Below are 359,251 nucleotides of genomic sequence, written 5' to 3'. Positions count from 1 at the left end.
TGTGCCTGGAGATTGCTGAAAGAGGCCGAAGACGGTTCTACTGAGAAATTGCCTTCGGCCATAGAATCTCCCACAGGGACAGCGTAGTGCCTGATGCATCCACAATCCTGTGGGAGCGGGTTTACCCGCGAATGGGCCTATAATCCACCCAAATTATTTGCTCTGTACCCGCCATGTCCTGCAACCGCCACAAGATCCACTTCCTGCGCGAACTCATCCCCTCTTTCGAGTGTGAACCCGGCTGCCACGATTGCTGCGGCCCGGTCACCACGTCGGCGGAAGAAATGGCCCGCCTGCCGCGCAAGTCCCAGGCCGAGCAGGATGCCGCTCTGGAGCGCCTGGACTGTGTGCACCTGGGCCCCAACGGCTGCACGGTGTATGAAGAGCGCCCGATGATCTGCCGCCTGTTCGGTACCACCCCACGTATGGCCTGCCCGCGTGGCCGTGGCCCTGAACAGATGATCGAGCCCGCTGCCGAGCAGCTGGTCCACCAGTTCATTGCCACCACCCGCCAGGTACTGGTCTGACTTCAGTCCGGGATCGGCAGGCAAAGGCTTTCCTTCACCTCTTCCATCACGATGTAGCTCTTCGATTCGCGCACGTGTGGCAGCTTCAGCAGGATGTCGCCGAGCAGCTTGCGGTACGAGGCCATCTCGGAAATACGCGCTTTCACCAGGTAGTCGAAGTCACCCGATACCAGGTGGCATTCCAGTACGTGGGGCAGCTTCAGCACCGCACGGCGGAACTCTTCGAAGGTGTCGCCCGACTTGTAGTCCAGGCTGATTTCCACGAACACCAGCAGGCTGCCCTTGAGGTGCTGCGGGTTCAGGCGGGCGTTGTAGCCCATGATGATGCCCTCGCGCTCCAGGCGGCGGACCCGCTCGGTGCAAGGGGTGGTGGAAAGCCCGACTTTCTCGCCCAGTTCGGTGAAGGAAATACGCCCGTCATTCTGCAGGATACGCAGGATGTTACGGTCGATCTTGTCCAGTTCACGCTTGCTCTGGTGCTGGGTTCTCATAGGGGATGCCACTCCGTGAAAGGCGATTTTGCCGAGAATTCTCGCCAATAATAGGCTTTTATATAGTGAATTGCACTGCCATCAAATTCCTATACTGCGCGCATTCATGCCATTTCAATAAAAGTCTGCGGCGCGCCGCGTGCGAGGGATAAAACGATGCGAGTTCTGGTACTTGGTAGCGGTGTGATCGGAACCGCCAGTGCCTACTATCTGGCCCGGCAAGGTTTCGAAGTAACGGTGGTCGATCGCCAGCCGGCGGTGGCCATGGAAACCAGCTTTGCCAACGCTGGCCAGATCTCGCCCGGCTATGCCTCGCCCTGGGCCGCCCCGGGCGTGCCGCTGAAGGCCATCAAGTGGCTGCTGGAGCGCCACGCGCCCCTGGCCATCAAGCTCACCGGCGACGTCGACCAGTACCTGTGGATGGCACAGATGCTGCGCAACTGCACCGCCAGCCGTTATGCGGTGAACAAGGAGCGCATGGTGCGCCTGTCCGAGTACAGCCGTGACTGCCTCGACGAACTGCGCGCCGAAACCGGTATTGCCTACGAAAACCGCAGCCTGGGGACTACCCAGCTGTTCCGTACTCAAGCTCAGGTAGATGCTGCGGCCAAGGACATCGCCGTGCTGGAACAGTCCGGCGTGCCTTACGAGCTGCTCGACCGCGACGGCATTGCCCGCGTCGAACCGGCCCTGGCTGGCGTCAAGGACATCCTGGCCGGCGCCCTGCGCCTGCCCAACGACCAGACTGGCGACTGCCAGCTGTTCACCACCAAGCTTGCCGAAATGGCCGTGAAGCTGGGCGTGGAGTTCCGCTTCGGCCAGGACATCCAGCGCCTGGACTTCGCAGGTGACCGTATCAATGGCGTGTGGATCGACGGCAAGCTGGAAACCGCCGACCGCTACGTGCTGGCGCTGGGCAGCTACTCGCCGCAGATGCTCAAGCCGCTGGGCATCAAGGCCCCGGTGTACCCGCTGAAGGGCTACTCGCTGACCGTGCCGATCACCAACGGCGACATGGCTCCGACTTCGACCATTCTCGACGAGACCTACAAGGTCGCGATCACCCGTTTCGACAACCGCATCCGCGTCGGCGGCATGGCTGAAATCGCCGGTTTTGACCTGTCGCTGAACCCGCGTCGGCGCGAAACGCTGGAGATGATCGTCAACGACCTTTATCCTCGCGGCGGTGATCTGAGCCAGGCAAGCTTCTGGACCGGCCTGCGCCCGGCGACCCCGGACGGTACGCCGATCGTCGGTGCCACGGCGTTCCGCAACCTGTTCCTGAACACCGGTCACGGTACCCTGGGCTGGACCATGGCGTGCGGTTCCGGTCGCCTGCTGGCCGACCTGATTGCGCGCAAGAAGCCGCAGATCAGTGCCGAAGGCCTGGACATTTCCCGTTATGGCAACCGCCCGGAAGTGGCCAAGCACGGGCAGACTGCGCCGGCTCACCAGCAGTAATAGCCTGTACCGGCCTCTTCGCGGCTAAAGCCGCTCCCACAGGGGTTGCATACCCCCGGACATTGTGCGGTCCCCTGTGGAAGCGGCTTTAGCCGCGAAGAACCCGACACCGTTTTCAACCCGAACCACCATAAGGCAGCCGCCATGCGACCCGCCCGCGCCCTGATCGACCTCCAGGCCCTGCGCCACAACTACCGTCTGGCCCTTGAACTGACCGGTGCCAAAGCCCTCGCCGTGATCAAGGCCGACGCCTACGGCCACGGCGCCGTGCGTTGCGCGCTGGCCCTGGAGGCCGAAGCCGACGGCTTTGCCGTGGCCTGCATCGAAGAGGCACTGGAGTTGCGCGCTGCCGGTATCAAGGGCCCGATGCTACTGCTCGAAGGCTTCTTCGAAGCCAGTGAACTGGCGCTGATCGCCGAGCACAACCTGTGGTGTGTGGTGCACTCGCTGTGGCAGCTGGAAGCGATTGAAAAGACTCAGTTGCACAAGCCGCTTACCATCTGGCTCAAGCTCGACAGCGGCATGCACCGCGTTGGTCTGCACCCCAAGGATTACCACGAGGCCTACCAGCGCCTGCTGGCCAGTGGCAAGGTCGCACGCATCGTGCTGATGAGCCACTTCGCCCGCGCCGACGAGCTGGATGCCGACGCCACCGCCCAGCAGATCGCGGTGTTCGAGGCTGCTCGCCAAGGCCTGGCCGCTGAATGCAGCCTGCGCAACTCGCCGGGTGTGCTGGGTTGGCCGCAGGCACCCAGCGACTGGGTACGCCCGGGCCTGATGCTGTACGGCGCCACGCCATTCGAAGTCGCCCAAGCCGAGGCCGAACGCCTGCAACCGGTGATGACCCTGCAATCGCGGGTGATCAGCGTGCGCGAGCTGCCCACCGGCGAACCGGTGGGCTATGGCGCCAAGTTCGTCAGCCCACGGCCAACCCGCGTTGGCGTAGTCGCCATGGGCTATGCCGATGGCTACCCGCGCCAGGCGCCCAACGGTACCCCGGTGCTGGTTGCCGGCAAGCGCACCCAGCTGATCGGCCGGGTGTCGATGGACATGCTCAGCATTGACCTGACCGACGTGCCGGAAGCCACCGTCGGCAGCCCGGTCGAACTCTGGGGCAAGCAGGTGCTGGCCAGTGAAGTGGCCGCGCACGCGGGTACCATTCCCTACCAGATTTTCTGCAACCTGAAGCGCGTACCGCGGGACTACACCGGCGAATGACACGCTGAAGCGGACAGGTTGAGGGGCGGTGTGTTGTAAATACTGAACGGCATTGCCATGATATCGTTCACATCCACCCCCCATTCCACCGTTTCAGGAGGCTCCAGCTTTGGACGTCGGCGAACGACTGCAAGCCATCCGCAAGCTCAAGGGCCTGTCCCAGCGTGAACTCGCCAAGCGTGCCGGCGTGACCAACAGCACCATCTCGATGATCGAGAAGAACAGCGTGAGCCCGTCGATCAGCTCGCTGCGCAAGGTGCTGAGCGGCATTCCCATGTCGATGGTCGAGTTCTTCTCGGTCGAGCTGGAACCTCAAAGCCCCACGCAGATCGTCTACAAGGCCCATGAGCTGATCGATATCTCCGACGGTGCGGTGACCATGAAGCTGGTCGGCAAGTCGCACCCCAACCGTGCCATCGCCTTTCTCACCGAGGTGTACCCACCGGGTGCCGACACGGGGGCCGAAATGCTTACCCACGACGGCGAAGAAACCGGCATCCTGCTTGAAGGCCGCCTGGAGCTGGTGGTCGGCAACGAGATCTTCATCCTTGAAGAGGGCGACAGCTACTACTTCGAAAGCACCCGGCCGCACCGCTTTCGCAACCCGTTCGACCGGCCGGCGCGGTTGATCAGTGCGGCGACGCCTTCAAACTTTTGATCCAGCGCAGTGCATTGATTCGGCAATACCCCTTTCCCGTGTAGGGTCGTTTCACGGCCTCCGGGTTCCCGCTATACTTTTCAACGCTCGCCGATCCGTGGCCGCGAGCGTGATTAGCCACCATGAGGGTGTTCGCGTGAACCAAATCAAGAAGATGCTGGCCGTACCAGCAGCCGTATTCGCCCTCTGGGCAATGAGCGCAACCGCTGCGACCAATGATGACATCGCCAAGCGCCTGGAGCCGGTTGGCCAGGTGTGCGTCCAGGGCCAGGAGTGCAAAGGCATGGAAGTGGCCGCCGCCGCAGGTGGCGGTGGTGCCAAGACGCCGGACGAGATCATCGCCAAGCACTGCAATGCCTGCCATGGCTCCGGCCTGCTCGGCGCGCCGAAGATTGGCGATACCGCAGCGTGGAAAGAACGTGCCGACCACCAGGGCGGCCTCGACGGCATCCTGGCCAAGGCCATTACCGGCATCAACGCCATGCCGCCGAAAGGCACCTGCGCGGATTGCTCGGATGACGACCTGAAAGGGGCGATCAAGAAAATGTCCGGGCTGTGAGAAACAGCTGAATTGCATGAGGCCCGCCGTTGATGGCGGGCTTTGTTTTTGTGGTGCCTGTGCCGGCCTCTTCGCGGGTAAACCCGCTCCTACAACGATCTAGGCACAACAGCTGATTGTTGTAGGAGCGGGTTTACCCGCGAAGAGGCCGGCACAGGCAACCAACCCGCCTGAAGCCATGTCCAACCCCTGAACCCATGGATGTCTCAGGAGGCCCCGATGCACCTCTGCTCCATCGACCAGGCTGTCGAGCAAGCCCTGGCGCGCTTGCCATCCCACATCCACATGGGCCTGCCACTGGGCCTGGGCAAGCCCAATGCCTTCGTCAACGCCCTCTATGCCCGTGTGCGCGAGCTTCCCGAGCGGCAACTGACCATCTACACCGCCCTGTCCCTCGGCCGCCCATCATTGGGTGATGGCCTGCAGCGGCGCTTTCTGGAGCCCTTCGTCGAGCGCGTTTTCGCCGATTACGAAGAGCTCACTTACCTCGCCGACCTGCGCAACGACAGCCTGCCGCCGAACATCCGTGTGGAACAGTTCTTCATGCAGCCCGGCAGCTTGCTGCACAGCGCGTCCGCGCAGCAGAGCTACATCAGCAGCAACTACAGCCACGCCGCGCGCGACATCAACGCCAAGGGCCTGAACCTGATCGCCCAGCTGGTGGCTGCCACGCCCGAGAAGCCGGTGCACCTGAGCCTGGCCTGCAACCCCGACATCACCCTCGACCTGCTGCCGATGATCGCCAAGCGCCGCGCCGTCGGCGAGACCATCCTCATGCTCGGCCAGGTGCATGCCGAGCTGCCTTACATGCCAGGTGACGCCGAGCTACCCATCGATGCGTTCGACCTGCTGATCGATGCAGCCGAGCAACGCCGCCTGTTCTCCACGCCGAACATGCCGGTCAACACCCAGGACCACTGCATCGGCCTGCACGCCAGCAGCCTGGTGCGCGACGGCGGCACGTTACAGATCGGCATTGGTGCCATGGGTGACGCGGTAACCGCTGCACTGCTGGCGCGCCAGGGTGACAACGCCGGCTATCGTGCCGTGCTCGAGGAGCTGGATATCGGCCCGTGGCAAGCGCTGATCGAGCGGGAAGGGGGCCTGAATACCTTCGCCCAGGGCTTGTACGGCTGTAGCGAGATGTTCGTCAACGGCCTGCTGGTGCTGGCCGACGCAGGCCTGCTGCGACAGCCGGCGGATGAGCAGGGCGCGATACTGCATGGTGGTTTTTTTCTCGGCCCGCAGGCGTTCTACCAGCGCTTGCGCGACATGCCGCTGGAACAGCGCGCACGGTTTGCCATGACGCGTATCAGTTTCATCAACGAGCTGTACGGGCAGGAGGAACTCAAGCGCCGCCAGCGCCGCGATGCGCGCTTCATCAACACTGTGTTCGGCATGACCCTGCTTGGCGCCGGGGTGGCCGACCAGCTGGAAGACGGTCGCGTGCTCAGCGGCGTGGGCGGGCAGTACAACTTCGTCGCCCAGGGCCATGCGCTGGAGGGCGGGCGTTCGATCCTGCTGCTGCGCAGCTGGCGTGAGGCGGGCGGGGAGGTGACCTCGAACCTGTTGTGGAACTATGGCCATTGCACCATCCCCCGGCACTTGCGCGATATCGTGGTGACCGAGTACGGCATTGCCGACCTGCGTGGGCAGACCGACAGTGAGGTGATTGCGCGGTTGCTGGCGGTCTGTGATTCGCGGTTCCAGCAGGGGCTGATCGAGCAGGCAAAGGACGCCGGCAAGCTGGCCAGGGATTTTCAACTGGAGGCGCGCTTTACCGACAACACGCCGCAGCGGCTGGAGGCGGTCAGGGCGCGGCACTCGCGGTTGTTCCCGGAGTATCCGCTGGGTACGGACTTTACCGCTGAAGAGCGGGATTTGCTGCGGGCGCTGAACTGGTTGAAGAGCAAGTTCAAGCTGAGCGAGGTGCTGGAGTTGGGCAAGGCCGCGCTGGATGCGCCGGGGCCGGAGGGGTATGAGCAGCATCTGCTGCGGATGCAGCTGGATCAGCCGCAGGGGTTAAAGGAAGAGCTATATCAGCGGTTGTTGCTGGCGGGTTTACAGGCTACAAGATAAATCCAGAGGCACACCGTCCCCTGTGGGAGCGGGTTCACCCGCGAATGCGATGGCACATTCGAAATCGCATTCGCGGGGAAACCCGCTCCTACACAGTGCGCGGTGCGGCCTTACTCGATGAAACTGACCACACCACCTTCCAGCGACTTCACCCGGGCCAGCGATTCAACGCGGTAACCCTGGCTGTCCAGCTCGGCACGGCCGCCCTGGAACGACTTCTCGATGACGATACCCAGGCCGGCGACGGTGGCGCCGGCCTGCTTGATGATCGAGATCAGTGCCTGCGACGCCTTGCCGTTGGCCAGGAAGTCGTCGATCACCAGCACGCGGTCGCTGCTGTTGAGGTGACGCGGCGAGATGGCAACGGTGTTCTCGGTCTGTTTGGTGAAGGAATACACCGAGGCGGTCAGCAGGTTCTCGGTCAGGGTCAGCGACTGGTGCTTGCGGGCGAAGATCACCGGCACGGCCAGCTTCAGGCCAGTCATCACCGCCGGGGCAATGCCCGAGGCTTCGATGGTGACGATCTTGGTCACGCCCGCGTCGGCAAACAGGCGGGCGAACTCGTCACCGATCAGCTGCATCAGCGCCGGATCGATCTGGTGGTTGAGAAACGCGTCGACTTTGAGTACCTGGTCGGAAAGCACGATGCCTTCTTCGCGAATCTTCTGATGCAGTGCTTCCACTGTGATTTCCTCGATGAAACAAATGTGGCCGCTGGAGGCGGCAATATTAAAGAGTAATGGTTGATCAGCGTTTGAGCATTGCCCGGATATCGGCCAGGGCGTTGTTGCCACGTGCGGCCTTTACCTCGACCGGTGCATCGTCCAGGCCTTCCCAGGCCAGGTCGTCCGGTGGCAGTTCGTCGAGGAACCGGCTGGGCGTGCAGTCGATGATTTCACCGTACTGCTTGCGCTTGGCGGCGTAGGTGAAGGCCAGGGTCTGGCGCGCGCGGGTGATGCCCACGTAGGCCAGGCGGCGTTCCTCTTCGATGGTGTCGGCCTCGATGCTGGAGCGGTGCGGGAGGATTTCCTCTTCCATGCCCATGATGAACACGTAGGGGAATTCCAGGCCCTTGGAGGCATGCAGGGTCATCATCTGCACACCTTCGGCGTTCTCTTCCTCTTCCTGCTGGCGCTCGAGCATGTCGCGCAGCACCAGCTTGCCGATGGCGTCCTCGATGGTCATGTCACCCTCCTCGTCCTTCTCGAGGGTGTTCTTCAGCGCTTCGACCAGGAACCAGACGTTGCTGATGCGGAACTCGGCAGCCTTGTCGCTGGCGGTCTGCTGGCGGATCCAGTTCTCGTAGTCGATGTCGCGGATCATCTCGTGCAGCGCGGCGATCGGGTCTTCCAGGGCGACCTTGTGGCGCACCCCGTCCAGCCAGTGCTTGAAGCGCTGCAGACGCTCGGTGTAGCGGGCGTCCAGATGCTCGCCCAGGCCCAGCTCGTCGCTGGCAGCGTACATCGAAATCTTGCGCTCGGTGGCGTAGTTGCCGAGCTTTTCCAGGGTGGTGGAGCCGATTTCCCGGCGCGGCACGTTGATGACCCGCAGGTAGGCGTTGTCATCGTCCGGGTTCACCAGCAGGCGCAGGTAGGCCATCAGGTCCTTGACCTCCTGGCGGCCGAAGAAGCTGTTGCCGCCCGACAGGCGATACGGCACCTGGTGGTGCTGCAGCTTCAGTTCGATCAGCTTGGCCTGGTAGTTGCCCCGGTAGAGGATGGCGAAGTCGCTGTACGGGCGGTTGGTGCGCAGGTGCAGGGTGAGGATTTCCATGGCCACGCGTTCGGCCTCGGCTTCCTCGTTCTTGCAGCGGATCACGCGGATCTCGTCGCCCACGCCCATCTCGCTCCACAGCTGTTTTTCGAACGCGTGCGGGTTGTTGGCGATCAGCACGTTGGCGCAGCGCAGAATGCGGCTGGTGGAACGGTAGTTCTGCTCCAGCATCACCACTTTCAGGGAGGGGTAGTCCTCCTTGAGCAGCATCAGGTTTTCCGGCCGGGCGCCACGCCAGGCGTAGATCGACTGGTCGTCGTCACCCACCACGGTGAACTGGTTGCGCATGCCGATCAGCATCTTCACCAGCAGGTACTGGCTGGCGTTGGTGTCCTGGTATTCGTCCACCAGCAAGTAGCGCACGCGGTTCTGCCAGCGTTCCAGCACATCGGGGTGCTCCTGGAACAGCTTGACCGGCAGTAGGATCAGGTCGTCGAAATCCACCGCGTTGAACGCCTTGAGCGTGCGCTGGTAGTGGGTATAGACGATGGCGGCGGTCTGCTCGCGCGGGTTGCGCGCCTTCTCCAGGGCCTCGGCGGGCAGGATCAGGTCGTTCTTCCAGGCACCGATCATGTTCTTGATCTCGTCGATGCCGTCGTCGCCGGAGTATTCCTTCTGCATGATGTCCGACAGCAACGCCTTGATGTCGGACTCGTCGAAGATCGAGAAACCAGGCTTGTAGCCCAGGCGCTCGTGCTCCCTGCGGATGATGTTCAGGCCCAGGTTGTGGAAGGTGCACACCGTCAGGCCACGGCCTTCCCCCGGACGCAACAGGGTGGCGACCCGTTCCTTCATCTCGCGTGCGGCCTTGTTGGTAAAGGTCATCGCCACGATGTACTGGGCACGGATGCCGCAGTTCTGGATGAGGTGGGCAATCTTGCGTGTGATCACGCTGGTCTTGCCCGAGCCTGCACCGGCGAGCACCAAAAGAGGGCCGCCGACATAGTCACGGGCTTCCTGCTGCCGGGGATTGAGTCGGGACATGCTAGAAACCGGGGGTCGCCAGAAAATAGCCGCGCATTCTAACAGGCATGGGGCGATTGTGGCGCGACCGTCTGACGTCTGAGTCAAATATGTAAACGGGATTTGCCGGCTGGCGCAGTTTCGCGCAGGATGCACGACAAAATACGTCGGGATGCTACGCCCGTAAAAACATGTATTAAAGTGAAAATCATTTTCATTAATGCAGTAGCATACCTGGCAGTTCCGTTGCACCGTGAAGCCCTAAGGAGCCCGCTTGTCCACGCCTGTCGAACCATTGCGTTTGCTGCTGTTGGCTGATGAGCCGGAATGGGCCGCGCTGCTACGCGCGTGCATGCCTGCCCTGGATGGCAGCGCCGTGCTGCTGACGGCGCCGAACTGGGAGGCGGTCGACAGCCTGTTCAGCCATGACCGCCAGGCTGTCGTGCTGGCAACCCCGGCGCTTCAGCCGGCGCCCGGGCGCTGCGAGCTGCCGACCATCCTGCTGCTCGACCACGAGCCCCAGGTAGCGCCCAGCGCCGTCAGCGACTGGCTGGTGCGTGACCAGCTCAAAGCCGACACCTTGCGCCGCTCGCTGCGCCATGTGCGCGAGCGCGGCGTGCTGGTGGCCACCTTGCAGCGCCTGGCCGAGCAGGACCCGCTGACCGGCATCGCCAACCGCCAGGGCTTCCAGGCCTTGCTGACCGCGCGCCTGGCCGAGAACGACGGCCGCGGCCTTGCCCTCGGCCACCTGGACCTGGACAATTTCCGCCACGTCAACGATGCCCTCGGCCACCAGAGCGGCGACCGCCTGATCCTGCAGGTGGTGGCGCGCCTGAAACAGCAACTGGAGGCGTGCGACCAGCTGGCGCGCCTGGGCAGCGACGAGTTCGCCCTGCTGATCGACACCCGCCGCGACGCCAACCGTGCCGAATGGATTGCCGAGCGGATTGTCGAGGCCTTGGCCGAACCCTACTGGATCGACGGCGAAAGCCTGCTGCTGGGCTGCAGCCTGGGCCTGGCCCATGCCCGTGCCCAGGGTGGGGCCGACCCGCTAATGTGGCACGCGCACATCGCCATGCGCCAGGCCAAGGGCAGCCAGGGTTGCACCTTCCATGTGTTCAATGAACGCATCAACCGCAACGCCCGCAGCCTGGCCGACCTGGAAAGCGAACTGCGCCGCGCCCTGCGCCGTGACGAGCTGGAGCTGCATTACCAGCCGCGGTTGAACCTGGCCGACGGGCGCATCGTCGGCCTCGAGGCGCTGGTGCGTTGGCGGCATGCCGAGCGCGGCCTGTTGCCGCCCAGCGAGTTCGTGCCGCTGGCCGAGCAGAGCGGCCTGATCGTGCCGCTGGGCTACTGGGTGATTTCCCGTGCCCTGCATGACATGCAGGCGCTGTGCGAGCGCGGCCTGGAGCCGCTGCACATGGCAGTCAACCTGAGCTTCCGCCAGTTTCAGGACAGCCAGCTGCTGGCGACCTTGAGCCGCCTGATTCTCGAGCATGGCGTGGATGCCCGCTGGCTGGAGTTCGAGCTGACCGAAACGGCGGTGATGCGCCGTAACGAGCTGGTACGCCAGACCATGGACGCCCTGGGGCGCCTGGGCGTGCGCTTCTCGCTCGATGATTTCGGTACCGGGTTCTCTTCGTTCGTGCACCTGAACAGCCTGCCGATCACCTTGCTCAAGGTGGACCGCAGCTTTGTCGCGGAGATGGAAATGCGCGAGGAGAACCGCAAGCTGGTGCATGCCATGATCAACCTGGCGCACAACCTCAACCTTGAAGTGGTAGCCGAGGGGGTGGAGAGTGAGGAGCAGATGGCGTTGTTGCGCGGGTTTGGTTGTGACCAGGTTCAAGGCTTCCTGGTCAGCAAACCGCTGCCGGTGGGGGAGTTGATGGAGTTCTTGCTGCAGGCGACCGGCTGCCAGTTGGGCGCTGCCCTTTAGGGCCCTTTCGCGGGTGAACCCGCTCCCACAGGCTTTGCACAGGATTCAGACCCTGTGCAGTCCCTGTGGGAGCGGGTTTACCCGCGAAGAGGCCCGCAAGTCAGGCCGAAGCCGTCGCCGCTCCACCAATCCCGGCCTTACCCAAAAGCCGCTTCATCCGCCACTCGAAGCCAAAGGTCAGCGCCACCGCCGCACACGCCAGCCCCAGCGCCAGCCCCCACCACACCCCGACCGCACCACCGCCCAGGTTGAAGGTAAACAGCCAGGCACTCGGCGCCCCCACCAGCCAGTAGCACACCAGCCCGATCAGGAAGGTGGTCTTGGCATCCTTCAGCCCACGGATCGAGCCCATCGCGATCGTCTGCATGCCATCGAACAGCTCGAACCACGCCGCCACCATCAGCAACTGCACCGCCAGCTGGAAGATCGCCGCAAATGCCGGGTCATTACGGTCGATGAACAGCCCCACCAGCGCATCGGGCAGCAGCCAGAACAGCGCGGCGAAGGCAAACATGATCATCGCCCCGAAGCCAATGCCCACCCGCCCGGCACTGCGCGCTGCCAGCAGGTTGTCGGCGCCGTAGTACAGCCCCACGCGCATGGTCACCGCATACGACAACCCGGTCGGCACCATGAACGCCGTGGAGACGATCTGCAGGGCGATCTGGTGCGCTGCCAGCTCGGTACTGCCCAGCACGCCCATGCACAGCGCGGCGAAGGCGAACAGGCCGACTTCCACCATGTAGGTGCCGCCAATCGGCAGGCCCAGCCGCCACAGCTCGCGCAGGGCCGGCAGCGATGGGCGCGACAGGCCCTTGCGCAGCGGATAGGCGGCATATGCCGGGTGCCAGCGGATATACAGCGCCAAGGCAATGGCCATGCCCATCGACACCACCGCGGTGACCAGGCCGATGCCCATCAGGCCCAGCTTGGGCAGGCCGAACAGGCCTTCGATCAGCGCCACGTTGAACAGGTAGTTGAGCACCGTGCCGACCAGGCTGATGACCATCACCGGGGTAGACCGGCCCAGCGCGCTGGTGAAGCCGCGCAGGGCCATGAAGGTCAGGTAGCCGGGCAGCGCCAGTGGCAGCAGGGTGAGAAATTCGGCAGCCGAGGCAACGTTCTCGGGCTTTTGCCCGAACAGCAGCAGCACCGGCTCAAGGTTCCACAGCACCAGCGCAGCGAACAGGGCCAGGCCCCAGGCCAGCCACAGACCACCCTGCGCCAGGCGGGTGGCGCCCTCGATGTCGTTGGCGCCTTTGCGAATCGCCACCAGGGTACCGACCGCAGCGATCACGCCCAGGCAGAAGATCGACACGAACGAGTAGCTTGCCGCGCCCAGGCCGCCGCCAGCCAGGGCTTGCGGGCTGATGCGGGCCATCATCAGGGTATCGGTCAGCACCATCAGCATGTGCGCCAACTGCGAGGCGATCAGCGGCCCGGCCAGGCGCAGCAAAGCCTTGAGTTCTGTGGTGGGCGCGACATGCATGGGGCAGTCCTTTTCCTGGGGTGATCAACGAAGGGCGATTCTGAGGCTTTGGTCAACTTTGCACAAAAGGATAAAAGCGATCATTGGCATGAGTATGACTCATGCATATATGCTCCCCGGTGATTCACCCCACAACCCCGTATGGCAGGTGCCTCATGTCCCGTCAGCTCCCCCCGCTGTATGCCCTGCGCGCATTCGAAGCCGCCGCGCGGCTAAGCTCCTTCACCCGTGCCGGCGAAGAGCTGTCGATCACCCAGAGCGCGGTCAGCCGGCATATCCGCACGCTGGAGGAGCACTTTGCCTGCCGCCTGTTCGTGCGCAGTGGCCGCAGCCTGCAACTGACCGAAGCGGCGCGGGTGCTGCTACCCGGTGTGCGCGAAGGCTTTGCCGCGCTGGAACGGGCTTGCGAGACCTTGCGCGGTGAAGATGACATCCTGCGCATGAAGGCCCCCTCGACCCTGACCATGCGCTGGTTGCTGGCGCGCCTGAGCCGCTTTCGCCATTTGCAGCCGGGCAACGAAGTGCAACTGACCAGCGCCTGGATGGATGTCGACCATGTGGACTTCAACCAGGAACCGTTCGATTGCGCGGTGTTGCTCAGCGACGGTGTGTTCCCGGCGGACTGGGAGGTGCGCAGGCTGTTCCCGGAGTTGCTGATCCCGGTCGGTGCGCCGGACCTGCTGGATGAAGGGCCGTGGGACGAACGCTGCCTGGCCTGCATCGAGTTGCTGCACCCTACGGTGGACAAGCGTGACTGGCGGGAATGGCTGGAGCGCATGGGGCTCAGTGACAAGGTTTCGCTCAAGGGCGGGCAGGTGTTCGACACCCTGGAGCTGGGCATGATTGCCGCGGCACGTGGCTACGGGATCTCCATGGGCGATTTGCTGATGGTGGCCGAGGATGTGGCGCAGGGGCGTTTGAGCTTGCCTTGGCCGACGGCGGTGCCCAGCGGGATGGATTACTACCTGGTGTGGCCGCGTACCCGGCCGGGGGGCGAGCGGTTGCGGCGGTTGAGTGCATTTCTGCAAGAGGAGGTGGCGGCGATGGATTTGCCGGATGTGCAGATCCTGCCGCCCCTCTGATCGCCTGTACCGGCCTCTTCGCGGGTAAACCCGCTCCCACAGGTATAGCGCTGGCCGCAAGGCATGCACCGAACCTGTGGGAGCGGGTTTACCCGCGAAGAGGCCGCAATGCCTTACATCGAGCCCAGGTTCAACGCCTGTGCACACGCCTGCAGCGACCGGCGCTCGCTCTCCCACAGGTAAAGCGCTGGCCGCAAGGCATGCACCGAACCTGTGGGAGCGGGTTTACCCGCGAAGAGGCCGCAATGCCTTACATCGAGCCCAGGTTCAACGCCTGTGCACACGCTTGCAACGACCGGCGCTCGCTTTGCGCATACAGCGCCAGCTCATCCTGCACCTGCAGCCCCAGCGCCGCTTCGAACGCATCGCGGTTGGCGTTGCTACCGTACTCGGCCTGCGCATCGTCACCCAGGTTGGACTGGAAGATCCCCGCCGCACTCACCGGCAGGAAGTCCTCGTACACCAGCGCCTCGAAGTGCACATGGCCAGCCTCGATCAACCCTTCCAGGGTGGTCGGGCGGTCGTCCTGGTCACGCGCGGCCAGGCCTTTTTCGGTGGCGAAGTAGCGGAAGTAGGCCAGCCCTTGTTCACGCATCTGCGCCAGGTCATCCGGGAACTCGGCAAAGGTGTCCTTCAACAACGCCATGTAGCGTTCGGCATTGGCCTCGGCCGGGGCGCCACCCAGGGCGGCGCGGGTGGCGTCGAGCAGCTTGTCATACAGCTGGCGACCTTTCGGCGTCAGTGCCGCGCCGCGTTGCTCGATTTCGCCGAAGCGCGCGGTATGGCTACCTTCGCTGCCCTGCTGGTCGCTGAACGCGACCTTTTCCTGCAGGGCCTTGAAGCTGGTCTGGCGCAGCAGGATCGGGTGACGGCGGGTGGGCGGGCCTTCGACCACGGCCTTCGGCGGGATGCCCTTGGCCGGCATGCCGATCTGGATTGCATCGATGTCCAGGGTGCGCGGGGTCAGGTGGTTGATGTGCGGGCCCTTGAAGGCCACCACATCGGCGATCAGGCGGTGCTGGTCGTGCAACTGTTGGTACTGCTCGGCAGTGACGGTGGCGTCATGGTGCCAGCGGAAGGTGTGCAGCGCTTCCTGCACGAACGCCTCGGCGTCGGCGGCGTTCAGGCCACCATCGCGCTCGCATTGGGCGATCAGTTCGAGGGCGCGGGCGGTGAAGATCTGGCGCTTGGCCAGGATGCTCTCGGCCAGCTCGCGCAGCTGCGGGTTGTCGATCAGTTCCAGGCGCAGCAGCGAGGTGAATACGCGGAACGGGCTGACGTGCAGCGACTGCTCGTGCACTGCGCGGAAGGCGGTGGAATGCACCGGCACGCCGGCGGAACTGAGGTCGTAGTAGCCGACCGGCTGCATGCCCATGACCGCGAACAGCCGGGCGATGGTGGCCAGCTCAGCGGCGGTGCCGACGCGGATGGCACCATGGCGCTCCTGGTCCAGGCGCTCGATTTCGCCGGTCCAGCGCAGGGCCTCGGCAACCTCGGGGTGCTCGGCCATGACCTGCTGGTTGATTTCGCTCACCAGCTCCAGCAGCGTGCCGTACAGGGGCACTTCCTGTTTGTACATGAGCGACATGGCGGCAGAGAACTGCGCGCGGATGCTGTCGGGGCTGACGAAATCGTGGGCGGGCATCGCTAGCTTCCTGGTTGGCTTCGGACGCTTACATGAAAGCTGGGAATGCACTTGGCCCACAAGCGAAAAAAAGTGAATGTGTCATTCCTTTTTTGATCGATCTCAAGGGCCCTTTCGCGGGTAAACCCGCTCCCACAGGGTACCTCACAGGGTTCAGGCCTTGCGCGATACCTGTGGGAGCGGGTTTACCCGCGAAGAGGCCCTCAAGCCGATAACTGCTCGCGAATCCACTCCACCAATGCCCTTACCTTGGGCACTTCCGCCGCATGCTCGGCATACGCCAGGTAATGCGCCCCGGCACTGCGCATCGCATGGTTCCACGGCACCACCAAACTCCCCTCGGCCAACTCCTTCGCCGCCAGGTAGCGCGGCACCAGCGCCACCCCACACCCGGTCTGCGCCGCGCTCAAGGCCATATAGAACGTATCGAAGCGCGGCCCGTGGTAGGCACTGACGCTCTGCAAGCCCAACTCCAGGAACCACTCGTGCCAGGCTTCGGGCCGCGAGGTACTCTGCAACAGCACCAGTCCGGCCAGCTCCCCGGCATCGTTCAGTTCACGCCCGGCCAGCAGCTCCGGCGCACATACCGGCACCACCTCTTCACGGAACAGTTCCACGCAGGTGGCGCCCGGCCAAGTGCCCTGGCCATAGAAGAACACCACGTCCGCCGAGCCCTGCAGCAGGGCGAACGGCTCCATCTCGTTGCGGATATCCAGGTGGATATTGCTGTGGCGCTTGCCAAAGCCTTTGAGGTGCGGGATCAACCAGCGCACGCCAAAACTCGGTTGGGTGGCTACCTTCAGTATCTCGGTCTGCTCGCCGTAGGTGAGCACGTAGCGGCTGGACATGTCGACCTGGGTGAGGATCTTGTTGACCTCGGCCAGGTACAGGCTGCCCGCCGGCGTCAGCTGCAGGCGACGGCGAATGCGCAGGAACAGGTGGTGGCGCAACATGTCTTCAAGCTGCGCCACCTGCTTGCTGACCGCACTCTGGGTCAGGTGCAGCTCTTCGGCGGCACGGGTAAAGCTCAAATGGCGGGCTGCAGCTTCAAAGCACTGCAGGGCGGTCATGGAGGGCACCAGGCGTTTGGACATAGCGGTCTCTGCGGTTCAAATCATTACCTGGCGGAATGATATGCGGAATAAAGGTCGTTTGTTGTACCTATGTGATCGGATTAATACTGATCCACATCATTTTTCCACCCCATCACCCGATGTAGGAGAAGCACAAATGGTTGCTGGATTGCTCGAGCGCCTTGGCGTTGCCGCCGAGGCTTACACCCAGGGCGACTACCCTGTTCACACGCCGATCGACGGCAGCCAGATCGCCTCGGTGAAACTGCTCGGCAAGGCCGAGACCATCGCCCGCATCGATCAGGCCCAGAGTGCCTTCGAAGCCTGGCGCAGCGTGCCGGCCCCACGCCGTGGCGAGCTGGTGCGCCTGTTCGGCGAAGTACTGCGTCAGCACAAGGCCGACCTCGGCGAGCTGGTCTCGATCGAAGCCGGCAAGATCACCCAGGAAGGCCTGGGCGAAGTGCAGGAAATGATCGACATCTGCGACTTCGCCGTTGGCCTGTCGCGCCAGCTGTACGGCCTGACCATCGCCTCCGAGCGCCCTGGCCACCACATGCGTGAAACCTGGCACCCGCTGGGCGTGGTCGGGGTGATCAGCGCCTTCAACTTCCCGGTCGCAGTCTGGGCTTGGAACACCGCCCTGGCCCTGGTCGCCGGTAACTCGGTGGTATGGAAACCGTCCGAGAAGACCCCGCTGACCGCCCTGGCTTGCCAGGCGCTGTTCGAAAAAGCCCTGAAAGCCTTCGGTGATGCCCCGGCAGGCCTGGCACAACTGGTGATCGGCGGCCGTGAAGCCGGCGAAGCCATGGTCGACGACCCGCGTGTACCGCTGGTCAGCGCCACCGGTAGCACCCGCATGGGGCGCGAAGTCGGCCCGCGTGTGGCTGCCCGCTTCGGCCGCAGCATCCTCGAACTGGGCGGCAACAACGCTATGATCCTGGCCCCGAGTGCCGACCTCGACCTGGCCGTGCGCGGCATCCTGTTCTCCGCTGTCGGCACCGCCGGCCAGCGTTGCACCACCCTGCGCCGGCTGATCGTGCACCGCTCGATCAAGGACGAAGTGGTTGCCCGCGTAAAAGCCGCCTACGGCAAGGTGCGCATCGGCGACCCACGCAAGGACAACCTGGTAGGCCCGCTGATCGACAAGCAGTCGTTCGACGCCATGCAGGGTGCGCTGGCCAAGGCCCGTGACGAAGGTGGCCTGGTGTTTGGTGGCGAGCGTCAGCTGGCCGACCAGTACCCGAACGCCTACTACGTGTCGCCCGCCATTGCCGAAATGCCGGCGCAAAGCGACGTGGTGCGTCACGAAACCTTCGCCCCGATCCTGTACGTGCTGGCCTACGACGATTTCGAAGAGGCCCTGCGCCTGAACAACGAAGTGCCACAAGGCCTGTCGTCGTGCATCTTCACCACCGACATCCGTGAAGCCGAACGCTTCCAGAGCGCCTCGGGCAGCGACTGCGGCATCGCCAACGTCAACATCGGCACCAGCGGCGCCGAGATCGGCGGTGCGTTCGGTGGCGAGAAGGAGACTGGCGGTGGCCGTGAGTCTGGTTCGGATGCCTGGAAAGGCTACATGCGTCGCCAGACCAACACTGTGAACTACTCGCGCGAGCTGCCGCTGGCGCAGGGTATCGTGTTCGACTGATCGGTTGATGCTGCATGGCCGGGGGCCTGGCCCCCGGTTCGCGGGTAAACCCGCTCCCACAGGGTCCTCACAGATTTCGAAACCTGTGAGGACCCTGTGGGAGCTGGCTTGCCGGCGATGGGCTGCAAAGCAGCCCCAACAAGAACAAAATTGCTGGAGCCGGGCCATGTCCGAACTGCGTCAAGAATGCTTGTGGGAATTCGTCAGCAAACCGACCGTTGCCGCCCAGGCCTTGGCCGGTGAGCACAAGGCCGATGTCTGCGTGATCGGTGGCGGCATTACCGGCCTGTCGGCGGCCATCCACCTGCTCGAACAGGGCAAGTCAGTGATTTTGCTGGAGGCGTGGAAGATCGGCCACGGTGGCTCCGGGCGCAATGTCGGCCTGGTCAACGCCGGTACCTGGATTCGCCCCGACGATGTCGAGGCCACGCTTGGCCTGCAACAGGGCAGCCGCCTGAACCAGGTTCTTGGCGAAGCCCCCGCTGAAGTGTTCGCCATGATCGAACGCCTTGGCATCGACTGCCAGGCTCAGCACAAAGGTACGCTGCACATGGCGCACAACGCCACCGGCATCGCCGACCTCGAAGCCCGCCACGAACAATGGCGTCGCCGCGGTGCCGATGTGGAGCTGCTGACCGGCGCCAAGTGCCAGGAATACTGCGGCACCGACAAGATTTCCGCCGCGCTGCTCGACCGCCGCGCCGGCACCATCAATCCCATGGGCTACACCCAGGGCCTGGCCGCTGCGGTGGCACGCCTGGGCGGCAAGCTGTTCCAGCAGTCTTCGGTCGAAGGCCTGGCGCGTGACGGCGATGCCTGGCGGGTGAAGACCGCGCGCGGTTCGGTGCGCGCCGACAAGGTGGTGATTTCCACCGGCGCCTACACCGAAGGCGACTGGAGCAACCTGCAGAAGCAATTCTTCCGTGGTTATTACTATCAGGTGGCATCCAAGCCGTTGCAGGGCGCTGCAGCCGACAAGGTGTTGCCACATGGCCAAGGCTCGTGGGACACCCGCACCGTGCTCAGCAGCATCCGCCGCGACGACCAGGGCCGCCTGCTGCTTGGCAGCCTGGGCCGGGTCGACAACAAGCCGGCGTGGTTCGTGCGCAGCTGGGCCGACCGGATCCAGAGCCACTATTACCCTGAGCTGGGCAAGGTCGAGTGGGAAATGCACTGGACCGGCTGCATCGACTTCACCCCCGACCACCTGATGCGTCTGTTCGAGCCGGCGCCGGGGCTGGTGGCGGTGACCGGGTACAACGGGCGGGGTAACACCACCGGGACCGTGATTGGCCGGGCGTTTGCCGAGTTTCTGCTGAAGGGGGAGGCGGGTAGCCTGCCGATTCCGTTCTCGCCGATGAAGGGCGTGAGTGCGCCCTCGCTGCGGACTGCGTTCTATGAGTCCGGGTTCTCGCTGTACCACGCGGGGCAATGCCTCAGAGTGGTGTTGTAAGCACAGGCCTCTTCGCGGGTAAACCCGCTCCCACAGGTACGGCGCAGCGTTCCGAATTTGCGCGGTCTCTGTGGGAGCGGGTTTACCCGCGAAGAGGCCAGCACAGGCTTACTTGTGCAACCAGCTGAGGAAGCCGCCTTTCTTGATCGAAACCGGCTTCTGCAGCAACAACGACTCCCGGTTCTGCCGCCGGAACCGCTGCAGCTTGCTCAACGCCGTCTGCACCTCGCCGCGTTGCACCAGGCAGCTTTTTACCTGTTCCTTGTCGATCCGATACAGCACGCAACCGGTCAGCGTGCGGAACTCGGCCAGCGAGTCCTCTTCGTCGATGATCCCCTCGATCCCAAGCACTTCGCCTGGCCCCATGCGCCCGGCCTCGACCAGCTTGTCGCCATCGCGGATCGACGCCGAAACCACCCCGCTGCCAATCACCAGCAGGTGATCGGAATGCTCGTCCACGCCCAGGATCACCTGGTCCGCCAGGTATTCCACCGCCGTCATGCGCTGGCTCAGCGCATCGCGCTCTTCGCTGCTCAGCGAGCGGAATACCCGCACCTCGTCCAGCACCTCGCGCTGGCGGCTGCGGGGTGGCATGGCCAGGTCGACGTTCCACATCACCCCGCTGGCCTCCAGGTGGCGGTGGGCCAGGTCGAACAGCTGGTTGCGCGCGTCGCCCTTGGCGCCGGCATCGGCCACGAAGCCACTGGCTTCGTACTCCACAGATTCCAGCGTTGAGGCTTTCACTGTCACCTTTGGTTTTGGAGTTGCAAGAATGGCACTGACGCCTTGCAAGGCCTTTTCCAGTGCATCGAACACCCGCTTGGGCCGCACCTTGGCCGGCACCACCACGCTGATCGACACCCCGTGCACATCGGCCGGGCGGCTGTGGTTGAGCAGCCGGGCCTTGGCCGCTACCGAGTTGGGGATCACCGCCAGGCTACCGGTGCTGGTGAGCAGGCGGGTGGCACGCCAGTCGATGTCCAGCACTTTGCCCTCGGTGCCGTCGATGGAGATGGCATCGCCGATCTGATACGGCCGCGTGGTGTTCAGCACGATGCCACTGAACACGTCGGCCAGTGTGCTCTGCAGCGCCAGGCCGATGACGATGGCCATCACCCCCGATGTAGCCAGCAGGCCCTTCACCGGCAGCTGCAATACATAGCCTGCGGCAGCGACCACGGCAGCCAGGAAGATCAGCGCGCCCAGCACATCCTGCAGCAAACGCCCGCCATGGCTGCCGCGGGCCACCAGCAACAGGCCGAACACCACCGTCACCGTGCGCGCACCGAACAGCCACCAGCCAATCGCCAGCACCGTGGCCATCAGGTTGCGCGAGACATCATCGGGCCAGGGTGGCGGTTGCAGCGGGCTCATGCCAGCGGCCACCAGCACCGAGCTGAACAGCAGGAAGATCACCAGGCGGGTGCCGATGCGCCAGGCCCGGCGCTGAATGGGGATGACTTGCCAGAGCACGAGGTCGAGCAGGATCAGGGTGGTGGCGAGCAACAACGGGGACGACTGGATGAACGCCAGCATGGTGGTCTCGGGTGAGGGGAGGGCTGTGGGTAGTAATAGAGCAGGTTGGCGGGGCAGGCAATGGGGCCTGTGCCGGCCTCTTCGCGGGTAAACCCGCTCCCACAGGTACTGCACAGGACTCAAGCCCGGCGTCCATCCCTGTGGGAGCGGGTTTACCCGCGAAAGGGTCAGTGCAGCCCATACAAAACTATCGTTCATAAAACAGAACGCTAGAGCCAAAAACCGCTATCTACCGGCAAAAAGGTCATGGTTTTAATCTTCTCCCATCAACGCGAAACACCCCCACTTACTGAAAATCAAAACCCTTGGGAGCAACGACCATGAGCAACTTCAAATACAACCGCCTGAACAAAGACGACGCCGCCGTTCTGCTGGTCGACCATCAGGCTGGCCTGCTGTCCCTGGTCCGCGACATCGAGCCGGACGCGTTCAAGAACAACGTCCTGGCCCTGGCCGACCTGGCCAAGTTCTTCAACCTGCCGACCATCCTCACCACCAGCTTCGAGCAAGGCCCCAACGGTCCGCTGGTACCGGAACTAAAAGCCCTGTTCCCGGACGCCCCGTACATCGCCCGCCCAGGCCAGATCAACGCCTGGGACAACGAAGATTTCGTCAAGGCAGTGAAGGCCACCGGCAAGAAGCAACTGATCATCGCCGGCGTGGTGACCGAAGTGTGCGTAGCCTTCCCGGCGCTGTCGGCCCTGGAAGAAGAGTTCGAAGTGTTCGTGGTCGCCGATGCCTCCGGCACCTTCAACGCCATGACCCGCGACGCCGCCCACGACCGCATGAGCCAGGCCGGCGCGCAACTGATGACCTGGTTCGGTGTGGCCTGCGAGCTGCACCGCGACTGGCGCCACGATATCGAAGGGCTGGCGGCGCTGTGCTCCAACCACATCCCGGACTACCGCAACCTGATCACCAGCTACAACGCTTTCAACGACAACAAGTAAGCCAGATGCGCGGGCACCGCCAGCCGGTGCCCGCCAAGGCAGCACACCTGTCCAATCCAGCGCCCGTCCGCCGTTGCACAGTGGATGCGGGCAAGCTCATCCCAAGGAACGCCGATGAATACCGCACTCCAAGACAACCGCGACGTGGTGACCGTATGCCTGCAACACAAGGTCATCGCTAATTCGACGAGCACCACGCCGGCGCAACCGCCGCGCTGGAAGCAGGCCCTGCTGACCTACCTGGTGATCTGCCCGATGACCATGATCATTCCACAACTGCTGGCGCCGCTGTTTGCACGCTTCCCGCAGTTGGGCGGAGTGATCACCGGCAACCTGATCGTCAACCTGTTCGTCATCCTGCCCGTGGTGTTCTACATCATGCCTTGGGTAACCCGCCGCTGCGCCAACTGGCTGCGCGGCTGAGCCACGCCTTTACCTCGACATTTTCAAGGAGATACCGACATGAGCACGTTCGTTACCCGCGATGGCACTTCGCTCTACTTCAAGGACTGGGGCAGCGGCAAGCCGGTGCTGTTCAGCCATGGCTGGCCGCTGGATGCCGATATGTGGGATTCGCAAATGGAGTTCCTGGCCAGCCGCGGCTACCGCGCCATCGCCTTCGACCGTCGTGGTTTCGGCCGTTCGAGCCAGCCGTGGAACGGCTACGACTACGACACCTTCGCCGATGACATCGCCCAGCTGATCGAGCACCTCGACCTGCGCGAGGTGACCCTGGTGGGCTTCTCGATGGGGGGCGGTGACGTCAGCCGCTACATCGCCCGCCACGGCAGCGAGCGGGTGGCCGGGCTGGTACTGCTGGGCGCGGTGACGCCGGTGTTCGGCAAGCGTGACGACAACCCCGAGGGTGTCGAGCTGTCGGTGTTCGAAGGCATCCGCGCCGGCCTGCGTGCCGACCGGGCGCAGTTCATCGCCGATTTTGCCGCGCCGTTCTATGGCATCAACCATGGGCAGCAGGTGTCCCAGGGTGTGCAGACGCAGACCTTGAACATTGCGCTGATGGCGTCGATCAAGGGCACCCTGGATTGCGTGACGGCGTTCTCTGAAACCGACTTCCGCCCGGACATGGCCAAGATCGATGTGCCGACCCTGGTGATCCACGGTGACGACGACCAGATCGTGCCGTTCGAGAGCACCGGCAAGCAGGCGGCGGAGCTGATTCGCGGGGCTGAGCTGAAGGTGTATGCGGGGGCGCCGCACGGGTTTGCGGTGACTCATGCACAGCAGCTGAATGAGGACTTGCTGGCGTTCCTCCAGAAGTAATGGTGGGAGGCATTCGCGGGTAAAGCCGCTCCCACAGGGATACCACAGTCTTACAGGCCTGTGGTGTCCCTGTGGGAGCGGGTTCACCCGCGAAGAGGCTAGCCCAGGCAGCACAAATGCTGAACAGGGCTAACCTTCAACCACCCACCGCACATCCATCCAAGCCTTGCCCCTACACCAACCGGCATGCTCTGCAGTTGCGCCTGCCGCCGCCGCACCCAGAGACGGAGAACCCCATGTCCCAGGACCGCAACGACAAGACCCGTCGCCAGTTCCTCGCCACCAGCACCGTGCTCGGTGCCGCCGGTGCGCTCTGGTCCGCATTGCCCTTTACCGGTTCCGCTTACGCATCCACCCAAGGAGGTTCCATGACCGCCGATCTGATTCTGTTCAACGGCAAACTGCACACCGTTGATCGTGATAACCCCACCGCGACCGCCGTCGCCATCAAGGATGGCCGTTTCATCGCCGTGGGCAATGACGCCGAGGCCATGGCCCACAAGGGCGCCACCACGCAGATCATCGACCTCAAGCAGCGTACGGTCATCCCCGGCCTGAACGACTCGCACCTGCACCTGATTCGTGGTGGCCTGAACTACAACCTGGAACTGCGCTGGGAAGGCGTGCCTTCGGTGGCCGATGCCCTGCGCATGCTCAAGGACCAGGCTGCGCGTACGCCCACCCCGCAGTGGGTGCGCGTGGTCGGTGGCTGGAACGAGTTCCAGTTCGCCGAAAAGCGCATGCCCACCCTGGAAGAAATCAACCAGGCCGCGCCGGACACCCCGGTATTCCTGCTGCACCTGTACGACCGTGCACTGCTCAACCGCGCCGCGCTCAAGGCCGTCGGCTACACCAAGGAAACCCCCAACCCGCCGGGCGGCGAGATTCAGCGTGACAAGTTCGGCAACCCGACCGGCATGCTCATCGCGCGCCCCAACGCGATGATCCTCTACGCCACCCTGGCCAAGGGGCCGAAATTGCCACTGGAATACCAGGTCAACTCCACCCGCCAGTTCATGCGCGAGCTCAACCGCCTGGGCCTGACCAGCGCCATCGATGCCGGCGGCGGCTACCAGAACTACCCGGATGACTATCAGGTGATCCAGGAACTGGCCGACAACAACCAGCTGACCGTGCGCATTGCCTACAACCTGTTCACCCAGAAGCCCAAGGAAGAGCTGGACGACTTCCGCAAGTGGACCTCCAGCGTCAAGCTGCACAGCGGCACCGACTTCCTGCGCCACAACGGCGCCGGCGAAATGCTGGTGTTCTCCGCCGCCGACTTCGAGGACTTCCTCGAACCGCGCCCGGACCTGCCGCAGACCATGGAGCAAGAGCTGGAACCGGTGGTGCGCCACCTGGTCGAGCAGCGCTGGCCGTTCCGTCTGCACGCCACCTACAACGAATCGATCACGCGCATGCTCGACGTGTTCGAGAAGGTCAACCGTGACATCCCGTTCAATGGCCTGCCGTGGTTCTTCGACCACGCCGAAACCATCACCCCGCAGAACATCGAGCGCGTGCGTGCGCTGGGCGGCGGTATCGCCATCCAGGACCGCATGGCCTTCCAGGGTGAGTACTTCGTTGACCGCTACGGCGCCAAGGCCGCCGAGCAGACCCCGCCGATCAAGCGCATGCTCGACATGGGCGTACCGGTGGGCGCCGGTACCGACGCCACCCGGGTGTCCAGCTACAACCCGTGGACCTCGCTGTACTGGCTGGTCAGCGGCAAGACCGTCGGTGGCATGGAGCTGTACCCGGAAGGCCTTGGCCGCGACACCGCGCTGCAGCTGTTTACCCAGGGCAGCGCCTGGTTCTCCAGCGAGCAGGGCAAGAAGGGCCAGATCAAGGTGGGCCAGCTGGCCGACCTGGCGGCGCTGTCGCTGGACTTCTTCAGTGTCGATGAAGAAGCGATCAAGGGTATCGAGTCGGTGCTGACCGTGGTCGATGGCAAGGTGGTGTATGGTGCGGCGGAGTTCGACAAGCTCGGCCCGCCCCAAGTGCCGGTGCTGCCGGAGTGGTCGCCGGTGACCAAGGTGCCGGGCCACTGGCGCGTGGGTACACCATCGCTGGCAGCGGTGGCGCACCAGTGCGTCGGCCCTTGTGGGGTGCATGCGCACAGCCATGAGAAGGCACGGCATTCGAATGTGCCGGTGAATGACTTCCAGGGCTTCTGGGGGGCGTTGGGTTGTTCGTGCTTTGCTTTCTAAGCTGAGCTGATGTGAAAAAGGGGGCCAGTTACTGGCCGCCCTTTTTTGTTCCTTCAGTGCTGGCCCCTTCGCGGGTAAACCCGCTTCCACAGGGGGCGCGCAGGTTCCGAGTGCGGTGCAGTACATGTGGGAGCGGGTTTACCCGCGAAGAGGCCGGAGAGGTTTGTATCAACGTTGAGCCTTGTGCTCACTTCCAGCCAACAGATGCCGAATCTTCACCTCAACTCCATCGGTCTGCAGCATCCGCACCCGCGCCTCGATCTTCAGCTCACCCCGGGTTAGCCGGTGGTGATGGCGCAAATGCCAACGCCCGTGCCCGCACCCAGGCCGGCAGGGCGAGGAAGAACATTGGTAGCGAGCCGGCTTCCTGGATCAGTGCCACGTGCAACGGGCTCCAGGCGCCTGAAGGGGAATCGCTTATGTCAGAAGCTGCCTTTGAGTGGGTATTCGATGATCAGGTAGATCCGGTCGATGTCATCGTCGGCCTGGGCCTGGTTGGCGCGGTGGCTGACATGGGCAAACGACAGGCTCAGGTCTTTGGCGGCACCTGACTGCACCACGTATTTCAGGTCGATGTCGCGCTCCCAGTGCTTGCCGCCATCGCCGTACTGGCCCACATAGGCGCCGCCTACCGGTGCATGGCTGCCGTCGATGCCTCGGCCGCTGACGTAGCGGCCCATCAGGCTCAGGCCGGGGGCGCCGAGGGTGGCGAAGTCGAGGTCGTAGCGCAGTTGCCACGAGCGCTCGCCGGGGCCGTTGAAGTCGGCGTACTTGATCGAGTTGGCCAGGTAGATGGAGTCACCGCCGACGAAGTCGAACGGGGTGGCGCCCTCGACCTTCTGGTAGGCCAGGCTCAGTGCCTGGGCGCCGAAGCTGTACCTGGCCAGCAGGCTGTAGGCGAGGGTGTCGATTGCCCCGGCACTGGCATTGCCGGTGTCGCGGGTCTTGTACAGGTTGCCGTCCACGCGCCAGTTGCCCTCGGCCAGGTTCAGGTTGAGGTAGGCCTGGCGCCAGGTGTCCTGCAGTTGCCCGGCGTACAGCGCACCACCGAACGGGCCTGCGGGTGCGAAGGTGGCGCCGGCCAGGCTGATGGCACGGTTGCGGGTGCTGGCGCCGTAGCCGTTGAAGTCATCGTGGGTGGAGCTGTTGTCCTGATTGTTGAAGGCGGTGAAGCGCCCGGCCTGCAGGTGCCAGTCGGGCAGGTCGGTGTTGTCCAGGAACCAGCCGCTGGCGTACTCCGGGTGCAGACGTTTGTCGCTGGTGTCGAACACCGGGGTTTCCACGGTCATTTCGCCGTAGCGTAGTTGGGTGTTGCCCAGGCGCAGCTTTAATGCGGCGCCGGCGCTGGAGTAGTCGGGCTCGGAGCGGCCATCGCTGTCGCGCGGCAGCAGACCAGTGCCGGCATGGCCGCGGCCGCCGTCGAGCTTGAGGCCGAAAAAGCCATGGGCATCGATGCCGACGCCGAGCGTGCCCTCGGTGAAGCCGGAGCGGATCTCGCCAATGAAGCCCTGGGCCCATTCCTGGCGATAGTTCTGGCCACTGCCGGAGGGCGAGCGGAAGTCGCTGTGCAGGAAGTAGTTGCGGCTGAGCAGCGACCAGCCGGGTTCGTCAGCCTGGCTGAGCGCCGGGTACAGGGCGAGGGTGGCGAGCAGGGTGCGGCCTGGTCCGTGAGTGGCGCGGATCATGGGGGCTCCAGGGGGGATGATCCGGGATTGTGGATGAAGGATAGGCAAGGGGGCTTGGATGTGTGTGCTCTGGCTGGTTTTGCCTGTGCCGGCCTCTTCGCGGGTAAACCCGCTCCCACAGGGTCACCACTAGTCCCAAGGCTTGTGCAGTACCTGTGGGAGCGGGTTTACCCGCGAAGAGGCCGGCACAGTCGGCAACCGGCTCAAGCCATGTCGCTGATGGCGAATTCTTCGGCCAGATGATCGATCAGCGCCCGCACCGACGGCAGCAACCCCCGCCGCGACGGGAAGATCGCATGCACGATGCCACAACGCGGGTGCCAGTCCGGCACCAACTCCACCAGCCGCCCCGCCGCCAGGTCCTCACGCACCGCTACCCGTGGCAGGTGTGCAATACCCACCCCGGCCACCACGAAGTGGCGCAAGGCAAACAGGTCGTCCGTCACCATGCGCGGCGTGTGCGGGATGATGATGCTGCGGCTGCTGTCTTCGCCCTGGAACAACTCCCAGTGGTATTCGCGCTGGGCACTGCCCCAATGCACGCTGGGCAGCGTGCCCAGCAACTGTGGGTCAAAGCCCTTGGGCAGCTGCTCCAGGTACTGCGGCTGGCCGACCAGGCACTGGGTACTGTTGCTCAGCACCTTCATCACCATGTCGGTGTTTTCCAGCGGCGGAAAGCGCACCCGCAGGGCAATGTCGAAACCCTCGTGCAGCAGGTCGACGCGGCGGTTGGTGCTCTCGATGAACAGTTCCACCTGCGGGTACTTGAGCATGTAGCGGGTCAACATGGGCCCGACCCAGGAATTGAGCAGGGTGGTCGGGCAACTGATGCGCACCAGCCCGCGCGGTTCGCTGCGGTTGCGCTCGATGATCTCCGCCGCACCCTCGGCCTCCACGCGCATGGCCAGGCAGCGGTTGTAATAGGCCTGGCCGATCTCGGTGAGCGAGCAGTGCCGGCTGGTGCGGTGCAGCAGGCGCACGCCCAGGCGCTCTTCGAGGTCGGCGATGCGCCGGCTGAGCTTCGACTTGGGCATGTCCAGTGCCCGGCCAGCCGGGGCGAAACCGCCGTGCTCGACTACCTGGGTGAAGTAGTAGAGGGAGTTGAGGTCTTCCAATGATCGGTCTCCAGGTACTTGGTTGCCTGTGCCGGCCCTTTCGCGGCTAAGCCCCACAGGTACTGCACAGGGCTCAAGCCCGGCGCCATCCCTGTGGGAGCGGGCTTACCCGCGAAGAGGCCGGCACAGCCCCTGCAAATCTATCGTTCATAAATCAGAACGCTAAAGCCAGATTCTGCTATCTACCGCCACAAAGGTGATGATTTTAATCTGTGCCCATCAACGCGAAACACCCCCGAATGCTGAAAAATTCATAACCCTCAGGAGCACAGACCATGAGCAAATTCACCTACAACCGCCTGAACAAAGACGACGCCGCCGTACTGCTGGTCGACCACCAGGCTGGCCTGCTGTCGCTGGTGCGCGACATCGAGCCGGACAAGTTCAAGAACAACGTGCTGGCCCTGGCTGACCTGGCCAAGTTCTTCAACCTGCCGACCATCCTCACCACCAGCTTCGAGCAAGGCCCCAACGGCCCGCTGGTACCAGAGCTGAAAGCCCTGTTCCCGGACGCCCCCTACATCGCCCGCCCTGGCCAGATCAACGCCTGGGACAACGACGACTTCGTCAAGGCGGTGAAGGCCACTGGCAGAAAGCAGCTGATCATTGCTGGCGTGGTGACTGAGGTTTGCGTGGCATTCCCGGCGCTGTCGGCTTTGGAGGAAGAGTTTGAGGTGTTCGTGGTGACTGATGCTTCCGGCACCTTCAATGAAATGACCCGTGATGCGGCGCATGACCGCATGAGCCAGGCCGGTGCGCAGATGATGACTTGGTTTGGTGTGGCCTGTGAGCTGCACCGTGACTGGCGCAATGATGTAGAAGGGCTGGCGGCGCTGTGCTCCAACCACATTCCGGATTATCGGAACCTGATGACCAGCTATAACGCGTTGACTGCGGGTAAGTAACACCAAGTAATCTGATGGATGGCTTCCGCAAGGGGGCCATCGTTGACTTGGTCCAGGAGTGTTGTTAGCGTTTCACCTGAGCGCGAAACCAGCTGCCATTCAGCGGCAATAGCTGGTGTAGGAACCCCGTCGATGGCTGAATCATCAGCGTCGGGTGAGACCTCCACACCCCGGCTTGAGGGTGTGTATATGAATATCAAGCACGAGCACAGGGCCACTGGTGACAGTGGCCCTTTTCTTTGCTCGGCAGATAAGCGTACCGCTTGTAGAGCAGTTTTCCGTGGCGATGCTTATTCAGTGCCTTTGCATCGCACTGCATGAAATTCCACAGCATTTTGCCGTTATCGAGTGTCACGACCACCAGCATCTGCCGCTTGGTCTCGTACACGCCAATGAACGCCAGCCTGTAGGTGTCATTGGTGTATGCGACCTGCCATACCTCAAATGGTCCAATCAACGTATCCAGCGCTACTTTTACATAGCGTTCCCGGGCGTCTTGTCGCTTCTCGACGATGTGATGGATACAACTGCGTTGAATCCGGATGTCGCCCACTATATTGAGGCGGAGCAGGCCGGTTACCGCAGCCTGCTCTGTGCAAATGCAATGCACTTCAACTTACAGGCTGCGACTCAATCCCATCCAGCAATGCCTCAACCAATCCTTCTGCCATTTCGAGCGCATTCAGGTTGCTCCAGAAAAGGCTCTTGCCGGTTTCATCCAGGTGTTCCAGGGCTTTGTAGCCACAGTCGTAGGCACCGCGCAGGTACTGGGCGACATGCACCAGGGCGTCGTGGGCAGAGACGCCCGGGTTTACTGTGAACAAAGGTGGATGGCCGGCATCGCAGCGGCTGAAGGCGCGCTCTTTGGTGTCGGGAAGAGGTGGATTGGGAACAATTTTTTTCATAGCCAAACTCCGATAGAGGTTGGCCGGCACCATCCGTTTCCACGCGAAGGGTGGCGGCTGCACGCGGGGTGGAAAGCCAGGCTATCGGAACCCCGGCAGGCCATTCGGCCTCCCGCGTGCAACTGCCATGACGACAGCTATTCCGATTACCTGCCGGGTTTCCACACCCGATCGCTGAACCGACAGCGACCCGGTCAGCCTAGAGAGCAGGCCTTCCCCGGACAATCAGACGGGCGTCGACACGAGGCGTAGGATAAATCCTCGGGATTGGCGTAAACGTAGGAAATGGTTCGCGGGGAAGTAGGACCTGGCTGAGAATCGAATGATTTTGTGATGGTTTTTTGTGTTCGCGTAATGGCGGCGAGGTGATCGTCAGAAGATTGCATGATGACCTCCAGGTGCCTGGTGATAGGTTTTGGGCGCCTATGAGATCGAGCGCCGCCCGGGCGGCGCTCGGTCTTGTGGGCGCTGCAACCCTCAAGGCATGCACTCAAAGGCCTCAATTCGGCCCCGGCCATATCCCTTCTTTAGGAAACTTCTTACATTGAAAACGGATGGCATGACGGCGCCAAGCAGGAAGGCCAAGCGCAAACTGGGCAACCCGGAAATCCTTCAGGAGTGCCCCTATGTTCCGTCCCAGTACTAGCTTGAAAAGTGTAAGGTATGACCTTACACTCAGTCGTCAATGATCATAAGTTTCAGGCACAAGGGCCTGAGGCTGCTCCATCAACAGCGTGACTCGTCTGGAGTGCGTGCGGATCATGTCAATCGCTTGCGGCGTTTGCTTGCTTCCCTCGAAGTCGCTCAGACCCCAACAGACATGAACCGCCCCGGTAACCGCCTTCATCCTCTGCATGGAAAGCTGGACAGCTTTTGGGCAGTGAATGTTTCAGGTAACTGGCGGCTGGTGTTCCGCTTCGTGGGTACCGATGTGGAGCTTGTTGACTATCTGGACTACCACTAGGAGGCTCAGTCATGCCCATGTTCGATCCTCCCCACCCTGGGGAGTCCTTGCGAGAAGATGTGTTGCCTGCAATTGGCATGAATGTCTCTGAGTTAGCTCGCCACCTTGGCTATTCGCGGGGGCAGTTATCCACTGTGCTCAATGGGCGCGCCGCCATTTCTGCCGATCTTGCCTATCGCCTTGAGCTGGCGGGGCTGGGGCCTGCCCGGCAGTACCTTGCCGAACAGGCAGCTTACGATCTTTGGCAGGCTGCCCACCGTGAGCATCCTCAGATAGAGCGCTTAGTGTTCGCCTGATTACTCAATCCGCATCCGAATCAAACAACCGCTCCAACTCCGCCCGCGCCTCCTTGGCCGTCTGCATCACCTTGGCCCGGTCATCACGCACCTGCCCTTGGGCCACCAGCACCTCTTCGTCATGCTGGGTAAACCGCGCTATCCGGTCCGCCGCCTGCGCGTCGCTCAACCCCAACCCCACCAATGCGCGGCGGGTCATCTCCAGGCTGGAGTAGAACGTCTCGCGAATCGGCTCGGCGCCGACATCCGCCAACTTGTGCACATGCTGGCGGTTACGCGCGCGGGCCAGCACTTTCAGGTGCGGGTACAGGCGCTTCACCCGTTCTGTGGTGCGAATGGCTGCTTCCGGGTCATCGATGGTGATGATGAAATACTCCGCCTCGCCCACCTTGGCTGCATGCAGTACCTCCGGGCGCAGCGGGTCGCCGTAGAACACCGGCACCTGTTCGAACATACGGGTCATCTCGATGGTGTCGACCGAGGTTTCCAGGGCAATGAACGGAATCTTCTGTGCCCGCAGGATGCGCGCGACGATCTGGCCCATGCGGCCCATGCCGACGATCACCACCCGTGGCGTGTCAGTCTGGATCTGCTTGTACTGCTCCGGCACTTCACGCGCCGGTTGCGGGCGCTTGAGGGCGCGGGCGCAGCCAATCATCAGTAGCGGGGTAATGGCCATCGACAGGGTGATGGTCATCAGCAGCAGGTCGTAGGTCTGGGTGTCGAACAGGCCCTGGTCCTTGCCCAGCTTGAACACCACGAAGGCAAACTCGCCACCGGCAGCCAGCACCATGCCCAGGCGCAGGGCGCTGGCGCTGTTCAGGCCACCGGCCAGGCGCCCGACGCCGATCAGCAGTACCAGCTTCACCGCCACCAGCAGCAGGGTCAGGCCCAGCACCACCAGCGGCATTTCCAGCAGCAGGCGCAGGTTGGCGCCCATGCCGACGCTGATGAAGAACAGCCCCAGCAGCAGGCCCTTGAACGGTTCGATCTGCGATTCCAGCTCGTGGCGGTATTCCGAATCGGCCAGCAGCAAGCCGGCGAGGAAGGCACCCAGGGCCATGGAAATACCGGCTTCTTCCATCAGCCAGGCAGTGCCGATCACAACCAGCAGCGCAGTGGCAGTGGACACTTCCGGCAGGCCGGTGCGGGCCACGGTGCGGAACACCGGGCGCAGCAGGTAGCGGCCGCCGATGATCACTACGGCGATGCTGGCGAACACCTTCAGGCCATGCTCCAGGCTGTCGCCCTGGCTGGTGTCCGGGCCACTGGCGGCCAGCAGCGGGACCAAGGCGATCAGCGGGATGGCGGCGATGTCCTGGAACAGCAGGATGGCGAAGGCCAGGCGACCATGCGGGGCGTTGAGCTGCTTGCTCTCGGCCAGGCTCTGCAGGCCAAGGGCCGTGGACGACAGCGCCAGGCCCAGGCCGAGCACGATGGCCGCCGGTAGCGTCTGGCTGAAGCCGAACAGGGCGATGGCGCCGATCAGCGCGCCGGTCAGCAGCACCTGGGCGGTGCCGACGCCGAACACGGACTTGCGCATCAGCCATAGGCGTTTGGGCGACAGTTCCAGGCCGATGATGAACAGCAGCAGGACCACGCCCAGCTCGGAAATGTGCGCCACACTTTCGGTGTCGCGGATCAGGCCCAGCGCCTGCGGGCCGATGATCACCCCGGCCAGCAGGTAGCCGAGCACGGCCCCCAGTTGCAGGCGCTTGGCCAAGGGGACGGCGAGGACAGCGGCGAGGAGGAAGATCACCGCGGTTTGCAGAAGGCTGCCTTCGTGTGGCATTGGCTCGTACTCCATGAGCTGCCGGGGCAGCGTTAGATCAGGTGGGCGGACAATTCTGGGGAATGTGGGGGGGCCAGACAATCTGCTGTGAGGAAGACACATTGTCCTGAATCAGGTGACAGTCTGTACTGGCCTCTTCGCGGGTAGACCCGCTCCCACAGGGATTACACCGGCCGGAAAGGCGCAGCCGTACCTGTGGGAGCGGGTTTACCCGCGAAGAGGCCGGAACAGGAAGACGGCCTGATCAACTGCCACCAAACTGCGCCCGATACTGCGCCGGCGTCATGCCAATCCGCTCGCAGAACACCTTGCGCATATGCCGGTCACTGCCAAACCCGCATTGCGCCGCCACTACCTTCAACGGCAGGTCGCCGCACTCGAGCAGCTTGCGCGCCCGGTCGATCCGCGCATTCTGCAGGTACTGCAATGGCGTGATCCCCACCTCGCGCAGAAACGTCCGGGCAAAGTTGCGCCCGCTCATGGCCACCAGGTCGGCCATCTTCTGCACGGTAAACGCCTGCTCGATATGGTCGACGATATACGCCTGCACCCGGGCAATCGGCGAATCGTCCCGCGGTATAGCCGCCAGCAGTGGCCCGTAAGGTGTTTGCCCACCCTGGCGATGGCGGGCGACCAGCAGCACCTTGGCCACTTCCAGGGCCAGCGCCTTGCCGTGGTCTTCGGCCACCACCGCCAGCGCCAGGTCTATGCCAGCGGTGATGCCGCCCGAGGTAATCAGGCAGCGGTCAATCACGTAGATCTGCTCGGTCTCGACCTTGGCCTCGGGGAATGCCTGTGCCAGGCGCTCCACGTAGTTCCAGTGGGTGGTGCAGCGGTAGCCGTCCAGCAGCCCGGCCCGGCCCAGCAGGAACACCCCGGTGCAGATGGCGCCGAAGCGTTTGGCCCGGCGCACGGCCTGGGGCAGCCAGCGCTCGATGCCTGGCAGGGCGATGTCATAGGCCCCCGGGCCGCCTGGCACCAGCAACAGGTCGACGGCCTCCGGCAAGTCCTCCAGACGCAGGTCGGCTATCACTTTCAGCCCGCATGAGCCGCGCACCGCCGCTTGCCCCTCGGCCAGGGTCAGCAACCGGTATTGCCGCTCTGCAGGCAAGAACCGGTTGGCGATGGCAAACGCATCCATGGGGCCGGTGACATCCAGCAACAACACATCATTGAACAGCACCATGGCCACGGTGCGGTGGGCGGGTGTTTCCTGCATGGCTCTTTTGCCTTGAATGCCGGCCGCCACTAGCGGCCTGAAGCTGAATACGAAACGCATCTTAAGGTATCGGCAAAACCGCCAGGGCCAGCAGTGCGCAATTAACAACAATTCAGGTTTGGCTCAGGACTTTGTCATGCGCCGGGGGCGAGACTTTCTGCATTGAACAGGAGAGTCGCCATGTACCCTGGGACGCCCCAAGCGCCGCTGCAAACCCCCGGTGCCCTGACGCCTGCGCGGTTGCGCCGGGCCAAGGAACTGATGTTGTACAGCCCGTTGTCGATCATCGAGATCGCCGGGCTATGCAACCTCACCCGCAGCCATTTCTCTCGCGCGTTCAAGGTCAACACCGGCCTCTCGCCCCAGGCCTGGCGCCTGCTGGCACGCATGGAAAAGGCCAAGCGCCTGCTCGCCACCGAGGCGCCGATCACCCATGTGAGCCTGGAATGCGGCTTCTGCGACCAGGCCCATTTCACCCGCGCCTTCAGCCGTATGGTCGGCCAGCCACCCAAGGCCTGGCGCCAGGCGCAGGCCCATCCTTAAGCCGAACCTATCCGCCGGTATATCCCCTTGTGGACAGTGCCGGCCCGTTTTCCCAACCCAAGGAGTCACCCCGATGAGCCAACCCGATTACAAGCGCCTGAACAAAGACGACGCCGTGGTGCTGCTGGTCGACCACCAGACCGGCCTGATTTCGCTGGTGCAGGACTTCTCGCCCAACGAGTTCAAGAACAACGTGCTGGCCCTGGGCGACCTGGCCAAGTTCTTCGGCTTGCCGACCATCCTCACCACCAGCTTCGAGCAAGGCCCGAACGGCCCGCTGGTGCCTGAGCTGAAAGAGATGTTCCCGGATGCGCCGTATATTGCCCGCCCTGGCCAGATCAACGCCTGGGACAACGAAGACTTCGTCAAGGCGATCAAGGCCACCGGCCGCAAGCAACTGATCATCGCTGGCGTGGTGACTGACGTGTGCGTGGCGTTCCCGACCTTGTCGGCGCTGGCAGAAGGTTTTGAAGTGTTCGTGGTGACCGATGCTTCGGGCACCTTCAACGAAACCGTGCAGCAGGCGGCCTGGGTGCGCATGACCCAGGCGGGTGCACAGATGATGAACTGGTTCTCGGTAGCCTGTGAGCTGCACCGCGACTGGCGCAACGACATCGAAGGGCTGGGTAACCTGCTGTCGCAGCGCATTCCCAACTACCGCAACCTGATGAACAGCTATGCGGCCTTGAGTGGCCGTTGATGTAAACCTGTACTGGCCCCTTCGCGGGTGAACCCGCTCCCACAGGTACATCACAGCTCTTGAATTCTGTGTAGTTCCTGTGGGAGCGGGTTCACCCGCGAAAGGGCCGGTACAGGCTAAGAAGGATTCACCGGCAAAGTGAAGCGAATCCGGCACCCACCCAGCTCCGACACCAATGCCTGCAACTGCCCACCATGGGCCTGCACCACCGAGCTGCAGATCGCCAAACCCATTCCCATGCCGCCGGTCTTGGTGGTATGAAACGCATCGAATACCCGTTCGCGCTCATCCGCAGCTATGCCCGGCCCGTTGTCGTCCACGCAGACCTCCACCCCATCCCCGACCACCGCCAACGCAAGCTGCAGTACCCCATCGCTGCGATACCCGGCCAGCGCCTCCAGACCATTGGTAATCAGGTTGAACACCAACTGCTGCAACTGCACCGGGTCGGCCATCACGCTCACCCCCGCCTGCAACCGCGTCTGCACGTCCACCATGCCCTTGGCGGCATCGGCCGAGGTCAGGCGCACCACTTCGCGGATCAGTTCGTCCAGCTTCACCACCTGGAGTTGCATCGGCGACTGCCTGGCCAGCGAGCGCAGCGCACGCACGATGTTGGCGGCCCGTTCACTGTCGTTGCGGATGTCTTGCAGGCCTGCAATCGCCTCTTCCAGGTCGGGCTTGGCGCGCTTCAGCCAGCGCAGGCTGGCAGCGGCGTTGGAAGCGATGCCCAGGAGCGGCTGGCTGATCTCGTGGGCGATGGACGCCGACAGCTCGTTCATCATCTGCAGTTGCGCGGTGCGCGCCAACTCCGCGCGGGAGCGGCGCAACTCGGCCTCCATCTGGGCGCGGGCCTGGTTGTCTTCGGCCAGGCGGGTGTAGAACTTGGCGGTCTGCAGCGACACCGCCGCCTGCGAGGCGAGGATTTCCAGCATGGCCAGGCGCTGGCTGCCGAACAGGTTCGGCACCAGGCGGTTCTCCAGGTACACCAGGCCGATCAGCACGCCCTGGATCACCAGCGGCAGGCACAGCACCGAACGGGCATTGCGCGCCTGCAGCTGCTGGCGGAAGGCCTCGGGGCAATCGCTCTGGGCATCGCTGAGCACCAGCGGCTTCTTGGTGCGCATGGTGGCGTTGATGATCGATAGCGGCGCCTGGGTCATGAACTTCTGGCAGTCGTCCATGCTCACGTGCAGCCCGGTGTCGTCGATGTGGGCGAGTGCCGCCATCTGGAACTCGGCACCGCTGACGATCAGCAGCGCGCCATGGTCGGCGCCGGAGTGCTGGGTCAGGTGGCCCATCAGGGTTTCGATCAGGCCTTCGAGCAGCACTTCCTCGGACAGCGCCCGTGCGGCCTCGATGCCGGCTTCCAGGTCGAGCTTGGCCTGGTGGCTGGCGCGGCAGGTTTCCTGGATCGGCTGGGTGCGCAGGAACGGGTGCAAAGCCTCCAGCTGGTGCACCTTGCCGGTCGCGCCCCAGATATGGAAACAGTCGCGGGCGATACGCAGGTGCAGGTTGGCGCCGGAGATCAGGCCGCTGGGGATGCACACCTCGGCCAGCTGTTCGTGGGCCAGGGCCTGCTCGTGGATGAGACCGGCGGCGGTGGCGGCGATCTGCGCCTGGTCGAAACAGCGGATGGCGGCCAGGCCGTCACCTTCGAGCCTGGCGATCACGCCTTCGATCAGCAACAGCTTGTTGCGGAAAGTGGCCGGGTTGAAGCCGGCCCAGCGGTCGAAGCGCTCGCGCAGGGCCTGCAGCTCGCGCAGCTTGTCGGCAAGGCTGCCGGCGGCTTCGGGGCTGCCCAGGGCCAAGCCGCGGAACAGGTGATAGTCGGCCAGGTTGATGTGCGCCGGCGCCGCCCAGGTGTTGTCGCCGGCCAGTGCCAAGTTGCGCATGGCCTGTGGGATATTGCCCAGGTAGAAGTCGCACATTCCGGCTAGCAGGTGCTGGAAGAACCGTGTGGTGGGCGATTTCGAGGCTGCGGCCGAGGCCGGGCAGGGCGTGCCGCTCAAGTTGGCGACGAACGCTTGCTGGGCCAGCAGGATCTGCTCGACATCGCGGTAGCCGTAGCGCCGCACGGTGGCCAGGCCTTGCGCCACTTCCTCGGCCACGTCCGGCAGGTGGCGGCCCATGAACAGCGAGTCGGAAACCAGGTGGTTGCAGGCATAGCAGCTCATCGCCAGATCGCCGCTCAGGCGCGCCGAGTCGACTGCATCCAGCGCGGTGCGACGGGCGAACTCCATGGGCGAGGTCCAGGCGCTGACCTGGTCCAGGGCCAGCAGCGCGCTGGTCAGGTCAGCCTCGAAACCGTGCCGCTCGATCAGCTTGAGCGCGGCCAGGCAACAGGCATGGCCGTCATGGTAGGCGCCGAAGCGCTCGGCAATCATCACCCCGTACCAGGCCATGCCGTAGGCGCTGCCTGGGGCAACGCCGTGCAGCAACGACAGCTCCATGAGTTTGGCCAGGTGCAGGAAGCAGATGTCGTCCTTTACGAAAAACGATGACGACAGGGTCGCCAACAGGCTTATGGCAACCGTCACTTCCTCTGAATCGGTGCGCGGCAGCGACTCCAGGCAGTGCCGGCCTTTCTGTTCGACCAGCGCCTGTACATGGGCATGACTGGCCTCGACCTGTTGCCAGTCGACGCCCCGCACCGGGCTTGCACCCAGCAAGTCCAGGCCGGATATGGCGCTGTTGATGGCCGCCTGATAGTCGCCGCGCAAGGTGTGCAGCAGTGCCTGCAGCCGGCACACCCGCGCCTGGTCCAGTGCCGAGCGTGCGCGCTGGCGGCATTCAGTGATGCGGGCCTCGGCCGCGATCATTCGCGACAGTTGCATGTCGCACTCCGTCGCCATGCAGGCGATGGCAAAACCATGCGTGGCGCGGCTTTCCAGGGTGGCGCCGTGGTGCAGCAACTGCTCGGCGGTGTGCAGGTAGCCAGCGGTCTGCTCGAAAGCACCGCCGTCGCGTGCGCGTGCCGCTGCTTCGCGTAAAAGCTGCAGGAACACTTCACAGTCATCCGCTGCAAACCCGCATGGGCTGGCGCGTTGCAACTGGCTGGCAAGCTCGAACAGCACCTCGTGCAAGTCGTCTTGCCAGGCGTGACGCATGGCCAGGGCAATACGTGCATGCAGCGGGGCACGCTCGCGTGCGGGCGTGAGAGCGTATGCGGCCTCCATCACCCGCTCATGGGCGAAGCCCAGGCCGTTCTGGCCCGCTTGCAGGAAGCCCGCGCCAATCAAGGCGTTCAACGGTTCGTCGGGCACTTGGGCGAGGACCTGGTGAAGCAGGCGTTCATTGCAGCGGCTGCCCGCCGCGCTGGCCACCCGCAGCAGGTCGCGCTGCGCCGCTGGCAGGCGCGCCAGGCGGTGGATCATCAGGTCGGCGACATTGTCGGAATAGCGATGGCGGGCCACGGCCTGCAGGCACCATGACCAGCGCATGGCCTGGGTGTCGAAGGTGAACAGCTGGTCCTCGACCATGGCCCGGAGGATCTGGTTGATAAAGAACGGGTTACCCGCCGTCTTGCCGTGCACCAGCTCGGCCACCTGCAATGCGTCCTCGGGGCCGACGTGGTAGCGCTCGCCGATCAACTCGGTCACCGCGCCCACGCTCAGGGGCCGCAGGTTCAGCATGGTGCTGCGCACCGCTGCGGGTAGGGCAAGGGGCGCACTGCGGGCTGGTACATCAGTGCGCCGGGCGAAGATCAGCAACAGGTTGCCGGGCGCGTCAGCCAGCAGTTGCGTCAACAGCTGCTGGCTGGCTTCGTCGGCCCACTGCAGGTCATCGAAGAACAGCACCAGCGGCTGGCCGGGGCGGCTGAACACCTGCAGGAATTCGACGATCGCCCGCAGCTCCTTCTGCAGCGCCAGGCGCGTGGGCTTGGCCGGCAACTCGGGCAGGGGGCCAAGGATCAGTTGCAGGTCCGGCGCCAGCTTGCCGAGCAGCTGGCCGTGGCCTTTGATGCGGCGCAGGATTTCGCGGCGCAGGGAGTCGAGGTCCTGGCTGTTCTTGGCCAGCAACTGGGTGGTCAGCGCGCCGAGAATTTCGACCCAGGGCGCGTAGGGCACGGCCTGGGCAACGCCGTTGCACTGGCCGATGGCCCAGTAACCCTGGGCGTTGGCCTTGAGTGCTACCTCGACCAGGCTCGATTTGCCCATGCCGGCGGCACCGTTGATGAACAGGACGTGTGGCTTGCTGTCGCGGCGCAGGGCCTTGAGCAGCAGGGCGATGGCTTTCTGTTCGGCGCAGCGGCCATACAGGCGTGCGCGGCTGGGCGTGGCCGGGTCGGCACAGCCTGGTTCGAAGGCCTCCATCGTCTTGCTGGCAGCCCATTGCCGCTGGCAGTGGGCCAGGTCCACCGCCAGGGCGCGGGCACTCTGGTAGCGGGCGTCCGGCTCTTTGGCCAAGGCCTTGGCCAGGATCCGGCTGAGGGGTTGCGGCACATTGCTGTCCACTTCGCAGGCCGCTCGCGGCTGCACACCGGCGTGCAGCTGGCGCCAGTGCCGGGTGTCGCGCCCGGCCAGCGGCAGTTCGCCCAGCAGTAGCTGGTAGAGGATCGCGCCCAGGGCATAGATGTCGCTGCGTCGGTCGCTGCTGCTGCCGTGCGGGCAGACCTGTTCCGGCGCCAGGTACGCCCAGTTGCCGAGCGGGGTGCCCTGTTCGTTGATCAGCGCCGACGGTTCGGCGCGAAAGCAGCTCAGCCGCACCTGCTGGTTGGCGTGCAGGCACACATGCTCGGGCTGCAGTGCGCCGTGCAGCACGTTGCGTTCATGGGCCTGGGCCAGGGCCGTGGCCGCGCTCACCGCGATCTCGAGAAACGGCGCCAGGGCCGTCGGGCCTTCAGCGATCAGGTCGGCGATGCAGCGGTTGGCCGGGTATACCAGCAGCGGGCCTTCGGCCGAACGCACGAACGCCGAGGGGATCACCGCCCACTGCGGGTCCAGTTGCAGGCGGTAGTCACGCTCCAGGCGCTGGCAGGCGGCGGGGGCTTCGCGCGGGGCGCGCACGGCGATCCAGGCCTGGTGGGTGGCAGGGTCGCGCAGGCGGAAGTAACTGAGCTCGCCTTCCTGGCCCAGCGCGCTGATATCGCACCGGTTCAGCCAGCCCTCGTCGATCGACTGGTCGTAATCGATGGGCCTGTGGGCGAGGCGTTCATCGAGCATAAAGCACCCCTGCTAGCGACATCCTGACGCGTGAGTATACGCAGCGGGCCCAGTACGAACGCGGGCTGCAGCCTGCTTGGCAGGAACGGACACGCTGTTGTCCGTTATCGTCCCCTGGGGGCTGGCGGGCTTTTGTATAGTCATCAGGCCAACCTATCCCTCGGGATAATTGTCTGAATGCGTACGCAGGCCTAGGCTGGCGGGGCTGCGAAAACGCCCGTGCCCGCGCGAGGAAGCCATGATCCGGATCGGTAATGCCCAGGTGTCGCTGGAGCGGCGCGAAGCCTTTGTTGACGGCAAGCCGATCCTGTTGGGCGGGCGTGCCTTCGAGGTGTTGGCCACGCTGATCAAGGCCAAGGGCCGGGTGGTCGGCAAGGACGAGCTGTTCAGCCAGGTGTGGGCCGGCACGGTGGTCGAGGACAACAACCTGCAGGTGCAGGTGTCCTTGCTGCGCAAGGCCTTTGGCGACCGCGGCCTGATCCAGACCGTGCCACGTCGGGGCTACCGCCTGGCTGCCGAAATCAGCCTCGAGGTACCTGGCAAGGTGCTGGGCCAGTTGCCGCCGTGCGCCGTGGCCGACACGGTCGAGCCGCTCGATGAGCGCTTGAGCGTGCCGGTGCTGGTGGTGGATGACGACCCGTCGGTACGCACGGCGTTGGCTCGCCTGCTGCGTTCCCAGGACATCCCGCATCATTTGTTCGCCAGTGCCGAGGCGCTGTTCGAGGCCCGCCTGGAAAGCCCCTATGCCTGCCTGTTGCTGGACATGCACCTGCCCGATACCAGCGGCCTGGAGGTGCAGGACGCGCTGCGCCGGCTGGCGCTGCCCTGGCCGATCGTGTTCATGACCGGCTTCGGTACCATTCCGATGACCGTCCAGGCCATGCGTGCCGGGGCAGTCGAGTTCCTGACCAAGCCGTTCGACGAAGACCAGTTGCTGACACTGCTGCAGGCGGTGCGCACGCGTGCCGTGGCCGAAGGGCGCAAGTGGCGCCATGCGCGGCAGGTCGAGGAAAAGTACCAGCGCCTGACCCAGCGCGAGCGCCAGGTGTTCTCGTTGGTGGTCGGTGGCCTGTCGCACAAGCAGATCGCCAAGCAGATCGGCACCAGCGAGGTGACGACCAAGGTGCACAAGAAGAACATCATGAACAAGATGCAGTCCCGCTCGCTGCTGGAGCTGGTGGCCATGCACAACGTCATCGGGGTGCAGCCTGAGAACCTGGGCGGCGCATGAGCAGAGCGGTGTGCATCGTCGACGACGATGCGTCGGTGCGCAAAAGCCTGGCCAACCTGCTGCGTTCGGCAGGGCTCGAGACCTTGTCGTTTGCTGCGGGGGACCTGTTTCTGGCCTCGGCATTGGCGCGGCAGGCGGGGTGTGTGCTGCTCGACCTGAAGATGCCCGGGACGAGCGGGCTGACGGTGCAGCGCGAACTGGCCCGGCTGGGGTGGCATTTGCCGGTGATCTGCATGTCGGCGCATTGGGACGAAGGCGCGGTGCGGGCGGCGATGGCGCTTGGCGCGCTGGTGTGCCTGGGCAAGCCATTTTCTGAAGAGGTGCTGCTGAAGGTGGTGGAAGAGGCTTTGGCGGGCAGCCAGTGATGTTTTGCACATGACCCATTGACTTGGAGAAGTCCTGTAGGAGATCACCCAGCCCTTTGGGCTGCGCTGTCGCGCAGAGAACCGAGTTCGCAAGCGGTGCGCGTACCCTGTGTGCGGCTTTAGCCGCGAAGAATCCAACGCGGTGCATGGCACCGGCTGCGCCGGTGTTCGCGGCTAAAGCCGCTCCCACAGAAACCCTGCTAATTCAATGAGTGATGTGCAGTTCTATGAGGGCTGGCTTGCCGGATGGGCTGCAAAGCAGCCCCGGCAATCTAACTGCTCCCTGGCCGGTACTGCAGGGCCTCGGCCAGATGCGCCCGGCCAATCGCCTGGCTACCCTCCAGATCCGCCAGCGTCCGCGCCACCTTCAGTAACCGGTGTGCCGCGCGTAACGACAGGGTCAGCCGCTCACAGGCCCCCTCCAGCCAGGCCTGGTCCGCCGCCGCCAACCCACAATGGCGGCGTAACCCCGCAAGGTCGAGAAAGGCATTCGCACACCCTTGCCGGCGCTGTTGCACTTCACGTGCCCCGGCCACCTTGGCCGCGACATCGGCACTGGTTTCGCCGCAGGGCTGGTTGTTCAGCGTGGTGCTCTCGCGGGCCACGGTCAGGTGCAGGTCGATACGGTCAAGCAACGGCCCGGACAGCTTGTTGCGATACCGCGCGATCTGCTCGGTGCTGCAGCGGCAGCGGCCAGTGGGGTCGCCCAGGTAGCCGCAAGGGCAGGGGTTCATTGCTGCCACCAGTTGGAAACGTGCGGGGAAACGCACCTTGTCGCGGGCCCGGGCAATCACGATCTCGCCCGACTCCAGCGGCTCGCGCAACACTTCCAGCACACGCCGCTCGAATTCCGGCAGTTCATCCAGAAACAGCACGCCATGGTGGGCGAGGGTGATTTCGCCTGGTTGCGGCCGGCTGCTGCCGCCGACCAGTGCCGGGCCGGAGGCGGAGTGGTGCGGATGGCGAAAAGGCCGCTGCGGCCAACTGCTCAGTGGCGTATGGCCGCTGACTGACTGGATCGCCGCCACTTCCAGCGCCTCGTGCTCGTCCAGTGGTGGCAGTAGCCCGGGCAGGCGGCTGGCGAGCAAGGTCTTGCCGGTACCGGGAGGCCCGGTGAACAGCAGGTTATGTGCCCCGGCCGCAGCTAGCAACAGTGCGCGTTTGGCCGCCAGTTGGCCCTGGACCTCGCTCAGGTCCGGGTACGGGCGGTGCTGCAGGATCAGGCCGTTGGCGGCATACGGTGGCAACGGCACCTGGCCGTTCAGGTGGGCGACCAGCTCCAGCAGGTGCCCCACTGCATACACCACCAGCCCGCCTGCCAGGCTGGCTTCCTCGGCGTTCTCCCGTGGCACCACCAGCGCCCGGCCTGCTTCGCGTGCCGCCAGTGCCGCGGGCAACACGCCCTGCACCGGGCGCAACTTGCCAGACAGCGCCAGTTCGCCCAGGCATTCGAACGCGGCCAGGGTGGCCGTTGGCACCTGGCCATCGGCGGCGAGGATGCCCAGGGCAATGGCCAGGTCATAGCGCCCGCCATCCTTGGGCAGGTCGGCGGGGGCGAGGTTCTGGGTGATGCGCCGCTGCGGGTAGTTCAGCCCGGAGTTGACGATGGCGCTGCGTACCCGGTCCTTGCTTTCCTTGACCGTGGTTTCCGGCAGGCCGACCAGGGTGAGGTGGGGCAGGCCGTTGGCCAGGTGGGTTTCGACGCTGACTGCCGGTGCCTGCACGCCCACCTGGGCGCGGCTGTGGACGAGGGCTAGGGACATGGACGCTCCGTTGTCGCTGATAAGGGCCGCTTCCTGCGGCTTTGCAAGCATAGCGAGCACGGCCCGGAGCGGCCCAAGAAGTGTGCGTCGTGATTTTTCAGGCAGGGATTCCCCTGCATTCTCACCCCGTTCGGTTCGTGCCTGTTGCACACCCGAGAGACTCAGGCGCGTACATAGACCCAGGCGGTCAGGCCCGAAGCGAGGGTGACGGCCACGCGCTTGTAGTCGGCGACTTCATAGCGGTCCGCCGCCGCCAGCTCTTCTTCGCTGATCTGGAAGACCATGCCGGCCACGCTGTCGTCGGCCTGGCTGCTGGGGCTAACGATGGGGTGATGGGACTTGCCGCTGGCCGCCAGCACGGCCGGGTCGGTGATCTCGACCCAGTCCTGGCGGTAGCCCGGCATGCAGTCGGCCTGGCCGCCCAGTTCGCGGCCGAAGTTGGCCAGTTGCACGGCCTTGTCCTGCAAGGTGCCGTAGGAAAACAACAGTACCGGGTATGCGCTAGAGGGTTGCATTCATTCGTCCTGTGGGGTCGGGTTCAGCCGGGCTTCCAGCTCGGCTACTTGTGTCTCCAGGGCCTCGAGGCGTGCACGGGTGCGCGCCAGTACGACCATCTGGCTGTCGAATTCTTCGCGGCTGACCAGGTCCAGCTTGCTGAAGGCACCTTGCATCAGCACCTTGAACTGGCTTTCCAGTTCGGCGCGGGGCTGGGCGGTATCACTGCTGAACAGGCGCGAGGCCTGGTCGCTCAGGGCATCGAGAAGGGCTTTGGGCGCGAGCATGATTCGGCTGTCCACGGATACTGAGAAATGGCCGGCAGTGTAGCACGGGCGACCCCGGCCTTTTGGGTGTTGCCTGTACTGGCCTCATCGCCGGTACAGCCAGATCAGGAGCTGGCATTTGCACATTTTTCGAGCAGTGTGCCAGGTCATGGCGCACCGAATTTGTGCATGTTTTCCATGCTGGCGACTGGCCAATCCCGACGGATTCACATAACTCACTGTTTTCCCGAGCGTTGGCGGAACTGGCAAGGTTTCTGCAGTGACCCGTATGAGCCATGCACTGATGCAGTTCCTTGTGACCAGGCAGTGCGCACGCGGAGCCGGATGCCGACGACGCGTTACAAAGCCAACCGCTGCGCTTAGACTTGAGACGGGTTTGTTTTCCTGGGGCAAGTCCACCAAATCGGGAGAGAGTTTCATGAAGCTAGTCACAGCCATCATCAAGCCGTTCAAGCTGGACGACGTGCGCGAGTCGCTGTCGGAAATCGGCGTGCAGGGCATTACCGTCACCGAAGTCAAAGGCTTCGGTCGGCAGAAGGGCCACACCGAGCTGTATCGCGGTGCTGAATACGTGGTCGATTTCCTGCCCAAGGTGAAGATCGATGTCGCCATCGATGACAAGGACCTTGATCGGGTAATCGAAGCCATCACCAAGGCAGCCAACACCGGCAAGATCGGTGACGGCAAGATTTTCGTGGTGAATCTGGAGCAGGCGATCCGTATCCGTACCGGCGAAACCGATACCGACGCGATCTAAGCAGCAACAAAGCCTCACCAAACCCAACGCCCCAGGAGAAAACAACATGACTCTGCGTAAGATCGCAGGGCTAGGAGCCCTATTGTCCCTCGTAATGCCCGGGCTTGCCCTGGCCGAGGAAGCTGCCCCAGCGCTGAACTCCGGCGACACCGCCTGGATGCTGACTGCAACGGCGCTGGTGCTGTTCATGACCGTTCCGGGCCTGGCCCTGTTCTATGGCGGTATGGTGCGTTCCAAGAACGTGCTGTCGGTGATGATGCAGTGCTTTGCAATCACTGGCCTGATGAGCATTCTCTGGGTCGTCTACGGCTACAGCATGGCCTTCGATACCACCGGTATGGAAAAGGGCGTGCTCAACTTCAATTCCTTCGTCGGTGGCTTCTCCAAGGCGTTCCTCAGCGGCGTCACGCCCTCGAACCTGACCTCGGCTGCTGCGCTGTTCCCTGAAGCGGTATTCATCACCTTCCAGATGACCTTCGCCATCATCACCCCGGCGCTGATCGTCGGTGCCTTCGCCGAGCGCATGAAGTTCTCCGCGATGCTGGTATTCATGGGCATCTGGTTCACCCTGGTCTACGCGCCGATCGCGCACATGGTCTGGAGCGGTGACGGTGCGCTGATGTGGGACTGGGGCGTGCTGGACTTCGCTGGCGGCACCGTGGTGCACATCAACGCCGGTGTCGCGGGCCTGGTCTGCTGCCTGGTGCTGGGCAAGCGCAAGGGCTACCCGACCACCCCGATGGCCCCGCACAACCTGGGCTACACCCTGATGGGCGCGGCCATGCTGTGGATCGGCTGGTTCGGCTTCAACGCAGGCTCCGCCGCCGCCGCCAACGGCACTGCCGGCATGGCTATGCTGGTGACTCAGATCGCCACTGCCGCAGCGGCCCTGAGCTGGATGTTCGCCGAGTGGATCGGCCACGGCAAACCGAGCGCCCTGGGCATCGCCTCGGGTGTGGTCGCCGGCCTGGTCGCCATCACCCCGGCTGCCGGTACCGTAGGCCCGATGGGCGCCCTGGTGATCGGCCTGGCCTCGGGTGTGATCTGCTACTTCTGCGCCACCAGCCTCAAGCGCAAGCTGGGCTATGACGACTCGCTGGATGCCTTCGGCGTGCACGGCATCGGCGGTATCGTCGGCGCCATCCTCACCGGCGTATTCGCAGCCCCGGCGCTGGGCGGCTTCGGTGCCGTCACCGACATCGGCATGCAGGTCTGGATCCAGGCCAAGGGCGTGATCTTCACCGTGGTCTACACCGCCGTCGTCACCTATGTGATCCTCAAGGTGCTGGATGTGGTGATGGGCCTGCGGGTCAGCGAAGAAGAAGAGTCGGTCGGCCTCGACCTGGCTCAGCACAACGAGCGCGGCTACAACCTGTAACTGCGGCGCGGTAAAAACTTGCCCGGCTTGCCGGGCATTTTTTTTGCCAGATTTTTAGCATTTCCCGCACGGCAAACGGTTTATCCGTCACGTTCGCGACGTAGGCAGAAAACTTACAAAACGCAGAGCATTCATGGTGCTTTGCTTTTTCTGCTGGCGCGCTAGAATGCGCGCCGAAGGGTGTTTGACGAGTAGTCCACACGCTTCGCCAGCCTTTGCTAGGCTTGCCAATAGCGTGTGGCCAGCAGGGGCTAAAGGATTTGTCAGGTCGTGCCAGGAGCAGGGCCTGCCGGGTGCCGCCTCCCATCAGGAGCGCCGACCCATGGGCAGTGGCCTAACCCACGGCCAGTTGAATTTTCACTGGTGGCTGCCGGTCTACGGCTGCACTGGTCTATAACTAACCTGCTTTTCGCAAGTCATGAGGTAGAACATGAGCGACGACGATCTGGAAAATGATGACCTCGAAGTAGGTGACGAAGACGAGGGCGATGAAGGCCTCGAAGCGGCAGCTGATGACGTTGCCGAAGACGCTGGTGATGACGACAGCAGTCCGGCACCCGTTGCCAAGGGCAAATCCAAGGCGGCGGTCTCGGTAGACGAGATGCCGAGCATGGAAACCAAGCAGAAGGAGCGTGACGCCCTGGCCAAGGCCATGGAAGAGTTCCTCGCTCGCGGTGGCAAGGTTCAGGAAGTCGAGGCCAACGTGGTCGCCGACCCGCCCAAGAAGCCGGACAACAAGTACGGCAGCCGCCCTATCTGAGTGGCTGATCGAAAAAAAAGCCCGCCGTCGCTGCGGGCTTTTTTGTGTCGGTTTTGTGTCGCCTGTACCGGCCTATTCGCGGGTAAACCCGCTCCCACAGGGACGGCGCAGGACCTGAGGGCAGTGGTGAACTTGTGGGAGCGGGTTTACCCGCGAATGAGCCGCGAAGCGGCCCCTGTCAGCGCCAGCGCGTGAGGATGTCGGGCAACTGCGACAGGCGCTGGATCTCGGCATCCGGCGCCTGTTCGCCTACCCAGGCCTTGCCCTGCGGGTTGAACCACACCGCCCGCAGCCCGGCACGCTGGGCGCCGGCGATGTCATCGCCCGGGTGGTCACCGATGTGCACCGCCGCGCTGGCCTCCACTTCGCCGCGGCGCAGGGCTTCCAGGAACGGCGCCGGGTCCGGCTTGCCGATGCCGAGGTCCTCGGCACACAGGGCAAAACGGAAGTAGTCTGCCAGCCCCAGCCGGCTCACGTCGGCATTGCCGTTGGTGACCACGCCCAGGGTGTAGTGGTGGCGCAGGATCTCCAGCACCGGCTGCACCTCCGGGAAAATCTCCACCTGGTGGCGGGCATGCAGGAATATTTCGAAACCTTCGTTGGCCAGCTCCTGCGCATGCTTTTCGCTGTAGCCGACTTCTTCCAGGGCGTGAAACAGCACCCGTCGGCGCAGCGCACTGATGCGGTGCTTCAGGCCGGGCTCGGCCTGCACCAGGCGTTCGCGGATGGCGAACAGGTGTTCCACCGGCACGCCGCCAAGGATCGGGGCGTTGGCTTCGAGCCAGTCGCGCAGCACGACTTCCGCGCTGGCAATCACCGGCGCGGTATCCCACAGGGTGTCGTCGAGGTCGAAGGTAATCAGCTTGATGCTCATGATTCTGTGCCTTTGCTGCGTTTGGCCCGAGGGTGGGCGCTGTCGTACACCGCGGCCAGGTGCTGGAAGTCCAGGTGGGTGTAGATCTGCGTGGTGCCGATGTCGGCATGGCCGAGCATCTCCTGCACCGCGCGCAGGTCCTGGGACGATTCCAGCACATGGCTGGCGAAGGAATGGCGAAGCATGTGCGGGTGCAGGTGCTGGCCCAGCTCGCGCTCACCGGCCGCCTTCACCCGTTGCTGAACGGCCCGTGGGCTGATGCGGTTGCCCTGGCGGGTGATGAACACCGCGCGGTCGCGCGGGTTGCCGATGCCGCGCAGGCGGTACCAGGCCTGCAAGGCCTCGCGGGCCTTGCGGCCAACCGGCAGCACACGGGCCTTGCCGCCTTTGCCCAGCACCTGCACCAGGCCGGCGGCGAGGTCAAGGTGATCGAGGTCGAGGTTGGTCAGCTCGGACAGGCGCAGGCCTGACGAGTAGAACAGTTCGAGGATGGCCTGGTCGCGTCTGGCGATAAAATCATCGTCGACACCGCCATCAAGCAGTTGCAGGGCGCGGTCGGTGTCCAGCACCTTGGGCAGCCGGCGTTCGCCCTTGGGCGCGCTCAGGCCGCTGGCCGGGTCGTGCTGGCACAGGCCTTCACGGTTGAGGTAGCGGTACAGGCCACGCACCGCCGACAACAGCCGCGCCAGGCTGCGCGAGGACTGGCCATGGTGATGCTGGCGAGCGATCAGCTGGCGCAGCTGCTGGATCTGCAGCGCCTGCCAACCGGCAATGCCGTGTTCCTTGCAGTAGGCGACGACCTTGTCGAGGTCGCGACGGTAGCCCAGCAGGGTGTGCTCGGACACCTGGCGCTCGTTGCGCAGGTGTGCGCAATAAGCCTCCAGTTGGCGTTCCATCAGCGTACCGGGCGCAGGGTCTGGGTAACGCGGGGCACAACGCGGCCAAGTACTTCGGCGATGTAGCCGAGGAACAGGGTGCCGACGCTGCTCTTGTAGTGTTGCGGGTCGCGGCTGCCGATCGCCAGCACCCCGTGCAGGCCCTGGTATTCCAGGGCAGCCACGGCGCTCGAGCCCACTTCCCGGCGCTGTTCCTCACCGAACAGGAAGGCCAGCTCGTGTTCGCGCAGGTTGCCGCTGACCGTCTTGCCGCCGCCCAGCAGGGCACCGATGGCCTGCTGGGCTTCGGCGTTGCTCACCCAGCGCCCGACCGGCGCGACGTTTTCGCCGAACAGGATCAGGCTGACGAAGGGCACCTGGAATTCCTGGCGCAGGCTGTCTTCGACCGCCATCACCACTTCTTCCAGGCTGCCGGCGTCGAGCAGGTCGAGGATCAGCCGGCGGGTCTTGTCGAACAGCCGATCGTTGTCGCGGGCCACGTCCATCAGTTGCGAAAGGCGGTGGCGCATCTCGATGTTGCGATCGCGCAGCAGCTTGAGCTGGCGCTCCACCAGCGACACGCTGTCGCCACGCTGGTGGGGGATGCGCTGTTCGAGCAGCAGCTCGTCATGCTCGGCGAAGAAGGTGGGGTGGGCGCGCAGGTAGGCGACCACCGCTTCGGCATCGAGCTCGGCGGACTGCGGGGGTACAACCTGGGGCTGATCGGTCATGGCGGTTACTCGCTTAGAGACGAACCTGTCCTTCGTAGACGCGTACGGCCGGGCCGGTCATCAGCACGGGCTTGCCGGGGCCGGCCCATTCGATGTGCAGGCGGCCACCGGGCAGGTCGAGGGATACCGGGGAGTCCATCCAGCCCTGGCTGATCGCCGCCACGGCGGCGGCGCAGGCGCCGGTGCCACAGGCCTGGGTTTCGCCCGCACCGCGTTCCCACACGCGCAGGTTGGCGCGGTGGCGGTCGATGACCTGGAGGAAGCCGGCATTCACCCGCTGCGGGAAGCGTGGGTGGTTCTCGATCTTCGGGCCCAGCTGGTGCACGGGGGCGCTACGCACGTCGTCGACACGCAGCACGGCATGCGGATTACCCATGGACACGGCGGCAATCGAATGCACCTGGCCGTCGACTTCCAGTGGGTAGTTCAGCGCCTGCGCGTCGGCGACGAAGGGGATTTCGGCAGGGATGAAGCGCGGTGGCCCCATGTCGACACTGATCTGGCCGTCGTTCTGCACGTCCAGTTCGATGATGCCGCTCTTGGTTTCCACGCGGATGCGCTTTTTCGCGGTCAGGCGCTTGTCCAGCACGAAGCGGGCGAAGCAGCGCGCACCGTTGCCGCACTGCTCGACCTCGGAGCCGTCGGCGTTGAAGATGCGGTAGCGGAAGTCCACTTCCGGGTTGTTCGGCGCCTCGACGATCAGCAACTGGTCGAAGCCGATGCCGGTGTGGCGGTCACCCCATTGCTTGGCGTGCTTGGGCTGGATGTGCGCGTGCTGGCTGACCAGGTCGAGGACCATGAAGTCGTTGCCCAGCCCATGCATCTTGGTAAAACGCAGCAGCATGGGCTTACTCCGGCAGCAGGCTTTCGCCAGCGTACAATTCGGCGATGGTCTCGCGGCGGCGTACTTCGAAGGCCTGGTCGCCGTCGACCAGGATTTCAGCGCAACGGCCACGGGTGTTGTAGTTGGAGCTCATGACAAAACCATAGGCGCCAGCGGACTGTACGGCCAGCAGGTCACCTTCGGCCAGGTTCAGCACGCGGTCCTTGCCGAGGAAGTCGCCAGTCTCGCAGATCGGCCCGACCAGGTCGTAGGCACGGCCTTCGCCTGTGCGAGGCTTGACCGCGCTGACACCCATCCAGGCCTGGTACAGGGCCGGGCGGATCAGGTCGTTCATCGCCGCATCGATGATGGCGAAGTCCTTGTGTTCGGTGTGCTTGAGGTATTCCACGCGGGTCAGCAGGACGCCGGCGTTGGCCACGATGTAGCGGCCCGGCTCGAACACCAGGGCCAGGTCGCGGTCGCCGAGGCGCTCGCGGATGGCCTTGATGTAGTCGGCCACCAGCGGCGGCTCCTCATCGCGGTAACGCACGCCGACACCGCCACCCAGGTCCAGGTGGCGCAGGTGGATGCCGCACTCTGCCAGGCGGTCGACCAGTACCAGCAGGCGGTCGAGGGCATCGAGGAAAGGCTCGACGGTGGTCAGCTGCGAACCAATGTGGCAGTCGACACCGACCACTTCCAGGTTCGGCAACTGCGCGGCGCGCACGTAGATGGCCTCGGCGTCGGCGATGGCGATGCCGAACTTGTTTTCTTTAAGGCCCGTGGAGATGTACGGGTGGGTGCCGGCGTCGACGTCCGGGTTGACCCGCAGCGAGACCGGGGCAACCTTGCCCATCTCGGCGGCCACCACCTGCAGGCGCTCCAGCTCGTCGGTGGATTCGACGTTGAAGCAGTGCACGCCGACTTCCAGGGCACGGCGCATGTCGTCGCGGGTTTTGCCGACGCCGGAGAACACCACGCGGTCGGCACGGCCGCCAGCGGCCAGCACGCGCTCCAGCTCACCGCCGGAGACGATGTCGAAGCCTGCGCCCAGGCGCGCCAGCACGTTCAGCACGCCGAGGTTGGAGTTGGCCTTGACCGCGAAGCACACCAGGTGCTCGGTGCCTTGCAGGGCGTCGGCGTAGCTACGGTACTGGGCCTCGATGTGGGCGCGTGAATATACGTAGGTCGGGGTGCCGTAGCGTTCGGCGATGGCCGACAGGCCCACGCCTTCCGCGAACAGCTCACCGTCGCGGTAGTTGAAAGCGTTCATCTGGTTTCCTTACTGCGCTGGCGACTGCTCGGGCTCGGACTGCAGCTCGGGCTGCTGTTCCTGCGTCGGGGCCGGCTTGGCTTTGGGCTGGTACTGGTGCGACTTGTGGCTGGCCTTGCCGTCCTTGCCGTCTTCAGGCAGGTACAGCGGGCCTTTCTGGCCGCAGGCCGAAACGAGGCAGGCAACAGCGACCAGCGCCGCGAGGGAGGAAATCAGGCGCTTCATGGGTGAAATCCTTAGAAATATGCAGTATTTCGCCCGAGTATACCGAGCGACCGACGGCTTGCCTATGCAAGGGCCGGCCCGCCGGGCGGGCTATTCTTAGCGCCTGCAAGGGGCCTTTCCCGCTCCCACAGGTACTGCGCTGGCTTCAAGTTCATGCCAGGGAAGGTAACGGCTAAACCTTTGCATTCGGCGGCAAGCGGCCGTATCTTGCCGGGCTTGCCTGTAACGCAGCCAATTTCGAGGTTCCTGCAATGAGTTTGAGTGAAGCGCGTTTCCATGATCTGGTCGACGCGACCCAACAGGCCCTGGAAGACCTGTTCGACGAGAGCGGCCTGGACCTGGACATGGAGAACTCCGCTGGCGTCCTGACCATCAAGTTCGACAATGGCAGCACGCTGATCTTCAGCCGCCAGGAGCCGCTGCGCCAGCTGTGGCTGGCCGACCGTTCCGGCGGTTTCCACTTCGACTACGACGAAGAGAGCGGCAAGTGGGTGTGCGAGAAGAGCGAGGAGCTGCTGGGCGAAATGCTCGAGCGCATCGTCTGGGAGCGGGCCGGCGAGAAGCTGGACTTCGACGAGATCTGACATGAGCAGCACCCAGGCTCGTCCGCCCAAACCGCTCTACAGCAATGTCAGCCCCGCCGTGCCGTCGCCGTGCATCAGCGTTTGCCGGCTGGACGAACAGCGGGTCTGCACGGGTTGCCACCGGCATGTCGAGCACATTCGCGAATGGCGTTCGGCCGATGACGAACGGCGCCGGCAGATTTGCCGCGAGGCCCAGGCCCTGCGCGACCAGGCTAAGGCACACTGATCGCAGGGGCTTGAGTATTTACCCGGCTGTGGTAACGTCGGGGTCTGCGTCGGTGACGCCATAGCCTTCACAAACCCCGCCCTTGGGCGGGGTTTTGCTTTATCTGCACGACGAAAACCGCCTGTTCAAAGGAGTCTGACTGGATCATGAGCACCAAGCCTTCCCTCATCCTCACCCGATTGGACGTACAACGTCTGGAGCGTCTGATCGACAGCCTCGACGAGAGTACGCCGGGTGTGCTCGCCCTGATGGGCGAGCTGGACCGCGCCGAGCAGGTTGTCGGTCACGAGGAAGTTCCGGCTGGCGTGGTGACCATGAACTCGCGCGTGCACTGCCGTGAGGAAGCCAGCGGCAAGGACTACCACCTGACCCTGGTGTACCCGAAGGATGCCGGGCCGGAAGGCAAGGTCTCGATCCTGGCGCCGATTGGTTGCGCTTTGCTGGGGCTGTCGGTGGGCGAGCAGATCGACTGGCCGGCACCGGGGGGCAAGACCCTCAAGCTGAAGTTGCTGGAAGTGGAATACCAGCCGGAAGCGGCGGGCGATTTCGACCTGTAGGACCACGCAGGCATTCACAAGCCCATGGCGGACCCTGTGGGAGCGGGTGAACCCGCTCTCATAGAACTGAATTAGCAGGGCCCCTGTGGGAGCGGCTTTAGCCGCGAACACCGGCGCAGCCGGTGCCATGCACCGCGTTGGATTCTTCGCGGCTAAAGCCGCTCCCACAGGATGCACGGACCGCTTGCGAATTCAGTTCTCTATGCGACAGCGCAGCCCAAAGGGCTGGGCCAGCTCCCACAGATACTGTACTGGGTCACTCGCCCCGAACCTGCTCCAACCCCTCATTCAAAGCCTGCTCCAGCTCCCGCTTGTAGCGCAGGTACACCTGCGTCGAGCCCAGCCGGTCATCCAGCAACTCGGACAAATCCAGGTCGGTGATGTAGCAGCGGTACTGCCCGGCGCCATGCCGCTGGCCGATGATCTGCCGGGCGACCACCGCATACAGCTGCTCACCATGCTCCAGTTCGGAAAACTCCTGCTGGTCGCAATACAGCGTCACATGCGCCGCGCCCGCCACCCCGGCCTGGATGATCGCCTGCACCTCATAGTAAGGCTGGTCGCTACCCTCGACCGGTGTCAGGCGTGGCTCGATGCTGCGCGCCTTGCCTGGCCCGGAAGGCAACAATTGCGCGTAGTGGATGTCCAGTGAGGCCGCGCGCTGGGTGTCCAGCGGTAGCCGGGCATCGCGGCGCATCACCACCGAGCGCAAAAAGCGTTGCAGCGGCAACAGCAGGTGGGCTTCGTCGTGCAGGGGCAGGCGTTGCTGCCACAGGGCGTTGTATTCATCCAGCACATACAGCTCGGCCCAGCCACCCTGCAAGCGGTAGAACACCTGGATGCAGGCCGGCCGGCCCTGCTCCAGCACCAGGCGCAGGTCGTGGTCCTGCAAAGCGTTGGCATCCAGGTACAGCGGGCTGTAGGCGCTACGCTCTTCGCCCAGGTGCTCCAGCAGCGCGTCGTGCTCGGCCAGGGTGGTCAGGCCGACATGCCCGGCCAGCAGCTGCAGCACATGGGTGTGCTGGGCCACCTGCAGCAGGTAGCGGTGGTTCAGGCCCTGGTCCAGCAGCAATTGCACGGTGTCGAAAATTTCCTCCACACGTTGGCCGATGGCCTGGGCGCGGCTCTGGCAGAAGCAGCGTACCCGCAGCCTCGGCCGGTGGCCGCGCAGCACGGGGCTGTTGAGGAAGTCGCGCAGGCAGCGCACCAGCGCGTGCTCGCCGTCATAGCGCTGGACCAGTACCTCGTTCCAGCTGTTGAGGGTGACCTGGTCCAGGGTCAGGACCAGGTTCTCGCGCACGCCTGCATAGCTCAACGAGTCGGTGCGCTCGGTGGTCATCAGGATGTTCAGGTCGCGGTGGTGACGCAGCGGGTCGATGGCGACGTTGACCAGCAGCAGTACTTCGTCGGCAACGCTGGGTTGCAACAGGCGCACTTCGCTGACGGTCGGCAAGGGCAGGGGGATGCTCTGCTGCAGGCAGCCGACCAGGTTGAACAGCTCGAATTCGCTGAGGTCGCTGACACCCGGGTGCAGCGCCAGGCGTGTGCTGCTGTCGATCACTCCGTTGCGATGGGCCCAGGTCAGCAGTTCGAGCAACTCGCGGCAGCGCTTGAGCGGGCTGAAGTGGTCCACCTCATGGGGGCTCAGGTTGCCGGTGTACAGCTCCCAGTGGTGGCTGCCGGGCTCCTTGCGGTTGGGCGCCTGGACCAGGGTCAGGGTATCTTCGGCCAGGTCCGGGGCGATACCAGGGTTGATCACTTCGACCTTGCCGGCGCGGCGCTCGAAGGCCGCGTAAAGACGCCGGCCCAGCACATTGAGATCGCGCTGGTCGGCGCGGCTGCTGGCGTTCTGGGAACGGGCGAACTGGCTGAGGAAGCGGTAGCTGTGGTTCAGTTCGGCCACCAGTTCACGGCGTTCGACAGCAACTTGCTGCACTTTCCATTGGCTGCGGCTGTCCAGCAGGGCCAGCTGGCGCGCGTCCCAGCCCCACTCGTCGGCCAGGCGCTGCAACAGCCGGCGTTGCCAGCCATTGGCCCGGGCCGGGTCGCTGAGCTTCTTGTTCACCTTCAGGTACAGGCTGCGCCGCACCAGCTCCAGGCGCGCGGGCTCGCCACGCTGCAGCAGGTAGCGCTCGATGCGCCGGTACACCATCACGTACGGGTCCAGCTCGTCGAGGTCGAGCTGGTTGGTGAACACTGCCTGCTTGTAGTCCAGGCTCAGGCAGCGTACGGCGGGGTGTTCGCTGGCATAGGCCTCGGTCAGCAGCAGCTTGAGCAGCGACTTGTAGGGCGAATCGATGCCTTTGAACAGTTGCCACAAGCCGGCGCCGATGAACTCGCCCGGCGGGATGTGCGCCAGGTTGCCGAGATCGAGAGCGTCCTGGCTGCGGATGAAGCGCTTGGACAGCAGGGTCTGGGTGTAGGCGTGGTAATGGTGTTCCTGGTAGACCGGCACCAGCCACCACAGCGGCGTGCGCCCGGCCAGCCAGATGGTGGTGCGGTAGAATTCGTCCAGCAGCAGGTAGTGCTGGGTGGTGCCGCAGTCGTCGGAGCCAAGCTGGCCCTCGCGTTGGCCCTGGGCGAAGCCTTGCGTGTCGATCAGGAAGAAGTGCGCCTCGGCACCCAGGCTTTGCGCCCACGCCTCCAGCAGTTGGCACTTGCGGCGCAGTTCGCCCAGCAACTCGTCGGCCAGGCCGGGCGCATGGCACACCCACAGGTCCATGTCGCTGTGCTCGGCCTGGGCCAGCGAGCCCAGGCTGCCCATCAGGAACAGGCCGTGGATCGACCGAGGCGGATTGCCATGGCGGGCCTTGTAGGTGAACGAGCGCGCCAGGCGCTGGGCTTCGGCTACCAGGTCGGCACTTGGTTCGTAGCCCGATACACCAGCAGGGGTGCTGCCGGAGACATAGCCCGGCAGTAGCGGGTGGTTCACATGAAACAGCAGCGGCAGCAGCGTCAGCACCTGTTGCTGGCGCGTCGACAGCCCCTCCAGGGCCCGCTGCAGCCGGCCCTGGTTGAGCTGCAGAAAGCGCGCACGCAATGTCGCCAGGACCTTGCGGTCGATACCTTCATCCAGGTCGGGGCGGATTTCGTGGGGGTGGTTCATTGCGCACTCGGGCAGGCCAGCGGAGCTGTGGCGAGTTTAGCCTGAGTGGCGGGGGTGGATAAGCGGCAATTGAAATATTGGCGCCATTTTCCCAGCGCATGTGAGCGGTTGCTCCAGCTTTCGCTGCGCTTGAGGCATGATGGGTGCCTCAAGCTGATTGTGAGGTTTTCCGATGCGTGTGTGGATCGATGCCGACGCCTGCCCCAAGGCGGCCAAGGATCTGATCGTCAAGTTCGCCATCAAGCGCAAGTTCGAGGTGGTGATGGTGGCGGGCCAGGCTGTAGCCAAACCGGCGTTCGCGATCGTGCGCCTGATCGTGGTGCCCAGTGGCATGGATGCGGCCGACGATTACCTGGTGGAGCACGCCGTGCCCGGCGAGCTGGTGATCTGCAGTGACGTACCGTTGGCCGACCGCCTGGTGAAAAAGGGCGTGGCGGCGCTGGACCCGCGTGGGCGCGAGTTCGACGAGCGCAACATGGGCGACCGCCTGGCGGCGCGCAACCTGTTCACCGAGCTGCGCGAGCAGGGCCAGGTGGGGGGGGGGCAGGCGCCTTATGGCGAGCGCGAGAAGCAGGCGTTTGCCAATGCGCTGGACCGGATCATTGCCCGTCTCTCCAAACCCTGAAGCGGGGCTGCTTTGCAGCCCATCGCCGGCAAGCCAGCTCCCACCTCGACCGCATCGGCCTCAAGCCATGCGCTATCCCTGTGGGAGCTGGCTTGCCGGCGATGGCCTGTGCAGCGGGCCCAAGGATTTACTGGTCACCCTCGTGGGTCAGCTCCAGCACCCGGTCCACCAGCTTGTAGATGCCGCCGGCTGCTTCGCTGATCGACTTGGCCTCCATGTACGCCGGGGTGGTTACCAGTTTGCGCTGGGTGTCTTCGACAATGTCGTGCACATCGCATTCTTCATGGGTAGCACCCATCTTCGTCACGGCCGCCGCAGTGCCGGCGTCGGTACCGATGGTGCAGACCACGCCCGGCCCATAGATCTTCGCTGCCAGCGCTGGCGAGATGCAGATCAGGCCAACCGGCTTGCAGGCGTCGGCAAAGGCTTCAGCCAGGGCCAGCACGTCCGGGTGGACGCTGCAGTTGGCGCCTTCCACGGCAAAGTTGGACAGGTTCTTCGCCGCTCCGAAACCGCCCGGCACGATCAGCGCATCGAAGTCTTCGGCCTTGGCTTCGCGGATGTCCTTGACCTCACCGCGGGCAATACGCGCCGATTCCACCAGCACATTGCGCGACTCGGGCATTTCCTCGCCGGTCAGGTGGTTGATCACATGCATCTGCGCAATGTCCGGCGCGAAGCACTGCACCTGCGCACCACGCTGGTCGAGGCGCAGCAGGGTGATCACGCTTTCGTGGATTTCGGCGCCGTCATACACGCCACAGCCGGAAAGAATCACCGCTACTTTTTTTGTCATGCTTTTTACTCCAGTGTCGAGGCGCTAAATGTCCTCTAGTTTGGCAGATGTAGCCATAGGGATTCCCGCAAGCGCGGCCTAATCTTGGCGGATAACGTCTGAGGTCGTACCCATGGACCTGATCCTGCTGGCCGTGCCGTTCTTCTTCGTGCTGATTGCCGTCGAGCTGGTGGCTGACCGCGTACGTGGCCAGCGCAACTTCACCCTGGCCGACTCGATCAACAGCCTCAGCACCGGCGCGCTGTCGACCAGTACCGGGTTGCTGACCAAAGGGGTAGGGCTGCTGACCTATGCCCTGGCGTTCGAGCATATGGCGCTGCTGCGCCTGCCGCCGCAGGCCTGGTGGGTGTGGCTGCTGGCGTTTGTCCTGTACGACTTCTGCTACTACTGGTTGCACCGTCTGGGCCACGAGCGCAACGTGCTGTGGGCTGCACACTCGGTGCATCACCAGAGCGAGGAGTACAACCTCACCACGGCGCTGCGCCAGACCAGCAGCGGGTTCATCTTTTCGTGGCTGTTCTACCTGCCGCTGGCGTTGCTCGGTGTGCCGCCGCTGGTATTCATCACGGTGGCGTCGCTCAACCTGCTGTACCAGTTCTGGGTACATACCCGGCACATTCCCAAGCTGGGCTGGCTCGAGTGGGTGTTGATCACGCCATCCAACCATCGCGTCCACCATGCGCAAAATCCTGCTTATTTGGATCGCAATTACGGCGGCGTGTTCATTCTCTGGGATCGTCTGTTCGGCACCTTCAAAGAGGAGGACCCGGCCGAGCCGGTGGTGTTCGGGGTGACCACTCCGCTGGCCAGCTGGAACCCGCTGTGGGCCAATCTGCAGTTCTATGCCCAGCTTTGGCACGATGCCCGGCGTGCTGGCAGCCTGTGGGACAAGCTGCGCATCTGGTTCATGCCCACCGGTTGGCGCCCGGCCGATGTGGCCACGCGCTACCCGCACGCCAGCCAGGACCTGGCGTTGTTTCGCAAATTCGAGGTTGCCCTGGGCCGCGCGCAGCAGGCCTATGTGGCGGCGCAATTCGTGGTTTACGTGGCGCTGGGCAGCTATCTGATGGAGGTGGCCGAGCGCGTGCCAACCGCCGCACTGATGCTCGGCTGGGCGCTGATGGCGTTTGGCTTGTTCGTGCTGGGCGCGCTGCTGGAGAACCGGCCATGGGCCGTGCGCCTGGAGCTGGTACGGCTGCTGGCGAACGCGCCAGCGCTGTACCTGGCCGGGGCACTGGGCTTAGCGGTGGTCGTGCCGCTGGCCTGGTTCCTGCTCGTGGCTTACAGCCTGTTCAGCCTTTGGGGCCTGGGGCATGCCCGCCGCCTTGCGCTCCGCGCGCAACGTGCGGAAGCGCCGGCGCAGCCACAGCAGGCCACCCAGCGCCAGCAGGCCACCGAGCACCCATAGCTCGTAGCGTTTCACGTTGCCCAGCAGGCCTTCGAGGATGGCGCCGAAGTGATACGCGGCCGCGCCCAGGGCCACGGCCCAGATGGCCGCGCCGATACCGTTCAGCAGCAGGTAGCGGCGTGGCGGGTAGCCGGACAGCCCAATGGCCACCGGCATGACCGTACGCAGGCCATAGACGAAACGGAAACTCAGTACCCAGATGTCGGGGTGGCGACGGATGTGGTCCAGCGCCCGGTCACCCATCGCCTGCCAGCGTGGTTTGCGTGCCAGAATCCTGCGCCCGTGGCGACGGCCCATGAAGTACCACAGTTGGTCGCCGGCATAGCTGCCGAAAAACGCCACCAGGCACACCAGGTTGATGTCCATGTAACCGCGGAACGCAAGGAATCCCGCAAGCACCAGGATGGTCTCGCCTTCGAAGAAGGTGCCTAGAAAAAGGGCGAAGTAGCCGAAATCCTGCAGGAATTGTTGAAGCATTTTCTGAGGTGCTGGCGAAATGAACGCGAAGCCTACCCCTTCGCGCGCGTTCGTGAAAGTGTCCAAATGTGTCTCGACATGAACAATTCCTGCTCGGAGAATGCCAGAAGCCACGCGCCATGGCTTGCCCTGGCGTGTAACACAGGCGTCATAATGGGCGCTTATCTTGCCGCTCAATTGATGATAGGGCGTTAACGTCCTCAGGAACGCCAGATGAATAATGAAGTGCTAACCCCTGTCGCGATCAAGGATGCTCAGGCGCTCCCCAAAGAGATGGTGCAGACCCCGCCAGACCTGCCGCCGGCACCCGTGCCTGCCGTGGAACCGGTGGCAGAGCCTGCGGCTCCGGCTCCGGCGCCTGCACCGGCCCCGGCCCCGGCGATCATCGTCCCAGGCCTGGACGACAGCAGCCTGTACATTCATCGCGAACTCTCACAGCTGCAGTTCAATATCCGTGTGCTGGAACAGGCGCTGGACGAGAACTACCCGCTGCTCGAACGCCTCAAGTTCCTGTTGATCTTCTCCAGCAACCTCGACGAGTTCTTCGAGATCCGCGTCGCCGGCCTGAAGAAGCAGATCAACTTCGCCCGTGAACAGGCCGGAGCCGATGGCCTGCAGCCGCACCAGGCGCTGGCGCGCATCAGCGACCTGGTGCACAGCGAAGTGGAGCGCCAGTACGCGATCCTCAACGACGTGCTGCTGCCCGAGCTGGAAAAGCACCATATCCGCTTCATCCGCCGCCGGTACTGGACACCCAAGCTCAAGAGCTGGGTGCGCCGCTACTTCCGCGACGAGATCGCCCCGATCATCACCCCGATCGGCCTCGACCCGACCCACCCGTTCCCGCTGCTGGTGAACAAGAGCCTCAACTTCATCGTCGAGCTCGAGGGTGTCGACGCCTTCGGCCGCGATTCGGGCCTGGCGATCATTCCCGCCCCGCGCCTGCTGCCGCGGGTCATCCGGGTGCCGGAGGATGTGGGTGGCCCAGGCGCCAACTACGTGTTCCTGTCGTCGATGATCCACGCGCACGCCGACGACCTGTTCCAGGGCATGAAGGTGAAGGGCTGCTACCAGTTCCGCCTGACCCGTAACGCCGACCTGGCGCTGGACTCCGAAGAGGTTGACGACCTGGCCCGTGCCCTGCGCGGCGAGCTGTTCTCGCGCCGTTACGGTGACGCCGTGCGCCTGGAAGTGGCCGACACCTGCCCGAAACACCTGTCGGATTATCTGCTCAAGCAGTTCAGCCTCAGCGAAAGCGAGCTGTACCAGGTCAACGGCCCGGTCAACCTTACCCGCCTGTTCAGCATCACCGGCCTGGACAGCCACCCCGAGCTGCAGTACACGCCGTTCACCCCGGCCATCCCCAAACTGCTGCAGAACGCCGACAACATCTTCAGCGTGATCGGCAAGCAGGACATCCTGCTGATGCACCCGTTCGAGTCCTTCACCCCGGTGATCGACCTGCTGCGCCAGGCTGCCAAGGACCCGCACGTGCTTGCCGTGCGCCAGACCCTGTACCGTTCCGGGGCCAACTCGGAAATCGTCGACGCGCTGGTGGATGCGGCACGCAACGGCAAGGAGGTCACCGCGGTGATCGAGCTGCGGGCGCGCTTCGACGAAGAGTCCAACCTGCAGATGGCCAGCCGCCTGCAGGCCGCCGGCGCAGTGGTGATCTATGGTGTGGTCGGGTTCAAGACCCACGCCAAGATGATGCTGATCCTGCGCCGCGAGCAGGGCGAGATCGTGCGCTATGCGCACCTGGGCACCGGCAACTACCACGCCGGCAACGCCCGCCTGTACACCGACTACAGCCTGCTGACCTCTGACGACGCCCTCACCGAGGACGTCGGCAAGCTGTTCAGCCAGCTGATCGGCATGGGCAAGACCCTGCGCATGAAGAAACTGCTGCACGCGCCGTTCACCCTGAAGAAGGGCATGCTCGACATGATCGCGCGGGAAACCCAGTTCGCCCTCGAAGGCAAGCCGGCGCATATCATTGCCAAGTTCAACTCGCTGACTGACGCCAAGGTCATCAAGGCGTTGTACAAGGCCAGCCAGTCAGGCGTGAAGATCGATCTGGTGGTGCGTGGCATGTGTTGCCTGCGCCCAGGCATTCCAGGGGTTTCGCACAACATCCAGGTGCGCTCGATCATCGGCCGCTTCCTCGAGCACACGCGGGTGTTCTACTTCCTCAATGGCGGCGAGGAGCAAATCTACCTGTCCAGTGCCGACTGGATGGAGCGCAACCTCGACAAGCGCGTCGAGACCTGCTTCCCGGTGGAAGGCAAGAAGCTGTTGCTGCGGGTGAAGAAGGAGCTGGAAGGCTACCTGACCGACAACACCCACGCCTGGACCCTGCAGCCGGACGGGCGCTATGTGCGCAGTACGCCGACCGGCAACCAGAACCCGCGCAGTGCCCAGGCGACCCTGCTGGAGCGCCTGAGCAACCCGGTCCTCAACGTACGCTGAGGACAAAGCCGACCCGGGCCAGCCACTCCGCCTCGTTGGCGAAGTCGGCCTGGGTCAGCTGGTTCTGTTCCAGCCAGCCCTCAGGGAAGGCCACATCGAGGCTGCTGTCGGCAGCCTTGAGCTCGACCTTCGGCATCTGCTGGTTGCCACGGATGTGGTGGAACAGGATGGCGAAGCGCAGCAGCACGCACAGGCGCAGCAGCTTGACCCCTTCCTCACCCAGTTCGGCGATCTTGTCCTTGGGGATGTTGCGGCGGTGGCCGCGCACCAGCAAGGCCATCATCTGCTGGTCCTCGCGGGAAAAGCCCGACAGGTCGGAGTGCTCGATCAGGTAGGCGCCGTGCTTGTGGTAGTGGTAGTGGGCGATATCCAGGCCGATTTCGTGCACTTTCGCCGCCCAGCCCAGCAGATCGCGCCAGTTCCCGTCTTTGAGGTCCCACGCGTCGGCCACCTGGTCGAAGGCGTGCAAGGCCTTGCGCTCGACCCGCGCGGCCTGGCCCTGGTCCACGTGGTAGCGTTCCATCAGCGAGTTCAGGGTGCGTTCGCGCACGTCTTCGTGGTGGTGGCGGCCGAGCAGGTCGAACAGCACGCCTTCGCGCAGGGCACCGTCGCAGTGGTCCATGCGCTGCAGTTCCAGGGCATCGAAGATCGCTTCGAGAATCGCCAGGCCCGCCGGGAAGATGGTGCGGCGGTCCGGCTTGACGCCTTCGAAGTCGATCTTGTCGACCTCACCCAGCTTGAACAGCTTGCGCTTGACCCACGCCAGCCCCTCGGCGTTGACCTCGCCATTGCCCAGGCCGCCTGCCTTGATGGCGGCGCCGATGGCACGAATGGTACCGGACGAGCCGATGGCCTCGTCCCAGGTCAGGCGGTGCAGGGCATTCTCGATGCTCATCAGCTCCAGGCGCGCGGCGGTATAGGCCTGGGCGTAGCGGGCCGGGGTGATCTTGCCGTCGCGGAAGTAGCGCTGGGTGAAGCTGACGCAGCCCATTTGCAGGCTTTCGCGCAGCAGCGGCTCGAAGCGCTGGCCGATGATGAATTCGGTACTGCCGCCGCCAATGTCGGCCACCAGGCGCTTGCCGGGGGTGTCGGCCAGGGTGTGCGACACGCCCAGGTAAATCAGGCGCGCTTCTTCACGGCCGGAGATCACCTCGACCGGGTGGCCGAGGATGGCTTCGGCGCGCTGGATGAATTCGTTGCGGTTGCGCGCTTCGCGCAAGGCGTTGGTGCCGACGATGCGCACCGAGCCTGCCGGCATGCCGTTGATCAGCTGGGAAAAACGCTTGAGGCAGTCCAGGCCTCGTTCCATGGCTTCTTCGCTGAGCAGGCGCTCTTCGTCGATGCCGGCGGCCAACTGAACCTTCTCGCCGAGCCGCTCGAGAATGCGGATCTCGGTATGGTGGGCCTTGGCCACGACCATGTGAAAGCTGTTGGAGCCAAGGTCGATGGCGGCGATCAGGGACAGGTTCTTCGCGATGGTATGCGGCATGATCTGGTTGTTCTCGGTCGTTAACCCGGCAATCGTGCCACGATAGCAGGCTATCGCCAACGCGTGACACTCAGCCGTTGTGCTGGCCTTGATGCAAGGCAATGTGCCATTCGATGCTATGACACTTGTATGACGGTTTCGATTCGCGGCGTCTTGCACAACTATAGTTACACTCAATCGTCCGCGACTTCCTGTAGGAGACGGGTGCGGCTATGATGGGCAACGTTTTTTATTGCTTACGACCTTGGAGATTTCCATGAGCGACAAAATCAAACACGTCACCGACGCCAGCTTCGAAGCCGAGGTACTGCAGGCTCAAGGCCCGGTGCTGGTCGACTACTGGGCTGAATGGTGCGGCCCATGCAAGATGATCGCTCCGGTTCTGGACGACATCGCTGCCACCTACGAGGGCAAACTGACCGTCGCCAAGCTGAACATCGACGAGAACCAGGAAACCCCGGCCAAGCACGGCGTGCGCGGTATCCCGACGCTGATGCTGTTCAAGAACGGCAACGTCGAAGCCACCAAGGTCGGCGCCCTGTCCAAATCGCAGCTGGCCGCGTTCCTCGACGCCCACCTGTGATGTGAAAAAGCCCCGCAGATGCGGGGCTTTTTTTGCCCGAAGGGCATGTGGGAGCGGGTTTGCCCGCGAATTCGATGCCGAACCCGCTGCCGCCTTCGCGGGTAAACCCGCTCTCACATGGCATGATTTACCCGGTCAAAACCACTAGACGTCGAAAAAAGCAAGTGTTACATTCGGCCTCGCACTGCTTCTCCAGTGCCCTCTACACGCCGTCGCCGAAGCATCCCTAATTCGAATCAGTACGCGATCCTGTCGCCATCTAGCGGCGCGGCCTCATTAAGCCAGAAGCTTAATTCTCCCTTCTTACATGATTACGTCACTCCCCTTATGAACCTGACTGAACTCAAGCAAAAGCCGATTACCGATCTTTTGGAAATGGCCGAACAGATGGGCATCGAAAACATGGCCCGTTCGCGCAAACAGGACGTGATTTTCGCCCTGCTGAAGAAGCATGCGAAGAGCGGCGAAGAGATCTCGGGTGACGGCGTGCTGGAGATTCTCCAGGATGGTTTCGGTTTCCTGCGTTCGGCTGATGCGTCCTACCTGGCCGGCCCTGACGATATCTACGTCTCGCCCAGCCAGATCCGCCGCTTCAACCTGCGTACCGGCGACACCATCGTCGGCAAGATCCGCCCGCCGAAGGAAGGGGAGCGTTACTTCGCCCTGCTGAAGGTCGACACCATCAACTTCGACCGCCCGGAAAACGCGAAGAACAAGATCCTGTTCGAAAACCTGACGCCGCTGTTCCCGAACAAGCGCCTGAAGATGGAGGCCGGTAACGGCTCCACCGAAGACCTGACCGGCCGCGTCATCGACCTGTGCGCCCCGATCGGCAAAGGCCAGCGTGGCCTGATCGTTGCCCCGCCGAAAGCGGGCAAGACGATCATGCTGCAGAACATCGCGGCCAACATCACCCGCAACAATCCCGAGTGCCACCTGATCGTACTGCTGATCGACGAGCGCCCGGAAGAAGTGACCGAAATGCAGCGCACCGTGCGCGGCGAAGTGGTTGCCTCCACCTTCGACGAGCCGCCAACCCGCCACGTGCAGGTTGCCGAAATGGTGATCGAGAAGGCCAAACGCCTGGTCGAGCACAAGAAGGACGTGGTCATCCTGCTGGACTCCATCACCCGTCTGGCGCGTGCCTACAACACCGTGATCCCGAGCTCGGGCAAGGTACTGACCGGTGGTGTCGACGCCCATGCCCTGGAGAAGCCGAAGCGCTTCTTCGGTGCTGCGCGTAACATCGAGGAAGGCGGTTCGCTGACCATCATCGCCACCGCGCTGGTTGAAACCGGCTCGAAGATGGACGAAGTGATCTACGAAGAGTTCAAGGGCACCGGCAACATGGAGCTGCCGCTGGACCGCCGCATCGCCGAGAAGCGCGTATTCCCGGCCATCAACATCAACCGTTCCGGCACCCGCCGCGAAGAGCTGCTGACCGCCGACGACGAACTGCAGCGCATGTGGATCCTGCGCAAGCTGCTGCACCCGATGGACGAAATCGCCGCCATCGAGTTCCTGGTCGACAAGCTCAAGCAGACCAAGACCAACGACGAGTTCTTCCTGTCGATGAAGCGCAAGTAAGCTTCTTCACCAGGTAATGATTGGGGCTGCTTTGCAGCCCATCGCCGGCAAGCCAGCTACCACAGGTAATGCACAGTTTCTTAAGCTTGTGCGGATTCTGTGGGGGCTGGCTTGCCGGCGATGGGGCGCGAAGCGGCCCCAAGTCATTTTTGGCTATTGAGCACTGAACGGCGCTACACTCTGCACCCCCGACCGATACGGCCAACACGAGGCTTTTGCATGCAGTATCGCGACTTGCGCGACTTCATCCGTGGCCTGGAACAGCGCGGCGAGCTCAAGCGCATCCAGGTACCGATCTCCCCCGTCCTGGAAATGACCGAGGTCTGCGACCGCACCCTGCGTGCCAAGGGCCCGGCATTGCTGTTCGAGAAGCCGACCGGCTTCGACATCCCGGTGCTGGGCAACCTGTTCGGCACCCCGGAGCGCGTGGCCATGGGCATGGGCGCCGAGTCGGTCGATGAACTGCGGGAAATCGGCAAGCTGCTGGCCTTCCTCAAGGAGCCCGAGCCGCCGAAAGGCCTGAAGGATGCCTGGTCCAAGCTGCCGATCTTCAAGAAAGTCGTGTCGATGGCACCGAAAGTGGTCAAGGACGCGGTGTGCCAGGAAGTGCTGGTCGAGGGGGACGATGTCGACCTCGGCGCACTGCCGATCCAGCACTGCTGGCCAGGCGACGTGGCGCCGCTGATCACCTGGGGCCTCACCGTCACCCGCGGCCCGAACAAGGACCGCCAGAACCTGGGTATCTACCGCCAGCAGGTGATCGGCCGCAACAAGGTCATCATGCGCTGGCTCAGCCACCGTGGCGGCGCCCTGGACTACCGCGAGTGGTGCGAGAAGAACCCTGGCCAGCCGTTCCCGGTCGCCGTGGCCCTTGGCGCTGACCCGGCCACCATCCTCGGCGCCGTGACCCCGGTGCCGGACACCCTCTCCGAGTACGCCTTCGCTGGCCTGCTGCGCGGCAACCGCACCGAACTGGTCAAGTGCCGGGGCAGCAACCTGCAGGTACCGGCCACCGCCGAAATCATCCTGGAAGGCGTGATCCACCCGGGCGAAATGGCCCCGGAAGGCCCATACGGCGACCACACCGGCTACTACAACGAAGTGGACAGCTTCCCGGTGTTCACCGTCGAGCGCATCACCCACCGGCAAAAACCGATCTACCACAGCACCTACACCGGCCGCCCGCCAGATGAACCGGCGATCCTCGGTGTGGCGCTGAACGAAGTGTTCGTGCCGATCCTGCAGAAGCAGTTCCCGGAAATCGTCGACTTCTACCTGCCGCCGGAAGGCTGCTCGTACCGCATGGCGGTGGTGACCATGAAGAAGCAGTACCCGGGCCACGCCAAGCGCGTGATGTTGGGTGTATGGTCGTTCCTGCGACAGTTCATGTACACCAAGTTCGTTATTGTCACCGATGACGATATCAATGCCCGCGACTGGAACGATGTGATCTGGGCCATCACCACGCGCATGGACCCCAAGCGTGATACGGTGATGATCGACAACACCCCGATCGACTACCTGGACTTCGCGTCGCCGGTATCCGGGCTGGGGTCGAAGATGGGCCTGGACGCCACGCACAAGTGGCCGGGCGAGACTACACGCGAATGGGGACGGGTCATCGTCAAGGACGAATCCGTCACCCGCCGTATCGATGAGCTGTGGGATCAGTTGGGAATAGATTGATGCAGGTAACGTTGCAGCCGTCCGGGGCGGTGCTGGCGCTCGAACCCGGGGAACGGATCCTGGATGGAGCGCGGCGGCTGGGCTATGACTGCCCGAACAGCTGCCGCAATGGCAATTGCCATGTCTGCGCCGCGTTGTTGGTCGAAGGCCGGGTACGCCAGGACGGCGAAGTCCGCGACCATGGCGAGCTGTTCACCTGCATTGCCGAACCGCTGGAGGACTGCGTGTTGCTCTGGGATGGCGTGCTCGCCTTGGGCGAGCTGCCGGTGCGCAAACTGGCGTGCAGTGTCAGTGAGTGCGTCGAGGTCGGTGGCGACGTCTGGCGCGTGCGTTTGCGCGCGCCGGCCGGCAAGCCGCCGCGCTACCACGCCGGGCAGTACCTGATGATCGAGCGCGAGGGCGGCAAGCAGGCGGCATTTTCGCTGGCTTCCGCGCCCCATGCTGGGCGCGAGCTGGAGCTGCATGTGCTGGCGCGCGAGCCCAGTGCGCTGCAACTTGTCGAGCAGCTCAAGCGTGACGGCCTGGCACGCATCGAGATGCCGTTCGGCGACACCCACCTGGCCGAGCTGCCCGACGGGCCGCTGGTGCTGATCGCTGCCGGCACGGGCATGGGCCAGATGCATAGCCTGGTCGAGCATTGCCGGGCCCAAGGCTTCAAGCACCCGGTACACCTGTACTGGGGCGTGCGCCGGCCCGAGGACTTCTACCAGATCGAACACTGGGACGAATGGCAGCGTCTGCCCAACCTGTTCCTGCACCGGGTGGTCAGCGACCTGTGCGGCTGGGAAGGCCGATGCGGCATGCTACATGAGGCGGTCTGCGAGGACATTGCCGACCTCAACAGCGTGCATGTGTATGCCAGCGGCTCGCCGAACATGATCTATGCCACCCTCGACGCGCTGGTCGAGGCTGGCATGGATGCGCACCGCATGCGTGCGGATGTGTTTGCCTACGCACCACGCGGTTAATAACTGAAGTTTCAAAGTCGAGGTATAAGGCGGTAATTGTTACCGCCTTGGCTAATAACTTTCACAGTTGCCGAAACAGTACTTTCCAGTCGTCGGGAGCGCGGATGAAACTCTGGCGCGAGGGCTTGAGTATTCCTGCATTTCTGTCCTATGGTTACTGCAAGCGCCCTTGGTACAGAGGCATCGGGCCGCAGGGTAATCGAATCTCGCTACATCCGTAGTTCACAGGGATAATGGCGGCAGCTTATGTCGGCACTTGAAAGTATGTCCTGGGAAGTTTCATATCCACCGACACTCGACTTCGGTCAGCAACATACTCGCGAACAGTTGTTCAACTCCATGAAGACCACCATGTCTCGCCATCAGGGTGGGCCGGTGTGGTTGTTCGCCTATGGTTCGTTGATCTGGCGGCCGGAGTGCAACTCGGTGGAGCGCCAACGGGCGCGGGTACATGGTTACCACCGCGGCTTGTACCTGTGGTCGCACGAACACCGCGGCACCCCGGAAACCCCCGGCCTGGTGTTCGGTCTGGACCGTGGTGGCTCCTGCAGTGGCTTTGCCTATCGGCTGGATGAGAGCAGCCTGGACGAATCGCTGATGGCCCTGTGGCAGCGCGAGATGCCGTACCCGGCGTACCGACCGCACTGGCTCAGTTGCCGGTTGGGTGATGGCAGCAAGGTGCAGGCCCTGGGCTTCGTGCTGGAGCGGCATTTGCCGTGCTATGCCGGGAACCTGCCGGACACCTTGCTTAGCCAGATCCTGGCCAGTGCCAAAGGGCGCTATGGCACCACCCGCGATTATGTCGAGCAGACCTTGAATGCCTTGCGCAGCCATCAGATGCCCGATCGCAACCTGGAGGCGCGGTTCAGGCGCTGCCATAACCTGCGCGAAGTGTGAACAGCCCGCACCGGCCTCTTCGCGGGTAAACCCGCTCCCACAGGGATCGCGCAATGCCTGAGGGCAGCGCTGTACCTGTGGGAGCGGGTTCACCCGCGAAGAGGCCGGAACTGTCTTACCTGGCCAGCACCACCAACTTACCCACAGCCTGGCGCTGCCCCAGCCTCTCAATGGCAGCCCCGGCCTCAGCCAGTGGATAAGTCTGCGACACCAGCGGCTTCAACTTGCCTTCGGCATGCCAGGCAAACAGCTGCCGGAAGTTGGCCGCGTTGTCTTCCGGCTGGCGCTGGGCAAACGCCCCCCAGAACACCCCCACCACCGCCGCGCCCTTGAGCAACACCAGGTTGGCCGCCAACTGCGGGATGGTCCCACTGGCAAAACCCACCACCAGCAACCGGCCATTCCAGGCCAGCCCGCGCACCGCCTGCTCGAACAGCTCGCCGCCCACCGGGTCGTAGATCACGTCCACCCCCTGGCCGCCGGTCAGGCGCTTGATCTCGTCACGCAGGCTGGCCTGGCTATAGTCGATCAGTTCGTCCGCCCCGGCCGCCTTGGCCACGGCCAGTTTTTCCGCACTGCTGGCGGCCGCGATCACCCGCGCGCCCATGGCCTTGCCGATCTCCACCGCCGCCAGGCCGACCCCGCCGGATGCCCCCAGTACCAGCAGGGTCTCGCCCGCCTGCAACTGGCCGCGCTGGCGCAGAGCGTGCATGGAGGTGCCGTAGGTCATGCCGAACGCTGCAGCGCTGGTGAAGTCCATGCTCGCCGGGATCGGCTGCACGTTGTAGAACGGCACTGCCACCTGCTCGGCGAATGCACCCCAGCCAGTCAGCGCCATGACCCGGTCGCCGATCTTGAAGGTGCCGGCTTTTTCGCCGACTGCGGCTACCACGCCCGCCGCCTCGCAGCCCGGTGAGAACGGCAACGGTGGCTGGAACTGGTACTTGCCTTCGATGATCAGGGTGTCGGGGAAGTTGACCCCGGCGGCCTGCACATCCAGCAGAATCTCGTTTTTCTTTGGCACCGGGCTAGTCACCTCTTCCAGCACCAGGTCGCGTGCCGGGCCCAGGGTTTTGCACAACACAGCTTTCATCGGGGCTATTCCTTTGCGGGTCGTGGCCGATAAGTGTAGGAGGGCCGTCTGCCCGGTCAACGAGCATGGCCCGCCCTGATGTGCGGGCATAAGTGGCGGCACAAGCCCGGGCTTGGGTTTGAGCGGCATGCTGGGTAAGCTGGCACCAACTGTATTGAGGAGCGAATTCGTGAAAGCGTGGATCTTGATGGTGCTGGCGCTGCTGCTGCCGGCTGCGGCCATGGCCGAGGAAGCCAAGGAAGGGGCGCCCAAGGTCGCCTACATCAGCCTGAGCCCGCCCTTTGTCGGCAACTATGCCCTCGACGGGAGCCCGCGGCTGCGCGTGTACAAGGCCGACGTGGCGCTGCGTGTGACCGGCGACGAAGCCGCGAAGGCGGTGAAGCACCACGAGCCGCTGATCCGTAACCAGCTGGTGGCGCTGTTCACCCAACAGTCGGTGGACAGCATGAGCAATGTCGAAGCCAAGGAGCATCTTCGCCAGGACGCGCTGAAACAGGTGCAGCAGGTGATGGAAGCCGAAGAGGGCAAGCCTATCGTTGAAGACCTGCTGTTCAACAACCTGATCGTGCAGTGACCTGAAGCACTGTGAGGTCGATTGCTGGTGAGCTGGATTGAAGTCAGGCTTACCACGGTTGTAGGACCTTTCCGTCTTTCCTGTAAGCCCGCCAGTTTTCGGTTTCTGAAGCCAAGGCCAAGCTAAATTGTGCCTTGTCTTCAGTTGCTTGAGAGTGTTGGCAATGCCTTTGAAGTACCAGCCGAAAGAGGCGACTGTACTGATGTGCGACTTTTCAGGCTTTCAAGTGCCTGAAATGATCAAGGTGCGCCCCGTTGTCGTTCTTCGCAAGCACAGTCAAAACCGTCAGTTGGTGACGATAATCCCGCTGAGTACCACCGCACCGGATCACATGACAAGGCATCACGTTGTGCTGCCGAGCTATCTGCCTGGCCCGGCCCTGACATGCTGGGCCAAGTGCGACATGATCTACACGGTAGCTACCTCCAGACTGGACAGATGTCGGGTCAGGTCGCGGCAGGGCGGTGGTCGGGAATACATCACCTTTACAATGCGCCCAGAGCATTTCGCCGCCGTGAGGGCTGCTGTTGGCTTTACGCTGGGTTTCACACATCCAGCAACAGTGCAGTCTGTTGGCAATGTAACGCTCGATACGTGATAATGAGCCTGTTCCCGTAAGGGGCTTGCAAGACTCTGCGGATCCTGGTTCAACCAGCAATTACAGAGCCGGGCAGGTGTATGGCGATGACAAGCCGACCTGTCTGTGAGTAGGGCGCCGAAAGGCGCCCTTTGTCTTTGTGCTAGATCCCAATTTGGATCAGGACGCCAGGCTTCGGCGAAACCGCGCCAGCGCCACACCGAAGAACACTAGCCCGATCACGGCCAGTGCCAGGATGTCCGGCCACACCACCGTCCACCCGGCATCACGGAACAGGATTGCGGCGCCAAGGCTGACGAAGTGCGTCGACGGCGACCCCTGCATCACCCACTGCAGCCACTGCGGCATGCTGTCCAGCGGCGTGCTGCCGCCAGACAGCAACAGCATCGGGATGATCACCGGAATCGCCAGCAGGCCGAACTGCGGCGTCGAGCGCGCCAGGGTGGCGAGGAAGATGCCCAGTGCGGTACTGGCGAACAGGTACAGCCCGGTCACGGCCAGGAACAGCCCCATCGAGCCGGACAGTGGCACGCCCAGCGCACCCTCGACCACCACCACCAGCGAAATCCAGGTGCAGATCACCACCACCAGCGCGTTGCTGGCGATTTTCGCCAGCATGATTTCCAGCGCGGTCAGCGGCAGCACCAGCAGGTGGTCGAGAGTGCCGTGTTCGCGCTCGCGCAGCAGCGCGGTGCCGGTGAGGATGATCGCCAGGATGGTGATGTTGTTGACGATCTGGATAACCGCCAGGAACCAGCCACCCTCAAGGTTGGGGTTGAACAGGGCCTTGGCGTTGATTTCCACCGGGCTCTGCGTGTTGCTGCGCTGGCTGTAGTCGAGCAGCTCGCGTTCGAAGATGCGGCCGATGTAGCCGGCACCCATGAACGCCTGGCTCATGGCCGTGGCGTCGACGTTGATCTGCAGCTCTGGCGAGCGCCCGGCCAGCAGGTCGCTCTGGAAATTCACTGGCACGTTGATCACGAAGGTGTACTGGCCGCTGTCCATGGCCTGGTCCAGGCGCTGCGGGGCCAGCGGCACGGCGGGCTGGAACTCGGGCGGTTGCAGGGCTTCGCCGAGCTTGCGCGAGAGCAGGCTGTGGTCTTCGTCCACCATCGCGACGCTGGCGTTGTGCACGCCGATCACCGAGCCGGCCGCCGGCATGTAGATGGCCACGCTGAAGGCATACAGCAGGAACAACAGCAGCACGCTGTCATGGCGCAGGCTGGTCAGCTCTTTCAGGCCCAGGCGCAGGGTGTGGTTCAGGCGCGACATCTCAGGCCTCCTGCTTCTTCAGCATGGCCAGGCTCAGGCCGGTGAACACGGCAAAGAAGCTCAGCAGGATCAGGCACTGCGGCCACAGTTCGCGCAGGCCCAATGCCTTGGTGAAGGTGCCGACCGCGATGTCGAGGAAGTAGCCCGCCGGGAACAGCTGGCCCATCACCGCCGCCGCGCCGTCCAGCGACGAGCGTGGCACGATCAGCCCGGAGAACTGGATGGTCGGCAGGCTGGTGATGATCATGGTGCCGAGGATGGCGGCGATCTGGGTGCGGGTGAAGGCCGAGATCAGCAGGCCCAGGCTGGTGGTCGCCAGCAGGTAGGCGACGCCGCCACAGGCCAGGGCCAGCACGCTGCCCTTGAGCGGCACGGCGAACAGCCAGCGGTTCATCGCCACCAGCAGCGCCAGGTTGACCAGGCTCACGACCAGATAGGGCATCTGCTTGCCGAGCAGGAACTCTAGGCGGGTGAGGGGTGTGGCGTAGAAGTTGGTGATGGAGCCGAGCTCTTTCTCGCGGACGATGCCCAGCGCGGTGAGCATGGCCGGGATGAAGGCCAGGATCAACGCCATCACCCCCGGGCCGATGGCGTTCACGCTGACTACGTCCTGGTTGTAGCGAAAACGCGTTTCCAGGCGCACCAGGTCCTGGCGCGGCTGCGGCTGTGGGCTGGCCTTGGCCAGTTGCTCGAGGTTGGCCTGGTGCACCGCTTCCACGTAGTTGCGGCTGGTTTCCGCGCGGAACGGCATGCCGCCGTCGAGCCAGGCGGCCACCACCGGTTGGCGCCCGGCGTACAGGTCGCGGCCAAAGCCGGGCGGAATTTCCAGTGCCAGTTTGATTTCCGAGCGCTGCAGGCGCTGGTGCATTTCGCGAGTATCGCGGATGGGCGCCTGTTCGGCGAAATAGCGTGAACCACGGAAGGCTTCGAGGTAGGCCCGGCTTTGCGGGCTCTGGTCCTGGTCGTGCACGGCGAAGGCAAGGTTTTCCACATCCAGGGAAATGCCATAGCCGAAGATCACCATCATGAACATCGCCCCCAGCAGGGCGAAGGCCAGGCGCACCTTGTCGCGCAGCAACTCCTTGCCCTCACGACTGGCCACCGCCAGCAGACGACGCAGGCTGAAACCCCGGCGCAGCGCCGGCGCAGGTGTGGTGGCCTGCTCCAGCACGGCGTTGTCGGTGGCTTGTGGCGCCAGTTCCTGGGCTTGCTCCAGACAGCGCACGAACGCGTCTTCCAGGGTGTTGCCCTGGTACTGGCGTTGCAGGGCATCCGGCGTGTCGCAGGCCAGCACCCGGCCGGCATGCATCAGCGAGATACGGTCGCAGCGCTGGGCTTCGTTCATGAAGTGGGTGGAGAGGAAAATGGTCACGCCCTGCTCGCGTGAGAGCTCCACCAGCAGCCGCCAGAAATCGTCACGGGCAGCCGGGTCGACGCCGGAGGTGGGTTCGTCGAGGATCAGCACTTCCGGGTGGTGCAGCACCGCTACCGCCAGTGACAGGCGCTGGCGCAGGCCGAGGGGCAGGGCGCCGGACGGCTGGTCGGCGATGGCGCTGAGGTCGAAGCGCTCGATCAGCTCGTCGATACGCTGGGCGCTCTCGACCTTGGGCAGGTCGAACAGGCGGGCATGCAGGGCCAGGTTCTGCCGGGTGCTGAGTTCGCCATACAGCGAAAAACTTTGCGACATGAAACCGACCCGCTTGCGCGTGGCCAGGTCGCTGGCATCCACCGGGCGACCGAGCAGGCTGGCGCTGCCCTCGCTGGCCGGCATCAGGCCGGTGAGCACTTTCATGGTGGTGGTCTTGCCACAGCCGTTAGAGCCGAGGAAGCCGAAGATCTCCCCGCGGCCAATGGCGAAACTGACCTTGTTCACTGCAGTGAAATCGCCAAAACGCAGGGTCAGGTCGTGGGCCTCGATGGCGACCGGGCTGTCAGTGGCCGGGCGCGGCGGGATGATGAGCGGAGGGTGTTTAGCCTTGCCCGCGCCCTGGTAGTGGGTGAAGGCGTCGTCCAGCTTGCCACTGGCGGTGACTGCGGCCAGTTCATGGCTGGGGCCCGCGGCCAGCAGGCGGCCGCCATCGAGCATCAGGCAATGCTCGAATTGTTCGGCTTCCTCCATGTAGGCGGTGGCCACCAGCAGGGTCAATTGCGGGCGTTGCCCGCGCACCTGTTCGACCAGCTCCCAGAAGCGCCGCCGCGACAGCGGGTCGACGCCGGTGGTCGGTTCGTCGAGGATCAGCAGGTCCGGCTCGTGGATCAGTGCGCAGCACAGGCCCAGCTTCTGCTTCATGCCGCCCGACAGCTTGCCCGCCGGGCGCTCGGCAAAGCGCTGCAGGTCGGTGGCCTGCAGCAGGTTGGCCATGCGCTGTTCGCACTCACGGCGGCCGAGGCCGAACAGGGTGGCGAAAAAGCGGATGTTCTCGCGGATCGACAGCTCCGGATAAAGGTTGTTGCCCAATCCCTGCGGCATGAAGGCTACTTTCGGGTACAGCGCCGCACGATGGCGCCGCTGGCGGATCGAACCGCCCAGCACCTGCAGTTCGCCCTGTTGCAGACGCTTGACGCCGGCGATCAGCCCCAGCAGGGTCGATTTGCCAGCCCCGTCAGGGCCGATCAGCGCGCAGCGGGTGCCCGCCGGCAGGCTGAAGCCAAGGGGGTGCAGGGCTACCAGGTCGCCATAGCGGTGACTGATGCCCTCGGCCAGCAGTGCCGGGGCGTTCATTGCAGGTTGGCCGGCCAGTCCACCTCAGCCGTGCGTACATAGCCGGCGCCTGGCATGCCCGGCTTGGCCTGCGGCACGGCGCCCGGGTCGCTCAGGCGCAGCTTGACCCGGAACACCAGCTTCTGCCGCTCGTCGCGGGTTTCCACCTGCTTGGGGGTGAACTGGGCCTTGGCCGCGACAAAGGCCACCTTCGCCGGCAGCGCCCGCTCGGGCAGGGCATCGAGCACGATTCGCGCCTGGTCGCCGACGGTCAGCCGGCCGCTGGTGGAGGCCGGCAGGTAAAGGTTCATGTACTGGTCACTGGGGTCGATCAGCATCAGCACGCGGCCGCCGGCACCCAGCACTTCACCGGGTTCGGCCAGGCGCAGCTGGATGATGCCGTCGATTGGTGCGCGCAGGCTGCTGTCGTCGATTTCGCTGGTGAGCTGCGCCACCTGGGCCTCGGCGGCGCCGATGGCGGCCTTGATCGCCGCCAGTTGGGCGCGGGCGGCGACCACGGCGGCGTTGGCCGTGTCGAAGCGCGCCTGCTGTTGGTCGAGCAATTGCTGGCTGGCATATTTGCGCTGGAAGATCTCGCGCACGCGCTTGAGCTCCTGGCTGGCCAGCAGCAGCTCGCTTTGGCGCAGCTGTACGCTGGCCTGGGCGGCGGCGTAGTTTTCCCGGGCGCGCAGCACTTCGGCTTCGGCCTGGTTGCGCTGGGCTTCCATGGTGCGGGTGTCGATACGCGCCAACAGCTGGCCGCGAGTGACCTTGTCACCTTCGTCGACCAGCACTTCGGCCAGGCGGCCGGGGATCTTGCTGGCGATCTGCACTTCGGTGGCTTCGAGGCGACCGTTGCCCATGCTCAGGCCTTCGGGCAACTGGTCGTGAAGCGACTTCCAGTATCCCAGCCCACCGGCTGCTGCGAGTAGGGCGATCAGCGCGGTGGCGAAGATCCTGGGGGCATATCGGTTCATCGTTCTGCATCCTTGCGGTCATGCACACTGCATCATGGCTTGCGGCCACGCGCGGCGTGTTGATATCGGTCAAAGTCTTTATGCGGTGCCTGTGGGAGCGGCCTTGTGTCGCGAAAGGGCCGCAACGCGGCCCCAGGATTTTCGCGCCCCTGCATAAATTTCTGGGGCTGCTTCGCAACCCTTTCGCGACGCAAGGCCGCTCCCACAAGTACCGAGTAACTGTGCAAAGACTGACCTTAGGCGCAGTTTCAGCGCAAAGCGACAATCACTGCCCACTGCTCTGGCGTCACCGGCATCACCGACAGGCGGCTGCCCTTTTGCACCAGCGGCAATTCGGCCAGGCCAGCCTGCTGTTTCAACCAGCCCAGCTCCAGCACCCGTGGCAGGGTTTGCACATGGGCCACATCCACCGCGCTCCACGGGTTCTTGTCGGTCGTGGCCTTGGCATCGTAGTAGTGGCTTTGCGGGTCCAGCGCGGTCGGGTCCGGGTAGGCCGCACGGGTGATTCTGGCAATGCCGGCGATACCCGGTTGCGGGCAGCTGGAGTGGTAGAAGAAGAACTCGTCACCAACGCTCATGGCCCGCAGGAAATTGCGTGCCTGGTAGTTGCGCACGCCGTCCCAGCGCGCTTCGCCGAGGCGGCTGAGGGCTTCGATGGAGAGCTCGTCGGGCTCGGATTTCATCAGCCAGTAGGCCATGGATGCTGCTCCTGAAAAGCTTTGAAATAACCTGATGCACGAAACCGACAGCCGGTTGGCGTCAAGGTTTGCGTGCAGACGCAGGTTGTCGGAAAATGCGCCCCGTTTAAAGTGCGATGCTCCGGCGATACCCAGAAAATTGCCGAGCCTGAACAGTTTGCCTGGGGGGCAATCTCCGATGAATCAACGTAACAAGCCGGATCTGTTGTGGATCCTGGTGTTCATTTTCGGCCTGGGTGTGGTCACTACCGGTTATGCGCAAGGGTTCTGGGAGCGCAAGCTGGACAACGCCTATCAGATGCCGGTCGACGCCGGCCAGCCGCAACGTTGATGCCCCCTGCCGGCGCCGCTCAACGCGGCGCCGGGTACCAGCCACGGTCCGAGACCGTCCCCTGCAGCGGTACATCCCAACTGGCCTGGGCCAGTCGCTCGACCTTCTGGCATTCATGTGCCAGCCCCAACAGCAACGGCTTTTTCCAGGTTTGCCGACGCGCCTGGTAGGCCAGGCTGCGATCATAGAAACCACCGCCCATTCCCAGGCGCCCGCCCACTTCGTCGAAACCGACCAACGGTAGCAGGATCAGGTCCAGCGACCAGATCGGGCGCTGGCGTTTGCGCTCGGTGACCGGCTCCGGAATGCGAAAACGGTTGGGCTTGAGCTTTTCACCCTGCTCGAAGCGCTGGAACACCATGCGCGTGCGCGGCCAGGCGTGCAGTACCGGCAGGTAGGTGCGCTTGCCGCGGCGCTGGGCTTCGCGCAGGAGCAGGTAAGGGTCGATTTCGCCGTCGTTGGGCAGGTACAGGGCAATGTGCCGGGCGCGGCGGAACAGCGGGTGCTGTGCCAGCTGGCGGTACAGGCCAAGGGCGGCCTGGCGTTGCTGGGCTGGGGTGAGGGCGCGGCGGGCATTGCGGAGCAGGCGGCGAAGCTGGGGGCGGGTAAGCGGCGCGGTGTCGGTCATGGCACGGGCGATCCCTGATGTGCTGGCCGGCGTGGGCGGCCAAAACGAATTGCCCGCCGGAAGGGGCGGGCAAGAGAATTCAGGCTCCCCGACAAGACCGCTATCGGTGTAGCCCTTGAACCCGAAAGTTCAAGGTGGAGATTGCAGGGGGCGTTAAGGCTTTCCGTCGGGCGGACATGCACACCGGCCCCAGCGTGCAACCCCCGTGGTTGTGCGTATCGGCTCAGGGACATAACCGACTGGCGCATCCCCCAGGGAGTGGCGCCAGTATACCAATCTCAGCCGATTTTGGTATCCGCGTCGTCGGACAATGCCTGATCGACCCGTTCCAGCAGATCGCGCACCTGTTCGCGGGTGGTGCCGCCTGCCGGGGCAGCGTTGCGGTCTTCCTGGCGGTGCAGCATTTCGTGGGTGATGTTCAACGCCGCCATGACCGCGATGCGGTCGGCGCCGATCACCTTGCCGCTGCTGCGGATCTCGCGCATCTTGCCGTCCAGGTAGCGCGCGGCGCTGACCAGGTTGTTGCGCTCTTCCGGCGGGCAGATGATCGAATATTCCTTGTCGAGGATCTGCACGGTGACGCTATTGCTTGAACTCATGAGTCTTGCTCCAGAGCCTTGAGGCGTAAAATCATCGACTCGACCTTGCGCTTGGCGATCTCGTTCTTTTCGATGAGGTGGGCGCGCTCTTCGCGCCAGGATTTTTCCTGAGCTACTAGGAGTGCATTTTGCCGTTTTAGTTGCTCGACACGTTCAATCAGCAACTCGAATCGGCTCATCAGTGCCTGCAGGTCGTTCTCTTGCGTGGGTTGCACTCGATTCGCTCCGTCGTTGAGTCACCTGGCGATGATGCCTCTCCCTGGGCGGCGACGGCCAGTGCCGATGGTCTTGGCGCGCCTGCCGGTGCTAGGATACAAGGTCTCCATTCTAGTCATTGCGCCGTCTGGCGCCTAGCTGCCCATGCCCAATACCCAATCGCCCTACATCGCCTTCGCCATGCTGCTGTCCAGCAATGGCCATCCTGTCACCCCGGCCGAACTGCACGGCCTGTTGATCGGCCGCAGCTGCGCCGGTGCCGGTTTCGACGCCGACGGCTGGCTGGCCGATGCCGCCCAGTTGCTGGAAACCGAGCCCGCTGACACCGTGCGCAATGCCTTGATCGGCCTGCAGGAAATGGTCAAAGGTGAGCTGACCAGCGACGACATGGCGATCGTCCTGCTGCTGCCTTCCGACGACGCCGCCCTGAGCGACCGCGCCACCGCGCTGGGCCAGTGGTGCCAGGGCTTCATTACCGGTTTCGGCCTGAATGCCGGTGGCAAGGACCTGTCCGACGAGGCCAAGGAAGTGCTGCAGGACCTGGTGGCCATTTCCCAGGTTCAGGAAGCCCTCGAAGAGTCCGAGGATGGCGAGAGCGACTACATGGAAGTCACGGAATACCTGCGCGTGGCACCCCTGCTGCTGTTCTCCGAGCTGGCCAAGCCGGCCGCCCCCGCGCCCAAGCCATCGCTGCACTGATCAACCGGGGTAGTCTGCCCATGAGCCACATTCCCAAGGCCGAGTATGCCCGTCGGCGCAAGGCGCTGATGGCGCAGATGGTCCCCAATAGCATCGCCATCCTGCCCGCCGCCGCGGTTGCCATCCGCAACCGCGACGTCGAGCATGTGTACCGCCAGGACAGCGACTTCCAGTACCTCAGCGGGTTCCCCGAACCGGAGGCGGTGATTGCGCTGATCCCGGGGCGCGAGCATGGCGAATACGTGCTGTTCTGCCGTGAACGCAACCCCGAACGCGAGCTGTGGGATGGTCTGCGGGCCGGCCAGGAAGGCGCGGTGCGCGATTTCGGCGCCGACGATGCCTTCCCCATCACCGACATCGACGAGATCCTGCCGGGCCTGATTGAAGGCCGTGAGCGGGTGTACAGCGCCATGGGCAGCAACCCCGAGTTCGACCGCCGGCTGATGGACTGGATCAACGTGATCCGCTCCAAGGCCCGCCTGGGTGCCCAGCCGCCGAACGAGTTCGTTGCGCTGGATCATCTGCTGCACGACATGCGCCTGTATAAATCGGCGGCGGAAGTGAAGGTGATGCGCACTGCCGCAGACATCTCGGCGCGGGCCCACGTGCGGGCCATGCAGGCCTGCCGGGCCGGGTTGCACGAGTACAGCCTGGAAGCCGAGCTGGACTACGAGTTCCGCAAGGGCGGGGCGAAGATGCCGGCCTACGGCTCGATCGTCGCGGCCGGGCGCAATGGCTGCATCCTGCACTATCAGCAGAACGACGCCCCGCTCAAGGATGGCGACCTGGTGTTGATCGATGCCGGCTGCGAGATCGACTGCTACGCCAGCGACATCACCCGTACCTTCCCGGTCAGCGGGCGGTTTTCGCCCGAGCAGAAGGCCATCTACGAGCTGGTGCTCAAGGCCCAGGCCGCGGCGTTTGCCGAAATCGCCCCCGGTAAGCACTGGAACCACGCCCATGAGGCGACCGTGCGGGTCATCACCGAGGGCCTGGTGGAGCTGGGCCTGCTGACCGGCGAGGTGCAGGCGCTGATCGACAGCGAGGCCTATCGTGCCTTCTACATGCATCGTGCCGGGCACTGGCTGGGCATGGATGTGCACGATGTGGGCGAGTACAAGGTGGGCGGCGAGTGGCGGGTGCTTGAGCCCGGCATGGCGCTGACCGTCGAACCGGGCATCTACATAGGCGCCGACAATCAGGCCGTGGCGAAGAAATGGCGCGGCATTGGTGTAAGGATCGAGGACGACGTGGTGGTGACCAGGCAAGGCTGTGAAATCCTGACTTCGGGCGTGCCGCGCACGGTCGCCGAGATCGAGGCGCTGATGCAGGCCGCCCGCAAGGACGCCGCATGAATCGGGTAAACCTGGCGATCATCGGTGGCGGCCTGGTGGGCGCGAGTCTCGCCCTGGCCCTGCAGGCCGGGGCCAAGGCGCGAGGCTGGAAGATTCTGCTGATCGAGCCGTTCGCCCCCGGTGACAGCTTCCAGCCCAGCTACGATGCGCGTTCGTCAGCACTGTCGTTCGGTACCCGGCAGATCTACCAGCAGTTGGGCCTGTGGCAGGCCATTAGCCACCGCGCCGAGCCGATCCGGCAGATTCACGTGTCCGATCGCGGCCGCTTCGGCGCCACCCGTCTGGATGCCCTGGAAGAGGGTGTACCGGCGCTTGGCTATGTGGTGGAAAACGCCTGGCTGGGCCAATGCCTGTGGCAGGGGCTGGACAGCGAGGTGGTGAGCTGGCGCTGCCCGGCGGAAGTGACCGCGATGCAGGCCATCGAAGGCGGCTATCGCCTGCAGCTGAACGACGATACCCGGCTGGAATGCGACCTGGCGGTACTGGCCGACGGTGGCCGCTCCGGCCTGCGCGAGCAGTTGGGCATCCACGTGCGCCACACGCCTTACCAACAGAGCGCATTGATCGCCAATATCACCCCGGGCGAGGCCCACGGCGGCCAGGCCTTCGAGCGTTTCACCGAAGCAGGCCCCATGGCCCTGCTGCCGCTGCCGGATAACCGCTGCGCGCTGGTCTGGACCCGCCAGGGCATGGACGCGCGGCGCCTGGCCGACATCGACGAGCGCAATTTCCTGCGCGAATTGCAGGGCGTGTTCGGCTACCGCCTGGGCGCCTTGCGCCAGGTGGGCGCGCGGCACCTCTACCCACTGGCGCTGATCGAGGCTCAGGAGCAGGTGCGGCCGCATCTGGTGGTGCTGGGCAACGCCGCGCACAGTCTGCACCCCATTGCCGGCCAGGGCTTCAACCTGTCGCTGCGTGACGTGCAGGCGCTGGCCGAGGCGCTGCTGGCCGGCCCGCAGCAGCCTGGCGACCTGACCACATTGCAGGCCTACCACCAGCGCCAGCGCCTGGACCAGGCCATGACCATCGGCTTTTCCGACCAGGTCACCCGCCTGTTCGGCAGTAGCCAGCCATTGCTGGCCGCCGGGCGCAACCTCGGCCTGCTCGGGCTCGACCTGTTGCCACCGGCGAAAAGCTGGTTCGCCCGCCAGGCCATGGGCCTGGGCACTCGCCCCGATCCGCGAGGTCAGTCATGAGTGACGACGCGCGCAGGCTGGCGCGCCGGGCGCGCCTGTTGCGCTGGCGGCTGAACCTGTTCCCGCCGCACCTCGGCGCTGGTATCCGCGTGCAGCACATCAGCCCCGACCTGCGCAGCGTCAAGGTGGCGATGAAGCTGACCCGCTGGAACCGCAATTATGTCGGCACCCAGTGCGGCGGCAGCTTGTACGGGATGGTCGACCCGTTCTACATGCTGCTGCTGATCGAGCAACTGGGGCGTGACTATATCGTCTGGGACAAGGCCGCCAGCATCGATTTCATTTCGCCGGGCAAAGGCCCGGTGTATGCCGAACTCCACGTCGATGACGCGCTGCTGGACGAAATCCGCCAGCAGACCGCCACCGGCAAGAAGTGCCTGCCGCGTTTGCAGGTCGATATCCGCGACGGCGCCGGCGAGCTGGTGGCGCGGGTCGATAAAACCCTATATGTGCGGCTCAAGCCGCAAGCGAGGCTGGCGTAAGGCATGGAAATGCGCGCAGATCTGTTGATTGTCGGTGCCGGTATGGTCGGTAGCGCCCTGGCCCTGGCATTACGCCACAGTGGCTTGCAAATCCTCTTGCTCGACGGTGGCCCGCTGACGGTCAAACCGTTCGATGCCCAGGCCCCGTTCGAGCCGCGGGTCAGCGCGCTGTCGGCGGCCAGCCAGCGCATCCTCGAGCGCCTTGGCGCCTGGGATGGCATTGCCCAGCGGCGTGCCACGCCCTACTCGGACATGCAGGTATGGGATGGCAGTGGCACCGGGCAGATTCACTTCTCGGCTGCCAGCGTGCATGCCCAGGTGCTCGGCCATATCGTCGAGAACCGGGTGGTGCAGGACGGCCTGCTGGAGCGCCTGCATGACAGCGATATCGGCCTGCTGCCCAACGCGCGGCTCGAACAGCTGCGCCGCTCCGGCGACGAGTGGCTGCTGACCCTCGCCGATGGCCGCCAGCTGCGTGCGCCGCTGGTGATCGCGGCTGACGGAGCCAACTCGGCGGTGCGGCGCCTGGCCGGTTGCGAAACCCGTGAGTGGGATTACCTGCACCATGCCATCGTCACCAGCGTGCGTTGCAGCGCCGGGCACCAGGCCACGGCCTGGCAGCGCTTTACCGATGAAGGGCCATTGGCGTTCCTGCCGTTGAGCCGCGATGGCCAGCAAGACTGGTGCTCGATCGTTTGGTCGACCACCCCGGAGCATGCCGAGCAGTTGATGGCACTGGATGAAACGGCCTTCCTGAAAGCCCTGGAGCGGGCTTTCGAGGGGCGCCTGGGTGATGTGCTGCAGGCCGACCCGCGGCTGTGCGTGCCGCTGCGCCAGCGCCACGCCAAGCGCTATGTGGATGAAGGCCTGGCATTGATCGGCGATGCTGCGCACACCATTCACCCGCTGGCCGGGCAGGGCGTGAACCTGGGCTTCCTCGATGCTGCGGTGCTGGCCGAGGTGCTGGTCAACGCCTGCGAGCGTGGCGAGCGGCTGGCGGATGTGAAGGTGCTGAGCCGTTACGAGCGGCGGCGCATGCCGCACAACCTGGCGCTGATGGCGGCGATGGAAGGGTTCGAGCGGTTGTTCCAGGCCAACCCGTTGCCGTTGCGCTGGTTGCGTAACAGCGGGTTGAAGCTGGTGGAGCAGATGCCGGAGGCCAAGGCGATGTTTGTGCGGCAGGCGCTGGGTTTGACCGGTGACCTGCCCGATCTCGCCAAGGCTTGAGACTGCCTGGGCCGCATCGACCTCAAGCCCTCTGCAACATCCGGTAACGCCTATGTAGATGAGTCGGAAAATGGGATTCACTACCATTTGCGCCTCTCATACGATCCGAGGAGTGCTTTCCATGTTGTCACGCAAGCCCCTACTGGCCGCCCTGGCCCTGACCCTGTTCGGCGGCACCGCCCAGGCGGCGGACGAAGTGGTGGTGTACTCCTCGCGCATCGACGAGCTGATCAAGCCGGTGTTCGATGCCTATACCGCCAAGACCGGGGTCAAGATCAAGTTCATCACCGACAAGGAAGCCCCACTGATGCAGCGCATCAAGGCTGAGGGCGACAACGGTGTGGCCGACCTGCTGCTGACCGTCGATGCCGGCAACCTGTGGCAGGCCGAGCAGATGGGCATCCTGCAGCCGATCAAGTCCGACATCATCGACCAGAACATCCCGCCACAGTACCGCGCCTCGTCCCACGACTGGACCGGTCTGAGCCTGCGCGCCCGCACCATCATCTACTCCACCGAGCGGGTCAAGCCGCAAGAGCTGAGCACCTACGAAGCCCTGGCCGACAAGCAGTGGGAAGGCCGCCTGTGCCTGCGCACGGCGAAGAAGGTGTACAACCAGTCGCTGACCGCCACCCTGATCGAGACCCACGGCGAGGCGAAGACCGAGCAGATCGTCAAAGGCTGGGTCAACAACCTGTCCACCGACGTGTTCTCCGACGACAACGCGGTGATCCAGGCCATCGAGGCCGGTCAGTGCGACGTGGGGGTGGTCAACACCTACTACTACGGCCGCCTGCATAACCAGAACCCGAAACTGCCGGTGAAGATCTTCTGGCCCAACCAGGGCGACCGTGGTGTGCACGTTAACCTGTCGGGCATCGGCCTGACCAAGCATGCGCCACATCCGGAGGCAGCGAAGAAGCTGGTGGAATGGATGACCGGTGAAGAGGCGCAGAAGCTGTTCGCCGACATCAACCAGGAGTTCCCGGCCAACCCGAAGGTCAAGCCATCGGACGAAGTGGCGGCGTGGGGCAGCTTCAAGGCTGACAGCATTCCGGTGGAAATCGCCGGCAAGCGCCAAGCTGAAGCGATTCGCCTGATGGATCGGGCTGGCTGGAACTAAGCGCCAGGCTTTATCCTTCCGGGGCCTTTCAGGGCCTCTTCGCGGGTGAACCCGCTCCCACAGGAACTGCACAGGATTCAAGTACTGTGCGGTCCCTGTGGCAGCGGGTTCACCGGCGAACGACCGCGCAGCGGTCGCCATCGCAATCGAGAACCAAGCCTTGCCCCACACCCCCCAACGTCGCTGGTACCTCCCGGTCTCCCTGATCGCCGCCCTGGTGCTGCTGCCCCTGAGCGTGTTGCTGCTGTCCTGGCAATCGATCGACCTGCAGATCTGGTCGCACCTGCTCGACACCCAGATGAGCCGCCTGCTGGGCAATACCCTGACCCTGGTGGCGGGCGTGGGCATCGGCGTCACCGTGTTGGGCGTCAGCCTGGCCTGGCTAACCAGCCTATGCGAGTTCCCCGGCCGGCGCTGGCTGGACTGGGCGCTGATGCTACCGTTCGCCATCCCTGCCTACGTGCTGGCGTTCGTCTTCGTCGGCCTGCTCGACTTTGCCGGCCCGGTACAAAGTGCCCTGCGCGAGGTGTTCGGGCCGATGCGCCTGCCGCGGGTGCGCTCCACCGGCGGGGTGATCGTCGTCCTGGTGCTGGTGTTCTACCCCTATGTCTACCTGCTGGCGCGCACAGCCTTCCTGGCCCAGGGCAAGGGCCTGATGGAGGCGGCGCGGGTGCTGGGGCTGTCCCCGCTGCAAGCGTTCTGGCGCGTGGCCCTGCCCATGGCACGGCCGGCGATCGGTGCCGGTATTGCCCTGGCCCTGATGGAAACCCTGGCCGACTTCGGCGCGGTGGCGGTGTTCAACTTCGACACCTTCACCACGGCGATCTACAAGACCTGGTACGGCTTCTTCAGCCTGTCCAGCGCGGCCCAGCTGGCCAGCCTGTTGCTGCTGGCGGTGATGCTGGTGCTGTATGGCGAGCGCCGGGCTCGGGGGGCCAGCCGCAGCGGCAACGAGCGGCCGCGCGGGCAGGCGCTGTACCACCTGCGCGGGGTCAAGGCATTGCTGGCCAGTGGCTGGTGCCTGCTGGTGTTCGCCTGTGCCTTCGTCATCCCGCTGCTGCAACTGCTGGCGTGGTTCTGGCAGCGCGGCCGACATGACCTGGACGAGCGCTATGTCGGCCTGGTGCTGCACACCCTGTACCTGGGCGGCATGGCGGCGCTGGTCACGGTGTGCGTGGCGTTGCTGCTGGCCTTCGCCCGGCGTCAGGCGCCGACGGGCGGCATCCGTGCCGGGGTAGGCCTGGCCAACCTGGGCTATGCCTTGCCTGGCTCGGTGCTGGCGGTGTCGATCATGCTGGCCTTCAGTTACCTCGACAATCACCTGGTCATCCCGCTGTCGAGCTGGCTGGGTGGTGCCGGCAAGCCGCTGCTGCTGGGCAGCCTGGCCGCCTTGCTGCTGGCCTACCTGGTGCGCTTCATCGCGGTGGCCTACGGGCCGCTGGAGAGCAGCCTGGAGCGTATCCGTCCGTCACTGCCCGAGGCATCCCGTAGCCTGGGCGTCGGTGGTGCGGGATTGTTTTTCAAGGTGTATCTGCCGCTGCTGGTGCCTGGTGCGCTTAGCGCCGCTCTGCTGGTGTTCGTCGACGTGCTCAAGGAAATGCCGGCCACCTTGCTGATGCGCCCGTTCGGCTGGGACACCCTTGCTGTACGGGTGTTCGAGATGACCAGCGAGGGTGAGTGGGCGCGTGCATCGCTGCCGGCACTGACTCTGGTGCTGGTGGGCTTGCTGCCGGTCATCGGCCTGATCCGCCGTTCGGCACGGCGACCCGGTCACAGACACTGAGGGTGCCAGCCCGCGCCCTTGCGGCTACAATGCGCGGCACTCGCGCGGCGGGGCCTACACAAGAAGAGCTGACCACCTAACGTCATCGACCGCCGCCGCTTCGCCACGCCCGGAAGGAGAAACCCATGGGACAGCGCACGCTTTTGTATGACCTGCACCTGGCGCTGGGCGCCAAGACGGTCGATTTCGGTGGCTGGGACATGCCCCTGCACTATGGCTCGCAGGTCGAGGAGCACCATCAGGTGCGCAGCGATTGCGGGGTGTTCGATGTTTCCCACATGACCGTGATCGATGTCGATGGCAGCGACGCCACTGCCTGGTTGCAGCGCCTGCTGGCCAACGACGTGGCCCGCCTCGACGACACCGGCAAGGCGCTGTACAGCCCGCTGCTGCAGGCGCAGGGCGGGGTGATCGACGACCTGATCGTCTACCGCACGGAACACGGCTATCGCCTGGTCACCAACGCCGCTACCCGCGCCAAGGTGCTCGATTGGCTACAGCAGCAGCGTGACGGTTTTGCCGTGGACTTCCGGGTCCGTCCCGACCTGGCCATCCTTGCCATCCAGGGCCCGCATGCCCGAGAAAAGGTTGCGGCCCTGCTCAGCCCGGCGCGCGCCGCGCTGATCCGCAAACTGCGCCCGTTCGAAGGCGTTGCCGAAGGCGACTGGTTCATTGCCCGCACCGGTTATACCGGTGAAGACGGCCTGGAGATCATGCTCCCGGGCGAGCAGGCCGTGGCCTTCTTCAACGACCTGGTCGGTGCCGGCATCGCCCCCAGCGGCCTGGGTGCCCGCGATACCCTGCGCCTGGAAGCCGGCATGAACCTGTACGGTCAGGACATCGACGAAAGCCACACCCCGCTCACTTCCAACCTGGGCTGGAGCATCGCCTGGGAACCGGCCGAGCGCGACTTCATCGGCCGCGCCGGGTTGCTGGCGGAAATCGAGAACGGCGTGCAGGAAAAACTGGTAGGCCTGGTGCTGGAAGAGCGCGGCGTGCTGCGTGCCCATCAGGTGGTGCGTGTAGCCGGGATTGGCGAAGGAGAGATCACCAGTGGTAGTTTCTCGCCTACGCTGAGCAAGTCCATTGCCCTTGCTCGCGTGCCCATGGCCACCGGCGACCGGGCCGAGGTGGAAATCCGCGGCAAGTGGTACCCGGTGCGGGTGGTCAAACCGACCTTCGTGCGCCACGGCAAGATCCTGATCTGAACAATTTTTAACCGGCGGGCCTACCGCTGAGCCAATCGAGGAATTCAAGACATGAGCAATATCCCCGCCGACCTGCGTTTTGCCGAAAGCCACGAGTGGGCTCGTCTGGAAGCCGACGGCACCGTGACCGTGGGTATCAGCGACCACGCCCAGCAAGCCTTGGGTGATGTAGTGTTCGTCGAGCTGGCCGAAGTCGGCAAGGTATTTGGCGCTGGCGACGCTGCCGGTGTGGTCGAGTCGGTCAAGGCCGCTTCGGACATCTATGCCCCGGTCTCTGGCGAAGTGATCGCGGTCAACGAAGAGCTGGCTGACAGCCCCGAGCTGCTCAACGACACACCTTACGAGTCGTGGATCTTCAAGCTCAAGCCAAGCAACCCGGCCGAGCTGGACAAGCTGCTGGATGCTGCGGGCTACAAGGCCGCGATCGGCGAGTAAGACCGCGTCGCCTTCTTCGCGGCTAAAGCCGCTCCCACAGGTACTGCACAGCGTCTGATACCTGTGCGGTCCCTGTGGGAGCGGCTTTAGCCGCGAAGAGGCCGGGCCTGCAAGCAACTTTCCCCGCAGAATCGGCAATCCCTTCCTAGACTTGTAAGTCTCCATGAGAGCTGTTCCAGGAAGAGAGCGTCGTCATGTCCCAGTCGCCATCCCTGCATCAACTGCAAGAGCTCAACCCTTTCCTGCGTCGCCACCTGGGCCCGGATGCCACGGAGCAGCAGGCCATGCTCAACGCGCTGGGCGTCGCCAGCCGCAGTGAGCTGATCGAGCAGACAGTACCGCCAGACATCCGCCTCAATCGCCCCCTTGACCTGCCTCCTGCGCTGGACGAACAGGCCGCCCTGGCCAAACTCGCCGGTTACGCCGGGCAGAACCAGGTCTGGACCAGCCTGATCGGCATGGGCTACCACGGCACCATCACCCCCACCGTCATCCTGCGCAACGTGCTGGAGAACCCGGGTTGGTACACCGCCTATACGCCCTATCAGCCCGAGATTGCCCAAGGCCGGCTGGAGGCGCTGCTGAACTTCCAGCAGATGGTCATCGACCTCAGCGGGCTGGCTTTGGCCAACGCCTCGCTGCTGGACGAAGCCACCGCCGCCGCCGAAGCCATGGCCCTGGCCAAGCGGGTGGCGCGCAACAAGAGCAATGCCTTCTTCGCCGACCAACACTGTCACCCGCAGACCCTGTCGGTGCTGAAGACCCGTGCCGAGGGCTTTGGCTTCGAGCTGATCGTCGATTCTGTGGATAACCTTGGCAAACACGCGGTATTCGGTGCTTTGCTGCAGTACCCCGACACCCACGGCGAGGTGCGCGACCTGCGCCCGCTGATCGACCATTTGCACAGCCAGCATGCCCTGGCCTGCGTGGCCGCCGACCTGCTCAGCCTGGTGGTGCTGGCGCCGCCCGGGGAGCTGGGCGCCGATGTGGTGCTGGGCTCGACCCAGCGCTTTGGCGTGCCGATGGGCTATGGCGGCCCCCACGCGGCCTATTTCGCCTGCCGCGATGACTACAAGCGGGCCATGCCGGGGCGCATCATCGGCGTGTCGCGTGATGCCCGTGGCAACACCGCGCTGCGCATGGCCTTGCAGACCCGCGAGCAGCACATCCGCCGCGAGAAGGCCAACTCCAACATCTGCACGGCCCAGGTGCTGCTGGCCAACATTGCCGGCTTCTACGCGGTTTATCACGGCCCGGAAGGCCTGCAACGCATCGCCCAGCGCGTACACCGGCTGACCTTCATCCTGGCCGCCGGCCTCGAAAGCAAGGGCATCAAGCGCCTCAACCAGCATTTCTTCGACACCCTGACCCTGGACGTCGGCGGCGCCCAGGCGGCCATCATCGAAAGTGCCGAAGCGGCGCAGATCAACTTGCGCATCCTCGGTCGCGGGCACCTGGGCGTGAGCCTGGACGAGACTTGCAGCGAGCAGACGGTACTGCGCCTGTTCGACATCTTCCTGGGGGTGGACCACGGCCTGGATATCGCCGCACTCGACCAGTTGGCCCTGCCCGAAGGCATCCCCGCCAGCCTGGTGCGGCGCACGCCGTTCCTCGCCCACCCGGTGTTCAACCTGCACCATAGCGAAACCGAGATGCTGCGCTACCTCAAGCAGCTGGAGAACAAGGACCTGGCGCTGAACCAGTCAATGATCCCGCTGGGTTCGTGCACCATGAAGCTCAACGCCACCAGCGAGATGATCCCCATCACCTGGCCCGGCTTTGCCCAGCTGCACCCGTTTGCCCCGGCAGGCCAGGCCACGGGCTACAAGGCGATGATCGACGAGCTGGAAAGCTGGCTGTGCGCGATTACCGGCTTCGATGCCATCTGCATGCAGCCCAACTCCGGTGCCCAGGGCGAGTACGCTGGCCTGATGGCCATTACCCGCTACCACCGCAGCCGCCACCAGCCGCAACGCACGCTGTGCCTGATCCCGTCATCGGCCCACGGCACCAACCCGGCGTCGGCGCAAATGGCCGGCATGGAGGTGGTGATTGTCGATTGCGACGACGATGGCAACGTCGACCTGGCCGACCTCAAGGCCAAGGCCCACGCGGCCGGGGATCGTTTGTCGTGCCTGATGATCACTTACCCTTCGACCCACGGCGTGTACGAGGAGGGGATTCGCGAAATATGCGAAGTGGTCCACCAGCACGGCGGCCAGGTGTACATGGATGGCGCCAACCTCAATGCCCAGGTGGGCGTGGCGCGCCCGGCGGATATCGGTGCCGACGTTTCGCACATGAATTTGCACAAGACCTTCTGTATCCCCCACGGCGGTGGTGGCCCGGGCATGGGGCCGATCGGCATTCGCGCGCACCTCAAGCCGTTCGTCGCCAGTCACCCGGTGGTCCCGGTACCCGGCCTGGAGCCGAACAACAGCGCGGTCAGTGCTGCGCCCTGGGGCAGTGCGAGCATCCTGCCGATCAGCTGGATGTACATCGCCATGATGGGCCCGCAACTGGCCGATGCCAGCGAGGTGGCGATCCTCTCGGCCAACTACCTGGCCAGCCAGCTGGGTGGCGCCTTCCCGGTGCTCTACCGTGGGCGCAACCAGCGGGTGGCGCATGAGTGCATCCTCGATTTGCGGCCACTGAAGGCGCTGACCGGCATCAGCGAAGAGGATGTGGCCAAGCGCCTGATGGACTATGGCTTCCACGCGCCGACCATGTCGTTCCCGGTACCGGGCACGCTTATGGTGGAGCCGACCGAGAGTGAGTCGAAGGCCGAGCTGGACCGCTTCGTCGAGGCGATGCTGGCGATTCGTGCGGAAATTGGCGCAGTGCAGGAAGGCAACTGGCCAGCGGAGAACAACCCGCTCAAGCATGCGCCGCATACCCTGGCCGATGTGCTGGGGGTGTGGGACAGGCCGTATAGCCTGGAGCAGGCGGTAACGCCCAGTGCGCACGTGCGCCAGCACAAGTACTGGCCGGCGGTGAACCGGGTCGACAACGTGTATGGGGACCGGAATTTGTTCTGCGCTTGTGTGCCGGTGGAGGCGTATCGCTAATCGTGGTTTGCCTGTGCCGGCCTCTTCGCGGGTAAACCCGCTCCCACAGGGATAGTGCAAGCTTCGGGCTTATCACTGGACATGTGGGAGCGGGTTTACCCGCGAAGCAGGCGACGCGGTTATTCGGCTAGCGCATTCTTGGCCAGGATGGCATTGGCCAGTTCCATGTCGGAAGCCTGCATCCCCGGGTTCTCCGCGCGGGCCTGACGAATCGCCGCTTCGAGGAACGGCCCGCGGATCGCGCCTTCGCTGGCCACGAAGCTGCCGGCGTCATCCTGCGCCGCCATCACCAGCTTGTGATCCCCGGAGGTCAGGTAGCTCGATGCCGTGGTAGCACCGGTAGTCATCACGTTACGCCAGAAGGTATCGGCCATGGCCGAGCCAATAGGCAGCGAAAGCACGGCAGCGGCGGCGATGGCAGTTTTGACACGCATGTTGAAACACCTCGAAGGGTGAGGGTTGAAGATGCGCGGTTTGATCCTGCTAAAGGGGCGCAAGTTCCTTGAATACAAGGGATTTTTGCTCAGGAGCAGGCCCGTAGTACTTCCTCGACGCAGGTCTGCCCGCTGGCCACTTTGACCTCCCCGCAGCGGCGCAGATCGAGCAATCCATCGGCCACGGCCTGGCGCCGCAAGGTGGCCAGGTCGCTGCCCGGGCCTATCTGCGCGCGCAGGCTGTCGCTGGGTACCAGCAGCTCGAACAAACCCGTGCGGCCATGGAACCCGGTGCCACGACAGGTACGGCACGACTGGCCACCGGGCAGCGCTGCACCAGCCCGGCAATCCGCGCACAGTGTGCGCACCAACCGTTGGGCCATGACCCCGACCAGCGTCGCCTTGATCAGGTAGTCGGCCACACCCAGTTCCTGCAGACGGGTGATCGCACCACAGGCGTCGTTGGTATGCAGGGTCGACAGCACCAGATGTCCGGTCAGGGCCGCCTGTACCGCCACCAGGGCAGTCTCGCGGTCGCGGATTTCGCCGATCATGATGATGTCCGGGTCCTGGCGCAGCATGGCCCGCACACCGTTGACGAAACCCAGGTCCAGGGCGGGCTGCACCTGCAGCTGGTTGAAGGCGGGTTCCAGGCGCTCGATCGGGTCTTCGATGGTGCACAGGTTGACCTGCGGCGTGGCCAGTAGCTTGAGGCTGGCGTACAGCGTGCTGGTCTTGCCGGAACCGGTGGGGCCGGTGACCAGGATGATGCCTTGGCGCTGGCGCAGCAGGCCTTGCCACTGGTCCAGTTGTGGCCCTACCAGGCCGAGCCGCTCGAAGCCTTGTTGCAACTGTTGCGGGTCGAACAGGCGCAGCACCAGTTTCTCGCCGAACGGCGTCGGCAGGGTCGACAGCCGCAGTTCTACCTCACCGCCGCCAGGCAGGCGGCTTTGCAGGCGGCCATCCTGCGGCCGGCGTTTTTCCGCGACGTCCATACGCGCCAGGTGTTTCAGGCGGCTGACCAGCGCCAGGGTCACCCCGGCGGGGAAGGCATAGATGCTGTGCAGCAGGCCGTCGATGCGGTAGCGCAGCTGGCCCTGCTCGCGGCGCGGTTCCAGGTGGATATCGCTGGCGCGTTGCTCGATGGCGTACTGCAGCAGCCAGTCGACGATATGCACGATGTGTGCGTCGTCCGCGCTGGCCTCGGCCTGGCGCTTGCCCAGCTCCAGCAGCTGTTCGAGTTCGCCCAGGCTGGCTGACTGCTGGTATTGCGCGCTCTTTACCGATTGGGCCAGGCGCTGGAACGACTGCCCTGCCTGGCGGATCTGCAGCGGGCTGGCCAGCACGCGACGGATCGGCCGGCCCAGGCTGCGGGTGAGATCGGCCTGCCAGTCATCCTGGTAGGGCTGGGCGCTGGCGACGGTAACGCTGGCGGCGTCGGCGGCGACGATGAGGATGCCATGGCGTTGGGCGAAGGCCGGGGATATCAGGCCGGTGACCTGGGGCAGGTCCAGTTGCAGCGGGTCGATGCGCAGGTAGGGCTGGCCGACCTTGTTCGCCAGCCATTGGCAGAGGCGCTCCAGGTCCAGAGGCTGACCGGGGTGTCGGCGGTCTTCCAGGGCGCAGGCGGCGATCTGCTCCAGCGGGTGGGCAATGGGGGGAGTGGCGGCGTGTTCGAGCACCTGCAGGGTGTCGTTGGCGTGCAGGTGCTGGTCGGTGAGCAGGGCCTGGAGCACGCGCTTGAGGTCGAGTGCAGGATTGTCGGGGGTGTGCATGGTTGGCGTCCGTGCCTGATAGGGAGTCCTGATCAAGGCTAGCCGGGCGAGGGAGGGTTACCGAGGGTGAAAGGTTTCGGGATTTTGCTTTGCTTGTGCCGGCCTCTTCGCGGGTTTACCCGCGAAGAGGCCGGCACAAGCACCGAGCATGGTTCAGACCACCGCCAGCTCCACCCGCTGCAGGTTGCTCAGGCTCACCTCGCCCACACACACCAGGCTGCGCAGTTTCTGCGCAATCACCTCGGCCCGGTGCCAGCTCAGGCCACCGATGCCGACCTCGATATCCAGCCAGTCATCCTGCTGGCTGACCTGCACGCTGTGCGGGGTCAGGAACTGCAGGGCAAACAGGTTGAGCACCCGGCACAGGCTGTCGGGCTCGGCGTCGGCTTGCAGGCGGTAGTGCACGGTGCAGTGGGCGTTGTTGGCGGCCCAGGTGTCGGTACGGGGCTGTGCGTTCATGCTGGTCTCCGCAATTGTGGGAGAAATTCTTGCACGTTGGTGGTGGCATTTTTTCGCTATGATTTGATCATTTTGCTGTATTAGCGAATTGCTTTATTCATGCAGCACTGCTGTGGAGAATTATCAATGCAAAGCGAACTGGACGCCTACGACCGCCGTATCCTCGAACTGCTGCAGGGGGACGCTTCGCTGTCCAGCGCGCAGATTGCCGAGCGTGTCGGGCTGTCGCAATCGCCGTGCTGGCGGCGTATCCAGCGGTTGAAGGAGGAGGGGGTGATTCGCGGGCAGGTGACCTTGCTGGACCGCAAGAAGGTCGGCCTGAACACGCAGATTTTTGCCGAGGTAAAGCTCAACGCCCATGGGCGTTCCAACTTCACCGAGTTCACCGAGGCAATCCGCGGGTTTCCTGAGGTGTTGGAGTGTTATGTGCTGATGGGGTCGGTGGATTTTCTGCTGCGCATCGTCACGGCGGACATCGAGGCTTATGAGCGGTTTTTCTTCGAAAAACTGTCGAACGTGCCGGGGATTCAGGAGGTGAATTCGATCGTGGCGCTGTCGGAGATCAAGTCGACCACCAGCCTGCCACTGTCGCGCTGAGGCATTCGCGGGTAGACCCGCTCCCACAGGGTTATTGGTGCGCCAGAGAGGAACGCGATCCTGTGGGAGCGGGTTTACCCGCGAAGAAAGCGACGCGTTATCACGCCTTGAGCAGGTGCTTCCAGCCGCGGCTCTGATCCACCACCCGAGCCTGCTCGATACGCGCTTCCAGCACTTCATCGCTGAGCGGCTGTTCAGCCAGTTCGTGCAGCTTCTTCAGGTCGCCATACAAGCGGTCCATCTGCGGCGCTTCCAGCACCTGACGGGCGTGGTGCAGCCAAGCCAGCAACTGTTCGATACGCGGCAGCTGCTCGGCCAGGTCTTCCGGGCGCTGGGTGTACAGCGGCAGCTTCAACGCTTGGCCTTCTTCGCCCAGCAGGTGCGCCAGCCAGCTGGCCAGTTGCGCCTTGCCCTGGCGTTCACCACGGCCCTTGCGCTCTACGGTCCAGGCACGGGCCAGCAGCCAGCGCGAGGTTTCCAGCGAGAACTGGCCCCAGCGCACGTCTTCCAGTTCTTCGGCGAACTGCTCGGGGGCGGCGCGGCGGATATCTTCGTCTTCGTTGCCGGCCTGTACCAGCGGGCGCCAGTCCTCGAGCAGGGCGTCGAGGCTGCTGCGCAGGTCGCGGGTGGTGGCGCGTGGTGCGGCCTGGCCCAGGCTGGCGGTAATGGCACGCAGCTCGCTCAGGCACTCGACCCAGTCCTGCAGCAGGCGCCAGTGGCCGTTGTGGCGGTATTGCTCGGCCAGGCGCTGGCTGCTGCCCAGCAGTTGCCAGGCCAGTGCGGCGTAGGCGTCGTCCAGGGCCATTTCGGCTTCCAGCTCGGTGTGCGGCAGGCTCAGCTCGTAGCTGTCCGGCTCCAGCAGGCGGTAGCCACGCTCGGCCTTGCTGATGTCGCATGGCATCAGCGGCAGGCTGGCGGCCAGCTCGGCGGCCAGTTCCAGCAGGGCCTGCGGCTCGCCTTCACGCAGTTCCAGTTCCAGCTCGCAGATTTCTTCCTTGCGCTTGCCGGCGATCACGAAGCCCTGGTCGAGCGCGGCCTCGATCACCACCTTGCTCTTGCCACGGCCCCAGGCAATTTCGGCGTATTCACGGCTGAAGTCGGTGGTGAACAGCGGCTTGATGGTCTTTTTGTCCAGGTTGGCCAATTGCGCGGGCCAGCAGCTGTCGTCGAGCTTCTTCAGGTCGAGCTTGACCTTGTCCAGTTGCCATTCGTGCTCGTTGCGCTCGGACAGGCCGGCCACGCTGGTGCCGCGGCACTTGAGGGTCTGGATGATGGCCTCGCCATCGCGGCGCAGGCGCAGGGCGACACGGGCGGCGGAAAGTTCGCGCTCGGGGGTGTCGAAGTACTGGTTGAGCAGTTCGCGGGTCTGCCAGCCGGACTTGTTGCGCTTTTTCAGCAGAGGGTGCTCGCGCAGGGCGGCAAGGGTCTCGCGGCTGGCGCGGAGCTTGAGTTCGGTTTCTTTGTGCATCACAGACTCGAAGGAGGGGGCGTGGTTGCCCAGCAGTTTACAGGAGTCGGCTGTTGTCTGTTGGATCGTGGAGGCTTCTTCGCGGGTAAACCCGCTCCCACAGGGAAAGCGCCGTACGTGAGGGCAGCACAGTACCTGTGGGAGCGGGTTTACCCGCGAAGAAGCCCACACGGTTGGATGGCATTGCTATGATGGGCAACGCTTCCGAGGAGTACGCGCATGCCGTTGCCGACGCTGAAAGACCAGTTCGCCGCCCTGATCGCCGCGCCCTCGGTCAGTTGCACCCAGCCTGCGCTGGACCAGTCCAACCGCCAGGTCATCGACCTGCTGGCCGGCTGGCTGGGCGACCTTGGCTTCCACTGCGACATCCGCCAGGTCAGCCCCGGCAAGTTCAACCTGCTGGCCAGCCGTGGCACCGGCCCGGGCGGCCTGGTGCTGGCCGGGCACAGCGACACCGTACCCTATGACGAACAGCTGTGGACCAGCGACCCGCTGAAGCTGACCGAGGTCGATGGCCGCTGGGTCGGTCTGGGCAGTTGCGACATGAAGGGTTTCTTCGCCCTGATCATTGAAGCGGTCATCCCGCTGCTGGAGCACGACTTCAAGCAGCCGCTGCTGATCCTCGCCACCTGTGACGAAGAAAGCTCCATGTCCGGCGCCCGCGCCCTGGCCGAGGCCGGCCAGCCGCTGGGCCGTGCGGCGGTGATCGGTGAGCCCACCGGGCTGCGGCCGATCCGCATGCACAAAGGCATCCTCATGGACCGCATCGACATCCTCGGGCGCAGCGGCCACTCCTCGGACCCAAGCCTGGGCCGCAGCGCCATGGAGGCCATGCACGCGGTGATGAGCGAGCTGATGGGGTTGCGCCAGCAGTGGCAGCAAACCTACCGCAACCCGCAATTCAGCGTACCGACCCCGACCATGAACTTCGGCTGCATCCATGGCGGCGACAACCCCAACCGTATCTGTGGCCAGTGCGCCCTGGAATTCGACCTGCGCCCGCTGCCAGGCATGGACGTGGAACAACTGCGTGCGGCCATCCGCACCAGGCTGGTGCCCGTGGCAGAGCGCTTTGAGGTGCGCATCGACTATGCGCCGTTGTTCCCGGAGGTGCCGCCATTCGAGCAGGCCGCCGACGCCGAGCTGGTGCAAGTGGCGGAGCGCCTGACCGGCCATCGCGCCGAAGCTGTGGCGTTCGGCACCGAAGCGCCTTATCTTCAGCAACTGGGCTGCCAGACCATCGTGCTGGGCCCCGGCGACATCGCCTGTGCCCACCAGCCCGGCGAATACCTTGAAATGTCACGAATCGAGCCTACCGTGCGTCTATTGCGTGACCTGATCCGGCACTATTGCCTGCACTAAACGTCAATCGTACTGATTCGTTCCTGTCTAGAGGAGACCGCGCGTGACCGCAAGCCTGTTCCGACGATGATCCTGAACGCCCCCTGTATCGCCGTTCTCCGTCCACTTATCCACAGGCCCTGTCATGCCCGACTACGTCAACTGGCTGCGTCATGCCTCCCCGTACATCAATGCCCATCGCGACTGTACCTTTGTGGTCATGCTCCCTGGCGATGGGGTGGAACACCCTAATTTCGGCAATATCGTCCACGACCTGGTGCTGCTGCACAGCCTTGGCGTGCGCCTGGTGCTGGTGCATGGCTCACGCCCGCAGATCGAAAGCCGTCTGGCTGATCGCGGCCTGACCCCGCACTACCACCGTGGTCTGCGCATCACCGATGCCGCCACCCTGGACTGCGTGATCGATGCCGTCGGCGCTCTGCGCCTGGCCATCGAGGCACGCCTGTCGATGGACATCGCCGCTTCGCCGATGCAGGGCTCGCGCCTGCGCGTGGCGTCCGGCAACCTGGTAACGGCGCGGCCGATCGGCGTGCTTGAAGGCGTGGACTACCACCATACCGGCGAAGTGCGCCGGGTCGATCGCAAGGGCATCAGCCGCCTGCTCGACGAACGCTCCATCGTGCTGTTGTCGCCGCTGGGCTACTCGCCCACGGGTGAAATCTTCAACCTGGCCTGTGAAGACGTGGCCACCCGCGCCGCCATCGAACTGGGTGCCGACAAGCTGCTGCTGTTCGGCGCCGAGCCGGGCCTGCTGGACGAGGACGGCAAGCTGGTGCGCGAGCTGCGCCCACAGCAGGTTGCCCCACACCTGCAGCGGCTGGGCAGCGACTACCAGGCGGAGCTGCTGGATGCCGCAGCCGAAGCCTGCAAAGGCGGCGTGGCGCGTAGCCATATCGTCAGCTATGCCGAGGACGGCGCCTTGCTGACCGAGCTGTTCACTCGTGGCGGTGGCGGCACGCTGGTGTCGCAGGAGCAGTTCGAAGTGGTGCGCGAGGCGACCATCGAGGACGTGGGCGGTTTGCTGGAGCTGATCAGCCCGCTGGAAGAGCAAGGCATCCTGGTGCGCCGTTCGCGCGAAGTGCTGGAGCGGGAGATAGAGCAGTTCAGCGTGGTGGAACGCGAAGGGATGATCATCGCCTGTGCGGCGCTGTATCCGATTGCCGACTCCGAGGCGGGCGAGCTGGCGTGTCTGGCGGTGAACCCGGAGTACCGCCATGGCGGGCGCGGGGATGAACTGCTGGAGCGCATCGAGAGCCGGGCGCGGCAGTTGGGGTTGAATACCCTGTTCGTGCTGACGACGCGTACCGCGCACTGGTTCCGCGAGCGCGGGTTTGCGCCGAGTGGCGTTGAGCGGCTGCCGGCAGCGCGGGCTTCGTTGTACAACTACCAGCGCAATTCGAAGATTTTCGAGAAGCCCTTGTAAACCTGTACTGGCCTCTTCGCGGGTGAACCCGCTCCCACAGGATCTTCACTGGACCTGAGGCCGGCGCGGTCCCTGTGGGAGATGGCCCAGCCCTTTGGGCTGCGCTGTCGCATAGAGAACTGAATTTGCAAGCGGTCCGTGCATCCTGTGGGAGCGGCTTTAGCCGCGAAGAATCCAACGCGGTGCATGGCACGGGTGAACCCGCTCTCACAGGATCTTCACTGGACCTGAGGCCGGCGCGGTCCCTGTGGGAGCGGGTTTACCCGCGAAGCAGGCGACACCGACCTCGAACAAAAACGCCGCCCTTGGGGGCGGCGTTATCGTTTACACGGTATGCAGGTACCAGTTGTACTCGAGGTCGGAGATCGAGTGCTCGAACTCCTCCAGCTCGCTCTCCTTGCACGCGACGAAGATGTCGATGTACTTCGGATCGATGTACTTGTTCAGGATCTCGCTGTCGTCCAGCTCGCGCAGGGCATCGCGCAGGTTGTTCGGCAGGCTCTGCTCCAACTGCTCGTACGAGTTGCCTTCGATCGGCGCACCTGGCTCGACCTTGTTGGTCAGGCCATGGTGCACACCGGCCAGCACGGCAGCCATCATCAGGTACGGGTTGGCGTCGGCACCGGCCACGCGGTGCTCGATGCGCACGGCGTCCGGCGAGCCGGTCGGCACGCGCAGGGCCACGGTGCGGTTGTCCAGGCCCCAGCTCGGCGCGTTCGGTACATAGAACTGCGCGCCGAAGCGGCGGTACGAGTTGACGTTCGGGCAAAGGAACGCCATGGACGCTGGCAGGGTCTCGAGCACACCGCCGATAGCGTGACGTAGCGCGGCGTTCTGCTCGGGATCCTCGCTGGTGAAGATGTTGTTGCCATCTTTGTCCAGCACGGAAATGTGTACATGCAGGCCGTTACCTGCCTGGCCCGGGTAGGGCTTGGCCATGAAGGTGGTGTCCATCTCATGGTCGTAGGCGATGTTCTTGATCAACCGCTTGAGCAGTACCGCGTAGTCGCAGGCCTTGAGCGGGTCGGCCACGTGGTGCAGGTTGACTTCGAACTGCGCCGGGGCACTTTCCTTGACGATGGCGTCGGCCGGGATGCCTTGCTCCTTCGCGCCTTCGAGGATGTCCTGCAGGCAGTCGGCATATTCGTCGAGGTCGTCGATCAGGTACACCTGGGTCGACTGTGGGCGTTTGCCCGAAATTGGCGAGCGTGGCGGCTGCGGGCGGCCGTTCACGTTCTCCTGATCGATCAGGTAGAACTCCAGCTCGAATGCAGCGCAGATGGTCAGGCCCATTTCGCTGAACTTGCTCACCACCTGGCGCAGCACTTCGCGCGGGTCGGCGAAGAACGGCTCGCCTTCCAGCTCGTGCATGGTCATCAGCAGCTGGGCGGTGGGGCGCTTTTGCCACGGCTCATTACAGAGCGTGTCGGGGATCGGATAGCAGATGCGGTCAGCATCGCCGATGTCCAGGCCCAGCCCGGTGCTTTCGACGGTGGAACCGTTGATGTCCAGGGCGAAGAGGGAGGCAGGCAGGTTGATGCCTTTCTCGTAAACCTTGTGGAGGCTGGTGCGCTCTATGCGCTTGCCACGCACCACACCATTCATATCTGCAATCAGAAGGTCAACGTAGAGAACCTCAGGATGTTCCTTAAGGAACGCGTTCGCTTCGTTAAGCTGAACGGCACGCGGGGGTACCGACATGATGCAACACCTTTGTTGTTAAAAATATCAATCAAGGGGGGCTTGCAAGACCAGTCAATCGAAAAGACAAACTGATGTCAAGCCAACCCCATGATGCCCTGAAATGGCACATCGACGGCAGATTTGCTGCATATCGGGGCAAACCATTATCCGCTATTTCCCGTGGAAAGGGCTATCTCCGACAAGCCGTGTTTTATTTTTTACGGAGGTGTTGTGTAAAAAAATGAACAAGGCTAAGCTCGGTCTCAACCCAAAACACAATAATACGAGGGTCACATGGTCCGCTTGCCGCGACCTGAAAGCACTGCCTGCGCAGTGCCATCGGGTACCTCAGTCATTTTTGCAAGCTTCGTCAATGGCGTGGCCGCCCTGGCCGCAATAATTGACGTTTGGCGCTCCCGGACCTGCCCTCGTAGCGGCTTGCCGCCCTTCGTTTCGTCTTCCTGCCTTTCGAACTCATTACGGATGCACCTGTTTTCAGTGTATCCACTGCGGCTCTGCGCGGGGGTTTTTGCTTTAGCAATCCACTCCATCCAGAATCAAGCTGCGGACCACCTTACCTCCTGAGGTATTTATGAGTAACAACCTCGACCAGCTCACCGATTGGTTGAAAGAGCACAAGATTACCGAAGTCGAATGCATGATCAGTGACCTGACCGGCATCACGCGCGGCAAGATTTCGCCTACCAACAAATTCATCGCCGAAAAAGGCATGCGCCTGCCCGAGAGCGTACTGCTGCAGACCGTGACCGGCGACTACGTCGACGACGACATCTATTACGAACTGCTCGACCCGGCGGACATCGACATGATCTGCCGCCCCGACGAGAACGCCGTGTTCCTGGTGCCGTGGGCCATCGAGCCGACCGCCCAGGTGATCCACGACACTTACGACAAGAAGGGCAACCCGGTCGAGCTGTCGCCGCGCAATGTGCTGAAGAAAGTCCTCAAGCTCTATGCAGACAAGGGCTGGCAGCCGATCGTCGCGCCGGAGATGGAGTTCTACCTGACCAAGCGCAGCGAAGACCCGGACTTCCCGCTGCAGCCCCCGGTTGGCCGTTCGGGCCGCCCGGAAACCGGTCGCCAGTCGTTCTCGATCGAGGCCGCCAACGAATTCGACCCGCTGTTCGAAGACGTCTACGACTGGTGCGAACTGCAGCAGCTGGACCTCGACACGCTGATCCATGAAGACGGCACGGCGCAGATGGAGATCAACTTCCGTCATGGCAATGCCCTGCACCTGGCCGACCAGATCCTGGTGTTCAAGCGCACCATGCGCGAGGCCGCGCTCAAGCACAACGTGGCCGCCACCTTCATGGCCAAGCCCATGACCGGCGAGCCGGGCAGTGCCATGCACTTGCACCAGAGCGTGGTCGACGTGGCCACCGGCAAGAACATCTTCAGCAATGATGACGGCAGCATGAGCGAACTGTTCCTGCACCACATCGGTGGCCTGCAGAAGTTCATCCCCGAGGCGTTGCCGCTGTTCGCCCCCAACGTCAACTCGTTCCGCCGCTTCCTGCCCGACACCTCGGCGCCGGTGAACGTGGAGTGGGGTGAGGAAAACCGTACCGTCGGCCTGCGCGTGCCGGACGCCGGCCCGCAAAGCCGTCGGGTCGAGAACCGCCTGCCAGGCGCCGACGCCAACCCTTACCTGGCCATTGCCGCCAGCCTGCTGTGTGGCTACATCGGCATGGTCGAAGGCATCGACGCCAGCGCGCCGGTGCAGGGCCGTGGCTACGAACGCCGCAACCTGCGCCTGCCACTGACCATCGAAGATGCCCTGGAACGCATGGAAAACAGCCGTGCGCTGGTGCAGTACCTGGGCAAGAAGTTCATCACCGGCTACGTCGCCACCAAGCGCGCCGAACACGAGAACTTCAAGCGTGTCATCAGTTCCTGGGAGCGTGAGTTCCTGCTGTTTGCTGTCTGATCAAACCTGGTGCCGCAGGACGCGGCTGTCGAACAACGGAGAAGCACATGAGCGTCAACAACCCGCAAACCCGTGAATGGCAAACCCTGAGCGGGGAGCATCACCTCGCGCCCTTCAGTGATTACAAGCAGCTGAAGGAGAAGGGGCCGCGCATCATCACCAAGGCCCAGGGTGTGCATTTGTGGGATAGCGAGGGGCACAAGATCCTCGACGGCATGGCTGGCCTGTGGTGCGTGGCAGTGGGTTATGGCCGTGAAGAACTGGTGCAGGCGGCAGAAAAGCAGATGCGTGAACTGCCGTACTACAACCTGTTCTTCCAGACTGCCCACCCGCCTGCGCTGGAGCTGGCCAAGGCGATCTCCGACGTGGCGCCGCAAGGCATGACCCATGTGTTCTTCACCGGCTCCGGCTCCGAAGGCAACGACACCGTGCTGCGCATGGTCCGCCACTACTGGGCGCTGAAAGGCAAGCCACAGAAGCAGACCATCATCGGCCGCATCAACGGTTACCACGGCTCCACCGTGGCCGGTGCCAGCCTGGGCGGCATGAGCGGCATGCACGAGCAGGGTGGCCTGCCGATCCCGGGCATCGTGCATATCCCGCAGCCATACTGGTTCGGCGAAGGCGGCGACATGACCCCGGATGAATTCGGGGTGTGGGCAGCCGAGCAGCTGGAGAAGAAAATCCTCGAAGTCGGCGAAGACAACGTCGCGGCCTTCATCGCCGAGCCGATCCAGGGCGCCGGCGGCGTGATCATCCCGCCGGAAACCTACTGGCCGAAGGTGAAGGAGATCCTCGCCCGGTACGACATCCTGTTCGTCGCTGACGAAGTGATCTGCGGTTTCGGCCGTACCGGCGAGTGGTTCGGCTCCGACTACTACGACCTCAAGCCGGACCTGATGACCATCGCCAAGGGCCTGACTTCCGGTTACATCCCCATGGGTGGTGTGATCGTGCGTGACAGCGTGGCCCAGGTACTCAGCGAAGGCGGCGACTTCAACCACGGCTTCACCTACTCCGGCCACCCGGTGGCGGCCGCGGTGGGCCTGGAAAACCTGCGCATCCTGCGCGACGAGAAAATCGTCGAGAAGGTGCGCACCGAAGCGGCACCGTATTTGCAAAAGCGTTTGCGTGAACTGCAGGACCACCCGCTGGTGGGCGAGGTACGCGGCCTGGGCCTGCTCGGCGCGATCGAGCTGGTCAAGGACAAGGCCACCCGCAGCCGTTTCGAAGGCAAGGGTGTGGGCATGATCTGCCGCACCTTCTGCTTTGACAACGGCCTGATCATGCGTGCGGTGGGTGACACCATGATCATCGCGCCACCGCTGGTGATCAGCCATGCAGAGATCGACGAGTTGATTGAAAAGGCCCGCAAGTGTCTGGATTTGACGCTCGAAGCGATCCGTTGACAGTTTGCTAGGCTAGCGATGTGACATTAAGTCGTTACAAGGCCCTGCTTTCCTTGATACAGGGCCTTGTAACTTGCCAGACTAGCGACTGTTTCAGTCGCCGCGCGCTCTGCACCGTAGGTTCTGGCTGCTGAACAGATGGCTAAATAAAAAATTCTGGAGCATTACGCATGAATAAAATGGGCAAGACGTTGCTGGCCGCCGCCCTGATGGGTGCCATGGCCTCCGCTGTTCAGGCTGAAGACAAAGTGTTGAACGTCTATAACTGGTCGGACTACATCGCTCCGGACACCATTGCCAAGTTCGAGAAGCAGACCGGCATCAAGGTCAAGTACGACGTCTTCGACAGTAACGAAACCCTCGAAGCCAAGCTGCTGGCAGGCAAGTCCGGCTATGACATCGTCGTGCCGTCCAACAACTTCCTGGCCAAGCAGATCAAGGCTGGTGTGTACGAGGAACTGGACCGTTCCAAGCTGCCAAACTGGAAGAACCTCGACACCGACCTGCTCAAGGCCGTTGGCGATGCCAGCGACAAGGACAACAAGCACGCCTTCCCGTACATGTGGGGCTCGATCGGCATCGGCTACAACCCGGAGAAGGTCAAGGCTGCGCTGGGCGTGGACAAGATCGATTCGTGGGACGTGGTGTTCAAGCCCGAGAACATCGCCAAGCTCAAGAGCTGCGGCGTGAGCTTCCTCGACGCCCCGACCGAAATGCTCCCGGCTGCGCTGCACTACCTCGGCAAACCGACCGACAGCACCAAGAAAGAAGACCTGAAGGCCGCCGAGGACCTGTTCCTCAAGATCCGTCCTTCGATCACCTACTTCCACTCGTCCAAGTACATCGGCGACATGGCCAACGGCAACATCTGTGTAGCCGTCGGTTACTCGGGTGACCTGGAGCAGTCCAAGGCCCGCGCCCATGAAGCCGGCGACAAGGTCAAAGTGGACTACGTCATTCCGAAGGAAGGTGCCGGTACCTTCTACGACATGGTCGCCATCCCTAAAGATGCCGAGCATAAAGACGCTGCCTACCAGTTCATGAACTTCCTGATGCAGCCGGAAATCATGGCTGAAATCACCAACGCCGTGCGTTTCCCGAACGGTAACGCTGCTGCCACCCAGTTCGTGGACAAAGAGATCACCAGCGACCCGAGCATCTACCCGCCTGCTGAAGTGAAGAAGCAGCTGTACGCGATCGCGGCGCCTGAAGCTTCGGCCCAGCGTGTGATCACCCGCAGCTGGACCAAGATCAAGTCGGGCAAATAAGCCCGATGCGGCACCTCTGGGCCGGGGGTTCCCGGCCCAGAGGCAGTGAACGGCAATTGATGATTGCGGCATCGAAGCTGCGAAGGTAAGTTGCGCGCCGGTTTTGCGTGTGCGGCAGCATTGTCGCTACCCAGGCACTGATTGTGAGGACCACCCACTTGTCTATTTCTGCATTCCGCAAGGCCTTGATGGCTGGAGCGGGCCTGACGCTGGCATGCAGCGTCCAAGCGGCGCCTACGGTGCACTTCTACAACTGGTCCGACTACATCGGCCCGACCACACTCGCGGACTTCGAGAAAGCCACGGGCATCAAGCCCGTGCAAGACGTGTTCGACTCCAACGAAACCCTGGAAGGCAAGCTGCTGGCCGGCAACACTGGCTATGACGTGGTGGTGCCGTCCAACCATTTCCTCGGCAAGCAGATCAAGGCGGGCGCGTTCCAGAAGCTCGACAAGAACCTGCTGCCCAATTATTCCAACCTGGACCCGGCGCTGATGAAGCGTCTGGAAAGAAACGACCCGGGCAACCAGTACGCCGTGCCTTACCTGTGGGGCACCAACGGCATCGGTTATAACGTCGACAAGGTGAAGGCCGCGCTGGGCGTGGACACCATCGACTCCTGGGCCGTGCTGTTCGAACCCGAGAACATGAAGAAGCTCGCCAAGTGCGGCGTGGCCTTCCTCGACTCGGCGGACGAAATGCTGCCGGCGGTGCTCAACTACATGGGGCTGGACCCCAACAGCACCAATGCCAAGGACTACCAGGCCGCCGAGAAGAAACTGCTGGCGGTACGCCCCTACGTGACCTACTTCCACTCGTCCAAGTACATCACCGACCTGGCCAACGGCGACATCTGCGTCGCGGCAGGTTTCTCGGGTGATGTGTTCCAGGCCAAGGCCCGCGCTGAAGAAGCGAAAAAGGGCGTGAACCTGGCCTACGCCATTCCCAAGGAAGGCGGCAACCTCTGGTTCGACGTGCTGGCGATCCCCAAGGACGCCAGGAACGTCAAAGAGGCGCATGCCTTCATCAACTATTTGCTGAAGCCTGAGGTTATCGCCCAGGTCAGTGATTACGTCGGTTACGCCAACCCGAACCCCAAGGCTGGCGACCTGATGGACCAGGCCGTGAGGACTGACGCCGCGGTTTACCCACCGCAGGAAGTGCTGAACAAGATGTTCGTGAACTCAGAGTTGCCACCCAAGGTGCAACGGCTGATGACCCGTAGCTGGACCAAGGTCAAGTCGGGCAAGTAAAAATCCAGGCCCGCGGCGGCCCCTGGAAGAACAGGGCTCGCGGGCACAAAAATCTTGTTGGGAGTTTCACTCATGGCAGTTGCCTCCGGTGCCTATAAAAAAGCCCTCGAGGGTGGCCAGCAACCCAAGCAGGTGCTGGTCAAGATCGACCGGGTTACGAAAAAGTTCGACGAAACGGTAGCCGTGGACGATGTGTCCCTGGAAATCCGCAAGGGCGAGATATTCGCCCTGCTGGGTGGCTCCGGTTCCGGCAAGTCCACCTTGCTGCGCATGCTGGCCGGCTTCGAGCGCCCGACCGAAGGGCGGATCCTCCTCGATGGCGTCGACATCACCGACATGCCGCCCTACGAGCGGCCGATCAACATGATGTTCCAGTCCTACGCGCTGTTCCCGCACATGACCGTGGCGCAGAACATCGCCTTCGGCCTGCAGCAGGACAAGATGCCCAAGACCGAGATCGACGCCCGCGTGGCCGAGATGCTCAAGCTGGTGCACATGACCCAGTACGCCAAGCGCAAGCCGCACCAGCTGTCCGGTGGCCAGCGCCAGCGCGTGGCCCTGGCCCGCTCGCTGGCCAAACGCCCCAAGCTGCTGCTGCTCGACGAGCCGATGGGCGCACTGGACAAGAAACTGCGTTCGCAGATGCAGCTGGAACTGGTGGAGATTATCGAGCGCGTGGGCGTGACCTGCGTGATGGTGACCCACGACCAGGAAGAGGCCATGACCATGGCCGAGCGCATCGCCATCATGCACCTGGGCTGGATCGCCCAGATCGGCTCGCCGGTGGACATCTACGAGACGCCTACCAGCCGCCTGGTGTGCGAGTTCATCGGCAACGTCAACCTGTTCGAAGGTGATGTGGTCGACGACGCCGAAGGCCACGCGATCATTGCCAGCCCGGAGCTGGAGCGCAAGATCTATGTCGGCCACGGCATCACCACTTCGGTGGAAGACAAGCACATTACCTACGCCCTGCGCCCGGAAAAGATGCTGGTCACCACCGAGCAACCGACCTGCGAACACAACTGGTCGCGCGGCAAGGTTCACGACATTGCCTACCTGGGTGGCCACTCGGTGTTCTACGTCGAGCTGCCGAGCGGCAAGGTCGTCCAGTCGTTCGTCGCCAACGCCGAGCGCCAGGGCACCCGCCCGACCTGGGGCGATGAAGTGTACGTGTGGTGGGAAGACGACAGCGGCGTGGTACTGCGGTCATGAAACTGCGCAAGCTCAAGCGAGCCTTCCAGCGTATTACCCCGGAGGGGCGGCACCTGGTGATCGGCGTGCCGTTCATCTGGCTGTTCCTGTTCTTCATGCTGCCGTTCTTCATCGTGCTGAAGATCAGCTTCGCCGAAGCCGACGTGGCGATCCCGCCGTATACCGAAATCTACAGCTATGTCGAAGACAAGTTGCAGCTGGTGCTCAACCTGGCCAACTACGGCCTGCTGACCGAGGATGAGCTGTATATCTCGGCCTACCTGGGTTCGCTGAAGATGGCCTTCTTCAGCACCCTGTTGTGCCTGCTGATCGGCTACCCGATGGCCTATGCCATCGCCAATGCCAAGAAAGAGACCCAGACGGTCTTGCTGTTGCTGATCATGATGCCGACCTGGACCGCGATCCTGATCCGCGTCTATGCCTGGATGGGCATACTCAGCAACAACGGCCTGCTCAACGGCTTCCTGCTGTGGACCGGGTTGATCGACCAGCCGCTGCAAATCCTCAACACCAACCTGGCGGTGTACATCGGCGTGGTCTATTCGTACCTGCCGTTCATGATCCTGCCGTTGTTCGCCAACCTGGTGAAGCACGACCCGAGCCTGCTCGAGGCTGCTTCGGATCTGGGTTCGAGCACCTTCAACAGCTTCTGGAAGATCACCGTGCCGCTGTCGAAGAACGGCATCATTGCCGGTTGCATGCTGGTGTTCATCCCGGTGGTGGGTGAGTTCGTGATCCCTGAACTGCTCGGCGGCCCGGAAACCCTGATGATCGGCAAGGTGCTGTGGCAAGAGTTCTTCAACAACCGTGACTGGCCGGTGGCATCTGCGCTGGCGGTGGTGATGCTGGTGATCCTGATCGTGCCGATCCTGCTGTTCAACCGCAGCCAGGCCAAAGAAATGGAGGGCAGGGCATGAAGCGCTTCAGTTTCTCCAAGCTGATGCTGGTGCTCGGCTTGCTGTTTATCTACCTGCCGATGCTGATTCTGGTGATCTACTCGTTCAACGCCTCCAAGCTGGTGACGGTGTGGGGCGGCTGGTCGATCAAGTGGTACGTCGGCCTGCTCGACAACACCCAGCTGATGGGTTCGGTGATGCGCTCGCTGGAAATCGCCTGCTACACGGCGGTGGCGGCGGTGGCGCTGGGTACCCTGGCGGCGTTCGTGCTGACCCGGGTCACCCGCTTCAAGGGCCGCACGCTGTTCGGCGGCCTGGTCACCGCGCCGCTGGTAATGCCCGAGGTGATCACCGGTCTGTCGCTGTTGCTGCTGTTCGTGGCCATGGCGCAGATGATCGGCTGGCCGCAGGAGCGCGGCATCGTCACCATCTGGATCGCCCACACCACGTTCTGTGCAGCGTATGTGGCGGTGGTGGTGTCGGCACGCCTGCGTGAGCTGGACCTGTCGATCGAGGAAGCGGCGATGGACCTGGGTGCCAAACCGTGGAAGGTATTCTTCCTGATCACCATCCCGATGATCGCGCCGTCGCTGGCGGCGGGCGGCATGATGTCGTTCGCCCTGTCGCTGGATGACCTGGTACTGGCCAGCTTCGTGTCGGGCCCGGGTTCGACCACCTTGCCGATGGAAGTGTTCTCGGCGGTGCGCCTGGGCGTGAAGCCGGAGATCAACGCCGTGGCCAGCCTGATCCTGCTGTCGGTGTCGCTGGTGACCTTCTTCGTCTGGTTCTTCAGCCGCCGTGCAGAAGAGCTTCGTCGCAAGGCGATTCAGCAGGCGATCGAAGAGGGTGCGGCGGCCAACGCCTCGCAGCCACAGGTCAAGCGCCCGACGCAGGTGGCTGCTTCGGCCTGACCCGGCCTCTTCGCGGGTAAACCCGCTCCCACAGGGGCATGTGCAGTCTTCAAGGCCTGCGCAGTACCTGTGGGAGCGGGTTCATCGGGGCGCCGAACCGCCGCGAATGCCCCTGCACACATTCAAAGCCAGACTGCATCCCAATGCGGATAGTCCCTGACACTTCTGACCAAGCCGGCCCGCAACGGATTGGCAACAATGTATCTGGCCACATGCTCCATGCTCTCTTCCCTTCTTAGTGCCCGGTCCTGATACCCAGGCTGCCATACCGGATCATGCTCAACCCCCGCCTGATGCAAAACCAGACTGGACCTGGACTTGAACCTGCGCATCAAGGTGCCCAGCGTCGTGCCTTTCAACTCGATCAGCCAATGCAGATGGTCGGGCATCAGCACCCAGGCCAGTGAACGGCAGGCGTGTTCCTGGTCTGATTGCCGCAGTTGGTGAATGACCAACCGGGCATGGTGGAAGTCATGGAACAGTGGCTTGCGCTGGTGGGTGGCGGTGGTCAGCAGATAGAGCCGGCCAAGTTCTGAATAGCGACCACGGCGAAGTAGGTGAGACTGGGCTCGCGACATTGGCTTCTTCCTTGAAAAGCAGGTGACCTCTCAAAGGTAGTGGCTGAGATGCAGGTGCTGTGTAGGTGATGGTTTCTGGATATGGCAGAGATTTGTGGATGGCAGTACCGGCCCTTTCGCGGGTGAACCCGCTCCCACAGGGTCATGTGCAGCCTTCAGGGCTTGCTCAATACCTGTGGGAGCGGGTTCACCCGCGAAGAGGCCCTCAAGGCGTACGACTTTTCATCAACTCGAACCAAAGGCTTCAGTTGGACCAGCTTGGGAATTATCCTACGAGCCGTGTGGAAGCTGCTCCGTTGTAGGGGAAATGCCCCAGGGATAACGTCGTGTGGTCGCCGTTTCTGGTGACTGGGTGTGAGAACCCAACGATATAGTGCTTCCTTCATGGCAACCGTGCGCGGGCAGACCTAGGTCTGGCTGCGTTCCTATATCCGCGGTTTCTCACCTCGCGTACGGTTGCCGCCCTGACCCGTGAGAAAGATGAAGGTGGCAACTCCTTGTCCCGATATAGGAGATCCACCATGACCAATAATCACCCATCACAAAGCAGCACCGTCGGTAAAGAAACCTGCATGGACCTCTTCCGCGTCCAGGCCAATATCCCCTTCAACCATACCTTCTCCGAACTTTCAGTCATGCTCGGGTGCATCAATCACCTGACGACCGAAGCCGAGATGGAGAATGACCGGCTGGCTGGTAGTGCGGCCAGAATCCTGAGTGGTTTTGCCAAAGCACTGATCGATGACATTGAGCTGGGACTGAACAAGGCTTCAGTTCAGGTTTGACCTGTACCGGCCCTTTCGCGGGTAAACCCGCTCCCACAGGGTCATGTGCAGCTTTCACGGCTTGCGCAATACCTGTGGGAGCGGGTTCACCCGCGAAAGGGCCCGCACAGCCGCCGAAAATGCCGAACTGATCCCCGTCAGTGATGTTTGTCCAACCCTGAACTACGCTGACACTCGCATCCCACGAATGATTTGCGCGCAAGCAAGGAGCCTGCATGACGTTGAAACGTCCGCTGTTGGTCGTTTGCCTGGGGCTTGTGTCCCTGCTGTCGGGCTGTAGTAAGGAAGAAACCACCGAAACACTGCCACGCGTAGGCGTGCAACAGGTATCACCCATCGATTTCGCTGCCAGGGTCACCTTGACCGGAGATGTGCAGGCGCGGGTGCAGACTGACTTGTCGTTCCGCGTGGGCGGCAAGATCATTTCGCGTAGCGTCGACGTTGGCGACCACGTCAAGGCCAACCAGGTACTGGCGCGGCTGGACCCGAAAGACCTGCAGAACAACGTCGACTCGGCCAAGGCCGAGGTGTTCGCCGCGCAGGCGCGGGTCACCCAGACCAGCGCGGCCTTCGTACGCCAGCAAAAGCTGTTGCCCAAGGGTTACACCAGCCAGAGCGAATACGATTCCGCCGAAGCCGCGCTGCGCAGCAACCAGAGCGCGCTCAAGGCGGCACAGGCGCAACTGGCCAACGCCAACGAACAACTGAGTTATACGGCGCTGGTCTCCGAGGCCGATGGCGTAATCACCGAGCGCCAGGCCGAGGTCGGCCAGGTGGTGCAGGCGACCATGCCGATCTTCAGCCTGGCCGTCGATGGCGACCGCGATGCGGTGTTCAACGTTTATGAATCCTTGCTGGTGGCACCGCCGAGCGACGCCGGGGTGATCGTCAGCCTGCTGGACGACCCCAAGGTCCAGGCCCGTGGCTTCGTGCGCGAAATCACCCCCACGGTGTCCGCGCAAAGCGGCACGGTGCAGGTCAAGGTAGGCCTCAAAGATGTGCCACGGGGGATGCAACTGGGCGCGCCGGTAACCGCCACCACCAATGCCGAGGGGCGGCCTAGCATCGAGCTGCCATGGTCGGCCCTGACCAAGGCCCTGCATGAACCCGCCGTCTGGGTAGTGGGTGAGGGTGACAAGGTAGAACTGCGCAAGGTCGAAGTCAGCCGCTATCTGACCGGCCGAATAGTGGTCGCCAGTGGCCTGAAGGGCGGCGAGACCGTGGTGGTCAATGGCGGGCAATTGCTGCACCCCGGCATGCAGGTACAGAAGATCGAAGCCAAGGCTCAAGGGGGTGAGCTATGAAGCGCCTGCTGCTGATGCTGTCGGCCGGCGTGCTGTTGACCGGCTGCAGTAGCGAGGACGAAGTGCCGGAGCCGATTCGGCCGGTGCTGTCGATTAAGGTCGAACCCCAGGTGCAGTCGCAACTGGGGCGTTTCGCCGGCAGTATCCAGGCGCGCTTCGAAAGCACCCTGGGCTTCCGGGTTTCCGGGCGTATCGCCCGGCGGTGGCTGGATGTGGGGGCCCAGGTGAAACCGGGCGACACCTTGGCCACCCTCGATCCGACCGACCAGCAGAACCAGTTGCGCGCCGCCGAAGGCGACCTGGCCAAGGTGCAGGCGCAGTGGATCAACGCCCAGGCCGATGCCCGCCGCCAGCAACAGCTTTACGACCGTGGCGTAGGCGCCCAGGCCCAGCTGGATATCGCCCAGACCAACCTGAAAACCACCAGTGCGGCATTGGAGCAGGCGCGCTCTGCGCTCAGCCAGGCGCGTGACCAGCTCGACTACAGCACCCTGCGCACCGACCACGCCGCGGTAATCACCGCCTGGCAGGCCGAAGCCGGGCAAACCGTCACCGCTGGCCAGGCCGTGGTAACCCTGGCCCGGCCGGATGTGAAGGAAGCGGTGATCGACCTGCCGATCGGCCTCGCCGAGCAGTTGAGCAAAGGCCTGACCTTCACCGTTGCCTCACAGTTGGACCCGACCATCAACACCACCGCCAGCCTGCGCGAGCTGGAGCCCCAGGCCGACGCCACCACCCGCACCCGCCGCGCGCGCCTGACCCTGGCCAGCACACCGGCGGCGTTCCACCTGGGCACCGCCATCAGCGTGACCCTCAGCTCGGCAGTAACGCCGCGCAGTGAACTGCCCCTGAGCGCCCTGCTCGAGCGGGATGGCAAGACCCAGGTGTGGGTGATCGACCCGCAACAGAAGACCGTGGCCACCCGTGAGGTGGCCCTGATCGACCGCACCGCCGACAGCATCGTGCTGACCGCAGGCGTGCAGCCCGGCGAGCGTGTGGTCACCGCCGGCGTCAACAGCCTCAAGCCTGGGCAGAAGGTCACCTTCGACGAGGATGCGCAATGAAAGGAAGCTTCAACCTGTCCGACTGGGCACTCAAGCATCAATCGTTCGTCTGGTACCTGATGTTCGTTGGCCTGCTGATGGGGGTCTTTTCCTACTTCAACCTGGGCCGTGAGGAAGACCCGTCGTTCACTATCAAGACCATGGTCATCCAGACCCGCTGGCCCGGCGCGACCCAGGACGAAACCCTGTATCAGGTCACCGACCGTATCGAGAAGAAGCTGGAGGAACTCGACTCCCTCGATTACACCAAAAGCTACACCCGCCCTGGCGAATCCACGGTCTACGTGTACCTGCGCGACACCACCAAGGCCAAGGACATCCCGGAAATCTGGTATCAGGTGCGCAAGAAAATCTCCGACATTCGTGGCGAATTCCCGGCAGGCATCCAGGGGCCGGGGTTCAACGATGAATTCGGCGATGTGTTCGGTTCGATCTACGCCTTCACCGCCGACGGCCTGACCCTGCGCCAGCTGCGCGACTACGTGGAACAGGCGCGGGCCGAAGTGCGCGATGTGCCCAACATCGGCAAGATCGAGCTGATCGGCACCCAGGACGAAGTGCTGTATTTGAACTTTTCCACCCGCAAGCTGGCAGCCCTGGGCATCGACCAGCGCCAGGTCATGCAGGCCCTGCAATCGCAAAACGCCGTGACCCCTGCCGGGGTGATCGAGGCCGGGCCGGAACGTATCTCGGTGCGTACCTCCGGGCAGTTCACCTCGGAAAAGGACCTGCAAACCGTCAACCTGAAGATCAACGACCGCTTCTTCCGCCTGGCCGACATCGCCGATATCGAACGCGGCTACGTCGACCCCCCTTCGCCGATGTTCCGCTACAACGGCCAGACGGCGCTGGGCCTGGCCATCGGCATGAAGGCCGGTGGCAACATCCAGGTGTTCGGTGCGGCGCTGAAAAAGCGCATGGACCAAGTAGTCGAGGACCTGCCGGTGGGTGTCGGGGTACACACCGTTTCCGACCAGGCCGTAGTGGTCAAGCAAGCGGTCGGCGGCTTCACCAGTGCGCTGTTCGAGGCGGTGGTGATCGTGCTGGCGGTGAGCTTCGTCAGCCTCGGCGTACGTGCCGGGCTGGTGGTGGCCTGCTCGATCCCGCTGGTGCTGGCCATGGTGTTCGTGTTCATGGAATACAGCGGGATCACCATGCAGCGAATTTCGCTGGGGGCGCTGATCATCGCCCTGGGCCTGCTGGTGGACGATGCGATGATCACCGTGGAGGTGATGGTCACACGGCTGGAAATGGGCGAAAGCAAGGAGCAGGCGGCGACTTTTGCCTATACCTCCACCGCCTTCCCCATGCTTACCGGCACCCTGGTGACGGTGGCCGGCTTCGTGCCGATCGGCCTCAACGCCAGTTCGGCGGGTGAGTACACCTACACGCTGTTCGCGGTGATTGCCGTGGCGCTGATGGTGTCGTGGGTGGTGGCAGTGTTCTTCGCCCCGGTGCTCGGCGTGCACATTCTCAGCAGCGCCAAGCTCAAGCCCCATGAAGCCGAGCCGGGCCGTGTCGGCCGGGCCTTCGAGAATGGTTTGTTGTGGTGCATGCGCAACCGCTGGCTGACCATCATCGGCACCGTGGTGCTGTTCGCCTTGGCGATCTTCTGCGAGCGCTTCGTGCAGAACCAGTTCTTCCCGTCCTCGGACCGCCCGGAAATCCTCGTCGACCTCAACCTGCCGCAGAACGCCTCGATCGAGGAAACGCGCAAGGTGGTCGACCGCTTCGAGGCGCGGATCAAGGACGACCCGGACCTGGTGCACTGGAGTACCTATATCGGCCAGGGCGCGATCCGCTTCTACCTGCCCCTCGACCAACAGTTGCAGAACCCGTACTACGCGCAGCTGGTGATCGTCAGCAAGGGCTTCGAAGAGCGCCAGGCCATGATGGACCGCCTGCAGAAGATCCTGCATGAAGAATTCGTCGGCGTCGGCACCAACGTGCAATCGCTGGAAATGGGCCCGCCGGTGGGCCGACCGATCCAGTATCGGGTCAGCGGCGCCAATATCGACGAGGTGCGCAAGCACGCTATCGAGCTGGCCACCTTGCTCGACCAGAACGAGCATATCGGCGAGATGATCTACGACTGGAACGAGCCGGGTAAGGTGCTGCGCGTGGAAATCGCCCAGGACAAGGCGCGCCAGCTGGGCCTGTCGTCGGAAAACGTGGCCAATGTGATGAACAGCATCGTCAGCGGCGTGCAGATTACCCAGGTCAACGACAACATCTACCTGGTCGACGTGGTCGCTCGTGCCGAGGACAGCGAGCGTGGTTCACCCGATACCCTGCAGAACCTGCAGATTCTGACGCCCAACGGCACCTCGATCCCGCTGCTGGCATTCGCCACCGTGCGCTACGAGCTGGAGCAACCGCTGGTGTGGCGGCGTGACCGCAAACCGACCATCACCATCAAGGCTTCGGTGAACGGCGACATCCAGCCCACCGACCTGGTGGCCCAGCTGAAGCCGAAGATTGACGAGTTCGCCAGCAAGCTGCCGGTGGGCTTCGAAGTGGCTACCGGCGGTACCGTGGAGGAGAGCGCCAAGGCGCAAGGGCCGATCCGCAAGGTCATCCCGCTGATGCTGTTCCTGATGGCGACCTTCCTGATGATCCAGCTGCACAGTGTGCAGAAGCTGTTCCTGGTGGTCAGCGTGGCGCCGCTGGGGCTGATTGGCGTGATCATTGCGCTGGTGCCCACAGGTACGCCCATGGGCTTCGTGGCGATTCTCGGCATTCTCGCGCTGGCGGGCATCATCATTCGTAACTCGGTGATCCTGGTGACCCAGATCGACGAGTTCGAAGCCCAGGGCTACTCGCCGTGGGATGCGGTGGTGGAAGCCACCAACCATCGGCGTCGGCCGATCCTGCTGACCGCGGCGGCGGCGAGCCTGGGCATGATCCCGATTGCCCGTGAGGTGTTCTGGGGGCCGATGGCCTACGCCATGATTGGCGGGATCATCGTGGCCACCCTGCTGACGCTGCTGTTCCTGCCAGCGCTTTATGTGGCCTGGTACAAGATCCGCGAGCCGCAGAAACAAGCCTGAAGCCCTGCATGGCCCCTGTGGGAGCGGGTTTACCCGCGAATGCAATGGTGAGTCTACCGCCGCATTCGCGGGTGAATCCGCTCCCACAGGTGTTTTGGTTATATAAAAATTCTTAAACAGTATTTTTAAGAATAACGGTGCCTCACTACTATTGCCCTCAAGCCAGGCGCAAATCCTCTTCAAACCTCAGCCCGGCACCCTCACTCCAAGGAGAACGAGCATGAGTGCATCCCTGCGTAGCATCGACGGTCAGGACGAAGCCACCATTCTGCGGGAAATCCAGAGCGCGTTGCGTGACCTGCGATTCGGTGCGGTGGAGATCACTGTGCACAACGCTCAGGTCGTGCAGATCGAGCGCAAGGAGAAGTTCCGCCTGCAGCAGCCCGGCAACAAGACCGGCTGATCGCGGCACACATCCAAAACCAGAAAAATGCCAATCGGGAGCTTCACCATGTCCATCCGCCGTTATGCGCTCGCCGCCCTGGCCAGTGCTGTTTTTGCCGGTTCCGCCATCGCCAAGGACTACGAACTGCTGAACGTGTCCTACGACCCGACCCGCGAGCTGTATCAGCAGTACAACGCCGAGTTCATCAAGCACTGGCAGCAGGCCCATCCAGGCGACAAGGTGAAGATCCAGCAATCCCACGGAGGTTCGGGCAAGCAAGCCCGTGCGGTGATCGACGGCCTGCGTGCAGACGTGGTGACCCTGGCCCTGGCTGGCGATATCGACGAAGTTGCCAAGCTCGGCAAGACCCTGCCGGAGAACTGGCAGACCCGCCTGCCGGATGCCAGCACCCCGTATACCTCGACCATCGTGTTCCTGGTGCGCAAGGGCAACCCGAAAGGCATCAAGGACTGGGGCGACCTGATCAAGAAGGACGTGTCGGTCATTACCCCCAACCCGAAAACCTCCGGCGGCGCGCGCTGGAACTTCCTCGCCGCCTGGGCCTACGGCCTGAAGACCGGCGGTAGCGAAGACAAGGCCAAGGAGTACGTGCAGGAGCTGTTCAAGCACGTACCGGTGCTGGATACCGGCGCCCGCGGCTCGACCATCACCTTTGTCAACAACGGTCAGGGCGACGTGCTGCTGGCCTGGGAAAACGAAGCCTTCCTGGCACTGAAGGAAGAGGGTGGCGCCGACAAGTTCGACATCGTCGTACCGTCGCTGTCGATCCTTGCCGAGCCGCCGGTGGCAGTAGTGGACAAGAACGCCGAGAAGAAGGGCAATACCGAGATCGCCAGCGAATACCTCAAGCACCTGTACAGCCCGGCCGGGCAGAAGATTGCCGCCGAGAACTTCTACCGCCCGCGTGATGAAAAGGTCGCTGCCGAGTTCGGCAAGCAATTCCCTAAACTTGACCTTGTGACCATCGACAAGGACTTCGGTGGCTGGAAGACTGCACAGCCGAAATTCTTCAATGATGGCGGTGTGTTCGACCAGATCTATCAGGCACAGTAATCGCCAAGGAAAAGCGGGGCCGCTTTGCGGCCCATCGCCGGCAAGCCAGCTCCCACAGGGATCGCACAGCTCTCAGGCCTGTGGTAATCCTGTGCGAGCTGGCTGCTGACACAGAAGGCCCCTTGCAACAGGAAATTGTGCAGTTCCATGGGCTGTGGAAACCCTGTGGGAGCTGGCTTGCCGGCGATGGGCTGCAAAGCAGCCCCAGGATTCAGAAGCTTGCACCGGCCCGGGATCTGTCCCGGGCTTCGTGCGTTCAACCAGGGATATTTATGTCACGTCGCATTTCCCCCGTCATACCCGGCTTCGGGCTGACGCTGGGCTACACCTTGGTGTACCTCAGCCTGATCGTGCTGATACCGCTGGCGGCCATGTTCATCCATGCCTCGCAGCTGACCTTCGAGCAGTTCTGGAACGTCATCAGTGCGCCGCGGGTGATCGCCGCGCTCAAGTTGAGTTTCGGCACCGCCCTGTTCGCCGCCATCATCAACGGCGTGATCGGCACCCTGCTGGCCTGGGTGCTGGTGCGCTACACCTTCCCCGGGCGCAAGATCATCGATGCGATGATCGACCTGCCGTTTGCGCTGCCCACGGCCGTAGCCGGTATCGCCCTGACCGCGCTGTACGCACCCTCGGGCTGGGTCGGCCAGTTCGCCACCGAGCTGGGCTTCAAGATCGCCTACACCCCGCTGGGCATCACCCTGGCACTGACCTTCGTCACCCTGCCGTTCGTGGTGCGTACGGTGCAGCCGGTACTGGCCGACATTCCGCGTGAAGTGGAGGAGGCCGCCGCCTGCCTGGGCGCCAAGCCGCTGCAGGTGTTCCGCCACGTGCTGGCGCCAGCACTGCTGCCAGCCTGGCTGACAGGCTTTGCCCTGGCCTTCGCTCGCGGTGTGGGCGAGTATGGTTCGGTGATCTTCATTGCCGGCAACATGCCGATGAAGACCGAGATCCTGCCGCTGCTGATCATGGTCAAGCTCGACCAGTACGACTACACCGGCGCGACCGCCATCGGCGTGCTGATGCTGGTGGTTTCCTTCATCCTGCTGCTGCTGATCAACCTGCTGCAGCGCCGCATCGAAACCCCTTGAAGGAGGCCGGCATGTCCAGTTCATCCCTGAATGCAACCGCCGCCGCCAACGCCGCCCGCCGGGGCAGTGCCACTTCGCGGCGTATCCTGATCGGCCTTGGCTGGCTGGTGTTCGCGCTGTTCCTGCTGCTGCCGCTGGTGATCGTGGTATCGCAGGCACTGAAGAACGGCTTTGGCACCTTCTTCGAGGCGATCTTCGAGCCTGACGCGTTGTCGGCGCTGAAGCTGACCCTGCTCGCCGTGGCCATTTCGGTGCCGCTGAACCTGGTGTTCGGCGTCAGCGCCGCCTGGTGCGTGAGCAAGTACACCTTCCGTGGCAAGAGTATCCTGGTCACCCTGATCGACCTGCCGTTCTCGGTGTCGCCGGTGATCGCCGGCCTGGTCTACGTGCTGATGTTCGGCGCGCAAGGCCTGTTCGGGCCATGGCTGCAGGACCACGATATCCAGATCGTGTTCGCCCTGCCGGGCATCGTCCTGGCCACCATCTTCGTCACCGTGCCGTTCGTGGCCCGTGAGCTGATCCCGCTGATGCAGGAGCAGGGCACGCAGGAAGAGGAGGCCGCGCGCCTGCTCGGCGCCAATGGCTGGCAGATGTTCTGGCACGTGACCCTGCCGAACATCAAATGGGGCCTGATCTACGGCGTGGTGCTGTGCACCGCGCGGGCCATGGGTGAGTTTGGCGCGGTGTCGGTGGTGTCCGGCCACATTCGCGGCGTGACCAACACCTTGCCGCTGCACGTGGAGATCCTCTACAACGAGTACAACCACGTCGCGGCCTTCAGCGTGGCCAGCCTGCTGCTGATCCTGGCGCTCTTCATCCTGCTGCTCAAGCAGTGGAGCGAGAACCGTATTAACCGCCTGCGCCACAGCGCCGCGGAGGAATGATTCATGTCGATCGAAGTTCGTAACGTCAGCAAGCGCTTCAACAGCTTCCAGGCCCTGGACAACATCAACCTGGACATCAACAGCGGCGAGCTGGTGGCCCTGCTAGGCCCGTCCGGCTGCGGCAAGACTACCCTGCTGCGCATCATCGCCGGCCTGGAAACCCCGGACCAGGGCAATATCGTGTTCCATGGCGAGGACGTGTCCGGCCATGACGTGCGCGACCGCAACGTCGGCTTCGTGTTCCAGCACTATGCGTTGTTCCGCCACATGAGTGTGTTCGACAACGTTGCCTTCGGCCTGCGCATGAAGCCCAAGGGCGAGCGCCCGAGCGAGAGCAAGATTGCCGAGAAGGTGCATGAACTGCTGAACATGGTGCAACTGGACTGGCTGTCCGACCGCTACCCCGAGCAGTTGTCCGGTGGCCAGCGCCAGCGTATCGCCCTGGCCCGAGCCCTGGCGGTGGAGCCCAAGGTGCTGCTGCTGGACGAGCCGTTCGGTGCGCTGGATGCCAAGGTGCGCAAGGAGCTGCGCCGCTGGCTGGCGCGCCTGCACGAGGACATCAACCTGACTTCAGTGTTCGTCACCCACGACCAGGAAGAGGCCATGGAGGTGGCTGACCGCATCGTGGTGATGAACAAGGGCGTGATCGAGCAGATCGGCTCGCCGGGTGAGGTGTACGAGCACCCGGCCAACGATTTCGTCTATCACTTCCTCGGTGACTCCAACCGTCTGGCCCTGAGCGAAGGGCATCATGTGCTGTTCCGCCCGCACGAAGTGTCGCTGTCGCGGCACGAGACCGAAGGGCACCATGCGGCCGAGGTGCGGGATATCCGGCCGTTGGGCGCGACCACGCGGGTGACCTTGAAGGTGGAAGGGCAGAGCGAGTTGATCGAGGCCGAGGTGGTCAAGGACCATGACAGCCTGACCGGGTTGGCGCGGGGGGAGACGTTGTTCTTCCGGCCGAAGGTTTGGCAGAAGGTGGCGGACATCTGAGCCACTTCAGACAAAGAGAACCCGGGCATGGTCCCGGGTTTTTTATTGCCTGGCAGGTTGCCGGGACTGCTTTGCAGCCCATCGCCGGCAAGCCGGCTCCCACCTTGACCGCGCCGCTCTCAAGCCCTGTGCAATACCTGTGGGAGCTGGCTTGCCGGCGATAGGGCCATTAGCTCAAACAAAATTTTTTGTTATTAATAAATAGCTTCTTATTCCTTTACGAATATAACTCCCTCCCTATACTTGTCTCCAAGCACGCAAACTCACCGGAGGCGTCCCCATGCGCAATGAGTCGATTCGTTACCTGATTGTGCCGGGCTGGCAAGGATCGCCAGACAACCATTGGCAAAGTCACTGGCAGCGCACCCTGCCCAACAGCGCGCGGGTCGAGCAACACGACTGGCTGACCCCGCAACGCAAGGACTGGGTGCAGGCGCTGGAGCAGGCGATTGCCGCCGAGCGCTCGCCGGTGATTCTGATCGCCCACAGCCTGGGCTGCATCACCGTCGCCCATTGGGCCGCGCAAGCCAGCCCGGCCCTGCTGCGGCGAGTACGTGGCGCGCTGCTGGTGGCACCCGCTGACGTCGAGCGGCCGACCTGCGCGCCGGCTCTGCGCAACTTCGCGCCGATCCCGACCGAAGCACTGCCATTCCCCAGCCAGGTGGTCAGCTCGGACAACGACCCGGCCGTGAGCGTGCCAAGGGCGCTGTACCTGGCCCAGGTATGGGGCGCCGAAGCCGGGCTGCTGACCAACGCCGGGCACATCAACGTCAAGTCCGGCCATGAGCGTTGGGAACAAGGCTTCGCCTACCTGTATCGCTTGCAAAGCCGGGTCGAGCAGCGCGCATTGCGCCGCGCCTGATCGTCCTTACTGTTTACCGTTTGCCTGACGCCCGGCCACTGCAGGCCTGGGGCGGGAGTTGGTCATGACTTTTCAAAACCGCTTTGGCCAGCCGTTGCTGACCTTCCCCGAGCTGGACAAGAGCCCGCTGAGCATCCGTGCCAAGGCGCTGGTGTTCATCGATCCGCGCTCGCAGCAGCTGCGCGCAGAGCTGGAGCACCTGGCGCCGCAACCCCTGCCGGTGCTGATCCGTGGCGAAACCGGCACCGGCAAGGAACTGCTGGCCCGGCAGATCCACCGTGCCAGCGACCGCAGCGGGCTGTTCGTGTCGGTCAACTGCGCGGGCATCAGCCCCACCTACGCCGATGCCGAGCTGTTCGGCTACAGCGCCGGCAGCCAGGGTGGCACAGCCAGCAGCCGCGCCGGCTGGTTCGGCTCGGCCAACGGCGGCACGTTGTACCTGGACGAGATCGCCGACCTGCCGCTGGCCATCCAGGGCAAGCTGCTGGCCGCCCTGGAAAACCGCGAGGTTACCCGGGTGGGTGCGCAGCAGCCGCAACCGGTGGACGTGCGCCTGGTGGCCGCTACCAGTATCGACCTGGCGCGGGTGGTGCGCGCGGGGCGTTTCAACGAGCGCCTGTACCAGTACCTGCGCGAGGGAGCGCTGCAGCTGCCGCCGCTGCGGGAGCGGCCGGGCGACATCCTGCCGTTGGCCGAGTACTTCGTGGGCATCTACAGCGTGCGCCTGCAGCGGCGCGTGCCGCTGGTGAGCGAGGCGGCGCAGCAGGTGCTGGAGGCGCACCCCTGGCCTGGCAACACCCGTGAACTGGAAAACGTCATTCACTTCGCCTTGCTGGTGAATGACGGTGAAGAGATCCTGGCTGAGGACCTCGACCTGCCTGAGCTCGCGTGCTAGACACCGCTCATAAGCAAAGTGATTGATGAAAGTTTGTTTTTGGAATAAGCAGCTAAATAAAAGATATTTTTACGGAATAAAAAATATAGGTATTGTCCGCCTCAAGCCCGCTGGTGAACCGGTTGGGCACTCGATTCGCCATCGTCGATGGCCCAGAACCAGAATAAGGACCACCATGAAGAAGACCCTGCTGACCACTGCCCTGGCCGCTGCCCTGTCGTTCGCCGGCCTGGCTGCCGCCGCCGAGAAACTGGTAGTTGCCGCCACCCCGGTACCGCACGCCGAAATCCTCGAGCTGATCAAGCCGACCCTGGCCAAGGAAGGTGTGGACCTGCAGATCAAGGTCTTCACCGACTACGTGCAGCCGAACGTGCAGGTTGACCAGAAGCGCCTGGACGCCAACTACTTCCAGACCCTGCCGTATCTGCAGAACTTCAACGAAGGCAAGGGCACCCACCTGGAAACCGTGATCGGCGTGCATGTCGAACCATTTGGTGGTTACTCGAAGAAGGTCAAGAGCCTGAGCGAACTGAAAGAAGGCGCCACCGTTGCCATCCCTAACGAGGGCAGCAACAGCGGCCGCGCCCTGCTGCTGTTGCAGAAGGCTGGCCTGATCACCCTGAAGGACCCGAAGAACGCCCTGGCCACCCCCAAGGACATCGCCGAGAACCCGAAGAAGCTGAAGTTCCGCGAGCTTGAGTCGGCCATGCTGCCGCGAGTGCTGGACCAGGTCGACCTGGACATGATCAATACCAACTACGCCCTGGAAGCCGGCCTGAACCCGGCCAAGGACGCGCTGGTGATCGAAGGCAGCGACTCGCCGTACGTGAACTTCCTGGTTGCCCGCCCGGACAACAAGGACAGCGAAGCGATCCAGAAACTGGCCAAGGCCCTGACCAGCCCGCAAGTGAAGGAATTCATCGCCAAGAAGTACCAGGGTGCGGTGCTGCCGGCGTTCTGATGCGTTTGTGCTACCGGGGCCAGGGGCCACATTGATCGTACGCTGGCCCCTGCAGGAGATCGCCCAGCCGTGGGGCTGCGCTGTCGCGTAGAGAACCGAGCTCGCCAGCGGTGCGCGTGCCCTGTGGGAGCTGGCCCAGCCCTTTGGTCTGCGCTGTCGCATAGAGAACTGAATTCGCAAGCGGTCCGTGCATCCTGTGGGAGCGGCTTTAGCCGCGAAGAATCCAACGCGGTGCATGGCACCGGCTGCGCCGGTGTTCGCGGCTAAAGCCGCTCCCACCGGGGCCCTGCTAATTCAACGAGTTATGTGCAGTTCTATGAGAGCTGGCTTGCCTGCGATGGGCTGCAAGGCAGCCCCTGGCAATCTCAACTGTGCCGCGGCAGCCAACTCAGCAAGAACTCATTCACCACTTTGGGATTCTCCAGGCAGGAAATGTGCCCCGCCAACGGAATCTGTGCGGCCAGGCAGTTGATCCGCTGCGCCATTTCGTTGGACTCTGCCGGCGGTCGAGGGATGTCCTGGTCGCCACACATGACGATGGTGCGCTCGCCAGGCAAGCCCGCTAGCTTGTCCATCAGGTCAGGCCGGCCAAAGATGATGCGCCCCATGGGGTCGAGGCTTTTGCGGATGGTCTCGGGGCTTGAGGCCTTCAGCGCTGCACGAAACTTATCGCGGATCTCCGGCACAGTCTGGCCACCGGCATGGAAGAAAATCGGCACGATAATGTCGAGCAAGCCATCGCTGAATTCCCCGGCGGCGCTCGCAGCGTCCAGCAACGCGAAGTACTTCTCCCTGGTGGCTTCAGGTTCAGCACCCAGGTAGGTATCCATCAGCACCACGCGGTCAATGCGTTCAGGTCGTGAAAGGGCCAATGGCGCGCCCCACATGCCTCCCACTGACAAGCCGACCAGGTGGCACCTGTCGATGCGCAGACGATCGAGCAGCTCGATGTGCTGGTGGATCAGTGCGTTCATGTCGGTGGTAGTGGCTGGCGGCGCGTCGGAGTCACCGTGACCCCACAGCTCGGGGACGATGACGCGAAAGTGTCGCGACAAGGCATCGATCTGCGGCTGCCACATCTCGGCGTTCCACAGGTAGCTGTGACCGAGCACGACCGGGAAGCCATGACCCTGGTCGATGTAGCTCATGCATGCACCGTCGATTTCAATGAAGTATTTCTGCATGGATCGGATCTCGGCCTGGAGGGGCGTCAGGGTATCGAGAGTGGGCCGAGTTTACGTAACGGCAGTGTTTGTTCATGTGTCAGGCACAAGCCTGAGGGTGCTTTGTGCGGGGATCATCCCCAACTGCGCTTTCTGGTACTGCCCTTCGATGTACCCCTTGGCCTGGTCCGAGTAATGCCGGTCAAACGGTACGCCGCTCTGCCCGACCGGGTTGTTGGTCAGTGCCTGCCCGGCATCGGCAAAGTCGATCAGCCGCCGCGTTGACGGCCCGTAAGTGACCGGCCACGGTGCCGGGCCAATCTTCGCCGAGAGGTTGTTCGGCACTTCATGGGTGCCCGGTGCAGCAAACGGCCCGACATTGAACAGCAGGTTCAGCGGCTTTTTCACCCCCAGCGGGTGGCTGTGGGTGAGGGTATGGGCCTTGCCCCATTGCCAGCTGGCCGGGTCGCTGCCCAAGGTGTCGCGCAGGTGCTTCAGGCTTTTCTGCCATGCGATGCGCACGATGACAGTACGGTCTGTGCGCTGATTGCCACCACGGGTATTCCACCAGGGCGAATCCGCATCTGCAGCCAGGCGCGGCAAGGCAGCGTCAATGGCTCGGGTGCTGATCAGCACCGGGAACCAGGTGTCTCCCAGTTCGTCATGCAAAGCGGCGTACGCCAGTTCGTAGAGGAACTGGTTGAATAGCGTGGCACTGGTCGAGTCGAGCGGGTAGTCGCCGCGCCAGGCCGCCAGCTGCTCGACCAGTTCCTTCTCTTCGTCACCGTTGGCCACCGCGCGCAGGGTTGCCAGCAGCGGGGCGAGGGTGCGCGGGCCGTAATCGCTGGCAGTGTCGAGCTGCAGTGCCTGGCTGTTCTGGGTGTCCCACTTTACCTCGGGGTTGGCCAGATGGCGGTCGAGTTGGCGGCCGCGGTCGGGCAGGTTGTAGTAGCCTGGGACCGGCACCACTGCTGGCGGCTGGTAGTTGGCCGAGACGATATAGCCGCGCGCCGGGTTCTCCTGTTGCGGGTTGACGCTGAAGGGGTAGAAACCGAGCTTGTCGGCCTGCGCACTGGCACCGTCGAGGATGAACGCCGGGTCGACGCCGTCGGGGCGGATCGGCAAGTGTGCCGCGGCCCACCAGCCGATATCGCCACGGGCATTGGCCCAGACCAGGTTCAGCCCCGGCGCATGCACCTTGGCTGCGGCCTCGCCCATCTTGCCCAGGGTATCGGCGCGGTTGAGCTGGTAGAAGCCGTCGAGGATCGGGTTTTCGGTTTCCAGGAACGCCCACCACATGGCTATTGGCGTGGGCCCGGCGGTGGCGCCCAGCACGTCGTTGACGATCGGGCCGTGGGGCGAGCGGCGCAGGTTGAGGGTGACCGGCGCTTCGCCTTTGACGGCGATCTGCTGCTCGGTCTGTTCCAGCGCCTGCCATTTGCCGTCAACCATCACCTGGTTGGCGTCGGCCGGGTTGGTGCGCTCGGCGATCAGATCGACGTCGTCGTTCTGGAACATGGTCAGGCTCCAGCCGAAGTCGCGGTTATGGCCGAGCAAGGCGAAGGGGTTGAGCGCCTGGAAGTAGCCATACAAGTTGAAGCCCGGTGCTGTCAGCTCGGCCTCGTACCACACCGCTGGCACCGCGAAGCCAATATGCGGGTCGCCAGCCAGCAGCGGCCTGCCACTGCGGGTGTGGCTGCCGGCCACGGCCCAGGCGTTGCTGCCCTCGAATTGCGGGATGCCCGCATCGCCCAGTGCTTCATGGCTGAGGCGGGCGAGGGATTCCAGGCTTTGCCAGTCGGCAGCGGCCAGCGGTGTGCCCAGGGCGCCCTTGGGCTGCCAGGCCAGATCGAAGATGGTCAGGTACTCGGCGCCCAACTGGTCGCGGATGTAGGTCAGCGCGGGTTCGGTGCGAAACGCGGCGGCAAAGCTGTAGGCCAGGTAGCCGGCGATGCTCAGGGTGTCTTCGGCGCTGAACGGGCGTGGGGTGATGCCGAGCAGGTCGAACTCCATGGGCTTGGGGTGGCTGGCCTGCCAGTTGTTCACGCCGTCGAGGTAGGCCTGCAGGGCTTGCCAGGCGGGTGACTGCGGGTCTTGACGTTCGGCCATCCGTGCCGCCTGTTCGCGGATGCGCAGGCTGCGGAACAGGGTATCGGTGGGCAGCAGCTTGTCGCCCAGCACTTCGGCCAGCTCGCCCCTGGCCAGGCGGCGCAGGATCTCCATCTGGAACAGCCGGTCCTGGGCATGCACATAGCCCAGAGCACGGTACAGGTCCGGCTCGCTCTGCGCCTGCAGATGCGGCACGCCGCGGGGGTCGTAGCGCACACTGACCGGCGCCAGCAGGCCGGCGATGGCCACCTCGCCCTCGCGTTGCGGCAGCTTGCCCTGCACATACCAGTATCCGGCGCCGGCGGCCACGGCAACCACCACGGCCAACAGGGTCAGGCTGCGTTTCATGCAGGCTCCTTGTGCGCTCAAGCGAAAAATGTGGTCCGATGATCGGCGGATTCGCGAACAGAGCATAGTCCCAGGAAGGAGTTTCCATGTCGCTCAGCGAAAAACAGAAAATGCTTACAGGCCAGCTCTACCATGCTGGCTGCCCCGAGCTGCAGGCCGAGCAGATCGCCAACAAACACTGGATGCACCGCTACAACAGCAGTGTCGAATTGCTCAACGACGCCCGTCATCGGCTACTGGTAGAGCACTTTGGCCAGGTCGGCGAAGGCGCGGTGATCCGCCCGCCATTCTATTGCGACTATGGCTACAACATCAGCATCGGCCGCAATACCTTCATGAACTTCAACTGCGTGATTCTGGACGTGGTAGAGGTGCGTATCGGCGACGACTGCCAGATCGGCCCGAACGTGCAGATCTACACCGCCGACCACCCGCTCGACCCCGAGGTGCGCCGCAGCGGGCTGGAGAGCGGGCGGCCGGTGACCATCGGCAACAACGTGTGGATCGGTGGCGCGGCGATCATCCTGCCGGGGGTGACCATTGGCGACAACGCCGTGGTGGGTGCCGGTAGTGTGGTCACCCGTGACGTGCCGGCGGGCGCAGTGGTGGTGGGCAACCCGGCGCGGGTGCGTCAGCCGGCCCAGGGGCAGTAGCAGCCCACCGCCAGGGTATTGGAGGCACTCACCTGGCGGCCGTCGAGTAGCGCCTTGAGGATCGGCTCGATGAAGCTGTTGCTGGCGTTGCACACCGCGCCTTCGCTGTAGGGGCCGAAATAGGCCAGGTGGCCTTGCCGGTCCCAGATGGCCACAGCCGGGGAGGCGGGCAGGTGTTCGCTGCCGGGCAGGCTGGCGAGTGGCTTGAGGGCGGTGAGGTTGGCGGGCAGCTGGCCGTGGCTGCCGGGCCTTTGCAGCACGTGGAAGGTCACGCCCTGGCTGGCGAACTGGCTGACCAGGTCACCCAGGTGCTGCTGGTTGCCGACATTGCAGGGGCAGGTCGGGTCCCAGAAGTGCACCACGCGGATCGGGCCTGGGCCGGCCAGTTCGGGGGGCAGTTGCAGTTGGCTGCCATCGAACAGAGTGGTCTGGTTGTCGAACGGGCGCAGGTAGCGGGCCTGGAAGGTGGTATAGGCCTGCCAGAGCAAAGTGGTGCAGAGCAGCAGGGCGAGGGCGATCAGGACTGGTTTGGCAAGGCGGGTCTGCATGGATGTCTGTGGGTGTCTTGTGGTGGGTTCACTGGCTTGCCGGCGATAGGGCCGGTACAGGTGACACATAGCCCAAGCTTGCCACGACGCCAGCCAGAGCTGAATATCCCAGATCAATACTTGCTTCGCTTGGATGTACCCGATGCCCGCTGCCTTTCACCCTGACCTCCTGCGCACCAGCCTGGCGCCGTTGACTGCTCGCCAGCCTTTGTCGGCGCAGGCGCAGGACTATCAGCGCTTCTATGGCCTGAGCCTGTCGGCCCACAGCTGGCTGGGCGGCTTCCAGGCCGCAGGGTTCGAGCTGGTCGGGCAGGTCTGGCTACCTGAGCAGCCGAGCGCGACGCTGTTCCTGCTGCACGGCTATTACGACCACATGGGCCTGTACCGTCACGTGATCGATTGGGCGCTGAAGCAGGGGTTCGCCGTGATCAGCTGCGATCTGCCCGGCCACGGCCTATCCAGCGGCGAGCGGGCCAGCATCAGCGATTTCGCGGTGTACCAGCAGGTCCTGGAGGCGCTGTTCGTGCAGGCGCGCACGCTGCAATTGCCGCACCCCTGGCACCTGTGCGGGCAGAGTACGGGGGGGGCCATTGCCGTGGATCACTTGCTGCACCAAGGCACTCGCAGCCCCATCGATGGTCAGGTCATTCTGTTGGCGCCGTTGGTGCGGCCCTGTGCCTGGCGGTGGTCGAAGTTTAGTTATCGCGTACTGCGTCACTTCGTCAACGGCATTGAACGGCGCTTCAGCGAGAACACCAACGACCCTGGCTTCCTGCCGTTTCTTGAGGCAGACCCGCTGCAACCGCGTCGCCTGCCAACCGCCTGGGTGGGCGCCTTGATTGCCTGGGTCAAGCGCATCGAGGCCGCGCCGCGCAGTTCGCGGCGGCCACTGATTGTACAGGGGGAGGCCGATGGCACGGTGGACTGGCCGCACAACCTCGAAGTGCTCAAGGCCAAGTTTGCCGAGCCACAGATATTGATGCTGCCCGAAGCTCGTCATCACCTGGCCAACGAGCTGCCGGGCATTCGCCAGCGTTACTTCGACTTCATCGACCAGCGCCTGGGCTGATCACTTCAGGTCGCTGCTGCTCTGGCCAACCGCCAGGCCTGCGCGAACGGCGGCCAGGGCAGCCTGGTAGTACGCCTTGCCGTCGGCTGATTCGGCAAAGGTGGCGAACTCTTCCAGTTCGGCGTCGGACAGGTCGCGATAGACGTACAGCAAGGTGTTGTTGAGGTCTTCGCCGATCTGGCTCATCAGGCGCTGGCGCTGGCCGTCGAGCAGGCCCTGAGCCTGGCCGCCGCCGAACAGGCCGGGGATCATTGAGCTGAGGCTGTCGGCCGCCACGCCAGCGATGGCCAGGCTGACTTCGGCGCCGGCTTCGCGCGCCGGCAGGGCCTGGGCCAGGTGGCCGATGATCAGCAGACGGTCGTCGCTGGCCTGGATTTTCGGCAGGCCCTTGGCATTCCTGGCCAGTTCATCCTTGCGTGTGGCCTTGAGCTCGGCGGCTACCACCTTGCGCCCCAGCGGCGAGCGGAAGAAGGCCAGCGCCGGCGCCGGGTTGGCCAAGGTTGCGCGCAGCTGTGCCTGGGCGCGACGGTCCACCGCCTGGGCCTGGAAACGCTGGTTGCTGTTGTTGACCAGCGCCTGGTACACGGCGGGTGGCAAACTGTTGCGGTAGCGTTCCTGGGCGGCGGTCAGGGCATCGTTGAAATGGGCGCGCTGGTCGGGCCAGCCGGCGGCCTTGTACAGTTGATCCAGGTTGTCTGCCCAGACAGGCACGGTGCAGATCATCAGCAGAATCAGGGAAAACAGACGGCGCATTCAGGACTCCTGTCGGCAGGTGGCTATTGTCCGTGGCCCGGCGCCGGTTTGTCGAGATATCCGCGTGCTTCTCGGCCAAGTGGCGCTGTGCGCCGGCATGGCTAATGGATATGATGCGCGCCATGCACATCTCCCCTGAACACCCGATGCTTGCGGCCGTCGTCGACGATCTGGCCACCCATGGCTGGTCCCAGCAGGCGCTGTTTCTGCCTGCCGACCTGGTGCGCGCGCTGGCGGCCGAGTGCCGGCGCCGTGATGCCGAAGGCCAACTCAACCCCGCGGGGGTTGGGCGCGGTGCTGCCCAGGAGGTGCGTGAGGCCATCCGCGGCGACCAGATCCAGTGGATCGACCCCGGGCAGGCCGAGGCCTGCGACCAGTACCTGGCCGCCATGGACCAGTTGCGCCAGGCCATCAACCAGGGCCTGTTCCTGGGCCTGGAGGACTTCGAGTGCCATTTTGCCCTGTACCCACCGGGGGCGTTCTATCGCCGGCACCTGGACCGCTTCCGCGACGATGACCGGCGCATGGTGTCGGCGGTACTGTACCTGAATGAAGGCTGGCAGCCGCAGGACGGTGGCCAGTTGCGCATGTTCCTGGCCGGCGGTGTCGAGCACGATGTGCAGCCTGTAGCGGGTTGCCTGGTGGTGTTCCTGTCGGGCGAGGTGCCCCATGAGGTGCTGCCGGCCGGGCGTGAGCGGCTTTCGCTGACCGGGTGGTTCCGGCGCCGTGGCAATGACCCGTTCTGACTGGCCCAAGGTGCTGGTCAGTGCCTGCCTGTTGGGGCAGCCGGTGCGCTATGACGGCCGCGCCAGTGGCCACCCCGACCTGTTGCAGCGCTGGCAGGCCGAAGGGCGCGTGGTGCCATTGTGCCCGGAAGTGGCGGGTGGCTTGCCGACCCCACGGCCGCCTGCAGAGATACCGGGCGGGCAGGGTGGTGAGGTGCTCGACGGTGGCGCGCAGGTGCTGACGGTGACGGGCGAGGATGTTACCGCAGAGTTCTTGGCCGGGGCGCAGCGGGCGCTGGAGCTGGTGCGCCGGCATGGCATTCGCGTGGCGGTGCTGAAGGCGGGTAGCCCTTCGTGTGGCAACCGGTTGACCTATGACGGCACGTTCAGTGGTGTGAAGGTGGCGGGCGAAGGGGTGACCACGGCCTTGCTGCGGCGGGCGGGGGTGCTGGTGTTCAGCGAGCTGGAGCTGGAGCAGGCGGAACAGGCGCTGACTGGGCTTTCAGCTTGAGCCTGCACCGGCCCTTTCGCGGGTGAACCCGCTCCCACAGGTTCTCCACAGGCCTCAAGGCTTGTGATGTCCCTGTGGGAGCGGGTTCACCCGCGAAGAGGCCTGTACCGGTAGCAAAAAATCTTACTGCCCGGCTGCAGTCTCCTGCACACCCTTGAACCACTTCTGCTCAAGTTCGGCAGTCCGGCCACTGTCTTTCAACCGCTGCAGCGCATTGTTCACTGCACTTTCAAAAGCCGGGTTGTCCTTCTGGAACGGGATCACCAGCTGCTTCTCGCCAAATGGCAGGCTCACATCGAGCGGGCCGTCACCTTTGGGCGATTCGCTCGACGGGGTCAGTGCGATGTCGTACTTGCCACTCTCGACACCGGGCAGTACCTCTGTCGCCGGGGCTTCGATGAACTCGGCGCGCAGGTCCAACTCCCTGGCCAGGTCCTGGCCGAACTCGATCTCGAAACCGGTCAGGTGGTCATTTTCCTTGAAGGCGTACGGTGAGTTGTCGGCCTGCACGGCGATGCGCAGTTCGCCCCGGTCGGCGATTTCGTCTATCAGCTCGGCCTGGGCCAATGGCGTGATCAGTACCGCCAGCAATACTCCTATGGTCGAACGCATGAAAGCCCCTTTCTCCTTTGGCAGATGAATAACCTTCGCCACGGCTTTATTCCTCGCCGTGGTCGAGCGCAGCCTATGACCTTGAAGCCTCGGCATTGTTTAACCTTGATTGAAATATTTCTGCCTGACGATGTGAACATCTGCGCGCACATATCCACTAAGGTGAACCACCGCCGCCACTGGAATACTGGCGGCGGTCAATAAGTGAATCACAGGAGAAGTGAATGAACAGCCTATTTTCGCGTGCTGCCGTTGCCGGTCTGTTGATGGGGGCGTCGGTGTTCGCCAGTGCCGCAGACGTCCTGAAGAGCCAGGAACCGCCAAAGGAGGCCAAGGTCTTCATCGTTTCCCCCGCCGATGGCGCCACGGTCGACAAGACCTTCACCGTCAAGTTCGGCATCGAGGGCATGGCGCTCAAGCCTGCGGGTGACAGCACCCCGCACACCGGGCACCACCACCTGCTGGTGGATGTGGATAAGGAACCCATGGCCGACATGGCGCTGCCCTCCAGCCTGATGCCACAGAGCGGCACCGCACTGCCGGCGGGCCCACAGGTACTGCACTTCGGCAAGGCGCAGACCGAAACCAGCATTACCCTGACCCCGGGTAAGCACACTTTGCAGTTGGTGCTGGGTGACCAGTATCACGTGCCGTTCAAGCCGAGCGTCGTCTCTCAGAAGATCACGGTTGACGTGAAATAGGTGTTGGATTCTTCGCGGGCAAGCCCGCGAAGCCGGCGACACCAATATCACAGGCAAAAAAAAGGGAGGCCACCAGGGCCTCCCTTTTTCATGCCGGCAGCGAACTTAGAACAGCACGCGGGAACGGATGGTGCCCTTGACCTGTTGCAGCTTCTCTTGCGCCAGGTCGGAGTACTCGGCGTCAACGTCGATCACCACGTAACCGACTTTCTCGTTGGTCTGCAGGAACTGACCGGAGATGTTGATGCCGTTCTCGGCGAAGACCTTGTTGATCTCGCTGAGCACGCCCGGGATGTTTTCGTGGATGTGCAGCAGGCGGTGCTTGCCTGGGTGCGCCGGCAGGGCCACTTCCGGGAAGTTGACCGAGGACACCGAGGTACCGTTGTCGCTGTACTTGACCAGCTTCTCGGCAACTTCCAGGCCGATGTTGGCCTGGGCTTCGGCGGTGGAACCACCGATGTGCGGAGTCAGGATCACGTTGTCCAGGCCTCGCAGCGGGCTTTCGAACTGCTCGTCGTTGGAGCGCGGCTCGACCGGGAACACGTCGATGGCGGCGCCGATCAGGTGCTGGTCCTTGATGGCGGCGGCCAGGTGGTCCAGCTCGACCACGGTGCCACGGGCGGCGTTGATCAGGATCGCGCCCTTCTTCATCGAGCGGATTTCCTTCTCGCCGATCATCCACTGGGTGGACGGCAGTTCAGGCACATGCAGCGAAACGATGTCGGCCAGGCCCAGCAGCTCGTTCAGGCTGGTGACCTGCACGGCGTTACCCAGTGGCAGCTTGGTCAGCGGGTCGTAGAAATACACCTGCATGCCCATGTTCTCGGCCAGCACCGACAGCTGGGTGCCGATCGAGCCGTAACCGACGATACCCAGCTTCTTGCCGCGGATTTCGAAGGAGTTCGCCGCGCTCTTGATCCAGCCACCACGGTGGCAGGAAGCGTTCTTCTCGGGGATGCCGCGCAGCAGCAGGATGGCTTCGGCCAGTACCAGCTCGGCTACCGAACGGGTGTTGGAGTATGGCGCGTTGAACACGGCGATACCGCGCTCGCGGGCAGCTTCCAGGTCAACCTGGTTGGTGCCGATGCAGAAGCAGCCCACGGCGACCAGTTTCTTGGCGCAGTCGAAGATCTCTTCGGTCAGCTGGGTGCGCGAACGGATGCCGATGAAGTGGGCATCGGCGATCTTTTCCTTCAGCTCGGCTTCCGGCAGCGAACCAGTGAGGTATTCGATGTTGGTGTAGCCGGCGGCCTTGAGGGTATCGACCGCGTTCTGGTGCACACCTTCAAGAAGAAGGAACCGGATCTTGCTCTTGTCGAGAGAAGTCTTGCTCATCTGCGTAAACCTGTATCCCGGAGAAAAAATGGCGAGGGGTGATGCCAGGCGCCAAGGCTGCCTTAGCATGAACAGCGGGAGGGCTATGCTAGCATACGCGACACAATCTGAGCTTATCCCGACAGGTGAAGAGTGCTCAGGGTGACTATGAATAAGTCGAGAGTTCCAGCGATGACTCACCCCGCTGTTATTGATGAACTGATGACCCTTGTCGACCCTGGCAAGGTCCTGACCGACGCGACTTCCCTTGAAGCCTACGGCAAGGACTGGACCAAGCATTACCCACCGGCGCCCAGCGCCATCGTGTTTCCTAAAACGGTGGAGCAGGTGCAGGCAATTGTCCGCTGGGCCAATACCCACAAGGTGGCGCTGGTGCCGTCTGGCGGGCGTACCGGGCTTTCTGCAGGCGCCGTGGCGGCCAATGGCGAGGTGGTGGTCGCCTTCGACTACATGAACCAGATTCTCGGCTTCAATGCCTTCGACCGCACCGTGGTCTGCCAGCCGGGGGTGATCACCCGTCAGCTGCAAAGCTTCGCCGAAGAGCAGGGCCTGTATTACCCGGTGGATTTTGCCTCAAGCGGCTCCAGCCAGATTGGCGGCAATATCGGCACCAATGCCGGCGGGATCAAGGTGATTCGCTACGGTATGACCCGCAACTGGGTGGCCGGGCTGAAAGTGGTCACCGGCAAGGGTGAGCTGCTGGAGCTGAACAAGGACCTGATCAAGAACGCCACCGGCTACGACCTGCGCCAGCTGTTCATCGGCGCCGAAGGTACCCTGGGCTTCGTGGTGGAGGCCACCATGCGTCTGGACCGTGCGCCGCGCAACCTCACCGCGATGGTGCTGGGCACCCCGGATTTCGACTCGATCATGCCGGTGCTGCATGCTTTCCAGGGCAAACTGGACCTGACCGCCTTCGAGTTCTTCTCCGACAAGGGCCTGGCCAGGATCCTGGCGCGTGGCGACGTGCCGGCGCCGTTCGAGACCGACTGCCCGTTCTATGCGCTGCTGGAGTTCGAGGCCAGCACCGAGGAGGTGGCCAACGAAGCCTTGGCCACCTTCGAGCACTGCGTCGAGCAGGGCTGGGTGCTGGACGGGGTGATGAGCCAGAGCGAGACCCAGCTGAAAAACCTGTGGAAACTGCGCGAGTACCTGTCGGAAACCATCTCGCACTGGACTCCATACAAGAACGACATTTCCGTCACCGTGTCGAAAGTGCCGGCGTTCCTGCGCGATATCGATGCCGTCGTCGGCGAACATTACCCGGATTACGAAGTGGTGTGGTACGGCCACATCGGCGACGGCAACCTGCACCTGAACATCCTCAAGCCCGAGCACATGAGCAAGGATGAGTTCTTTGCCTCGTGCACCAAGGTCAACAAGTGGGTGTTCGATATCGTCAAACGCTACAACGGCTCGATCTCCGCCGAGCACGGCGTGGGCATGACCAAGCGCGACTACCTGGGCTACAGCCGCTCGCCCGAAGAAATCGCCTGCATGAAGGCAATAAAGGCCGTGTTCGACCCTAACGGCATCATGAATCCGGGTAAGATCTTCGCACCCGAATAGAAAGCAGTATCCAGAGGAGTCGGCCATGAGTTACCAGCACCAGTACGTAGACGGCACGCGCATTCACTTCCCGCTGGGCAAGGTGGTGTGCATCGGCCGTAACTATGCCGAGCATGCCAAGGAACTGGACAACCCCATCCCCAGCGAACCGCTGCTGTTCATCAAGCCGGGCAGCTGCGTGGTGCCGGCCGAAGGTGGCTTCAAGATCCCGAGCGAGCGCGGTTCGGTGCACTATGAGGCCGAAATTGCCGTGCTGCTGGGCAAGCCGCTGTCGACTCACCCAAGCGAGGAAGAGGTGCTGGATGCCATTTCCGGTTATGCCCCGGCGCTGGATCTGACCCTGCGCGACGTGCAGGCCAAGCTGAAAGAAAAGGGCCTGCCCTGGGAGCTGGCCAAGTGCTTCGACGGCGCCTGCGTGCTGCCGCCATTCGTGTCGGCCGCCAGCTTCGAGGACGTGACCGACATCCCGGTGCGCCTGACCGTCAACGGCGAAGTGCGCCAGGACGGTAACAGCGCGATGATGCTCAACCCGATCGTGCCGATGATCCAGTACATGGCCGCGCATTTCTCGCTGCAGGCGGGGGATGTGATCCTCACCGGTACCCCGGCGGGCGTAGGGCCGTTCAATGTCGGTGACGAGCTGGTGCTTGAGCTGCCGGGTGTGAGCCGCTTCGAAAGCCGGGTGCTCTGAGCCGCAACCGCGTCGCCTTCTTCGCGGGTACAGCGCAGCCTTCAGGTGCGGCGCGTACCCTGTGGGAGCGGGTTTACCCGCGAAGAAGCCGGTCCTGTTTACCGATTTTTCACACCCCATCCGGATAATGCGTGGATCTACGCCCATTTCCCCAGGAACCCCGCATGCCATCTCCCTCCAGCGCCCCGGCAACCCCCAAGCGTCGTTTCTTCCTGCGCTGGCCCTTCGGCCTGGCCGTGGCAGTGGTAGTTGGCTATGGCGTGGCCGTGGCCATGCACTGGGATGACCGCGGTGCGCTGTGGGTCAAGGAACGCTTCGAAAGCACCGCCGGACGCAGCGAAAGCGTATGGTTGCCGGACTACCAGGTCGACATCGATGCCAAGCCGCTGCCGGGCATGGACGATGACGAAGCCTCGGACGTTGCCTTCAACCCGCGTACCCGGACCCTGTTCGCGGTGATGGGCAAGAACCCGATCCTGGTCGAGCTGAGCCTGGATGGCGATGTGCTGCGCAAGATCCCGCTCAACGGCTGGAATAACCCGGAAGGGGTCGCCGTGCTGGAAGACGGCTACCTGGCAATCACCGACGAGCGCCTGCACGACCTGACCGTGGTCAAGGTGGATGCGCAGACCACCTCGTTGAACCATGATGATTTCCGGAGTCACGACCTGGGCCAGTCGGTGAAGAGCAACAAGGGCTTCGAAGCGGTGGCCTGGGACCCGCTGCGCCAGCGCCTGGTCATCGGCGAGGAACGCCCGCCCAAGCTGTATACCTGGAGCACCGATGGTCGCAGCCCGCTCACCGGCGCAAAGCAGCCGTTGCCCAGCGATGAACTGGACCTGCGCAACCTCTCGGCGCTGAGCGTCGACCCGCGTACCGGCCACTTGCTGGTACTTTCGGCTGATTCCAACATGCTGCTGGAGCTGGACGAGCAGGGCCAGCAAGTCAGCTTCATGACCTTGCTGGGCGGCTTCAACGGCCTGCAGGGCACCATCCCGCGTGCCGAAGGGGTGGCCATGGACGACAAGGGCAACCTGTACATGGTCAGCGAGCCGGCCCTGTTCTATCGCTTCAGAAAGAACTGACTCCAATATCCGACGTTTCGGATACTGGCATTAAGCTTTACTTCAGTTGTTCATGGTTAGATTCGCCACCCCTATGTCGAGTCTGCCCTCATGCGTCATTTTGTTCGCCTGCTCCTTGTTCTGGCCGTCATCGGCCTGCTCCTGCTCGGCGTGGCCGGGCAGGAGTTCCGCCTGTTCGAGCGTGGCTGGTTCAACCTCAAGGCCTGGTGGCAGCCGGCCGAGCAGAGCATCGGCCTGGACCGCTACCGGGTGGTGGTGGAGGCACAGCCGGTCGAAGGGCTGGATGACGACATTTCGGCGCTGACCTATGACCCCGACCGCAAGACCCTGTTTACCGTTACCAATGCCCGCTCGGAACTGATCGAGCTGTCGCTGGACGGGCGCATTCTGCGCCGGGTGCCGTTGACCGGTTTCGGCGACCCGGAAGCCGTGGAGTACGTTGGGCCCAACAGCTATGTGATCACCGACGAGCGTCAGCAGCGGCTGATTCGCGTGCGCCTGAAGGACGACACGATGTTTCTCGATGCCGGCGACGCCGAGCAGCTGACCCTGGGCATCGGACTGAACGGCAACAAGGGCTTCGAGGGGCTGGCCTACGATTCGGCGGGCAAGCGCCTGTTCGTGGCCAAGGAGCGTGACCCGATGCTGATCTACGAGGTTCACGGTTTTCCGCATGACAATCCGGAAAAGCCCTATGCCGTGCATGTGGTACAGGACCGCAAGCGCGATTCGCGGTTGTTCGTGCGCGACCTGTCGAGCTTGCAGTTCGACGAGCGCAGCGGGCATTTGCTGGCGCTTTCGGACGAGTCGCGGCTGGTGCTGGAGCTGGATATAGAGGGGCGACCGCTGAGTACCCTGTCGCTGCGCAAGGGGTTTCAGGGGTTGCAGGCGACGGTGCCGCAGGCGGAGGGGATTGCGATGGATGAAGCGGGGACCATCTACCTGGTCAGTGAGCCGAACCTGTTCTATGTGTTCAAACAGCTGGTCGATTGATTGCCTGTGAGGGCCTATTCGCGGGTGAACCCGCTCCCACAGGGATATCACAGGCCTTGAGGCCAGCGCAGTACCTGTGGGGGCGGGTTTACCCGCGAAGGGTTTTACTCGGCCTTCAGGCTCTTCACGCCCTCAGAGGTGCCCAGCAGCAGCAAATCCGCCGGACGCGCCGCGAACAGGCCGTTGGTCACCACGCCTACGATGGCGTTGATCTGCGCTTCCAGCTCCACCGGGTTGGTGATCTGCAGGTTGTGCACATCGAGGATCACGTTGCCGTTGTCGGTGACCACACCCTCACGGTACACCGGGTCGCCGCCCAGCTTGACCAGCTGGCGCGCCACGTGGCTGCGGGCCATCGGGATCACTTCGACCGGCAGCGGGAAGGCGCCCAGCACCGGTACCAGCTTGCTGGCGTCGGCGATGCAGATGAAGGTCTTGGCCACGGCGGCGACAATTTTCTCGCGGGTCAGGGCCGCGCCGCCGCCCTTGATCAGGTTCAGGTGCGCGTCGCTCTCGTCGGCGCCGTCCACGTAGAACTCCAGTTCGCTGACGCTGTTCAGCTCGTAGACCGGGATGCCATGGCCTTTCAGACGCTGGGCGGTGGCTTCGGAGCTGGCGACTGCGCCGTCGAAGGCAGTCTTGTGCTGAGCCAGGGCGTCGATGAAGAAGTTGGCGGTCGAACCGGTACCGACGCCGACGACGCTCTTTTCATCCAGCTTGGGCAGAATGAAGTCGACAGCGGCCTGGGCGACGGCCTGTTTGAGTTGGTCCTGGGTCATGCGGGCTCCGAGAGGGGCAGGGCGGTTTTGAAAAGAGCCTAGTATAACGGCTCAGGCGGCTTTGCTGTGGTCGCCCGACGTAGCGCTGGGGTAGACTCCCAGCCCTTGTCCCGCGGCCCAGTGATGCTTTCCCGATGCTCGAACAGTACGTCAAGAAGATCCTCACCTCGCGCGTCTACGACGTTGCGGTCGAAACCCCGCTGCAGAGCGCCGGGCAGCTGAGCAAACGCCTGGGCAACCAGATTCTGCTCAAGCGCGAAGACCTGCAGCCGGTGTTTTCTTTCAAGATCCGCGGGGCCTACAACAAGCTGGCCCAACTGACCCCGGAAGAACTGGCCCGTGGCGTGGTCACCGCCTCGGCCGGCAATCATGCCCAGGGCCTGGCCCTGGCCGCCCGCGAGATGGGCATCAAGGCCACTATCGTGATGCCCAAGACCACCCCGGAGATCAAGGTCGAAGGCGTGCGTTCGCGGGGCGGCAAGGTGGTGCTGCATGGCGACTCGTTCCCCGAGGCGCTGGCCTATTCGCTGAAACTGGTCGATGAAAAGGGCTTCGTCTACGTCCACCCCTACGACGACCCGCACACCATCGCCGGGCAGGGCACCGTGGCCATGGAAATCCTGCGCCAGCACCCTGGCCAGCTGGACGCGATCTTCGTGCCGGTGGGCGGCGGCGGCCTGATCGCCGGCATTGCTGCCTACGTGAAGTACCTGCGCCCGGAAATCAAGGTGATTGGCGTCGAGCCGGACGACTCCAACTGCCTGCAGGCGGCCATGGCGGCCGGCGAGCGGGTGGTGTTGCCGCAGGTCGGGCTGTTCGCCGACGGCGTGGCGGTGGCGCAGATCGGCCAGCACACCTTCGATATCTGCCGCCACCATGTGGATGAAGTGGTCACCGTCAGTACCGATGAGATCTGCGCGGCGATCAAGGATATCTACGATGATACCCGCTCGATCACCGAACCTGCCGGTGCCTTGGGCGTGGCGGGCATCAAGAAGTACGTCGAGTTGTACGGCGTGACCGGGCAGACCCTGGTGGCCATCGATTCCGGTGCCAACGTCAACTTCGACCGCCTGCGCCATGTGGCCGAGCGTGCCGAGCTGGGTGAAAAGCGCGAGGCGATCATCGCCGTGACCATTCCCGAGCGCCCGGGCAGCTTCAAGGCCTTCTGCGAGGCTATCGGCAAGCGCCAGATCACCGAGTTCAACTACCGCAAGCACACCTCCGACGAGGCGCATATCTTCGTCGGCGTGCAGACTCACCCGGAAAACGACCCGCGGGCGGCGCTGGTGCAGCAACTGACCGAACAGGGCTTCCCGGTTACCGACCTGACCGACAACGAGCTGGCCAAACTGCACATTCGCCACATGGTCGGTGGCCATTCGGCCGGTGCCAGTGACGAGATGGTGCTGCGCTTCGAGTTCCCCGAGCGGCCGGGGGCGTTGTTCAACTTCCTCAACAAGCTGGGCGGGCGCTGGAACATCTCGATGTTCCACTACCGCAACCATGGCGCGGCTGACGGGCGCGTGGTGGCGGGGTTGCAGGTGCCGGAGGACGAGCGCCACCTGGTGCCGGCGGCGCTGGCGAAGATCGGCTACCCGTACTGGGACGAGACTGATAACCCGGCGTACAAGCTGTTCCTGGGCTGAGCGGCTAAGCTGGGGCTGATGGCCCTTGCGCGGGCAAGCCCGCGAAGGGCCAGTGCAAAATGGCTTGCTAAGGACAATTGAGACATGGAACACCTGACCACCCTCAAAACCCTGCACATCATCGCCACCGCGCTCCTGCTGCTGGGCGCTCTGGGCCTGGCGTTCTGGACCGTGCGCGCCCGCCGCCAGGGCGATACCGAGGCCTACGCCAAGCTGCTGCGTCGGCCGCTGGTGTTCGTCTGGCTGGTGATGGGCCTGTGCCTGGTGAGCATGCCGTTCACCGGCTGGTGGCTGTTGCACCTGGTGGGCTGGCCGCTGGGGCAGACCTGGGTGCTGGCTTCCAGCGTCATCTATACGTTCGGCGCGTTTGCCGTGTGGTGGCTGCTGGTGCGGCTGAACCGGCTGCGCAAGGCCGAGGTGGTGGGGTTGCGCTTTACCCTGGCGCTGGCGGTGTTCAGTGGGGTTTGCTTCCTGTCTATCGCCGGGCTGATGGGCGCCAAACCGGTCTGACAGCCTTGTGCTGTATGTGCCGGCCTCTTCGCGGGTAAACCCGCTCCTACAGGATCTGCGCAAGGCTTGAGGGCTGTGCAGAACCTGTGGGAGATTCTATGGTTTTCAGCAAGCCAGTTTCCCGCCTTTGTTGACATATTCGTCCTGATTTTTCATCAGGGCGAATGCCACCCGCGCGAGCTTTCCAGCAAGGACTTCCATGGAAAAGGCCAGGTAGGCCTGCAGGTCCAGGGTACCGTTCAGGTAGTCCTGGTAGAAGCCATCGTTGCGTTGCTTGTAGGCAACCGGGTCGAGGATGCCGCGCTGGCAAAGGTAGTCACCCCAGGCATGGTCGCTGTCGCCACCGAGGAGGGTATTGTCCAGGTCGAATAAAGCCAGGCGCATCGCGGTCACTCGCATCAGCCACAGGGTAGGCCCGCAGAATGCGGAGTTTTCACACTGCTGCACATAAGCTTGGCGGGCGCGTTGCTGCGCTCGCAAGCTTTGTGGAACAATGCGGTGACATGCGTTTGCGAGGTTGCTGCCGTGATCGACCCGGATGGTTTTCGCCCCAATGTCGGGATCATTCTCACGAATGATGCCGGGCAGGTGCTATGGGCTCGACGGATCAACCAGGATGCCTGGCAGTTTCCCCAGGGTGGCATCAACCCTGACGAGACGCCGGAAGATGCCCTGTACCGCGAGCTGAACGAAGAAGTTGGCCTTGAACGCGATGATGTGGAAATTCTTGCCTGCACCCGTGGCTGGTTGCGTTATCGTTTACCCCAGCGACTGGTGCGTACGCATAGCCAGCCGCTGTGCATCGGCCAGAAGCAGAAATGGTTCCTGCTGCGTCTGGTCAGCAACGAACAACGGGTGCGGATGGACCTGACCGGCAAGCCGGAATTCGATGGCTGGCGCTGGGTCAGCTATTGGTACCCGCTGGGCCAGGTTGTGACATTCAAGCGCGAGGTCTACCGACGCGCCCTGAAAGAGCTAGCACCGCGTCTGCTGACGCGCGACTGACGACGGAGTTCGACCCCGAGCCATGCTCAATACGCTGCGCAAGATCGTCCAGGAAGTAAACTCCGCCAAAGATCTCAAGTCGGCGTTGGGGATCATTGTCTTGCGTGTCAAGGAGGCCATGGGCAGCCAGGTCTGCTCGGTCTACCTGCTCGACCCGGAAACCAACCGCTTCGTGCTGATGGCCACCGAAGGCCTGAACAAGCGCTCCATCGGCAAGGTCAGCATGGCCCCCAACGAAGGCCTGGTCGGCCTGGTCGGCACCCGGGAAGAGCCGCTGAACCTGGAAAATGCCGCCGACCACCCGCGTTACCGCTACTTTGCCGAAACCGGCGAAGAAAAATTCGCCTCCTTCCTGGGTGCGCCGATCATCCACCACCGCCGTGTGGTCGGGGTATTGGTCATCCAGCAAAAGGAGCGCCGCCAGTTCGACGAAGGCGAAGAAGCCTTCCTGGTCACCATGAGCGCCCAGCTCGCCGGGGTTATTGCCCACGCCGAGGCCACCGGCTCGATCCGTGGCCTGGGCCGCCAGGGCAAGGGCATCCAGGAAGCGCGCTTCGTCGGCGTCCCGGGCTCGCCTGGCGCCGCCGTAGGGCGCGCCGTGGTGATGCTGCCGCCGGCTGACCTGGAGGTGGTACCGGACAAGACTGTCGATGACATCAATGCCGAACTGAAGCTGTTCCAGAACGCCCTCGAAGGCGTGCGCGACGATATGCGCAAGCTGTCGGCCAAGCTGGCCACCCAGCTGCGCCCGGAAGAGCGTGCACTGTTCGATGTGTACCTGATGATGCTCGAAGACGCCGCCCTGGGCGGTGAGGTGACCGAAGTCATCAAGACCGGCCAGTGGGCCCAGGGCGCCCTGCGCCAGGTGGTGGGCGAGCACGTCAACCGCTTCGAGCTGATGGACGATGACTACCTGCGCGAGCGCGCCTCCGACGTCAAGGACCTCGGCCGGCGCCTGTTGGCCTACCTGCAGGAAGCCCGCGCGCAGTCGCTGGTGTATGCCGACAACACCATCCTGGTCAGTGAAGAGCTGACCCCGGCGATGCTTGGCGAAGTGCCTGAAGGCAAGCTGGTCGGCCTGGTCTCGGTCCTGGGGTCGGGCAACTCCCACGTCGCCATCCTGGCCCGCGCCATGGGCATCCCCACGGTGATGGGCCTGGTCGATTTGCCGTATTCCAAGGTCGACGGCATCGAGATGATCGTCGACGGCTACAAGGGCGAGGTGTTCACCAACCCCAGCGAAGTGCTGCGCAAGCAGTACAGCGACGTGGTCGAGGAGGAGCGCCAGCTGGCCCGGGGCCTGGATGCCCTGCGCGAACTGCCGTGCGTTACCCCGGACGGCCACCGCATGCCGCTGTGGGTCAATACCGGCCTGCTTGCCGATGTGGCCCGTGCCCAGCAGCGCGGCGCCGAAGGGGTAGGGCTGTACCGCACCGAAGTGCCGTTCATGATCAACCAGCGCTTCCCCAGCGAGAAAGAGCAGCTGGCCATCTACCGCGAGCAGCTGGCGGCCTTCCACCCGCTGCCGGTGACCATGCGCACCCTCGACATCGGTGGCGACAAGTCGCTGTCGTACTTCCCGATCAAGGAAGAAAACCCGTTCCTCGGCTGGCGCGGTATCCGCGTCACCCTCGACCACCCGGAAATCTTCCTGGTGCAGACCCGCGCCATGCTCAAGGCCAGCGAGGGGCTGAACAACCTGCGCATCCTGCTGCCGATGATTTCCGGCATCCATGAGCTGGAAGAGGCACTGCACCTGATCCACCGCGCCTGGGGCGAGGTGCGTGACGAAGGCACCGATGTGCCGATGCCGCCGGTTGGCGTGATGGTGGAAATTCCTGCGGCGGTGTACCAGACCAAGGAGCTGGCACGGCAGGTGGACTTCCTGTCGGTCGGTTCCAACGACCTGACCCAGTACCTGCTGGCGGTGGACCGCAACAACCCGCGGGTCGCCGACCTGTACGACTACCTGCACCCGGCGGTGCTGCAGGCGCTGAACACGGTGGTGCGCGACGCCCATGGCGAAGGCAAGCCGGTGAGTATCTGTGGCGAGATGGCCGGTGACCCGGCGGCGGCGATCCTGTTGATGGCGATGGGCTTCGACAGCCTGTCGATGAACGCCACCAACCTGCCAAAGGTGAAGTGGATGCTGCGCCAGGTGAACATGAGCAAGGCCAAGGAGCTGTTGACCGAGGCCCTGAGCCATGACAACCCGCAGGTTATCCACAGCTCGCTGCAACTGGCGCTGAAGAACCTCGGGTTGGCGCGGATGATCGGGCCCGAGGCCAATAAAACCCTCTGAATGTGAGGTGGCCTGTTCCGGCTTCTTCGCGGGTAAACCCGCGAAGAGGCCGGAACAAGCAACATCAAATTATCAGACCAGTAACTCTACTTCCCCCAAGTGCCCACCAAAGGGCCCGAAACTGCGCTCAACCAGCCGCCTTCTTCCCTGATCATCCACAATCAGCACCGTACTCGCCCGCGTCCCGTAATTCTGGCTGGCAATGAACACGCTCGACAGCAGCTTCTCGGTCACCAACCCAACGCCCGTCTCCGGCAACTCGCCCTCCGGCGCCGGTTCGGCATCGGCCAGCAACACCAGCAAGCGCTGTGGCTCCGGCGTTTCCAGTAACCCTTCCAGCCCGCTTCGCGCCTTGATCAGCTTCGGCCACGGCGTATCCAGCCCGGCATTGGAAAGCCCGTAAACGCCGCCCTCCAGCAAGCGCGGCGCTGCATCACGGGCGTGCAGATAACCCAGTTGCCGCCCGTTGCCCACCAGCAGGTTGAACCCCGAATACTGCCCGCTGCGGCTGGCTACCTGGTCCAGGTAAGCCTCGACCCCCAACTCACCCTGCAGATACGCCGCCACCAACTCGCCACGTGACCGCGGGCCCAGCGCCTGCCCCGGGTCGCGGATATTGGTCAGCGCCGCGAACCGCCCCTGCGGGCCCACGCCCAGCCAGGTGCCGCCGGCCTCCAGGTCGCGCCCGGCATATACCCCGGGCGCGTCCTCCCAGGCCGCCAGGGCCTGGGTGGGGCGGGCATAGAATTCATCGCGGTTGGCCGCCACGATCAGCGGCAGGGCATGCCCCGGCCGCCAGGCGAATACGATCAGGCACATCGGTTGGGCCCCTGTGTTTCTTGCCACTGTACCCACCGCAGCGGGACTGATCCATCCTGTCACGAAGTTCACTAGAGCCCCGAGCCCGGCTTCCGTTACCATGCCGCATTGTTTTCTCGGGGAAGACGAATGGAATTCGTGCTCTATCTGCTGTTGGGTGCCTGCGCCGGTGTGCTGGCCGGGTTGTTCGGCGTGGGCGGCGGTATCATCATCGTGCCGGTGCTGGTGTTCAGCTTCACCTTGCAGGGTTTCGATGCCTCGGTGCTGACTCACCTGGCAGTCGGTACGTCGCTGGCAACCATCGTCTTCACCTCGATCAACGCTGTGCTCGAGCACCAGCGCAAGGGCGCGGTGCAATGGCCGATCTTCGCCTGGATGACCCTCGGCATCCTGCTTGGGGCCGGTGTCGGCGCCAAGACCGCCTCGCTGATCCAGGGGCCGCTGCTGCAAAAGATCATCGGCGTGTTCGCCTTGGTCATCGCCGCGCAGATGGCCCTGGACCTCAAGCCCAAGGCCAGTCGTGGCATCCCCGGCAAGCCCGCGTTGATCGGTGCCGGTGGGGTGATCGGATGGGCCTCGGCCATTTTCGGCATCGGCGGCGGCTCGCTGACCGTGCCGTTCCTGACCTGGCGCAGCCTGCCCATGCAGCAGGCGGTGGCCACGTCCTCGGCCTGTGGTCTGCCGATCGCCGTGGCCAGTGCCCTGAGTTTCATGCTGCTGGGCTGGCACGAGGAGCACCTGCCGGCCCACAGCCTGGGTTACGTGTACCTGCCGGCGCTGCTCGGCATTGCCGTGACCAGCATGTTTTTCGCCCGCTTCGGCGCGCGCCTGGCGCACAAGCTGTCGCCTCGTTTGTTGAAACGCCTGTTCGCAGCCCTGTTGTTCTGTGTCGGCCTCAGCTTTTTGATTTGAATCGAGAGGAAGTTCCATGCTGCCTTACCCGCAGATAGACCCCGTGGCCGTGGCCATCGGGCCGCTGAAAATCCATTGGTACGGCCTGATGTACCTGGTCGGCATCGGCGGTGCCTGGCTGCTCGCCTCGCGCCGGCTGAACCGCTTCGACCCCACCTGGACGCGTGAAAAGCTCTCCGACCTGGTGTTCTGGCTGTCGATGGGGGTGATCGTCGGCGGTCGCCTGGGCTACGTGCTGTTCTACGACCTGCACGCCTACCTGGCCAATCCGACGCTGATCTTCGAGGTGTGGAAGGGTGGCATGTCGTTCCATGGCGGTTTCATCGGCGTGATGCTGGCGGCCTTGTGGTTCGGCAAGCGCAACAACAAGTCGTTCTTCGAGCTGATGGACTTCGTCGCCCCGCTGGTGCCGATCGGCCTGGGCGCCGGGCGCATCGGCAACTTCATCAACGCCGAGCTGTGGGGCAAGGCCACCGACGTGCCATGGGCGATGGTCTTCCCGCCGTTCAGCGACCCGGCGCAGCTGCCGCGTCATCCGTCGCAGCTGTATCAGTTCGCCCTCGAAGGCGTGGCGCTGTTTGTCATCCTCTGGATGTTCTCGCGCAAGCCACGACCGACCATGGCGGTGTCTGGCATGTTCTCGCTGTGTTACGGCATTTTCCGCTTTGCAGTGGAATTCGTCCGCGTGCCGGATGCGCAGCTTGGCTACATCGCGTTCGGCTGGCTCACGCAAGGCCAATTGCTTTGCATTCCGATGATAGTCGGTGGCCTTGGCCTGATCTGGTGGGCTTATAATCGCAAGCCCACGGCGAAACCCGCCTGATTAATCCCACGGCAGGGGCGATCCCCCTGCCGTTTTTGCTACAGGTAAGCCATGAAACAGTATCTGGACCTGGTCCGCGACGTCATCGACAACGGCACGCTGCAGGGCAACCGCACCGGCATCCGCACCATCAGCCTGCCAGGCGCGATGCTGCGTTTCGACTTGCAGAAGGGCTTTCCGGCCATTACCACGCGCAAACTGGCGTTCAAGTCGGCGATCGGCGAAATGGTCGGTTTCCTGCGTGGCGTGAAGAACGCCGGTGAATTCCGCGAGCTGGGCTGCAAGGTCTGGGACCAGAACGCCAACGAGAACGCCCAGTGGCTGGCCAACCCGTTCCGCCAGGGCCATGACGACCTGGGCGAGATCTACGGCGTGCAATGGCGCCAATGGCCGGGCTACAAGCGCATCCCGCTGAGCAACCCGGCGGCGATCGAGATGGCCGAGAAGGCTGGCTTCCGCCGCATCGCCCAGGACGAGGAGGACGGCGTCGCGTTCGTCATCCTGTACAAGGCCATCGACCAGGTGCGCCAGTGCCTGGACACCATCGCCAACGACCCGGGCAGCCGCCGTATCCTGTTCCACGGCTGGAACTGCGCGCAGCTGGACGAAATGGCCCTGCCGCCGTGCCACCTGCTGTACCAGTTCCACCCGAATGTGGAGACCAGGGAAATTTCCCTGACCCTCTACATCCGCTCCAACGACCTGGGTCTTTTATATGACGCAGCAAATAACGCACAGTACGTGCTAGCAGCGTAAAAAAATTTGCCTTTCTTCCGAATTTATCTTGACCTTGACAAGCTGCACATTCTGCATAGGATGGGCGGCCTTCAAAAGGGGGTAGTCGGTGAAGGTTGTAGTCACACAAAATCAAACGATCGACCTGGGCGGGTCGATGCTCAACGAAGACGGGCCACAGGCAGCAGGCCTGGCATCCGTGAAAGCGGTGGGGCTCTTCGACTCAGAGGAGAGACTCGTTCCGCTAGTAAGTGAGTACCTCACCCGAGGTGTTAATACTGCCAAACTCTCCTTTCCGTCTGCTGAAACGTATGGACGCAATATCGGGTACTTGCTCGAACACCTTAAAGGCACCGCCACATTCCAGCATTCTTCTTGGGATGAAATCCTTCTCAATGTAAGCCAGCAGGGAATTGCCAGATACTTCATTCATCTGCGCGAGATTGATTGTTTGTCGTCGGTAACTATCCGGAACAGAGACGGCTGCTATGCTGCTCTGTTCAATGAGTTCTTGTGTGTTGCTCGTAATCATCAGCCCGCTCTGCGAGAGGATAATCCCTACGCAGCTGGATTTATTTCCCCAGCGCCGAAGAAAAAACTGATCAAGCCGTGTTCTCTCAAAGATCTGAAAGCGCTTATCCTGAGTACTAATAGTGAAAGAGAGCGGATTGTTCTGCAGTCCATCTATGATGCGGGTCTTCGTCGGAGCGAGGTTGGCAGGGTTACTCTCGGTGCGGTGAACAAAGCACTCGATTTCGCTCGCGCTAATTTCGTGGGTGAAAGCGATGTCGAGTGGGCACATCCGGATTATTGCCCTCTTTTCATTGAGGGGAGTAAGGGGCGTGGGCAAGAAGTTAAGGAACGGTATTCAGTCGTGAGTAAGTCCACGCTTGAGCGTATCAAGCGCTATCACGCTACCCCTTTGTACCGAAAGTACGCGAGACAGTACGAGTCCGCCAATATTACGCCCTGCTTTTTCAATTCAGAGGGCTCACCCTACAATGCCGATTCGGTCAGTAAACTGCTTGAGCGGGTTTCGAAACGTGCAGTTAAAAGCAAACGGTTAGATCGCACTCTCTCTCCGCATAAGCTTCGTCACGGTCATGCGTACGAAATCATGACCAGCCCTGATTTGGGTAAAACCTATTTGGATAACCTGGTTACGGCTCAGTTGTCTTTGGGGCATAGCAGTAGTGCCACCACTGAAAAGAACTACCTTCAGCTTCCTCAAGAGGTTTTCCGGATCTGCCACTCCTCTACTGGAGAGATTGCAACCAAGGCAAGTAGCATGGCGGCCCTCGTTGCCGAGACCGCGCTCAAAATCCGTTTGGGAGATAAGAAATGAGTATTCATGAGCGGGCCATCGGAAGCTCTCGGATTTTCAGCTGGATGAAGGAGCTGGAAGAGAACCCGCTTAGCTGGTACGAAGTAGAACTCAGTGATAATGATAGCGGGATGTACGTTCCGCTCATGCTGAGCGCTTCGTATATTGCAAGCAAAGATCTTGATCCGTCGCTTGAAGTTTTCGAGTTGGCGGAACAGCAACTCCTATTGGATATGTGCATCAGTGGTGCAATCCATCGCGGTGAAACTGCGGCTGGGTGCAACTGGCGGCTCAAGGTTCTAGGTTGGTACAAAACGCTCACAGACGAGCAAAGGCTCAAGCTACCCATTTTCGGCAACAAGCTAAGCGTTCGTCGCTGCCTGACGTTGGTACCAGGCTTGGAGGGGATTCAGCCCCATATGAACCGCTACGCAAGCGTCGCCAGCGCTTATGATGAAATCAACCAGGATCTGCAGCGTCTCGGAGTCATCTCCAGCGATTACCAAACTGTCAAAGAGCGGCGCGAAAACAAAGAAGAATACATTCCTCAGGAACCCATCCTCGTTGATTTCAAGCGGCTGCGATTGAAAGAGTTCGTGACCCTGGCCGACCTCGAACCAGCCTCAGAGAGTAAGCCGTTTAATGATCTAAAGCATGCTTTCGCAATTGCTTCTTTGAAAACGACGAGCGATTCCGGCGAGCGAAACTACCTCGACACGTTCAACCTGGTGTCGCGGTTTTTCCTTGAGCGGGGACTGACCGGAAGCGAGCCCATCGCCGCTACCCTGGATGCGTTCATCCTTCCTCGCATCCACGGTCATCTGGAGCAGATGATTGTCCGTGGTGAATTGTCTCCAAACTTTGCCAATACCCTGCTTAGCGCACTGCGTAAAACGCTCACCACGATCAAGAACCTGAAGGACTACGCTGGGCCTGATTTTGTCAACTGTCAAGGGTTTGATGCTGACCGGGTTACGGATCAATATCGTCCCTATACGAGCGCTGAGCGTCGGCGAATCGCCGCGTGCGTAGATGAAGACATCTTGCGCAACAACTCGCTCGCGCAGCCCTACCTGTTATCCGGAGTCGGTGAGGATCCAGTCGGTTCGAATGGCAAAGTAAAGTTAGGATTCGGTACTCTCGAAAATGCCCGATGGATTTTTGAAAACAAACTGAACTGCAGTGTGGTTGGTACGAGATCGAGATCCAAGGGGGATCCCTATACCAACGCGTTTTGGAACATCGTTGATCGGTCTGGCGAAGGTCTGCGGGATGTCCTTGAAGGCTGGGGTGTCCATTACATGATCGATGGCCAAGTTATCGCGCCGTATGCGATTAAACTGGGGCAGATAACAGGACTTAATGCGGACTCTCTGAGATACCTGAATCTGGACGACTTCGAGCCACAGCATGAGCTGACGGGGCGTGCCTGCTTGAAGTATTGGAAGGAGCGCTCAGGCGGTGGAAAGGTGATGCCCGTTGATCTCTTTGATGCGGACATTACATGGCTCACTACTTCCCAGGCTGAAGCGGTAGCGAAGATCTTCAAGGACGTGGAGGCACTGACCGCAGGGTTCCGTGACGATGCTCCCGAGGATGCGAGGAACAGCCTGTTTATCTGGCAGACAAGCGCAGCTCGCGCCTTTTTGAGTGTTAAGTCGTTTGGCACGGGTAAGGATGGGCTGATAACCGCCGTTTTCAACAGCTATGCGCAACGTAAAGGCATCCTCAGCGATGAAGGCACCCCGCTGAAGCTGAGCCCTTCACGCTTGCGTCCGAGCTTCATCAGCGAGCTGGTAGAGCGTAGTGTCCCGATTCGGGAGATCCAGCTGATTTTGGGACACAAGCACATCAAGACCACGCAGGCCTACCTTGACCGCATGGACTTCAACACCGTCGCACGTGCGAAGCTGGATGTGGCCTTACGGCAGCTGCACGACCGCGCGGTTGAAGCAGCGGATCTGGCTGCAGCGTCCACGAAGAGCGAGCCAGAGGAGGCAAACCTGATCGAGGTCGTACAGGTTGATTCCCCGCAGGTGGTCTTCAAAACCCCATTGGCAGGCTGTAAGAACATCTTCAACCCCCCAGAATTCATCAAGAAGTTGAGCACTTATGTCCTTGGGCGACCTTGCTCCATGTACAACATGTGCCTTGGATGTGAAAACGTCCTGCTCACCGCGTCCAACCTGGCGGAGCTGTTCGCCATGGAGCGGGATTATCGAAAGCTTGCTGAGGTCAGCCGAGTGATGGATACCCCTTATGGGCATGTAGTGCAGGAGAATTTGACGCTGCTCGAAAGTATCCTTGGGGATAAATCTGATTTTACTGCTGAAGAACTTGCCGAGGGTCGTCGTCTCGCTGAGTTTGCAGATACAACTATTCTTATTGATGGCATGGGGTTGTAATTTATGGAACAGGTCGAATTTGCAACCCTGCTGTCTTTCGCCAAGTACCGTGAAGCTGTATCTGCGACGCTGCTCAAGGTAAAGTCAAACGATGAAGACGTTGCTTCGAGTGAGGCCATAAATTTTCTGGGTTATATCAAGTCCTTACAGGTTTCCAAACTTTCCGGCTTTGTCGCGCCGGTCTGGGACTTTAATGCTGATTACCCGAATGCATCACGACATATTCGCGGTGCGAAGCTCCGCATGGACTTTACCAAGTATCCCAATATACCTGAATTCGCGATGCTTGAGTTGCGAGCCAGTTTCATGCTTGTTTTGAAGGGTATTAGTGGAATTCCGGAGCCGGGAAAATCTTCACGAAGACCCAAGGCACTTCCAAAACCTAATACATTGATCGCCAGGTTTGAAAGTGGGTTGCGGTTCGTAGATAAAATCTATGCGTCGGCTGTCAAGGAATTTGGTAAAGAATATGTCGAGCGCGAGTTACTGTCGGTATGTCTGTTACCCTCGCACCTGTATGGGGAGGCAGCCAAAGATTTTGAGTATGTCTTTGACAACGGCCTTGAAGCTTTTTTCAAATTGCTGCGTTCCGGCTATCTGATAGAAAATGTCTTTGGATCGAGCTTGCCTGTTGTAAGCCTTTCTGCGCTTAAGTGGAAAATGCTCGGTAAAAATAAATGTCCCGGGGAAGAGAAACAAAAGAAGCGACAGGTGCTCCCAAACGACGTTTTTGAGCTGTCCTCGCTCGCTTCCTCGCTGGCCATTGTTGATTTTCTTGATGCCATGGGTGAGGACGTTGTCGATACTGCGACCCTCAACCGGCGTAACAGCAAAGCCATTTCCCTTGCAAAAGAACAAGGCCTCTGCCCATTAAAATTTAATGTGTATGTCTATAAGCGATTGGGTTGGAAAGGGTTTCCCAAACATGAGATTTCCAAAGTCATTGGCTGCGACGAATTCAATTCAAGTCGCTACTTTGGCGTGATCGCACCTTACGCTGTAAATCGGTACTCGGTAGATACAGGTTCTGCCATTGATGATGAATTCAGGCTGTACTTGAATTACATCAATTATGCGTGCATGTATATTATTGGCCAGTATACAGGCATGCGTCCCTCAGAGTATGCCGAGCTTGTGGCTAGCTCGTGCATGGTTTTTGATGGGACGTATTGGGTGTTGAGGAGTAATGTCAGCAAGCATGAAGATAATTTGGTCGAGCTGTTCGATGATTTCTGGTTGGCGATACCAATCGTTCGGGATGCTGTCCGCGTGGCTCAGCTGATTGGCAAGTACAAGAATAATGACTTCATATTCTCGAACGTCGACACTGTACCCTATGGCAAGAGCGGCCAGTCACTTTCAGGTGCCGGATCCAAAGAGGTGCTTGATAAATTTTTTGAGAGAATACTAACTCCGGAGCAGTTCTCTCACCTAGATTTCAATGCCTACATGATGCGGCACACGCTTGCCTACCAACTGTATCGTGCTGATGTTGGCCTACCTTTCATCTCTCACCAACTGAAGCACTTTGGTGAAATCGTAGGGGTCGGCCATTCAGAGCGGGGTTTCAGTAAGACAACCCTTGGGTACGGGGAGATCGCAGACATGCTGACAACGAACGGGGGCAAAGGCGTGAGCGGCAAGTCCTTCCGCCATGACGCCGAGGTTGAGTGCATCAAACAACGATTCGATCCGGATGGGAGTTATGCCGGTGTGAACGCTGCAGCGCACAAGGAGCGCTTGCAGAAGGTCTTCCGGGGGTACATGGCGTCGGGGCACACCAAGGACGATATCTTTGAGGCGATGGCTGAGCAGCACATTGCTGTCATCAGCGTGGGCCAGGGCTTCTGCTACGGTGGCGGGCCCATGGAGTTCGACGAATCGATCCCTTGCATCGGTGGGCTTCGATGCAACCCGAACCGCTGTGAAAACGCGATCGTCAGCAAAGCCAACGCCCCTGCCTGGCGAGATGTGTACTACCAAAACAAGAAGCTGCTGGGGAACCCGGAATACTCGCATCTGCATGCGCAAAGCAAAGCAGCGATGGAAGAAGCATATGGTGTTCTCGAACTGCTTGGGGAGGAACTCTGATGGCTGACTCTCAGGCTTTCGACCAGAAAAACAAAGAAGATTTTGATCGGTATTCTGAGCTGCTTGCAAAAGCGCTACTGGATATCGCGGCGAATGACTCACTGAAAGCTACCGCAGCGGAATTGAGCCGGCTAACGGGTATTCACCGCAATACTATCAGGCAACGTGTGTGGCCTTTGGCGCGCCTGGAAACAATTAAGGAAAACCGGCGAATTGAAGTTTTGCGTCAACAGGTCACCAAGAATAAGCCAGTTGATCCTGTTGCACTTCTGACTGAGAAGCTGGAGAACGCAAGGCTTGAAATTTTGCATTGGTTTACGAAAGCCAAAGATGCTGAAGGCGAGCATTTAAATAGCGAAAGGAAATACATAAACATGATGGGTTCTCGTGATACTTACAGGAACCTTTTAGCGGATGCTAACCAGCGACTCTTGGACTCGCAGAAGGAAATTGATAGACTTAAGCAGGTTATCAGTATCCTGGAAGCTGCCCAGGCGGAGAAAATTTCATGAAAAGCTACCTGGAACTACTGACTGATGTTCTAGAAAATGGTGCGGTCAAAGGTGATCGTACTGGCACTGGTACAGTAAGCGTTTTTGGCCGTCAGTTTCGCCATGACTTGTCAAAAGGCTTTCCGTTGCTCACTACTAAAAAGTTGCATTTCAAAAGTATTGTGAATGAATTGATCTGGTTCCTTAATGGGGATACCAATATCAAGTGGCTCAACGAGAATGGCGTCAAGATCTGGAACGAGTGGGCAACTGAAGACGGTGACCTCGGCCCGGTCTACGGCAAGCAGTGGACGGCTTGGCCTACCAAAGACGGCAAGACCATCAACCAGATCGACTACGTTGTGAATGCTTTGAAGACGAACCCCAACAGTCGTCGCATCCTGTTCCATGGCTGGAACGTTGAGTTCCTGCCTGATGAGAAGGTGAGCCCGAAGGAGAACGCCAAGAATGGCAAGATGGCACTTCCCCCATGCCACCTGCTGTATCAGTTCTATGTGGTGAACAACAAGCTGTCTTCGCACCTCTTCATCCGTTCGTCCGATAGCTTCCTCGGGCTGCCCTACAACACGGCGTCCTTGGCCTGTCTGACTCATATGCTGGCTCAGCAGTGCGACCTGGATGTGGGTGAGATCGTGATCTCGTTGAGTGATGTCCACATCTACTCCAATCACATGGAGCAAGTGAAAACTCAAATCGCACGCGAGCCTCGGCGACTGCCTGAGCTGAAGCTGCTCCGCAAGCCGGCATCGATTTACGACTACAAATTCGAAGACTTCGAGCTCGTTGGTTACGACCCGCACCCTCACATCGCGGCAGCCGTCTCTGTCTGATTGACCTGGCATACGATGACCGGCCCTCTGGGGCGGTTGTCGTGTTTGGCTGATCTCCTGCCTGCAACCCTCTGCGGCGAGCCTGGAGAGCCTTTGACGGCTCAGCCTGGCTCAGGCCTTCAGATCCCACGTTTGATGTGCCAGAACTTGTGGGCAGTGGAATAAGGCATCTCCAGCTTCACTGAGGTCTCTTTCTGAGTGAGGCCTTCAGTCTTGCAGTCGAGGATTGCTTTAATTCAGTCTGGTGGGATTGGCGGCTTGCCGGATTTCGCCGCGATCAGTACCCCATCCGAGAACTGCCCAGGCAAGCTCTCCAACACTCGTATCTCACGTACAACAACTTACTTGGCAACATAGGCGCCCGCCGCATCATGCCCCTATTTAAACTGCTCTCGCCATTTAGGGTCATGAACTACCCGCACCTGAATCGAAGATTTCAGGTGCGGGAAGCGGTTGCTATCGTTCAACACGCGCTGACTCTCCGCACATGTCGCAGATGACATCCTCTGCGCATGGTTCTGACTTGCTACTGATTGTCACCACAACCCCTACCCGAAAAGCTGTAGCTTGGCTCGAAGTTCGAGTTGCGTCTGCTCACTACCGAGCCCCACATTAGGGTCACACCTAACAAGCCTATTGTCATGCCTCGGCCAGCTGAAGTCAGGATCGTCATCGATAGCGATCCAGCGCGTAATACCAGCACGAGTGACAGCACCACAGATTTGCTCATAGCGGGTGAACATGTCGTACCCCTCATGGGCGGTATCACGCATGCGGGAATGCCAAGTCGCCGATACCGTCCGTTCTTGCAACCCTGCAGGCAAGGCCGCACGTGCTCGTTGATACCCCAGCATTCGAACCCAGGAAGTCGACAGCGAGATCCCTACACGTGGAAAGTCTTGCAAGATGCTCTGCAGTACTTCTGCATGCATCATCAGCTTCCCTGGCGCTCTCAACTCAATTCCGAGTTTTGTACGAAATGCAGCGTCAGGATGAAGCACGCCGTCAAAGTCCAAAAACAAGATGGCGTCGTCAGGCCGTATCATACGCGGCCCCCGAACTGAATTGATCATGGCGTACTCCAGACCGCGGTCGTTCGTAGGCTCGAAACGCTATGGTTCCGCATGTTCACCCGCTGAACGGCGCGAGTGAACACAGCTTAGGCACTACGCGCTGCTAGTATCTATACCCCCTGATCTCCAAAGCTCGCAACGGTTGAAGCACCGTTCATGTACGACCTGAGTACCTCTGGTACAAGAATTGAACCATCGGCCTGCTGATAATTCTCAAGCACCGCAAACAACAAACGATTTACGGCCAGACCGCAGCTCACAACAATCGCCAAGGTTACCCGGCCATTGTCGGGCTCTACCCGTCGAGCTTGGATACGTCGAACCTGGGAGTCGCCTGCCCCCATGCAAGAGCCAATGGCGCGGTAATTGCCCTGACTGGGCACCCAGACTTCCAGGTCAAAGGTGTTCACCGCGTCAAAGCTCACGCCGCTCACACTCCGTGCAATGACACGGTACGGAATTCCGAGAGACTTCAGCACGTACTCAATATGCCAGGTCACGTCCTCCAGTGCAGCAACCGACTCGGACGCGGCGACTACCTGCACCAAGCCAACTTCGTCGTACTGCCGCTGCCTGGCCGTCACGAGGGTATCAGGGCCCGCCGCACCAGCTTCGCTTTTGAAGCACGTCGTAAGCATCACCATTTTGAGCGGTAGCTGGTCGGCATCAAGAGCCTGGCCGGCCACCATGTTGATCAGCGACATTTCGACAGACGGATTCAGGTAGAGATCGGCCCCGTTTTGATGGCTGGTCTTGAAGAGATCATCTTCTAGGCTCGATAACTGGCCGGTGCTTTCCAACACCTGGGCCTTTAACAGGCACGGAGCATAATACTCCTCGTAGCCATGCTCTTCCGTTTGCACATTGAGGACGAACTGCCCCAAGGCGCGACTCATACGAGCGATCGGCCCGCGCAAATTAACAAAGCGTGGGCCGGATAACTTGGCGGCGGTAAGGAAACTCAACCCTCCACATGCCTCGCCAAGAGTGGCGTGGCTTTTGATCTCAAAGTCAAACTGCCGGGGGCTGCCCCAACGGCGCACTTCGACCTGGCCGCCCTGCTCAGTGTTAGGGCTTCTTGGGCTGTTCACCGTCTTGCTCCTGCTCCAGTTTCTCAAACCGCCCGCAATAAGGGGGGGCTGGTCACGAGGTACCGATTGCGCGCCGTCGTGCCACCCAGGCCGATCAGTGCATACACCGTATTTCGGGTTCAAATAATCCGCCATCCCATTTGCAGCACCTGCTTGACCTCACCCATTCACCGGACGCGAATCGTCCCTTGCTGTGTTCCACTACGCGCAGAGCAATCAGAATGAACTGCTGGTGGTCTGCATCACGGACTTTCGCAAGCTCAGCTTTGATTATCACCAGGCGAAGAACAGCCCATTCCTCTAAGAGGCAGTGGCGCTTATTAGAGAAGTGTTCGGCCAACAGTGCGCCCGCTTCGGCGCAATTGTTCAAACCATAGCGGTTTTGACCAGACTGGCACAAAATGCTGTGCAGGGTGTTATCCATACGCATAAGCCTCAGTCGTCATTTGCTCAAGCGCGACCAATGCAGGCTTAGCGGCATAGCGACGCGCCCCCCGACCGGCCAGCACATACATCTTTGCCCCAGCCTCGAAAAAACAGCCGTAAAGGTCTTCGCCATAACCGGTCACCAACGGCGCCTGGCATGGTTGGGAGGGTTGGCTATCGTAGATAACCTCATGTGCGAGCAACACAATAGGATTTTGCCCAGCAGCTACCAACTGTTGCAGCTCGTTGTCGGGGATCATGATGTCCAAAATCATCCAGTTCCTCACGATACAAAACGCGCGGTCAGTGAACTCCGTTTTAGCAATTTGGATCAGGCTCGCGTCATCCAACCCTGAGCCGCACAATGGCTGTGCCTGCCCATACAGCAGCTCCGACACCAAGTGCTCGTCTCGCTGCATTTCAACTGCTTGCAATTGCCCACCCTCGTTGCCCTGCGCCTGCAATCAACCCGACCCGGCACTAAATCACTTCCACCCACACTCATGGGGCGTTTCGTTGAGTCTGCTTGCGATCTCTGCAGACGTATTTCGCACGTATGCGTGTGAATGCCACCAGTCAGAATCGCCACGTCGTAGCTGTCCGGATCCGGCAGCTGCATCGCTTGGGGTTCAATGTGGAGATCGGGCATCACGACCAGTCTCATGCCATCGATTTACCTATATATTGATTCGCCACTAACGCATCGCCAATGCATGGTATACGCCCACGATGCAATGCGTCAAAGCGTGGCCTTATCCTTTCTTTTCTCAATCTGGCGAAGAGATGGATTATCAGCAAACCTTGGGGCAGCTTTTGAAGGAGCTGCGCGTAAGCGGCGGCCATACTCGTGAGGCGTGTTCCGAGGTTTTGAGCCGTGACCACCTGGCTAGGGTTGAACAAGGCAAGCAGGGCATTACGACAGGAAAGCTTCAAGCGCTTTGCGAGCTGCTCGGGGTTAGCCCAAGCGTTGTGTTTTATGCCCTGGAAGCGAGGCTGGCCGGTATAACGTTGCAAAGCCAGAAGCATGAGTGGGACGAGCAGTTGGAGGAGCTCATACACACAGGTCGGCTGAGCTCAGAAGTACAGAGCAATGCTTCCCGGGGTGTTCGAGGGCTGCGCGCCGGAGAAACCTGCGAGGCAGTGCGCAAGCTCCAAGCGGACGGGATGGCGAAGATGCAGATCGTGCGTGAGCTGGGAGTGGCACGCAGTACGGTGGACAGGTATTGGCTGAAGGAATCAGTAGAGCCTTAAGCGGAAGCCGGGCCGCCTCCTGAGCTGTGCTGCCATTCACGCCCCTGCGCCTGCAAACTATTAGTCACAAGAGGCTTTTATTGTTGATCGGGAGGTTGCTCAATATGAGGCTTCTCTGTGGGAGGACAGTGATGCTGAAATCTCTCGATCATCTAATATGTATTTTGCTACAACCTTTGCGAACTCATGAGTTCCATGTAGCTCCATTCCTGGAAGTCTAGTGATTCTTTGATAGAACCGTATGTTTTGTATTTCGACTGGTCTTCCTGCGGCAAGGATAAAGAAGTTTTCGGTGCGCTCAGAATAATGTCCCTCTTCACTGTGAGAGAGATGTTCCAATAAGTCAGAAAGTGTTCCTATGTCTTTCGTGTGTTCGTCAAAGATTCTAATTTCACGCGGGCTTTGTTGCTGGATCATTTCGATGTGGGTGTGAGCTTCTTCGTCGCAAGCCTCGAAATCAACTATTATGTCCTCCTGATTCCTAAGCAGAAATTCGAGCGTGGCATCGGCAGTGGCCATTTCGATATCCGTACTGAGTAGTATTATTCCATACTCGGCGGCGAGTAACTTTGCACCTTCTTGGTAGCCTTTTGTTGTGACGAAAATCCCCTTGGCGCCTCCTAGGTCTTGCAGCTTTGTATGAAAGCTAGCAACATGCTCTTTTTTGACAGGGTTTTTCCAATATTTGCATTCGACGCAGAATAGTTGCTTTGCTCCAGCAATGATTAGCTCCCAGCAAACATCAATCTGATGTTTTGCGCCACTTTTTCCTCTAAGCGTAACGTCGTGTTTGACTTGGATTCCCGAAAACCCTTCGTCATCTATAAGTCTTTGATGCAGCTCTTGTATCAGCATCTCATATTGGGTTGATGTGAAATCCATTTTTTTTCCTGGTGAGGTATTGTACGCGTGGCCAAGTTTGCTGCGAGGCTTGTTTTGAAGGTTTGGAGCTCCCTTCAAGAATGATCCGGGCGCCGATCGGTCGACCCTAGGAAAGAATGGGCGATCAGCTGAGCATCTTCAGAAATGGCATTTCGATGGCTCATCCCAGGAACCCTTTCAAGCCATCATGACTTGCGGCGATGGTAAGGTAAATCCCCTAAAAACCTCTTATCTGGCGCCGCTCAACTCGCTAGCCGTAAGGCTGGGCTGGCATTATGATGGTGCGCTTTGCCGCCTATTATCTGTTCTCTTGTTCGGGGTAAACCTTTGGGACTTGTCGTCACGCAGAACCTAGTCACGGTTGACCACGCCGTCAGGGAGCATTTGATCACCACTGTGGATGGCAACCCCAAAACGGACATCCGGGAGTGCGGGCTAAAGGTCACCTCCCTTTTCACACGGATCAAGTCCTCTGCAAAGAGGAGCCGGGATCGGAAGGCCAGCGTGATCGGCGATAACTGCCCGCTCCTGTACGCCCTCAAAGGCAAAGACGGCCTCACGACCAATATCACCTCCATCAAACGCCTGGCACATAGCGGTAGCGAGATCCTGGCGGTGATTGCCGCACAAACCCAAGCCGACACGGTGGTGTATATGCCGTCAGGCTACAGTTTGAGCCGCATCGTGGCGTCGCGATGCGCCTCCGTGCTCAATGCTGAATTGGCCCATGATGTCTTCGTAAAGTCGACCAAAATGGAAGCCTTTGACATGATCCGAAGAGCAGAGGACAACGGCGAAATCACTGGCGATGAACGCAAAGGCCTACAGTTCAGGCTGAAAAAAGCTGATGGCTTTCCCCTGAAGGTGATCCCGGTGGAGTATCGCCACCTGTTCACGCCTCTTCGGCGCAATCCAGCTTTTCGTGGTAACGTTACTGGACGTGTCGTGTTGGTTGACGACCTCCTGGCCACGGGGCGAACGCTCACAGTGGCCAAAGAGATCGTCCAGGCGATGAACGGCGTCACTTCGGTGGAAGCAGTGTGCCTGTTCAGCGACGTGTGATGCTTTACAAGGTGTATCCCCTTCGCTATTATTGATCACGAGTGTGCATGAGCCTCCCCGCTCGTTAAATCCAGATGAGGCCCGCGTAGCACCTCCCAGGGTCAGTCCGTAAAGGGCAAGTAATGGGACGGTTAGGCAGCGGCTAACCCCTCAACCTTCTAGGTTGTTGAAGCGTCATAGGGCTCACGCCCTACCTCTTTCAAAGCCGAGTTCATGCTCGGCTTTTTCTTTGGCGCTAAATGCGCACCTGTATTCCTGCGTCGCTCCTAGACCCAGATTCCGCCTTTTTGACCTCCACTCACGAACTCAAGATTCGTACTCGGATGCTGGTAATCCCGTAACCACACATCTTTTTTGCGAACGTTGCGCTGTTCATACATCCTCTACTGTGCATGGGCTTTGGAGCCACTGGCCCATTCCAAGGGGGCTTCGCGTCGCCCTGCAGCCATGCTATGTGGTGTCATCCTGCCATCATTCTGGCGTTGGATGGGGGAGTAGCTAGGCCCATTTCACAAGGATAGTTTCGGTCATGACGTACATTAACTTGCCCAGTAATCAGCAAGCTGCAATCAGCGATGTTGATGAGACGGTGCTTCGGGCTGCAGTGCGCAAGTGCCTGGATGAAGAGCGCATAGGGCCGATTCATGGCCTTGGGCTCAGTGGCTGTGGCCCCTACGTGGGTACCAAGCTTCACGCGTTCCAACAAGCGATCGCTGAGTACAGCAAGGCCAAGGCCCATGCCAAGCGCGAACGGACTCGGCAAGATGCGCTGCGCGCCGGCAGTGACCTCGTTCGCGCGGTGCAGCAAATGAAGGGCCGGCTCGAAACTGAGCGTCAAGAGGGGGAGCTATTCTTCATTGATGATCAGATTAGGCCGCCCTTCCATCTCAGCAAGCGACTATCAGTGCAGGTTGCATTCCGCTGGCGAGCGTCGCCGTCTGCGGACTGGAAGCACGGTCACCTGACGTTCGTCTACGATTTCTCCCCTCAGCCCAGCTACACCCTGCCGCTGCCCAAGCGCAAACCCAGCGCTGCGCAGGCAGCGAGGGATCTCGAAGACAGCCTGTACCGAGAATGGGAGCGCTTGAAGGCTCAGGCGCTGTTCTCTATGAGAGAGTTCTTCCGCGAGGGCGGCGATGGGGATGCTGTGCCAGATGTGTTCGCAGTAAGGCCTAGTCCCTACGGCGGGGGCTTGAATAATTTCAGCTGTAATTTTTGGCAGCCCGAAAGGACAACACCATAATTGCGAGCAAGCATCAGCCTGGTTGGCTATGGCTGATGTGAACAATCGTTCGCGCACCAACTCTGCGCGGGTGTCCCGCAGCATCGTGAACCGCACACCATACAGATGACGTCGAGGCCTGCGTTGACCTAGGGCTAGAGCGTTGAGCGTAGCCGGGCGATGCCATTGGTCATTTCAGGAGTGGATGATGGACAAGGAACAATCGGCTACCAAGATCAATGGCCCTAAGCCGCAAGACTTTCTGCGAGCGAGACGTCCAGAGCAGTTTTCGGACTCGGTAAAGCTACAGGAGTCGACTATCGATCGCTCCATGCTGGAGTACCACTTCGAGACCCTGAACAACCGAAGCCAAGAGCTTGAGTTCGAGATATTCGTACGCAAGCTTTGTGAGCGAGAAATCTGTCCCAACCTGGTTGCCCAGACCGGCCCGACTGCGGGTGGAGACGGTAAAACCGATACCGAAACGTACCCTGTAGCCAGCCAAATCGCCTTTTTCTGGGGATTAAACGAGGCTCCGGAGTCTGAGCGATGGGCATTCGGTGTCAGCACCCAGAAAGACTGGAAGACAAAATGCACGAAGGATGTCGAGAGCATCATGTCCACCGGGCGTGGGTACTCACGTATCTTCTGTGTCTCCAGTCGATTCATCAAGAACAGCCTGAGGGCGCAGCTTCAGGATGACCTTTCGGAAAAGCATGGCGTCAAGGTCACAATCCTTGATCGAACCTGGCTGCTTGATAAAACACTGCAGCCCAAGAATCAGCAGCTTGCCATCGATTACCTAGGTCTTACAGGTAGCATTGAGAGCAAAATTCAGATCGGCCCATTCGACGCTGACAAGCAGATCCAGCTAGCAGACATCGAGCGCCAGATCGAACAGATTGAAGATCCAGGCCGTTTAACGCTCTCCCAGGTCGACCTCTACACCAAGCGTGCCATCATCTACAAAGAGCTGGAGCGGGATGCCGTCGCTGTTGAGCACCAGTTCAATCTCGCTGTGCGGACAGCGAAAAAGTTCGGCACCCAGAGGCAGCATTTCGATTCCCTTTATCAGCTGACATGGGCCGCGTATTGGTGGCTGGAAAATGCCGAGCTCTTCGAGGACACCTTTGAGAAAGTACTTGGCGTGGCTCAAGAGACCGACAACGTTGAGGTCTGGGAAAAAGTCGTAACGCTGTTCAATCTGGTTGTCACCACTCATCGAGACGGCAAGTGCACCCTCGATGTGGCCTCCATAGAAGCCACCATTCGAGAGAAGTTGAACTCGATAGCCGACGACGCGGATATGATCAGCGGCGCATTGCAAGCCAAGACGTCATTGGCGCTCCTGGATCTGTTGGCTGCTAAAAGCGAGGAGCAGGTCAACAACACCTTCAGGTCTTTGGGCGCCATCGCTGATAGGGCTCATAAGCTGATTGGATACCCCATGGCTCGCCTCGTCAACTTACTGGAAGCTCTCGATGTAGCCTTCGGAGATCTCAAAGCTTATGAAGACCTAATGGATAAGCTCATTGATGATGCCGGTGCACGGGAGAACAGTCGGATAAAGGCGGATAAGTATCTGAGACGAGGAGCACTGAGTAGCGACAAAAAGGATTACTACAGGGCAATCAAGTGCTTCGGGTTGTCTCTGTATGGGTTGTATAGCAGCGAAAGCAAGACGGAAATGTTCGCTGCCCTTTATATGTTGTCCCATGCTTACGAGAAGCAGGGCCTGCTCTGGGCTGCGCGAGGTGCTGCGCTGATGGCAGCTTACCTTGTCACCTCTGACGCACTGAAGGAGCAGCGGAGCAGTGCTAAGCAAGCTGCTATTTACCAGCAACTCATGTGGATTGAAGGTCAGCTGGGTCGCTTGGGTCAGTCATTAACTTGGTATCACCTAGCTCAACTGATCTCTCAAACACTGGATGAAGAACTGTGGACAGAAAATCAGAAAATGAGTTATGAGGCTCTCATTGGTAAGCTATTTCTTAATGCCAATTTCTCGGATATTGAAAGGCTAGCTTGGCTGCCGGACAAGCTAAATCAGTTAGATTTATGGCTCAGTGCCGATGCGCTATTGATTTGCTTAGGCCATGAAGATAAAGCAGGGCCCGAAGGTGAACCTATTGACCTTCAATTTATAAATATGTGGCGCAGCATTGATATGGGCGCTCCGGTGGCCCCGCTCGACCTTTATCTAGACCGCTGGACGACCATAAGCTCCTACATTCTGGGTTGTAAGGTGTCCGTATCCTTCCCCGTGAAGTCCCCTTGCATGGAGCTAGCGCAGCAATTGCTGACTGTGCTGGAAAGCTTCTGCGCGCCGATGATGGCAGACCACCTAGCGTCTACATTGCCCGCTGTAAATATTGATATCTCGTTGGAGGATGAGGACGACTTCATACTGCAGCACAGTTTCGATACTGCTGCACAGGTAACTTCTGCTGAAATCCTCTGCTCGCCGTTCAGTATCGCCAATTTAACCGACGAGCAACGAGATACAATCAAGGATTTCTACAGTGAGTTCTGCCTCCGTTTTGTCACCATCATCTGCCCTCAGATTGGCTGGTCGAGGTTGGAAGAAATGCTTCGAGATGATAAAGCCTTGGAGCGATCCGTTGTCTTCAACTGTAATATTGGATTGGACAGCTATTTCATGGGGCGTGATGCTGTCCCAGGAATTGCTTCTCATCAGGACGCGTCCCTAGAGTTGCACCAGCCGACTCGTTGCGTGACTTGGTTTGAGCATCACAACATTGAGCCAATGGACTGGCGACCTAAAGCTGATGTTTCCGAGGAGCGACCAAAACATCCGTTCCAATTCTCAACCCTTAAACATAGAGAGTTGAAGATTTCATCTCTCATTCAGGTCAGTCTGTGGGATCAAGCTGGTTGGAGGGGCGTAGGTTTTCAAGGGGGTGGAGGGCGGATTCCTGCTATCGTATTCCTCTTTGAAAATCCGATAGTTGGGGAAAGAATTTTTTCAAACATTGCTAAGACTGTTGGCGATAAAGATCCTAGCAATACGTTGCGTATCGCATTGATACGCGGTATTAACAAGCAGAACCCCGCGCACTATCGAGTCGTGGTTACAAGTAATCTTGATCGGGAAGATGACTCATCGAGTATTCATTCGGCCTTGTCCAGAATTCTTACGGTCACGCCGGACTCCTCTGAGAATCTGGATAGGTTCCTGAGCGATTATGAAAACTACAAAAGGTGCTATGTCGTCACGGTGGATGCAAAGGGGAGACCCACACATCATTTATCAACTTCAGGGGTTGTGGTTATAAATGCTTGGGAAATTGATGATAACCACCTAGAGATTACGGCACTTCAACCTGATGACGATGTGTTGATCCCGGAGGGGATCGATAGTCCTCCGATCAGCCGTGCTTTGGCGAGGATTCGTTCATCGGAAGGCCGGAAGGCATAGACACCCAAGGGTGGTTACCCCAGGCGTGCATGCGTGGCGCCTGGGGAACGTGTGTCTTCGTGACCAACGACGTATTGAGCTGCAGTCGGATTTCATTCGTAGTGCAGCTCACCGAACAACCCAATCATGAGATCCCCTTCGAGCACCTCAAAAGGTAGTGTGACGTATTGATCTCGATGGCGAGGTAGCGCCTTTCCATCGTGTGGTGCGTTCTTCGTGTGACCTTGAGCCTTCTCCCCGTTCTCTTTGATATAGGGAAGCACGACGATCCGGCCATGGTTCTTGGAAAGGATTGTTCCCTCATGCCACAAGGTCTTCCCGTCATCGCTGCTCGACTCGCTCCCAGTGTTTTTACGACCCACCGAGGCACCCCATCGTCCTCATACCAGAACACGAAGCCACCGCAGACCAATACCCTTTGGCCACGCATCCTGGCCTCGGCGAGCGTCTGCTTGACGCTCGCTAACTGCAGCAGCTGATTGGCTCGCGGAAGTAGCAGTGCGCGTATCTCTGCTTTGGTTCTCCCCCAGTGGTCTGCTCCCGAAAGACCATACCCTTTGGCTGTCACTTCGCGCAGACAGATCTGCGAGCGCTTGGGAGTCAGGGCTCCGATGTGTTCCCATGTCCGGTCATCGATACGGCCAAGGCACGCATTGAATCGCGGCAGGGCCACCACATCCACATAGGGGGCGCGTTCAAGCTCCTCGTGAAGCGGTTGGCGCAAGCTCTCCATCGTATTGTGCAGTTCCAACTCGTGCATGGAGAGACGGGGCAGATGCGCGTTTCGCCTGATCGCCTTCGCGCTCCATGAGCTTCTCTTCTCCCTGGATACGGCGCGCCGCCGTCAGTGCTTTCTCGACTTTCAGGGTGGTCGAGCTCTGAAGCACAGGATCCAGTACCCCCTGAACGACCAGTTCACTGGTGCGGCTGTTGAATTCGTCCGCAGCTTCCATGGCCTCCTCGTAGGAGGTGAAAACAGCTGCCCTCGCATGTCCGCTGCCGTTATCGTAGAAGTAACGCTTCCAGGACAGCTGGGAGTCGGGGAAGAGCTTGAGTGCCCGCAGCTGCCTCGTCCATCCGATGCGGAATTGCCGGAACGGAAGGACGGCCAAGCGTACATCATCTGCAACGAGTTCGATCCTGGAAGCGCAGGTCAAAACTTGAACCGCCCGACCAGCCCTTTCAATTGAGCTGAAGTCTCTGTCAAGCGATTCGAGCCTGTTTGCGCCGATTTGGCAAATACTTCGACCAGCTGTGCGTCAGAATGGATTTGAGCGACGTGGCGATTGATCTCCTCAGCCACCTGGTGCTGCTCCTCTGCCGCTGTAGCGATATGAGCATTTTGGTCACGGATTGAGTCCACGGAATTGCGAATTTTGTCGAAACTATCGCGTGCCTGATGGATGAATTTTACGCTGTCCTGCGACCCCTCCAGACTTTTCTGCATCTGCTGACTCACCTCTTGAGTTCGCTGCGCAAGGTTGGCGAGCAGGCTGTCGATCTCGCCGGTTGAGTCAGCAGTACGCCGTGCCAGGGCACGTACCTCGTCCGCCACTACAGCAAACCCTCGACCCTGGTCGCCGGCCCGTGCTGCTTCAATGGCAGCATTCAGGGCCAATAGGTTTGTCTGTTCAGCGATAGAGCGGATGGTATTGAGGATGGTGTTGATATTCTTGCTGTCTTGCTCAAGCGTTTGCAGAGTTTGCGCTGACTGCTGCAGGTCATCACTTAACCTGAGGACGCTACCCGTAGCTTCGGCGACGCGCTGCTGTCCATCGTGAGCTTCACGATAACCGATGTCAGCGCTGGAGGCAGCATGACTGCAAGAACGGGCCACTTCGTTAGCAGTTGCCAACATTTCGTTGAAGGCGGTACTTACCAATTCCACCGCTTCGCGCTGCCGCGTCGCAGCTTTTGACATGTTGATCGCCACTTCGCTGGTGTCAGCTGCCGCCTCTTGTAGGTCGGAGGACGCGCTGCCGATGCGGCGCATAAGTTGCGCGATCATGCCAAGGAACTGGTTGAACCAGGCTGCCAAGGTTGCTGTTTCGTCCTTACCCCGCACTGCTAGTTCTCGCGTGAGGTCGCCCTCACCTTCAGCGATTTCCTGAAGACCATCGGCTACACCTCGAATAGGGCGGCTAATCGTATTAGCGAACCTTACGCCGACAACGGCGAAGATGACCGCTAATAGGACTGCAATGAGTCCAATGATAACTGTCATGTCGTTGGCTCGCGCCATCACGTCTTCAAGTTTGATCAAGCTAATATAACGCCACCCCATACCTGGAGAACTAACCACGTTGGCGATGTAAGTCACACCGTCGATCTCGACTTTGGTCACTCCATCTCTGGTCGTTGCCAACGTAGAGTATCCTGGCCCTAGGTCAGATAGCGGTTTGAAGTTGTTTTTCTCGTTTGCGGGATCGACCAATACGTTTCCATCGGCCTCCACTACCATTAGATACCCGCTGTCCCCTATTTTGATGGCCTTAACCAAGTCGGTTAGCTGCTTGAGAGAAACTTCCACTCCTACAACACCAATTGGATTGCCATTTGTATCGGCAATAGCGCGAACTGTACTGACAAGTACTACATCATCCAGTGCCCAATAGTAGGCACTCGTGCGAATGGTTGAGTTAGGTGCAGCTGCCATGGCGGCCTTGTACCAAGGGCGCACTCGTGGATCGTAATTGGCCAGTTTAAGGTCTCTTGGCCAGCCTACGAAACCACCATCGTTTAGACCCAAGGTAACAGAAAATGTGGTTGGATGAGTGGTGGCGAACCTGTCGAAGACGCCCAAAACCAAGCGATCATTCTCGGTAAAAGGAATTTGTTGCGCGTTGGCGGAACTATATTTTTTTAATCCATTTGCGGTGGTAATCTGAGGATCTTTAGCGAGATGTTCAACGTTCTGGCTGATGCTGTCGAAAAATTGCTTAATTCCGTTATCTATATGGCGAATTTCACGGGTGCTACTTTCAAGGAAATAAGCCTTTGCGTCTCCACGTAGATTAAGAACGACAAGCGCTGCGACCAGAGCCACCGGAAGGCAGCCTATTGCTGCAAATGCCCATGTAAGTTTTTGCTTGATGCTCATGATTTCTCCAGCGCGAATTCTTGGTTTTTAGCTGTGGGAATAAAGCCATGCTAGCAGGCCCACGCCTTGAGGTATTAGGCAAGTAGATGTTTTGAAAATAATCTAAGAGTCTATTTTTTATCGATGCGTGGTTATCAGAAAATGGCTGGCCTAGAAGGAAAAAACTCCCGAGGCTGTCGGGAGTAAAGGAGCGCGCGTAACAGGGGAGAATAAAAGTCATCGAATTTCACTGCGCCACTCCATGGCGCGAAACAAAAGCGGTGATGTTTAACTAAGCTATCACCGCAATAAGGCAATGTCTGGTGTTGATCTGAGGGGCTTGATTAGAATATGTTGATCGGGTACTCAACAAAAGCCCTTACTTCATTGCCGTCCTCATTGTAGTCGCGAGCATTATTTGATACTCGCAGCCAAGAACCTCGCAGCTTAAGTTTCAGGTCTTTAGCAGGGCCGCTTTGGACAACGTATTGAATTTGGTTGAAAATTTCCCGCTCGCTACCATCGCCATCATTGGTGCGAATATTATCACCGTGAACATACGCAATTCTGTATGAGAGTCCGGGGGCACCGTACTCAGCAAAATCGAGGGAGTATGCAACTTGCCAAGAGTGCTCATCCTCCGCATTAAAGTCTGACCAGTAAGAGTTGGCGAGGAAGATTGTGCTGCCGCCGTCTCCGACACCGCCAATATTCTGGTACCTGCCATAGTTATAGCCCGTGTCCCCCGAACTACGTTGGTGGGCTAAAGTAACAGCGTGAGGGCCGAACACAAACGTGGCGCCCAAGCTCCATATAATGTTGTCACGACCAGTTCCGAGTTGTTCCGAGTATGCCTTGTCCAGTCGGGACTTGTATGCGTTCAAGTCAAGTGTGAGTGAAGTGTTATTTTCGAACGGAAGGGTATACACTGCGCCCAAATAGTGCTTGGTGAGCCGGTCTTCAACGTCGGATGTGTAGAGAGAAGCGCTTAAGTTATCGCTGAGCTCATAGCTGCCGCCAATTAAGTCAATATTCTTCAGGCCGCCGCTGTCACGCCCCTCAGCACTTTTTCGCACCTCTGCAGTTAAGTGTGCGGCATTGACTTCAAGCCCCTTTAGCTCCTTCGATGTCACCATCCAGCCGGTATAGGTTTCTGGTAATAGCCGAGCATCATCGTGATTCAAAACAGGGAGTGTTGGCCTTAGGTCGCCATATTTAAGAACGGTATTTGAGGCCCGCAGCTTGATTGCACCGCCTGCACGCGATAGATCATTCGCAGCTTCGCCACTATCACCTTGCTTGAAGAAATCGATACCCCCAGCGCCCGATTTACCTTTACCACCATCCAGTCTCAGTGCATAAAAACCGAATGCATCAGCACCAAACCCTACAGTCCCTTGGGTAAAGCCAGACTCGAACTGGCCCATTACTGCTTGGCCCCATTCTGCCTTGTCTTGGCGCTGATTATTGTAATCTCGATTGATATAGGCGTTTCGAAGAAGGACTTTTAAATGGCTATCTTCCATGAAGCCGTTGGCTGAAGACTGGTCGCTCGCAAATGCGTTGAAGCTCAGGGCTACTCCCAGAGGAGCTGCCATAAACAATGTTTTTTTCATTATTATCCCTTGTTGTGTTTTTGATGCGCTGGCTGTCGCAAGGGCTAATTGTCCCTGTTGCGATTATTGGGTGATAGATTTGCACTTCTCTTCGACATCCAGGGCGTAGCCTCCGGACGCGCGAATAGTAAACAATTTATCTTTTAATCGTTATATGGCTATGAGGGGCATCGGGCGGTCTCTTTGGATTTTTGTTATTTTTGAGTGAAGCCGAGGGCTTTACTGCTGGCATTTTTGATTTGTCGAAGCTATCAAAGCTTTCCCGATTCTAATATCTGATTTCTGAATACTTGGGCTTCAGGATTCGAATAGGCTCAGGCGAATCATCAAGGATGAGGCCTTGAGTCCTTGCTAGCTATTCGGAATGTGAATAGTTGGATTTCGAATTCTGTATAGAAGATGCTGCTAAGGGGGATGATATAGTCCAAGGCGAAATCACCTTTAAGGAAAGGAACCGCCAGTGACAGCGTTCTCTTATACGATCAAGCCCGAAATTTTTTCTGACTACCCTGACTACGTTCGAGGGGTCGTTGTATTTAGAGAGCTAGATAACGCTGCGCTCCATGCTGAGATCACGCAGGAGCTTCGCGCGAGTGAGGGAGCGCTGCGCGAGCGGATCCAAGGCAACCCTGCGGAATTCCCACAGATTGCCGCCTGGCGAGATGCTTATCGCAAATTTGGTGCGAAGCCGTCGGAGCACAGGAGCTCGATCGAGGCCCTGAGCAGGCGCGTTCTAAAGCCGGACTCCCTGCCCGATATCAACGCTCTGGTGGATATCGGCAACCTTCTGTCCCTGCGATATGTGCTGCCTGCGGGAGTTCACCCCATCTCAGCAGGATCCCATGAGATCGAGCTGCGTAAAGCCAAAACCTCAGACACCTTCCTGGCAGAGCCAGATAAAGATCCAGAGTTCATGACACCTGGGGAAGTGGTGTTGGCCTCAGGTGGGCGCGTATTGACTCGTAGGTGGACGTGGCGACAGGCAGCTGACACTAGGACGCTTCCTGAGACGAATTGTGTTTTCTTCGATATCGATGGCCTGGCTCCTACAAGCTTGGAGGAAGTGCAAGCTGCCATTGCTGACCTGAAACAGCTGGTAGGTAAATTCTGCGGTGGCGAATGCGTGGGATACGCCATACTGGACGCAAAGAACCCGACGATGAACGTTAACCTGGGATAGCCGATGAACCCTGCCTTCAGTAGCCTGACCATACTGCAATTGAGGGCATTGGTGACGATCCTTGATGTGCGTAACCTGAGCAAGGCTGCGGATATTTTGGGTACCAGCCAGCCAGCGATCAGTAGGTATCTAGCTCATGCTCGCGAGGCTCTGGGTGACCCATTGGTGGTTCGCAAGGGCCGTCAGTACGTTCTAACCGAGCGAGGCGTTGAGGTAATTCAGCCGCTCAAGGATATCTTGGCGCGTCTGGAGGGCATGACATCTACCATCAACTTTTCTCCTGAAAAATGTGATCGCCGCTTCAGCATTGCAGGGTCGGACTACGTTGCGCAGTACATCCTTCCTGATCTGATGAGGGATCTCGCGGTGGTTGCTCCGAAGGTCAGCGTCGATTACCGCAGCTGGCAAGCCAACCATTATGACTGGCTTGCTAATGGAGAGGTTGATCTTGCGGTCAGCATGGTCGCCGAAACGCCAGCGGATTATCACGGTCGCATGATCGGGGAGGATCATGCTGTTTGTTGTATGCGGCTTGACCACCCAGTTTCTTTGGCTCAATCCGTTGATCAAGAGGCCTATCTAAAGTGGCCTCATGTCAAGATCACAACAGGCGGGGACAAGGATAGCTTTATTGATGCGTTCCTTCGCAAATCTCAGCACAGTCGCACATTGAAATTGACGGTGCCATACTACTCGGCTGCATTGATGGTCGTTCAGCAGAGTGATGCATTGCTCACTCTGCCTGAACATATTGCCCGTAAATGGTCAGAGATGGGCCTGGTGTGCTATCGCCCAATATCTTTCCTGCAACACCAATTCCGATACTGGGTGGTATGGCACTCGCGAACCCAGTCATCTCCCGAGCAGCAGTGGTTCAGGCATTTCATATACCAGCATTGTCGTGCATCTCATTTCCTGAGCCCTGGTGATCGCTCGCCATCGCTGCTCGGGCCTGATGTATCTGCAAGCTGAATAGTTGCTATGCAGGGATGATTACTGCCATCTGCTCCTGTAGGTGATACCTTGCGTCTCAATCGATGAGCTATTGTCTTTTCGATAAGAACGGTACCCAATAATTACAAAATGGGTAGCCTACACCTCAATCTGCCAAAATCACATCTGGCCTGTCACTTTGGTGACGCTTTAGGCTGATGCATCACAATTGAGAAAAACATGATGAGCAGAGATCAAGAGTCTGGGCAGGCGCTCGTGCGCGGCCTGTCGAATCGTCACATTCAAATGATCGGATTGGGCGGTGCCATTGGTACCGGTCTTTTTCTGGGTAGCGCGGGTGTAATTAAGTCAGCTGGCCCCAGTTTGCTAATTGGATATGCTTTTGCGGGAATGATCGCATTTCTTATTATGCGGCAGCTCGGAGAAATGCTCGTGGATGAGCCTGTGTCTGGCTCTCTCAGTTACTTTGCTCGGAAGTACTGCGGCGGATTCTTAGGGTATTTGACTGGGTGGAACTATATCGCAGCTTATGTCCTGGTCGGCATGGCGGAACTTACGGCAATTGGTAAGTTCATCCAGTTCTGGTGGCCAGAGGTTCCCACCTGGATCACGGCCTCGTGCTTCTTCGTAATCATCAATGCCATGAACCTACTAAACGTTCGCTTTTATGGCGAAACGGAGTTTTGGTTCTCATTGGTTAAGGTTATGGCCATCGTTGCCATGATTGGCTTCGGAAGCTGGCTGCTCTTTGGCCCTACGCCTCCACCTGAGGCTGCTGTGTCGAACCTCTGGGCGCATGGTGGATTCTTCCCCCACGGGATTGGCGGATTGCTGATGGCTTTGCCATTCATTATGTTCGCGTTTGGTGGTCTGGAAATGATTGGCTTCACTGCTGGTGAAGCTCGTGAGCCGAAAAAGACCATCCCATTGGCCATCAACCGTGTCCTATACCGTATTGGCATCTTCTATATTGCTGCCTTGGCTATCCTGTTGGCACTCACCCCCTGGGACACCTTGGTCAGTTCTCTGGATAATGCGGGTGATCCCTACAGCGCTAGCCCGTTCGTTAAAATCCTGAGTCTTTTGGGTAGCGATTTCGCGGCGAACCTGCTCAACCTTGTAGTTCTTACTGCGGCAATGTCTGTCTACAATGGCATCGTGTATTGCAACGCACGCCAGTTGTTCGCTCTCGCACAGCAGAATCAAGCGCCTAAGCGATTCTTGAAACTGAATGGTAACCGCGTGCCTGTGAATGCTTTGCTTGCAACAGCGCTTATCACTGGTATTGCCGTAGTAATCAACTATTTCTCCCCAAATGGAGCTATTGAAATCCTGATGTCGTTGACTGTCTCGGCCACTGTCATCAATTGGTTGCTCACAAGCTATACGCATCTGAAGTTCAAGAAAGCTAAGGCCGAAGCAGGAGAGGAACTGGCGTATAACTCCCCTCTGCACCCTTACAGCAACTATCTGTGCATTGCTTTCATTGTAGGGTTGCTCGTTCTTATGGCTTTCATTCCTTCAATTCGGATTGCGGTGTGGCTCATTCCTCTCTGGCTGATAGTGATTTATGCCAGCTATAGAAAAACCCAAGTTGGTGCGAATCGCGCAGTTAGCTTTGAGTAAATTGCATTAGGTGATACAAATGAAAACTGAGAACTCTACAGCTGTAACCATGACTGGCGGCGATGCTATCGTCCAAGGCCTAAAGGCTCACGGTGTTGATACTGTATTTGCACTCCCTGGTGCTCAAATTTACGGTTTGACTGATGCGCTCGCTCGTAACACCGACTCGCTGCGTATCTTCGGTGCCCGCCACGAGCAGACCAGCGCTTACATGGCGTTTGGTTATGCTCGCTCCACTGGCCGCCCAGGCGTGTTCACTGTGGTGCCTGGCCCAGGCATTCTGAACGCCAGTGCTGCGATGCTTACGGCACATGGCTGCAACGCGCCAGTGCTGGCTTTGACTGGCGACGTCATGAGCGCTTTCAAGGATCGTGGTCGTGGCCAGCTGCATGAGCTCCCTCGCCAACTGGAAATTCTACAAAGTGTGGGCAAGTACGCTGCTCACATCGAGCAACCAGCTGATACATCCTGGCATGTTGCCCGAGCGTTTCAGGAGATGTGCTCGGGCCGGCCAGGCGTCGTGTCTCTTCAAGCATCTTGGGACTACTTCACCAAACCAGCTGCTGTAGCTCCCCAAGCGCCGCTCCCGCTGAAGCCAACCCCGCCAGTCGATTCTGATGCGGTAGAGCGTGCGGCTGGGATTCTCAGCAAATCTAAAGCACCAATGATTTTTGTTGGCTCTGGCGCACTTGAGGCCAGCAATGAAGTCAGTCAACTGGCAGAGGTTCTGGGGGCACCAGTTGTAAGTTTCCGTGGTGGTCGTGGTGTGGTAAGCGATGATCATCCCCTGGGCTTCACTGTGGCTTCCGGCTCTCGCCTTTGGCCGCAAACCGATGTGGCCATCGTCATCGGCTCGCGATTTGAGCTTCTGGACATTCGTTGGAGGCATCGCCCAGAAGGGTTGAAGATCATCCGTATCGACATCGATCCTGCCGAGGTGCGCCGGATCAGCGCTGAGGTCAACCTGTTGGCTGATGCAGGCGAAGGCTCTAAAGCGCTTGCTGAGGCCATACTGCGAGTAGGCGCGCCTAAGCACAGAGATGCAGATCTGGCCGAGGCAAAAGCATCGGCTGAGCAGGCTATTCAGTCTGTACAGCCACAGTTGAGCTACTTGCGCGTTATTCGAGATGTCTTGCCACGTGATGGCTTCTTCATCGAAGAAATCTCGCAGGTTGGTTTCACTTCGATTTTCGGCTTCCCGGTATACAAGCCTCGCACCCTCGTCACATCGGGTCACCAAGGCACCCTGGGCTTCGGTTTCCCAACTGCACTTGGTGTGAAAGCGGCTCATCCAGACAAAGCAGTGGTCTCGATCTGCGGTGATGGCGGATTCATGTTTGCTGCCCAAGAGCTTGCTACCGCTGTTCAGTACAAGCTGAACTTGGTCACCATCGTTTTCAACAACAGTGCTTATGGGAACGTGTATCGGGATCAGCAGGAGAGCTTCGGTGGCCGTCTGCTCGGCTCCGAGTTGGTCAACCCGGACTTCGTGAAATTCGCTGAATCCTTCGGCGTAGAAGCCCACCGGGTCAATACCCCGGCCCAGCTTCGTCCCGTCCTGGAAAAAGCTTTCGCTGCTGATAAGCCGATTCTGATTGAAGTCGTGGTTCCTCGTGGTGGGGATACCAGCCCTTGGACTTTCTTGCACCCGACTTTCAACTGAATCCAAAGGTAACTTAAAATGCTTGAACAAGTAGAGCTTTATCCGGGCGACCCGATTCTCTCGCTGATGGATGATTTCCATAAAGATCCACGAGCTGAAAAAGTGAATCTCAGCATCGGCTTCTACTACGACGAAAACGGCAATGTACCCGTGCTGACGTCCGTGAAAAAAGCCAAAGAGATACTGGATGGCCGTGTTGAGGAGCCAAACCTCTACCTTCCTATGGATGGGCTGCCCTCTTTCCGTACCCAGGTACAGGAATATCTGTTCGGTGAAGCGAATAGCTCCCACGGCGCACGGATTGCCACAATCCAAACCGTGGGTGGGTCTGGTGCGATCCGGGTAGGCGCAGACTTTTTGAAGCGCTATTACCCTAACTCACAAGTCTGGGTGAGCGATCCAACCTGGGACAACCATCACGCTATCTTCAAAGGTGCAGGTTTCGATGTGCACCGATACTCGTACCTGAAAGATGGTGGGCGATCAGTCAACTTCAAAGGTATGTTGGAGACATTTAAGTCTCTTCCAGAAAACACTATCGTTCTCTTGCATGCGTGCTGTCATAACCCGACCGGTTTGGATCTGACGCCTTCGCAGTGGGACACCTTGATTGAGCTCTTCTCCAGTAAATCTCTGATTCCATTCCTTGATGCTGCGTATCTGGGGATGGGGGATGGTTTGGATGAGGATAGTTATGGCATTCGAGCTCTTGCAGATTCTGGCATCACGGGACTGATCAGCAACTCATTCTCGAAAGTCTTTTCTCTGTATGGTGAGCGCGTCGGCTCGTTGTCCATCATTTGTGAGTCATCAGAAATCGCGGAGCGGACAGGCGGTCAACTGAAAGGTACCGTCCGTACTAACTACTCCAATCCCCCTCGCTTTGGCGCGGAATTGGTGAGCATTATTCTGTCGAACTCCGACCTTCGGGCTGAGTGGCGAGCTGAGTTGGAGTCGATGCGTGAGCGCATGGTGACCATGCGGCATGCCCTGTATGACCAGATCAAAACGATCCGTCCGGAGGCCGACGTTGAGTATCTCGTCACTCAGAAAGGAATGTTTAGCTTCAGTGGCTTGAGCGCAGAAGCTGTTGACAGAATCCGTGACAAGCATGGCATCTACTTCATTCGCAATGGTCGGATCTGCATCGCTGGTCTCAATGAGTTCAACGTATCCAAAGTAGCTACTGCGATTGCTGCAGAGTCATAAGGTCTTCGTTAGGAAGTTACCTCTTAGCGCCCCTTAGGGGCGCTTTTTTTATATATCTATTTCAGGCGTTTGCACAAGTATTTCATGTGTTCAACAACGAGGTGTCGTGATGGCTGGCCTCCAAGAATGTGGAAACTCGGTGTCTCAGTGGAATTTTGCAGTGCGTGCCGTTTGTGGGCCATACGAGACAGAGGTTAATCGAAAGTACGCCAAATTCGTTGGTGATGTCGCGTCCGGGACGCGGGGTGGGCTTCCATTCGCTCGGTTACGAACCAACGCAGCTCGTGTCAGGCGATGTGCTCGTGGAGCGGATCGAGATAATGATCAGCAATGCGTGCTCCTTAGTCAGAGCATTGGCCAGGCCCGGGTGATTCACGACGGTTTCACTTACCACCTGATGCCTGGAGACATTGTGCTCCTCGACAGCACAGGGGCATGTGAAATTGAACCGAAAGGTTTGATTGAGCACATGGCTATTTCTCTTCCGAAACCCATGGTCGCTCGGCACATCAGTCCTGGTCGAAGCCTTCAAGGGATGGTGGATCTGAACTCTACTTCCGGTCGCCTATTGCGTTTATTGCTGGCCCAGCTGTCTGAAGAAGATCAGAAGCTTTCTGAACTTGAACAGCATGGAGTACTATCTGCAATTCTTTGCCTACTCGGTTCAGCCCTCCAAAAGCAGAACGAACAGCCATCAAAAAAATCAACTCGAAGAACCGCTGCAGAATTGAGAGTGGAAGCGGAAGTCTTTATCCAAAACTCAATCGCATCTCCCGAGCTCAGTCCTGCATTAATTGCTAGCGTTCTCAATGTTTCTCTGCGTCAGCTGTACCGATCGTTCGAGGAAAGTGGGGGGTCTGTGTACAGATACATACTGGCAAGCAGATTAAAGCACTGCGCTTCGGAGCTTACAGCCGCTGGCACAATAGGAATATCTGTTACTGATATTGCCTATAAATGGGGGTTTTCAGACTCAGCGAGCTTTAGTCGCGCTTTCAAGCGCCATTTCGGATTGGCGCCACGTGAATATCGTATGGTTTTTCGCGATCAGAATAATATCGTTTAAATTTGCAAGAAAGGCTTGTGTATGATTGATTCGCCAACTTATATGAACTTAAGACTTTCGCATGTTCGTGAGTTTTTTATGCGGAACTTAAGGCCGGCTTTAAATCGCTATAATGTAACAGAGCAGCAATGGCGAGTTATTCATGCCCTCAGCCACCATGGCCCAATGGAGTTCAGCCAGCTCGCCCATCAGTGCTGCATTATTAAGGCAAGTTTTAGCTCTATCCTAGTAAGGATGGAAAGTTTAGGCTACATTTCTCGAAAAAAATCAAACTCAGATCGGCGGCGGATAATAATTGCGCTAAAGAAGCCAGGGGCAGATCTGTTTCTGCAGCTGTCCAATGACATGGCTATCAATCAGAGAGAGCTTAAGGAAAATCTAGGTGACGAGCGTTGGAGTTCGTTACTTTTACTAATAGATGAGTTAGATCGACTCGTGCTGCCGCTGGAGAGCATTGTCCCCAGCGACAGGCACCCCTAAAGGCCTAATAGACGGTGCTAGCCGGCACCTCAGGGCTGTCAGCTCCTTTGAATTTTCCGGCCAGGGTTTTCAGTCCCCTCATCAGAACCGATGTATCTACACCGACCGCCACAAAAGTCGCCCCGAGCTCAAGATAGTGCCGAGCGAGTTTCTCATCCGCACTGAGGATCCCAACAGCCTTGCCTGCGTTCTTCACACGTAAAATGGCATCTTCAATTACGCGCTGAACTTCGGGGTGACCAGGATTGCCCCGGTGCCCTAGAGCAGCGGAAAGATCAGCAGGCCCTATGAAGACGCCGTCTACTCCCTCAACGGCAGCGATCGCATCCAGGTTGGACAGTCCCACCTGATTTTCCACCTGTACCAGCAGGCAGATTTCCGCATCGGCTTTGTCGAGATAGTCAGTAATCGAATTCCAACGTGAAGCGCGTGCCAATGCGCTACCGACACCGCGAATCCCGTTAGGGGGATACGTCACCGCCTTCACCAGATGCTGCGCCTGCTCTGATGTCTCCACCATCGGCACCAATAGAGTTTGGGCACCCACATCAAGCATTTGCTTGATTAGGGCCGGATCACCCACCACCGGGCGGATGATCGGCTGCGATGGGTATGGGGCAATGGCTTGAAGCTGCCCAAGAGTGCTGCGAAGGTCATTCGGAGCGTGCTCACCATCTATCAAAAGCCAGTCAAAGCCCGCGTTCGCCGCAAGCTCTGCACAGTAAGGGTCTGCTAAGCCGAGCCAGAGACCGATCTGCGGTTCACCCTTCTTGAGACGAGATTTGAAGAGATTCTGCTGCATGATTGAAGCTCCTTCGTCTTCAAATGAACCGGCAAGTGATGCTACCCAGCTGGTCGTAGTCGACATGGAAGGTATCGCCAGGGCTTGCGGCAACTGGCCGGGTAAACGAGCCGCCCAAGATGATCTGTCCAGGTTCCAGAGTGACATCGTACGGAGCCAGTTTGTTTGCCAGCCACGCAACACCTTTAGCTGGATGGTTGAGCACAGCGGCGCTTACACCGGACTCTTCGATCACGCCGTTGCGGTATAGAACTGCAGGGATCTTCCGGAGGTCGACGTCAGTAGGGCGTACTGGACGACCGCCCATGACGACGCCGGCGTTCGCTGCGTTGTCGGAGATCGTGTCGAATACCTTCCGGGTCACTTTGGTCTGTGGATCGACCTGGTGGATACGGGCGTCAATGATTTCCAGTGCAGGAATGACCCACTCAGTCGCATCGAGGACGTCGAACACAGTGACATTTGGGCCTTTGAGAGGCTTGCCAAGGATGAAGGCCAGTTCAACTTCTACCCGTGGGACGATAAAGCGGTTAAACGGGATGTCAGTACCTTCCTCGAAGATCATGTCATCGAGCAGTGCGCCATAGTCGGGCTCTGTGATGTTCGACGAGACCTGCATGGCACGTGATGTCAGCCCTATTTTGTGGCCCACCAACTTTCGGCCAGAAGCAATTTTTTTTGCCACCCAGGCCCGCTGAATAGCGTAAGCATCTTCGATGGTAATTGCCGGTTGTGAAATCGAAAACTGACTAATTTGCTCGCGCGTGCGTTCAGCTTGGTCGAGTAACTCTGCGCATTGTTGGATGATATCGTGGTTGAGCATGGCAAACCTCAAGTTACTTTGTTGAACAGCGAGTGCAGGCTACTGTGTTTTGCATCAAACACCTGTCCAACGCTTTCATCTATTTGCAGAGTTAGGCCGATAGGGCGTTTTTGTAAAAGGGCGTCCAAGTGACTACGTAATGTTCCCAGTAGTGCTTGGCCGACCGATTGATGCACGGCAGGGCTGCGTCCGGCGCCAATTCGTAAATTGGCATAGAGGAATCCGTACTGACCTTGCCCGTCGGCAACTGCGCAATGCGCTGCAGGGTAGGCAAGTACACGAGTTCCCCCCGTGGGGAAGACTTTTTGGCCTGTTTCGTCTTTTTGCTCAAGCATGGTGTCAGCAAGAGCACGGCATAGAGCTGACAAGTCTGCTTCAGCCTCCAAATCGGGCGTGTAGAGCAGAACCAGGTGAGGCATGACGGCGCTCCCTATAGTCGACTGGTGGATACGACAGCAGCGAGGTTCGCGGCTTGCGCTGCTGGGATACGAGTGCCGCTTTGCGGGGTCACTGGGAAGATGGCGTTGATTTGCCCAGTTCCGGAAGAGCCGAAGTAAGGCGTTATGACTTCTGCTTTGCCGTCATAGTCTGACCATCCAAGCGCGCCCAGCAGCATGGCTGTGTCGTGCATGAAACCCTCGCCGTGGCCTTTCGCGGCATACTCAGGCAGCATTCCGCAGAACTCTTCCCATTCACCGTTTTCCCACATCTTCACCACGCGCTCATCGAGAACCTGGAGGAAAGGACTCCAAATTTTCTCGGCGAATTCCGGGGCTTGGCCATTTTGAGCAAAGCGATGAGAGAGAGAGCCACTGGCCAAGAATGCGACGGTTCCGTCATAGTGCTCTTCGACAGCTTTCCGCATCGCCCAGCCAAGGCGCGCACTGTCAGCAAGGTAATGAGAGGTGCAGAGCGCTGACACCGAAATTACTTTGAAGTGTTGATCCTGGTTCATGTAACGCATCGGCACCAAAGTTCCGTATTCCGGGCCTAAGGTTGTAGCGTCGTGAGCCATCGTCTCGACTTGGAAGCGATTACATTCTTCAGCTAGGATTTTTCCAAGCTCTGGGTTGCCAGGGAACTCATAATGCATGTTGCTAATAAAGTGCGGAAGCTCGTTGCTGGTGTAAACACCTTCAAAGTGCGGGCCGCAGAGAACGTGATAATTCGCGTTCACTAGCCAATGGGTATCGAAGACGATAATAGTATCGACGCCCAGTTCGCGGCAGCGGCGGCTGATTTCGTAATGTCCATCAATGGCGGACTGTCGCAGGCCTTGTCGCGGGCCAGGCAGTTCGGACAGGTACATAGACGGAACGTGTGTGATCTTAGCTGCTAGTGCTACTTTGCCCATGAGTGGAATCCTTATTCTTGTTAGATCCCGCAGCACCAGGCGAGCTTGGCGGTCGTCAGAACAGCAAGCTCGCCCAGTGCGTTGGGAAAATCGCTAAACGCCCCAGCGTGGGATGTGATGGCTGCCCATGGAAATGCAGACGTTCTTGATTTCTGCAAAGACTTCGAAGCTGTATTGGCCGCCTTCGCGACCGGTGCCCGAGCCTTTCACGCCACCGAACGGTTGGCGTAGGTCGCGTACGTTCTGGCTGTTGATGAACACCATGCCGGCCTCGATACCACGTGCCAGCCGATGGGCCTTACCAATGTCCTGAGTCCAGATGTAGGAGGCCAGGCCGTACTCGGTGTCGTTGGCCAGGCGCAGGGCCTCGGCTTCGTCCTTGAACGGGATCAGGCACGCCACTGGGCCGAAGATTTCTTCCTGGGCGATACGCATGTTGTTGTTCACGTCGGCGAACACGGTTGGCTGGATGAACTGCCCTTTGGCCAGGTGCGCCGGCAGGTTGGCTGGACGCTCCAGACCACCCGCGACCAGGCGCGCGCCTTCCTCGATGCCGATGCGGATGTAGCCGGTCACCTTGTCGTAGTGGGCCTGGGTGATCATCGAACCGACCTGGGTCTTCGGGTCGGTCGGGTCGCCGACGATCAGGCGTTTGGCGCGGGCGGCGAATTCGGCGACGAACTGCGGGTACACGCTCTCCTGGATGAAGATCCGGCTGCCGGCGGTGCAACGCTCGCCGTTCAGCGAGAAGATGGTGAACAGCGCGGCGTCCAGGGCGCGCTCTAGATCAGCGTCTTCGAAGATCAGCACAGGCGACTTTCCGCCCAGTTCCATCGAGTACTTCTTCAGGCCGGCGGTCTGCATGATCTTCTTGCCGGTGGCGGTGCCGCCCGTGAAGGAGATCGCGCGTACATCCGGGTGGCGCACCAGCGCGTCGCCGGCAGTGGCGCCGTAGCCCTGGATGACGTTGAGCACGCCGTTGGGAATGCCGGCTTCGACGGCCAGACGGCCCAGTTCGTTGGCGGTCAGCGGCGACAGCTCGCTCATCTTCAGTACGGCGGTGTTCCCCAGCGCCAAGCACGGCGCGGTCTTCCAGGTAGCCGTCATGAATGGCACGTTCCACGGCGAAACCAGGCCGCATACACCCACTGGCTGGTACAAGGTGTAGTTCAGCATCTGGTCATCGACCGGGTACGAATGGCCGTCCATGCGTGTGCAGACTTCGGCGAAGAAGTCGAAGTTGTGCGAAGCGCGTGGGATCAGCACGTTCTTGGTCTGGTGAATCGGCAGGCCGGTGTCGAGGGTCTCCAGCTCGGCCAGCTTCGGCACGTTCTGGTCGATCAGCTCACCGAGTTTGCGCATCAGACGGGCGCGTTCCTTGGCCGGGGTATTGGCCCATTTCGGGAACGCTTCCTTCGCAGCAGCTACGGCCTGGGCGACCTCTTCAGCGCCGCCGCTGGCGACTTCGCCAATGGCTTCGCCGGTAGCCGGGTTGTAGTTGACGAAGGTGTCTTTGCTTTCGACCTCACGGCCATTGATCCAATGTTTGATCATGATGATTACGCCTCTTTATTTCGTGAAGCGAAGAACTCCGCCTCGCTGACAATACGGTTCACCAGACGGCCTACGCCTTCTACTTCAACGATTACCTCATCGCCCGCGACCACATCTGCCAAGCCTTCGGGAGTACCGGTAGCGATCATGTCGCCGGGCTGCAGGGTCATGAAGCTGGAGAAGTATTCGATCAGGTAGGGGATATCGAAAATCATGTCCGCAGTGGAGCCTTCTTGTTTCAGCTCACCGTTGACCCACGTGCGCAGGGTCAAATTATTCGGATCGGGAACGTCAGCTGTGTCGATAATCCACGGGCCCACCGGGGTGGTGGCGTCGCGGTTCTTCACGCGCAGGTTCGGCCTGTAGTAGTTTTCCAGGTAGTCACGGATGGCGTAGTCGTTGCACACGGTATAGCCGGCCACGTACTGCAGGGCGTCTTCGCGTTTGACGTTCCGTGCCGGTTTGCCGATAACTGCCACCAGTTCGCACTCGTAGTGCATGTAGGTAACGCCATCCGGGCGCCAAGTGACCTGGTTGTGGCTGGTGTACGTACCAGGCGACTTGATGAAGGCCAGCGGTTCGGTCGGTGGCGCAAAGGCCAGCTCGGCGGCGTGGTCGGCGTAGTTCAGGCCCAGGGCAAACATGTTGCCATTGGCGGGAGGTAACCATTCCACCTGTGCTTCTGCGATCAGGCGTCCGTCGCCCAATCGCACTGCGTTATCAGCCTCGACGGTAACATCGTGCTCTTGGCCTTCGAAACGGATGCGGGCATGTTTCATTAGCGGATCTCCTGCTCTTCGACAATGTGGTTGGCAAGGTGGCCGAGTGAAGTGATTTCAACCTCAACGTGGTCGCCAGGTCGAATGTCGACCCTGCCTTCTGGAGTGCCGGTAATTAGGAGGTCACCTTCATGGAGTGTCATAAACTCGCTGAGCTCGGCGATCAGCTCAGGGATGCTGCGCACAAAATTGGCAGTGGAGTTTTGCTGATGCACTTCACCGTTAACCCGAAGAGTGATCGTCAAGTTGTGCGGATCAGCGATTTCGCTAGCGGATACCACCTCCGGCCCAAATGAACAGAAGCCGTCACGACACTTGGCCTTGACCGCCGGGCGGTAGTAGCTGTCTTCCGGCAAGCTGAACTCATTGACGATGGTGTAGCCGGCCACGTGCTCCATGGCATTTTCGACGCTGACGCGGCTAGCGGTCTTGCCGATCAGAACGCCGAGCGCCGGGCCCGCCTGCAAGCGCTCTACATTAATCGGGTATACAACCGCGCGATTGTGAGCATTGCGGGTGTTGGGCGTTTTGATGAACAACACAGGCTTAACGGGTAGTTGCTTGTAAGGCGCTTGTTCGAATTCCGCGAGACGCTGGTTCAGCAAACCCTTATAGTTCAGCGCAATGCCGAACAGAGTGCCATGCACCAACTCATCTAAGTTTTGGGACATCAATGGTCTCCTAGTTAGCTCGACCAGGCTTGGCCGTTATTTTTTATTGATACTGAGCACTAATGCCGGCAGATAGTTATTGCGGTGGTGTAAACCACCGCTGGAAGAGCTTGCCATCTGAAATTGAATGCGTTCAGTCCTATTGGCTTTAGTATCGAATCATTACGGACTTCAACTCAGTAAAGTCTTCGATGAAAGCACCGCCGAATTCGCGCCCAATTCCAGATGCTTTGATCCCGCCGAATGGAACGGCTGGATCAAGAAGGGTATGCATGTTGACCCAAAGTGTTCCTGCTTGAATTTCCGGAATCATGCGCAGTGCCTTGCTGAGATCGTTAGTCCAGAGACTGGCGCTCAACCCATAAGGACTGTCATTCATCAACGAAACAAGCTCGTCCTCGTCGTCATAAGCGAGGAACGTCGCAACAGGCCCGAAAGTCTCTTGAGTCATCAGCGTATCTGTGGCGCTGTTTGCAAGAATTACTGTTGGCTCGACATAGCAACCTGGTTGATCCAGTAGTCGTCCGCCGTGAAGAATGGTGTTGTTTTCAGCCCTGGCTTGCGCAAAGTAGCCGGATAGCTTCTGCTGATGCTGAGCATTGGTAACAGGGCCAAACTCACTTGCTTCGTCCATTGGAGAGCCAATCTTCAAAGCCTTGAGTCGCGTCACCAAGCTTTCCATGAGGTGATCGATCTGAGACCGATGAACATAAAATCGTTCAGCTGCAGCGCAGATTTGGCCAGAGTGCAAGAAGCCAGCCTCAATGATCCCTGCTACGGCTTTCTCGACTGGCACATCGCGGAGGAAGCCAGCAGCGTTCTTGCCGCCCAACTCAAGCGTGGCACGGGTCAATTTGGCCTGCATAGCAGTGGAGCCTACTGCCAAACCAGTGGGCACTGAGCCGGTGAAGGACACTTTGTCTGTGTCGGGGTGCTCAATCAGTGCTTTTCCGACGGCTCCGTCCCCACAGACAACATTGAGGGCACCTGGAGGCAGGCCTGCTTCGATTGCAAGCTCCGAAATCCGTAGGATGGTAAGCGGGGTGAACTCGCTAGGCTTAATGATCACGCTGCATCCGGTCACCAGCGCTGACGCCAGCTTCCAGATCGCAATCATGGTTGAGAAATTCCACGGAACGATGCCTACCACTACCCCTACAGGCTCTCGAAGAGTGAATGCCGTGTAGCGTTCGCCGTTGAATGAAGGGATCGACGGGGTGATCGTTTGGCCCGTAATTTTGCTTGCCCAGCCAGCGTAATAGCGCAGGAAATGTGCCGCTTGTCCCACCTCAAAGGCACGGGAGACGTTGATGAGCTTTCCGGATTGGAGGGTTTCAAGCTGAGCCAATTCCTCGCTATTGGCTTCTAGCAGGTCAGCCAGCTTCAGCAGGACTGCGCCTCGATGGGCTGGGGTAGCCTGCCCCCAGGCCTTGAAGCCTTTTCGAGACGATGTGACAGCAGCATCGATGTCCGCTTTATTTGCGACCCCGACGCGTGCGATAACACACCCATCCGCTGGGTTGGTCACGGGCAGGTCGTGAGTATTCGTTACCTGTGTCGCCTGTCCATCAATGAATAGGCCATGTGGGCGGCGCAGGAATGCTTCTACGCTTGCAAGGATGGACACCTGACTCATAGCCTAAACCTCTAAACAAGAAAGCTACTGAGGCTACGCCGGTAAAGTAAATTTAACTTGGCAATTCCTGCCAATTCCATATAGCAATCCATGCCATGAAAAATTAAGGCGAACTTTTTAGGGTTCAACCGGCACTAATTTAAAATCTAGCAACATGGCGAGCGTTGCGTACACCCCGAATCCTGCATAGCAGCTATTCAGGCATTGAGCTTGCAAAAGCTTATTCTTGCAAAAGTCGAGGTGTCTCTTCTGGCGTTTCGGCGTGAACACGCTAAATTCGCAATTGAGGAGCTGCGCGATCTGGGGAGTTAACGTTTTTGAGCCGCTTATCAATGTAGGTGCTGAGACTTATTGAAAGTTAGCTGTTTGCGCAAGGAATGAAGCCTGAGGAGCCTGACTCTCTTGGGGTCAGAGACCAAACCCATGATCCAGCTGTGCAAGCATGTCCATCACAAGCAGGTATCCAGCCTCGGTGCGGGCGTACTCAAGCGCTGATACTTCACCGAAGCTGCTGCGTGGTTGACTCAGCCATGTCGCCGCTTTCGCCTTGTTGCCAAAAACCTCTTCAGCCCGGAACCAAACTCGCTGTATGTTTTCCATCGGTCACCTCATAAACCTAAACTTCGGGAAGCTACTGGGCTGTTGGGGCGGGGCGGCCAATTACCAGTAACTGATAAGCAGAAATTGCCTGAAAGAGTGACTTCGCTGCAAGTCTTAATGCGTCGAGCTCCGCAGCTGGTAGCCCAGATTACATACCATCCTGATATTGCTTTCGGGTATCTGATGCATGCTACAGGGTACCCAATGCACTGGTATTCAGCGGCTTGCCAGATTTAAGAATTGCAAACACGTTTTTACCCATCAGTTTCCCCTCCTTGGTCGAAAGGTAGCCTAGTTTCTCGGCAGCCGATGAGCGCAATGCATGGACAATGAGCGCATTGCATGATGGGAACGCCTGTGCTGCCAAGGCACGATGCTGTTCCGGGTCACCTGGTCGAGGTTGGGCGAGAAAATGGTGCTGCCGCTTCTGGGGCTTGGAGCATTTGTGCTGCCCATTACATGTATAGATAGACAGGGTGTCTCGAAGTGTGCATAATTGAAAATGCACACAGGGAATTATCACCTGTAGCCCTTTATTTATGGCTAGCTGTGCAAAAAAAGCGTCGGAGGAACTTCCTGGGTACGCCGTTCAACCTCACCGAAGGCGCGGCGCTGCTGTCGCTGTTCGGCCGCCTGACCGGCTACACCCCACGCTGGTTCACCTACTTCATCGGCGATGCCCATGTGTATGAAAACCACTTGGACATGCTCAACGAGCAGCTTAAGCGTGAACCGCTGGAAGCGCCGAAGCTGGTAATCAGTGACCGCGTACCGGCGTTTGCCGAGACGGGCAAATACGAGCCGGAGTGGCTGGAAAAGATCGAGCCGAGTGATTTCTGGCTGGAGGGGTATGAGCACCATGCGCCGATGACGGCGCCGATGGCGGTCTGACAGATCGCTATTGTCTGAACTGGCCTCTTCGCGGGTGAACCCGCTCCCACAGGGACCGCACAAAGCTCAGGCCTGTGCAGTCCCTGTGGGAGCGGGTTTACCCGCGAAGCTTTGGGCTCAATGCCCGTGACTTCGCCCCACATGCGAATGCTCGGTATCCGGCACTGATACTGCCCCATTCGTCTCCAGTTGCTGCAGTATCGCGCATTCTGCCCCCTGCGCATTGCAGCGTCGCCGTAGTTCTACCAACTGCTCCTGCAGCGCCACCAACCCATCGATCCGCGCCTGCACATGCTCGATATGCTCGTCGATCAGCGCATTGACGCTGCCGCAGGAATCATCCGGGCTGTCGCGCAGGCGTAATAGGCTGCGGATTTCATCCAGGGTCATGTCGAGGGTGCGGCAGTTGCGGATGAAGGTCAGTCGCTCGACATGGGCCTGGGTATACAGCCGGTAATTGCCTTCGCTACGCGCAGGCTCCGGCAGCAGCTGTTCGCGCTCGTAATAGCGGATAGTTTCCACGGCGCATTCGGTGGCCTTGGCCAGTTCTCCGATCTTCATCACGAAATCTCCAACAGGTGGCTTGACCCTATAGTGGCTACAGGGTGTTCACTTGGCAACAGGCTCAAATTAAGGATGACCCCATGAACCAGCCTGTCAGCCACGAACACAAGCACGATCACCATGCCCACAGCTGCTGCGGCAGCGCCGCCGCGCCCGCCCTGGTGCAACTGAGCGAAAAAGCCAGCAGCCATGCCCAGTTCAGCCGCTTCCGCATCGAGGCCATGGACTGCCCGACCGAGCAGACCCTGATCCAGGACAAGCTGGGCAAGCTGGCCGGTATCGAGCAGTTGGAGTTCAACCTGATCAACCGCGTGCTTGGCGTGCGCCACACCCTGGGCGGCACCGCTGAAATCGAGCAGGCCATCGACAGCCTGGGCATGAAAGCCGAGGCGCTTGGTGCCGAAGACGATGGCACCGCCAGCGCACCACAAGCGGCCAAGACCCGCTGGTGGCCGCTGGCGCTGTCCGGCACTGCCGCGATCGCCGCCGAAATCGTGCACTTTGGCGCGCTGGCCCCGGCGTGGGTAGTGGCGGCGCTGGCGCTGGCAGCGATCCTCGGCTGTGGCCTGGGTACCTACAAGAAGGGCTGGATCGCCCTGAAAAACCGCAACCTCAACATCAACGCGCTGATGAGCATTGCCGTGACTGGCGCGGTGCTGATCGGCCAGTGGCCGGAAGCGGCCATGGTAATGGTGCTGTTCACCGTCGCCGAGCTGATCGAAGCCCGCTCGCTGGACCGCGCGCGCAACGCCATCGGCGGCTTGATGCAGCTCACCCCCGACATGGCCACCGTGCGCCAGGCCGATGGCCAGTGGCGGGAAGTTGAGGTGCGCAAGGTGGCCATCGGTGCCCTGGTGCGGGTCCGCCCCGGCGAACGCATCAGCCTGGACGGTGAAGTGACCAGCGGGCAGTCCAGCGTCGATCAGGCACCGATCACCGGCGAAAGCCTGCCTGTGGAGAAGGCCTTGGGCGACAAGCTGTTTGCCGGCACCATCAACCAGGCAGGGGCGCTGGAGTTCCGCGTTACCGCCGCTGCCGGGCAATCGACCCTGGCGCGGATCATCAAGGCCGTCGAGGAAGCGCAAGGCGCGCGGGCACCTACCCAGCGTTTCGTCGACCGCTTCTCGCGCATCTACACCCCGGTGGTATTCGCCATTGCCCTGGCCGTGGCGGTGATACCGCCGCTGTTCATGGCCGGCGCCTGGTTCGACTGGGTCTATCGCGCCCTGGTGCTGCTGGTGGTGGCCTGCCCATGCGCCCTGGTGATCTCGACCCCGGTGACCATTGTCAGCGGCCTGGCCGCCGCCGCGCGCAAGGGCATCCTGATCAAGGGTGGCGTGTATCTGGAGGGCGGGCGTCAGCTGGACTTCCTGGCCCTGGACAAGACCGGCACCATCACCCACGGCAAGCCGGTGCAGACCGACGCCAACGTACTGGAGCCGCTGTTCGAGGGCCGCGCGCAAGCCCTGGCCGCCAGCCTGGGCGAGCGCTCGGACCACCCGGTTTCCCGCGCCATTGCCCAGTTCGGCAAGGAGCAAGGCTTGGCCTTGAGCGAGGTCGATGACTTCGCCGCCCTGGCCGGGCGCGGCGTGCGCGGCACCATCGCGGGTGAGGTCTACCACCTCGGCAACCACCGTCTGGTCGAGGAGCTGGGGCTGTGCTCGCCCGCGCTTGAGGCCCAGCTGGATGCACTGGAGCGCCAGGGCAAGACCGTGGTGCTGCTGCTCGACCGCTCCGGCCCGTTGGCGCTGTTCGCCGTGGCCGATACGGTCAAGGAAAGCAGTCGCCAGGCCATCGCCGAACTGCACGAGTTGGGCATCAAGACTGTCATGCTGACCGGTGACAATCCGCATACCGCGCAGGCCATCGCCACCGTGGTGGGTATCGACCGCGCCGAAGGCAACCTGCTGCCTGCCGACAAGCTCAAGAGCATCGAAGCCCTGTACGCTCAGGGGCATCGGGTGGGCATGGTCGGTGACGGCATCAACGACGCCCCGGCACTGGCCCGCGCCGAGATCGGTTTTGCCATGGCGGCGGCCGGTACCGATACCGCCATCGAGACCGCCGACGTGGCGCTGATGGACGACGACTTGCGGAAAATCCCGGCCTTCGTCAGGCTGTCGCGCCAAAGTGCAGCGATCCTCATGCAGAACATCGTTCTGGCGTTGGGCATCAAGGCGATATTCCTGGCGATCACCTTTGCCGGCGTGGCCACCATGTGGATGGCGGTGTTCGCCGACATGGGCGTGAGCCTGCTGGTGGTGTTCAACGGCTTGCGCCTGTTGCGCAAATAGAGGACGTGCATGCTGAGTTCGGAGCTGAAAGCCTTCTACATGGTGGCCCGTCTGGGCAGCATCACCCTGGCGGCGAAGAAGCTCGGGCTCAGCCAGCCCACGGTGACCACGCAGATCCGCAACCTGGAAGGCCAGTACGCCGTGGAGCTGTTCTACCGCGGCGGGCGGCGCCTGGTGTTGAGCGAGGAGGGTGTGCGCCTGCTGCCGATGGTCAAGGCACTGTTGCAGCAGGAGGCCGACATCGAGTTCGAGCTGCGCAACAGCGGCCAGGCCCAGGGCAGCCTGCGCATCGCGGCCACTGCGCCGTACTACATTCTCGACCTGGTGAAGATCTACCGCGAACGCCTGCCGCAGGTAGAAGTGGCGGTGGAAATCGGCAACTCGCAGCAGGTGCTGGAGATGCTCGAGGCCTACCGGGTGGACATCGCCGCTTCGTCGCAACTGGTGGAAGACGCGCGGCTGGTACGGCGGGTGCTGGGGACTGACCCGTTGGTGGTGGCGGTGCATCGCAACCACCCGTTGGCCCATCGTCAGGCGGTATCGATCGAGGTGGTAGCCGGGCATTGTCTGCTGATGCGCGAGCAGGGCTCGACCACACGCAAGCTGACCGAGCAGATGATGCAGGAGGCCGGGGTGAAGGCTGTGGCGCTGCTGGAAATTGGCAGCCGCGAGTCGATCCGCGAGGCGGTGCTGCGCAACATCGGTATCAGCGTGATTGCCCGGCACGAGGTGCCGCACAACCCTGAACTGCGGGTGTTGGCGCTGGAGAACGCACCGCTGATGCATGAGTATCTGTATTGCCTGAAAGAGCGGCGCCAGGCCCGGTTGCCGGCGGCCTTCCTTGGGGTTGCGCAGGAAGTGGCCGGTTCACACTTCTAGACCTGTGCTGGCCTCTTCGCGGGTAAACCTGAAGGCTGCGCAGTACCTGTGGGAGCGGGTTTACCCGCGAAGAGGCCCGCACAGGCCACTACAAAATCTGCCTATACCACTATCACCGACTTTTGCCTTAAAGCCACAGAACCTTCGCACAGCCTTCCTAGCATGGCCCCCATCGCTTCGATGAGGCCCTGCCATGAATCACGCCACCCCCGGCGCACAGATGAAAGTGCGCAATATCCACAAGCGCTTCGGCGCCTTCACGGCGCTCAATGATGTCTCGCTGGACATCGCCGCCGGCGAACTGGTGTGCCTGCTCGGCCCGTCCGGCTGCGGCAAGACCACGCTGCTGCGCTGCATCGCCGGCCTGGAGCGCCAGGACCGCGGCACGTTGTACATCGGCGAGCGCGATATCTCCGAGCTACCACCTCAGGCCCGTGACTACGGCATCCTGTTCCAGTCCTACGCGCTGTTCCCCAACCTCACCGTCGAAGCCAACATCGCCTACGGCCTGACCGGCAGTGGCCGCGAGCAGGCCCGCCGGCGGGTGGCCGAAATGCTCGAACTGGTAGGCCTTTCTGGTAGCGAGAAGAAGTACCCAGGCCAGCTCTCCGGTGGCCAGCAACAACGTGTGGCCCTTGCCCGCGCGCTGGCACCGTCGCCGTCTTTGCTGCTGCTCGATGAGCCGATGTCGGCGCTGGACGCCCGGGTGCGCGAGCACCTGTGCACCGAACTGCGCCAGCTGCAGCGCCAGCTGGGTATCACCACGCTGATGGTCACCCACAACCAGGACGAAGCCATGCTGATGGCCGATCGCATTGCGGTAATGAACAACGGCCAGGTCGAGCAGTACGCCACCCCGCAGGAAATCTACGACCAGCCGGCCACGCCGTTCGTCGCCGGGTTCGTCGGTCAGGGCAACTGGTTGCCGTTCCAGCGCAGCAGTGACAGCCATGCCCAGGTCGGTGGCATGAACATGCGCCTGGCACCAGGTTCCGCGCGGCCCGGCAGCGGCCGGCTGTTCTGCCGCCCGGAGGCGATCACGGTCAATCCGGCGGTGCACGAAGAAAACCTGTTCCCGGCCATGGTCCGGGAAATCACCTTCCTCGGTAACCGCTGCCGCATGAGTTTCGAGCTCAAGGCCCTGCCCGGCCATGCACTGCTGGCCGAGCTGGCCCCCGAGGCCATGCCGCGCCTGGGCTCGCAGGACATCTGGGTGGCGCTGCCGCCGCAGAGCCTGCAGGTGTTTGCCTGAGATGGCCGCGCCAATGTCCCTGCCGTTGAGCCAGGCCAAAGCCGCGCCGCGTGCCAGTGTCGCCCTGGGTGACCGGTTGTTCGTCGTCGGCGGCAAGAGCCTGCTGCTGATGCTTCTGCTGCTGGCGGTGCTGATGCCGCTGCTGGCGATCTTCTGGCGCGGCTTCAGTGGCGACGCGGGCCAGGGTGGCGGCCTGCTGGCAGCCCGCGAACTGTTCGCCAGTGAAAACTTCCACTGGCTACTGGGCAACAGCCTGTCGGTGGCCTTCACCGTGGCGGCCATCGTGGTGCCGCTGGCCTACCTGTTTGCCTATGCCCTGCAACGTACGTTGATTCCGGCCAAGGGCCTGTGGCGGGGGATTTCGCTGCTGCCGCTGCTGGCGCCGTCGATGCTGCCGGCCATCGCCCTGGTCTACCTGTTCGGTAACCAGGGGCTGCTGCGCGGGTTGCTCAGCGACAACATCTATGGCTTCTGGGGCATTGTGCTGGGCGAGGCCATCTACACCTTCCCGCATGCCCTGATGATCCTGCTGTCGGCGCTGTCGCTGGCCGATGCACGCCTGTTCGACGCAGCGTCGAGCATGGGGGCCGGCCCTTGGCGGGCGTTCACCAGCATCACTTGGCCGGCCACGCGCCAGGCAGTGTTCGCGGCGTTCTGCCTGGTATTTACCCTGACCATCACCGACTTCGGTGTGCCGGTCGTGGTCGGTGGCGATTATCAGGTGCTCGCGCTGGAAGCCTACAAAGCGGTGGTCGGCCAGCAACAGTTCGGCCGTGGTGCGCTGATCGGCATGGTGCTGCTGGTGCCGGCGCTGCTCAGCTTTACCGTCGATGCCTGGCTGCGCCGGCGCCAGGGCGAGGCCATGAGTGGCCGTGCCCAGGTGTTCAAGCCCAAGCCGTCGCGGGGCCGTGATGCCTGCTTCCTGATTATCGTGCTGCTGGTGTGCGCGGGGTTGCTGCTGGTGATCGGCATGGCGGTGTACTCGTCGCTGGTCACTTTCTGGCCTTACAACCTGTCGTTGTCGCTGCGTCACTACATGTTCGAGGACACCGCTGGTGGCGGCTGGCTGGCCTACCGCAACAGCGTGACCATGGCCATCGGCACCGCGCTGATCGGCAGCATGGTGATCTTCACTGGCGCCTACCTGATGGAGAAGACCCAGGACCAATGCCTGCTCAACCAGGCGCTGCGCCTGCTCAGCTTCATTCCCATGGCCGTGCCGGGCCTGGTGCTGGGCCTGGGTTACGTATTCTTCTTCAACCTGAACGGCAATCCGCTGCACGCGCTGTATGGCGGTATGGGGCTGCTGGTGGTGTGCACCATCGCCCACTACCTGACCACCGCGCAGATGACCGCGACCACCGCCCTGCGCCAGCTCGACGGCGAGTTCGAGGCCGCAGCGCTGTCGCTGAAGGTGCCGCTGTACAGGCACTTCCTGCGGGTGACTGTGCCGATCTGCCTGCCAGCGCTGCTGGACATCATCCGCTACCTGTTCGTCTCGGCGATGACCACCGTGTCGGCGGCGATTTTCTTGTACAGCCCCGACACCATCCTGGCTGCCGTCGCCGTGCTGAACATGGACGACGCCGGCAACGTTGGTGGTGCCGCCGCCATGTCCACCCTGATCCTGCTGACCAGCGCCAGCGCTTCACTGCTGCTGGCCGCAGCCTCACGCGGCCTGCTGCGCCGCTCCCAAGCCTGGCGCCAACGCGCCGCGACCGTCTGACCGGTAAGGAACCTAGCCATGTACAAGCACCTTGCACTTGCCACTGCCGTTTCCGCCGTCTTCAGCCTGCAGGCTTCGGCCGCCGGTACCCAGCTGACGGTTTACACCGCCCTGGAAGCCGAACAGCTGAAAAGCTACAAGCAGGCCTTCGAGAAGGCCAACCCGGACATCGAGATCAAGTGGGTCCGTGACTCCACTGGCATCATCACCGCCAAACTGCTGGCCGAGAAAGACCGCCCGCAAGCCGACGCGGTGTGGGGCCTGGCCGCTTCGAGCCTGGCCATCCTCGACCAGAACGGCATGCTCGAAGCCTATGCACCGAAGGACCTGGGCAAGATCGCCGCCAACTACCGCGACGCCGCCAACCCGCCAGCCTGGGTCGGTATGGACGTGTGGGCCGCGACCCTCTGCTTCAACACCATCGAGGCCGAGAAGCAGGGCCTGAGCAAGCCGGTGAGCTGGCAGGACCTGACCAGGCCCGAGTACAAGGGCAAGATCGTCATGCCGAACCCGGCCTCGTCCGGCACCGGCTTCCTGGATGTCAGCGCCTGGTTGCAGACCTTTGGCGAGCCGCAGGGTTGGGCGTACATGGATGCGCTGCACCAGAACATCGGCCAGTACGTTCACTCCGGTTCCAAGCCGTGCAAGCTGGCAGCAGCGGGTGAATTCCCGATCGGCATCTCGTTCGAGTACCCGGCCGTGCAGCTCAAGCGCCAGGGCGCGCCACTGGACATCGTACTGCCGAAGGAAGGGCTGGGTTGGGAGATCGAGGCGACTGCGCTGATCAAAGGCTCGCCCAAGGCGGATGCGGCCAGGCGCCTGGCTGATTTCTCGGCAAGCCCGGCGGCCATGGAACTGTACAAGGAGAACTTCGCCGTACTGGCCGCGCCGGGTATTGCCAAGCCGCAGACCGAACTGCCGGCGGACTATGAACAGCGCCTGATCAAGAACGACTTTGCCTGGGCCTCGAAGCACCGTGATCAGATCCTGGCCGAGTGGCGCAAGCGCTATGACGGCAAGTCGGAGAAGGTGGCCCAGCAGTAACCAGCACCGGCCTCTTCGCGGGTACATCCCTGTGGGAGCTGGCCCAGCCCTTTGGGCTGCGCTGTCGCATAGAGAACTGAATTCGCAAGCGGTCCGTGCATCCTGTGGGAGCGGCTTTANCCGGTGTTCGCGGCTAAAGCCGCTCCCACAGGGGCCCTGCTAATTCAACGAGTTATGTGCAGTTCTATGAGAGCGGGTTTACCCGCGAAGAGGCCAGGCCTGCCCACTCAGAATTGTGAAACCAGCGCCTCCAGCTGCTCCTGCCGCTCAGCCTGGTTCAGCTTCGCCCCAGGGTTGAGGGTGGACCACTGCGGATGCGCCCGCGCCTTCACCAGCGCCTCCGGCAATTTGCCTTCCCGCCAAGCCTTTTCATCCAGTTCACCCAGGCGAATGCTGTCCTGCGCCGCATGCCCGCGGTTGTCCAGCGCCAGCATCAACTGCTGCTGACGCAAGGCCAGCAAGCGCAACACCGTATCGTCCACGGTCAGCTCGCGCTTGCCCTTGAGCTTGCCCATCAACCGCGACCCATAGTTGCGCGCCGTCTGCAGCGCGCCTCCGGCAATTGCCCCGGCCAGCGCCGCCGCGCCGAGGGTAAGGCCACCAACCAGCAAATCGACCCCGGCACCCGCCGCAGCACCGGCCGCCACACCGCTGCCCAGGCGCACGCCCAGCAGTTTCAAGGTCTCGGGATTGAACAGGTCATCGCCCCAGCGGCCGTCCAGCAATGGCAGGTCGCTGGCATGGGCGTCCTCACGGCGGAAGGCATACAGCTTGAGCAATGCCTCGACGCAGCGTTGCTCGCGCTGGCGCACCTCTTGCCGCAATGCCTCGATGGCCCGGGCTTCGGCAGCCGGTTCGGCGTCGACGCTGCGCCGGCAGGCGGCGCAGTCCAGCAGCAGTTCGGCGATCAGGCGCTTGCCGCTGTGCCGGCGCGCCAGGCGCTGTGCCTGCTGGTCGTCGATCAGCCGCTGCAGGGCTGGGCGGGCGTCTTCCAGCAGCAGGGCCAGGCTTTCGTACAAACGGCGCTCGCCATCCTCGGGCGGGGCCACGCTGTCGAACCGTACCAACGCGTGAAGCCCAAGCCTGGCAAGGGCTTCACGCCATTGCGGCTCGCGGTGCTGGTGGCTGGCGACGAAATTGAGCACCGGTAGCAGCGGCTTGCCGCAGCTGGCCAGCACTTCCAGCTCGTCGCGGTATTTGGCCAGCACCGGCTCACGCGCATCGATCACGTACAGGCCGGCGTTGCTGGCCAGCAGTTGGCGCAGCACCTTGGCCTCCTGCTCGAAGCGCTGGCGCGCTTCGCTGCCCTGCAGAAAACGCTCCAGGCGGGCTGGGCCGTCCAGGCGCTCGCCCGGGCGTTCCAGGCGTTCGAGGTTGTCGAGCAGGGCGATGGCGTCTTCCAGGCCCGGGGTGTCGTACAGCTCCAGCAAGGGTTCGCCGTCCACCGACAGCCGCGCACCTTCCACATGGCGGGTGGTGCTGGGGCGGTGGGAGACTTCGCCAAAGCCGACGTCGCGGGTCAGGGTGCGCAGCAGCGAGGTCTTGCCGACGTTGGTGTGGCCGACCACGGCCAGTTTCAGTGGCTCAGTCATGGCCATGCTCCAGCCAGGTCAGCGGCGAGGTATCGGCATGCGCCAGGCCAAGACGGTCGAGGGCTTCGTGCCAGTCGCCCAGGCGCTGGGCGTCCAGGGCTTCGCCCGGTGCGGCCTGCAGTAGCCAGATGCGGGTGGCGCCGGCATTGCGCGCCAGTTCGGCGAGCAACGCCAGGCTGCCACGGTCGGGCGAGCGGCGCGGGTCGCAAGCGATGGCCAGGCGTGCCGGCGGGAAGCGGCTGAGCTGTTCGAGCAGGCGGTTGCGCGATTCGCGGCTGTCGAGCACACCGGCACTGGTCACGCTTTTCGGCAGGGTGGGTGGCCAGGGGTGCTGGTCGTCCAGCTCCAGGCCGACCAGCAGGGCACCGCTGCTGCCGCTTTCCAGCTGGCCAGCGGCAAACTGCGGCAAGGCTTCGGGGGCGGCATCCTGTACGCCGATGCGTTCGCTGCGCGGCATCAGCGCTTCACGCAGTTGCGCGTAACCGGGCAGGCTGAGGTCCAGCGTCAGGCGTTGGCGGCCCTGGCACCAGCGCCACAGGCACAGCCCGGCCAGCAGCAGGCGTGGCAGCAGGCCGTAAACCAGCACCACGCCAAGCAGCCAGCTGGCCCAGGCCTGGCGCGCCAGGTCCAGGGCCGGCTGGCTGTCGCCGCTGGCGCGGATCATGGTCTCGTCGGGTACCGTGAAGCCCAGCAACGAGGGCAGGGCGCCCAGGGCCTGGGTCAGGTGGATGAACGGATCGGCGGCGAGCAGGGTGGTTTCCCAGACAAAGCCATAGCGCCGGGTCGCCAGCAAGGCCAGCAGCATGCCCAGCGCGGTCATCATCGCCAGCAGCCACAGGCCGTGCACCAGCAGGCCAAGCAGCCAGCGGTTGAGGCGCTGGCGTTGCAGCAGCACCAGCAGCGCCGGTGCCAGGTGCGCGGCCTTGGCATCGCGGGCAAAGCGCTCGCTCAGCCATAGCCACAGGCGACCCAGCCCCGCGCCATGCTCGCCGCTCACGGCAAAGCCTAGGCCCCAGCCCAGCAGCATCAGCAGGTTCAGCCCGAGCAGGCTGCCGAGCGCCCAGAACACATTCACCGGGCGCTGCCCGTCGCCCAGGGCGGCCAGGGCCAGCCCCGCGCCGCTGAGCACGGCCAGCAGCAGCAAGGCCAGCAGCGCCAGGCGTGCGCCCTGTTTCCAGTGGCGCAGGGTGGTGCTGATGCCGTCGCGTTCGGCCAGGAACAGGGCACGGGTTTCGATGCGGGCCGCCAGGTCGCCGCCCGCCTGGCGGGCGCGGCGGTTGGCTTCCTGGTCCTCCAGGGGGCCGGCATGTTCCTCGCGCAGGCGTATCGCTTCGGTGAGCCAGCGCTTGTCCAGTGGAGTCGGTACAGTCACAAGGTCTTCCATTGCACAGGTCAGGGCAGAAGCATAACCCACACGCCCGATGCTATCCTCGCTGGCATGACTACATCACTCCCCCTCAGCCTGATCGCGGCTCACGCCGAGAACCGCGTGATCGGCATCGACAACTCCATGCCCTGGCATTTGCCGGGGGACTTCAAGTACTTCAAGGCCACTACCCTGGGCAAGCCGATCATCATGGGGCGCAAGACCTGGGACTCGCTGGGCAGGCCGCTGCCCGGGCGGTTGAATATCGTGGTCAGCCGGCAGGCAGGGCTGGAACTGGCGGGGGCCGAGGTGTTTGGCTCGCTGCAACAGGCCTTGGTGCGGGCCGAACAGTGGGCGCGCGAAAGAGGCGTCGATGAGCTGATGCTGATTGGTGGGGCGCAGCTGTATGCGCAGGCGCTGGACAAGGGACTGGTCAGTCGCATGTACCTGACGCGGGTGGAATTGGCGCCGGAAGGAGATGCCTGGTTCCCCGCGTTTGATCAGGGGCAATGGAAGCTGGTGTCGAGCGAGGCGCAGGCTGAGGAAGGTAAGCCTGGGTATCACTTCGAGGTCTGGGACAAGGTTTGAGATTGCCGGGGCTGCTTTGCAGCCCATCGCCGGCAAGCCAGCTCTCATAGAACTGCACATAACTCGTTGAATTAGCAGGGCCCCTGTGGGAGCGGCTTTAGCCGCGAACACCGGCGCAGCCGGTGCCATGCACCGCGTTGGATTCTTCGCGGCTAAAGCCGCTCCCACAGGATGCACGGACCGCTTGCGAATTCAGTTCTCTATGCGACAGCGCAGCCCAAAGGGCTGGGCCAGCTCCCACAGGTACTGCAAATGACTTGGGGCGCAAAGCGCCCCCGGCAATCCGTCAGGAATGACTCAGCTCGGCATGTTCATCGCCAGCCAGCACAGCCTTGTCGGTCTCTTTCAGCAGTTGGCTGGTCACCACCCCTGCGGTCATCGACCCGTTCACGTTCAACGCCGTACGGCCCATGTCGATCAGCGGCTCCACCGAAATCAGCAATGCCACCAGCTCCACCGGCAAACCCATGGCCGGCAATACGATCAGCGCGGCGAATGTCGCACCGCCACCTACGCCGGCAACCCCTGCCGAACTCAGGGTGACGATGGCCACCAGGGTGGCGATCCACAGCGGGTCGAAGGTATCGATGCCCACCGCCGGCGCCACCATCACCGCCAACATGGCGGGATAGAGGCCGGCGCAGCCGTTCTGGCCGATGGTGGTACCGAACGATGCGCTGAAGCTGGCAATCGACTGCGGTACGCCCAGGCGGCGGGTTTGCGCTTCGATGTTCAGCGGAATACTGGCGGCGCTGGAGCGGCTGGTGAAGGCGAAGGTCAGCACCGGCCACACCTTGCGGAAGAAACGCAGCGGGCTCACGCCGGTGGCGGTGAGGATAACGCCGTGCACCACGAACATCAGCGCCAGGCCCAGGTACGACACCACCACGAAGCTGCCCAGCTTGAGGATGTCTTCCATGTTCGAGCTGGCCACCACCTTGGTCATCAGTGCCAGTACGCCATACGGGGTCAGCTTCATCACCACGCGCACCAGGCGCATCACCCAGGCCTGCAGGGTGTCGATGGCCGACAGCGCGCGTTCGCCTTTCTCGGCATCGTCCTTGATCAGTTGCAGCGCGGCCAGGCCGAGGAACACGGCAAAGATCACCACGCTGATGATCGAAGTCGGCTTGGCCCGTGCCAGGTCACCTACCGGGTTGCTGGGGATGAACGACAGCAGCAGCTGCGGGATGTTGAGGTCGGCGACCTTGCCGGCGTAGTCGCTGTGGATGACCTGCATGCGTGCGCTTTCCTGGGCGCCCGCCACCAGGCCCTCGGCGCTGAGGCCGAACAGGTTGGTCAGGACGATGCCGATCAACGCGGCAATGGCGGTGGTCAGCAGCAGGGTGCCGATACTCAGCACGCTGATGCGGCCCAGCGACGAGGCATTGTGCAGGCGCGCCACGGCACTGAGGATCGAGGCGAAGATCAGCGGCATGACAATCATCTGCAACAGGCCGACGTAGCCGTTGCCGACCAGGTCGAGCCAGGCGATGGTGGCCTTGAGCACGGGGTGGCCAGCGCCATAGACGGTATGCAGGATCAGGCCGAATGCCACGCCCAGCACCAGGCCCAGCAATACTTTCCTGGCCAGGCTCCAGTCGGTGCGGCGGGTTTGTGCGAGGCCCAGCAACAGGGCCAGGAACGCCAGCAGGTTAAGGGACAGCGGCAGGTTCATTGAAGCTCCAGCAGAAAAAAGCAGAAGAGGCATCGCCTCTGTGAGCGATTGCGAACGGAAATGCTAACAGCCTGAAAACAAACGAATTTATACCCAAATGGAATGTGCATAGTCGTTTATGGAATAACGGTGTGTCGCAGATTGCAATGAACACGGCGTTCAAAGCTGCATGAGGGTCGTTATCGAGGGCTGCCGGCGGGGATTGTTGCACTAGCGTTTCTGGGTCATTTCAGGAGATTCATACATGAAGTTCGCTCCGAAAACCGTCGCCATCGGCCTGTCCCTGCTGTTCAGTATCGAAACCTTCGCCACCGAACTCAAACACTGGCCCGCCGAGGCTGCCAGGCAGCTCGACAGCATGATCGCCGCCAATGCCAACAAGGGTAACTACGCGGTGTTCGACATGGACAACACCAGCTACCGTTATGACCTCGAAGAGGCCTTGCTGCCGTTCATGGAGAACAAGGGCCTGCTGAGTCGCGACAAGCTGGACCCGTCGCTGAAGCTGATGCCGTTCAAGGACACCGCCGACCACAAGGAAAGCCTGTTCAGCTACTACTACCGGCTGTGCGAAGTCGACGACATGGTCTGCTACCCGTGGGTGGCCCAGGTGTTCTCCGGCTTTACCCTGGAGGAGCTGAAGGTGCAGGTGGATGAGCTGATGGCTTCCGGCAAGCCGATTCCCAGCACCTATTACGAAGGGGATCAGGTCAAGACCATCGAGGTACAGCCGCCCAAGGTGTTCAAGGGCCAGGCCGAGCTGTACAACAAGCTGATGGAGAACGGTATCGAGGTCTACGTGATTTCCGCCGCCTCCGAAGAGCTGGTGCGCATGGTCGCCTCGGACCCCAAGTACGGTTATAACGTGAAGCCGCAGAACGTGATTGGCGTGAGCCTGCTGCTCAAGGATCGCGCCAGCGGCCAGCTGACCACCGCACGCAAGCAGATCAGCGCCGGGCACTTTGATGCCAAGGCCAATCTGGGGCTGGAGTTGACCCCGTACCTGTGGACCCCGGCCACCTGGATGGCGGGCAAGCAGGCGGCGATCCTGACCTATATCGATGAGTGGAAGAAACCGGTGCTGGTAGGGGGCGATACGCCGACCAGTGATGGCTACATGCAGTTTCATGGTGTGGATGTGGACAAGGGCGGCATCCACTTGTGGATAAACCGCAAGGCCAAATACATGGACCAGATCAACGGAATGATTGCCAAAAATGCGGCGGCGCAAGCCAAGGAAGGGCTGCCGGTGACCGCGGACAAGAACTGGGTGATCGTGACACCGGAGCAAATCCAGTAACGCGACCTGTCAGCCGTTGCGGCCCACAATGACAGTCCGGGCCGCTTCCTGATCAAGGTTCTGCGCCAACAAGGTCACTGCTTCGATGGCGCTTGCCCGGACGCTGGCCCCGACCGGGCCAAGCGTCTGTTCGACCACGACACTGTGCACCTGGTTTATCCCGACGAAGCGAAACCAGGTATCGATGAAGGGTCTTTCCAGGCCAAAAGCCTGGTCGGGTGTCTGTGAGTCAGGGCCGTAACCAAGTCCACGGGAGTAGATTGCAACAGCTCGACGTCCGCCCAGCATGCCATTCAACCCTTGCTCATCGAAGGTGAACAACACGCCTTTGTGCGAAATTGCGTCGATCAGATGCTTGAGCTTGTACGGGATGCCGAAGTTCCACAGCGGTACGCTGAACACCAGGATATCAGCCCGGTGGAACCGTTCCGCGAGTGCCTTGATCTGCTCCCACGCTGCGGCCTGGGAGGTTGACAGTGGGGCATCGGCAAGCCCTGCATACTTTGCCGCGAGCAAGGCGCCATCCACTTCGGGAAGCTCGCATTGCCAAGGGTCAAGGCGGTCAATTTCCACTGCTTTGCGTTCGGCCAATGCCGCCAGGAACACTTCGGCAACCTGAGTGGAGACGGACCGCTCTTCTCGCGGTGAGGCGCAAACATACAAGATACGTTCAACCATGGGGCTTCTCTTTCCAGTACAGATAGGTAGCGGAAAGTCTGATTCAAAATTTACCGTTATAGAAATGACGTATGCTCTGCCTATTGAGTGAGATAGGTGATTAATCTGTGTTCGATCCTGTGCTTTTGCGTAGCTTTCTTGCGGTTGCCGATAGTGGTGGTTTCACGCGTGCTGCGCAGAGACTGCACCTTACGCAATCGGCGATCAGCGCTCACATCAGGCGGCTGGAGAGTGAAGCTGGGCACCAACTGCTGGCACGTACGACCCGTTCTGTCAGCCTGACGCCAGCAGGTGCGCGCCTGGCAGGCTATGCCCGCACTATCCTGGCGCTGCATGATGATGCTCGCGCAAGTCTTGGCGCAGGCCGTCGGGTTTCAGGCATGGTACTTGTCGGGTTGAGCGAGGAGATGGTGAAGGTCCCCATCATCGACTGTTTGCGTCGATTCTCGGTGGCACATCCCGATGTAGAGCTTTCCCTGAAAGTCGGCCTGACGGGCGAGCTGCTTGCACTTCTACAATCGGGTGGGCTCGACATCGTGTTGGGTAGCCGCTGCGGCGAACAAGAACCTGGCGAATTGCTTTGGTCCGAGCCGTTGATCTGGGCGAGAGGGCCGGTTGCGCTGACCACCGATGACGCAGCCACCCCGATCCCCCTGGCGGTGTTTTCCGACCAATGCCCCTACCGTGCTGCCGCCATCGAAGCCTTGGCGCGTGCGGGGCGACAATGGCGGATCGTTTGCCAGAGCCCAAGTGCCGGGGGGCTGATAACCGCTGTCAGCGGTGGGCTGGGTGTAACGCCAGTCACCCGTTCAACTGCGCTGGCTGCAGGTTTACAGGAAGAGCCAACGCTGCCACCCCTTCCTCAAGCACAGTTCATTCTGACGTCGACGGCGAAGCCGAAGCGCTCGGTTGCCCTGCTGCTGACGCAATTGCGTCAATGTGCTTCGAGGGGCGAGCTTTGACTCGGCATTTCTCCACAGCCAAAAAAAACCGGCGCACAAGGCGCCGGCTTTTCAAACGCTAGAAAGCCTCACAGCCCTTCCAGCATCGCCTTGTTACGCACAGCACCCTTGTCGGCACTGGTCGCCAGCAGGGCATAGGCCTTCAGCGCGGTGGTCACCTTGCGTGGGCGTACTTCAGCCGGTTTCCAGCCCTTCTTGTCCTGCTCGACACGGCGCTCGGCCAGCTCTTCGTCGCTGACTTGCAGGTTGATCGAGCGATTCGGAATATCGATCAGCACCTTGTCGCCGTCGCGCACCAAGCCAATGGCGCCGCCAGCAGCGGCTTCCGGCGAGGCGTGGCCGATCGACAGACCCGAAGTACCGCCCGAGAAGCGGCCGTCGGTGAGCAGGGCGCAAGCCTTGCCCAGGCCCTTGGACTTCAGGTAGGAGGTCGGGTACAGCATTTCCTGCATGCCCGGGCCACCTTTCGGGCCTTCATAGCGGATGATCACGATGTCGCCGGCCTTCACTTCGTCGGCGAGGATGCCGCGTACGGCGCTGTCCTGGCTCTCGAAGATCTTCGCGGTGCCTTCGAACACCAGAATCGACTCGTCGACACCGGCGGTTTTCACCACGCAGCCATCCAGCGCAATGTTGCCGTACAGCACGGCCAGGCCGCCTTCTTGCGAGTAGGCGTGCTCGACACTGCGGATGCAGCCTTCGGCGCGGTCCAGGTCCAGGCTCGGCCAGCGGGTCGACTGGCTGAACGCGGTCTGGGTCGGGATGCCGGCAGGGCCGGCCTTGAAGAAGGTGTGCACGGCTTCGTCATCGGTCTGGGTGATGTCCCACTTGGCGATGGCTTCTTCCATGCTGCGGCTGTGCACGGTCGGCAGGTCGGTGTGCAGCAGGCCGCCACGGGCCAGCGAACCGAGGATGCTGAAGATGCCGCCGGCACGGTGCACGTCTTCCATATGATATTTCTGGATGTTCGGCGCAACCTTGCACAGCTGCGGCACCTTGCGCGACAGGCGGTCGATGTCGCGCAGGTCGAACGCCACCTCGGCTTCCTGGGCGGCGGCCAGCAGGTGCAGGATGGTGTTGGTCGAGCCGCCCATGGCGATGTCGAGCATCATGGCGTTCTCGAACGCCTTGAAGTTGGCGATGTTGCGCGGCAGTACCGACTCATCGTTCTCGCCGTAGTAGCGCTTGCACAGCTCGACAATGGTGCGGCCGGCGGTAAGGAACAGCTGTTCGCGGTCGGCGTGGGTGGCCAGGGTCGAACCGTTGCCCGGCAGGGCCAGGCCCAGGGCTTCGGTCAGGCAGTTCATCGAGTTGGCGGTGAACATGCCGGAGCACGAACCGCAGGTCGGGCATGCGCTGCGCTCGTATTCGGCGACTTTTTCGTCGGAAGCCGAGGAGTCGGCGGCGATGACCATGGCGTCGACCAGGTCCAGGCCGTGGCTGGCCAGCTTGGTCTTGCCGGCTTCCATCGGGCCACCGGACACGAAAATTACCGGGATGTTCAGGCGCAGGGCGGCCATCAGCATGCCGGGGGTGATCTTGTCGCAGTTGGAGATGCACACGATGGCGTCGGCGCAGTGGGCGTTGACCATGTACTCCACGGCGTCGGCGATGATCTCGCGGCTTGGCAGCGAGTAGAGCATGCCGTCGTGGCCCATGGCGATGCCGTCATCGACCGCGATGGTGTTGAATTCCTTGGCCACGCCACCGGCGCGTTCGATTTCGCGGGCGACCAGCTGGCCCAGGTCCTTCAGGTGCACGTGGCCCGGGACGAACTGGGTGAACGAGTTGGCGATGGCGATGATCGGTTTCTTGAAGTCTTCGTCCTTCATCCCGGTGGCGCGCCACAGGGCACGGGCGCCGGCCATGTTGCGGCCTTGGGTGGAAGTCTTGGAACGATAATCAGGCATGAAACACTCCTGGCGGCTTAATCAGGTCACAAAAAGGGGAGTGAGCTTCTCTTGTCCTTTGCGCCGCAGGCCGGTTGCCACTGGCACGGATGGGGCCAAAGACCGCGCGGGATCGCCGCGTGCTTGGCCAGAGCTCATAAACCCGCCGGGGATGACTGGCGATGAATAGGCCGATTCTACACCGCTGGCGCGGCGAGGGAATGGCGATGTGTCTGGGCGGTGACTTTGGCCTAACGGCGGGTGCTTGTAGGACGCTTCCGAAACGGCGGCCAAGGGGCTGACCGGCCCGCCTCGAATGACTATTATCCGGCCGCCGCATGTGCGGCTTCACGAGATCCCCCTCAATGGACCTTCCCAGTTACCGGTTCCGCACGAACCTGCAATCTGGCACTGAGCGCGCCGCCGCCAGGGCTGCCGAAGGCTTGAGTCCGCGAGGCTGAAGTCTGTGGGCGCCTGCGTCGGCGCCTGGAGAACTTCATGCAACACCCAATCGACAAGAACATCCTTCAGCCGAACACCCATGCAGCCCTCGAGGCACAGCGACGAGAGGCCACCGAAGACTTCCACAAAGGCGCTTCGATCACCAACCACGTTGGCAACCTGCGGGATGCGACCCTTGGGCTGCTTTACCGCAAGCGTGTGTTATGGCTGGTGTTGCTGGTATTCGGCAACCTTTTTTCCGGTGCAGGGATAGCGGCCTTCGAGGAGACCATTGCCGCCCATATCGCCCTGGTGTTCTTCCTGCCGTTGTTGGTGGACAGCGGCGGCAACGCCGGTGCCCAGTCTGCAACCCTGATGGTACGGGGGCTGGCCACAGGCGAGGTGGTCATGCGGGACTGGTGGCGCATGCTGGGGCGGGAGTTTGGCGTAGCGTTGGCGTTGGGGGCGACCATGGCCATTGCAGTGGCATCGTTGGGCGTATTGCGTGGTGGGCCGCAAATTGCGCTGATCGTCGCCAGCAGCATGGTAGTGATCGTGCTGGTCGGTAGCCTGATCGGCATGAGCCTGCCGTTCCTGCTCAGCCGTTTCAAGCTGGACCCGGCCACAGCCAGTGGGCCGCTGATCACATCGATTGCCGATGCGGCCGGGGTGCTGGTGTATTTCGGGATTGCGACGCAGGTATTGGGAATCTGATACGAGCCGGGGGCAGGTAGCCCCCGGTCGTCACTGATCAGCTGTTTGGCAGCAAGCGGCAGGTGATGCTCTTGATGTAGCGGGTTTCGGCGATGGCCGGGTGTACCGGGTGGTCCGGGCCTTGGCCGCCGCGCTCGAGCAGTTGCATGTTGCGGTCCAGGTGGCGGGCGCTGGTCAGCAGGATGTTGTGCAGGTCATCCTCGGGCAGGTGCATCGAGCACGAGGCACTGACCAGGATGCCGTCCTTGGTCAGCATGCGCATGGCCTGCTCGTTCAGGCGGCGGTAGGCCGCTTCGCCGTTTTTCAGGTCTTTCTTGCGCTTGATGAAGGCGGGTGGGTCGGCAATGATCACGTCGAAGCGCTCTTCGGCGGCCTTGAGCTCGCGCAGGGCCTCGAACACGTCGCCTTCGATACAGGTCAGTTTCTCGCTGATGCCGTTCAGCGCGGCGTTACGCTCCACGCCGTCCAGGGCAAAGCCCGAGGCGTCGACACAGAACACTTCGCTGGCGCCGAAGGCCCCGGCCTGCACGCCCCAGCCACCGATATAGCTGAACAGGTCGAGCACGCGCTTGCCTTTCACGTACGGTGCCAGGCGTGCACGGTTCATGCGGTGGTCGTAGAACCAGCCGGTTTTCTGGCCTTCACGCACCGGGGCTTCGAACTTGACGCCGTTCTCTTCCAGCGGCACCCAGTCCGGTACTTCGCCATAAACGGTCTCGACATAGCGTTGCAGGCCTTCGGCGTCACGTGCGGAGGAGTCGTTCTTGAACAGGATGCCGCTTGGCTTGAGCACCTGTACCAGGGCGGCAATCACGTCGTCCTTGTGCGCTTCCATGGTGGCCGAGGCCAATTGCACCACGAGGATGTCGAAGAAACGATCGACCACCAGGCCTGGCAGCAGGTCGGAGTCGCCATAGACCAGGCGGTAGCACGGTTGGTCGAACAGGCGCTGACGCAGCGACAGGGCGACGTTCAGGCGGTGCACCAGCAGCGACTTGTCCAGCGGCAGCTTGGCGTCGCGCGACAGCAGGCGGGCGCAGATCAGGTTGTTGGGGCTGAGGGCGACGATACCCAGCGGCTTGCCGTTGGCCGCCTCGAGAACAGCCTGCTGCCCGGCCTGGAAGCCTTGCAGCGGGGTCGCGCTGACGTCGATTTCATTGCTGTAGACCCACAGGTGGCCGGCGCGCAGGCGGCGGTCGGCATTGGCTTTGAGGCGAAGGCTGGGCAGGGACATGACGTCGCTCCGGGAAAAAAGACCGGGATTATAACGTGTTGTTGGTCAACGCTCCCACAAAGTCCGTGCAGTGGTGTGCCGCTAAAGTAAACATCTGGCGCAACGATTCAGTGCTTGGTCCCTTTCCGCTTTGGAGAGTTAAAATCGCCGGTCCCAAACGAGTGTGCACGTATGTCCCAAGAACTTAGCGCCGAACAGATCCAGCAAGCCTTGCAAGGCATTGCCATCCCGCCGCAACCGCAGATCATGGTCGACCTGCAGTTCGAGCAGTACATGCCTGACCCGGACCTGGAAACCATCGCCAAGCTGATTTCCCAGGACCCGGGCCTCTCGGGCGCCTTGCTCAAACTGGTCAACTCTCCGCATTTCGGCCTTTCCAACAAGATCGGCTCGATCCAGCGCGCGGTGAACCTGCTGGGCAGCCGTTCGATCATCAACCTGATCAACGCCCAGTCGATCAAGGGTGAGATGACAGACGAAACCATCGTCACCCTCAACCGCTTCTGGGACACCGCCCAGGACGTGGCGATGACCTGCCTGACCCTGGCCAAGCGCACAGGCATCCAGGCGGCGGACGAGGCCTACACCCTGGGCCTGTTCCATGACTGTGGCGTGCCGCTGATGCTCAAGCGCTTTCCCGAGTACATGGATGTGCTGGAACAGGCCTATGCCAAGGCCGATGAGGAAACCCGCGTGGTCGATACCGAAAACCGCGCGTTCAACACCAACCATTCGGTGGTCGGCTATTTTACTGCCAAGTCCTGGCGCCTGCCCGAGCACCTCAGCGCGGCCATCGCCAACCACCACAACGCCCTGGCGGTGTTCCGCGACGAGAGTTCGCGCAATACCCAGAGCCAGCTGAAAAACCTGTTGGCGGTGCTGAAGATGGCCGAGCACATCTGCGCATCGTACCGGGTGCTGGGCAACCAGGTAGTGGACCACGAATGGTCTGTGGTCGGGCCGCTGGTGCTCGATTACATTGGCTTGTCGGAATACGATTTCGAAAACCTCAAGCAGAACATTCGCGAATTGGGCGGGCACTGACACATGCCGGAATTGCCAGAAGTAGAAACCACCCGGCGCGGTATTGCCCCCCACCTGGAAGGCCAGCGCGTCAGCCGGGTAGTGGTGCGTGACCGGCGCCTGCGCTGGCCGATTCCGGAAGACCTGGATGTGCGCCTGTCGGGGCAGCGCATCGTCAGTGTCGAGCGGCGCGCCAAGTACCTGTTGATCAATGCCGAGGTCGGCACCCTGATCAGTCACCTGGGCATGTCGGGCAACCTGCGCCTGGTCGAGCTGGGCTTGCCGGCGGCCAAGCATGAGCACGTGGATATCGAGCTGGAGTCGGGGTTGATGCTGCGCTACACCGACCCGCGCCGCTTTGGCGCGATGCTGTGGAGCCTGGACCCGCTCAACCACGAGCTGCTGCTGCGCCTGGGGCCGGAGCCGCTGACCGACCTGTTCGACGGCGAGCGGCTGTTCCAGCTGTCCCGTGGGCGTTCGATGGCAGTCAAGCCGTTCATCATGGACAACGCGGTGGTGGTGGGGGTGGGCAACATCTACGCCACCGAGGCGCTGTTTGCCGCCGGCATCGACCCTCGTCGGGAAGCGGGCGGGATTTCCCGGGCGCGTTACCTGAAGCTGGCGATCGAGATCAAGCGCGTGCTGGCGGCGGCGATCGAGCAGGGCGGCACCACGCTACGCGACTTCATCGGTGGCGACGGGCAGCCAGGGTACTTCCAACAGGAATTGTTCGTGTACGGGCGGGGCGGGCAGCCGTGCAAGGTGTGTGGCACGGAGTTGCGCGAGGTCAAGCTGGGGCAGCGGGCAAGCGTGTTCTGCCCGCGCTGCCAGCGCTGAAGTTGGAGGGGGCTATCGCCGGCAAGCCCGCTCTCATAGAACTGCACATAACTCGTTGAATTAGCAGGGCCCCTGTGGGAGCGGCTTTAGCCGCGAACACCGGCGCAGCCGGTGCCATGCACCGCGTTGGATTCTTCGCGGCTAAAGCCGCTCCCACAGGATGCACGGACCGCTTGCGAATTCAGTTCTCTATGCGACAGCGCAGCCCAAAGGGCTGGGCCATCTCCCANCAGGATGCACGGACCGCTTGCGAATTCAGTTCTCTATGCGACAGCGCAGCCCAAAGGGCTGGGCCATCTCCCACAGGTACTGCACTGCCCTTGAGAACCGTGAGAACCCTGTGGGCGCTGGCTTGCCGGCGATGAGGACTGAGCTGATATCAGGCCTTGCCGGTAATCCGGCGATACTTGGCCATCAGCTCTTCTTCGGTTTCCGGGTGCGCTTCATCCAGCGGGATGCAGTCGACCGGGCAAACCTGCTGGCATTGCGGCTCGTCGTAATGGCCTACGCACTGGGTGCACAGGTTAGGGTCGATCACGTAGATCTCTTCGCCTTGGGAGATCGCCTCGTTCGGGCACTCGGGTTCGCAGACGTCGCAGTTGATGCAATCGTCGGTGATGATCAGGGACATGGGGACTCCGGCCGGGGCTCAGCGCCCGGGCATGTTCAACGCAGTGGGCACAATTGTGCCGCATTCACGCCCGCAGTGCACGCGGGCGCGATGATCAGCCGCTAAAGATTACTTCTTGAAGCGTTCGGTCAGCGCATCGGCTACCACCGGGTGGACGAACTTGCTGATATCCCCCCCCAGCGCAGCAATTTCCCGGACCAGGGTCGAGGAAATGAACGAGTAGCGCTCCGAAGGCGTGAGGAACAGGCTCTCGACGTCGGGCGCCAGTTGCCGGTTCATGTTCGCCAGCTGGAACTCGTACTCGAAGTCGGATACCGCACGCAGGCCGCGCAGGAAGACGTTGGCGCCCTGTTCCTTGGCGAAATGTGCCAGCAGCGAGGAGAAGCCGATGACTTCGACATTGGGCAGGTGCTTGGTGACCTCACGGGCGAGCTCCACCCGTTGCTCCAGCGGGAACAGCGGGTTCTTCTTGGGGCTGGCCGCCACCGCGATGATCACGTGGTCGAACAGCCGCGAGGCGCGCTCGACCAGATCGCCATGGCCTTTGGTAATGGGGTCGAAAGTACCCGGGTACAACACTCGGTTCATCGCGTCATCCTGGCTGGAGTGCGTTGGGGAGTCGGATGGTAGCGCAGCGACGGCGCCCCGGCCAAGTCATGCGGCCGGCTGATGGCACTATAGACAGGGGCCCTGTTCCTTGTCATGCGCTGTGTGCCAGGCGGGCGACCAGCGCTTCGCTGAGCCTGGCGCTGATGGCATACACCGAAAGTTGCGGGTTGGCGCCGATGCTGGTGGGGAACAGCGAACCGTCGTGAATCGACAGGTTTTCCAGCTGGTGATGGCGGCCCAGGCTGTCGCACACCGCCTGGCGCGGGTCGTCGCCGAGGGCGCAGCCACCCATCACGTGGGCGCTGCCCAGGCGCGTGCGGAACGGCTCCAGGCGCAACTTGTCGATCATCGACAAGGCCTGTTCCAGGCTGGGCGCGGCGCTGGCATCGCTGTGCACGGGGGTAACCTGGGTGGCGCCGGCGGCGAACTGGATCTGCGCCATGCTGCGGTAGGCGCGGCGCAGGCCGTCGCGCAGGTAGTCGGTGAGCGGGTAATCGAGCACCGGTGAGCCATCGCCGCGCAGCTCCACGGCTCCGCCCTGGCTTTGCGGGTGGAAGCCGTCACGCAGCAGTGCCAGCATCACGTGGGTATGTGGCAGCTCGGCCATGCGCAGGGCATTCTCGTGGCCGTGCCCGCCCAGCAGGGTGCTGGCCAAGGCCGGGTGCAAGGGCGGCACTTCCAGCTTGTAGCCGATCGGGCCGTCGCTGCCGTCTTGCCATTGGAAATGGTCGCTGTAGATGGACTGTGGGGCGCCGAAGTAGGGGTCGATACGGTCGTTGAAGCGCGCTGCGCTGAAGTTGACCAGGTGCAGGAAGGTACGTTTGCCCAGGCGGCCATGCGGGTCGGGCGCGGTCGAGCGCAGCAGCAGGGCCGGGCTGTTGATACCGCCACCGGCGAGCAGGTAGTGGCGCGCACGAACGCGAACCAGCCGGCCTGTGGGGTGTATGCCCTGGGGATCCAGCGCCTGGCAGGTCAGGCCCAGGATGCGCTCACCGTTGTGTTCGAAACGCTCGGCCCGAGCCAGGTACAGCAGCTCACCGCCCTGTTCGAGGGTGGCGGGAATACGCGTCACCAACATCGATTGCTTGGCATTCACCGGGCAACCCATGCCGCAGTAGCCCAGGTTCCAGCAGCCGCGCACGTTGCGCGGAATCACCGCCCAGCGGTAGCCCAGCTGTTCGCAGCCTCGGCGCAGAACGTCGTTGTTGGCATTCGGTGGCAGGGCCCAGGGGGTGATGCCCAGTTCCTGCTCGATGCGTTCGAACCAGGGGCGCATTTGCTCCTCGCCCAGGCCGCTCACGTTGTGGGCCGAGGCCCAGTGCGCCAAGGTCTGTGGCGGGGTGCGAAAGCTCGAGGTCCAATTGACCAGCGTGGTGCCGCCCACGGCACGGCCCTGGAGGATGGTGATGGCGCCATCCTTGCTCATGCGGCCCAGGCCTTCCTGGTACAGGCTGGCGTAGGCTTCGTTTTCCAGCAGGTGGAAATCGCTGCTGGTCTTCAGCGGGCCTTCTTCGATCAGCAGTACCTTGAAACCGGCAGTGCTGAGCATCTGCGCGCTGGTAGCGCCACCGGCACCGCTGCCGATCACGGCAACATCGGCTTCCAGCGTGAGGTCGTGCTCCAGGCGCGAGGCATCGTGGGTGATCCAGCCGCTTTCCAGGCCTTGGCGAAACGGGTCGGGGACAGGCATTGGCACTGCTCTTGTTGTTTTCAGATTTTCGGTGGCCCCGGGTAGCCGCAGGCGGCCCAGGATTCGGGGCGTTCGTACCAGGCCATTTGCAGCAACTGCAGCAGCGAGGCGTGGCCCATGCGCAGCAGGTTCAGCGAGCTGTCCTGCCAACGGTGCAGGAAGGCCGTGACCTGCGTGGCGCTGGCTTGCTCCCAGGCGCCCCAGACACCGGTCAGGGGGCCACGGGTGAGCGGCAGGCTGAGCACGTCGAACAACTGCCGGGTGAGCTTGAGCATTTCCGGTGACAGCACGGCCAGCTTATGGTCGAGGCTGTGCAGCACCAGCGCCTCGGCGGCCTGCGTGCCGGCCAGTACCACCGGGATCAGCGCGCGCAGCAGCGGCAGGTCGTCGTCGCGCAGTACCTGGTAGCCTGTCGCGGCAGTCTGTGCGCTGCAGCCGACCAGGCTGGTACCGGCCAGAAAGACGCTGGCGCCAAGGCTGAAGCGCAGCAGTTCGCGGCGGTGCATGGGCCGGCCCTCAGCGGATGAACAGCTTGAAGATCAGGCGCTGCAAGGCTTTGCCATAAGGTGGATAGATAAGCCGGGTAGCGTTGAAGCGTTGCTTGGCCAGCACCGCCTTGGCCTTGCTGAAGGTCAGGAATCCGTCGTGGCCGTGGTAATGGCCCATGCCTGAAGGGCCGATGCCGCCGAACGGCAAGTCGTCCTGGGCCACGTGCAGCAGGGTGTCGTTCAGGCACACTCCGCCGGAGTGGGTGTGACGCAACACCTGCTCCTGGGCGGCGCGGTCATAGCCGAAGTAGTACAGCGCCAGCGGGCGTGGGCGCTGGTTGATGTAGGCCAGGGCCTGTTCGAGGTTGTCGTAGGGCACCAGCGGCAGCAGCGGGCCAAAGATTTCGTCCTGCATCACCTGCATGCTGTCATTCACCCCCAGCAGCAGGTGTGGCGGCAGGCGCCGGCCTTGGCGGGTTTCGCCGGGGTACAGGTCGAGCACCTGCGCACCCTGGGCGCGCGCATCGTCCAGCAGGTGCTGCAAGCGCTGCAGTTGGCGCGGGTTGATGATGGCGGTGTAGTCGGGATTGTCGGCGATGCGCGGGTACAGCCGGTGCACGGCACGCTGGTAGGCGTCGCTGAAGGCCTCCAGCCGCTCGCGCGGTACCAGCACGTAATCGGGGGCGACGCAGGTCTGGCCAGCGTTGAGGGTCTTGCCGAAGGCTATGCGTTCGGCGGCGCTGTCCAGCGGTACTTCGGCCGAGACTATGGCCGGTGATTTGCCACCCAGCTCCAGGGTGACCGGGGTCAGGTTGTGCGCCGCGGCCAGCATCACCTGGCGCCCGACGCTGGTGGCTCCGGTGAACAGCAGGTGGTCGAACGGTAGGCGGGCAAAGGCCTGGCCTACCTCGATCTCGCCGAGCACCACGCTGACCAGGTCGCCGGGGAACACCCGCTCCAGCAACTGCTTCAGCGCCAGGCCAGTGGCGGGCGTGGCTTCGCTGAGCTTGAGCATGACCCGGTTGCCGGCGGCCAGGGCACAGGTCAGCGGGCCGATGGCAAGGAGCAGCGGGTAGTTCCACGGCACGATGATGCCGACCACGCCCAGGGGTTGGTAGCGCACCTGCGCGCTGGCCGGCTGGAAGGCCAGCCCGACCCGGCGCCGGCTGGCGCGCATCCAGCGTTGCAGGTGCTTTTCGGCGTGGCGCAGGCCTTGCACCGAGGGCAGCAGCTCGGCCAGCAGGGTCTCGTCGGCGCTGCGCCCTTCAAAGTCCTCGCCGATGGCCTCGATCAGTTCGGCCTGGCCGGCCAGCAAAGCTTCACGCAGGCCTTTCAGCCATTGGCGCCGCTGCGCCGCCGGTGGCAACGGGTTGCCGGCAAAGGCCTGGCGCTGGGCGGCGAACGTCGCCGCAAGGTCGAGGTCTGATTGCACAGGGGGCAAGGCACTGGGCGAGTTCATGGCGGCTTCGAGTCCGATCAGGGAGTCTCTGGAGCCTATACTCTAATTTGTGCGCTGGTGGGAATTTTTCCGTGCTGTCGAGCGGTGCATTCCAGCGTCAATACGCCGTAAGATGACCCTTTGATGAAGGCCCGCAGACTGGGAGCTGAGCATGGCCCCGCGCATGAAGACTCGAGAGCGCATCGTGCAGAACAGCCTGGAACTGTTCAACCAGCAGGGCGAACGCAGCGTCAGTACCAACCACATTGCCGCGCATATGGAAATCTCGCCCGGCAACCTGTATTACCACTTCCCCAACAAGCAGGCCATCATCGCCGTGTTGTTCAGCCAGTACGAAGAGTTGGTGGACAGCTTCCTGCGCCCGCCACAAGGCCGCGCGGCGACCGTGGAGGACAAGCGCTTCTACCTCAAGGCCCTGCTGGCGGCGATGTGGAACTACCGTTTTCTGCACCGTGACCTGGAGCACCTGCTGGACAGCGACCCGGAGCTGGCCGCCCGTTACCGGCGCTTTTCCGACCGCTGCCTGCGTCAGGGCCAGGCGATTTACCGTGGTTTCGTCGAGGCGGGCATCCTGGCCATGGCACCGGCGCAGATCGAATCGCTGACCATCAACGCCTGGATCGTGCTGACGTCCTGGGTACGTTTTCTCAGCACCACGCGGGAGCATTCCGCGCACCTGGGTGAAGAAGCCTTCAAGCGCGGCGTCTACCAGGTACTGGTGCTGGAGCTCGGCTTCGTCACCGATAACGCCCGCAATGCCGTGGACGCCCTGTGCCAGGAATTCCATGTACCGTTCAACCAGGCCCTGGAGCACTAGCCCAGGGCCTCAGTGCTATCGATAGTGCCATTGATCAGGAGATTGTCATGCCCCTTGCGCAATTGATCACCCCGCAGCAGTTGGCTGAGCGTCTGGGCTCGCCCAAGTTGGTGATCCTCGACTGCCGCTTTGCCCTCGAGGATGTGGACTATGGCCAACGCAGCTATGCCCTGGGGCATATTGCCGGGGCGCATTTTGCCGACCTGGAGCGTGACCTCAGCGGGCCGGTGAGCAAGGGACGCACCGGGCGCCACCCGTTGCCGGATCCGCGTCGGCTGGTCGAACGCCTGCGCGAGTGGGGCCTGGACGATGACAGCGAGGTGGTGCTGTACGACGACGGCCCAGGTGCCTTTGCCGCCCGTGCCTGGTGGCTGCTGGCCTGGCTGGGCAAGCGTAGCGGCGTGGCGATCCTCGACGGTGGTCTGAAGGCCTGGCATGCGGCGCACCTGCCGCTAAGCCTGGACCCGCCGCTCAAGCGTGAAGGCACCTTCAACGGTGAGCCCGACGGCAAGCTGCTGATCGATGCCGAGCACCTGGGCAAGCGCCTGGGTAGCGCTGACCTGACCCTGATCGATGCGCGCGCCTTGCCGCGTTTCCGTGGCGAAGTGGAACCGATCGACCCGGTGGCAGGGCATATTCCGGGGGCCCAATGTGCGGCCTTTACTGACAACCTGGACGCTGACGGGCGCTTTCTGCCAGCGGACCAGCTCAAGCAGCGCTTTGCCGAAAAACTGGCCGGGCGGGCGCCGGAGCAGCTGGTGTCCTACTGTGGCTCAGGGGTAACCGCTTGCCATAACCTGTTTGCCCTGGCGTTGGCGGGGTACCCGCTGGGCAAGCTGTATGCCGGGTCCTGGAGCGAGTGGATCAATGATCCGGAGCATGGCGTGGCTACTGGCGAATAACAGTATCTGCGGTTTTGGCAGGGCCCCTGTGGGAGCGGGTTTACCCGCGAAGAATCCGGCGCGGTGGATGGCACCGGCTTTGCCGGTGTTCGCGGGTGAACCCGCTCCCACAGGGATCGCGCAGTCTCGGGATATTTGGGGCTAGCTACCCTCCACCAACCACTGCGGGATCCGCCGTTCCAGGTAATACCCCGGGTTGCGCAGGCTGCCATCGACAAACCCCACATGGCCACCACGGCTGTGCAGTTCGAAACGGGTCTGCGGAGCCAGTTCGCGGGGTGTAGGCAGGCTGTGGCCGGCGACGAAAGGGTCATCACTGGAATGGATGATCAGCGTCGGCGTGCGGTTCCGGCCGAGGAAGAAATGGCTCGATGAGCGGCGATAGTAGTCGTGCGCGTCGCGAAACCCGTTCAGGGGGGCAGTAACCCTGCCGTCGAAGTCCCAGAATGTGCGCATTCTGGTCAGCGGCCCCAAGCGCTGCAGCGTCGCCAGCCGTTCATGCTGGCCGTTGTCGTGGAAATGCCGCTGCTTGAGCTGCACATACGCCAGCATTTCGCGCATGAAATGCGCCTGGTACACCTTGGAGAAGCCTTGGCCGATGCGGTCGGCGCAGTGGTCCAGGCGAAACGGCACCGACACTGCCACCGCAGCCTGCAACTGGCTGGCGACACCGCTTTCGCCCAGGTACTTCAGCAGCACATTACCCCCCAGTGAATAACCCACCGCATACAGCGGTGCCAACGGGCGCTGGGCGCGAAGGTGGCTGACGATTTCGGCCAGGTCTTCGCTGGCGCCGGAATGGTAGCTGCGCGGCAGCAGGTTGGGCTCGCCCGAGCAACCGCGCCAGTTCACCGCCACGCTGGCCCAGCCGCGGTCTTGCAGCGCTTGCTGCAAGCCTTTGACATAGGGCGAGTGGGACGAGCCGGTCAACCCATGCAGCACCAGTACCAATGGGGCATGCGGCTGGTGCGGGCCGTGCCAGTCCAGGTCAATGAAATCGCCATCGGCCAGCCACAGCCGTTCGCGGTTGCGCTGCAGTTCGGGCAGCTTGCGCCACAGTGGCCCCCACAGGGTTTGCAGGTGGGGGTTGGACAAGCCGATGGCCGGACGGAAAGGGGCGCTGGTGCTGGGCATGCTGGGCGACTCGTGATGTGCCTGCCTAGAGTGCCATGAAACAGCGCCCCTGTACCTGCGCTATTGGTCGAGCGGTGATGGGCTGGGCAAAGGCAACTGCTCGGTGTCAGGACCTATGGTGACGCACACCTGCGGCGCATTTTTCAGCCAGACTTGCGCGGCTTCGCGCAGGTTGGCGGGAGTCAGCGCGCTGAGCTTGTCGAGATAGGTGGCGAGATGGTTTGCCGGTAAACGTTGATGGCTGTAAGTCGCAAGTGCTTTGGCCAAGCTCGCTTTATTGGACAGCTTTCGATGCATTTCGGCGGCGTGCTGGTTCAAGGCTGTGTCGAATTCAGCTTGGCTAGGGCCGCGTTCGCCAAGGCAGGTCATCATGTTTGTCACCAGCGCAACTGCCGCGTCACGGTATTGCGGCTCGGTATCCCAGAGGATGTGCAACAGGCTCCCGGCGTCATTTGGCACCATTGCCGACCCAATGGAATAGGTCAGACTGCGTTGGACACGCAGCTCTTGTATCAGGCGCGACTCGTAGCCACCGCCCAGAATTGCATTCAGTAGCGTCAGCGCAGGGAACACCGTGTCGCCGGCCGTCACCCTCGATGCAACGGTCAGCATGGCATTGGTCGTAACATCTGGGCGCTCCAGGTGTTGCACAAGGGGAGAGTGCGGGGTTACCGGCGGCAGCGCTTGCGCGGCCCACTGTTGGGGCAGGGCGCGAACGAGGTTGTCGATCAGCTGCTCGGCTTCTTCACGCTGCAGGTCCCCCACCAGCCCTATGTCCAGGTTGTTCGCCGAGTAGGCTCGCTGATGGAAAGACCTCAACTTTTCATCGCTGATGTTGCTGATACTGCCTGGGCTGGACTTTGTCGCGTAGGGATGGCCTTCGAAGACATGTGCCCCGGTCGTTTCAACCAGCTGCATAATCGGGTGCCGCGCTTGCGCAGAACGCACGAAGTTCAGCCGTTCACGGATTTTTTCTACATCGGGTGCTCTGAACGCTGGGCGTGCGAGCATCTCCGTGAGCAACTGCATCACGCTGTTACGTAAGGCTGGCAGACTGAGGCAGCGCAGGGTGACGACGGCACTGTCCTTGCTGATGGTTGTACTCAGTACTGCGCCCCGGCCCTCCATTTGCTCCGCAAACCCGTCTGCCTCGAGCTGCCCGGTACCTTGATCGAGGCTATAGAGCACGAGGGCAGCGAGCCCTGGGTCGGCGCCATCCAGAACACTGCCGGCGCGAAAGCGCAGTACCAGGTCGAACATCGGGCGGTCATGAGAGGCGATAAAGCTGACCCTGGTGCCTTCCTGCGTCTGCCAATACTGTGCTTCGCCTTGCAGGGGCGGTACCTTGCCAAGTTCCATACCATGGGTCGATTGCAGGTTTGCCATGGCTGCAAGCGCGGTGTCGGTGGCCGGGCCAGCGCAAATCAATGGACGTGTTGTAAGGCTTTGGTCAACGTTCATGCGGCTGCTCCTGGTCGAAGGTAAGTGATGGTCAGCCGTTCGCGCCCCAGGTAGTCAGTCGCCACTTTCTGCACCGTGACGCTGTCCAGATCGTGGACGATTCGGCTTTGCTCATCGATTCTCGAAGGGGAGACTCCAGCAGCAGCGGCTGCGCCTATGTGCTCGGCCTGCTGCTCAAGTTCGTCGAGACTGAACAGCCGCCGCGCGAGCATCCGCAGCTTTGCGCGATCCAGCGCCTCGGTTGGCAGGGGCGTGAGTCGGAGCTCATCGATAACCTGATAAACCGCCTCTGCAGCTTGCTCATGCGTCCCGTTGCTGGTGTTCACCAAGGCGTTGATCGTCAGTAGCGTGTCGCCACGTACCAGTGGCTCGTAACTCACCCTCACGCTTGAAATCAGTCGTTGCGTGCGTTCCAGGTTGCCATACAACAGGGAGCTGGAGCCTTTGCCGAGCAATTCGCAAATCAGCTCCAGGGTAGACACTGTTGTTGCGTCGGGGGCGGTGGCGCAACCCGGTACGTTGAATGACATGCATACGCCGTCCCGTAATCCTGGCAGGGCCACGGTGTGTATGCGTTGTTCAAGGCGTGCGTCGTGGTGAGGCACAGGTTGTTGGGCTATTGGAGCCCTGGATAAACCAGCGAAGTACCGAGATACATGCAGCTGGAGCGTTGGCAGATCGACGTTACCTACCGCTACCAGCGTGGCGTTGTTGGGGTGATACCAGGTGTTGTACCAGCTTCGTAGCGTTTCGAGCTTGATATTGCTCAGGTCTGCGGGAAAAGCATACCCGTCTCGTGCATAAGGGCTGCTTCCATGGGCCAGCGTTTCATGTTGGCTGTAGGCTTGCTCTTTCACATTGCTATCGAAGTTGAGCCGGCGCTCGTCCTCGACCGCTTTGACACCCTGTTCCATTTCGGCTTGCGCAAACGTCGCGGTGCTCATTGCGTCGGCCATGATCTCAAGGCCGATAGGCAAACGAGAGGCCGGTAGCAGCATTTCGAATGCCGTACCATCGACGTGGCTGGTGGCATTGGTGTAACCACCAAGGCGCGCGATCACCCGGTTGTATTGGCCGGCCGCCAGTTTGCTGCTGCCTTCGAAAACCAGGTGCTCCAGAACGTGGGAGAGGTTGGTGTGGCCCGCAGGTTCATAGCTGGTGCCTACGTGGCACCAGAGCTGAACTGCGACCAACGGGGTGCTGTGGTCTTGTCGCAGGTAGACCGACAAGCCGTTGTCCAAGGTGAAATGCTGCAGTTGCGAGGGGGCGGCGGACGCGACGGACGCTAGCCCGGCGTTGATCTCTTCGATGCCGATGGGGGACGCCAATGCCATTGCTGAAGTGCTCCGGTTGCAGTGAACCGCAACAGCTTCAGCGAAATGGCCACGCAGGTAGCGCTACATAGTTAGCCCCGCTGCCAGAGCGCGTAATGTACCTGGCCGGTTTTCTTCTCGCGGTGCAGGCGCCAGTTGCCCGGCAGTTGCAAGGTTGATGGAGCGCTCTCGCTTTCGGTATAGACCCAGGCCTGCTCATGCAGCCACTGGTTCTGCTCCAGCAGGTTGCAGGTGTTGGCCAGCAGGTCCTGGTGGAACGGTGGGTCGAGGAACACCACGTCGAACTGCTGCTTGGCCGGGCCCTGCAGGTAGCGCAGGGCATCGGTTTGCAGGATTTGCCCGCGCGGGCAGCGCAGGATCTCGAGGTTGTTCTTCAGGTTGGCGATGGCCACCGGGTTGCTGTCCAGCGCCACGGCGTCTTTGGCTCCGCGGGACAAGGCTTCGAGCACCAGGGCGCCGCTGCCGGTAAAGGCGTCCAGCACACGGGCGCCCTCGATATAGGGGGCCAGCCAGTTGAAGACGGTTTCGCGCACGCGGTCGGGCGTTGGCCGCAGGCCTTCGCCTTCCGGTACCGCCAGGCGGCGGCTGCGCCACTCGCCGGCGATGATGCGCAGGTGGCCCTGGCCCTTGCTTTGGCCCGTTTGTGGGCGGGCGGGAGGGGTGGATCTTGGCATTAGTGCTCCGGTACCCCGAGCGGCTGCTCGGAGGGCTTGTCAGTGGGTGCAGGCAGCGGTTTCTGTGGCACTTTCGGGCCAACGGTGACGATCACCAGTTTATCGGCTGACAGGTGTTTGTTCATGGCGGCCTTGACCTGCTCGACGGTAAGCGCCTGGGACTGCTGCATGAAGTCCTCCAGCCAGGTCAGCGGCAGGTTGTAAAAGCCAATGGCGCCCAGCTGGCCGACGATGCTGGCGTTGCTGGCATTGGACAGCGGGAAGCTGCCGGCCAGTTCGCGCTTGGCATCGTCCAGCTCTTGCTGGGTAGGGCCGTTTTTGAGGTAGTCGGCGAGAATGCCCTGCACCAGCTTGAGCGTGCCTTCGCTGAGCTCGGCACGGGTCTGCAGGTTGATCATGAACGGGCCGCGCACCTGCATCGGGCTGAACACCGAGTACACGCCATAGGTCAGGCCGCGCCTCTCACGCACTTCACTCATCAGCCGGGTACCGAAGGCACCGCCACCGAGGATCTGGTTGCCCAGCGACAGCGCTGGCCAGTCCGGGTCCTGACGGTCGATACCCAGCTCGGCCAGCATCAGGTGGGTCTGCTTCGACGGGAAGTCGATGTGGGTCAGGCCTGCCTTGGCCTCCGCAGGCAGGGCGGGTGCAGCCAGTGCCGGGCCCTTGGGCAGGCCGGCAGAGACCTGGGCGGCAATGCTTTCGGCTTCGGCGCGGCTGAGGTCGCCGACCAGGGCGATCACTGCGTTGCCGCCGGTGTAGGCCTTGGCGTGGAAGGCACGCAGCTGTGCCAGGGTTATACCGTTGATGCTCTCTGCGGTGCCGTCGCTGGGGTGGGCGTAGGGGTGGTCGCCGTAGAGGTTGGCGAACAGCGCCTTGCCGGCGATCTTGCCGGGGTTCTGCTTCTCGTACTCGAAGCCGGCCAACATCTGGTTCTTGATGCGTTTGAGGGCGTCTTCGGGGAAGCTCGGCTTGCCGGCCACCTCGGTAAACAGCTTGAGCGCCGGCTCGCGCTTGTCCTTGGCGCTGAGGCTGCGCAGCGAGGCCACGGCCATGTCGCGGTAGGAGCCATTGCCAAAGTCCGCACCCAGGCCTTCGAAGCCTTCGGCGATGGCGGTCACGTCCTTGCCGGCCACGCCCTCGTTGAGCATGGCGTTGGTCAGTGCTGCCAGGCCTGGCGTGCCGCCGTCCTGGCTACTGCCGGCGGCGAATGTGACGCGCAGGTCGAACATCGGTAGTTCGCGGGCTTCGACAAACAGCACCCGGGCACCTTCGGCAGTGTTCCAGTGCTGGATGTTCAGCTGGCGCCGGCTGGGCGCCTTGCCATCCAGTTCGGCCAGCGACTGCAAGGTGTTGGCCGGGCGGGCTGCATTGTTGTCGGCCTTGGCGGCGCTGTCAGCCATGGCCGGGGTGGCCAGCACGGCTGCCAGCGCCAGGGCGCGAATGCCCGTGGCCAGCAGGGTTGGGCGTGGGGCGCGGCGATCACTCATGAGCGGAGTCCTCGGGCAAAACATGGGCAACGCTCAGGCGTTCGCGGATGAAGTAGGTGCGCGCGGCGTTCTGGATGTCCTGCGGGGTGACACGCTTGAGCTCGTCCAGCTCGCTGTCGATCAGCTTCCAGGACAGGCCGACGGTTTCCAGCTGGCCGATGGTGGTGGCCTGGCTGCTGATGGAGTCGCGGTCGTAGACCAGGCCGGCGATGACCTGGGCGCGTACGCGTTCCAGCTCTTCGGCGCTGGGCGGGGTGCTCTTGAGTTCGTCCAGCAGCTGCCACACGCCTTTTTCGACATCGGCGAGGGTTTTCTGCTTCTGCACGTTCGGCGTGGCCGAGATCAGGAACAGGCTGTCGCCGCGGGTGAAAGCGTTGTAGCTGGACGAAGCACCGGCCACCAGCTCCAGGCCACGCTCAAGACGGGCCGGCATGCGGGCGCTGTAGCCGCCGTCGAGCAGTGCCGAGATCAGGCGCAGGGCGTGCACGGTGCGCGGGTCCTTGGCGGTAGCCAGGCCCGGCACGTTGAAACCGTAGATCAGGCTTGGCAGTTGGGTCCGTACATGCAGGGTCAGCTGGCGCAGGCCGGGCTCGGCCAGTTCCAGCGGCAACTTGGCCGGCGGCACCGGGCGCTTGGGGATGCTGCCGAAGTACTTCTGCGCCAGGCCCTTGACCTCATCGGCGGTGACATCGCCGACCACTACCAGAGTGGCGTTGTTGGGGGCATACCAGGATTCGTACCAGTGGCGCAGTTCCTCGACCTTCATGCGCTCCAGGTCGGCCATCCAGCCGATGGTCGGGGTGTGATAACCGCTGGCCGGGTAGGCCATGGCGCGGAACAGCTCGAATGCCTTCGAATTGGGCTGGTCGTCGGTACGCAGGCGGCGTTCTTCCTTGATTACCTCGATTTCCTTGCTGAATTCGTCGGCCGGCAGGCGCAGGCTGGCCAGGCGGTCGGCCTCCAGCTCCAGGGCCACCGGCAGGCGGTCGCGGGCCAGCACCTGGTAATAGGCGGTGTAGTCGTCGCTGGTGAAGGCGTTTTCCTCGGCGCCCAGGTCACGCAGCACGCGCGAGGCCTCGCCGGGGCCGACTTTGGCGCTGCCCTTGAACATCATGTGTTCCAGCGCGTGGGACAGGCCGGTCTGGCCCGGGGTTTCGTAGCTGGAGCCAACCTTGTACCAGATCTGCGAGACCACCACCGGGGCGCGATGGTCCTCGCGCACGACCACTTTCAGGCCATTGTCGAGGATGAATTCGTGGGTGGGTTGCACATCGGCGGCGAAGGCCGTGAGCGGCAGGCAGAGCGTGCCGAGCAACAGGCCAGCGGCGCGGCGGGCTAGAGCATTCATACGGTGTTTAACCTGTTCGACGGCCCGCTGGGTTTAGCGTCGGCGGGCCAGGAGGTGCTAGGATACTGATCCGGTTGCCTGGCGACCATGCCTGTCGCCGTTCTGGCCCGCAGGACACTAAGACAAAACGTTGCGCATGAACCAGCCGGCTTCAAGATAGTCTGTTCTGCGTAGAGAGAATTCCCGATGCGCCATAGCTGGCCCATCGCTACCCTGAGATAGCCGTCTTCCATGTTTGGTTCCAACGACGACAAAAAAGCGCCGGCCGAGGCTGGTGAGAAGAAAGGCCTGTTCAGCTGGTTTCGCAAGAAACCGCAGCAACCTGTGGGCACGGGCTTGCCCGCGAATGAAACCCCCGCCGTCGAGCAGCCTGCAGCCGCTCCGGTGGAGGGATCTGCTGCCGCAGCGCCGCAGGCCGAACCCGTTCAGGCCCCTGCGGCCCCGCAGCTGACTGAACCCCAGCAGGTCGCCGCATCCGCCCAGTCCCCGGTAGTCGAGGCCCCCGTCCCCGAACCGGTTGCTTCCCAGCCGTTGCAGGCCCCTGAGCCCGAGCCGGTCGCGTCCCGGCCGCTGGTGGCACCTGCCCCGGAGCCGGTCGCGTCCATGCCCTTGCAGGCGCCCCCGGTCGAGCCGACCCCTGTCGAGGCGGCCCCGGTGGTCGAGCCGGCCGCGCCGGTCAGCAACCTGGTGCTACCGGTTGCCGAAGAGCCCGTGGCCCTGGTGCCGGATCTGGAGCCGAAAGCGCCGCCCGCCATCCCGGAACGCCCCGCACCAGCGCCTGCTGCCCCGGTCGCCGCGCAGGCCGAGCAGGCCAAGCCCGGCTTCTTCGCCCGCCTCAAGCAGGGCCTGTCGAAGACCAGCGCCAGCATCGGCGAGGGCATGGCCAGCCTGTTCCTGGGCAAAAAAGTCATCGATGACGACCTGCTCGACGAAATCGAAACCCGCCTGCTGACCGCCGACGTTGGCGTGGAAGCCACTTCGACCATCGTCCAGAACCTGACCCAGAAGGTTGCCCGCAAGCAGCTGGCCGACGCCGATGCCCTGTACAAGTCGCTGCAGGAAGAGCTGGCTGCGCTGCTGCGCCCGGTCGAGCAGCCGCTGCTGGTGCAGGCGCAGAACAAGCCCTATGTGATTCTGGTGGTCGGTGTGAACGGCGCCGGCAAGACCACCACCATCGGCAAACTGGCCAAGAAGCTGCAGCTCGAAGGCAAGAAAGTGATGCTGGCTGCGGGTGACACCTTCCGTGCCGCGGCGGTCGAGCAGCTGCAGGTGTGGGGCGAGCGGAACCAGATCCCGGTGATCGCCCAGCACACCGGCGCCGACTCCGCTTCGGTGATCTTCGATGCGGTACAGGCCGCCAAGGCCCGTGGCGTCGACGTGCTGATCGCCGACACCGCTGGCCGCCTGCATACCAAAGACAACCTGATGGAAGAGCTGAAGAAGGTCCGCCGGGTTATCGGCAAGCTCGATGCCGAGGCGCCGCACGAGGTGCTGCTGGTGCTCGATGCCGGCACCGGCCAGAACGCCATCAGCCAGGCCAAGTACTTCAACCAGAGCGTCGAACTGACCGGTCTGGCCCTGACCAAGCTGGACGGCACGGCCAAGGGGGGGGTGATCTTCGCCCTGGCCAAGCAGTTCAAGCTGCCGATCCGCTTCATCGGTGTCGGTGAAGGCATCGACGACCTGCGTACCTTCGAAGCCGAGCCGTTCGTCAAGGCTCTGTTCGCCGAGCGAGACTGACCATGATCCGATTCGAACAGGTTGCCAAGCGCTACCCCAATGGTCATGTGGGTTTGCATGAGCTGAGTTTCCGGGCGCGCCGGGGCGAATTCCTGTTCGTCACCGGCCACTCGGGCGCGGGCAAGAGCACCTTGCTGCGCCTGCTGCTGGCCATGGAACGCCCGACCAGTGGCAAGCTGATGCTGGCCGGGCAGGACCTGGGCCAGATCAGCAATTCGCAGATCCCGTTCCTGCGCCGACAGATCGGCGTGGTGTTCCAGAACCACCAACTGTTGTTCGACCGCACGGTGTTCAACAACATCGCCTTGCCGTTGCAGATTCTCGGCCTGTCCAAGGCCGAGGTCGCCAAGCGCGTGGACTCGGCGCTGGAGCGTGTGTCGCTGGCCGACAAGGGCGAGCTGTTCCCGGCCGACCTGTCCACCGGGCAGCAGCAACGGGTGGGTATCGCCCGCGCCATCGTTCACCAGCCCGCCCTGCTGCTGGCCGACGAGCCCACCGGTAACCTCGACCCGCGCCTGGCCGCGGAGATCATGGGCGTGTTCGAGGACATCAACCGCCTGGGTACCACGGTATTGATCGCCAGCCACGACCTGGCACTGATTGCGCGCATGCGCCACCGCATGCTGACCTTGCAGCGCGGCCGCTTGATCGGCGATGGGGAGGCCGGGCAATGAGCACTACACGTACGCCGAAGGTTTCCGAGCGGGTTGCGCCGAAACCGGCTGACCCGCAACCGGCGAAGAAAAAGCGCGACGACGATGACGGCCCTGATTTCCGCACGCTGCTGCATGCCTGGCTGGAAAGCCACCGTGCCAGCATGGCCGACAGCCTGCGTCGCCTGGGTAAGCAGCCGATCGGCAGCTTCTTCACCTGCCTGGTGATGGCGGTGGCGCTGAGCATGCCCATGGGCCTGTCGTTGCTGCTGAAGAACGTTGAGCAGCTTGGCGGCTCGTGGCAGCGTGCCGCGCAGATTTCGCTGTACCTCAAGCTCGATGCCGGCAGCCGCGAAGGTGAGGCGTTGCGCGACGAGATCAAGGGCATGCCCGGTGTGGCCGACGCGCAGTATGTCAGCCGCGAGCAGGCGCTGGAGGAGTTCCAGCAGCAGTCCGGCCTGGGCGAAGCCTTGCGTGAACTGCCTGACAACCCGCTGCCCGGGGTGGTGGTGGTGACCCCGACCGAAGTCGACAAGCCGGCCCTGGAAGCCTTGCGTCAGCGCCTGTCGGAGCTGCCACGGGTGGAAGTGGCGCAGCTTGATCTGGTGTGGGTCGAGCGCCTGGCGGCCATCCTCAAGCTGGGTGACCGCTTCGTCTTCGGCCTGGCCGTGATGTTGATTTCTGCATTGCTGTTAGTAATCGGTAACACAATTCGTCTACACATTGAAAACCGTCGCACCGAGATCGAAGTGATCAAGTTGGTCGGTGGCACCGACGCCTACGTACGCCGGCCTTTCCTGTATATGGGCGCGCTGTACGGCCTGGGTGCGGGCGTGATTGCATGGGGTATCCTGGCATTTGGCCTGAACTGGCTGAACGAGGCGGTGGTAGGGCTTTCCGGGCTGTACGGCAGCGACTTCGCCCTGGGCGGGGTGCCGGCGTCCGATGGTCTGTCGCTCTTGATCGGAGCGGTGCTGTTGGGGTATATCGGTGCATGGATCGCAGTGGCCCGCCACCTGAACGAGCTGGCACCGCGATAGTTTTTACGTGCCAGCATTGACAAATTCTTCACTATGGAACTTGTACCGTCGTTCCAGGTCAATGTTGGCAGCGCCCACAAGGTGCGAGTTTGGTAAGTCGGAGGTTCTTGAATGACCACATCGTTGCAACCTGCCTATGCCCTGGTGCCCGGTGCAAACCTGGAAGCCTATGTGCACACGGTCAACAGCATCCCGCTGCTGACTGTCGAGCAGGAGCGTGATCTGGGCGAGCGTCTCTATTATGAGCAGGACGTCGAGGCCGCTCGTCAAATGGTGATGGCCCACCTGCGTTTCGTCGTACATATCGCCCGTAGCTATGCCGGCTACGGGCTGGCCCAGGCCGACCTGATCCAGGAAGGCAACGTCGGCCTGATGAAAGCCGTCAAGCGCTTCAACCCGGAAATGGGCGTGCGCCTGGTGTCCTTCGCCGTGCACTGGATCAAGGCAGAAATCCACGAGTTCATCCTGCGCAACTGGCGCATCGTCAAGGTGGCCACCACCAAGGCCCAGCGCAAGCTGTTCTTCAACCTGCGCAGCCAGAAGAAGCGCCTGGCCTGGTTGAACAACGACGAAGTCCACCGCGTGGCGGAAAGCCTTGGCGTGGAACCGCGTGAAGTGCGCGAGATGGAAAGCCGTCTCAGCGGCCAGGACATGGCTTTCGACCCGGCAGCGGAAGCTGACGACGACAGCGCCTTCCAGTCGCCTGCGCATTACCTGGAAGACCACCGTTACGACCCGGCTGTGCAGCTGGAGGATGCCGACTGGAGCGACAACTCCACCAGCAACCTGCACGAAGCGCTGCAAGGGCTGGACGAACGTAGCCGCGACATTCTCTACCAGCGCTGGTTGGCCGAAGAGAAGGCCACGTTGCATGAGCTGGCGGACAAGTACAGCGTTTCGGCTGAGCGGATTCGCCAGCTGGAGAAGAATGCGATGAACAAGGTCAAGGCGCTGATCGCGGTCTGATCTAGCCCTGGCTGCAAGGAAAAGCCGCTGGCCCCTGATCGGGTGAGCGGCTTTTTTGTTTGTGTTGGCTTCTCTGGCCCCTTCGCGGGTAAACCCGCTCCCACAGGTAATGCACAAGTCTCAGGGACAGTGCCGAACCTGTGGGAGCGGGTTTACCCGCGAAGAGCCCGGCACAGCATTCAAAGCTTTCGAGACGAGTCGAGCTGCATCAGGTAGCTGGGCCCACCCAACTGGCTCATCTGCCGGCGAATCCAGCCGGCCCGGCTGGCCACATAAGCGCTCGGGCGGCTGGCGCTCCACTTGATCGGGCTCGGCAGTACTGCCGCCAACTGCGCCGCCTGCTGGCGACTAAGCCGGCTGGCATCGATGCCAAAGTGATAGCGGGCTGCCGCCTGGGCGCCAAACACACCTTTGCCCCATTCGGCACTGTTCAGGTAGACCTCGAGAATCCGCTCCTTCGACCAGAACAGCTCGATCAATGCGGTGAACCAGGCCTCCAGCCCTTTGCGAAACCAGCTGCGTCCGGACCACAGGAACAGGTTCTTGGCCACCTGCTGGGTCAGGGTGCTGGCACCGCGAATGCTGCCGCCGCGCTCGTTGTAGGCCAGCGCCGCCTGGATGGCCGGGATGTCGAAGCCCCAGTGGTTGGCGAACTTCTGGTCCTCGCCAGCGATGACCGCGACCTTGAGATCGTCGGAGATGTTCTCCCACGGCTCCCAGTCGCGCTGCAGGTCGAGCGGCTCGCCATTCACCCAGGACTGCACCTTGCGCTCGACCATCAGCGCCGTACCGGGTGGTGGCACCCAGCGGAACACCAGCACCAGCACGATGCTGCCGGCAGCGAACCAGAGCAGGGCGCGAGAGAGGCGGCGGAGAAGGGTTGGCAGCATGGCGATGGCTTGGCCGTACGGGTGGAAGGGGCCATTATACAGACCCGATCCAAGGAGTCGTCCCATGCTTCGCAGCTTCCTGATGCTTGCCGCCTTTTTCGGCTTCACCGGTGTCGCCCTGGGCGCTTTCGCCGCCCACGGCCTGAAGAGCCGACTGACCGCCGACTACCTGGCAATCTTCCAGACTGGTGTGAGCTACCAGTTGGTGCATGCCCTGGCGATCTTTGCCGTCGCCGTGCTCTCCGTACACCTGCCAGGGCGCCTGGTCGGCTGGGCTGGCGGCCTGTTTGCCCTGGGGATCGTGCTGTTTTCCGGGAGCCTGTACCTGCTGACGCTCAGCGGCCTGGGCAAGCTCGGCATCATCACCCCGATTGGTGGCCTGTGTTTCCTCGCCGGCTGGTTGTGCCTGGGCCTGGCAGCCTGGCGGCTGGGCTGACCGGGTGGTCCACAATCGCGACTAATGGCGTGCAGCGCCCTTGGGTTGCAGGGCGGTTCAGCGCTAGAATGCGGGCCCCCAAAGAACAATGGTGGCCGTGCGCATGCGCATTCAACTGAACGGTGAACCTTACGAATTGCCCGCTGGCGAAAGCGTCGCGGCCCTGCTGGCCCGCCTGGAGCTGACCGGGCGCCGTGTCGCGGTGGAACTGAACCTGGATATCGTGCCGCGTAGTCAGCACGACAGCACGCTGTTGAACGACGGCGACCAGGTCGAAGTGGTCCACGCCATCGGTGGCGGCTGATTCTGGCCGGCGATTCACCTGCAAGCCCAGCAACCTTTTCCCGAGGAACAACCATGAGCAACGTTCGTAGCGACAAGCCCTTCACCCTGGCCGGGCGTACTTTCCAGTCGCGCCTGCTGGTCGGTACCGGCAAGTACCGTGACATGGAAGAGACCCGCCTGGCCATCGAGGCCTCGGGTGCCGAGATCGTCACCGTTGCCGTGCGCCGCACCAACATCGGCCAGAACCCGGGCGAGCCGAACCTGCTCGATGTGCTGCCACCGGACCGCTACACCATCCTGCCGAATACCGCTGGTTGCTACGACGCGGTCGAAGCTGTGCGCACCTGCCGCCTGGCCCGCGAACTGCTGGATGGCCACAACCTGGTCAAGCTGGAAGTGCTGGCCGACCAGAAAACCCTGTTCCCCAATGTGATCGAAACCCTCAAGGCCGCCGAAGTGTTGGTCAAGGACGGTTTCGATGTGATGGTCTACACCAGCGACGACCCGATCATCGCCCGCCAGCTGGCCGAAGCCGGCTGCATCGCGGTCATGCCGCTGGCAGGCCTGATCGGTACCGGCCTGGGTATCTGCAACCCCTACAACCTGCAGATCATCCTCGAAGAGTCCAAGGTGCCAGTGCTGGTCGATGCCGGTGTGGGTACCGCGTCCGACGCCACCATTGCCATGGAAATGGGCTGCGAAGCGGTGCTGATGAACTCGGCCATTGCCCACGCCCAGCAGCCGGTGCTGATGGCCGAGGCCATGAAGCACGCCATCGTCGCCGGTCGCATGGCCTACCTGGCCGGCCGTATGCCGAAGAAACTCTATGCCAGCGCCTCTTCGCCGCTGGATGGTCTGATCAAGTAAGAGCCCCTGATGACTGAATCGCACGATACGCCGATCACCCCCGACGGCGAAGCCCGCCCGCACCGCCGCATCAAGAGTTTCGTGATGCGCGCCGGGCGCATGACCGAGGGCCAGCAACGTGGCCTGGAGCAGGGCGGCCCGCTGTACATCCTGCCGCTGGCCGACAGCCCGGTGGATTACGACCAGGTGTTCGGCCGTTCGGCGCCGCGCACCCTGGAGATCGGCTTCGGCATGGGCCATTCCCTGCTGGAAATGGCCGCTGCCGCACCTGAGCAGGACTTCATCGGTGTGGAAGTACACCGCCCGGGTGTTGGCGCGCTGCTCAACGGCGTGCTGACTCAGGGGCTGAAGAACCTGCGGGTGTATGACTGCGACGCCATCGAAGTGCTGAACCGCTGCGTGGCGGACAATAGCCTCGACCGGCTGATGCTGTTCTTCCCCGACCCTTGGCACAAGGCGCGCCACCACAAGCGCCGCATCGTCCAGCTGGAGTTCGCCGAGCTGGTACGACGCAAGCTCAAGCCCGGTGGCGTGTTCCACATGGCTACCGACTGGGAACCGTATGCCGAGTACATGCTGGAAGTGATGAGCGCTGCCCCGGGCTATCGCAACCGTGCGCCTGACGGTACCTACGTGCCACGGCCGGAAGAGCGCCCGATCACCAAGTTCGAACGCCGCGGTGAGCGGCTGGGGCATGGGGTTTGGGATTTGAAGTTCGAGAAGGTGGATTGATCGGCTGACACGGCCTTTCGATATGCTGATGCCTGTAGAAATGCAGGCGAAAAAAAACCGCCTTGAGAAGGGCGGTTTTTTTTTGTAGGCGACTGCATGCTCGCCTGGCGCAAATGGCTCAGCCGCGACGATCCGCCACCACGCCGATCAGCACCAGCACTACCAGCAGCACTGGCGCCAGCGCGTAGTTGTTGAACTGGCTCAGCCCTTTCACCACCCAAGGTGTGGCGTAGATCAGCGCCGCACCGCTGCCGATCATTACCAGCAAGGCCATGAACGGTACGCGCAGGGCGCCCGCCAGGCCGCCCAGGCGCTGTTCCACCCAGCCCTTGATATCGGTGCCGAACAGCACCAGCAGGCAGCCTACCAAGGCCAGTGAAATCTCCGACAGGTTGCTGCGGCTCCAGCGGGAAACCGTCGCGAGCAGATCAAGTACCAGATCCATGGGTCATCCTTAGGTCAAGAAATACTGCAGCAGGTCATTGAGGAACAACTGGCCCCTTGGCGTGGCCACCAGTCGATCCGGTTCGACCTGCAAAAGGCCTTTTTGTTCGGCGGCGCGGCGGGCTTCGCGCAGCTGTTGCAGCGGTAATCCGGTGCGCTGGGTGAACAGTTCGGCTTCCACGCCATCGGTCAGGCGCAGGGCGTTCATCAGGAACTCGAACGGCAGTTCGTCCACCGGTAGCAGCTTCTCGCCGGCTTTGAACGGCTTGGCCAGGTTCAGGTAGTCCTTGGGCAGGCGGGTCTTCCAGGTGCGCAGGATGCGCCCGTCGGCGAAGGTCAGCTTGCCGTGGGCACCGGCACCGATGCCGATGAAGTCGCCAAAGCGCCAATAATTGAGATTGTGCCGTGCGGCGCGGCCCGCCTGAGCGTAGGCCGAAACCTCGTACTGACGGAAGCCGTGTGCGGCCATCAGCGCCTGGCCGGCCTCCTGGATGTCCCAGAGGATGTCGTCCTCGGGCAGCTCGGGTGGCTGGTTCCAGAACACCGTGTTCGGCTCCACGGTCAGCTGGTACCACGACAGGTGCGTGGGCCCCAGGTCGATGGCCTGGCGCAGGTCGCCCAGCGCGTCGTCCAGCGACTGGTCGGGCAGGCCGTGCATCAGGTCCATGTTGAAGTTGTCGAAACCGGCGGCGCGCGCCATACCGGCGGCGCGGACCGCTTCGTTGCCATTGTGGATACGCCCGAGCGCCTGCAGCTTGGCCGGCTGGAAACTCTGCACGCCGATGGACAGGCGGTTGATGCCGGTCTGCCGGTAGGCCTTGAACTTGTCCTGCTCGAAGGTGCCCGGGTTGGCCTCCAGGGTGATTTCGATGTCCGGCGCGAACGGGATGCGTTGCTCCACGCCGCGCAGCAGCCGGCCCAGGGCGTCGGCACTGAACAGGCTGGGGGTACCGCCACCGAAGAAGATCGAACTGATCGGCCGGCCTTGCACGGCAGCCAGCTCCTGGTCGAGGTCGGTCAGCAGGGCAGCGACGTAGGCGTCTTCCGGCAGTTCAGGCCCGGCAGCGTGGGAGTTGAAGTCGCAGTAAGGGCATTTGCGTACGCACCACGGGATATGGATGTACAGCGCCAGCGGCGGCAGGCTGGTGAAGCCCGCCGCGCCGGGGGTGGACAGCGTTTCGATCATGCCAGGCCCAGACGTTGGCGCAGCAGGGCCATGGCGCGCGCGCGGTGGCTGAGCTGGTTCTTGTCCGAAGGGGCCAGCTCGGCACTGGAGCAGCTGCGCTCCGGGACCCAGAACAGCGGGTCGTAGCCAAAGCCGTGCTCGCCGCTGGCCTCGAACATGATGCGCCCGTGCCACAGGCCTTCGCACAGGATCGGCAGCGGGTCGTCGGCATGGCGCACCAGTGCCAGGACGCAGACGAACTGCGCAGCGCGCTCGGCTTCAGGCACGTCTTTCAGCGCTTCGAGCAGCTTGGCGTTGTTCGCCGCGTCACCCTTGCCGTCGGCATAGCGCGCCGAGTAGATGCCCGGCGCGCCGCCGAGGAAGTCCACCGCCAGGCCCGAATCGTCGGCCAGGGCCGGCAGGCCGGAAATGCGTGCAGCGTTGCGCGCCTTGAGGATGGCGTTCTCGACGAACGACAGGCCAGTTTCTTCCGGCTCGACCTGGCTGAACTCGCCGATCGAGCGCAGCTGCACGGAGGCGCCGAGCATGGCCTGGAGTTCCTTGAGTTTGCCGGCGTTGTGGCTGGCCAATACGAGTTGCTGGAAATTCATCATTCGCCTGGGAAAACGTCCTGATTGAAGCTGAGGGAGTTGCTGATGCCGCCGGTTTCGATATTCAGGTCGAAGGTGACGGTTTCTGGCTGGTCGATCTTGAACTGGGCAATGTAGTACACCGCGCCCTGTTCGGTGATCTGCTTGAACGACAGCGGGCTGCTGCGCCCGGTCAGGTCCTTGACCGTGCCGCTGACCACCGCCATGGCGGGTTTGTTGGCCTTGAGCACGGCAATATTGAGCACGCCCTGGTTCTTGCTGCGGACCAGGCCGGTGGCCGCGGCCACCTCCGGTGTCAGCATGCTCGAGGTGAACGCGCTGTAGTGCACCGTCACGTCGCCAAATACTTCCTTGCGCTCGGGGCGGGCGGCATCGGCAGCCAGTACCGGCAGGGCCAGGCACAGGCTGATCAGGAACAGGGCTAGGCGACGCATGGGATGATTCCTCCGGTGGGCGTCAGACCGCGAGCTGATGCTCTTGCAGGCCCGGGCTGCTGACGCGGTAGATGCCGATCTCACCTAGAAGATTAGGCCAAAGCCGGCCACCCCACCCGTTGCGGTGCAAGTGGTCGACCGCCAGGCGGTCGAGCACCTTGGCGCGGCGTTCGTGCACCAGCTCTTCGAAGTCGGCGAAGGTGCAGAAGTGGATGTTCGGCGTGTTGTACCAGGTGTACGGCATGAAGTCCGATACCGGCATGCGGCCCTTGGTCGCCAGGTACCAGCGGCAGCGCCAGTGACCGAAGTTGGGGAAGGTGATGATGCACTGGCGGCCCACGCGCAGCATCTCGTCGAGGATGCGGTCAGGGTACTCCACGGCCTGCAGGGCCTGGGTCATGATCACCACGTCGAAACTGTTGCTGGCGAAGTTGCCCAGGCCCTTGTCCAGGTCCTGCTCGATGACGTTGACGCCCTTGGCCACGCAGGCGGCGATGTTGTCGGCATCAATCTCCAGACCATAGCCGGTGACCTGCTTGCGGTCGCGCAGCGAGGCCAGCAGCTCGCCGCTGCCGCAGCCCAGGTCGAGTACCCGGCTGCCGGCGGGGATCCAGTCGTGGATGATTTCCAGATCGGCTCTCATGCTGTCCTCAGATGGCAATGCGGTTCATGTAGTTCGAGAAACCCTGCATGTAGCGAGGTGTGGGGATCAGGAAGGCATCGTGCCCGTAAGGCGAGTCGATCTCCAGGTAGCAGACGTTCTTGCGTGCGGCCATCAGGGCGTCGACGATCTCGCGCGAGCGGGCCGGGGAGAAGCGCCAGTCGGTGGTGAACGACATGATGCAGTAATCCGCCTTGACGTCGGCCAGGGTGGCCGCCAGGTCGCCGCCTTTGGCGGCAGCCGGGTCGAAGTAGTCCAGCGCCTTGGTCATCAGCAGGTAGGTGTTGGCGTCGAAACGCCCGGAGAACTCCTCGCCCTGGTAGCGCAGGTAGCTCTCGACCTGGAATTCGACGCTGTGGAAGTCGTAGTTGAGCTTGTCGCTTTTCAGCTCACGGCCGAATTTTTCACCCATCGAGTCGTCGGACAGGTAGGTGATGTGCCCGACCATGCGCGCCAGCATCAGGCCGCGCTTGGGGATCACGCCCTGGTCCTGGAACGAACCACCGTGGAATTCGGGGTCGGTGAGGATGGCCTGGCGCGCCACTTCGTTGAAGGCGATGTTCTGTGCCGACAGCTTGGGCGCCGAGGCAATGTCGACGCAATGGCGCACGCGCTCGGGGTAGCTGATGGTCCACTGCAGCGCCTGCATGCCGCCCAGGCTGCCGCCGACCACCGCGGCCCACTGCTGGATGCCCAGGCGCTCGGCCAGGCGCACCTGGCTGTGTACCCAGTCTTCCACGGTCAGCACCGGGAAGTCGGCGCCATAGGGCTTGCCGGTGGCCGGGTTGACGCTGCTGGGACCGGTGCTGCCGTTGCAGCCGCCGAGGTTGTTCAGGCTGACCACGAAGAAACGGTTGGTGTCGATCGGCTTGCCAGGGCCGATGCAGCTGTCCCACCAGCCCGGCTTGCGGTCGGTGGCGGCATGGTAGCCAGCGGCATGGTGATGGCCGGACAGGGCATGGCAGATCAGCACGGCGTTGCTCGCGCTGGCGTTCAGGGTGCCATAGGTCTCGTAGACCAGTTCATAACTGGCCAGGGAACGGCCACAGGCCAGGGCCAGCGGTTCATCGAACCGGGCGGTTTGCGGTACTACCAGACCGACGGAATCTTCGGGAAAGACTGTGGACATCGACCCTGCTCACGCTTGACGGAGGCGTAAGTCTAAAGAGCGCTACCCCCAGCGGCAAGCAAAGGCTTGCCGCTGGAAGCAACCAAGGTCAGGTAAGGCTCAGATCATCCGCCACAGCTCTTGTGGCATGCCGGCGTAGGCGGCCAGTGGCGGCATGACGAACGACTGGATTACCTGGATTGCGAGGAAGGCGAAGATCGGCGAAATGTCCATGCCGCCCAGGTTGGGCACGATGCGGCGGAACGGTGCCAGCACCGGCTCGCTGATCTGGTAGGCCAGTTCGGCTGCGGGGTTGTGGCTGTTGGGGGCAACCCAGGACACGATCACCATGACGATCATCGCCACCCAGAAAATCTTCAGGAACAACGAGGTGATACCGATGATCGCCCACATCAGCAAGTGCAGGATGTCACCGAAGGTGCCATAGGTGACCATCAGCACGAAGGCCATCAGCAGCGCCTGGAGGACCACCGACAGTAGCAGCGACGAGGTATCCAGCCCGCCGACGCTGGGGATGAGCCGACGGATCGGCTTGAGCAGCGGTTGGGTGGCACGCACGGCGAACTGGCACAGTGGGTTGTAGAAGTTGGCTTTGACCAGCTGCAGGACGAAGCGCAGCAGGACGATCACCAGATACAGGCTGACCAGGGTTTGCACCACGAAGATCGCGGCGCCGGACAGTGCATTCATCTATGGCTCCTTATTTGCCCAGTTGTTCGGCCAGCTCTGCGGAGCGTGTGGCCGCGGCCTGCAGCGCCTGTTCGACGATGGCTTCGAAGCCGCTGGCCTGGAACGACCTGATTGCCGCTTCGGTGGTGCCGGCAGGCGAGGTGACACGGCGGCGCAGTTCGGCGGCATCGACATCGCTGGCAACCGCCATGCGCGCGGCGCCCAGGGCTGTCTGCAGGGTCAGCTGGGAGGCGGTTTCACGTGGCAGGCCAAGCTTTTCGCCCGCCGCGGTCATGGCTTCGATCAGCAGGAAGAAATACGCCGGGCCGCTGCCGGAAACGGCAGTCACGGCGTCCAGTTGCTGCTCCTGTTCCAGCCACAGGGCGGTGCCCACGGCCGACAGCAGTTGCTCGGCCTGCTCGCGCTGTGCGTCGGACACTTCGGCGGTGGCGTACAGGCCACTCACGCCCTGGCGCAGCAGTGCCGGGGTGTTGGGCATGCAGCGTACCACCGGGCGAGCGCCGACCCAGCTTTGCAGGCTGGCGCAGGTGATGCCGGCGGCAATGGAAACGATCAGCTGGCCTTCCTGCAGGTTCGGTTGCAGGGCCTGGCACACGGCTTTCATGACCTGCGGCTTGACCGCCAGCACGATGACGTCGGCGCCATCGATGGCCTGGGCGTTATTCTCGAAGGTTTCGATGCCGTGCTCGGCCTGGATGCGGCTGCGGGTCTCGGCGCCCGGGTCGCTGGCGCGGATCTGCGAGGCGTCCAGGCCCTGGGCACGCAGACCACCGATCAGGCTGGCGGCCATGTTGCCGGCGCCGATAAAGGCAATACGAGTCTTGCTCATGTCAGGTCCTTGTGGGAAAGAGTGAGTAAAGCATGGAATCAGGGCTGCCCGTAGTCGCGGGCACCGAACAGGGCGGTACCGATACGCACCCAGGTCGCACCCTGTGCAATGGCCGCTTCCAGGTCGTGGCTCATGCCCATGGACAGGGTGTCCAGACCAAGGCCCAGGCCTTCCTGCAACTGGTGCAGGGTGGCGAAGGCGGCTTCCTGGGCGGCGCGCTCATCGGTGGGTTCGGGGATGGCCATCAGCCCGCGCAGGCGCAGGTTGGGCAGCGCGGCTACCGCCTTGGCCAGGGCCGGCAGGTCGGTGGGGGCGCAGCCGGACTTGCTGTCTTCGCCGCTGACGTTCACCTGCAGGCAGATGTTCAGTGGCGCCAGCCCGGCCGGGCGCTGCTCCGACAGGCGTTGGGCGATTTTCAGGCGGTCCACGGAATGTACCCAGTCGAAATGCTCGGCGATGGCTTTGGTCTTGTTCGACTGAATGGGGCCGATAAAGTGCCAGATCAAGGGCAGGTCGCTGAGTGCCTGCTGCTTTGTCAGCGCTTCCTGTAGGTAATTTTCCCCGACATCGCGCACGCCAGCGGCGTGGATCTCGCGGATGGCGCTGGCTGGCTTGGTCTTGCTCACGGCCAGCAACTGGACGCTGGCCGGATCGCGCCCGGCAGCCTGGGCAGCGCTGGCGATACGGGCGGAAATAGCGGAAAGGTTGTCTGCTAGGGTGGACATGGACTGATGCCGGCGGCTGTAGGGTTTGCGGCATTCTACCTACTTGAAGGCCTTTGGGGAGTCTCATGGATGTGACCGACCTGTTGGCCCGGGCCGTGGATGCGGGGGCTTGCGACCTGCACCTGGCAGCGGGGCAGATACCGATGTTGCGCCTGGATGGCGAACTGCAGCGCATGGCCCTGCCGGCCTTGGGCTCGGCCGCCTTGATCGATGGCCTGACACCCATGCTGGATGAAGACCAGCGTCGGCAGTGGACCCAGGGTGATGAACTGGACCTGTCGCTGGAGTTGCCCGTGCTCGGTCGCTTTCGGCTGAACCTGTTCCGTCAGTTGAATGGCCCTGCGGCTACCTTTCGCCTGATCCCGGGGCGCATCGCCACGCTCGATGAACTCGACCTGAGGGATGTGTTTCAAGCTGTTGCGCAGTGCCGCGATGGCTTGATCCTGGTGGGTGGGCCGACCGGTAGCGGCAAGTCCAGCACCCTGGCGACGCTGCTCGACCAGCTGAACCGTGATCGGGCACTGCATATCATCACCCTCGAAGACCCTGTCGAGGTTATCCACAGCAGCCAGCGCAGCCTGGTCAACCAGCGTGAGATTGGCCGCCATTGCGGCGGGTTCGCCCAGGGGCTGCGCAGTGCCCTGCGCCAGGATCCGGATGTGATCATGATCGGTGAGCTGCGCGACCTGGAAACCATTCGCCTGGCCTTGCGCGCGGCCGAGACCGGGCACCTGGTGCTGGCGACCGTGCATACGCGTTCGGCGGTCAACAGCATTGACCGGTTGGTGGAGGTGTTCGCTGCCGAAGAGAAGCCCCTGGTGCGGATGATGCTGGCGGAGTCGTTGCGGCTGGTGGTGGCACAGGTGCTGGTAAGGCGTGCGGGCGGTGGGCGGGTTGCAGCGCGGGAAGTGCTGGTGGTGACGCCAGCGGTGCGCAACCTGGTTCGGGAAGGGCGGATGGCGCAGCTGTGTTCGGTGATGCAGGCGGGTGGTGCGGAGGGGATGCGGACTATGGAGGGGGCATTGCGAGGGTTGAAGGAGAGGGGGCTGATCAGCGATCTATAGTGCCTGTGCTGGCCCTTTCGCGGGTAAACCCGCTCCCACATGGATAACACAGCCTTCGAATGCTGTGGTGTACCTGTGGGAGCGGGTTTACCCGCGAAGAGGCCCGGACAGGAAAGCGCCGGTCCGCTCAGCGCTTGGCCAGGTTCAGCTGCTGCTGTTCTTTCGGCAGTACGCGTTTGGCCACCACGTAGTGCTTCTGCCAGTAAGGCTTGCTCAGGGTGTCGATGCTTACCCGCTTGCCACGGCGTGGTGCATGGATGAAGCGGTCGTTGCCCAGGTAGATGGCAACGTGGTTCACCCGGCGGCTCTTGATGTTGAAGAAGATCAGGTCACCCGGTTTCAGGTCACCCTTGGCCACCTTCACCCCGTGGCCCTGGGCCATGGCATTGGACGTGCGCGGCAGGTCGACGTCGGCGACGTCGTTGAAGGCGTATTTGACCAGACCGCTGCAGTCGAAGCCTTTCTTCGGGCTGCTGCCGCCCCAGACATAAGGGGTGCCGAGCACATTCACCGCACGGCTGAGCACATCGCTGCTCTGCTTCGGTGACATGGCTGCGACCGGCATGCCGGGCACGCGGCGACTGCTGCTGGCGGCATTGCTTGGGCGGGTGCGCAGCGCGGTCTGCTTGACCGGTGCGTGTCTCACCGAGGCGTTGGTGGTATAGCCGGTGAAACCATTGGGAAGACGTTGCTCACGATTGGTGGCGTGGGCGGCCAGGGGCAATAATAGGCAGAGGGTCAGCCATGTCTTGAGTAAAGGCGGCATAGATGAAGCTCTTATGAATAGTTGTGTGTTGGGCGCGCAACTTTATAACAGCTTTTTGATCAATCTTTGATCCGTTGGTCGATTGCCCAGGTGCCGTACGTCGGCCTGCGACAAGAAAGTCACATTTTTTTTTAGAAAATTTTCGGATAACCCACGGGGGCTATGAATGAACAGTTATCAACAGGGGGCGCCGTTTCACGACACCCACAGCAAGACCATTGGCTACCTGCTATGGATTTTCGGCTTTACCGGGTCGCATCGTTTCTATTACGGCAAGCCCGTCACCGGCACCATCTGGTTCTTCACCCTGGGCCTGCTGGGTATCGGCTGGCTGATCGACCTGTTCCTGATCCCGTCCATGGACCGTGAAGCCGACCTGAGGTTCCAGTCCGGGCGCGTCGACTACAACATCGCCTGGATCCTGCTGACCTTCCTCGGGGTGTTTGGCCTGCACCGGCTGTATCAGGGCAAGTGGGTGAGCGCGATCATCTACTTCTTTACCGGCGGGCTGTTCCTGGTGGGGGTGCTGTATGACTTCTGGACGCTGAACAGCCAGGTTTCCGAGGTGAACGCTGGCCGGCGGTGAGGGTTGGGGGCGCAATGCGCCCCCGAGTGCAGGTTACTGACGGGTCTGCCGCTGTTGCAGCAGCAGGTTGCTGAAACCTGCCCCGGCCAGCTGCTTCTGCGCGCCGGTCAACTGTTCACGGTTGCTGAACGGGCCGACCAGGACGCGGTACCAGGTTTCGTCCTTGACCGTGCCCGACTCCACCTTCACCGACTGCCCCAGCAGGATGATCTGCGCGCGCACCTTGTCGGCATCGGCCTGCTTGCGGAACGAGCCTGCCTGCAGGAAGAACTGGGTGGTCGCCGCCGGCTTGATCACCGGCGGTGCCGGTGGCGGGGTCTGTCCCATCAGTGCTGCCTGGGCCCGCGCCGTGTCGATCTTCGCCGCTTCGGCCGGCGTCACCGGGGTCACCGGCTGGGCCGGAACTGGTGGCGTCTTCTCTGGCACGGCTTCCGGCGGCACGATCACCTCGGACTCCGGTAGCAGTGTGTAGAAGTCATACTTCGGCTTCACCGGCTGCTGCGGGGTGGCCTGCACCGGTTTGCCGGCTTCGGCCACCTTCTCCGGCTTCTGCTGCTCGGGTTTGGTGCGCTTGATGTCTTCGCCACCGGGCTCGAGCTTCATCAGGAATACGATGAACGCGCCTACGGTCAGGCCGACCGCCAGCCATACCCAGCCGGGAATCGGCTGCTTGGCCGGCGCCGTCTGGCGGCTGGCGCCGCGTTTGGGGGCGGGTTTTTTCTTGGCAGCCAACTTACATGCGCTCCAGGGTTTCCAGGCCGAGCAGTTCCAGACCTTGCTTGAGGGTGCGGCCGGTCAGGGCTGCCAGGCGCAGGCGGCTCTGCTGCTGCTGCGGGGTTTCGGCGGCAAGAATCGGGCAGTTCTCGTAGAAGCTGGAGAACAGGCCAGCCAGGTCGTACAGGTAGCTGCACAGCACGTGCGGCGTGCCCTTGTCGGCGACGTTGTTGAGGATTTCGCCAAACTGCGCCAGGCGCGCGGCCAGGTCCTGCTCGTGGGTCGCCTGCAGCACGATGTTGCCGTCGACCTCGTCGAAGCCCTTGCCCAGCTTGCGGAACACGCCGGCCACGCGGGTGTAGGCGTACAGCAAGTAAGGCGCGGTGTTGCCTTCGAAGTTGAGCATCAACTCGAAGTTGAAGCTGTAGTCGCTGGTACGATGCTTGGACAGGTCGGCGTACTTCACCGCGCCAATGCCCACCACTTCGCCGATGTGGCGCAGTTCTTCGTCGGCCAGGCTCGGGTTCTTTTCCTTGACCAGCGCATAGGCGCGCTCCTTGGCCTCGGTGAGCAGGTCGATCAGCTTCACGGTGCCGCCGTCACGGGTCTTGAACGGGCGGCCGTCGGCGCCGTTCATGGTGCCGAAGCCCATGTGTTCCATTTGCATCGGGTGGCCGACGAAGCCTGCGCGGCGTGCAACTTCGAACACCTGGTTGAAGTGCAGGGCCTGGCGTTGGTCGACGAAGTACAGGGCGCGGTCCGCCTTGAGCACGTTGCTGCGGTAGCGCACGGCGGCCAGGTCGGTGGTGGCGTACAGGTAGCCGCCGTCAGCCTTCTGCACGATCACCGGCAGTGGTTCGCCTTCGCTGTTCTTGAACTCGTCGAGGAACACGCACTGGGCGCCCTGGTCTTCGACCAGCAGGCCCCTGGCCTTGAGGTCGGCGACCACGTTGGCCAAGTCGTCGTTGTAGGCGCTTTCACCCATCACGTCGGCCATGGTCAGCTTGACGTTTAGCAGCTCGTAGGTCTTCTGGCAGTGCGACAGCGAAATGTCCTTGAAGCGCGTCCACAGGGCCATGCAGTCCGGGTCGCCGGCCTGCAGCTTGACCACCAGGCCGCGGGCGCGGGTGGCGAACTCTTCGGATTCGTCGAAGCGCTTCTTGGCGGCGCGGTAGAAGTTTTCCAGGTCCGACAGTTCGTCGCTGGTGATCGGGTTTTCTTCCAGGTAGGCCAGCAGCATGCCGAACTGGGTACCCCAGTCGCCCACGTGGTTCTGGCGGATCACGTCATCGCCGAGAAACTCCAGTACGCGCGCCACGCTGTCACCGATGATGGTCGAGCGCAGGTGGCCGACGTGCATCTCCTTGGCCAGGTTGGGTGCCGACATGTCGATCACCACCTTTTGCCCAGGGCCGGCCTTGCGCGCCCCCAGGTGGGGGTCGGCCAGGGCGGCATCCAGGCGGTTGGCCAGGGCGTCGGTATTCTGGAAGAAGTTGAGGAAGCCTGGGCCGGCGATCTCGACCTTGCTGATGTCGGCGCTGGCCGGCAGGGCATTGATCAGTTTCTCGGCCAGGTCGCGCGGCTTCATGCCGGCCGGCTTGGCCAGCATCATGGCGATGTTGCTGGCGAAGTCGCCGTGGGTCTTGTCCCGGGCGTTTTCCACCTGGATCGCCGGCGACAGCCCTTCAGGCAGCACACCGTCGGTGACGAGTTGGGTGAGGGCTTGCTGGATCAGCTGGCGAATGGTGTCTTTCATGGGGGTCTCTTTTCGACCGCAAGCGCGGTGGAGCGCTTGGATGCGCAGGTGGAAAAACTGGGCATTATCCGTGGCTGGGAGCGGGTTGCCAACCTTTGGGGTGCAACCACCAGGGGTTCCATGTTGTGTTCGAGGCCCTCATCGCCGGCAAGCCAGCTCCCACAGAAGAGCGCGTGTATCCTGTGGGAGCTGGCTTGCCGGCGATGAGGCCGGTCGATTCAGTACAGATCGACCGGGTCGACATCCAGCGACCAACGTACCTGGCGCCCGCTCGGCATCTGCTCCAACACTAGCAACCAGGCGCTGATCAGTCGATGTAAAGGCGCCCGCGTATTGGCCTGTATCAACAGTTGTGCGCGGAAGCGCCCGGCGCGGCGCTCCATCGGTGCCGGCACCGGCCCCAGCAGCTCGATGCCAGGCAGGCGCTGTTCGGCCACCAGGCGCTCGGCGGCGGCGCAGGCCTCGTCGAGGAAACCTTCGGCCTGCCCGGGCTTGTGCGCTTCGGCGCGCAGCAGCGCCAGGTGCGAGTAAGGCGGCAGCCCGGCGGCGCGGCGTTCGTCCAGGGCCTGCCCGGCGAAGGCGAAGTAGCCCTGCTCGGTAAGCTGCACCAGCAACGGATGGTCGGCCAGGTGGGTCTGGATGATGACCTTGCCGGGTTCTTCGGCGCGCCCGGCGCGCCCGGCAACCTGTACGATCAGCTGCGCCATGCGTTCGCTGGCGCGGAAATCGCCGGAGAACAGCCCGCCATCGGCATCGAGGATGGCCACCAGGGTCACCCGCGGGAAGTGGTGGCCCTTGGCGAGCATCTGGGTGCCGACAAGGATGCTCGGCTGGCCGCGCTGGATGGTGCTGAACAGGTTGTGCATGGCGTCCTTGCGTGCCGTACTGTCACGGTCCACTCGCAAGATCGGGTAATCCGGGAACAGCACTTTCAGGCGCTCTTCGGCGCGCTCGGTGCCGGCGCCGACCGGGCGCAGGTCAACGTGGTTGCACTGCGGGCACTGCTGCGGCAGGCGCTCGTCATAGCCGCAATGGTGGCAGCGCAGCACGCCTGAGCGCTGGTGCACGGTCATGCGCGCATCGCAGCGCGGGCATTCGGACAGCCAGCCGCAATCGTGGCACAGCAAGGTCGGGGCGAAGCCGCGGCGGTTGAGAAACACCAGCACTTGCTGGCCCGCCTCCAGGGTTTGGCGGATGGCCTGCTGCAGCGGGCCGCTGATGCCGCTGTCCAGCGGCAGGCTCTTCACATCCAGGCGCAGCATGCGCGGCGGGCGGGCGCCGCCGGCGCGCTGGTTCATGCGCAGCAGGCGGTAGCGACCGGTCAGGGCGTTGTGCAGGGTTTCCAGCGATGGTGTGGCAGAACCGAGCAGGATCGGAATGTTTTCCTGGTGGGCGCGCACCAGTGCCAGGTCGCGGGCGTGGTAGCGCAGGCCTTCCTGCTGTTTATAGGAACCGTCGTGTTCCTCGTCGATGATGATCAGGCCGGGGTTTTTCATCGGCGTGAACAGCGCCGAGCGGGTGCCAATGATGATGTCGGCTTCGCCGTCCCGGGCGGCCAGCCAGGCATCCAGGCGCTCGCGGTCGTTCACCGCCGAATGCAGCAGGGCGATGCGGGCGTTGAAGCGTTGTTCGAAGCGGGCCAGGGTCTGCGGGCCGAGGTTGATCTCCGGGATCAGCACCAGGGCCTGCTTGCCGGCTTCCAGGGCTTCGCGGATCAGTTGCAGGTACACCTCGGTCTTGCCGCTGCCGGTGACGCCGGCCAGCAGGAAGGCGCCAAAGCCACCAAAGCCTTCGCGTACGGCGTCGAAGGCGGCGCGTTGCTCTTCGTTGAGCGGCAGTTCCGGCTGGGCCAGCCAGTGTTCGTGACGCAGCGTCGGCAGGTGGCGGCGGACCTCGATCTGCACCAGGTCCTTGGCCAGCAGCAGGTCGAGGCTGTCCTTGTTCAGGTTGAGCTTGGCCAGCAGGCTGTGGGCCACGCCGTGCGGGTGCTGGGCCAGGGTCTTGAGGGCGTCGCGCTGGCGCGGTGCGCGGGCAATGCGCGGGTCTTCCAGGCGGGCGCCGGGGGCGACGTGCCAGAAGCGCTCCTGGCGCATCTCGGCGGGTTCGCCCTGGCGCAGCAAGGTCGGCAAGGCCCAGCTCAGGGTGTCACCCAGGCTGTGCTGGTAATATTGGGCGGTCCACAGGCACAACTTGAACAGCGACGGCGGGACCGGCGACACCGGGTCGAGCAGGGCGCTGGCCGGCTTGAGCTTGTCGGCGGGCACTTCGCTCTGCTCGCACACCTCCACCAGTACGCCGATCATTTCGCGGCGGCCGAATGGCACGCGAATGCGCATGCCCGGGGTCAAGGCCAGGCGCGCCATGCTTGCCGGTGCCTTGTAGTCGAACAGGCGACGCAGCGGAGAGGGCAGGGCAAGGCGCAGGATGACGTCGGACACGCGGAAAGTCTCGGAGGGTGTTTCAAAGACTGGCGAGCCTAGCAGACGACGGTCGGTGCAAGCGACAACTTGCGTTGGCGTGATGCTTTGGTATTATTCGCCGCCTAATTACGTGCGGTATTCAACAATTGGTGTTGGGTGGCGGCACGCAGCTCGAGGAAGTGACCATGAAAGCAGATATTCATCCGAACTACGAAGTAGTTGCAGTCACCTGCAGCTGCGGCAACAAATTCGAAACTCGTTCGACCCTGGGCAACACCCTGGCGATCGACGTTTGCAACCTGTGCCACCCGTTCTACACCGGTAAGCAGAAAGTCCTGGACACCGGTGGTCGCGTACAGAAGTTCGCCGATCGCTTCGGTATGTTCGGTACCAAGAAGTAATCATGCGCATGGCGAACCCCTCGGGTTTCGCATTGCTGCAAAAAAAGGCGCCCCTTGTGGGCGCTTTTTTTGTGGGCGTCATCTGGCATTTTCCGGCCCTGGCGTTCTGCCCGCTGCCGGACCGGCCCCAGCAGGTGGCGGTGCGCCAGGTGGTGGATGGCGATACCCTGCGTCTGGTCGATGGCCGCAGTGTGCGGCTGATCGGCATCAATGCCCCGGAAGTCGGCCGTAACGGGCGCGCCAGCGAGCCCTATGCCGAGGCCGCCAGGCAGCGCTTGCAGGCGTTGGTCAAGGCCAGTGACGGGCGTGTCGGGCTGGTGCCGGGCATAGAGGGCAAGGACAAATACGGCCGCACGCTGGCGCATATCTACGGCCGCAATGGCGACAATATGGAGGCGCAACTGCTCAGCGAGGGCTTGGGCTATCGTGTTGCGGTTGCCCCCAATGTGCGCCTCAGCGGTTGCCAGCAGGTTGCCGAGCAGGTGGCGCGCAAGGCTGGCTCCGGTTTGTGGCGTCGTTCGCCGGTGGTGCGTGCGGGGGATGTCCGGCAGTCGGGGTTCGCGGTCATTGCGGGCCGCATCGAAGGTGTGGAGCGCAACCGTGGCGGGGTCTGGCTGACCCTGGACAGTGCCGTGGTGCTGCAGGTTCCCGCTCGTCTGCAACGCAACTTCCCCACCAGCTTCTTCGATAACCTCAAGGGACGCCAGGTCGAGGCGCGTGGCTGGGTGCTGGATCGTTCCCGCAAGGGCGGCCTCAAGCCCGGGCAGCGACGCTGGGTGTTGCCATTGACCGATCCGAGCATGTTGGAGCGCATTTCAGGCTAAAAGATGTAGACATTTCGCTATTGGATTGTACACACTGTTAGGCGTATGCCCCGTGGGTTATAGCGTAAAGTCGTAGGCTAAAGGCCTTGACACAAGTGACCGACCAGTCTTGTGGCTCCCCGGCTCTTTGCGTATCCTCGGCGGTCCGTCAGAACAGTAAATAGCGGAATGCCCACCATGTCAGACCTGAAAACCGCCGCTCTCGAATATCACGCTCAACCTCGTCCGGGGAAACTGAGCGTCGAACTCTCCAAGCCCACTGCCACCGCCCGTGACCTCGCCCTGGCCTACAGCCCAGGCGTTGCTGAGCCCGTGCGTGAAATCGGCCGTGATCCAGAGCTGGCTTACAAATACACCGGCAAAGGCAACCTGGTTGCGGTGATTTCCGATGGCACCGCCATCCTCGGTCTGGGCGACCTCGGCCCACTGGCTTCCAAGCCGGTCATGGAAGGCAAGGGTGTTCTGTTCAAGCGGTTCGCCGGTATCGACGTGTTCGACATCGAAGTCGAATCGGAAAGCCCGCAAGCGTTCATCGACACCGTTCGCCGCATTTCGATCACCTTCGGTGGTATCAACCTCGAAGACATCAAGGCGCCTGAGTGCTTCGAAATCGAGCGCACCCTGATCGAACAGTGCGATATCCCGGTATTCCACGATGACCAGCACGGTACCGCCATCGTTACCGCTGCCGGCATGATCAACGCCCTGGAAATCGCCGGCAAGAAGCTGGAAGACGCCAGGATCGTCTGCCTGGGTGCCGGCGCTGCCGCGATCTCCTGCATGAAGCTGCTGGTGAGCATGGGTGCCAAGGTCGAAAACATCTACATGATCGACCGCACCGGCGTGATCCACGCTGGCCGTGACGATCTGAACCAGTACAAGGCGCAGTTCGCCCACGCAACCGACAAGCGCACCCTGGCTGACGCCCTCGACGGTGCCGACGTGTTCGTGGGTCTGTCCGGCCCGAACCTGCTGAGCGCCGAAGGCCTGAAAGCGATGGCTGCCAACCCGATCGTGTTCGCCTGCTCGAACCCGGACCCGGAAATCGCGCCAGAGCTGGCTCATGCCACCCGCAACGACGTGATCATGGCTACCGGTCGTTCCGACTACCCGAACCAGGTCAACAACGTACTGGGCTTCCCGTTCATCTTCCGTGGTGCCCTGGACGTTCGCGCCAAGCGCATCAACGAAGAAATGAAAATCGCCGCCGCCATCGCCCTGAAAGACCTGGCCAAGCTGCCAGTGCCTAAGGAAGTCTGCGATGCCTACGGCGTCGAAGGCCTGGAGTTCGGCCGTGAGTACATCATTCCGAAGCCGCTGGACGCACGCCTGATCACCGTCGTTTCCGACGCTGTGGCCAAGGCCGCCATCGAATCCGGCGTGGCTACCCTGCCGTATCCGAAGCACTATCCGCTGACCAGCGTGGATGACGTGTTCAACGGCTGATTGCTGCCGAGCGACATAAAAAAGCCCCGGCTCGTATGAGCCGGGGCTTTTTGTTTGCCGGTGGGGTTCTCTGTGGGAGATGGCCCAGCCCTTTGGGCTGCGCTGTCGCATAGAGAACTGAATTCGCAAGCGGTCCGTGCATCCTGTGNGCGGCTTTAGCCGCGAAGAATCCAACGCGGTGCATGGCACCGGCTGCGCCGGTGTTCGCGGCTAAAGCCGCTCCCACAGAGGCCCTGCTAATTCAACGAGTTATGTGCAGTTCTATGAGAGCGGGCGCGCCCGCGAAGCATTCAACGCGGAGGCTGGCACCGGTTGCGCCGGTGTTCGCGGGCATGCCCGCTTCCACAGGGTCGGTGCTGCCTTCGAGGACTCTTAGAACAGATCCATCGGTGCCGCTTCATCCGCTGGCAGCGGGCTGCCCGGTGCTGCGCCGGTGCCCAGTTCATCCACCGACGGCGGCGAGTCTTCGGCCTTGAACAGCTCGAAGTAGGCATTCGGCGTGCTCGGCGAAGCGGCACGGCCGCTGACCGGATCGACGCGCAGGCTGAGGATGCCTTCCGGCTCTGCCGGTGCATGCGCAGGCTTGTCCTTGAGTGCTGCGCCCATGAAGCTCATCCAGATCGGCAGTGCCACCGTGCCGCCGTACTCGCGGCGACCAAGGGTTTCGGGCTGGTCGAAACCGACCCACACGGTGGTCACGTAGTCGGCGTTGTAGCCGGAGAACCAGGCGTCCTTGGACTCGTTGGTGGTACCGGTCTTGCCTGCCAGGTCGGTACGGCCCAGGGCCAGCGCCCGGCGACCGGTACCGCGCTTGATCACGTCCTGCAGCATGCTGGTGAGGATGTAGGTGGTGCGCCCGTCGATGATCTGTTCGGCTACGGCCGGTGCCTGCGGTGCAGATGCCACCTGGCTGAGGGCAGCGGGTGCCTCGCCCGGCATGGCTGCGGTGCTGATCGGCTGTTCGGGGGCGGCCAGGCCCGCCTGGTCCTCGGCGCCTTGCGGTACCCGGGCCGGGTTGGCGGTGAACAGCGTCTCGCCGCTGCGGCTTTCGATGCGCTCGATCAGGTACGGGGTGATCTTGTAGCCGCCGTTGGCAAAGGTACTCCAGCCGGTGGCGATTTCCATCGGGGTCAGGGTGGCGGTGCCCAGTGCCAGCGACAGGTTGCGTGGCAGGTCCTGCTTGTTGAAGCCGAACTTGGCGATGTAGTCGATGGTGCGGTCCACGCCCATGGCCTGCAGCAGGCGGATCGACACCAGGTTGCGCGACTTGTACAGCGCCTCGCGCATGCGGATCGGGCCAAGGAAGGTGTTGGTGTCGTTCTTCGGCCGCCAGACTTTGTCGAGGTACTCGTCGACGAATACGATCGGTGCGTCGTTGACCAGGCTGGAGGCGGTATAGCCACTGTCCAGGGCGGCACTGTAGACGAACGGCTTGAAGCTCGAACCCGGCTGACGCTTGGCCTGCATGGCGCGGTTATAGTTGCTCTGCTCGAACGAGAAGCCGCCGACCAGGGCGCGGATGGCACCGTTGTAAGGGTCCAGGGTGACCAGCGCGCTCTGTGCGCCAGGGACCTGGCTGAACTTGAGCTTGCCATCCTCCTGGCGCTGCACGCGCACCAGGTCGCCGACCTCGGCCACGTCCGCCGGCGACTGCGGTGCACGGCCCTGGGAGTTGCTGTTGATGAACGGGCGCGCCCACTTCATGGTGTCCCAGGCGACCAGCTCTTCCTGGCCGCCACGGGTCAGCACCTTGAGGCCGGTTTTTTCGACCTGGGTGACGATGGCCGGCTCCAGGCCGCCAAGGCTGCGCTGCTTGCCCAGTTCCTGCAGCCAGGCTACCTGGGTGCGGCCCGGGAAGCGTGCTTCGGGGCCGCGGTAGCCGTGACGCTCGTCGTAGTCTGAGAGGCCGTTGAGGATGGCCTTGTTGGCCATTTCCTGCATGTCGCTGGGCACTGTGGTGGTGACGCGGAAGCCTTCGGTATAGGCGTCGCTGCCGTAGCGGCCGACCATTTCGGCGCGGGCCATTTCGGCGATGTAAGGCGCATTCACTTCAGGCGTGGGCACGTGGTAGCTGGCGTTGAGCGGCTCGGCCAAGGCTGCCTGGTAGCTGGCTGCGTCGATCTTGCCCAGCTTGTACATGCGGCCGAGGATCCAGTCGCGGCGCTCCTTGGCGCGCACCGGGTTGGCCAGCGGGTTGAAGCGCGAGGGAGCCTTGGGCAGGCCGGCGATCATTGCCATCTGCGCCAGGCTCACGTCGCGGATCGACTTGCCATAGTACACCTGCGCGGCGGCGTCGATACCGTAGGCGCGGTTGCCCAGGTAGATCTTGTTCACGTACAGCTCGAGGATCTCGTCCTTGGTCAGCTCACGCTCGATCTGCAGGGCCAGCAGGATCTCGTTGGTCTTGCGCGAGAAGCTGCGCTCGCTGGTGAGGAAGAAGTTCTTCGCCACCTGCATGGTGATGGTGCTGCCGCCGGTCTGGATATGCCCGGTTTTCACCAGTTGGGTCGCGGCGCGCATCAGGCTGCTGGGGTCGACACCGTAGTGGTTGAGGAAATTGTCGTCCTCGGCCGACAGAAGCGCCTGGATGAACTGTGGGGGTATTTCCGCGAAGCGGATCGGCGAGCGACGCATTTCGCCGAACTCGGCAATCAGTTTGCCGTCGCTGCTGTACACCCTGAGGGGGATCTGCAACTGGATGCTTCTAAGCGACTCGACCGAGGGCAGGCTGGGGCTAAGATACAGAAACGCACCGCTCACACCGAGTACGAGCGCGCAGATGACTGCGACAGAAGACCACCAGAAGAACTTCAGCAGACGTATCAAGGCTTTTCGGTGTCCAGGTTGGGAGTGGATTGCATGCAGGTCCGGCGGACCAGAAAACGCTGGGCATTATAAGCATTTTTTCGCCTCTCCGGGTTACCGGCCAGGCTGCCCGTCGCCCCGATGGGCAGCCGCGGCCTAGTGTTGACGCGGGGTTGAGACAGACAGCTGTGACAGACAACAAGGATGCCACGATGCTAGGACGCTTCGGCAAGGACGCCGGTTCACTCGTGGGGGTGGAAATTACCCCTGACACCGTTCGGATGGTGCAGTTGCAGCGGCGTAACCGGTGCTGCCGTGTGCTTGCCTCGGTACAAGAGCCGTTCGAATCACCGGCTGGCGGTGATTGGGCAGCAGATCCTGCTGCCGTGGCGGCTGCCTTGAGGCGTGCCTACCGACGCAGCGGCCTCAGGCAGCGCCGGGTAGCGCTGGCACTGCCGGCCAGCCAGGTGATCTGCAAGCTGTGCCATCTGCCAGTGGAGCAGGTCGGGGCAGAAATGGAGGCGCAGCTGCTGGCTGACGCCGAACGGCTGTTCCCGTTTCCGCTGGAAGACCTGGCCCTCGATTTTCAGGTCTTGGGGGGCTCTGGGGGGCGGCCAGGTTGCGCCGAGGTGATGGTGGCTGCGTGTCGGCAGAGTGCGCTGGCGCCACTTCAAGGCGTCGTTGAGGAGGCCGGGTTGCAGCTGGAGGCCGTGGAAGTCGACAGCATTGCCTTGGGTCGCATGCTGCCGCAGGGCAGTCACCAGGGCTCGGCGCTGCTGCGTATCGAGGCGCACAGCACCACCTTCTATAGCTGGCAGTCGGGCCTGCCGCAGCAACGGCGTGAGCTGAACCTTGGGATGGCGACGATAACGGGGGCGCTGCCAGAGCGCCTGCAGGCCCTGCTCGCCGGTGAACCTTTGCCCGATTGCCTGTTGATCGCCAGCCGTTCGCCGATCGAACCGGACCGGCTGCAGAGCCTGGGCTCCCAATTGAACCTGCCGTGTCGCCTGGTGCCCAACCCGGCGGGCCTGGAGTACGTCGATGGCGCGATGATCCTGGCGTGCGCCCTGGCGCTCGGAGGGGTGCGCCGATGATGCGGTTGAACCTTCTGCCCTGGCGCGAACGGCAGCGCCAGGCGGCGTTGCGGTGTTTGCGCAGGCAACTGGTCGTCGGCGTGCTGCTGGCCCTGTGTGCCGTGACGCTGGTCGAGCAGTTGGCCCGCCAGCGCGGGCAACAGCAGGCGCTGGCCAATACCCAGCGCCAGGCAGCCCTTGAGGCGTTGGGCGAGCAATTGCAGCCGCTGGCCGATATGCGTGCGCAGCATGAGGCACTACTGGCGCGAACGGCGGCGCTGGAAGGCCTGCGCGTCCATCAGGATGTGCTGGCCGTGGTGTTCGCTGACCTCGAGAGGGCGTTGCCAATGGGGGTGCAACTGCTCGACCTCAGCCTGGAAGATGGCAGCCTGCAGGTGACCGGGCTGGCCACCTCCGGTGCCGTGGTCGCACAGTTCATGCGTGACCTGAGCCGCTCGAGTGCGTTGCTCGGTCTGGAACTCAAGCGTGTCAGGAGCCTGCCGGGTGGCGATGAATTCCTGCTGGGTGCGCGCGTTTCGGCGTTCTGGTCGTGAACGCTGCACAGGTGCTCGGCTGGCTGGCCGTGGTCGAGCGCTCCAGCCGCTTGCGGCAGCTGGCGCCAGTGCTGGCGGCTGTGGCGTTGTTCGGCGTGGGCTGTGCGATACGTCTGCCGGCAGTGTTGCAGCAGCAGGCGCAGGAGGAGGCCCGGCACGCCGAGCTGAACGAGCAGCAGTCAGCCAGCGCGGTGCAACTGGCCGAGTTGGAGCAGCTCCAGGCGTCTGTGGTCTTGGCTGAGCAACGCTTGCAGGAGGCGCACTGGCACCTGGCGGCCGGGGAGGGCATGAGCGACCTGCTCGAGCGCCTGTCGGCTTCGGGGCATGCGCATGGGTTGCTCATCGAGCGGTTCGATGTACATGAAGACGAACAACAGGCCGGTTTGCGCAAAGTACCGCTGGAGCTACAGGTGGTGGGGCGTTACGCAGCCTTGCGCCAGTGGCTGGGCGACTGGTTGGGGCAGGCGCGTGTGCTGCGCAGCGGTAACCTGCAACTGGCTGCGGCCGCTGGTCAGCCTGGCCTGCTGCGCTTGCAGTTGCAGGTTGATGCCTATCAGGCGCTGGCACCCATACCGGCACCAGCGCTGCTCGCGCGCATGCCGGCCAGGAGGGTGACGGCAGCGCCCGCAGTCGACCCGTTTGCCCCTGGAGCGACGCGATCGACGGGTAGCGGGCTGGCCAGTGTGCCTTTGGCGCAACTGGAGATGGTCGGCAGCCTGTCGCGTGGGGCGGTGCACGAAGCACTGCTGAAGGCGGCTGGCAGGCTCTATCGCGTGCGCCCGGGGGACCGGGTCGGGCGTGACCTGGGTGTGGTGGCGAAGGTCGATCAAAGCCAGGTCGAAGTACGCGAACGGCTGTTCATGGCGGGGGTGTGGCACGAACGCACGGCATTCATCACCCTTGCAAAGCGCCTGGGCAAGGAGGCCCCGGACCACGATGAAAACATTGATGAAATGGACGCTGGCAGCCCTGCTGCCGATCCCGCTGGCGTCGGCGACGTCTTATCAGGGTGAACCACTGTCGCTGAACTTCCAGGAAGTGGAAGTGCGCTCGGTGCTGCAAGTGCTGGCTGACTATGCCGGCGTCAACCTGGTCGCCAGCGATGCCGTGCAGGGTAGCGTTACCTTGCGCTTGCAGGACGTGCCGTGGGACCAGGCGCTGGACCTGGTGCTGCGCAGCAAAGGCCTGGCCCGGCGTCAGGAGGGTAATGTGCTGTTGGTGGCGCCTGCGGCCGAGTTTGCCGCGCAGTCTGTCGATGCCCGCGTGGGCCAGGCCTTGGATGCGCAGTTACAGCCGTTGCGTCGGGAACTGCTGCCCATCCATCACGCCAAGGCCGCCGAGCTGGCGGAACTGCTGCTGGCGAGCCTGGCGGATGATGGCATCCTCACTGGCCGGGGTAGCCTGAGTGTCGATGAACGCACCAATACCCTGGTGGTGCACCAGCCGACCGACCGCCTTGCCGAGTTGCGGCAACTGGTGGCGCAGCTGGACGTGCCGGTGCGTCAGGTGGCAATAGAGGCGCGTATCGTCGAGGCCAACGTCGATTACGAGAAAAGTCTGGGGGTACGCTGGGGTGGGCCGCTGTACGTTGAAAACCCGCGGCCGGGCAAGGATTTGTTCGTCGACCTCGGGGTGGAGCGTGTGGGCAGCAGCATCGGCCTGGGCCTGCTGCGCGGCGGCGTGCTGCTCGACCTGGAGCTCAGTGCCATGGAAAAGAGCGGCAATGGCGAGATCATCTCGCAGCCCAAGGTAGTCACCGCCGACAAGGAAACAGCCAGGATCCTCAAGGGTACCGAGGTGCCGTACCAGGAAACCAGCAAGAGTGGCGCGACCTCGGTCGCGTTCCGCGAAGCCTCGCTGTCGCTGGAGGTGACCCCGCAGATCACCCCGGACAACAAGGTGATCATGACCGTCAGGGTGACCAAGGACGAGCCGGATTACCTCAATGCCTTGAACAACGTACCACCGATCCGCAAGAACGAGGTCAATGCCAAAGTTCGTGTGGCGGACGGCGAAACGATCGTGATCGGTGGCGTGTACTCGACTTCGCAAAACAATGTGGTCGACAAGGTGCCATTTTTCGGCGATCTGCCGTATGTTGGGCGGCTGTTTCGACGCGATGCATTACAAGAGAAAAAATCCGAGCTGCTGGTCTTCCTGACTCCGCGTATCATGAGTGACCAGGCGATTGCTGTGAGTCGTTGATTCTGTGCGAAATTTGATACTTGTGGGGCCCATGGGCGCTGGTAAAAGCACCATTGGACGCCTATTGGCCAAAGAGCTGCGCCTGCTGTTCAAGGATTCCGACAAGGAAATCGAACTGCGATGCGGCGCCAACATTCCGTGGATTTTCGACAAGGAAGGCGAGCCGGGTTTCCGTGACCGCGAGCAGGCGATGATCGCCGAGCTGTGCGCACTCGACGGCGTGGTCCTGGCGACCGGCGGTGGCGCGGTGATGCGCGAAGCCAACCGCCAGGCGCTGCACAAGGGTGGCCGGGTGATCTACCTGCATGCTTCGGTGGAACAGCAGGTTGGCCGCACCGCGCGCGATCGCAATCGCCCTCTGCTGCGCACCGCCAATCCCGAGGCGACCTTGCGCGCCCTGCTGGAAACCCGCGACCCGCTCTACCGCGAGATCGCCGACCTGGTGGTGGAAACCGACGAACGGCCGCCACGCATGGTGGTGATCGATATTCTCGAGCGCTTGCAGCAGTTGCCGCCCCGTTAGCCCGGGACTATTCTCGGCCAGCAGCGCCGAGGCGAGGTTCAACGTTACCGCGTGGGTGCCCGAACGGCGCCGCGCCCAAGTACATTGTGGGGATACATGCAGACACTAAAGGTCGACCTGGGCGAGCGTAGCTACCCGATCTACATTGGCGAAGGCCTGCTGGACCAGCCCGAGCTGCTGGCGCCGCACATCGCCGGGCGGCAGGTTGCCATCGTTTCCAACGAGACCGTCGCGCCCCTGTATCTCGAACGTTTGAGCAAGACCCTGGGTGCCTATTCGGTGCTGCCGGTGGTATTGCCCGATGGCGAAGCCCACAAGAACTGGGAAACCCTGCAACTGATCTTCGATGGCCTGCTGACGGCACGGCACGACCGCCGCACCACCGTGGTCGCCCTGGGCGGCGGCGTGATCGGTGACATGGCCGGCTTCGCCGCCGCCTGCTACCAGCGCGGCGTCGACTTCATCCAGGTGCCGACTACCCTGCTGTCTCAGGTCGACTCCTCGGTCGGCGGCAAGACCGGCATCAACCACCCGCTGGGCAAGAACATGGTCGGTGCCTTCTACCAGCCCAATGCGGTGCTGATCGACACCACCAGTCTCAAGACCCTGCCGGCACGCGAGCTGTCCGCAGGCCTGGCCGAAGTGATCAAGTACGGCCTGATCTGCGACAAGCCATTCCTCGCCTGGCTCGAGGACAATATGCAGGCGCTGCGTGCCCTCGACCCGGTGGCGCTGACCGAAGCCATCCGCCGCTCCTGCGCGGCCAAGGCCGCGGTGGTGGGTGCCGACGAGCGCGAGTCTGGCGTGCGCGCCACGCTGAACCTGGGGCATACCTTCGGGCATGCCATCGAGACTCACATGGGTTATGGCGTGTGGCTGCATGGCGAAGCCGTGGCGGCGGGCACGGTCATGGCCCTGGAGATGTCCATGCGCCTTGGCTGGATCGACCAGGCCGAGCGCGATCGCGGAATCCGCCTGTTGCAGGACGCAGGTTTGCCGGTGGTGCCACCACAGGAAATGACCCCGGCGCATTTCATGGAACACATGGCGGTCGACAAGAAGGTGCTCGATGGCCGTCTGCGTCTGGTGCTGCTGCGCCAGATGGGCGAGGCCGTGGTGACCGACGACTATCCGAAAGAGATTCTACAGGCCACGTTGTCGGCGGATTACCGCGCGATCGTGGCCCAGCTTTGAGGTTGTGACAGCGCAATGACCAGTTTGCATGCCGATGAGGCCTTTCTCGACCATTACCAGTTGAGCCACGATCCGTTCGCGCCCCGCGTGCCCGGCTTCAAGTTCTTCCCGGCCCAGCGCAAGCCCGTGCTCGGCCAACTGCACCACCTGGCGCGCTACAGCCAGCTGATGCTGGTTGTCACCGGCCCGCTGGGTAGCGGCAAGACCCTGCTGCGCCAGGCCCTGGTGGCCAGCACCAACAAGCAGGCGGTGCAGAGCGTGGTGGTGTCCGCCCGTGGCGCCAGCGATGCCGCCAGCGTACTCGGCCAGGTCGCGCAGAACCTGGATGTGGCCCAGGTCGAAATGCAGGCGATCCTGGCCAAGGTGGTGCAACTGGCACTGACCGGCCAAGAAGTTTATTTGCTGGTGGACGATGCGGAACAACTCGACGAGTCGGCACTCCAAGCGTTGCTGGAATTGGCAGCGGGGGTACCGGAAGGACGCCCGCATGTGTTCCTGTTCGGCGAGCCGTCGCTGATTGCCGGGCTGGACGAGATCAATGTCGAGGAAGAACGCTTCCACATCATCGAACTCGCCCCCTACAGCGAAGAAGAAACCCGCGAGTACCTGGAGCAGCGCCTGGAAGGTGCTGGCCGGGGCATCGAGGTGTTCAGCCGTGAACAGATCGTCGATATCCATGAAAACTCCGACGGCTGGCCTGGCAACATCAACCAGGTCGCCCGTGACACTTTGATCGAAGCCATGATCGCCAGCCGCTCGACGGCCAAGCGACCATCCATGGGGTTCAAGATGCCTAAAAAACATGTGCTCGCGCTGTCCGCTGTGGTTGTGGTCGCCGTTGCGGCCGCGGTGTTGATGCCGAAGAAAGGTGACAAGGTGCCTGCCGAAGCACCGGCCGCCCAGGCCCAGTTGCCGCTTGGCGAGGGCCAGGCCAATGGTGGCAACCCGGCCATCGAGTTCTCGGGTTCGTCCCAGCCGATGCCGCTGCCGCTGGTTGGCCAGTCGCAGCCGGTGATGCGCGAGCCGCTGGCCCAGGCCGCGGGCATGGGCGAGGGTGAAGAGGGCAGCCCGGCCGGGGATACCGCCCTGCAGCCAGGCAACCCGCCGCCAACCGTGACCACCATCGCGCCGCCGCAAGGTGTGCCGGCGGGCCCGGCACCGGCACCTGCCCAGCCTGTAGCCACGGCGCCGGCCCAGCCGGTGCAGCCACAGCTGCAACCGGTTGCACCTGTATCAAAGCCTGTCGCAACCCAGCCAGCCAAGCCGGTTGCGCCTGCCAAGCCTGCACCCGCATCGACCCAGGTCGCCGTGGCCAAGCCGGCCGCCAAGCCTGCCGAGAAGCCCGCGGCCGGTGGCAGCGGCAATAGCGGCTGGTACGCCGGGCAGAAACCGGGTAATTACGTGGTGCAGATCCTGGGTACCAGCTCCGAGGCTTCGGCCCAGGCGTTCGTCAAGGCCCAGGGTGGCGACTATCGCTACTTCAAGAAAAACCTGCAGGGCAAGCCGCTGTACGTAGTCACTTACGGCAACTTCGCCAACCGCGACGCAGCGGTTGCGGCAATCAAGAACTTGCCAGCGAAGGTCCAGGCTGGTAAACCTTGGCCACGTACCGTCGCCAGCGTCCAACAAGAGCTGGCCTCGGCCCGCTGATACCTTCCGGGCGGCATCACCCCGCCGCCCAGTAGCTAAGCGAAATCTAGCTTTCGACTAGCCTGCTGCGCCCGAGCGCGGCAGGCTTTTCTGTCCCGGACTGCCGGCCACAAGCCTTACTTGCAGTCATGGCTGAAACGCTTCAGACTCGAGCCCAGCCGCTATCACGGCGCACGGCGCAAAAACATTCAAAATTGCGACATAAATTTTCAATGGTGAGACATGAAAATTTGTGAGCATCGCTGTCGCTGTGCAACAATGGTTTTCCATGGCCACCGCAAAAAAGCTGGCGTTTGATCGGCGTGGATGGTAAGTGGTTGTTAAAAAAGAGATTTACCTCCGTTGAGAGGTGAACCTGGTGAGAATGTGTCTATGAAAACAGGTCTGTACCATCCCGAAGAATTCAAGGACAACTGTGGTTTTGGCCTGATCGCCCACATGACGGGCGAGCCGAGCCACCACCTTCTGCAAACCGCCATGCAGGCCCTGACTTGCATGACCCACCGCGGTGGCATCAACGCCGACGGCAAGACCGGTGACGGTTGCGGTCTGCTCATGCAGAAGCCCGATCAATTCCTGCGTGCCGTGGCCCAGGAGCACTTCGCCGTCGAGCTGCCCAAGCAGTACGCCGTCGGTATGGTGTTCTTCAACCAGGACCCGGTAAAAGCCGAAGCCGCTCGCGCCAACATGAACCGCGAAATCCTCGCCGCCGGCCTGAAACTGGTCGGCTGGCGCAAGGTGCCGATCGACACCAGCGTGCTCGGCCGCCTGGCCCTGGAGCGCCTGCCGCAGATCGAGCAGGTGTTTATCGGTGGTGAAGGCCTGAGCGACCAGGAATTCGCCATCAAGCTGTTCAGTGCCCGTCGCCGTTCGTCCGTGGCCAATGCCCACGACACCGACCACTACATCTGCAGCTTCTCGCACAAGACCATCATCTACAAAGGCCTGATGATGCCGCGCGATCTCGCGGCCTTCTACCCGGACCTGGGTGACGAGCGCCTGCAAACCGCGATCTGCGTGTTCCACCAGCGCTTCTCTACCAACACCTTGCCGAAATGGCCGCTGGCGCAGCCGTTCCGCTTCCTCGCCCACAACGGCGAGATCAACACCATCACCGGCAACCGCAACTGGGCCATGGCCCGGCGCACCAAGTTCGCCAACGACCTGATCCCCGACCTCGAAGAGCTCGGGCCGCTGGTCAACCGCGTCGGTTCCGACTCCTCGAGCATGGACAACATGCTGGAGCTGATGGTCACCGGCGGCATCGACCTGTTCCGTGGCGTGCGCATGCTGGTACCGCCAGCCTGGCAGAACGTCGAGACCATGGACGCCGACCTGCGCGCCTTCTACGAATACAACTCCATGCACATGGAGCCGTGGGATGGCCCGGCCGGTATCGTCATGACCGAAGGCCGCCACGCGGTGTGCCTGCTCGACCGTAACGGCCTGCGCCCGGCACGCTGGGTGACCACCAGGAACGGCTACATCACCCTGGCGTCGGAAATCGGCGTATGGGACTACAAGCCCGAGGACGTCATCGCCAAGGGCCGCGTCGGCCCGGGCCAGATCTTCGCCGTGGACACCGAAACCGGCCAGATCCTCGACACCGACGCCATCGACAACCGTCTGAAGTCGCGCCATCCGTACAAGCGCTGGCTGCGTCAGCACGCCCTGCGCATTCAGGCGACCCTGACCGACGACCAGGGCGTGGCCAGCTACGACGCTGACCAGCTCAAGCAATACATGAAAATGTTCCAGGTCACCTTCGAAGAGCGTGACCAGGTGCTGCGCCCGCTCGGTGAGCAAGGCCAGGAAGCGGTCGGCTCGATGGGTGACGACACGCCGATGGCCGTGCTGTCGCAGCGCGTGCGTTCGCCGTACGACTTCTTCCGCCAGCAGTTCGCCCAGGTGACCAACCCGCCGATCGACCCGCTGCGCGAAGCGATCGTCATGTCCCTGGAAATCTGCCTGGGTGCCGAGCGCAACATCTTCCAGGAATCCCCTGAGCATGCTTCGCGGGTGATCCTCAGCTCGCCGGTCATCTCGCCCGCCAAGTGGCGTTCGCTGATGAACCTGGAGCGTGAAGGCTTCGACCGCCAACTGATCGACCTCAACTATGAAGAGAGCGTCGGCCTGGAAGCGGCCATCCGCAACATCGCCGATCAGGCTGAGGAGGCCGTGCGCGCTGGCAAGACCCAGCTGGTGCTGAGCGACCGCTACATTGCCCCGGGCAAGCTGCCGGTGCACGCCTCGCTGGCCGTGGGTGCGGTGCACCACCGCCTGACCGAACAGGGCCTGCGTTGCGACAGCAACATCCTGGTGGAAACCGCCACCGCCCGCGACCCGCACCACTTCGCCGTGCTGCTGGGCTTCGGTGCCTCGGCCGTCTACCCGTACCTGGCCTATGAAGTGCTGGCCGACCTGATCCGCACCGGCGAAGTGCTGGGCGATCTGGACGAAGTCTTCAAGTACTACCGCAAGGGCATCTCCAAGGGCCTGCTGAAGATCCTGTCGAAGATGGGGATCTCCACCATCGCCTCGTACCGTGGCGCGCAGCTGTTCGAGGCCGTGGGCCTGGCCGAGGAAGTGGTTGGCCTGAGCTTCAAGGGCGTGTCCAGCCGCATCAAGGGGGCGCGCTTCGTCGATCTGGAAAGCGACCAGAAGCTGTTGGCAGCCGAAGCCTGGAGCGCGCGCAAGCCGATCCAGCAAGGCGGTTTGCTGAAGTTCGTCCACGGCGGCGAATACCATGCCTACAACCCGGATGTGGTCAACACCCTGCAGGCTGCCGTGCAGCAGGGCGACTACGCCAGGTTCAAGGAATATACCACGCTGGTCGACCAGCGCCCGGTGTCGATGATCCGCGACCTGCTGAAGGTGAAAGTGGCCGAGCAGCCGCTGCCGCTGGAGCAGATCGAGCCGCTGGAGGCGATCCTCAAGCGCTTCGACTCCGCGGGTATCTCGCTGGGCGCACTGTCGCCAGAGGCCCACGAAGCGCTGGCAGAGGCGATGAACCGCCTGGGCGCGCGTTCCAACTCTGGTGAGGGCGGTGAAGACCCGTCGCGCTATGGCACCATCAAGAGCTCGAAGATCAAGCAGGTGGCCACCGGCCGCTTTGGCGTAACCCCGGAGTACCTGGTCAACGCCGAAGTACTGCAGATCAAGGTTGCCCAGGGCGCCAAGCCCGGTGAGGGCGGGCAGCTGCCAGGCGGCAAGGTCAACGGCCTGATCGCCAAGCTGCGTTACGCGGTACCGGGCGTGACCCTGATCTCGCCACCGCCGCACCACGACATCTACTCGATCGAAGACCTGGCCCAGCTGATCTACGACCTCAAGCAGGTCAACCCGCAGGCCCTGGTTTCGGTCAAGCTGGTGGCAGAAGCCGGCGTCGGCACCATTGCTGCCGGTGTGGCCAAGGCCTATGCCGACCTGATCACCATCTCGGGCTACGACGGTGGTACCGGTGCTTCGCCGCTGACCTCGATCAAATACGCCGGTGCGCCGTGGGAGCTGGGCTTGGCCGAGACCCACCAGACCCTGCGCGGCAACGACCTGCGCGGCAAGGTACGGGTACAGACCGACGGCGGCCTGAAGACCGGCCTGGATGTGATCAAGGCGGCCATCCTCGGCGCCGAAAGCTTCGGCTTCGGTACTGCGCCAATGATCGCCCTGGGCTGCAAGTACCTGCGCATCTGCCACCTGAACAACTGCGCCACCGGCGTGGCCACCCAGAACGACAAGCTGCGCAAGGACCACTACATCGGCACTGTCGACATGGTGATCAACTTCTTCACCTTCGTCGCTGAAGAAACCCGCGAGTGGCTGGCCAAGCTGGGCGTGCGCAGCCTCGGCGAGCTGATCGGCCGTACCGACCTGCTCGACATACTGCCAGGCGACACCGAGCGCCAGCAGTACCTGGACCTGTCGCCGCTGCTGGGCAGCTCGCACATCCCGGCTGACAAGCCGCAGTTCTGCGAAGTCGACAAGAACCCGCCGTTCGACCAGGGTGAGCTGGCCGAGAAAATGGTGGAAATGGCCATGCCGGCCATCCGCGATCAGGCCGGTGGCGAGTTCAGCCTCGACATCTGCAACTGCGACCGTTCCATCGGTGCGCGCGTATCGGGTGAAATCGCCCGTTTGCACGGCAACCAGGGCATGGCTGCGGCGCCGATCACCTTCCGCTTCAAAGGTACTGCGGGCCAGAGCTTCGGCGTGTGGAACGCCGGTGGCCTGAACCTGCACCTGGAAGGCGACGCCAACGACTACGTCGGCAAGGGCATGACCGGTGGCAAGGTCACCATCGTGCCGCCAGCCGGCAGCCCGTTCGAAACCCAGCACAGCGCCATCGTCGGCAACACCTGCCTGTACGGCGCCACTGGTGGCAAGCTGTTTGCCGCCGGTACTGCTGGTGAGCGCTTCGCTGTCCGTAACTCCGGCGCCCACGCTGTTGTCGAGGGCACTGGCGATCACTGCTGTGAATACATGACCGGCGGCTTTGTCTGCGTGCTGGGCAAGACCGGTTACAACTTCGGTTCTGGCATGACTGGCGGCTTCGCCTACGTGCTCGACATGGACAATACCTTCGTCGACAAGCTCAACCATGAGCTGGTGGAAATCCAGCGTATCAGTGGTGAAGCGATGGAGGCCTACCGCAGCCACCTGGCGCGGGTCCTTGCCGAGTACGTGGACGAAACCGGCAGCGAGTGGGGGCGTGAGCTCTCGGAGAACCTGGACGATTACGTGCGGCGCTTCTGGCTGGTCAAGCCGAAGGCAGCCAACCTGAAGCAACTGCTGTCCAGCACCCGTGCCAACCCGCAGTAACAACAGCTGCAAGTGACGGCCCCGTGCGCGGGGCCCGTCGTGCTCAAGTGATCGTCTTGCAGCTTGCAGCCTGAGGCTGGCAACTGCGGTAAAGAGGTTTTGAAAAATGGCTGAACGTCTGAACAACGACTTCCAGTTCATCGAAGTGGGCCGCAAGGACCCGAAGAAAAAGCTGCTGCGTCAGCGCAAGAAGGAGTTCGTGGAAATCTACGAGCCGTTCAAGCCGCAGCAGTCCGTGGAGCAGGCGCACCGCTGCCTGGGCTGCGGTAACCCCTATTGCGAATGGAAGTGCCCGGTACACAACTTCATCCCCAACTGGTTGAAGCTGGTCTCTGAAGGCAACATCCTGGCCGCGGCGGAGCTGTCGCACCAGACCAACACCCTGCCGGAAGTGTGCGGCCGCGTATGCCCGCAGGACCGCCTGTGCGAGGGGGCCTGCACCCTGAACGACGGCTTCGGTGCGGTGACCATCGGCTCGGTGGAGAAGTACATCACCGACACCGCCTTTGCCATGGGCTGGCGCCCGGACATGTCCAAGGTCAAGCCAACCGGCAAGCGCGTCGCCATCGTCGGCGCCGGCCCGGCCGGCCTGGGCTGTGCCGACGTGCTGGTACGTGCCGGCGTGACCCCGGTGGTGTTCGACCGCAACCCGGAAATCGGTGGCCTGCTGACCTTCGGCATTCCCGAGTTCAAGCTGGAAAAGACCGTGCTCAGCAACCGCCGTGAAGTGTTCACCGGCATGGGCATCGAGTTCCGCCTGAATACCGAGGTGGGCAAGGACGTGACCATGGAGCAACTGCTCGCCGAGTACGACGCGGTGTTCATGGGCATGGGTACCTACACCTACATGAAGGGCGGCTTCCCGGGCGAGGACCTGCCGGGCGTGCATGACGCGCTGGACTTCCTGATCGCCAACGTCAACCGCAACCTGGGCTTCGAGAAGTCGCCGGAAGACTTCGTCGACATGCAGGGCAAGAAGGTGGTGGTGCTGGGCGGTGGTGACACCGCGATGGACTGCAACCGCACCTCGATCCGCCAGGGCGCCAAGTCGGTAACCTGCGCCTATCGCCGTGACGAGGCCAACATGCCGGGTTCGCGTCGTGAGGTGAAGAACGCCAAGGAAGAGGGCGTGAAGTTCCTCTACAATCGCCAGCCTATCGCCATTGTCGGCGAGGACAAGGTCGAAGGCGTGAAGGTGGTCGAGACCCGCCTGGGTGAACCGGATGCCCGTGGCCGCCGCAGCCCGGAGCCGATCCCGGGGTCCGAAGAGATCCTGCCGGCCGATGCCGTGGTCATCGCCTTCGGCTTCCGCCCAAGCCCGGCGCCGTGGTTCGAGCAGCATGGTATCCAGCTGGACAGCCAGGGCCGCGTGGTGGCTCCGGAGAAGGGCAAGTTCAAGCACCAGACCAGCAACCCGAAAGTGTTTGCCGGTGGCGACATGGTGCGGGGGTCGGACCTGGTGGTGACGGCTATCTTCGAGGGGCGCACTGCTGCTGAGGGTATCCTGGACTACCTGGAAGTCTGATCGATTGTCGGGGCCGCTTCGCGGCCCTTTCGCGACACAAGGCCGCTCCCACAGGGGAAATGCATTCCTCATGTGGGAGCGGCCTTGCGTCGCGATGGGCTGCAAAGCAGCCCCAACGGCATTTTTGTATACAAAAATCCTTGATCCATGGCATCCAATAGACAAAACGCATGGCCTTGACCGTGCCTTTTGCGCTGGCCTCTGAGAAAATGCCCGCACTATTTTTCCGGATGCCGACATGACTGCCCTGAAGAACGATCGTTTCCTGCGTGCACTGCTCAAGCAACCCGTAGACGTTACCCCGGTGTGGATGATGCGCCAGGCCGGCCGCTACCTGCCGGAGTACCGCGCCAGCCGCGCCAAGGCCGGTGACTTCATGAGCCTGTGCATGAACCCGCAGTTCGCCTGCGAGGTCACCCTGCAGCCGCTGGACCGCTACCCGCTGGACGCAGCGATCCTGTTCTCGGACATCCTCACCATCCCCGATGCCATGGGCCTGGGCCTGTACTTCGAAAGCGGCGAAGGCCCGCGTTTCAAGAAGGTCATCAGCACCCCGGCCGACATCGAAGCGCTGCCGATCCCTGATCCGCAAAAGGATCTGGGCTATGTAATGGACGCGGTCAGCACCATCCGCCGCGAACTGAACGGCCGCGTGCCGCTGATCGGCTTCTCCGGCAGCCCATGGACCCTGGCCACCTACATGGTCGAAGGCGGCTCGTCGAAGGACTTCCGCAAGACCAAGGCCATGGCCTACGACAACCCGCAAGCCTTGCACCTGCTGCTGGACAAGCTGGCTCAGTCGGTCACCAGCTACCTCAACGGCCAGATCCTCGCCGGTGCCCAGGCCGTACAGATTTTCGACACCTGGGGCGGCAACCTGTCGGCGGCGGCCTACCAGGAGTTCTCCCTGGCCTACATGCGCAAGATCGTCAGCGGCCTGATCCGCGAACACGAAGGGCGCAAGGTGCCGGTGATCCTGTTCACCAAGAACGGCGGCCTGTGGCTGGAAAGCATCGCCGAAGCCGGTGCCGACGCGCTGGGCCTGGACTGGACCTGCGAGATCGGCGATGCCCGCCGCCGCGTGGGTGACAAGGTGGCGTTGCAGGGCAACATGGACCCGACCGTGCTGTACGCCAAGCCCGAGGCCATCCGCCAGGAAGTGGCGCGCATCCTGGCCAGCTACGGCCACGGTACAGGCCATGTGTTCAACCTGGGCCATGGCATTACCCCGGAAGTCGACCCGGAGCACGCCGGCGTGTTCATCAACGCCGTGCATGAGCTGTCGGCGCAGTACCATCAGTGAATTGATCGCTGAACACGAAAGCCCGGCCATGTGCCGGGCTTTTTGTTGCATTAAGTTTTAATTCAGCGATCGTCGTTAATCTGGTCCCATCGAAACCGAAACAGGACCTGATCCTCATGAAAGCACGTTATCTTGCGTTGATCCTCGCCCCCTTGTTCAGCACTGCCACCCTGGCTGCCGGTTATACCGGCCCCGGTGCCCAGTCGGTTACCACCGTTGCCGCGGCCAACGATGCTGCCGATGACACCCCGGTGGTGTTGCAGGGTTTCGTGACCAAGAAGATCAACAACGACGACAAGTACGAGTTCAAGGACAACACCGGCACCATCACCGTTGAAATCGATGATGAAGACCTGCCGCCGACGCCGTTCAACGACAAGACCAAGGTCAAGCTGACCGGTGAGGTGGAGAAGCACCTGATGAGCCGGGAGGTGGATGTGGATATGGTCGAGATCATCAACTGAGCCACTGGCCTCTTCGCGGGTGAACCCGCTCCCACAGGTACAGCGCTGCCCCCAGATGTAGCGCGGTCCCTGTGGGAGCGGGTTCACCCGCGAAGAGGCCTCAAGCAGTTCTCGGCGGTAACTTGCTCAGGTGCAACGCCACCAGCAACGCCACCGCCAGCAAACTGCCAATGAACAGCCCGATGCCGTTCCAGCCCCACTGGTGCCAGAACACCCCGCCCGCCGTACCGGCCACGCTCGACCCGGCGTAATAGCTGAACAGGTACAACGACGACGCCTGCCCCTTGGCCTTCAAAGCCCTGCGGCCGATCCAGCTGCTGGCCACCGAGTGCGCGCCAAAGAAGCCAAAGGTGAACACCAGCATGCCGACGATCACCATCACCAGCGGGTTGGCCAGGGTCATCAGCAAGCCGCCCGTCATCACCACGATACTGGCCCAGAACACCTTGCGCCGGCCGAGCTTGTCGGCCAGTGCGCCGACCTGCGCCGAACTGTAGATGCCCGACAGGTACACCACCGACAGCAAGCCGACCAGAGCCTGGTTCATGTGGTAGGGCTCGGCCAGCAGGCGGTAGCCGATGTAGTTGAACAGGGTGACGAAGGCGCCCATCAGCAGGAAGGCTTCGAGGAACAGCCAGGGCAGGCCGGCATCCCTGAAGTGCATGACGAAGCCATCCAGCAGGCTGCGTGGGTTCATCGCCCGTGGGCGGAAGTTGCGCGATTCGGGCAGCACCTTCCAGAACACCAGCGCCGCCACCAGGGCCAGGCCGCCGATCGTCAGCATCGCCGTGTGCCAGCTGACGAAGTCGATCAGCACGCCGGTGATCAGGCGCCCGCTCATGCCGCCAATGGCGTTGCCGCCGATATACAGGCCCATGGCCAGGCCGATGTGCTGCGGGTGGATTTCTTCGCTCAGGTAGGTCATGGCCACCGCCGCCAGACCGCTCAGCGACAGGCCGACCAGGGCGCGAGTGGCCAGTACCAGCTCCCAGCTCGGCATAACCGCGCTGGCCAGGGTGGAAAGGGCGGCGCAGGCCAGGGCAAACACCATCACCGGCTTGCGCCCGATACGGTCGGAGATGGGGCCGGTGATCAGCAGGCCGAATGCCAGCATGGCTGTGGAGACCGACAGCACCAGGCTGCTCTGCGCCGCATTGATGGCAAATTCCTTCGACAGCAACGGCATCATCGGCTGCACGCAGTAGAGCAGGGCGAAGGTGGCGAAGCCGCCGCTGAACAGGGCCAGCACGGTCTTCATGAACGCAGGGGTACCTTTTTCGATCCACATTTCGTTCAGCGGGGCAGGTTCTGGCTCGGCGAGAAGAGGAGCTACTGCAGTTTTCACGGGCGGGTACCTCTGGCGCAATGAAAAAAGCATATAGCTGGCTAATGATTAGATCCAATATATTGTTCGACCTATTTAAGACGTTTTGCGACCTGTTCGGAGCCGATCATGGAACTGCGCCATCTGCGTTACTTCATCGCCGTGGCCGAAGAGCTGCACTTTGGCCGCGCCGCCCAGCAACTGGGCATTTCGCAACCACCCTTGAGCCAACAGATCCAGGCGCTGGAGCAGGAGCTGGGGGCCCGGCTGTTCGAGCGTACCAACCGTCGGGTCGAGCTGAGCGAGGCGGGGCGGCTGTTTCTCGAGGAAGCCCGCCAGGTGCTGGCGCAAGTGGAGAAGGCCGCCGATGTGGCTCGGCGCGCGCAGTTGGGGGAGCTGGGGGAGATGAAGATCGGCTTTACTTCGTCGGCACCGTTCACCTCGAAGATCCCCAAGGCCATCCACGCCTTTCGCCAGCACTTTCCGGCGGTGCACCTGAACCTCAAGGAAATGAGCAGCCGCGATGTCGCCGAAGGCGTATTCGACGAGTCCATCGAAGTGGGGCTGATGCGGCCGATGCCGCTGCCGGAAGGGCTGGTCGCCACTGAACTGTTTCGCGAGCCGCTGGTGGCGGTGATCAATGCCTCGCACCCATTGGCCGAAGGCACGGAACATGGCGTGCACATGGCTGCCCTGGCCGATGAGCCGTTTGTGTTCTTTCCGCGCAGCTATGGCAGTGGCTTGCATGCGCAGTTGCTGAGCCTGGCGCGCCAGGCGGGTTTCAGCCCGCATTTTGCCCAGGAAGCGGGGGAGGCGATGACCATCATTGGCCTGGTGTCGGCGGGGCTTGGGGTGTCGGTGCTGCCGGCGTCGTTCCAGCGCATGCGCATCGAGGGGGTGGTTTATCGCACGCTGCTGGATGAAGGGGCGATGTCGGCGGTCTGGCTGGTGCAGCGCGAGCGTGGTGGGTCGGCGATGGCCCGGGCATTTGCCGAGTTGCTCACGGGGCTGGTGGCTGACGGGGGCAGTGTAGTTGCCTGATCGGGCCCTATCGCCGGCAAGCCAGCTCCCACAGGGGATGCGCATGGCTTGCCGGCGATAGGGCCAGGACAGGCAGTGCAAGACTGTTGCTGCGGGCAAATGGCACTGGCCATTGCCGCAGCGGCGCCACATACTCGGGCATTCGTTGATACACGGAGGTCAATCATGCGGCGCGTGGTGTTCAATCAGAAAGGTGGCGTGGGCAAGTCGAGTATCGCCTGCAACCTGGCGGCGGTCAGTGCCAATGAAGGCTACCGGACCCTGTTGATCGACCTGGATGCCCAGGCCAACTCGACCCAGTACCTCACCGGCCTCACCGGCGAGGACATCCCCATGGGCATCGCCGACTTCTTCAAGCAGAGCCTGTCCAGCGGGCCGTTCAGCAAGAAGAACAAGGTCGATATCTACGAAACCCCGTTCGACAACCTGCACGTGGTCACCGCCACTGCCGAACTGGCCGATCTGCAGCCGAAGCTTGAGGCCAAGCACAAGATCAACAAGCTGCGCAAGTTGCTCGACGAACTGGACGAGGACTACGAGCGCATTTACATCGATACCCCGCCAGCGCTGAACTTCTATGCGGTTTCCGCACTGATCGCCGCCGATCGCGTATTGATTCCTTTCGACTGCGACAGCTTCTCGCGCCAGGCCCTGTATGGCCTGCTGGCCGAGATCGAAGAGCTCAAGGAAGACCACAACGAAGACCTGCTGGTCGAGGGTATCGTGGTCAACCAGTTCCAGTCCCGCGCCAGCCTGCCGCAACAGATGCTCGACGAACTGCTAGCCGAAGGCCTGCCGGTGCTACCGGTGTACCTGGGCAGTTCGGTGAAAATGCGTGAATCGCACCATGCCAGCCTGCCGCTGATTCACCTGGAGCCGCGGCACAAGCTGACTCAGCAGTTTGTCGAGTTGCATTCGCTGCTCGAAGAGAACGCTTAGACCCCCTGGCTACGCAACCACTCCAGCAACGACTGGAGCGGAAACGCCCCGGCCTGGCGGCTGACTTCACGGCCGTTCTTGAACAGCAGGAGGCTGGGGATCGAGCGGATGCCCAGTTGCCCGGCCAGGTTGCGGTTGGCTTCGCTGTCGAGCTTGGCCAGGCGGCAGCGACCGGCCAGTTGGCGGGCGGCCTGTTCGAAGGTGGGGGCGAAGGACTTGCACGGGCCGCACCAGTCGGCCCAGATGTCGACCAGCAGCGGCAGGTCGCCTTTGATCTGGCTGGCGTAGCTGGCCTCGGTGAGTTCGAAGGGGGTGCTCAGCAGCACGTCCTGTTTGCAGCGGCCGCACTTGGGGGCGTCGCCCAGGCGTTCGGCGGGCAGGCGGTTGAGGCCGTTGCAGTGAGGGCAGGGGATTACCAGTGGTTCGGACATATCAATTCCTTGTGTTGTTTGTTCGGGCCCTATCGCCGGCAAGCCAGCTCCCACAGGGGGACCGTTTGCCTCAGGTGTGGCGCTGTCCCTGTGGGAGCTGGCTTGCCGGCGATGGGGCCAGTACAGCAACCATCAGATCAAGATGAACAGCTGATTTCCAGATGCTTGCCCCATTCCGGTGGGCGCTCGGCGTAGGCCTGCATGCCGGGCTGCTCTTCGAACGGTTTGCTCAGCACCAGGTGCAACTGCCGCACTTCACTGTAATCCCCCGCTTCAGCCGCTTCGATGGCTTTCTGCGCCAGGTAGTTGCGCAATACATACAGCGGGTTCACCGCATGCATGCGCTCACGCCGCCCTTCGGCATTACCGGCTTCGCGCTCGCAGCGGGCCAGGTAGTCTGCCCCCCAGGCATCGAAACCGGCCAGGTCGATGAAGTCGTCGCGCACCACCTTCAGGGCCTCGGCCACCGGTTGTTCGCCCAGTTTGCGGAAGAACAGGTTGTAGTCCACGCCACCGCTCTGCATGCGTTGCAGCAAGCGCTCGACCAGCGCCATGTCGTCGTCCTCGGCCGTGGTCAGGCCCAGGCGGCGGCGCATCAGGTCCAGGTAATGAGCTTGGTACAGCGGCAGGAACAGCCCCAGCGCCTCCTTCAGCGGCTCCACTTCGATCACCGTGGTCAGTGCCTGGGCCAGTGCACTGAGGTTCCAGTGGGCGATCGGCACCTGGTTGGCATAGCTGTAGCGGCCACGGTCGTCGGAGTGGTTGCAGATGAAGTTGGCGTCGAAATCGTCGAGGAAGGCGTACGGGCCGAAATCGAAGGTGATGCCGAGGATCGACATGTTGTCGGTGTTCATCACCCCGTGGCAGAAACCATAGGCCTGCCAGCGGGCGATCAGCTCGGCATTGCGCTCGACGATGGTGCGGAACATGGCCAGGTAGGGCTGTTCGGCGTCGCGGCATTCCGGATAGTGCTGCTCCAGCACATGGTCGATCAGCACCCGCTGCTGTTCTGGTTGCCTGGTGTAATAGAAGTATTCGAAATGCCCGAAGCGCACATGGCTCTGCGCCAGGCGGGTGAGCATGGCCGCGCTTTCGCGGGTTTCGCGCCACACCGGGGTGCTGGAGCCGATCACGCACAGCGCCCGGCTGCTGGGAATGCCCAAGGCGTGCAGGGCCTCCGAGGCGAGGAACTCGCGGATCGAGGAGCGCAGCACGGCGCGGCCGTCGCCCATACGCGAGTAGGGCGTCTGTCCCGCGCCCTTGAGGTGCAGGTCCCAGTGCTCGCCGGCGTCGTTGAGTACTTCGGCCAGCAGCAGGCCACGGCCATCGCCCAGGCGCGGGTTGTAGGAGCCGAACTGATGGCCGGAATAGACCATCGCCCGTGGGTCGGCTTCCTCCCACAGCTTGTGGCCGCCAAACAGTTCGGCGAACACCGGCTGCTCGGCCTGGGCTGGGTCGAGATCGAGCAGGGCCATGGCCGACTCGCTCGCTACCACCAGGCGCGGATCCGCGATGGGTTCGGGCAGGACCTGGGTGGAGAACGCATCACCCAGGCGGGCGAAGCGATTGTCGAAGGTGAGTTGGTCGAGGGCTTTCACGGGCTGCTCCTGGAAGTCGGTACCTAGGGGCCGCTTTGCGGCCCATCGCCGGCAAGCCAGCTCCCACAGGGGATGTGCAGGGCCTGGGTGCGGCACGGTCCCTGTGGGAGCTGGCTTGCCGGCGATCGAGGGCGAAGCCCTCGCAGGCATTCTGGGCGTTCATGCTCTATGGAGTCCACTCACACAGGCCGAGTGCCATCCGATTTCGGTTGTTCCAGTGGAATCAGCTGCTGCTTGCCCCCTTTGGGGTCCATCAGGTACACCTCGACCTGGCGCACCGAGATCTTGATGTTGTGCGCCTTGAACTCACGGTTGATGTAGCGGTTGATCTCGTCCAGCGTCGGGTTGCGGTCGCCCAGGTCGCGTACGTGCATGCGCAGCTCGTGGTCCAGCGAACTCTCGCCGAAGTTGAGGAAGTACACCAGCGGCTCCGGGTCCTTGAGTACGCGTGGGTTTTCATGGGCGCCCTTGAGCAACAGATCGCGCACCAGGTCCAGGTCGGAGCCGTAGTCGATGCCCAGCTTCAGCGTTACCCGGGTGACCGTGTCGGTCAGCGACCAGTTGATCAGTTGGCCGGTGATGAAGGTCTTGTTGGGGACAATGATGTCCTTGCGGTCGAAGTCGGTGATGGTGGTGGCGCGGATGCGGATCTTGCTCACCGTGCCGGACAGGTTGCCGATGGTGATGGTGTCGCCGATCCGTACCGGGCGCTCGAACAGGATCATGATGCCGGAGATGAAGTTGGCGAAGATCTCCTGCATGCCGAAGCCCAGGCCCACCGACAGCGCGGCCACCAGCCATTGCAGCTTGTCCCAGCTCACCCCGAGGGTGGACAGGGTGCTGACGATGCCGACCCCGACGATGACATAGGACAGCAAGGTGGTGGTGGCGTACGCACTGCCCTGGGCCAGGTTGAGCCGCGACAGCACCAGGACTTCGAGCAGGCCGGGCAAGTTGCGGGCGAGCGCGAACGTGATGCCGATGATGACCAGCGCGCCGAGGAAGTCGCCCAGGCTGATCGGCACCATGCTGGCGGTGGCGCCGGTACCGCTGGTGTATTCGTAGAGGACGAAGTTGTTGAGGTAGGCGAACACCGAGATCAGGTCTGACCACACCCAGTACAGGCCGGCGATGAAGCCGCCAAGCAGGGCCAGGCGGATCAGGCGCAGCGACTGCTGGTTGACCTGTTCGATGTCCAGCGTGGGTTCTTCGGTGATGACTTCGCCATCCAGCCCTTCCTTGGCTGCCGCCCGCTTGCTCAGCGCGCGCTGGTAGGCCAGGCGCCGCGCCGCCACCGACAGGCCACGCACGAATGCGGCTTCGATCACCAGCCAGAACAGCAGCAGGTACAGGGTATAGATCAGCCGGTCGGTAAGTTTCAGCGCGGTGTAGTAGTAGCCGAAGCACACGGCCACGAACAGGGCGATGGGCAGCGCGGTGAAGGCCACGCCCACGGCCTTGCGGAACAGCGAGGTGTCGCGGTGCGCGGGGCTGCTGAGCAGCAGGCGGCTGAGCAGCCAGGCCATCAGTGCATAGCAGGCCAGCACCACGCCGATGCCCAGCACGTCATCGGCCAGCGCCGAAGGCTGATGCTCGGCCACCGCCACCACCCCGACCAGTGCCAGTACCACGGTGCCCAGGCGGCGCACCCAGCCGCGCAGGAACTCGACCTGCGGCTTGTGCCAGCGGAAGTGGATTTCCGCCACGCCGCCTGGGGCAAGGATGCGGTAGGCGGTGTAGAACACCAGCCAGGCCTGGGCCAGTTGCCAGAGGGCGGCGCCGAGGTTGGCGTTCTGCCCGCGGGCGTCGATCTGCAGGGCGTAGCTGCACAGGGCCAGGGCGAGGCTGACCGGCATCGCCAGCAGGATGTTGATGAGGATCGCCTGGGGCGTGTGCCACTGGCTGTCACGACGGAAGTGGCCGATGTCCTGATGCACCTTGCCCAGCCGTTGGTACAGGTACTTGCGCCGCCACAGCAGGGCGCCGATCACCAGCAGCAGCGGCAGGAACAGCAACGGGCGCTGGCTCAGGCCATCGCCCAGTTCCTTCAGGCCCGAGCCCCACGGCAGGTTGGCCACCTGGTCGGCCAGGCGCTCCGGCACATAGCGCAGCCAGTCCCAGTCCAGCGGCTTGTTGCTGGGGATCCAGAACATCTGCTCGTCGAGGGTAGTGCGCAGGCTCTGGGCGGTGCCCAGCAGCTGCTTCTGGTTGAGCTGCAGGGTAATGGATTCGTTGAGCAGCGCCGACAGCTCGCGGTTCAGCCGCTCCAGCAGGTCGCTGCGGGTAATCGCCACTTCCAGCAGGGCCTTGCGCAGCTGTGGCGTCACCTCTTCCTGCGGTTGGGCGGCCAGCAGCTTGTCGACGTAGGTGACCGGGCTGCTCATCTGCTCGCGTTGCTGGTTGACCTCGAACTGGTACAGGCGGGTGTCGGCGATCTGGTCGGCCAGGTCACGGTCGACCTTCAGGTGCGGCAGGGTCTGCTTCTGCTTGTAGAGGATCTTCGACAGCAACAGGCTGCCCTTGAGCACGTTGATCTGCTCGTCCAGCGCCTGGTCGGCCTGGGTCAGGCTGTCCAGCTGCTGCTTGGTGCGCAGGTTCTGCTGGGTCAGTTCGTTGAGGCGGTCGGTGCTTTTCAGCAGGTAGTCGGAGAGCTTGAGGTTGACCGCGCTTTCGGTGGCCAGCAGGCTGCTGCCACCGGCTTTCTGGGCCTCGATCGACTGCTGGGTGACCGCTTCCTGGGACTGGGCCAGGCGCTTGTCGTTGATCAGGGTCTGCAGGTCCTGGATTTCCTGCTCCAGACGTGCGGCGCGCTCGATCAGCAGGTCGTGGCGGGCGTTGCCCAGGTCTTGCAGCAGGCTGTTGCCGGCCAGCTCCTGGCGGCGCAGCAGGGTCAGCGCGTTGAGCGAGGCCAGTTCGGCATTGAACTGGTTGCGCTGGTCGGCGTTGATCGGTTTGCCGGCGTCTTTGCCGGTCTTGAGGATGTTGTTGATCTGCTGGGTGCGCGCCTGGCTGTTGCTGATTTCGGCCTGGGCGCGTTCCGGGCGGGTCTGCGAGTTGATGATCAGGCTGTTGGCTTCGGACAACGCCTTCTGCAGCTCGCCCTGCAGGGTGCTGCGTTCGCTGAGCATCTGCTCCAGTTGCGGCACGCTGAGGGCGGCGTATCGCTGGGCCACCGGCTGTGGCTTGCTTTCCTTGAGCCTGGCCAGTTCGCGCTGGCTGTCGCTGGTTTCTTTCGGCGCACCGGCCAGCTGCTGTTTCAGCGCGGCGAGTTTCTTTTCGTTGTCTTCCTTGCCGGCGAGCAGGCTGAGGGTTTGCTCCAGCACCTGCTGCAGGGCTTTCTGCTCGGCCTCGGGCAGCTTGCGCTCGGCGATCTTGTCCAGGCTGTTCTGGATGCTGGCGGTGGTCGGGGCTTCTGCCGCAGTGGCTGCAAAAGAGAGAGACAGGCACAGCCCGAGCAGGGCTGTGCGGAGGTACGCGCGCAGGGACATAGGCAGACTACTTGTGAATCAGGCAAACGAAGTTTAGAGGAACAATCCTGGTCCGGGTCGCGTTCCTTCGGGGAATCTGACGCCTACTTTCTGGATCTTGTTCCCGTCCATGGTGGCCACGGTCCAGATCGTGCCATGCCATTCGACCTGGTCACCTACTACTGGAGCGCCTCCGACCTTCTGTCGGATGAACTGGGCCAGCGGCATTTTCGCGTCCAGGCCGTCGAGTTTCAGGCCGTACAACGCTGCCACCGCACCCAGTTCGGCATCGCCTTCGAGCACGAAGTCGCCGAAGAAACGCAGGTCCAGGCCACGTTGTGGCGCCTGGCTGAACAGTTTGCCCAAGGCCGGCAGGTTGTGCTCGTGGCCGATCACGCAGAGCATGTCACCGACTTCCAGCACGGTGCTGCCCGAGGGGTGCAGCAACTGCTCGCCGCGGAACAGCGCGGCGATTCGCGTGCCTTCGGGCATTTTCAACTCGCGCAGGGCGGCGCCGATGCACCATTTTTCGGCGCCCAGGCGGTAGACGAACATTTCCCACTCGCTGGTGATGTGCACTTCCAGGGCAGAGCGGGAGATTGGCGCCGGGTCTGGCGGTACCGTCACTTTCAGCAGCTTGGCCATCCACGGCAGGCTGGTGCCTTGCACCAGCAGCGAAACCAGCACGATGAAGAAGGCCAGGTTGAAGAACAGCTGGGCATCCGGCAGGCCGGCCATCAGCGGGAACACCGCGAGGATGATCGGTACCGCGCCGCGCAGGCCGACCCAGGAAATGAAGGCCTTTTCACGGCCGTGGAAGGCCTTGAACGGCAGCAGGCTGGCGACCACCGACAGCGGGCGCGCCACCAGGATCATCCATAGCGCCAGGCCCAGCGCCGGCAGGGCGATGGGCAGCAGGTCGTGTGGCGTGACCAGCAGCCCCAGCACCAGGAACATGCCGATCTGCGCCAGCCAGGCCATGCCGTCGAGCATGTGCAGGATGCCGTGGCGGCTGCGGATCGGCCTGTTACCCAGCACCAGGCCACACAGGTACACGGCAAGGAAGCCGCTGCCGTGCAGGGCGTTGGTCAGCGAGAACACCACCAGGCCACCGGCGATCACCAGGATGGGGTACAGGCCGCCAGCGAGCTTTATGCGGTTGACCAGTTGCAGCATCAGCCAGCCGCCACCCAGGCCCAGTAGCCCGCCGATGCCGAATTCGCGCAGCAGGTGGGTGAGCAGGCTCCAGTGCAGACCGGTCTGGCCACTGGCGATCATGTCGATCAGGGTGACGGTGAGGAACACCGCCATCGGGTCGTTGCTGCCCGACTCGATCTCCAGGGTGGCGGTGACCCGCTCGTTCAGGCCTTTGCCACCGAGCAGCGAGAACACCGCCGCGGCGTCGGTGGAGCCGACAATCGCGCCGATCAGCAGGCCCTGGATCAGGCTCAGGTCGAACAGCCAGGCGGCGACCAGGCCGGTGAGGGCGGTGGTGATCATCACGCCGATGGTGGCCAGCGACAGCGCCGGCCACAGCGCTACGCGGAAGCTCGCCACCCGCGTGCGCAGGCCGCCGTCGAGCAGGATCACGGCCAGCGCCAGGTTGCCCACCAGGTAGGCGGTCGGGTAGTTGTTGAAGATAATGCCGCCACCATCGACCCCGGCGACCATGCCGACGGCAAGGATGATGACCAGGATAGGGATGCCCAGGCGCGACGACAGCGAACTGACCAGAATACTTGCGCCCACCAGCAATGCGCCGATCAGGAACAGGCTGTTGATGGTGCTTGCATCCAAAGGCAGGTACTCCGGGGTGTTGCGAAAAGAGGACTTGACTCGCAAGTCGCGTGCCAATCGATTCTAACCTGATGAATTGGCAGCATGTAAAGCGTTTCTGCAGATGAAAAAAAGGCACCGCCGTGGGTGCCTTGACGAATGCCGGCAAGTACTTCTGGCCGCGCAGTGGCCCTGTCAGGCCAGATCGGCGGCGCGGCGCAAGAGCGTGGCGGTCTCGTCCCAGCCGAGGCAGCCGTCGGTGATGGAAACGCCATAGCGCAGATGCGTCGACAAGTCCTGTCGGCCTGGGTGCAGATTGCTCTCCAGCATGATGCCGAAAAGATCACGATTGCCCGCACGTCGCTGGGCCAGCACTTCCTCCAGAACCTGGGGTTGGCGGGCATAGTCCTTGCCGCTGTTGGCGTGGCTGCAATCGACCAGCAAACGTGGGGCGACTCCTGCCGCCACCAGCTGGGCGCGGGCCTGTGCAATCGCCTCCACATGGTGATTGGCGCCGTTGCGCCCGCCCCGCAACACCAGGTGGCTGTCGGTATTGCCAGCGCTCCTGATCAGCGCCGGGCGGCCGCGCAGATCAATGCCGAAGTAGCGGTGCGGGTGGGCGGCGCTGCAAATGGCATCGCAGGCCACCCCCAGGCTGCCATCGGTACCATTCTTGAAACCGACGGGAACATCCAGGCTGCTGACAAGCTCACGGTGGATCTGTGATTCGCTGGTCCTGGCGCCTATCGCGACCCAGCTGAGCAGGTCGCTGAAGTAATGGGCGGCCATGGGTTGCAGCATCTCGTTGGCCAGTGGCAGGCCGAGCCCGACCAGTTCGAGCATCAGCGACCTGGATAGCTCCAGCCCAGCCTGCATATCGTCGCTGCCGTTGAGATCCGGGTCGTACATGAGGCCCTTCCAGCCGACGGTTGTGCGTGGTTTTTCCACATAGGCGCGCATGACAATCAGCAGGCGGTCTCGCAGCTCGTCGGCGAGGTCGGCCAGTCTGCCGCCATACTCTACGGCCGCCGGGCCGTGATGCAGCGAACAGGGGCCTGTAATCACCAGCAAGCGCGGATCGTGGCCATGGACAATCGCTCGGATTTGCTGGCGCTGCCTGTGGATTTGTTGCGCCAACTGCCCGTCCAGTGGCAGTGCGGTTCTTAGCATGTAGGCGCTGGGCAGTGTCTGGATGACGGGATCCACGGCCGCGGCTGCAGAGTCGAGAGTGGACGAACGCGAAAGGGCAATGGTGCTCATGTCTGACATCCTGGTTGTCGTTCTGAAACAGGCACGGCCAGGCCGCGCATGCGAGGGGCTGCGAGGCAGGGTGCGAGGGGGTGAGGCGGACTTGACGCGTTATCGGGTTCGGGCTTTGGGCATTGCGACCTCCAGTGTTCAGCATCCGTTCCAAACAGGTCATGCCTGGGTTGGCCACGGGCTCTTTACCTTCCGAGCCCGTGGCGGCAAGGTCAATCCACCAAGGTGTCCCGGGCCAGCAGGCTGGCGAAGTCGTCGACGCTGAGCGTGCCGAGGTCGTCGCCAGCACGGCTGCGTACGGCGAGCGTGCCGCTGTCTTTCTCGCGGTCACCGATTACCAGCAGGTACGGCACACGCTGCAGCGTGCTTTCTCGGATCTTGTAGCCGATTTTCTCGTTGCGCAGGTCAGCCTCGACCCGCAGGCCTCGCTCGCGCAATTGCTGGCGGACCTGCTCGGCGTAGCCATTCTGTGCATCCGTCACGGTCAGCAGCACGGCCTGGACCGGTGCGAGCCAGGTGGGAAAGACGCCAGCATGGTGTTCGATGAGGATGCCAATGAAGCGCTCGAGCGAGCCGACAATTGCCCGGTGCAGCATGACCGGGCGACGGCGCTGCGAGTGTTCGTCGACATATTCGGCACCCAGGCGGTCGGGCATGTGATAGTCGACCTGGATGGTGCCAACCTGCCATTCGCGGCCGATGGCATCGCGCAGGTGGTATTCGATCTTGGGGCTGTAGAAGGCCCCTTCCCCTGGCAGCTCTTCCCAGGTCACGCCGCAGGCGGACAATGCCGAACGCAGCTGGTTTTCGGCCTTGTCCCAGACTTCGTCGCTGCCCAGGCGTTTCCCGGGTTCGGGGCGTAGGGCGATCTTCACTGCCACGTCCTCGAAGCCGAATGCCCGGTAGACCTTCTGTGCCTGGTGATGAAAGGTGCGGATTTCCGATTCGATCTGCTGTTCGGTGCAGAAGATATGCCCGTCGTCCTGGGTAAAGGCGCGCACCCGCATGATGCCGTGCAGGGCCCCCGAGGGCTCGTTGCGGTGGCAACCGCCGAATTCGCCATAGCGAATCGGCAGCTCGCGGTGGCTGCGCAGGCCGAACTTGAAGATCTGGATATGCCCTGGGCAGTTCATGGGTTTGAGGGCGTACTGACGGTTCTCCGATTCGGTGACGAACATGTTCTCCTTGTAGTTGTCCCAGTGCCCCGAGCGGCGCCACAGCGAGCTGTCCACCACCTGCGGGGAGCGCACCTCCTGGTAACCGCTGTCGCGATACACCTTGCGCATGTATTGCTCTACCGTCTGCCAGATCGCCCAGCCCTTGGGGTGCCAGAACACCATTCCTGGCGCTTCTTCCTGTTGATGGAACAGGTCGAACTGCTTGGCCAGCTTACGGTGATCGCGCTTCTCCGCTTCCTCCAGCTGCGACAGGTAAGCCTTGAGCTGCTTGTCATTCAACCAGGCTGTGCCGTAGATGCGGCTGAGCATTGCGTTGCTGGAATCACCCCGCCAGTAGGCGCCGGCCACCTTCATCAACTTGAATGCTCCGAGCTTGCCGGTATCCGGCACATGAGGCCCGCGGCAAAGGTCGGTGAACTCACCCTGCTGGTACACAGAGAGGGTTTCGCCGGTGGGAATGTCCTCGATGATCTTCACCTTGTACGACTCGCCCAGGCTGGTGAACAGGTCAATGGCCTGCTGGCGCGGCAGCTCCCGACGTTTTATCTCCAGGCGGCTGTCGACGATCCGGTGCATTTCCGCCTCGATCAACGGCAGATCATCCTGGTTGAAAGGGCGTTCGGCCACGAAGTCGTAGTAGAAGCCATTGTCGATCACCGGGCCGATGGTGACCTGGGTACCTGGGTAGAGGCGCTGCACGGCTTGGGCCATCAGGTGTGCGGTGGAATGGCGGACGATTTCCAGTGCGTCCTCGCTTTTGGTTGTGACGATCTCGACCGTGGTATTGCCAGTCAGCAGGTACGAGGCGTCAACCAGGCGCCCGTCGACCTTTGCCGCGAGGGTTGCGGCTGCCAGGCCACTGCCGATGGACATTGCCAGTTGCTGGACGTTGAGCGGCTCCGGGAATTCCTTGCGACTGCCATCCGGTAGAGCGATAGAAATCATGTTGTTTGCTGTCCATGTAGTTTGACGTTGGCGCCAAGGCGCCGGTGTAGAGGACCTTGCTCGCTCCTGAGCAAGGGTTCTGCAACGTTATCACCCTTCATATGACCAGGCGCCATTTTGCAGGTACGGTTTCATCTTGTTGCTGGTCTCCAGCCATTCGCGGTAGGGGTCGCTGGCCTTGACGATGCCGCTGCCGGCAAAGACATGTACCTGCGCTGCGGTCACCTTGGCGGTTCGGATCGCCAGCGCGAAGTTGCACCGGCTGCCCAGGGTGAGGTAACCCAGGCCGCCAGTAAAAAACTCTCGATCGATGTATTCGAAGCGGCGGATGCGCTCGCCGCTCACGTCCAGCGGCTTGCCCCAGATGGTCGCAGGTGGGTAGACGGCCGCCAGCGCATCGAACACGTTCGAGCCACTCGCCAGTTCGCCTTCAATGCGGCTCTTGAGATGCTGTACATACCCCAGGTCGATAACATTTCTGGATTCGCGCACGTCGAGCGAGCCCGGTTGGCAAACCTGCTGAAGTTGTTCGAGGAACAGCTGGGCGGCTGTTTCATGCTCTTCCAGTTCCTTGCTGTCCGACAGCAGTTCCTGACGATAGCGGTCGCGCTTGAGTGCTTCGTCGGAGCTCTTGCGGGTTCCCGCCAGCGGCTCCACGACCACCTTGCTGCCATCGGTACGTATCAGGGTCTCCGGCGAGATACCGATCCATGCCGGTCCGCTGTCCCAGCGGAACAGGTATTCGTAGTGCGGGTTGGGCCGCGGTGCGACCTGGTCGAGCAACTGCAGCGGGTCTACCGGCTCGCTCATGCTCAAGCGGACTTCGCGCCCTATCACCACCTTGTCCGCTTTGCTTGTGGCCATCTCGCCGAGCAGGTCCAGCAGGTTGTCGACATAGTTGCTGCACGGTGGGATCAGCTCGCAGCGGCTGACTGCCGGCAATGCCGGGTAGGTGCGCGGAGCCAGTTGGTCCACGATACGTGCAATCTGTTGGCACAGCCCGGTATCGAAGGTCGCCCCGCTGATACGCTCAGGCTCTACCCACAGGAACAGGGTCGGTATGGTCATGATCAGGGGCTCGTGCAGACGTTCCGGGTGCGTGGCGCAGCGCCAGCCACCCAGCAGGGGAACGTCGCGAGGCAGGCCAGCCAGGGCTGGCGAGCTGCTGCTCACGATCTTCCAGAACTGTGCCACGCCCTTGAACAGCTGTTCGTGAAACGACTGCTGGTCGTCCATGTGCAGCGTGTCGCGGCATAGCACGCGGTCGTGGTCGAGCCAGTCGATACGAAGTGCCTGCGGTTCGCGCGTGGCGCGAAGACGATACCGGTTGCCGAGACCGACCAGCGAGCGGTCATGCCCGTCGGTATGTTCGCTGAACACGCAACTGAACTGCTCGGCAAGTTCCGGGAAGGCACGGCTCATTTCGGCGAGCAGGGCCGTGCCGGTGTCGTGTACCCCGAGCGCAGGCACAGGGAGGGGAAAGTCGAAATGGCTGATCATGCGCAAATTGGCTCCTTGAATGCCTGGGCCAGATGGCTGCAGAGCTGCAGGTCCCGTTCGAAGCCGATCGGGGCAGGCAGTGTGGGCGAGGACGCGCTGTCGGTTGTGACGTGCCAGCGGTGTACCAGGCCGTGTGGGCGGCTGCCTGGCTGCGTGGCGCTGCGTAGGTCGTGCAGGTTGTCACAAGGGTCGAACAGCCAAAGGCTGCCGTCGTGTCGCGGTGGGGTATCGCACAGCAGCAGCGCAGTCCCGCGCGGCTGCGCCGGGTTGGCCTCGGCAACCCGCTGGGCGATCTGTGCCGGGCTGAGCCCGTGCACAGCCAAGGCGAGCGGCAGGGCCAATGTCTGCGGCCAGGCTGGTTGCAGCTGGTGGTCGAACAGCCTGAGCTGGCTAGCCGGGCCAGGACCGGCAGCCCCAATGGCCAGGTAGCACTCGCCGAGGCCTTGCAGCTCGCTGGCCTGCGGCAGGCTGGCGTGCACGATCGTCAATACCGGGCCACCGATCATCCATTGCAGGTAACGACGCAAACGCCGGCTGGTCATCTCGAGCGCCTGGCGATCGACGCGCGCATCGGCTGGCAGCTCGATCCACTGAATGAGGGCCTCACCTGCCAGGACTTTTTCCAGAAGTTGGCCCAAGGGCTCGCCGCAGGCCTTGCCTTGTGCCGCTTGCGCGTGTCCGGACGCGCACCTGGCAAGGGACGAAAACGTTGAATTCATGGCAATCTGCCTCGCAATATCCATGGCGTGCACTCAACCAAAGGTGGCGCCGCCGTCCATGACCAGGTCTTGCAGGGTGATGTGGTTGGCATCGTCCGACAGCAGGAAAGCGATACCGGCAGCGATGTCCTGGGGTTCGGCAATCTTGCCAAGCGGGATGCCGATGCGATGCAGGCCGAGGTCGCCCTCGACCATGCGCCGGTCCAGGGTTTCGTCGTGGCCGGCCAGTTGGTGCAGCATCGGGGTACGCGTAGAACCGGGCGATACCACGTTGCAGCGCACACCGTGCCTGGCGAGCTCCAGGCCCATGCAGCGGGTGAGCATGGCCACGGCGGCTTTCGAGGCGCAGTATCCGCTCAGGTTCACCCGCGGCGTGGTGGCGGCGTTGGACGCAACGCTGACGATGGCCCCGCGGCGCCTTGCCAGCATGCCGCGGGAAACGGACTGCGATACGTGGAAGGTGCCGTGCACGTTGACCTCGAACAGCCGCAGCCAGGCCTGCGCCGACAACTGCTCGAAGGGGCCCGACTCCATGACGCCTGCCGCATTGACCAGCCCGTCGAGTGGGTAATGCCCGTCGATGCGGCTGACTAGGCTCGTGATGTGCTGGCGGTCGGTAATGTCGGCCACATGAAGCTTGAGCTTGTCAGAGCCCAGCCCCGCAGCCAGTGCCTCCAGGCCAGAGCTGTCGCAGTCCAGGGCGATCACCGTGGCGCCCTCGGCGAGCAGGTGCCCGGTCACTGCGGCACCGATGCCACTCGCAGCACCGGTTACCATGACGGATTTTCCGGCGAAACGCTTCATGCCGGACCCCCACTGGCCCGTGCCTGCAGGCGCTGCTCGATCAGCTGTACCCAGGCGCGGATGCTGCGGCGTTCGAGCAGTTCCAGAAAGCTCACCGGCAGGCCCGCCTGTTGCCATTTTTCGAACAGCATCAGCAGACGCACCGAGTCCAGGCCAAGTTCGACCGGGTCATCCACTGCGGCCACCCGTTCCAGAGGCAGCGCCAGGCAGTGGGCGATATCGCCGGGGATATCGTGGCTCACCTGTGCCGGGGCGAGCGCATTGAGCAGCTGCTGCGTCGACAGCACAACGCTCGAGCAGTGCGCCATGTGCTCGAGTGCCAATTGGTGACGCGCCAAGGAAAAGTCACCCAGGGCGTCGGCCACCACGAATGGCTGGATGTCCGCCATGAAGGCATCGGTGGCAGTGGTCAGGCAGCCAATGTGTGCGTAGACCCCGCAGATGATCAACTGGTCGCGCCCTGCCAGCTGCAGGCGTTCGAGCAAATCGGAGCGGGCGAAGGCGCTGTAGCGGTGCTTGACCAGTATGACGTCACGCTGAGGGTCGGGCGCCAGGCCGGCAACGATGCCAGGGCTGACCCCGTCCTCGGCCAGCCCCGGGCCCCAGAAGTCGCACAACAGACCGCGCGATTCGACCGTCTGATCACCGGGCTGGGCGGTGTAGAACACCGGGATGCCGCGGGCATGGCATGCAGAGCGCAGGGCCTGGATGCGCTGTACCAGGGCGTCGACGAAAGCCTGAGAGGCATAGGGCTTGAGAAAGTGGTTCTGCATGTCATGGATCAACAGCGCCGCCCGCTCGGGTGCTGGCGTCCAGGGCAGCGCTGGACGGTTCAGCATGACGTGGCTGGGAACCGGGTAATGCTCGATCTGTGGAATTGCCATCGGAGTTTCCTTGAAAGCGTAAAGGGCGGGTCACGCCGCGAATTGGTGGCGCAGCACCTTCTTGTCGGTCTTGCCCAGGGTGGTTTTGGGCAGGCTCGCCAGCCAATGGAACTGGTCGGGAATGCGCTGTGCCGCGACACCGCGTGCCTGCAGGTGAGCCTTGAGCAAGTCGGTGTCGCAGCCCAGGCCGGGTGTGGCGACCAGCACGGCGCACGAGCGTTCGCCCAGGTGCGGATCGGGTACGCCGATCACCGCCGCCTCCAACACCCCGGGGTGGGCCAGCAGGTGGCCCTCGATTTCCTCGGCGGCAATTTTTTCGCCGCCGCGATTGACCTGGTCTTTGTGGCGGCCAGTGACGACAAGGCAGCCGTCCGCACGCAGGCGGACCACATCGCCGGTTCGATAGAAGCCGTCGGCAGTGAAGGCCCGGCTGTTATGCTCAGGCGCGTCGAGATAGCCGCGAATGGTGTACGGCCCCCGTACCAGCAGATGCCCTGGTTGCCCGACGGCAACCGGCTGGTCGTCATCATCGACCACCAGGAGTTCGTCCAGCGGGCTCATCGGCCGCCCCTGGGTGTGCAGTAGCTGGTCAGGGTCGCCAGCCAGGTCGGTATAGCAAACCAGTCCTTCGGACATGCCATAAACCTGCTGCAAGGTGAATGCGAAGCTGTCGGTCAGACGCGCCGCAACGTCATCGCTCAGGCGTGCGCCGCCAACTTGCAGGAAGCGCAGGCTGCCAAGGTCGTGCTGGCGTGGCGCGTGCAACCAGGCTTGCGCCAGGCTCGGGACCAGGGCGGTGAAAGTCACCGCTTCGCGAGCAATGCTGGCAAAACAGGCCGAGCCGCTGGGATCGGCCTGCATCACTACCCGGCCGCCTGCGAGCAGGGTGCCGATGAAACCGGGAGAACTCAGGGTGAAGTTGTGCCCTGCCGGCAGCACGCACAGGTAGACGCTTTGCGGGCCCAACTGGCAAATCTTCGCACTGGCACGGATGCTGTAGAGATAATCGTCGTGCCGGCGCAGGATCAGCTTGGGCATGGCGGTGCTGCCGCCGGACAACGTGATCAGCGCCGGTGCGCGGCTGTCGCGGGGCGGTACCGGCAGGTCCCGGCCATACAGGCTGGCATACGGCGTGAACTCTGCCGCATCGCCCAGCACGATCACGTGACGAACCGGGCCGGCAAGGTTGCACAGTTCACGGGCGATCTCCCGATAGTCGAAACCGACGGCGTGGTCCTTGATCATGTAGGCCACCGCCTTGCTGGCCTGGACGATGTGGGTGATCTCGTTGCGCCGATCGGTGGGCAAGGCGAATACCGGGACCACGCCCAAGCGGAACAGTGCGAAGGTGGTCTCGATGAACTCCAGCACATTGGGCAGCTGCACCACCATGCGGTCGCCAGGTCGCAGCCCGAGGCGGGTGATGCCATCGGCGAGCTGGTTGCAGCGGCGGTCAAGTTCTGCGTAGGTGACGCGGCGTTCCCCATCTACCACCGCGACCTGCCCTGGGGTCAGGCGGGCATGGCGGGTTATGCAGGCATCAAGGGTTTCCCCGGTCCAGGCGCCTTGCTGACGGTAATAGCGCTCGAAGCGCTCCGGCCAGTAGGGCGCATCCAGACCTGGCAGTGAGGGGGGCTCTGGCAGGGCGTGGTTGTGCAGGTGGTCCAGGCAGTGCTGGCGCGAAGCCGGGCCGAACACCACTTGCCAGCCAGCCGGCAACGGTCTGAAGGTTGGCCACAGCGAAGGCTGCAAGGCACCGTTGCGCAGCAGCAGGAACTGGCCATGCGCGGCATCGAACGGGTTGTGGAAATCACGCAGCACATGCTGCGCCCGCCGTGCCTGGGGCTTCGCCAGGGCCGCGTTGTGGCGCAACAGCACCTGGGCGAGCGCCTCTGGCTGTTCGCTGACGAAGTAGTGGCCGCCGCCTTCGATCACATCCAGAGACACCTTCGGACTGTAGGCCTGCCAATCGAGGTAGCGGCTGGCGTAGTCCGGGGTCAATGGATCGGCACTACCCACGATCACATGGATGGACGCTCGCAACGTGCCGCGGCCCCTGGCTTCGTTGCTGAAGAATGCAGCGGTCTGGCCGGCATCGTGCTTGGTCATTCGGGCAATGGCCGCCAGGCTTTGCGCGTCCGGCACCTCCTTGAACCCTCCTAACTCGCGCAGGAAACCGATGATCTGCTCGCCTGAACGCTGTGCCACCTGCTGCTCGACCTCATGAGGATGCAGGTCGAGCAGCATGCCACCAATGGTCAACCCACGCAGATCGGCGCCGGCCTGCTCCAGGCGCCGGCTGATGTCCAGCGCCAGCGCATTGCCAGCACAGTGTCCGTAGACCAGCAACGGCCCTTGCACCTTGGCCAGTACCTCGGCGACGACACCGGCGGCGATCGTGGCGTTGTCAGCGAACGGTTCGTCGGCGCGCACCACGTCGTGGCCCGGCAGGCGTACGCACAGGTAGTTGAACGAGGTGCCCAACTGCTCGACCAGCTGCCGATAGGCAAACACGTTACCGCCAGCGAATGGCACCAGTAGCAAAGTGGCTCGGTCGGCCCGGGCGCTGGCCCCCATGGCCTGTGTCCAGCTGGTTTCGGCGGTGCCCATGCTGTTGTGCCGCAGGTAGTCGGCGCAGCCACGGGGTGTTGGCTGCTCGAACAGTTGCAGTACGGGCAGGCCCATGTCCCGGCACAGGCCGATGGCCTTGATCGAGTCGCCGCCGATGCTGAAGAAGTCGTCATCCATCCCGATGCGTTGTACATCCAGATGCAACGACCAATGGGCTAGCACCTGCTCGTCAAGGCTGTCCCTCGGCGGTTCCAGGTGACGTGTGGCGTTCGCCTCTATGGCTGGCAATGCGCGACGATCCAGTTTGCCGTTGGCGGTCATGGCAAATGCCTGTTGGACGCCGATCGCCGCAGGCACCATGTACGCCGGCAGGTTGGCGCGCAGATGGTCGCGCAATGCTTCGCTGTCCACATCTGCGATGGCATAACCCGGTGCCGGCACCACGTGGGCGATCAGTCGTGGATCGTTGGCCCGGTCGCTGACAACCAAGGCCACGGCATTGGAGACTGATGCATGAGCCCGCAGGCAGCTTTCGATCTCACCCAGTTCAATGCGATATCCGCGCAGCTTGACCTGCTGGTCGGCACGCCCGATGTATTCCAGCTCGCCATCGGCCAGGCGAATTGCAACATCGCCACTGCGGTACATGCGTTGCCCCGCAGTGCCGAACGGGTCGGCGACGAAACGCGTGGCATCCAGTTCAGGACGGGCCAGGTAGCCCTCGGCCAAGCCTTCGCCACGGACATACATTTCGCCTTGCGCGCCTTCTGGCACAGGTTGCAGAGCATCATCCAGGACCAGGATATCCATGTCGGCGTAGGGCCGGCCTATCAGGCTGCCGGCATTGGCCAGCACCTGCTCGCGAGAGATAAAGCGGTGGCAGGTGTTGATGGTGGTCTCGGTGATGCCGTACAGGTTGAGCAACCGCGTGTTGGCCGGGCGCGGCAGATCGAACCATGGCGCCAGGCGGCCGAGGTCGAGTGGCTCGCCGCCGAAGCACTGGTAGCGCAGTTTCATGCGGGCGACCAGCTCGGGGTGATCAGCTTCGGCTTCCATGAACCGGTAGAACGCGGAGGGGATCTGGCCGAACACGGTGACTTGCTCACGTACCACAAGGTCCAGCAAGGCATGAGGGTCACGGGTAGTGGCTACCGGCACGATCACCAGACGCCCACCATGCAGCAGGGCGCCCCACATTTCCCAGACAGAGGCATCGAACATATAGGCGTGGCAGGCTGTCCAGACGTCGCTGTTGCGGTAGTCGAACCAGGGGTGGGTGCTGCTGAACAGTCGCACCACATTATGGTGGCTGATGCAGACGCCCTTGGGTTTGCCGGTGGAACCGGAGGTGTAGATGATGTATGCCCTGTCGTGCGGATGCGGAGCGCCCGCCGGGGGCATGTCCGGCGTGTCCTGCAGCGCCTGCACGGTGGTTTGGGCATCGATGCTCAGCAGCTGGCTGTCGGGTTGCAGGCTGCGGGCTTTCGCCACGGTGGCCTCGCCGCATAGCATGAACTCGGCGGCGCATTCTTCGATAATGCCGGCCAGGCGTTCTTGCGGCGCGTCGGGGTCCAGGGGCACATAGGCCGCACCGCACTTGAGTACGGCCAGGATGGCTACCACCGTTTCCAGGGAACGCTCCAGCAACAGGGCGATGGTGCGCTGCGGTGAAGCCGTGCGGGACGGCAGGTGGGCCTTGAGCAGGTGTGCCAGGCGGTTGGCCTGGCTGTCCAGTTCCTTGTAGCTCAGTGCGTGTTCGCCCAAGGTAAGTGCGATTGCCTCGGGCGTGGTGGCAACCCAGTGAGCGAAGCCGTCGAGCAGCGTCGAGTGCGCCTCGCAGGTTGGTTGCGGTGCTGGGCAGACCTGGTGCGTGTAGGCGGCAAGTTGGCCCAGCGGGCGCTCGGCGTCGCTGGCGAACGCCTCGACGAAAGCAAGGAAACGCTCGACGTGGGTGCCCAGCGCCTTGCCATCGTACAGCTCGGGGTTGGCCATGCCGCAAACCCGCAGCCCCTGGCCCGGAACGGGTTGAACCAGCAACGACAGGTCGTCGGCAGCGCCAGCACTGAGCACCTCGACTTCACCGGCAAGCGTGCCGAACACCAGTGCAGGCGAATAGATATCGATATTGATCTGAGGCCCGGTCAGGCGTCGCCCTTCGCCCAGGAGGTTGCAATCGCGGCGGATATCCTCGGCCCGGTAGCGCTGGTGCTCGCGCATGCTGGCGAGCGACTTGGCTGTTGCTGCAACCAGTTCGCCAACACGCGTCCATGGGTCGATCCGCATCTGCAAAGGCAGCACATTGGCCAAGGTGCAAGGGACATCATGCGCCTGCGTGTGCAGGCGGTTCATCATCGGAATGCCAACGACTACGTCCCGCTGGCCGGTACTGCGGCCGATGAAAGCGCCGAAGGCACCGATCAGCACCTGCAGCCAGTGGCTCTGTGCCTGGCTGGCGCACTCACGCAAGCGCTGGAAAGCCGCTTCGGACAGCTGGCCCCGGTGCAGCAGGGCTTGCCTGGTGGGCAGCTTGACCTGCGGATTGAGGCTGGCCACGGTCAGGCTGCTGTCGACTTGCTGCTGCCAGTAGTCGCGGTCGCGGGCGTGGTCTGGAGACGCCTGGTAAGCCTGTTCCGCTTCCAGTACCTTGCTCAGCGCGCCCAGTGGTGCTGCGCTGACCGGATGGCCAGCCTGTTCGCTGTACAACGCCGCCCAACGCTTGAGGAACAAGCCAAGTCCGACACCGTCCAGGGCGATGTGATGGCTCTTCACGTACAGCCAGTCAGGCTGTTCGGCGATACGCACCAGGCTTGCCTGCAGCAGCGGACCCTGCCCCAGGTCGATGGGGAGCGCCAGGTCGCTGGCCATCCACTGGCGTGCCAGGCTTTCGCTGGCAAAGGCGTGCTCGGCCAGCGGGTACGCGGAAGTGGCAATGATCTGCTGCTGTACCTGCCCATGCGCCTCTTGGACTTGTGCGCGCAGGCCGATGCTCTCGTCCATCACCTGGCTCAGGGCTACCGCCAGGTGCTGCGCATCCACCTTGCCGTCGAAGCGCAGCAGGCTGGCAATGTTGTACGCGGCGCTGTCGCTGGCCAACTGCTGCCCGAGCCAGATTGAGTGCTGGGCGGCAGTAAGTGGGAGTGAGGTAGCGACTTCCATTTCAAACGACTCCATTCTGTGACGGGGCACGGGGTGTTCAGGCTTTGGGCAGGTGCTGCTGTTTCTGCACCGCATCGAAGAAACGCTCGCACAGGTACGAGCGGGTATCCGGGGCAACCCGGGCATCAATCAGCACGGGACGGTCCATCGCCAAGGCTTCGGCAAGCTGTTCGCGTAGTTGCTCCGACGTGTGTGCAGTGAAACCTTGCACCTTGTGGAAGCGTGCCATGTCGATGAACTCCAGGTCTGGCTGCTCGGTCAGTGGACGGTCCTGGGGCTTGCCGGACAACGAGGTCCAGCGCCGGTTGTTGAGGATCACCACGATAGGGCTGGTGCCGAAACGGGCGGCGTGCATCAGCTCGTTGCCGGTCATGTGAAATGCTCCGTCGCCCACCAACACCAGAGGCCGTTTGCCGCTTGCCAGCTGGTAGCCAATGGCGCCTGGAACGGCGAGGCCCATGCTCATGTACAGGGAAGACGCCAGCACGTCGCGTGGAAACATGCCCAGCGACATGAAGAAGGCATCTCCACAGTCGACGATCAGGTCAAGGTCGGGAAGCGCGCTGAACACCCTGTTCAACTCATCGATTATTTCGTAAGGGGTCAACGGTGAGTCAGATGCGAACAGCTGTTCTGGCGCAGCGGGGCGGATGAAGGCAGTCTGCTCCGCTTCCAGAGGCGCCAAGGCCTTACCATGCCGGCGTGCCGAAGCGGCCAGGCCGAGCAAGGCACGCAGGAAGGCCTCGGTGCTCAGCTCGTAGCGCTGGCGACCGACCATCACCACGCCGTCATTGGCGTGGATCAGCCGGCCACTGGCAATCTGGCTGGCGATGCCCATGTTGACGTCGGAGTTGGGTTCGCCAAGGAGCATCAGCACGTCGCAACCGTCGACCAGCGTCTGGGTCAGGCGGGAAGGCGAGGCCGGGCCGGCGTAGATGCCGCGATAGTTGGCATGCGCGGTCGGCAGGCCGCCCCGCGACATCGGTGTTTCGACCCAAGGCAGTCCGAGCGCCTCGCTCAGCGCCAGGGCTTCGACACCGAGGTGCCCGCGTTTGACATCGAGGCCAGGCACCAGCACCGGCTGCTGTGCCTGGTCGAGCAGTTTCACCGCCTGTTCGGCCGCGCTCAACGCGTGCTGGTCGAACAGGGCTGGTTGACGTTCCAGTGGTGTGCGCCGTGGTGTATGACGCACCTTGTGCAGGAACAGGTCGCGAGGGATTTCCACATACACCGGCCGCGACTCATGCAGGGCGATGGCGATTGCTTCGCGCAGCTGGTCCTGGGCCTGGTGCGGGTCGTCGATGCACGCCTGATGCACGGTGATTTCCTGCATGAGGCGCAGCTGGGTGCCATGGTCGACGATGGTGTGGTGAGCGAACATCGAACCCTGGCGTTCCTTGTGCCCGGGCGAGCCGGATATCACCACCAGCGGCAGGCGTTCCACGTAGGCCTGGGCGATGCCGTTGATGGCGTTCAGGGCTCCCACCCCGTAGGTGAAGCATACGGCGCCGGGCGCCTGGCCTCCGAGCGCGTAGCCCAGCGCGGTGAGGGTAGTGCTGTACTCGTGCGACATGGTGCGCAGGGTCAGGCCGGGAGTGCCCAGCATTTCCCGCGACAGCTGCATGGTGAAGTCACCAGGAATGCAGAACAGGTCATGGATCTGGCTTTCAACCAGCACATGGCCCACGAGTTGCCCAAGGGTCATTTCCCGGGATGCGGTAAAAAGCCGGGTCAGCACGTTCATCGCTGGATACCTCGCTCAATCAGATGGCGATGCGCTTCGTCAATCTGCCCGTCGAACGAGTACGCCAGGGGGGCCAAGGGGAAGCCAGCCAGTAGCTCCTTGACCCGGCTGGCGACCCGCGCAGGCTCGGTGCGCTTGAAGTACAAATCGGCTACCAGCCCGGCCACCTGGCGGAAGTCGTCCTCACGCATGCCGCGGCGGGTCATGGCCTGCACGCCCAGGCGGATACCATGAACGCCCGGCTTGCCGGGTATCTCGATATTGGTCGAACGGATGCCACCGGCATGCAGGCTGTCGACGCACATGGCCAGCGCTTGCTGCAGCGTACCGACGGCGAAGTGCACCTGATGGGTTTCGGTGAAGCCGAACGACTCGCCCGAAACCTCCAGGCCGAGCTCGTGCAGTTGCTGCGCCAGGGCCTTGGCGTTTTTCACCATCTGCTGTGCGTAAGCCATCCCGAACACTTCCATTTCCTTGAAGGCCGCCCACATTGATGGCAGCAGTTCGGCGTGGCAGTTGCTCTGCAGGTGCGGACACACCCACATCGAGGTATCCACCAGCAGTGGGTGCTGAGCGGACTTGAAGGCGATGTAGCCCTTTTGCGGGCCAGGGATGGTCTTGTGGGTATTGCCATGAACGACATCGGCGCCGCAGGCCAGTGGTGAGTCGAACACACCGCCCAGGATCAGACCGCCGTCATGGCTCATGTCGTAGGTCAAGGCGCATGATTCCGGCAGCACGGCACGAATCTCGGCCAACGGTTGCCAGCGCAGCTTGAAGGACTGGTCGAGGATGACAATGCGGATGTGCGGGTTGCGGCGCACCATGTCATCGAGCTTGGCGACATCGATCAGCAGGCTGCGCGGATCGACCGGGAGGTGGAAAATTTCGATACCCATCTTGCTCGCCAGTTGCTCAAGCGCGAAGTGCCCACCGTCGCGATGAGCAAAGTGCACGAAGCCTTCGCCTGGCTTGCACGCCGCCAGCATCAATGCCTGCTCGGCGGGTGAGCCACCGTTGGGTCGCCAGTCGAATGCCTGCGCCCCCAGCATGCGCCGGGCCAGCCCGCGCAGGTCGTCGGCAATTTCGTTCATCTGCCCTGGTTCGGGGAAGTGCCACTCGCCCAGCGGTATCGGGAACGGGAAGGAGCAGTGATAGAACGCCCCGGCGGTACTACCGGATGTCAGGCGTACCAGTTCGCTGGGGTAGTTCTCGTTGGCAGTCAGGCTCAGGGTGTCCTGACGGTACTGGTAATCCTGGTCGAGGGTCTGAGCCAGCCATTCGATGATCGGGCCGGCGTTTTGCTTATCCTGGTTCATGTTCAGCGGACTCCTGTCTGTGAAAACACTTCCGGTGTGACGTCGAACAAGGTCTGGCGAGGGCCGCCGACGACGTCGTATTCGATCTGGCAGGACTGCTCGATGATGGCGTGGTAGAGCTGCTCGATCAGCGCTGCTGGCACATTGAGGGTGCGCCCGCGCTCGGTGCAGCGGCTGACCACCTGGCGGACCCGTTCGGGCTGCATCACGGCAGTGCTGCTACCTTTTTTGCTGTCGGCGACTTCACGGATGATGTTCAGCCGCTGTGCGATCAGGTCGATCAGCTGGTCATCGATACGATCAATTCGTTCGCGATGGCTGCCCAGCCCTGCGCCCTCGCCCACGGGGCCGGGCGTATACGCCTGGACCACTTCGAACAAGTGCCTGCAACCTGCTGCCAGTTGTGGCTGGGCTGGTTCGAGGTGGTTGCGAAGGCTGGCCATGGCGGCCAGGAACTCGACGTGGGCGTCGTTGCGTGCATGTACATCGAGACGTCGCAACTGGGTGAAGGCATGCTCACGGGCTGTTGCCGAAGCCGGGTTGCCGGCCTGTATTTCCCAGTACACGTCCGGGTGGTTGGTCATCATGCGGGCCAGCAGGCAGAGCATGACCTTGAACGGCGGTGGCCCCAGTTCGATCAGTTGCGCCAGCGGCACACCACTGGCGGCCAAGGTGTGACCGAAGGCGAGCACCATGGAGTGGCCAACTGTCTGCAGGAGGGCCATGGCCTGGTCGTGCTCCTGCGCGGTTAGCATGAACAGGCGCATGCCACGGCTTTCCAGACGTTCGCAGAAGTCGTCCAGAGCCGCATCGGGCTGGTACGGCACCACCACCACCGGTCGCCCTTCTGGCGACAGGTCCCCCGAGAACATCGGGTTGAGCCCGGCCACAGCCTGCGGCAGCGAAACATCACGGATCAGCGTGGCGAAGGTGTTCTTGATAGACAGCGTTTCGACCAAAAGGCAGTCCAGCGCCAGGTGCGGCAAGCACACGGGAAGCGCCTGCAGCAGCACCTTCTCCGAGAGCGCCAGCACCAGCAGATGCGCGCTCGCCAGGCGTTGGCACAGGAGCGGGGAAGGCGCACAGATATCGCCTTGCATGGCTTCATAGCCTTGTGGTGCCTGCATCGTTGCCAGGTCGACGCCGAGCACCTGCAATCCGCTTGCGCTCAGCTGTTCGCAGAGCATTCGCCCTATCGACCCGGCGGCGCCAACGACGATCGCATGCCTTTCGCCTGGGTAGGGTACGGTCGTCATGCGCACACCTCTTCGAGCAGGGCGATTGCTTCTACCACGCCACTGGCCTTGACCACCGTCTCGAGGTATTCGCTTTCCGGGTCGGACAATGCGGTGATGGCCCCGCCGACACCGAAACGAGCCTGGGCGTTGTGTACTGCCACGCTGCGGATCAGGATGCTCAGGTCGCAGGCTCCGCCCAGAGAAAGCCACCCCAGTGAGCCCGAGTAGGCTCCCCGCGCGCCCTGCTCAAGCTCGCCGATTATCTGCATGGTGCGTTTTTTCGGTGCGCCGGTCATCGAGCCGCCGGGAAAACTGGCCTTGATGCAGTCCAGCGCCTGCATGCCGGGTTTCAGCTGGCCCTGGATGGTCGAGACCAGCTGGTGAGCGTGCGAGTAACTCTCCACCACGAACAGTCCTGGCACGTTGACTGAGCCTATCTGGCATACCCTGCCCAGGTCGTTGCGCAGCAGGTCGACGATCATCAGGTTTTCGGCGAGGTCCTTTTCGTCCTGGCGCAATTCGTCGAGTTGGCGCTGGTCCTCCCTGGCATCGTGGCTACGAGGCCGGGTGCCTTTGATCGGCTTGGCCTCGGCCTGGCCCGAACGGTCCACCTTGAGGAACCGCTCAGGTGACGAGCTGGCCATTTCGAAACCGGGAATGGCGTAGTAGGCGGCGTGGGGCGCCGGGCTGAGCTCACGCATGATGCGGTACAGCGCATAGGCAGAATGCTCGAATGGCAGTTCGACCAGGTTGGTCAGGCAGACTTCATAGGTTTCGCCATCGACGATCTGACGCTGGGCCTCAAGGATTTTCTCAATGTACGCCGGTTTGGTGTGGCGGGCCTTGGCGTGGGCTGCGATCCACTGTTCCACCTGGTCCAGCGACATGCGTCGGGGGCGCCTGGCCAAGGGCTGGGCGGCAGGCAGGGCCTGCAAACGGCTACCGGCTTGCTCCAGCCAGGCCCTGGCAGCCGGTTGGTCGTAGTCATCCTTGAGCAGGTGCAGCAGGTAGCTGCGGTTTTCCTGATGGTCGATCACCAGCATGCGCGTGGCGAGCATGAAGCACGCATCCGGGGCAGGAGACGTCCAGGCCGGGTCGGCCAATGTAGCCACCTTCAGCTCGTAGCCCAGAACCCCGACATAGCCCAGGTTGAAGTCGAACGGCAACTCGTCAGGGCAGGGCGTGCGCTGGGCAAGCATGCGCTCACCGAGCCAGGCGAGAAAGTCCTCGGCGGGCTCGTGCTGGGTACCTTCCATGCGGCGGATCTCGACGCTGGCGCTTTCCTGCTTGTAGCGCAGCACCTCGGCCCAGCGGCCTTGCGAGTCACCCATGAAGGTAAAACGGGAGAACCCGGGAATCACCACACTGCTTTCCAGCAGGAAGCGGGCCGGGGACAGGGCGAACTCTTGCTCGAAGGCCGCCAGGGTGTCGGGCACATGGTCAAAGGCCCGGAATTCGACACGGTTGCTCATCTAGATCTCCGGAAAAGCTGACGATGGCTGTCAGCAAAGGCCACCCTGGTGCTGGTGTGCGAGGTCGCGGAAGTTGCCAAGCATTTGCAGGCCCGCTTCGGTGCAGATGGATTCGGGGTGGAACTGAATGCCGTGCAGTGGCCTGTCCTTGTGGCGGATGCCATGGATCATGCCGTTCTGGTCCCAGGCGCTGACGACAAACGGCGATTTGATCTGGCGCACCACCAGCGAGTGGTAACGCACCACGGTGAGGTCGGCAGGCAGGCCGGCAAATACGCCCTGGCCGTCATGCTTGATAAGGCTCAGGCGCCCATGCATCGGTTCAGGGGCGTGCACCACGTCCATCCCGTGCAGGTGTGCCATGCACTGGTGTCCCAGGCACACACCCAGCACAGGCACGCCGGCATCGCGGATGATGTCTTCGCTCAGGCCGACATCGGCCTTGCGCGCCGGGGTTCCCGGGCCGGGTGAAATGATGATGGCGGCGTAACGGTTCAGGTCGATCTCCGCCGGGGAGACGTCGTTGGTAAAGACATCAGGCTCTTCACCGCAGACCTGGCCCATGAACTGGAAAAGGTTGTAGGTAAACGAATCGAAGTTGTCGACGATCAGGGTTTTCACGGCTGCTGCCCTCCCGTCAGGCGCTGACGTAGTCGCGGTCGGCGAAGGCCTCTCTGACCTGGGGCAGGTCAAGGATGCCCATCTGCCGCAACAGCCGGTACAGACGCTGCAGGATCGATTTCTTCATGCGCGCATGGTCGGCATGGAAGGTCGGGTCGGATTCGTGGATTACCTGTTCGGCCTGTGCTGGCGTCAGGCCGCAATGGGCCAGCATGCTGCGTTCGAAGCGTCGCTCGGGGTCGATATCCAGGAAGTCGTCGAGATAGGCGGGGAGCATCAGGCCGAAGCGCTCGCGGGTGCTTTCCGGCAGCGTTGGCCAGCGCTTTTTCATCAGATCGGCGAAGAACCGCGAATGGCGCCCTTCGTCGCGTACATGGTCAACCATCAGCGTAGTGAACGACTGGCTCAGCTCACGCTCGCGTCCCAGGTTGGCCACTTCGTCGGTGAGCACATTCTCTGCGATGGTCACGGCCAGTAGCTGGAATTCGGTACGCAGCGATTCGGGCAATTGCGCATAGGCGCGTGCGGTCGCATCCAGCTTCTGATTGCTCTGCGGTACCTCGATAGCCTCGATACCGCTTTTTTCATTCATCTGCGTCAGGTAATCAAGCGCCACATGGGCGTGGTACCCCTCGTCGATAATCACGGTGAGCGCTTGCAGTTTTTCCGTATTGCCAATACCCGGAAATTTGTCGTGCAACATATCCAGGCAGCACTGGATAATGAACTTGGTCTCCAGTAGTCCTACGTTATACAAAAATTGATAGGCCGCCTGGGTCAACAGGTAGTTCCTGATGTGCTTGCCGTGAGCTTGAATGATCGGATGCTCACACATCGCACAGCGGGAGACGGGATAAATTAATTGTTCACCGTCATATTCCGGGACGATGATTCGCGGTGTGCTGCGCACAGTCGCTTTTGCATACCAATGATCATTGATCAGGTCGAGACTCATTTTTTTTCCAGTCAGGTGAGGTGGACACATGGGCGAAGCGCCCGCCGATCAGTTCACGGTGATCCAGGAGGCGTACAAGGGTTGGCCGTATTTGGTGCAGACCTGGCCGGCGCGAGAGGCCTCTATGCCAACCTTGCGCAGCAGGCGCTCGATACCCAGCGGCGACACGGTTATCAACTTGCGCGCCCCATGTGCCGCTGCGCAGCGCAATGTCGCGTGCATCAGAGCAATAGCGTTGGGGGAGGAGATCTGCCGTTCGGCACGGCATGAAGAAGCGTCGCCGACGGCGGCAAAGCGTGATAGCTCCCAGACCTGTTCGCTGGCGGGCAGCGGCTGGCCGGCCATGAGTTCGGGAAACACCTCACTGAGCAAGTAAGGCGTGGCAGTGCTCAACAAGCGCGCCACGCCGACCACTTGTTTCTGTTTGTCCCTGGCCAGAATATAGACCGTATCGTCCCGATCGAACTGATCAAACTCCGAATCTACTTCGCACTCCAGCTCCCATCCGAGCTGGCGGACAAATACTTCATATCGATATTGCGCCATGGCCGAGCGCAGGCTGGCATCCAGTGTTTCCAGCGTACCCGTGATGAATTCCATTTATTAGGCTCCGCAAACTTTCGGTGGCGGAGCTATTAGATACAACAGGTACTGGATGTGTAACCTACCAAAATGGGTAGGGCGGTTGTCATTCGGCTGTCATGTTGCCGAACTGCTCATGGCGTCAGAACAGCAGCCCAAGCATGGCCGCACGGACGACCGCAGCGGTCTTGTTGGCCGTTTTGAGCTTGCGCACCGCATTCTTGATATGGAAATCGACGGTGTTCTTGGAAACCGTGAGCAGGTCGGCAATTTCACTGGCCGACTTGCCATCAGCCGTCCATTTGAGTACTTCACGCTCGCGCTCGGTGAGTTCCGGGGCTTCGGCGTTCCGGTGCCGGCGGTTGAGAATTGAGCTAAGCGAGACGTGGGCGGTGCTGGCCAGCCAGCGCAGTTTGTCGCCGTTCTGGTGCAACTCGCGCTCGCTGATAGGTGCATCGCTGCGCGCCACGGTGAGCATCGCACAGCTTCCCCCGGTGTTGAGGATTGACTGCGACACGCCTTTGCGCAGCCCGTACTCGCGGGCTTCCTCCCACAGAACGGGCGCTTGAGCGTAAAGCTGATCGCTCCAGATGATGGGCCGCTCCGACTGACGGCCGAGGGCGATAGTGGGGTCTTTCTCCAGGTACCTGGCCTTGCTGTAGCGTTCCTGCCAGGAGGCAGGGTAGTTGTTCAGCATGATCGCCTTGGGGCTGGAGATAGGATAGGGCACCTGCAAGCCATAGGCGCAGTAGGTGAAATCCAGTGCAAGGCTGGCCTCCATGATCAATGCGAAGATAGCGTTCTCGTCGTTGACACGTTCCAGTGCATGAAGAAGCTCGATTTGCCAACCGTCCATGTTCGTTCTCGTTTGCCTCTCGTATGGAAAAGCCAATCTGGCTTAACTGGCCTCCTGGCCAGCGCAAAAATATGGCACCTCGAGGCCAGAATGCCAAATTCATGACGGATTTTTCATCAACGGCAGGTTCGTTGAGGCGACAGGCGACGAGAGGGTGTTGCGAGGAGAAGGGAGCGATCAGGTGCCCAGCGCGTGCAGGGTCAACGTTCGAGGAGGGGAACAGGCGGGGTTGTCGGCATGCCCATGTGAGCATGCTGCGACAGTGGGTATAGCAGCAGTGGGTGAGGCAGGCAGTGAGCCGGCCTGCCTCACCGAGGCCAAGGGCTCAGCCTTGCTTGACCTCGCGCATCGCCTTGCCCTTCACCGGTGCATCGCCCGCCACGTAGTACTTGGCGGTGCTGCGCGGCAGCGGCTTGCGGCCACGGATCTTGTCCGAGATTTTCTCGGCGATCATGATCGTGGTGGCGTTGAGGTTGCCGGTGATGATCAGTGGCATGATCGACGCATCGACCACGCGCAGGCCCTTCATGCCATGCACGCGGCCTTCGCCGTCGACCACCGCCATGTCGTCGGTGCCCATCTTGCACGAGCAGGACGGGTGGAAGGCGGTTTCGGCGTGCTCGCGGATGAACTTGTCCAGTTCTTCATCGGTTTGCACGTGTGCGCCCGGGCTGATCTCGCGGCCACGGTACGGGTCCAGTGCCGGCTGGGCCATGATTTCGCGGGTCAGGCGGATGCCGTCACGGAATTCCTGCCAGTCCTGTTCGGTGGACATGTAGTTGAACAGGATGCTCGGGTGTTGGCGCGGGTCCTTCGACTTGGCCTGGATGCGGCCGCGGGCGGGCGAGCGCATGGAGCCCATGTGCGCCTGGAAGCCGTGTTCCTTCACGCCGTTGGAGCCGTTGTAGTTAATGGCCACCGGCAGGAAGTGGTACTGAATGTTCGGCCACTTGAATTCAGGGCGGGTACGAATGAAACCACCGGCCTCGAACTGGTTGCTGGCGCCGATGCCGGTGCCGTTGAACATCCATTCGGCGCCGATGGCCGGCTGGTTCCACCACAGCAGCGAGGGGTACAGCGACACCGGCTGGGTGCAGGCGTACTGCAGGTACAGCTCCAGGTGGTCCTGCAGGTTTTCGCCAACACCCGGCAGGTCGTGCACGACCGGGATGTCGAGGCTTTCCAGCAGGGCACGCGGGCCGACGCCGGAGCGCTGCAGCAGTTGCGGCGAGGCGATGGCGCCGGAGCTGACGATCACTTCCTTGCGGGCACGGGCTTCGACGCGCTCTTCGCTGTCACCAACCAGGTAGGTCACGCCGATGGCGCGCTTGCCATCGAACAGCACGCGATCGGTGAGGGCGTGGGTGACGATGGTCAGGTTCGGGCGCTTCTTGGCCTGGTCCAGGTAACCGCGGGCGGTGCTGGAGCGGCGGCCTTGCTTGGTCACGGTACGGTCCATCGGACCGAAACCTTCCTGCTGGTAGCCGTTGAGGTCTTCGGTGCGTGGGTAACCGGCCTGCACGCCGGCTTCGACCATGGCGTGGAACAGCGGGTTGTTGCCGGCTTTCGGCGTGGTCACGCTGACCGGGCCTTCGCCGCCATGGTAGTCGTTCGGGCCGATGTCGCGGGTTTCGGCTTTACGGAAGTACGGCAGGCAGTCCAGGTAGGTCCAGTCTTCCAGGCCTGGCAGTTCTGCCCAGCCGTCGAAGTCCATGGCGTTACCGCGGATGTAGCACATGCCGTTGATCAGCGACGAGCCACCCAGGCCCTTGCCGCGGCCACATTCCATGCGGCGGCCGTCCATGTACGGCTCCGGGTCGGTTTCGTAAGCCCAGTTGTAACGGCGGCCCTGCAGCGGGAAGGCCAGGGCGGCCGGCATCTGGGTGCGGAAGTCGAAACGGTAGTCCGGGCCACCGGCTTCCAGCAGCAGTACGGTGACGCCGGCGTCTTCGGTCAGGCGGGTCGCCAGGGTGTTACCGGCCGAGCCGGCACCGACGATGATGTAATCGAATTCTTGGGACATGAAAGTACCCTCGTGTTGGCGGTGATCAGGGAGCGGGAACGCCCGTGCGCTGTGGCACGGGCGGGGCCGTACAGGGCCTTAGAAGACCGAGTTGTAGCCGCCCAGCTCGACCTGGACCGACTTGATGCGAGTGTATTGAGCCAGCGAGCTGACGCCGTTCTCACGGCCGACACCCGACTGCTTGTAGCCACCGACCGGCATTTCGGCCGGCGATTCGCCCCAGGCGTTGATCCAGCAGATACCGGCTTCCAGCTTGTGGATGATGCGGTGGGCGCGGGTGATGTCGTTGGTGCACACACCGGCGGCCAGGCCGTATTCGGTGTCGTTGGCGCGACGGATCACTTCTTCTTCGGTTTCGTAGGTGAGGATGCTCATCACCGGGCCGAAGATCTCTTCCTTGACGATGGTCATGTCGTCGGTGCAGTCGGTGAACACGGTCGGGGCCACGAACGCGCCCTTGGCGAAGTCACCAGCGGTCAGGCGCTCGCCACCGCACAGCACGCGGGCACCTTCTTCTTTGCCCTTGGCGATGTAGCCGAGCACGCTTTCCATGTGCTGGAAGCTGACCAGCGGGCCGAAGTTGGTGTTTTCGTCTTCCGGGTTGCCAGCGCGGATGCGGGCAACGCGTTCGACGATCTTGGCTTCGAAGGCCGCCTTCATTTCAGTCGGGATGAACACGCGGGTGCCGTTGGTGCACACCTGACCCGAGCTGTAGAAGTTGGCCATCATGGCGATGTCGGCGGCCTTGTCCAGGTCGGCATCGGCGCAGATGATCAGTGGCGACTTGCCGCCCAGTTCCATGGTGACTTCCTTGAGCGACGAGCTCGAGGCACTGGCCATGACCTTCTTGCCGGTGGTGGTGCCGCCGGTGAAGGAGACTTTTTCGATGCGTGGGTGCTCGGTCAGCCAGGTGCCGACTTCGCGACCGCTGCCGGTCAGAACGTTGAACACGCCGTTCGGCAGGCCGGCTTCGGTGTAGATCTCGGCCAGTTTCAGGGTGGTCAGCGAGGTGACTTCCGATGGCTTGAAGATCATCGCGTTGCCGGCGGCCAAGGCCGGGGCGGATTTCCACAGGGCGATCTGGATCGGGTAGTTCCAGGCGCCGATACCGGCGGTCACGCCCAGCGGCTCGCGGCGGGTGTAGACGAAGGACGATTCACGCAGCGGGATCTGCTCGCCTTCGATGGCCGGTACCAGGCCAGCGTAGTACTCCAGCACGTCGGCGCCGGTGACGATGTCGACGTAGCGGGTTTCCGAGTACGACTTGCCGGTGTCCAGGGTTTCCAGCATGGCCAGCTCGTCGTTGCGCTCGCGCAGGATCTCGACGGCGCGGCGCAGGATGCGCGAACGCTGCATGGCAGTCATCGCGGCCCAGACTTTCTGGCCACGTTCGGCGCTTTCGACGGCCTTCTCGACGTCAGCCTCGGTGGCACGTTGCACGTGGGCGAGGACTTCGCCGGTGGCCGGGTTGATGGCTTCGAAAGTGGCATCGCTGCCAGCGTCGACGTAAGCACCATCAATGTAGAGTTTTTGCGTTCCGAAACGGGCCATAGTGTCCTCGCAAGTGCAGTGTGTGGTTTGGCTTGCGCGTCACGCTCCTGCCGGGTTGGCAAGGGCCGTGCGCGGTTGTTCAGCGGCCTGGTCGTTTGTACCCAGGGTGTGCTGTTTAGCCAGTTGTAGATCCATGTATTCGTAAGCAATCCGTATTGCCTGGTCGGTGTCGAATGCATCACCCGACAGGGCGCCACGCAGCCACAAGCCGTCGATCAGAGCCGCCAGGCCTCGGGCTGCCTTGCGCGCATGGTAGAGCGGCAGGGCGCGGCGGAACTGGCAGCACAGGTTGGAATACAGGCGGTGGTCGTTGATCCGCTGCAACCTGTGCAAATCGGGCTGGTGCATGCTGGAAGCCCAGAAGGCCAACCAGGTTTTCATCGCCGGGCCGTTCACCTGGCTGGCATCGAAGTTGCCCTCGATGATCACTTTCAGGTGGGCGCGCGGGCTGTCGTCCGTCAGGGCCAGGCGACGTGCTCTGACACCTTCGTTGAGCATGTTCATGATGTAACCCATCGTCGCTGCGATCAGGCCGTTCTTGTCCCGAAAGTAGTGACTGATGATGCCGTTCGACACGCCGGCCAAACGGGCAATCAGCGCAATGCTGGCGTCCCCCAGTCCGACCTGATCGACCGCCTGCAACGTGGCTTCGATCAACTGCTGGCGGCGGATGGGTTGCATACCGACCTTGGGCATCTAGCTATCTCCTCAGGCCTGCGAGCAGACGACGGGCGGCTGACTCGGCGAAGACCAGTCTATTTTGTTTTGATTGAACGTTCAATCAATAAAGAATAAGCTCTGCGACAATTTGTGCCATTGACAGTTTTTCAGGCGGTCGAGAAAGCACGGATTGACACCCCAGGAAATCGCGTAACCCCCGGAATACAAGGCGTTGACGGGCATGAGCGATGCGAAATGCAGATTCTGCCGTGCGGTCATGGACCCTGCGGCGGGCCCTTGGAGCGGGCGGGGTGATCTGTGACGAATGCGCGCACCTCAGCTGAGGCGTGGCATTTGCAGCAGGCCACCTGTCTGATTTTTGCAACGTATCGATTCGGGATCACGGTTTCCAGGGTGCTTTTATAACACCTGATGCAGTGGGGATATTCCACCAATTGCTCGGGAAAGACTGATTAGCCTCCACAGCCGCACTGCCCGGAGCATTCGTGCAATGAGTTCTGCCTCACTTACCAACCCTCCGGCCGAGAGGGTACGGGTCAACCGCGTGGTGTTCTTCACCTCCGCGCTGATGATCCTCGTTCTGACTGCCTTGCTTATCGCTGTACCCGAAACCGCCGGCCAAGTGCTGGGCGTGGCCCAGAAGTGGCTGACGCGCACCTTCGGCTGGTACTACATGCTGGCAATCGGCGGTTACCTGCTGTTCGTCATCTACCTGGCCTTCTCCGACTACGGCAAGCTCAAGCTTGGCGGCAAGGATGACCAGCCCGATTTCAGCTATGGCGCCTGGGCCGGCATGCTGTTTTCCTCCGGTATCGGCATTTCGCTGCTGTATTTCGGCGCTTCCGAGCCGCTGGACCACTATTTCAACCCACCAGAAGGCACCTCTGCCAGCCTCGACGCCGCGCGCCAGGGCCTGCAGCTGACCTTCCTGCACTGGGGCCTGCACGGCTGGGCGATCTATGCTCTGGTCGGCCTGGCCGTGGGTTACTTCGCCTACCGCCACAACCAGCCGCTGGCCCTGCGTTCGGCGCTGTACCCGCTGGTTGGTGAGCGTTGGGTCAAGGGCGCTGCCGGCAATGCCGTGGACATCTTCGGCATGTTCGTCACCCTGCTGGGCCTGGTGACCAACCTGGGCATCGGCGCCATGCAGGTGGCCTCCGGCCTGGAATACCTGTTCGGTATGGACCACAGCAAGACCAACCTGCTGATGGTGATCCTGGTCATGGCCGGCGTTGCCACCGTGGCGGCGGTCTCGGGTGTGGAAAACGGCATTCGCCGCTTGTCCAACCTGAACATCGTGCTGTTCAGCGGGCTGTTGATCTTCGTCCTGTTGGGCGGCGAAACCCTGCACCTGCTCAACGGCTTCGTGCAGAACATCGGGGACTACCTCAACGGCATCGTGCTGAAAACCTTCGACCTCTACGTGTATGAGGGCGAAGCCGGCAAATCCGAGCGCTGGCTGGGCCTGTGGACGGTGTTCTACTGGGCCTGGTGGATCTCCTGGGGCCCATTCGTCGGCATGTTCATTGCCCGTATCTCCAAGGGCCGCACCGTGCGCCAGCTGGTTAGTGGCGTGCTGCTGATTCCGCTGGGCTTCACCCTGGCCTGGCTGTCGATCTTTGGCAACACCGCGCTGGACCTGGTGATCAACCAGGGCGCCGTGGAGTTGGGCAAGACCGCCCTGGAACAGCCGTCGATGTCGATCTACCAGCTGCTGGAATACTTCCCGGCGGCCAAGATCGTGATCGGTGTAGCGGTGTTCGTCGGCTTCGTGCTGTTCCTCACCCCGGCCGACTCCGGCGCTGTGATGATGGCCAACCTGTCGTGCAAAGGCGGCAAGGTCGACGAAGACGCCCCGCACTGGATGGTGGTGTTCTGGTCGGTGGTCATCACCCTGGTCACCATCGGCCTGCTGTTCGCCGGTAACTTCGAAGCCATGCAGACCATGGTGGTGCTGGCGGGCCTGCCGTTCTCGGTGGTGCTGGTGCTGTTCATGTTCGGCCTGTACAAGGCCATGAAGCAGGACGTGGCAGTGGAAGGCGAGCGTGCCGAACTGGCTGCCCGTGGCCGTCGTGGCTTCAGCGAGCGCCTGACCCAGCTGGAACTGCAGCCGACCCAGGCCGTGGTCCAGCGCTTCATGGACAAGCAGGTCAGCCCGGCGCTGAAAGAAGCCGCCGCGCAGCTGCAGACCCTGGGTTTCGAGGTGGAAACCCGGGTTGGCCAGTCGCGCAGCATGATGGGACTGCGGGTGATGATGGACGAGGGCAACCCGTTCGTCTACGAAGTGAGCCTGGACGGCTACCTGGCCGCGCCGAGCGAGGCGCCGGTGGAGGGTGAGCCGGAAGTGCGCCAGCGCTTCTATCGTGCCGAGGTGTACCTGCACGATGGCAGCCAGGAGTACGACCTGATGGGCTTTGCACCAGAGCAGATCGTGCGTGACGTGCTGGACCAGTTCGAAAGCCACCGCCAGTTGCTGGGGCGTGTGTATAGCTGAGTGCTGTTGAGGCAAAAGAAAACCCCGCTCACCTGAGCGGGGTTTTTTATTGGGGCCGCTTTGCCGCCCTTCGCGGCAGTTCGGCGCGAAGGGCGGCAAAGCAGCCACGGTTTCTCAGCGATTGGAGTAGCGGCCATTCTTGCCATGCCCCGGCATCGCCTGATTGCTGCGCACGGCGATCATCTGCGTGAGCCGGATCAGCTCGATGCCTTGGCTCCTGAGCCGTGGCAACTCCCGTTCCAGCACTTCCAGAGTCTGTGGATAAGGATGCCCGATCAGCACCGCCGACCCCTGTTTGCGCGCCAGGGCGATGCCTTGCTGCAACTGCCCGGTGATTGCCTCGGTAGTGCGCACATCATCAAGGAACACATCACGCGAAACGTGGGCCAGGCCGATGCGCTGGGCCTCGGCTGCGGCCACGGTGGCGGCGCTGGTACGGCTGTCGACGAAGAACAGGTGACGTTGCTGCAACTCGCCCATCAACCAGGCCATCGGCTCACGTTGGGCGGTCATGCGGCTGCCCATGTGGTTGTTGATGCCGGCGGCGTAAGGGACCTTGGCCAGGGCCGCCTCCAGGCGTTTGGCCAGCTCTTCGGTCGGTATGCCGGGGTGCCAGGCGTAGGGCCCGGTGGCCGGGTCCATGGGCATGTGCAGGATCACCGTCTTGCCGGCTTTATGCGCCTGGCGGGCAAAGTCGGTGGCATGCGGGGTGTCGGGCATGATCGCCATGGTCACCGGGCCGGGCAGGGCCAGGGTACGGCTGTCGCGCTCGCTGCTCTGGCCCAGGTCGTCGATGATGATACTCATGTAGGCCTTGCCGGCCGGTGCCGCTTGCGCGACCCCGGCCATCAGGCAGAACAGCAGACACAGCAGATAACGCATGGAGTGGATCAGTCGCCCTTGGTGATGTTCAGGCCCTTGAGCAGGCTCAGGGCCTGGCTCAGCTGGAAGTCGTCATCCTGCGGGCGCTCCTTGCGCTTGCCGCTGCCGGTCGGGCGGTCGGCGCCGCCGTTGCCGTTGCCCAGGTGGCCTTGCAGGTCGGCTTCCTTGAAATTGTCGGTGTCGGCTTCGGCGGTGAGCTTGGCCGGGCGCACTTCGATGTCGGGGACAATGCCCTGGGCCTGGATCGAGCGGCCATTGGGGGTGAAGTACAGCGCGGTGGTCAGCTTCAGCGCACGGTCGTTGGCCAGTGGCAGCACGGTCTGCACCGAGCCTTTGCCGAAGCTGTCGGTGCCCATCAGCACAGCACGTTTCTGGTCTTGCAGGGCGCCGGCGACAATCTCCGAGGCCGAGGCGCTGCCGCCGTTGATCAGCACTACCAGCGGCACGCCGTTGCTGGCGTCGGCCGGGTCGGCCGAGAAGCGCAGTTCGGAGTTGGCGATACGGCCCTTGGTGTAGACGATCAGGCCCTTGGTCAGGAAGTGGTCGGCCACTTCCACCGCCGACTGCAGCACGCCGCCCGGGTTGTTGCGCAGGTCCAGCACCACGCCGCGCAGCTTCTTGCCGTTGTCCTTGCGCAGCTTGGCCAGGGCCTTGCCTACTTCGTCGCCGGTCTTGACCTGGAACTGGGTGATGCGGATGTAGCCGTAGTCGTTCTCCAGCAGCTGGCTCTTCACGCTCTTGACCTGGATGACCGCGCGGGCCAGGGTCACATCGAAGGGGTTGCCGCCGTCGCGCACCAGGGTCAGGGTGATTTTCTCGCCGACCTTGCCGCGCATCTTGTCGACCGCTTCGGTCATGGTCTGGCCGCGGGTCGGGGCGCCGTTGATCTTGACGATCAGGTCGCCGGCCTGCACGCCAGCACGTGAGGCCGGGGTGTCATCGATCGGCGAGACTACCTTGATGAAGCCGTCTTCCTGGCCTACTTCGATGCCCAGCCCGCCGAACTCGCCGCTGGTGCTTTCCTGCAGCTCCTGGAAGTCCTCGGGGCCGAGGTAGGCCGAGTGCGGGTCGAGGTTGCTGAGCATGCCCTTGATGGCATTTTCCAGCAGGGTCTTGTCATCCACCGGCTCGACATAGGCCGCCTTGATGCGGTCCATGACCTCGGCGAAGGTGCGCAGCTCTTCCAGCGGCAGTGGCGCCTTGGCGGTCACCTCGGTGGCCGGTACTGCGGCCGGTTTGGCTGGCTCTGCGGCAGTGGCCAGGGGCGCGCCGACCGCCAGGGCGATGGACAGGGCCAGCTGGGTGAGACGAGGCGAGTGCAGCATGTCGAACGAACTCCTGATCCTGTAAGCGCTCCCTGGGGAGCATCGGCGCAGCCCGTGGGCTACGCCGGAGAAATTTGACTAGCCGCGGCACCACTGCGAAGGGTCGGTAGGCCGGCCCTGCTGGCGGATGGCGAAGTACAAGCCGGCAGCGTCCTGGCCGCCGCTGTCGCCAACGGTGGAAATGGCCTCGCCGGCCTTGACGATATCACCGGCGCTCTTGAGCAGGCTCTGGTTATGGCCGTACAGGCTCAGGTAACCGTTGCCGTGGTCGAGAATGACCAGAAGCCCGGCACCGCGCAACCAGTCGGCGAACACCACGCGCCCGCCGTGCACGGCACGTACCTGGGTGCCCGGGTGGGCGCTGATCATCACCCCGTCCCACTTGGCGCGGGCATCGCTGCCGCGGGCATCACCGAAGCGTGCCAGCAATCGACCATTGACTGGCCAGGGAAGTTTTCCCCGTGCGGCAGAAAATGCGCCGCCGTAGCTCGCACCGTCGCTGGAAACCAGCGGGCCCAGCGTGGTGCGGGCCTTTTTCGGTGGTTCCACCGGTTCGCGGGCCTGTTCACGGGCGGCAGCGGCGGCCAGGGCTTCCTGCTGGCGGCGTTTTTCCGCTTCCTGCTGGGCCAGCAAGGCCTTCTTGCGCGCCTCTTCGGCCTCCCGGGCCTGGCGGGCGAGGGTTTCCTCGATGGTCTTGAGTACTTTGGCCAGGTCGGCCTGGTCCTGCTCGCGCGACTGCAGCTTCTGGTCGCGGTCTTTCATGTCGCTGTTGAGCTTGGCCAGCACCTGTTGGCGCTTGCCGCGCTCGGTTTCCAGAGCCTGGCGGCGGCTGTCGAGGTCGGCGCGCTGGGCCAGCAGCTGTTGCTGCTGAGTGGCGATGTCCTGTTCGACGTTGGCCAGTTGGCGCAGGGTCTCGTTGAAGGTGCGCAGTTGCTCCAGGCGCGCCTTGCTCAGGTAGTCGTAGTAGGTGAGGGTGCGGGCGAACTTCTCGGGGTTCTGCTGGTTGAGCAGCAGCTTGAGGTATTCCTCGCGGCCGTTCTGGTAGGCCGAACGGGCCTGGATGGCGATCAGTCGCTGTTGTTCAACGCGGGCGCTCTGGAGTTTTTTTTTCTCGGTATCAAGGCGCTCCAGCTCGCCCTCGGTCTTTTTTAGTTCTTGCTGCAGCGCCTCCACTTGCTTTTCGAGGTTGCCGATATCGGTCTCGGTGGCTTTGAGGTCCTTTTGCACACCGGCCTTTTCTTCCTGGAGCTTGCCCAGTGTTTTCTTGAGCTCGGCAATGTCCTGGCGGGTGGCGTCCAGTTGCTGCTGGGTCTGCGCACGCTCATCGGCAAAAGCCGGGCTGAGCAGGCAAGACAGGGCTAGGAGGATCAGGGCGCGAAGCATGGGGTTTGGCGTACCAGGGATGGAGACTGGCCTAGTATGCCCGCCCGGGCGGGCAAAAAAAACGCCTCGCTGCGGGTGCAGGGGGGCGTTTGTCTGGAATTCATATGCAAAGGGGGCCGCAAAGCGGCCCCAATAACACAGAATCAGGCGTCAACCAGGATCGAGGTGCCGGTCATTTCCACCGGCTTTTCCAGCCCCAGCAGCTTCAGCATGGTCGGCGCCACATCAGCCAATACGCCGCCGTCACGCACCTTGACGTTGCGCTTGCCCACATAGATGAACGGCACTGGCTCGGTGGTATGCGCGGTGTGCGCCTGGCCGGTGCACTCGTCTTCCATCTGCTCGACGTTGCCGTGGTCGGCGGTGATCAGCGCTTCGCCGCCGACCTTGTCCAGCGCTTCGACGATGCGCCCGACGCAGCCATCCAGGGCCTCGACGGCCTTCACCGCAGCTTCGAACACGCCGGTATGGCCGACCATGTCGCCGTTGGCGTAGTTGACCACGATCACGTCATAACGCTGCTGCTCGATGGCCTCGACGATGCGCTCGGTCACCTCCGGCGCACTCATTTCCGGCTGCAGGTCGTAGGTGGCGACCTTCGGCGACGGGATCAGGATGCGCTCTTCGCCTTCGAACGGCTCTTCGCGGCCACCGGAGAAGAAGAAGGTAACGTGGGCGTACTTCTCGGTCTCGGCGATGCGCAGTTGGGTCTTGCCGTTCTTCGCCAGGTACTCGCCCAGCACGTTGTGCAGGCTGGCCGGGGCGAAGGCGGCAGGGGCCGGGATCTTCGACGAGTACTGGGTCAGGCCGATGTAGGCCGCCAGTTCTGGCAGGCGGGTGCGGGGGAATTCGTTGAAGTCGGTTTCGACGAACACGCGCGACAGTTCGCGGGCACGGTCGGCGCGGAAGTTCATGAAGATCACCGCGTCGCCGTCTTCGACCTTGACTGCGTCACCGATGCGCGTGGCCTTGACGAACTCGTCGCTCTCGTCGCGGGCGTAGGCTGCTTCCAGGCCGGCCAGGGCGGTGTCGGCGGTGTATTCGGCAGCGCTGTCGACGATCAGGTTGTAGGCGGCGCTGACGCGGTCCCAGCGGTTGTCGCGGTCCATGGCGTAGTAGCGGCCGATCAGGCTGGCGATGCGGCCCTTGCCCAGCCTGGCGAAGGTGGCGTCGAGCAGTTCGATGGACGACTGCGCGCTGCGTGGCGGTGTGTCGCGGCCATCGAGGAAGGCGTGCAGGTAGATCTTTTCTGCGCCGCGCTGCGCGGCCAGTTCGGCCATGGCCACCAGGTGGTCCTGGTGGCTGTGTACGCCGCCATCGGACAGCAGGCCAAGGATGTGCACGGCCTTGCCGGCAGCAGCAGCCTTGTCCACGGCGCCGGTCAGTACCGGGTTCTCGAAGAACTCGCCGTCGCGGATGGCCTTGGTCACCCGGGTGAAGTCCTGGTACACCACGCGGCCGGCGCCAAGGTTCATGTGACCGACTTCGGAGTTGCCCATCTGCCCGTCCGGCAGGCCGACATCCATGCCCGAGCCGGAAATGAGGCCATGCGGCTGGCTGGCGCGCAGGCGGTCATAGACCGGTGTGTTGGCGGCATAGATGGCGTTGTATTCGGGGCTTTCGCTGTGGCCGAAGCCATCCAGGATGATCAGGACCAGGGGTTTGGGCGTACTCGTCATCAATCAAACTCACGGTTGTTCAAAGATGATAAAGACACGCATTTTAGGGCAAATGTGCCAGCGGCGGCGAATATTCGTCCCAGTCCCCCGACCGGCGCGCACGTGGTAGCAATGTGCAGGTGGTTTCGCCGCCGGCCCGCCGGGCTTTGGTGGCAATAAGGGGCTGTGTATACTGGCCGGCATTTTCAATCGCGTGGAACACCCCAGATGGTTGCTAACCTGATTCAATTTGCGACAAACCACTACATCCTGGTGGCGATCTTCGTTGTTTTGCTGGTCGCGCTGCTGGTCAACGAAATCCGCCGCGGCGGCCAGAGCCTGAGCAATGGCCAGCTGACTGCCCTGGTCAATGCCGAGAAAGCCCTGGTCATCGACATCCGTCCGACCAAGGAATACTCCGCCGGTCACATCGTCGGTGCGGTGAACATCCCGCAGGACAAGCTGGTCAACCGCATGGCCGAGCTGGACAAGCACAAAGAGAAGACCCTGATCGTCGTCGACTCGATGGGCCAGCAGTCCGGCACCATCTGCCGCGAACTGCTCAAGGCTGGTTACAACGCCGCCAAGCTGAGCGGTGGCGTTTCCAGCTGGAAAGCCGATAACCTGCCCCTGGTGAAGTGATATGAAGCCCGTCATCGTCTATTCCAGCGACTACTGCCCCTACTGCATGCGCGCCAAGTACCTGCTCGAGAGCAAGGGCGTAGCCTTCGAGGAAATCAAGGTCGACGGCAAGCCGCAGGTTCGTGCCGAAATGAGCCAGAAGGCCGGCCGTACATCGGTGCCGCAGATCTGGATCGGCAGCACCCACGTCGGTGGATGCGATGACCTTTATGCCCTGGAGCGCGCCGGCAAGCTCGATGCGCTGCTGGCGGCCTGATTTGCACTGCATTCAAAAACATTAGGATAAGGATCTGCCATGACTGACCAACAGACCAACGGCGCTGCTGCAGAAGACAACAGCCCTCAGTTCTCCATGCAGCGCATCTATGTGCGCGACCTGTCGTTCGAGGCCCCGAAAAGCCCGCAGATCTTCCGCCAGACCTGGGAGCCGAGCGTTGCCCTGGACCTGAACACCAAGCAGAAAGCCCTGGAAGGTGACTTCCACGAGGTGGTGCTGACCCTGTCGGTTACCGTCAAGAACGGTGACGAAGTGGCCTTCATCGCTGAAGTGCAGCAGGCCGGCATCTTCCTGATCAAGAACCTGGATGCGGCTTCGATGAGCCACACCCTGGGTGCGTTCTGCCCGAACATTCTGTTCCCGTACGCCCGCGAGACCCTCGACAGCCTGGTGACCCGCGGTTCGTTCCCGGCCCTGATGCTGTCGCCGGTCAACTTCGACGCCCTGTACGCGCAAGAAATGCAGCGCATGCAGGAAGCTGGCGAAGCGCCGACTGTTCAGTAAGTTTGCGGGTATCAAGAAAGCGCCTCTCGAGGCGCTTTTTTGTTGCCTGTGCCGGCCTTTTCGCGGGTAAACCCGCTCCCACAGATATTGCACTAGCCTCAAGCCTTGTGCGGTCCCTGTGGGAGCGGGTTTACCTGCGAAGAGGCCAGCACAGGCTAACTATCAGCTCCCGGCAAACCCGTTCTGCCGCCACGCCTCATACACCGTCACAGCCACGGTATTGGACAGGTTCAGGCTGCGGCACCCCGGCCGCATCGGCAGGCGCAGGCGCTGTTCGGCCGGCAGGCTGTCCAGCACTTCGCTCGGCAGGCCACGGCTCTCGGGCCCGAACAGGAAGGCATCACCCGCCTGGTAGGCCACTTCGTGGAACGGGTGCGAGCCCTTGGTGGTGAAGGCGAACAGTCGTGGGTTGCCCAGGCTTTCCAGGCATCCGGCCAGGCTCTCGTGGCGCTTGAGCGTGGCATACTCGTGGTAATCCAGCCCCGCGCGCCGCAGGCGCTTGTCATCCAGTTCGAAGCTGATGGGTTCGATCAGGTGCAGCTCGCAGCCGCTGTTGGCGCACAGGCGAATGATGTTGCCGGTATTCGGCGGAATTTCTGGTTGAAAAAGGATGACGTGAAACATGCACGGCTCCAAGCGTGAAGATGACGGGCATTCTACCCCCGAACCGGACGTGCGATCGAAGGCGTTCCCGCGGATGATGCTGTCACTGGCAATCGTCGGCTTGATGGTGGGGCTGATGATCGGCCGCCTGACTACGCCCGACGAGCGCGAGCTGCAGCAGGTGGAGGTGGTGCAGGATGGTCTGGAGCTGTGGTTCAACGAAGAGCCTCAGCTGCATGGCGAGAATGTGGAAGGTACGGTTGCGCTGTTGTTCCAGGCGCAGGGCCAGGCCCGGCAAGGGCAGTTGAGCCTGCAGGGCAAACCTGTGAGCTGGCGGCTGCAGAAGAGCAAGGAAGGCTTGTTGCTGACGGTGGTGGCCGCGCGCCCCCTGCACGGCGAGTGGGCCGGAGCAGAGGACGCTGGGCGCTGGCGGGTGCAGGTGAAGCTGCACGAATAAAAGAGGGGATATCCCGGCCTGCCTGTACCGAGGTCCCCAAAACTTGCGGTGTTGCGAATAAAAGAGGGGTTCACCCGGCCTGCCTGTACCAGGGCCCCCGAAACTTGGGATGTATTAGCTATTGCAGGGTGCGTGCCAGTTTTGCAAAGCCCTTGAATACTGGGATTTCAGGGTGAATTGGCCGTTTTTTGAGGGGATTTGTGCCTTCGTGAGGTGCATAGGGCACAGGAACGGTGCATGAAGCCGATATCGGTTCTGGTTCTACAAATGCATTCGCGGGTAAACCCGCTCCCACAAGTACAACGCCAGTCTCAAGGTCGGCGCCATACCTGTGGGAGCGGGTTTACCCGCGAATGCGTCGGTGCAGCCAGTCAAGGATTAATGGTCATCACCTTCCTCATCATCCCCACCCGCCACATTCATCCCCAGTTCCTTGATCTTGCGCGTCAGGGTATTGCGCCCCCAGCCCAGCAACAGCGCGGCATCGCGGCGGCGCCCGGCGGTGTGCTTGAGCGCCGTCTCGATCATGATCCGTTCGAAGCTCGGCACCGCACTGTCCAGCAGGCTGGTCTGCCCACGTGCCAGCGCCTGGTCTGCCCACTGGCGCAGGGCCTGCTCCCAGTTGGTTACCGGCGCGGCGTCCTGTGGCAGGTTCAGCAGTTCGGGCGGCAGGTCGCCAATCAGCACTTCGCGGCTGGAGGCCATCACGGTGATCCAGCGGCAGGTGTTCTCCATCTGCCGTACGTTGCCCGGCCACGGCAGGTTGCGGATGAACTCTTCGGTTTCCGGCCTGAGGATCTTCGGCTCGACCGCCAGTTCCTGGGCGGCGCGGGCGAGGAAGTGGCGGGCCAGGGCGGGGATATCCTCGCGGCGGTCGGCCAGCCGTGGAATGTGGATGCGAATCACGTTCAGGCGGTGGAACAAGTCCTCGCGGAACTTGCCGGCCTGTACCAGCGACTCCAGATTCTGGTGGGTGGCGGCGATGATGCGCACGTCGACCTTGACCGGCACGTGGCCACCCACGCGATAGAACTCGCCATCGGCCAGCACCCGCAGCAGGCGGGTCTGGGTGTCGGCGGGCATGTCGCCGATCTCGTCGAGGAACAGGGTACCGCCGTCGGCCTGCTCGAAGCGCCCCCGGCGCAGGTTGGCCGCACCGGTGAAGGCGCCTTTCTCATGGCCGAATAGCTCGGACTCCATCAGGTCCTTGGGAATGGCGGCCATGTTCAGGGCGATGAAGGGCGACGCCGCACGTGGGCTGTGGCGATGCAGGGCGTGGGCCACCAGTTCCTTGCCGGTACCGGACTCGCCGTTGATCAGCACGGTGATGTTGGAGTGGCTGAGGCGGCCGATGGCGCGGAACACCTCCTGCATCGCTGGTGCTTCACCAATGATTTCCGGGGTGCGCGCCAGGTTTTGCGGTACATCCAGCCCTTGTTGTTCCTGGGCGTGCTGGTTGGCGCGCTTGACCAGCGAGACCGCCTCGTCCACATCGAATGGCTTGGGCAGGTACTCGAAGGCGCCACCCTGGTACGACGCCACGGCGCTGTCCAGGTCGGAGTGGGCAGTCATGATGATGACTGGCAGGCGCGGGTGCTGCTCGCGAATCTGCGCCAGCAGGTCGAGGCCACTGGTGCCGGGCATGCGGATGTCGGAAATGATCACGTCCGGTTGCTGGCGTGCCAGGCGGCCCATCACGCCATCGGCGCTGTCGAAGCTCTGGGTGGTCATGCCTTCCTGTTGCAGGGCTTTTTCCAGGACCCAGCGGATGGAACGATCATCGTCGACGATCCATACGGTTTCACTTCGGCTCATGAGGCGGTGGCTCCTTGTTCCAGAGGCAGGTAGATCGAGAAGGCGGTGTGGCCTGCATGGCTTTCACACTCGATCAGGCCCTGGTGCTGGCTGATGATGTTCTGGGTAATGGCCAGGCCCAGCCCGGTACCGTCCGGGCGGCCGCTGACCATGGGATAGAAGAGGGTGTCCTGCAGCTCCGGCGGGATGCCCGGGCCGTTGTCGATGATCTCCACCCGTGCTACCAGGCGATGGCGCACGTGGCCGATGGTGAACTGGCGCAGGGCACGGCTGCGCAGGGTGATGCGGCCCAGGCGCAATTCGTTCTGCGAACTGATCGCCTGCATGGCGTTGCGCACGATGTTGAGCACGGCCTGGATCATCTGCTCGCGGTCGATCAACACATCCGGCAGGCTGGGGTCGTAATCGCGCACCAAAGTGATGCAACCCTGGCTTTCAGCCTCTACCAGGCTGCAGACCCGCTCCAGTACTTCGTGGATGTTGGTCATGGCCAGCGACGGTAGCTTGTTCGAGCCGAGCATGCGGTCGACCAGGTTACGCAGGCGGTCGGCTTCCTCGATGATGACGTTGGTGTAGTCGCGCAGACCTTCCTCAGGCAGCTCGCGGGCCAGCAGCTGGGCTGCGCCGCGGATGCCGCCGAGCGGGTTCTTGATTTCGTGGGCCAGACCGCGCACCAGCATCTTGGTGGTTTCCTGCTTGCTCAGCTGAGCCTCTTCCTTGGTGATGCGCAGCAGCCGGTCACGCGGGTGAACCTCCAGCAGCAGCAGGGTCTGACCCTGATGCAGGATCGGCGTTACCGCGTAGTCGACGGTGATGGCCTGCCCGGTCAGCGAGGTGAGCTGCGCTTCGCGCTTGGTGAACGGGTGCGCCTGCTCGACCGCCTGGCGCAGCGAGCTGAGTGCCTCGGTCGACTCGGTGAACAGTTCGCTGATGAACTGCCCATGGCTGCGCTGGCCGCTGACCGCCAGCAGCATTTCCGCGGCCGGGTTCATGTACTCCAGGCGCAGCTCGGCATTGAGCAATAGCGTGGCGGTGGTCAGGTTGTCCAGAAGCAGACGGTGCTGTGCATCGCTGATGGTCATAAGGCGTCGTTGACCTCTTTTGGCGCTTGGCTGGCATGGCGCGGCCATGGCCGGGCGCGCGGTGGATCCGCTGATGCGAGACTCTCTACCTGCAAGAAATGCAAGAAACAAACCAAAGCTCCGAAAAGAAGCGGGATTTGCCGAAAAAGGCCTGGTTTTGCGCAAATTCGGATCAGAAAGTCTTGATGAAGCGTTTCATGTGAACCAGATTGGGGAGCAAATAAGGGCGCGGCGCTCAACCGTGCACCAAGATAGAGCATAGCGTGACGAGCGGCGTTTCTGTGGCTTCTGTGTGGCGCAGAAACGAAAACGGCCTCCCGAGGGAGGCCGTCCTGATCATGTCATCGGCGCGAGGCGCCGCTCAGATCAGCAGCTGTAGTACAGCTCGTATTCCAGCGGGTGAACGAAGGTGCGGACCTTGATTTCTTCTTCGCTCTTCAGCTCGATGAAGGCATCGATGAAGTCGTCGGAGAACACGCCGCCCTTGGTCAGGAACGCACGGCCTTTGTCCAGCTCTTCCAGCGCTTCCTTCAGGCTGCCGCAAACCTGCGGGATGTCCTTGGCCTCTTCAGGCGGCAGGTCGTACAGGTTCTTGTCGGCAGCATCGCCTGGGTGGATCTTGTTCTGGATACCGTCCAGGCCGGCCATCAGCAAGGCTGCGAAGGCCAGGTACGGGTTGGCCGATGGGTCCGGGAAACGTGCTTCGATACGGCGGGCTTTCGGGCTGCCGACGTAAGGAATGCGGATCGAGGCGGAACGGTTGCGGGCCGAGTAGGCCAGCATGACCGGGGCTTCGAAGCCTGGGACCAGACGCTTGTAGGAGTTGGTCGACGGGTTGGTGAAGCCGTTCAGGGCCTTACCATGCTTGATGATACCGCCGATGAAGTACAGGGCGGTGTCGGACAGGCCGGCATAGCCTTCGCCCGAGAAGGTGTTCTTGCCGTCTTTCCAGATCGACATGTGCACGTGCATGCCCGAGCCGTTGTCGCCGTACAGTGGCTTCGGCATGAAGGTGGCGGTACGGCCGTAAGCGTCGGCAACGTTGTGCACGACGTATTTCAGCGCCTGTACTTCGTCAGCCTTCTTCACCAGGGTGTTGAACTTGACGCCGATTTCGTTCTGGCCGGCAGTCGCCACTTCGTGGTGGTGAACTTCAACGGTCTGGCCCATTTCTTCCAGTGCGTTGCACATGGCAGTACGGATTTCGTGGTCGTGGTCGAACGGCGGAACCGGGAAGTAGCCGCCTTTCACGCCTGGACGGTGGCCTTTGTTGCCGCCTTCCACGTCAGCGCCGGTCATCCACGAGCCTTGCTCGGAGAAGATCTTGAACATCGAGCCGGAGATGTCCGACTGGAACTTCACTTCGTCGAAGATGAAGAACTCAGGCTCCGGGCCGGCGAATACGGTGTCACCGATGCCGGTGCTCTTCAGGTACTCTTCGGCGCGCTTGGCGATGGCGCGTGGATCGCGATCGTAGCCCTGCATGCTCGACGGGTCGACGATGTCGCAGGTGATGATCAGGGTCGGCTCTTCGGTGAACGGGTCCAGTACGGCAGTTTCGTCGACCGGCATCAGGATCATGTCGGACGCTTCGATGCCTTTCCAGCCAGCGATGGAGGAGCCGTCGAACATCTTGCCGACTTCGAAGAAGTCGTCTTCAAGCGCATCACGCGACGGCATGGTCACGTGGTGCTGAATGCCTTTGGTGTCCGTGAAACGCAGATCAATCCACTTGACGTCATGATCTTTGATGAGTTGAACCGACTTCGACATGTTGTCCTCCGGATGGTCTAGAGCGCGGTGGGCCGCGGCCCTGGAAAAAGGGTGTTGCCGGGCGCGGATAGTCGGCCAAGCTTACCTGCCTCACAAGGGAGCAAATTGCATGCCAGTGCCCGAAAATGGCGAGCGGGGGATAAAAGGGGGCGTTTGCGGGCATCTGGTGCTGGGTTGATGGGGAAAAGTGCACCCTTAAGATGCGAATTTTGGTAGCAATGCACCAATAGTGTGCATGGCTTGAGTTGTGTGCTTTCTTTGAGGGCCTCTTCGCGGGCAAGCCCGCTCCCACAGGGGATAGCACAACCTTGGAAATGTCTGGGGTCCCTGTGGGAGCGGGTTCACCCGCGAAAGAGCTGGAACAGGCAAGGCAAAACCCGCCTCCTGCATTTATCTGAAAGCTTCTGATCAAAAGTTGGTCAAATCCTGAGCAATTTCCGCTATAATTTGCGCCCCTCATTTTCGGCAGGCCCTGCGCGCGCTGTTAACCAATGAAACTTATCGTCAAAGTCTTCCCAGAAATCACCATCAAGAGCCGGCCGGTGCGCAAGCGCTTCATCCGCCAGCTCGGCAAGAACATCCGCAACGTGCTCAAGGACCTCGACCCTGAGCTCGTGGTCGATGGTGTCTGGGACAATCTCGAAGTGGTCACCCGCGTCGAAGACGAAAAAGTCCAGCGCGAGATGATCGAGCGCCTCACCTGCACCCCGGGTATCACCCACTTTCTGCAGGTAGAGGAATACCCGCTCGGCGACTTCGACGACATCGTCGCCAAGTGCAAGCAGCACTTCGGCCACCTGCTGGCCGGCAAGCGCTTCGCCGTGCGCTGCAAGCGCGGCGGCCATCACGACTTCACCTCGATGGACGTCGACCGTTACGTCGGCAGCCAGCTGCGCCAGCAGTGCGGCGCCGCCGGCATCGAGCTGAAGAACCCGGAAGTGCTGGTGCGCATCGAAATCCGTGACCAGCGGCTGTACGTGATCCACAACCAGCACCAGGGCATCGGCGGCTACCCGCTGGGCGCTCTGGAGCAGACCCTGGTGCTGATGTCCGGTGGCTTCGACTCCACCGTGGCGGCCTACCAGATGATGCGCCGTGGCCTGATGACCCACTTCTGCTTCTTCAATCTCGGCGGCCGTGCCCACGAGCTGGGCGTGATGGAAGTGGCCCACTACCTGTGGAAGAAGTTCGGCAGCAGCCAGCGCGTGCTGTTCATCAGCGTGCCGTTCGAAGAAGTGGTCGGCGAGATCCTCAACAAGGTCGACAACAGCTACATGGGCGTGACCCTCAAACGCATGATGCTGCGGGGTGCCGCGCACATGGCCGACCGCCTGGAGATCGACGCGCTGGTCACCGGCGAGGCGATTTCCCAGGTGTCCAGCCAGACCCTGCCAAATCTGTCGATCATCGACTCGGCCACCGACAAGCTGGTGCTGCGTCCGCTGCTGGCCAGCCACAAGCAGGACATCATCGACCAGGCCTACGCGATCGGCACCGCCGACTTCGCCAAGCACATGCCGGAATATTGCGGCGTGATCTCGGTAAACCCGACCACCCATGCCAAGCGCCACCGCATGGAGCATGAAGAGAAGCAGTTCGACATGGCCGTGCTGGAGCGCGCCCTGGAACGCGCCAGGCTGATCTCCATCGACCATGTGATCGACGAGCTGGGCAAGGACATCGAGATCGAGGAAGTCACCGAGGCGCTGCCCGGCCAGATCGTCATCGACATTCGCCACCCCGATGCCCAGGAAGACGAACCTCTGGTGCTCGACGGTATCGAAGTCCAGGCCATGCCGTTCTATGCCATCAACAGCAAGTTCAAGCAGCTGGATGCCAACCGCCAGTACTTGCTGTATTGCGACAAAGGTGTGATGAGCCGTCTGCACGCACACCACCTGCTCAGTGAGGGACATGCCAATGTGCGTGTTTATCGTCCGACATAAGACGCCAGGGCTGTATGGCGGCAGCATCCGCCATCGCCCTCCCGACCATCGGGCCCGCTGAGCCTCAAGCCGTACATATTCGCCGCCTACACTGGCGGCAACCGAATCCTCTGATCGAGATACAGTTGTGATCGAAAATCTGCGTAACATCGCCATCATCGCCCACGTTGACCATGGTAAAACCACCCTGGTCGACAAACTCCTGCGCCAGTCCGGCACCCTGGAGCGTAACGAGCTCAACGACGAGCGAGTCATGGACTCCAACGACCAGGAAAAAGAGCGCGGTATTACCATTCTGGCGAAAAACACCGCCATCAACTGGAACGGCTACCACATCAACATCGTCGACACCCCCGGCCACGCCGACTTCGGTGGCGAGGTTGAGCGTGTAATGTCGATGGTCGACTCCGTGCTGCTGCTGGTCGACGCCCAGGACGGCCCGATGCCGCAAACCCGCTTCGTGACCAAGAAGGCCTTCGAAGCCGGCCTGAAGCCGATCGTCGTGATCAACAAGGTTGACCGTCCGGGCGCACGTCCTGACTGGGTTCTGGACCAGATCTTCGACCTGTTCGACAACCTCGGCGCCACCGACGAACAGCTGGACTTCAAAGTCGTCTACGCTTCGGCCCTGAACGGCATTGCCGGTCTGGACCACACCGCCATGGGCGAAGACATGACCGCACTGTACCAGTCGATCGTCGACAACGTACCAGCACCGTCTGTTGACCGTGACGGTCCGTTCCAGATGCAGATCTCTGCACTGGACTACAACAGCTTCCTCGGCGTTATCGGCGTTGGCCGTATCGCCCGTGGCCGCGTCAAGCCGAACACTCCGGTTGTCGCCATCGACACCAACGGCAAGAAGCGTAACGGCCGTATCCTGAAGCTGATGGGTCACCACGGCCTGCACCGCGTTGACGTGGAAGAAGCCCAGGCTGGCGATATCGTCTGCATCAGCGGTTTCGACGAGCTGTTCATTTCCGACACCCTGTGCGCCCCGGATGCGGTAGAAGCGATGAAGCCGCTGACCGTTGACGAGCCAACCGTTTCGATGACCTTCCAGGTCAACGACTCGCCGTTCTGCGGTAAAGAAGGCAAGTTCGTCACCAGCCGTAACATCAAGGACCGTCTGGACAAAGAGCTGCTGTACAACGTAGCCCTGCGCGTTCAGGAAACCGATTCCCCTGACAAGTTCAAGGTATCGGGCCGTGGTGAGCTGCACCTGTCGGTACTGATCGAAACCATGCGTCGTGAAGGCTTCGAGATGGCTGTGGGCCGTCCTGAAGTGATCATCCGCGAAGTCGACGGCGTCAAGCAGGAACCGTTCGAGAACGTTACCATCGACATCCCTGAAGAATCCCAGGGCAAGGTCATGGAAGAGATGGGCCTGCGTAAGGGCGACCTGACCAACATGGTGCCGGATGGCAAGGGCCGTGTTCGCCTGGAATACAACATTCCAGCCCGTGGTCTGATCGGTTTCCGTAACCAGTTCCTGACCCTGACCAACGGTGCCGGCATCCTGACCTCGATCTTCGATCGCTACGACACCATGAAGTCGGGCCAGATGTCCGGCCGTCTGAACGGCGTACTGGTTTCGGTCGAGACCGGCAAGGCGCTGACCTACTCGCTGGAAACCCTGCAGGCTCGCGGCAAGCTGTTCGTCGAGCACGGCCAGGAGATCTACAACGGTCAGATCATCGGCCTGAACAGCCGTGACAACGACTTGGGCGTGAACCCGACCAAGGGCAAGAAGCTGGACAACATGCGTGCTTCGGGCAAAGACGAAGTCATCGCCCTGGTACCGCCAGTTCGCCACACCCTGGAACAGGCTCTGGAATTCATCCAGGACGACGAGCTGTGCGAAGTGACGCCGAAGTCGATCCGTCTGCGCAAGAAGATCCTGGACGAAGGCGAGCGTACCCGCGCTGCCAAGAAAGCCAAGAACTGAGTTAGCTCAGGCTGAATGAAAACGCCCCCGGTCGAAAGGCCGGGGGCGTTTTTGTTTGCCTGCAGGATTTGTGTTGGCCTAATTCGCGGGTAAACCCGCTCCCACAGGGCTTTACAAGATTCAGGGCCTGCGCGGTCCCTGTGGGAGCGGGTTTACCCGCGAAGAGGCCGGAACAGGCTAGCGATCAGCGCCCGACCACCTTGGGCTTGTACGCACAATACCCCGGCCGCGGCCCGACCTTGGGGTGGTTGCGGCAGGTATCCGGGCGCTTGTCATAAATGGTGCACAGCCGGCTCTTGCGATCCAGGTACATGCAGTCATCGTTGCTCATCCGGGTCAGGGTGAAGATTCCCGACTTCTGGTTGAAGCGCTCGATGATGCCTTCTTTCTGCAGGCGCTTGGCCACGTTCTTCGGCGGTTCGTCTTTCTCGAACTCGTCGACCACGCCGATACGGATCAGATCCTTGATCTTCACCTCCACCGGCAGGGTGCAGCAGGTCGAATGGCAGCCATGGCACATGTTGCTGGTGTAGCGCTGCCAGGTCTCCAGGCGGTCGACTTCGGCCGCGGCGATCAGGGTCGTTTTCATCGTTATGGGGGTGTATCACGGTCTTGGGGCGCGCGATCATACCGGAATTGTTCAATTTATGAACAACCTTTTGCCGGAATCGCAGAGTCGGCATGAAAACTGCGAACGGTAACTGTCACTCCTTGTCGAAGGGGCTAGGCTCAACAGTCTCCCTCCGTTTTCGTCAACTTGCTCGAGGATGCCGCATGTCCCAGGAACCCAAAGCTCGTGACGCCGAGGTGGCCGAATTTCGCGCCGCTGTGCTGGACAAGCTGACCTACGCGGTTGGCAAGGACCCGGAGCACGCCTTCGACCACGACTGGTTCGAAGCCATTGCCCTGGCCGCGCGCGATCACATGGTCGACCACTGGATGGACCACACCCGTCAGGCTTATCGCCGTAGCCAGAAGCGGGTCTATTACCTTTCCCTCGAATTCCTCATCGGGCGCTTGCTGTACGACAGCCTGAGCAACCTGGGCCTGCTGGGTATTGCCCGTGACGCGCTGGAAGGGCTGAACGTGGACCTGGAGCGCATCCGCCTGCTCGAGCCCGATGCCGCGCTGGGCAACGGTGGCCTGGGCCGCCTGGCGGCGTGCTTCATGGAGAGCATGTCGACCCTGGGCATCGCCGCCCACGGCTATGGCATCCGCTACGAGCACGGGCTGTTCCGCCAGGCCATGGTCGATGGCTGGCAGCAGGAGCAGACCGAGAACTGGCTGGACTTCGGCAACCCCTGGGAGTTCGAGCGTGCCGAGGTGATCTACCCGATCAGCTTTGGCGGCAGCGTCGAAACGGTGCACGACACCCACGGCCAGCCGCGCCAGGTGTGGTGGCCGGGCGAGACCGTGCGGGCGGTGGCCTACGACACCCCGGTGGTCGGTTGGCGCGGCGCCAGCGTCAACACCCTGCGCCTGTGGCGTGCGCGGGCGCTGGAAGAGCTGCATCTGGAGCGCTTCAACGCTGGCGACCACCTGGGCGCGGTAGCCGAGGTGGCGCGGGCCGAAAGCATTTCGCGGGTGCTGTACCCGGCCGACAGCACCGAGGCTGGCCAGGAACTGCGCCTGCGCCAGGAATACTTCTTCGTCTCGGCCTCACTGCAGGACCTGCTGCGTCGCCACCTGAACATGCATGACAACCTGCTCAACCTGCCGGACGCGGCGGCCATTCAGCTCAACGACACCCACCCGTCGATCGCCGTGGCCGAGCTGATGCGCCTGCTGGTCGACCAGCATGAAATCCCCTGGGATACCGCCTGGCGGCTGACCGTCGGCACCTTGGCCTACACCAACCACACCTTGCTGCCCGAAGCCCTGGAAACCTGGCCGGTGGCGTTGATGGAGCGCATGCTGCCGCGGCACATGCAGATCATCTACCTGATCAACGCCTACCACATCGACGCGCTGCGGGCGAAAGGCCTGCACGACTTCGATGTGCTGCGGGCCGTGTCGCTGATCGAAGAAGACAACGGCCGCCGGGTGCGCATGGGCAACCTGGCGTTCCTTGGCTCGCACAGTGTCAACGGGGTGTCGGCGCTGCACAGCAAACTGATGAAAAGCACGGTGTTTGCCGAGCTGCACAAGCTCTACCCGCAACGGATCAACAATAAAACCAACGGCATTACCTTCCGTCGCTGGTTGTACCAGTCCAACCCGCAGCTGACCGCGATGCTGGTCGAGGCGCTGGGCCCGGAGCTGCTGGATGACCCCGAAGGGCGCCTGGCCAGCCTGGTGCCGTTCGCCGACAAGAGCAGCTTCCGCAAGCAGTTCGCTGCCCAGCGCCTGCACAGCAAGCGTGCCCTGGCCAGCATCATCCAGGACCGTCTGGGCGTCACGGTGAACCCCGAGGCGTTGTTCGATGTGCAGGTCAAGCGCATCCACGAGTACAAGCGCCAGTTGCTCAACCTGCTGCATACCGTGGCGCTGTACCAGGCCATGCGCAACGACCCTGGTACCGACTGGGTGCCGCGGGTGAAGATTTTTGCCGGCAAGGCCGCGGCCAGCTATCACCAGGCCAAGCTGATCATCAAGCTGGCCAACGACATTGCCCGGGTGGTGAACAACGACCCGACCGTGCGCGGCCTGCTGAAGGTGGTGTTCCTGCCCAACTACAACGTCAGCCTGGCCGAAAGCATCATCCCGGCGGCGGACCTTTCCGAGCAGATTTCCACCGCCGGTTACGAAGCCTCCGGTACCAGCAACATGAAGTTCGGCCTGAACGGTGCGCTGACCATCGGCACTCTGGATGGCGCCAATGTGGAGATGTCCGAGCAGGTGGGCGCCGACAACATGTTCATCTTCGGCCTTACCGCGCAGCAGGTGGAGGCGCGGGGGCGTGCCGGGGACTTCGGCGCCAGTGCGGCGATTGCGGCGTCCAGCCGCCTGAACGACGTGCTGCAGGCCATCCGCAGCGGGGTGTTCTCGTCGGACGACCCGTCGCGCTACAGCGCGCTGATCGACGGGCTGGTGGCCCATGACCGCTTCCTGGTGTGTGCCGACTTCGATACCTACTGGGATGCCCAGCGACGGGTCGAGGAGTTGTGGCACACACCGCAGCAGTGGTGGCGCATGGCGGTGCTGAACACCGCACGGATGGGTTGGTTCTCGTCGGACCGGACCATTCGCGAGTATGCCAGCGAGATCTGGAAGGCTTTGGATTGATGCAAGCCTGTTCCGGCCTCTTCGCGGGTAAACCCGCTCCCACAGGGATCCCGCAGCTCTTGAGGCCAGTGGAGATCCTGTGGGAGCGGGTTCACCCGCGAATGGCCATCACCCCGACCACCGGCCTGGAAAGCGCTGAACTACCGACCTATTGTGCCGTCTGAGAGCCGTGGCGAGTCTCATCACTCGCTAGCCCGCAACTCTCCCTGTAAACTGCGGGGGTTTTCATCCCCACAATCCTTTCGGAGCTATACATGTCCCGCGTTACCCTGAGTCGCTATCTGATTGAGCAGACCCGCAGCAACAATACCCCTGCCGATCTGCGCTTCCTGATCGAAGTGGTGGCGCGTGCGTGCAAGGAAATCAGCCATCACGTGTCCAAAGGCGCCCTCGGTGGTGTACTGGGCAGCATGGGCACTGAAAACGTGCAGGGCGAAGTCCAGAAGAAGCTGGACGTGATCTCCAACGATATCCTGCTGGAAGCCAACGAGTGGGGCGGCCACCTGGCCGGCATGGCTTCCGAAGAAATGGACAACGCCTACCAGATCCCGGGCAAGTACCCGAAAGGCGCCTACCTGCTGGTCTTCGACCCACTGGACGGTTCGTCCAACATCGACGTCAACGTTTCGGTCGGCACCATCTTCTCGGTACTGCGTTGCCCTAACGAGTACCTGAGCCAGAACGAAACCCTGAACGAAAATGCCTTCCTGCAGCCAGGCACCCAGCAGGTCGCCGCCGGTTATGCCATCTACGGCCCGCAGACCATGCTGATCCTGACCCTGGGTAACGGCGTCAAGGGCTTCACCCTGGACCGCGAACTGGGCAGCTTCGTCCTCACCCACGAAAACATCCGCGTACCGGAAAGCACCGCCGAGTTCGCCATCAACATGTCCAACCAGCGCCACTGGGAAGCCCCGGTCCAGCGCTACGTGGGCGAGCTGCTGGCAGGCGAGACCGGCCCGCTGAAGAAGAACTACAACATGCGCTGGATCGCCTCGATGGTGGCCGACGTGCACCGCATCCTGACCCGTGGCGGCCTGTTCATGTACCCACGTGATGCCCGCGAGCCGAGCAAGCCGGGCAAGCTGCGCCTGATGTACGAAGCCAACCCGATGTCGTTCATCATCGAACAGGCCGGCGGCGCCTCGACCAACGGTTACGATCGCATCCTCGACATCAAGCCAGAAAGCCTGCACCAGCGTGTGTCGGTAATCCTCGGCTCGAAGGAAGAGGTCGAGCGCGTCACCGCCTACCACAAGGAGTAAGTCATGCTCGCACCTTGGCAGCCGTTGCTGGAGTGGTGGTTCGGTTGGGGCACCAGTCCCCAGGCCGTGGCTGACGAGAAGAGCACGCTGTGGTTCGGCAAGCATCACGACGCCGAAGCCCATGCGCTGTTTGGCGATTTGGTCGAGCAAGCCCTGGCGGGTGGGCTCGACGAGTGGCAGCAAAGCCCGCAGGGCTGGCTGGGCCTGCTGATCTTGCTGGACCAGCTGCCGCGCATGATCTACCGTGACACGCCGCGCGCCTTCGAGGGCGACCGGCGTGCCCAGGTGGTGGCGATGCAGGGTTTGCAGAAGAACTGGGATTACCAGTTGCTGCCGATCCAGCGGGTGTTTGTGCTGCTGGTGCTGGAGCATGCCGAAGTGCTGGACTGGCAGAACCTGTGCGTCGAACGCTACCAGGTGCTGCTGGATGAGCAGCCTGAAGTCAACCGCCGGCTGTTCGAGGGCTTCCTCGACTATGCCGAGCAGCACCAGCGGGTGATTGCCCGGTTCGGGCGCTTCCCGCACCGCAACCTGGTGCTGGAGCGGCCGAGCACCAGCGAAGAGATGGATTTTCTGCTGGAGCCCGGGTCCAGGTTCTGAGGCTTCGGCCCCTGCTGTGCAGGCCGTCGCGACGCAAGGCCGCTCCTACCGGGGGCGGCCTTTTTGTTTGGGGGAGATACTTCTTTGTGATTAGTCGCACAGTAATGGCCATCCGACCAATGGTGTAGCGGCAAAGGGGGTGGGGCAGGGAACCTGGGAGGGTTTTTTCCGTCGAAGGTCACTACAGGCCACTCGCCTGTATCCCCTCTTCAGGAGTGTCCTTCATGTCGTTGCGTTCCCTCGCCCTGTTGTCGCTGTGCGTCGTCCTGACTGCCTGCAGCAAGATCAATCAGGAAAACTATTCCAGGATCAAGGCCGGTATGAACAAGGCCGAGGTCGAGCAGTTGCTTGGCACGCCAACCGAGTGCTCTGGCGCGCTGGGCATGAGCAGCTGCACCTGGGGGGACGAGAAGAGCTTCATCAGCGTGCAGTACGCGGCTGACAAGGTACTGATGTATTCAGGGCAGGGTCTCAAATGAGGCGGCTATATCTGCTGATGGGGGTATGCCTGGCATTGCTGCTGGGCGGTTGTGCCGGCTCTGTGCACGATCCGCTGGCGCCGAAAACCGCCGGCAACATCGACCTCAAGCGCTACCAGGGCAAGTGGTACGAGCTGGCGCGCCTGCCGATGCGTTACCAGACCGGCTGCGAACAGTCCGAAGCGCACTACAACCTCAGGCTCGATGGCAGCTTCGGCGTGCTCAACCGCTGCCGCACCATGGGTGACGAATGGCTTCGTGCCGAAGGGCATGCGAACATCCAGGAGCCGGGGCACACCGACAAGTTGTGGGTAGAGTTCGACAACTGGTTCACCAAGCTGGTGCCAGGGGTGGCCAGGGGCGAGTACTGGATTCTGTATGTGGATGATCGTTACCGCACGGCGGTGGTCGGCAGCCCGGATCGCAAGCACTTGTGGATCCTGTCGCGTACGCCGACGCTACCGGCCTGGGAGCGCGAGAACCTGATGTCCAAGGCGCGGCAGCAGGGGTATGACACCAATCGGCTGATCTGGCGCGCGTCGGACCAGCAGATCGTCAAGAGGCACTGAGGTTCAGAGTAGTTGTGGGTGTGGGCCTACCCGCAACCGCGATGTATGGCACCGGCTTCGCCGGTGTTTGCGGGTAAACCCGCTCCCACAGGTACTGCACCGCATCTGAGTTCAGCGCCTCACCTGTGGGAGCGGGTTCACCCGCGAATGCGATAGAACTGCCGGTAGATCAGCCCAAAAGCTGCCGCAGTACCTCGGCAAACGCCAGCGCGCTTTGCTCTTCCTGCGCATGCCGCCCCTGGCGCACCACCCACTGCCCATTCACCATCACATCCCGCACCTGGCGATCACCCCCGGCAAACAGCCAGCGGTTGAGAATGGCATCCCCGTCCGCCATGGCGATGTAAGGGTCCTGCCCATCAAGCACCAGCCAGTCGGCGCGCTTGCCCACGGCCAGCTCCCCGATCGCCTGCCCCAGTGCCTGCGCGCCACCCGCCAGTGCAGCGTCATACAGCGTACGCCCGACCATCGGCTGGTCGCCGCGATACAGGCGGTTACGCCGCTGGTCGCGCAGCCGCTGGCCATATTCCAGCCAGCGCAGTTCCTCCACCACGCTCAGCGACACATGGCTGTCCGAGCCAATGCCCATGCGCCCACCCTGTGCCAGGTAGTCCACTGCCGGGAAAATCCCGTCGCCCAGGTTGGCCTCGGTGCTCAGGCACAGCCCGGCTACTGCGCCGCTGCGGGCCATGGCGGTGACTTCATCCGGCTCGGCATGGGTGGCATGCACCAGGCACCAGCGTGGGTCCACGTCCACATGCTCGTACAGCCACTGCAACGGGCGCAGGCCGCTCCAGGCCAGGCAGTCGTCAACTTCCTTCTGCTGCTCGGCGATATGGATATGCACCGGGCATTGCTTGTCGCTGGCTGCCAGCACCTCGGCGATCTGCCCGGGCGTCACCGCCCGCAGCGAATGGAAGCACAAACCCAGTTGCTGTGCGGGTTGCGCAGCCAACAGCGGGGCCAGTTGCGCTTGCAGTTGCAGGTACTGTTCGGTGGCGTTGATGAAGCGCCGTTGCCCGTCATTCGGCGCTTGGCCGCCGAAGCCTGCATGGCTGTACAGCACCGGCAGCAAGGTCAGGCCAATGCCGCTGTCGGTTGCGGCTGCACTGATGCGGCGGGACAGTTCGGCCGGGTCGGCATAGGCCTTGCCGGCCTGGTCGTGGTGCACGTAGTGGAATTCGGCCACTGAGGTGTAGCCGGCCTTGAGCATCTCGATGTACAGCTGGCGGGCGATAACCTGCAGCTGTTCCGGGCTGATCTGGCCAACCAGGCGGTACATCAGGTCACGCCAGGTCCAGAAACTGTCGTTGGGGTTGCCAGCGACTTCCGCCAGCCCTGCCATGGCGCGCTGGAAGGCATGCGAGTGCAGGTTGGGCATGCCGGGCAGCAGCGGCCCGGCCAGTCGCTCGGCGCCCTCGGCCGAAGCACCCGGCTCGATGCGGGCCACTTGGCCATCGCGGGTGACCTCGATGCGGACATGGCTGGCCCAGCCGGAGGGCAGCAGGGCGCGTTCAGCGAAGTAGGCGGACATCGGTGAAAATCCTGTTATTGTTAACTTGTATATACATATACAGGCGTTTGCCTGCCGGGTAAACTGCGGCAAGCTACCGCTCATTCCATTCGCACAAGGATCCAACGCCGTGCCGACACCTCCTGTCTCCGCGCTGGTTGCCCAGATGGGCGAGGGCCCGGCGCCGCTGTACGCCAGGGTCAAACAGATGATCATCCAGCAGATCGACAACGGCAGCTGGCCACCGCATCACCGGGTACCCTCGGAGAGCGAACTGGTCAGCGAGCTGGGCTTCAGCCGCATGACCATCAACCGCGCCCTGCGCGAACTCACCGCCGAAGGCCTGCTGGTGCGCATGCAAGGGGTCGGTACCTTCGTGGCCGAGCCCAAGGGGCGTTCGGCGCTGTTCGAGGTCAACAACATTGCCGACGAAATTGCCGCGCGTGGCCATCAGCATAGCTGCCAGGTGATTACCCTCACCGAGGAAACGGCCGGTTCCGAGCGGGCCCTGGCCCTGGACATGCGCGAAGGCCAGCGGGTGTTCCACTCGCTGATCGTGCATTTCGAGAACGGCGTACCGGTGCAGATCGAGGACCGCTACGTCAATGCGGCGATTGCCCCTGACTACCTCAAGCAGGACTTCACCCGGCAGACGCCTTATGCCTACCTGTCGCAGGTGGCGCCGCTGACCGAGGGTGAACACGTGGTCGAGGCAATCCTGGCCGAGCCGGAAGAATGCCGCCTGTTGCAGATCGAGCGGGGCGAGCCTTGCCTGCTGATCCGCCGTCGCACCTGGTCCGGCCGCCAGCCGGTGACTGCCGCGCGGCTGATCCACCCCGGTTCCCGTCATCGCCTGGAAGGACGTTTCAGTAAATGAGTCAGTTGCAGTTGTTGCGTGCGCAGAACTACCCGCGCATGCCGTGGAAGAACGGTGGCGGTTTCACCGAAGAGATTACCCGTGACAGTGGCGAGGGCCTGGACGGCTTTGGCTGGCGCTTGTCGATTGCCGATATCGAGGAGTCTGGCGGCTTTTCCACCTTCGCCGGCTACCAGCGGGTCATCACCGTGCTGCAGGGCGACGGCATGCGCCTGCTGGTCGACGGCCAGGCCAGCCGGCCGTTGCTGCCGTTCGATGCCTTTGCCTTCAGCGGCGAGAGCCAGGTCAGCTGCAAGCTGCTGGGCGGGGCGATCCGCGATTTCAACCTGATCTATGCACCGAAGCGCTACCGGGCGCGGTTGCAGTGGTTCGATGGCACCAGCCGCTTGTACAGCTCGGCGTCGACGGTGTTGCTGTTTGCGGCCAGCAATCAGGTCGAGGTTGGCATTGCCGGGCGTGAGCCGCAGCGGCTGGGGCTTTATGACTGCCTGCGGCTGGAGGGCAATGACCAGTTGCTGGGGCTGGATGTTCAAGGGCGGTTCTGCCTGATCGAACTCGTTTCACGTTGAGATAGCCGGGGGCTGCTGCGCAGCCCTTTCGCGACACAAGGCCGCTCCCACAAGTACAGCGAAAGGCTCAGGCCGGCGCAGTACCTGTGGGAGCGGCCTTGTGTCGCGAAAGGTCGCGTAGCGGCCCCATTTCTTTTTGCCATTCAGCGGAAAGGTCCGATTATTTTGGTTGTCCATGCTTGTACATACAAGTAAAGATGTGTTTGTATATTGACCACGACATACCCGCCCGCGGACGACCGTAGAGGACCTTTCCCGTGACCGACAACAACAAATACCGTGACGTTGAAATCCGTGCCCCACGTGGCAACAAGCTGACTGCCAAAAGCTGGCTGACCGAAGCGCCACTGCGCATGCTGATGAACAACCTCGATCCACAGGTCGCGGAAAACCCGAAGGAACTGGTGGTGTACGGCGGTATCGGCCGCGCCGCGCGCAACTGGGCCTGCTACGACAAGATCGTCGAGACCCTGACCCGCCTGGAAGACGACGAAACCCTGCTGGTGCAGTCGGGCAAGCCGGTCGGCGTGTTCAAGACCCACAGCAACGCCCCGCGCGTGCTGATCGCCAACTCCAATCTGGTGCCGCACTGGGCCAACTGGGAACACTTCAACGAACTGGACGCCAAGGGCTTGGCCATGTACGGCCAGATGACCGCCGGCAGCTGGATCTACATCGGTAGCCAGGGGATCGTCCAGGGCACCTACGAAACCTTCGTCGAAGCCGGTCGCCAGCATTACGGCGGCAGCCTGAAAGGCAAGTGGGTACTCACCGCCGGTCTGGGCGGCATGGGCGGCGCCCAGCCACTGGCCGCGACCCTGGCCGGTGCCTGCTCGCTGAACATCGAATGCCAGCAGAGCCGCATCGACTTCCGCCTGGAAACCCGCTACGTCGACGAGCAGGCCACTGACCTCGACGACGCCCTGGCACGCATCGCCAAGTACACCGCCGAAGGCAAGGCCATCTCCATTGCCCTGCACGGCAACGCTGCCGAAATCCTGCCAGAGCTGGTCAAGCGTGGCGTGCGCCCGGACATGGTCACCGACCAGACCAGCGCCCACGACCCACTGAACGGCTACCTGCCTGCCGGCTGGACCTGGGAACAGTACCGCGACCGCGCGCAGACCGAACCGGCGGCAGTGGTCAAGGCCGCCAAGCAATCGATGGCCGTGCATGTGCAAGCCATGCTCGATTTCCAGAAGCAGGGTGTCCCGACCTTCGACTACGGCAACAACATCCGCCAGATGGCCAAGGAAGAAGGCGTAGCCAATGCCTTCGACTTCCCGGGCTTCGTGCCGGCCTACATCCGCCCGCTGTTCTGCCGTGGCATTGGCCCGTTCCGCTGGGCGGCGCTGTCCGGTGATGCCGAAGACATCTACAAGACCGACGCCAAGGTCAAGGAACTGATCCCCGACGACGCCCACCTGCACCGCTGGCTGGACATGGCCCGTGAGCGCATCAGCTTCCAGGGCCTGCCGGCACGTATCTGCTGGGTTGGCCTGGGCCTGCGCGCCAAGCTGGGCCTGGCGTTCAACGAAATGGTACGCAGCGGCGAGCTGTCGGCACCGATCGTGATCGGCCGTGACCACCTGGACTCCGGTTCGGTTTCCAGCCCCAACCGTGAAACCGAAGCCATGCGCGACGGTTCCGACGCCGTCTCCGACTGGCCGCTGCTCAACGCCCTGCTGAACACCGCTGGCGGTGCTACCTGGGTTTCGCTGCACCACGGTGGTGGCGTGGGCATGGGCTTCTCCCAGCACTCGGGCATGGTCATCGTCTGTGACGGTACCGATGAAGCCGCCGAGCGTATCGCCCGCGTGCTGACCAACGACCCAGGGACCGGTGTAATGCGTCATGCCGATGCCGGTTACGACATCGCCATCGACTGCGCCAAGGAGCAGGGCCTGGACCTGCCGATGATCACTGGCTGATCGCCACGCTTTGGATCGCACCCCACAAGGGTGATACTGAACAACAAGAAGGGGCACGCAGGCATCCACAAACGGGCCTGCGGCTCCACGCGATTGGAGTAGTGAAGTGACCGAATTGACCCTCAAGCCCGGCACCCTGACCCTGGCCCAGCTGCGCGCCATCCATGCTGCGCCTGTGCGCCTGCAACTGGACGCCAGCGCCGCACCGGCCATCGACGCCAGCGTGGCCTGCGTCGAGCAGATCATTGCCGAAGACCGTACCGCCTACGGCATCAACACCGGTTTCGGCCTGCTGGCCTCGACCCGCATTGCCAGCCACGACCTGGAAAACCTGCAGCGCTCGCTGGTGCTGTCCCACGCCGCCGGTGTCGGCGCGCCGCTGGATGACGACCTGGTGCGACTGATCATGGTGCTGAAAATCAACAGCCTCAGCCGTGGCTTCTCCGGCATCCGTCGCAAAGTCATCGATGCGCTGATCGCCCTGGTCAACGCCGAAGTCTACCCGCACATCCCGCTGAAGGGGTCGGTGGGCGCTTCCGGTGACCTCGCCCCGCTGGCGCACATGTCGCTGGTGCTGCTGGGTGAAGGCAAGGCCCGCTACAAGGGCCAGTGGCTGCCAGCCACCGAAGCCCTGGCTGTGGCCGGCCTCGAGCCGCTGACCCTGGCCGCCAAGGAGGGCCTGGCCCTGCTCAACGGCACCCAGGCGTCCACCGCTTATGCCCTGCGTGGCCTGTTCCACGGCGAAGACCTGTACGCCGCCGCCATCGCCTGCGGCGGGCTGAGCGTCGAAGCCGCACTGGGCTCGCGCTCGCCGTTCGATGCGCGCATCCACGAAGTGCGTGGCCAGCGTGGCCAGATCGACACTGCTGCCTGCTTCCGTGACCTGCTGGGCGACTCCAGCGAAGTGTCGCTGTCGCACAAGAACTGCGACAAGGTCCAGGACCCGTACTCGCTGCGCTGCCAGCCTCAGGTCATGGGCGCCTGCCTGACCCAGCTGCGCCAGGCCGCCGAGGTACTGGGCATCGAAGCCAACGCCGTGTCGGACAACCCGCTGGTGTTCGCGGCCGAAGGTGACGTGATTTCCGGCGGCAACTTCCATGCCGAGCCGGTGGCCATGGCCGCCGACAACATCGCCCTGGCCATTGCCGAAATCGGTTCGCTCAGCGAGCGCCGTATCTCGCTGATGATGGACAAGCACATGTCCCAGCTGCCGCCGTTCCTGGTGGAAAACGGCGGGGTCAACTCCGGCTTCATGATCGCCCAGGTCACCGCTGCTGCCCTGGCCAGCGAGAACAAGGCCCTGTCGCACCCGCACAGCGTCGACAGCCTGCCGACCTCGGCCAACCAGGAAGACCATGTGTCGATGGCCCCGGCTGCCGGCAAGCGCCTGTGGGAAATGGCCGAAAACACCCGTGGCGTGCTGGCCATTGAATGGCTGGGTGCCTGCCAGGGCCTGGACCTGCGCAAAGGCCTGAAGACTTCGGCCAAGCTGGAGCAGGCGCGCCAGGCGCTGCGCTGCGAAGTGCCGCACTACGACCGTGACCGTTTCTTCGCGCCCGACATCGAAAAGGCCGTGGAACTGTTGGCCAAGGGTAGCCTGACCGGCCTGCTGCCGGCGGGTGTGCTGCCAAGCCTGTAATACCCCCTGGGGCCGCTGTGCGGCCCATCGCCGGCAAGCCGGCTCCCACAGATGGAGATGCGACACACCATCTCTATGGGAGCTGGCTTGCCGGCGATTGGGCTGCAAGAGCCCCCTCGATCTCACGACCACAAAAACAATTTAAGGACGTGACATGCAACAAGCTCAAGGTCTCAAGCGCGGCCTGTCGGCCCGCCACATCCGTTTCATGGCCCTTGGTTCCGCCATTGGCACCGGCCTGTTCTACGGCTCCGCCTCGGCCATCCAGATGGCCGGCCCGGCCGTGCTGCTGGCCTACCTGATCGGCGGCGCCGCGGTGTTCATGGTCATGCGCGCGCTCGGTGAAATGGCCGTGCACAACCCGGTTGCCGGCTCGTTCGGCCACTACGCCAGCACTTATCTCGGCCCGATGGCCGGGTTCATCCTCGGCTGGACCTACGCCTTCGAAATGGTCATTGTCGCCATCGCCGACGTCACCGCCTTCGGTATCTACATGGGCTTCTGGTTCCCGGAAGTGGCACGCTGGATCTGGGTGCTGGGCATCGTCTTCCTGATCGGCGGCCTCAACCTGTGCAACGTCAAGGTCTTTGGCGAAATGGAATTCTGGCTGTCGCTGCTCAAGGTCGGCGCCATCGTGGCGATGATCCTGGCCGGCCTCGGCATCATGGCCTTCGGCTTCAGCCAGGTAGGCACCGGGCAGGCCGTGGGTGTCAGCAACCTGTTCGACCACGGTGGCTTCATGCCCAATGGCGTGGCTGGCCTGATCGCCTCCTTTGCCGTGGTGATGTTCGCTTTCGGCGGCATCGAGATCATCGGCGTCACCGCCGGTGAGGCCAAGGACCCGCAGCGGGTCATCCCCAAGGCGATCAACGCCGTGCCGCTGCGCATCCTGCTGTTCTACGTGCTCACCCTGTTCGTGCTGATGTGCCTGTTCCCATGGCCGCAAATCGGCAACCAGGGCAGCCCGTTCGTGCAGATCTTCAGCAACCTGGGCATCGGTTCCGCCGCCGCGGTGCTGAACATCGTGGTGATTTCCGCCGCGATCTCGGCCATCAACAGCGACATCTTCGGCGCCGGCCGCATGATGTATGGCCTCGCTCAGCAAGGCCATGCCCCGCGCGGCTTCAGCAAGCTGTCGAAGCACGGCGTGCCATGGATGACCGTGGTAGTGATGGGGGCTGCACTGCTGATCGGCGTGCTGCTCAACTACCTGATCCCGGAGAACGTGTTCCTGCTGATCGCATCGATCGCCACCTTCGCTACCGTGTGGGTGTGGCTGATGATCCTGCTCACCCAGGTGGCCATGCGCCGCAGCATGAGCGGTGAACAGGTGGCCCAGTTGCAATTCCCGGTACCGTTCTGGCCTTACGGCCCGGCCATGGCCATCGCATTCATGGTGTTCATCTTTGGCGTGCTCGGTTATTTCCCGGATACCCAGGCGGCATTGCTCGTCGGGGTGGTCTGGGTGGTGTTCCTGGTGGCGTCCTACCTGCTGTGGTGCAAGCCGCGCGCAGGGCAGGGCAAGCCGGCAGCGCAACCGCTCGAGCTGCACCGCTAGTACAGGAGTTAATGTATGAGAACCGTCTGGCAGCACTGCCATGTGGCAACCATGGCCGAGGGCCGTTACTCGGCCATCGAGGACGCGGCCATCGTCACCAGCGCCGGGCTGATCGAGTGGATCGGCCCACGCGTCGAGCTGGCGCAAGTCGACACTGAGCGTACGGTTGACCTGGGCGGCGCCTGGGTCACCCCGGGGCTGATCGACTGCCACACCCACGCGGTGTTCGGCGGCAACCGCAGCGGCGAGTTCGAGCAACGCCTGCAGGGCGTGAGCTATGCCGAAATTGCCGCACAGGGTGGTGGCATCGCCAGCACCGTGCGGGCCACCCGCGCGGTCAGCGAGGACGAGCTGTTCGCCAGTGCTCGCCAGCGGGTCCAGGCGCTGATGCGCGATGGCGTGACCACCATCGAGGTCAAGTCCGGCTATGGCCTGGACCTGGCCAACGAGCGCAAGATGCTGCGCGTGGCCCGGCGCCTGGCCGCCGAATTGCCGTTGGCGGTGCGTGCAACCTGCCTGGCCGCCCACGCCTTGCCGCCGGAGTACGCCGGCCGGGCTGACGACTACATCGCGCACATTTGCGACGAAATGCTGCCGGCCCTGGCCGCCGAAGGCCTGGTGGACGCAGTGGATGCCTTCTGCGAACACCTGGCGTTCTCCCCGGCCCAGGTCGAGCGGCTGTTCATCAAGGCGCGCGAGCTGGGCCTGCCGGTCAAGCTGCACGCCGAACAGTTGTCGTCGCTGCACGGTTCCAGCCTGGCGGCGCGCTACCAGGCGCTGTCGGCCGACCACCTGGAGTTCATGACCGAGGACGACGCCATTGCCATGGCAAAAGCCGGCACGGTCGCCGTGCTGCTGCCGGGCGCGTTCTACTTCCTGCGCGAAACCCAATTGCCGCCGATGGACGCATTGCGCCGCCACGGGGTGAAGATTGCCCTGGCCAGCGACCTCAACCCTGGCACTTCGCCAGGGTTGTCGCTGCGGCTGATGCTGAACATGGGCTGCACCTGCTTCCGCATGACCCCGGAAGAAGCCTTGGCCGGCGTCACCGTGCACGCCGCCACGGCGTTGGGCCTGGGCGACAGCCACGGTTCGCTGGAAGCGGGCAAGGTAGCCGACTTCGTCGCCTGGCAGATCGAACGCCCGGCCGACCTGGCCTACTGGCTGGGTGGCGACCTGCCCAAGCGCGTGGTGCGCATGGGCCACGAAATCTCCAACTGAGCGAGGCACGATGGACAAGGTATTGAGTTTTCACCAGGGCCGCCTGCCGCTGCTGATCAGCATGCCGCATGCCGGCCTGCGCCTGAGCGATGCCGTGCGCGAAGGCCTGGTCGAGCCGGCGCGCAGTCTGCCGGATACCGACTGGCATATTCCGCGGCTGTACGATTTCGCCCAGGAGCTGGGCGCCAGTGTGGTAGCCGCGGAGTATTCGCGCTTTGTCATCGACCTGAACCGTCCGGATGACGACAAACCGTTGTATGCCGGCGCCACCACCGGTCTGTATCCAGCCACGCTGTTCGAAGGTGAGCCACTGTTCAAGGAGGGGCTGGAACCATCTGGCGAGGAACGCAAGCAGTACCTGGAGCAGATCTGGCGCCCTTACCACAACACCATCCGCAACGAGCTGGACCGGTTGCGTGAACAATTCGGCTACGCCTTGCTGTGGGATGCGCATTCTATTCGTTCGGTGATCCCGCACCTGTTCGACGGCAAGCTGCCGGACTTCAACCTGGGCACCTTCAACGGCGCCAGTTGCGATCCGGTGCTGGCCGAGCGGCTGCAAAGCGTCTGTGCCCAAGCCCAGGACTACAGCCATGTGCTCAATGGCCGCTTCAAGGGCGGGCATATCACCCGGTATTACGGCGATCCGGCCAACCACATCCATGCGGTGCAGCTTGAGCTGGCACAGAGCACCTACATGGATGAAACCGCACCGTTCACCTTCCGTGAGGACTTGGCACAGCCTACCCGACAGGTACTGCAGCGCCTTTTGCAGGCTTGCCTGGCGTGGGCCGAGGAGCGCTACGGTCGGTAGCCGAGGCGATCGAGCGAATTCGAGCAGGCCGGTGCGATGCATGGCTGAATGCCCGGTAGCCTGTGGCCGGCTGCCGGGCGTTGCAGCGATCAGTTATGCAGGTACTCGCGTACCCGTTCAATGGTCAGCTGGTGAATGCGGCTGAGCACAGCGGCCTCATGGTCGCGCCTGAGCTGCTCGTACATTGGCTGAAGTGCTTCGATGGTCATGTCCGGGTATCTGTCAGGCAGGTTGAGCACGCTGAGCTCATAGGCCTCCTGCTGCTGGCTGAAGTACGCTTGATCGGTACTTTTCAGATACTCCACCCAGCGTGGCTGGGCGGCGGCATAGTCGAGCCAGCGGTGGTCATTCTCCAGTTGGCGTACATGGTCGACAACGGCTTCGCGTTCGCGCTGGCTCACATGTGCCGATGCTTCATAGAGCATGCCTTGTGGTGGCAGCGGCAAGTCAAGTTCAGCACTCAGGCGCAAGCGGTAGGCCAGCCGTACCTCTGCCTCGTCCCGCCCGGCAAGGTGAGCGCTGGCGTACTCGTCAAGCGCCTGCAAACGATACTGGCTGCGCATCCACCGGAACAGGTTTTCGCCATAGTGCTCGCGCGGCCCGCCCAGGATGCCTTCCAGGAGGATTTGCTGTTCGATCTGGCCGAACACCAGCAACACGCCGTCTTCACACGTCTGGTTGCCGTCAGCTTGGGGCAAGGCCTCTTGTGCTATGCCGTTGAACAAAGCGCGCAGGCCATCGTCACGGTCCGCAGCCTCGAGTACCGCCCATACGCGCTCAATCAACTGCGGGCGCTGGGTTGTGTTCCGATAAGGCGCAGCGTGCGTCAGCCGCTGTACCAGGCGCAGCAGGTTGTTGTCGGCATCGCGCAGCTCCAGTCTGGCCCAGGTGCCGCGTCGGGTGCTCGCTTGTCCATCTTGTATCGATAACCAGGGATCGACAGTGGGTACTTCCTGCTCTACATATGCCGGTGAATGGATATGCCCACTGGATGCGCCAGAGCTGCTTATCGAATCGGAGTGCAAGACCGGGGACATCGCCTCGATATCAGGCGGCAGGTCCATGTTGAAAGAGTAGCGCCGGTGATACCCCTCGGAGGTATGGGCACTGATCATCGTTTCTCGGCTCAACGGATTGCCCAACAGCGAAATTTCAGTATGGACGCCATCATTGTGTGGATTGTCGAGAATATGCTCAGGCAACGTGCTGATGTGGTTATGGTCAAGGTCCAGAACGCTGAGCGGCAGCATGGATTCGACCCATTCGGGCCATGCGACCAAGCCTGTGTTATCCAGGTGCAACATGCTCAAACGACGCGGCAAGATTGAATGATCTGTGATCTGGCCGATGGCATTGCCGCTGAGTTCAAGCGTATCAAGCCGGCGGATCTGGCCAAGCAAGGTCATGGCCTGCTGGTCCACCAGCAGGCCCTGGTCAACCAGGACCAAGACGCGAAGCTGCTCCAACTGCCGCAGCGCATTCGGGACTGCCTGGAGTGGGTAGGCATGCCCATGCATTCGCAGCGTTTCAAGGTTTGGAAAACGCATGAGAAAGTCGTCCAGCTGAGGCTGCCAGAACGCTATCCGGTCAAGCTGCAAGCTGCGCAGGCGATTGCAGAAAAACGCGGGCAATTGTTCGGGAAACTGTTCGAGGCTGACATTTCTGAGTTCCAGCGCGGAGAGGTTGTTCCCTTCGGCTTGGCGACGCCAGGCATTCATGATGCATTCGCCTATGTGTTGCCGGTTCGCTGCCTGCGCAGACGATGAGGCCTGGCCGTCAGTCCAGCGCTCGATGGCAGCTGTCAGTTCGGCGCGTTCGGCTTGCAAATCCGCTATTTGTGTCAGCAGCCATTGCGGCACATCCAGTTCAAACCGGATTGGGCATTCCGGGTGGCTCCAGTCAAGCAGGACCCTGCGAATGGTCTGGTCAGTCAGGACATTGCCATGCAGGTTGATCCGCGTCGGCGAGGCCAAGGAGCCGGGCTGATTGAAAAGGTCATCCGGAATGCTGGTAATGCCGTTTTCTCTCAGTGAGAGTATTTCCACCTCTCCCAGATTGACGGGCACTATCCAGGCAGGCCATTGGCCTAGCGCCATACGATCAAGGCCGAGGTAGCGAAGACGCATTTGCAGCAAGGTCGCAAGGTTCGCATGATCCGGCACGAGGTTGCCGGCCAGGTCCAGCACTTCAAGGTGCGGCATCGCCCGCAGCCCCTGTATCTCCCACGAACCGAGCACCAGGTTCTGGTTGATCAGGCGCAACTCCTGCAAGTTGGGAAAACGCTGGAACAGTGTCGGAAGCAGAGGGAGGCTTACGCTACTGCGGTTGTAGATTGCCGTGGTCAGTTCCAGTGACCTTAGGTCGCTGAACTGCCCGAGGAAAGTGACCATCGTTTCATGAGCGCGGAGGAAGTCATTGGCCGTCGGCCTAGTTGTCTGGATATGAAGACGCCTGATCCGGTGACCGAGAAACGCAGGCAGGCGAGTAGGCAACAGCGTCGGCGATATCTCTAGCAGCGACAGAACGGCCGGCGTTCCCAATACGTCGGCCAAGGCGGTGTCGAACCATGTTTGCCAGATTGCCTGTACTATCCTCGTACGGCCTGGCGCCTCGGCTTGAGGGTCCAGCGAGTGTGCCGAGCCTTCTCCCCATGTATCCATGGCTTGTTCGAGTTGGCTGCGCTCGTCCAGAAGTTGCCGCAGCCTGTCCAGAATGCTCTGGCGGTCGTGGTTCGCTTCCAGTGCCCTGAGTATGTTTTCCGGCACCATGTTCAGGCCTGAACCCAGCTGCAGGGTGAGTATCAGGTCCAGCAATGTGTCCCTTGCAATGAAATTGCCCAGTGCGCCTCTGCCGCTCAGGGCGTAGCCGATACGCCCCCCTGCCAGGCGCATGGGAGGCACGTTGGCTGGGTGAGACGGTTGCATTCCCAGCACCTTGCGCAAGCTATGGCGTGGCAGCGGGTTACGCTGGATCGCCGCTTGCAGGTCCTGTTTTTGCCATGTGCCCGGTAAACCCAGCACCGCCCGTTGCTCGTCAGGTAATGCGTGCAGTACCGACGCATAGAGGTCGTCAGCGCCATTCAAATGCAAGCCTTGATGATCCTGGACCTGGTATCGGGTGCCATCACGTAGCAGGATCTTCAGTGTTGCTGCATTGGGCGTGCCGATGCTGTCGATCAACGGGCCGCCTTGCCAATGGTCGCGTATCTCCAGGCGCAACTGGCCTGGCCACCCGGTCATCCGTTCGAGGCTGTGGAAAATAAGTTTATCTGTGTCGGGGTTGTAGGCCGGGGTCTCCAGGTATAGCCCTTCGTAGGCTCGGGCCAGGCGTATCTCCTGTTGATACACCCTGATTTCCTGGGCGAGGCGAAGAGGTACCCGGCCCTGCGTGAGCTGGCGCCGTTCCTGCGCAGTGGCGTGGAACCCAAGCTCCTCGGCGACGGCCGTCGGTAGTTGCGGATAGTGCTGCCGGATGGCCAACGCTGCGCTGTCGGTGGTCCTGGACAGGGTCAGGTAGACGTGGTCGAACGTCTCGGTCCTGGCTGCCGGTTCATTTGCTGGATGAGAGTGCCGGGCTTGCTCATCCGCTGCGAAGCGTCGCCTTGTGTCTTCCAGCAATGCCGGCGGCCGGTCGTTCTCGCTCAGGGTGCGGCGCAGTACTGCTTCATGGGTACCGCTGACGCGCAGGAGCTGCTGTGTGGTCTGCTCATCCAGCTGCCAGAACTCGGAGCTCAAGCGTTGTACCAGCCGGGCTCCTTGCCATTCCAGCGGGCGGTCCAGTTCATGTTGCCAGGTACCGGCACCGTTATGGCGCAACCTGGGTTCATAAGTCCCGGTCAGCGTGCTGTGTCGGGCACGGTAGTCGGTGTCTTGCGGGTGGCGGGTAACGGCATAATACTTGTCCTCGATGGCCACCCACGCCTTGCCCTCGTAGTGATAGATGCCGAATTGGTCCGCTTCCAGGCCCACGGGGAGAATGATGTCGTGGGCATACGGCAGCATGTCTGTTTTCCACAGCCGCTCTTGTCCATCGGGCATCGTCACCGGCTCCAGTTCGGTGATGAAGGAAGGGGTTTCCACAGGGATGATTTCTCTGGCCGGTACACCGCTTTGGCCTGCCGCGCCCAGTGCGCCGATCAACGCGACGTTTTCGATCACATCGGTCAGGTAGCCCCAGGCCTGCTCCTGCTCGTCGCGGGACCACGCCTGGATGCCATCGAAGGATTCGGATGCCAGCTGCATGACGTTGACCACAGCCATCGCTTCGCCGAGGGCGGGTACGATGAACGCCGCTGCGTTGAAGGCGCCTAGGCCGAATGCCAGAAAATGATGGATGCGCTCATCAAATGCTTGCTGGTTCTTCAGGCGGGTGGGTACGGCATGGAACAGCGCATCGTTTTTTACCGAGGCCAGTTTCCTTGTCAGCATCTCATCCAGTGGTGGCCCGGCGAGCTTGCTGGCGCGCAAATGCAGCGAGGGATTGGCGCTGCGTTGACGCATCGAAAGATTGGCTTGCGCGCTCCAGTCATAGGGGTAGATGCAGTCGACGACCTTTTGTCGCAACTCGGCCCGGTGTCGTGCAGGGAAGAAACGCTGGAAGAAATCCAGGTAGTTCATCTGCTCAAGCCGTTTCACCAGCGCATGGGTAAAGGCGCTCGACGACGAATACTCTTTCAGCGGCGCCACCGGGTCGCCAGGGATATAAACCACCACGGGCAGTGGTTTCGCGGCGCTTTCCAGGTCGTCGCTGAAAGCCAGCACGGAGGTAAGCGGTGTATCCCAAAGCCGAAGCGCATAGGCGGTCAGGTCCGGAGTGCCGTCATCAAGAGACTGCCCGGCAGCCGCCGCCTTTATCCGCTGGTACAGTGCCTCGCCCACATCACCTTTCAGGTATGCCATGTGCGCGTCGACCAGCAGCGCAGAGCGCTCGGCCATTCGCTGTTCGTCCGTGGCCGCCAGCGTCGTGTCGATCAAGGCTTGATAGCCTTGCCCGAGGTCGAGCTCACGGCAAAGCGCCGCAAAATGCGCCGGCTCGATGTCGTAAAGCGTGCCTTTATCGAGGGCCGGGCCAGCGGTGATCTTTGCGCGGATGCGCTGGTCGAAATCCAGCGCGCCCAAGGTGGTTTCGGATGGGCTGAAATTTTGTAGCGCTGCGGTCAACAGGGTCCTGTAGTCGGTGCGCAGCACTGATTTCCTGATATCGCGCGGATAGCTCGCAACAACGGTACTGCTGGCGTGCGTGAACCATTGACGGGCGTCATTCAGGTAGGTCGTGCGAACATCGAGGTCGATACCGAACCGGGCCTTGATGGCCGCGGCCAGCAGGGGTGCCGCGTACGCTTCGACGGTTGGAAGAGTACCAACGGTGAGGGCCAGTTGCCGTGCGCTTTTGCGATACGCAGCATAATCGTGCAACAGCTCCCTGACGACGTGCGGATGAGAGCGGTTGGCCTGGTCAAACCAGTTCCACATGGATGGGCTGAAGGTTTGCAGGGCACTGATCTCGTCCGCGGTAAGGTTGCTCAACCATTCTGGAAACCTGGCCTGGATGATCTCGGCGTGCCGAGCGGAAGCGGCGGGCGATTGGGGAAGCTTTTGCATCAAAATCTCCGGATACCTGTCGATCGAGGGCGCCAGAGGCTTGCTCCAAGCCCTGGCTAGCGGAAATTCTGGCGTTGTGGCCGCTTCGCAGGTGTTAGATAGTTGCTCCAAGAACTCGCTGCCGACACATGCTCAAAGCGCAATTCAGGTTTATGATGGCCCACGGCAGAATCATCCTCACACGGAGTGCGCAATGCAGACCCTGTACCCGCAGATCAAACCCTACGCCCGGCACGATCTGGCCGTGGAAGCGCCGCATGTACTGTATGTAGACGAAAGCGGCTCGCCAGAAGGTCTGCCGGTGGTGTTCATCCACGGAGGCCCGGGCGCCGGTTGCGATGCCCAGAGCCGTTGTTACTTCGACCCTAACCTGTATCGCATCATCACCTTCGACCAGCGCGGTTGTGGCCGCTCCACGCCGCACGCGAGCCTGGAGAACAACACCACCTGGCACCTGGTCGAAGACCTCGAACGCATTCGCGAACACCTGGGGATCGACAAATGGGTGCTATTCGGCGGCTCGTGGGGCTCCACCCTGGCGCTGGCCTATGCCCAGACCCACCCCGAGCGGGTGCATGGCCTGATCCTGCGCGGTATCTTCCTGTGCCGCCCGCAGGAGATCCAATGGTTCTACCAGGAAGGCGCCAGCCGCCTGTTCCCGGACTACTGGCAGGACTACATCGCGCCGATCCCGCCGGAAGAGCGTGGTGACCTGGTCACGGCCTTCCACAAGCGCCTGACCGGCAACGACCAGATCGCCCAGATGCACGCGGCCAAGGCCTGGTCCACCTGGGAGGGCCGTACTGCCACCCTGCGCCCCAACCCGCTGGTGGTCGATCGCTTCTCCGAGCCGCAGCGCGCGCTGTCGATCGCCCGCATCGAATGCCACTACTTCATGAATAACGCTTTCCTCGAGCCGGACCAGCTGATCCGCGACCTGCCGAAAATCGCCCATCTGCCGGCGGTGATCGTGCATGGCCGCTATGATGTGATCTGTCCGCTGGACAACGCCTGGGCACTGCACCAGGCCTGGCCGAACAGTGAACTGAAGGTGATCCGTGACGCTGGCCACGCGGCTTCCGAGCCGGGCATCACCGATGCCTTGGTGCGTGCCGCCGACCAGATGGCCCGGCGCTTGCTTGACCTGCCCCTGGAAGAAGCATGAAGGGCTTGCTGCAGCGTGTGCGCGGCGCACGGGTGGAAGTAGCGGGGGAGGTGGTGGGTGCCATCGACCAGGGTTTGCTGGTGCTGGTGGCCGTGGAGCCTGAAGATTCCCGTGAGCAGGCCGATAAGCTGCTGCACAAGCTGTTGAACTACCGGGTGTTCAGCGACGAGCAGGGCAAGATGAACCTGTCGCTCAAGGATGTCGGGGGTGGTTTGTTGCTGGTGTCGCAGTTCACCCTGGCTGCAGATACCCGCAACGGCATGCGCCCGAGCTTCTCGACGGCAGCGCCACCGGCCCTCGGCGCCGAGTTGTTCGACTATCTTTTGCAGCAAGCCAAGGCTCGGCACACCGACGTGGCAAGCGGGCAATTCGGCGCAGACATGCAGGTGCACCTGGTCAATGATGGCCCTGTAACATTTATGTTACAAATGTGAGGGCAAAAACCCCTTGTTCACAGGAAAACAAGGGGTTTTGTACGATAAATAGTTGTTCCAGCCTGATGCGTTGTCACGCGACCTGCTGGATAATCGCGCGCTGCATGGACCTGCGTTCGCAGGTTCGTTTCACTCTGACTCGAGCATTGTCTGGATCCGTTTGGGGAATCATTACGCCCTCACGGGGTCCGAACAGTGCTCGCCAACCCGGCATTTGTCGCTGGCCGTTGGTTTCATGATCTGTTTTCGGCGAGGGTTGCTCGTGATTGTTAGTCCCCAAAAAGCATCAAGAATCCCCGGAACCGGGCTGCGCAAGGCCCTGATGGCCAGTGTGGCACTGGTCGGCCTGATGAGCGCGGGCCAGCTGTGGGCATTCAATCTTGACGATGTTGCAGCCAAGGCAAAGGATCTGGCCGGCCAGAAGTACGACGCACCGAAAAGCAACCTGCCAGCAGTATTCCGCGACATGAAGTTTGCGGACTACCAGAAGATTCATTTCCTGCAGGAAAAGGCCGAGTGGGCCAAGGACAAGACCCCGTTCAAACTGTCGTTCTATCACCAGGGCATGCACTTCGACACCCCGGTGAAAATCAACGAGGTCACCGCCACCAAGGTCGAGGAAATCAAGTACGACCCGAGCCGTTTCGAGTTCGGTGACGTGCCACACGACCCGGAAACCACCAAGAACCTGGGCTACGCCGGTTTCCGCGTGCTGTACCCGATCAACAAGGCCGACAAGCAGGACGAGATCATGACCCTGCTTGGCGCCAGCTATTTCCGCGTAGTCGGCAAGGGCCACGTGTACGGCCTGTCGGCCCGTGGCCTGGCCATCGACACCGCGCTGCCGTCGGGCGAGGAGTTCCCGCGCTTCACCGAGTTCTGGGTCGAGAAGCCCAAGCCGGCCGACAAGCACCTGGTGATCTACGCCCTGCTGGACTCGCCGCGCTCCACCGGCGCCTACAAGCTGACCCTGCGCCCGGGCAACGACACCGTGGTCGACGTGCAGTCCCGCGTGTTCCTGCGTGACCATGTCAGCCGCCTGGGCATTGCCCCGCTGACCAGCATGTACCTGTTCGGCCCTAACCAGCCGTCCAAGGTCCTCAACTACCGCCCGGCCCTGCACGACTCCGAAGGCCTATCGATCCATGCCGGCAACGGCGAGTGGCTGTGGCGCCCGCTGAACAACCCGAAACACCTGGCCGTGAGCAACTTCAGCGTCGAGAACCCGCGTGGTTTCGGCCTGATGCAGCGCCAGCGCGCCTTCAGCGACTACGAAGACCTCGACGACAACTACCAGAAGCGCCCGAGCGCCTGGATCGAGCCGAAGGGTGACTGGGGCAAGGGCACCGTCGACCTGGTCGAAATCCCGACTGCCGACGAGACCAACGACAACATCGTGGCCTTCTGGAGCCCGGAAAAGCTGCCTGAGCCAGGCAAGCCGTTCGAGTACGCCTACCGCCTGCACTGGACCATCGACGAGCCGAAGTTCCAGGCCCCCGAGCTGGGCTGGGTCAAGCAGACCCTGCGTTCCACTGGCGACGTCAAGCAGTCCAACCTGATCCGCCAGCCAGACGGCAGCGTGGCCTTCCTGGTCGACTTCGCCGGCCCGGCGCTGGCCGCCCTGCCGGAAGACACCGCTGTGCGCAGCCAGATCAGCGTGGGCGACAACGCCGAGGTGGTCGAGAACAACCTGCGCTATAACCCTGAGACCAAGGGCTGGCGCCTGACCCTGCGTTTGAAGGTCAAGGAAGCCAACAAATCGACCGAAATGCGTGCCGCGCTGGTGCGTGACGTGCCGGTCGAAGCCGCCAAGCCTGCCAAGCAGGACAAGGCTGCAGCCAAGCAAGCCAAGGCCGAGAAAACCGCCAAGGCCGAACAACCTGCCGCCGATGCGGCGTCCACCAACGGGACCCCGGCCACCACCGAGAAGGTGCTGACCGAGACCTGGAGCTATCAGTTGCCTGCCGATGAGTAACTCAAGCGCAAGGCCGGAATCGCTTCGCGAGTACCTGGCCCACCTACCACTGAGCGACGAGCAACGGGCGGAACTCGCCAGCTGCACGTCATTCAGTGAGCTGCACCAACGCCTGGCGGCCAATCCGGTCGCCAGCTCTGCCGAGGCCGTGCAGGCCTCGGTGGGCCCGCGCCTGACCGTAGGCAGCGCCGCCGAGCTGGAAGACGCCGAAATGCTCGGCGTCGACGGCAGCGGCCGCCTGTGCCTGAAGATCGCCCCGCCGATCAAGCGCACCAAGGTCGTGCCCGAGCCATGGCGTACCAACGTGCTGATCCGCATGTGGCGGCGCATGACTGGCCGCACCAACGCGCCGCAGCCGCCCAAGCGCGAGTTGCCGCCGGCCCGCTGGCGCACGGTCGGTTCGATCCGCCGTTACATCCTGCTGGCGCTGATGATCGGCCAGACCATCGTCGCCGGCTGGTACATGAAGGGTATCCTGCCGTACCAGGGCTGGTCTTTCGTGGACTTTGACGAAATCGTCAACCAGCCGCTGTGGGACACGGTGGTGCAGGTATGGCCGTATGCCTTGCAGACGTCCATCCTGATCCTCTTCGGCATTCTGTTCTGCTGGGTGTCGGCGGGCTTCTGGACCGCGCTGATGGGCTTCCTCGAGCTGCTCACCGGGCGTGACAAATACAAGATTTCCGGTAGCAGCGCAGGCAACGAGCCGATCGCCCCCGAGGCGCGTACCGCGCTGGTGATGCCGATCTGCAACGAAGACGTGCCACGCGTGTTCGCCGGCCTGCGCGCAACGTTCGAGTCGGTGGCCGCCAGCGGCAACCTCGACCGCTTCGACTTTTTCGTGCTCAGCGACACCAACGACACCGACATCGCCGTGGCCGAACAACAGGCCTGGCTGGACGTGTGCCGTGAAACCAAAGGCTTTGGCCGCATCTTCTACCGCCGCCGCCGGCGCCGGGTGAAACGCAAGAGCGGCAACCTCGACGACTTCTGCCGTCGCTGGGGCGGCGAGTACAAGTACATGGTCGTACTCGACGCTGACAGCGTCATGAGCGGCGAGTGCCTGAGCAGCCTGGTGCGCCTGATGGAGGCCAATCCGGACGCCGGCATCATCCAGACCGGGCCGAAAGCCTCGGGCATGGACACCCTGTATGCACGCATGCAGCAGTTCGCCACCCGTGTGTACGGCCCGCTGTTCACCGCCGGCCTGCACTTCTGGCAGTTGGGCGAGTCGCACTACTGGGGCCACAATGCGATCATCCGCATGAAACCGTTCATCGAGCATTGCGCCCTGGCGCCGTTGCCGGGCAAGGGGGCGTTCGCCGGTGCAATCCTCTCCCACGACTTTGTCGAAGCCGCGCTGATGCGCCGTGCCGGCTGGGGCGTGTGGATTGCCTACGACCTGCCGGGCAGCTACGAAGAACTGCCGCCGAACCTGCTCGACGAGCTCAAGCGCGACCGCCGCTGGTGCCACGGCAACCTGATGAACTTCCGCCTGTTCCTGGTCAAGGGCATGCACCCGGTGCACCGTGCGGTGTTCCTCACCGGGGTGATGTCGTACCTGTCGGCGCCGCTGTGGTTCCTGTTCCTGGTGCTGTCGACCGCGCTGCTGGCGACCAACACGCTGATGGAGCCGCAGTACTTCATCGAGCCGTACCAGCTCTACCCGCTGTGGCCGCAGTGGCATCCGGAGAAGGCCGTAGCGTTGTTCTCCACCACCATCGTGCTGTTGTTCCTGCCCAAGCTGCTCAGCGTCATCCTGATCTGGGCCAAGGGCGCGACCGAGTTTGGCGGGCGCATCAAGGTCACCCTGTCGATGCTGCTGGAGATGCTGTTCTCCATGCTGCTGGCACCGGTGCGCATGATCTTCCACACCCGCTTCGTGCTGGCCGCGTTCCTCGGCTGGGCCGCGTCCTGGAACTCGCCGCAGCGTGACGACGACTCCACGCCATGGAGCGAAGCGGTGCGCCGCCATGGCCCGCAGACCCTGCTGGGCATCGCCTGGGCGGCGCTGGTGGCCTGGCTGAACCCGAGCTTCCTGTGGTGGCTGGCGCCTATCGTCGGTTCGCTGGTGCTGTCGATCCCGGTTTCGGTGATCTCCAGCCGCACCCGCCTGGGCCTGGCGGCCAAGGACGAGAAGCTGTTCCTCATCCCCGAGGAATACGCCACCCCGCAAGAGCTGCTGGCCACCGACCAGTACACCCACGAAAATCGCTGGCATGCCCTGCACGACGGTTTCGTGCGGGCTGTGGTCGACCCGCGGCAAAACGCCCTGGCCTGTGCCATGGCCACTGCCCGTCATGGCCAGGCGGCACCGATCGAGGCACTGCGCGTCGAGCGCGTGGCCAAGGCGATGGAGGTCGGGCCGCAAGGGCTGGACCTCAATACCCGCCTGGCCCTGCTCAGCGACCCGGTGGCGCTGACCCGCCTGCACGAGCAGGTCTGGGCCGAGCACAATGCGGCGTGGATCAACGTGTGGCGTGCATCGATCAAGAACGACCCGCATTCGCCGCTGTTGCCGCTGCATCCGGAGAATCAAGGCCAACCGGCACTCGTCGGCGCCTGACAGGGCCTCTTCGCGGCGGTTCGGCGGCCGGATGAACCCGCTCCCACAGGGTTATTCACAGCCCCTGTGGGAGCGGGTTCACCCGCGAAGCTTTTAGGGCCCTTCCTCGATTTTGGCCAACAAAGTCCCCCCCGGCTCTAGGTCCCCGAGCCGGCATGCGTTAGCATCCCTCTCGATATAACGCATTGGCCGCTACGGCCATGCCAACAATAAGATTCGCTACTTTTCTTGCTAGGGGACTTGGTGATGATCAAGAAATACCTTTCGCGACTGCTGGTCGGTGTCACCGCCCTGGTCGCCGTGACGGCGGCCCAGGCGGGCGCCATCGATGACGCGGTCAAGCGTGGCACCCTGCGGGTAGGCATGGACCCGACCTACATGCCGTTCCAGATGACCAACAAGCGTGGCGAGATCATCGGCTTCGAAGTCGATATCCTCAAAGCCATGGCCAAGTCCATGGGCGTCAAGTTCGAGCCGGTCTCCACCGCCTATGACGGCATCATCCCGGCGCTGCTGACCGACAAGTTCGACATGATCGGCAGCGGCATGACCCTGACCCAGGAACGCAACCTGCGCCTGAACTTCAGCGAACCCTTCATCGTGGTTGGCCAGACCCTGCTGATCCGCAAGGAACTGGCGGGCGAGATCAAGTCGTACAAGGACCTGAACAACGAGAAGTACCGCCTGACTTCCAAGCTCGGTACCACCGGTGAAATGGTCTCCAAGAAGCTGATCGGCAAAGCCAAGTACCATGGCTACGACAACGAGCAGGAAGCGGTGATGGACGTGGTCAATGGCAAGGCTGACGCCTTCGTCTATGACGCGCCTTACAACGTTGTGGCAGTGGACAAGGCCGGTGCCGGCAAACTGCTGTTCCTCGAAGAACCCTTCACCTACGAGCCGCTGGCCTTCGGCCTGAAGAAAGGCGACTACGACAGCATCAACTTCATCAACAACTTCTTGCACCAGATCAAGCATGACGGGACCTACGATCGTATTCACGACAAGTGGTTCAAGAACAAGGACTGGCTGAAGGAAATGGAATAAGGCCCAGGCCACAAGCCCGGCTTTATGACCCCGACGCGCAGGCAAACCCTGCGCGTTCGCATTTACGGAAGTACCCCACGTGATCAAACACAAGAAAGCCCAGTGGCCCTGGCACAGTTTGACCGCCCTGGTCCTGGTGGGCCTGGCGTTCAGCCTGTACATGGCCACCTCGATGATTTCCTACGAGTGGCGCTGGAACCGCGTACCGCAGTACTTCGCCTACAAGGCCGAGGAAGCACAGCGCGCCGCCGGTTACGGCACCGTGCAGGAGATCGTCATCTCTGGCGACAATGCCCGTGTCACGCTGAAAGATGAGAGCGGTGCCGAGCAGGTGCTCGACGTGGCCAAGGACAGCCTGCAGCTGGCTCGTGGCGACGATGTTTCCGAAGGCGACCAGATTGGCGTCACCCGCCACTGGGCGGCAGGCCCGCTGGCCTGGGGCCTGTGGACCACACTTTGGATTTCGGTGGTGTCCGGCGCCCTGGGCCTGGTGATCGGCCTGTTCGCCGGCCTTTGCCGCCTGTCCAGCAACCCCACCCTGCGTGACCTGTCGACGGTGTATGTCGAACTGGTGCGCGGTACCCCGCTGCTGGTGCAAATCTTCATCTTCTACTTCTTCATCGGTACCGTGCTCAACCTGTCCCGCGAGTTTGCCGGGGTGGCCGCGCTGGCGCTGTTCACCGGCGCCTACGTGGCCGAAATCGTCCGTGCCGGCGTGCAGTCCATCGCCAAGGGCCAGAACGAAGCGGCCCGCTCGCTGGGCCTGAACGCGGGCCAGTCGATGCGCCACGTGATCCTGCCGCAGGCTTTCAAGCGCGTGCTGCCGCCTTTGGCCGGCCAGTTCATCAGCCTGGTCAAGGACACCTCGCTGGTCTCGGTGATCGCCATCACCGAACTGACCAAGAGCGGCCGCGAGGCCATTACCACCTCGTTCTCGACCTTCGAGATCTGGTTCTGCGTGGCAGGCTTGTACCTGCTGATCAACCTGCCGCTGTCACACCTGGCCAGCCGGCTCGAGCGGAGGCTTGCGCAAAGTGATTGAAGTCCGTGACCTGCTGAAAGTCTTCGACACCCGTGGCCACGTGGTACGGGCTGTGGATAACGTCACCACCCAGGTCGCCAAGGGCGAAGTGGTGGTGGTGCTCGGCCCGTCGGGCTCGGGCAAGTCGACCTTCCTGCGCTGCCTCAACGGCCTGGAGCATTTCGACGAAGGCCATGTGGCCATCGACGGCCTGCAACTGGCCGACCCGAAGACCGACATCAACGCTTACCGCCGCGAAGTCGGCATGGTGTTCCAGCACTTCAACCTGTTCCCGCACATGACCGTGCTGGAAAACCTGTGCCTGGCACAGAAGGTGGTGCGCAAGCGCAACAAGGCCGAGCGTGAAGCCAAGGCCCGGGCGTTGCTGGAGAAGGTGGGCATTGCGCAGAAGGCCAACGAATACCCGTCGCGCCTGTCCGGTGGCCAGCAGCAGCGGGTGGCGATCGCCCGTGCCCTGGCCATGGACCCGAAAGTGATGCTGTTCGACGAGCCGACCTCGGCGCTTGACCCGGAAATGGTCGGTGAGGTGCTGGACGTGATGAAGACCCTGGCCCAGGAAGGCATGACCATGGTTTGCGTAACCCATGAAATGGGCTTTGCCCGTGAAGTGGCGGACCGGGTGCTGTTCTTCGACCATGGCAAGCTGCTGGAGGACTCGGCGCCGGCTGCGTTCTTCGCCTCGCCGAAAGACCCGCGGGCGCAGGCGTTCCTGCGCCAGGTGCTGTAACCGTTGGGGGGGGCGCTTTGCGCCCCAATCGCTGGCAAGCCAGCTCTCATAGAACTGCACATAACTCGTTGAATTGGCAGGGCCCCTGTGCGAGCGGCTTTAGCCGCGAACACCGGCGCAGCCGGTGCCATGCACCGCGTTGGATTCTTCGCGGCTAAAGCTGCTCCCACAGGATGCACGGACCGCTTGCGAATTCAGTTCTCTATGCGACAGCGCAGCCCAAAGGCTGGGCCATCTCCCACAGGGATTGCGCCAGCCTTTGGAGATTGAGCAAGACAGTTGCTTCAACAGGAGTACCACAGGTCTTGAGAACTGTTCGGTCTCTGTGGGAGCTGGCTTGCCGGCGATGGGCTGCAAAGCAGCCCCGGCAATCTCAGATGTTGAACCGCCCGACCATTCCCCGCAACTGCTGCCCCAACTGCTCCAGTTCCCCACTCGAAGCCGCCGTCTGCTCACTGGCCGCACTGGTCTGATCCGACACATCGCGCACATTCAGCACGCTACGGTTGATCTGCTCGGCCACCACGCTCTGCTCTTCGCTGGCCGTGGCTATCTGCTGGTTCATGCCCTGAATGCTCGACACCGTGTCGGTAATCTGCCCCAGCGCATGCCCGGCCCTGCGGCTCAGCTCCACGCTTTGCTCGGTCAGGCTCTTGCTGCTGTCCAGCAGCCGCGTCACTTCATCAGTCCCGTTGTGCAGGCTGTCGATCAGCTGGCCGATTTCCTCGGTCGCCGTCGAGGTGCGCTGCGCCAGCCCGCGTACTTCGTCCGCCACCACGGCAAAACCACGCCCGGCTTCACCGGCCCGTGCTGCTTCGATCGCCGCGTTCAGCGCCAGCAGGTTGGTCTGCTCGGACACCGACTTGATCACGTCGAGAATGCTGCCAATGCGCTGGCTCTCACCCGCCAGGTGCTGCATGGCCGCCAGGCAATGGTCCATCTGCCCGGCCAGTTGTTCGATACGGCCAATGGCTTCGGCCACCACCTGGTCGCCCATCTGCGCCTGCTGGTCGGCATTGGTCGCGGCCAGCGAGGCCTGTTCGGCGTTCTGCGCCACTTCCTGCACGGTGGCGCTCATCTGGTTCATGGCGGTCGCCACCTGGTCGGTTTCCTCGCGCTGCTGGTTGATGCGCAGCTTGGTATCCTCGCTGCTGGTCGCCAGCTCCGCGGCAGCCTGTGACAATTGGCCGACGCCCTGGTCGATGCCACCGATCAGCTCGCGCAGGCTCAAGGTCATTTCGCGCATGCTGGTCTGCAACTGGCCCATCTCGTCGCGGCGTTGTACTGCTTCGACCTGGCTCAGGTCGCCCTTGGCAATGCGTGCGGCCACGGCCAGGGTCTGGCGCAAGGGTTGGGTGATCTGCAGGGTGATCAGCCACGCGGCCAATACGCCCACTGCCAGCGCCAGCAGCGCCACGCTGGTCAGCAGCGAGCGGGCAGCCAGGGCTTCGCTGTCGCGTTGCTCGACCTTGCGCTTGCCAAGCTCCAGGCTTATCGCGCGCAACTCATTGCCCATTGTTTCCATGTTGTTCTGCAATTGCTCGACGCGCACGGCAGCGCTGCGGTATTGGTCCAGGCTGGCGCGGTACCTGACCAGCTCGGCCGCAGGCTGGTCGATGACGGCGCGCGGCAAGCCCAGGGGGGCGAGGCTTCTGAGCAACTGGTCAAGGCTGGTATCGGCAGCATCCAGGGCACTGTCACCGACCTTGGCGAAGTCCTCGACCGGCGAGAAGGTGTAGGCTGGCACCTGGCTCTGCTGGTTGGCGGCGTCGACATGCCGGCTGAGTGTGTCCATCAGGCCGAGCATGCTACTTTGCTGGTTGTCGGCATTCATCTTCAGCAAGGCCTGGGTCTGCAGCTCGTCGATCACCTCGTTGAGCTTCTGCTCCTGCACTTGCATGGCCTCGCGCAGGGCGACACGGTTGGCGACGCTGCGTTGCAGTTCGCTGAAGTCATCGCGCAGGCGTTGCAGCAGCGCCAGCTTTTCGGTCAGCAATTTCCGCGATTCATCGACGTTACTGCGTTGTTGCATGGTGGTCAGCATGGTGTCCAGTTGCTCGAGGATGCTGGCTATCCGCGACTTGCTGGCGTTGTCGTTGAGTACACGGTAGGTAATGCGCTCCGCGCGCAGATCCTTGGTCAGGTCGTTGATCAAGCCTATTTCGCTGAGTTGCTGCGAGCGCACGATGGCGTCATCCAGCGCGCGCCAGCCGCTGATGGTAGTGGCCAAGGTGAGCAGCAGGACCACGGCGAAGCCGAGGGCGAGCTTGGCACCAACACTGATGTTGCCGAGCTTGCGGTTGAGGTAGCCGAGCATGGTGAGTCTCCGTGCGATTGAGAGGGGGATGCGGGCGCATTGCCGGCATCACACCTCTGCCAATCGGCAGCGGAGCTGTAGGACTTGACCTGATAATTGGGTAGGAAATTTCGCTGCAAAAGGTAGGAAGTTTCGCCCGCACCGGCCTCTTCGCGGGTAAACCCGCTCCCACAGGTACAGCACAGCCCTCAAAGCCTGTGCAGTACCTGTGGGAGCGGGCAAGCCCGCGATGAGGCCAGTCCAGGCGCCCCATTCACCAGATCAAAGCCTGAACCGCCCCACCAACCCCTGCAGATGGGTGCCCAGGCGCGCCAGCTCCACGCTGGAGCTGGCCGTCTCTTCACTGGCCGCCGAGGTCTGGTCAGAAATATCCCGCACATTCATCACGCTGCGGTTGATCTCTTCGGCCACAGCCGTCTGTTCCTCTGCCGCGGTAGCAATCTGCTGGTTCATCGCCTGGATCGACGAGACGGTCCGGGTAATGGTTTCCAGCGAGCTGCCGGCGCGGCGGGTCAGTTCGACGCTGCTGTCGGTCAACTGGCGGCTGCTGTCCATCACGCTGGCCACGCGCTGGGTGCCGCTCTGCAGGCCGGCAATCAGTTCTTCGATCTCTTCGGTCGATTGCTGGGTGCGTTGCGCCAGGCTGCGCACCTCATCGGCCACCACGGCAAAACCACGCCCGGCCTCGCCGGCACGGGCCGCTTCGATCGCCGCGTTGAGGGCCAGCAGGTTGGTCTGCTGGGCCACCGACTTGATCACGTCGAGCACGCTGCCGATCTTGTCGCTTTCGGCCTTGAGTTGGTTCATCGCTTCGCTGGAATTGACCACCTCACCAGCCAGGCGCTCGATCTGCGCCACCGCCTCGCCCACCACGCGGTCACCTTCGCGGGCCTGCTGGTCGGCCATCAACGCGGCTTCCGAGGCCTGCTCGGCGTTGCGCGCCACTTCGTGCACGGTGGCGGTCATCTGGTTCATGGCGGTCGCCACCTGGTCGGTCTCGACCTTCTGGTTGTTGACCCCGGCGCTGGTCTGCTCGGTGACGGCGGACAGCTGCTCGGCAGCGCTGGCAATCTGCGTGACGCCGTCACCGATGCCACCGATCAGCTCACGCAGGCCCTGAGTCATGCGCTGCATGCTGGCTTGCAGCTGGCCCAGTTCGTCGCGGCGGTCAACTTGCAGGTTCTGGCTCAGGTCGCCACTGGCTACGCGTTCGGCGGCGCGCAGGGTCTGGCGCAGGGGGATGATGATCTGCCGGGTAATTGCCCAGGCTGCCAGCAGGCCCAGGGCCAGGGCCAGCACGGTGGCGACCATTAGCAGGGTCTTGGCCTGGGCGGTAGCCGCATCACGCACTTCGGTTTGGGAAGTGGTCATCGCATCGCTGGCCTGTAGCAGCACTGTGCCTTGTTCGGCCATGTGTTGCAGGGCTTGCTCACTGGCCGACTGGGCATCGCCGAACTGGCTGACCGCATCGCGGTATCCGCCCATGGCGGTGGCGGCATCGTCCAGGCTGGTGGCATATTCAGCGGGCAGCTTGGCTGGCAGGGCACGCAGTTCGGCCAAGGCCTGGTCAATGGCTTTCAGTGCGGTTTGCTGGAACTCGGCATTGCCGCTGTAGGTGTAGCCACGCACCTGGAAACGGGCTTGCTGCAGCAGGGAGTTGACCTCCACCGCGCGCTGATACTGGTTGATGTCGCCGCCTTGGCGCAGGCGCTGCTGCACCCGGCCGACCAGTTCCACGGCCTTGTCGGCACTGTCGCCCAGCACGTCGCGGCTTGCCTGACGGCGCTGGCCGGCTTGCTTCAGCTCATTGAATGCCTGTTGGTAGTTGCGCACGGCCTCGCGCTGCTGCTCAAGGCGCTGGCGGTCGGCGGAGTTCTCGATTTGCCCGAGCATCAACTGCACCTGGCGGTCGAGAGTGGCCAGGGCTTTTTCCAGCTCTGCCATCGAGGCTTCGTCACGCTGGCGCTGGTAATGCTGGCGGGCGATGCGCAATTCCTGGGTGTGTTGCTGGATGACCGAGATGTTCCCCAGCTTGTCGCCACGGTCGATGATGCTGTCCATGCCGTGCCAGCCGGTCAGGGTGATGGCCAGGGTCAATAGCAGCACCAGGCCGAAGCCCAGCCCCAGTTTGCGATTGATGCTCATATTGCCCAGCGATTGGGCCAACCATTGATACATGTATGACTCCCCGGCGGCTTGGCAGCACAAATAGTTGTAGTGTTGCCAAGGGCATCGGCCCGCAAGGGGGAAACTTGATGGGCGAAAAAGCGGCGTTTGTGTCAGAAAATGCGCGAAAGCAGCGCGGTGACGGCAGTCTCTACCCGCAGGATGCGATCACCCAGTTGCACCGGCGCCAAGCCAGCCTTGCCCAGCAGGTCGATTTCGTAGGGGATCCAGCCACCCTCGGGGCCGATGGCCAGGGTCACGGCCTGTTCCACGGCGCGCGGGCAGGCCGGGTAGGGGCCAGGGTGACCGACCAGGCCCAGGGTGCCAGCGGCAATCGCTGGCAGGCGGTCTTCGACGAACGGTTTGAAGCGCTTTTCGATGATCACCTCGGGCAGCACCGTGTCGCGTGCCTGCTCAAGGCCGAGAATGAGGTTGTCGCGAATGCTGTCTGGTTGCAGGAATGGCGTTTGCCAGAAGCTCTTCTCGACCTTGTAGCTGTTCACCAGGATCAGCCGCGGTACGCCAAGGGTCGCCACGGTCTGGAACAGCCGGCGCAGCATTTTCGGCCGGGGGACGGCGAGCACCAGTGTCAGCGGCAGCTTGGCCGGTGGCTGCTGGTCAAAGGCGACTTCCAGTTCGGCTTCGTGCTGTTCCAGGCGCAGCACCGTGGCCTTGCCCATCAGGCCGTTGATACGGCCCACACGCAGGTTGTCGCCCACCGCCACACGGTGGATCTCCTGCATGTGGGTGAAGCGCCGATCAGCAAGAACGACGCGGTCGGCCGAGACGAAGTCGGCCTCTTCAAGGAGCAACAGGTTCACGGTTGGGTCGCTGGCGGTTGGTCGTTATGGTCGTTGGCGGTTTCGTCGTGGGCGCTGCGCTTGCGAATCAGGCTGCCGCACAGCACGCCGATCTCGAACAACAGCCACATGGGGACGGCCAGCAGGGTCTGGGAGAAGATGTCCGGGGGGGTAAGGACCATGCCGACCACGAAGCAGCCGATGATCACATAGGGGCGGATCTTCTTCAGGTACTTCACGTCGACCACGCCGATCCATATCAGCAGCACCACCGCCACCGGGATTTCGAAGGCTACGCCAAAGGCGAAGAACAGCGTCATCACGAAGTCGAGGTAGC

The 359,251-nt window shown here is 62.5% G+C and carries 303 protein-coding genes, 1 other RNA gene and 6 pseudogenes; 168 read left to right on the top strand and 142 right to left on the bottom strand.

All coding sequences use genetic code 11. From position 1 onward, the window contains the following. The first annotated feature begins 173 nt into the window (after nucleotides 1–173). On the top strand, nucleotides 174–527 hold the full coding sequence (locus FQ664_RS25500) for a YkgJ family cysteine cluster protein (RefSeq protein WP_144175748.1): 354 nt from the start codon (nucleotides 174–176) through the stop codon (nucleotides 525–527). A gap of 2 nt (nucleotides 528–529) precedes the next feature. On the opposite strand, the gene dadR is transcribed toward FQ664_RS25500, so the two are convergent. Continuing rightward, nucleotides 530–1,018: a transcriptional regulator DadR gene (gene dadR, locus FQ664_RS25495; RefSeq protein ID WP_003258963.1), complete on the bottom strand. Its 489-nt coding sequence runs from the start codon at nucleotides 1,016–1,018 to the stop codon at nucleotides 530–532. A 156-nt stretch (nucleotides 1,019–1,174) separates the two neighbouring features. Here dadR and dadA point away from each other — a divergent pair, with 156 nt between their 5' ends. The 5 genes from dadA (at nucleotide 1,175) to FQ664_RS25470 (ending at nucleotide 6,993) form a co-directional block, all read left to right on the top strand. After that, a complete protein-coding gene (dadA, locus tag FQ664_RS25490; protein ID WP_144175747.1) occupies nucleotides 1,175–2,479 on the top strand; it encodes a D-amino acid dehydrogenase in 1,305 nt (434 codons plus the stop codon). A gap of 144 nt (nucleotides 2,480–2,623) precedes the next feature. After that, nucleotides 2,624–3,697 carry an alanine racemase gene (gene alr / locus FQ664_RS25485; protein ID WP_144175746.1) on the top strand — a complete coding sequence of 358 codons (1,074 nt, stop codon included), beginning with the start codon at nucleotides 2,624–2,626 and terminating at the stop codon, nucleotides 3,695–3,697. Between the two features lie 109 nt (nucleotides 3,698–3,806). Further along, the gene (locus FQ664_RS25480; RefSeq protein ID WP_144175745.1) at nucleotides 3,807–4,355 is read left to right on the top strand and encodes a cupin domain-containing protein; all 549 of its coding nucleotides are present in this window, start codon (nucleotides 3,807–3,809) and stop codon (nucleotides 4,353–4,355) included. Nucleotides 4,356–4,509: 154 nt separating this feature from the next. Beyond that, nucleotides 4,510–4,914 (top strand): c-type cytochrome, encoded by a 405-nt coding sequence (locus FQ664_RS25475; RefSeq protein ID WP_038408395.1) that lies wholly within the window; start codon nucleotides 4,510–4,512, stop codon nucleotides 4,912–4,914. Between the two features lie 219 nt (nucleotides 4,915–5,133). Further along, a complete protein-coding gene (locus FQ664_RS25470; protein WP_144175744.1) occupies nucleotides 5,134–6,993 on the top strand; it encodes an acetyl-CoA hydrolase/transferase C-terminal domain-containing protein in 1,860 nt (619 codons plus the stop codon). A gap of 110 nt (nucleotides 6,994–7,103) precedes the next feature. On the opposite strand, the gene FQ664_RS25465 is transcribed toward FQ664_RS25470, so the two are convergent. Together FQ664_RS25465 and rep are read right to left on the bottom strand one after the other, a co-directional pair. Further along, nucleotides 7,104–7,676 carry a xanthine phosphoribosyltransferase gene (locus FQ664_RS25465; protein WP_144175743.1) on the bottom strand — a complete coding sequence of 191 codons (573 nt, stop codon included), beginning with the start codon at nucleotides 7,674–7,676 and terminating at the stop codon, nucleotides 7,104–7,106. Between the two features lie 64 nt (nucleotides 7,677–7,740). Beyond that, the gene (gene rep, locus FQ664_RS25460; protein WP_144175742.1) at nucleotides 7,741–9,750 is read right to left on the bottom strand and encodes a DNA helicase Rep; all 2,010 of its coding nucleotides are present in this window, start codon (nucleotides 9,748–9,750) and stop codon (nucleotides 7,741–7,743) included. 253 nt (nucleotides 9,751–10,003) lie between these two features. Between rep and FQ664_RS25455 the strand changes: the two genes are divergently transcribed. Beyond that, on the top strand, nucleotides 10,004–11,671 hold the full coding sequence (locus FQ664_RS25455; RefSeq protein ID WP_144175741.1) for a putative bifunctional diguanylate cyclase/phosphodiesterase: 1,668 nt from the start codon (nucleotides 10,004–10,006) through the stop codon (nucleotides 11,669–11,671). Between the two features lie 100 nt (nucleotides 11,672–11,771). Here the strand turns inward: FQ664_RS25455 and FQ664_RS25450 are convergent, their stop codons facing one another. Then, nucleotides 11,772–13,160, bottom strand: coding sequence for a NorM family multidrug efflux MATE transporter (locus tag FQ664_RS25450; protein WP_144175739.1), 1,389 nt, complete (start codon nucleotides 13,158–13,160; stop codon nucleotides 11,772–11,774). 155 nt (nucleotides 13,161–13,315) lie between these two features. Here FQ664_RS25450 and FQ664_RS25445 point away from each other — a divergent pair, with 155 nt between their 5' ends. After that, nucleotides 13,316–14,242, top strand: a complete 927-nt coding sequence (locus FQ664_RS25445; protein ID WP_144175738.1) for a LysR substrate-binding domain-containing protein — start codon at nucleotides 13,316–13,318, stop codon at nucleotides 14,240–14,242. 250 nt (nucleotides 14,243–14,492) lie between these two features. Here the strand turns inward: FQ664_RS25445 and hglS are convergent, their stop codons facing one another. Together hglS and FQ664_RS25435 are read right to left on the bottom strand one after the other, a co-directional pair. Continuing rightward, nucleotides 14,493–15,887: a 2-oxoadipate dioxygenase/decarboxylase HglS gene (gene hglS, locus FQ664_RS25440; RefSeq protein WP_144175737.1), complete on the bottom strand. Its 1,395-nt coding sequence runs from the start codon at nucleotides 15,885–15,887 to the stop codon at nucleotides 14,493–14,495. A gap of 203 nt (nucleotides 15,888–16,090) precedes the next feature. After that, nucleotides 16,091–16,981, bottom strand: coding sequence for a LysR family transcriptional regulator (locus tag FQ664_RS25435; RefSeq protein WP_144175736.1), 891 nt, complete (start codon nucleotides 16,979–16,981; stop codon nucleotides 16,091–16,093). Nucleotides 16,982–17,117: 136 nt separating this feature from the next. On the opposite strand from FQ664_RS25435, the gene amaB reads away from it, so the two are divergent. Together amaB and amaA are read left to right on the top strand one after the other, a co-directional pair. Next, complete coding sequence (amaB, locus tag FQ664_RS25430; RefSeq protein ID WP_144175735.1) at nucleotides 17,118–18,608, top strand: L-piperidine-6-carboxylate dehydrogenase; 1,491 nt, start codon at nucleotides 17,118–17,120, stop codon at nucleotides 18,606–18,608. 166 nt (nucleotides 18,609–18,774) lie between these two features. Further along, nucleotides 18,775–20,061 carry an L-pipecolate oxidase gene (gene amaA, locus FQ664_RS25425; protein WP_144175734.1) on the top strand — a complete coding sequence of 429 codons (1,287 nt, stop codon included), beginning with the start codon at nucleotides 18,775–18,777 and terminating at the stop codon, nucleotides 20,059–20,061. 108 nt (nucleotides 20,062–20,169) lie between these two features. Here amaA and FQ664_RS25420 read toward each other — a convergent pair whose 3' ends face one another. Beyond that, complete coding sequence (locus FQ664_RS25420) at nucleotides 20,170–21,597, bottom strand: mechanosensitive ion channel family protein (protein ID WP_144175733.1); 1,428 nt, start codon at nucleotides 21,595–21,597, stop codon at nucleotides 20,170–20,172. 320 nt (nucleotides 21,598–21,917) lie between these two features. Here FQ664_RS25420 and ycaC (FQ664_RS25415) point away from each other — a divergent pair, with 320 nt between their 5' ends. The 4 genes from ycaC (FQ664_RS25415) to FQ664_RS25400 all read left to right on the top strand — a co-directional run bounded on the left by ycaC (FQ664_RS25415) (nucleotide 21,918) and on the right by FQ664_RS25400 (nucleotide 26,038). Next, nucleotides 21,918–22,547, top strand: coding sequence for an isochorismate family cysteine hydrolase YcaC (gene ycaC / locus FQ664_RS25415; RefSeq protein ID WP_144175731.1), 630 nt, complete (start codon nucleotides 21,918–21,920; stop codon nucleotides 22,545–22,547). 114 nt (nucleotides 22,548–22,661) lie between these two features. After that, on the top strand, nucleotides 22,662–22,970 hold the full coding sequence (locus FQ664_RS25410) for a putative antibiotic biosynthesis monooxygenase (protein ID WP_144175730.1): 309 nt from the start codon (nucleotides 22,662–22,664) through the stop codon (nucleotides 22,968–22,970). Between the two features lie 39 nt (nucleotides 22,971–23,009). Next, nucleotides 23,010–23,828, top strand: coding sequence for an alpha/beta fold hydrolase (locus FQ664_RS25405; protein WP_144175729.1), 819 nt, complete (start codon nucleotides 23,010–23,012; stop codon nucleotides 23,826–23,828). 368 nt (nucleotides 23,829–24,196) lie between these two features. After that, nucleotides 24,197–26,038: an amidohydrolase gene (locus FQ664_RS25400; protein ID WP_178091054.1), complete on the top strand. Its 1,842-nt coding sequence runs from the start codon at nucleotides 24,197–24,199 to the stop codon at nucleotides 26,036–26,038. A 168-nt stretch (nucleotides 26,039–26,206) separates the two neighbouring features. Here the strand turns inward: FQ664_RS25400 and FQ664_RS28365 are convergent. From FQ664_RS28365 to FQ664_RS25385, 3 genes and pseudogenes are all read right to left on the bottom strand, one after another. After that, a pseudogene (locus tag FQ664_RS28365) lies at nucleotides 26,207–26,341 on the bottom strand (hypothetical protein); the annotation flags it as partial. Between the two features lie 119 nt (nucleotides 26,342–26,460). Further along, nucleotides 26,461–27,723 (bottom strand): OprD family porin, encoded by a 1,263-nt coding sequence (locus tag FQ664_RS25395; protein WP_144175727.1) that lies wholly within the window; start codon nucleotides 27,721–27,723, stop codon nucleotides 26,461–26,463. Nucleotides 27,724–27,926: 203 nt separating this feature from the next. Beyond that, entirely contained in the window at nucleotides 27,927–28,838 is a 912-nt protein-coding gene (locus FQ664_RS25385) for a LysR substrate-binding domain-containing protein (RefSeq protein ID WP_144175726.1), read from the bottom strand. Between the two features lie 275 nt (nucleotides 28,839–29,113). On the opposite strand from FQ664_RS25385, the gene ycaC (FQ664_RS25380) reads away from it, so the two are divergent. Beyond that, nucleotides 29,114–29,743: an isochorismate family cysteine hydrolase YcaC gene (gene ycaC, locus FQ664_RS25380; RefSeq protein WP_144175725.1), complete on the top strand. Its 630-nt coding sequence runs from the start codon at nucleotides 29,114–29,116 to the stop codon at nucleotides 29,741–29,743. Between the two features lie 196 nt (nucleotides 29,744–29,939). On the opposite strand, the gene FQ664_RS25375 is transcribed toward ycaC (FQ664_RS25380), so the two are convergent. Further along, nucleotides 29,940–30,353: a PBECR2 nuclease fold domain-containing protein gene (locus tag FQ664_RS25375; protein ID WP_256676087.1), complete on the bottom strand. Its 414-nt coding sequence runs from the start codon at nucleotides 30,351–30,353 to the stop codon at nucleotides 29,940–29,942. 1 nt (nucleotide 30,354) lies between these two features. Continuing rightward, nucleotides 30,355–30,648 carry a hypothetical protein gene (locus tag FQ664_RS25370; RefSeq protein WP_085601142.1) on the bottom strand — a complete coding sequence of 98 codons (294 nt, stop codon included), beginning with the start codon at nucleotides 30,646–30,648 and terminating at the stop codon, nucleotides 30,355–30,357. Nucleotides 30,649–31,333: 685 nt separating this feature from the next. Here FQ664_RS25370 and FQ664_RS25365 point away from each other — a divergent pair. Both FQ664_RS25365 and FQ664_RS25360 read left to right on the top strand, forming a co-directional pair. Beyond that, the gene (locus tag FQ664_RS25365; RefSeq protein ID WP_144175723.1) at nucleotides 31,334–31,612 is read left to right on the top strand and encodes a type II toxin-antitoxin system RelE/ParE family toxin; all 279 of its coding nucleotides are present in this window, start codon (nucleotides 31,334–31,336) and stop codon (nucleotides 31,610–31,612) included. A gap of 11 nt (nucleotides 31,613–31,623) precedes the next feature. After that, complete coding sequence (locus FQ664_RS25360; protein WP_144175722.1) at nucleotides 31,624–31,908, top strand: HigA family addiction module antitoxin; 285 nt, start codon at nucleotides 31,624–31,626, stop codon at nucleotides 31,906–31,908. Nucleotides 31,909–31,912: 4 nt separating this feature from the next. Here the strand turns inward: FQ664_RS25360 and FQ664_RS25355 are convergent, their stop codons facing one another. Together FQ664_RS25355 and FQ664_RS25350 are read right to left on the bottom strand one after the other, a co-directional pair. Then, a complete protein-coding gene (locus tag FQ664_RS25355) occupies nucleotides 31,913–33,700 on the bottom strand; it encodes a monovalent cation:proton antiporter-2 (CPA2) family protein (RefSeq protein ID WP_144175721.1) in 1,788 nt (595 codons plus the stop codon). A gap of 244 nt (nucleotides 33,701–33,944) precedes the next feature. Continuing rightward, the gene (locus tag FQ664_RS25350) at nucleotides 33,945–34,919 is read right to left on the bottom strand and encodes a GlxA family transcriptional regulator (RefSeq protein WP_144175720.1); all 975 of its coding nucleotides are present in this window, start codon (nucleotides 34,917–34,919) and stop codon (nucleotides 33,945–33,947) included. A 180-nt stretch (nucleotides 34,920–35,099) separates the two neighbouring features. Here FQ664_RS25350 and FQ664_RS25345 point away from each other — a divergent pair, with 180 nt between their 5' ends. Both FQ664_RS25345 and ycaC (FQ664_RS25340) read left to right on the top strand, forming a co-directional pair. Further along, on the top strand, nucleotides 35,100–35,462 hold the full coding sequence (locus FQ664_RS25345) for a helix-turn-helix domain-containing protein (RefSeq protein ID WP_144175719.1): 363 nt from the start codon (nucleotides 35,100–35,102) through the stop codon (nucleotides 35,460–35,462). Nucleotides 35,463–35,535: 73 nt separating this feature from the next. Then, the gene (gene ycaC / locus FQ664_RS25340; protein ID WP_144175718.1) at nucleotides 35,536–36,162 is read left to right on the top strand and encodes an isochorismate family cysteine hydrolase YcaC; all 627 of its coding nucleotides are present in this window, start codon (nucleotides 35,536–35,538) and stop codon (nucleotides 36,160–36,162) included. 116 nt (nucleotides 36,163–36,278) lie between these two features. On the opposite strand, the gene FQ664_RS25330 is transcribed toward ycaC (FQ664_RS25340), so the two are convergent. Next, a complete protein-coding gene (locus tag FQ664_RS25330) occupies nucleotides 36,279–41,327 on the bottom strand; it encodes a trifunctional serine/threonine-protein kinase/ATP-binding protein/sensor histidine kinase (RefSeq protein ID WP_144175717.1) in 5,049 nt (1,682 codons plus the stop codon). A 238-nt stretch (nucleotides 41,328–41,565) separates the two neighbouring features. Between FQ664_RS25330 and FQ664_RS25325 the strand changes: the two genes are divergently transcribed. Together FQ664_RS25325 and FQ664_RS25320 are read left to right on the top strand one after the other, a co-directional pair. Then, nucleotides 41,566–42,558, top strand: a complete 993-nt coding sequence (locus FQ664_RS25325) for a response regulator (protein ID WP_144175715.1) — start codon at nucleotides 41,566–41,568, stop codon at nucleotides 42,556–42,558. Continuing rightward, entirely contained in the window at nucleotides 42,555–42,923 is a 369-nt protein-coding gene (locus tag FQ664_RS25320) for a response regulator transcription factor (RefSeq protein ID WP_178091052.1), read from the top strand. The genes FQ664_RS25325 and FQ664_RS25320 overlap by 4 nt, the downstream gene beginning before the upstream one ends. Before the next feature lie 272 nt (nucleotides 42,924–43,195). Here FQ664_RS25320 and FQ664_RS25315 read toward each other — a convergent pair whose 3' ends face one another. The 3 genes from FQ664_RS25315 to FQ664_RS25305 all read right to left on the bottom strand — a co-directional run bounded on the left by FQ664_RS25315 (nucleotide 43,196) and on the right by FQ664_RS25305 (nucleotide 45,468). After that, nucleotides 43,196–44,686: a YifB family Mg chelatase-like AAA ATPase gene (locus FQ664_RS25315; protein ID WP_144175714.1), complete on the bottom strand. Its 1,491-nt coding sequence runs from the start codon at nucleotides 44,684–44,686 to the stop codon at nucleotides 43,196–43,198. A 161-nt stretch (nucleotides 44,687–44,847) separates the two neighbouring features. Beyond that, nucleotides 44,848–45,201: a gamma-glutamylcyclotransferase family protein gene (locus FQ664_RS25310; RefSeq protein WP_144175713.1), complete on the bottom strand. Its 354-nt coding sequence runs from the start codon at nucleotides 45,199–45,201 to the stop codon at nucleotides 44,848–44,850. After that, complete coding sequence (locus tag FQ664_RS25305) at nucleotides 45,202–45,468, bottom strand: accessory factor UbiK family protein (protein WP_144175712.1); 267 nt, start codon at nucleotides 45,466–45,468, stop codon at nucleotides 45,202–45,204. It abuts the gene before it with no gap. Nucleotides 45,469–45,886: 418 nt separating this feature from the next. Here FQ664_RS25305 and glnK point away from each other — a divergent pair, with 418 nt between their 5' ends. From glnK to sutA, 3 genes are all read left to right on the top strand, one after another. Further along, nucleotides 45,887–46,225: a P-II family nitrogen regulator gene (gene glnK / locus FQ664_RS25300; protein ID WP_002555808.1), complete on the top strand. Its 339-nt coding sequence runs from the start codon at nucleotides 45,887–45,889 to the stop codon at nucleotides 46,223–46,225. 46 nt (nucleotides 46,226–46,271) lie between these two features. Beyond that, nucleotides 46,272–47,603 (top strand): ammonium transporter, encoded by a 1,332-nt coding sequence (locus FQ664_RS25295; RefSeq protein ID WP_144175711.1) that lies wholly within the window; start codon nucleotides 46,272–46,274, stop codon nucleotides 47,601–47,603. Nucleotides 47,604–48,033: 430 nt separating this feature from the next. Then, nucleotides 48,034–48,363, top strand: a complete 330-nt coding sequence (gene sutA, locus FQ664_RS25290; protein ID WP_144175710.1) for a transcriptional regulator SutA — start codon at nucleotides 48,034–48,036, stop codon at nucleotides 48,361–48,363. Nucleotides 48,364–48,541: 178 nt separating this feature from the next. Here sutA and FQ664_RS25285 read toward each other — a convergent pair whose 3' ends face one another. From FQ664_RS25285 to lptM, 6 genes are read right to left on the bottom strand one after another with little or no spacing between them, the layout of a single operon-like run. Then, nucleotides 48,542–49,237, bottom strand: a complete 696-nt coding sequence (locus tag FQ664_RS25285; RefSeq protein ID WP_144175709.1) for an HAD family hydrolase — start codon at nucleotides 49,235–49,237, stop codon at nucleotides 48,542–48,544. After that, nucleotides 49,234–50,133: a tyrosine recombinase XerC gene (xerC, locus tag FQ664_RS25280; RefSeq protein WP_144175707.1), complete on the bottom strand. Its 900-nt coding sequence runs from the start codon at nucleotides 50,131–50,133 to the stop codon at nucleotides 49,234–49,236. Before xerC ends, FQ664_RS25285 begins: the two co-directional genes overlap by 4 nt. Then, nucleotides 50,133–50,843 (bottom strand): DUF484 family protein, encoded by a 711-nt coding sequence (locus FQ664_RS25275; protein ID WP_144175705.1) that lies wholly within the window; start codon nucleotides 50,841–50,843, stop codon nucleotides 50,133–50,135. The genes xerC and FQ664_RS25275 overlap by 1 nt, the downstream gene beginning before the upstream one ends. Before the next feature lie 13 nt (nucleotides 50,844–50,856). Continuing rightward, a complete protein-coding gene (gene dapF, locus FQ664_RS25270; RefSeq protein WP_144175699.1) occupies nucleotides 50,857–51,687 on the bottom strand; it encodes a diaminopimelate epimerase in 831 nt (276 codons plus the stop codon). 4 nt (nucleotides 51,688–51,691) lie between these two features. After that, complete coding sequence (lysA, locus tag FQ664_RS25265) at nucleotides 51,692–52,939, bottom strand: diaminopimelate decarboxylase (protein ID WP_144175698.1); 1,248 nt, start codon at nucleotides 52,937–52,939, stop codon at nucleotides 51,692–51,694. Between the two features lie 9 nt (nucleotides 52,940–52,948). Next, nucleotides 52,949–53,164, bottom strand: coding sequence for an LPS translocon maturation chaperone LptM (lptM, locus tag FQ664_RS25260; RefSeq protein WP_004375542.1), 216 nt, complete (start codon nucleotides 53,162–53,164; stop codon nucleotides 52,949–52,951). A gap of 251 nt (nucleotides 53,165–53,415) precedes the next feature. Between lptM and cyaY the strand changes: the two genes are divergently transcribed. The 3 genes from cyaY (at nucleotide 53,416) to rnk (ending at nucleotide 54,531) form a co-directional block, all read left to right on the top strand. Continuing rightward, nucleotides 53,416–53,748, top strand: coding sequence for an iron donor protein CyaY (gene cyaY, locus FQ664_RS25255; RefSeq protein WP_004375540.1), 333 nt, complete (start codon nucleotides 53,416–53,418; stop codon nucleotides 53,746–53,748). A gap of 1 nt (nucleotide 53,749) precedes the next feature. After that, nucleotides 53,750–53,974 (top strand): DUF1289 domain-containing protein, encoded by a 225-nt coding sequence (locus FQ664_RS25250; protein WP_013974742.1) that lies wholly within the window; start codon nucleotides 53,750–53,752, stop codon nucleotides 53,972–53,974. Between the two features lie 146 nt (nucleotides 53,975–54,120). Beyond that, complete coding sequence (rnk, locus tag FQ664_RS25245) at nucleotides 54,121–54,531, top strand: nucleoside diphosphate kinase regulator (RefSeq protein WP_087500868.1); 411 nt, start codon at nucleotides 54,121–54,123, stop codon at nucleotides 54,529–54,531. A 256-nt stretch (nucleotides 54,532–54,787) separates the two neighbouring features. On the opposite strand, the gene FQ664_RS25240 is transcribed toward rnk, so the two are convergent. Beyond that, nucleotides 54,788–57,637 (bottom strand): class I adenylate cyclase, encoded by a 2,850-nt coding sequence (locus FQ664_RS25240; protein WP_144175696.1) that lies wholly within the window; start codon nucleotides 57,635–57,637, stop codon nucleotides 54,788–54,790. Between the two features lie 172 nt (nucleotides 57,638–57,809). Here FQ664_RS25240 and FQ664_RS25235 point away from each other — a divergent pair, with 172 nt between their 5' ends. Beyond that, nucleotides 57,810–58,262, top strand: a complete 453-nt coding sequence (locus tag FQ664_RS25235) for a YaiI/YqxD family protein (protein ID WP_144175695.1) — start codon at nucleotides 57,810–57,812, stop codon at nucleotides 58,260–58,262. Between the two features lie 127 nt (nucleotides 58,263–58,389). Here FQ664_RS25235 and elbB read toward each other — a convergent pair whose 3' ends face one another. Continuing rightward, nucleotides 58,390–59,058 carry an isoprenoid biosynthesis glyoxalase ElbB gene (gene elbB / locus FQ664_RS25230; protein ID WP_144175694.1) on the bottom strand — a complete coding sequence of 223 codons (669 nt, stop codon included), beginning with the start codon at nucleotides 59,056–59,058 and terminating at the stop codon, nucleotides 58,390–58,392. Nucleotides 59,059–59,170: 112 nt separating this feature from the next. Here elbB and FQ664_RS27965 point away from each other — a divergent pair. Further along, a pseudogene (locus FQ664_RS27965) lies at nucleotides 59,171–59,797 on the top strand (sterol desaturase family protein); the annotation flags it as partial. A gap of 501 nt (nucleotides 59,798–60,298) precedes the next feature. Here the strand turns inward: FQ664_RS27965 and FQ664_RS25220 are convergent. Continuing rightward, the gene (locus FQ664_RS25220) at nucleotides 60,299–60,943 is read right to left on the bottom strand and encodes a DedA family protein (RefSeq protein WP_178091051.1); all 645 of its coding nucleotides are present in this window, start codon (nucleotides 60,941–60,943) and stop codon (nucleotides 60,299–60,301) included. A 213-nt stretch (nucleotides 60,944–61,156) separates the two neighbouring features. Here FQ664_RS25220 and ppk1 point away from each other — a divergent pair, with 213 nt between their 5' ends. Continuing rightward, nucleotides 61,157–63,412: a polyphosphate kinase 1 gene (gene ppk1 / locus FQ664_RS25215; protein ID WP_144175692.1), complete on the top strand. Its 2,256-nt coding sequence runs from the start codon at nucleotides 61,157–61,159 to the stop codon at nucleotides 63,410–63,412. On the opposite strand, the gene ppx is transcribed toward ppk1, so the two are convergent. Then, on the bottom strand, nucleotides 63,399–64,901 hold the full coding sequence (gene ppx / locus FQ664_RS25210; protein WP_144175691.1) for an exopolyphosphatase: 1,503 nt from the start codon (nucleotides 64,899–64,901) through the stop codon (nucleotides 63,399–63,401). The genes ppk1 and ppx overlap by 14 nt on opposite strands. Before the next feature lie 256 nt (nucleotides 64,902–65,157). Here ppx and trxA point away from each other — a divergent pair, with 256 nt between their 5' ends. The 5 genes from trxA to FQ664_RS25185 all read left to right on the top strand — a co-directional run bounded on the left by trxA (nucleotide 65,158) and on the right by FQ664_RS25185 (nucleotide 70,622). Next, nucleotides 65,158–65,484 (top strand): thioredoxin TrxA, encoded by a 327-nt coding sequence (trxA, locus tag FQ664_RS25205; protein ID WP_056794137.1) that lies wholly within the window; start codon nucleotides 65,158–65,160, stop codon nucleotides 65,482–65,484. A 327-nt stretch (nucleotides 65,485–65,811) separates the two neighbouring features. Beyond that, on the top strand, nucleotides 65,812–67,071 hold the full coding sequence (gene rho / locus FQ664_RS25200; RefSeq protein ID WP_003253661.1) for a transcription termination factor Rho: 1,260 nt from the start codon (nucleotides 65,812–65,814) through the stop codon (nucleotides 67,069–67,071). 219 nt (nucleotides 67,072–67,290) lie between these two features. Next, a complete protein-coding gene (gene ubiD, locus FQ664_RS25195) occupies nucleotides 67,291–68,757 on the top strand; it encodes a 4-hydroxy-3-polyprenylbenzoate decarboxylase (RefSeq protein ID WP_144175690.1) in 1,467 nt (488 codons plus the stop codon). Next, a complete protein-coding gene (locus FQ664_RS25190; RefSeq protein ID WP_144175688.1) occupies nucleotides 68,757–69,725 on the top strand; it encodes a CDP-6-deoxy-delta-3,4-glucoseen reductase in 969 nt (322 codons plus the stop codon). The genes ubiD and FQ664_RS25190 overlap by 1 nt, the downstream gene beginning before the upstream one ends. Before the next feature lie 246 nt (nucleotides 69,726–69,971). Beyond that, nucleotides 69,972–70,622 (top strand): gamma-glutamylcyclotransferase, encoded by a 651-nt coding sequence (locus tag FQ664_RS25185; RefSeq protein WP_025341060.1) that lies wholly within the window; start codon nucleotides 69,972–69,974, stop codon nucleotides 70,620–70,622. A gap of 115 nt (nucleotides 70,623–70,737) precedes the next feature. On the opposite strand, the gene FQ664_RS25180 is transcribed toward FQ664_RS25185, so the two are convergent. Continuing rightward, a complete protein-coding gene (locus FQ664_RS25180) occupies nucleotides 70,738–71,715 on the bottom strand; it encodes an NADPH:quinone oxidoreductase family protein (RefSeq protein WP_144175687.1) in 978 nt (325 codons plus the stop codon). A 169-nt stretch (nucleotides 71,716–71,884) separates the two neighbouring features. On the opposite strand from FQ664_RS25180, the gene FQ664_RS25175 reads away from it, so the two are divergent. Further along, the gene (locus tag FQ664_RS25175) at nucleotides 71,885–72,289 is read left to right on the top strand and encodes a flagellar basal body-associated protein FliL (protein WP_144175686.1); all 405 of its coding nucleotides are present in this window, start codon (nucleotides 71,885–71,887) and stop codon (nucleotides 72,287–72,289) included. 163 nt (nucleotides 72,290–72,452) lie between these two features. Further along, nucleotides 72,453–72,887, top strand: coding sequence for a type II toxin-antitoxin system PemK/MazF family toxin (locus FQ664_RS25170; RefSeq protein WP_230385073.1), 435 nt, complete (start codon nucleotides 72,453–72,455; stop codon nucleotides 72,885–72,887). A gap of 159 nt (nucleotides 72,888–73,046) precedes the next feature. Here the strand turns inward: FQ664_RS25170 and FQ664_RS25165 are convergent, their stop codons facing one another. The 4 genes from FQ664_RS25165 to FQ664_RS25145 form a co-directional block, all read right to left on the bottom strand. Continuing rightward, nucleotides 73,047–74,159, bottom strand: coding sequence for an ABC transporter permease (locus tag FQ664_RS25165; protein WP_144175685.1), 1,113 nt, complete (start codon nucleotides 74,157–74,159; stop codon nucleotides 73,047–73,049). Between the two features lies 1 nt (nucleotide 74,160). Beyond that, a complete protein-coding gene (rbbA, locus tag FQ664_RS25160; protein ID WP_144175684.1) occupies nucleotides 74,161–76,881 on the bottom strand; it encodes a ribosome-associated ATPase/putative transporter RbbA in 2,721 nt (906 codons plus the stop codon). Then, complete coding sequence (locus FQ664_RS25155) at nucleotides 76,878–77,837, bottom strand: HlyD family secretion protein (RefSeq protein ID WP_144175683.1); 960 nt, start codon at nucleotides 77,835–77,837, stop codon at nucleotides 76,878–76,880. Before FQ664_RS25155 ends, rbbA begins: the two co-directional genes overlap by 4 nt. A gap of 248 nt (nucleotides 77,838–78,085) precedes the next feature. Beyond that, nucleotides 78,086–78,535 (bottom strand): EVE domain-containing protein, encoded by a 450-nt coding sequence (locus tag FQ664_RS25145; RefSeq protein ID WP_144175681.1) that lies wholly within the window; start codon nucleotides 78,533–78,535, stop codon nucleotides 78,086–78,088. A 178-nt stretch (nucleotides 78,536–78,713) separates the two neighbouring features. On the opposite strand from FQ664_RS25145, the gene FQ664_RS27325 reads away from it, so the two are divergent. Beyond that, entirely contained in the window at nucleotides 78,714–78,866 is a 153-nt protein-coding gene (locus FQ664_RS27325) for a hypothetical protein (protein ID WP_178091050.1), read from the top strand. 19 nt (nucleotides 78,867–78,885) lie between these two features. Here the strand turns inward: FQ664_RS27325 and FQ664_RS25140 are convergent, their stop codons facing one another. From FQ664_RS25140 to FQ664_RS25125, 4 genes are all read right to left on the bottom strand, one after another. Continuing rightward, the gene (locus tag FQ664_RS25140) at nucleotides 78,886–79,494 is read right to left on the bottom strand and encodes a 5-formyltetrahydrofolate cyclo-ligase (RefSeq protein ID WP_144175679.1); all 609 of its coding nucleotides are present in this window, start codon (nucleotides 79,492–79,494) and stop codon (nucleotides 78,886–78,888) included. 81 nt (nucleotides 79,495–79,575) lie between these two features. Then, nucleotides 79,576–79,755: non-coding RNA, 6S RNA (ssrS, locus tag FQ664_RS25135), on the bottom strand. 17 nt (nucleotides 79,756–79,772) lie between these two features. Next, on the bottom strand, nucleotides 79,773–80,093 hold the full coding sequence (locus FQ664_RS25130; protein WP_087499831.1) for a cell division protein ZapA: 321 nt from the start codon (nucleotides 80,091–80,093) through the stop codon (nucleotides 79,773–79,775). Next, the gene (locus FQ664_RS25125) at nucleotides 80,090–80,272 is read right to left on the bottom strand and encodes a TIGR02449 family protein (protein ID WP_029886233.1); all 183 of its coding nucleotides are present in this window, start codon (nucleotides 80,270–80,272) and stop codon (nucleotides 80,090–80,092) included. Before FQ664_RS25125 ends, FQ664_RS25130 begins: the two co-directional genes overlap by 4 nt. A gap of 181 nt (nucleotides 80,273–80,453) precedes the next feature. Here FQ664_RS25125 and FQ664_RS25120 point away from each other — a divergent pair, with 181 nt between their 5' ends. The 10 genes from FQ664_RS25120 to gcvP all read left to right on the top strand — a co-directional run bounded on the left by FQ664_RS25120 (nucleotide 80,454) and on the right by gcvP (nucleotide 92,885). Next, the gene (locus tag FQ664_RS25120; protein ID WP_144175678.1) at nucleotides 80,454–81,008 is read left to right on the top strand and encodes a YecA/YgfB family protein; all 555 of its coding nucleotides are present in this window, start codon (nucleotides 80,454–80,456) and stop codon (nucleotides 81,006–81,008) included. A gap of 20 nt (nucleotides 81,009–81,028) precedes the next feature. Then, nucleotides 81,029–82,363 carry a Xaa-Pro aminopeptidase gene (pepP, locus tag FQ664_RS25115; RefSeq protein ID WP_144175677.1) on the top strand — a complete coding sequence of 445 codons (1,335 nt, stop codon included), beginning with the start codon at nucleotides 81,029–81,031 and terminating at the stop codon, nucleotides 82,361–82,363. After that, on the top strand, nucleotides 82,360–83,559 hold the full coding sequence (gene ubiH, locus FQ664_RS25110) for a 2-octaprenyl-6-methoxyphenyl hydroxylase (RefSeq protein WP_144175676.1): 1,200 nt from the start codon (nucleotides 82,360–82,362) through the stop codon (nucleotides 83,557–83,559). The genes pepP and ubiH overlap by 4 nt, the downstream gene beginning before the upstream one ends. Further along, on the top strand, nucleotides 83,556–84,041 hold the full coding sequence (locus FQ664_RS25105) for a DUF4442 domain-containing protein (RefSeq protein WP_063912164.1): 486 nt from the start codon (nucleotides 83,556–83,558) through the stop codon (nucleotides 84,039–84,041). Before ubiH ends, FQ664_RS25105 begins: the two co-directional genes overlap by 4 nt. 9 nt (nucleotides 84,042–84,050) lie before the next feature. Beyond that, entirely contained in the window at nucleotides 84,051–85,268 is a 1,218-nt protein-coding gene (locus FQ664_RS25100) for a 2-octaprenyl-3-methyl-6-methoxy-1,4-benzoquinol hydroxylase (protein WP_178091049.1), read from the top strand. Between the two features lie 121 nt (nucleotides 85,269–85,389). After that, a complete protein-coding gene (locus tag FQ664_RS25095) occupies nucleotides 85,390–86,391 on the top strand; it encodes an extracellular solute-binding protein (protein ID WP_144175674.1) in 1,002 nt (333 codons plus the stop codon). A 160-nt stretch (nucleotides 86,392–86,551) separates the two neighbouring features. Further along, nucleotides 86,552–88,174: an ABC transporter permease gene (locus FQ664_RS25090; protein ID WP_144175673.1), complete on the top strand. Its 1,623-nt coding sequence runs from the start codon at nucleotides 86,552–86,554 to the stop codon at nucleotides 88,172–88,174. Nucleotides 88,175–88,299: 125 nt separating this feature from the next. Next, nucleotides 88,300–89,382, top strand: a complete 1,083-nt coding sequence (gcvT, locus tag FQ664_RS25085) for a glycine cleavage system aminomethyltransferase GcvT (protein WP_144175672.1) — start codon at nucleotides 88,300–88,302, stop codon at nucleotides 89,380–89,382. A 51-nt stretch (nucleotides 89,383–89,433) separates the two neighbouring features. After that, on the top strand, nucleotides 89,434–89,817 hold the full coding sequence (gcvH, locus tag FQ664_RS25080; protein ID WP_144175670.1) for a glycine cleavage system protein GcvH: 384 nt from the start codon (nucleotides 89,434–89,436) through the stop codon (nucleotides 89,815–89,817). A gap of 194 nt (nucleotides 89,818–90,011) precedes the next feature. Further along, on the top strand, nucleotides 90,012–92,885 hold the full coding sequence (gene gcvP / locus FQ664_RS25075; protein WP_144175668.1) for an aminomethyl-transferring glycine dehydrogenase: 2,874 nt from the start codon (nucleotides 90,012–90,014) through the stop codon (nucleotides 92,883–92,885). A gap of 119 nt (nucleotides 92,886–93,004) precedes the next feature. Here the strand turns inward: gcvP and FQ664_RS25070 are convergent, their stop codons facing one another. The 3 genes from FQ664_RS25070 to FQ664_RS25060 form a co-directional block, all read right to left on the bottom strand. Beyond that, nucleotides 93,005–93,319 carry a DUF2388 domain-containing protein gene (locus tag FQ664_RS25070; protein ID WP_144175666.1) on the bottom strand — a complete coding sequence of 105 codons (315 nt, stop codon included), beginning with the start codon at nucleotides 93,317–93,319 and terminating at the stop codon, nucleotides 93,005–93,007. 89 nt (nucleotides 93,320–93,408) lie between these two features. Further along, nucleotides 93,409–95,094 (bottom strand): GspE/PulE family protein, encoded by a 1,686-nt coding sequence (locus FQ664_RS25065; protein ID WP_144175663.1) that lies wholly within the window; start codon nucleotides 95,092–95,094, stop codon nucleotides 93,409–93,411. A 153-nt stretch (nucleotides 95,095–95,247) separates the two neighbouring features. After that, a complete protein-coding gene (locus FQ664_RS25060; RefSeq protein ID WP_144175661.1) occupies nucleotides 95,248–95,553 on the bottom strand; it encodes a hypothetical protein in 306 nt (101 codons plus the stop codon). Nucleotides 95,554–95,679: 126 nt separating this feature from the next. Between FQ664_RS25060 and FQ664_RS25055 the strand changes: the two genes are divergently transcribed. Continuing rightward, on the top strand, nucleotides 95,680–96,150 hold the full coding sequence (locus FQ664_RS25055) for an Lrp/AsnC family transcriptional regulator (protein ID WP_144175659.1): 471 nt from the start codon (nucleotides 95,680–95,682) through the stop codon (nucleotides 96,148–96,150). Nucleotides 96,151–96,250: 100 nt separating this feature from the next. On the opposite strand, the gene FQ664_RS25050 is transcribed toward FQ664_RS25055, so the two are convergent. Then, nucleotides 96,251–97,618, bottom strand: coding sequence for a CYTH domain-containing protein (locus tag FQ664_RS25050; RefSeq protein WP_144175657.1), 1,368 nt, complete (start codon nucleotides 97,616–97,618; stop codon nucleotides 96,251–96,253). A 219-nt stretch (nucleotides 97,619–97,837) separates the two neighbouring features. Here FQ664_RS25050 and argE point away from each other — a divergent pair, with 219 nt between their 5' ends. Together argE and argA are read left to right on the top strand one after the other, a co-directional pair. Then, nucleotides 97,838–98,980 carry an acetylornithine deacetylase gene (gene argE / locus FQ664_RS25045; RefSeq protein ID WP_144175655.1) on the top strand — a complete coding sequence of 381 codons (1,143 nt, stop codon included), beginning with the start codon at nucleotides 97,838–97,840 and terminating at the stop codon, nucleotides 98,978–98,980. 124 nt (nucleotides 98,981–99,104) lie between these two features. Next, nucleotides 99,105–100,403, top strand: coding sequence for an amino-acid N-acetyltransferase (gene argA, locus FQ664_RS25040; RefSeq protein WP_144175653.1), 1,299 nt, complete (start codon nucleotides 99,105–99,107; stop codon nucleotides 100,401–100,403). Nucleotides 100,404–100,727: 324 nt separating this feature from the next. Here the strand turns inward: argA and FQ664_RS25035 are convergent, their stop codons facing one another. Further along, the gene (locus FQ664_RS25035; RefSeq protein WP_144175651.1) at nucleotides 100,728–102,104 is read right to left on the bottom strand and encodes a glutamine synthetase family protein; all 1,377 of its coding nucleotides are present in this window, start codon (nucleotides 102,102–102,104) and stop codon (nucleotides 100,728–100,730) included. A gap of 574 nt (nucleotides 102,105–102,678) precedes the next feature. Between FQ664_RS25035 and FQ664_RS25025 the strand changes: the two genes are divergently transcribed. The 7 genes from FQ664_RS25025 (at nucleotide 102,679) to FQ664_RS24995 (ending at nucleotide 110,989) form a co-directional block, all read left to right on the top strand. Then, complete coding sequence (locus FQ664_RS25025) at nucleotides 102,679–104,037, top strand: glutamine synthetase family protein (protein ID WP_013974708.1); 1,359 nt, start codon at nucleotides 102,679–102,681, stop codon at nucleotides 104,035–104,037. Between the two features lie 47 nt (nucleotides 104,038–104,084). Next, nucleotides 104,085–105,446 (top strand): aspartate aminotransferase family protein, encoded by a 1,362-nt coding sequence (locus tag FQ664_RS25020; protein WP_144175647.1) that lies wholly within the window; start codon nucleotides 104,085–104,087, stop codon nucleotides 105,444–105,446. 170 nt (nucleotides 105,447–105,616) lie between these two features. Then, the gene (locus FQ664_RS25015) at nucleotides 105,617–106,714 is read left to right on the top strand and encodes a polyamine ABC transporter substrate-binding protein (protein ID WP_144175645.1); all 1,098 of its coding nucleotides are present in this window, start codon (nucleotides 105,617–105,619) and stop codon (nucleotides 106,712–106,714) included. 158 nt (nucleotides 106,715–106,872) lie between these two features. Beyond that, on the top strand, nucleotides 106,873–107,967 hold the full coding sequence (locus FQ664_RS25010; protein ID WP_144175643.1) for a polyamine ABC transporter substrate-binding protein: 1,095 nt from the start codon (nucleotides 106,873–106,875) through the stop codon (nucleotides 107,965–107,967). A gap of 72 nt (nucleotides 107,968–108,039) precedes the next feature. Then, complete coding sequence (potA, locus tag FQ664_RS25005) at nucleotides 108,040–109,182, top strand: polyamine ABC transporter ATP-binding protein (protein WP_144175641.1); 1,143 nt, start codon at nucleotides 108,040–108,042, stop codon at nucleotides 109,180–109,182. Next, on the top strand, nucleotides 109,179–110,099 hold the full coding sequence (locus FQ664_RS25000) for an ABC transporter permease subunit (RefSeq protein WP_144175639.1): 921 nt from the start codon (nucleotides 109,179–109,181) through the stop codon (nucleotides 110,097–110,099). The genes potA and FQ664_RS25000 overlap by 4 nt, the downstream gene beginning before the upstream one ends. After that, on the top strand, nucleotides 110,096–110,989 hold the full coding sequence (locus tag FQ664_RS24995; RefSeq protein WP_144175637.1) for an ABC transporter permease subunit: 894 nt from the start codon (nucleotides 110,096–110,098) through the stop codon (nucleotides 110,987–110,989). The genes FQ664_RS25000 and FQ664_RS24995 overlap by 4 nt, the downstream gene beginning before the upstream one ends. A 122-nt stretch (nucleotides 110,990–111,111) precedes the next feature. Here FQ664_RS24995 and FQ664_RS24990 read toward each other — a convergent pair whose 3' ends face one another. Continuing rightward, on the bottom strand, nucleotides 111,112–111,567 hold the full coding sequence (locus FQ664_RS24990; RefSeq protein WP_144175635.1) for an REP-associated tyrosine transposase: 456 nt from the start codon (nucleotides 111,565–111,567) through the stop codon (nucleotides 111,112–111,114). A 572-nt stretch (nucleotides 111,568–112,139) separates the two neighbouring features. On the opposite strand from FQ664_RS24990, the gene FQ664_RS24980 reads away from it, so the two are divergent. The 12 genes from FQ664_RS24980 (at nucleotide 112,140) to FQ664_RS24920 (ending at nucleotide 124,915) form a co-directional block, all read left to right on the top strand. Next, the gene (locus FQ664_RS24980) at nucleotides 112,140–112,352 is read left to right on the top strand and encodes a DUF3077 domain-containing protein (protein WP_144175760.1); all 213 of its coding nucleotides are present in this window, start codon (nucleotides 112,140–112,142) and stop codon (nucleotides 112,350–112,352) included. 215 nt (nucleotides 112,353–112,567) lie between these two features. Beyond that, nucleotides 112,568–113,656: an efflux RND transporter periplasmic adaptor subunit gene (locus FQ664_RS24970; protein WP_144175631.1), complete on the top strand. Its 1,089-nt coding sequence runs from the start codon at nucleotides 112,568–112,570 to the stop codon at nucleotides 113,654–113,656. After that, nucleotides 113,653–114,720 carry an efflux RND transporter periplasmic adaptor subunit gene (locus tag FQ664_RS24965; RefSeq protein WP_144175629.1) on the top strand — a complete coding sequence of 356 codons (1,068 nt, stop codon included), beginning with the start codon at nucleotides 113,653–113,655 and terminating at the stop codon, nucleotides 114,718–114,720. The genes FQ664_RS24970 and FQ664_RS24965 overlap by 4 nt, the downstream gene beginning before the upstream one ends. Then, on the top strand, nucleotides 114,717–117,770 hold the full coding sequence (locus FQ664_RS24960) for an efflux RND transporter permease subunit (RefSeq protein ID WP_144175627.1): 3,054 nt from the start codon (nucleotides 114,717–114,719) through the stop codon (nucleotides 117,768–117,770). The genes FQ664_RS24965 and FQ664_RS24960 overlap by 4 nt, the downstream gene beginning before the upstream one ends. A 220-nt stretch (nucleotides 117,771–117,990) precedes the next feature. Beyond that, entirely contained in the window at nucleotides 117,991–118,173 is a 183-nt protein-coding gene (gene oscA / locus FQ664_RS24955) for a sulfur starvation response protein OscA (protein WP_003258557.1), read from the top strand. Nucleotides 118,174–118,221: 48 nt separating this feature from the next. Then, nucleotides 118,222–119,229 (top strand): sulfate ABC transporter substrate-binding protein, encoded by a 1,008-nt coding sequence (locus tag FQ664_RS24950; RefSeq protein WP_144175625.1) that lies wholly within the window; start codon nucleotides 118,222–118,224, stop codon nucleotides 119,227–119,229. A 272-nt stretch (nucleotides 119,230–119,501) separates the two neighbouring features. Further along, the gene (gene cysT / locus FQ664_RS24945) at nucleotides 119,502–120,320 is read left to right on the top strand and encodes a sulfate ABC transporter permease subunit CysT (RefSeq protein WP_144175623.1); all 819 of its coding nucleotides are present in this window, start codon (nucleotides 119,502–119,504) and stop codon (nucleotides 120,318–120,320) included. A gap of 11 nt (nucleotides 120,321–120,331) precedes the next feature. Continuing rightward, nucleotides 120,332–121,204 carry a sulfate ABC transporter permease subunit CysW gene (gene cysW, locus FQ664_RS24940; protein ID WP_015272212.1) on the top strand — a complete coding sequence of 291 codons (873 nt, stop codon included), beginning with the start codon at nucleotides 120,332–120,334 and terminating at the stop codon, nucleotides 121,202–121,204. 3 nt (nucleotides 121,205–121,207) lie between these two features. After that, nucleotides 121,208–122,197 (top strand): sulfate/molybdate ABC transporter ATP-binding protein, encoded by a 990-nt coding sequence (locus FQ664_RS24935; protein ID WP_013974693.1) that lies wholly within the window; start codon nucleotides 121,208–121,210, stop codon nucleotides 122,195–122,197. A gap of 280 nt (nucleotides 122,198–122,477) precedes the next feature. Beyond that, nucleotides 122,478–123,059 carry an alpha/beta hydrolase gene (locus tag FQ664_RS24930; RefSeq protein WP_025341023.1) on the top strand — a complete coding sequence of 194 codons (582 nt, stop codon included), beginning with the start codon at nucleotides 122,478–122,480 and terminating at the stop codon, nucleotides 123,057–123,059. 64 nt (nucleotides 123,060–123,123) lie between these two features. After that, nucleotides 123,124–123,954 (top strand): sigma 54-interacting transcriptional regulator, encoded by an 831-nt coding sequence (locus tag FQ664_RS24925; protein WP_144175621.1) that lies wholly within the window; start codon nucleotides 123,124–123,126, stop codon nucleotides 123,952–123,954. Nucleotides 123,955–124,129: 175 nt separating this feature from the next. Continuing rightward, nucleotides 124,130–124,915, top strand: a complete 786-nt coding sequence (locus tag FQ664_RS24920; RefSeq protein ID WP_144175619.1) for a MetQ/NlpA family ABC transporter substrate-binding protein — start codon at nucleotides 124,130–124,132, stop codon at nucleotides 124,913–124,915. Nucleotides 124,916–125,280: 365 nt separating this feature from the next. Here FQ664_RS24920 and FQ664_RS24910 read toward each other — a convergent pair whose 3' ends face one another. Together FQ664_RS24910 and FQ664_RS24905 are read right to left on the bottom strand one after the other, a co-directional pair. Next, on the bottom strand, nucleotides 125,281–126,099 hold the full coding sequence (locus FQ664_RS24910; RefSeq protein ID WP_144175615.1) for an alpha/beta fold hydrolase: 819 nt from the start codon (nucleotides 126,097–126,099) through the stop codon (nucleotides 125,281–125,283). A 72-nt stretch (nucleotides 126,100–126,171) separates the two neighbouring features. Next, a complete protein-coding gene (locus tag FQ664_RS24905) occupies nucleotides 126,172–128,535 on the bottom strand; it encodes a penicillin acylase family protein (protein ID WP_144175613.1) in 2,364 nt (787 codons plus the stop codon). A gap of 86 nt (nucleotides 128,536–128,621) precedes the next feature. Between FQ664_RS24905 and FQ664_RS24900 the strand changes: the two genes are divergently transcribed. Next, nucleotides 128,622–129,188, top strand: a complete 567-nt coding sequence (locus FQ664_RS24900; RefSeq protein WP_144175611.1) for a sugar O-acetyltransferase — start codon at nucleotides 128,622–128,624, stop codon at nucleotides 129,186–129,188. On the opposite strand, the gene FQ664_RS24895 is transcribed toward FQ664_RS24900, so the two are convergent. Then, a complete protein-coding gene (locus tag FQ664_RS24895) occupies nucleotides 129,167–129,736 on the bottom strand; it encodes a DUF6436 domain-containing protein (protein WP_144175609.1) in 570 nt (189 codons plus the stop codon). The genes FQ664_RS24900 and FQ664_RS24895 overlap by 22 nt on opposite strands. Nucleotides 129,737–129,878: 142 nt before the next feature. Between FQ664_RS24895 and bipL the strand changes: the two genes are divergently transcribed. Further along, a complete protein-coding gene (bipL, locus tag FQ664_RS24890; protein WP_144175608.1) occupies nucleotides 129,879–130,805 on the top strand; it encodes a phospholipase BipL in 927 nt (308 codons plus the stop codon). On the opposite strand, the gene FQ664_RS24885 is transcribed toward bipL, so the two are convergent. Beyond that, nucleotides 130,806–131,558, bottom strand: coding sequence for a DUF2059 domain-containing protein (locus tag FQ664_RS24885; protein WP_144175607.1), 753 nt, complete (start codon nucleotides 131,556–131,558; stop codon nucleotides 130,806–130,808). A gap of 113 nt (nucleotides 131,559–131,671) precedes the next feature. Here FQ664_RS24885 and FQ664_RS24880 point away from each other — a divergent pair, with 113 nt between their 5' ends. Together FQ664_RS24880 and FQ664_RS24875 are read left to right on the top strand one after the other, a co-directional pair. After that, a complete protein-coding gene (locus FQ664_RS24880; protein ID WP_144175759.1) occupies nucleotides 131,672–132,304 on the top strand; it encodes a 2OG-Fe(II) oxygenase in 633 nt (210 codons plus the stop codon). Beyond that, nucleotides 132,291–132,794 (top strand): 2-thiouracil desulfurase family protein, encoded by a 504-nt coding sequence (locus FQ664_RS24875; RefSeq protein WP_144175606.1) that lies wholly within the window; start codon nucleotides 132,291–132,293, stop codon nucleotides 132,792–132,794. The genes FQ664_RS24880 and FQ664_RS24875 overlap by 14 nt, the downstream gene beginning before the upstream one ends. Nucleotides 132,795–132,917: 123 nt before the next feature. Here FQ664_RS24875 and FQ664_RS24870 read toward each other — a convergent pair whose 3' ends face one another. Next, on the bottom strand, nucleotides 132,918–133,406 hold the full coding sequence (locus FQ664_RS24870; RefSeq protein WP_144175604.1) for a substrate-binding periplasmic protein: 489 nt from the start codon (nucleotides 133,404–133,406) through the stop codon (nucleotides 132,918–132,920). Nucleotides 133,407–133,630: 224 nt separating this feature from the next. On the opposite strand from FQ664_RS24870, the gene FQ664_RS24865 reads away from it, so the two are divergent. After that, entirely contained in the window at nucleotides 133,631–134,107 is a 477-nt protein-coding gene (locus tag FQ664_RS24865; RefSeq protein ID WP_144175603.1) for a DUF4399 domain-containing protein, read from the top strand. Nucleotides 134,108–134,212: 105 nt separating this feature from the next. Here FQ664_RS24865 and serA read toward each other — a convergent pair whose 3' ends face one another. Then, a complete protein-coding gene (gene serA / locus FQ664_RS24860; protein WP_063912120.1) occupies nucleotides 134,213–135,442 on the bottom strand; it encodes a phosphoglycerate dehydrogenase in 1,230 nt (409 codons plus the stop codon). Nucleotides 135,443–135,613: 171 nt separating this feature from the next. Here serA and FQ664_RS24855 point away from each other — a divergent pair, with 171 nt between their 5' ends. From FQ664_RS24855 to FQ664_RS24840, 4 genes are all read left to right on the top strand, one after another. Further along, nucleotides 135,614–137,011 (top strand): FAD-binding oxidoreductase, encoded by a 1,398-nt coding sequence (locus FQ664_RS24855; RefSeq protein ID WP_144175602.1) that lies wholly within the window; start codon nucleotides 135,614–135,616, stop codon nucleotides 137,009–137,011. A 25-nt stretch (nucleotides 137,012–137,036) separates the two neighbouring features. Next, nucleotides 137,037–137,702 carry a fumarylacetoacetate hydrolase family protein gene (locus FQ664_RS24850; protein WP_144175601.1) on the top strand — a complete coding sequence of 222 codons (666 nt, stop codon included), beginning with the start codon at nucleotides 137,037–137,039 and terminating at the stop codon, nucleotides 137,700–137,702. 164 nt (nucleotides 137,703–137,866) lie between these two features. Next, nucleotides 137,867–138,787, top strand: a complete 921-nt coding sequence (locus FQ664_RS24845) for an SdiA-regulated domain-containing protein (RefSeq protein WP_144175600.1) — start codon at nucleotides 137,867–137,869, stop codon at nucleotides 138,785–138,787. A gap of 90 nt (nucleotides 138,788–138,877) precedes the next feature. Then, complete coding sequence (locus FQ664_RS24840) at nucleotides 138,878–139,780, top strand: SdiA-regulated domain-containing protein (RefSeq protein ID WP_144175599.1); 903 nt, start codon at nucleotides 138,878–138,880, stop codon at nucleotides 139,778–139,780. A gap of 104 nt (nucleotides 139,781–139,884) precedes the next feature. Here the strand turns inward: FQ664_RS24840 and rpiA are convergent, their stop codons facing one another. Next, on the bottom strand, nucleotides 139,885–140,559 hold the full coding sequence (gene rpiA, locus FQ664_RS24830) for a ribose-5-phosphate isomerase RpiA (protein WP_013974672.1): 675 nt from the start codon (nucleotides 140,557–140,559) through the stop codon (nucleotides 139,885–139,887). Nucleotides 140,560–140,693: 134 nt separating this feature from the next. Here rpiA and ilvA point away from each other — a divergent pair, with 134 nt between their 5' ends. Then, the gene (ilvA, locus tag FQ664_RS24825) at nucleotides 140,694–142,208 is read left to right on the top strand and encodes a threonine ammonia-lyase, biosynthetic (RefSeq protein WP_013974671.1); all 1,515 of its coding nucleotides are present in this window, start codon (nucleotides 140,694–140,696) and stop codon (nucleotides 142,206–142,208) included. An 84-nt stretch (nucleotides 142,209–142,292) separates the two neighbouring features. Continuing rightward, a complete protein-coding gene (locus FQ664_RS24820) occupies nucleotides 142,293–142,718 on the top strand; it encodes a DUF2269 domain-containing protein (protein WP_144175598.1) in 426 nt (141 codons plus the stop codon). A gap of 189 nt (nucleotides 142,719–142,907) precedes the next feature. Here the strand turns inward: FQ664_RS24820 and FQ664_RS24815 are convergent. Then, nucleotides 142,908–143,102 (bottom strand): annotated as a pseudogene (locus FQ664_RS24815) (HAD family hydrolase); the annotation flags it as partial. Nucleotides 143,103–143,243: 141 nt separating this feature from the next. Between FQ664_RS24815 and FQ664_RS24810 the strand changes: the two are divergent. Next, nucleotides 143,244–143,723, top strand: coding sequence for an RNA pyrophosphohydrolase (locus FQ664_RS24810; RefSeq protein WP_003249017.1), 480 nt, complete (start codon nucleotides 143,244–143,246; stop codon nucleotides 143,721–143,723). Between the two features lie 22 nt (nucleotides 143,724–143,745). Continuing rightward, nucleotides 143,746–146,025, top strand: a complete 2,280-nt coding sequence (gene ptsP / locus FQ664_RS24805; RefSeq protein ID WP_144175596.1) for a phosphoenolpyruvate--protein phosphotransferase — start codon at nucleotides 143,746–143,748, stop codon at nucleotides 146,023–146,025. Between the two features lie 72 nt (nucleotides 146,026–146,097). Here the strand turns inward: ptsP and FQ664_RS24800 are convergent, their stop codons facing one another. Next, a complete protein-coding gene (locus FQ664_RS24800) occupies nucleotides 146,098–146,844 on the bottom strand; it encodes an NRDE family protein (protein WP_144175595.1) in 747 nt (248 codons plus the stop codon). A 129-nt stretch (nucleotides 146,845–146,973) separates the two neighbouring features. Between FQ664_RS24800 and FQ664_RS24795 the strand changes: the two genes are divergently transcribed. The 8 genes from FQ664_RS24795 (at nucleotide 146,974) to FQ664_RS24760 (ending at nucleotide 156,476) form a co-directional block, all read left to right on the top strand. Next, nucleotides 146,974–147,756: a sulfite exporter TauE/SafE family protein gene (locus FQ664_RS24795; protein ID WP_144175594.1), complete on the top strand. Its 783-nt coding sequence runs from the start codon at nucleotides 146,974–146,976 to the stop codon at nucleotides 147,754–147,756. Between the two features lie 16 nt (nucleotides 147,757–147,772). Beyond that, complete coding sequence (gene lgt / locus FQ664_RS24790; RefSeq protein ID WP_144175593.1) at nucleotides 147,773–148,579, top strand: prolipoprotein diacylglyceryl transferase; 807 nt, start codon at nucleotides 147,773–147,775, stop codon at nucleotides 148,577–148,579. Between the two features lie 51 nt (nucleotides 148,580–148,630). Then, nucleotides 148,631–149,335 (top strand): thymidylate synthase, encoded by a 705-nt coding sequence (locus tag FQ664_RS24785; RefSeq protein ID WP_080963515.1) that lies wholly within the window; start codon nucleotides 148,631–148,633, stop codon nucleotides 149,333–149,335. Between the two features lie 88 nt (nucleotides 149,336–149,423). Continuing rightward, a complete protein-coding gene (locus tag FQ664_RS24780) occupies nucleotides 149,424–150,659 on the top strand; it encodes a tyrosine-type recombinase/integrase (protein ID WP_256676081.1) in 1,236 nt (411 codons plus the stop codon). Next, nucleotides 150,656–153,043, top strand: coding sequence for a tyrosine-type recombinase/integrase (locus tag FQ664_RS24775; RefSeq protein WP_144175592.1), 2,388 nt, complete (start codon nucleotides 150,656–150,658; stop codon nucleotides 153,041–153,043). The genes FQ664_RS24780 and FQ664_RS24775 overlap by 4 nt, the downstream gene beginning before the upstream one ends. 3 nt (nucleotides 153,044–153,046) lie before the next feature. After that, nucleotides 153,047–155,134 carry a site-specific integrase gene (locus FQ664_RS24770; RefSeq protein ID WP_144175591.1) on the top strand — a complete coding sequence of 696 codons (2,088 nt, stop codon included), beginning with the start codon at nucleotides 153,047–153,049 and terminating at the stop codon, nucleotides 155,132–155,134. Continuing rightward, entirely contained in the window at nucleotides 155,134–155,646 is a 513-nt protein-coding gene (locus FQ664_RS24765) for a helix-turn-helix domain-containing protein (RefSeq protein ID WP_144175590.1), read from the top strand. The genes FQ664_RS24770 and FQ664_RS24765 overlap by 1 nt, the downstream gene beginning before the upstream one ends. After that, entirely contained in the window at nucleotides 155,643–156,476 is an 834-nt protein-coding gene (locus FQ664_RS24760; RefSeq protein WP_144175588.1) for a thymidylate synthase, read from the top strand. The genes FQ664_RS24765 and FQ664_RS24760 overlap by 4 nt, the downstream gene beginning before the upstream one ends. Nucleotides 156,477–157,024: 548 nt before the next feature. On the opposite strand, the gene FQ664_RS24755 is transcribed toward FQ664_RS24760, so the two are convergent. The 4 genes from FQ664_RS24755 to FQ664_RS24740 form a co-directional block, all read right to left on the bottom strand. Then, nucleotides 157,025–157,549 (bottom strand): HAD domain-containing protein, encoded by a 525-nt coding sequence (locus FQ664_RS24755; RefSeq protein ID WP_218570416.1) that lies wholly within the window; start codon nucleotides 157,547–157,549, stop codon nucleotides 157,025–157,027. 110 nt (nucleotides 157,550–157,659) lie between these two features. After that, complete coding sequence (locus FQ664_RS24750; protein WP_178091048.1) at nucleotides 157,660–158,640, bottom strand: aminoacyl--tRNA ligase-related protein; 981 nt, start codon at nucleotides 158,638–158,640, stop codon at nucleotides 157,660–157,662. 94 nt (nucleotides 158,641–158,734) lie between these two features. Next, complete coding sequence (locus tag FQ664_RS24745; RefSeq protein ID WP_144175586.1) at nucleotides 158,735–159,064, bottom strand: DUF6957 family protein; 330 nt, start codon at nucleotides 159,062–159,064, stop codon at nucleotides 158,735–158,737. Beyond that, nucleotides 159,057–159,500, bottom strand: coding sequence for a DUF6957 family protein (locus FQ664_RS24740; RefSeq protein WP_144175585.1), 444 nt, complete (start codon nucleotides 159,498–159,500; stop codon nucleotides 159,057–159,059). Before FQ664_RS24740 ends, FQ664_RS24745 begins: the two co-directional genes overlap by 8 nt. Nucleotides 159,501–159,795: 295 nt before the next feature. Between FQ664_RS24740 and FQ664_RS24735 the strand changes: the two genes are divergently transcribed. Then, nucleotides 159,796–160,317 (top strand): helix-turn-helix domain-containing protein, encoded by a 522-nt coding sequence (locus tag FQ664_RS24735; protein WP_144175584.1) that lies wholly within the window; start codon nucleotides 159,796–159,798, stop codon nucleotides 160,315–160,317. 99 nt (nucleotides 160,318–160,416) lie between these two features. Here the strand turns inward: FQ664_RS24735 and FQ664_RS24730 are convergent, their stop codons facing one another. Next, a complete protein-coding gene (locus FQ664_RS24730; RefSeq protein ID WP_144175583.1) occupies nucleotides 160,417–161,199 on the bottom strand; it encodes a restriction endonuclease in 783 nt (260 codons plus the stop codon). Nucleotides 161,200–161,703: 504 nt separating this feature from the next. On the opposite strand from FQ664_RS24730, the gene FQ664_RS24725 reads away from it, so the two are divergent. The 3 genes from FQ664_RS24725 to FQ664_RS24715 all read left to right on the top strand — a co-directional run bounded on the left by FQ664_RS24725 (nucleotide 161,704) and on the right by FQ664_RS24715 (nucleotide 166,922). Beyond that, nucleotides 161,704–162,261, top strand: coding sequence for a phosphoribosyltransferase (locus tag FQ664_RS24725; RefSeq protein WP_256676078.1), 558 nt, complete (start codon nucleotides 161,704–161,706; stop codon nucleotides 162,259–162,261). 529 nt (nucleotides 162,262–162,790) lie between these two features. Beyond that, nucleotides 162,791–163,504 carry a hypothetical protein gene (locus FQ664_RS24720; RefSeq protein ID WP_144175581.1) on the top strand — a complete coding sequence of 238 codons (714 nt, stop codon included), beginning with the start codon at nucleotides 162,791–162,793 and terminating at the stop codon, nucleotides 163,502–163,504. 187 nt (nucleotides 163,505–163,691) lie between these two features. Beyond that, nucleotides 163,692–166,922: a hypothetical protein gene (locus FQ664_RS24715; RefSeq protein ID WP_144175579.1), complete on the top strand. Its 3,231-nt coding sequence runs from the start codon at nucleotides 163,692–163,694 to the stop codon at nucleotides 166,920–166,922. A 695-nt stretch (nucleotides 166,923–167,617) separates the two neighbouring features. On the opposite strand, the gene FQ664_RS27960 is transcribed toward FQ664_RS24715, so the two are convergent. The 3 genes from FQ664_RS27960 to FQ664_RS24700 form a co-directional block, all read right to left on the bottom strand. Beyond that, nucleotides 167,618–168,034, bottom strand: a complete 417-nt coding sequence (locus FQ664_RS27960) for a hypothetical protein (protein WP_256676076.1) — start codon at nucleotides 168,032–168,034, stop codon at nucleotides 167,618–167,620. 41 nt (nucleotides 168,035–168,075) lie between these two features. After that, nucleotides 168,076–170,022, bottom strand: coding sequence for a methyl-accepting chemotaxis protein (locus FQ664_RS24705; protein WP_144175577.1), 1,947 nt, complete (start codon nucleotides 170,020–170,022; stop codon nucleotides 168,076–168,078). A 323-nt stretch (nucleotides 170,023–170,345) separates the two neighbouring features. Further along, nucleotides 170,346–171,620, bottom strand: coding sequence for an OprD family porin (locus tag FQ664_RS24700; protein ID WP_144175575.1), 1,275 nt, complete (start codon nucleotides 171,618–171,620; stop codon nucleotides 170,346–170,348). 457 nt (nucleotides 171,621–172,077) lie between these two features. On the opposite strand from FQ664_RS24700, the gene FQ664_RS24695 reads away from it, so the two are divergent. From FQ664_RS24695 to FQ664_RS24665, 7 genes are all read left to right on the top strand, one after another. Then, a complete protein-coding gene (locus tag FQ664_RS24695) occupies nucleotides 172,078–172,797 on the top strand; it encodes a B3/B4 domain-containing protein (protein WP_144175573.1) in 720 nt (239 codons plus the stop codon). Nucleotides 172,798–172,800: 3 nt separating this feature from the next. Further along, nucleotides 172,801–173,769 (top strand): LysR family transcriptional regulator, encoded by a 969-nt coding sequence (locus FQ664_RS24690; protein ID WP_144175571.1) that lies wholly within the window; start codon nucleotides 172,801–172,803, stop codon nucleotides 173,767–173,769. A gap of 204 nt (nucleotides 173,770–173,973) precedes the next feature. Further along, on the top strand, nucleotides 173,974–175,377 hold the full coding sequence (locus FQ664_RS24685) for an amino acid permease (RefSeq protein WP_144175754.1): 1,404 nt from the start codon (nucleotides 173,974–173,976) through the stop codon (nucleotides 175,375–175,377). Nucleotides 175,378–175,396: 19 nt separating this feature from the next. Further along, a complete protein-coding gene (locus FQ664_RS24680; protein ID WP_144175569.1) occupies nucleotides 175,397–177,040 on the top strand; it encodes a thiamine pyrophosphate-dependent enzyme in 1,644 nt (547 codons plus the stop codon). A gap of 18 nt (nucleotides 177,041–177,058) precedes the next feature. Further along, nucleotides 177,059–178,249 carry an amino acid aminotransferase gene (locus FQ664_RS24675; RefSeq protein WP_144175567.1) on the top strand — a complete coding sequence of 397 codons (1,191 nt, stop codon included), beginning with the start codon at nucleotides 177,059–177,061 and terminating at the stop codon, nucleotides 178,247–178,249. A 109-nt stretch (nucleotides 178,250–178,358) separates the two neighbouring features. After that, on the top strand, nucleotides 178,359–179,315 hold the full coding sequence (gene feaR, locus FQ664_RS24670) for a transcriptional regulator FeaR (protein WP_144175565.1): 957 nt from the start codon (nucleotides 178,359–178,361) through the stop codon (nucleotides 179,313–179,315). A 21-nt stretch (nucleotides 179,316–179,336) separates the two neighbouring features. After that, nucleotides 179,337–179,795 (top strand): MarR family transcriptional regulator, encoded by a 459-nt coding sequence (locus FQ664_RS24665; RefSeq protein ID WP_144175563.1) that lies wholly within the window; start codon nucleotides 179,337–179,339, stop codon nucleotides 179,793–179,795. 4 nt (nucleotides 179,796–179,799) lie between these two features. On the opposite strand, the gene hpaI is transcribed toward FQ664_RS24665, so the two are convergent. The 9 genes from hpaI to FQ664_RS24620 form a co-directional block, all read right to left on the bottom strand. Then, a complete protein-coding gene (gene hpaI / locus FQ664_RS24660; protein WP_144175562.1) occupies nucleotides 179,800–180,597 on the bottom strand; it encodes a 4-hydroxy-2-oxoheptanedioate aldolase in 798 nt (265 codons plus the stop codon). A gap of 19 nt (nucleotides 180,598–180,616) precedes the next feature. Next, on the bottom strand, nucleotides 180,617–181,420 hold the full coding sequence (gene hpaH / locus FQ664_RS24655; RefSeq protein WP_144175560.1) for a 2-oxo-hept-4-ene-1,7-dioate hydratase: 804 nt from the start codon (nucleotides 181,418–181,420) through the stop codon (nucleotides 180,617–180,619). Between the two features lie 8 nt (nucleotides 181,421–181,428). Then, nucleotides 181,429–181,839, bottom strand: a complete 411-nt coding sequence (locus tag FQ664_RS24650) for a 5-carboxymethyl-2-hydroxymuconate Delta-isomerase (protein ID WP_144175558.1) — start codon at nucleotides 181,837–181,839, stop codon at nucleotides 181,429–181,431. Between the two features lie 11 nt (nucleotides 181,840–181,850). Beyond that, nucleotides 181,851–182,774: a 3,4-dihydroxyphenylacetate 2,3-dioxygenase gene (gene hpaD / locus FQ664_RS24645; protein ID WP_144175557.1), complete on the bottom strand. Its 924-nt coding sequence runs from the start codon at nucleotides 182,772–182,774 to the stop codon at nucleotides 181,851–181,853. A gap of 93 nt (nucleotides 182,775–182,867) precedes the next feature. Further along, the gene (gene hpaE / locus FQ664_RS24640) at nucleotides 182,868–184,328 is read right to left on the bottom strand and encodes a 5-carboxymethyl-2-hydroxymuconate semialdehyde dehydrogenase (RefSeq protein ID WP_144175555.1); all 1,461 of its coding nucleotides are present in this window, start codon (nucleotides 184,326–184,328) and stop codon (nucleotides 182,868–182,870) included. Nucleotides 184,329–184,333: 5 nt separating this feature from the next. After that, entirely contained in the window at nucleotides 184,334–185,107 is a 774-nt protein-coding gene (locus tag FQ664_RS24635; RefSeq protein ID WP_144175553.1) for a fumarylacetoacetate hydrolase family protein, read from the bottom strand. Then, on the bottom strand, nucleotides 185,107–185,778 hold the full coding sequence (locus FQ664_RS24630; RefSeq protein WP_144175551.1) for a fumarylacetoacetate hydrolase family protein: 672 nt from the start codon (nucleotides 185,776–185,778) through the stop codon (nucleotides 185,107–185,109). The genes FQ664_RS24635 and FQ664_RS24630 overlap by 1 nt, the downstream gene beginning before the upstream one ends. A 148-nt stretch (nucleotides 185,779–185,926) precedes the next feature. Continuing rightward, nucleotides 185,927–187,414 carry an aldehyde dehydrogenase family protein gene (locus FQ664_RS24625; RefSeq protein WP_144175549.1) on the bottom strand — a complete coding sequence of 496 codons (1,488 nt, stop codon included), beginning with the start codon at nucleotides 187,412–187,414 and terminating at the stop codon, nucleotides 185,927–185,929. A gap of 408 nt (nucleotides 187,415–187,822) precedes the next feature. Then, entirely contained in the window at nucleotides 187,823–188,014 is a 192-nt protein-coding gene (locus FQ664_RS24620) for an MbcA/ParS/Xre antitoxin family protein (RefSeq protein WP_144175548.1), read from the bottom strand. A 576-nt stretch (nucleotides 188,015–188,590) separates the two neighbouring features. On the opposite strand from FQ664_RS24620, the pseudogene FQ664_RS24615 reads away from it, so the two are divergent. Next, nucleotides 188,591–188,905, top strand: a pseudogene (locus FQ664_RS24615) (thymidylate synthase); the annotation flags it as partial. A 117-nt stretch (nucleotides 188,906–189,022) separates the two neighbouring features. Here the strand turns inward: FQ664_RS24615 and cadR are convergent. Next, nucleotides 189,023–189,466: a cadmium resistance transcriptional regulator CadR gene (cadR, locus tag FQ664_RS24610; RefSeq protein ID WP_144175547.1), complete on the bottom strand. Its 444-nt coding sequence runs from the start codon at nucleotides 189,464–189,466 to the stop codon at nucleotides 189,023–189,025. 83 nt (nucleotides 189,467–189,549) lie between these two features. On the opposite strand from cadR, the gene FQ664_RS24605 reads away from it, so the two are divergent. The 5 genes from FQ664_RS24605 (at nucleotide 189,550) to FQ664_RS24585 (ending at nucleotide 196,664) form a co-directional block, all read left to right on the top strand. After that, on the top strand, nucleotides 189,550–191,763 hold the full coding sequence (locus tag FQ664_RS24605; protein ID WP_144175546.1) for a heavy metal translocating P-type ATPase: 2,214 nt from the start codon (nucleotides 189,550–189,552) through the stop codon (nucleotides 191,761–191,763). Nucleotides 191,764–191,772: 9 nt separating this feature from the next. Next, nucleotides 191,773–192,642, top strand: coding sequence for a LysR family transcriptional regulator (locus tag FQ664_RS24600; protein ID WP_144175545.1), 870 nt, complete (start codon nucleotides 191,773–191,775; stop codon nucleotides 192,640–192,642). A 193-nt stretch (nucleotides 192,643–192,835) separates the two neighbouring features. Further along, complete coding sequence (locus FQ664_RS24595; protein WP_144175544.1) at nucleotides 192,836–193,894, top strand: putative 2-aminoethylphosphonate ABC transporter ATP-binding protein; 1,059 nt, start codon at nucleotides 192,836–192,838, stop codon at nucleotides 193,892–193,894. Between the two features lies 1 nt (nucleotide 193,895). After that, nucleotides 193,896–195,620, top strand: a complete 1,725-nt coding sequence (locus FQ664_RS24590; RefSeq protein ID WP_144175543.1) for a putative 2-aminoethylphosphonate ABC transporter permease subunit — start codon at nucleotides 193,896–193,898, stop codon at nucleotides 195,618–195,620. Nucleotides 195,621–195,638: 18 nt separating this feature from the next. Next, on the top strand, nucleotides 195,639–196,664 hold the full coding sequence (locus FQ664_RS24585) for a putative 2-aminoethylphosphonate ABC transporter substrate-binding protein (protein ID WP_144175541.1): 1,026 nt from the start codon (nucleotides 195,639–195,641) through the stop codon (nucleotides 196,662–196,664). A gap of 227 nt (nucleotides 196,665–196,891) precedes the next feature. Here the strand turns inward: FQ664_RS24585 and FQ664_RS24580 are convergent, their stop codons facing one another. Next, a complete protein-coding gene (locus FQ664_RS24580; protein ID WP_144175540.1) occupies nucleotides 196,892–198,256 on the bottom strand; it encodes a GTPase/DUF3482 domain-containing protein in 1,365 nt (454 codons plus the stop codon). After that, on the bottom strand, nucleotides 198,249–199,640 hold the full coding sequence (locus tag FQ664_RS24575; protein ID WP_144175539.1) for a DUF2868 domain-containing protein: 1,392 nt from the start codon (nucleotides 199,638–199,640) through the stop codon (nucleotides 198,249–198,251). Before FQ664_RS24575 ends, FQ664_RS24580 begins: the two co-directional genes overlap by 8 nt. Before the next feature lie 54 nt (nucleotides 199,641–199,694). Here FQ664_RS24575 and FQ664_RS24570 point away from each other — a divergent pair, with 54 nt between their 5' ends. Then, on the top strand, nucleotides 199,695–200,210 hold the full coding sequence (locus tag FQ664_RS24570) for a dihydrofolate reductase (protein ID WP_144175538.1): 516 nt from the start codon (nucleotides 199,695–199,697) through the stop codon (nucleotides 200,208–200,210). A 286-nt stretch (nucleotides 200,211–200,496) separates the two neighbouring features. Here the strand turns inward: FQ664_RS24570 and FQ664_RS24565 are convergent, their stop codons facing one another. Then, nucleotides 200,497–201,888 carry an L-cystine transporter gene (locus tag FQ664_RS24565; protein WP_144175537.1) on the bottom strand — a complete coding sequence of 464 codons (1,392 nt, stop codon included), beginning with the start codon at nucleotides 201,886–201,888 and terminating at the stop codon, nucleotides 200,497–200,499. 244 nt (nucleotides 201,889–202,132) lie between these two features. Between FQ664_RS24565 and FQ664_RS24560 the strand changes: the two genes are divergently transcribed. Continuing rightward, complete coding sequence (locus FQ664_RS24560) at nucleotides 202,133–203,188, top strand: HAD family hydrolase (protein WP_144175536.1); 1,056 nt, start codon at nucleotides 202,133–202,135, stop codon at nucleotides 203,186–203,188. A 9-nt stretch (nucleotides 203,189–203,197) separates the two neighbouring features. Here FQ664_RS24560 and FQ664_RS24555 read toward each other — a convergent pair whose 3' ends face one another. Continuing rightward, nucleotides 203,198–203,866, bottom strand: a complete 669-nt coding sequence (locus tag FQ664_RS24555; protein ID WP_144175534.1) for an FMN-dependent NADH-azoreductase — start codon at nucleotides 203,864–203,866, stop codon at nucleotides 203,198–203,200. 107 nt (nucleotides 203,867–203,973) lie between these two features. Between FQ664_RS24555 and FQ664_RS24550 the strand changes: the two genes are divergently transcribed. Then, the gene (locus FQ664_RS24550; protein WP_144175533.1) at nucleotides 203,974–204,828 is read left to right on the top strand and encodes a LysR family transcriptional regulator; all 855 of its coding nucleotides are present in this window, start codon (nucleotides 203,974–203,976) and stop codon (nucleotides 204,826–204,828) included. 68 nt (nucleotides 204,829–204,896) lie between these two features. Here the strand turns inward: FQ664_RS24550 and ilvD are convergent, their stop codons facing one another. Next, on the bottom strand, nucleotides 204,897–206,738 hold the full coding sequence (gene ilvD, locus FQ664_RS24545; RefSeq protein WP_015272169.1) for a dihydroxy-acid dehydratase: 1,842 nt from the start codon (nucleotides 206,736–206,738) through the stop codon (nucleotides 204,897–204,899). Nucleotides 206,739–207,215: 477 nt separating this feature from the next. Between ilvD and FQ664_RS24540 the strand changes: the two genes are divergently transcribed. Continuing rightward, nucleotides 207,216–207,872, top strand: a complete 657-nt coding sequence (locus FQ664_RS24540; protein WP_144175532.1) for a magnesium transporter — start codon at nucleotides 207,216–207,218, stop codon at nucleotides 207,870–207,872. A 37-nt stretch (nucleotides 207,873–207,909) separates the two neighbouring features. Here the strand turns inward: FQ664_RS24540 and FQ664_RS24535 are convergent, their stop codons facing one another. Further along, complete coding sequence (locus FQ664_RS24535) at nucleotides 207,910–209,106, bottom strand: class I SAM-dependent rRNA methyltransferase (RefSeq protein WP_144175531.1); 1,197 nt, start codon at nucleotides 209,104–209,106, stop codon at nucleotides 207,910–207,912. Nucleotides 209,107–209,331: 225 nt separating this feature from the next. Between FQ664_RS24535 and FQ664_RS24530 the strand changes: the two genes are divergently transcribed. Together FQ664_RS24530 and mutM are read left to right on the top strand one after the other, a co-directional pair. Next, nucleotides 209,332–210,150, top strand: a complete 819-nt coding sequence (locus tag FQ664_RS24530; protein WP_178091053.1) for an HDOD domain-containing protein — start codon at nucleotides 209,332–209,334, stop codon at nucleotides 210,148–210,150. A 3-nt stretch (nucleotides 210,151–210,153) separates the two neighbouring features. Then, entirely contained in the window at nucleotides 210,154–210,966 is an 813-nt protein-coding gene (gene mutM / locus FQ664_RS24525; RefSeq protein ID WP_144175529.1) for a bifunctional DNA-formamidopyrimidine glycosylase/DNA-(apurinic or apyrimidinic site) lyase, read from the top strand. Nucleotides 210,967–211,345: 379 nt separating this feature from the next. Here the strand turns inward: mutM and FQ664_RS24520 are convergent, their stop codons facing one another. From FQ664_RS24520 to FQ664_RS24500, 5 genes are all read right to left on the bottom strand, one after another. Further along, the gene (locus tag FQ664_RS24520) at nucleotides 211,346–211,597 is read right to left on the bottom strand and encodes a YfhL family 4Fe-4S dicluster ferredoxin (RefSeq protein ID WP_013974644.1); all 252 of its coding nucleotides are present in this window, start codon (nucleotides 211,595–211,597) and stop codon (nucleotides 211,346–211,348) included. Between the two features lie 108 nt (nucleotides 211,598–211,705). After that, nucleotides 211,706–212,185: a pantetheine-phosphate adenylyltransferase gene (gene coaD / locus FQ664_RS24515; protein WP_003249065.1), complete on the bottom strand. Its 480-nt coding sequence runs from the start codon at nucleotides 212,183–212,185 to the stop codon at nucleotides 211,706–211,708. A gap of 112 nt (nucleotides 212,186–212,297) precedes the next feature. Continuing rightward, nucleotides 212,298–213,896 carry a GMC family oxidoreductase gene (locus FQ664_RS24510; protein WP_144175528.1) on the bottom strand — a complete coding sequence of 533 codons (1,599 nt, stop codon included), beginning with the start codon at nucleotides 213,894–213,896 and terminating at the stop codon, nucleotides 212,298–212,300. Between the two features lie 20 nt (nucleotides 213,897–213,916). After that, nucleotides 213,917–214,402, bottom strand: a complete 486-nt coding sequence (locus tag FQ664_RS24505) for a twin-arginine translocation pathway signal protein (RefSeq protein WP_144175526.1) — start codon at nucleotides 214,400–214,402, stop codon at nucleotides 213,917–213,919. A 10-nt stretch (nucleotides 214,403–214,412) separates the two neighbouring features. Next, on the bottom strand, nucleotides 214,413–215,843 hold the full coding sequence (locus FQ664_RS24500) for a coniferyl aldehyde dehydrogenase (RefSeq protein ID WP_144175524.1): 1,431 nt from the start codon (nucleotides 215,841–215,843) through the stop codon (nucleotides 214,413–214,415). Between the two features lie 151 nt (nucleotides 215,844–215,994). Here FQ664_RS24500 and FQ664_RS24495 point away from each other — a divergent pair, with 151 nt between their 5' ends. Further along, the gene (locus FQ664_RS24495) at nucleotides 215,995–216,660 is read left to right on the top strand and encodes a TetR/AcrR family transcriptional regulator (RefSeq protein WP_144175522.1); all 666 of its coding nucleotides are present in this window, start codon (nucleotides 215,995–215,997) and stop codon (nucleotides 216,658–216,660) included. A gap of 47 nt (nucleotides 216,661–216,707) precedes the next feature. Then, on the top strand, nucleotides 216,708–217,562 hold the full coding sequence (locus tag FQ664_RS24490; RefSeq protein WP_144175521.1) for a sulfurtransferase: 855 nt from the start codon (nucleotides 216,708–216,710) through the stop codon (nucleotides 217,560–217,562). Between the two features lie 141 nt (nucleotides 217,563–217,703). Here FQ664_RS24490 and FQ664_RS24480 read toward each other — a convergent pair whose 3' ends face one another. The 6 genes from FQ664_RS24480 to FQ664_RS24455 all read right to left on the bottom strand — a co-directional run bounded on the left by FQ664_RS24480 (nucleotide 217,704) and on the right by FQ664_RS24455 (nucleotide 225,003). Continuing rightward, entirely contained in the window at nucleotides 217,704–218,696 is a 993-nt protein-coding gene (locus FQ664_RS24480) for a hydrolase (RefSeq protein WP_144175519.1), read from the bottom strand. Between the two features lie 60 nt (nucleotides 218,697–218,756). Continuing rightward, nucleotides 218,757–220,157 carry a M16 family metallopeptidase gene (locus tag FQ664_RS24475; protein WP_144175517.1) on the bottom strand — a complete coding sequence of 467 codons (1,401 nt, stop codon included), beginning with the start codon at nucleotides 220,155–220,157 and terminating at the stop codon, nucleotides 218,757–218,759. Next, entirely contained in the window at nucleotides 220,154–221,491 is a 1,338-nt protein-coding gene (locus tag FQ664_RS24470; RefSeq protein WP_144175515.1) for a M16 family metallopeptidase, read from the bottom strand. Before FQ664_RS24470 ends, FQ664_RS24475 begins: the two co-directional genes overlap by 4 nt. Nucleotides 221,492–221,562: 71 nt before the next feature. After that, nucleotides 221,563–222,165 carry a 16S rRNA (guanine(966)-N(2))-methyltransferase RsmD gene (rsmD, locus tag FQ664_RS24465; RefSeq protein ID WP_144175513.1) on the bottom strand — a complete coding sequence of 201 codons (603 nt, stop codon included), beginning with the start codon at nucleotides 222,163–222,165 and terminating at the stop codon, nucleotides 221,563–221,565. Beyond that, the gene (locus FQ664_RS24460) at nucleotides 222,165–223,655 is read right to left on the bottom strand and encodes a M16 family metallopeptidase (protein ID WP_144175511.1); all 1,491 of its coding nucleotides are present in this window, start codon (nucleotides 223,653–223,655) and stop codon (nucleotides 222,165–222,167) included. Before FQ664_RS24460 ends, rsmD begins: the two co-directional genes overlap by 1 nt. Beyond that, a complete protein-coding gene (locus FQ664_RS24455) occupies nucleotides 223,648–225,003 on the bottom strand; it encodes a M16 family metallopeptidase (RefSeq protein ID WP_144175509.1) in 1,356 nt (451 codons plus the stop codon). The genes FQ664_RS24460 and FQ664_RS24455 overlap by 8 nt, the downstream gene beginning before the upstream one ends. A gap of 231 nt (nucleotides 225,004–225,234) precedes the next feature. Here FQ664_RS24455 and ftsY point away from each other — a divergent pair, with 231 nt between their 5' ends. The 4 genes from ftsY to rpoH all read left to right on the top strand — a co-directional run bounded on the left by ftsY (nucleotide 225,235) and on the right by rpoH (nucleotide 229,402). After that, nucleotides 225,235–226,743, top strand: a complete 1,509-nt coding sequence (gene ftsY / locus FQ664_RS24445; protein WP_144175507.1) for a signal recognition particle-docking protein FtsY — start codon at nucleotides 225,235–225,237, stop codon at nucleotides 226,741–226,743. A gap of 2 nt (nucleotides 226,744–226,745) precedes the next feature. Then, on the top strand, nucleotides 226,746–227,417 hold the full coding sequence (gene ftsE / locus FQ664_RS24440; RefSeq protein WP_013974630.1) for a cell division ATP-binding protein FtsE: 672 nt from the start codon (nucleotides 226,746–226,748) through the stop codon (nucleotides 227,415–227,417). Continuing rightward, complete coding sequence (ftsX, locus tag FQ664_RS24435) at nucleotides 227,414–228,436, top strand: permease-like cell division protein FtsX (protein ID WP_144175505.1); 1,023 nt, start codon at nucleotides 227,414–227,416, stop codon at nucleotides 228,434–228,436. The genes ftsE and ftsX overlap by 4 nt, the downstream gene beginning before the upstream one ends. A 111-nt stretch (nucleotides 228,437–228,547) precedes the next feature. Beyond that, a complete protein-coding gene (gene rpoH, locus FQ664_RS24430; RefSeq protein WP_015272155.1) occupies nucleotides 228,548–229,402 on the top strand; it encodes an RNA polymerase sigma factor RpoH in 855 nt (284 codons plus the stop codon). Between the two features lie 179 nt (nucleotides 229,403–229,581). On the opposite strand, the gene mtgA is transcribed toward rpoH, so the two are convergent. Next, nucleotides 229,582–230,292, bottom strand: coding sequence for a monofunctional biosynthetic peptidoglycan transglycosylase (gene mtgA, locus FQ664_RS24420; protein WP_144175503.1), 711 nt, complete (start codon nucleotides 230,290–230,292; stop codon nucleotides 229,582–229,584). 64 nt (nucleotides 230,293–230,356) lie between these two features. On the opposite strand from mtgA, the gene FQ664_RS24415 reads away from it, so the two are divergent. From FQ664_RS24415 to trmB, 4 genes are all read left to right on the top strand, one after another. After that, on the top strand, nucleotides 230,357–230,728 hold the full coding sequence (locus tag FQ664_RS24415) for a DUF423 domain-containing protein (RefSeq protein ID WP_144175501.1): 372 nt from the start codon (nucleotides 230,357–230,359) through the stop codon (nucleotides 230,726–230,728). Nucleotides 230,729–230,831: 103 nt separating this feature from the next. After that, nucleotides 230,832–231,032, top strand: a complete 201-nt coding sequence (gene thiS, locus FQ664_RS24410; RefSeq protein WP_003257817.1) for a sulfur carrier protein ThiS — start codon at nucleotides 230,832–230,834, stop codon at nucleotides 231,030–231,032. A 53-nt stretch (nucleotides 231,033–231,085) separates the two neighbouring features. Then, nucleotides 231,086–231,880: a thiazole synthase gene (locus tag FQ664_RS24405; RefSeq protein WP_013974625.1), complete on the top strand. Its 795-nt coding sequence runs from the start codon at nucleotides 231,086–231,088 to the stop codon at nucleotides 231,878–231,880. Between the two features lie 9 nt (nucleotides 231,881–231,889). Then, nucleotides 231,890–232,612, top strand: a complete 723-nt coding sequence (gene trmB / locus FQ664_RS24400) for a tRNA (guanosine(46)-N7)-methyltransferase TrmB (protein WP_144175500.1) — start codon at nucleotides 231,890–231,892, stop codon at nucleotides 232,610–232,612. Nucleotides 232,613–232,730: 118 nt separating this feature from the next. Here trmB and FQ664_RS24395 read toward each other — a convergent pair whose 3' ends face one another. From FQ664_RS24395 to FQ664_RS24355, 9 genes are all read right to left on the bottom strand, one after another. Further along, a complete protein-coding gene (locus FQ664_RS24395; RefSeq protein ID WP_003257821.1) occupies nucleotides 232,731–233,057 on the bottom strand; it encodes a DUF3392 domain-containing protein in 327 nt (108 codons plus the stop codon). A 9-nt stretch (nucleotides 233,058–233,066) separates the two neighbouring features. After that, nucleotides 233,067–234,242, bottom strand: a complete 1,176-nt coding sequence (gene hemW / locus FQ664_RS24390; RefSeq protein ID WP_144175498.1) for a radical SAM family heme chaperone HemW — start codon at nucleotides 234,240–234,242, stop codon at nucleotides 233,067–233,069. Next, entirely contained in the window at nucleotides 234,239–234,835 is a 597-nt protein-coding gene (gene rdgB, locus FQ664_RS24385; RefSeq protein WP_144175497.1) for an RdgB/HAM1 family non-canonical purine NTP pyrophosphatase, read from the bottom strand. The genes hemW and rdgB overlap by 4 nt, the downstream gene beginning before the upstream one ends. Then, a complete protein-coding gene (locus FQ664_RS24380; RefSeq protein ID WP_003257823.1) occupies nucleotides 234,832–235,266 on the bottom strand; it encodes a DUF4426 domain-containing protein in 435 nt (144 codons plus the stop codon). Before FQ664_RS24380 ends, rdgB begins: the two co-directional genes overlap by 4 nt. A gap of 22 nt (nucleotides 235,267–235,288) precedes the next feature. Further along, nucleotides 235,289–235,909, bottom strand: coding sequence for a methionine biosynthesis protein MetW (gene metW, locus FQ664_RS24375; protein WP_003249106.1), 621 nt, complete (start codon nucleotides 235,907–235,909; stop codon nucleotides 235,289–235,291). A 7-nt stretch (nucleotides 235,910–235,916) separates the two neighbouring features. Next, nucleotides 235,917–237,056: a homoserine O-succinyltransferase MetX gene (gene metX, locus FQ664_RS24370; protein ID WP_144175495.1), complete on the bottom strand. Its 1,140-nt coding sequence runs from the start codon at nucleotides 237,054–237,056 to the stop codon at nucleotides 235,917–235,919. Nucleotides 237,057–237,155: 99 nt separating this feature from the next. Next, the gene (locus FQ664_RS24365; protein ID WP_144175494.1) at nucleotides 237,156–237,746 is read right to left on the bottom strand and encodes a YggT family protein; all 591 of its coding nucleotides are present in this window, start codon (nucleotides 237,744–237,746) and stop codon (nucleotides 237,156–237,158) included. 10 nt (nucleotides 237,747–237,756) lie between these two features. Further along, a complete protein-coding gene (gene proC, locus FQ664_RS24360) occupies nucleotides 237,757–238,575 on the bottom strand; it encodes a pyrroline-5-carboxylate reductase (protein WP_144175493.1) in 819 nt (272 codons plus the stop codon). Nucleotides 238,576–238,613: 38 nt separating this feature from the next. After that, the gene (locus FQ664_RS24355; RefSeq protein WP_144175492.1) at nucleotides 238,614–239,300 is read right to left on the bottom strand and encodes a YggS family pyridoxal phosphate-dependent enzyme; all 687 of its coding nucleotides are present in this window, start codon (nucleotides 239,298–239,300) and stop codon (nucleotides 238,614–238,616) included. Between the two features lie 65 nt (nucleotides 239,301–239,365). Here FQ664_RS24355 and FQ664_RS24350 point away from each other — a divergent pair, with 65 nt between their 5' ends. Further along, entirely contained in the window at nucleotides 239,366–240,364 is a 999-nt protein-coding gene (locus FQ664_RS24350; protein ID WP_144175491.1) for a type IV pilus twitching motility protein PilT, read from the top strand. A gap of 127 nt (nucleotides 240,365–240,491) precedes the next feature. Here FQ664_RS24350 and FQ664_RS24345 read toward each other — a convergent pair whose 3' ends face one another. Then, complete coding sequence (locus tag FQ664_RS24345; protein ID WP_144175490.1) at nucleotides 240,492–241,130, bottom strand: C40 family peptidase; 639 nt, start codon at nucleotides 241,128–241,130, stop codon at nucleotides 240,492–240,494. A gap of 166 nt (nucleotides 241,131–241,296) precedes the next feature. Between FQ664_RS24345 and FQ664_RS24340 the strand changes: the two genes are divergently transcribed. After that, nucleotides 241,297–241,716 (top strand): NINE protein, encoded by a 420-nt coding sequence (locus FQ664_RS24340; protein WP_144175489.1) that lies wholly within the window; start codon nucleotides 241,297–241,299, stop codon nucleotides 241,714–241,716. A gap of 33 nt (nucleotides 241,717–241,749) precedes the next feature. Here FQ664_RS24340 and FQ664_RS24335 read toward each other — a convergent pair whose 3' ends face one another. From FQ664_RS24335 to FQ664_RS24320, 3 genes are all read right to left on the bottom strand, one after another. Beyond that, nucleotides 241,750–242,448 carry an SPOR domain-containing protein gene (locus FQ664_RS24335; protein WP_144175488.1) on the bottom strand — a complete coding sequence of 233 codons (699 nt, stop codon included), beginning with the start codon at nucleotides 242,446–242,448 and terminating at the stop codon, nucleotides 241,750–241,752. Nucleotide 242,449: 1 nt separating this feature from the next. Further along, the gene (gene argS / locus FQ664_RS24330) at nucleotides 242,450–244,186 is read right to left on the bottom strand and encodes an arginine--tRNA ligase (RefSeq protein ID WP_144175486.1); all 1,737 of its coding nucleotides are present in this window, start codon (nucleotides 244,184–244,186) and stop codon (nucleotides 242,450–242,452) included. A gap of 218 nt (nucleotides 244,187–244,404) precedes the next feature. Further along, on the bottom strand, nucleotides 244,405–246,624 hold the full coding sequence (locus FQ664_RS24320) for a primosomal protein N' (RefSeq protein WP_144175484.1): 2,220 nt from the start codon (nucleotides 246,622–246,624) through the stop codon (nucleotides 244,405–244,407). Between the two features lie 167 nt (nucleotides 246,625–246,791). On the opposite strand from FQ664_RS24320, the gene rpmE reads away from it, so the two are divergent. The 3 genes from rpmE (at nucleotide 246,792) to FQ664_RS24305 (ending at nucleotide 249,277) form a co-directional block, all read left to right on the top strand. Continuing rightward, complete coding sequence (gene rpmE, locus FQ664_RS24315; protein ID WP_008092997.1) at nucleotides 246,792–247,007, top strand: 50S ribosomal protein L31; 216 nt, start codon at nucleotides 246,792–246,794, stop codon at nucleotides 247,005–247,007. A 2-nt stretch (nucleotides 247,008–247,009) separates the two neighbouring features. Further along, nucleotides 247,010–247,831 carry a thermonuclease family protein gene (locus tag FQ664_RS24310; RefSeq protein WP_144175483.1) on the top strand — a complete coding sequence of 274 codons (822 nt, stop codon included), beginning with the start codon at nucleotides 247,010–247,012 and terminating at the stop codon, nucleotides 247,829–247,831. A gap of 177 nt (nucleotides 247,832–248,008) precedes the next feature. Continuing rightward, nucleotides 248,009–249,277, top strand: coding sequence for a malic enzyme-like NAD(P)-binding protein (locus FQ664_RS24305; protein WP_144175482.1), 1,269 nt, complete (start codon nucleotides 248,009–248,011; stop codon nucleotides 249,275–249,277). 372 nt (nucleotides 249,278–249,649) lie between these two features. Here the strand turns inward: FQ664_RS24305 and FQ664_RS24295 are convergent, their stop codons facing one another. Next, on the bottom strand, nucleotides 249,650–252,100 hold the full coding sequence (locus tag FQ664_RS24295) for a penicillin-binding protein 1A (protein WP_474707152.1): 2,451 nt from the start codon (nucleotides 252,098–252,100) through the stop codon (nucleotides 249,650–249,652). Nucleotides 252,101–252,294: 194 nt separating this feature from the next. Between FQ664_RS24295 and pilM the strand changes: the two genes are divergently transcribed. The 11 genes from pilM (at nucleotide 252,295) to FQ664_RS24240 (ending at nucleotide 267,391) form a co-directional block, all read left to right on the top strand. Continuing rightward, the gene (gene pilM / locus FQ664_RS24290; protein ID WP_144175479.1) at nucleotides 252,295–253,176 is read left to right on the top strand and encodes a type IV pilus biogenesis protein PilM; all 882 of its coding nucleotides are present in this window, start codon (nucleotides 252,295–252,297) and stop codon (nucleotides 253,174–253,176) included. Further along, nucleotides 253,173–253,709, top strand: a complete 537-nt coding sequence (locus FQ664_RS24285) for a PilN domain-containing protein (RefSeq protein ID WP_144175477.1) — start codon at nucleotides 253,173–253,175, stop codon at nucleotides 253,707–253,709. The genes pilM and FQ664_RS24285 overlap by 4 nt, the downstream gene beginning before the upstream one ends. An 11-nt stretch (nucleotides 253,710–253,720) precedes the next feature. Further along, nucleotides 253,721–254,722 carry a pilus assembly protein PilP gene (locus tag FQ664_RS24280; protein ID WP_144175752.1) on the top strand — a complete coding sequence of 334 codons (1,002 nt, stop codon included), beginning with the start codon at nucleotides 253,721–253,723 and terminating at the stop codon, nucleotides 254,720–254,722. Next, a complete protein-coding gene (locus FQ664_RS24275; protein ID WP_144175475.1) occupies nucleotides 254,646–255,914 on the top strand; it encodes a type IV pilus secretin PilQ in 1,269 nt (422 codons plus the stop codon). The genes FQ664_RS24280 and FQ664_RS24275 overlap by 77 nt, the downstream gene beginning before the upstream one ends. Before the next feature lie 4 nt (nucleotides 255,915–255,918). Further along, nucleotides 255,919–256,437, top strand: coding sequence for a shikimate kinase AroK (aroK, locus tag FQ664_RS24270; RefSeq protein WP_046613527.1), 519 nt, complete (start codon nucleotides 255,919–255,921; stop codon nucleotides 256,435–256,437). A 96-nt stretch (nucleotides 256,438–256,533) separates the two neighbouring features. Continuing rightward, complete coding sequence (gene aroB, locus FQ664_RS24265) at nucleotides 256,534–257,631, top strand: 3-dehydroquinate synthase (RefSeq protein ID WP_015272135.1); 1,098 nt, start codon at nucleotides 256,534–256,536, stop codon at nucleotides 257,629–257,631. Between the two features lie 15 nt (nucleotides 257,632–257,646). After that, entirely contained in the window at nucleotides 257,647–259,281 is a 1,635-nt protein-coding gene (locus FQ664_RS24260) for an SPOR domain-containing protein (RefSeq protein WP_144175473.1), read from the top strand. A 372-nt stretch (nucleotides 259,282–259,653) separates the two neighbouring features. Beyond that, complete coding sequence (gene gltB, locus FQ664_RS24255; RefSeq protein ID WP_144175471.1) at nucleotides 259,654–264,099, top strand: glutamate synthase large subunit; 4,446 nt, start codon at nucleotides 259,654–259,656, stop codon at nucleotides 264,097–264,099. A 106-nt stretch (nucleotides 264,100–264,205) separates the two neighbouring features. Next, entirely contained in the window at nucleotides 264,206–265,624 is a 1,419-nt protein-coding gene (locus FQ664_RS24250; RefSeq protein WP_144175469.1) for an FAD-dependent oxidoreductase, read from the top strand. Nucleotides 265,625–265,862: 238 nt separating this feature from the next. After that, a complete protein-coding gene (gene hemE, locus FQ664_RS24245; protein ID WP_144175467.1) occupies nucleotides 265,863–266,927 on the top strand; it encodes a uroporphyrinogen decarboxylase in 1,065 nt (354 codons plus the stop codon). Nucleotides 266,928–267,043: 116 nt separating this feature from the next. Continuing rightward, the gene (locus tag FQ664_RS24240) at nucleotides 267,044–267,391 is read left to right on the top strand and encodes a NirD/YgiW/YdeI family stress tolerance protein (protein ID WP_144175465.1); all 348 of its coding nucleotides are present in this window, start codon (nucleotides 267,044–267,046) and stop codon (nucleotides 267,389–267,391) included. A gap of 100 nt (nucleotides 267,392–267,491) precedes the next feature. Here FQ664_RS24240 and FQ664_RS24235 read toward each other — a convergent pair whose 3' ends face one another. Continuing rightward, nucleotides 267,492–268,679, bottom strand: coding sequence for an MFS transporter (locus FQ664_RS24235; RefSeq protein ID WP_256676090.1), 1,188 nt, complete (start codon nucleotides 268,677–268,679; stop codon nucleotides 267,492–267,494). Between the two features lie 165 nt (nucleotides 268,680–268,844). On the opposite strand from FQ664_RS24235, the gene FQ664_RS24230 reads away from it, so the two are divergent. Then, nucleotides 268,845–269,756, top strand: coding sequence for a LysR family transcriptional regulator (locus FQ664_RS24230; RefSeq protein WP_144175461.1), 912 nt, complete (start codon nucleotides 268,845–268,847; stop codon nucleotides 269,754–269,756). A 165-nt stretch (nucleotides 269,757–269,921) separates the two neighbouring features. Further along, a complete protein-coding gene (locus tag FQ664_RS24225; RefSeq protein ID WP_144175459.1) occupies nucleotides 269,922–270,695 on the top strand; it encodes a ParA family protein in 774 nt (257 codons plus the stop codon). On the opposite strand, the gene trxC is transcribed toward FQ664_RS24225, so the two are convergent. From trxC to betI, 22 genes are all read right to left on the bottom strand, one after another. Further along, nucleotides 270,692–271,126 carry a thioredoxin TrxC gene (gene trxC, locus FQ664_RS24220; protein WP_013974593.1) on the bottom strand — a complete coding sequence of 145 codons (435 nt, stop codon included), beginning with the start codon at nucleotides 271,124–271,126 and terminating at the stop codon, nucleotides 270,692–270,694. The two genes, FQ664_RS24225 and trxC, sit on opposite strands and share 4 nt — an antisense overlap. Nucleotides 271,127–271,263: 137 nt before the next feature. After that, nucleotides 271,264–272,724 (bottom strand): protein adenylyltransferase SelO, encoded by a 1,461-nt coding sequence (gene selO / locus FQ664_RS24215; protein ID WP_144175457.1) that lies wholly within the window; start codon nucleotides 272,722–272,724, stop codon nucleotides 271,264–271,266. Between the two features lie 179 nt (nucleotides 272,725–272,903). Continuing rightward, nucleotides 272,904–276,212, bottom strand: coding sequence for a mechanosensitive channel MscK (gene mscK, locus FQ664_RS24210; RefSeq protein WP_144175455.1), 3,309 nt, complete (start codon nucleotides 276,210–276,212; stop codon nucleotides 272,904–272,906). 33 nt (nucleotides 276,213–276,245) lie between these two features. Next, nucleotides 276,246–277,988, bottom strand: coding sequence for a potassium/proton antiporter (locus FQ664_RS24205; protein WP_144175453.1), 1,743 nt, complete (start codon nucleotides 277,986–277,988; stop codon nucleotides 276,246–276,248). Between the two features lie 174 nt (nucleotides 277,989–278,162). Then, a complete protein-coding gene (locus tag FQ664_RS24200) occupies nucleotides 278,163–279,227 on the bottom strand; it encodes a 3-deoxy-7-phosphoheptulonate synthase (protein ID WP_144175451.1) in 1,065 nt (354 codons plus the stop codon). Between the two features lie 212 nt (nucleotides 279,228–279,439). Then, nucleotides 279,440–281,350: a threonine--tRNA ligase gene (gene thrS / locus FQ664_RS24195; RefSeq protein WP_144175450.1), complete on the bottom strand. Its 1,911-nt coding sequence runs from the start codon at nucleotides 281,348–281,350 to the stop codon at nucleotides 279,440–279,442. Between the two features lie 90 nt (nucleotides 281,351–281,440). Next, nucleotides 281,441–282,850, bottom strand: coding sequence for a chorismate-binding protein (locus FQ664_RS24190; protein WP_144175448.1), 1,410 nt, complete (start codon nucleotides 282,848–282,850; stop codon nucleotides 281,441–281,443). Next, the gene (locus FQ664_RS24185; RefSeq protein ID WP_144175446.1) at nucleotides 282,847–283,488 is read right to left on the bottom strand and encodes a hypothetical protein; all 642 of its coding nucleotides are present in this window, start codon (nucleotides 283,486–283,488) and stop codon (nucleotides 282,847–282,849) included. Before FQ664_RS24185 ends, FQ664_RS24190 begins: the two co-directional genes overlap by 4 nt. 114 nt (nucleotides 283,489–283,602) lie before the next feature. After that, nucleotides 283,603–284,346 carry a 2,3-dihydro-2,3-dihydroxybenzoate dehydrogenase gene (locus tag FQ664_RS24180; RefSeq protein ID WP_218570415.1) on the bottom strand — a complete coding sequence of 248 codons (744 nt, stop codon included), beginning with the start codon at nucleotides 284,344–284,346 and terminating at the stop codon, nucleotides 283,603–283,605. A gap of 23 nt (nucleotides 284,347–284,369) precedes the next feature. Then, nucleotides 284,370–285,257: an isochorismatase family protein gene (locus FQ664_RS24175; protein ID WP_144175442.1), complete on the bottom strand. Its 888-nt coding sequence runs from the start codon at nucleotides 285,255–285,257 to the stop codon at nucleotides 284,370–284,372. A 30-nt stretch (nucleotides 285,258–285,287) separates the two neighbouring features. Further along, nucleotides 285,288–290,984: an amino acid adenylation domain-containing protein gene (locus tag FQ664_RS24170; protein ID WP_178091047.1), complete on the bottom strand. Its 5,697-nt coding sequence runs from the start codon at nucleotides 290,982–290,984 to the stop codon at nucleotides 285,288–285,290. A 37-nt stretch (nucleotides 290,985–291,021) separates the two neighbouring features. Further along, complete coding sequence (locus tag FQ664_RS24165; RefSeq protein WP_144175438.1) at nucleotides 291,022–292,728, bottom strand: thiamine pyrophosphate-dependent enzyme; 1,707 nt, start codon at nucleotides 292,726–292,728, stop codon at nucleotides 291,022–291,024. Next, nucleotides 292,725–294,047 carry a PLP-dependent aminotransferase family protein gene (locus FQ664_RS24160; RefSeq protein WP_144175436.1) on the bottom strand — a complete coding sequence of 441 codons (1,323 nt, stop codon included), beginning with the start codon at nucleotides 294,045–294,047 and terminating at the stop codon, nucleotides 292,725–292,727. Before FQ664_RS24160 ends, FQ664_RS24165 begins: the two co-directional genes overlap by 4 nt. Before the next feature lie 2 nt (nucleotides 294,048–294,049). Further along, nucleotides 294,050–295,303: a chorismate mutase gene (locus FQ664_RS24155; RefSeq protein WP_144175434.1), complete on the bottom strand. Its 1,254-nt coding sequence runs from the start codon at nucleotides 295,301–295,303 to the stop codon at nucleotides 294,050–294,052. Further along, nucleotides 295,300–296,757 (bottom strand): aminodeoxychorismate synthase component I, encoded by a 1,458-nt coding sequence (gene pabB / locus FQ664_RS24150; protein ID WP_144175432.1) that lies wholly within the window; start codon nucleotides 296,755–296,757, stop codon nucleotides 295,300–295,302. Before pabB ends, FQ664_RS24155 begins: the two co-directional genes overlap by 4 nt. Nucleotides 296,758–296,787: 30 nt before the next feature. Beyond that, complete coding sequence (locus FQ664_RS24145) at nucleotides 296,788–297,378, bottom strand: anthranilate synthase component II (protein ID WP_178091046.1); 591 nt, start codon at nucleotides 297,376–297,378, stop codon at nucleotides 296,788–296,790. Nucleotides 297,379–297,394: 16 nt separating this feature from the next. Further along, complete coding sequence (locus tag FQ664_RS24140) at nucleotides 297,395–298,333, bottom strand: diiron oxygenase (protein ID WP_178091045.1); 939 nt, start codon at nucleotides 298,331–298,333, stop codon at nucleotides 297,395–297,397. A gap of 48 nt (nucleotides 298,334–298,381) precedes the next feature. After that, on the bottom strand, nucleotides 298,382–298,933 hold the full coding sequence (locus tag FQ664_RS24135) for an acyl-homoserine-lactone synthase (protein WP_144175426.1): 552 nt from the start codon (nucleotides 298,931–298,933) through the stop codon (nucleotides 298,382–298,384). A gap of 124 nt (nucleotides 298,934–299,057) precedes the next feature. Then, nucleotides 299,058–299,771 carry an autoinducer binding domain-containing protein gene (locus FQ664_RS24130; RefSeq protein WP_144175424.1) on the bottom strand — a complete coding sequence of 238 codons (714 nt, stop codon included), beginning with the start codon at nucleotides 299,769–299,771 and terminating at the stop codon, nucleotides 299,058–299,060. Between the two features lie 325 nt (nucleotides 299,772–300,096). Then, nucleotides 300,097–301,794 (bottom strand): choline dehydrogenase, encoded by a 1,698-nt coding sequence (betA, locus tag FQ664_RS24125; protein ID WP_144175422.1) that lies wholly within the window; start codon nucleotides 301,792–301,794, stop codon nucleotides 300,097–300,099. Between the two features lie 78 nt (nucleotides 301,795–301,872). Then, nucleotides 301,873–303,345 (bottom strand): betaine-aldehyde dehydrogenase, encoded by a 1,473-nt coding sequence (betB, locus tag FQ664_RS24120; protein ID WP_144175420.1) that lies wholly within the window; start codon nucleotides 303,343–303,345, stop codon nucleotides 301,873–301,875. A gap of 39 nt (nucleotides 303,346–303,384) precedes the next feature. Next, nucleotides 303,385–304,041, bottom strand: a complete 657-nt coding sequence (betI, locus tag FQ664_RS24115; RefSeq protein WP_119371698.1) for a transcriptional regulator BetI — start codon at nucleotides 304,039–304,041, stop codon at nucleotides 303,385–303,387. A 532-nt stretch (nucleotides 304,042–304,573) separates the two neighbouring features. Here betI and FQ664_RS24110 point away from each other — a divergent pair. Further along, nucleotides 304,574–306,520, top strand: coding sequence for a BCCT family transporter (locus FQ664_RS24110; RefSeq protein WP_256676089.1), 1,947 nt, complete (start codon nucleotides 304,574–304,576; stop codon nucleotides 306,518–306,520). Nucleotides 306,521–306,634: 114 nt separating this feature from the next. Here the strand turns inward: FQ664_RS24110 and FQ664_RS24105 are convergent, their stop codons facing one another. The 4 genes from FQ664_RS24105 to gpmI form a co-directional block, all read right to left on the bottom strand. Next, a complete protein-coding gene (locus tag FQ664_RS24105) occupies nucleotides 306,635–307,402 on the bottom strand; it encodes a divergent polysaccharide deacetylase family protein (protein WP_144175416.1) in 768 nt (255 codons plus the stop codon). An 8-nt stretch (nucleotides 307,403–307,410) separates the two neighbouring features. Then, complete coding sequence (locus FQ664_RS24100) at nucleotides 307,411–308,727, bottom strand: S41 family peptidase (RefSeq protein WP_144175414.1); 1,317 nt, start codon at nucleotides 308,725–308,727, stop codon at nucleotides 307,411–307,413. A gap of 78 nt (nucleotides 308,728–308,805) precedes the next feature. Continuing rightward, a complete protein-coding gene (locus FQ664_RS24095; protein WP_144175412.1) occupies nucleotides 308,806–310,110 on the bottom strand; it encodes a murein hydrolase activator EnvC family protein in 1,305 nt (434 codons plus the stop codon). Between the two features lie 143 nt (nucleotides 310,111–310,253). Continuing rightward, nucleotides 310,254–311,789 carry a 2,3-bisphosphoglycerate-independent phosphoglycerate mutase gene (gene gpmI / locus FQ664_RS24090; protein WP_144175410.1) on the bottom strand — a complete coding sequence of 512 codons (1,536 nt, stop codon included), beginning with the start codon at nucleotides 311,787–311,789 and terminating at the stop codon, nucleotides 310,254–310,256. A gap of 207 nt (nucleotides 311,790–311,996) precedes the next feature. On the opposite strand from gpmI, the gene FQ664_RS24085 reads away from it, so the two are divergent. Genes FQ664_RS24085 through secB form a run of 3 tightly spaced genes read left to right on the top strand, consistent with a single transcriptional unit; the run spans nucleotide 311,997 to nucleotide 313,191 of the window. Then, nucleotides 311,997–312,410 carry a rhodanese-like domain-containing protein gene (locus FQ664_RS24085; protein WP_144175408.1) on the top strand — a complete coding sequence of 138 codons (414 nt, stop codon included), beginning with the start codon at nucleotides 311,997–311,999 and terminating at the stop codon, nucleotides 312,408–312,410. A 1-nt stretch (nucleotide 312,411) separates the two neighbouring features. Beyond that, entirely contained in the window at nucleotides 312,412–312,666 is a 255-nt protein-coding gene (gene grxC, locus FQ664_RS24080; protein WP_003249204.1) for a glutaredoxin 3, read from the top strand. 39 nt (nucleotides 312,667–312,705) lie between these two features. Then, nucleotides 312,706–313,191 (top strand): protein-export chaperone SecB, encoded by a 486-nt coding sequence (gene secB, locus FQ664_RS24075; protein ID WP_013974581.1) that lies wholly within the window; start codon nucleotides 312,706–312,708, stop codon nucleotides 313,189–313,191. A 162-nt stretch (nucleotides 313,192–313,353) separates the two neighbouring features. On the opposite strand, the gene trmL is transcribed toward secB, so the two are convergent. After that, nucleotides 313,354–313,815, bottom strand: a complete 462-nt coding sequence (trmL, locus tag FQ664_RS24065; protein ID WP_144175406.1) for a tRNA (uridine(34)/cytosine(34)/5-carboxymethylaminomethyluridine(34)-2'-O)-methyltransferase TrmL — start codon at nucleotides 313,813–313,815, stop codon at nucleotides 313,354–313,356. Here trmL and FQ664_RS24060 point away from each other — a divergent pair. After that, a complete protein-coding gene (locus tag FQ664_RS24060; protein WP_144175404.1) occupies nucleotides 313,814–314,251 on the top strand; it encodes a hypothetical protein in 438 nt (145 codons plus the stop codon). The two genes, trmL and FQ664_RS24060, sit on opposite strands and share 2 nt — an antisense overlap. 378 nt (nucleotides 314,252–314,629) lie before the next feature. Here FQ664_RS24060 and ntrC read toward each other — a convergent pair whose 3' ends face one another. From ntrC to glnA, 3 genes are all read right to left on the bottom strand, one after another. After that, nucleotides 314,630–316,066, bottom strand: coding sequence for a nitrogen regulation protein NR(I) (gene ntrC / locus FQ664_RS24055; RefSeq protein ID WP_144175402.1), 1,437 nt, complete (start codon nucleotides 316,064–316,066; stop codon nucleotides 314,630–314,632). After that, the gene (gene glnL / locus FQ664_RS24050) at nucleotides 316,063–317,148 is read right to left on the bottom strand and encodes a nitrogen regulation protein NR(II) (protein WP_085663480.1); all 1,086 of its coding nucleotides are present in this window, start codon (nucleotides 317,146–317,148) and stop codon (nucleotides 316,063–316,065) included. Before glnL ends, ntrC begins: the two co-directional genes overlap by 4 nt. A 366-nt stretch (nucleotides 317,149–317,514) precedes the next feature. Beyond that, on the bottom strand, nucleotides 317,515–318,921 hold the full coding sequence (gene glnA, locus FQ664_RS24045; protein ID WP_025340936.1) for a type I glutamate--ammonia ligase: 1,407 nt from the start codon (nucleotides 318,919–318,921) through the stop codon (nucleotides 317,515–317,517). A gap of 491 nt (nucleotides 318,922–319,412) precedes the next feature. Here glnA and thiI point away from each other — a divergent pair, with 491 nt between their 5' ends. Together thiI and typA are read left to right on the top strand one after the other, a co-directional pair. Beyond that, nucleotides 319,413–320,867, top strand: coding sequence for a tRNA uracil 4-sulfurtransferase ThiI (thiI, locus tag FQ664_RS24040; RefSeq protein WP_144175400.1), 1,455 nt, complete (start codon nucleotides 319,413–319,415; stop codon nucleotides 320,865–320,867). Nucleotides 320,868–320,994: 127 nt separating this feature from the next. Next, on the top strand, nucleotides 320,995–322,815 hold the full coding sequence (gene typA, locus FQ664_RS24035) for a translational GTPase TypA (protein WP_009681218.1): 1,821 nt from the start codon (nucleotides 320,995–320,997) through the stop codon (nucleotides 322,813–322,815). A gap of 184 nt (nucleotides 322,816–322,999) precedes the next feature. Here the strand turns inward: typA and FQ664_RS24030 are convergent, their stop codons facing one another. Then, nucleotides 323,000–323,404, bottom strand: coding sequence for a YkgJ family cysteine cluster protein (locus tag FQ664_RS24030; protein WP_003249225.1), 405 nt, complete (start codon nucleotides 323,402–323,404; stop codon nucleotides 323,000–323,002). 185 nt (nucleotides 323,405–323,589) lie between these two features. On the opposite strand from FQ664_RS24030, the gene FQ664_RS24025 reads away from it, so the two are divergent. The 5 genes from FQ664_RS24025 to FQ664_RS24005 all read left to right on the top strand — a co-directional run bounded on the left by FQ664_RS24025 (nucleotide 323,590) and on the right by FQ664_RS24005 (nucleotide 328,953). Next, a complete protein-coding gene (locus tag FQ664_RS24025; protein WP_144175398.1) occupies nucleotides 323,590–326,040 on the top strand; it encodes a glycogen/starch/alpha-glucan phosphorylase in 2,451 nt (816 codons plus the stop codon). Nucleotides 326,041–326,294: 254 nt separating this feature from the next. After that, nucleotides 326,295–327,305: a class 1 fructose-bisphosphatase gene (locus FQ664_RS24020; protein WP_016712457.1), complete on the top strand. Its 1,011-nt coding sequence runs from the start codon at nucleotides 326,295–326,297 to the stop codon at nucleotides 327,303–327,305. 3 nt (nucleotides 327,306–327,308) lie between these two features. After that, entirely contained in the window at nucleotides 327,309–327,905 is a 597-nt protein-coding gene (locus FQ664_RS24015) for a DUF924 family protein (protein ID WP_144175397.1), read from the top strand. Between the two features lie 224 nt (nucleotides 327,906–328,129). Then, entirely contained in the window at nucleotides 328,130–328,384 is a 255-nt protein-coding gene (gene bamE, locus FQ664_RS24010) for an outer membrane protein assembly factor BamE domain-containing protein (RefSeq protein ID WP_043200628.1), read from the top strand. Then, nucleotides 328,381–328,953: a lipocalin family protein gene (locus FQ664_RS24005; protein ID WP_144175395.1), complete on the top strand. Its 573-nt coding sequence runs from the start codon at nucleotides 328,381–328,383 to the stop codon at nucleotides 328,951–328,953. Before bamE ends, FQ664_RS24005 begins: the two co-directional genes overlap by 4 nt. A gap of 169 nt (nucleotides 328,954–329,122) precedes the next feature. Here FQ664_RS24005 and FQ664_RS24000 read toward each other — a convergent pair whose 3' ends face one another. After that, complete coding sequence (locus FQ664_RS24000; RefSeq protein WP_144175394.1) at nucleotides 329,123–330,487, bottom strand: formimidoylglutamate deiminase; 1,365 nt, start codon at nucleotides 330,485–330,487, stop codon at nucleotides 329,123–329,125. A 145-nt stretch (nucleotides 330,488–330,632) separates the two neighbouring features. Here FQ664_RS24000 and hutC point away from each other — a divergent pair, with 145 nt between their 5' ends. From hutC to hutG, 7 genes are all read left to right on the top strand, one after another. Further along, nucleotides 330,633–331,343, top strand: a complete 711-nt coding sequence (hutC, locus tag FQ664_RS23995; protein ID WP_013974563.1) for a histidine utilization repressor — start codon at nucleotides 330,633–330,635, stop codon at nucleotides 331,341–331,343. Continuing rightward, nucleotides 331,340–331,912 carry a HutD/Ves family protein gene (locus FQ664_RS23990; RefSeq protein WP_144175393.1) on the top strand — a complete coding sequence of 191 codons (573 nt, stop codon included), beginning with the start codon at nucleotides 331,340–331,342 and terminating at the stop codon, nucleotides 331,910–331,912. The genes hutC and FQ664_RS23990 overlap by 4 nt, the downstream gene beginning before the upstream one ends. A gap of 257 nt (nucleotides 331,913–332,169) precedes the next feature. After that, on the top strand, nucleotides 332,170–333,843 hold the full coding sequence (gene hutU, locus FQ664_RS23985) for a urocanate hydratase (RefSeq protein WP_015272106.1): 1,674 nt from the start codon (nucleotides 332,170–332,172) through the stop codon (nucleotides 333,841–333,843). A 106-nt stretch (nucleotides 333,844–333,949) separates the two neighbouring features. After that, the gene (gene hutH / locus FQ664_RS23980) at nucleotides 333,950–335,482 is read left to right on the top strand and encodes a histidine ammonia-lyase (protein WP_144175392.1); all 1,533 of its coding nucleotides are present in this window, start codon (nucleotides 333,950–333,952) and stop codon (nucleotides 335,480–335,482) included. 154 nt (nucleotides 335,483–335,636) lie between these two features. Next, the gene (locus FQ664_RS23975; RefSeq protein WP_144175390.1) at nucleotides 335,637–337,040 is read left to right on the top strand and encodes an amino acid permease; all 1,404 of its coding nucleotides are present in this window, start codon (nucleotides 335,637–335,639) and stop codon (nucleotides 337,038–337,040) included. Nucleotides 337,041–337,055: 15 nt separating this feature from the next. Then, nucleotides 337,056–338,261, top strand: coding sequence for an imidazolonepropionase (gene hutI / locus FQ664_RS23970; protein ID WP_144175388.1), 1,206 nt, complete (start codon nucleotides 337,056–337,058; stop codon nucleotides 338,259–338,261). A gap of 10 nt (nucleotides 338,262–338,271) precedes the next feature. After that, nucleotides 338,272–339,075, top strand: coding sequence for an N-formylglutamate deformylase (gene hutG, locus FQ664_RS23965; RefSeq protein WP_144175386.1), 804 nt, complete (start codon nucleotides 338,272–338,274; stop codon nucleotides 339,073–339,075). An 89-nt stretch (nucleotides 339,076–339,164) separates the two neighbouring features. Here hutG and FQ664_RS23960 read toward each other — a convergent pair whose 3' ends face one another. Further along, entirely contained in the window at nucleotides 339,165–344,675 is a 5,511-nt protein-coding gene (locus FQ664_RS23960) for a dermonecrotic toxin domain-containing protein (RefSeq protein WP_144175384.1), read from the bottom strand. Between the two features lie 193 nt (nucleotides 344,676–344,868). Between FQ664_RS23960 and pip the strand changes: the two genes are divergently transcribed. The 7 genes from pip (at nucleotide 344,869) to FQ664_RS23925 (ending at nucleotide 353,631) form a co-directional block, all read left to right on the top strand. Then, a complete protein-coding gene (gene pip / locus FQ664_RS23955; protein WP_144175382.1) occupies nucleotides 344,869–345,840 on the top strand; it encodes a prolyl aminopeptidase in 972 nt (323 codons plus the stop codon). Then, nucleotides 345,837–346,274 (top strand): D-aminoacyl-tRNA deacylase, encoded by a 438-nt coding sequence (dtd, locus tag FQ664_RS23950; RefSeq protein ID WP_144175380.1) that lies wholly within the window; start codon nucleotides 345,837–345,839, stop codon nucleotides 346,272–346,274. The genes pip and dtd overlap by 4 nt, the downstream gene beginning before the upstream one ends. Nucleotides 346,275–346,536: 262 nt before the next feature. Then, nucleotides 346,537–348,249, top strand: coding sequence for a glucan biosynthesis protein G (locus FQ664_RS23945; protein ID WP_218570414.1), 1,713 nt, complete (start codon nucleotides 346,537–346,539; stop codon nucleotides 348,247–348,249). Then, nucleotides 348,242–350,815: a glucans biosynthesis glucosyltransferase MdoH gene (gene mdoH, locus FQ664_RS23940; RefSeq protein ID WP_144175376.1), complete on the top strand. Its 2,574-nt coding sequence runs from the start codon at nucleotides 348,242–348,244 to the stop codon at nucleotides 350,813–350,815. Before FQ664_RS23945 ends, mdoH begins: the two co-directional genes overlap by 8 nt. Nucleotides 350,816–351,064: 249 nt before the next feature. Beyond that, on the top strand, nucleotides 351,065–351,862 hold the full coding sequence (locus FQ664_RS23935; protein WP_144175751.1) for a transporter substrate-binding domain-containing protein: 798 nt from the start codon (nucleotides 351,065–351,067) through the stop codon (nucleotides 351,860–351,862). A gap of 79 nt (nucleotides 351,863–351,941) precedes the next feature. Beyond that, nucleotides 351,942–352,904 (top strand): amino acid ABC transporter permease, encoded by a 963-nt coding sequence (locus tag FQ664_RS23930; protein WP_144175374.1) that lies wholly within the window; start codon nucleotides 351,942–351,944, stop codon nucleotides 352,902–352,904. Further along, a complete protein-coding gene (locus FQ664_RS23925; RefSeq protein WP_144175750.1) occupies nucleotides 352,897–353,631 on the top strand; it encodes an amino acid ABC transporter ATP-binding protein in 735 nt (244 codons plus the stop codon). Before FQ664_RS23930 ends, FQ664_RS23925 begins: the two co-directional genes overlap by 8 nt. Before the next feature lie 373 nt (nucleotides 353,632–354,004). Here FQ664_RS23925 and FQ664_RS28360 read toward each other — a convergent pair whose 3' ends face one another. The 6 genes and pseudogenes from FQ664_RS28360 to FQ664_RS23900 all read right to left on the bottom strand — a co-directional run. Continuing rightward, nucleotides 354,005–354,709 carry a methyl-accepting chemotaxis protein gene (locus FQ664_RS28360; protein WP_474707151.1) on the bottom strand — a complete coding sequence of 235 codons (705 nt, stop codon included), beginning with the start codon at nucleotides 354,707–354,709 and terminating at the stop codon, nucleotides 354,005–354,007. Between the two features lie 198 nt (nucleotides 354,710–354,907). Continuing rightward, a pseudogene (locus FQ664_RS28355) lies at nucleotides 354,908–355,948 on the bottom strand (methyl-accepting chemotaxis protein); the annotation flags it as partial. Between the two features lie 261 nt (nucleotides 355,949–356,209). Next, complete coding sequence (locus FQ664_RS28350) at nucleotides 356,210–356,923, bottom strand: methyl-accepting chemotaxis protein (RefSeq protein ID WP_404940928.1); 714 nt, start codon at nucleotides 356,921–356,923, stop codon at nucleotides 356,210–356,212. 141 nt (nucleotides 356,924–357,064) lie between these two features. Beyond that, nucleotides 357,065–358,009 (bottom strand): annotated as a pseudogene (locus FQ664_RS28345) (methyl-accepting chemotaxis protein); the annotation flags it as partial. 218 nt (nucleotides 358,010–358,227) lie between these two features. After that, entirely contained in the window at nucleotides 358,228–358,935 is a 708-nt protein-coding gene (locus tag FQ664_RS23905) for a 16S rRNA (uracil(1498)-N(3))-methyltransferase (RefSeq protein ID WP_144175366.1), read from the bottom strand. Next, a partial coding sequence (locus tag FQ664_RS23900) for a twin-arginine translocase subunit TatC (protein ID WP_178091044.1) occupies nucleotides 358,932–359,251 on the bottom strand: 320 nt, incomplete at its 5' end. The genes FQ664_RS23900 and FQ664_RS23905, both read right to left, overlap by 4 nt.

The organism is Pseudomonas persica, assembly GCF_900291015.1.
In the GTDB taxonomy this organism is placed as follows: Bacteria; Pseudomonadota; Gammaproteobacteria; order Pseudomonadales; family Pseudomonadaceae; genus Aquipseudomonas.
The sequence above is the reverse complement of the archived record's forward strand: the minus strand, read 5'-3'. Positions and strand labels throughout refer to the sequence as shown.

What these genes read in the sequence shown, in the direction of transcription:
- FQ664_RS24650 (WP_144175558.1), bottom strand. Translation starts at nt 181,839, where the DNA reads ATGCCTCACCTGGTTCTGCTCTACACGCCCGATTTGGAGGCTGAAGCA.
- FQ664_RS25305 (WP_144175712.1), bottom strand. Translation starts at nt 45,468, where the DNA reads ATGCTCGCGCCCAAAGCCCTTCTCGATGCCCTGAGCGACCAGGCCTCG.
- ycaC (WP_144175718.1), top strand. Translation starts at nt 35,536, where the DNA reads ATGAGCCAACCCGATTACAAGCGCCTGAACAAAGACGACGCCGTGGTG.
- FQ664_RS25070 (WP_144175666.1), bottom strand. Translation starts at nt 93,319, where the DNA reads ATGCGTGTCAAAACTGCCATCGCCGCCGCTGCCGTGCTTTCGCTGCCT.
- hutI (WP_144175388.1), top strand. Translation starts at nt 337,056, where the DNA reads ATGAGAACCGTCTGGCAGCACTGCCATGTGGCAACCATGGCCGAGGGC.
- FQ664_RS25285 (WP_144175709.1), bottom strand. Translation starts at nt 49,237, where the DNA reads ATGAGCATCAAGCTGATTACCTTCGACCTCGACGACACCCTGTGGGAT.
- FQ664_RS25355 (WP_144175721.1), bottom strand. Translation starts at nt 33,700, where the DNA reads ATGCCACACGAAGGCAGCCTTCTGCAAACCGCGGTGATCTTCCTCCTC.
- FQ664_RS24165 (WP_144175438.1), bottom strand. Translation starts at nt 292,728, where the DNA reads ATGAACGTGCTGACCCGGCTTTTTACCGCATCCCGGGAAATGACCCTT.
- FQ664_RS24250 (WP_144175469.1), top strand. Translation starts at nt 264,206, where the DNA reads ATGGCTGAACGTCTGAACAACGACTTCCAGTTCATCGAAGTGGGCCGC.
- glnA (WP_025340936.1), bottom strand. Translation starts at nt 318,921, where the DNA reads ATGTCGAAGTCGGTTCAACTCATCAAAGATCATGACGTCAAGTGGATT.
- FQ664_RS24005 (WP_144175395.1), top strand. Translation starts at nt 328,381, where the DNA reads ATGAGGCGGCTATATCTGCTGATGGGGGTATGCCTGGCATTGCTGCTG.
- hutC (WP_013974563.1), top strand. Translation starts at nt 330,633, where the DNA reads ATGGGCGAGGGCCCGGCGCCGCTGTACGCCAGGGTCAAACAGATGATC.
- FQ664_RS25350 (WP_144175720.1), bottom strand. Translation starts at nt 34,919, where the DNA reads ATGCAGGAAACACCCGCCCACCGCACCGTGGCCATGGTGCTGTTCAAT.
- FQ664_RS24845 (WP_144175600.1), top strand. Translation starts at nt 137,867, where the DNA reads ATGCCATCTCCCTCCAGCGCCCCGGCAACCCCCAAGCGTCGTTTCTTC.
- FQ664_RS24840 (WP_144175599.1), top strand. Translation starts at nt 138,878, where the DNA reads ATGCGTCATTTTGTTCGCCTGCTCCTTGTTCTGGCCGTCATCGGCCTG.
- trxC (WP_013974593.1), bottom strand. Translation starts at nt 271,126, where the DNA reads ATGTCCGAACCACTGGTAATCCCCTGCCCTCACTGCAACGGCCTCAAC.
- FQ664_RS24535 (WP_144175531.1), bottom strand. Translation starts at nt 209,106, where the DNA reads ATGTCCCTGCCCAGCCTTCGCCTCAAAGCCAATGCCGACCGCCGCCTG.
- proC (WP_144175493.1), bottom strand. Translation starts at nt 238,575, where the DNA reads ATGAGCAAGACTCGTATTGCCTTTATCGGCGCCGGCAACATGGCCGCC.
- FQ664_RS24155 (WP_144175434.1), bottom strand. Translation starts at nt 295,303, where the DNA reads ATGACGACCGTACCCTACCCAGGCGAAAGGCATGCGATCGTCGTTGGC.
- pepP (WP_144175677.1), top strand. Translation starts at nt 81,029, where the DNA reads ATGAGCCACATTCCCAAGGCCGAGTATGCCCGTCGGCGCAAGGCGCTG.
- FQ664_RS24870 (WP_144175604.1), bottom strand. Translation starts at nt 133,406, where the DNA reads ATGCGTTCGACCATAGGAGTATTGCTGGCGGTACTGATCACGCCATTG.
- FQ664_RS24930 (WP_025341023.1), top strand. Translation starts at nt 122,478, where the DNA reads ATGCGCAATGAGTCGATTCGTTACCTGATTGTGCCGGGCTGGCAAGGA.
- FQ664_RS25100 (WP_178091049.1), top strand. Translation starts at nt 84,051, where the DNA reads ATGCGCGCAGATCTGTTGATTGTCGGTGCCGGTATGGTCGGTAGCGCC.
- rho (WP_003253661.1), top strand. Translation starts at nt 65,812, where the DNA reads ATGAACCTGACTGAACTCAAGCAAAAGCCGATTACCGATCTTTTGGAA.
- FQ664_RS25395 (WP_144175727.1), bottom strand. Translation starts at nt 27,723, where the DNA reads ATGATCCGCGCCACTCACGGACCAGGCCGCACCCTGCTCGCCACCCTC.
- FQ664_RS24580 (WP_144175540.1), bottom strand. Translation starts at nt 198,256, where the DNA reads ATGACTGAGCCACTGAAACTGGCCGTGGTCGGCCACACCAACGTCGGC.
- cysW (WP_015272212.1), top strand. Translation starts at nt 120,332, where the DNA reads ATGTCCAGTTCATCCCTGAATGCAACCGCCGCCGCCAACGCCGCCCGC.
- mutM (WP_144175529.1), top strand. Translation starts at nt 210,154, where the DNA reads ATGCCGGAATTGCCAGAAGTAGAAACCACCCGGCGCGGTATTGCCCCC.
- FQ664_RS25320 (WP_178091052.1), top strand. Translation starts at nt 42,555, where the DNA reads ATGAGCAGAGCGGTGTGCATCGTCGACGACGATGCGTCGGTGCGCAAA.
- FQ664_RS27325 (WP_178091050.1), top strand. Translation starts at nt 78,714, where the DNA reads ATGAATCAACGTAACAAGCCGGATCTGTTGTGGATCCTGGTGTTCATT.
- FQ664_RS24685 (WP_144175754.1), top strand. Translation starts at nt 173,974, where the DNA reads ATGAGCAGAGATCAAGAGTCTGGGCAGGCGCTCGTGCGCGGCCTGTCG.
- FQ664_RS24560 (WP_144175536.1), top strand. Translation starts at nt 202,133, where the DNA reads ATGAAGTTCGCTCCGAAAACCGTCGCCATCGGCCTGTCCCTGCTGTTC.
- betA (WP_144175422.1), bottom strand. Translation starts at nt 301,794, where the DNA reads ATGTCCCAAGAATTCGATTACATCATCGTCGGTGCCGGCTCGGCCGGT.
- mdoH (WP_144175376.1), top strand. Translation starts at nt 348,242, where the DNA reads ATGAGTAACTCAAGCGCAAGGCCGGAATCGCTTCGCGAGTACCTGGCC.
- FQ664_RS24305 (WP_144175482.1), top strand. Translation starts at nt 248,009, where the DNA reads ATGTCAGACCTGAAAACCGCCGCTCTCGAATATCACGCTCAACCTCGT.
- dadA (WP_144175747.1), top strand. Translation starts at nt 1,175, where the DNA reads ATGCGAGTTCTGGTACTTGGTAGCGGTGTGATCGGAACCGCCAGTGCC.
- FQ664_RS24765 (WP_144175590.1), top strand. Translation starts at nt 155,134, where the DNA reads ATGGCTGACTCTCAGGCTTTCGACCAGAAAAACAAAGAAGATTTTGAT.
- argA (WP_144175653.1), top strand. Translation starts at nt 99,105, where the DNA reads ATGCCCGACTACGTCAACTGGCTGCGTCATGCCTCCCCGTACATCAAT.
- FQ664_RS24225 (WP_144175459.1), top strand. Translation starts at nt 269,922, where the DNA reads ATGCGGCGCGTGGTGTTCAATCAGAAAGGTGGCGTGGGCAAGTCGAGT.
- FQ664_RS25420 (WP_144175733.1), bottom strand. Translation starts at nt 21,597, where the DNA reads ATGCTGGCGTTCATCCAGTCGTCCCCGTTGTTGCTCGCCACCACCCTG.
- FQ664_RS25435 (WP_144175736.1), bottom strand. Translation starts at nt 16,981, where the DNA reads ATGTCCAAACGCCTGGTGCCCTCCATGACCGCCCTGCAGTGCTTTGAA.
- glnL (WP_085663480.1), bottom strand. Translation starts at nt 317,148, where the DNA reads ATGACCATCAGCGATGCACAGCACCGTCTGCTTCTGGACAACCTGACC.
- FQ664_RS25240 (WP_144175696.1), bottom strand. Translation starts at nt 57,637, where the DNA reads ATGAACCACCCCCACGAAATCCGCCCCGACCTGGATGAAGGTATCGAC.
- FQ664_RS24800 (WP_144175595.1), bottom strand. Translation starts at nt 146,844, where the DNA reads ATGTGCCTGATCGTATTCGCCTGGCGGCCGGGGCATGCCCTGCCGCTG.
- cyaY (WP_004375540.1), top strand. Translation starts at nt 53,416, where the DNA reads ATGAGTTTGAGTGAAGCGCGTTTCCATGATCTGGTCGACGCGACCCAA.
- FQ664_RS24665 (WP_144175563.1), top strand. Translation starts at nt 179,337, where the DNA reads ATGATTGATTCGCCAACTTATATGAACTTAAGACTTTCGCATGTTCGT.
- FQ664_RS25140 (WP_144175679.1), bottom strand. Translation starts at nt 79,494, where the DNA reads ATGACCGACACCGCGCCGCTTACCCGCCCCCAGCTTCGCCGCCTGCTC.
- trmL (WP_144175406.1), bottom strand. Translation starts at nt 313,815, where the DNA reads ATGTTTCACGTCATCCTTTTTCAACCAGAAATTCCGCCGAATACCGGC.
- FQ664_RS25445 (WP_144175738.1), top strand. Translation starts at nt 13,316, where the DNA reads ATGTCCCGTCAGCTCCCCCCGCTGTATGCCCTGCGCGCATTCGAAGCC.
- hutG (WP_144175386.1), top strand. Translation starts at nt 338,272, where the DNA reads ATGGACAAGGTATTGAGTTTTCACCAGGGCCGCCTGCCGCTGCTGATC.
- FQ664_RS24575 (WP_144175539.1), bottom strand. Translation starts at nt 199,640, where the DNA reads ATGGAAGACCTTGTGACTGTACCGACTCCACTGGACAAGCGCTGGCTC.
- pip (WP_144175382.1), top strand. Translation starts at nt 344,869, where the DNA reads ATGCAGACCCTGTACCCGCAGATCAAACCCTACGCCCGGCACGATCTG.
- FQ664_RS24785 (WP_080963515.1), top strand. Translation starts at nt 148,631, where the DNA reads ATGAAACAGTATCTGGACCTGGTCCGCGACGTCATCGACAACGGCACG.
- pilM (WP_144175479.1), top strand. Translation starts at nt 252,295, where the DNA reads ATGCTAGGACGCTTCGGCAAGGACGCCGGTTCACTCGTGGGGGTGGAA.
- FQ664_RS25310 (WP_144175713.1), bottom strand. Translation starts at nt 45,201, where the DNA reads ATGCAACCCTCTAGCGCATACCCGGTACTGTTGTTTTCCTACGGCACC.
- ptsP (WP_144175596.1), top strand. Translation starts at nt 143,746, where the DNA reads ATGCTCAATACGCTGCGCAAGATCGTCCAGGAAGTAAACTCCGCCAAA.
- thiS (WP_003257817.1), top strand. Translation starts at nt 230,832, where the DNA reads ATGCGCATTCAACTGAACGGTGAACCTTACGAATTGCCCGCTGGCGAA.
- FQ664_RS25095 (WP_144175674.1), top strand. Translation starts at nt 85,390, where the DNA reads ATGTTGTCACGCAAGCCCCTACTGGCCGCCCTGGCCCTGACCCTGTTC.
- FQ664_RS24240 (WP_144175465.1), top strand. Translation starts at nt 267,044, where the DNA reads ATGAAAGCACGTTATCTTGCGTTGATCCTCGCCCCCTTGTTCAGCACT.
- hpaI (WP_144175562.1), bottom strand. Translation starts at nt 180,597, where the DNA reads ATGCAGCAGAATCTCTTCAAATCTCGTCTCAAGAAGGGTGAACCGCAG.
- FQ664_RS25120 (WP_144175678.1), top strand. Translation starts at nt 80,454, where the DNA reads ATGCCCAATACCCAATCGCCCTACATCGCCTTCGCCATGCTGCTGTCC.
- ycaC (WP_144175731.1), top strand. Translation starts at nt 21,918, where the DNA reads ATGAGCAACTTCAAATACAACCGCCTGAACAAAGACGACGCCGCCGTT.
- serA (WP_063912120.1), bottom strand. Translation starts at nt 135,442, where the DNA reads ATGAGCAAGACTTCTCTCGACAAGAGCAAGATCCGGTTCCTTCTTCTT.
- FQ664_RS24495 (WP_144175522.1), top strand. Translation starts at nt 215,995, where the DNA reads ATGGCCCCGCGCATGAAGACTCGAGAGCGCATCGTGCAGAACAGCCTG.
- FQ664_RS25220 (WP_178091051.1), bottom strand. Translation starts at nt 60,943, where the DNA reads ATGCTTCAACAATTCCTGCAGGATTTCGGCTACTTCGCCCTTTTTCTA.
- FQ664_RS24865 (WP_144175603.1), top strand. Translation starts at nt 133,631, where the DNA reads ATGAACAGCCTATTTTCGCGTGCTGCCGTTGCCGGTCTGTTGATGGGG.
- FQ664_RS24460 (WP_144175511.1), bottom strand. Translation starts at nt 223,655, where the DNA reads ATGAGTGATCGCCGCGCCCCACGCCCAACCCTGCTGGCCACGGGCATT.
- FQ664_RS25315 (WP_144175714.1), bottom strand. Translation starts at nt 44,686, where the DNA reads ATGTCCCTAGCCCTCGTCCACAGCCGCGCCCAGGTGGGCGTGCAGGCA.
- ftsY (WP_144175507.1), top strand. Translation starts at nt 225,235, where the DNA reads ATGTTTGGTTCCAACGACGACAAAAAAGCGCCGGCCGAGGCTGGTGAG.
- ilvA (WP_013974671.1), top strand. Translation starts at nt 140,694, where the DNA reads ATGCTCGAACAGTACGTCAAGAAGATCCTCACCTCGCGCGTCTACGAC.
- FQ664_RS25345 (WP_144175719.1), top strand. Translation starts at nt 35,100, where the DNA reads ATGTACCCTGGGACGCCCCAAGCGCCGCTGCAAACCCCCGGTGCCCTG.
- FQ664_RS24755 (WP_218570416.1), bottom strand. Translation starts at nt 157,549, where the DNA reads ATGATCAATTCAGTTCGGGGGCCGCGTATGATACGGCCTGACGACGCC.
- FQ664_RS24950 (WP_144175625.1), top strand. Translation starts at nt 118,222, where the DNA reads ATGTCCATCCGCCGTTATGCGCTCGCCGCCCTGGCCAGTGCTGTTTTT.
- FQ664_RS24505 (WP_144175526.1), bottom strand. Translation starts at nt 214,402, where the DNA reads ATGCACCGCCGCGAACTGCTGCGCTTCAGCCTTGGCGCCAGCGTCTTT.
- xerC (WP_144175707.1), bottom strand. Translation starts at nt 50,133, where the DNA reads ATGGAACGCCAACTGGAGGCTTATTGCGCACACCTGCGCAACGAGCGC.
- FQ664_RS25450 (WP_144175739.1), bottom strand. Translation starts at nt 13,160, where the DNA reads ATGCATGTCGCGCCCACCACAGAACTCAAGGCTTTGCTGCGCCTGGCC.
- sutA (WP_144175710.1), top strand. Translation starts at nt 48,034, where the DNA reads ATGAGCGACGACGATCTGGAAAATGATGACCTCGAAGTAGGTGACGAA.
- FQ664_RS25145 (WP_144175681.1), bottom strand. Translation starts at nt 78,535, where the DNA reads ATGGCCTACTGGCTGATGAAATCCGAGCCCGACGAGCTCTCCATCGAA.
- FQ664_RS25020 (WP_144175647.1), top strand. Translation starts at nt 104,085, where the DNA reads ATGAGCGTCAACAACCCGCAAACCCGTGAATGGCAAACCCTGAGCGGG.
- FQ664_RS25035 (WP_144175651.1), bottom strand. Translation starts at nt 102,104, where the DNA reads ATGTCGGTACCCCCGCGTGCCGTTCAGCTTAACGAAGCGAACGCGTTC.
- FQ664_RS24745 (WP_144175586.1), bottom strand. Translation starts at nt 159,064, where the DNA reads ATGGATAACACCCTGCACAGCATTTTGTGCCAGTCTGGTCAAAACCGC.
- FQ664_RS25000 (WP_144175639.1), top strand. Translation starts at nt 109,179, where the DNA reads ATGAAACTGCGCAAGCTCAAGCGAGCCTTCCAGCGTATTACCCCGGAG.
- rnk (WP_087500868.1), top strand. Translation starts at nt 54,121, where the DNA reads ATGAGCACCAAGCCTTCCCTCATCCTCACCCGATTGGACGTACAACGT.
- FQ664_RS24190 (WP_144175448.1), bottom strand. Translation starts at nt 282,850, where the DNA reads ATGATCAGCCATTTCGACTTTCCCCTCCCTGTGCCTGCGCTCGGGGTA.
- FQ664_RS24480 (WP_144175519.1), bottom strand. Translation starts at nt 218,696, where the DNA reads ATGCCCAGCACCAGCGCCCCTTTCCGTCCGGCCATCGGCTTGTCCAAC.
- FQ664_RS24000 (WP_144175394.1), bottom strand. Translation starts at nt 330,487, where the DNA reads ATGTCCGCCTACTTCGCTGAACGCGCCCTGCTGCCCTCCGGCTGGGCC.
- FQ664_RS28350 (WP_404940928.1), bottom strand. Translation starts at nt 356,923, where the DNA reads ATGAACCAGATGACCGCCACCGTGCACGAAGTGGCGCGCAACGCCGAG.
- FQ664_RS24100 (WP_144175414.1), bottom strand. Translation starts at nt 308,727, where the DNA reads ATGCTGCACTCGCCTCGTCTCACCCAGCTGGCCCTGTCCATCGCCCTG.
- FQ664_RS24605 (WP_144175546.1), top strand. Translation starts at nt 189,550, where the DNA reads ATGAACCAGCCTGTCAGCCACGAACACAAGCACGATCACCATGCCCAC.
- FQ664_RS24705 (WP_144175577.1), bottom strand. Translation starts at nt 170,022, where the DNA reads ATGAGCATCAAGCAAAAACTTACATGGGCATTTGCAGCAATAGGCTGC.
- ntrC (WP_144175402.1), bottom strand. Translation starts at nt 316,066, where the DNA reads ATGAGCCGAAGTGAAACCGTATGGATCGTCGACGATGATCGTTCCATC.
- FQ664_RS24105 (WP_144175416.1), bottom strand. Translation starts at nt 307,402, where the DNA reads ATGCGTTATCTGCTGTGTCTGCTGTTCTGCCTGATGGCCGGGGTCGCG.
- FQ664_RS24875 (WP_144175606.1), top strand. Translation starts at nt 132,291, where the DNA reads ATGACCCGTTCTGACTGGCCCAAGGTGCTGGTCAGTGCCTGCCTGTTG.
- FQ664_RS25065 (WP_144175663.1), bottom strand. Translation starts at nt 95,094, where the DNA reads ATGCACACCCCCGACAATCCTGCACTCGACCTCAAGCGCGTGCTCCAG.
- FQ664_RS24980 (WP_144175760.1), top strand. Translation starts at nt 112,140, where the DNA reads ATGGACCTCTTCCGCGTCCAGGCCAATATCCCCTTCAACCATACCTTC.
- ycaC (WP_144175725.1), top strand. Translation starts at nt 29,114, where the DNA reads ATGAGCAAATTCACCTACAACCGCCTGAACAAAGACGACGCCGCCGTA.
- FQ664_RS25165 (WP_144175685.1), bottom strand. Translation starts at nt 74,159, where the DNA reads ATGTCGCGCCTGAACCACACCCTGCGCCTGGGCCTGAAAGAGCTGACC.
- FQ664_RS24895 (WP_144175609.1), bottom strand. Translation starts at nt 129,736, where the DNA reads ATGCAGACCCGCCTTGCCAAACCAGTCCTGATCGCCCTCGCCCTGCTG.
- FQ664_RS24925 (WP_144175621.1), top strand. Translation starts at nt 123,124, where the DNA reads ATGACTTTTCAAAACCGCTTTGGCCAGCCGTTGCTGACCTTCCCCGAG.
- FQ664_RS25185 (WP_025341060.1), top strand. Translation starts at nt 69,972, where the DNA reads ATGTCGGCACTTGAAAGTATGTCCTGGGAAGTTTCATATCCACCGACA.
- mtgA (WP_144175503.1), bottom strand. Translation starts at nt 230,292, where the DNA reads ATGCTGCCAACCCTTCTCCGCCGCCTCTCTCGCGCCCTGCTCTGGTTC.
- FQ664_RS24160 (WP_144175436.1), bottom strand. Translation starts at nt 294,047, where the DNA reads ATGAACCAGGATAAGCAAAACGCCGGCCCGATCATCGAATGGCTGGCT.
- betB (WP_144175420.1), bottom strand. Translation starts at nt 303,345, where the DNA reads ATGGCCCGTTTCGGAACGCAAAAACTCTACATTGATGGTGCTTACGTC.
- FQ664_RS25405 (WP_144175729.1), top strand. Translation starts at nt 23,010, where the DNA reads ATGAGCACGTTCGTTACCCGCGATGGCACTTCGCTCTACTTCAAGGAC.
- FQ664_RS24910 (WP_144175615.1), bottom strand. Translation starts at nt 126,099, where the DNA reads ATGCAGAAATACTTCATTGAAATCGACGGTGCATGCATGAGCTACATC.
- FQ664_RS24600 (WP_144175545.1), top strand. Translation starts at nt 191,773, where the DNA reads ATGCTGAGTTCGGAGCTGAAAGCCTTCTACATGGTGGCCCGTCTGGGC.
- rpiA (WP_013974672.1), bottom strand. Translation starts at nt 140,559, where the DNA reads ATGACCCAGGACCAACTCAAACAGGCCGTCGCCCAGGCCGCTGTCGAC.
- FQ664_RS24690 (WP_144175571.1), top strand. Translation starts at nt 172,801, where the DNA reads ATGAACCCTGCCTTCAGTAGCCTGACCATACTGCAATTGAGGGCATTG.
- FQ664_RS24900 (WP_144175611.1), top strand. Translation starts at nt 128,622, where the DNA reads ATGTCGCTCAGCGAAAAACAGAAAATGCTTACAGGCCAGCTCTACCAT.
- FQ664_RS25250 (WP_013974742.1), top strand. Translation starts at nt 53,750, where the DNA reads ATGAGCAGCACCCAGGCTCGTCCGCCCAAACCGCTCTACAGCAATGTC.
- gltB (WP_144175471.1), top strand. Translation starts at nt 259,654, where the DNA reads ATGAAAACAGGTCTGTACCATCCCGAAGAATTCAAGGACAACTGTGGT.
- argE (WP_144175655.1), top strand. Translation starts at nt 97,838, where the DNA reads ATGCCGTTGCCGACGCTGAAAGACCAGTTCGCCGCCCTGATCGCCGCG.
- FQ664_RS24135 (WP_144175426.1), bottom strand. Translation starts at nt 298,933, where the DNA reads ATGGAATTCATCACGGGTACGCTGGAAACACTGGATGCCAGCCTGCGC.
- FQ664_RS24350 (WP_144175491.1), top strand. Translation starts at nt 239,366, where the DNA reads ATGGATGTGACCGACCTGTTGGCCCGGGCCGTGGATGCGGGGGCTTGC.
- FQ664_RS24490 (WP_144175521.1), top strand. Translation starts at nt 216,708, where the DNA reads ATGCCCCTTGCGCAATTGATCACCCCGCAGCAGTTGGCTGAGCGTCTG.
- amaA (WP_144175734.1), top strand. Translation starts at nt 18,775, where the DNA reads ATGTCCGAACTGCGTCAAGAATGCTTGTGGGAATTCGTCAGCAAACCG.
- glnK (WP_002555808.1), top strand. Translation starts at nt 45,887, where the DNA reads ATGAAGCTAGTCACAGCCATCATCAAGCCGTTCAAGCTGGACGACGTG.
- lptM (WP_004375542.1), bottom strand. Translation starts at nt 53,164, where the DNA reads ATGAAGCGCCTGATTTCCTCCCTCGCGGCGCTGGTCGCTGTTGCCTGC.
- FQ664_RS24855 (WP_144175602.1), top strand. Translation starts at nt 135,614, where the DNA reads ATGACTCACCCCGCTGTTATTGATGAACTGATGACCCTTGTCGACCCT.
- rbbA (WP_144175684.1), bottom strand. Translation starts at nt 76,881, where the DNA reads ATGAACGCCCCGGCACTGCTGGCCGAGGGCATCAGTCACCGCTATGGC.
- FQ664_RS24285 (WP_144175477.1), top strand. Translation starts at nt 253,173, where the DNA reads ATGATGCGGTTGAACCTTCTGCCCTGGCGCGAACGGCAGCGCCAGGCG.
- FQ664_RS24880 (WP_144175759.1), top strand. Translation starts at nt 131,672, where the DNA reads ATGCGCGCCATGCACATCTCCCCTGAACACCCGATGCTTGCGGCCGTC.
- aroB (WP_015272135.1), top strand. Translation starts at nt 256,534, where the DNA reads ATGCAGACACTAAAGGTCGACCTGGGCGAGCGTAGCTACCCGATCTAC.
- FQ664_RS24475 (WP_144175517.1), bottom strand. Translation starts at nt 220,157, where the DNA reads ATGAACGTTGACCAAAGCCTTACAACACGTCCATTGATTTGCGCTGGC.
- FQ664_RS24095 (WP_144175412.1), bottom strand. Translation starts at nt 310,110, where the DNA reads ATGCTTCGCGCCCTGATCCTCCTAGCCCTGTCTTGCCTGCTCAGCCCG.
- lysA (WP_144175698.1), bottom strand. Translation starts at nt 52,939, where the DNA reads ATGAACGCTTTCAACTACCGCGACGGTGAGCTGTTCGCGGAAGGCGTG.
- FQ664_RS24905 (WP_144175613.1), bottom strand. Translation starts at nt 128,535, where the DNA reads ATGAAACGCAGCCTGACCCTGTTGGCCGTGGTGGTTGCCGTGGCCGCC.
- FQ664_RS25155 (WP_144175683.1), bottom strand. Translation starts at nt 77,837, where the DNA reads ATGAACCGATATGCCCCCAGGATCTTCGCCACCGCGCTGATCGCCCTA.
- FQ664_RS28360 (WP_474707151.1), bottom strand. Translation starts at nt 354,709, where the DNA reads ATGAGCGCCACCGTGCAGGAAGTGGCGCAGAACGCCGAACAGGCCTCG.
- FQ664_RS24885 (WP_144175607.1), bottom strand. Translation starts at nt 131,558, where the DNA reads ATGCGCCGTCTGTTTTCCCTGATTCTGCTGATGATCTGCACCGTGCCT.
- FQ664_RS24585 (WP_144175541.1), top strand. Translation starts at nt 195,639, where the DNA reads ATGTACAAGCACCTTGCACTTGCCACTGCCGTTTCCGCCGTCTTCAGC.
- FQ664_RS24310 (WP_144175483.1), top strand. Translation starts at nt 247,010, where the DNA reads ATGCGCATGGCGAACCCCTCGGGTTTCGCATTGCTGCAAAAAAAGGCG.
- betI (WP_119371698.1), bottom strand. Translation starts at nt 304,041, where the DNA reads ATGCCCAAGGTCGGTATGCAACCCATCCGCCGCCAGCAGTTGATCGAA.
- metX (WP_144175495.1), bottom strand. Translation starts at nt 237,056, where the DNA reads ATGTCCACAGTCTTTCCCGAAGATTCCGTCGGTCTGGTAGTACCGCAA.
- FQ664_RS24235 (WP_256676090.1), bottom strand. Translation starts at nt 268,679, where the DNA reads ATGTGGATCGAAAAAGGTACCCCTGCGTTCATGAAGACCGTGCTGGCC.
- FQ664_RS25360 (WP_144175722.1), top strand. Translation starts at nt 31,624, where the DNA reads ATGCCCATGTTCGATCCTCCCCACCCTGGGGAGTCCTTGCGAGAAGAT.
- ftsE (WP_013974630.1), top strand. Translation starts at nt 226,746, where the DNA reads ATGATCCGATTCGAACAGGTTGCCAAGCGCTACCCCAATGGTCATGTG.
- FQ664_RS24340 (WP_144175489.1), top strand. Translation starts at nt 241,297, where the DNA reads ATGAACAGTTATCAACAGGGGGCGCCGTTTCACGACACCCACAGCAAG.
- rpoH (WP_015272155.1), top strand. Translation starts at nt 228,548, where the DNA reads ATGACCACATCGTTGCAACCTGCCTATGCCCTGGTGCCCGGTGCAAAC.
- potA (WP_144175641.1), top strand. Translation starts at nt 108,040, where the DNA reads ATGGCAGTTGCCTCCGGTGCCTATAAAAAAGCCCTCGAGGGTGGCCAG.
- rsmD (WP_144175513.1), bottom strand. Translation starts at nt 222,165, where the DNA reads ATGCCAAGATCCACCCCTCCCGCCCGCCCACAAACGGGCCAAAGCAAG.
- FQ664_RS25365 (WP_144175723.1), top strand. Translation starts at nt 31,334, where the DNA reads ATGATCATAAGTTTCAGGCACAAGGGCCTGAGGCTGCTCCATCAACAG.
- FQ664_RS24620 (WP_144175548.1), bottom strand. Translation starts at nt 188,014, where the DNA reads ATGGAAAACATACAGCGAGTTTGGTTCCGGGCTGAAGAGGTTTTTGGC.
- FQ664_RS24595 (WP_144175544.1), top strand. Translation starts at nt 192,836, where the DNA reads ATGAATCACGCCACCCCCGGCGCACAGATGAAAGTGCGCAATATCCAC.
- FQ664_RS24735 (WP_144175584.1), top strand. Translation starts at nt 159,796, where the DNA reads ATGCAATGCGTCAAAGCGTGGCCTTATCCTTTCTTTTCTCAATCTGGC.
- argS (WP_144175486.1), bottom strand. Translation starts at nt 244,186, where the DNA reads ATGAAAGACACCATTCGCCAGCTGATCCAGCAAGCCCTCACCCAACTC.
- FQ664_RS24625 (WP_144175549.1), bottom strand. Translation starts at nt 187,414, where the DNA reads ATGAGTCAGGTGTCCATCCTTGCAAGCGTAGAAGCATTCCTGCGCCGC.
- FQ664_RS24020 (WP_016712457.1), top strand. Translation starts at nt 326,295, where the DNA reads ATGTCCCGCGTTACCCTGAGTCGCTATCTGATTGAGCAGACCCGCAGC.
- rep (WP_144175742.1), bottom strand. Translation starts at nt 9,750, where the DNA reads ATGTCCCGACTCAATCCCCGGCAGCAGGAAGCCCGTGACTATGTCGGC.
- FQ664_RS24470 (WP_144175515.1), bottom strand. Translation starts at nt 221,491, where the DNA reads ATGGCATTGGCGTCCCCCATCGGCATCGAAGAGATCAACGCCGGGCTA.
- FQ664_RS25130 (WP_087499831.1), bottom strand. Translation starts at nt 80,093, where the DNA reads ATGAGTTCAAGCAATAGCGTCACCGTGCAGATCCTCGACAAGGAATAT.
- FQ664_RS24775 (WP_144175592.1), top strand. Translation starts at nt 150,656, where the DNA reads ATGAGTATTCATGAGCGGGCCATCGGAAGCTCTCGGATTTTCAGCTGG.
- secB (WP_013974581.1), top strand. Translation starts at nt 312,706, where the DNA reads ATGACTGACCAACAGACCAACGGCGCTGCTGCAGAAGACAACAGCCCT.
- amaB (WP_144175735.1), top strand. Translation starts at nt 17,118, where the DNA reads ATGGTTGCTGGATTGCTCGAGCGCCTTGGCGTTGCCGCCGAGGCTTAC.
- alr (WP_144175746.1), top strand. Translation starts at nt 2,624, where the DNA reads ATGCGACCCGCCCGCGCCCTGATCGACCTCCAGGCCCTGCGCCACAAC.
- rpmE (WP_008092997.1), top strand. Translation starts at nt 246,792, where the DNA reads ATGAAAGCAGATATTCATCCGAACTACGAAGTAGTTGCAGTCACCTGC.
- hpaD (WP_144175557.1), bottom strand. Translation starts at nt 182,774, where the DNA reads ATGGGCAAAGTAGCACTAGCAGCTAAGATCACACACGTTCCGTCTATG.
- trxA (WP_056794137.1), top strand. Translation starts at nt 65,158, where the DNA reads ATGAGCGACAAAATCAAACACGTCACCGACGCCAGCTTCGAAGCCGAG.
- FQ664_RS25475 (WP_038408395.1), top strand. Translation starts at nt 4,510, where the DNA reads ATGCTGGCCGTACCAGCAGCCGTATTCGCCCTCTGGGCAATGAGCGCA.
- cysT (WP_144175623.1), top strand. Translation starts at nt 119,502, where the DNA reads ATGTCACGTCGCATTTCCCCCGTCATACCCGGCTTCGGGCTGACGCTG.
- ilvD (WP_015272169.1), bottom strand. Translation starts at nt 206,738, where the DNA reads ATGCCTGATTATCGTTCCAAGACTTCCACCCAAGGCCGCAACATGGCC.
- FQ664_RS25055 (WP_144175659.1), top strand. Translation starts at nt 95,680, where the DNA reads ATGCAAAGCGAACTGGACGCCTACGACCGCCGTATCCTCGAACTGCTG.
- bamE (WP_043200628.1), top strand. Translation starts at nt 328,130, where the DNA reads ATGTCGTTGCGTTCCCTCGCCCTGTTGTCGCTGTGCGTCGTCCTGACT.
- ubiH (WP_144175676.1), top strand. Translation starts at nt 82,360, where the DNA reads ATGAATCGGGTAAACCTGGCGATCATCGGTGGCGGCCTGGTGGGCGCG.
- dtd (WP_144175380.1), top strand. Translation starts at nt 345,837, where the DNA reads ATGAAGGGCTTGCTGCAGCGTGTGCGCGGCGCACGGGTGGAAGTAGCG.
- FQ664_RS25180 (WP_144175687.1), bottom strand. Translation starts at nt 71,715, where the DNA reads ATGAAAGCTGTGTTGTGCAAAACCCTGGGCCCGGCACGCGACCTGGTG.
- dapF (WP_144175699.1), bottom strand. Translation starts at nt 51,687, where the DNA reads ATGCTGCTGCGTTTTACCAAGATGCATGGGCTGGGCAACGACTTCATG.
- FQ664_RS24795 (WP_144175594.1), top strand. Translation starts at nt 146,974, where the DNA reads ATGGAATTCGTGCTCTATCTGCTGTTGGGTGCCTGCGCCGGTGTGCTG.
- gpmI (WP_144175410.1), bottom strand. Translation starts at nt 311,789, where the DNA reads ATGACGAGTACGCCCAAACCCCTGGTCCTGATCATCCTGGATGGCTTC.
- FQ664_RS24675 (WP_144175567.1), top strand. Translation starts at nt 177,059, where the DNA reads ATGCTTGAACAAGTAGAGCTTTATCCGGGCGACCCGATTCTCTCGCTG.
- FQ664_RS25235 (WP_144175695.1), top strand. Translation starts at nt 57,810, where the DNA reads ATGCGTGTGTGGATCGATGCCGACGCCTGCCCCAAGGCGGCCAAGGAT.
- FQ664_RS24680 (WP_144175569.1), top strand. Translation starts at nt 175,397, where the DNA reads ATGAAAACTGAGAACTCTACAGCTGTAACCATGACTGGCGGCGATGCT.
- FQ664_RS24730 (WP_144175583.1), bottom strand. Translation starts at nt 161,199, where the DNA reads ATGGATTTCACATCAACCCAATATGAGATGCTGATACAAGAGCTGCAT.
- FQ664_RS24920 (WP_144175619.1), top strand. Translation starts at nt 124,130, where the DNA reads ATGAAGAAGACCCTGCTGACCACTGCCCTGGCCGCTGCCCTGTCGTTC.
- FQ664_RS24230 (WP_144175461.1), top strand. Translation starts at nt 268,845, where the DNA reads ATGGAACTGCGCCATCTGCGTTACTTCATCGCCGTGGCCGAAGAGCTG.
- FQ664_RS25050 (WP_144175657.1), bottom strand. Translation starts at nt 97,618, where the DNA reads ATGCACAAAGAAACCGAACTCAAGCTCCGCGCCAGCCGCGAGACCCTT.
- FQ664_RS24715 (WP_144175579.1), top strand. Translation starts at nt 163,692, where the DNA reads ATGGACAAGGAACAATCGGCTACCAAGATCAATGGCCCTAAGCCGCAA.
- FQ664_RS24405 (WP_013974625.1), top strand. Translation starts at nt 231,086, where the DNA reads ATGAGCAACGTTCGTAGCGACAAGCCCTTCACCCTGGCCGGGCGTACT.
- FQ664_RS24995 (WP_144175637.1), top strand. Translation starts at nt 110,096, where the DNA reads ATGAAGCGCTTCAGTTTCTCCAAGCTGATGCTGGTGCTCGGCTTGCTG.
- FQ664_RS24140 (WP_178091045.1), bottom strand. Translation starts at nt 298,333, where the DNA reads ATGAGTCTCGACCTGATCAATGATCATTGGTATGCAAAAGCGACTGTG.
- FQ664_RS24030 (WP_003249225.1), bottom strand. Translation starts at nt 323,404, where the DNA reads ATGAAAACGACCCTGATCGCCGCGGCCGAAGTCGACCGCCTGGAGACC.
- FQ664_RS24415 (WP_144175501.1), top strand. Translation starts at nt 230,357, where the DNA reads ATGCTTCGCAGCTTCCTGATGCTTGCCGCCTTTTTCGGCTTCACCGGT.
- FQ664_RS25325 (WP_144175715.1), top strand. Translation starts at nt 41,566, where the DNA reads ATGATCCGGATCGGTAATGCCCAGGTGTCGCTGGAGCGGCGCGAAGCC.
- FQ664_RS24355 (WP_144175492.1), bottom strand. Translation starts at nt 239,300, where the DNA reads ATGTCCACCCTAGCAGACAACCTTTCCGCTATTTCCGCCCGTATCGCC.
- FQ664_RS23990 (WP_144175393.1), top strand. Translation starts at nt 331,340, where the DNA reads ATGAGTCAGTTGCAGTTGTTGCGTGCGCAGAACTACCCGCGCATGCCG.
- FQ664_RS24395 (WP_003257821.1), bottom strand. Translation starts at nt 233,057, where the DNA reads ATGGATCTGGTACTTGATCTGCTCGCGACGGTTTCCCGCTGGAGCCGC.
- FQ664_RS25500 (WP_144175748.1), top strand. Translation starts at nt 174, where the DNA reads ATGTCCTGCAACCGCCACAAGATCCACTTCCTGCGCGAACTCATCCCC.
- FQ664_RS25330 (WP_144175717.1), bottom strand. Translation starts at nt 41,327, where the DNA reads ATGCTCGATGAACGCCTCGCCCACAGGCCCATCGATTACGACCAGTCG.
- metW (WP_003249106.1), bottom strand. Translation starts at nt 235,909, where the DNA reads ATGAGAGCCGATCTGGAAATCATCCACGACTGGATCCCCGCCGGCAGC.
- FQ664_RS24570 (WP_144175538.1), top strand. Translation starts at nt 199,695, where the DNA reads ATGACTACATCACTCCCCCTCAGCCTGATCGCGGCTCACGCCGAGAAC.
- ppk1 (WP_144175692.1), top strand. Translation starts at nt 61,157, where the DNA reads ATGAATAATGAAGTGCTAACCCCTGTCGCGATCAAGGATGCTCAGGCG.
- FQ664_RS25275 (WP_144175705.1), bottom strand. Translation starts at nt 50,843, where the DNA reads ATGACCGATCAGCCCCAGGTTGTACCCCCGCAGTCCGCCGAGCTCGAT.
- FQ664_RS24565 (WP_144175537.1), bottom strand. Translation starts at nt 201,888, where the DNA reads ATGAACCTGCCGCTGTCCCTTAACCTGCTGGCGTTCCTGGCCCTGTTG.
- gcvH (WP_144175670.1), top strand. Translation starts at nt 89,434, where the DNA reads ATGAGCAATATCCCCGCCGACCTGCGTTTTGCCGAAAGCCACGAGTGG.
- mscK (WP_144175455.1), bottom strand. Translation starts at nt 276,212, where the DNA reads ATGTCCCTGCGCGCGTACCTCCGCACAGCCCTGCTCGGGCTGTGCCTG.
- feaR (WP_144175565.1), top strand. Translation starts at nt 178,359, where the DNA reads ATGGCTGGCCTCCAAGAATGTGGAAACTCGGTGTCTCAGTGGAATTTT.
- FQ664_RS24275 (WP_144175475.1), top strand. Translation starts at nt 254,646, where the DNA reads ATGAAAACATTGATGAAATGGACGCTGGCAGCCCTGCTGCCGATCCCG.
- coaD (WP_003249065.1), bottom strand. Translation starts at nt 212,185, where the DNA reads ATGAACCGAGTGTTGTACCCGGGTACTTTCGACCCCATTACCAAAGGC.
- FQ664_RS24850 (WP_144175601.1), top strand. Translation starts at nt 137,037, where the DNA reads ATGAGTTACCAGCACCAGTACGTAGACGGCACGCGCATTCACTTCCCG.
- hpaH (WP_144175560.1), bottom strand. Translation starts at nt 181,420, where the DNA reads ATGCTCAACCACGATATCATCCAACAATGCGCAGAGTTACTCGACCAA.
- FQ664_RS24200 (WP_144175451.1), bottom strand. Translation starts at nt 279,227, where the DNA reads ATGAGCACCATTGCCCTTTCGCGTTCGTCCACTCTCGACTCTGCAGCC.
- grxC (WP_003249204.1), top strand. Translation starts at nt 312,412, where the DNA reads ATGAAGCCCGTCATCGTCTATTCCAGCGACTACTGCCCCTACTGCATG.
- hpaE (WP_144175555.1), bottom strand. Translation starts at nt 184,328, where the DNA reads ATGATCAAACATTGGATCAATGGCCGTGAGGTCGAAAGCAAAGACACC.
- FQ664_RS24130 (WP_144175424.1), bottom strand. Translation starts at nt 299,771, where the DNA reads ATGGACGGTTGGCAAATCGAGCTTCTTCATGCACTGGAACGTGTCAAC.
- FQ664_RS24025 (WP_144175398.1), top strand. Translation starts at nt 323,590, where the DNA reads ATGTCCCAGGAACCCAAAGCTCGTGACGCCGAGGTGGCCGAATTTCGC.
- FQ664_RS24990 (WP_144175635.1), bottom strand. Translation starts at nt 111,567, where the DNA reads ATGTCGCGAGCCCAGTCTCACCTACTTCGCCGTGGTCGCTATTCAGAA.
- rdgB (WP_144175497.1), bottom strand. Translation starts at nt 234,835, where the DNA reads ATGATGAATTTCCAGCAACTCGTATTGGCCAGCCACAACGCCGGCAAA.
- dadR (WP_003258963.1), bottom strand. Translation starts at nt 1,018, where the DNA reads ATGAGAACCCAGCACCAGAGCAAGCGTGAACTGGACAAGATCGACCGT.
- pabB (WP_144175432.1), bottom strand. Translation starts at nt 296,757, where the DNA reads ATGAGCAACCGTGTCGAATTCCGGGCCTTTGACCATGTGCCCGACACC.
- FQ664_RS25060 (WP_144175661.1), bottom strand. Translation starts at nt 95,553, where the DNA reads ATGAACGCACAGCCCCGTACCGACACCTGGGCCGCCAACAACGCCCAC.
- FQ664_RS24970 (WP_144175631.1), top strand. Translation starts at nt 112,568, where the DNA reads ATGACGTTGAAACGTCCGCTGTTGGTCGTTTGCCTGGGGCTTGTGTCC.
- FQ664_RS24540 (WP_144175532.1), top strand. Translation starts at nt 207,216, where the DNA reads ATGCAACACCCAATCGACAAGAACATCCTTCAGCCGAACACCCATGCA.
- oscA (WP_003258557.1), top strand. Translation starts at nt 117,991, where the DNA reads ATGAGTGCATCCCTGCGTAGCATCGACGGTCAGGACGAAGCCACCATT.
- FQ664_RS24015 (WP_144175397.1), top strand. Translation starts at nt 327,309, where the DNA reads ATGCTCGCACCTTGGCAGCCGTTGCTGGAGTGGTGGTTCGGTTGGGGC.
- lgt (WP_144175593.1), top strand. Translation starts at nt 147,773, where the DNA reads ATGCTGCCTTACCCGCAGATAGACCCCGTGGCCGTGGCCATCGGGCCG.
- hemW (WP_144175498.1), bottom strand. Translation starts at nt 234,242, where the DNA reads ATGATCGAAACGCTGTCCACCCCCGGCGCGGCGGGCTTCACCAGCCTG.
- FQ664_RS25105 (WP_063912164.1), top strand. Translation starts at nt 83,556, where the DNA reads ATGAGTGACGACGCGCGCAGGCTGGCGCGCCGGGCGCGCCTGTTGCGC.
- FQ664_RS24380 (WP_003257823.1), bottom strand. Translation starts at nt 235,266, where the DNA reads ATGCGTCGCCTAGCCCTGTTCCTGATCAGCCTGTGCCTGGCCCTGCCG.
- FQ664_RS24965 (WP_144175629.1), top strand. Translation starts at nt 113,653, where the DNA reads ATGAAGCGCCTGCTGCTGATGCTGTCGGCCGGCGTGCTGTTGACCGGC.
- FQ664_RS25025 (WP_013974708.1), top strand. Translation starts at nt 102,679, where the DNA reads ATGAGTAACAACCTCGACCAGCTCACCGATTGGTTGAAAGAGCACAAG.
- gcvT (WP_144175672.1), top strand. Translation starts at nt 88,300, where the DNA reads ATGGGACAGCGCACGCTTTTGTATGACCTGCACCTGGCGCTGGGCGCC.
- thiI (WP_144175400.1), top strand. Translation starts at nt 319,413, where the DNA reads ATGAAACTTATCGTCAAAGTCTTCCCAGAAATCACCATCAAGAGCCGG.
- FQ664_RS25370 (WP_085601142.1), bottom strand. Translation starts at nt 30,648, where the DNA reads ATGAAAAAAATTGTTCCCAATCCACCTCTTCCCGACACCAAAGAGCGC.
- FQ664_RS24590 (WP_144175543.1), top strand. Translation starts at nt 193,896, where the DNA reads ATGGCCGCGCCAATGTCCCTGCCGTTGAGCCAGGCCAAAGCCGCGCCG.
- hglS (WP_144175737.1), bottom strand. Translation starts at nt 15,887, where the DNA reads ATGCCCGCCCACGATTTCGTCAGCCCCGACAGCATCCGCGCGCAGTTC.
- thrS (WP_144175450.1), bottom strand. Translation starts at nt 281,350, where the DNA reads ATGATTTCTATCGCTCTACCGGATGGCAGTCGCAAGGAATTCCCGGAG.
- FQ664_RS24085 (WP_144175408.1), top strand. Translation starts at nt 311,997, where the DNA reads ATGGTTGCTAACCTGATTCAATTTGCGACAAACCACTACATCCTGGTG.
- FQ664_RS24060 (WP_144175404.1), top strand. Translation starts at nt 313,814, where the DNA reads ATGCACGGCTCCAAGCGTGAAGATGACGGGCATTCTACCCCCGAACCG.
- gcvP (WP_144175668.1), top strand. Translation starts at nt 90,012, where the DNA reads ATGTCCCAGTCGCCATCCCTGCATCAACTGCAAGAGCTCAACCCTTTC.
- FQ664_RS24960 (WP_144175627.1), top strand. Translation starts at nt 114,717, where the DNA reads ATGAAAGGAAGCTTCAACCTGTCCGACTGGGCACTCAAGCATCAATCG.
- elbB (WP_144175694.1), bottom strand. Translation starts at nt 59,058, where the DNA reads ATGACAAAAAAAGTAGCGGTGATTCTTTCCGGCTGTGGCGTGTATGAC.
- FQ664_RS24365 (WP_144175494.1), bottom strand. Translation starts at nt 237,746, where the DNA reads ATGAATGCACTGTCCGGCGCCGCGATCTTCGTGGTGCAAACCCTGGTC.
- FQ664_RS23975 (WP_144175390.1), top strand. Translation starts at nt 335,637, where the DNA reads ATGCAACAAGCTCAAGGTCTCAAGCGCGGCCTGTCGGCCCGCCACATC.
- FQ664_RS25295 (WP_144175711.1), top strand. Translation starts at nt 46,272, where the DNA reads ATGACTCTGCGTAAGATCGCAGGGCTAGGAGCCCTATTGTCCCTCGTA.
- FQ664_RS24175 (WP_144175442.1), bottom strand. Translation starts at nt 285,257, where the DNA reads ATGGCAATTCCACAGATCGAGCATTACCCGGTTCCCAGCCACGTCATG.
- FQ664_RS24720 (WP_144175581.1), top strand. Translation starts at nt 162,791, where the DNA reads ATGACGTACATTAACTTGCCCAGTAATCAGCAAGCTGCAATCAGCGAT.
- FQ664_RS25410 (WP_144175730.1), top strand. Translation starts at nt 22,662, where the DNA reads ATGAATACCGCACTCCAAGACAACCGCGACGTGGTGACCGTATGCCTG.
- FQ664_RS25125 (WP_029886233.1), bottom strand. Translation starts at nt 80,272, where the DNA reads ATGAGCCGATTCGAGTTGCTGATTGAACGTGTCGAGCAACTAAAACGG.
- FQ664_RS24820 (WP_144175598.1), top strand. Translation starts at nt 142,293, where the DNA reads ATGGAACACCTGACCACCCTCAAAACCCTGCACATCATCGCCACCGCG.
- ftsX (WP_144175505.1), top strand. Translation starts at nt 227,414, where the DNA reads ATGAGCACTACACGTACGCCGAAGGTTTCCGAGCGGGTTGCGCCGAAA.
- bipL (WP_144175608.1), top strand. Translation starts at nt 129,879, where the DNA reads ATGCCCGCTGCCTTTCACCCTGACCTCCTGCGCACCAGCCTGGCGCCG.
- FQ664_RS24555 (WP_144175534.1), bottom strand. Translation starts at nt 203,866, where the DNA reads ATGGTTGAACGTATCTTGTATGTTTGCGCCTCACCGCGAGAAGAGCGG.
- FQ664_RS24455 (WP_144175509.1), bottom strand. Translation starts at nt 225,003, where the DNA reads ATGAATGCTCTAGCCCGCCGCGCCGCTGGCCTGTTGCTCGGCACGCTC.
- FQ664_RS23960 (WP_144175384.1), bottom strand. Translation starts at nt 344,675, where the DNA reads ATGCAAAAGCTTCCCCAATCGCCCGCCGCTTCCGCTCGGCACGCCGAG.
- ppx (WP_144175691.1), bottom strand. Translation starts at nt 64,901, where the DNA reads ATGCCGCATACCATCGCGAAGAACCTGTCCCTGATCGCCGCCATCGAC.
- cadR (WP_144175547.1), bottom strand. Translation starts at nt 189,466, where the DNA reads ATGAAGATCGGAGAACTGGCCAAGGCCACCGAATGCGCCGTGGAAACT.
- FQ664_RS24770 (WP_144175591.1), top strand. Translation starts at nt 153,047, where the DNA reads ATGGAACAGGTCGAATTTGCAACCCTGCTGTCTTTCGCCAAGTACCGT.
- FQ664_RS25015 (WP_144175645.1), top strand. Translation starts at nt 105,617, where the DNA reads ATGAATAAAATGGGCAAGACGTTGCTGGCCGCCGCCCTGATGGGTGCC.
- FQ664_RS25470 (WP_144175744.1), top strand. Translation starts at nt 5,134, where the DNA reads ATGCACCTCTGCTCCATCGACCAGGCTGTCGAGCAAGCCCTGGCGCGC.
- FQ664_RS25170 (WP_230385073.1), top strand. Translation starts at nt 72,453, where the DNA reads ATGCCTTTGAAGTACCAGCCGAAAGAGGCGACTGTACTGATGTGCGAC.
- FQ664_RS24510 (WP_144175528.1), bottom strand. Translation starts at nt 213,896, where the DNA reads ATGCCTGTCCCCGACCCGTTTCGCCAAGGCCTGGAAAGCGGCTGGATC.
- FQ664_RS24260 (WP_144175473.1), top strand. Translation starts at nt 257,647, where the DNA reads ATGACCAGTTTGCATGCCGATGAGGCCTTTCTCGACCATTACCAGTTG.
- FQ664_RS24935 (WP_013974693.1), top strand. Translation starts at nt 121,208, where the DNA reads ATGTCGATCGAAGTTCGTAACGTCAGCAAGCGCTTCAACAGCTTCCAG.
- hemE (WP_144175467.1), top strand. Translation starts at nt 265,863, where the DNA reads ATGACTGCCCTGAAGAACGATCGTTTCCTGCGTGCACTGCTCAAGCAA.
- ubiD (WP_144175690.1), top strand. Translation starts at nt 67,291, where the DNA reads ATGCAGTATCGCGACTTGCGCGACTTCATCCGTGGCCTGGAACAGCGC.
- FQ664_RS25400 (WP_178091054.1), top strand. Translation starts at nt 24,197, where the DNA reads ATGACCGCCGATCTGATTCTGTTCAACGGCAAACTGCACACCGTTGAT.
- FQ664_RS24630 (WP_144175551.1), bottom strand. Translation starts at nt 185,778, where the DNA reads ATGTCCCAAAACTTAGATGAGTTGGTGCATGGCACTCTGTTCGGCATT.
- FQ664_RS25190 (WP_144175688.1), top strand. Translation starts at nt 68,757, where the DNA reads ATGCAGGTAACGTTGCAGCCGTCCGGGGCGGTGCTGGCGCTCGAACCC.
- trmB (WP_144175500.1), top strand. Translation starts at nt 231,890, where the DNA reads ATGACTGAATCGCACGATACGCCGATCACCCCCGACGGCGAAGCCCGC.
- FQ664_RS24635 (WP_144175553.1), bottom strand. Translation starts at nt 185,107, where the DNA reads ATGAAACATGCCCGCATCCGTTTCGAAGGCCAAGAGCACGATGTTACC.
- FQ664_RS24170 (WP_178091047.1), bottom strand. Translation starts at nt 290,984, where the DNA reads ATGGAAGTCGCTACCTCACTCCCACTTACTGCCGCCCAGCACTCAATC.
- FQ664_RS24345 (WP_144175490.1), bottom strand. Translation starts at nt 241,130, where the DNA reads ATGCCGCCTTTACTCAAGACATGGCTGACCCTCTGCCTATTATTGCCC.
- FQ664_RS24500 (WP_144175524.1), bottom strand. Translation starts at nt 215,843, where the DNA reads ATGAACTCGCCCAGTGCCTTGCCCCCTGTGCAATCAGACCTCGACCTT.
- FQ664_RS24520 (WP_013974644.1), bottom strand. Translation starts at nt 211,597, where the DNA reads ATGTCCCTGATCATCACCGACGATTGCATCAACTGCGACGTCTGCGAA.
- FQ664_RS24760 (WP_144175588.1), top strand. Translation starts at nt 155,643, where the DNA reads ATGAAAAGCTACCTGGAACTACTGACTGATGTTCTAGAAAATGGTGCG.
- FQ664_RS24180 (WP_218570415.1), bottom strand. Translation starts at nt 284,346, where the DNA reads ATGGTAACCGGTGCTGCGAGTGGCATCGGTGCCGCAGTGACCGGGCAC.